The organism is Rathayibacter sp. Leaf248, from assembly GCF_920939495.1.
Classification (GTDB): domain Bacteria; phylum Actinomycetota; class Actinomycetes; order Actinomycetales; family Microbacteriaceae; genus Rathayibacter; species Rathayibacter caricis.
The window spans coordinates 839,825-1,295,566 of sequence record NZ_CAKLAV010000001.1 but is presented as its reverse complement, the minus strand read 5'-3'; the positions used below and the strand labels follow the sequence as shown (position 1 = coordinate 1,295,566).

Below are 455,742 nucleotides of genomic sequence, written 5' to 3'. Positions count from 1 at the left end.
CCAGCACGGCGGGCAGCTCGCCGCCCTCGTCGTCGGTGCGGTTCGCGATGACGGCGCCGGGCACGACGCAGGGGACGTCGAGGCGCTGCAGCGTCTTGAGCATCTCGTACTCGCGGCGCGCCATCTCGGCGGTGGTCTCCTTGACGGCGACCACGTGGCCCGAGAGGTGGGCGAAACGCACCGTGTGACGGGAGATGCCCTTGGGCAGCGCGGCGATGTACTCGTCGGGCCAGTCGTTCAGGCGGAGGTTCCACGGGAGGTCGAGGAGGGCCGGGTCGACGGTGGCGGAGGTGATGTTCAAGGATCCGGACATGGAGCGCCGTTCGTGTCGGAGTCGGGCGGGGGAGGAGCGCTAACGAACGCTGCCGCCGTCCCGGAGGAGACGGCGGCAGCGTATGCGCGGAGGGGGAGCCTCAGGAGAGGCGCTCGCCCGACTCCGCGTCGAAGATGTGCACGCGGTGGTTCGCGGTCACGTAGACGCGGTCGCCCGCGGTGGGGTGCACGCGGCCGTCGACGCGCGCGACGATGTCGGTGCGGCGTCCCTCGACCTCGGTGTGGCCGTAGAGGTAGCCGTCCGAGCCGAGTTCCTCGATCAGGTCGACCTCGATGGGGAGGCCGCCGGGCTGGGTGGAGACGGTGACGTCCTCGGGACGAACGCCGAGCGTGACGACCTTCTGGCTCGTCTTCGCGAGCGCCTCGCGGGCGATCGGGAGGACGGTGTCGCCGAACTTGACGCCGCCGTCGGTGACGTCCGCGTGGAACAGGTTCATCGCGGGCGAGCCGATGAAGCCGGCCACGAACACGTTGTTCGGGTTCTCGTACAGGTCGCGCGGGCTGCCGACCTGCTGGAGGAGGCCGTCCTTGAGGACCGCGATGCGGTCGCCCATGGTGAGCGCCTCGGTCTGGTCGTGGGTGACGTAGACCGTGGTGATGCCCAGGCGGCGCTGGAGGGTGCCAATCTGGGTGCGGGTCGAGACGCGCAGCTTGGCGTCGAGGTTCGACAGCGGCTCGTCCATGAGGAAGACCTGGGGCTTGCGGACGATGGCGCGGCCCATCGCGACACGCTGGCGCTGACCACCCGAGAGGGCCTTCGGCTTGCGGTTCAGGTAGGGCTCGAGGTCGAGCATCTTCGCGGCCTCGAGGACCCGCGCGGCGCGCTCGTCCTTGTTGATGCCGGCGATCTTGAGCGCGAAGCCCATGTTCTCGGCGACCGACATGTGCGGGTACAGCGCGTAGTTCTGGAAGACCATCGCGATGTCGCGGTCCTTCGGCGGCACGTCCGTGACGTTGCGGTCGCCGATCAGGATGCGTCCCTCGTTGACCTCTTCGAGGCCGGCGAGCATGCGCAGGGAGGTCGACTTTCCGCAGCCGGAGGGGCCGACGAGGACGAGGAACTCGCCGTCGCCCACCTCGAGGTTGAGCTTGTCGACGGAGGCACGCGTGGCCCCGGGGTAGACGCGGGACGCGTGGTCGAAAGTTACGGACGCCATTGTTCTTGCTCCTTCACCGGCAGGTACGTGCCGGACGATCCGAGTGAATGGAATTGATGATGGTCATCGTCGTGTGGACGACGTCGGCCAACCGTCACAGTATGCCACGCGTCGGGAACTCGCCACCGCGGGCCCGGTCGCCTCCGCGAGACCGTCGCGTATCCGCCGTTTGGGGGATTCCCAGGGCTCGCGCGTAGGATTCCGGCGAGTCGCGACCCGGCGACGACTTCCCCCTCTCTTTCTCGGAGTGTCCTTGTCATGACCAACGGCGGAGCCAACGACCGTCTCTCGAAGAACCAGCGTCGAGAGGCAGCGAGGGAGAAGGCCCGACGGCTCCGTGAGCAGCAGAAGCGCCGCGACCGCGCCGGCCGCCTGCTGCTGCAGGGAGGCCTCGCCGTCGTCGTGATCGCCGTCGTCGCGATCGTCGCCCTGGTCCTCGTTCCGAACCTCCGTCCCGCCGAGGTCGGCCCGGGCCCGGCGAACATGGCCAGCGACGGCCTCGTCGTCGGAGAGGGCCTGGTCGCGCAGACCTCCGACCCCGTCCCGGCGAGCGGCACTCCCAGCCCGAGCGCTCTCGACACCTCGACCGGCACCGTCGACATCCGCGTCTACGTCGACTACCTCTGCCCGTACTGCGGCGAGTTCGAAACGACCAACGGCGGGCAGATCGAGGAGTGGGTCGACAGCGGAGCCGCCACCGTCGAGATCCATCCGATCGCGATTCTGACTCCGCGCTCCAACGGCACCAAGTACTCGGAGCGCGCCGCGAACGCCGCCGCCTGCGTCGCCGACTCCTCGCCCGACTCCTTCCTCGACTTCAACTCCCTCCTCTTCGAGAACCAGCCCGCCGAGGGGACCGACGGGCTGTCCGACGACGAGCTCAAGGGCTACGCCGCCGAGGCCGGCGTCGAGGACACCGCCGCGGTCGACTCCTGCATCGACGACGGCTCCTTCACGAGCTGGGTGCAAGCGGCGACCGAGCGCGCCACCTCCGGACCGCTGCCGGGCTCCGAGGTCGAGAAGGTCTCGGGCACTCCGACCGTCCTCGTGAACGGCGAGGCGTACTCCGGCTCGCTGACCGACCCCGAGGCGTTCAGCTCGTTCGTGCTCGCCGCGGCGGCCGACACCTACTCCTCCGCGACGCCGACGCCGACTCCTGCCGCGGGCTGACCACAGGCGCACGAGAGAAGGGCACGCCCGGTTCGACCGGACGTGCCCTTCTCTCGTGCGCGCCGGTGACAGCGCGCGGATGCGCTGCGACAGCGGAACCGGAAGGCCGCACGGGAGGCGGGACGTGGAGCCGACGACGGGACTCGAACCCGTAACCGCCCGATTACAAGTCGGGTGCGCTACCAATTGCGCCACGTCGGCAGATGCGCCCGGAGGCACCGGGACAGACTATCGCGGGCGCCGCACCGCGATCGGGGCGGCGCCCGCGGGCGTCACGGCTGCAGGACGCTGAGGTGCTTCTCGGCGGGGGTGGGGCGCTTGGGTCCACCGATCTTGCCGTCGGGCCGGCCGACGTAGAGCCAGCCGAGCAGCTCCTCGCCCTTCTCGAGGCGGTGCGCCTTCCGGACCGCCTTCGCGCGGGTGTAGGAGCCGGTGCGCCAGAAGACGCCCCAGCCCGCCTCGTCGAGCAGAAGGCTCAGCAGGTGCGCGACGCCCGAGGCGACCGCCTCCTGCTCCCAGTCCGGCACGCTCGACTTCTTCGTGCTCACCACGACGGCGAGCAGCAGGGAGGCGCGGTGCGTCTTCTCGATGTACTTCCGCGGGTCCTTCTTGGCCCCCGACGCCGCGGCGAAGCTGCGGCCGATCCGGTCGCGGGCGGCGCCCCGGATCTCGATGACCCGCCACGGCCGCAGCGAGCTGTGGTCGGCGAGACGCGACGCCGCCGAGACGTACGTCGCGATCTCGTCGTGGCCCGGTGCCTCCGCCGTCACCTTCGACCGCGATCGTCGCGCGAGGACGGCGTCGAGCACCGGGGTGGGCACGGTCACTCGCTCTCGGCCTGGAACTCGAGGGCGATCGAGTTCATGCAGTACCGGTCGCCGGTCGGGGTGCCGAAGCCGTCGGGAAACACGTGGCCCAGGTGCGAGCCGCAGTTCGCGCAGCGCACCTCGGTGCGCACCATGCCGAGGGTGCTGTCCTCGATCAGCTGAACGGCATCGGGGTTCACCGACTCGTAGAAGCTCGGCCATCCGCAGCCGGAGTCGAACTTGGTGCCGCTCTGGAAGAGCTCCGCGTGGCAGGCGGCACAGGTGTAGAGGCCGGAGCGGTGCTCGTCGAGCAGCTCGCCGGTCCACGGACGCTCGGTGGCTGCTTCGCGCAGGACGGCGTACTGCTCGCGGTCGAGCTCCTCGCGCCACTCGGCGTCGGTCTTGTTCACGGAATACGACGACATGGGTCTCCCTAGGATTCCTCGCCAGTTTACGGGGGAGGTCGCTCCCCTCCTCTCTCGTAAACTCCCAGCCGTGCAGGCGAATTCCGTGATCTCGAAAGCGTGGAGCGAACTCTCGACCGAGGAGGTGTACGCCTTCGCGCGGCTGCGGACCGACGTGTTCCTCCGGGAGCAGCGCGTCGACGACGACGAGCTGGACGGCCGCGATCTCGAGCCGACCGCACGGCACTGGTGGATCGCCGACGGGCGCGGGACCGCCGCCTACCTCCGCACCCTCGTCGACGCCGAGCCGGAGCACGCCGACGCGCACCGCGTCATCGGCCGCGTCGTCACCCGCGCCGACAGGAGGGGGGAGGGGCTCGCGCATGCGCTCGTACAGGCGGTGATCCGGCGCTACGGCGATGAGGCGATCCTCCTGCACGCCCAGTCGCACGTCGCCGGACTCTACGCGCGCTCGGGCTTCGTCGCGTTCGGCGACGAGTACCAGGAGGCGGGCATCACCCACGTGAGCATGTACCGGAGCGCCTCCGCGGAGACAGCGGCGGGCGTGCCTACCCTGGACGGATGAACGGGACGACGGGAACGGCGCGGAGCACGAGCGCGCCGAGTGCTCCCCTCTCCGAGCGCGACCGCGAGGTGCTCGACTTCGAGCGCGACTGGACCTCGCGCTCCGGGGACAAGGAGGACGCGATCCGATCCAGGTTCGGGCTCTCGGTCGCCCGCTACTATCAGGTCCTCGGCGCGGTCCTCGCCTCTCCCGCGGCCCTCGCCCACGACCCGATGCTCGTGAAGCGCCTCCTGCGCATCCGCGACGGGCGCTCCGGTGCCCGCGCCGCGCGGCGCCTCGGGCGGCCCGAGTAGACCCGCTGCTCGCGCAGACCGCAACGGAAGGCCGGCTCCGACCTCGATGTCGAACACGCACCCGAAGGACCGCTTCGACGAGATCCCCGCGACGGAGGGCCGCGTCGGCGCGCACCGTCGGCCGCCCGCTCCGCACGCCCGCCTCATCGCCCTCGCCTGGGCGGCGCTGGCCACCGGAGTGATCGTCCTCCTCGGCTTCATCGGTCTCCTCGTGATCGACGACCGGGTGCAGTTCGACGACGTCTTCACCGCTCCCACCGGCCTCGCCGACGCGACGCCGGAGGTCGCTCCGACCGTGGATCCGTCCCTCGAGATCGCGGTGCTCAACGGCACCCCGACCGCCGGGCTCGCTGCCAGCGCCGGCGACGTGCTCACGACGGACGGCTGGACGGTGCCGACGGTCGCGAACGCCAGCTCCGAGGACCAGGCGGCGACCACCGTCTACTACTCCGATCCCGCGCTGCAGGGAGCCGCGCTCGGCCTGGTCGAGTCGCTCGGACTGGGGGCCCTGGTGCAGGGGGACGAGTTCGTCGAGACCGGCGATCTCGTCGTGGTCCTCGGCGCCGACTACCCCGTCGGCTGAGCCTCGGGATCTCGCTCGGACGCGGGCGAACCCCGCCGTCACCGGGTCTTCTGTTTCCGGCACGTTTAATCCGTGTTGAATCGCGGACAACTCTTTCCCGAACGCGCGATCGCGCCGTTTCCGGGCCCGTACCGCGGATTAGTATCTCGACTCGGAGGCACGCGCGCATCGCTCGTGTCGAGGGCAGCACAGTACTTGGGAGTGGAAATGGCGAACGGAACCGTCAAGTGGTTCAACGCTGAGAAGGGCTACGGCTTCATCACGGTCGACGGCGGCGGGCAGGACGTGTTCGTCCACTACTCCGCGATCGACATGTCGGGATACAAGGTCCTCGAGGAGGGCCAGCACGTCGCCTTCGAGGTCGGCACCGGATCGAAGGGACCCCAGGCGGAAGCGGTGCGCCTGGTCTGACCCGGCGCTCGTTCCAGGAGCCGTCGCCCGCCCCGTGCGGACGGCGGCTCCTGTCGTTCCTCCCCGCGTCGCGTCGCTTGCACTCGTCACCCGCGAGTGCCAGAATCGCTCTTGGCACTCGGTTCATCCGAGTGCCAGGAATGAAACTTTCTTGACGTCCGGGAGGGACGAGAAACACACATGGCCAAGATCATTGCTTTTGACGAAGAAGCCCGCCGCGGCCTCGAGCGTGGACTCAACACTCTGGCCGACGCGGTCAAGGTGACCCTCGGCCCGCGCGGCCGCAACGTCGTGCTCGAGAAGAAGTGGGGCGCTCCCACCATCACGAACGACGGCGTCTCGATCGCCAAGGAGATCGAGCTCGACGAGCCCTACGAGAAGATCGGCGCGGAGCTCGTCAAGGAGGTCGCCAAGAAGACCGACGACGTCGCCGGCGACGGAACCACCACGGCGACCGTCCTCGCCCAGGCCCTGGTCCGCGAAGGCCTGCGCAACGTCGCGGCCGGCGCCGACCCGATCACCCTGAAGAAGGGCATCGAGAAGGCCGTCAAGGCGGTCACCGCCGAGCTCATCGCCGGCGCCAAGGCGATCGAGACCAAGGACGAGATCGCGGCGACCGCCTCCATCTCGGCCGCGGACCCCGAGATCGGCGCGATCATCGCCGAGGCGATCGACAAGGTCGGCAAGGAGGGCGTCGTCACCGTCGAGGAGTCGAACACCTTCGGCACCGAGCTCGAGCTCACCGAGGGCATGCGCTTCGACAAGGGCTACCTGTCGCAGTACTTCGTGACCGACCCCGACCGCCAGGAGGCGGTGTTCGAGGACCCCTACATCCTCATCGTCAACTCCAAGGTCTCGAACATCAAGGACCTCCTCCCCGTCGTCGACAAGGTGATCCAGGCGGGCAAGCAGCTGCTGATCATCGCCGAGGACGTCGACGGTGAGGCGCTGGCGACCCTGGTCGTCAACAAGATCCGCGGCATCTTCAAGTCCGTCGCCGTCAAGGCCCCGGGCTTCGGCGACCGTCGCAAGGCCCAGCTCCAGGACATCGCGATCCTGACCGGCGGCCAGGTCATCTCCGAGGAGGTCGGCCTCAAGCTCGAGAACGTCACCCTCGACCTCCTCGGCTCGGCCCGCAAGGTCGTCATCACCAAGGACGAGACCACCATCGTCGAGGGCTCCGGCGACGCCGAGGCCATCGCCGGTCGCGTCGCGCAGATCCGCGCCGAGATCGAGAACACCGACAGCGACTACGACCGCGAGAAGCTCCAGGAGCGCCTCGCGAAGCTCGCCGGTGGAGTCGCGGTCATCAAGGCCGGAGCGGCGACCGAGGTCGAGCTCAAGGAGCGCAAGCACCGCATCGAGGACGCCGTCCGCAACGCGAAGGCCGCCGTCGAGGAGGGCATCGTCGCCGGTGGTGGCGTCGCCCTCATCCAGGCCGGCAAGCTCGCGTTCGACAAGCTCGAGCTCGTCGGAGACGAGGCGACCGGCGCGAACATCGTCAAGGTCGCCATCGAGGCGCCGCTCAAGCAGATCGCGCTCAACGCCGGTCTCGAGCCCGGTGTCGTCGCCGCCAAGGTCCGCGAGCTGCCCACCGGACACGGCCTCAACGCCGCGACCGGCGAGTACGTCGACCTGATCGCCGCTGGCATCATCGACCCGGTCAAGGTCACCCGCTCGGCGCTGCAGAACGCGGCGTCGATCGCCGGCCTCTTCCTCACCACCGAGGTCGTCGTCGCCGACAAGCCCGAGAAGAACCCGGTTCCGGCCGGTGACCCCACGGGCGGCATGGACTTCTAGTCCGACCCGCACCACACGCTGAAGGCGGTTCCCCTCCGGGGGAGCCGCCTTCCGTGCGTTCCGGGTGGCCCCGGCGGCGCGCGGACGACGGCTCCCTCGTGCTCGCCGCTCAGGGGCCGAAGAGACGCGCGTTGGCCTGCTCGGTGTCGGCGTACTGCTGTGCGGCCGTGCCGAGTGCGAGCGTGATCGTGGCCAGGCCCTCGTCGACCTGCGCCTGCGTCGACCGCCAGACTCCGACGACGCCCTGGAACGCGTTCGAGGCCTGGCCCTGCCAGACCGCCTCGAGCCCGGTCAGCTGCGCGAGCAGCCCCGACACCTCGGTCTGGATGCGGTCCATGTAGCCGTGCGCGGTGCCGGTCATCGTGGTCATCGCGTCGATGTCGGTCTGGTAGCGGGTCATGGGGGAGTCCTCTCGTTCCGGTCAGCGCCGATCGGCGCGTGCGAGAACGGTAGGACTCGCGCCGTCTCGGCCGCGGGCCCTCAGACCGAGGCTGGGGAGGATTCGCCGTTCGGGCCGACGGTGAGGAGGGGCAGGGCGACGCGGAAGGTCGCTCCGCCGCCCGGGGTCTCGACGACGTCGACGCGGCCCTTGTGCGCGGCCACGATGGAGGAGACGATCGCCAGCCCCAGACCGCTGCCGCCTGTCTCGCGGGTGCGGGACGTGTCCGCGCGCCAGAAGCGCTGGAAGATCTTCTCGCGGATCTGCGGCGGGATGCCCTCGCCGTGGTCGATCACCTCGAGGAACGCCAGACGGCGCGCGCGGTCGACCGCGACTCCGATCTCGATGGGGGTGTCCTCGGGGGTGTACCGCACGGCGTTGCCGATGAGGTTCGTGAGCACCTGACGGATCTTGTTCTCCTCGGCCATGACCAGTGCGGGGAGTCCCGCCTCCTCGGGAGCGGGCTCGGCCGTCCCTGCGGCGATCTCCTCGGCCTTCACCCGGCTGGGGCGTCGGCGGAGTCGGGCGAGGCGGGCGCCGGCGGCGGCGATCGGACCGGTCAGGCCGGCGGCTGCCGTCTGCAGCGGCTGCGTCGCGGCTCCGGTGAGATCGTCGTCGTCGAGGGCCGGCGTCTCGAGGGGGGTGTCGTCACGGGTCTCGACGCCGAAGTCGCGGTCGGGCCAGGAGGCCATCGCGTCCATGGCGGCGTCGCGCGCGAGGGGCATCAAGTCGACGGGGGCGAGAGCGAGCGGCTTCGTCTCGTCGAGACGAGCGAGCTCGAGCAGGTCCTCGACGAGACCGCCCATGCGGATCGCCTCCTTCTCGATGCGCTCCATCGCCTGGCCGACGGCCTCGGGCGTCTGCAGGGCGCCCATCCGGTACAGCTCGGCGTAGCCGCGGACCGAGACCAGGGGCGTGCGCAGCTCGTGGCTGGCGTCGCCGACGAAGCGGCGCATCTGATCGATCGTGCGCGCACGGTCGCGGAACGCGGTGTCGATCCGGCCGAGCATGGCGTTGAGCGAGCGGTTCAGCCGCCCGACCTCGGTGTTGGGCGTGGTGCCGTCGAGCCGCTGGCTGAAGTCGCCGTCGGCGATGGCGGCGGCGGTGCGCTCCACCTCGCGCAGCGGCGCGAAGGTGGTGGTGACGAGCAGGCGCGTGAGCATCGCGCCGATCACGACGATCGCGACTCCGAACCCCAGGAAGATCGTGAGGTAGGCCGTCATCACGACATCGACACTCCGCGTCGAGGTGGCGAGCAGCAGCGTCGCGACCTGATTGCCCTTGGAGTAGGTCGTCGCTATGAAGTGATACTCGATCTTGCCATTCTCGCTGCGAAGCTCCTTCGGCTTCCCGTCGTACTCGAGAGCTTCGTCGATTGCGAACGTCTCGGGGAAGTCAGGAGCATTCGGACCGATGGCTGTGGTGTTGTCCAGAATCCCGGCCGAGTCGTACACGGCACCGAAGTACGTCGTGTTCGAGTCGTTCAAGCCGGCCTCACCGATCGTGCCCAGCGACGTGGCCACGACCTGGGCCTGCTTCGCCAGGGAGTCGTCGAGCTGCGAGATGAGCTGCGGCTTCAGCATCGTCATGGTCCCGATGCCGGAGACGAGGAGCCCCAGCGTGAGCAGCAGGACCGTCACCGCGGTGATCTTGGTCCGCAGGGAGATGGAGTTCCACCGCTCGGCCAGGGTCTGGTGCATGGCGGTGGGACTCCCTCGATGGCGGAACGGCGGCCGCCCCGCGAGGGGGCGACCGCCGGGGTGCGGAGCTCCGGGCTCCGCGACGTCGATCAGGACCCGGAGGCTAGGCCTTCGCGACCTTCAGCATGTATCCGAATCCTCGCTTGGTCTGGATGAGCGATTCCTCCGAATGCGTGTCGAGCTTACGTCGGAGGTACGAGATGTAGGACTCGACGATGCCCGCATCGCCGTTGAAGTCGTACTCCCACACGTGGTCGAGGATCTGCGCCTTGCTGAGCACGCGGTTGGGGTTGAGCATCAGGTAGCGCAGCAGCTTGAACTCGGTGGGGCTGAGCTCGACCGGCTCGTCGCCGACCAGGACCTCGTGGGTGTCCTGGTCCATTGTCAGCTCGCCGGCGCGGATGACCGCGTCCTCTTCGGCGTGCATCGTGCGGCGGAGGATCGCCTTGATGCGCGCGACGATCTCGTCGAGGCTGAACGGCTTGGTGACGTAGTCGTCGCCGCCGACGGTGAGACCGGTGATCTTGTCCTCCGTGTCGTCCTTCGCCGTGAGGAAGAGGATGGGGGAGGTGTAGCCGGCCGAGCGCAAACGCTTCGTGACGCCGAACCCGTTCATGTCGGGGAGCATGACGTCGAGGATGATCAGGTCGGGCTCCTCCTCGAGGACGGCCGAGATGGCCTGCGCGCCGTTGCCCACCGCGCGCACGGCGAAGCCGGCGAAGCGGAGGCTCGTGGTGAGCAGGTCTCTGATGTTGGGCTCGTCGTCGACGATGAGAATGCGGGGTCCGTCCATGAGGACATCTTCTGCGCGTTGCCTGAACGGAATCTGGGAGCCGAGTGGTGGGTGGCTCGACACCGCCCCGGTGCCGTCGGTGCGATCAGGACGCGCGGCGTCGACGCACTCCGACGACCAGCATCGCGATCATCATCAGGAAGGCGATGGGCAGGCCGACGAGGGGGACCGCGAAGACGAACTGCCACAGCGGACCCTCGTACCGCTCGACTCCGAGGAGGGGCGCGAGGAGGATCGCGAGGAACGCGAGCACCGTCACGGCGATGATCGCGATGAACATGTAGGCGAGGGTGCGCTCGGCGCGTCCGATGCCCGCCGGCTGCTGTGGCTTCACCCCCCAAGGATAGGCCGCACCGGAGAGCCTCTAAACTGGTGGTTGCTTCGATTCCAGGAGGGGTTCTGCATGCCTACCGGCAAGGTCAAGTTCTACGACGAGGAGAAGGGCTTCGGCTTCATCAGCACTGATGACGGCCAGGAGGTCTTCCTGCACGCTTCCGCGCTGCCCTCGGGGACCGCGGTGAAGCCCGGCACACGCCTCGAGTTCGGCATCGCCGACGGTAAGCGCGGGGCCCAGGCCCTGACCGCCCGCGTCATCGAGGCGCCCCCCAGCATGGTGAAGATGAACCGCAAGTCGGCCGACGACATGTCGGTGATCGTCGAGGACACCGTCAAGCTGCTCGACGGCATCGGCACGGGCCTCAAGCGCGGTCGGTATCCCGACAAGGCCCACGGCCGCAAGATCGCGGCGCTGCTGCGCCGGGTGGCGGACGAGCTGGATGCCTGACGCCGACGGCACGACCGGCGACCTCGCGTCGTCCGAAGGGGCGGAGTCCCTCCTGCCAACCGACACCGCCGATGCTGCCGCGGACGACGTCACCGGCGCCGAGGGGGTCGACCTGTCGACCGTCGAGGCGGAGGCGTCGATCGTGATCGCGGAATCGTCCACCGAAGGGGATGTGCCGACTCCGGGAGCCGGTACCGAGCTCGATGAGCCTCGGGACGAGTCCGATGCGGAGTCCGGGCTCCCGGCCGCCGTGGAGGAGTCGGACGTCGAGAGCGCGACCGGAGGATACGAGTCGGAGGCCGACCTCGTGGTCGACGGCTCCGAGCCGGGGAACGAGGACGTCCTCGAGGACGAGACGGTCGAGCCCGTCTACGAGCTCGACGCCGTGCTCGCCGCTTCCGAGGAGCGGGCCCGCGAGGCGCTCGCCGATGTCGCTCCGCCCGGAACGATCGGGCCGCTGGTGGCGACGCTGGCGCAGGGCGAGCACGTGGTCTCGCTCCAGTTCGCGAACCTCATGCGGGGCTACCCGGGATGGCTCTGGACGGCGACGCTGTCGCGCATCGACGAGACCGAGGACGTCAACGTGCTCGAGGTCGAGCTGCTGCCCGGCGAGGGAGCGGTGCTCGCTCCGGACTGGGTGCCGTGGACGGATCGCCTGGCGGACTACCGCGCGGCGCAGGACGCGGCCGGCGAGGAGTCGGACGACTCGGACGAGGACGACGCTGACGACGACGATGACGAGGCGGACGAGGACGCTCCGGATTCGGAGGACGAGTTCGACGATCAGGTCGTTCTCGACGACGACGATGACGACGAGTCGGAGGACGACGACGAGTCGGATGACGACGACGAGTCGGATGACGACGACGAGTCGGATGACGACGACGAGTCGGATGACGACGACGAGTCGGATGACGACGACGACTCCGACGATGACGACGAGTCCGACGACGACGAGTCAGACGACGAGTCCGATGACGACGACGACCGGGATGACGACGACCGCTGAGTCGGCGCCTCCCGTGGCGGCAGCGGGGGAGGGGGCGGCGTGATCGGCATCGACACGCTCGTCTCCTACCCCGACGGCGCCACCTCCTCCGAGGGGGAGATCGTCCACCTCGAGGCGCTCGAGGAGGGCCGCTGGGCGGTCGTCCTCGACGCGACGGCCGCTCATCCCGTCGACCCCACCTGGCCGGACCAGGGGGCCGACGAGGGCGTCCTCGTCGCCGAAGGCGTGCGCTACCGCCTGCTCGACTGCCGCATCGCGGCGTGGGACGGGCGCACCCTGCACCTCAGCGACCGGCTCCCGGTCCGCCTCGGCACCGAGGGCTGGGTCTTCGTCGTCGCGCACGTCGTGGCCGACGCGTCCGCGCTCGCCGAGGGGCAGCGGATCCGGGTCGAGGTCGACCGCGCCCGCCGCGACGAGTTCTCGCGCGGGCACACGGCCTGCCATCTGGCCTCGCTCGCCCTGAATGCGGCGCTCGCCGACTTCTGGAGCAAGCCGGTGCGGACCGATTCCCTCGGCAGCCCCGACTTCGATCAGGCCGCGATCCAGTCGTCGCTGATCCGCCCCTCGGGCTCGACTGACGTCTACCGGCTCGGCAAAAGCCTCCGGCGCAGCGGGTTCGACACCGCAAGACTGCAGGAGGCTCTGCCGGAGATCGAGGAGCGGATCGACGCCCTGCTGGCGGAGTGGACGGCGGAGGACGCCTCCGTCGCCATCGAGCGCGAGGACGAGCTCCTCGGCTCCCGCCGGACCTGGCGGTGCCTGCTCGCGGCCGGCGAGGCGTCGATCCCGTGCGGAGGAACGCACGTCGCGAGCCTCGCGCAACTCGGCGCCGTCTCGGTGGAGCTGTCCGTCGATCCGGTCGCGGCGACGCTCACGATGGAGACGGGCGCCTCCTGAGCCCTCAGCGGCGGTTGCGGCTGTAGAAGAGGCCGATGGTGCCGAGCACGACACCGATGACGACGGTCGACAGCACGAGCGGAGGCACGTCGACGCCGACCGAGGCCGCCACGAGGACGCCGATCAGCGCCGCGACCCAGACGAGGCAGCCCACGAGCAGCGCCCGGGCGTCGTCGCTCGGGTAGGGCGGAGGGCTCGGTCGACGCTCCTCCTCGCGGAGCCACAACCGCATCCTCGGCCCGCCCCTCAGTCGGCCAGGCGCTCGATGACGTGGTCGATGCAGTTCAGCAGCGACCGGACGTCGTCGGGCTCGATCGCGGTGAAGGTGGCGATGCGCAGCTGGTTGCGCCCGAGCTTGCGGTACGGCTCGGTGTCGACGATGCCGTTGGCGCGGAGGATCTTCGCGATCAGTGCGGCGTCGATCGACGCGTCGAAGTCGACGGTGGCGACGACCTGCGAGCGGTGCTCGGGCACTTCGACGAAGGGGGTCGCGACGGACGAGGCCTCGGCCCAGTCGTAGATCGCGGACGAGGACTCGGCGGTGCGCGCCGACGCCCAGGCGAGGCCGCCGTTGCCGTTCATCCAGTCGAGCTGCGACTCCATCAGCAGGAGGGTCGCGAGCGCGGGCGTGTTGAGCGTCTGGTTCAGGCGCGAGTTGTCGACGGCGTTCTTGAGGCTCAGGAACTCCGGGATGTAGCGCCCGCTCGCCGCGATGCGCTCGACGCGCTCGATCGCGGCGGGGGAGAAGAGGCCGAACCAGAGGCCGCCGTCGCTGGCGAAGTTCTTCTGCGGCGCGAAGTAGTAGACGTCGGCCTGCGAGGCGTCGAAGTCGATGCCGCCGGCGGCGCTCGTCGCGTCGATCACGGTGAGCGCGCCCTCGTCACCGTGGACGCGCGTGACGGGCGCCATCACTCCGGTCGAGGTCTCGTTGTGCGGCCAGGCGTAGACGTCGACGCCCTCGAGGACCTCGACCTCGCTCCGCGAGCCTGCCGGGGCCGAGATCACGTGCGCCCGCTCGAGGAACGGCGCGGACGCGGCCTTCGCGAACTTCTGGCCGAACTCGCCGAAGGTCAGGTTCTCGGCGCGGCGCTCGATGAGCGAGAACGCGGCCGAATCCCAGAACGCGGTCGAGCCGCCGTTGCCGAGCAGGACCTCGTAGCCCTCGGGGACGTCGAACAGCGTCGCGAGGTGCTCGCGCACGCGGCCCACCAGGTTCTTGACCGGGGCCTGCCGGTGCGACGTGCCGAGGAGGTGCGCGCCCTCGGTCGCGAGGTGCGCGAGCTGGTCGTGCCGCACCTTGGACGGGCCGCAGCCGAATCGTCCGTCGTGGGGGAGGAGCTCGCGAGGAATGGTGACGTCCGGCATGCGTTAATACTAGGGTTCCCGGCTCGCCCCCTCCTTCGAGTGACGAAGGTTTGGCGCCGTGCGGCTTCGCGGAAGTTGCGACACGGTGCCCAGTAAGGTTGAGCGCGCCGAGACGGGAAGGCTGAGATGACGGATCTGATCGACACCACCGAGATGTACCTGCGCACCATTCTGGAGCTCGAGGAGGAGAACATCATCCCCCTCCGTGCGCGCATCTCGGAGCGTCTGAGCCACTCGGGACCGACCGTCTCGCAGACCGTCGGCCGCATGGAGCGCGACGGTCTCGTGGTCGTCTCCGGAGATCGCCACCTCGAGCTCACCACCGACGGGCGCCGCAAGGCGATCCACGTCATGCGCAAGCACCGCCTGGCCGAGCGGCTCCTCCACGACGTCATCAAGCTCGACTGGGAGTTCGTGCACGAGGAGGCCTGCCGCTGGGAGCACGTCATGAGCGAGCAGGTCGAGCGCCGACTCCTCGAGATGCTCGACCACCCGACCGAGTCGCCCTACGGCAACCCGATCCCGGGTCTCGACGAGCTCGGCGACACCCCGGCGTCGCGCTTCGCGGACGGCGTCATCAGCCTGCCCCGCTTCGTCGCCGGCTCGGCCGAGCCCAAGCGCGGAGTGGTGCGTCGTCTCGGTGAGCCGGCGCAGGTCGATCCCGAGCTGCTGCTCCAGTTGAAGCAGTCGGGCGTCATGCCGGGAGCAGAGGGCGAGTTCTCGGCCCTCAACGGCTACGTCCTCGTGCGCATCGACGGCGCGGAAGCGGGCATCGAGCTCCCCAACGAGGTCGCGGCCCACATCTTCCTCGTCGTCTGACGACAGGTCCCCGAGCGGCCCCTGGGCGAGCGCTGGATGCGCTCCTAGCGCATCCCGGGACGGACTGCACGCCGATGTCGTGATCGGGCCGCGTCGAATGGTGACAAATCGGTAACGGTCGCATACGCTCTGGGGAGCCCTGCATCCGGACCCCGGTTCCAGGGCGCGGAATCCGACGTCCCCCTGCCCGTCTCGGACCACCGTGAACATCGATGCTTCGTGCATGAGACGGGACAGCCGCCTGGGCTGACGGGACGCGGAGGTCCACCCCTTTGGCCGAGAACGACACCACCGGCAGCCCCGACCGGTACCGCTCCACCCACCCGAACAGCCCCCGCAGCACCGCCTCCTTCGAGAACCAGCCGCCCGTCGTGCGCGCGCGGTTCCACTCCGAGGCTCCCGTCGCCCGCCGTGCAGTCCCGACCGCTCCGGCTCGCCAGCGCGACGTGACCGACTTCGTCCCGTCGCCCGCCGGCACCCCGCGCCGGCACCGCGGCCGGAAGCTCGGCAAGGTCGCGATCGTCGGGTTCGCCGGCGCGCTCGTCGCGACCATGGCGCTCCCCGCCTACGCGTTCTCCCCGGGGACCGATAGCGCGAGCCCGTTCGCGGCGTCGCAGGCCGACCTCCTCCGTCAGGGCGAGGCGCAGACCGTCGCCGTCGCGGGCAGCGTCGTGCAGGCCGCGATCGCGCGCGACGGCTTCTCGGCCGAGGCGGCTCCTCCGCCCCCGCCGCCCCCCGAGCCCGAGCCCGTCGTCGAGCCGGTCGCCGACACCTCGGACGTCGAGACCGCCCGCGCGGAGACCGCCGAGACGTTCAACTCGTACGACGGAGCGTCGGCCGCCGAGCTCGCCGCGTCGGCGCCGACCACCGGGTACAGCCTCTCGGCCGTGTACAACACCGCCCTGCAGTACCAGGGCGTGCCCTACGTCTTCGGCGGAGCGGACCCGAGCGGCTTCGACTGCTCCGGTCTCGTGATGTACGTCTTCGCGCAGTACGGAATCTCGATGCCGCACTCGGCCGCGGGTCAGGCCGCGATGGGCACCCGCATCCCGGTCTCGGAGGCGCAGCCCGGCGACCTCGTGATCATGCCCGGTCACGACGGCTTCTACGCGGGCAACGGCAACATCCTGCACGCGCCCTACGCCGGTGCGAGCGTCCGCGTGCAGCCGATCTGGACGTCGGACTACTACATCGTGCGCATCCCGGGCTGAGCCCGGACGCCCGTCGACGAGCCCGTTCCCTCTCCGGGGGCGGGCTCGTTCGCGTCCGCGGGGGACGCGGTGTGAAATGCGGATGACGAATTCGGGCGAACCTCTGGTGTTTCGCGCCGGAAGGAATACTCTGAACCCCACTCCGCCGTACCAGCGGAGCGGTTCGTCGAGGGACGGAGTGCCGGGATGACCGAGCGGAACGGGCACCACTGCGTGGGGCTGCGTTCGCGCGTGCGGCGGACCGACTCGATCCGGGCGGGGATCCTCTCCGCCTCGGTGCACTCCTCCGACACTCGGATACGCCACCACGACTCGACGCGGTGCTCAGCCGCGGCCCAGAAGGGCGCCGTCCACGCGACGGCGCCCTTCTTCGCGTCCGGGGTGCTGCCGTGGTGCGACGGACGACGTCTGTTCGGAGGTCACTGATGCGCACTCTGGTTCTCAACGCCGGCTACGAGCCGCTCGCGGTCGTCTCGTTCAAGCGGGCACTCGTCCTGCTGATGACGGAGAAGGCGACCGTCATCGCGGCCGACGAGGACAATCCGGTGCACGGGGCGACCGGCGACTACGTGCGGCCGTCCGTGATCCTGTTGACCCGCTACGTGCGGATCCCGAGCTCGCGGACGGTGCCCGTCTCGCGGCGCGGGGTGCTGCGGCGCGACAACCACCGCTGCGGCTACTGCGGGATGCACGCGAACACCATCGACCACATCCAGCCGAAGTCGCGGGGCGGACGGGACACCTGGGAGAACCTCGTCGCCTGCTGCCACCGCTGCAACAACACCAAGAGCGACCGCACGCCCGCCGAGATGGGCTGGCACCTGCGGACGGTACCGCGGGTGCCGCGGGCCGGCTCCTGGCTGGTGCGGGGTGCGGAGCGGATGGAACCCGAGTGGAACGGCTACTTGGCCCCTGCCGCCTGACGGGGCGAGGGCACTCCGCTCGCGGCGTTGTCGTCGGGCGCGATACCGCCGGTATCGCTTCACCCTGCGCCTTGCGATCGAAGCACCCTCGCCCCGTCAGAAGACAGAGGGGGCGAGGGCACTCCGCTCGCGGCGTTGTCGTCGGGCGCGATACCGCCGGTATCGCTTCCTCCTCCGCCTTGCGATCGAAGCACCCTCGCCCCGTCAGAAGACAGAGGGGGCGAGGGCACTCCGCTCGCGGCGTTGTCGTCGGGCGCGATACCGCCGGTATCGCTTCCTCCTCCGCCTTGCGATCGAAGCGCCCTCGCTTCGTCAGAAGACAGAGGCGACGAACTCCTACTCGTTGTCGCCGCCGGTGGCGGTGCTGGCGTTGCCGGAGCGCTCGCCGGACCAGGTCCAGTTGGCGACCTCGGGGAGGTCCTCGCCGAACTCGCGGGTGTAGGCGCGGGCGCGGATGCGGGCGTCCTGCATCTCCTGGCGGAGTCCGGCGGCGCGGGAGCCGAGTCCGGGGGTGCGGTCGATGACGTCGATCACCAGCGAGTAGCGGTCGAGGTCGTTCAGCATCACCATGTCGAACGGAGTGGTGGTGGTGCCGTTCTCCTTGTAGCCGCGCACGTGCAGGTTCTGGTGACCGGTGCGCTTGTAGGTCAGGCGGTGGATCAGCCACGGGTAGCCGTGGTACGCGAACACCACGGGGCGGTCGGGGGTGAAGACCGCGTCGAACTCGCGGTCCGAGAGGCCGTGCGGGTGCTCGGACTCGGACATCAGGCGCATGAGGTCGACGACGTTGACCGTGCGGATCGCGAGGTCCGGGAGCTTCTCGCGCAGGATGCTCACGGCGGCGAGGGTCTCGAGGGTCGGGACGTCGCCCGCGCAGGCGAGCACGACATCCGGCGACTCGCCCTGCCGCTCGCTGCTCGCCCACTCGAGGATGCCGAGGCCGCGGGTGCAGTGGGCGACGGCCTCGTCCATCGTCAGCCAGGCCGGGGCGGGCTGCTTGCCGGCGACGACGACGTTGACGTAGTCGACGCTGCGGAGGCAGTGGTCGTAGACCGAGAGCAGCGTGTTGGCGTCGAACGGCAGGTAGACGCGCACCACCTCCGGCTTCTTGTTGACGACGTGGTCGATGAAGCCCGGGTCCTGGTGGCTGAAGCCGTTGTGGTCCTGGCGCCAGACGTGGCTCGAGAGCAGGTAGTTGAGGCTCGCGATGGGGCGGCGCCACTCGATCTCGCGGGTGCCGTTCAGCCACTTCGCGTGCTGGTTGAACATCGAGTCGATGATGTGGATGAAGGCTTCGTAGCAGGTGAAGAGACCGTGGCGGCCGGTGAGGAGGTACCCCTCCAGCCAGCCCTGGCACTGGTGCTCGGAGAGGACCTCCATGACCCGGCCCGCGCGGGCCAGGTGGTCGTCGAGCGGGCTGAGCTCTCCCTCCCACTGCTTGTCGGTGGCGGCGTAGACGCTCTGCAGGCGGTTGCTCGCGACCTCGTCGGGTCCGAAGATCCGGAAGTTGGTGGGATTGGCGCGGATGACGTCGGCGAGCCACTCGCCGAGCACCTTCGTCGCCTCGGCGACCGTGCCGCCGGGGGACTCGACGACGACCTCGTAGCGGCGGAAGTCGGGCAGGTTCAGGGTCTGCCGCAGGAGGCCGCCGTTGGCGTGCGGCGTGGCGCTCATCCGCAGCTCGCCCTCGGGAGCGAGGGAGCGGACGCGCTCGGCGATCCCTCCGCTCTCCGTGAAGAGCTCCTCGGGGCGGTAGGAGCGGAGCCAGTCCTCGAGCAGGCGGGTGTGCTCCTCGGTGTCGCGGGCGTTGGCGAGCGGCACCTGGTGGGCGCGGTAGGTGCCCTCGACCTGCACGCCGTCGATCTCGGCGGGGCAGGTCCAGCCCTTCGGGGTCTTCAGGACGATCATGGGCCAGGCGGGCCGTGTCAGATCCCCAGCGGCGGCGCGCTCTTTGATCGCGGCGATGCGGTCGAGCACCGTGTCGAGCACCTCGGCGAAGCGCTCGTGCACGCGCATGGGGTCCTCGCCGTCGAAGCCGCCCTCGACGAGGAAGGGCTCGTGCCCGTAGCCGCGGAGGAGGCTCTCGAGCTCCTCGTACGGGATGCGAGCGAGGATCGTGGGGTTCGCGATCTTGTAGCCGTTCAGGTGCAGGATCGGCAGGACCACTCCGTCGGTGGCCGGGTTCACGAACTTGTTCGAGTGCCAGCTGGTGGCGAGCGGGCCCGTCTCGGCCTCGCCGTCGCCGACGACCGCGGCGACGAGCAGGTCGGGGTTGTCGAAGGCGGCTCCGTAGGCGTGGCTGAGCGCGTAGCCGAGCTCGCCGCCCTCGTGGATGCTGCCCGGGGTCTCGGGAGCGGCGTGGCTGGGGATGCCGCCGGGGAAGCTGAACTGGCGGAAGAGCGTGCGCAGCCCGTCCTCGGACTCGTCGATGTGCGAGTAGATCTCGCTGTAGGTGCCGTCGAGGTAGGCGTTCGCGACCATGCCGGGGCCGCCGTGGCCGGGACCGGTGATGTAGAGGGTGGACTGGCGGCGCTCGCGGATGGCGCGGTTGAGGTGCGCGTAGATCAGGTTGAGGCCCGGGGTCGTGCCCCAGTGACCGAGGAGGCGCGGCTTGATGTGATCGCGGGTGAGCGGCTCGGTGAGCAGCGGGTTCGCGAGGAGGTAGATCTGGCCGACGGCGAGGTAGTTGGCGGCGCGCCACCAGGCGTCGACGGTCTCGAGGGTCTCCGACGTCAGCGGGGCGTCCGCGTCGCGGGCGGCCCAGGTGTGCTCGGAGGCGGAGGGGAGCGCGGTGATCGAGGATGCGGCCATGACGCCACGCTCGCATCCGGCCGCCCCGCGCGGTAGGGCCTTGCGGCGCTCGCGCTCGGGACGGTCGGATGCGGGGTGCCGCGCGGGTGCGCTCAGCCGCGGGGAGTGGCGCGGCGGAGGATCAGCCAGCCGCTGAGGGCCGCGATCGCGGTGGGCACGAGGAGCAGCGCGAATCCGCCGGTGGTGCCGACCGCCTCGAGGGCGAGCCAGACGGAGTCCCACGAGTCGGTGAGGCTGATCAGCGCGACCGCGGCGACGGCCAGCGCGGCCAGTCCGATCCAGAAGACCGTCATGCCGACCGCTCGCCAGCGGACGTACACGGACGCGGTCGCGGCTCCGACGAAGAAGAAGAACAGGAACAGGACGAAGACCCCGAAGGCCCGCTCGACCCACGAGATGCCGCCGAAACCGACCACCCGGAACAGGATGCCGCCCATGCCCCAGCCGTTCGTCGCCGACTCGATCGCGGCCATGACGGTGTAGAGCAGCGTCCAGGCCGCCGACAGGAGGACGAACGTGAGGGCGCTGCCCCAGTAGAAGTCGCGCCGCGTGGATCCGTAGCCCAGCGCCAGTCCGAAGGTGATGTTCACCGCCTGGATCGCGACGACGAGCATGTAGATGAAGATGAACGCGCCGGGACCCGAAACCTGCACGCCGGACTCGCCGCCGGCGCTGTCGACGCCGATCGTGCGGAGCACCACCCAGAAGATCGCGAGGCTGCCGAGGAAGATCGCGGCGAGGATGCCCAGCGGCGTGTAGAGCAGCGTCGCGGGGTTGGCGAAGTGCAGGCGGACGATGCGGAGCAGGCGGTCGGAGGTGCCGAGGCTGTGCGCGGGGGCGGTGGTGGTCATGAGGCGTCCTTCCCGGAGGAGGTGGTGCTCGTGAGCTGCACGACGAGCTGCTGGAGGGAGACGGGCTCGAGCTCGAGCCCGAGGGCGGCCGCCTCTGCGCGTCCGGAGGCGTCGAGGCGGGGGAGCGTCGCGGAGGCGAGGCCGCCTACTCCGCTGCGGGAGAGGACCTCGCGGTCGGCGGTGAAGGAGTCGACCGCGCTGCGGGTGCCGACGACGGTCGCGGCCGAGCCGCGCAGCTCCTCCGCATCGCTGTCGACGACGAGCCGGCCCTCGTCGATGACGAGGACGTGCTCGAGGAGGGAGCTGACCTCGTCGATCAGGTGCGTGGAGAGCACGACGGTGCGGGGGTGCTCGGCGAAGTCGGCGAGCAGGCGGTCGTAGAAGAGCTGGCGGGCGACCGCGTCCAGGCCCAGGTAGGGCTCGTCGAAGAAGGTGAGCGGGGCGCGCGAGGCGAGGCCGACGATCACTCCGACCGCCGAGAGCTGCCCGCGCGAGAGCTTCTTGACCCGCCGGTTCAGCGGCAGGCGGAAGTCGCTGACGAGCTCGTTCGCGAACGCGTCGTCCCAGCCCTCGAAGAACCACGGGGCGCTGCGCAGGACGTGCTTCACCTGAAAGTCCTCGGGGTACTTCTGGCTCTCCTTGATGAAGCAGGTGCGGGAGAGGACGCCGGCGTTCTCGACCGGAGGCGCCCCGAACACGTGGATGTCGCCCGAGGTTGCGAACTCCTGACCCGTGAGCAGCGACATGAGCGTCGTCTTGCCCGCGCCGTTGCGGCCGAGGAGGCCGTGGATCCGGTTCTCATCGAGCGCGAAGCTCACGTCGTGGACCGCGTGCATGCTGCCGTAGTGCTTGCTGAGGCCGGCGACCTCGATGACCGCGCTCATCGCGATCCCCCTTCGCTGATCATGGTGGCGAGCTCCTCGCGGGTGAGGCCGAGCTTGGCGGCCTCGGCGAGCAGCGGAGCGACGAACTGGTCGCGGAACTGGGTACGGCGCTTCTCGACCAGCCGGTCGCGGGCGCCCTCGGCGACGAACATCCCGATGCCTCTCCTCTTGTAGAGGACCCCGTCGTCGACGAGCAGGTTCACGCCCTTGCCGGCCGTGGCCGGGTTGATGCGGTGGAACGCGGCGAACTCGTTGGTCGAGGGGACCTGGGTCTCTTCGGGGAGCGCCCCCGCGATGATGTCGTTCTCGATCTGCTCGGCGATCTGCAGGAAGATCGGCCGGGAGTCGTCCATGGGTGCTCCTTCCTGCTGGGCGGTGGTTCAGTGGTTAGTTGGTGCAGTAACTAACCAAGCAGGTCTGTCGGGTGCTGTCAACCGCGGGCTGCGAGCTCGGCCCGGCCGACGGGTACACTGGCTCGGCCAGCCTCTGTAGCTCAATGGAAGAGCGACTCCGTCCTAAGGAGCAGGTTGGGGGTTCGAGTCCCTCCAGGGGCACCAAAGTGTCGTTACTAAAACCCTTGCCAGAGAAAAACGCCGAAACGGCGCCGATCTCGGCCTCCAGGAAGCTGGTGAGGTTCCGAGCACCACTCTTTCGAGTGGTGCTTCTTTCGTGTGCTGCGAGCTGAATGGCGGTCGAGGCAATCGTGGCGAACGGCTCGTTCAACTCGACGGTGATGGTCTCGTCCGCATGAACGAGAACACGCGCAAGGAAGACTTGATTGAAGAGCCTCTTCACGTGGTCGGGCGCCCAGCCGTAAGCGCTGGCGCACTCCGCGCTCACATCAAGGGCGAGCCCGATCGCATACTCAACATCGGCCACGTCCCGGGTGAGCCTCGCTTCGTCCCGCTCGGCGATCGTCCGCTCAGCGCGGATGCGGTCCTGCTCCTTCTTGAACAGGTCGAGCGAGATCGCGTCTGCGTAGTGGGCCTGGAGGAGCCGCAGCTGCTCGCGTTCGAGACGCTCTAAGTCCGTCTTGATCTGTGCTCGTTGGCGCTCGGCGTCGCCTCGGGTGGCCACGAGCTCGTCGTGGAACAGTCGCTCGAGGTCGTCTCGGGATATGCGGTCGAGCCGGAGACTCTTCTTGTACTCCTCGACGATCTTCTCCTCCACGACGTGGATGAGGACGGCCTTCTGCGTGCAGTCGTTCCGCTTCGCCTGACGGGCGGAACAGTAGAAGTACGGGTAGATCTCGCCCGACTTCGACCGCGTCATCTGCACGATCAGCCGGTTGTGGCAGTTCCCGCAGTACACCGTGCTCTTGAGGTAGTGGTCGTGGCGCCGCCTGCGCTCGCCGGAGCGACGCGACTGCAGCGCGTCCTGCACCTTGTCCCACGTCTCCTGATCGATCAGGGGCTCGTGCTTGCCGGCGTAAGTCGCGCCCGAGAACGAGACAAGGCCGAGGTAGTACGAGTTGGTCAGGATCTTGTGGAGGTCCGTGTCGGTGAGTGTTCGTGACGGCACCTGCGGAGTTCGTCGGGTGGTGAGTCCTCGCTGAGCGAGTTCGAGCGCGAGCTGGGACAGGCTGACGCTCGGTTCGGTGTAGCGGTGGAAGGCCCAGGTGATGAGCGGAGCGCGGTCGGGGTCTGGGCGAACGGTTCGGCTCTCGCGGCCGTCGCTGTCGATTTCGCGGACGTTCAGATACCCGAGCGGCGCTCGGCCTGGGGTCCCTCCTTTTTGCACCTTCTGCGTCATGCCCTTGGTGACCTCGTGCGCGAGGTTGCGCGAGTAGAACTCGGCGATTGAAGACATGATGCCGTGAAGGAGTGCACCCGACGGGGATTGGTCGATGCTTTCCGTAGCCGAGATCAGCGCGACGTTCACGGCGGTCAGCTGCTTCATGATCTCGACGTCGTCCTCCCGGTTGCGGGCGAGGCGGTCGACCTTGTGCACGACGACGTAGTCCACGGAGTGCTCGCGGATGTACTCGAGCATCTCCTGTAGCGCCGGACGATTCGCTGTCTTCGCGGACTCTCCGCGGTCGACGAATTCCTTCGCGACCATGGCGCCCATTGACTGGGCCTTTTTTCGGTTCGCCTCGCGTTGCGCGGGGATCGAGAAGCCTTCCTTTTCGTCACCGCGTTGCGCCTGCCGCGCAGTCGAAACGCGCAGGTACAGGACCGCTACCTTCGGCGTCAGCATCTCGCCGATCACAGAGAGTGGGTCTGGGGCGACCGGCTGAGGGCTCAGGGTAGGGCTGGCGAGAAGCGGTGAGAGTGTCATAGCGCTCTGATTAACGCTCTGAACGCGCGCAGAGTCGAGTCCTTTCTGCTCGACGGCCCGGCAAAGTTCAAAATCGTCCGCTGTCGACCCCCGAGCGCCGGGTGTTGCGGAAATTGCTACGGCTGCCCCCGTGGGCCGGCCTGTAGCTGGCGTGAAATCGTCTCTCATCTGTGGAAGACGTAGACCCGGTCAGCGTGGTGGATGACGTCGAAGATCTCGCGGAATTGGATCTCGATTGATTCGTAGTTCCAGCGCAGATCATGGGCGGCGATGCCGTGCTCCTGGCGGAGCTGGGTCAGGGCGGCGCGCCAGCCCAGTCCGTCGATGTGCTCGTCGAGAGCGGCCCGGAGGCTTGGGTACTCACCGAAGAAGCTGTCCTCAAACTCTGCGTCGAAGGTGCGCGGATCGGCATCAGGGTGGAAGACCTGCAGGAAGGCGGTCATGGCCTTTGCTCGGTCGTAGGTGTCCGTCCCCTCTCGAGGTCGTGGCTCGTGGGTTTCTGGGCGTTGCGGTTGTTCTGGTGTTGTCATGTGTCGTTCTCTTTTCTGCCCACCCGGTGAATGATTAAGATGCGGCATGCTGCTAGTTGTGGAAGGTGTACACCTTGTCTCGGTAGTAGACGATGTCGACGAAGTCGCGGAAGCGGTATTCAATGGCTGCACGGTTCCATTGCACTTCGTCGGGGGAGACGCCGTATTCCTTTTGCAGTACTTCCAGGCCGTCGTTCCAGCCGAGCAGGTCGATGTAGTCGTCGATGGCTTCGTCGAAGCTGTCGTATTCGGCGTAGAAGATGTCAGCGAACTCGGTGGCCAAGGTCGTCGAGTCGACGTTCGTGTGAGGAAGAAGTAGGAAAGCGGCGAATGGTCCGGGATGGTTGCGGGCGGCGCGGGCGATGTAGGGGTCATCTTCCCAGCCGGGTCGGTTGCGGAAGAGGTGGGCGATCTCTTCTTCTGCTTCTGAGCGGCGGTATTTCGGTCGTTGTTGCTCGTGGGGTGTTTTCTGTTCTGGTGAGGTCATGGAGATCCTCCTTTCTGTCCCCGGTGTTGGTCAGTGCGGGAAGCGTTTAGTGGTGGTGTCGGTAGATGAGGACGCGGTCGGGGTACTCGCGGACGTCGAAGACGTCGCGGTAGAGCATCTCGAGCACCGGGTCGGGTCGGCCGGGGTCGTGGTCGGGGATGAGCTCGGGGTCCCAGCCGAGCGCGTCGACGATCGCGTCGATGGCTTCTGCGAGCGTTGGGAACTCGGCAACGAATGCTGGGTCTTCGTTTCGTTCCCGGGCGCTCGGAGCGAGATCTTGGGTCGCGACAGTTTCGGGCTGGCGCAGGTGTTCGGGGTCAGTCACAGGGGTGTTCCTTTCTGCCCACTTCGGTAAGAGTGATGTGGTTCGCCGACTTGCGGCTCGCGGGGTCAGTCGCGGTAGTGCGTCTCGAGGATGGGATCAGGCCGGGCGATGATCGCCGTCGTCCGGCTCGCGCATCAGAGGTCGTACGTGAAGGCGTGGACGTACCCGTAGGCCTCGACAAGCCGCAGCTCCTGCCGGATGAGGGCTTCGCATGCGTCGTAATCCCAGCGGACCATCGACGGATCAAGCCCGAGTTCTGTGAGGAGTTTTGCGACTCGGGTGCGCCCGTTGAAGCCGTCGAGGTACTCGTCTACGAGTTCGGTCATCGAGTTGTAGCTGCCCCAGTGCGTGGCGCGGAAGTCTTCTTCGATGTCGGCGGCGTCGATGTCGGCGCCCGACAGCGCTAAGTAGGCGGCGAAGGGTTCTCCATAGACACGAAGGCACTCTCTGATCGCCTCGCTGTTCGCGGTGGAGTGGCTGTTGGTGAAGGTTTCGATGGCGAGTTCCGTGGCGGGCTTGGCGTGGCGGCCGGATGGGCGCTCCTGGTCATTGGTAGGCGTGAATCGAGATTTAGGGTTGTTGGTCATGAGAGGGCTGGCCTCCTTTCTGCCCGTCGGGCTGATGATCGATCCGGTACTCGGTGTGACCGGTGATGATGAGCTCCGCGAAGTCGTCGAGGCTGACGACGCCGAAGAGCTGGTCGTCCAGGTCGGCTTCGCTGGCGATGCGGCTGGCGAGCTGGTCGCGTCGCCTCGTTGTCGGGGTGATCCAGACGACGGCGGGGAAGACGCCGGTTCGTCGCTGTTCGAGGCCGCTGCGGCGGTAGTGCTGGTACTGGCGGCACTTGGTGACGATGCGTGCAGGATTTTCGGTGGCGAGGTCGACTTCGAGGAACCAGTGATCCTCGTACCCGTCGGGGGTGCTGGTGACGACGGCGAGGTCGGGCTTGAGGAAGATTCGCTGGCCGGCCGTGCCGAGGTAGGGGCGCCAGCATGTGGGCTCCGGGGTGATGCTCTCGATCTTGAGGTGGTGGTTGTTCTGGAGTTCGGCGAGCTGGACGCGGAGTTCTGAGATGGCGAGGGTGTGCTCGAGGAATGTCAGGGATGGGTCCTGGTCCCGTCGGTACCGCTTCTTCCGCTGCTGCGACTCCGCGTCGCCGCCTCCCACGAGGCGGGCGCCGCGGTTGGTGATGGTCCAGATGCCGGCGCTGGATCCGCGCGCTTGTCCGCCGACGGTGCGGGGGAGGACGTGCAGCAGGCCGATGCTTCCGAGTTTCTGGAGGAGCCGGTTGGTCTGGCGCGCGGCGGAGCGGTCGCTGCCGTACCGGGCGCGGGCGGCTCGGGCGAGTTGTCGGCTGGTGGCGTAGCGCTGCTCGAGCAGGAACCTGAGGACGTCCTGCTCCTGCTCGGTCGGTCTCGGCGCTGCCCCAGTCCATCTTCGTCGGCCGCTCATAGGTGCCGTCCTGGGCGACGGGCCGGTACCCACCGGAACGGTGGGTGAGTCGTAGCCACAAGGTGAGCGACAAGGGCGGAACTGCGGGCGAGTACCGGCATGTTCCGGGGAGCGATGAGTCTGCCGAGGAGTCTCTGCTCAGAGGTCAATGAGACGAGAGTCATGGGCGCTTCCTCCGTCCGACTGACTCGGTGCTCGGTTCGTGCGGGGCGGTCTCGGTCTCGTGATCGAGGTGGAGGTCGCGGCGGAGCGCGGCGTCGATCTCGCTGACAGGCCGTCCGTAGCGCTCGGCGCTCTGCTGGCGGATCTCGATCGCATCCGAAATGACGGGCGGTGGCGATTGGGTCACGGCGGAGAACCAGCCGGTCTGCTGGCCTTGCTGCCGGAGATTCGCGTAGATGTGGTGGGCGGGTAGGAGTTGGAAGTCCTCCGCGGCCAGCTCGCGGGTGGTTTTGGCGAGCGCCGCCGCGTCGGCTTGCTCGAGGCCGAAGACGATCTTGCTGCGGGCGTTCGTGTCGATCGCAGAACGCATCGCTGCCGGAAGCTGGTCTCGGTACTGGTGGGCGAGGTGCCAGGCGGCGCCGAGCGAGCGGCTCTGCGCGAGGGCATCTGCGAGATCACCCGAGGCGGGGAGGGCGAGGTAGTCCTGGACTTCGTCGATGTAGAGCGACGCGATGGTGCGCTTCTCTTGAGGGAGGGCGCTGCGGCCGAGGATGATCGGCCAGAGCGACCCCACGACGAGAGAGCCGAGGAGCCGAGCGAACTCCGGGCCGAGCAGGCCCTTGTTGAGGGCGATCAGCACGATCTTCTTCTTCGTGAACAGCTCCGAGAGGTCGAAGCGGGAATCGGACTGTCCAAGGACTGCGCGCATCCCGGGGCGGATGAGGAAGCTGCGCAGCTTGTTCATGGCGGGCCCAATCTCCATCGCCTGCTGCTGCGGAGTGAGTCCGTCGTACCGTGCCCAGAAAGCGCTGACACCGAGGGGGTCGTCGATGCGGCTGGTGATCTTGCGTCGGAACGACGAGTCGGTCAGCAGCGTCGGCAGCCAGAGCAGGTTCGCTCCCGGAGTGCGGGCGAGGGTGAGCAGGGCAGAGCCGAGGACGTCCTCGGAGCGGACACCCCAGTTATCGAAGATCCCCTTCAGCGCCGCCATGAGCGAGTCCGCGACTAGCTCGGGGCTGCGGTTCGCCCCGGTGAGGACGTTGATTCCGACGGGCCGATCGGAGAGCGGGTCGATCACGACGACGTCGCCGCGTCGGCGCTCGGGAACGCGCTCAAGGACGTCACGAACCAGGTCCGCCTTTGGATCGACGACGAGCACAGGACGACCAGCGTCCATATCGGCGACGATGAGCGACAGCAGCGCCGTGGACTTGCCGGACCCAGTCGGACCAAGCAGGACCGTGTGGAACGCCGCGTCCTGGATCGGGATCCCGACCGACTGAACGACGCCAGGAGCCGTGGTGGCAGCGAAGGTTCGTCCACCGTCCTTGAGGCCGGATGGGGCGGGCAGAAGCCGGGGGTGCTCGGCGGGAAGCCCGGGGAGCGGCCCGTCACCGAGCGGCCAGCCCAGAAGGGGCAACAGTTCCGGAACCGAAAGTGCGAGTCGGTAGCTTCCCGGCCGTCGAGCGGCGTTGACTGAAGCCGGCGCTAAACCGTCGAGGTGCAGCCGAGTTCCGGCTGCTTCGGCAACTCGGAGCGCTCCGAAGAGGGACGTGAGAAGTGACCGCCGCCTCTCAGGAGTTGCTGCAGCGGCGCCGAGGCGCATCTCGACCCGGAACCCGTGCTGGGAGGCGCGCTGCTTCAGCGAGCTGCGAACCTCGGTCGGCGCCTGCGCGCTGCCCCAGAGCAGCTCCCACCAGGCCCGCCGTGGATCCTCGACCCCTTCCGGAACAAGGTGCGGCCCACGCCGTGCACCCAGGACGATCTGCACGACGAGCTTGTCGCCGTCCCGAGTGGCCTGAGCGAGCGCCGCCAGCACAGAACGAGTAATCGCACCGATCCGCTCGGTGGTGAGACTGAGTGCGGGGTGGCGAAGCCGGATACGGCCAGCGCTGACGACGGCGATACGGGGACCGACGGGCGCGGTGAGGCGGGCGCCGGTCAGTTGCTTGACCATGGACGTGCCGACGCCAATCTGCGGCTTCTCGAGACCGATGAGCCAGCGGATCCCGGCGGCACTGGCGCGGGCTTCGAGGCGGACCGCGCCGAGCGAAGGCTCGGTCGCGATCCGCTGAAGCAGCTCCATCGCCGCATCGATCGGGAAGGGACGCTGCCAGTGCACCTCGCGCCAGATGACCGGGGGAGCGCTACGCATCCGATGCCCCGTCCGTCTGGGAGTTGTCGGTTGACTTCTCGTCAGCGGCTGGGCGCTGCTTCGACGGGTCGTGTTCCATCTGCCAGAGGACGAGCGCGATGACGGCCCGGGCAAACTTGCGGCGATCGATCGGCTGATTCCAGATCGGCTGCACACGGACCTGGCTTGAGGCCGACGTGCCCGGCTTCTGCTTACGGCCGGCCATGTCGCCCACCTTCCGCATTCGCGATGTTGTCGCCGTTGACCTGGATCACAGGTCGTTCCTGCGGATGAAGCGCACGAGCAGCCACAGGCCGAAGCCGACCGCGAGGGCGATCATCACGATCCACCACACTTCGAGCAGGAGCCGGGCTGCGATCGACACGAGCACGGCGATTCCACACAGGACGACGGCTCCACGCAGTGCGCTCGAAAGCCACGAGTCGTTCTTCTTCTCGGACATACTGCTTCCCTTTCATCACTTCGCTCCCTTCACGGGCGCGGGCTTCTGTTGCTTCGGAGTGCGGTCGGACGGAACGGGGTATCCCGGGATCGAGATATCGGAGTCGACTTCGTTTCCCCAAACGGACCAGTCCGCGTTGGACGGCGGGCGACGGCGGGCGAACAGCTCGAGGTACGGGCCGCCCGAGATGCGCTCGATGACGGCGAACTGCTCTTCGGGCTTGTGGGAGTGCGCCTGGAGCGGGGCGAACATCCAGGTCGGCTGCGACTTGTAGCGCACCGGCGCCTTGCCCTTCGTCGCGAAGAGCAGGTGCTCGGTGGCGTTACGGAGGTAGTTGCCGAGCAGGATGCGTGGCTTGATCCACGTGAGCGGGGAGCGCGGGGTGAAGCCCCAGGCGCGGATCACGTCGTAGCCGTGCTCGAGGGTCGCGTTGGTGACCCACAGCCACAAGTGGGCGTTCTCCGCCGCGAGCTCCTCGACGGGCATGGCCTTGATCCGGTCGAGGGTCATGAGGCTGTAGTGCTGGGAGGCGCCGAGGCGTCCGGTCTGCTCGATGTTCCATGGCGGGTCGGCCAGGATCGTCGAGAATTTCTGCGGTGTGTTTTCAGGCATGGGGGAGGGGTCTCCTTTCAAGAGGGGAATGTGAGGGCTGTTTCGGCGCGACAAATACCGCTTACGCTTGATCGCCGCGAACTACCCCGTATTACGAGGCATGAACCGTGATTCGTAAAGACCGAACCTTCAGCAGAATGCAAGCGACGAGAAAGCCGCATTTCAGATAGCGGGGGTGATCCAAGTGGTATCCACAGCCGTTGACGTTTTATTCACAACAGCCTGTGGAAAACGATCAGATTCGGCACTGAAGACCTCAGCGACGACGGTGCTTGGCGAGCGAGGCGAGCACAGCTCGAGCAACTGCTCCCGGCTCGTCGTCGGAGGAGATCCGAGTGACGAGCGTCTCGTCGTCGAAGTCCGAATCCGTTGGACCACCCCCGCCGAGAACGACGGCGTGGACGTCGCCCGGGAACTCCCCCATCTTTCGAAGTACCGCGCTCGGGTTGTCGTCGAAGAGCTCGAAGTCCGACAGCACCACCAACGTCGTGAGGTGGTTCGGCCGGGTCGCCGCCAGGAGCCGAGCCGCCTGAAGGGACGGACCGAGTATCGAGCTGCCACGGGCATCCAGGGGAGTCCGGAGACCGTGCTCGATGAGGCGCAGCCCGGGCCGGTTCAGCCGCACTGGTGGCACGTCGCCGAGCGTCGGGGTGTCGAAGTGCAGCACCGCGCCAAGCTCGTCCCGTCCCGCACCGGCCGCGGAGATGCTGCGGAACGCGAGCCGGCACTCCTCGTACCGGTTTGACACCGGATCAGCCCCAGCCGGGCCAATGACGGAGCCAGAGTCGTCCGAGGTCACGATCGTCAGCGTCTTCCCGCGAGCCGGCCCGCCAGGATGCGACAGCCTGACCCTCGGACCGCGAGGGGGTCGTCCAGCCCCTTTCCCGAAGGAGTGCAGCCCGGGCTTGACCAGATGCGCCTGCGCCAACTGCGACGACGCCAGCCCGATGACGCTCATGCTCGCCCCCGATCCTTCGTAGGCGACGCCGCACGTCCCACCGGAGTACTCGGCTCCGGTGAACGTCCGTGCCCGACCACCCCGGGGTTGCGGCGGAGAATCCGCGCCTTGAGCGCGGCGTAGGAGAACGTTGCCGCTTTGCCGCGCTCGGTGTGCTCAGCTCGGATCGACTCGGCGGCCTTCGTGCGCTCGGCGTGACGCATCAGCGACTGACAGTGGCTGAGGCGCTTCGTACGGCGGAGCTCCCTCTCGTAGCGCAGCTCAAATGCACCGAGCAGATCGTCGACCTCGTCCGAGTACGCCCACGCGTTGAGGAACGACCCGGCCGCGACCGCCAGAGCGAAGCCGCCGTAGATGAGCCCGGCGAGCGGCCCCTCGATGCTGGAGCGCAACCCGAAGATGCCGACGGTGATCGCTGACGCCACGCACACTGCCACACCCGCCGCGATCTTCACGAACCGTGCACCCGGATCGACTCCCGAGAACAGATGGACGAACGACTCCAGCTCGGGGGAGAGGTCTCCCGGCTCCTTCTGTCGTCGCGCGGCCAACCGGAGGTCGCGGACATCCCCGCCTACCGATCCGGCAGATACTGCAGCGAGTCCGACCGATACTGCCTGAATGACAGCCAGCTCTGGGATCTCGCCGAAGTAGATCGCAGCACCCGCGATACCCGCGACGTCCCCACCCACGAACCCGAACCAGCAGGCGACATACCAGCGGCCGGCGTGGGGCTTTCGACGTACGAACGGAGCGAGCGCCCGCCGCGCCATGGTGAGCTGATTCCGGGACTCGTCTAGGACCGAGTCGTTGCTTTCCGCCAATGCCCGCGCCTTCGCGGCCGGGTATTCCAAGCCAGCGGCACGGACTGCGTCTGCGCGGGACGCCTCACCTCCGCTCGCAGCCCACGACGGCACCTGCGCGGAGCCCAGCTCGTCGTACTCCTCCTCCACGTACGTCCGATCGATGCTCGACGGACGCGCGATCGCGGAGGCTTCATCGATACGCGGCAACGGGACACTGTCAGCGAGGGCCGACGCTTCCTCGGACTCCGCCGACGGGCTCTGTACGTCACGGAGCTTCACGAGGCACCGCCTGCGAAGTCCGTCAGCACCGTGCACGAACCAGCACCCGTGGCCTCACACGTTGCGGACCAGAAGGCCTTCAGGCCGCTGACGTGATCGGTCGAGGGCTGCTCCGAACCGGCCACCTTCCCGATGCCAAGGAACGACACCGACACCCGATCATCGAGCTGCGGCAAAGCGACGGAGGCGGCGAGCGATCCGGCGGACGCGGCGAGTAGCGACGGCTCGCCGAGATCGACTCCGACGTTCTGAATTCCATCCGTTCCGACCTGGGCGTTGTACACCTGTTCGCCTTCGGCGCCGTCTCGCTCCGTGACGTAGTCCTGGAGTGCGAAGTAGACGGCAGTCATGTCGGTCCCGTCAGCATCGAGACCAGGGAGGGCAGTGACGTAGGCAGCCTTCGCCTCCTCGAGTTTCTCGTCGACCAGACCGTCGACGCGTCGGAGCTGCCCGTTCTCTGTCGCACCTGAGGGGCGTAGGTCGCTGTCGAGGAGAACGACTGAAGTTGAAGACGACGACGAGATCACGACGACCCGTGCGTGACCGCCGCAGACTGCTGTCTGAGCGAGATGGTCACGCACAGAATCCCAACGGTGGGCAAGGAGAACCTCGTCCTGGGACGATCCGCTGCCGTCGAGCGCATCGAAGGCGTTGTAGGTCGCATCTTCGGGGCATGCCAGGGAACGCTCTTGGAGCGCGGCCAGAACGCCTCCGCTGGCGGGCGGGTGACTCGAGCAGCTCGTCAGGCTTGTTAGGGCGATCACGGCGACCGCCCTGGCTGCGGTCCGACGTATTGAGACAAAAGACATAGGTATCCCTTCGGAGATGTCACGCGAGTGTGAGGTTCAGCGAGCGCTGCCGTCAGCTGAAGCCGAGGAGGTCGGCTGCGGTCGATTGGCCACGCCCCGTTCCTCCGTCTCGCATGTGGGGACGGAGGCGGCGTTTCCCAGGTCGTCCGGGTTGAGATCCCGGGTCCGCGACCTGACGAAGATCACGCTAAATGCCTTCTGATCAGGCGCAAACCATAAGCGTGATAACAGCGATACCGTGATCAGGTGGCGGAGCAAGAGCGATACCCGGACAACCAGATGCCGTTCGCGCCTCCGATCCCCGCCCGCTGGCAGGAGTTCGCTGACCGCCGTGAGGCCATGCTGCTCGAGTACGGCTACAACACCGCTCGCGCCTATTGGGCTGATCTTCAGGACTGGTTCGAGTGGGCGGTGGCGCGCGACAAGGACGTCCTTGCGCTCAGCGAGCGCGAGAAAGCACAGTACGTTGCTCTGCTCCGGCGCCGAAAGTACAGCGAGAACACGATCAGGCGGAGGTTGATCTCGCTTCGTCTCCTCGTCACCGCAGCCACGGGCAACGCGACATCACCGGGCGAGAACCAGTAGCCCACGCGCCCTGAAATACACGACCGGCCCCTCATATACGTCCAAAATACAAGAGGAATGCTCACGATACGTCCAGATGCGGCAGCGCGCATCTGCATCAAGCGATCGAAACGGACGCGGCAAACCGGTCGCCGGGTGATCGCGACCTCAGCACCGAAGGCGGCGCCATGTCGGTTGAAACGAGAGGTCTCAGAGTCTGGTGGAAACGGAAATACTCCGGCAGTGTTAGCTCACCCTGGTTCATGCACGTGCCGCCTGGTGAACCTGGCATCGACAGTAGGCGCAATCAAATAGGTCATTGCAATATTTCAAACAATTGTTACGATGGAGGTAAGATATGAAAGCTGCAATCGTCACTGGAGCAACATCGGGACTTGGCCTTGAGCTGCGCAAACGGCTGAGCGCAACACAGTTCCGCGTAATCGGAGTCTCACGCGGTAACCATGCAACTGAAGCGACCGATATTCTCGGATCTGCTGATATTGACTCTACGGTCGAGGCGGCCTTCGAAGCATTACCGCCCGACGCTGATTTCTCCCTTCTGGTGAACTCCGCAGGTTTTGGTAAGTTCGGCACTCCCGGTTCATACGCCAACTCTGATATTGACGGGGTAATCGGAAGTAATCTCATTGCCGCAATCAAATTCAGCGAGGCCGCTATTGCTCGTTGGAAATCATCTGGGTCTCGAGGGACGATCGTAAATATACTTTCTACCGCAGCGTTCACCCCGCGTGGAACAGAAGCCGTTTACTGCGCAGCGAAGGCTGGGCTCAAGATGTACGTGGATGCAGCGAGATTGGAACTAAAAGGCTCCGGTATTCGCGTCCTCAACGTGTATCCGGGGGGCATGAAGACCGCCTTTTGGGATGAGGCGGGTGCAGACACGAAGACCTTCATGGACGCTGGTGAAGTCGCAGACCGGATTCTTCAAGCCTGTGAAGATGGTCAGTCGCTCGATGTCACAGACATCACGATCAACCGGCGAGCCTAACGGTCATGCTCGACGGACTCGCTGCGGCGGCCGATCAAGGTTCGTTAGTGGCCTTCGTGGGTGCTGGGGTTTCTCGGACTTGGACGGATCCAAGTACTAACCGAGTTAGTCAAGGAATACCAGGGGGGCAGGAGGTCGTCCAATTACTTCGCGAGACAAGACCGTGGATTGAAGAATCGTGGTCATTCGACGAGGCAATGTTCGCTTTGAGGGTACAGGAGGGGCGGGCGGCTCTAGAGCAGTTTCTTCTTAATCTCATGGATCGGCCGACAATCAACCCTCTGCCGGCGCACAACCTTCTCGCCTCTTTGGGAATTCGATCATTCGTCACGTCCAACTACGACCGGCTACTCGAGCGCGCGGTAGAAGACACCGGAGCCCGAACAGTTGCGGTAATTGCTGATGTGGACGTTGCCCGGGTGACCCCGAGAGATGTCCCAGTGATCAAGTATCACGGTTGCCTAACGCGGCCACAGACTATAATTGCGGCGAAGGATGAGTATATTCCTATTGCGGAATCTAAGCCCGTTGTAAGCGCATTGCTGTCAACTTTGCTTGCGAACAAAACACTGCTGTTCGTAGGCTTTGCCCTGAACGATCCGGACTTTATTTCAGCGTACGACTCCTTGCAAAGGTCTCTTGGCGACTACATGCCTCGAAGTTTCATAATTGCACGCAGCGTAACCCCCTTTCAGAACCTATATTGGAAAGAACGTAAGCTAACCATCATCGAGGGTGACCTCACAGAACAGCTGAGACAGCTTGTTCATCTTCGAAGCCAACGAGACTTGACGCCAATGCAGTCGCTGACCGACTGGAGCTCCAATGCCTTCTTCGAAAGTCTGCACTCGATCCGAAATAAGCCGTCGGAAACGCAGGTCACCGATGCTTATCTTGAACATTTGAATGAACTTGTTGCCAAGGGGGTTCTTGATATCCACGACGTCGTACAGAGTGCCGAAGCGGCTCGAAAGCTCCTCCTCGAAACCCGTCCGAATTTCCTGGCGTTTCAATCGATTAGTGGCAAGGCGCTGAGTCTGCTCGAGGCCGCAAACGCGGCGGGGAATGGTCTGGCTGATGAGCTGCGCGATTTCATGCTTGCGAGGACTCAAATATCGAACGATATTGCGCGGCACGGCTCGCTCCTTCCGAGTGGCTCGATCCTTGCCACATATTCACAAAGTCGACGTGTTCAGCAAGTTCTACAGGCAGTGCCAGTGTCGATACAACAAACTAGTAAACTGTTTATCGGAGAGTGCCGTCCGAAAAGTCCAGTTGAGTTTCAGGACGCGTTGGAGGTTTCGAAGGCGTTGTCGGACACTAAATATCAGATGACTTTAGTGCCGGATGTTGCTTTACTTCACCTGCTCACGCGCCACCAAATCTCGCATCTCTTGCTTGGCGCTCATGCGGTTTACGTCGAGGCGGGACAACCGACCTGGTTCGTGAATACCGCGGGAAGTGCAGCGCTGTGTCGTACAGCGGTCGAAAACAATGTGAAGGTTTTCGTTATCGCCGAGAATGTGAAGCTGGAGCATCTTGATGCAGGTCATGCTCCCGCCGTTTCGTATGCTGAGGAAGAGCAACTTTTTCGTGGACTCGAGTCTGAGTTCGGAATGCTGCGGGCGCGTGGAGTTTCGATTTCAGCGGTGAACATCGGCTACGACCTGATCCCGCTCGGCCAAGGTATGACCATTCTTACGGAAGATCAAGTATGGACTTTGTAAGGGAGCCGAGTCGCTCGACACTTGCTTCGTTCCGAGACGGGCTATGGAAGGATCGACGGAAAATTGAGTTGACGCTCGTCAATGGCACGGTTGGCTTGCGGAAGTCTGCAATGTCGAGTGACGAAGTTGATCTTGAAAGGCGAGTGCTTGCGAGATTGTCATCAGACGAGCGGTGCAACGTGCCTGAAGTTCTCGACTCTTCTCCCGACTTTCTCTGTCTCGAGTATGTTAAGGGCTCGAGGTTGTTCAATGTGTTGGTCGAGCTCGATCGGCTGGATCATCCCTCAATTCCTCAGGTTGCGCTTGCCCGGAAGCTGCTCATGCGCCGGGCCGAGGAAGATCAGCGTGTTATACAAAACCATCTTTACTCGATGCGTGATGAGCTTGCGCAAAGGCCATATCCTGTTGCTCAGAAATCGTCTGAGTTATATCTTTTGCTTGGTGAAGTCTTGGGAGTTTCATTTTCTCGAGATCTTCTTGCAGACGAACTTGCGCGGTTTCAGGAGGAATGGCAATCATTGTGTTGCGTTCCGTTTCGGGATGCAACCACGAAGAATATGTTGGTGGCGGCTCCCGAACTCTGGCTAGGTGCTTTCGATGGAGAAGAGTCTCGATCTCAGTACATCGAGCAGTCGTTCCGGGCTAGTGCCCCCGATCTCCCGGCGTGGGTGCATAGTCCGATTGTCAATTTCGACTTCGGCTCCTGCACTGACTTATCGACGCCAGAGGATGATCCAATAAGTCTTCTATGTCATCAGCGTACCTGGGATGGCGAGCGAGCGACGCCTCAAGAGCTTCTTTGGCTTGACTCAATCCAAGCAGACGCTCGTCGGACTGCACTCTCATTCGTAGTACGCTACGGACGATTTGGTGGCAGGAAGGCAGCGTATCGCCTGTTGAACTCGACTGCTGCAATGGTTCGTTTCCGACATGACGATGCACGCTTTTATTTTGATCGGATCCGGTCGATTGTTGAAGCGCTAGATTCGTCCGTGACGGCCGATTACCCTTACCTCTTCGCGCTCATAGATGCCATCGGTGCTGAATTAGCTGTCACGCATCCGCTTGTTGACCATTTCCGCGAGTACTCCCGCGGAGACGCCCGAACCTATTACGTGGACATCTTTCCTTTCTAAGTGTCTTCTCAAGCTTCTTGCTGTTCCGGGTGAAACACTCCGCAAGTTAACGGGACGAGATCGGCGATCTCGTCGTACCCTGATCGAACGTCACGCACATCAAGGAGCTTCAACGTCGGCTGTCGGGGGCTAGTGTGCCCCAACATTCTCGGCAAAAGTCTATTTTCTCGTTGCTCGATTACTCCATCAGCGACCCAGAAGTGGACTGTTGAGGTAGCGCATGTTCCAATGTGAATCGCAGGTTGAGGTTGTCGTCCGAAAACTAGCTGAATTCGAGGTCCGAACTTGTTGTATGCGCGCCTAGATTCTAAAGAATCCAGCGCATCGCACATAATGGCAGATCGAAAGATTGCTCGCTTCATTGATTCAACGTTTCGAGAACCATCGGGTCGATAGTTTCGACCAGCGCTCGAAATTTTCGCAAGCTGTGGTTCGGAAAGGCTGTCTGACCAATCCTTCTTCAACACCTCGTATTTCCGAAGTATTTCGCCTCGCGGGTCGACCACTCCTGCTTCGGCTGCGATGTCTACCACCGATATTTGGTTTTGCTCGTCCGAGTAGTGGGCGGTCAGCCTGTGCATAGCTGCTATGTACGTCTGCTGCCAGCCGGGGTCAAGATTACTCACAAGATCCATGACGCCTGAAACGTAAGTGAGCTCTGCGCGCACACCGAACGGATATGAGCGGCTTACCTCACGGATGTAATTTCGTAGATGGTCAAGAAAGAATACTTCGGCCCAGTTGGGAAGTGGGGACGAGCTGATTCGCCAGCTTTTATAGCCACCAAAGGGGACGGAAAAAATCAGAGGGCTTTTAGACTCCCATGCATTTTCAATCTTTGTGTTGGTGTCGGTGGCCGAGTATGCGCTTTGAGCTGAACGACGCCATCGTTTCGCGGTCACAACGGCGAGCGTTCGGTTTGGGTTGTCCGCGCCTGGCTCGATCGACGTCGAGTCACCTGCAGCAAGCATGCCGTGGAGCCTTTCGACCAGGCTCTGTCTGTCGATATCCAATGTCAAACCTTCCCAGCCGGAGTTTCGTGAACGTATCTCGTGTCGGAACTTGCTGTTATCGCGGATGCGGCGTGCTCTGGGTGAGAACGGGCGTGCTCTGCGCACAGTCTCCACCGTTTTGTAGAGAATGTCGAGTGTGGGTGCACGTACGGGGCCAGTCTGGCTGGGGCGATTAAGCTGGCCGGCTATAGTCTCTGAGGTTGTTATAGCCGTTGGAGTTTTTGCTAAATGGCTTCTCAAAGTTGAGATAATGGCTTATGATGGATGATAATAATGCATATCAATCTTCTGGCAATGGTTTATAAATTAAAGGTCGTTATCGCGGGCGTTCTGCTCGCCAGCGTGGGCGTTTGCTTGATGGCCTTTTCTAGTTGGCTCGATTCAGATACGATTGCGCCAACTATTATTGTTGTGGTCTTGGAGGGCGTTGCGGATGCCGTCTTTGTCACTGGGCTTATCGGGCTCGCGATCGACTTCTGGACGCAGCGCGACAAAGACGCTCGCGACGATGCTCGGGTTCGTCGCCTCTTGGCCGACTCGGCTCCCGACTTCACCGACGCCGTTGTCCGTGGCTTCGCCTCCACTCCCGAGGATCTCGGCCGGGTAGCCACCCCTGCGCTCCTGGATGACCTCGCCACGAACGCGCTCGGCCTCCGCCTTGGTGACCCAGCGTTCGCTCGTGAGATCTACGCCGATCTCCGCGACACCGTCGTCCGCGCTCCCGAGCGCTGGCGTGATGTGGATGTACGCATCAGGCTCTCCTCCATAGAGGAGGGGAACACCACCGAAGTTCCGCGATTCGCCGTAACCGTCACCTGGGAGTACTCGGTAGTCCCGAGCAGCCCTGCTCAGCGCTTCGCCTGCACCTCGGACCGGGATGAGTTCCACGAGCTCGTCTCTGACATCCCCTCGACCTCCACCTGGTTCATGACCCCGCGCCCTGGCTTTGACGCCAGCAGCCGGGACGCCTTCGAGTTGCTGCAGTTCAGTGTCGATGGCGAGGACAAGAAGATCCGCCGTAGCGCTCGCAAGACCGGCCAGACTTACTCCGTCGGGATCGGAGACGACGTCGTCCGAGACTGCCGCATGGTCCGCATCCGCCACGTCTACCGCACGATCACGCCGCGCAGCGGCCACCGCCTCTACGTCGCGATTGCCCAGCCGACCAAGGGTCTCTCGCTCACCATGGACTACACCGACACGGACATTGCGCACATGAGCGTCACAGACCTGGTATCGGCCGCCCAGCGTCCGCACATCTCTCGGCTCCCCGAGCAGACCGCAGCCCGAGAGATCTCGTTGGATGTCCCGGGCTGGCTGCTTCCGCAGGCGGAGGTCACTTTCGTGTGGACCCTCGCCAGCGAAGTGTCTTCAGCAGACGCTGGAAGCGCATCCGCCGCCAGAGCCGCGTAGTCGGGTTCATCGCCCCAACGAAGTCGCCACCGCTCATTTCATCACCCCGCCTCGCGTCTCGAGGCCTGCCCGTCTGGCCCGCCGTGGTCGTGATGCTACTCATAAGTATGTAGACCTTCAAGTAGCACCACACGAGGCTCGAAGTCGTGGAAGGTGAGCTGCAGAAGGTCTTCGGACGCAACCTTCGCCGCCACCGCGAATCCCTTGGTCTCAGCCAGGAAGCGTTCGCTGACAAGCTCGGTGTCCACCGCACCTACATGGGCGGCGTCGAGCGGGGGGAGCGCAACCTCACCCTCCGCTCCGTCGAGAAGATGGCCGGTTCGATCGGACGAGACCCGATCGAGATGCTCTCCGCCCCACGGGATCAACCAGCAGCGTAATCACGCCTGCCGGCCGCGTGGGGGAGTCCGCGCGGTGGTGCTCGCCGAAGCGGATTCTTACATAATTGGAGCGCGCGGGACAATGCGTTTGCAAGTCTGCGGTATTGACGAAATGTCTCCTGCGACTTAGAAGTAAGGGCAGTATGCAGCATTCGAAGTCACCCCAATCCTGCGCGGACGAGTTCCGCCCTCTTCGGGACTCGAATGTCAGCCCGGATCTTCTGGTGTTGCTGAGCCGCCGCGTACACGCTCCTGGGGAGATTGTTTCGCTTGTTCTCGATGCGGTCAAAGAGACAGCAGACGGGTACGAGACCGCACTCGCGGAAGGTCGGCTCGCCGTCGAAGAGCTCGTTGCGAGTGTCGTCGGCCTGAGGCTGCGACTCATGCAGGAGGGTCTGACGCATCTTGAGTTCATCGAGACCTGCCGAATCTACATGCGCGCCGGCCGTCATGCCGGAATGTTTGGCGTGTACCTCGACTACTGGATCTTAGCCGACGGCCCGTCGCTCTAGTCTTGTCTGCGCGCGTACCGAGAGCACCACCGGTCCTACTTTGTCTAACGCTTGGTTTGCAAGACGCCGAGATCGGCAAGGACCCAGACGGCCTGTTCTCTGTCCCGCTGGGCGAGGGCGATGCTCATGACGCTCGCGTCGCTCTTCCAGTCTTCCTCGTTCTCGCCCATAGTCCGGCTGCGCCGCCGGACGGAGAGCTCGACCGATGGGCCGTAGTGGACGTGGTCGTCTGGGTGGTCTGTCGGGTGGTGCTCGCGCTCGCACCAATCCGGGCAGGCCCCCTGGAGCTGGGTCTCAACGGATGCATCGGTCATGGATCTCTACCCCTCGCCACCTTGGTGTGTGTCCGCGAATCTAGGACAAGTGGCCGGTCGGGCGCGCGTCGGCGCGGGACGCGTTGTGGATAACGTCGGTGGTGGCAGCGGCCCGCTCAACAGCGTGGGTTGCGTCCGGGAGCGATACTGGGCGCGTGGTCGACACGAAGCTGACGAAGTCTGCCGGGGAGCACTGGGTATGCTCGATGCTGAGCCGATTGGGCTGGGCGGTTGCCCTGACTCGCGACGGGCTGGAGCGAACGGACATCCTCGCCGTGCAGACCACGGGTGAGCGACGCGTCGTCGAGATCCAGGTCAAGACCGCGAACAACACCGGGCCGAACACGAGTTGGCCAATCACCACGAAGTCGAGATCGATCGCCCTGACAGACCGCGAGTGGTTCGTCTTCGTGTGGCTGCCGGCCGAGCGTCTCGCGGCGCCGCGCGCCTTTGTCGTTCCTCGAGAGGTCGTCTCAGCGGCGGCCTGGATTCAGCACCAGGCGTGGCTCACGGACCCTTTGGTTCCGACAGGCAAGCGCAACGCTCCGATCGACAGGGCTCGAGTATCGATGCCGACATGGGCTGGCTACGAGGACCGCTGGGACCTTCTCGAGGCACCTACCGATCACGCACCCGTTCTCCTTCCTCCCGTCATGCGCGCACAGTCGCTGCTCGACCGTGTGGGCCTCCCTCCCGGGCATCCGTGGGAGGTCGACCTGCCGGACTGGTGAGCAAGGCCACGCGTCACTGCTGAGCCGGTCGCGATGCTCGCTCGATTCGCTGGACGAACTGGGCAGCGGCCATTTGTATCCGGGCCCGCGATTGGCGCACACTGGGGGAGTGGCAATGAAAGTGACCCTTGTGGACGACCTGGACGGTCTGCTCGCCCCAGACGGCTCGACCGTGCGGTTTTCAATTGGCGACGACCTCTATGAAATCGACTTGTCTCCAAAGAACCGACAGAAGCTTCGGGCGGCGCTGCGCCCCTATATCGACGCGTCACGGCGAGCTCGTTACACGTCGATCGGTCTTCCTCGCGTGGAACGGAAGCGGCTGAAGATCTGAGCGCACGTCCAGAAGCCTCTTGACGGCGGTCCGTAGACGATCCGGAAGCCACGACAGCGGCAGGGCACGCGAGGACTTGCAGGCATGACGGGTGTAGGAAAGGCCGCGCGACCCAGGGCCTATCCGAGCAAGAAGATGCAGAGCAGGATTCCGTCAACTTGAATTCGCGTGCATAAAGCCCGTAGTGTTCAAACCGCCGATACATTGTCCTGTTGGAGGAACTCATGGCCCAGAAAGTCACATTCGTCGATGACCTCGACGGCACCCCGCTCGACGAAGATGGCGGAACTGTTCGCTTCTCGTTCGACGGAGTCAACTACGAAATCGACCTGTCCACGAAGAACGCGGAGAAGTTCGAGAAGGCCCTTGCTCCCTACATCGAGGGCGGCCGCAAGGTTCGAGGCGGCGCAGCTTCTCCGGCAGGTTCGTCTTCGCCGGCGAAGAAGAGCGACCCCCAGCGCCTCAAGGCCATCCGCGAGTGGGCGAACGCCAATGGGCACGAGGTCTCGAGTCGCGGACGGATTCCCCAGGAAGTAGTGGACGCGTACGACGCAGCGAACTAGTTCAGGTGTAGAAGAGGGTGGGGCCAGTGAGGCTTCACCCTCTTCTTGCGTCCATGGGGCTGATCACCGAGCGCTCGTCGCGCATCTGGAGACGGTGGTGCCGCCAGGTGGCGCGTGTTCAATCCCCCCCAGAAGGGAGTCACTTCCGAGAATCTGGTTGACGGAGCGCGAGAGGTGCGCTTGCCTGCGCTTAAGGCGTTGCACCTGTGCATCGTCACGATGGGCCCTCCTAAACAAAGACAACCACCCGTTTCGACACCGCAGATTACCGAAGCTGCAACGTCACCGAGCGCGGCTTCAACTTCCTCAGATAATGGCGCGCCCTCGAAATCCGCTCGACAAACTCGCCATCATCCGCTGAACCAGCCCAGTGTATGGCACGGCCCAACTCGCCACGGGCGAGAGTGGCTGGGGCGTTCGCGCCCAGGAACCGGTCACTGGGCCGCTAGCACGTTAAGAGTGCGTTGACGGGGTCCCGTCGGGAGACTACCCTTCATAGATTTCGCGCAGATGCTCATGGTCCCATCTCTCACGGCCCAGACTCGTGCTCCTCGACACCGCGATGTGAGGCCCGCCGGGATTCGAATCGTTGCAACAAGCCGAGATCATCGCGGCCAAAAGACCCCGTCGGCCTCTAGGAGAGCGTGGGCGCGTGACTGCGGCAACTCCACGGACCTCTCCCAGATCGTCCTAGAGCTCGACGTGTGGGCATCGACCGTTTGCGCTGTCCTCGTGCGATGCAACTGAGACTCGTGATCGCTTCCAAGTGGCTCGTCCCCCATCGCGACCGTCCGTCAACCCGACTAGACCAGATCCTGATTGACGCGGGACACCGCTCGCGCGCGGATCGGTCGAATCTCGCCGTGCGCTGCATCAGGGCGATGATCCCTGGCTTGAACGAGGGCAGGATCGGGTAGATGCTGGTTCGGTTGGGGCCTGTCCGCCCGTGTTCGATGCGAGGTTGTCAACGCATAGAACTCCGTCCAACGCACCTCTGACGGACCAAGAACCTGCGCGGCGTTGCGATGAAGACCGCCAGAACGGCCGTGTGCCGCGAAGTGTGCGCGATCCGGGCGCCCGTGTGGCGCGACCGAAGCGGAGCCCTGTTAACGTGGTCTTATGACACTCACTGACATCTGGTCGTCTTCGTACCTACTTTTGATGATCTTCCTACTCGCGCTGTTCACGGTGCTCGTTGTAGTGACGATCATGGTCGGACTCGCGGCTCGAGCGAGCCTTCGCGCCCATAGAGATCTCACGTTGCTCAAGACCGCACTTCTTACCTCCGGTGAGGAAGGTGAAGGTTCGCGCCCGTCCAGCTGACTGGTGTGGTCCATGTCTTGAGGGCGGCTGCTCCTCACGTAGGTGATGAGAGACCGTTTGTCCCCGGGGCACCTGAGCTGTACTGGCGCGGCATGCCGATCGTCGGCATCAGGCGACAGCCGACTTGATCATTGAGTCATGCTGTCGTATTTGCCGCAGATTGGCTCCGGTTTAGGGCGAGCCCTCGATACGGGCGCGGAGTCGTCTTGAACCGCCACTTCGACATCTACGCAGGCCGACCTCCCTCGAGTGCCGCCGGGCGGCAACGTCGCAACTAGTGCGCATCGACGTCCGCCCGGGCAGCGTGCGTACCCCGCACGGGTGGGCCGCCAAGGGTTGCGCGCCGTTGTGACGTTCTGCCATTCTGAGCAAACACGCAGGTCTTCAGGTCAGCTTGAAGCCCAAAAACGGTTAATTGGGGGAAAATGTCTATCTCACGTTTCTCAAAGCAGAACACGGACGCGAAGCGATCCGGCTTCGCGAAGCTAAACATTGCGCACCGGGTGAAGGTCGCCCTGGCGACAACCTTCATCGCTGCGACGGTCGTGGTGGGAACGGCGACGCCCGCCCAGGCAACTGGGATGAGGACCATCAGCGGAAATATTATCTGCTCCACGTTCCCGATGGTCAACATCGGGACTACGGCAACGGCCAAGGGCGATGTCGACTTCCAGCTGATGCAGTTTAACAACACTGGGACTCAGAGCTATGTTGATCTCGGCTACTCCGCGTCTTATGCGTCGTGGGGCTGGAAGTTCTGGAACAACCGCGCGGGTAATTTCTACGCACTCGGACTGGGCAGCATTGGAGCCGTGACCGCAGCCAACCGTTACTGCCAGGGCCTGTAGTGCGAGCGCTTCGAGCGGTGGCGGCGCTCGGAGTCTCGATTGGGCTTGCCGGCTGCGCACCAGCCCTGTCAACTAAGGCTCCAGACGTTGGCATACTTTTCGGTAGTGCTGAGGTCAATGAAGCAAAGGCCAGTTGCTTGAAAGAGCGGGGATGGACCATTGACCTTCAAGATGATGGAACCATCTTTGCAGACTTCCCAGAGGAACAGGTTGAGGCGTACCAGGCCGATTCAACCGCGTGCCTGAAGGAAGCGGGAATCGATCCCGATGCGCCGATGACTCAGGACCAGTATCGTGCTGCCTTCGCATGGTACGAGGAGATAGCTAGTTGTCTGCTCGACGCTGGTTGGAGCGTTCCGGACAAGCCCTCGTATGAGGTCTTCAAAACGTCATACGACACAGATCCTTGGATTCCGTGGAGTGAAGTTCCGGGAGAGCAGATAATGGACGCCCACAGCACCTGTCCGGTGATGGATGTGCCGACCGCATAGCTCCTCCGAACTGCAAGAGGCCCCCTACGCCCGCGTAGGGGGCCTCTTTGCGGATCTTTGCAGTTCAGCGGGTGTTCATACGAGTGATGGTTGTGGCGTTGAGATCGGTGCTGAGGCTCTATGCTCGGCGTGATCACGAAGGTGTCGGCGAACGTCAGGGACGACGAAACGATCATGATGTCATCATCGAGTGAATCGAATACTCGCGGAAGTTGGGGACGTCTGTGTTCGTCGGCACCTATTCCCCCAAGCTCGACGAGAAGGGCCGCGTGATCCTCCCCGCCATGTTCCGCGACGAGCTCTCCTCCGGAGTCGTCGTCACGCGCGGTCAGGAGCGGTGCCTGTACGTCTTCAGCCAGAGCGAGTTTGAGACGATGCACGAGAAGATCCGCTAGGCGCCTGTCACCAGCAAGCAGGCCCGTGACTTCTTCCGCGTGTTCCTCTCGGGCGAGAGAATCAATTTGTACGCCTCCTAAACGCGATTACAGCTTTCACTGAGGCAGCGCCCCGACAGTGGCGAGTAAGGGTCGAGGCGCTCGCAAGCGATCACGAGTCTTGGTCCTCTCCCACGAGGGCCGGAAAGTGGTTTCGCGAGGGGCAGATGTTGGGTTCCGGCCCGTCCATAACAACACCCATGACCCTCCGCGCGTCGTGGCGGTTAGGACATCGCGGACGGTTAAGATCGACACTTCGAGCTTCTGGACGATCCACGCTGCAGGCCTCCCGCTGATCCATCGGCTTACCGGGCACACGTGGCATAGGGGGCGCACGGTCAGACGAAAAGCAACGCTTTGCGCGAGGATCGATCCCGTCCTTGAATAGGGCGCTTGAACTTTCGACTGCACACTGCTCTGCTATGTACCCTTGTTTTCCGTTATGGAACACGCAACTCAACAATGGGATCACGCCGAGATGCATAGATGGCAGGTGCTACGGCTGATAATAAGGATATGTTAGTCGCGAGAACGGCAATACTTATCATATATGCATTGCTCGGAACGGGATCACCGGTTATCGCTAGAGTAAGTCCTGCAAGCAATGCACCGCTGATTGTACCAATTGCCGCAAGCATGAGGGTCTGAATCAAAACAAGCGAAACTACGAGTCTTCGGGTCGCGCCTAGCGCACGCCGCCGCCCAAAATCACGTCTGCGGGATGTGATACTTGAGAAGAGGATAATAGCGACAAGCCCCGAAGCGACGCCAAGAATGCCTAGCGTGATAGTCCTACCGAAGGTGCCGAGCTGTCCCTGAACTACGTTCCTCAGCTGAACTAACTGATCGCTCGTTTCAATTGAAATTGCAGCCGGGTCTGGCGTTGGTACGAGTGATTCAATGACTTCGCGCACTGCCGAAACAATTTGTACGCGATCGACTACAATCACGACGACTGAAAGGAGTTGTTCATCAGGAGCGTTAACGGGGTGGAGAAGAAGCGGCTCCAGGCCATTTAGGGACTCCGGAACTTCCGCGATCTCTGACACCGCGTAGCCAGCGCCGGTCGTGGTAATCAGGCGACCAGGAAACTCTCTCACCCCAAGAGTTTGCAGTGCATTCGGCGATCCGTAAGCGACTCGCAATTCCTCGGAGAGGGGCTTCTCGTGTAGTACTCCGGACCAATCGGATAACCAAGCATCCCTTAGGGCTACTCGTTCCCCGCCTGATATGGCATCGTTCGTCGCATCAACGGGAAAGCCAAAGCCCGCTGACCAGCTCACTCCTGTGACTGAGTTGACTCGGTCAAGAAACGCTCCTCTTAGTTCCGCGTTTCGTTCCGCGCGCACAGTTATTGTCCGCGTACCAGCTGAGTCGATAGTTTTAAGAACTGCCTGCTCGGCTCCGACTGACCTTCCGGCTGTGAGAATTACAGCAGCGCAAGTACCAGCGAGCACCGCAACAATGAGGAGTGATGCAATGGGCACCGCGGCTGCCGCTCTTGCTGCCTCCGCCGCAACTGAGACGAGTCTTTCGATAACCGCAGCTGCTCCAGTCTTACCCGTTCGTGTTGCACTACTATGTTTGAACGTCAAAGTCGGATCTCCCTGTCGCACTTCGCTACGACGGACCCATCATGTGTAACTACAATCACGATTGATCCTCGCTCAGATTGGCGACGCATGGCGTCAATCACAGTTGTTGTTGTAATGCTGTCCAGATTGCCGGTTGGCTCATCGGCAAGCAAGAGGCCCGGGTTCCCGAGAAGTGCGCGACACAGGGCAATTCTCTGGGCTTGGCCACCAGAAACCTGACCGGGCTTTGCATTTGGTCTGACCGCGACTTCGAAATTCTGCATCAATTGCATCGCCTTGGGCACCATCTTCGACCTACTTTCCCCCCGGTAGAGAGCTGATTCGAGAACGTTGTCGAGGACGGTTCTAGTGGCGTCGAGGGCAGCATCTTGAAACACAAATCCAAAATTTGCGGCTCGAAACTTTGACTTTTCGTAGTCCGACACTCTGGAGAAGTTGCGGCCGTCAATTACCAAGCGCCCTGAGTCTGGTCTGAGCATTAATCCCAGCATGTAGAGAAGGGTCGATTTGCCTCTACCCGATGGTCCAGTTATCGCGACAAATTCGCCAGCGTCGAATGTTCCAGAAAAACGATCAATAAGTGGCTGCTCGGCCCGGTATCTGAAGTCAAGCTCCTCAACGATAAGACTGTGAACCACGTCAACCTCCCGAGCGCGAGACGCTCGAGGGGATGCGAACAAGGGTTCCTTCTCGGACGCCGTCAACAGCGGACATGCCTTGCGCCGTCGCCTTGACGCGCACTGGGATGGTTTCTCCCGCCGAGTCGGTGACCGCTACGCTGCCATCGGCGAGGCTGACAAGTGCCGCAGACGGAACCAACGTGCCTTGTACCGCGGGCTGAGTCACAACCTTGGCGGGCAACAAGGACTCGCCTGACAGTGCCACTGTGGAACACTCGGTTCCACAGATCCCGGTCTCGCCGGTCAAGTGCAGAACGACTCCGTCGTCCGCGTTGTCACGACCTGCTACTTGCGCAATCCAGCCTGATCCACCTTCGATTGTTACCTCTGTTCCGTCTTCTATGTTCTGTGCTTGCTCGGCGGAGACGGGTAGGGTGAAGGTCGGTTGCGGCTCAAGTGTTGTGATTGCAGGCTCGCCGCCGACCACAGACGCACCACGGTAAACAAGCGAGGCATCGATAGATACGCGGCTCGCTATGTCCGGGAAGAATACGATATCGCTCGGTTGCACCACTCCGTCCTGCGTGATGCCAAGACTCTTCTGCAGTGCTTTTATCGCCTTCTCTGTTTTAGGGCCAATATTGCCATCTTGCTGGCCGCTATAGAAGCCGAGATCGGCTAGCATCCGTTGTAATGCAAGAGCGTCGTCACCCTCGGTGTTAAGCGCGAGGGGCCTGAACATCGGCGTTCTCCCCTGTGCGGCGACTACCGGACGGAGGTTGACCTTGTATAGCACTTTGCCTTGCTCTATCTGCTCGGCCTGACCGATTTCCACGGAGGTGACTATGCCTGTTGCCTGATTTACAATTTTTTCCGATTCTCTCCATCGTGCGGCAGCGTTGAGATTCATGGACGCCGAGACTTCGCCGACCGTCAGCTCGACGGTCGTGTAGGTCTCGCTAGTATCGGGAGCGCTAGGAGGCACGAGGGCCGTGTGTAGCGCCCATCCAGTGATCGCACCTACACCAAGCACCGCGAGCGTCGCCGCCCCTACGAGCGGTAGCGATCGGAGTCTTCCCTTGATTGCCATGGGGTTAGCCTATAGGTATGAGAGCGGACGCCGCCTATCGCAGACCTCGTCCGTGTACGACGTGTGTGCGTCGTCTTCATACGCCTAGGCATCGGCACCCCCCACCGCCACCCCCGGACTCGTCCTCCCGACGCGACCCGACCGATGGGCGCTTGTCTGTTCGCGCATACAGCTCCCGAGTCAGCCGGTATTCGTACGTCCCAGGGCGCACCGTCTCGCCGACGTGCTCAACCGATCTAATAGTCATCGGGGGTCGCGTCCTGCGACAGCGGATTTAATACGATCGTTGCATGCACGCGTCCGGTTTCGCGGCGCGAGACGCCGCTGGTCTCCGTCTACACGGCCCGGTGGCGAAGCCGAGAATCTGGTGAGCTTGCCCCTGGCAGTAGCCATTCGGAGCGACGCCCGCTGTAATCTCGAGTCATTGGTAAGTAAGTTACTACGGCGAGGTCGACGAATTCGATGTGATTCCAGTCAACTTCGACGCGACTAAAGTGAACAATCCGGTCAGCATCAAAACCACGAAGAGCACCACTGAATTCTGCTCACGAAAAATTACTAGGAGATTCCAAGCGGAATTAGGAATGACTATGCTCCAAAGGGCGAATGCCACAGGAGATAGCAATACCGCCCAGCGAAGCTTTCTTCGAGACTCTGCGTCTCGCTTGGCTTTCGAGGGCCGTTTTGCCCAAGCGGTGATTGCGACTAGCAGCGGAGTTGCTACTAGCGCCAACAGCCAAAGCGGTAGTGAATACGATGGAGTGTCGTCACTATCGGTGGTCTGCATAGCTGTAATGAACAGGCCGTAGGTGGCCACAATTTCCGTCGGCAGCCATAGCGTCAAAGTGCCGAGCGTCGCGGCGAGAGTTTGAGCACCAGTTTGAGGCGTGGTAGTTGGCGGCAAGGGTGGTGGGGGCGGTTCAGCTGCGCCATCTGTCTGTTCAGATAGCGACTGGCGGCGAGCAACGATTGTGGAATCACCGCCATCTGGAGACCCGGGAATTGAGGTATGGTTTATACGTTTCGACTCTACGGCGAGAGTTCGTACCCCTGACGGCTTTACGAGTGTTTCAGCGTCAATCTTTTCTGCAATCCGAAATACGCTCATGGCTCCTCCGTAGAAAGTTGCACGAAGAGTACACCCGCTGCAACCATTTGTCTCGGGTTCGGCTCACATTAGTCAATTGGATTTGAGAATGGCAAGTACTCCGCGAGTGTCAGAATTGTCCGGCAGAAGTCCGACGTTTGTCGGATGGGCATTGCGGCCTGGGGACGTGCGATGTGCTCGGTCGGTGATCGTTCGCGGTCAGAACCCCGATCGCGCGGCAGCCAAGATGCTCGACTCGCCACGCGGCGACGTTGCCCCCCGTTGCAGCGGACTCACCGAGCAGCTGGTAACCCGTGTCTGCAGCCAGCGCAGCACTGGCGTGGTTGCGGAATCGTGAGCACTCCTTTCCTCGCGCCGCGAGGTAGACCCAATCCGTCCTACTTCAACGAGGAACCCCGCCATGTCCGTGTAGACCTGTCCGGCTCGCGCCCAATCGTGCTCTGTCTGGTACCGCACGGTCGCTTCGTTTGCCAGCCGCCAGTGGGTGAGGCCCATTGCCGCTTCTGCGCCCAACTGCCGGGTCAGCGTTTCAGCGGTCGCGTCCCTTGCCGCTTCGTCAACCTGCCAGCTCCCGCCGCGCAGTAGGTACTTCCGCCGTTCGCGCAGCGTCGCCTCCTGCGTTTTGAGTACTTCTACCTGCTCGGGAGTGATAGGCCGCGTCTGGCCGGCGATCCTGCGTACCACGATCTGCTGCCCGCACGGATCGCACTCGCCTCGAGCTTTCGGAACCCCGTCGATTGCGGAGCCGCAGCTCGAGCAGGCCGGGGGAGCATCCGCGCCCAGCGCTGCGTCGCAGAGATCCCGTGCCTTGGCGAGCCGGTCCATGAGCTTCGGATGGTTCGCCCTCGCAAGATTCTTCGGCCCGTGAAGAACCGCTCGATGGCCGTGACCTCCTCGCCGTAGCGTTTCTGCTTCCGGAAGGCCATCGCAGCCCACTCGGTGTACGCCGGCGCGCGTCCGTTCCTTTCAATCTTGCCCGCTCGCTCAGTGGCTGCAATGCACTCGAAGAGCAGCTCGAGCGTCTCGTCGTACTGCTCCGCACGTCGAAGCGCCTAGATGTTGTTGACGTGCGCCGAAAAGTGCTTCCCCCGGACTTTTGAGTCCTGGGCGACCTACCGCCGCTGGCGCTCAGCCGCAGCGATCTCCCGCTCCATCTCCTCGATCGAGAGCAACGGCTCCTCGGACGCAGCCGACGGATCAACCTCGACCGCCTCGCGCCCAGCGGTAGACGTCGTCTTCGCGCGGATCGTGAATGGGGCTGCGAGTGGGGGAGAGGGTGCCGGCGCCGTAAACGCGGGCTCGGAGTGAGCTGGTCTCGTGCTTACTTGCTTGTCCCCGTCGGCCGTCTCGCGTTTGCCACTGGCCTAATGCAGAACGACACTGCCCGGTCGCGTGATCTGGCCCAGTAACCGGTGGTCAATGCCGCCTAACCCCTCGGCGGGTGCGGATCACTTCGAGGGGTCCACGCGCCGCACGGAGACGCGCACCGGTTCCGAGTTCCCACTGCGTACCATCGTCCTACTCGTCCTACTCGTCCTACTCGTCCTACTCGTCCGCCTCGCATCGCCTGCCGATGCCTAAGCGGTTCGATGGAAGCGAGGAAATTCCCTAGGGGAGTCAACGGGCGAGAAGGTCGCTCAACTCGCTCATCAGTTGACTGACGTTTTCCCGCGCGTCGAAGGGTCCCGGCATGCGGAAGACGCTGGCGCCCCAGGATGTGCGCCGCGCTTGAAGCCCGGGTGTGCCTTCGGTGCCGAGCAACACCCTCACTGGATGGCGAAAGACGCAGACGACCAGCGGGACTCCGCTCACGCTGAGCTTCGCAGCTAGGACGTTGCTCCCGAACTCGATTTCGTTTTGAGGCAGGTCCGCTTCGCCTCGGGTAGGACGCTTCACGACATCGGTGAACCCAACGTCGGAAGCAAGCGCTCCGGTCTCATAGAAGCTGTCGGCGGGTAGTGAGAACAGTCCAGCACCAGCAAGTCTGCGCAGCTGCCTTTGCCCAACCTGGCCCTGGTAGTAATGGCCAGCCGCTACGCTCGACGGGGCCGGATTGAGGCCGACTACCATAGCTCGCGGCGTTTCCGGCCATACGTCGGCGAGCGTCAGCACCTCTGTGCCCATCCAGTTCTCGCGAACCTGGTACCCAATCAACTCACTCATGCATCATTCTCAGCCGCAGACGTGAAGATTCAGGACGCGATCGGCAGAGGGGGCATGCAGGTCCGTGGCGATGACGTCGGCCTGCGTGGGAGCAGCGAACGCGCAAACCGTAGCGAGGGCGGCGCCCACAACGGCGAGAAGGCGGGTCGGGGCGGCCTTGCGCATGCAGACCCTCGGTGGTGGAGGCGGACTGGACGGGAAGATCCGGCTCGAAAATGGTAGCCAGCCGGACGGTTGTCGTGTGTCCGGTGTCGACGACAATCCCACCCCACATTAGTCCGACGTGCCCCCGACGTCCTGACGGCGACACGCATGCTCAGGGGGACGTCGATCCGGCCGTGCGAGCCATGCGCTCGCTTTCGATCCGGACAGGGCCAGCCTCAGGCGCTCAGCCAGGTGTCAAAGTCAGTGATCTGAATACGTTCGGCGGTTTTCTCCGCCCAGCACTCCTGCCACTGCTGGATCCTTGTGATGCAGTACGTCAAGTAGTCGGCGCCATACATCGCCCACTCGCGGTCGAACTCGACGGGTTCTCGCCTGACTGTTCGATCGAGATCTACAAAGTTCATGACCCCGAGTGCCTCTCCGAGGAGTATGCGCACAGAGCGCCGAACGTGGCGCCACTGCCTCGGAGTCCTCTGATCGGCGCGCTCAATGCTGCTGTACGCCGCGAGGATCCGGTTGGCCCATCTTTTTCGCGCTCGTTGACTCTCTAGCTGCCGCAAGTCGTCGCGTAGTGGAATGAGTGAGGCAAGGAGGTCGGCCGCGGCCGCGCGTCGCCGAAAGCGCTCATCCGCCTGACCGCTTCTACGGTCACCGAGGTGCTCGGACAGGAGCGTGTCCGCGAGGCCTGCGAGCGCCGGATCCAGAACGATGGTCATGACGAATGCTTACAGGACGGTTCCAGTCGTGTCGAGTAGCCCAGGGGGAGTAACGCTAGGGAACCCATGTGAGGTACTCACCTATGCACGCGTCTGCCTTGAACTGTCGTGGGCCTACGGCAAAGCGCCCCACGACGGTCTCTCCTTCGTTGCAGATCGAGCGCAGAATGACACCGCCCACCCGATCGTTGAGGACTGGTGCGCGACCTACGCAAAGTCGAGCGCTTCATGCAGGCGGCAGCTATTGCCGGGCGCACTGTCGTAGCCGTCTGAGTTTTTGTCTTCAACACGTATGGTACTGCTGGGGATCAGCACGTTCGCGTGACCAATCGTCTCCTTTTAGACTCGGTAATCAAACGATTGCACCGCGAACTGACATCCTGGTTCGTGCGATTGATGCATGGGCCATACTGGTCCTCAAATGTCCTCCGGCATCCATGTCCGTTGTTTCGGCAAATTGGTGTAGATCAAGCGCGACAGGCGAGGCGAGCGAATCATAGCAAAACCTCCGGGGCGTAAAGTAGATCTTCGCGGTCGCGCGACAATAAGTTCATGTTCGGCACCTCTAAGGGAGAGTATTGAGGCGACGGGCACGCGAGCTATGAGAGTATTGGCGCCGTAGCTATGGACCGATCCGAAATACGCCCATGATTCAATCGGTGAAATTAGTCTGGTGTCCGCAACGCCGCGGCGGAGTACCAAATTGTCTGCTTGAAAGGCGTGTCTTACGACGCTACGAACAATGCGGGAGTGGATATCGATGAGTTGAGACATGAATTCGAAGAGGTCGGGTGAAGTTTCTCGTAATTTGCACGCTTCGGCTATTGCAGGATCGGATCTGCATCTTCGCGACATCTTGCTCAGAATAATCTGCGACACCGGGTCGCTTTTCAATGCGTTTCCGGAAGACGTTCCCACGTCGAGATAACCGCGCACAAAGCGCATCGCAATCATTTGTGGAGTTACGTGACGCGTGTCGAGAATCTTCCCTAGAAAGGCATTGGACGCTTCTTGAAAAGCCGGGCTAATAGTCAGCTCTTTGATGAGCTGCAAACACTCTGCGCTTCCGAGCCAGGAATTGAGCTTGTGCGCGGATAGCGCGTACAATTGAGACGAGCTCGGGAGAGGATTGTAGTTCAAAATATGTCCTTTGATTCGGATGCTTATTACTGGCTGTAGTGATTCCATAGCGAATAGCGGGCATCAAACACTTAAAGCTACCTTGATCGCTGGATTGGAGAACGGCGCTACGGCGAGTTTCCACATGAGCCACCACGCGTATGTGGCCGATGCCGAGAATTCCGTAGTCGCCGTGAAGAGGCCGTGAGCAAACTCGTTTCGCAAGTTCAGCCCAGCGGGTGAGCAGAAGAGGCCGCGGACGACGAAGGCAACGTCGTCCCCGAAGATCTCCGTCGACTCGGGCTTCGCCATAAGAGCGGATAGTCCAACTTCAGTCTCGATGCCGCTCTTCAGCAGAGTCGTAGGTACTCCAGCGTCTCTTAAATGGACGCGAACCAGGTGTTCAAGCTGCGGAGTGAGCAGCTGTGCTGCGGTCATAAAGTCACCGTCGAAGCCATAGAACAGTGCTCGTCCATACATTTGCGCGCGTTCGCTCGGGACAAGTCCTCCGGAGCGAGCCGTCTCAACGAAGTACGAACGACTCAAGCGATGCTCAGTGCTGAAGACCTGCCAGGCGGGCATCAGATAGCGATGCACCGTGTCGACGACTTGGCCGGTGAGATCATCAACCATCTTCAGCCAGACTTGGCCAGGGATGCCGAACTGGTCGTCATCGGTATTCGCCACCTCTCTTCCGTCGTTAGTCAGACGTTCTCGTCTCACCCTTCCGAGAGGAGACGCGTGGACCGCGGTCTCGGCCCGATCCCGTGCGAGGGTGAACGAGGGCAGCGTGGCGCTCTCTAGGAAGCGTTCAGCAGCTTCAGCCTCGCTTCTACCGGTCATGGAGCGAATCGTGCGCTCATAGGCCTCAGAGACGTCCACCTCGGTGACCCGGGACGTCATGAAGGACACCGTGGATTGACGCGCCACTCGGATGCTGGCGGCTAGCTCGGCGCCGAGATTCTGTACGTCGCGAGACTCGCGAAACGCACGCGAGAGTTGGCGAACGACGTCGTGGGCGAGCTGAAGCTCCGACGCTGCCCTGATCGACGAATCCGCCCGTCGTTGCTGCAGCAGCGAGGAAGCTAGCCCCTGACGTCCTCGCGCTACTGACAGCAGGTCGTCCGACGCCGCTGCCTCGTCGCCTGCCGCGCGGTGCCACTCCGCTGCCGCCTGAAAGAAGACCGAAGCGCTGGCGTCGTCGTTTGTCCTGCCGGCGAGGCTCTGAAGATGTACCGCAATCGCTGCGGCTGAGTGCTTCGCGAGCTTCTGCGTACGTAAAAGGTCGGCAAGCCAGACCGCCCGCAGCTCAGGCAGCGGAGCGAGCACCTTCTTGATGAGTCCTGCCTCAAGTGACGCGAGCTGGCCTTGGGTTGCCCTGCCGTGCATGCGAGCGAGCTTCAGCGCGCGCGACCAGACCTCAACCACGTCTGGCTCGACAGCGGTGGTTTGGAGCGCATCCACAACAAAATTGAGCGTTGCGCGTACGAGCGCAGATCTGTCGCTGCCGGCGGCGCGCTCGGCGAGGATGTCTCGTCCGATGAACTGTTTGACGAAGGATGGGACAGCGCCGATGTTCTCCTGCAGCAGCCGCGCTTCCTCCTCGGTAAGCGAACCAGGAGTCAGTAGCGCGCCGTCGACACCGCGGCGGAGCGATCCGTACGGCTCGGCTGAGCTCTCAGATCGCAAGAAGAAGTTGTCGAGTAGCTCAAGGACGTACTCGACGGCGTCTGTCTCGTTCGGACTCATGACATCGACGCTACGGCTTTTTTCCGCACCGCGGCCGATCCGGCCTTGCACCTTGTTGGCGTGCACCGCAGACCTGTATCGCTCACGGGACTTCTGGTTCACGTGTGCGTCCGTTGCTCCATCGACCGCAGGAGCGGTCCCGCGCCTTGGTCCCTAAACACGGCATCTCGGCACGACCGGACGAAATCCACCCCGGAAGGAAGCGAGACGACGGGTCGTGTCACCGCCTCAGTCTTGCAGTATCTCGACGAGGTCAGACGTATTGCTGAGCAAGACCGTACTAAACCGCTCGTCGACTTTCCCCTGCCGGAGGCGATGGATCCACTGCTTCTCCGTCAAGAGCACGTCACAGTAGACGGCGGCGACTGGAAGAGCAAGAAGGTCATTGAAATCGTTCGGCTCCCATCTCTGCTCGTCCTGCCGGAGTTTAGAAGAGCGCATCACATTTGTTACATACCTCGTTGGAAGGTCGTCCATGAACGACATCAGTTCACTCGGGGAGTACGTCGCCGGAAGGTCGTCCCAGGCCAGGTCAATTCGTGCCAGCGCATCGACCACCGCAGGACGAATATCTCTGAGATCGGAGGCGTGAACGGCTAGCTCAAGCATGTCCCCGGAAAGACCTTGTTGCCGAAGGTCGGCTCGAATCGAGTCTTCGTAGTCGACGTAGCGTTGCCCAAGCTCCCGCTCCGCTCTTTCAGCCGCGTCGTTGTCGTCAAGCCTCGCTCGAAGGATCCGACTCTCGTAAAGGCGCTCGAAGGTGTGCTTCGCGAAGGCGGCGGCGCTCGGCGGCGCGGACGCGCTGTCTTCGAGAAGCCAATTCAGGTCAAACTCCGGTGGCGAAAATGCACCTGCCGTGATGTGGGACAGACCGCGCCCAAAAACGGTGGACTGCCTCGGAGGCGTCGGGTGGTTGAAGCGACGCTGCAGCGCAGCGTCGATCTCGGCTGGGAGCACCTCGTGAGCACGAGCAATGGTGTCCTGGTGCGAAAGCTCAGCCATGACGTCCGCAACGTCGTTGCGCGAGCGATCATCGCGGCGTCTTCCAGTCTCCACGTAGCGGTACATATCGAGTGGGAACGACGCTCTGCCAGACGCGACTGCCTCGCGGGCCTCGGACAGCGCCTCGCTGAACCGCACACCGAGACGGTGGCCCGTCGCGGCCCGAGCGAGGTCGACCCACTTGTTCTGGTCTAGGTAGATGCGCAGCACGAGATCCATCCTCGCCCACCGTTGCGTTGTCGCGTGTCGCGTTCCTACAGTGTGATCGCACGCTTACCGGCCTGAGGAAGCTGCTGAACCGGCTTGCCGCCGTAGCGCACAGTGAGCGTCGCTGGCGGTTTCAGCGGACTCGGCCGCGACAGAGTGCTGGACTCTACGAGGGCGATGGCGTACCGTCCCGGGAGAAACCTTTCGATGACCCTTGGAGAACAGTGCAGCTCATTGGAAAGAACTCCGACGGCAGCGGAGACTTCACCATCTACCTCAATGGGGAGACCCTGCACACTTTCATTGACGTGGATGGTAAGCCCGAAGAGTCCGCTAGGCAGGATCTCACTCCCGCACCTGACTTCGAGTCAAGCGCGGACGACTGGTACATCTACGGTTCAGACGGCCATGTCTGTGACATCCACGTAGATGGCACGCACGCACGAGTAGACGGTATCACTTACGAACTAGTCAATCGAAACGACTGGTGAATCGGAGAAAGGGATCGAATAGACGCGCGGGATGGCCGATTATAGTAGCAGTGTGTTCGTCCACTATTGCAGCACTTGGCCGATCGGTGAGAATAGCCCCAACGCGATGAGCGTAGTTTGCCTCTTTCTACTGTGATGACGGCGGACGTGGAGCTTGAGTCAGCTCAATGCGTTAGTGCAGCTCCGTGTCAGAAGGGTCCAGCCGCTACGTTGTGCCGCGCGGTTGACGTCCGACAATCAGTGTGAGGGATCCTGGACGCGGCAGACTGAAGAATCGACCCCGATTGGAGCACGAAACGCCGGGTCCGGAGCCTGGCCGAGGGAGATCGTCGGACGCGCGGTCACCGAAGTTGCCATCGCCTGGTAACTTTGACCTGCGCCCCCGTGGTGTCAGAATCGGAGCACATGTTGGTTGAATCGGCCTCTACGCAGCTGCCCTTCCGCCCCCGAGCACGTCTCCTACAGCTGCTCGGCGATCAACTGATCGGTTCGCCTCGTCTAGCGGTGTTTGAGCTTGTAAAGAACGCCTATGACGCGGACGCGACCGTCGTTGACATTCAGATGCTCGGGCTTGATTCTGACGCTGCTGAGATCACGGTCTCGGACAACGGCGAGGGAATGTCTATCGACACCATCACAAGTATTTGGCTCGTACCGGGACACAATCATCGCGAGATCCAGCGGTCGCAGAATGTCAGGACCGCCCGTAATCGCTTACCGCTGGGCGAGAAAGGCCTCGGCCGCTTCGCCGTTCACAAGCTAGGGAACAGAATTGAACTTGTGACGCGGCGAGTTGCTGAGCTGGAAGTTGCCCTGACGATCGATTGGGATCAGCTTGTCGACTCCGAGTTTCTTGAGGACGCGATGGTCACCATCGAGACGCGAGAAGCAAAGCATTTTGAAGGCGGGCGTCACGGAACGTTCATCAGGGTAAGCGGACTGCGAGGGGCGGAGTGGACTCGAGGTGAAGTGCGCCGTCTCGCTCGACAAATTACGTCAATCTCATCGCCTTTTAGATCCAGAATGGATGACTTCGAAGCTAGATTAGCCGTTCCTGGGCACGAAGAGTGGTTGGACGACCTTCTCGACGTAAGCGATATCCTTCGTCTTGCGCCCTGGAAATTCTCGTTCACGATAGTTGACAACGAGTTCAGGTGGGACTACGAGTTCCGTGGGGTTGGAGGTACTAAAGCAGAACCTCGAGTGAAGTCAGGAACGAGCCAGGGATTGGTTCTCGATTCCGCATATCTTCCAGACAACGACGATTCGCAGATGCCGATCGCGAAAAAGCAACGGCGTCCTGATGTCTTAAGTTCGATTTTGATGCAGCGAGGCATCGGTCCCATAAGCGGTGTTTTCTACGTTTACGATCGTGACCGCGAAGTGCTAGCTGCTATGGGAACTGCAATCGGGCTTATGGAATTTCTAGATAGCAATGGTGGCGTTCGCGTATATAGAGACGGAATTCGTGTTTATAACTACGGAGAGCCGACTGACGATTGGCTCGGACTCGACCTTCGTCGAGTGAACGCGCCGTCAAAGCGAATCAGCAGAAACATCGTCGTTGCGGCAGTAGACCTAGATTTAGGTGCCAGTTCAGGACTGAGCGAGAAGACCAACCGCGAAGGATTCGTCGAGAGCAAAGAATACGAGCACCTTCGAGCATTTGTAATGGGCGCGGTCGCACAGCTCGAAATTGAACGCAATGTCGACAAGGACGCACTTCGCAGGCTTTTGCGCAAAGCAAAAAGCGAAACTGACCGAGACATTGCCAAGCCCCTCAGTAAGATTCGTCAAATCGCAAAGAGTGCCAACCTCTCTGACCAAATCGAGCCCCTGGCCGACGCTGCCCAAAAGGCCTATGACGACATGCGTGAGATCATGCTCCGTTCGGGGATCTCAAACATGACACTAGCGATTGTTTTTCACGAAATCGATCATGGTGTTCGCATACTCGAAAGATCGATCAAGAACGGGGTAAGCGGAGCGGATATTCTACCTCAGGCGCGTGACTTGCTCAAGCTACTCGACGGGTTCGGCGATCTCCTTAAAAAAAGCAAGGCAAAAGAACAAGACTTGACGCTGCTTCTTGACCGTTCTGTCGCGCTCAACAGGATACGGCTTCGGAATCATTCGATCGAGCTCGAGGTTGAGCGGTCGGACGCAGTAGGGGTTACTGCGTCGTTCCCGCTGGGGCTTGCGCTCGGCGCAGTTTCTAACGTGATCGATAATAGCGTTTACTGGCTGACTTCGGCACGTCCTGAAGTCGGTGCGGAATCGGACGGGTCACGAGCGATTTACCTTGGGCTCGACACAACCTCTTTCTCAGAAGGGCCAGCACTAGTCATCGCGGACAATGGGCCCGGATTTGCCGATAGCCTTGAGAGCATAACGCAACCATTCTTTAGCCGCAGGCCCAACGGTATCGGAATTGGACTTTACTATGTGCGAATGATTATGGAGCTTAGTGGGGGATCCTTACGCCTCCCGGAGCGTGGTTCAATAAAAGTTCCGGATAAGTACTCGGGCGCCATAGTTGCGCTTGTCTTCAAGAAGGTGTGAAATTGTTCTCTCCTAGCAGGTTCGTGGTCGTAGATGACCGCGAGGACCATCTGACGTCGATCGTCGAAGCGTTCAAAAGCGTCGGCGCGTCCTGCTTGGCAATTAAGTACGAACCTGAGAATGCCTTAGAACCGCGTATGTTCGCCGGTGTGCGTGGCTTATTCCTTGACCTGCAACTACTCGATAATGCTGTCTCAGGTGACTACCGACGCCATTTCGCGCTGATCAATACAATCCTTGAGGAGAATATCTCTCCCTTGGGTGGTCCGTTCATTCTAGTTCTATGGACGGACGCGCCAGAACGAGCAGAGGAGCTAGAGGAGTACTTGGTCGGAAGTATTCCGCCAGATAAGATTCACTGCCTGCCGGTGGCTGTGATTGCGCTCTCGAAGACGGACTACATCTCGATAGAGAATGGTTCGGTCCGGGACGCCGCTAGCCTCACGGCTGCGGTAGAGGAGCGCCTGAACTCCTCGGCCTCGCTGCGAGTCGCGATTGAATGGGAGGTCGACGTGCTCGGCGCGGCCAGTATCGTACTCCGTGACTTGCTCGCAAATGTGCCAGCTGGGCTGGCGCAGAACGAAAAGCGTACGACTGGATTAGCGAACCTCCTTCGGGCAATTGCAACCGCCGAGGTCGGAGAGGGGCACTACCGAGACGAGGCAAGAGCTGCGATCCACGCTGGTCTGCTGCCAATGCTCTCCGATACGATTTTGAACGATTTGGCGGGTTCCTCGCGGCCAAACGTCTGGCGCCAGGCATTCTTAGAGGCGTCGACCCCTCCTGTGGCCTTGGGTCTGCCTGTTTCCGCCCAGCTGAATACTCGCGCCCATTTAGCTTCCGCTGGAAGCGATGGGATAATGTCGAGCGCCTGGGGTGCGGTTTCCGTAGTGCCCGACAATTTTCGCTGGCGAAGCGTCGGTCTGGTCGGGCCAACACGGTTCTTGGAGAAGGATCTTGGTTTGCAGATGAATGACGGCGATCGAAGCGCAGCGACAATTGTGCGGGTGCGTGTCGGAGCGGCATGCGACTACGCGCAAGAAAAGCCGGGTCCAATTCCACTTGTTCTAGGAGCGTTTGTGCCTGCAATGGCAAATGGTAAGGCGCGGGGTTTGCCGGGTGGCTCGAACCTCTGGATTTCTCCTCCACTTCAAGTCGGTGGCAACGTGCGTCATCTTGTGATAAACCCGCGCTTGATTCATACACTGCCTCCTCGTGCTCTCGAGGGAGCTATGGCCCTTTATCGAATTAGAGAACAGCTATTCATGGACTTGCTGGCCCGTCTGGGCTTCCACGGGTCGCGGCCTGGGTACGTCCGTTTTGGATAGGCTCGATTTGAGGTCTCCCGGTTCAGAAGGCAATCGCGGCCGCACCAAGGCCGATGTGGATGGCATACCTAGGACGAAGCGATCTTATGGTGTCAAGCTTGTGCGGCAGCCTGCGGTGGTGCTGCCACGGCATAGCAATGCATTGCCTGAAAATCTTTCGTCCTGCTTAAACGGGCAATCAGAACATGCGAAGCCTCTTGCCGTGGATCTTTTCTCGGGTGCAGGCGGTCTCGGGCTTGGTGTTGAGGCCGCTGGGTGGCTTGTCGTAGCTGCTGTTGATCACGACAAGGCGGCGCTCGAAACGCATGCTGCAAACTTCCCAGGTTTGGCACTCGATGTCGACATGTCTAGCGGGGCCGAAGTCGACGAGTTGATCAATAAACTTAAACCTCTCAGTATCGACTTGGTGGTGGGCGGCCCTCCTTGCCAGCCGTTCTCTAGAGCCGGGTCTGCGAAGATTGCAAGTCTCGTTCGGTCGGGAACTCGGAATGAAGTCGACTCTCGGCGTGAACTCTGGAGGTCGTTTGTACAGGTTGTCCTTGAGTTGCGCCCCCGCGCAGTTCTGCTAGAAAACGTTCCTGATATGGCTCTGGGCGACGACCTAGGAATCGTGCGGGAGTTGGCTCACGAGTTGGAATCTTGCGGTTACGACGTTGACTATCGTCTGCTTGACGCGTGGAAATACGGAGTACCTCAGCATCGCAAGCGGTTCATTCTACAAGCTCGCCGAGACCATGTTTCAATCACTTGGCCCAGCGATGATTTGACAAAGCCATCTGTCAGAGATGCTATTGCAGACCTCCCTGCCCTGGAGGGGGGCGTTGGGTCGAGGGAGCTAGAATACGTCCCGGCGGCCCGGATGTCGGCGTTGGCTTCGCGTCTTCGGGCAGGAAGCGCAAGTAATGTCGTCTACGATCACGTCACTCGCCCGGTAAGAGATGACGATCGTGAAGCGTTTCGGCTCATGACGCACAAGACCTCCTACAGAGATTTGCCGGAGTACCTCAAAAGGTATCGAGACGATTCCTTTTCAGATAAGTATAAGAGGTTGGATTGGTCTGATCTTAGTAGGACCATCACTGCGCATATCGCTCGAGATGGGTATTGGTATATTCATCCTGAGGAGCATCGAACGATTACCATCCGCGAGGCTGCTCGTCTTCAGACTTTTCCTGACTCATTCCGCTTCGCGGGAAGTAGAAGTGACGCCTTCCGGCAGATCGGCAATGCTGTACCACCGATGCTGGGGCAGGCGGTCGCAGAGTCGTTGCGTGCGTCCACGGAAACTTCGACCAGCGTCGCTCCTTTCTCCCTCGGCGTCATCCGAGCGGCTCTGTCTAGATGGGCAATGATTGAGCGGGAAGAAAGATGGTGGCGCTTCCCAGGGCCGCTGATGGGTGAAACGATGGCCGCTCTTTCGGTGCTTCTCGACCTTCACTTGGCGAGCGACTTCGTCGGCAAATCTGTGGGCAATCTCGTCTTGCCGAGCACAGAGCTTTCGATTGAGTTACTCGAGCGCGTGCATAATCTTGCGCCGACGGTCGCGAAGAAGAGAAGAGTTGCACATCTGTCAACCTGGTGGTTGGCTCAGCACCAGAGCTTAGGCGGTCGCATTCCCCTGGAGAGCTTTTTCGGGGAAGCCGATCGTAGGCGATTTCAGTTGCTGATGGGAAATGACGTTCTGATTCTGAACGCCCGGGTAGCTCAGCGAGTATGTGAGTTGCTCGACGTTCCTGCCGACCTGATGGGCCTGAAAACCGATGTCAAGGTGGCCCTTGCGCGTCTGGTCGGGGTCGGTTCAACCTCCGCTCTGAGGATGTCTGCGCTTTCCGTCATGACGCGGGAGGACTTGGCCTCCACTATGGGTCGACAGGGATAAGCAATTGGAAGCATCTTCGTCTTGCTTAGGCTTCAGCCTCTCGGAAGGTCGTTTTGGCCACTAGCCTGCGCTGTGGCGGCGTTCCCGCACCACCTGCGCCGACGGTGGAGATGCACGCTGCAACCATTGAGGCAAGCGCTCTCTGCGCATTGGCCTTGCCGTTGGCGGAGGGCCAGGGTTTACGCGCAAGCACTGTGAGCACCGGCACCACGATGGTTGCGTCTTAGCCAACCAGCACTGGGCGGATGTAGCTGCGCGAGTGGGCCGGCACCGCACCCCACCGTCGGCCCACGCCTCGTCTCGGAAGCGCAGCAGCAAAACTCGAAGGGTGCGGAGGAGCGTCGAGGAACGTGACGGTCGGGCCGATGGCGCAGCGGATCGATCAAGCGAACTTCGTTCGTGCAGTGCATGGGTGCGTCGGTTGGGAGATGGAGAACTCGGACTTCGTACGGGACATCAGCAAGACATCGGTTGTCGATACTCCGAATCTCGAGCCCGCGCCTGAAGCCTCGCCTTCATCGTCTTCGGATCGACGCCGTAGAGCGACCCAAGCTGGTTCAGTGACCAACCCCGTGTCTTCAGCGACGCCGCATCCTCCAGCTGACGATCGGTCAGCACGACCTGACGCACCGGAACGTGCTGCTGCCTTAGGGCTGATCGCACGGCCTCGCGGCTGACGCCCCAGGACGCGGCGAGCTGCCGGATGTTCCCGCCGGCTAAGTACTCAGCCACCAGCTTGGCCTTTTGCTCGTCGGACAGCCGCACCTGGCGCTGCCGGAGGGCCTGCACACCAACCGGGGGAGCGGTTGCTTCCGGCTCCTCACCCCTGTTGATTCCAGCCCTAGCGGCCACCAGCGCGCGCTCCCATCTTTTTTGATTAGTTGCAGATAGGTGCACCCACAGGTCGTTACCAAGACCTTCGCCGAATAATGAGCCGTGCTGAGCTAGTTCGAGTGCGAGTCGTGGCCTACTGACGTTGCGCTCGATGTAGCTATGGGTCGCGCATGTGACGAGCGGGGCGCGGTTGCGGTCGGGGCGCACGATGCGGCTCTCGCGGCAGTCGCTATGAAGCCCGCGCACACTCTCGCGCAATCGCAAAACAAGCATACTTCCTGCCCGCGCTCGGTGAATTGACGAGTCCGCTGGTGGTGCCGCTAGCGTCACGCTCCGTCGCAAGCTTGCGCTTCCGGTCATCGAGAAGTCGTGTTCGGTGCTGATTGAGGTACTAAATCCGCATGCGGAGACCGTTCGGACCCCTTTGCCGATTTCGCTAGGAGTTCCCGGGTAGGCAGACGGCTCCGCCAGCGATGCGCACTCGCGCTGCCTAGCCAGGCTCCCACCTGGCCCGTGCGCAGATTGACGCGATCTCATGGGGTGCAGGTAGCTCGCGTATAGCTATGTCGAATCATCCCGAAAAGTAAAAGGAGCCGGACGAGTGCCATCGTCATCTCGGCGAGTTGCTCCAGCGGTCAGCTCACAAAATACACACCCGTTACGCTCTCGACGCACACCTCTTGGGAATGCGGACACGCCCGATCACTCGTGAACGCTTGTGATGGTGTAAAAAGTTGAGATGGATAATCGCCTGTGGACGTTGCTGGATGAGCAGCGCGAGTATCTGCGTGGCTCTGCCGCTGCTTTCGATGGAGGGTACGAGGCTGAAGCGAAGCGGCTAGTCGTCGCCGTCAGGACCTTGGTTCACGACACTCGACAGTCCAAATCGCTTCTCGGGCAACTTGATCTGAAGGCGTCCGAGGCATTCGCAAGCATGCAGGAATTCCCCGCGGAGCTTCCGCCCGGTACATATCGGATTGGGGACTGGAGCATGATGTCCCTTAAGATAATTGATCATGTAGCAACCTACTCAGCGAACACGGGGTCACCTGCGCTTTGGTTGCCTTTCGATGCGTGGTGGGAGATGCCGGTGCTCGATGCGGGATCGCCTTTGAGTCGTTGTGAGCTCGTTCTTGCTCTCGCAAACAAGGACGGAGGGGCGCACGTTGACCGGCTGCCCGAGTCCTATGACGATCTGTCGAACAGAAACAAATTTCTCGATGGAAATACCGCGTGGGGTGGACTTCAGTTCTACCTCTATCGCGACGACGAGGGAAGGCAACGATCCCCGTCCGCTGCGAATAGCCTGGTTCTCGTAACCATGAGGACGATAGCGCACGAAGTCCTCCTCACTTTGGGGAATGTCGAGCGCTTGACTCTTCCTGGTTGGGTCGAGCCTGATTACCAACAGGTTGCAGATCTATAGGTCGAAGGTCTTCGCGTGGCGGGCGCAGGGGCACCGAGGGGTCGTCATCGAGAACTGCGCGTGTACGCCTGATCGGTGCCGAGATGCTCCCCTGAATCCGTGGCGGGTGCGAGGTGCTCGGTGGTGCCTCCCTCGTGCGCGTCGGACTTCGCCCTGACGGAGGGGAGCGTAGGGGATCGAGGCTGCGACCAAGCAGTTGCGGGTCGACGGCGAAAGGCCTTTGCTCACCCCGGAATCCCCAAATCACTCATCGTGCCTCGTGCACTCCGACCCGGGTCGAACGCTGCACCGCAGCGTCCGCCCGGGTCGACCGGATCCTTCGCTCCTGGAGCGGTCGCTACTTGATCGTCCGCTTCACCATGTTGTTCGCCGGAGTCGGGTCGCTGAGCGCGGTCGACGTCCTCGCCTCGATCGTGGTCGATGTCGGGCGGTCGGCGAGGGTCACCGTGTAGGTGATGCTCTGCCCGGCGGACACGCGGGGTGCGGTCCAGGTCAGGACGGTCGTGCCCTTCGTCGTGCCCGGTCTCCGCACGGCTCCGGGGGCGCTGGCGACGGTGCCTGTGACGACGACCCGCGTCGTCGTGGTCGCCGCATCCCGCGTGCCGACGTTGCGCACGGTGATCGTTCCGGCGAGCGGTGCGGTCGCGGGCAGGCCCGGTCTCGGCGCGAGGGCGACGGTGAGATCGGCGCGCGTGCCCGCTCGCAGCTGCAGCGTCTGCGCGACGGAGGGCGCCGCGCGCCAGGTGGCGTCACCGGCCTGCGCCGCCCGGACGGTGCAGGCCGCCGACCCCGTGAGCCGCACCGTGGCCGTCCCGGTGCCGGTCGCCGTCAGGGTGCAGCTGCCGCTCGCGAGGAACCTGACCGGGAGTGCGGAGGTCGCGGCGGCCGCGACGGGGTAGGCGATGCCGCGCTCGGGGGAGCTCGGCATCGTGGTCGTGAACGCGAGGGTCTGCGCCTTCTTCGGAGGCGTCGCCGCGGCGGACACGCGCACCTGCTGCGTGACCTGCGGTGCGGGATCGTGGGTCGCGTCGCCGGCCTGGTCGGCGGTGAGCTCGCACGTGCCCGCTGCGAGGAAGGCCACTGTGCCGCTCGACACCGAGCACACCGCAGGGCTCGTCGTGTCCAGACGGACGGGGGCGCTGGAGCCTCCGGCGCGGATCGTCGGCGTGTACGTCGCGCCGCCCACGACGCCCGCCGGCGCGGCGGAGGTGAAGGCGAGCTCCTGCGCGGTCCGGCTGCGGACCTCGATGGTCTGGGTCTGCGCAGGCGCGCTCTCGTGCTCCGCGTCTCCGTCCTGGTGCGCGGTGACGGTGCAGAGCCCCGTCCGCGTGAAGGTGACGACGCCGTCGGCGACCTCGCACGCGTCCGCTGCTCGCAGGAACGGCGCCGGGCCGGTTCCTCCGGTCACGATCGGCGTGTAGGTGCTGCCGACCACCGGAGCCGCCGGTGCCGCTGAGGTGAAGGTCAGCGTCTGCGGGAGGAGGGCGACGGAGTAGCTCTGGAACGCCACCCGGGCCGGCCAGTAGCCGTCGCCCGGCTGCTCGAGCCGGAGACGGCAGAGTCCGGCCTCGTCGTTGCGCACCGAGCCGTCGCTCGTCACCGAGCAGGCGCCGGACGCCGTCAGCGTCGGGACGCCCGTCGAGGGGCCCGGCACGATCACGGGCCGGTAGGTCTCGAAGGCGGACGCGCCCCGGGGCGCGTCGCTCCCGAACGCGAGGTTGCCCTCGGGGGTGCCGACGATGATGGTCTGGCGGACCGGGGGAGCGTCGCTGTGGCGCTCATCCCCCTGCTGGTCGGCCGTGATCGTGCAGGAGCCGTCGCCCGAGAACGACACGACGTCGTCGGCGAGGGTGCAGTCGCCGTTCTCGTCGACCGAGAACGTCACCGGAGCGCTCGAGCCGCCGCCCGTGGCCGAGACCGTGTAGGTCTGACCCTCGAAGGCCCGCTCGGGCGGGGTGGAGGTGAAGGTGATCGTCTGCGCGAACCGTCCGACGGAGATCGTCCGGACCACGTCGTCGGCGGCGGCGTAGACCTCGTCACCGGGCTGCGAGAGTCGCAGTCCGCAGCGGGAGTTCGGCGCGAAGGTGACGGTCGGGGCGCTGCCCTGGTGGGAGTCGACGGTGCAGTCGGCGAACGCCGAGTACGCGACCGGCAGTCCCGACGTCGCCGTCGCGGTCAGCGCGAGGGTGCTGCCCGGCTCCGCGGTCGTGGGCAGGTCGGCGACGAGCGCCTGGGGAGCCTTGGCGACGGTGAAGGTCTGGGACGCCTGTGCAGGGGCGTAGGCGCCGTCGCCCGCCTGGTCGGCGGTGATCGTGCAGTCGCCGCCGCGGAGGAGGACCACGACCGCGCCGTCGACCGCGCACGAACCCGAGGCGCGAAGCACCACGGGGTTGCCGGACTCGCCACCGGTCGCCGTCGGCGTGACGGTCCCGAGGGCGACGGCTGCCGCGGGAGGTTCGGACGTGAACGCGACCGACTGCGCGAGCCTGGTCACCGTGACGGTGAAGCGGCTCCGCTGCACGTTGCCGGCGGCGTCGACGGCGGAGCAGTCGACGGTCGTGTCGCCGATGGCGAAGGTGCTGCCCGAGGCGGGCGCACAGGTCGAGACGACCGCGCCGTCCGTCGCGTCCTGCGCGGAGGAGGCGAAGGTGACCACGGCTCCCGAGACGCTGGTCGCGTCGGCCACGACGGAACCGGGCACCGTGAGGACGGGGGCCGTGCGGTCGGCGATCGAGAAGGCGCCCGGAACCGTCGTGAGGACGTAGTCGGCGCCCGCGGCGCCTCCCTCGCACTGCGTGACGTAGCCGCCGACCGGAGTGGAGGCCCCGACGGCGATCTTCTGGACTCCCGACAAGACGACGCCGACGGGCTCGGTCAGGAGGCGGTCCGAGCCGACGAGGCCCGACGTGGTGCAGTCGACCCGCGGGGCGGTCGGAGTGCCGTACGCCTGGATCCCGGGACTGCTCGCGGTGACCGTGACGCTCGCCCTCGACACGGTGAGAACGCCATCGATGACGGTCAGGGCTCCGCCGGGGTTGCTCAGCCCGCTGCAGTGGGTGGTGTAGCGCCCCGCCGTCGTCGACGCGGTGAGGGTGAGGGGCGAGGTGAAGGACGTGTCGCCGGTGGCGTACGCGCCGCACGAGAGGGAGCCGGTGAGACCGGCGGAGGCGGTTCCGGAGATCGTCGGGGGCGTCTGCCCGTAGGTCGTGGTCGGCGAGTCCGCGGTGACCTTCGGGACCACCGGGAGCGGAGCGACGATGGTGAGCGTGCCGCTCCGGTACCCGTCGATCGTGTAGTCGCTGCTCACGGTCCCGCCGCTGCAGCGCAGGACGTAGGAGGTGAACGACAGGCTCTGCCAGTTGGCGACCGCGCGGTAGGTGACGTCGCCGTCGCCCGAGACGAGCGCCCGGAACACGGTCACCGAGGGCGGGGTGATCCAGGTGTCCGAGCCGATGAACGGCGCCCGGCAGGTGAAGGCGGGCGCCGGGGAGCCGCGCGGGTGGTCGACCGAGTTCGCGGTCACCGTCAGAGGACGCCGGCCCGCCGTGAAGCTCTGCAGCACCTCGCGGGCGTAGCCCTCGGACGTCATCTGGTCGAGGTCCGCGGCGATCGTGCAGACACCGGCATGGAGGACCGTCACCGTCGAGCCGGTCACGGAGCAGGTGCCGGCCGTCCGGCTGACGAACACGACGGAGCGCTGCGGCACGGAGACCGCCTGGGCGTAGCCGCTGATGTCGAACGAGTCGCCGTAGATCTTGGGCGGGAGGGTCGAGAGGTCGAACCGGGTGCCCATGACAGAGACGGTCGCCGGCTGGCTGACCACGCTTCCTCCGCAGGTGGTGAGGGTGGCGCGGTACTTGACGGCCCCGGGGGTGTCGGAACCGGTCTCGACGAACGCGGTCCCGTCGTCGAAGACGCCGGCTCGGCTCGTGACGTCCGTCCAGGTGCGTCCGTCGTCGCGCGAGGACTGCCAGGTGACCGTCGGCATGCCGCCGAAGACCGGGGAGACGCTCACTCCGAGCGTGACCATGTACGGGAACTTGGTCGTCCCGCGGATGTCCGCGGGTTGCCGGGTGATCACCGGTGCCGGCGCGCAGACCCGGACCTCGTGCCGGAGCGCCGGGAGCGGAGACCAGCTCTCGCGACCCGCCTCGACCGAGGTGATGGTGCTCGGGTAGTGCGCGCGCACGTCGTTCCATCCCGTGGGGAGGTCCCTGGTCCGCAGGACGGCCTCGCCGTTCGCGTCGATCGTGAGCCTCGTCGTTCCCAGAGCGGTCAGGACCTCGACGATCCCGCCCGCCGGCGCGGGGCGGCTGAGGGCGGGGACGGTGGCGCGGGCGGTGATGACGACCTCCTGGCCCGCCGTCGAGTAGTCCGGGGTTTTGCTGACGGTCACCGCGGTGTCGTACACCGGAGCGACCACCGGGCTGCCGGACGCGGGGCCCGCGGTCTGCGAGATCCGGGTCGCGGCGCCGTCGACGTAGCTGGAACCGCCGCCGCCGGCGCCCGGGTGGTTGACGGCCTGACGGGTGGCCCCGCTGCCTCCGGTGTAGGAGGAGCCGCCGCCGCCTCCGTAGAACCAGCCGGCGCCGCCGCCGCCACCGGAGAAGTTGAAGGTGTCGCAGGAGGGGTTCGTCCTCGGGCGCAGCTCACCGACCGTGCCGCCGTCGCCGTCGTTCAGGAACGCTCCCGATCTGCCGGCCGAGCCGTCGGCGCAGGAGCCGAAGCGGTCGTAGCCCGCTGCTCCCGCACCGCCACCGGAGTTCGCCGAGGCTCCGCCGCCGCCCGCGCCGTCGACCGCGCGATTCGATCCTCCGTTCTCGCCGCCCGTCGCTCCCGACCCCGTGTCGGCGTCGCCGCCGCGAGCGGTCGTGCCTCCGCCCCCGCCGCCGCCGCCCGCCACGGCGAGCGCGTGCTGGCAGCCGTCGGCGCCCACGGTCGAAAGGTACTGGGCGTCGCCGCCGGCGCCTCCCGGGAGGAAGAAGTCGGTCGGACCTCCTCCGGCGGGGGCGCCGACCAGGCGACCGAGCTGCAGCACCTGGCCGGGGGTCACGGCGACCTCGACGGTCAGGGTGGAGCCCCGTCCGCCGGAGGAGCCGGGTGCGGCGATCGGCGCGTTGATGCGGTTGGGGGCGGTGCTCTGGCCGTTCTGCCCGCTCAGGACCGCTCGGACGGTGCCGACTCCCGCCGGCACCGTGTACTCCGACTGCTGCACGATCGTCGACGAGCTGAAGCAGGGGGTGGAGAACGCCGGTGCGGCCGCGGCGGGAGTGGCCGTCACGACGGTGAGCCCGGCGCCCGCGACGAGGACCGCGGCGGCGACGAGTGAACGGAGGATGGACTGACGCATTCGCTGATGCTCCCGGCGGGCTGACGCCGAGAGCCGATACCCGCGGTCGATCCACGGTAGGAGCCCGCCGGCGCCCGGAGCAGTGCGGCGGCGCGCTGGAGCCCTACTAGGGGGGGTACGTGTGGCCGACGGGGAGGTGCGGCGATGCTCTGCTCGGTGTTCAGCTCGGCCTCCGCCCGCGGACTACCGATGACATCTCTCGATCGTGCGTGAACCGGAGACCCTGCTCCGTTCCGGCGTGAGCCGAGATCGGGACTGAGCGCCGGACTCCTCGAACCACCTCCCAACGGGGCACGCCGCATCTGCAGGGTGTTCGGCAGGATGAGCACGGTCGGCAGACAGGTCACTCGCCGGTCGGGGGTGCATGTGGGAGCGGCCGGTCATTCCGCCGGGCAAGAGGTGCGACGACTCCGCGCGATGGCGGCAGAGCACGACCGCCTGGCGGCAGAGGCACGCGATGCCGCGGAGCGGTACACCATCGCCCACCGCACGGAGCGCCAGGTCGCCGGGAGTCTGGCGCCGCTCTCCGCCGCGGGGTACGCCTTCCTTCATGACCGCGGTTGGCCGGGTTCGCGGTCACGTGCGCAGATCGATCACGTGCTCGTCGGGCCCGGCGGACTCTTCATCGTCGACACCAAAGCCTGGGCGGACGTCGAGATCACCGCCGGGAGGATCTTCCGTGGTCAGGCGGACGTCACCGAGGACCTCGAGGGGCTCGCCGATGTCGGTTACCGGACCGAGGCGGTCATGGCCGATCTCGGTCTGGCGCCCGGTGAGGTGCACGTGCTCGTCGTGCTGGCAGGACGCGACACGCCTCCGACCGAGGTCGGCGGCGTCGTGGTCCTCGGCGAGAAGAGGGCCGCCGTGCACATCAACTCGCGCGGCCGTCGGCTCACCGACGTGCAGGTGAACGCTGTTCTGACGACCGCCCTCAGTCACTTCCCCGTGCTCAACTCCTCGCCTGTCTTCGTGGACGCCACCATCCCGGAGCCGGTCCTGGACGAGGCGGAGCCGGAGCCGCTGGTCGAGGTGGAGGACGTCGCCGAGATCCTTCTCGCGGGGCTCATGGCGGCGCCCATCGAGGAGTGGATGGCCTTCCTGCAACCGAGTCAGGCGAAACTCGTCCGCCGCGGGTTCAACGGACCGGCGCGCATCCGAGGCGCAGCGGGCACGGGCAAGACTGTCGTGGGACTCCATCGAGCGGCCTACCTGGCGCGATCCCAACGGAGCAGGGTCCTGGTCACCTCCTTCGTCCGAACATTGCCGGAGGTGCTGAGCACTCTCCTGGCGAGACTCGCGCCCGACACGGTGGATCGGGTCGACTTCGCCGGCGTCCACGGCTTCGCACTGCGGCTTCTGAGGCAGCGCGGTGTCCGAGTCACCTTGGACGGCTCGCAGGTCGATGCGGCATTCGCGTCTGCTTGGCTGCGTGTCGGTTCCGGCGGTGCTCTCGCCGCGATCGAGCCGAATCCGAATTACTGGCGGGACGAGATCAGCCACGTCATCAAGGGCCGAGGCCTGACCGGCTTCGATCAGTACGCCGACCTCGTCAGGACCGGTCGTCGCCGTCCGCTCACTGTCGATCAGCGCAGGGAGGTGTGGAGGCTCCTCCTCGCCTACGAGGCGCAGCTCCAGGCGCGTGGTGTCCAGGACTTCGACGACGTGATCCTCAAGGCGGAGGCTTCTCTGCGCGCTGCACCGCTCACGGAGTACGGTGCTGTGATCATCGATGAGGCGCAGGACCTCACCTGCGCGATGGTGCGCATGCTGTTCCTGCTGACGGGTGACAAGCCCGACGGGCTGACCCTGATCGGTGACGGGCAGCAGACCATCTACCCGGGTGGATTCACTCTGACCGAGGCAGGAGTGTCGATCGCGGGGCGCGGGGTCGTCATGTCGACGAACCACCGCAACACGAGGGAGATCGTGGATTTCGCTGCAGCGCTCGTCGTCGACGACCAGTTCGCGGACATCGACGGAGACGTCGGCGGTCGGGATCTCGTCGGCGACGTGCCACGCTCAGGGAGCGTTCCCACCTCCCGGCGATTCGCCGACCGCGCCGATCACGACGCGGCATTGATCGCATACTTCTCGACCCTCGTTTGTCGTCCCGGCGATGTCGGCATCCTCTCCCTCACCTCGCAGGGCGTACGGGAGACGGTCCGGGTGCTCACTGCGGCAGGAATCCCCGTTCTGGCTTTGACGGATTACACCGGAGTGCCGGTCGACGCGGTCAAAGTGGGCACCGTCAAACGCGCGAAAGGCCTCGAATTCAAGCACGTCCTCCTGTCGCGCGTCCCGGCGTCCCTCCTCGACCGCTCCGATCCGAGCGACGAGTCGACCATCATCCGTCGGCGTGAGCTCTACGTCGGGATGACTCGAGCGCGAGACAGCCTCTGGATCGGAGCGTGCCCCTAGGCACATGAGCGCGGCTGGGGAGAAACAGGCAGGAAACCTGCACTGGGTATCGTCGGCGCATGAGACTCCGTGCAGCCCACGCGCTCGGCGCGCTGGTCGTGTCCTCGCTCCTCCTCGCTCCCGCCGCCGTTGCGGCGCCCTCATCGACGGCACGCGCCGTCGACGGCGGCACCAGCGCGGGGGATCCGTACTTCCCCGGCCTCGGCAGCACGGGGTTCGACGCCCTGAGCTACAGCCTCGTGCTGAAGTACGACCCGGCCACCCGCGCGCTCGGCGGGCGCGCGCTCGTGACGCTCGCTCCGACCCAGGATCTGCGGTCGCTGTCGTTCGACCTGACAGGGCTGACGGTGTCGAAGGTCACGGTGAACACGCGCTCGGCGGCGTTCGTGCAGAGGGGAGCCGAGCTGATCGTCACTCCGGTGCGCTCGCTGAAGAAGGGCGCGCCGACCCTCGTGAACATCGAGTACGCGGGCACGACCGGGAACCCCGTGGACAACACCGGCGCTCCGTTCGGCTGGTGGTCGACCAGCGACGGCGCGCTCGTCGCGAGCGAGCCGAACGGCGCGTCCACCTGGTACCCCGTCAACGACTCCCCGGCCGACAAGGCCCGCTACACCTTCACCATCACGGTCCCGGAGGGGCGGACCGTGGTCGCGAACGGCGTGCCGGTGGGGTCGCCCACCACTTCGAAGGGCTGGACCACGTCGAGCTGGGTCGAGACGAGCCCCATGGCGAGCTACCTCGCGATGGTGAACATCGGCGACTACGACCTGGTCCGCTCCACCCGCGGCGGCATCGTGACCATCGACGCGATCGATCGCGACATCACGGGCGACGTCCGGGCGGGGACCGAGGCCGCGCTGGCGAAGCAGGGTGACATCATCGACTACTTTTCGACCGTGTTCGGCCCGTACCCCTTCCGATCGGGCGGCGCGGTGGTCGACGACGAGGAGATCGGCTACGCGCTCGAGACCCAGGGGCGCTCGTTCTACTCCGGCGGGGCGGACGAGTCGACGGTGGCGCACGAGATCGCGCACCAGTGGTACGGGAACAGCGCCACTCCGGGCGTCTGGTCGGACATCTGGCTGAACGAGGGCTTCGCGACCTACGCGGAGTGGCTCTGGGAGGAGCACTCCGGCGGCACGAGTGTCGCGGACTCCGCGGCGCAGGTCGCCGCGATCCCGGCGGACGACCCGTTCTGGGCCACCGCGGTGGCGGACCCCGGGGCGACCGGACTGTTCGACGGCCCGGTCTACGCCCGCGGAGGGCTGACGCTCGTGGAGCTGCGCGAGGAGATCGGAGCGGAGGCGTTCGCCGTGCTGCTCAAGCGCTGGGCGACGGAGAACCGCTACTCGACGGTCAGCACCGCCGATCTGCAGGAGCTCGCGGAGGAGGTCTCGGGACAGGATCTATCGGCCTTCTTCGAGGCGTGGCTCATCACTCCGGAGAAGCCGGCGGGTCTGTGAACTCGCGCCGTCGCGGCGGACGGAGGCGCTCACCGGGCCGGGAAGGCGGTGGACCGGACGTTGCGGTCGGCGGTCGCGACGTCCGGAGATCGGACGGGCGGCTCCAGCGTCACCGAGGTGCCTCGGTCGCGGACGGCGACGAAGGACGCAGCGCAGCCGTCTCGATCCGGCGCTGATCCGGGCGTTCCCGACCTACTTCGCGAGTGAGAGCAGGCGCAGTGCGGTGCTCGTCGACGGCGTCAGCGAGGATCCGGACGGGCGGAACTCCGTCTGGACCGAGTGGAGTCCGAGGGGGAGCTTCGGCACGGTGAGCCGGACGGCGGGGGCGCCGGTGACCACCGTGCCGCTCCAGCGGACGACTCCGTCGATCTTCAGCGACAGCACGCCGGGCCCGGCACTGCCGTCGGCGGCTCGGACGGAGGTGAGGAGCGTCGTCGAGTTCGTCGGGAGCTGGAGGGGCGTGGAGAGCCGGGCCGTGGTGGTGGTCGGGACCGGCCGGCCGGTCCCGGTGGTCACCTCGACCACCGACGAGGTGCTCGCGCCGGCCCAGAGCACACCGGCGAGGTACGTCTGGTTCGGCGCGAGGCCCGACCAGCTCGCCGTGACCGTCGGGTTCGCGGCGGACACGGTCGCGGGGGACAGGGTGAGCGGCGCCTCGGGCTTCGCGGTCGTCGTCCGGACGTCGACGGGCACGCCCGCGGGGCCGGACACCTGGTAGACGTCGATCAGCCACAGGCCGTCGAAGGGTCGCGCGAGGTCGTAGCGGTCGCTCGTGCCGGGACCCTCGATGGTCGCGAAGTCGTAGGGGTCGAGATCGCGCGGCTCGATCCAGGTCAGCTCGGTGCGGAGCTGGACCGAGTCGTCGGCGGCCTCGACGTCGACCCGGAGGAGCGTGTCCCCGGCGATCTCGACCTGGCCCTGGACGACGACGTTCCCGTCTCCACTCGTGATGCCCGAACGACCGCCGTTCCCGGCCGGGAACCCCTGGAGGACCACCGTCGGTCGCCCCAGGCCGAGGCTGATCGGAGTGGCGGTCTCACCCGCGGACAGGACGGGAGTCAGCTGGACCGAACCGGTCGTCCCGCTGCCGGAGGCGGACGGCGGGGGCGTCAGCGCGACCGCCGCCCCGCTCGGCACGAGTGCCGCTCCGATCGCCACGACACCGACCAGCGCTGCGCTGAGTACCCGGGCACGAATCCGCTGCGTCATGAGACCGACTCCTTCGTCGCGGTCATCATCCCGCTGCGCGACTCCGGCGACAAGGGCACCAAGGGACCAGTCCTCGGACCTCGTGCCGGCAAGTCCATGTGGCCGGAGTGCTCGGCGGAGGCGGCAATGGGTGTCAGCGGCTCGGGAGGGCCGCGCCGGCGACGGCCGAGCTGCCGAGGTCGCTCCCCGCCAGCGCCGAACTGGAGGCCACAGCCGCGGTCCACTCCGCGGTCGTGCCGACCGCGGCGAAGTGGGAGTGCAGCAGCGCGAGCAGGGCGGTGTGCAGGGTCTCGGCGTCGACGGAGCCGGCCGCGTTCGAGATCGCGATGGCGCCGGTCGCGTCCGAGAGCACCTCCGCCGAGAGCCCGTGCGTCTCGGCCTCGGCGGCCGACGCGAGGATGCAGTTGTTGGTCATGTAGCCGACGAGGGTGATCGTGTCGACGTCGTGCTCGCGCAGCCAGGCGAGCAGGTCGGTGCCGGCGAACACCGTGCCGTACTGCTTGGTGATCGACTTCCAGTCGTCGCGGCGGCGACTCTCGATCTCGGGGTGCAGCTCGAAGGCCGCGGTACCGGGAGCGAAGGCCGGCGCGCCCTCGCCCGCGCTGTGCTGGACGGCGACGACGGGGATCCCGGCGTCGGTCGCGGCGTCCAGCGCTGCAGTGATGGCGCTGAGCGAGGAGGCGTGCGGGGGGAAGCGGATCTCGAGCGGTCCGGCGAAGTACTCCAGCTGGACGTCGACGAGGATCAGGGCGCGGCGGGGTGCGGTCATGGTGTCTCCTCCGGGAGATCGGATGCGGTGCTCCGATGCTGGCGCGCTCCGGCGTCCGCGGCCATTGGCACGCGGGCACCTTTACGATGGATCCGGGCCAACCGGTTCCGGAGGGAGGACCGTGCGGATCGCGATCCACGCCCTCGACGGCGTCACGATGTTCCACCTCGCGGTGCCGCAGATGGTCTTCGACGAGGTGAGCCGGCTCGGTCTCGCCCCGTGGCGGACGGTCCTCTTCGCGGAGGAGCCGGGCTCGGTGCGCACCGCCGAGGGCTACACGATCGGCGGCGTCCAGGGTCCGGAGGCGGCCGCGGCCGCTGACCTCGTCGTCGTCCCCTCCTGGATCGACGACGGACGGAGCCCCGGCCCCGTGCTCACCCGCGTGCTCCACGAGACGCACGACCGCGGGGCGGCGATCGCCGGCCTCTGCCTCGGCGCGCTCGTCGTCGCGGAGGTCGGACTGCTCGACGGGCGGGCGGCGGTGACGCACTGGCAGGCGGCCGAGGGCATGGCTGCGCGGCATCCGACGGTGTCGGTCGACCCCTCCGCGCTCTACCTCGATCTGGGCGACGTGCTCACCTCGGCCGGCACCGCGTCGGGTCTGGACGCGTGCCTGCACGTGGTCCGTGATCGCCTCGGCGCGGACGCGGCCACCAGGGTCGCCCGCAGTCTCGTCGTGGCCCCGCACCGCGAAGGAGGCCAGGCTCAGTACATCGAGCGGCCGGTGCCGCAGGAGCCCGCGGACGACCGGATCGCCCGCGCCTCCGCCTGGGCCCTCGCGCACCTGGGTGAGGAGCTCGGTGTCGATCGCCTCGCCGAGGCCGCCCGCATGAGCCGACGCTCGTTCGTGCGGGCCTTCCGCGACGCGACGGGCACCACTCCTGCCGCCTGGGTCCGCTCGCGGCGATTGGACGAGGCGAGACGGCTCCTCGAGACGACCGCCCTGCCGGTGGACCGGATCGCGGCCGACTGCGGTTTCGGGAACCCGGTCACGCTGCGGCAGAACTTCGGCCGGGTGTTCGGAAGCACGCCGTCCGGGTACCGGCGCCGCTTCGGCGCGCGGCCCGAGGCGACGTCGGCGTGACCGGTCAGGCGCCCTTGTGCACCGAGGTGCTGATCGGCGTCTCGTTCGCGAACAGGTCGAGAACGGGGCAGTGCGCGTCGACGGCGCTGCGGAGATGCTCGTAGCGCTCCTCGCTCTCCGGGCCGGTCAGCGTCACGGCGAGGCGGACGGCGGTGAATCCCGCGCGCACGCCCTCGTCCTTGCCGAAGAGGCGCGCGGCGTCGAGGTCGCCCTCCGCCCGCACGTCGATGGTGTCGAAGGGGATGCCCAGTGCGTGGGCGTAGAGGCGGAAGACGACCACCTGGCACGAGATCAGGGCGCCGAGCGCGATCTCGACCGGGCTCGCCGCGATGTCGTCGCCCGCGAGCGCGGCGGGCTCGTCGACGGGGAAGCTGTGGCGCCCGGCGGTGATCAAGCTGGCGACCGAGCCCTCGCCCGTGCCCTGCACGCGGTAGGTGAGGCGCGCGGAGGAGCGGTTCGCGTCGATCCGATCGCCCCAGGCCGCGCCGGCGGCGTCGAGGCGCTCGGCACGGAGCGCGGGGGAGGAGTCGAGGATGGAGGAGGTGGTGATCGTCATGCGGCCACCGTAGGCAGGACCTCGGCGCCGGTCGAACGGAGGGGACACATCGCGTCACACGACCGGCCGCGCCCGCCTCAATGCCCCGCCCTCCAGTACCCGCAGAACGTGACGTGCCCCTTGGGCACCCGGCGCTCGCCGACGAGGTGGCGGCGCGCGCCCGTCGCGAGCGCGGACTCGCCGATCGCGAAGGCGTAGAGGCCGTCGGTCTCGAGGGTCATCGCCTCGAGATGCGCCAGCGCGAGCGTTCCCGGCGCGACTCCGGGTGCGCGGATCAGCAGGTGCAGCACGAGACCCGGAGGCAGGGTCAGCGCTGCCGCATCGGAGGCGTCGACCACCTCGAGCACCGCGTCGCCGACCGCGTCCGGCGGCAGCGAGCGGCCGATGCCCGCGAGCGCGGGGAGGCCCGTCTCGTCCGTGACGATCAGGTGGCGGCGGGTGCCGGCGGGCGGCACGAAGAGGATCCCCTCGTCGAGGATCGCGACCCGGTCGCCGACGCGGGCGTGCGCGGCCCAGCGGGACGCGAATCCGTCGTCGCCGTGGAGCGCGAAGTCGATGTCGAGCTCGGCCGCGGACCCGACGGACGCGGGCCGGAACGCGCTGACGGTGTAGTTGCGCAGCGCCGGGCGCTCGGCCTTGGGGATCGTCAGGAACCTCGCGTAGCCCAGCAGTCCGATGTTCCTCGGCAGGCGCATGTCGTCGTGGCCGGGCTGCGGGAGGAAGAGGCGGAACCACTGGTCGAAGCCGAGAGCCGTGAAGTGCTCGAGCGACTCCCCGGTGATCGTCACCCGCTGGAAGGAGGCGCTGACCTTCTCGGACGAGGCGACGTGGGCGAGGAGCATCGTCTTCTCGGACGGCTCGACGCGGCGCGCGGTGCCCCTAGCCACGGGCGGCTCCCGCCGTGCGCTGCGGGGCGGCGCTCGAGCGTCCCACTCCGGCGGCGCGCAGCCTCCGCGCGAGGATCAGCGCCAGCTGGACGAAGCCGAGCGAGACGACGGCGGTGAGCGCGTAGAGCACGACGAGGAGCCACGGAACGCTCATCACGGCGTCGATGTAGGCGAACCAGAGCGTCGAGAACGCGGTGATCAGCACGCCGTAGCCGACGAAGAAAACCGGTGCGCTCCAGTTCCGGTAGAGGGTGATGAGGAACGGCAGCTCCGACAGCACGCCCGCCATGACCACCGTCGGCAGCTGGGCGAAGCCGAACGGAGTCAGCGGAGCGTTCACGAGGCCCGCCAGCAGCGCGATCAGGAACCCCGCTCCCGGGCGCTGAAGCAGCGCGAGGCCGGTCATCGACGGCAGGATCCACGCGCCGATCGTGACGGCGACGAACGCGGGGGCGAGGACGGACAGCGCCAGGCTCGCGTAGTTCATCCCGACGGTCAGCAGACCGCCGGCGACGCCCAGGACGGCGCAGGTGAGGAGGTAGCGCGTGCTCGCGCGGCGGCGGACGGTCATGGGACTCCGATCGTGAGGATCCCCGAGGAGGGGAGGGTGAGCAGGAGCGCGGCGGTGCCGGCCCAGAAGACGACGACGAAGACGACGTCCCGGGCCCGGAACGGCACCGGGTACCGCTGGGTCCGGGTCGGATGGGCCCCGAAGGCGCGCGAGTCCATCGAGAGGGCGACCCGCTCGGCGTGGCGGATCGCACTCGCGAGCAGGGGGACGACGTACCCGAGCCACCGGCGCAGCAGGGCGACGGGCCCGCGTCCGGCGACGGTCCCGCGCACGCGGTGGGCGGCCCGGATGACGGCGAGCTCGTGGGCGAAGCGCGGCACGAAGCGGTAGGCGGCCAGCGCGGTCCAGCCGATCCGGTACGGGACGTGCAGCTGCTGCACGAGCGCGCGCACGAGGTCCGGACCGGTGGTCGTCAGCCCGCCGAGGAGCGCGAGGCCGGACAGGCTCGCGAGGCGCAGCGCCGTGGCGAGCCCGATCTGCAGGGCGCCCGTGCGCACCTGCAGCCCGCCCACCTCGAGCAGCACGGCGGAGTCGTCGACGCGCACGGGATCGACCCAGCCGGTGAAGCTGACGGTGAGGACGGCGACGGCGATCGGGAAGCCCAGGAGCACGGCGGTGACGGCCCGTCGGCTCATCCGGGCGCCGACGAGCAGGAGCGCGATCGCGACGAGGAGGAACGCGAGCGGAGTCGCGGCGTCGCGCACGACGACGAGCGCCACCATCGCAGGCAGCGGGGTGACGGCCTTGCTCAGCGGGTTCAGCCCGTGCAGGAAGCGCGCCCGGCTCGGGAGCGCGAGGGAGGGGCCGAGCGCTGCGGCGCTCATCCGGGGACCCCGGGCAGGTCGCGGAAGCGCGTGATCCCGCGCCACGCCGGGTGCCGCTCGAGACTCCGCATCGCGCGGGCGAGGGGCGGGCGGAGGAGGCCGGCCGACTCGAGCAGGCCGCTCGCGAGGACGTCCGCCGCGGGACCCTCGCCGAGGAGCCGCCCGCCGCCCATGACCGCGAGGCGATCCGCGCGGTCGGCGACGAGCTGGAGGTCGTGGGTCACGACCAGCACGGTCGTGCCCTCGTCGCGCAGCTGCTCGAGCACGTCCAGCAGCTCGCCGGCGTGCGCCCGGTCCTGGCCGAACGTCGGCTCGTCGAGCGCGAGGACGGGGGCTCCGGTGATGAGCGCCGTGCCGACCGAGAGCCGGCGCTTCTGGCCGCCCGACAGCAGGAAGGGGTGCTGGTCGCGCAGGGCGAGGAGCCCGAAGCGGCGGAGCATCCCGTCGACGCGCTCGCGGGTCTCATCGACGTCGACGCCCCTGATCCGCAGGCCGTGCGCGAGCTCCAGGGCGACGGTGGGCTGGACGAACTGGTGCTCGGGGTTCTGGAAGACGAAGCCGACGGTCGCGGCCAGAGTGCGCGGGTCGGCGCGGGACGGGTCGAGCCCGGCGATCTCGACCGTCCGCCGGGGCGGCGGGACGACGCCCGCGATCGCCTGCAGGAGCGTGGTCTTGCCGGCGCCGTTCGTTCCGACGATCGCCAGCAGATCACCGGCGGCCACGTCGAGATCGACCGCGCGCACCAGCATCGCTCCGCGCTTCACCACGGACAGGCCGCGGACCCGGAGGAGCGGCTCGGCGGCCGCGCGGGGCGGCGCGGCGGGGGCCGGCGCGGGAAGCGACTCCACCGCGTCGAGCGCCGCGGCGAGCCCGCGAGCGGTCAGCGGCAGCGGGGCGAGGCGCACTCCGGCCGACTGCAGCCGGAGCGCGGCGAGCGCGGCCGTCGGGAGCCAGACCCCGAGGGCGGCGAGCGTATCGGCGCCGTCGCGGAGGACCTCGTCGACCGTGCCCTCCAGAGCCGGTCGCCCGTCGCGGTCGAGGACGAGCACCCGGTCGACGAGTTCCACCGCCGCATCGAGATCGTGCTCCACCAGGACGACCGCGACCGCCCTCTCCCGCACCAGCTCCGCGAGGATCGCGTAGACCTCCTCCGTGCCGACCGGATCGAGGTTGGCGGTCGGCTCGTCGAGCACCAGGACGGGGGAGCCGAGCGCCAGGGCGCACGCGATCGCGAGCCGCTGCCGTCCGCCGCCGGAGAGGCGGTCCGGGTCCTCCGCGCGCCGCTCCCACAGCCCCACGCGTCGCAGCGCCCGCTCGGCCCGCTCGAGGACCTCGGCGGCGGGCACGAGCAGGTTCTCGGGTCCGAACGCGACCTCGTCGAGGACGGAGCCGGTGACGATCTGCGCGTCCGGATCCTGGAACACCATCGCCACGGTGCGGCTGGCCTCGGCGACCGGGAGATCGACGCTCGAGCGGCCTCCGATCGAGACGGTGCCGTCGAGTGCGGCCGGGACCGAGTGCGGCACGAGCCCGTTCAGCGCGAGCGTCAGGGTCGACTTGCCCGAACCGGACGGGCCGAGGACGAGCAGCACCTCGCCGGGGCGGACGTCGAGATCGACGGCGCAGGGGGACGGGCGCTCGGCACCCTCGTGGGTGACGGCGAGCCCGCGGGTGCTGATCAGGGCGGGTCGGACGTCCGCGAGCGCCCGAGCGCGGTCACAGGACACGGAGCCTCCGGAGGACGGGGAGCAGGAGCGCGCCACAGCTTAGCCTTACCTAACCTGCCGCACGAGAAGGCGGTCGCGGCGCGCCCGCGACCCCGTCTGCGACCCGATGTCCGGCGCCACAGGAATGGCTCCGGAGCGCCGCGCGTTGCTCCGGGAATGACGATCGAACCCGCAGTGCTCGAGGACGTCCTCTCCTCACTGGACGTGACGCTCGGCGAGCTCCGGCGGCGGACGCTCGCGCCGGGGGAGAGGCTCGTGCTCGCCGAGGGCGTCGTCGTGCTCGTCTACGTCGTCGACGGCGAGCTGACGGCCCTCGCCCCGGCCGGCGCCGCCTGCGAGCTCGACCTCGCGGCGGGCGACGCGGTGGCGGCCCCGCTGCCGCGCACTCTGCTGGCGGGCGACGCACTGCTGAGCTTCGGGCGGCGGGCGGCGGCGCTCGCGTCGACCTCGGGCGCCGGACTGATGGTCGTCGAGCTGCGGCTCGAGCCCGAGGCGTGCCTCCGGCCGCTGCCCGGTCTGGTGCTCGCCCCCGGTTTCGCCCGGCTCGAGCCCGCTGCGGCCGCCCTGGCGGCGCAGCTCGGCCCGCCCCGGGGCGGATCGGCGCGCTCGGGCGACCCGGTGATCTGCCGGCTGATGGTGCGGACGGTGCTGCTCTCGGTGGTGCGGGCGTGGGCGTCCGGCGAGGACGGCGGACCGCGCCCGCTCACCGGCGACGTCCACCTGGACCGGGTCGCGGCGGCGGTCGCCGACGACCCCGGGCGGGAGTGGACCGTCGATCGGCTGGCCAGCGCCGGAGCGATGTCGCGCACCGTGCTGACCGAGCGGTTCCGAGCCGCATTCGGGCGGACTCCGGCCGACTACGTCGCCGACGTGCGCATGCGGCGGGCGAAGGAGCTGCTGGAGCAGGGACGGACCGTGTCCGAGGCCGCCCGCGCGCTGGGCTACTCCTCGGACGACGGGTTCAGTCGGGCCTTCCGCCGTCACGTCGGCGTCGTGCCGTCGCTGTGGCGGGCGACCCGTCAGGAGGCCTGAGGCGCTCCGACGCGGCGTCGGGCCGCCGAGCCGAAGAGGGCGGCTCCCACGAGGAGCAGCACCGCGCCGATGGCGTAGTCGGCCTCGATCCCGACCGAGTCGACGAGGACCCCGCCGAGTCCCGCCGCGATGACGATCGCGGCCTGGAACCCGACGACCACCAGGCCCCCGCCGGCCTCGAGCCGGTCGGTCATCCGGTGGCCGACCCACGCGTTGACGATGATCAGCCACGAGGCGAAGAAGAAGCCCCAGACGCCCACCGCCACCGCGATCGCGACGACGGATCCGGGGAGCAGCAGCACCCCTCCGACCGCGACCGCGATGGCCACGGGCGCCACGATCCCGAAGACCGCGAAGGTGCGGTCGATGACGGAGCCGATCACGATGTTCCCGAGCAGCCCGCCGACCCCGAAGAGCGCCAGCAGGCCGACGACGGTCGCCGCGTCGGCGTCGGTGCGCTCGAGAGCGAGGCGGATGTAGGTGTACGCGAGGAAGTGGCCGAGGACGACGAGGACGTGGCCCGCGAAGCCCTGGCGCACTCCCGGGCGGCGCACGGTGTCGAGCAGGACGCCGAGCCCGGCTGACGCGGCGGCGGGCACGCGGGGCAGGAGGAGCCGCAGCGGCAGGGCGAGCAGCGCGGTGAGCGCGCCGATCACGACGAACGCCGCGCGCCAGTCGGTCAGCTCGCTCAGGATCACGCCCAGCGGCACTCCGGCGACGGTCGCGAGCGACAGCCCGGCGCTCGTGAACATGGTCGCTCGGCCCACCCGCTCCGGTCCCGCGACGCGGGCGACGACCGTGATCGACATCGACCAGAACGCGCTGATGGCCGCTCCGAGCAGGATCCGCGAGAGGAGCACCAGGGGGAGGGTCGGCGCGAGGGCGGCGAGCACGCTCGACGCTCCGGCGGCGACGGCGGTCCAGACCAGGAGGGTGCGGCGATCGAGCCCCGGGACGATCAGGCCGATGGTCGGGGCGACCAGGAGGCCGACGAACGCCGTCACGGTGACCGTCTGCCCGGCTTGACCCGGGGTGACGCCGAGACCGGCAGCCATCTCGGTGAGTACTCCGTTCGGCAGGAACTCGGCGGTGACGAGCAGGAAGCTGAGGAGCATCAGGACGACGAGGGGGACGACGGGGAGCCGCTGGGCCGTCGGCTCGGGGCGGACGACGGGGACGGAGGCGGTCGAGGTCATGAGGGAAGCATGGCGTGACGGCGCGCACGGCGCCCGACCGGACCACCGGGGGTTCCGACCGATCAGCCGGGGCGTGCGATTCCGGGCTCGTCGAGAGCGTTCCCGGGGCCTTCGCTCAGGCGGCCCCGGGATGATCGAGGCTGACACCCGACGGAAGGTCTTCTGTGAGCACTCTCAAGCGCATCCTCAGCATGGCGTCGAAGGCGCTCGACTCGAAGAGCTCCTCGAGCTCCACCGCGCGCCCCGCGTCCTCGAGCGGAGGGACGGACTGGCGCGATCTGGTCCGCACCGCCGCCGACAAGGTGACCGGCGATTCCCGTCCGGCGCCGCAGTACGGCGCTCCCGAGCACCGTCCCTCCACGCGCCCGCAGGACGCGCGTCCCGGTCGGCCCGTGGTCACGGCGGAGGACCGCGCCGCCATCGCCCGCTACGACTACCTCCTCCGCACCGCCGACCCCGAGCAGCTCGAGCAGGTGCACCGTGACGCGTTCGCGAAGCTGACGCCCGAGCAGCGCTCGCAGGTCGAGGCGCGACTGCGCGACGAGCTGCCCGCGAACGAGCAGCCGCGCTCCTCCGCCCCGGACGACCTCGCCAGGGCCGCCACCCGCGGCGAGGCGCAGAACCCCGGATTCCTGAAGAAGATGTTCTCGAAGCCCGGCACGCGCGGGGCCCTCGCGGGCGCCGGTGTCGGAGCCGCGGCGGGCCTGAGCCTCGGAGCCGCGGGCGGACTGCTGGCCGCGGTCGCCGGCGGCGCCGTGCTCAGCAGCGTCGGCGGCTCGCTCCTGCAGGGCGTCGACCTCGACGGGCTCGCCGGCTTCGGCGACCTCGGCGAGTTCGGCGACATCACGGGATCGGCGGGCGACGTCGTGTCGGGCGTCGGCGAGCAGGTGTCCGGTCTCGGCGAGCAGGTCTCGGACTTCTCGATGCCCGACCTCGGCGACCTGGGGTCGTTCTTCGACCGCTGATCCTCAGCCGCGGGTGCGGCGCCGCACGAGCAGTGCGGTGGCCGCGCCCGCGATGCCGAGCAGCAGCAGCGCCGCGCCCGTGATCGCGACCGCCGTCGTCGACCAGTCCGGCAGGACCTCGATCACCGTGCCGTCGAGCAGCGTCCACTCGCACGAGGTGCCGAGCGGCCACCAGGACCACGCGCCGCGCAGCAGTTCGCCCTCCTCGGCGGGCACACGGCCGACGCTCGCCCGGCACGCCGAGTCGAAGCCTGCACGCGCCAGCGTCGCGTACTGCAGGGGCACGAGCGCCAGGAGCGCGAGTCCCACGAGCGCGACGACACCCGCCGCGAGGGCCGCGAGGCGTCGCGGAGTGAGACGGCGACGGGTGCTCGGGCGGTCTCGGGGCTCGCTCATCCTCCGATCGTGCCACGCACCGGCTGGGGAACCGGTGGCCCCCAGCCCCCGGGCACGTACCCTCTCAGCATGGGGTTTCTCTTCTCGCTTCTGACCGTCGTGCTGATGGTCCTGGCGCTCGTGGACGTCGTGCGCCAGCCGGACAACGTCGTCCGCAACCTGCCCAAGATCGCCTGGATCCTGCTGATCGTGTTCATCCCGTTGATCGGCGTCACGATCTGGTTCCTGCTCGGTCACGAGTGGAAGCGCGGGGAGGGCGGCTCCTTCATCCCTGGAGGTAGGGCCCCGCGTCAGCGCCGTCGACCCGCCTCCCCGCAGACGATCGTCGTGCGTCCGCCGCAGAAGTCGACGGAGGAGCAGCTCGCGGATCTCGAGCGCGAGGAGGCGCACTACGCGCGGCTCGCCGAGGAGCAGCGGCGCCGGCTCGAGGGTGAGCGCCCGCAGGACGGCTGAGCGCGGTCCGCTCAGCCGGTGGTCGCGAGGTTCGATGCATTCCACTGGATCGAGGCGATCTTCGCCTGACCGGCCACGCTGGGGTGGAAGTAGTCGACCTTCCCGATCAGCGAGCTGGTGACGGGAGTGGCGGTCAGCGCGCCTCCGTCGTAGTCGCAGAGCGGACCGGCGGCGGTGCACGCGTTCTTGAGCGCCGTGTTGTACTGCGCCGTGCGGGTCTTCGCGGCGGCGGCCGAGGCCGCGGCGGCCGTCGTGCTCAAGCGCGCTCCGGTCGAGCTCACACCGCGGGTGGTGCGGCAGAGCTTGGCCGAGGACCACACGACCGCTCCGACACCGCTGCGGACGACCGACCACTCCGAGGCCACGTTCGGCATCGACGACAGCACGATCTTCGCGGTCGGCCACGTGGTGCGGATCGTCGAGATCGCGGTGGTCGCCGAGGCGCTGAAGGTGGAGGCGGGGGTCATCGTGTACCCGTCGGCGGCGACCTTGTTGTCGGGGGAGCAGAGGTCGTTGCCGCCGATGAGCAGGGTGACGACGTCGGGCTTCACTCCGGCCGCAGCGGCCGCGGCGATGCGCGCGGGCACCTGGGCGATGACATCGCCCGTCTTCGCGAAGTTGGCCGAGGTCACGGTGGTTCCCGGCTTCGCCGCACGCAGCCGCGCGGTGAAGGAGTTGACCGAGGAGGAGGTGCCGGTCGACCAGTTGTTGCTCGGGCAGTCTCCGAGCGATCCGCAGGTGCCGTAGGCGCGGGTGATCGAGTCGCCGAGCGCGAGGACCTTGAGCGTCGGAGTCGCCGCGGTGGCGGCGCTCGCCGGCACGAGGGCGGCGGTCAGGGCGAGGACAGCACCGGCGGCCAGGGCAGCGAGGCGGCTCCGGCGGGCGGATCGGGGCGGACGGGGGAGGAAGTGGCGCGGCATGGGGATCGCTCTCGGTCGGAGGCGACGGGGGCCGCCGAGGTCGACGCTAGATCCAGGGACCTCGGAAGCGTCATGCGGCCCTGACCCCAGAACGGCCGGAATGCACTTTCCTCAGCGTGTGGCAGGCATCCGGAGCACGTGCACGCGACTGACCGCCCAGGCCAGCGCCCCCGCGAGCACGAACGCCACCGCGATCGCCGCCACGTAGGCGGCCACCGAGCCGTAGCCGTTCGCCGGGTCGAGGAAGGGGTACGGCACCCAGCCGTCGGTCGCTCCGCGCACCAGCACGACGACCAGCCAGACGATCGGATAGACGACCACGACCCAGAGGCGGCGCCAGGGCAGCGGCGGTCGGTCGCCGATCAGCAGCCAGTCGAGCACTCCGTAGAGCGGGAACAGCACGTGCATCACCGTGTTGGCCCACGGGAGGGTGACGCCGCCCGCGAGTCCCGCGAGCAGCAGGTTGTAGACGACTCCGACGATCGCGATGTAGCCGGTGGCCGCTCCGCGGGCGAGGACCAGGCTCGAGCCCTGCGGCCGTCGCGCCAGCGAGAGCCCTGCGGTGATCAGCAGGATCACCGCGAGGAGGATGTTGCCCTGGATCGTGAAGAAGCCGAAGAAGTTGAGCGGGTTCAGCGGGGTGCGGGACGCGGTGTCGAGAGCGGTCGCGATGACGGCGGTCAGCACCGTGAGGGCGACGAGGATCCGGACGACGGCGACGGCGGATCTCATGGCGCTCCTTCGGGGGCGACGCGGCGCCGCTGGGGTCGAGGGTAGTCGTCCGAGGCAGGGTCCCGGTGAGCACGCGAGATCGTGGTCACCAGGCCCTAGCCTCGGGAGGTGCTCACGATCGGTGTCGACCTCGCGGCGGAGCCCGGCCGCACCGCCCGGGCCGCTGTGGAGTGGGCGGAGGGGCGCGCCGTCGTCCGCACCGTGGCGCTCGACTCCTCCGACGCCGAGATCGTCGAGCTCTCGCGCGGAGCCCGTGCGGTCGGCATCGACTGCGCGTTCGGCTGGCCGCTCGAGTTCGCCGCGTTCGTGCAGGCGCACACCCGGCGCGAGGTCGCTCCGCGGACCCTCGCCGGCCGCGACTGGCGCCGCCGACTCGCGTACCGCGAGACCGACCGCGCCGCACGCGAGGCGACCGGGCGCTGGCCGCTGAGTGTTTCGACCGACCGCCTGGGCATGACGGCGATGCGCTGCGCCGAGCTGCTCGAGGCCTTCGAGGCCGCCGGCGAGGACGTCGACCGGTCGGGAGGCGGACGCCTCGTCGAGGTCTACCCGGCGGCGGCGCTGCGCCACTGGCGGATCGACACCACCGGCTACAAGACCCGCCCCGAGGCCGTGCCGGCGGCCGTCGCCGCCCTGCGCCGCGCGGCTCCGTGGCTCGAGGGGCCGGCGGACGCGTTCGCGCTGATGGAGCGGTCGAACGATGCACTCGACGCGGTCGTCGCGGCGCTGAACGCGCGGGCCCACGCGCTCGGCGCGACCCTGCCGATCCCTCCGGAGCACCGCGACGCCGCCCGGGCGGAGGGCTGGATAGCGCTGCCGACCGGCGCCCTCGAGGATCTGGTCTAGACCCCGAGGTGGTCCAGCGCCGCGGCCAGCAGGGCCCTGTGCCCCGGCGAGCGGTACGACTCGGCCGTGTGGCCGAGGGCGTCGTAGACGGTGCGTCCGCCGCTCGGGCGCTCGAGGGCCCAGACGAGCGGATGCTCGACTCCGTCGTGCTCGTGCACGGCGAGCACCTCGGTGCCGTCCGCGATCTCGAGCCAGGAGTAGCGCTCGTCCTCCACGTCGAAGTCGGGAACGTCCTGCACGACCGGCCGGTCGCGGCGCACCCGGATCCGCGCCGGGCCGAAGTCCGGGTGCATAGTGACGTCCGGCACCCAGCGGCCGCCGAGCAGCTCCCGCCACTCCGGTGCGTCGGCGAAGCTCGTCGACGAGACGTGGAGGGCGAGGACCGGCAGGGTCGAGTCGCGCAGTCGGGCGAGACCGTCGTGCGCCGTCGTCGAGGAGGGAGAGGGGCTCCCGTCGCGGGGGAGGCCGACGTTCACGACGACGAGCCCCTGAAGCTCCTCCGCGAGAGCCTCCTCGACGTCCCCTCGAACCTCGACGCGGTGCCCGCGGGACGTCAGCAGGTCCGCGACGGCGGCGCTGGTCTCGCCGAATGCGTGCCAGGGGTCGCTGTAGCGGCCTTCCCCGCTCAGGAGCAGTGCGCGCACGGAGACGGGATCAGGCGGCCGGGATCTTCCGGCGGAGGGCGGAGGCCGCGATCTCGGCGGCGCGCTCGGCCTCCTCGACCGAGGCGAAGGGGCCGGTGGCGACGAAGGGGTCGGTGATGAGGCGGCGGTCGATCTCGAGCCGGAACCGGGGCAGCTCCGCCCCGGGGACGACGACGATCCGGACTCCGTTCCGGCTCCATCGCGCGGGTTGGATGATGGGTGTCTGTGTCATGGTGCTCTCCGCTTTCGCGTGTCGTAGCGCGTCCGGCTCTCGCCTCACCGCGCATGCCTCACGCTACGTCGGTCGGCTGCGAGCTCCCACGGGCTTGACCTCTCGGGGCGCCCGGAGTAGCAGCTCACTCCAGGCGGTCGAGCGTCTCGCTGATCGTGCGCAGGCACTGGATGAGGACGGCCATCTGCTTCGCGTCGAGGTCGGCGAGCACCTCGCCCTCGGCGTGCACCAGGTGCCGCATGGCCTCGTCGACGCGCTTCGTGCCGCGGGGCGTGAGCGACACGATCTTGCTCCGCGAGTCGGCGGCGTTCTGCTCGCGGACGAGGAGGCCGCGGGCTGCGAGCCGGTCGAGACGGTTCGCCAGGTTGCCGCTCGAGATGCCCAGGCGGGCGGCGAGCGCCGAGGGCGTGAGCCCGGACGCGCCGTTCTGCCGGAGCATCGAGAGCAGCTCGAACTCCCACGGCGCGAGGTCGCTGACCGCGAAGGCCTGGCGGCGGAACTCCTGCACCCGCGGGCTGAGGCGTCGGAGCCGGGAGACGACGTCGAGGGGCGCGAAGTCGAGGTCGGGCAGGGCGTCGGCCCAGGCGTCGATCACCAGGTCGACATCGTCGTCTTCACGCATCGCAGACGATTATCCCCGGCTCTGAGCGGCAGGGCGACCCGGCGCTGCCGTCCCGCCCGATCGAGGTGATCCTCGCGTCGCCGTCCGAGCCGAGGTGCTCCCGCGTTCGAGGGAGGCGAGCGCGCCGGCGACGGACATCCCGACCGCGGTGGGGCCGGTGCGCGACGCCTCCCGCGATACTGGGCGGGTGCCGGTCGTGATCCGCCCCTACCGCTCCTCCGACGCCTCGGCGACGCTGCAGGTGTTCCTCGACGCGGTGACCCGGACGGCCTCCGCCGACTACTCGCCCGAGCAGATCGAGGCCTGGGCGCGCCGTGAGGATCGCGATCTTGTCGACTGGGATCGCGCGCGCAGTGCGCGGGCGACCGTGGTCGCGGTCGTCGGCGGGGAAGTGGCCGGGTTCTCGGACGTCGACGCCGAGGGCTGGATCGACATGCTGTTCGTGTCACCGGAGCACGGTCGGCGCGGACTCGCGGCAGCGCTTCTCGCTCACGTCGAGTCGCTCGCCCGCGGGGAGCGCGCCGTCGCGCTCGGCACCGACGCGAGCCTCACCGCGCAGCCCTTCTTCGAGCGGCACGGGTTCGTGGTCGTCGAGCGGCGTCATCCGGTGCGCCGTGGCGTGGTGCTCGTGAACCACCGGATGCGGAAGCCGCTGGGCTGAGGCGTCGCTCGGAGCCGCCGTCGGATCCCGATCGCGTCGCCGCTGCGGACGAGGACGTCGTCACCAGCCGGTCGTCAGCACCTCGTCGAGCTGGTCGGCGAAGAAGTCGGCGCTCTCGCGGGTGAAGCACAGCGGCGGCTTGATCTTCAGCACGCACTGGCGATCCGAGGTCGGCTGCACGATCACGCCCCGCTCGCGCAGGCGCTCGCAGATCGCGCGGGTCTCCTCCGTCGCCGGCTCGAGCGTCTCGCGGTCGCGCACGAGCTCGAGCCCGAGGTAGAGCCCGTGCCCGTGCACGGCGCCGATCAGCGGGTGCCGCTCGGCCAGTTCCTCGAGCCGGCCGCGGAGGTGCGCTCCGACCGTACGGGCGTTCTCCTGCAGTCCCTCGCCCTCGAGCACATCGAGGACGGCCGTCCCGACGACCGAGCTGACAGGACTGCCTCCCGCGGAGGAGAAGAAGTAGCCCTGCGAGCGGTAGCGCTCGGCGATCGCGCGCGTCGTGATCACGGCGCCGAGCGGATGCCCGTTGCCCATCGCCTTCGCGACGGCCACCACGTCGGGCACCACTCCCTGCTGCTCGAAGCCCCAGAACCACTCGCCGAGCCTGCCGTAGCCGACCTGCACCTCGTCGGCGATGCAGAGCCCGCCGTGCTCGCGGACGGCGGCGTAGACGGCGGCGAGGTAGCCGTCGGGCAGCGGGATGCCGCCTGCGTTGCCGTAGTAGGTCTCGGCGATGAGGGCCCCGGGCGCCGCTCCCTCGGCGGCGAGGGCGTGGATCCGCTCGACCGCCTCCTCGGCGTACCGGAACGCCTCGGCACCGCGGTGGACTCCGCGGTAGCTGTTGGGCGCATCGAGGGTGTGCACCCACGACGGCCGGGTCTCGAGGGCTCCCGGGTTGTCGGCGACGGAGGTGGAGACCGCGTCCGAGAGCGCGGTCCAGCCGTGGTACGCCTCGCGGACCGCGAGCACGTCGTCGCGACCCGACCACGCACGGCCCAGGCGCAGCGCGAGGTCGGCCGCCTCCGATCCGCTGTTCACGAGCAGGACGGTGTCGAGCCCGTCGGGGAGGAGGGCCGCCAGGCGCTCGGCGAAGACGCCGACCGAGGGGTAGGAGAAGCGCGAGTTGGTGTTCAGGAGGCGCCACTGGCGCTCGACGCGCTCGGCGAGCAGGGGGTGCCCGTGCCCGATCGAGGTCACGTTGTTGAGCACGTCGAGGTGCACGCGCGCGGAGTCCTCGACGAGGTGCTCGCGCCAGCCGCGGAGCATCGTCGGCGGCTCCTCGAAGTAGTGCTCCTGCACGTCGGCGAGGTGCGCGAGCCGGCGGGGGAGGACCTCGCGGTCCGGCTCGGGCACGGGGACGGCGTGCCCCAGGATCAGGGGCGTCGCGTCGAGCAGCACGTCGAGCCAGGCGTCGGCCCAGGCGGGGCGGGCGAAAAGCGGAGGCTCGACCCCGTCGAGCGCACGCGGCAGCGCCTGCGCCCGCACGGCCGAGGGGATCCGGCCGATCGGGTCGCCGGCCGCGACGAGAGTCCCGGGCGGAGGGACGTCCTCGACGCCCTCGAGCAGCAGCCGCACCTCGGCGCCCCGCAGCACGAGGACGCCCGGAGGACCCGCCACGACCTCCGCGTCGAACGGAGCGACCGGGACGGCGGGCTCGGCGAGGTGCACCGCCACGTGCAGGGCGACCGTCTCGGGCTCGTGCGCCGAACGGGGCCGGCCCCGGGTCAGGCGGCGCTCGCCGTGGCGCAGGACCGCGGCCGGGGAGTCCCGCAGCGCCTCGGCGATCAGCGTCTCCTCGACGTCCGGCTCGAGCCACCGCCCGGCGTCGAGCAGCGGGCTCTCGGGCGAGAGGTCGAGGACGGCTGCGTCGATCGGCAGTGCCGGCGTGCTCGCCGGAGCCTGCCCGGCCGGTCCGCCGCGCCCGAGCGAGCGCCGCACCAGCGCCTGCAGCACGGGCAGGGGGGCGGCGAGCGCCCGTTCGAGGATCAGCTGCTCGTGCTCGAGGTTCTCGGCGGCGTAGGAGTTGCCCGGGTCGCCCGCGAGCACCTCGTGAGCGCTGACGACGAGCACGGCCGCCCGCAGCACGACGAGCGGCCAGAGCACCTCGACCTCGGCGTCGGACAGGGGTCGGAGGGCGTCGTAGGAGGCCGCGGCCCGCAGCACCGTCGTCGCGTCGGCGTCGGCGTGGTGCAGGAGCGAGGAGAGCGTGATCGCCAGCTCGCCCGCCGCCCATCCGGCTCCCAGATCGCCGAAGTCGATCACGCCGTCGGGCGCTCCGCCCTCGCCCGCCACGGTGTTGTCGTCGGTGAGGTCGCCGTGCACCAGCTGCACCGGCAGTTCCGCAGCGAGCGGCTCGACGACGGCGAGCGCCTGCTCGACCGCGGCGCGGATCACCCGGCCGGCGCGCCGGGGCACCCGCCCGATCAGGGCTTCGACCACCGCGCCGGCTCGCCGGAGGTCCCACTGACCGGGATCCTCCAGGCCCTCGAGCGGATGCTCGGCCAGCGCGGTGTCGACGCGCGCCGCGAGCGCGCCCATCGCCCGCACGACGGCGGGGGAGAGGTACCCGGATCCCGACAGGGTCCGACCGGGCACGAACTCGAGCACCCGCGCGGTGCACACCGCCTCGCCGAGCCGCAGCTCCTGCAAGGTCAGGCCGTCGCGGTCGGGCACCGCACGGGGCAGGCGCAGACCGGGCAGCTCCTCGACGAGCCGGGCGACCGCCTCCGTCTGCGCCGCGACCGTGGCGCGCGGGGTCGCGGGGTTCGCGACCTTGAGGAGCAGCCGGCTCCCGTCGCTCTCGACGAGCACGTTGCGGTCCTGGTTGCTCCCCAGATCGCGGAGCGAGCCCTCGACGCCGTACCGCTCGCGCAGCAGGTCGCGGGCGCGGCCGTGATCGAGCGCGGGAGGCGGCGGCGGGGCGACGGAGGAGGCGGGATCGACCGGCATGGCGGGGTCCTGTCGTGCGGAGGGATCGGGTGCGTCCATGATCCTCCCTCCGCCGCGGCACCCGCCGCATCGATCCCGCGGCTCGGTTCGCGCGCGGTCCCGATCAGGCGTGTGGAGGAGAGGGACGGACGTGCAGAACCTCCGCTGAGGACGACCCTCAGCCGCCATCGTGCGCGACGACCGTTCCCAGCCGAGGTTCCGCGCGAGCACCCTCAGCCCGCGTACGCCGCCGGGTCGAAGCGGCCGAGCTCCTCGCGGAACGCGAACGCGAAGTCCGGCCAGAGCAGCGTCAGCCGCCGCGACTCGGCGTCCACGTACCAGCTCTCGCAGCCGCCGTTCGTCCACACCGTGTCGGCGCTCAGCTCGTCGATCCGCGCGACGGAGGCGGCCTCCGCCTCGGCGCTGACCTCCAGCAGAGCGCCGCCCGAGCGGTCGCGGTGCTCGAGCGCGGCGAGCACGTAGGCGATCTGCGTCTCGATCATGTGCACGGCCGAGTTGTGGCCCAGGCTCGCGTTGGGGCCGTTCACGACGAACAGGTTCGGGAACCCGTGCACGGCCGTCGAGTCGCAGGCGCGCATCCCGTCGGCCCAGTGCTCGGCGAGCAGCAGGCCGCCGCGGCCGCGGATCCGCCGCGCGAACGGGGGCCGGGTGGAGTGGAAACCCGTGGCGAAGACGAGCACGTCGACCTCGTGCGCCCGGCCGTCGTCGCCGATCGCCGCGGAGCCGTCGAGGCGGCGCAGCGGACTCGGCACGACGTGCACGTGGTCCTGCGCGAGCGCGGGGTAGTAGTCGTCCGAGAGCAGCACGCGCTTGCAGCCGATCTCGTAGTCGGGGGTGAGCACCGCGCGCAGGGCGGGATCCGCGACCTGCGCCGTGAGGTGGTCGAGCGCCTCGGCGCGCAGGCGGTCGATCGCCGCCGGCACGCCCACGCGACCCGCGAAGCCGAGTTCCGCCCGCCAGAACAGCTCCTCCCGGAGCCGCTGCACCGCCCCGGGCACGCGCGCCAGCGCCCGCCGTTCGGCGAGCGGGTACTCCCGGTTCCGCCGCGGCACCACGTAGGGCGCGGAGCGCTGGAACAGCACCACGTCGGACGCCCGCTCCGCGAGGTGCGGCAGGATCTGCACCGCGGAGGCACCCGACCCGACGAGTCCGACCCGCGCGCCGTCGAGCTCGACGTCGTCGCGCCAGCGGGCGGAGTGGAACGCCGTGCCGGGGAACGCGTCGAGCCCCGGGATCGCGGGCAGGCGCGGCTCCGACAGCCTGCCCGCGCAGACCACGAGCACGGCCGCCGACCAGTCGCCGCGCGACGTGCGCACCCGCCACCGCTCCGACTCCTCGTCGAAGTCCATCGCGAGCACGTCCGTGCCGAGCCGCAGGTGCGCCTCGAGGCGCTCGCGCGCCACCACCGCCTCGAGGTACGCCTGGATCTCGGCGCCGGGCGCGTACAGCGCCGACCAGTCCGGTTCCGGGGCGAACGAGTAGGAGTAGAGGTGCGAGGGGATGTCGCACGACACGTTCGGGTAGTGGTTGTCGCGCCAGGTCCCGCCGACCCGATCGGCGCGCTCGAGGACCGCGAACGACGTACCGCCGCGGCGGGCGAGCAGTGCTGCGGCTCCGATGCCGGCGAAGCCCGCCCCGACGACGAGGACGTCGACCTCCTCGGCCATCAGACGCTCCTCCGGGGCAGGACCGAGCCCGGGGCGTCGCCCGAGGGATCGGCGAGGAAGTGCTCGAGCAGGGCGAGCAGCTCGGCCGGGCGCTCGGCGAGCACCGCGTGCCCGGAGTCGACCTCGGCGAAGCGGGCGTCGTCGATCGTGCCGAGCAGGGCGTGCGCCCCCTCGATCCCGACGACGGAGTCGGCCGTGCAGCCGACGACGAGCACCGGCACCCGGAGGCGCGCGGCGGCGTCGGAGACGTCGGCGCGGACGGCCGCGGCCAGCAGGACGTCCGCCTCCGGCTCGAACGGCGGCGTCCGCTCCGGGCCCAGCTCCGCGAGCGAGCGCACGGCGAGCACGCGGGAGAGGTCGGCGCGCGCCGCCGCGTCGACGGACTCCCAGAGGCGCGCGCTCGTGATCAGCCGCTCGGTCGGAGCGGCCCACCCGGCGACCAGGGCCAGCGCACGGATCCGCGGATCGGACTCCGCTGCCCGCACGGCGACCGCCGCTCCCAGCGAGTGGCCGACGACGACCGCCTCCTCGACCTGCAGCAGATCGAGCACGGCCGCGACCGCCGCGGGTCCGTCCTCCCACGGATCGGCGAGGTCGGCGAGTTCCAGAGCGGCGATGCGGCGCCGGCGCGCCAGCATCGGCAGCAGCAGCGCCGTATCCGCCCGCGCGCCCCGGCCCGGACCGGTGAGCAGCAGCACGGCGGGCCCGCTCCCGGCCGTCCACACCCGCACCGTGCGCCCGCCGACGAGCACCGACGACTCCGCCACGAGCGACGCCTGCCGCTCGAGGAACGCCGCTCGACGGCTCATGAGTCCCGGCACGTCATGAGGCGCGTCGCGCCTCGCGCAGCGGGAGCCGGACCCGCACCGGTGCGCCGGCCGCCGGGGCGTCGAGGCGCACCGCGCGCGCCGGGTCGACGACGCCGTAGTCGGTGGTCCGCTGGCGCCAGCCGCGCCCGATCTCGCGCGTCACCCGGTCGACCGTCGCGATGTCGAGCGAGCGGTGCGCCTCGGCGCCCGACTCCGGTCGGAGCACGCTGTCCAGGAGCAGCCCGCCGAGGTCGTCCGCGCCGCCGCGGAGGAGCACCTGCGCCGTGTGCAGCCCGACCTTGGTCCACGCCGTCTGCACGTGGTGGATCCGACCGTGCAGGAGCAGCCGCGCGACCGCGTGCACCGCCCGCGTCTCGCGCAGGGACGGGCCGCCGCGGGTGAGCGCGACGACCGCGGGAGGCGCCTCCGCCGGCACGAACGGCATCGCGATGACCTCGGTGAATCCGCCGGTCTCGTCCTGGATCGCGGCGAGAGTGCGCAGGTGCGCGATCTGCTGCTGCGGAGTCTCGACGTGGCCGTAGACCATCGTCGCGGTGGAGCGCAGGCCGTGGCGGTGCGCGGTCGTGACCGACTCGCGCCAAGCGGCGACGCTCGGATCCGTTCTTTCGCTGAGGACCGCGCGGACGCCGTCGTCGAGGATGCGCGCCGCGGTGCCCGGCACGCTCGCGACTCCGGCCTCGCGCAGCGCGTCGAGCATCTGGGGCACGGTGCGCCCGGTCCGCTCCGCGGCGTCGAGGATCTCGGCGGGGCGGAAGGCGTGCAGGTGCAGCGACGGCTGCCGCTCGTGCAGGGTCCGCGCGATGAGGAGGAGATCGTCCCCCGGGAGTCCCGGGGCGAGCGCCCCCTGGAGGCACAGTTCAGTGGCTCCGAACGAGACGGCCTCGTCGGCGAGCTCGCGCAGCGCCTCCTCGTCAAGGCCGGAGCGCCAGAGCGACGTGTCGATGTTCAGGTTCGCGACGACCGAGACGGTGTCGCCGACGACCGAGCGGCGCACGTCGTCGGCGAGAGCGGCGAGCGCGTCGAGGTCGTGGCCGTCCGCCGCGAGCAGCGCCAGGTAGTCGTCGTCCGACAGCCCCGCAGGATCCTCGGCGGCCCGCGCCAGGACCGGGGCGAGAGCGGAGGAGGGGACCGCGCGCGCGGGCGGATCCAACTCCTCGCGGTACGGCCGGGAGAGCACCGGCGCCGCCTCGTCGGCGAGCCACGACTCCGGATCGGCGAGGGCCCGCACGTACGGCGCCACCCGCGGGTCGATCCAGGTCGCCGCCTCCCGCAGGTACTGCGGATGCGCGGTGAGCCGCTCCCGGAGGCGGTACCCGGCCGCCGCGGTCAGCCGCGCGAGGTCGTCGATGTTCGGCCAGGGTCGCTCCGGATTCACGTGGTCCGCGGTCAGCGGGCTCACGCCGCCCCAGTCGTCGATGCCCGCGCGCACGAGCAGTCCGAGCTCCTGCTCGTCCGTGAGGTTCGGCGGCGCCTGGATCGTGGTGTCGGCGCCCATCACGAGCCGCGCGACGGCCACGTTCGCCACGTACTCCTGCAGCTCGAGGTCGACCTCGTTCTGCATCGCCGTCCGCGGCTTCGCGCGGAAGTTCTGCACGATGCACTCCTGCACGTGGCCCCACCGCTCGTGCGACTCGCGGATCGCGAACAGCGCGTCCGCCCGCTCCGCGTCGTCCTCGCCGATCCCCAGCAGCACGCCGGTGGTGAACGGCACGCGGCTGCGACCCGCGTCCTCGAGCACGCGGAGGCGCAGCGCCGGGTCCTTGTCCGGCGAGCCGTAGTGCACGCCGCCCTTCTCGGACCAGAGGCGCGTCGCGGTGGTCTCGAGCATCATGCCCATCGACGGGGCGACCGAGCGCAGACGCTGCAGCTCGGCCCACGACATCACTCCGGGGTTCAGGTGCGTGACCATGCCGGTCTCGCTCATCACCAGCACCGCCATCGCGCGGACGTACTCGAGGGTCGACGCGTAGCCGTGCTCGGCGAGCCAGGCGCGGGCGATCGGCCAGCGGTCCTCGGGCCGGTCGCCGAGGGTGAAGAGCGCCTCCTTGCAGCCCAGCGCCGCCCCCGCCCGCGCGACCTCGAGGATCTCCTCCGGCTCCATGAAGGTCGACTCGCGCTTGGCCGCGAGGCCGCCCGGCGTCTCGACGAACACGCAGTAGTGGCAGCGGTCGCGGCACAGCTTCGTCAGCGGCACGAACACCTTGCGCGAGTACGTGATCACTCCGGAGCGGCCTCGCCGGGCGAGCCCCTCGTCGCGCAGCGCGCCCGCGGCCGACAGCAGCAGCTCGAGGTCGTCGCCGCGCGCTCCGAGCAGGAGCTCGGCGCTCGCCCGGGTGATCGGCTCGCCGTGCGCGAGGCGGTCGAGGACGGTGGCCGTGGGGGAGGAGGTCATGCGGGTGGCGGCTCTTCCGGAGGGGTCGGCCGGCGCGGTGCCGGCGGGAGGGAGGGTGCTCAGAGCGCGCGCAGGCGCGGCGCGAGGTCGCTCTCGAACGCGTCGAAGAAGCGCTGCTGGTCGTCGCCGGGGGCGTGGAACACGAGGTGGGTGAAGCCCGCGTCGACGTAGGGCTTGATCTGCGCCACGGTCTCGTCGGGGTCGGAGCCCACGATCCAGCGCTTGGCGACCTGCTCGATCGGCAGCTCGTCGGCGGCGCGCTCCATGTCGACCGGATCGGTCAGCGAGTGCTTCTGCTCGGGAGTCAGCGAGAGCGGCGCCCAGAAGCGGGTGTTCTCGAGCGCGAGCGCCGGGTCGGGGTCGTAGGAGAGCTTGATCTCGATCATCCGGTCGATCGTCGAGGAGTCGCGTCCGCCGGCCGCCGCGCCCTCCTCGACGGCGGGCAGCAGCTTCTCGGTGTACAGCTCCATGCCCTTGCCGGACGTGCAGATGAAGCCGTTGCCGGCGCGTCCCGCGTACTTCGCGACGACCGGTCCGCCCGCGGCGATGTACACCGGCACTCCGCTCTCGGGCTTGTCGTAGATCGACGCCTCGTGGGTGGAGTAGTACTCGCCGTCGAACGAGACGCGGTCGCCCGCCCACAGCGCGCGCATCAGACGCACCGCCTCCCGCAGCCGCGCGAAGCGCTCCTTGAAGTCGGGCCAGGTCTGCTCGCCGGCGCCCTGGTAGCCGGTCGCGACCTCGTTCAGGGCCTCGCCCGTGCCGACGCCGAGCATGATGCGGTCGGGGTAGAGCACCCCGAGGGTGCCGAACGCCTGCGCGATCACGGCCGGGTTGTAGCGGTAGTGCGGTGTCATGACGGAGGTGCCGAGCCGGATGGTCGACGTCCGCTCGCCGGCCGCAGCGAGCCACGCGAGCGAGAACGGAGCGTGGCCGCCGGTGTGGCGCCACGGCTGGAAGTGGTCCGAGACCACCGCGCTCTCGAATCCGTGCCGTTCGGCGGCGACGGCGAGCTCGACGAGCTCCCGTGCTCCGAACTGCTCCGCCGACGCCTTGTACCCGAGCGTGATCGTCATCTGCAGCCTTCGTCAGTCAAGAGGGGACCGCTCTCGACCGGAGCCGAGCGGTCCCTCCATTCTGCGCCTGCGCGGAGGCCGATCGGGACGCTCAGTCCGACGCGGGCGAGATGTTGACCATCCACTCCACTCCGTAGCGGTCCACCAGCATGCCGAAGCGGTCGCCCCAGGGGGAGTCGGTGAGGGGCATCGGAGTCTCGCCGCCCTCGGCCAGCGCCGCGAACCAGCGGCTCAGCTCGGCGTCGTCCTCGCCGAAGAGAGCGATCTGGATCCGGCTGCCCTCCGACGCCGGCATGGCGCTCGGGCTGTCCGAGGCCATCAGCAGCAGGCCGTTGGGCAGAGTCAGCTGCGAGTGCATGAGGCGGTCCTGGTCGGCGGGGTCCTCGCTCGCCTGGAAGTCGGCGTACGTGCTGGCCTGCAGCTCGCCTCCGAACACGGAGCGGTAGAACTCCATCGCTTCGCGGGCGTTGCCGGCGAAGCCGATGTAGGGGCTGAGACTGGTGGCCACGGTGTCCTTCTTCCTGCTCGGGGTGCGATCGCGATCAGTCAATACCCGGCGGCGGAGGCGGGCAACGGTCAGACGAGCCCGATGCGGTCCGGAACGCTGAAGCGCACGTCCGGGAGCCACGACGCCGGGTCCGAGAACGGCCGCCCCTGGGGGAGCCGGCCCAGCAGCCGGCGGACGGCCCCGGGATCGGACGAGCTCGGCAGCACTCGCGCGGGCGCCGCGTGCGGGAGCACGCCCAGCCACCAGTGCTTCCAGTTCGCCGGCGCCGACTCCGGCTCGAGCACCACGTAGTAGTCGGGCAGGGCGGCCTCGCCGCGGCGGAAGACGCCGAGCGCGGTCTCGATCTCGACGTCGAGCGCGCCGTGCGTCGCCCGGTCCTCGAAGAACTCGATCCAGGCGTTCGCGACGTGCTCGAGCGGATCCGCGTCGTGCAGCAGATAGGTGGAGGCCGACGGGTGCGCGCCCGGGCCGGTGCCCGGACGGGCGTCGACGTTGGGCAGGGTGTCGAGGTCGCGCAGCAGGCCGTCGGTCCCCGGACCGACGAGCAGGACGACCGTGGCAGTGGAGCTCGGTGCTGTTCCCATGTCCGAGTCTAGGAACAGCCCCCACCCCGCGCGGAAGACCCGTCGTGTGACGGGTCCGTGACGATCTACTCCGTCTCGGCCTCGACGCGGGTGGGCGGGTTCGCCCCGGCGCGCGAGGTCGTGATGCCGGCGACCCGCGCCGCCCAGCGTCCGATCGCCCGCAGGGCGGGCTCGTCGAGCAGCATCCCGTTCGGCGCGCCGAGCCCCTGCCGGAACGCCTCGTCGAGGATCGCGCCCATCGCGGAGTCGCCGGCTCCGATCGTGTCGGCCACGACGATGCGGGCGGCCGGCACCGTCGCCCGGGCGACGGCGGACGCGAGGAGCAGTCCCTCCCCGCCGCGGGTGATGACGGCGAGCCGCGCGCCCAGGCCGAGGATCCGGGTGAGCACCTCGTCGAGCTGCACCGTGGGGTAGAGCCACTCGGCGTCCTCGTCGCTGAGCTTCACGATCTCGCACGAGGCGGCGACCCGCTCGAAGCGCGCGAGCGCCGCGGCGTGCGGGCCGACCAGGGCCGGACGGATGTTCGCGTCCACGCTCGCGGTCGTGCCGGCCGGCAGCGCCTCCAGCAGGTCGAGGATCGCGGATCCGCCGGGCTCGAGGTAGACGGCGATCGAGCCGGTGTGCACGTGCCCGAAGGGCGTCGGGTCTGCGGCGGGCGGGTTCCACGACAGGTCGAACTCGTACTCCGCCGAGCCGTCGGGCCGGATCCGGGCCTTCGCGGTCGAGGTGCGGGGAGCGTCGCCGTGCACGACGCTCACCCCCGAGGCGCCGAGGTGCTCGCCGATGCGGCGTCCGCGCTCGTCGTCGGCGATGTCGGTGACGAGGGTCGCGTCGCGTCCGAGTCGCGCCAGGGTGAGCGCGACGTTGGCGGGCGAGCCGCCGACGTGCTCGCTGCTCGCGCCGTCGCGCTCGACGATGTCGATCAGCGCTTCGCCGACGACGAGGATCCGGGGTGCTGCCGACTCGCGGCCGTCCGTGCTGGGCATCCGCCCATCATGCCGGTAGACGGCGTCCGAGGCACAGCGGCGGTCGGGAGCGCCGCTCAGCTGCGTGCGACGCCCTCCGCGAGCACCTCGTCCACGGTCGTCAGCTCGATCAGCGGCGCGTAGAGCGCCATCGCGTCCAGCGCGCGCCGGTGGTCCGTCTCGGAGGCGCCCGCGCACGCGTCCTGGACGACGCGCACGCGCACCCCCGCGTCCGCCGCCGCCAGCGCCGTCGACAGCACGCAGCAGTCCGTCGACACCCCGGTCAGCACGATCTCGCGCGAGTCGTCGAGCAGCGCCTCGAGCTCGGGCCCCCACTTGCCGAACGTCGTCGCCGTGAGCACCCGGTGACCGTCGAAGCCGGGCACGAGGGCGTAGAGCGGATCGCCGTCCGGCACGAGCGCGAACGGCCAGTCCCGGTAGTACGGCACCCAGGCGCCCTGCGGCTCGGTCGGCGCGGTGAACCGGGTGGTCACGACCCGGTCGCCGAAGAGGGGGAGGAGCCGCGCCGTCCCGGCGGCCGCCCGCGCGAACTCCGACGACCCCCACGGCGAGTCCGCGTCGGCGAAGACGTGCTGCAGGTCGATCGCGACGAGCAGGCTCACGCGCGCGACTCCTGCCGGCGCACGCTCGCCGAGGACGAGACGAGAGCGCCGACGAACCCGATCACGAGCGCCGCGAGGACTCCGAGGTTGGCGTAGGCCCACTCGCCCTCGCGTCCGCCGATCGGCCCGAGCAGGTAGCCCTCCCAGCCGAAGCCGGGCGAGGAGTTGACCACGAGGCCCCAGCCGATCACCGAGCCGACCACCACGAGCAGCACCGGCGCGATCGAGACGCTGCCGTAGCGGCCCCGCGCGTCGTAGAGCGCCTCCTGGTCATAGTCGCGGCGACGGAGGAGGAGGTCGGCGAGGAACACGCCCAGCCACGCGGCGATCGGCACGCCCAGCGTGATCAGGAAGCCCTGGAACGGGCCGAGGAAGTCGCCCGCGACGAACACGACGTAGATCGCGCCGAGCACCATCAGCACCCCGTCGATGCCGGCGGCGACCGGTCGCGAGACCTTGAGCCCGGTGCTGAGAAGTGCGAGGCCCGAGGAGTAGATGTCCATGACCGCGCCGCCGATGAGTCCGAGCAGGGCCACGACGATGAACGGGAGGAGGAACCAGGTCGGCAGGATCGTCGCGAGCGCGCCGATCGGGTCGGCCGCGATCGCGTCCGACAGCTCCTGCGACGAGCCGGCGAGCAGGAGGCCCACCACCACGAGGACGACCGGGGCCACCGCGCCGCCGATGGTCGTCCAGGCGATCACTCCGCCGGTCCCCGCCGTGCGCGGCAGGTAGCGGGAGTAGTCGGCCGCCGCGTTCACCCAGCCCAGTCCGAAGCCGGTCATCATGAACACGAGTCCGCCGATCACGGCGCCGGCCGAGCCGGAGGGCAGGCTCGCGACCGCGCCGAGGTCGATGTCGTCGAGCACGAGGGCGACGTAGACCACCGTGAGCACGCCGGTGGCGACGGTGATCGCGAGCTGGAGGCGCATGATCAGGCGGAAGCCCACGACCCCGGCGATCACGATCAGCGCGGCCACCACGATCAGCGCGACGACCTTCGTCAGCACTCCGCCGTCCCAGCCGAACTCCTCGAAGACGGTGGCGGTCGCGAGCACGGCGAGCGAGGCGAGCACGGTCTCCCAGCCCACGGTGAGCAGCCAGGAGATCACGGAGACCAGGCGGTTGCCGTTCACCCCGAACGAGGCGCGGCTGAGCACCATCGTCGGCGCGGAGCCGCGCTTGCCCGCCACGGCGACGAACCCGCAGAAGAGGAAGGACACGACGATGCCGATGACGGCGACGGCGGTGGCCTGCGCGAAGGAGAGGCCGAATCCGAGCAGGAACGAGCCGTAGCTCAGGCCCAGCACCGACACGTTCGCCGCGAACCACGGCCAGAACAGGTCGCGCGGGCGGCCGTGCCGCTCCGACTCCTGGATCGTGTCGAGGCCGTTGAGCTCGATGCCGCCGGCGGGGCGGACGGGAGTCTGGTCGGGAGAGGTCATCGCATCCAACGTTCTCGCGCGGGCGACCGGCGCTCGCCGGGCTGCAACGAATCTAGAGCACGCTCAGTCGCCGGTGCGCTCCAGCAGTCCGCGGAGGGTCTCCAGATCGGCCGCGACGCGACCGCAGTCCTCGTCCCACTGCTCGAGCGTCATCCCCTCGTACCGGCGCACGGTGAAGGCCACTTCGGCTCCGTCCCCGTTCGCCAGGACCCGCAGCGGGTTGTCGAAGACGCGCCCCTCGGCGTTGATCACGCGGTGGTCCGCGACTCCGAAGGGGTTCCGCGGAGCGAAGACCACCTCCACGCGCCCCATCGGGGAGTCGGCGAACCAGCGCCCGTCGACCTCCTCGACGTCCGACTCCGCGAGCCCCGCGGCCCAGAGGGGCAGGTTCGAGGGATCGACGATGAAGGAGTAGACCTCGTCGGCGGGCGCGTCGATGACGATCCCGACCGGTCTCGATTCATGGATCACGGGAGTCGCTCCCCTTCTGCGGCGAAGCTCGCCACCAGTAGGGCGGCGAGGGTGGTGCGCTCGAGGATCCCCTCGATGCTCACCGACTCGCCGCGGGCGTGCGCCCCCGCTCCGGGGGCGCCGAGGCCGTCGAGCACCGGGATGCCGAGGGCCGCGATCAGGTTGCCGTCGCTCGCTCCGCCGACCGCGGTCTCGACGAGCGGCAGGTCCATGGTGCGGGCGAGGCGCTCGGCCCGGCGGAACAGGGCGCCGACGGCGGCGGTCCGCTCGAACACCGGGCGCTGCCACGATCCGCGGACCTCGATGCGGATCCGCTCGTCACTGGCCTGCAGGGCGTTCATCTCGGCCTCGACGCGAGCCGCCTCGGCCGAGTTCCGGATGCGCGCCTCGAGCTCGAGCCGCACCTTCGCGGTCGTCACGTTGACCCGGCTGCCGCCGCCGATCAGGCCGATGTTGACGGTGGTCCCCGCCTCGGGCCGCGCGATGCCGAGCACCCGGGGGATCAGGGCGCCGAGCTCGTGGATCGCGCTCGCGCCCTTCTCGGGCTCGACGCCGGCGTGCGCCTCGATGCCGACGACGTCGACGACGAAGTTGCCGATGCCCTTGCGGGCGGTCTTCACCGCGTCGCCGATCGCGCCCTCGAAGACGAGCGCGGCCTCGGCGCCCCGGCTCTGGTGCTCGAGGAACGAGCGCGAGACGAGGCTGCCGACCTCCTCGTCGCCGTTCATCACCAGTCGGATCGCGGGGTGCTCCAGGCGCGCGTGCCGCAGCGCCGCGACGACCCAGACCATCTGCACCAGCCCGACCTTCATGTCGTAGGTGCCAGGACCGCTGAGCCGGTCGCCGTCGACCGCGAAGGGCCAGGCCCGGGTCGTGCCGAGCGGCCAGACCGTGTCGTAGTGGCCGAGCAGCGCCACGAACGGCCGCGACCCCCGCGGGCCCCGGCCCGGCGCGCTGCCCGGGAAGGTCCAGCTCGAGGCACGCGGAGCGTCCTGCTCGCGCTGGTGCTCGATCTCGGCGGCGTGGCCGAGGCGCTCGCCGACCCAGTGCACGAGGTAGGCGTGCAGCTCACCGAGGGCCTCGAGCGAGTCGCTCGGGCTCTCGATCATCACGAGGTGGCGGACGTCGGCGAGGATCTGCTCGCGGTTCTCGCGCAGGAACACGCGCACGCGGGCCGCATCGGCGGCGTCGGGGAAGGTCACCGTACCCGGAGTACCAGAGTGCGGCCGTCGGCGCGAACCGGGGCGTGGATGAACCGGACGGGCCGCCGTTACGTTGGACGGGTCAGAGGTGGTGCATGTCCGAGGATCAGGCCGAGCTGCTGCGTGCCCTGCACGACGAGCACTCGGCGGCGCTGTGGAGGTTCGTCCTCCGGCTCACCGGCGACCGCCAGATGGCGGAGGACGTGGTGCAGGAGGCGCTGCTGCGCGCGTGGAAGAACCCCGCGATCCTCGCTCAGGGCGAGGCCGCGGCGCGCTCGTGGCTCTACACCGTCGCCCGCAACCTCGTGATCGACGACCGTCGCAGCGCCCGCTACGCCCGCGAGATCGGCACCGACGAGGTGCCGGAGCGCCCGTCCGCCGACCGCACCGACCAGGTGCTCGACGCGTGGCTGCTCTCGGACGCGCTCAGCGGCATCAGCCTCGAGCACCGCACGGTGATCGTGCACGCGTACTACGGCGGCCGGTCCGTCGCCGAGATCGCCGACCTGCTGGGCATCGCGCCCGGCACCGTGAAGTCGCGGATGCACTACGGCATGCGGGCGCTCAAGCTCGCCTTGCAGGAGAGAGGAGTGACCGAGCTGTGAGCACCGACGCGCGTGACGACGCATCCGAGGGCGACGCCTTCCGGGACTGGGACGCCGCCTACCTGCTCGGATCGCTGTCGAGCGCCGACCGCCGCGCCTACGAGCAGCACCTCCGAGCCTGCCCCGCGTGCCGGGAGGGCCTCGGCGAGTTCGTGCCGCTGCCCGGTCTCCTCGCGCACCTGCCGGCCGAGGAGGCGCTGCGCCTGCTCGAGACCCCTCCGGAGCAGCTCGCCGAGACCGCGCCGCCGGCGCTCCTGTCCCGGCTCGCCGCGGCCACCGACTCCGTCCGGCGCCGCACGCGCGTGCGGGTCGCGGGCCTCGTGCTCGCGGCCGCCGGAGTCTCGGCCGCCGCCGCGATCGCGCTGCCGATGGTCGTCGGCGAGACCGCCGCGACAGTCGACACCACGGGATACACGGTCTCGCTCGCGAGCGAGCCGGGAGTGCCCGTGGAGGCGACGGTCGAGTTCGTCGCCGAGGACTGGGGCACGCGGATCGACATGGACTGTAGCTGGGGTGAGAGCACCGAAGGGTCCTCGCCCGGTGCGCGGTCGGTCGGGTACGTGATGTACGTGACCGACACCTCGGGCGGCTCCGAGCCGATCGGATCGTGGACGAGCACGCCCGGCAGCTCGATGCACCCGACCCTCGCGACCGGCCTGCCGCTCGCCGACATCGCCTCGGTCGAGGTCCGTCTGCAGGAGTCCGGAGAGGTCGTCCTCACCGGCGCTCCCTGACCGCCCGGATCGACCACGCCGTCGGATTCCCAGGTGGAGCGCTCGGGCACTGAGTAGCTTCTCAGTCATGACGATCGCGACCCTCGCCCTCGCCCCTGCCTCTACGGCCTCCACCTCCTCCGACAGCATCGACCAGCTCTCCGGGCTCGTCGGCGTCGCTGCGCGGGTGATCGCCGCGCTCGGCGAGGTGGGCGTCGGACTGCTGACGCTCATCGAGACGGTGTTCCCGCCGATCCCGAGCGAGCTGGTGCTGCCGCTGGCGGGCTTCCTCGCCCAGCAGGGCCGGATGAACCTCATGCTCGTCGTGATCACCGCGACGCTCGGCGCGTACCTCGGCGGGCTCGTCCTCTACTGGCTCGGGTACCGCATCGGCACCGAGCGCTCGATCCGCCTGCTCTCGAAGCTGCCGCTGGTCGACCGCGAGGACTTCGAGAAGGCGGTCGGCTGGTTCCGCCGTCACGGCACCTGGGCGGTGCTGTTCGGCCGGCTGATCCCGGGAGTGCGCAGCCTGATCTCGCTCCCGGCGGGGGCCGAGCGGATGAACCTCCTGCTGTTCTCGGCCCTCACGATCCTGGGCTCGGGCGTCTGGAACGGCCTGCTCATCGGCCTGGGTGCCGCACTCGGCACGCAGTACGAGCTCGTCGACCAGTACGCGGGGGTGCTCGACGCGATCATCTACGGCGCGATCGGGGTCCTGGTGCTGCTGCTCGTCGTCCGCAGCATCCGCCGTCACCGCGCGGCGGGATCGTCGCCGAAGCACTGAGCTCGGGTCGGGTCACTGCTTCGGCCGCGACCCGCTCCGTCGGATCGGGAATAGTCCCCACCTTCCTTCGTTAATACCCCCCGGGGGTATCGAAAGGAGAAGCGCATGACGCACGAGACGGATGCAGCGGTCGAGCACGGGCACGACCGGGGAGACGACGCTCGGAGCCTCGCCGGGCACGGACAGCAGGACCACTCCGGAGACGAGGGGCACTCGGGCCACGGAGACCACGGCCACGACGGGCACTCCGGCCACGGAGGCCACGGCCACTCCGGCCACGTCGCGATGTTCCGCCGCCTCTTCTGGTCGATGCTGGTCGTCGCCGTGCCCACGGTGCTGCTGAGCCCGATGTTCGCCGACCTCGTCGGCTACCGGCTCCCCTCCGCCTCCTGGATCGCGTGGGTCCCGCCCGTGCTCGGCACGGTGCTCTTCGTCCTCGGCGGCCGCCCGTTCCTCACGGGCGCGCTCGACGAGATCCGCTCCCGCACCCCCGGCATGATGCTGCTGATCGCCCTCGCGATCAGCGTCGCCTTCGTGTCGTCGCTCGGCGCGAGCACCGGACTGCTGCCGCACGGCCTCGACTTCTGGTGGGAGCTCGCGCTCCTGATCGTGATCATGCTGCTGGGCCACTGGATCGAGATGCGCTCGCTCGCGCAGGCCTCCAGCGCCCTCGACTCGCTCGCCGCTCTCCTGCCCGACGAGGCCGAGCGCGAGACGCCCGACGGCGTCGAGCGGATCCGGCCCGAGGGCCTCGCGGTCGGCGACGTCGTCCTCGTCCGGCCCGGAGCCCGCGTCCCGGCCGACGGCGAGATCCTCGAGGGGTCCGCCGAGATCGACGAGTCGGTGCTGACGGGGGAGTCGCGCACCGTGGCGCGCACGGTCGGCGACCGCCTCGTCGCGGGCAGCGTCGCGACCGACGCCCGGCTGCGCCTCCGCGTCGATGCGACCGGCGACGACACCGCGCTCGCCGGCATCCGCCGCCTGGTCGCGCAGGCTCAGTACTCCTCGTCGCGCGCGCAGAGGCTCGCCGACCGCTTCGCCGCGCTGCTCTTCTGGTTCGCGCTCGGCGCCGCCGTCGTCACCGCCGTGGTCTGGGTCGCGCTCGGGATGCCCGACACGGCTCTCGTGCGCACCGTCAGCGTCCTCGTCATCGCGTGCCCGCACGCGCTGGGTCTCGCGATCCCGCTCGTCGTGTCGATCGCGACCGAGAAGGCCGCCCGCGCCGGCATCCTGGTGACCGATCGCGCCGCGCTCGAGGCGATGCGCACCGTCGACACCGTGCTCTTCGACAAGACGGGCACCCTGACCCTGGGTCGTCCCGAGGTCGTCGACGTGCTCGGCGCCCCGGAGTCGCTCGCCCTGGCCGCCGCCGTCGAGAGCGACAGCGAGCACCCGCTGGCCGCGGCGATCGTCCGCGCGGCGGGCGGGTCGGAGCGGCGGGCCGAAGGCTTCCTCACGCGAGGGGGCATCGGAGTGGAGGCCGTCGTCGACGGCGCCCGGATCGCCGTCGGCGGCCCCGCGCTCCTCGCCGAGCGCGGCCTCGCCCCGCTTCCCGAGAGCGCCGGAGCAGCGGAGCGCGGCGCGACCGTGCTGCACGTCCTGCGCGAGGACGCCGTCCTCGGCGTCGTCGTGCTCGAGGACGCGGTGCGCCCGGAGTCCGCGGAGGCGGTGGCGGCGCTGCGCCGCGAGGGCGTGCGCGTGGCTCTGGTCACCGGCGACGCCGAGCCCGTCGCCCGACGGGTCGCCGCCGAGCTCGGCATCGACGAGGTCGTCGCGGGCGTCCTGCCCGGCGGCAAGAGCGACGTCGTCGCGCGGCTGCGGGCCGACGGCCGGCGCGTCGCGATGGTCGGGGACGGCGTGAACGACGCCCCCGCGCTCGCCGGAGCCGATGTCGGCATCGCGATCGGCGCGGGGACGGACGTGGCGATCGCCTCGGCCGGTCTGGTCCTCGCCTCCGACGACCCGCGGGGAGTGGTGCGGATCCTCACGCTCTCGCGTGCCTCCGCCGCGAAGATGCGGCAGAACCTCGCCTGGGGCGCCGGCTACAACCTGGCGGCCGTGCCGCTGGCGGCGGGAGTGCTCGCTCCGATCGGCTTCGTGCTGCCGATGGAGGTCGGCGCCCTGCTGATGAGCGCGAGCACCGTGATCGTCGCGCTCAACGCGCAGTTGCTGCGCCGTCTGCGCCTCTGACAGGCGGGCGGCGCGGGCGCAAGGCGGTGCGCGGCGCGGCGGACGTGCCCTAGCGTTCGAGGCGTCCACTCCCGATGCGAAGGAACGCCATGTCCGAGAACGCCGCTCCCGCCCTGTCCCGCACCGCCGTCGAGCGGAGCTGGATCATCGGCGTCTCGCTGATCGCGATCGTGCTCGGAGTGATCGCCGTACTCATCCCGGGGCCGACCCTGCTGACGGTCGCGATCGTCTTCGGCATCCACCTGATCGCAGCCGGCGTCTTCCGCCTCCTCCTCGCCTTCACCGCCTCCCGGCTCGAGGCGCGCGTGCGGTGGCTCGCGGGCCTGCTCGGCGCGCTCATCCTCGTGACCGGCATCCTCTGCCTCTCGAACCCGTTCGAGTCCCTCACCGTGCTGGGCCTCGTGATCGGCCTCGGCTGGATCCTCGACGGCGTCTCGAGCATCACGAGCGGCCGCACAGTGTCCGGCCCGGCCTGGCTGCCGATCGCGGCGGGGATCGCCTCGGTGATCGCCGGGATCCTGACGATCATCATGCCGGTGCTCGCGCTGACGTCCTTCGTCACGGTCGTCGCGATCCTGCTCATCGTCGTCGGCGTCTCGGGGCTGCTGCTGCTCCCCGGCCGCACGAAGACGCCGGAGGAAGCGCGCTGACGCTCCCGCCCGTCCTCGACGACCTGGGCGAGCGGATCTGCGTGATCGGCCCATCCACCAGCGGGAAGTCGACCCTGGCCGCCGCGATCGGGCACTCGCGCGACCTGCCCGTGGTGCACCTCGACCAGTACCGGCACCGGCCGGGGACGGCCTGGGTCGAGCGCCCCGACGACGAGTTCGCGGCTCTGCACGGCGACGCCGTCCGTGGTGAGCGCTGGGTCATCGAGGGGAACTACTCCCGCTGGCTGCCCGAGCGGCTCGAGCGGGCCACCGGAGTCGTCCTGCTCGACGCGACGACGCCGACGACCGTCTTCCGGTACCTCCGCCGCGCGTGGAGTCCGGGCGATCGGATCGGAGGGCTGGAGGGCACGCGCGACCGCGTGAGCCTGGCGATGCTGCGCTTCCTCGTCGGTCCGGCGCGCGCCGGCCGGCTCCGGCTGCTCCGCGCGTTCGAGGCCGTCGACGCGCCGAAGCTGCTGCTTCCCGACCGCCGGGCCCTCGAGCGCTTCCGCCGCGAGAACGGGCTGCCGGAGCACACACCCACGACGCGGGCCGGCGTCAGAACAGGACGCCGTCGCTGACGAGCACGGTCGCGGGGATCGCGAAGGCGAACCACGACAGGGGAGCCAGGACCCAGTTGGCGAGGATCGCGCCCCGACCCGGTGCGTGGGCGCGCACCGCCTCCACCTCGGCCAGCGCGACCCGCGGCGAGTAGAGCAGGCGGGCGTTCGCCGCGATCGAGATCACAGCTCCGACGACCAGCGGACCGCCCAGCAGGAGGAACGCCCCCTCGGCGGTCGCCACCCAGAGCGCGGCCCAGACGAGCCAGAGCACGAGCAGCCAGACGGCGACGGCGAAGGTGATCCGCTGAGCGGGGCTCCGGCCGGTCGCGAAGAGGTCGTCGGCCTGCTCGTCGATCGGTCGGCGGAGCACGCGGATCCGCAGGGCGGCGGACACGAGGAGCGCCAGGACCGCGTAGGGCAGGCCGCCGACGACGAGGATCTGCACGGGGACGAACCCCAGCTGGGAGATCGCGACCACACTCAGGGTCCCGGCGACCGCCATCGTGATCGGCACCACCAGCAGGGCCGAGAGGGGGAACGCGGGCGGCGCCTGCCGCAGCGGCCACTCGTCGGAGGATCGCGGCTCGGTCATCGCCTCACCCTACTGAGGAGGGGTGTCCGCCCGGTGCTGTGGCACCCTGTGCCGGTGAGCTCCGACGACCCCGACCTCGTGCCCGAGCTGCTGGTCGGGGATCTCGAGCGCAGCCTGGCCTTCTGGTGCGGCCCCTGCGGCTTCTCCGTCCGCTACTCCCGCCCCGAGGAGGGCTTCGCCTACCTCGTCCGCGGCGGCTCCCACGTCATGCTCGACCGCATCGGCGCGGGGCGTGACTGGATCACGGGCGCGCTCGAGCGTCCGCTCGGTCGCGGCCTGAACCTGCAGATCCGCGTCGACGACGCCGACGCCGTGGCGGTGGCGCTCCGGGAGGCGGGCGTCGCGCTCTTCCTCGAGCCCGAGACGCGCTGGTACCGGACGGGGGAGCGAGCTGCCGGCGTCCGCCAGCTGCTGGTCGTCGACCCCGACGGCTACCTCCTCCGCTTCCAGTCCCCGCTCGGATCGCGTCCGGCTCCGGCCTGACCGGCCCGCACGACCAGCCTCTCGGATCGCGACATCATGCTCGAGGACGATGTCGCGGTACCGCCGGGGCTGCTGTGATCGGTGGATGCCCGACCCCACCCTCACCGGCCTCGTCGACACCCTCTCGACCGGGACTCCTCCGAGCGACACCCCACCGGCGCCCGGGCGCCGCGGCGTCGTCCGCCCAGCCGACCTCGTCGCCGCTCTGACCGGCGTGGCCCTGGGCTTCTTCTCCCTCTTCGTCCACGCCCTCGCCGAGTGGCAGTACCTCGGCGCGTCGGTCGAGAGCGTCAGCGCGCTCGGCTGGCTCACCCCGGCGATCGCGGGGGCGCTGTGCCTCGTCGTCGCGGCCGTGCCGGTCGTCGTCCGCTCCGTCCGTCGACGCCGCACGCGGGCCTCGTCGTGAGCCGGCTGCCCGCCGGTCCCGCCGTGCGGCTCGCGGAGGAGCTCCTCGCCCGCGCAGGATGCGCCGACTCCGCCCGCCCCTGGGTCCTGCGCACCCGCTCCGGCGCGCACCGGTCGATCAATTTCGCCGCGCTCGAGCGTCACGTGCACGCGCTGGATCTCTCTGAGGAGGCCGTCGCCCGCATCGCGCTGTCGCTGGCGACCGGGCTCCCGATCGACCTGCGCGCCGCCCTCGGCTACCTCACCCGTGATCACGCCGAGCTCGTGATGACGGTCGTCGCGTGCGTCGGCGGGCACGATCGTTCGGGCAGTCGCGTGCGCGTCTCCGCTGATCGCCGGAGCGTCGAGACCGTTCCGCCGCTCGGCTCCTGGGCGCTCTGAGACGGCTCCCGTTCGATCCGCCGCCCCCGTCCGGGCGTCCTCCGCGTCGCTACAGGCTTTCGCATGTACCCGGTTTAGGGTGTCCGTGTGCAACGTGTCGACGATTTCCCAGGAGCCGGACCGGTGGCGACCTCACCCGAATCCGGTGACCCGCGGGAGGCGTCCGCTCTCCAGCTCTCCTCCACCACCACGTCCCCCGGACAGGTGACCAGTGGTGAGGCGGGCTACCGCAGCGGCAACGTCGCGGATCCGGTGTGGCAGTCGTGGCGTGACGAGCTGGCGAAGGTGGGCGGCCCGTCGCCGCTCCTGCACTTCGTCGACTCGCCCCGGACGCGGATCGAGCTGTCGACCACCCATCCGGGCGGCCTCCCTCCCTTCATCTCCGGCAAGACGACCCTCCTCTCCTCGCTCATCCGCGACGAGCTCGCCCTGCGGACCGCGAAGAACGCGGCCGCGGCGATCACCGACAAGGGCATCGAGCTGCGCTCGGTCCGCGGCATCGAGGGCGTCCACCTCGCGATCGGGCTGGCGCAGTGGCGCGCGGGCGAGACCGAGTTCACCGCTCCCGTCCTCCTGCGTCCGCTCGCGATCCGGCGCTACGGCCGCGACTTCGAGCTCAAGCTCAAGGGTCAGCCGTTCTTCAACCCTCAGCTCGCGCGCGCCCTCAAGCAGCAGTTCGGGATCACCGTCGATCCCGAGCAGTTCGTCGAGCTCGCCGTGCAGAGCGGCGTCTTCAAGCCGCAGCCGGTCATCGACCAGCTCCGCGGACTGACCTCGCACCTGCCCTGGTTCGCCGTGCACCCCCGCCTCGTGGTCTCGAGCTTCGCCGACGTGGCGGGCGACATGCTCCGGGACGCCCGGATGCTCGAGCACCCGGTGCTGGATGCGGTGGCCGGCAACCCCGCCGCCAAGCGCTCGCTCCAGCAGTCGCAGAAGGTCGCCTCGATCATCCCGCAGGACGAGCGCCCGCCCGCGACCGACAACCTCCTGCTCGATGCCGATGCCGAGCAGGAGCAGGTCATCGCGAACATCGCGGCCGGCAACTCCCTCGTCGTCAAGACTCTGCCGGGCACCGGCGGCACCCAGACGATCGTCAACGCGATCGGCGCCCTCGCCGCGCAGCACAAGCGGGTGCTCGTGGTGGGCGCTCGCCGCTCGAGCCTCGACAGCATCCACCAGCGGCTCGTCTCGGCCGGCCTCGGCGGCATCGCCGTGGGCCCGCGCACGCTGCGCCGCGACCTCATCCAGTCGATCGGCCGCAACGAGAAGGCCGCGCGCCCCTCCGTGAGTGAGATCGACGACGCCCTGCTGCGCCTGCGCAAGGTGCTCCTCGACTACCGCGGCGCGCTCTCGCGCCGCGACGACAGCTTCGGCGTCTCGGCGCTGCAGGCCCTCGAGGAGCTCGCGCGCCTGTCGCAGCTGCGCACCCCTCCGTCGACCACCGCGCGCCTCGAGCGCCGCGCCGTGACCGCGCTCGCGCACAGCCGCCCCGAGGCCACGCGCATGCTGATCGAGTCGGCCCGGCTGGGGGAGTTCCGCTACGGTCCGGGCGACTCGCCGTGGTACGGCGCGCACTTCGATTCGACCAGCGAGGCGGAGGCGGCGCACGAGCTCGCCAAGCGGCTTCACCTGCGCGATCTGCCTCGACTGCTCGACCGCGCCCAGGACGTCGTCGGCCAGACCCGGATGCGCCCGTTCGAGTCGGTCGCCGAGCTCGGCATCTACCTGCGCCTGCTCCAGGACGTCCGCGAGACCCTCGACAAGTTCCAGCCGGCCGTCTTCGACCGGTCGATCCAGGACCTCATCGTGGCGACCTCGCCGCGTCGGGACGCCGCCGAGATGTCCTCGACGAACCGACGCCGCCTGAAGAAGCTCGCCCGCGAGTACATGCGGCCCGGCGCGCACGTCACCGATCTCAACGCCTCGCTGCGCCGCGTGCAGCAGCAGCGCACCCTCTGGCAGCGCTACGCCGTCGCCGGCACGGTGCCCGAGGTGCCCGTCGGAGTCGCCGACGTGCAGGTCGCGTACCAGCAGGTCGCCGACGACCTGGGCCGGCTCGACGAGCCGCTCGGCCGCCGCGGCACCAACGTCCAGCTCGCCTCGCTCCCGCTGGCCGAGCTCGCCTCGATGGTCTCCGGGCTCGCCGAGGACAGCGAGGTCCTGGCCAACCTGCAGGAGCGCACCACGCTGCTCTCGACGCTGCGCGAGTGGGGCCTGGATCCGCTGCTCGCCGACCTCTCGCGCCGCCACGTGCCCGCCGAGCTGGTCGCGATCGAGCTCGACCTCGCCTGGTGGCGCTCGGCCCTCGAGATCATGCTGACCGACGAGCGCGCGCTGCTCGGCGGGAACACCTCCGTTCTCGACCGCCTCGAGGCCGACTTCAAGCTCGTCGACGAGGCGCACGCCGCCTCCAGCGCCGAGCTGCTGGCCTGGAAGCTGTCCGAGACCTGGAAGATCGGCCTCGTCGACTGGCCGCAGGAGCGCGACGCCCTGCGCGCGCTGCTGCGCACCGAGGCGGCGACGACTCCGCAGGAGCTGCAGAAGGCGGCTCCGCACCTGTCGCGCGTGCTCGCTCCGGCGTGGCTCGTGTCGCCCTACGAGGTGCACCGCATCGGCACCGAGACCACGTTCGACACGGTCTTCCTCGTCGACGCCGGCGCCACGACCCTCGCCGAGAACGTCGGAGCGATCCGCCGCGCGAAGCAGGTCGTCGCGTTCGGCGATCCGGTGACGCAGACGCCCACTCCGTTCGGCCTGCGCGTCGACGAGTCGGTCGAGTTCGGCAGCACCGCGACCCGCACCGACGTCGAGGCCCTGCACGCGCAGTCGGCGCTCGCGCGCCTGGGCGAGCTGCTCAACACGGTCACGCTGACCCGGAGCTACCGGGCCGGCGGCGAGGACCTCGCCGAGCTGGTCAACCGCCGCTTCTACGGCGGCCGGATCGACTCCCTGCCCTGGGCCGGATCCTTCCTCGGCCACGACTCGCTCCGCTTCCACTACATCGCGAGCGGTCACGGCATGCCCGAGAACGACTCCGGAGCGGTCGAGTCCGTCGACGCCGAGGTCGCGAAGGTCGTCGAGCTGGTCCTCGAGCACGCGGTCATCCGCCCGCGTGAGTCGCTCATGGTGATCACCGCGAGCCCGCGTCACGCCGTGCGCGTGCAGCAGGCCGTGCTCACGGCGTTCGCCAAGCGCACCGATCTGAACGACTTCATCCTCGGCGACCGGCCCGAGCCGTTCACCGTCGTGACCCTCGAGCAGTCGGTCGCGCAGAGCCGCGACCGGGTCATCTTCTCGATCGGGTACGGCCGCACTCCGCACGGACGGCTGCTGTCGAACTTCGGCGCGCTGGCCGAGGCGGGCGGCGAGCGGCTGCTCGCGGTCGGCATGACCAGGGCCCGTCGCTCGATGGACATCGTCTCGTGCTTCCGGCCCGGCGACATCGACGAGTCGCGGATGCGGCACGGCATGGTGGCGCTCGCGCAGGTGCTGCAGGAGGCGGAGGACCGCGTCCAGCCGAGCGACCGCGACGACTACTCCGAGCCGATGCTGGTCGACCTGGCCGCACGCCTCGAGCGTCGCGGCCTGAGGGTGAACATCGGGCACAAGGGCAAGCTGGCGCTGGTGGCCGCGCACGGGACGCGGGCCGTCGTGGTCGAGACCGACCGCGACGTCAGCACGCAGAGCCTCCGGGTCTCGCTGCGGCTGCGTCCGGAGCTGCTGCGCCGTCTCGGCTGGCACTACCTGCGCGTGCACAACTTCGAGCTGTTCGCCGACCCCGAGGCCGTGGCCGCGCGGGTCGCGGGGCTGATCGGGGGTCCGGCCGACGAGGCTCCGGCACCCGAGCCCGAGACGCCGGCTCCCGCGGTCGTCGCGACGGCGGCGCCGGCGCCCGTGTCGAGCGAGACCCAGCCGATCGAGATCCAGCCGCGCGACGACGCGTGACCGAGGACCCGCCGACCGCCGCACCCGCCGGAGCCGATCGCCCGCTCCGGCGCTCGCGCGGCGGTCGGCGGGCGACCCTGCCCGCGAAGCCGGGCACGGACCCGTCGCCGCACGACGCCCCCGTGCCCGACCCCGAGGTGCCGCCTCTCCGGCCCGACACCGGCCCGAACGACTTCCGCCTCCGCCAGGACGTCCCGCCCCACTACTGAGCCGTGCGTCGACGTCCGGCGCCGCCTGTCCATCGAGCGGCACCCTCCGCGGCCGTGTCGGGATCTGCACGCGCGAGGACAGGTGGTGTCGTTACTCTGGCTGCTCGACCAGCGCGCTGCCACAGAAAAGCCTCCGGAGGGCGACCTCCGCAGGGTGCAGGTGTCGTCCGAAACGCGTGCGAGCGTTTCGGACGCACCGTCCGCACAACGCTCTGCGGAACGCGCCCACCTCGGGAAGCCGACCGCGGTTCTTCCTCGCCGCCGGCGAGGAAGAACAGAAGAACTCAGTCGACGTGCTTGCCCGAGTTGGCGGTCGTGGCGGTGCCGCCGTTGGCGAGCAGGTCGCGGATGTCAGCGAGGAGCTCGAGCTCGGTCGGCGCCTTGTCCTCGGCAGCGGGAGCGTCGTCCATCTTCTTCTTGAACGCCGCGTTCTTGAGGTGGTTGATCGGCAGCACGAATGCGAAGTAGAGCACGAACGCGACGATCACGAACTGGATGAGGGCCGAGAGGACGGCTCCGTAGGCGATGACCGTGTCGTCCTCGCCGCCGACGCCCTCGCGGATCGTCCAACCGAGCGCCTGCAGCGACGACGCGTCGAAGATCACTCCGATGAGCGGGTTGAAGATGCCCGTCACGATCGCGTTGACGATGGTGGTGAACGCCGCGCCGATGACCACGGCGACAGCCAGGTCGATGACGTTGCCGCGGAGGATGAACTCCTTGAAGCCGTTGATCATGGTCTGTTCCGTTTCTGCCGGCGGGCGGAGGGTCGTGCGCGGAGGTGTGTCGCCGAGTGCGAGACGCCGAGGTCAGCTCCCTGAGGACGACGACCCGGAGGAGGAGGAGGAGGATCCGGAGGAGGAGCCCGAGGACGAGGATCCCGAGGAACCCGACGACGACGACGACCCTCCCGACGAGGAGCCTCCCGACGACGACCCGCCCGTGGACGCCGGCGCCGGCGTCGAGCCCCCCGACGACGACGAGTCCGACCCCGACGACGACCCCTTCGCTCCGGACGAGCGCGAGTCCGTGCGGTAGAACCCGGACCCGTTGAAGGTCACGCCGACCGCGCTGAAGACCTTGCGCAGCGCGCCCTGGCAGCTGGGGCACTCCGTCAGCGTGTCGTCCGTGAACTTCTGCTGGATGTCGAAGGCGTTGCCGCACTGCGTGCAGCGGTAGGAGTAGGTGGGCACTGGTGCTCCTGAAGCGAAGGGGGAGTGAGGAGGGGGAGGAGGAGGAGTGCGCTCAGCGCGCGATGTCGAGGACGCCGGAGGGCGTCACGACGCCGTCGACGGCCTGGTCGTGCACCTCGCTGGGCACATGGTCGACGAGCTCGCTGTCGAAGACGACCGCGTAGACCGGCGGGCACTTCTCCATCGAGCCGAGGGTCTTGTCGAAGTAGCCGCGGCCCCAGCCCATCCGCATGCCGGTCCGGTCGACGGAGGCGGCGGGGACGATGATCAGGTCGACGTCGTTGATCGCGATCGGTCCGAGGAGGGCGCCGACCGGCTCCGGCATCCCGAACAGGCCCTGCGTCTCGGTGTGCCCGTCGCCGACGGCCCAGTCGAGCAGCCCGTCCTGGCGGGAGATGGGGAAGAGGACCCGGATGCCGTGGCTCTCGGCCCAGCCGAGGAACGGGCGGGTGCTCGGCTCGTCGGGCGCCGACAGGTAGCACGCGATCGACCCGGCCCCGTGACGGGTGACCAGGTCGATGAGGTGTTCCGTGATGCGGGCCGTGGCCTGCTCGCGAGAGGTGGTCGTCTGCGTGCGTCGGCGCTCGCGCAGCTCGGCGCGCAGCGCCCGCTTCTCGTGAGTGGTGTCGGCTGGCATGCGCTCAGTCTAGATCGGGGGTGACCGGCGGGATCGGCGGTGGTGGGGCGCGCTGAGTGCCGCTCATCCGGGGGTGACCCAGAACAGGGGCCGACCGCCTGCTCCCCGGCTTTCCGCGAAACATCCGCGACCATCACCGCCGCTATAGTGACGCCCCATGGGCACTCGTATCCGCAAAGCCGTCATCCCTGCCGCCGGTCTCGGCACCCGCTTCCTGCCGGCGACCAAGGCCATCCCCAAGGAGATGCTGCCGGTCGTCGACAAGCCGGCGATCCAGTACGTGGTGGAGGAAGCGGCGGACGCCGGTCTCCAGGACGTCCTCGTCATCATCGGGCGCAACAAGAACGCGCTCGCCAACCACTTCGACTCGGTCCCCGAGCTCGAGCTCAACCTCAGCAAGAAGGCCGACGACGCCAAGCTGGCCCACGTCAAGTACGCGAGCGACCTGGCCGACGTGCACTTCGTCCGCCAGGGCGAGCCGAAGGGCCTCGGCCACGCCGTCTCCCGCGCGCAGCGCCACGTGGGTGACGAGCCCTTCGCCGTCCTCCTGGGCGACGATCTCATCGACGCCCGCGACCCCCTCCTGACCCGCATGATCGACGTCGCCGAGCAGCGCGACACGACCGTCGTGGCACTGCTCGAGGTCGATCCCGACCAGATCCACCTGTACGGCTGCGCCGCGGTCGAGGCCACCGACGAGGGCGACGTGGTGCGCATCACCGGTCTCGTCGAGAAGCCCTCCAAGGAGGACGCGCCCTCCAACCTCGCCATCATCGGCCGCTACGTCCTCAAGCCGGACGTGTTCGGCGTGCTCGAGGAGACCCAGCCCGGCAAGGGCGGCGAGATCCAGCTGACCGACGCGCTCGAGCGCATGGCGCAGGACCCGGCCGAGTTCGGCGGCGTCTACGGCGTCGTGTTCCGCGGACGCCGCTACGACACGGGCGACAAGCTCGACTACATCAAGGCGATCGTGCAGCTCGCGTCCGACCGTCCCGACCTGGGCGAGGACCTCAAGCCGTGGCTGAAGGACTTCGTCAGCACGCTCTGACGACGAGGTCGCGCCTCGCACAGCACCGACGGGATCCCCTGCTCCGGCGGGGGATCCCGTGCGTGCGGGCCGGATCCGCGGGCCCGGTGAGCCTTCCGACCGCACCGGTCCACCCCTCTCCGCCCCTCCGATCGCGCAGTACAGTCGGGACATGCCGCTGCCAGTCCCGACGCTCTCCGAGGGTCGAGTCACCATCCGCCCGATCCGGGTCCGCGACGCCCGCCCGCTCGAGCGCGAGCTGATCGCCAACCGGGCCTGGCTGCGGCAGTGGGAGGCGTCCGATCCCCGCGGCGGCGCAGCGTTCGACGTGCGTGCGAGCATCCGCTCGCTGCAGCAGAACGCCCGCGCCGGGGGAGGGGTCCCGTTCCTGATCGAGTGGGACGGCGAGCTCGCCGGGCAGTTGAACATCTCGAACATCGGCTACGGCTCGCTCTCGTCGGGATCGATCGGCTACTGGGTGGCCGAGCGGTTCGCCGGCCGCAGCATCACTCCGATCGCCGTCGCCCTCGCCACCGACCACGCGTTCCTCGATCTGGGTCTGCACCGGATGGAGATCTGCATCCGACCCGAGAACCGCCCGAGCCTGCGCGTGGTCGAGAAGCTCGGCTACCGCTACGAGGGCCTCCGGCGCCGGTTCATCCACATCAACGGCGACTGGCGCGACCACTTCTGCTTCGCCCTCGTGGCGGAGGAAGTGCCGCGCGGCGTCCTGCGCCGCTACCTCGACGGCCAGGTGCCGCACGACGTGGGCACTCCGAGCGAGGCCGACCAGCGCGCGTCGCACCGTTCGGGTCTCTCCGGACCGCCGGACGGCGCGGGGATCCCCCGGACGGGGAGCCGCCTTCTCGGCGATCCGCGCGGACACACCTACCCGTAATGACGGACGGGACACCCTCCGACTCCTAGCGTGGGTCGCATGAGTAGCGACTGGCTGGGTGGGGGCGTCGTCTGGGCGCTCGCCGCCGTTCTGTGGGTCGCCTACCTGATCCCCACGTGGATGCGCCGACGGTCGTACAACGCGACCGAGCGCAACGCGGTGAGGCTGCAGCAGACGCTGCGGATCCTCGCCGAGACCGCGGAGGTGCCCGAGCACGTGCGTGCGGAGGCGACGGCCCGCGAGGTCGCGCTGCAGCAGCGCACCCTCCGGGCCACCGAGACACGACGACGAGCCGAAGAGAAGGCACAGGCGATGGAGCTGGCACAGGCGGAGAAGGCGGCGCGCGAGGCGCTGCGACGAGCATCCGCGACCACGGAGCAGAGCACTCGCACGGAGCCGGGTGTGCTGCGTTGGCGTCAGGGTGCGGCGGCGGCGGTCCTGGTCGGAATGGTCGCCGGCCTGGTCGGGCTCGTGATGCTGCCGTTCGGCGGCACCGCGGTGGTGCCCTCGCTCGGCGCACTGCTCCTCGTCGCAGGAGTCGCGACACTGCTGGTGCTGGCCCCCGGACGCCGTCGTTCGACGGCTCCCGCGGCGGAGGCGTCGACGTCGGTCCCCGTCTCGCGTCGCCCCGCCGAGGTCTTCGAGGCCGAGCTCGCGCAGGACGCACCCGCGGAGGAGGAGTCGGCCGTCGCGGAGGAGGCGGCGAGCTGGACGCCCAAGCCGCTGCCGAAGCCGCTGTACCTCTCGCGGGGCACCGTGGCCGCGAGCGCCATGGCGTCGATCGACGCCGTCGAGCGCCTGCGTGCCGCAGCAGCGGAGGCGGAGCTGGCGCAGCGCGCCGCCGCCGCCGCTCCCGAGGTCGCCCCGATCCGCACCCCCCGCGCCGCCGCTCCCGCGCCGGCTCCGGAGGCCCCTCGCCCCACCTCGCGCTTCGCGTCGATGGGCGTCGTGGACGGCGTCGACGCGATCGACCTCGACCGCGCTCTGCAGCGCCGACGGGGAGCCTGACGGCTCCGCTCGTCGATTCGGAGCCCGCTTCGCGGCGTGCTAGTGTGGACGAGTTGTTCGGGCCGGTGACGGCTCGGGAGGCACGGGTCCGTGGCGCAGTTGGTAGCGCGCTTCGTTCGCAATGAAGAGGTCAGGGGTTCGAATCCCCTCGGATCCACCGGTACTGCAGAAGGCCCGCTCGAGAGAGCGGGCCTTCCGTGTTCCAGGCGCTTAGCGTTCGGATTCCGTCGGTATCAGCGGAGCGACGGATCCGGGTCGTCCCAGTTCTCGACCGTCTGGAGCACCCAGAACGCGGTGAAGAGGGCGAGGGCGGCGGCCTCGACCAGCAGGAGCCACTGCTTGCCGAGCAGCGCCTCCCCGGTTCCGCTCGCGACCAGCGCGACCAGGGCGAGATCGATCCCGGCGAGAAGAGCTGCGAGCACGGCGTAGACGATCGAGTAGCCCCGCGGCGTGCCCGGGCCGCGGACGCCTTCCGACCGCACAGCGTGCGCGTGCACGGCGGCGACCGCCGCCATCAGGAGGAAGAAGACCGCGGCGGCGGCGTAGTGGGCGACGGCGGCGAACACGGGGGTCGTGGCGCACACCGCCAGCGCGGCCAGGAGGGCGGCGGCGATCGCCACCTTCACGAGGGCGCCGCGGTCGAGTGCCCGATCGAGGGCGAGGAACACCGTGGAGGCGACGAGGACCGCTCCGGCCACGACCAGGTAGGCGAGCATCCCGGCGGCGATCTCGTCGGTCGCACCCGGCGGCAGGCACCGGACGACGCCCTCCGGGCAGCCCGCGCCGGTCAGTCGCGCGAGCTCGTCGGACCGCAGCGGCACGGGGACCAGCGCGATCAGGGGCGCGGTCATGCCGCCGAGCAGCAGGAGGTACCGCCGCAGACTCCGCCCGGCGAGCACGACGAGGCCCACCGCGACCGCGAACAGGGCACCGACGAAGACGGAGCGGACGGGCGTGTAGTACGCCGCGCTGATCGAGCGGAGGGGACCGACGGCTACAAGGTGCCACAGCACTGCGACCCCGAGCAGCAGGACGGCCGCGCAGAGCGAGACGCGGACGTAGCGATGGGTGCGCAGCGACGAGAGGGTGCCGTCGGCCCGCAGCGCGTCGGTCGAGCGCACGCGCGCTACCCGGCTCGCAGGCCCGAGGAGCCGAGTGCGAAGTCGACGTCGATGCGGATCGCGACCCGGAGGGGGTTCTCGCGGGGCACGCGGTAGCGGCGCGAGTAGAGGTCGACGGCGTGCGCGACGGCGTCGGGCTCCTCCTCGATCGAGGCGGGGCCGCCGAGGCTGAGCCAGCGGATGCCGTCGACCTGGCCGACGGTGGCGGTGCCTCCGCGGCGCACGTTCAGCACCTTCTGGCTCTCGCGCGAGGTGATCACGCGCACCACGCCGTCCTCGTAGGTGAAGCCGACGGCGACGACGTGCAGGCGCCCACCGCGGCCGGGAGTGGAGAGGGTGGCCAGGTGGCGCTCGGTCACGAACTCGAGGCCGTCGGGGCTGAGGATGCTCATGCCGCGAGCGTAGCCGGGGGTGCTGACAGGGCTGCGAAGGAGCGGGTCCGCGCAACGACGGCGATGCCCGAGCCGGTCCTCCACAGGGTCGATCTCCACTCCTGCTGCACCTCGCCGCGCGCCGAATCGCATACGGAGGTGGTATTCCGACATATCCTCATTCCGCGGGGACCGATCGGCGGTTCCGCACGGAGGAGGAGCACCATGTCCCTACGCACACGACGGATCGCAGCCACGGGAGCGGTCGTCGCCGCCCTGCTCACCGGGATCGTCGCCGCACCGGCCGACGCCGCCGGCTCGGGGCAGACGCGGGTCACCCCGGCACAGGGCTGCAACGCGGGCAACTACGCCTATCGGAGCTACGCCAGCAGTGGCCGCGCGGTCGCGTTCACCTCGTTCGACGGCTACTGCTGGGGCAACAAGTCCGCGGGAGCCCGTGCCATCGCCGGCTCGGCGGTGAGCACCTGGCAGTACAACTGGGCCTCGGTCACCGTGACGATCGCGAAGCCGGCGTCGGCGACCGTCTACGGCAACCACTCCATCAACGGCGGCTACGTCCGGAACACCTGATGAGGCTCTCGGTCCCTGCGCTCGCGGGTGCGGGCGCCCTCCTGATGCTCGTGCTCGCCGGCTGCTCGGGCGCGCCCGCGAACGAGTCCGCCTCCCACGAGCCGTTGTCGTCGGCGCAGATCGAGGCACTCGCGGATCAGGAGCGCGAAGCGGGTCACGAGGAGCAGGCCGCGTTCCTCGAGGACGGTCTCGTGACGTTCGAGGAGTACGACGCGTCGTTCGTGCTCTACGCCGACTGCCTCGCCGCGAAGGGGTTCACCGTCGAGGGTCCGCAGGTCAGCCCGGTGGACGGCGTGCGGTACGAGTCGACGACGGACATCGGCACGCGGGAGCAGTCGGCCGCCCTCGCGGACATCGACGAGTGCCACGCCGCGTACTCGACGAGCGTCGCTCAGGCATACGAGCTGTCGCAGCCCCAGGTCATGGATCCTCCTCTGGCGCAGGCGACCGCGGACTGCCTGACCGAGAAGGGGCTCTCGGTCTCGGGGGAGGAGACCGCTGTCGCGGACTTCGTCGACTCGGTCGGCGAGGGCGAGGACGACGAGGTGACGGCCTGCGTCCTGGACGAGGCGGCACGCCTCTACCCCGAGATGACCTCGCTGTCGGTGGGGTACTGAGATGGCACGGGGAGTGGTGCGGGGGCCGCTGATCGGCGCCGGTCGCGCGGTCCTCCGCGCCCTCCTCGTGCTCGGGCTGCTCGTCTGGGTCGCGCTGCCCGTCGCCGGATACCTGAAGCTGAACGAATCCACTCGGGCCGCGTCGCTCGCCCCGGCGGTCGACGTCTGGGCTCCGGTGCAGGCGAGCACGGTCCCGACGCGACGGACGATCGGAGTCGTCGTCGGGCGAGCACCAGTGGTCGAGCTCTACGCCCCGGCCTGGAGCGGGCTCGTCGAAGCGACGGACGTCGGGTCCGGCACGGTCCTCCACGAGGGGGACGTCCTGGCGACCGTGGGCGGCATCGATCGGATCGCGGTGACGTCCGAGCGTCCCTTCGGCCGGGAGCTGCACCGGGACGACGAGGGTTCCGACGTGGCGTCGCTGAACGCTCTGCTGTCCCGGCGCGGGCTCGTCGCTCCCGACTCCGACGAGTTCACGGCTCGGACGCTGGCCTCCGTGCGATCGCTGGCGAAGGAGCTGGGCGTTCCGCAGTCCGGCACGGTGGAGTCGTTCGATCCCGCCTGGGTCGTCTTCCTGCCACTGCCCGACGTCCGCGTCGCCGCGTCGGCACTCCACGTCGGAGCACCCGCACCCGCGGCGGGGGAGGTGATCGTCACGAGCCGTCCGCGACTGTCGAGCGCCCTGCTCGACGCGGTGGGCACCTCCGAGGCGGGCGAGGGCGACGAGGGCACGGTGCAGACCGCCGTCACTGCAGGCGAAGGCGAGCGGCTGGAGGTGGGCGGACGTGAGCTTCCGCTCGCGCCGGACCGCCTCGGTGTCGAGGTGAGCGGCTGGGACGCCCTCGACGGGATGATCGACCCCGCACGCTCCAGGATCGACGCGGTCCTGGTCGCCGAACCCGTGCCCGGGACGTGGATCGTCCCGGGTGCCGCCGTCGGCATCGACGAGACGGGAGCGTCGTGCCTGGTCCGCCGCGGCGGCGCCGGGCCGAGCGAGCGCATCGCGGTCACCGTGGCGTCCAGCACGCTCGGTCGCAGCACCGTCTCGGGGCCGCTCGCCGACGGCGACGAAGTGCTCGTCTCCACCGCGACGGGAGGAGCGCCGTGCTCGTGACCCTCGCCGACGTCGGCGTCGTCCTCGGCGGCCGGACGGTCCTGCGCGACGTCTCCCTGACGATCGGCGCGGGGCAGACGGTCGCCCTCGTCGGGCCCTCCGGTGCGGGCAAATCGACTCTGCTGGGCGTGGTGGCCGGCGACCTCCGCCCGTCCAGCGGTGCGGTGCGCACCGTGCCGAAGGCGGGCTCCGCGTGGATCGTCCAGTCGACACCCGTGCTCACCCGGCGCACGGCTCTCGACAACGTGGCTCTCGGTGCGCTGTCGGCGGGCGCCTCGCGTCGGGCCGCGGAAGCCGACGCGCTCGCCGCGATGGCGGCACTCGGTGTCGAGGCGTTGGCCGATCAGACGGTGCACCGGCTCTCCGGCGGGGAGCGCCAGCGAGTCGCCGTCGCCCGCGCCATGGCGGCGCGCAGCACTTTCATCCTCGCCGACGAGCCGACCGCGGCACTCGACGCGGTGTCCCGCTCCCTCGTGGTGGCCGCTCTGGTGACGGCCGCAGAGTCGGGTGCGGCCGTCGTCGTCGCCACCCACGATCTCGTCGTCGCCGACTCCTGCGACCGCGTCGTGCGGATCGACTCCGGGCTCCTGGTCGAGTCAGGGGTCGACGCAGGCGTTCCCCTCGACACGCGGCGGGCACTCGGAACCCGAGGTGCGGAGTGACCGGCAGGAGGTTCCGGCTCGGGATCGTCGTGCAGGAGGCGGTGCGCACCGTCAGGGCCCACCCTGCTCTCGGGGTCCTCGCCGTCTCCGCGGCGATCCTGTCGGGCTTCCTGGGGCCCGCGCTCACGTCGGTCGAGGTCGGGGCCCTCGAGGCCGAGGCGAGGGAGCAGGTGCTCGCGGGCTCCACGGTGCTCACGGTCTCCGCGAAGGACCGCGTGCCGCTTCCGGCCGCCCGGTGCGACGCCCTTCGCGCTGTCGCGGGTGTCGTCGCCGCGGGCGGTGTGGTCGCGAGCGAGGACCTGCCCTCCGAGGGGGGCTCGTCCGTCACGCTCGTGCGCGCGACTCCGGGCTACGCGGACGTGGTCTGGCCGGCGGACGCACTCCGGCCCGACGAGCCGACCTCCGCCGTGGCGGGAGCGCTGCTCGGCTCACGCGCCGGAGTCAGCGGCCGCAGCACGCTCTCGGGTCTCCTCGTCGACGGGCGGAGCGAGTCGATCGCGCTCGACCAGGTGGCGGGAGCCTCGCCGCGGATCCCCTTCGTCGACCGGGCGGTCGTGATCGCGGAGCCCGCAGCGGGTTCCGTCGCCGAGTGCCTGATCGAGGCCGAGAGCGGGGCGGTGGCGGGCGTCGAGGCCGTCGCCCTCTCGTGGTTCCCCGCCGAGTACGAGACGACGACGGCTCCGTTCGCGCCCGCCGCCGACTCCGCCGGTGCCCTCGACGACCGACTCGCGAGAAGGCTGTCGGCGTGGGGTCCTCCGCTCGGCGCCGTCCTCTGCGTCACCGGCTTGTCGACGTCCTGGCTGGCGCGGCGCCGCGATCTGGCGCTGTACCGCAGCCTCGGCCTCTCGAGCGGGCGCCTGCTCCTGTCCCTGACCGTCGAGACGGCCGTGCTGACAGGGCTGGGGGTGCTGACCGGAGCGGCCGCCGCGACGGTCCTGCTTCCGTGGACGCCGCTCGCACTCCAGCTGGCGGGGAGCGACGTGGGAGCGCTCGTCGCGCTGGTGACCCTGATCCCGCTCGCCGGGTTGGCTCTCGCTCCACGCGGCCGGGGCCTGGACGCGCTGCGCGGCCGATGATCCTCCGCTCAGACCCGCAGGAGCAGTGCCTCGCCCTGCCCGCCGCCGCCGCAGAGCGCGGCGACGCCGAGCCCTCCGCCTCGTCGCCGCAGCGCGAGCGCGAGGTGCAGGGCCAGCCGCGCGCCGGAGGCGCCGACCGGGTGACCGAGAGCGATGGCGCCTCCGTCGATGTTCACCGCCTCCGACGCAACGCCCAGGTCGTCCGCCGACTGCAGAACCACCGACGCGAACGCCTCGTTGATCTCGATCACGTCGAGATCGGCCACCGCCGCTCCCCGGCGCGAGAGCGCCTGCAGGATCGCCGCGGACGGCTGCGAGTGCAGCGAGTTGTCCGGTCCGGCGACCTGCCCGTGCTCGGCGATCTCGGCGATCCAGGTCAGCCCTCTCGAGCGCGCCCAGCCCCGGCTCGCGACGACCAGCGCCGCGGCTCCGTCGGTGAGGGGGGAGGAGCTGCCGGCGGTGATCGTCCCCTCCGGGGAGAAGGCGGGTCGGAGGCCGGCGAGGATCTCCTCGCTCGTCTCCGGCCGGATCCCGTCGTCCTCCGAGACGACGACGTCCTCGCCCCGCCGCTGCGGCACGGCCACCGGCACGATCTCCTCCGCGAGGACCCCCGCCGCCCGGGCGGCCGAGGCCCGTCGGTGCGAGAGGGCGGCGTAGGCGTCCTGGCGATCCCGCCGGATGCCGCGCTCGGCGTTCCCGTCGTCGGTCACCCGGCCCATGATCCGCTGGTCGAACGGGTCGAGCAGCCCGTCGTTCAGAAGCGCGTCCTCGAGCGGCTGCGCACCGACCCCGACGCCGTCGCGGGCGCCGAGGAGCAGGTGCGGGGTACGCGTCATGGACTCCTGCCCACCGGCGACGACGACGGCCGCCTCGCCGGTCCGGATGAGCCGGGCCGCATCGATCACCGCGGTGAGACCCGAGAGGCAGAGCTTGTTGATCGTCACGGCGGGCACGTGCCAGCCCAGGCCTGCGAGGATCGCCGTCTGGCGCGCCGGCCCCTGCCCGGCCCCGGCCTGGATCACCTGGCCGAGGATCACCGCGTCGACGTCGGGCGCGTCCGCGCCCGAGCGCTCGAGGGCCGCGCGGACCGCGTGAGCACCGAGCTCCGTCGCGGACAGGGTGGCGAACGCACCGCCGAAGCGGGCGAAGGGGGTGCGCGCACCCCCGAGGATCACGGGGACGAGGTCGTCTGCGGCCACGGCGGGCTCCTTCTCGACGGTGAGAGCGGACGGTGCCGGTCAGGGCACCAGGAGGATCTTCCCGCGGACGTGCCCGTCCTCGCTCGCCCGGTGCGCCTCGACGACGTCCTCGAGGGCGAAGCGCGGCCCGAGCTCGACCGTGAAGCGGCCCTCGGCGAGCAGCCGGAGGGCGTGCGGGATCGCCTCGCGGCGGAGGGTCAGCTCCTCCGGGGTCAGCGGCACGGGGTTGCCGCCCGACCAGGCGCGGATGCCGAGCTCCGCGGCGCGCGCCCCCACGACGACGGTGCCCACGTGCTGCGGATCCTCGACCAGGGCGAGCGAGGCGGCGACGGCTTCGTCGGTGCCTGCGGCGTCGAGCACCCGGTCGACGCCGTCGGGAGCCGCCTCGCGCAACCGGGCCAGCAGGCCCGAGCCGTAAGCCACCGGCTCCGCCCCGAGCGCACGCAGCACCCCGTGGTTCGCCGGGCTCGCGGTCGCGATCACGCGGGCGCCCCGCTCCCGGGCGAATTGCACGGCGGCCTGCCCGACCGCCCCCGCGCCCGCATGCACGAGGAAGGTCGAGCCCTCGGCGACGCCGAGCGAGACGACGGCCTGGTAGGCGGTGCCGATCGGGATGCCGAGCGCGGCCGCCTGCTCGAACGAGACGGTCGGGGGCTTCGCATCGAGGTTCTCGGGACGGACCACGACAGAGGTGCCGTACGTGCCGGAGGCGCCCTGCACGACGACCTCGTCGCCGACGCGCCGGCCGTCGACTCCGGCGCCGATCGCGGTCACGACGCCGGCCCCGTCCGAGCCGAGCCGACGCGGTTCCGTGAGAGGGGGGCTCGGCCGCACCCCCGAGCGGATCTTCCACTCGATCGGATTCACGCCCGCAGCCCGGATCGCGACCACGAGGCCGCCCTCGGGAGCCTCGGGCTCGGGCACGTCGACGACCTCGAGCACTTCGAGCCCGCCGATCCGGCGGTACTGCACGATCCTCGCCACGTCGTCCTCCTCCGGGGTCCGTCAGCCCAGCAGCCGGTCGCGCACCTCGCGGCGCAGCACCTTGCCGATCAGCGAGGTCGGCAGCTCGTCGACCGGGACGACGCGCTTGGGCACCTTGTAGGCGGTGAGGTGCACGCGGCAGAAGTCGCGCAGCGCCTCGGGGTCCACGGCCGCGCCCGCCCGCAGCACGACGGCGGCCGCGACGCTCTCGCCGCCTTCCGGGCGGGGCAGCCCGACCACGGCCGCGCGCGACACGTCGGGGTGCGACTCGAGGACGCCCTCGACCTCGGACGGCGACACGTTGAACCCGCCCGTGATGATCAGCTCCTTGGCGCGGTCGACGATCGTCACGAAGCCGTCCGCCGACACCGTCGCGATGTCGCCCGTGCGGAGCCAGCCGTCGGCCAGCAGCGTCTCGCCGGTCTCGCCGGGGCGCCTCCAGTAGCCCTGGAACACCTGGGGCCCGCGCAGCAGCAGCTCACCCGATTCGCCGGGTCCGCGGTCGACGGAGGGGTCGGCCGGGTCGACGAGGCGGATCTCGGTGCTCGGGAACGGCACGCCCACGGTGCCCGGCCGCCGAGTCGCCCCCACCGGGTTGCCGATCGCGACGGGCGAGCTCTCGGTCATGCCGTAGCCCTCGACGAGGAGCCCGCGGCTCGCTCGCTCCCAGCGGTCGACGGTCGCGACGGGGAGCCCCATCGCTCCGGAGATGGCGAAGCGGATGCCGCGCAGATCGAGCTCGCCGCGCTCGGACGCCCGGGCCAGTGCGTCGTACACGGGAGGCACTGCAGGCAGGAACGTGGGCGGCGACGACTTCGCGGCCGCCTTCACGAGTCCCACGTCGAACGTCGGGAACAGCACGACCTTCGCCCCGATGCTGATCGCGAAGGTCAGGCAGAGCGTGAGTCCGTAGGCGTGGAAGAGGGGGAGGACCGCGTAGAACGTCTCGTCGCCCTCGCGGAGCCCCGGCACCCACGCCTGACCCTGCATCGCGTTCGCGCGCAGATTCGCGTGCGAGAGGATCGCGCCCTTCGGCGTGCCGGTGGTACCGCTCGTGTACTGCAGCAGTGCGGTGTCGCCGAGGGAGGGACGGGGGTGCGAGCGCGAGAGCCGGCGGCCGCCGAGCAGGCGGGAGAACGGGAGGACCGAGCGGGAGCGGGGCCGCCCCGTCAGCTTCGCGCGAGCCGCGCGGACCTTCGGCAGCGGCAGGCGCAGCGCCAGGCGCTTCGCCAGCGGGAACGACTCCGTCAGGTCGACCGCGACGACGCGCTCGACGCCGACATCGGCGGGCATCGCCGCGACCGTGTCGGCGACCTTGTCCCAGACCACCGCGATGCGCGCGCCGTGGTCCTCGAACTGCCGACGCAGCTCCCGCGGCGTGTAGAGCGGGTTGTGCTCGACCACGATCGCGCCCAGCCGCAGCACCGCGTAGAACGCGATCACGTGCTCGGGGCAGTTGGGCAGCACGAGCGCGACGCGGTCGCCGGGGCGGACGCCCAGTCGGCGCAGCCCCTCCGCGGCCCGGGACACCTTCTCGCCGAGTTCGCCGTAGGTGGTGCCGGCGCCGAAGAACTCGAGGGCCGTGCCGCGACGGTAGCGGGCGACCGAGTCCTCGAGGAGGTCGACGAGGGTCTGGTTGGGCGGATCGATCTCGCTCGGGACGCCCTCCGCGTAGGAGGTCAGCCACGGCTTCGTCGCCAGGTACGGGGTTCCGGGAGTCACGGAGCCACTATCGGGCATCAGCCTCCGGGGTTGCTCCGAGCCCGGGGCGAGGGGGTGACGGCGGAGGCGGGCCTCCGCGCAGACTGGAGCGATGAGCGCAGCCATCGACCTCCTCCGCGACGCCTTCGACCGGGTGCACCAGAACGTGCACGCGGTCCTCGACGACATCACTCCCGAGCAGCTCGGCTTCCGCGCCGATGCGCAGGCCAACTCGCCCGCCTGGCTGATCTGGCACCTGACGCGCGTGCAGGACGACCACCTCGCCCCGCTCGCGGGTCACGAGCAGGTCTGGACCGCCGAGGACTTCCACGGTCGCTCCGCTCTGCCCTTCGAGCCGGGTGCGAGTGGCTACGGGCAGGAGCCGTCCGAGGTGGCGGCGCTCGCCGCGGTTCCCGCGCACCTGCTCGCCGAGTACCACGACGCCGTGCACACGACGACGCTCGCCTACCTCGACACGCTCTCGGACGAGGACCTCGCCGAAGTCGTCGACCGCCAGTGGAACCCGCCGGTGACCCTCGGCGTGCGCCTGGTCTCGGTCGTCGACGACGACGCCCAGCACGTGGGCCAGGCCGCCTTCGCGAAGGGCCTCGCCGAGCGCGCCTGAGGCCCGTCCGACGTCGGCCGCACTCGCGATGCCGCTACCCTGGAGCCGGCACCGCCGCCCAGCGGCGGAGTCCGCGGAGCGAGGACCGCGCCACCGAGAGGACCACCACGTGACGTCGCCCGACACCACCACCGCCCCCGCCCCCCTGACGCGCAAGGGGCGCGACGTGCCCGCCGAGATCGCCCGCTCGTGGCTCCTCGTCAACGCCACGCGCACCGAGACCTTCGACGCCGCGCACGCGTCGCGCGCCGACCAGATCGTCCTCGACATCGAGGACGCGGTCGACCCCAAGGCGAAGCCCGCCGCTCGCGCCGATGTCGTCGAGTGGCTGAAGGGCGACAAGAAGGCCTGGGTCCGCATCAACGACCACTCCACTCCGTTCTGGTCGGACGACGTCGATGCGCTGAAGGGCCTGCCCGGCCTCGCCGGCGTCATGCTCGCCAAGACGGAGGCGGCGGAGCACGTCACCGAGACCTTCGACCGCCTCGGCGGCTCGACCCCGGTGCTCGCCCTCGTCGAATCGGCCCTCGGGATCGAGGAGGCGGTCTCCATCGCCCGCGCCCGCGGCTGCTTCCGGCTCGCGTTCGGCAGCGGCGACTACCGCCGCGACACCGGCACCAGCGCCGACGACCTGGCCATGGCCTACCCGCGCTCGCGCCTCGTCGTCGCCTCGCGCATCGGGGATCTGCCCGGCCCCATCGACGGTCCGACCGTCTCGAACAGCCACCCCGTGCTCCGCGAGCAGTCGGCTCTGACCGTGTCGCTCGGGCTCACCGGCAAGCTCTGCCTCGACACCGAGCAGCTCGCGGTCATCAACGAGGTCATCAGCCCCACCCCGTCCGACGTGGCGTGGGCGCGCGACTTCCTCGACGACTTCGAGGCGCGCGGTCGCGTGATCCGCGACGGCAGCGACCTGCCGCGCCTGGGCCGGGCCAAGAAGATCGACAAGCTCGCGACGGCGTTCGGAGTGAATCCGCTCTGATCCGCCGTCCGCGGCACGAGGACGAGGAGGCGCCCATGGGCGCGGTCAGCACCTTCCTGTGGTTCGACGACGCAGCGGGGGAGGCGGCGGCGTTCTACACGTCGCTCGTCCCGAACTCGCGGATCCTCGACAGCCGCGTGCTGCCCGAGGGGTCGCCGTCACCGGGAGCGCTGCTCTCGGTGGTGTTCGAGCTCGACGGGCAGCGGTTCCAGGCGATCAACGCGGGCCCGCGCTTCCCCTTCACCGAGGCGGTCTCGATCGTGGTGACCGTGGAGTCGCAGGCCGAGCTCGACCGCCTCTGGGACGCGCTCACGGCCGACGGCGGTCAGGAGAGCCGGTGCGGGTGGCTCCGGGACCGATGGGGGCTGTGGTGGCAGATCGTCCCGTCCGTCCTCGGCGATCTCCTCGGCGGAGCCGATGCCGACGGCGCCTCCCGCGCCATGCAGGCGATGCTCGCGATGGACCGGCTCGACATCCGCGCGCTCGAAGAGGCGTATGCCGGCGCGTAGATCCGGGACGGCGCGCCGCTCCGTCTCGCTCCGGCGGGCCTACCTCCGCGACTACCGTTACGCCTACGGGTCGCGCTTCGCGCATCTGCGCGACGGCTGGGACGTCTCGCACTACTCCGACGGCGATCGCGCGCCGGTGCTGCTGATCCCGGGCGTCTACGAGACGTGGCAGTTCCTCCGGCCTGTCGCGGACCGGCTGAACGGCGCCGGCCATCCGATCCACGTGCTGCCGGCGCTCGGCCACAACACGCGTCCGATCGTCGCCTCGGCGGCCCTCGGGCAGCAGTACCTCCGCGAGCACGACCTGCGCGACGTGGTCGTCGTCGCGCACAGCAAGGGCGGGCTGATCGGCAAGCACATGATGGTGGTCGACGACCTGCAGGAGCGGCGCATCGACCGCATGATCGCGGTCTCGACGCCCTTCTCCGGCTCGCCGCTCGCACGGATCGCACCCGCCCGCGCCCTGCGCGAGTTCGATCCGCACCGCCCGGTCATCCGGACCCTGCTCGCCGAGCGCGACGCCGATGCGCGGATCACGTCGATCTACGGCATGCGCGACCAGTACATCCCCGGCGGCAGCCGCCTGGTCGGCGCGCGCGAGAACATCGCGGTGTCGGTCGTCGGGCACTTCGCGCTGCTGTCGCACCCGAAGGTGCTCGACCTCATCGCGTCGAGGGTCGATCCGGAGTGACGGGGCCGGGGCGCCGAGGCGCGCCCGGCCGATCGCGGGTCAGCTCCAGGGCGTGAGCAGCACGAGCGGGATCTCGCGCTCGGTCTTCGTCTGGTACTCCGCGTAGTCCGGCCAGGCCGCGACGGAGCGCTCCCACCACACCGCGCGCTCGTCACCCTCGAGGACGCGCGCCGTGTAGTCCTTCTTCACGGGCCCGTCCTGGAGCTCGACGTGCGGCTCCTTCAGCATGTTGCCGTACCAGACGGGGTGCTCGGGGGCGCCGCCCTTGGAGGCGACGACGACGTACTCGCCGTCGTGCTCGACCCGCATGAGCGCGGTCTTGCGCAGCTTCCCGCTGCGCGATCCGACGGTGGTGAGGACGATGATCGGCTTGCCGCGGAGGAGGTTGCCCTCCGCGCCTCCGGTCGACTCGTAGAGCTCGGCCTGCTCGCGGGCCCAGGCGGACGTGCTCGGTTCGTATTCTCCGGTGAGGGGCATGCTCCGATCGTAGCCACGAGTGCGCGATCGCTTCGGGACGTGCACGAGGATGGAGCGGTGCAGGCTCCCGACCAGATCGACCGCGCGCTGATCGCGCGCCTCCGCGACGACCTCCTCCGCGCCCGCTACGGCGTCGACGCCGTCCGCGAGCTGTGGGGGGAGGCGGCCGCCGAGGCCCTCCACCGCGGCGACCGCGTGCCCGCGCGCCGAGCGCTCGAGCGCCGCTCCGATTCGTCGCCCGAGGAGCAGGCGCGCGCCGTCCTCGCGCGGCTCTTCCTGCTCGCCGATCCGGTGACCGCCGCGGAGGCCGGGGCGGCGTTCGCGTCGCTGGGACTCGAGGGAGCGATCGGCCTCGAGCTCGTTCGCGCGGAGGCCGGAGCCGTCGTCGTCGCCGCGCTGGATCTGCGGCCCTACGACCTCGTCGACCTGCACGGCGCCGCGTCCTGGTGGATCGCCTCCGATCTGGGCGAGCTGGCGCTGGGCCGCGCGCTGTCCGAGGACCACGTCCTCGGCGTCGGCGGCGCCAGTCTGACCCTGACCGGACTGATGATCCAGCGCCCGGTCGGCAGCGTCCTCGATCTCGGCACCGGCTGCGGCATCCAGGCGCTCCACGCGTCGCGGCACGCGGACCGGGTGGTGGCCACCGACATCTCGCACCGGGCGCTGGCGATCGCCGCCTTCAACGCGGAGCTGAACCGGATCGACTCGATCGAGTTCCGCCACGGCAGCCTGTACGAGCCGGTCGCCGGCGAGCGGTTCGATCACATCGTCACGAATCCGCCGTTCGTCATCACTCCGCGCAGTGCCGGCGTGCCGTCGTACGAGTACCGCGACGGCGGGCTCGAGGGCGACGAGATCGTGCGCCGCGTCGTGCTCGGCGCTGCCGAGCACCTGGCTCCGGGCGGCATCGCGCAGCTGCTCGGCAACTGGGAGTACCGCGCCACGGCCGACGCCTTCGACCGGGTGCGCGCGTGGCTGGCCGATGCGAGGGCTCCGCTCGAGCAGGCGCTCGAACCCGGTCGTGCGGGATTGGACGCGTGGATCGACGGCTCCGCGTCGCCGCTCGACGTCTGGGTGGTCGAGCGCGAGCAGCAGGACCCGGCGGTCTACGCCGAGACGTGGATCCGCGACGGAGGGACCACCCGCGGTGCGGAGTTCGACGCGCTGGTCGACGCCTGGCTCGAGGACTTCGAGCACCGCGGAGTGACGGGGGTCGGGTTCGGCTACGTCACCCTGCGGCTGCCCGCCCGTCCGCGACCCCCGCTCCGCCGCCTCGAGCGGGTGGACGGCGCCCTCTCGACGGCGGGCCTGGGCGGCCATCTCGCGCACTGCCTCGATGCGCTCGAGCGGCTCGCCGACCTCGGCGACCGCGCGCTCGCCGGGCTGTCGCTCGTCGTCGCGCGCGATGTGACGGAGGAGCGCCACTACTGGCCGGGCAACGACGACCCGACCGTGCTGCGGCTGCGCCAGGGCGGCGGCTTCTCGCGCACCGAGGACGTCGACACGGCCCTCGCCGCGGTCGTCGGGGCCTGCGACGGCGAGCTCTCGCTCGCGGCGATCATCGCCGCCGTGGCGTCGATCCTGCAGGTCGAGGAGGAGGCGGTCAGCGCCTCCGTGCTGCCGGGAGTGCGGGAGCTGATCGCGACCGGGATGCTCGTCCTGCCCTGACCACGGCCGCTTCCGTGCGGATGCTCAGAACAGCGTCGCGGAAGAGTCCTCGACGGCCGTCGCGGACGGGGCGGCAGCGGGTGCGGCGCTCGGCCAGCCGGGTCCGGCATCGACGGGCTGCCTGCGCTGGAACGCCGTCGCGGCGGCGCGGGCGCGGACGTCCGCGGCCTCGTTCATCCGGTGGTTCGCGTGGCCCTTGACCCACTCGAACGTGACGGCGCGGCCCTGGAGGGCCTCGTCGAGGGCCTTGATGATCTCGACGTTCATCACCGGCTTGCCGTCGGCCTTGCGCCAGCCCTTCCGCTTCCAGCCGGGCAGCCACTCGGTGCACGCCTTGATGGCGTACTGGCTGTCGCAGAGGATGTGCAGCGGCTCGTCCTCGTGCGCGGTGGAGCGCAGCAGCTCGAGCACCGCGGTCAGCTCGCCGATGTTGTTCGTGCCGTGCGACCAGCCGCCCGCGGCCCAGCGCGCGTCGTCGACGTACCAGGCCCAGCCCGCGGGGCCGGGATTGCCCAGGGCGGATCCGTCTGCGGCGGCGATGATGCTCACGTACTGCTCCTCGTGCGGTCGGTGCACCCGCGCGGGCGCCCTTCGAGGGTAGTCGCCCAGACGGCTCGCCCCGGCGGTGAGCGCGGACCTCCGTGAGCGCAGCCGTCCGCGAGCGCAAGCCGGTGCCGGATGTCGGCGTTCGCCGCCAGGGTGGACGCATGACCAGCATCCCCACCCTCCCGCTCAACGACGGCACCTCGATCCCGCAGCTCGGCTTCGGCGTCTTCAAGGTCGACCCCGACGAGACGGAGCGCATCGTGTCCGAGGCGCTCGAGGCCGGCTACCGGCACATCGACACGGCCGCGATCTACGGCAACGAGGAGGGCGTCGGCCGTGCGATCGCCTCCTCCGGGCTCGCGCGCGACGAGCTCTACGTGACCACGAAGCTGTGGAACGGCGACCAGGGCCGCGACACCGCGCCGGGAGCCCTCGACCGCAGCCTCGAGAAGCTCGGCCTCGACTCCGTCGACCTCTACCTCATCCACTGGCCCAGCCCCGCGCAGGACCGCTACGTCGAGAGCTGGGAGGCGATGCAGGAGCTGCAGGCGGCCGGCCGCACCCGCTCGATCGGCGTCTCGAACTTCCTCGTGCCGCACCTGGAGCGCCTGCTCGCCGAGACCGAGGTGGTGCCCGCCGTCGACCAGATCGAGCTGCACCCGTACCACCAGCAGCCGACCGTGACGTCGTTCGGCGCGCAGCACGGCATCGCGACAGAGGCGTGGGGCCCGCTGGGGCAGGGCAAGTACCCGCTGCTGGAGCTGCCCGTGATCACCGGAGCCGCGGAGGCGCACGACGTGACTCCGGCCCAGGTCGTACTGCGCTGGCACCTCGACCGCGGGCACATCGTGTTCCCCAAGTCGTCGACGAGGGCGCGCATCGTCGAGAACATCGACGTCTTCGGCTTCGAGCTGACCGACGACGAGCGGGACGCCATCACGGCCCTCGAGCGGGCCGGCCGCGTGGGCGGCGACCCGAACGAGGTCGCGTAGGACCGGCAGAGCGGCGTCAACCCGCGCGCCCCGCGAGCGTGACCCGGGTCGCGTAGGGCATCCCGACGCGGTCGCCCGGCAGCCCCTCCACCACTCCCGACACCGCGGCGAGCACCGCAGCCCGCTCCTCCTCCGGCAGGGCGATCACGTAGCTCCGCGAGGCGAACATGTCGAGCAGGGCGGCGCGCTCGAGCTCGAACGTCCAGTCGAACGCCGCGAAGGCCCGGCGCACCAGCGCAGGTCCCAGCGGCGGTTGCAGCGTCTCGAAGCGCTCCGCGGGGGAGGAGCCGGCCACCTCGCCGAGGCGGCGCACCCACGGCACGCTCTCGTCGCGGATGTTCCAGACGAGAGCCGCGACTCCGCCCGGCACGAGCACCCGCGCGATCTCCTCGCTCGTCCGGACGGGATCGACCCAGTGCCAGGCCTGCGCGATCGTCACGAGCTCGACCGATGCGCTCGCGAGCGGGATCTCCTCCGCAGTGCCGGGCAGCGCGGTCACCGAGGGCAGCGACTCCACCAGCCGCCCGCGCATCGCGCCGTCGGGCTCCACGGCGGTGACGTCGAGACCCCGCGCCACGAGGGACGCCGTGAACTTGCCGGTCCCCGCACCGAGGTCCAGCGCGCGCAGGCGATCGGAGGCGTCCGCCCCGGCGGCACGAGCGCGCTCCGGCAGACGAGCGCCCGGCGCCCGGGCCGGCGCGTGCGCCACGATCCAGTCGACCGCGTCGTCCGGGTAGCCGGGCCGCCCGCGGTCGTAGGCGTCGACGGCACTGCCGAAGGAACGGGCGGGATCCTGCTGCGTCATGCCTCCGAGGCTACGAGGCCGCGGTGCAGCACGTCGATCGCGTAGCCGTACCCCGCGATGCCGGCCCCGACGATCACGGCGACCGCGATGTCCGAGAGGTAGGAGCGGTGCCGGAACTCCTCGCGGCGGTTCACGTTGCTGATGTGCACCTCGACCATCGGGAGCTCGGTCGCCAGCACGGCGTCGCGGATCGCGATCGAGGTGTGGGTGTAGGCGCCCGCGTTGAGGACGACCCCCGAGCAGGTGCTGCGCGCCGCGTGGAGGCGGTCGATGATCGCGCCCTCCGAGTTCGCCTGGAAGAACTCCACGTCGAGGCCCAGGGCGCCGGCGCGATCGGTCGCGAGCGACTCGACGTCGGCGAGCGTCGCCGAGCCGTACAGCTCGGGCTCGCGCGTGCCGAGCAGATTCAGGTTCGGTCCGTTGACGACGAGGATCGGGAGGGTCACGCTCCGACCCTAGCGTCGAGGATCCTCACTCCACCGGAGCGAGCGCCGCGAGGTCCAGGGGGAGCGGCGGCAGCTCCGCGCGCAGGCGGATCAGCTCGAGGGCGTGGGCATCCAGTCGGCGGTCCTCGTCGGTCACCTGCTCGAGCTGCGGTACCGGCTCCGCGGTGCCGTCCGGTCCCGGCACCACGAAGACGCTCATGCACTGGGTCGTGAGCTCGAGCTCGCCGGTGCGCGGGTCGCCCGAGCGCACGTGGATCGCGAGATGCATGCTCCGGCCGCCCGTGTGGATCAGTCGCGCCTCCACCTCCACGAGGTGACCGATGCGGACCGGGCGGTAGAAGTGGATGCCGCCGGAGTAGACCGCCACGGCGTCGCGCCCGCTCCAGCGCTGCGCGACCGTGTCGGCCGCCTCGTCGATCCAGCGCATGACGATGCCCCCGTGCGCGTTGCCGCCCCAGTTGACATCGCCGGGGGCCGCGAGGAAGCGGAAGACGATCCGCGGTCCGGTGCCCTCGTCGGTGTACCGCTGCTCCCGCATCACCTCGTGCAGCGCCCGCCGCCCGGCGATGCGGGCCGCGGCGCCCTCGGCGAGCGCGCCGTCCTCGATCGAGCGCGGCCGCCACTCCGGCACCGCGCGCGGCCGCTTCTCGCCGTCGACCGCAACGAAGATCAGGAGGCAGTGGGTGGCGGGCTCGTAGACGCCCGTGCGCGGATCCGCCTGGCCGACCCGGACGAGCACGTGCATGCTGCTGCGTCCCGTGTGGATCACCTGCGCGCTCGCCTCGATGAGGTTGCCCACGACGATCGGCCGCGTGAAGTGCACGTTGCCGACGTAGGCGGTGACGCAGTACCCGCCGCTCCAGCCGACGGCGCAGGCGTAGCCCGCCTTGTCGATCCACTCGAGCACGCGGCCGGCCTGGGCGCTGCGGCCGTCGGCGGTGGCGTCCTGCGGGGCGGCGAGGAAGCGGAGGGTGATGCGGTCGGTCATGTGCTCCAGTGTTCCTGCTCCGCGGCGATCCGCGGTTGTGAAGGACGTGGACCCGCGGAAGGGGATGCGAGAAGGGGGATGCTCCTCCCGCGGGCCACAGGGTGCGCAGGCGCGGAGCCTGCGAGTCGGGTCAGACCGCGGGCTCCGCGGTGAGCTCTTGCGCGAGCAGCCGGAAGCGGAGCGCCGCCAGCTCGGCGGTGAGCTCGGCGGGGAGCCGGTCGCCGAACTTCGCGAAGAACTCCTCGGTCAGCGCGCACTCGTCCAGCCACGCCTCGACCGGCACGGCGAACAGCTCGCGCTTCACAGCGTCCGACAGGTTCAGCCCGTGCGTGTCGATCTGGACGGGCAGGTCGCCCAGAGGGCTGCGCCGCGCGTCGGCGGCCCCCTCGAGCCGGCGCACCAGCCACTGGATCACCCGGGCGTTCTCCCCGAAGCCCGGCCAGAGGAAGGAGCCGTCGGCACCCTTGCGGAACCAGTTCACCTGGAAGATCGCGGGCGCCTTCGCGCCGAGGTCCTCGCCGACCGCGAGCCAGTGCGCGAAGTAGTCGGCCATGTTGTACCCGCAGAAGGGGAGCATGGCGAACGGATCGCGGCGCAGCTCGCCGACGGTCCCCTCCGCCGCAGCGGTCTTCTCGGAGGCGATGGTCGCGCCGAGGAACACGCCGTGCTGCCAGGAGGTGGCCTGCGTCACGAGCGGCACGTTCGTCGCGCGGCGGCCGCCGAAGACGATCGCGTCCAGCGGCACGCCCTCGAAGGCGTCCCAGTCGTCCGACAGCGACGGGCACTGCAGCGCGGGCGCCGTGAAGCGGGCGTTCGGGTGCGCGGCCGGCGTCGACGAGGCGGGCGTCCAGGGCTCGCCGCGCCAGTCGGTCAGCCGCTCGGGCACGTCGTCGGTGAGCCCCTCCCACCACACGTCGCCGTCCTCGCGCAGTGCGACGTTCGTGAAGATCGTGTTGCCCCAGAGGGTCTGCACGGCGTTGGGGTTCGAGGTCTGCCCGGTGCCGGGAGCCACGCCGAAGAACCCGGTCTCGGGGTTCATCGCCCAGAGCCGCCCGTCCTCGCCCTTCTTCATCCAGGTGATGTCGTCGCCGAGCGTCTCGACCCGCCAGCCGGGCAGGGCCGGCTGCATCATCGCCAGGTTCGTCTTGCCGCAGGCGCTCGGGAACGCGGCGGCCACGTGGTAGCGACGGCCCTCGGGCGAGACGATGCGGATGAGGAGCATGTGCTCGGCGAGCCAGCCCTCCTCGCGGCCCATCGCCGACGCGATGCGCAGCGCGAAGCACTTCTTGGCGAGCAGCGCGTTGCCGCCGTAGCCGGAGCCGAACGACCAGATCTCGCGGGTCTCGGGGAACTGGGTGATGTACTTCGTCTCGTTGCAGGGCCAGGCGACGTCCTCGCGGGTCGTACCGTCGGCGTCGCGCAACGGGAAGCCGACCGAGTGCACGCCGCGCACGAAGGCGGTGTCCTCGGTGAAGGCGGCGAGCGGCTCCGCACCGACGCGGGCCATGATCCGCATGTTGAGCACCGCGTAGGCGGAATCGGTGAGCTGCACGCCCAGCTGCGACAGCGGACCGCCGACCGGGCCCATCGAGAACGGGACGACGTACATCGTGCGGCCGCGCATCGAGCCCGCGAAGTACGGAGCGATCTCGGCCTTCATCGACGACGCCTCGCGCCAGTTGTTGGTCGGGCCCGCATCGGCCTCGTCGGTGGTGCAGATGAAGGTGCGGTCCTCGACGCGGGCGACGTCGTCGGGATCGGTGCGCGCCAGGAACGATCCGGGGCGCCACTCCGCGTTCAGAGCGATCAGCTTGCCCTCCTCGACCATGCGACCGGTCAGCCGGTACCACTCCTCGGGGGAGCCGTCGGTCCACTCGACCGCGTCGGGCTCGAGGATCGCGGCCATCTCGCGCACCCACCTGCGCAGAGCGAGGGGAGCGGGGGGTACGACCGGCGCGGGCGTCGCCGTGGGCGCGGTCAGGGTGTTCGGCTCGAGCCGCACGGTGTTGGTGAAGATGGTCATGGTCGCTCCGCTTTCTCGTGTGTCGTCGTCGACGGGTGGGGAGTCGGCCTCGATCAGTCGTCTGCGTCGAGGGGCGTCGTGTGGCGCCTGGAGCCAGAATGGAGGAGGATCGGGGTGTCTTGACGGGGTCCGACCCGTCAAGAACAGCCCTTTTTCTCCGTACGTCACAACCGATCGCAGGAGCTCGACGTGACAGACCCCTCCGCCGCCCCCACCGGGACCGACGCCGCGCTGCTCGGGCAGCGCATCCGCCACTTCCGCACCCGTCGGGGCCTGACCCTCGGTCAGCTCGCCGAGCGCGTGGGCGTCTCGGGGAGTCAGCTCTCGCTCATCGAGACCGGCCGCCGGGAGCCGAGGCTCTCCTTGATGCAGGGCCTGGCCACGGCGCTCGGAGTCGAGCTGGCCGCTCTGCTCTCGGACGAGCCGCCGAGCGAGCGCGCCGCGCTCGAGATCGAGCTCGCCCGCGTGCAGAAGGGCTCGCTCTACCGCTCACTGGGGCTGCCCGAGTTCAAGGTCAACAAGGGGCTCACGACGCCCGTCCTCCAGGCGTTCCTCGGCGTCTACCGCGAGCTGGCGCGCCGCAGGAACGAGGCGAGCGCCACGCCGGAGGAGGCGCGGCGCGCCAACACGGCGCAGCGGCTGCAGCTGCGCGACAGCAACGCCTACCTGCCCGAGATCGAGACGGTCGCCGGCGAGATGCTGCGGACCGTCGGGCACCGCGGGGGAGCGCTGACGCACAGCTCGGTCTCGCGGATGGCGCGGCACCTCGGCTTCGAGATCATCCACGTCGGCGATCTGCCCCACTCCGCCCGGTCGGTGATCGACCTGGCCAACGGCCGCATCTACCTCCCTCCCGCCTCGATCCCCGGCGGGCACGGTCTGCGCGCGCTCGCGCTGCAGGCCATGGCGCACCGGCTGCTCGGGCACGAGCGCCCGGTGACCTACGCCGACTTCCTCCGCCAGCGCCTCGAGATCAACTACTTCGCCGCCGCCTGCCTCATGCCGCTCGAGCCGGCGGTCGCGTTCCTGCAGGAGGCGAAGCGCGGCCGCGACATCTCCGTCGAGGACTTCCGCGACGGCTTCGGCGTCACCCACGAGGCGGCCGCCCTGCGCTTCACGAACCTCCTGACCTCGCACCTCGACATCCGGATGCACTTCCTCCGCGTCCTCGGCGACGGGTCGATCCAGAAGGCGTACGAGAACGACGATCTGCCCCTGCCGACCGATGTGACGGGGGCGGTGGAGGGACAGGTGGTCTGCCGCTACTGGTCGGCCCGCTCCGCGTTCAGCCGCACCAACCGCACGACCGAGTACTACCAGTACGTCGACACCCCCGCCGGCACGTTCTGGTCGGCGTCGCAGACGGGCACGACGGCGACGGAGGAGTTCTCGATCACCGTCGGCGTGCCCTTCGCCGAGGCGCGCTTCTTCCGCGGTCGGGACACCGACCGCCGCGAGCAGTCCCGCTGCCCCGACGAGTCGTGCTGCCGCCGCGCACCGGCGGACCTCGCCGCCCGCTGGGACGGCAACGCCTGGCCGAGCGCGCGCCTGCACGCCCACGTGCTCGCCCCGCTGCCTTCCGGCACGTTCCCCGGTATCGACGACGCCGAGGTCTACGAGTTCCTCGACTCCCACGCCCGCGAGTCCTGACCTCTCCGCCGTCGCGCGCCGCGAGAAGCCGCGGCGGACCGACCGGAGTGGCCTCTCGGGCGCGCCGCCGGGCGTCAGTCCGCGATCAGCGCGCGCGCAGTGCCCTCGTCGAGGATCAGGTCGGTGATCAGCCCGGCCGCCAGCGCCCCGCGCAGACCCGGGAGCTTCGACGCCCCCGACACCACGCAGATCCGGCGCGCCGCGCGACGCACCGTGGAGAGGTCCGGGCCGCTTGCACGTTCGTTCATGGGGATGTCGTCCCACGTCCCGTCGGCGCGGTAGAACACCGTCGCCACGTCGCCGACGACCCCCGACGCGCTCAGAGACGTGAAGTCGTCCGGCTCGAGGTAGCCGCCGATGTAGACCTTCGACGGCACCGCCGCGAACGGCGAGCCGAGGCCGAAGAGCGCCACGTCCATCCGCTGCTGCAGCTCGAGCACCCGCTTGGTCGACCGCTCGCGCCAGACTGCCTGCTTCGTCAGCGGATCGTCGAAGAACGCCTGCACCGGGAACTGCTGCACCTTGGCGGCGTACGCGTCCCCGAAGCGGCGGAGGATCTCGCTGGAGTAGTTGATGCCGGTCGTCTCGGTGTTGCCCGCTCCGTTCAGCTGCACGATCTGGGTGTTGTGGGTCTCCTTGGCGATGAGGTGGCGGCTGATCGCGCTCATCGTCGAGCCCCAGGCGATGCCGACGATCATGTTGGAGTCGATGAACTGGCCGAGGATCCGCGCCGCGGACAGGGCGACCCGCTCGAGCCGGTCGATCTCGCTCGTGTGGTCCGGCACCGGCACGATGTGCGCGGTGATGTCGAAGTGCGCGCGCACCTCCGCCGAGAGAGCACTCGCGCGATCGAGCGGGGAGCGGATCTGGATGTCGACCAGCCCGGTCGCGCGGGCGTGCGAGAGCAGCCGCGAGACCGACGAGCGCGACGTGTGCAACTCGTGCGCGATGGCGTCCATCGTCAGGTCCTGCATGTAGTAGAGCTGGGCGGCGCGGAGCGCGTCCCGCGTCTTGTCGGGGTGGGTCGCGTGCGTCGTCTCGTCGAGTTCGACGACCGGTCGGACAGGGGTCACTGATGCTCCTTGCACGTATTTCCACCCGTCTTGACCGGATGTGTTCCCGGGTCAAGGATGGCTGTATTCCTTCGCGAAATCAATCGTCCACCTCGGGTGCCGAGACTGATGCGGAGGCTGGTCGAAGAACCACTGGACGAAATCACACACGACACGAAGGCGAGTACGAAGTGGCACAGTCTGTCGGAACTCCCGGAACCCCCGCGATCCGCGAGAGCGTCGCCGCCCTGCGGGACACCCCCCGAGCGACCGTCCTCGTGATCGGCGGTGGCATCAACGGCATCGGAACCTTCCGCGAGCTCGCGCTCAACGGGGTCGACGTCGCGCTCGTCGAGCGCGGCGACTACGTCTCGGGCGCCTCCAGCGCCTCGAGCCACATGATCCACGGCGGCATCCGCTACCTCGAGAACGGCGAGTTCCGTCTCGTCAACGAGGGCGTGCACGAGCGCAACGGTCTGCTGAAGATCGCGCCGCATTACGTGAAGCCGCTGCAGACCACCATCCCCATCTACTCCACTTTCTCGGGCATCCTCGCGGCCCCGCTGCGCTTCCTGACGCACAAGTCGGGCAAGCCGCAGGAGCGCGGCGCGCTGCTGATCAAGGTCGGCCTCACGCTGTACGACTTCTTCTCGCGCGACGGAGGCGTCGTCCCGCGCCACCAGTTCCACGGGCGCAAGCGCTCGCTGAACGAGCTGCCGAAGCTCGATCCGAAGATCAAGTACACCGCAACCTACTTCGACGCCTCCGTGCACGAGCCGGAGCGCCTCGCGCTGGACGTCCTCCGCGACGGGCTCGTCGGAGGAGCGAAGGCCCGTGCGGCGAACTACGTCGAGGCCGTCGGCACCTCCGAGGGCGGCGTCCTGCTGCGCGACCGCGAGAGCGGCGAGGAGTTCGCCTTCCAGGCCGACGTCGTCGTCAACGTCTCCGGCCCCTGGACCGACTTCACCAACACCGCGCTGGGCACCACCACGAAGTTCATGGGCGGCACCAAGGGCTCGCACATCGTCCTCGACAACCCCGAGCTGGTCGAGGCCTGCGAGGGCCGCGAGATGTTCTTCGAGCACAGCGACGGCCGCATCGTCCTCATCTACCCGCTCAAGGGTCGCGTGATGGTCGGCACCACCGACATCGAGGCCGACCCGAACGAGCCGTCGGTGTGCACGGAGGAGGAGATCGACTACTTCTTCGACCTCGTGAACCACGTGTTCCCCTCCATCCCGGTGACCCGCGAGCAGATCGTCTTCAAGTTCTCCGGCATCCGCCCGCTGCCGCGTCACGACGACGAGGCCCCCGGCTTCGTCTCCCGCGACTACCGCATCGAGCCCTCGACGCTGCCCGGCGGGAAGACCCCGGTCCTCAGCCTCGTCGGCGGCAAGTGGACGACGTTCCGCGCCCTCTCCGAGCACCTCGCCGACGAGGTCTTCACGAAGATCGGAGTGACGCGCCGCGTCTCGACCGTGAAGACGGCCATCGGAGGCGGCAAGGGCTTCCCCCGAACCGACGCGTCCCGCGCGCAGTGGATCAGCCAGCACCGCTCCGGCCTGTCCTCGGCCCGCACCGGCCAGCTGCTCGAGCGCTACGGCACCCGGGCGAAGGAGGTCATCGAGGCCCTGGCCGACGGCCACGACGAGGCGCTCGACTTCGACAAGGACTTCACCACCGGTGAGATCCGCTACCTGGCGCAGCGCGAGAGCGTCGTGCACCTGATCGACCTGGTCATGCGCCGCACCAACCACGCCTTCACCGGCGGTCTCAGCCGCGAGCTCCTCGAGGAGCTGGCCGAGCACACCGGAGCCGTCCTGGGCTGGGACGACGCGAAGCGCGCCGAGGAGGTCGACGCGACCATCTCGCACCTGAAGAAGTACAACGGCGTGGACGTCGGAGGCACCTCCGTCCAGACGCCGACCGCCGTCCCCGCGTCGTAAGCGGAGACAGGCGGAGCGAAGCGGAAGTCCCGGCACGAGCACGATCGCGCCGGGACTTCCGTGGTTTTACGCACGAACGTGCACGCGTCGCTCCTTGTCGGAGTGCCGGGGCGCGGATAACTTCACACACGTCGGGCATCGGTGCTCGACTCGGATGCGTGCGCGCGTCCGCTCGAATCGGAGGAAAAGGTCATCGTGGACAATCTCGGAGTGGTGTTCCTAGCGGAGCTGGTGGGGACGGCGTTGCTCGTCCTCCTGGGCTGCGGCGTCGTCGCCAACGTCGCGCTGGTGAAGAACAAGGGTTTCAACGGCGGGTTCCTGATGGTGAACATCGGATGGGGCTTCGCGGTCTTCTCCGGTGTGATCGTCTCGTACAACTCGGGCGCGCACCTCAACCCCGCGGTCACGCTCGGCCTAGTCGCGAGCGGCGCTGAGGAGTTCGGCTCCGGCGTCCCGGTCAACATCGTGTCGATCCTGTCGTACATCGCCGCGCAGCTGCTCGGTGCGATCCTCGGTGCCGTCTTCTGCTGGCTCGCGTACAAGCAGCACTTCGACGAGGAGCCCGACCCCGCCAACAAGCTCGGCGTCTTCTCGACCGGCCCGGCGATCCGCTCCTACGGCTGGAACTTCGTCACCGAGGTCATCGGCACCTTCGTGCTCGTCTTCGTCGTCATCGGATTCGGCGGCGGTCGTCAGGGCGACGGCGGACTCGCCGCGCTCGGCGCGCTGCCCGTCGCGATCCTGGTGATCGCGATCGGCGCCTCCCTCGGCGGCCCGACCGGCTACGCCATCAACCCGGCCCGTGACCTCGGCCCCCGCATCGCCCACGCGCTGCTCCCGATCAAGGGCAAGGGCTCGAGCGACTGGTCCTACTCGTGGGTGCCGATCGCCGGCCCGATCGTCGGTGGACTGCTCGCCGGCTGGTCCTCGCTGGTCCTGCTCCCCATCCTCTGACGCGCTCCGCGCCGCTTCCTCCCACACTCGTTACGAAGGAGTACTTGCACATGGCTGACTACGTCATCGCGATCGACCAGGGGACGACGTCGTCCCGCGCGATCATCTTCGACAAGAAGGGCTCGATCGTCTCCACCGGTCAGAAGGAGCACGAGCAGATCTTCCCCCGCGCGGGCTGGGTCGAGCACGACCCGATCGAGATCTGGAACAACGTCCGCGAGGTCATCGGCCAGGCGCTCTCCCGCGCCGACCTGACCCGCCACGACATCGCCTCGGTCGGCATCACCAACCAGCGCGAGACCGCGGTCGTCTGGGACAAGACCACCGGCAAGCCCGTCTACAACGCGATCGTGTGGCAGGACACCCGCACGCAGTCGATCGTCGACCGCCTCGCGGGCGACGAGGGAGCGGACCGCTTCAAGTCGATCGTCGGCCTCCCGCTCGCGACCTACTTCTCGGGCACCAAGATCGTCTGGATCCTCGAGAACGTCGAGGGTGCGCGCGAGAAGGCCGAGGCCGGCGACCTGATCTTCGGCACGACCGACACCTGGGTCCTCTGGAACCTGACCGGCGGCATCGACGGCGGCGTGCACAAGACCGACGTGACCAACGCGTCGCGCACGCTGTTCCTCGACCTCGAGACCCTCGAGTGGCGCGACGACATCCTCGAGGCGTTCGGCGTCCCGAAGTCGATGCTCCCCGAGGTCTGCTCCTCCTCCGAGGTGTACGGCCACGTCGAGTCCTCGTCGCTGCTGCGCGAGGTGCCCATCGCGGGCATCCTGGGCGACCAGCAGGCCGCGACCTTCGGCCAGGCGGCGTTCGATCCGGGCGAGGCGAAGAACACCTACGGCACCGGCAACTTCCTCATCTTCAACACCGGCACCGAGATCGTCCATTCCAAGAACGGCCTCCTCACCACCATCGGCTACAAGCTCGGCGACGGCGAGGTGCACTACGCACTCGAGGGCTCGATCGCGGTCTCCGGCTCGCTCATCCAGTGGCTGCGCGACAACCTGGGCCTCATCGGCTCGGCGCCCGAGGTCGAGGCACTCGCCGCGACCGTCGAGGACAACGGCGGCGCCTACTTCGTGCCGGCGTTCTCGGGTCTCTTCGCTCCGTACTGGCGGTCGGATGCGCGCGGTGCGCTCGTCGGCCTGACCCGTTACGTGAACAAGGGCCACATCGCCCGCGCCGCGCTCGAGGCGACCGCGTTCCAGACCCGCGAGGTGCTGGACGCCGTCAACGCCGACTCCGGTGTGCCCCTGCAGGAGCTCAAGGTCGACGGCGGCATGATCGCCAACAACCTGCTCATGCAGTTCCAGGCCGACATCCTCGGCGTCCCGGTCGTCCGCCCGGTCGTCGCCGAGACCACCGCGCTCGGAGCCGCGTACGCCGCGGGCCTCGCCGTCGGCTTCTGGGAGAACCTCGACGACCTGCGCCAGAACTGGCAGGAGGACTCGCGCTGGACCCCCTCCATGGACCAGGACGAGGCCGCCCGCCAGTACCGCCTCTGGAAGAAGGCCGTCACGAAGACCTTCGACTGGGTCGACGAGGACGTGTCGTAATCGATTCCACGGCGGTCCCCGCCCGCCGTGGCGCAGTCGGCTCTCGCGCGCGGTCGCGATGTGAAGAGCGTCTTGCGTCCGGCTACGTCGGAACGCTCGCACGCGTTCCGCCGGTTCGCCTCGTGTAGCGCGGCGATCGAGAACGCCGGCCTCAGGATCGGTGAAGCGCCTCGGCGCGGCCTTCGGGTCGCGCCGAGGCGCTTCCTCGTTCCCCGATGGCTCAGCCGCAATCTGCTGGTCGAGTAGCCGCGCAGCGGCGTATCGAGACCCGCCCGCCAGCGCCGCCGCCTCTGCTGGTCGAGTAGCCGCGCAGCGGCGTATCGGGACCCCGCCTCGCCGAGGCTGCCCCGGCTCAGATCCCGAGCAGCGCCGGCAGCTCGTCGAGGGATCCGATCTGCCGCACGCTCAGGTCGACGGCGTCCTCCGGCAGCTCACGGCCGTGCTCCGGTCCGCCCACCCGGTCGAGCCAGATCCCGCGGAGTCCCGCTCGCGCCGCGCCGATCGCGTCGGTGCCGAGGCGGTCGCCGACGTACAGCGCATCGGACGGAGCCACTCCGAACCGCTCGCAGGCGACCTGGAAGATCCGCGCATCCGGCTTCGTCACGCCGACCTCGCCCGACGCGATCAGGTGCTCGACGCGCTCCGACAGCGCGATCGCGTCCATCTTGCGCGTCTGGAACTCGAGGTCGCCGTTCGTGATCACGCCGATCCGGACGCCCGCCGCGTCGAGCCGGTCGAGGGCGGGCAGAGCGTCGTCGTGCAGCGTCCACGCGGCCACGTACTGCTCGAGGTAGGCGGCGAACCACTCGCTCGCCTCCTCCGGCGACAGCTCGACGCCCGCGTCGGCTGCGAAGGCCGTCGCACGGGCGCGCCGCTGCCCCTCGTAGTCGAGCTCGCCCGCCAGGTAGCGGTGGTAGTGCTCCTCCTCGAGGTCGTACCAGCGGCGCTGGATCTCACCCGCCTCGCCGGAGTACGCGTCGCCGAGCGCCGTCGCGTGCGCGACGATCCCCTTCCGGACCGCCCGGGCGTGCTGGAAGAGGGTGTCGTCGAGGTCGAAGAGCGCGAGCCGCAGCACGGCTCAGCGGGTGCGGCGGAGGAAGCCGATGCGGTCGTAGACGGTCGCGAGCGTCTTCTCCGCCGTCTCGGAGGCGCGGTCGGCCGCACGGGACAGCACGCGGTCGAGCTCGGCCGGGTCCGCCAGCAGCTCGGCCGTCCGGGCGCGGATCGGGTCGAACGTCGCGGCGACGACCTCGACGAGACCCTTCTTCAGGTCGCCGTAGCCGCGGCCGGCGTACTCCTGCTCGAGCGACTCGACCGTGCGGTCGGCCAGAACGGAGTAGATCGTGAGCAGGTTCGAGACGCCGGGCTTGGCGGCGCGGTCGAACCGCACCTCCGACTCCGTGTCGGTGACGGCCCGCATGATCTTCTTCGCGGTCGCCTTCGGTTCGTCGAGCACGCTCAGCAGGCCCGCGTCCGACTCCGCCGACTTCGACATCTTGGCGCCGGGGTTCTGCAGGTCGTAGATCTTCGCCGTCTCGCGGGCGATGTGCGGCTCCGGGATCGCGAAGGTCTCGCCGAAGCGCGTGTTGAAGCGCCCCGCGAGGTCGCGGGTGAGCTCGAGGTGCTGGCGCTGGTCCTCGCCGACGGGCACGGCGTCGGTCTGGTAGAGCAGGATGTCGGCCGCCATGAGGATCGGGTAGGTGAAGAGGCCGACCGAGGCGGCTTCGGTGCCCTGCTTCGCCGACTTGTCCTTGAACTGCGTCATGCGGCTCGCCTCGCCGAAGCCGGTCACCGTGTTCAGGATCCACGCCAGCTCGGCGTGCGCGGGCACGTGCGACTGGATGAACAGAGTCGAGCGCTCGGGGTCGATGCCGGCCGCGATGTACTGTGCAGCGGTCGCGCGCGTGCGCTCGCGCAGCTCGGCCGGGTCCTGCGGCACGGTGATCGCATGGAGGTCGACGACGCAGAAGTACGCGTCGAAGTCCTCCTGCATGGCGACCCACTGCGTGAGCGCGCCGATGTAGTTGCCGAGGTGCAGCGAGCCCGAGGAGGGCTGCATGCCCGAGAAGATGACGGGCTTCGCGCCCGGAGCGGTGGGGGTCATGGTGAGGCCTCAGTTGCGGTGCGGTGGCGCGGTGATCGCGCGGGGGAGTGGTGGAGGGTCAGAGCTCGTAGTCGACGACGACGGGGGCGTGGTCGGACCAGCGGGTGTCCCAGCTGTCGGCACGGTCGATCTCGTAGCTGCGCGCGAGCGCGGCGAGCTCGGGGGTGGCGAGCTGGTAGTCGATGCGCCAGCCGGTGTCGGTGTCGAAGGCCTGGCCGCGCTGCGACCACCAGGTGTAGGGCCCGGGGACCTCGCCCGCGAAGCGGCGGCCGAGGTCGATCCAGCCGAGCCCGGCACCGGCGTTGTAGCCCTCCTCGCCCTCGGCGCCGAGGAAGCGGTCGAAGTAGGCGCGCTCCTCGGGGAGGAAGCCGGCCTTCTTGACGTTGCCCTTCCAGTTCTTGATGTCGAGGGTGCGGTGGCCGACGTTGAGGTCGCCCATCACGACGGCGAGCGGATTGTGCGCCTGCAACTGGGGCAGCCGCTCGGTCATCGCGTCGAGGAACTTCACCTTCTCGTCCTGCTTCGGGGTGCCGACGCCACCGGAGTGGACGTAGGTCGACACGACGGTGATCGTGCGGTCGCCGACCTCGTAGTCGGCCTCGAGCCAGCGCCCGGCCGAGTCGAAGTCGTCGGCGCCCAGGGCGACCCGGTGGATCGTGGCGCGGTTGCGGGACGCGAGCGCCACTCCGGCGCGGCCCTTCGCGGTCGCCTCGTCGTGCAGCACGTCCCAGTCGTCGCCGAGGAGCCCGGTGAGGTCGTCGGTGGAGGCGCGCACCTCCTGCAGGGCGAGGATGTCGACGTCGCGCGCGGCGAGCCAGTCGCCCATGCCCTTGCGGAACGCGGCGCGGACCCCGTTGACGTTGACGGAGGCGATGCGGAGGAGCTTCTTGGTCACCGGAGCAGTCTATTCTCGGCCGCCGACACGGCCCTCCCGGGCGCCGCGTCTCTTCCCGCTGCGCAGAACGTCAGCCAGGAGGGCCGCTCAGCCACGATGGTGGCCGAGCACGCGTCACAGCTCAGGTTCTGGCCCCCGACCCCCCGACGGTCGGGGGCCATCCGCGGCGCACCCGGTGTCCTCACCTCCGCGTCGGCCCCGGCATCACAACCTCAGCTGTGACAGGGGTGAAACCGCTGACAGCCGGGATACCCCTCTCCGAGCTGAGGTTGCGCACGGCGCAACCGCCGCCGCCCGTCGAGGAGGCGCCCCGGGGAACAGCATGCCGGCGATTCGTCCTCGCCGTCCGTGCCTCGCCCTCGCTGACGCGCCCCACCGCTAAGCCACCCGCGCCGCGGCGGGCGGGGACCGCCGCCCGTGGTGACGGCGAACCGGCGAATCGCGTGTGAGCGATTCGCTGTAGACGTCCGCTGCCCGCTCCCGTAAACGGACCATGTCGCGAAGCCGACTGCGCCGCGGCGGGCGGGGACCGCTGCGCCACCGCTCAGGTGAACCGGCGGATCGCGTCCCAGCGATTCGTCGTAGCCGTCCGCGCCCCGCTCTCGGAAACGCGTCCCCGTCGCGAAGCCACCCGCGCCGCGGCGGGCGGGGACCGCTGCGCCACCGCTCAGGTGAACCGGCGGATCGCGTCCCAGCGATTCGTCGTAGCCGTCCGCGCCCCGCTCTCGGAAACGCATCCCGTCGCGAAGCCGACTGCGCCGCGGCGGGCGGGGACCGCCGCGCCACCGCAGAGGCGAACCGGCGGATCGCGTCCCAGCGATTCGTCGTAGCCGTCCGCGCCCCGCTCTCGGAAACGCATCCCGTCGCGAAGCCGACTGCGCCGCGGCGGGCGGGGACCGCCGCGGAAAAAGGAACAGCCCGCGTCCTGCGCCACCTTCCCTCGGAGAAGAAGAAGGCGGCGCAGGCGCGGGCTGTCGGAGGGACCGCTCAGGACGGTCGTTCGGGGGTCGGCGCGGGTCAGACCGCGGCGACGGGGCGGGCCGTGACGGGCTCGGGCACCTCGGCGACCACGGGGGCGCGCTTGATGCTCTTGGCGATGATGACGGCGATCGCGGTGACGACCATTCCGACGAGGATCGCGACCAGGTAGAGGATCGGCTGTCCGACGAGGCCGGTGACCCAGACTCCGCCGTGCGGGGCGCGGAGGGTCGAGCCGAACAGGGCGACGAGCGCGCCGGTGACGGCCGAGCCGATCATCGCGGAGGGGATCACGCGCAGCGGGTCGACCGCGGCGAACGGGATGGCCCCCTCCGAGATGAAGGACGCGCCGAGCAGGTAGGCGGCCTTGCCGTTCTGGCGCTCGGCGTCGGTGAAGAGGCGCTTGCGCAGCGTCGTCGCCAGGGCGAGACCCAGCGGCGGCGTCATGCCGGCGGCCATCACGATCGCCATCACCTTGAACTGGACCGAGTTCGGGTCGCCGTCGGCGGGGACGGAGGCGAGACCTGTGGTCGCGAAGGCGTACGCCACCTTGTTGACGGGCCCGCCCATGTCGAACGCCATCATGAGGCCCAGGATGATCCCGAGCACGATGAGGTTGCCGCCGGTGAGTCCGGAGAGCCAGGACGAGAGTCCCTCGCTCAGCGCGCGCAGCGGCGCTCCGAGGACGACGAACATCAGGAAGCCGGTGATGAAGGTCGCGATCAGGGGGATGATCACGACGGGCATCAGCGACTTGAAGGCCGCGGGCAGCTTGATCCGCGAGATGTACAGCGCCGCGTATCCGGCGATGAAGCCCGAGGCGAGTCCGCCGAGGAAGCCGGCTCCGACGGTCACTGCGACCGCGCCGCCGAGGAAGCCGGGGGCGATGCCGGGGCGGTCGGCGATACCGAAGGCGATGAAGCCGGACAGCACGGGCACGAGGAACGCGAAGGTCGCTCCTCCGATCAGGAACATGACTCCGGCCCAGTCGGTGATGTTCACCGGGTTGAAGCCGTTGTCGATGATCTGCTGCGGAGTGAAGCTGACGATCTGGTACCCGCCGAACAGGAACGACAGGGCGATCAGCAGACCGCCCGCCGCGACGAACGGGATCATGTACGAGACGCCGGTCATCAGGTTCTGGCGGATGCGCGTGCCGACGCCGACCTTCTTGGGGGCGGCGGGGGCGGCGGCGGCCTGCGCGCGGGCAGGGGCGTCGGCGGGCTTCGCGCTGCGCAGGGCGAGTGCGCGGTCGAGGACCTCATCCGGCTTCGCGAGCGCCTCGGCGACTCCGACCTGGAGGATCGGCTTGCCGGCGAAGCGGTCCTTGCCGCGGACCTCGAGGTCGGCGGCGAGGATGACGACGTCGGCGGCGGCGATGTCGCCCGCGGTCATCTCCTCGGAGCCGGCGGCGCCCTGGGTCTCGACGTGGATCGGGTAGCCGCGCTTCTTCGCGGCCTGCTCGAGCGCCTCCGCGGCCATGTAGGTGTGCGCGATGCCCGCGATGCAGCTCGTGACGGCCACGAAGCGGGGGGCGTCGGAGGAGGTCGCGGCGGCGGCGGGCGGTGCGGCCTGGGCGGTGGCGACGGCGCGGTCGATGACCTCCGAGGCCTTCGCGAGCGCCTCCGAGGTGCCGACCTCGAGGGTCGGCTTCCCGGCGAAGCGCTCCTTGCCGCGGACCTCGAGGTCGGCGGCGAGGATGACGACGTCGGCGTCGGCGATGGTCTGGTCCGACATCGGGTCGGAGCCCGCAGCGCCCTGGGTCTCGACCTGGATCTCGTACCCCTTCTTCTTCGCGGCCTGCTCCAGGGCTTCGGCGGCCATGTAGGTGTGCGCGATGCCGGCGATGCAGCTGGTGACGGCGACGATCCTCATGAGACGACGACCTCTCGGGCGATGATGTCGGCGACCTCCTGGCCGCTGGACGCGGCGCGGAGGGACCCGGTGAAGGACTCGTGGATCAGCTTGCGGGCGAGCTGGGCGAGGATCTTGAGGTGCGCCTGGTCGGCTCCGTCGGGGGCGGCGATCAGGAAGATCAGGTCGGCCGGTCCGTCGGGGGCGCCGAAGTCGACGCCCTGCTTCGCGATGCCGACGGCGACGCTGGGGGCGACGACGTGGGAGGAGCGGGCGTGGGGGATCCCGATGCCGCCGGGCATGCCGGTGGCCATCTGCGCCTCGCGGTCGCGGACGTCGGCGAGGAACCCGTCGAGGTCGGTGACGCGGCCCGCGTCGGCCAGCGTCTTCGCCAGCTGCGCGGTGGCCTCGTCCTTGGTGGCGGCGGTCAGGTCGACGATGACGGTCGAGGCCTCGGTGAGTGCAGTCATGCGCTCAGTTCTCCAATCGGGAGGTGGGGGTCGGGGGACGCGACGACGGTGACGTCGTCGAGTCGGAGGGAGTCGGGCCCCGGGGCTTCGCTGCCCGGGAGCCGGACGGCGGCGGTGCCCCACGCGACTGCTGTCGCGAGGCGCTCCGCCTCCGTGGCGTCGGTGGCCGAGAGGTAGCCCGCGAGGGTGCTGTCCCCGGCGCCGACGGTGCTGAGGGGCACGACGGCGGGTGCGCCCGCCCACCACGACGCGTCGGCCGTGACGAGGAGGGCGCCGTGCTCTCCGAGGCTCACGAGCGCTCGCGCGTCCGGGAGGCGGAGGAGTTCGCGTGCTCCGGCGACGACGTCTCCGACCGTCGGGAGCGAGCGGCCGAGGAGCTCCTCGAGCTCCTCGAGGTTGGGCTTCACCAGGGTCGCCGTGCCGGCCGCGATGATCGCGGTGAGCGGGGCTCCGGAGGTGTCGACGGCGAGCGGGACGCCGAAGTGCAGGGCGAGTCGGCCGAGCGACGCGTAGAAGTCGTCGCCGAGTCCCGGAGGGACGCTGCCGCACGCGACGAGCCAGCGCGGTGCGGCGACGACGTGGTCGCAGATGAGCTCCGAGAGCGCCTTCGCCTCCTCGGGGCTGATCGCCGGGCCGGGCTCGTTGATCTTGGTGGTGCGCCCCGAGGCGTCGTCGACGACGGTGATGTTGGTGCGGATCGGCTGCGCGATCGCGATGCTCGCGGACCGGACGCCCGCCGCCTCGAGCATCGACGAGAGGTCGAGCCCGGTCGAGGCGTCGGCGGGGTAGACAGCCGTGGCCTCGACTCCGTTGCGGGCGAGGGCGCGGGCGACGTTGACACCCTTCCCCGCCGGGTCGCGGCGCACGTCGTGCGCCCGGTTGACCTCGCCGACCGCGAAGCCGCTGGTCGAGAGGGTGACGTCGATGCTCGGGTTGGCGGTGACGGTGACGATCATGCGCGGACCACCTCGGGGCCGGCGGACTCGACGTCGTCGACGGTCTCGTCGTCGAGGCCGCTGTCCGTGATGACGGTGTCGATCGCGGACAGCGGAGCGACGTGCCCGAAGTCCTGCCGGCCGAACTTGGAGTGGTCGGCGAGGACGACGACGCGGCGTGCCGAGGTGATGAGGGCCGACTTGACCACGGCCTCGTCGAGGTCGGGGGTGGTGAGGCCCCGCTCGCGGCTGATGCCGTTGGTGCCGATGAAGGCGACGTCCACCGAGACGGAGGCGATCGCCTGGGCGGCCCACGGGCCGACGGCGGCCTGCGTCACTCCGCGGAGGTGACCGCCGAGCAGGTGCAGATCGATGTTGGGCCGGCCGACGAGCGCCATCGCGACGGGGAGGGAGTGGGTGACGACCGTCAGCCGGCGGTCCAGGGGGAGCAGCTCCGCGAGGCGGACGGTGGTGGTGCCCGCGTCGATGGCGAGCGACCCGCCGTCGGGCACTTCGGCGAGGGCTGCGGTGGCGATGCGGTCCTTCTCGGCGGCGAGGTGGCCCTCGCGGGCGGCGACCTCGGGCTCGATGCCCAGGCGCTCGACCGGGATCGCGCCGCCGTGCGCCCGGCGCAGCAGGCCGCGGCGCTCGAGGCTCGTGAGGTCGCGACGGATCGTCTCGGGCGTGACCGCGAGCGAGAGCGCGAGATCGCGGACCTCGACCCGCCCGTCGGTGCGGGCACGGTCCAGGATCGCCTGGTGGCGCTCCGGTGCGTACATGTCGACTCCGTCGTCTCGATCCAGTGGTGCTCGCGTTCCGCGGGGCGGATCTGCGTTTACATCTTTTTAGACCCGTTTACCCACGAAGTCAACAGAAACAAACATGTTCGACAAGCGTGGAGCAGCGCGCCCGCGGAGTGGGGCGGTCCTCGGATGCGCGGGTCAGGCCGAGAGCTCGGCGAGCTCCTCGTCGAGGCGCTCCAGGCTCTTCTCGATCCGCCGCCGCTTGAGGAGGGAGGCGTCGGCGAGGGCGGTCGTGAGACGCTGCCGCTCCACCTCTGCGAGCGTGCGGCGTGCGGCGCGCAGCTGCTCCTCCTGCTCCTTCTCGCGTTCCTCCGGGGTGAGCTTGCGAGCCGAGATGCCGGCGTCGCTCATCCCGACCGAGATCCACGAGGCGACGATCAGGATGACCTGGCAGACGAGGTTGAACCAGATCAGCAGACCGATGAGGACCGCGAAGGACGCGAGCAGCGGGTTGCGCGACGCGCCGCCGAGCAGCTGCGTCCCGAGGATCTTCAGGGCGCCGAGGGCGACGCCGCCCATCAGCGCTCCGACCCACAGGTTCTTCCACGGGATCGGGATGCCCGACAGGATCCGGAACGATCCGGCGAGGGTCGCGGTGTCGAGCGCGAGCATGATCAGGAGGCCGACCGCACCACCGGTGATGCGTCCGAGCTCCGAGTCGCTGCCGATACCGAGGAAGTCGAAGGCGACGTCGACGAACGTGGTCGAGAACACCGACAGGCCCGCGGAGACGAGCAGCACGGCTCCGAAGACGAGCGCGAGTCCGGCGTCCTTGAGCTTGAGCAGGACGAACAGCGTCGTCGGACCGGGCAGCGTGAAGAGGATCCGGACGGCCTGCCGGAGGCTCCCGAGGAAGTTCAGGGCCGTCCAGAGCAGGACCGCGGCGGCGATGACTCCGGTCCAGCCCAGGATCGACTGGTCCAGCAGCGTGTCGACGGAGACGAGGGAGCCCTTGCCGCCGATCAGTCCGGGGATCGAGCGCTGCACGAGCTCGATCAGCGAATCGCGCAGCGCGGTGTCCCCGCGGACCCAGAAGCCGAACACCGCGAAGAACACGAACAGCGCGCCGAAGACGGCGAAGAGCGCCTGGAACGCCAGGCCCGAGGCGAAGAGCGGCCCGCCGGTCTCGGAGTAGTGCAGGAAGACGCGGAGCGGTCGCGTGCGCAGCACCCGCTCGATCAGCGCCGGGATGCCGCGCGGAGTGTCTGTCGCCGCCTCCGTCATGCCTCCAAGGGTAGGGCCGGAGCGAGGCCGTCTCCTGCACCTCCGGCTCCACCTCCAGCTCCGGCTCGCGGTTCCGCGTTCGGCTCGTCGAACCCGCTTTGTTCCACGAGCCGAACCGAGTCGTGCGAGCCGAGAAGTCCCCACGATGGGCCCCGGCTCGACGGACCGAGGCGTCAGACGGGACGGCCCCGGGCGAGCACGGCGAGGATGCTGTCGAGGGTGCGCGGCCAGTCGTGCATGACGTCGGCATACGTCAAACGGAGGGACGTGTACCCGAGTGCCGCGGCGGCGCGGTCGCGTCGACGGTCCCGCTGGAACGAGCGCTCGTCATCGTGCCAGGCACGGCTGTCGACCTCGATGAGCACCCATCCGTCGACCACGAGATCGACGCGGCCGACACCGGGGACCTGGACCTGGACGTCGCAGGCGAGACCCTGCAGCACGAGACCGACGCGCGCCACCGATTCCGATCCGGACTCGGCCCGCGCGTCGACGAGCCGGACGACGCCCGAGAGTCGGGAGGGGAGGACGCCGACCACTGCAGCGAGGGCGTTCGGCGCTAGGAGACGGAGGCGAAGGCAGGAGTCGGCGACGGCGATCGTGAGAGGGAGCGGCTGACACTGGAAGACCTGTGCGAGGGCCTCCTCGCGAGTCGCCCGGATCGAGCGGTACTCCGCCTCCCGGACGCGATGGCTCCAGTGCGTCACGATTCGAGCATCGAGGACGGCCGGGCGGGGCCTCGAACGTGAGGTGATGGCGAGGGGCAGGCGCTCGTCCGGCGGGGCGGAACGCGCCCGCTTCGGCCAGGAGCGAGATGCAGCTGAGCGAGCCGCACGCGGCAGCGGCCTGCAGTTCGTCGGTGGTCGCGTTCGGCGCGGCGTACCAGCCTCAGCGGATGCGGCGGAGCGCTCCCGCCCTGACCGCGGTCGGAGTGTCGATCCCGATCGCTCGGAGGTACCCGATGTGGTGCACGCCGTACTTCATGCTCCGACACTCGTCGAGCCGCCGCGCAGCTCCGCCCGGCCTCGGCCGATCCTGGGAGAGGGTCGTGACGTCCGTCCCTGGGGAGGAACCTGCGGCCCACCTCCGGCTCGCGGAACGACGTTCGGCTCGCCGGATCCGAGGATTCCGACGAGCCGAACGAGTTCTCACGGCCCAAGCTCGCGGGGAAGTGCTCGTGCGATCAGGCGCGGCCGCGGATGACCGCCTGCTTGACCTCCGCGATCGCCTGAGTGATCTGGATGCCGCGGGGGCACGCCTCGGTGCAGTTGAAGGTCGTGCGGCAGCGCCACACGCCCTCCTTGTCGTTGAGGATGTCGAGACGGGCTCCGCCCGCGTCGTCGCGCGAGTCGAAGATGAAGCGGTGCGCGTTCACGATGGCGGCCGGGCCGAAGTACTGCCCGTCGGTCCAGAACACGGGGCACGACGAGGTGCACGCGGCGCAGAGGATGCACTTCGTGGTGTCGTCGAAGCGGGCGCGGTCGGCGACCGACTGCACGCGCTCCTTGCCCTTGGGCGCCGGGGTGTTGGCGATCAGGAACGGCTGCACCTCGCGGAACGAGGCGAAGAACGGCTCCATGTCGACGACGAGGTCCTTCTCGAGGGGCAGGCCCTTGATCGCCTCGATGTAGATCGGCTGCGAGATGTCGAGATCCTTGATCAGCGTCTTGCAGGCCAGGCGGTTGCGCCCGTTGATGCGCATCGCGTCCGAGCCGCAGATGCCGTGCGCGCAGGAACGGCGGAAGGTCAACGACCCGTCCTGGTCCCACTTGATGCGGTGCAGGGCGTCGAGGACGCGGTCGGTCGAGTACATCTCGACGTCGAAGTCCTGCCAGCGCGGCTCGGCGTCCACCTCGGGGTCGAAGCGGCGGATGATGAACGTGACGGTGAACGCCTCCGGGGCGGCGGGGGCCGCGGGGGGCTGCTCGAGGGTAGCGGTCGACATGGCTAGTACTTCCTCTCCATCGGCTGGTACCGGGTGATCACGACGGGCTTCCAGTCGAGCCGGATGTGGTCACCGGCATCGGAGGAGTGGGCGTCACCGGAGAGGTACGCCATCGTGTGCTGCATGTAGTTGTCGTCGTCGCGCTTGGGGAAGTCGTCGCGCATGTGACCGCCACGGCTCTCCTTGCGGTTGCGCGCCGAGAACACGACGACCTCAGCGAGGTCGAGGAGGAAGCCGAGCTCGACGGCCTCCAGGAGATCGGTGTTGAAGCGCTTGCCCTTGTCCTGCACCGAGATGTTGCGGAACCGGTCGCGCAGGCGCTGGATCGTGCCGGTGACCTGCTCGAGCGACTCGTCGGTGCGGAACACCTGGGCGTTCTTGTCCATCTCGTCCTGCAGCTCCTTGCGGATCGAGGCGATCCGCTCGGTGCCGGTCGCGTCGCGGAGCGAGGCGAGCATGTCGCGGATCGCTCCGGCCGGGTCGGCGGGCAGGGGAGTGAAGTCGACGGTCTTGGCGTAGTCGGCCGCGTTGTTGCCGCTGCGCTTGCCGAAGACGTTGATGTCGAGGAGGGAGTTGGTGCCGAGGCGGTTGGAGCCGTGCACCGACACGCAGGCGCACTCGCCGGCCGCGTACAGGCCCGGCACGACGGTGGTGTTGTCCGAGAGGACCTCGGCCTTCACGTTCGTCGGGATGCCGCCCATCGCGTAGTGCGCGGTCGGCATGACCGGCACCGGCTCGACGACCGGGTCGACACCGAGGTAAGTGCGGGCGAACTCGGTGATGTCCGGGAGCTTCGTCTCGAGGACCTCGGCGCCCAGATGCGTGCAGTCGAGCAGCACGTAGTCCTTGTGCGGACCGGCGCCGCGGCCCTCCGCGACCTCCTGGACCATGCACCGCGCGACGATGTCGCGGGGCGCGAGGTCCTTGATGGTCGGGGCGTAGCGCTCCATGAAGCGCTCGCCCGAGGCGTTGCGGAGGATCGCGCCCTCTCCTCGCGCTCCCTCGGTGAGGAGGATGCCGAGGCCGGCGAGGCCGGTCGGGTGGAACTGGAAGAACTCCATGTCCTCGAGGGGCAGGCCCTTGCGCCAGATGATGCCGACTCCGTCGCCGGTCAGCGTGTGCGCGTTCGAGGTGGTCTTGTAGATCTTGCCGAAGCCGCCGGTCGCGAAGATGATCGCCTTCGCCTGGAACACGTGCAGCTCGCCCGTCGCGAGCTCGTACGCCACGACTCCGGAGGGCTTGTCGACGCCGTCGACCTTCGTCATCACGAGGTCGAGCACGTAGAACTCGTTGTAGAAGTTGATGCCGAGGCGGACGCAGTTCTGGAACAGCGTCTGCAGGATCATGTGGCCGGTGCGGTCGGCCGCGTAGCAGGCGCGGCGCACGGGCGCCTTGCCGTGGTCGCGGGTGTGACCGCCGAAGCGGCGCTGGTCGATCTTGCCGTCCTCGGTGCGGTTGAAGGGGAGGCCCATGTTCTCGAGGTCGATGACCGCGTCGATGGCCTCCTTCGCGAGGATCTCGGCCGCGTCCTGGTCGACGAGGTAGTCGCCGCCCTTGACCGTGTCGAAGGTGTGCCACTCCCAGCTGTCCTCCTCGACGTTCGCGAGCGCGGCGGCCATGCCGCCCTGCGCCGCTCCGGTGTGGGAGCGCGTCGGGTAGAGCTTCGAGATCACGGCGGTCTTCGCCTTGGGGCCGGCCTCGATGGCCGCCCGCATGCCGGCGCCGCCGGCGCCGACGATGACCACGTCGAACTGGTGGTAGTGGACGCCGTCGGGTCCGACGGTCTGCGTGAAGGCGCTCTGGTCGCCGCCGGGGTGTACGTGGCCTGCTGTGCTCACTGGGTGGGTGCTCCGTTGTGCGGGTGAGGAGGACGGGGAGGGGTGCCGGACCCGGGAGGAGGCGCCGCGGTCGACCGCAGCGCCTCCTCCCGCATCAGCGGCGGTGCGTCAGGCGCCGCAGAACGACGGCAGGAACTCGGCCGCCGTGTTCGGCGGGCACGGGTCGAACGCGAAGACGACCCAGGTTCCGAGGACGATCAGGGAGACGACGGCCACGAGGATCCCGCCCTTGAAGGCGCGGGCCAGCAGCGGCGAGGTCGCGTAGTCGTTGACCAGCGTGCGCATGCCGTTCCCGCCGTGGATCAGGGCGAGCCACAGCATGAGGACGTCCCACCACTGCCAGAACGGGTTCGCGAGCTTGCCGCCGACGAAGCCGAAGTCGATGGCCTTGATGCCGTCGCCGAGCAGGAGGTTGTAGATCAGGTGCCCGAAGATCAGGACGATCAGCACGACGCCGGAGGCGCGCATGTAGATCCAGCCCCACTTCTCCCAGTTCGTCCCGGAGGAACGAGTCGGGGTGTGCGGCGTGCGGGGGGCGGCGACGGTGCTCATTCCCCTCCTCCCTCTCCGAAGACGAACATGAGGTGGCGCGGCGCGAAGCCGAGCATCAGCACGACCCAGAGGCCCATGACCACCCAGAAGAGCAGGCGCTGGTTGCGCGTCGCCCAGCTCCAGAAGTCGACCAGGATGATGCGCAGGCCGTTCAGGGCGTGGAACGCGATGGCGCCCACCAGCCCCGTCTCGCCCAGGCCCATGATCGGGTTCTTGTAGGTTCCGATCACCGCGTCGTACGCCTCCGGGCTCACGGCGATGAGGGCCGAGTCCAGGACGTGGACGAGGAGGAAGAAGAAGATGGCGACACCGGTGATGCGGTGGAGCACCCACGACCACATGCCTTCGCGACCGCGGTAGAGGGTTCCGGCCGGACGGCGGATCTTCCCCTGCTTCCGGGGTGCGAGGGTCTGAGCAGCTTGAACTGACACGGACAACCCTCCCTGGTTGTGCACTCCGACGGCCTGACCTGCTCCGCGTCTCGTGGACGCGGACGGGGCGGGGGAGCGACGAGATTCTCGCCCTTCGATTCTAAACGGCGTTCCGGGAGAGCGCGGCTAAGGCGAGCCTTAGCTGCGGTGCTCCACCACGGCGGGCACCCCGACGGCCGCGTAGTGGCCCAGCAGTTCGTCCGTGAGCGCGCTCCAGGTCCGGTGCAGCACGCGCCGCCGCCCCGCCTCGCCGAGGCGGGCGCGCAGGGCGGGGTCGCGGACGAGGCGCTCGACCTGACGGCGCAGATCGGAGTCGCTCTCGGGGGCGTAGAGGAGGCCGTCGACGCCGTGCTCGATCAGGTCGGTCGGTCCGCCCGCGTGCGGGGCGACGACCGCGGTCCCGGACGCCTGCGCCTCCTGGACCGTCTGGCCGAACGTCTCCTCCGTGCCCGTGTGCACGAAGACGTCGAGTGCGGCGTAGACGGCGGGCAGCCGCTCGCCGTCGAGCCGGCCGAGCATGCGGGCGCGAGACCCGACGGCCGCGGCGACCCGGGCGGAGGAGGGGCCGTAGCCGCCGACCACGAGCGCCGCGTCGGGGAGTGAGGCGAGTGCGGCGAGGCGCTCCACTCTCTTCTCGGGCGAGAGCCGGCCGATGTAGCCGACGAGCGCCTCGTCCGGAGCGAGCGGCGCGCGCACCTCGTGGGCGTAGGGGGAGGAGCGCATCCGGGGGTGGAAGCGGTCGCTCTGCACGCCGCGTCCCCAGAGCGCAGTGCGCTCGATCCCCGCGGCGGAGAGATCGTCGAGCGCGCTGCTGGAGGGGGCGAGAGTCAGGTCGGCACCCGCGTGGATCTGCCGGATGACCTTCCAGGCGAGCGCGCGCGCTCCCCGGATGCCGTACCGCGCGGCGAAGCGGGCGACGTCCGTCTGGTAGACGGCCACGCTCGGCACGCCCAGGCGGTTCGCCGAGGCGATGGCGCGTGCCCCCAGTAGGAAGGGCGAGGCGACGTGCACGACGTCGGGCGCGAAGTCCGCGAGCTCGCGCGTGAGGGCGAGGGTCGGGATGCCGACCGGGAAGTCGCGGTAGGCGATCGCGGGATGCTCGACCACGCGGTGCCCGGCGTAGCGGGCCGGTGCTCCCGCGGCGGGGCAGACCACCAGGGCCTCGATGCCGCGGGCGGCGAACTCGTCGAGGACCCGCAGGACGCTCGTGGTCACGCCGTTCAACGACGGCAGGAAGCTCTCGGTGACGACCGCGACTCTCACGCCCCGGACGCTACGGCGCCCGCGTGAACGGCGCAGCGCCGCCCGGTGAACGGACGGTCGCGTCCGGACGCCCTTGTATCCTGCGGACATGACATCACCTGAGACCGATGGCCGCGCCCCGCTCGACCGCTTCTACAGCGTGATCCCCGCAGGTGGGATCGGCTCGAGGCTGTGGCCGCTCTCCCGGGCCGACGCCCCGAAGTTCCTGCACGACCTCACCGGCTCGGGCCAGACCCTCCTGCGCGACACGTGGGAGCGTCTCGCTCCGATCTCGGGCGCCGACCGGATCATGGTCGTCACCGGCCGGGCGCACCGCGCCGCCGTCGAGCGCCAGCTCGAGAAGCTCGAGGACGTCAACGTCGTGCTCGAGAGCGAGCCGCGCGACTCCTCCGCCGCGATCGGCCTGGCCGCCGCGATCCTCGAGCGCCGCGAGCCCGGAGTGATCATCGGCTCGTTCGCGGCCGACCACGTCATCAGCGGTCAGCACCTCTTCCACGACGCCGTCGCGGAGGCGGTCATCGCCGCCGACGCGGGCTACATCGCGACGATCGGCATCACGCCGACGGAGCCGGCGGTCGGATTCGGCTACATCAGGACCGGCGACCACCTCGGCATCGACGGCGCCCCGCACACCCTCGCCGTCGACTCCTTCGTCGAGAAGCCCGACGCGGACACGGCCCGCGAGTACGTCAGCAGTGGTCAGTACCTCTGGAACGCCGGCATGTTCATCGCCCGCGCCGACCGGCTCCTCGAGGAGCTCGGACGCTCCAAGCCGAAGCTGCTCGCGGGGCTCCTCGAGCTCGCCGAGGCGTGGGACACCCCCGAGCGCGGCGCGGTCGTGGACCGCATCTGGCCGGGCCTGGAGAAGATCGCGATCGACTACTCCGTCGCCGAGCCGGCCGCCGCCGAGGGCAAGCTCGCGGTCATCCCCGGTCACTTCTCCTGGGACGACGTCGGGGACTTCGCCTCCATCGCGAAGCTGCACGCGAGCGGTCTCCGCTCCGACCTCGCGATCCTGGGCGAGGACGCCCGCGTCCTGGCCGACTCCGCCACCGGAATCGTCGTCAGCGGCGGCAACCGCACCATCGCCCTCATCGGAGTGAAGGACATCGTCGTCGTCGACACCCCCGACGCCCTCCTCGTCACCACCACCGAGAACGCGCAGAAGGTCAAGGGCGTCGTCGACGCCCTCCGCCTCTCGGGCCGCACCGACGTCCTCTAGCCCCACCCTCCTCGAAGCGCGGCCTCCCCCCGGGAGCGCCGCGCTTCGCCGTTCCCGCGTCGCACACCCCCGTCCTCGGCAGCGCGACCCTCCTGCTGCCCGTACTCGTCCCTCCTGCTGTCCGTACTCGTCCGCGCGCAGCGCGCAGCCCTCCTGCTGTCCGTGCCCGTCCGCGCGCAGCGCGCAGCCCTCCTGCTGTCCGTGCCCGTCCGCGCGCAGCGCGCAGTCACTCCGAACAGCTCGGAACCTCGAGCGCATGGTGGAGGGCCGCGAGCGGAGATCGCGTGCCAGCGATGTCCGCCAGCCCGACGCACCCCGCTCTCGGAAACGCCCCACCTCTGCGAGCCGACCGCGGTGGAGGAGGCGCCCGCGCCTCCTCCACAAAATAAACACCGTGTAACGACTTCCGAACGCATCCCCCGGAAGCCCTGAGTGAATCGTCACATTGGGTAACGTGAGCGGATCGACGCCCTGCTGCGCACGACGCTCGGGCCGAATCCTGGAGGACGAATCTCTTGACTATCACCACGCGTAAGGCCGCGTTCGGCGGTCTCGCCGCTCTGGGCGTCACCGCGCTTCTCGCCGGTTGCGCCTCCGCTCCCGAGGAGGGCGACTCGGGCGCCGCCGCGACGAGCGACTTCCTGCCCTGCATGGTCTCGGACGCCGGCGGCTTCGACGACAAGTCCTTCAACGAGCTGGGCTACACCGGTCTCGTCGAGGCGTCGGAGGAGCTCGGTGTCGAGCCGGTCGACGTGACCTCCGAGTCCGAGACCGACTACGCCCCGAACCTCACGAGCCTCGTCGATCAGGGCTGCAACCTGATCATCACGGTCGGCTTCGCGCTCGCCGATGCGACCAAGGCCGCGGCCGAGGCGAACACCGACATCGACTTCGCGATCATCGACGACGCCTCGATCGACCTCGAGAACGTCAAGCCGATCACGTTCGACACCTCGCAGTCCGCGTTCCTCGCGGGCTACGCGGCGGCGTCGTACTCGAAGACCGGCGTCGTCGGCACCTTCGGCGGCCAGCCCTACCCGACCGTCACCATCTTCATGGACGGCTACGCGGACGGTGTCGCCTACTACAACGAGCAGAAGGGCACCGACGTGAAGGTCGTCGGCTGGGACGTCGCGTCGCAGAACGGCTCCTTCACCGGCGGGTTCGCGGCGGGCGTCGAGGCGAAGTCGGCGGCGCAGTCGCTGATCGACCAGAACGCCGACGTCATCCTCCCCGTGGGCGGCCCGATCTTCCAGTCGGCGATCGAGGCGATCCGCGACTCCGGCAAGGAGATCGCCATGGTCGGTGTCGACGCCGACCTGTACGAGACCTACCCGGACGGGTCGGACCTGTACCTGACCTCGATCCTCAAGGGCATCAAGGAGGGCACGTCCGACGTGACCGCCTCCGCCGGTGCCGGCGAGTTCGACGCCACGCCGTACGTGGGCACGCTCGAGAACGACGGAGTGGGCATCGCCCCGTTCCACGACTTCGAGTCGAAGGTCTCGCCGGACCTGCAGGGCGAGCTGGACGCGATCACCGAGGGCATCATCGACGGGTCGATCACCGTCGAGTCGCCGTCGGCTCCCGCCGCGTCCTAGTCGACGCGAAGAGGCCGGCCGGCCCCGGGGGATCCCGGAGCCGGCCGGCCTCTTTTCTCTGCCGCCGCAGGGTTCCCTCTGCGAAAGGGCGCAGCGGTGGCGCGGTACGTCCCCTCTCTGTCGCCGGACGTCCTCGTGCCCCGCCGACGCCGGGAGCCCGACCGAAAGTTAGATTGGTTCCATGAAGCTCGAACTGCGGGGCATCACGAAGCGCTTCGGCGCCCTCGTGGCCAACGACCACATCGATCTCACGGTCGAACCCGGCGAGATCCACTGCCTCCTGGGCGAGAACGGCGCGGGCAAGTCGACTCTGATGAACGTGCTCTACGGCCTCTACCAGGCCGAGGAGGGCGAGATCCTGCTCGACGACGCCGTCCAGCACTTCTCGGGGCCCGGCGACGCCATGAAGGCGGGCATCGGCATGGTGCACCAGCACTTCATGCTCGTGCCGGTCTTCTCGGTCGCCGAGAACGTGATGCTCGGTCACGAGCAGACGAAGTCCGGCGGTCGACTCGACCTCGCCGCGGCGCGCGCCCGGGTGCGGGAGATCTCGGACCGCTTCGGCTTCGACGTCGATCCCGACGCGATCGTGGAGGATCTGCCCGTCGGCGTGCAGCAGAGGGTCGAGATCATCAAGGCGCTCTCGCGCGACGCCCGCGTCCTCGTCTTCGACGAGCCCACGGCGGTGCTCACCCCGCAGGAGACGGACGAGCTCATCGCGATCATGCGCCAGCTGCGCGCGGCAGGCACCGCCATCGTCTTCATCACGCACAAGCTGCGCGAGGTGCGCGAGGTCGGCGACCGCATCACGGTCATCCGCCTCGGCAAGGTCGTCGGAGAGGCGTCGCCGACGGCGAGCAACGCCGAACTGGCGTCGCTGATGGTGGGTCGCGCCGTCGAGCTGACCGTGCGGAAGGAGCAGGCGCGCGCGGGCGACGAGGCCCTGGTCGTCAGCGGACTCACGGTCCGCGACGCGAACGGGCAGGCCGTCGTCGACGACGTCTCGTTCGAGGTCCGCCGCGGCGAGATCCTCGCCATCGCCGGCGTGCAGGGCAACGGGCAGACCGAGCTGACCGAGGCGATCATGGGGCTGCAGGAGCGGGTCGAGGGCACCGTGACCCTCGACGGCAAGCGGCTCGACGGCCTCTCGGTGCGCCGCGTCCTCGACTCCGGGGTCGGCTTCGTTCCCGAGGACCGCACGGAGGACGGCCTGGTCGCCGAGTTCACGATCGCCGAGAACCTCATGCTCGACCGCAGCGACGGAGGCCCCTTCGTGAAGGGCCTCAACCTGCGGTTGAAGGAGCTCGACCGCTTCGCCGAGGAGCGCGTGCGCGAGTTCGACGTCCGGGCGCAGGGCATCGGCACCCACGTGGGCCGCCTCTCCGGCGGCAACCAGCAGAAGGTCGTCCTGGCGCGCGAGCTGAGCCGGGAGCTGAGGCTCTTCATCGCGGCTCAGCCCACCCGCGGCATCGACGTCGGCTCGATCGAGTTCGTGCACAAGCGGATCGTCGAGACCCGCGACACCGGCGTGCCCGTGATCGTCGTCTCGACCGAGCTCGACGAGGTGGCCGCCCTGGCCGACCGCATCGCGGTCATGTACAAGGGCGGCATCATCGGCATCGTGCCCGCCGACACCCCCCGCGACGTGCTGGGGCTCATGATGGCCGGGCAGTCGCCCGCCGAGAAGGGAGCGGCGGCGTGAGCGACGCGCAACTGCCCGCGGTCGATCCCGACGCGGAGACCGAGAAGTCCACCGGCCTCGAGCCCGGCCAGAAGCCGGGTCAGGAGGCGCGCCCCGGCGCGGTCGAGAGCGGCGCGTCCCGCGTGCTGCGCGAGATCCTCTCGGGCACCGCTCTGATGTCGGTGCTCGCCGTGCTGCTCTCGCTGATCGCGGGCGGCGTGCTGATCGCGGCGACGGACCCCGATGTCCAGGAGGCGTCCGGCTACTTCTTCGCGCGCCCGGTCGACACCCTGCAGGCGATCTGGCAGTCGGTCGCCGGCGCCTACTCCTCCCTCTTCCAGGGATCCGTCTACAACTTCCGCCGCGAGGGCTTCGCGAACGGCATCAAGCCGCTCACCGACACGCTCGCGTTCGCGACTCCGCTGATCGCGGGCGGTCTGGGTGTCGCGCTCGCGTTCCGCGTCGGCCTGTTCAACATCGGCGGCCGCGGGCAGATGCTGATCGCGGCGGCGTGCGCCGGCTGGGTCGGCTTCTCCTTCGACCTGCCGTGGGGCGTCCACCTGATCGTCGCGCTCGCCGCCGGCATCCTGGGCGGCGCGCTGTGGGGAGGGCTCGTCGGCGTGCTCAAGGCGCGCACCGGGGCGCACGAGGTGATCCTCACGATCATGCTCAACTACGTCGCCTTCTACCTGATCTCGTACCTGCTCCGCACTCCCGGCGCGCTGCAGGCGCCGGGCTCGAACAACCCGAAGACCCCGGCGATGAAGGAGACGGCGGTCTTCCCGTCGCTCCTCGGCCCGAGCTACTCGCTCACCCTCGGCTTCTTCTTCGCGATCCTCGCGACCGTCTTCGTCTGGTGGCTCCTGAACCGCTCGAGCATCGGCTTCAAGTTCCGCGCGGTGGGCGAGAACCCGCACGCGGCACGGGTGGCCGGCATCGACGTCAAGAACAGCTACGTGTACGCCATGCTCCTCTCCGGCGGTCTCCTCGGCCTCGCGGGCAGCGCGCAGGTGATGGGCACCGTCACGACGGGCTTCACGTCCGGGATCGACGCCGGCATCGGCTTCGACGCGATCACCGTCGCCCTGCTCGGGCGGTCGCGGCCGTGGGGCGTGTTCTTCGCGGGCATCCTCTTCGGCGCGTTCAAGGCGGGCGGCTACTCCATGCAGGCCGCCCAGGGCGTGCCGATCGACGTCGTCCTCGTCGTGCAGTCGCTGATCGTCCTCTTCATCGCCGCTCCGCCCCTGGTGCGCGCGATCTTCCGCCTGCCCGCTCCCGGCGCCGCGCCGAGACGCCGCACGCGCCGAGCCTCGGAGGTCTCCGCATGAGCGCCCTCGCCACCACTGCGCCCGTCGGAGGCTCCCGGGTCGCGGTCCGCAGCTGGAAGGCGCCGATCGCGTTCGGCGTGTTCGCGCTGCTCTCGATCGTGCTGTTCGTCGCGCTGGGCCGCGACGGCACCAGTTCGTTCCGTCTCGCTGCCGGCGGGGACTTCTTCGCCCTGCCGGACCTGCCCTTCCCCACCCGGGCGACGGGAGTGGTCGTCGCCGTGGTCACCGTCGTGCTGACCGTGCTCGCCGCCCTGATGACGCGGGCGGCGCGGCGCATCCCGCTCTGGTTCTCGACGGTGTTCGCCCTCGTGTTCCTGATCGGGTTCCTCGTCTGGGCGTCCGCGGGCGCGACACTGCCCGTCTCGGGACTGCTGCTCGGCACCGTCGGCCTCGCCACTCCGCTCATCTTCGGCTCGCTGGGCGGGGTGATCTCGGAGCGGGTCGGAGTCGTCAACGTCGCGATCGAGGGGCAGCTGCTCGCGGGCGCCTTCACCGCGGCGGTCGTCGCCTCGATCACCCGCCAGCCGGTCCTGGGCCTCGTCGCGGCGATGCTGGCGAGCGTGCTCGTGTCGTTCGTTCTGGCCGCGTTCGCGATCAAGTACGTGGTCGATCAGGTGATCGTCGGCGTCGTCCTGAACGTCCTCGTGACCGGATTGACGAGCTTCCTCTACTCCCAGGTGCTCACGTCGGACTCGCCCACCTTCAACTCGCCCGTGCAGTTCGAGACGCTGCCGATCCCGGTGCTCAGCCAGATCCCGGTGATCGGCGCCGTGCTGTTCAAGCAGTCGATCATCGTCTACCTCATGTACCTCGCGATCTTCGCCGTGTGGTGGGGTCTCTTCAAGACGAAGTGGGGCCTCCGCCTGCGCGCCGTGGGCGAGCACCCGCAGGCCGCGGACACCGTCGGCATCGACGTGGCGCGAACCCGTTTCTGGAACGTGTCGCTCGCGGGCGCCATCGCCGGCATCGGCGGCGCGTACTACACGCTCGACGCCGTCGGCTCGTTCGGCAAGGAGATGACCGCCGGAGCCGGCTTCATCGCCCTCGCCGCGGTCATCTTCGGCCGCTGGGACCCGATCAAGGCGACCCTCGCGTCGCTGCTGTTCGGGTTCGCGACCAACCTGCAGAACGTCCTCGGCGTCATCGGCTCGCCGGTGCCGAGCGAGTTCATGCTGATGCTGCCGTACCTGGTGACGATCTTCGCGGTCGCCGGCCTGGTCGGGCAGTCCCGCGGACCGGCGGCCGCCGGCAAGCCGTACCTGAAGTCCTGAGAGGGGTCCCGTGACCGACATCGACTGGGAGGCGCTGCGCGCCGCCGCCAACGACGCCATGCGCCGCGCCTACGCCCCCTACTCGCAGTTCCCGGTGGGAGCGGCCGCGCTCGTGGACGACGGCCGCATCATCGCGGGCTGCAACGTCGAGAACGCCTCCTACGGCATCGGGCTCTGCGCCGAGTGCGCGCTCGTCTCCTCCCTGCACATGACCGGCGGCGGAAAGCTCGTCGCCTTCACCTGCGTGGACGGAAACGGGGCGACCCTGATGCCCTGCGGACGCTGCCGTCAGCTCCTCTTCGAGCACTCGGCCGACGGGATGGTCCTCGAGACGGTCTCGGGGTTGCGCACGATCGACGAGGTCATCCCCGACGCGTTCGGCCCCCGCACCCTCCAGGCGTACGCGGGGGAGTAGCGGCCCGCCGCCTCCCCGCCCGCTCCGCACACGATCCGAGGACAGCAATGACCGGCTCCACTCCCGTCGAGGCCTTCGACGCCGTCGACATCATCCGCACCAAGCGCGACAGGGGCACCCTGTCGACCGCGCAGATCGACTGGCTGATCGACGCGTACACCCGCGGCTACGTCGCCGACGAGCAGATGGCGGCGTTCGCCATGGCCGTGCTCCTGAACGGCATGGAGCGCGACGAGATCCGCGATCTGACGCTGGCCATGATCGCGAGCGGCGAGCGGATGAGCTTCGACGGGCTCGGCAAGCGGACCGTCGACAAGCACTCGACGGGAGGCGTGGGCGACAAGATCACGCTGCCGCTGATGCCGCTCGTGGCCTCGTTCGGCGTCGCCGTGCCCCAGCTCTCGGGGCGGGGCCTCGGCCACACCGGCGGCACGCTCGACAAGCTCGAGGCGATCCCCGGCTGGCACGCCGAGCTCGGCAACGACGAGATGTTCGAGCAGCTGCGCACGGTCGGCGGAGTGATCTGCGCGGCCGGCTCCGGCCTCGCCCCCGCCGACAAGAAGCTCTACGCCCTGCGCGACATCACCGGCACCGTCGAGGCGATCCCGCTGATCGCGTCCTCGATCATGTCGAAGAAGATCGCGGAGGGGACCGACGCGCTGGTCCTGGACGTCAAGTTCGGCTCGGGCGCCTTCATGGTCGACATCGAGCGCTCGCGCGAGCTGGCCCGCGCGATGGTCGACCTCGGCAACGACGCGGGCGTCCGCACGACGGCGCTGCTCACGAACATGAACGTCCCGCTCGGTCTCGCCATCGGCAACGCCAACGAGGTGCGGGAGTCGGTCGAGGTCCTCGCCGGCGGCGGTCCGGCCGACGTGCGCGAGCTGACCCTCGCGCTCGCCCGCGAGATGCTCGACCTGGCGGGCCTGCCCGACGCCGATGTCGAGGGGGCGCTGGACGGAGGAGCGGCCATGGACACGTGGAACGCGGTGATCCGCGCTCAGGGCGGCGACCCGACCGCGGCGCTGCCCGTCGCCCGCGAGACGCACGTGGTCCGCGCCGACCGCGACGGGGTCCTCGTCGAGCAGCGCGCCCTGCCGTTCGGGATCGCCGCGTGGCGTCTCGGGGCGGGGCGGGCGCGGCAGCAGGACGCCGTGCAGCACGCGGCGGGCATCGACCTGCACGCGAAGCCGGGCGACCGCGTCCACGCGGGCGAGCCCCTCTTCACCCTCTCGGCCGACGAGCCGGCTCGCTTCGAGCGCGCGCTCGCGGCGCTCGAGGGCGCCTACCGCCTCGGCGACGCGGGCGAGGCCGTCCTCGACGGCGGGCCGCTCGTGGCCGAGCGCATCGCCTGAGCGGAGCGTCGCGGTCGCTCGTCAGAGGCGACCGACGGCGTCGAGGACGAGGTCCCAGAAGCGATCGGAGTCGATCCCGGTCGCGACGCTCGTCCGGCAGTCGGCGGGCGCCGCCGAGCGCAGATCCGCGACCGTCATCCCCACGGTGTGCTCGCCCCGCAGCTCGACCGTGAGCGGAGCCCGCCGCACCTCGAGGATCGACGCATCGATGACGTGCGCGACCGCGACCGCATCGTGCACCGGGGGAGCGTCGAAGCCCTGCGCGTCCCGGTAGCTCTCGGCGAAGAAGTCGAGGAGTCCGACGCAGAAGCGGCCGACATCGGAGTCGAGGGCGCGGAACCGCGCGACGACCTCCTCGGTCGCGAGCGCGCGGTGCGTGACGTCGAGACCGACCATGGTCACGTCCCATCCCGCGCCGACGACGATGTGGGCCGCCTCGGGGTCGGCGAGGATGTTGAACTCCGCGGTCGCCGTCCAATTGCCGCCCTGCACGCCGCCGCCCATCAGGACCACCTCGCGCACGCGCTCCGCGAGGCGCGGTTCGCGGCGCACCGCCATCGCGATGTTCGTCAGCGGACCGGTCGGCACGAGGGTGATCGAGCCCGCGGGGGAGCCCATGACCTCCTCGATGATCAGATCGACCGCGTGGCGCGGATCGAGCGCCGGGCGGTCCTCAGGGAGGGACGGCCCGTCCATCCCGCTCTCGCCGTGGATGCTCGGCGCGGGCTCCGTCTCGCGGACGAGCGGCCGGTGCATCCCCGCCGCGATCGGTACTCCGACGAGACCGGCGACGGCGGCCACCGCGCGGGCGTTCCCGGTCACCTTCTCCAGTGACTGGTTGCCGGCGACGGTGGTGATCGCGACCAGCTCGATCGCAGGGCTGCCGTGCGCCAGGAGGATCGCGAGGGCGTCGTCGTGGCCGGGGTCGCAGTCCAGGATGATCCGTCGTCCGCTCATCCCCGCACCCTACGCCGCTCCTCCACAGGCGCATGCCGCGCCCGTTCCCGGAGGCGGCGGACCGGTCCCGTCACCGCGTCGGCCCCCGGCAGTATGGTGGTCCGCGAACCGTCGCCCGACCCCGAGGAGCACCGTGACCGACACCACCGACGAGTACCTCCTCCCGGGTGAGGGGATCCTCATCGACGACCTGCCGAAGGTCTCGCTGCACGACCACCTCGACGGGGGTCTGCGTCCCGCGACGATCCTCGAGCTCGCGATCGAGGCCGGAGTCCCGGTGCCTTCGGACGAGCCCGAGGCGCTGGGCCGCTGGTTCCGCACGACCGCCGACTCCGGCTCGCTGACCGACTACCTGGCCACCTTCGAGACGACCGTGGCCGTCATGCAGACCGCCCCCCAGCTCGAGCGGGTGGCGCGCGAGTTCGTCCTCGACCTCGCCGCCGACGGAGTGGTGCACGGCGAGGTGCGCTGGGCGCCCGAGCAGCACCTGCGCTCCGGCCTCTCGCTCGACGCCGCGGTCGAGGCCGTGCAGGAGGGGCTCCAGCAGGGGGTCCAGGAGGCGGCCGCGCACGGCTCCCGCCTGAGCGTCGGGCAGCTGATCACCGCGATGCGGCACACCGACCGCTCCCTCGAGATCGCCGAGCTCGCCCTGCGCCACCGCGAGCGCGGAGCGATCGGGTTCGACATCGCCGGCGCCGAGGCGGGCTTCCCCGCCTCGCTGCACCGCCCCGCGTTCGAGCTCCTCGCTGCGGCGCACTTCCCGACCACGGTCCACGCCGGCGAGGCCGACGGTCTCGACAGCATCCGCTCCGCCCTCCTCGACGGTCGCGCGCTGCGGTTGGGCCACGGAGTGCGGCTCGCCGAGGACATCGCGATCGAGCGCCAGGACGACGACGCCAGCTACGTCACGCTCGGCGAGCTGGCCGAGTGGGTGAAGGACAGGCGCATCGCCCTCGAGCTCAGCCCTTCCTCGAACCTCCAGACGGGCGCGATCGCCGCCTGGGGCACCGAGCTCCTCGATCACCCCTTCGACCTGCTGTACCAGCTCGGCTTCGGGGTCACGGTCAACACCGACAACCGCCTGATGAGCGGTACGACCCTCAGCCGCGAGCTCGCGCTGCTCTCGGACGCCTTCGGGTACGACCTCTACGACTTCGAGGCGTTCCAGATCACCGCCGCGGAGGCCAGCTTCCTCCCGCTCGACGAGCGCCGAGAGCTCGTCGAGACGATCAGCGCCGGCTTCGAAGCGGCCTGACCGTGCCGCTCGACGCCCTCGGCGACGCCGCGATCGCGCTCCGCCACCCCGCCGCGAACTGGCGGGAGGCCGTCCTCGAGGCCGGCCGCGCCCTCGAGCGCAGCGGAGCGGTCGACCCGGCCTACTCGCGACGCATGGTCGAGCAGATCGATGTGCTCGGCCCCTACATCGTCATCGCACCGGGGCTCGCCCTGGCGCACGCCCGCCCGGGCAACGACGTCCACAGCGACGGCCTGTCCGTCGTCACGCTCGCCGAGCCCGTCGCCTTCGGACACGGCACCAACGATCCGGTCTCGGTCGTCATCGGCATCGCCGCCACGCAGGCGCACGGCCACGTCGGCTTCGTCGCCGGTCTCGCCGACGTCCTCAGCCGCCCCGACGCGATCGGTGCCCTCGCCGCAGCGCGGACGGTCGGCGGCGTCAACGCCGTCCTCACGGACGCCACCCCGCACCACGGAAGAAGCTCATGAAGATCGTCACCCTCTGCGGCGCCGGAATCGGCACCTCCGCCATCCTCAAGCTCGGCGCCGAGCGCGCGCTCGAGGCCCTCGACCTCGAGGCCGAGGTCGTCGCCTCCGACATCGCCTCGGTCGACGCCCTCGCCGCCGACGCGCAGGTCATCCTCACCTCCGGCGAACTCGTCGACCGGATCGGCCGGACCTTCGCCGAGGTCGTCATCATCGACAACTACCTCGACCAGGCCGAGATCACGGCGAAGATCGAGCGCGCCCTGGGTTGATCCGCTGTGCCGATTCCTGAGCCGCCCCCTGTGCGGCTCAGCGCAGTCGGCTTCTCGGGATGGTGCGTTCCGTGGAGCGGGTCGCGTCGCGCTGTCCGGAATCGCTTGGCACGCGATTCCGGATCGCGCGCTCCCTGCGGGGCGGCGATACGGAGGCCTCCACCAGCGGTGATCGTCGACGACGAGTGGCCGTCACTACCGGGCCGTTTCGGAAGAGCCGGGACGGGTGCCGCGAGATGCCGCATCGGGCCGGCGCGCACCCGGGGGAGGGGTGCTCGAGTGGCGTCTCGCGGCGGGGGTCAGCGGAGGAGGGACTCGGCGCCGGTGCGGAGGGCGGAGAGGCGGGCGGAGACGGTGGAGCGGCGGGACGAGGGGTCGGCGTCCGAGGACCAGGCGTCGAGGTAGAGCTTGACCTTGGGCTCGGTGCCGCTGGGGCGCACGATCAGGCGCGCTCCGTCGAGGGTGAAACGCAGTGCATCCGTCGGCGGCACATCGCCCTCGACCTCGAGCAGGTCCTCGACCCGCTGCACCGGCAGTCCACCGATCGACGTCGGAGGGGCGCTGCGCACCGCCGCCATGATCCTGCCGATCTCGGACAGATCGGTCACCCGAAGCGAGATCTGCTCGGAGCCGAAGAGGCCGAAGCGGTCGGCGAAGGCGTCGAGCTGGTCGGCGATGGTCCTCCCCTCCGATGCCAGACCGCTCGCCAGGTCGAGGAACGCCAGAGCCGCCGAGATCCCGTCCTTGTCGCGCACCGTCCGGGGATTCACGAGATAGCCGAGCGCCTCCTCGTACCCGAAGACGAGATCGGGCACCCGCGAGATCCACTTGAAGCCCGTGAGCGTCTCGACGAACGTCAGCCCGTAGTCGGCCGCGACCGCTCCGAGCGCGGGGGAGGAGACGATCGAGCACGCGAGCGCTCCGCCCACGCGTCCTTCGGCGCGAGCGCGCTCCGCGGCGCGCCAGCCGAGCAGCGCACCGACCTCGTTGCCGGTGAGCCGGCGGAAGCCGTCCGCGGTGCTGTCGTCCGGGATCGCCGCGGCGAACCGGTCGGCGTCGGGGTCGTTGGCCACGATCAGGTCGGCACGACCCGTCCGGGCGGTCGCGAAGGCGAGGTCCAGCGCGCCCTCCTCCTCCGGATTGGGGAACGCGACCGTGGGGAACGCGGGATCCGGGTCGATCTGCTCGACCACGACGAGCGGCTCGTCGAAGTCGGCGGCCGAGAGCACGCGGTGCGCGGTCTCCCAGCCCACCCCGTGCATCGCCGTGTAGACGACGCGCAGCGGAGCGGTCTGCCGGCCGACCGCGCCCGTCGCGTCGATGTAGGCGGTCACCACCGACTCGTCCGCCGTGCGGTACTCCCCGCGAGGGAGTTCGGTGACCCGACGCGTCCGCGCGACGTCGAGGATCCGCTCGGCGATCCCGGCGTCGGCCGGAGGGACGATCTGCGAGCCCTGGTCGTCGCCGCCGAGGTACACCTTGTAGCCGTTGTCCTGGGGCGGATTGTGGCTCGCCGTCACCATGACGCCCGCATCGGCGTCGAGATGGCGCACCGCGAAGGCCAGCACCGGAGTGGGGAGCAGGCGCGGCAGCAGCACGGCGTCGACGCCCGCGCCGGCCATCAGCGCGGCGGAGTCCTCGGCGAAGACGCGCGAGTTCTTCCGGCCGTCGTAGCCGATGACGACGACGGGGCGCTCGATCCCCTGCGAGAGGAGGTGCTCGGCGAGGCCGACGGCGGCCTGCGAGACCAGCACGCGGTTCATCCGGTTCGACCCCGCGGCGATCGCCCCGCGCAGCCCCGCGGTGCCGAACGCGAGCCGGGAGCCGAAGCGGTCCTCGAGCTCGGCCGTCGCGTCGGCGTCGCCCGCCTCGTCGGCGACGAGCAGCCGCACGAGCTCCTCGCGCGTCTCCGGATCGGGGTCCTGCGCCAGCCAGTCCTCGGCGAGGGCGCGGATCCCCGCGGTCACAGGGTCCCCGTGATGCCGGCCAGGAGGCGGGCGAGGTCGTCCTCGGCGTTCCGGCCGGCCTCCAGCACCTCCTCGTGGCTGAGGGCCGTCTTCTGGATCCCGGCGGCCAGGTTCGTGATCAGCGACATGCCGAGCACCTCCATGCCGGCCTCGCGCGCGGCGATCGCCTCGAGCGCCGTCGACATGCCGACGATGTGCCCACCGATGATGCGGGCCATCTGCACCTCGGCCGGGGTCTCGTAGTGCGGACCGCGGAACTGGACGTAGACGCCCTCGTCGAGCTCGGCGCGGGTCTCGCGGGCGAGCGCGCGCAGACGCGAGGAGTAGAGGTCGGTGAGGTCGACGAACGTCGCCCCCTCGAGCGGCGAGTCGGCGGTCAGGTTGATGTGGTCGCTGATCAGCACCGGCGTGCCGGGCGTCCAGTGCTCCTTGATGCCTCCGGCGCCGTTCGTGAGGATCATCACGGTCGCGCCCGTGGCGGCGGCGGTCCGCACGCTGTGTGCGACGCGGCGCACGCCGTAGCCCTCGTAGTAGTGGGTCCGCGCCCCGATGATCAGCGCCCGCTTCCCGGTCGGCAGCAGGACCGAGCGGAGGGTGCCGCCGTGGCCGTGCACGGCCGGTCGCGAGAAGCCGACGATGCGGGTCGCGTCGACCGTCGCGGTCGTCTCGCCGATCAGGTCGGCGGCCTTGCCCCACCCGCTGCCGAGCGTGAGGGCGATGTCGTGTCTCTCGACGCCCGTCTCCTCGGCGATCTGAGCGGCGGCCTCACGGGCGATCGCGAAGGGATCGGCGTCGGCGGGATCGAGCGGATTCGGGGTCTGGTCGGCCATTCCCCCACCCTATCCACGGCTCACGGGGAGCAGCGGGCACGCAGCGGCGCGGCAGGGCGCCGCACCGATTGGGCGAACTCCCAGAGACGGAGGACAATGGGAGTCATGGCTTACGAGTTCGAGCGCACGCAGAGGATCGCCGTACTCGGAGGGGGACCCGGCGGCTACGAAGCCGCCATCGCCGGTGCGCAGCTGGGCGCCGAGGTCACGCTCGTCGAGCGGGTCGGAGTGGGCGGCTCGGCCGTCATCACCGATGTCGTGCCGTCGAAGTCGCTGATCGCGACCGCGGAGGCGACCAATGCGATCGGGGAGGCCGCTGATCTCGGCGTCCAGTTCTTCACCCGCTCCGAGCAGACGAACAAGCCCGTCCGGCCCGAGGTGGCCGTCAACCTGGCCACCGTCAACAAGCGCCTGCTCGGTCTCGCGCGTCAGCAGTCCGAGGACATGCGCGCCAACCTCGTGCACCACGGCGTCCGCATCGTCTCGGGCGACGGTCGCCTCGACGGGTCGAACGCGCTGATCGTCTCGACCGCTCCCGGCGAGGAGGGCATGGACTTCGACCGCATCGAGGCCGACACCATCGTCGTCTCGGTCGGAGCGAGCCCGCGCGTGCTCCCGTCCGCCGCTCCCGACGGCGAGCGGATCATGAGCTGGACCCAGCTCTACAACCTCAAGACCGTGCCCGAGCACCTCATCGTGGTCGGCTCCGGCGTCACCGGCGCCGAGTTCGCCTCCGCTTACCGGGCGCTGGGCGCGAAGGTGACGCTCATCTCCTCCCGCGACCAGGTCCTGCCCGGCGAGGACGCCGACGCCGCTGCCGTGATCGAGAACGTCTTCAAGCGCAACGGCATGACCGTCCTCTCGAAGTCCCGCGCCGATCGCGTCGAGCGGACCGAGAAGGGCGTCCGCGCCGTCCTGTCCGACGGGCGGGTCGTCGAGGGCTCGCACTGCCTGATGGCCGTCGGCTCCGTGCCGAACACGGCGGGCATCGGCCTGGAGGAGGCGGGCGTGCAGCTGACGGAGTCGGGCCACATCCGGGTGAACCGCGTCGCGCGCACCAGCGTCCCGTCCATCTACGCCGCCGGAGACTGCACGACGTTCCTCCCGCTCGCCTCCGTGGCCGCGATGCAGGGCCGCACCGGAGTGTTCCACGCCATGGGCGACGCCGTGAACCCCACCGAGGTGCGCAACGTCGCGGCGAACATCTTCACCCAGCCCGAGATCGCGACCGTCGGCTGGAGCCAGCGCGAGATCGAGGAGGGAATCGCCCAGGGGGAGATCTACAAGCTGCCCCTCGCCGCCAACCCGCGCGCGAAGATGATGGGCATCCGCGACGGCTTCGTGAAGCTCTTCGCCCGCACCGGCTCCGGCACCGTCATCGGCGGAGTCATCGTCGCCCCGAAGGCCAGCGAGCTGATCTTCCCCCTCGCTCTCGCCGTGGAGCACCGCTTGACCGTCGATCAGGTTGCCCGGGCCTTCACCGTCTACCCGAGCCTCACCGGCTCGATCTCGGACGCGGCGCGTGCCATGCACATCGTGAGCTAGCGCTCATCGTGAGCTCGCTCACGATGAGCGCTAGCTCACGATGTGCGGTGCCCTTTTCTGAGCCGCTCCCTGCGCGGCTCAGCGCGGTCGGCAGGGCGATTGGTGCGTTCTATTAAGCGGGATGCGTCGCGCTGCTTCGAATCGCTCGCACGCGATTCTCACTCGCGCGCTCGTGCCGTGTCTGCGATCCGGTGGCGCGCTTCTGCTGATCCCGGAACGAAGGTCGAGAGCGCGGATCGGGGCTGACGCCACCGCTCTCGGTTGAGGGCGCTCGCCCCCCTTGCTGATCGAGTAGCCCGCGGAGCGGGCGTATCGAGATCCACCGACGACGGACGCGCGCGAGCGATCACCGCCCACGCGACGGACGCGCGGGAGCGATCACCGTCCACGCAACGGACGCGCGGGAGCGATCACCGTCCACGCAACGGACGCGCGGGAGCGATCACCGTCCACGCAACGGACGCGCGGGAGCGATCACCGCCCACGCGACGGACGCGCGGGAGCGACCGCCCGCCGCAGCCGACTCGCGTCAGACGATCTGCAGGAGCACGTGGCCCGCGGAGACCGTGGTGCCGGCCTCGGCGGACAGGCCGGTGACGACGCCGTCCTTGTGGGCGGTGAGCGGCTGCTCCATCTTCATGGCCTCGAGGACCACGACGAGGTCGCCCGTCACGACCGAGTCGCCCTCGGCGACCGCGACCTTGACGATGGTCGCCTGCATCGGGGAGGTGACGGAGTCGCCGGTGACGGTGCTGACCGAGCCCGACCCGCGGCGCTTGGGCACCGACGCCGTCGCGGCGCGCGACGGTCCGGAGCGGGCGAACTCGCTCGGCAGCGTGACCTCGACACGACGCCCGTCGACCTCGACGACCACGTTCTGGCGGGCGGCGGGTTCGGGGATCGCGCCCGGCTCCCCGCTCCACGCCTCGATCGTGTTGTCGAACTCCGTCTCGATCCAGCGCGTGTAGATCGTGAAGGGCGCATCGCCCTCGGGGGCGAAGGCGGGATCGCGCACGATCGCGCGGTGGAAGGGGAGGACGGTCGGCAGGCCGGTCACCTCGAACTCCTCCAGGGCGCGGCGCGATCGCTCGAGCGCCTCGGCTCGGGTGCTGCCGGTGACGACGAGCTTCGCGAGCAGGGAGTCGAAGGACCCCGAGATCACGTCGCCCGCGACCACGCCGGAGTCGACGCGGACGCCGGGTCCACCCGGCGCCTTGAACACGTGGACGGGTCCGGGAGCCGGCAGGAAGCCGCGTCCGGCGTCCTCGCCGTTGATGCGGAACTCGAACGAGTGGCCGCGCGGGGTGGGGTCGTCGTAGTCGAGCACACCGCCCTCGGCGAGGCGGAACTGCTCGCGCACGAGGTCGATGCCGGTGATCTCCTCCGAGACGGGGTGCTCGACCTGCAGTCGCGTGTTCACCTCGAGGAACGAGACGGTCCCGTCCTTGCCGACGAGGAACTCGCACGTTCCGGCGCCCAGGTACCCGACCTCGCGGAGGATCGCCTTCGACGCCCGGTAGAGCTCGGCGTTCTGCTCGTCGGTGAGGAACGGCGCGGGCGCCTCCTCGACCAGCTTCTGGTGCCGTCGCTGCAGCGAGCAGTCGCGGGTTGAGACGACGACGACGTTGCCGTGGGCGTCGGCGAGGCACTGGGTCTCGACGTGGCGCGGCTGGTCGAGGTACTTCTCGACGAAGCACTCGCCGCGCCCGAAGGCGGCGACCGCCTCGCGGGTGGCGGAGGCGAACATCTCCTCGACCTCGTCGCGCTCGCGGGCGACCTTGAGGCCGCGACCGCCGCCTCCGAACGCCGCCTTGATGGCGACGGGCAGGCCGTGCTGGTCGACGAACTCGAGCACCTCGGCGGCACCCGAGACGGGGTTCAGGGTGCCGGGGGCCAGCGGCGCCCCGACCTTCTCGGCCACGTGGCGAGCCGACACCTTGTCGCCGAGGCGCTCGATGGCGTCGGGGCTCGGGCCGATCCAGATCAGGCCGGCGTCGATGACCGCACGGGCGAAGTCGGCGTTCTCGGCGAGGAAGCCGTAGCCGGGGTGCACGGCGTCGGCGCCCGAGCGGCGGGCGACCGAGAGGAGCTTCTCGATGACGAGGTAGGTCTCGGCGCTGGTGGTGCCGCCGAGCGCGTAGGCCTCGTCGGCGAGGCGGCTGTGCAGGGCGTCGCGGTCCTGGTCGGCGTAGACGGCGACGGAGGCGATTCCGCTGTCGCGGGCGGCTCGGACGACTCGGACGGCGATCTCGCCTCGGTTGGCGATGAGCACCTTCGTAATACGCGACATGGTTCCCCACCCTAGGGGGCCCTCAGAGGATGCCCGTGGCGGCTCACCACAAAGAAGCGCGGGGGCTTCGTCGGTTCCGCACAACCCGGTGCGGAGTCAGCGGTTCCAGAGCGAGGTCCACGGCACGCCGAGCTCGCGGACCAGCGAGCGCAGAGCGGGCACCGACATCCCGATCACCGTGGAGGGGTCCCCCTCGATCCGCGTGATGAAGCCGGCGGCGAGGCCGTCGATGGTGAACGCTCCGGCCACCTCGAGGGGCTCGCCCGTCGCGACGTAGGCGTCGATCTCGTCGTCCTCGATGTCGGAGGCGAAGTGCACGGCCGCGGAGGTGACCGTGCCGACCTCCGCGTGCACCTCCCCGCCCCGGTGGTCGATCAGCCAGTGCCCGGAGTGGAGGCGGCCCTCCCGGCCGCGCTGCGCCCGCCAGCGCTCGCGAGCCCGCTCGGGCTCGTGCGGCTTGCCGTGGACCACGCCGTCGAGCACGAACGCGGAGTCGCCGCCGAGGACGAGACCGTCGACGTCGGGGCCCAGAACGGCGCGCGCCTTCGCGCGGGCGAGCAGCGCCACCACGGCGTCGGCGTCGAGCGGAGCGCCCGACTCCTGCTCGGCCAGGGCGACCGCCGCCGGCTCGTCGACCTGTGAGGGCACGACGACGGGCTCGATGCCCGAGGACCGCAGCAGCGCCAGGCGCGCGGGGGAGGTGGAGGCGAGGTAGAGGCGCATGCGTGCTCCCTGCGGCCGGGCCCCCGCTGTGGGATGCTCGATGGATGTTGAAGTCCGCGTCCCGCACACCCTCCCGTCCCTCCGAGGACGACGGCGTGCTCGGGACGCAGGTCGAGCTCGAGATTAGCAACGTGGCCCACGGAGGCGTGTTCGTCGCCCGCCACGAGGGCCGCGTGGTCTTCGTCCCCGACGTGCTCCCGGGCGAGCGGGTCCGGGCGCGCATCAGCGAGGTCCGCCACGACAGCTTCTGGCGGGCCGACGCCCTCGAGGTCCTCGAGTCGTCCCCCCACCGCGTCGCGCACGTCTGGGCCGAGGCATCGATCGACCGCCGCCCGGAGGACCGTGTCGGCGGTGCCGAGTTCGGCCACGCCGCGCTCGCGCACCAGCGCGAGCTCAAGCGCACGGTCCTCGAGGACGCGTTCGCCCGCTTCGCGCGGCAGGAGGTCAGCGTCGAGGTGTCGCCCATCGAGGGCGACGACGAGACCCGCGGCCTCGGCTGGCGCACGCGCAACCGCCTGCACGTGGACGACGACGGCCGCGTCGGTCCGTACGCGTCGCGGAGCCATCACGTCGTGACCGTCGACACGCTCCCGCTCGCGACCGCCGCCAGCGCCGCCGCAGCCCCGCTCGACGGCCGGCTCGCTCCCGGCTCGGTGGTCGACCTGGTCGATGCGGCCGGGTCCGAGGGCGCCGCGGTCCTCGTGCACGACCCGTCCGACAAGAAGGCCCGTCGCGACCGCACCGTCGTGACCGAGTTCGTCGCCGACCGGACCTTCCACGTCGACCGCTCCGGCTTCTGGCAGGTGCACCGCGGAGCCGCGGCGGCCCTCTTCGAGGCCGTTCAGACGGCCGTCGACCCCGAGCGGAGCGACCCCCGTGGGGCCAACCACGACCTCTACGGCGGAGTCGGCCTGCTCGCGGCGGCGCTCGCCGACCGTCTCGGAGCCGGCCTCCGCGTGACCAGCGTCGAGAGCGACGCCCGCGCCACCGAGCACGCGCTGGAGAACCTGTCGGACCAGGTCGGCGCCCGCGCGGTGACCGCCCGGGTCGACCGCTACCTCCGGGACGCTCTCGCCCAGGCCGACGCGCGCGAGCGCGAGCGCTGGCGCTCGGCGACAGTCGTGCTGGACCCGCCCCGCTCGGGTGCGGGCCGCGCGGTCACCGACGCCCTCGTCGAGCTCGCTCCCGCTCAGCTCGTCTACGTGGCGTGCGATCCGGTCGCCCTCGCGCGCGACGTGGGAGCTCTGGCGGCCGGCGGCTACGAGCTCGAGCGCCTCGACGGCTTCGACCTCTTCCCGAACACCTCGCACGTCGAGGCCGTCGCGCGGCTGGTGCGCCGCTCCGCCTGACCCCGGCGTCGCTACGATGACCCCGACGGACCCGAGGGAGTGGACCTGTGAACGCTGAGCCTGTCGGGGAGCCGCGCGTGCGGGTCGCCATCGTCGACGACCACGAGTCGGTGCGCCTGGGCGTCGCCGCAGCGATCGAGAACGCCGGGATGCACGTGGTCGCCGCCGCCGAGACCGTGCGCGTCCTCGAGCAGGTCCTCGACGGATCCGAGATCGAGGTCCTGGTGCTGGATCTCTCCCTGAACGACGGCTCGAGCATCACCGCGAACGTGAAGTGGGGCCAGGTCCGCGGATCCGCGGTCCTCGTGCACAGCATCGCCGACCGCGTGGTGGCCGTGCGGGAGGCCCTGGCGGCCGGCGCGGCCGGGGTGATCCCGAAGTCGTCGCCGATGTCCACCGTGATCGCGGCCATCCGCACCGTCGCCCGCGGCGAAGTGCTGAACAACCTCGAGTGGGCGTCGGCGATCGACGCGGACGACGACTTCGCGCGAGCGGTCCTCGGCCGTCGCGAGCGCGACGTGCTGCACCTCTACGCCTCCGGTCTCCCGTTGAAGCTCGTCGCCGACCGGCTGCAGATCTCGGTGTCGACGGCGAAGGAGTACCTCGACCGGATCCGCGACAAGTACGTCGAGATCGGCCGACCCGCGCCGACGAAGGTCGACCTGCTCCGCCGCGCCGTGGAGGACGGGATCCTGCCCGGCATCGATCCGGATGACGGCGATGCCGGTCGCTGACGCTCCGCCGACGGGTGCGCCGGCGAACCGGCTGCGGATCGACCGGATCGTCACCACGGTCCTCTCGCTCTTCGGCTTCGGCTTCGCCCTGCAGACGGTCCCGCCGATCCTCGACCAGCTGCGGTTCCTCCAGCCGGCGGTGGCCTGGCCGGTGCTGGCCCTGGTCTTCGGCGCGCTGGCCGCGGCCGTCGGCACCGCGGTCGTCCACCGCGGCACGCGCATCACCGGTGTCCTCGTGGCGGGCGCCCTCCTCCTCGCGCTGCTGACGTGGCCGCTGAGCGTCGTCCCGGGCGAGGTCCTGCCCGCGATGCCTTATGTCTTCTACCTGCTGACGCTGGGCACGGCCTTCTGCACCCTCGTCGCTCCGCTGCGGGTGGCGGTCGTCTACGCCGTCGTCACCCCGGTGCTCTTCTGCGTGCTGCGGGTGCTGCCGTCGGGCGGAGCCGTCGAGCCGACCCGAGCAGTGCTGGACGCCTTCTACGTGGGCATCGTCGGCTTCGTCATGCTCGTGCTGATCTCGGTGCTCCGGCAGTCGGCCGAGGAGGTCGACCGCGCCCAGACCACGGCGATGGAGCAGTACGAGGCGGCCATGCGCCAGCACGCGGGGGAGGTCGAGCGGATCGAGGTCGACGCTCTCGTGCACGACAACGTGCTCGCGACGCTCCTCGCGGCCGCCACCGCGGAGTCGCCCTCCCAGCGCGCGCTCGCGTCGTCCATGGCCCGCCGGACCCTCGCCGTGCTGCTGCCCGAGAAGGAGTCGGACGTCGCGGAGGGGGCGGTGCCACTCGAGGTCGTCGAGCGGCAGCTCGCGCACGCCGCGTCGACCTTCGCCGCCGATCTCGACGTGGGGACCGCTCCGGCGGCCGATCCCCGGACGGCGTCCGTTCCGCGCACCGTGGCGGAGGCGGTCCTCGGAGCCGTCTGGCAGGCGCTGTCGAACAGCGTCCAGCACGCGGGACCCGGCGATCAGGTGCGCCGCACCGTGCGAGGGCTGCTCGACGTGGACTCCGTCGAGGTGGTGGTCGAGGACGACGGGCGCGGCTTCCGCGTCGCCGATGTGCCGCGCGAGCGACTGGGCATCCGGCTCTCGATCCTCGAGCGGGTGCACAACGTGAGCGGAGATGCGCGGGTGGAGTCCCGCCCCGGGGAGGGCACCCGCGTCGTGATCGGCTGGAGTGCCCGGACAGCCGCCGCGCGGTCGGGGACCGGCTCGTGATCGCGTATCCGCGCCCGCTGCTCTACGCGCTCGGCGCGGGCTTCTCGCTGTACCACGTGGTCCTCGCGTTCTTCTCGTACCGCAACTCCCCGCCCAGCACCTTCGATCTGCTCGCGGTCGCCCTGTACGTGGCGGCGACGGTGGTGGCGCTCTGGCCGTCCGCCACGACGCGCCTGTCGACTCCCGTGGCCGCGTCGATGACGGTGGTGGCCGTCGCCCTGCCCCTCCTCGTGGCACCGGCGCTCGATCCCGCGGCGCCGAACGGCTACTCGACCTGGTACATCGCCGCCGTGGGCACCCTGATGACCATCGTGTGCTCCCGCAGCCGTCCGGTGTTCGCCTGGACCGGCATGCTCGTCCTCATCGTGCACACGATGATCTGGGCGGGACCGCTCTCGCTCTTCACGCTCGGCGTCATCGGCAACCTGGCCTGGGTCGGCTCAGCGCAGGCACTCATCATCGAGCTCGGCCGAGCAGGATCCGAGGCGCGGGTGCTCGAGGCGGCGGAGCGCGCCGCGACGTCGTGGCGGGCGGCGGAGGAGGCGCACCTGACGGAGCGCGAGATCCGCCTCGAGCAGACCCGCGCGATCGCCTCCGACATGCTCCGTCGCATCGCGAGCGAGCAGGGGCTGAGCGACGAGGAGCGCATGGAGTGCCGCCTCCTCGAGGCCTCGGTGCGCGACGAGATCCGCGGGCGACGGCTTCTCGACGACGACGTCAGGCGGCTCGTCCTCGACGCGCGGAGGCGAGGAGTGACCGTGTCGGTCCTCGACGACGGCGGGCTCGATCACTCGTCCGAACGGGAGAGCAGGCGCGTGCTGCACGAACTCGCCCAGGCGCTCGCGGGGATCCGCCACGGAGTCGACCGCATCGTCGTCCGGACGGCGTCGGCTGACTCGCCCTCCGCCGTGACGATCGTCGGGCTGCGGACGGCCGGCGACGGCAGCGCGGTCGCGCTCGGCTCCGACGACTCGGCCGACGAGGTCGACGCCTGGGTCGAGATCCGCCGCGACGACCAGCGGGTCTGACCGGGGCGACGGCGGACATCCCTCCGCGGAGGAGTTCCTCGCGTCCAGGAGCCCGCTCTGCGGAGTCGAGGAGCGCCCATCGGACGAGTTGCGCGCATCGCAGAAGGACAGCGGGTCGAACGAACACAACGGGTTAAAAGAGTGCGGCGGGCTGTCCGCTCCTCCGAAGAGGGGGCCCAGCCCGCCGTCAAACCCCGAGTGAGGGTAACAACCCGAATATTACCCTCACTCGCCCCCAAAACACCCGCCTCATTACCCTGGTCGGCGAGTGATTGGCGATGCCCCCTCCGAGGAGTGAACACCTAACACGGATAATCATGCTCAGATCGGAAGGGGCCTGATAGTCGTCACTTTAGGGGACTAATCGGGGTACAAAATTCATCTTCTCCGCCGCTGCGGGCCCCTGGAGCGCAGAGGGCCGTCAGCCGGCGAAGGAGCGCCACGCGCCCGGTGCCGCGTGCAGGGGCGCCCGGACGGCGTGGGAGCGGTCGTTCCACCCGCTCATCAGCTCCTGCGACTCCTCGACCTCGTCCGCGCCCTGAGTCGCGAGAGCGGTGACGACGGCGGTCACCGCGGCGATCTGCCGGGCGTCGAGCCCGGGGGTCGAGATGACGACGGAGGGGGCGGAGTCCTGTTCGCTCATCCCGCGACGGTACCGCATGCTCTGCGGCGGCGTTCGGCGCAAGGTGATTATGCTGACGCCGGACGCCGCCGGAGCGACGACCGACCGTCGTCGAACCAGGAGCACCTCCCGATGCCGTCGTGGATCCCCCCGCACGCCGTGTCCGCCGTCCGCGGTCTGCTCGCCGGCGCCCGTCGGTCGCCGGCCGCGGTCGGGCTGGTGCTCCTCGTGATCGGCGCGAGCGCCGCTGCGGGCACCCTCGCGGGGCCCGCTTCAGCCACGACAGCCGCGTGGTGGGCCGCCGGATCCGGCTCCCTGCTGGGTGGCCGCCCGTGGACCGCGGTCACCGCGCTCGTGATCGCCGCCGATCCTCTGCAGCTCGTGCTCGAAGCGGTGCTCGCCCTGCTGCTCCTGGTGATCGCCGAGCGCCGCCTCGGGTCGTGGCGGACGGTGCTCGCCTTCGTGATCACGGGAACGACCGGGATCGTCCTCGGCGTGCTCCTCCAGGTCGTCGGCGCGGCCGCGGGGGAGTGGTGGGCGAGCGACACGATCGGCGACACCGCGTTCGATCCGCTGACCGGAGCGGTGGGCGCGCTGCTCACGTCCACCGCGTTCATGGGCGCTCTGTGGCGTCGACGCCTGCGCGTCACCGTGTTCGCCCTCGTGCTCATGTTCGTGCTCTACGCCGGCGATCCCGCCGACGTCCACCGCCTCCTCGCCGGAGTCGCGGGACTGGGCCTCGGTGCCGTCCTCGCGGGCCCGGTCGCCGGCGTCCGCCCGCACCGGCCCGCACCCAGCTCTCACCGCGAGTCGCGCGGCCTGCTCGCAGCCGTCGTGGCCGTCACCGCCCTCGGCCCGCTCGTCGCCGTCCTGTCCGACTCGGGCTACGGCCCCTTCTCGTTCCTCGGTCGACTCCTGCAGAGCGCGTTCACCGGTACGGGCGATCTCGAGGATCCCTGCGCGCGGCTGACCCGCCACTGCACCCACCACGTGCAGTTGAGCCTCGTGCAGCCGGGAGCCATCCTGCTGACGTTCGTGCCCCTGATTCTGCTCCTGGTCGCCGCGCGGGGTCTGCGGTCCGGCCGGCGTCTCGGACTCGTCCTCGCCGTCGGCGTCAACGGGGCGATCGTCGTCCTCGACGTGCTGTCGCTCCATCACGCGGCGCGGCATCCGGAGTTCGAGCACCACGCCGAGTACCTGCTCTGGGTCGCGACGACGGTCCTCGTCCCCCTGGCCGTCGTCGCGCTCCTGCTCGCCGGACGCCGGCACTTCCGCGTACTCGCGCCGCGTGCCGCGGCCCGCCGCTGGCGGCGCGCGATCGGTGCCGCCTTCGTGGCCGGTCTGGGCGGCTACCTGGCCGTCGCCTTCGCGGCGCGGACGAGCTTCGAGCCCGCCGTCGACGGGGGAGGTCTCCTCGTCGGAGGACTCCTGCGGTTCGTGCCCGTCGGCTTCCTCGGGGGCGCCGGTCGGCTCCCGATGCCGGGCGATCCTCTCGCCCGGGTCGTGTCCGACTGGGTGGGGCCGGCGTTCTGGCTGCTCGTGGTGATCGCCGTGGTGGCCCTGTTGCGCGCCACCGACGCGCAACGGTCCCGAGGCGACGGAGCGGTGTACCGCGGGATCCTCGCGCGCCACGGCGCCGGGAGTCTCGGCCACCAGGGCACCTGGCAGGGGAACGACCACTGGATCGCTCCGGACGGCGAGGGCGGAGTGGCCTACCGGGTCGTCGGGGGGATCGCGATCGCGCTCTCGGATCCGGCGTGCGCCCTTGAGCGTCGCGACGAGGTCGTCGCGGGCTTCCTCCGGCACTGCGACGAGCGCGGCTGGTCGCCCGTGTTCTACAGCGTCCACGACGAGCTCCTGCCCGTGTTCGACCGCCTCGGCTGGTCACGGGTCTCGGTCGGCGAGGAGACGGTCGTCGACCTCGCAGGGTTCGAGCTGACCGGCAAGCAGTGGCAGAAGGTGCGCTACCCGCTGAACCGGGGGCTGAAGCTCGGCATCGAGGCGGTGTGGACCACCTGGCCGGAGCTGTCGCTCGCGACCTCGAACAGCATCGTCGACCTCTCGGAGCGCTGGGTCGCCGAGAAGGCCCTCCCCGAGATGGGCTTCACCCTGGGCGGTCTCGACGAGGCCCGCGACCCGGAGGTGTCCCTCCTGCTGGCCGTGGGACCGGACGGCGTGCTGCAGGGCGTGACCAGCTGGCTGCCGGTGCGCCGCGACGGCCTGATCGTGGGATGGACGCTCGACTTCATGCGCCGCTCCGACGACGCCATGCCCGGGATCATGGAGTTCCTGATCGCCTCCGCGGCCCTGCGCGCGAAGGAGGACGGTGCCGAGTACGTCTCGCTGTCGGGTGCTCCGCTCGCCACCGCGCCCGTCGCCGAGGGGGAGGCGCCGCCCGAGCCGACCGTGCTCTCGCGCCTGCTCGACTTCCTCGCGCGGACGCTCGAGCCCGCCTACGGATTCATGTCGCTCTTCCGGTTCAAGGCGAAGTTCCATCCGCGCTACGAGGGGCTCTGGCTGGCCTACCCCGACGCGATGCGGCTGCCGCAGATCGGCACGGCGCTGGCGCGCGCCTACCTCCCGGACCTCTCGGCCCGCGACGCACTGGCGTTCGCCCGGACGCTGGGCGCGCGGCCCGAGGAGCACGAGACGCCCGTCCGCAACGCCGGCTGAGTCGTCAGGCGCCGTCGGCCGCCGACCAGATCTCGAAGTCGAGGTCGGGGAAGCCGTCGGCGTCCTGCTCACCGACGACGGGCTGCACGAGCGAGCCGACCGGAACGCGTCGGGCGGCCAGGTCGGCGAGAGTCGCGGCGTCGCCGGGCAGCGATTCCGGGCCTCCGGCCGCGCTCGAGGCGAGCTGGCTGGTCGGCTCGAGCAGCAGCTCCGCCTCGTCCGTTCCTCCGCTCTCGGTCAGACCGGGCACGACGACCGTGTCGGCCGTCCGGGCGTAGTCGAGGACGGCGTGAGCGACGGCGTCCCCGACGACCAGCGAGCCTCCGGCGTAGCGCAGAACCTTCATGGTCGTGACCTCTCCCCGTGTGCGATGGGCTCGGCACCGGGGGCCGGGGTGCGCCCTCCCCACTGTACGGCGGGCGCGAGCGGGCGCGCAGGCCGATGCGCGGGAGGGGCCCGCGCGGACCGCCTAGAGCCGCAACTCGCCGGCGACGACTCGGCTCGCGACGAGGGTGAGCGCCGTCGAGTTCGAGCGGGCGTGCCGGCGCAGGATCTGGAACGCCTCGTCGGTCGAGATCTCGCGGGCGTAGGCGACCGCGCCCTTGGCCTGCTCGATGAGCACGCGGCTGTTCAGAGCGTGCTGCAGCTGATCGCGCACGGTGTCGCTCTCGAGCAGGGCCCGCTGGTGCAGGATCCCGATGGTCGCGACATCGGCGAACGCCTGCGCGACGGCGACGTCGTCGGCCGGCAGCGTGCCCGGCTCGGAGCGGAAGAGGTTGAGCGATCCGATGCACTCGCTGCGCAGGCGCATCGGGACGCAGTGCACCGAGCGGAGTCCGAGTTCGAGAGCGCGGTCCCGGAAGGGCTCCCAGCCCGCGCGCACGTCGCGGATGTCGGGCACCACCACGGCCTCGCCGGTCGTGAGGCACTCCATGCAGGGCCCGGACTCCTCCCGGAGCTGCAGCAGCCCGATCAGGCGGGAGTCCTCGTCGGTCGACGCGAGCACCTCGGCGACGCCCCCGGCGTCGCGCAGCACGATGCCCGCCGAGGCGGCCTCGAAGAGCGCGGCGCTGCGGTCCACGAGGGTCTGGAGGAGTTCCACCGTGTCGTAGTCGTCGACGAGGGTGTCGGAGAGGGTCACGAACGTCTCGATGAGGTCGTGCTCCCGTGAGCGGGCCGCCATGCAGTCGATCCTAGATTTCGAGGGGAGGAGGGGGGAACCCGGTGCGGCGGCCGACGATCTCCTCGGCGACCTCCGCGACCGGGCGGCCCTGCGCGAACGCATGGGCCCTGAGCAGCAGGAGGGACTCCTCCGCCGAGATGCCGTGCCGAGCGAGGATCATCCCCGTCGCCTGGTGGATGATGCGGCGCGAGTGCACGTTGCTGCTCGCGGCGGTCCCGCTGTCCGAGAGGACATGGGCGACGACGCGCAGTGCCGTGCCGGGCGTGCGCGCGCGGATCCGCTCGATCACCGCGGCGGGCAGCGGACCCGCGGTGGTGCTGTAGAGGTCGACCACGCCCACGTCGAGCCCCGCGATGCGCAGAGGGAACGCGTAGACCGCGTCCAGGGGCAGCCGGCCGACCTCGGCCGCGAACAGGGGCCAGCGCTCGGCCGCGTCGCGCACGTCGTCGACGAGCACCGGCGTGCGGCGCCGCGCGGCATCCCAGCAGGGCCCCTCGCCGAGGTCGAGCTGGATCTCGTCGAGGCGCGCAGCGACGTCGTCGCTCGCCGAGACGGTCTCGCCGCCGAACGACGAGCCGATCGTCGAGATGGCCGCGCCGCGCACGGGGAACTCGTCGGCGTACGAGGAGGACAGGGTCGAGAGGGAGTCGGTCGCCATGCCCGCTCCCTCCGTCATTCCGCAGCGGATGCCGTCGTCGCCGCCCACGCTAACAGGAGGGCGGCCGCCGGATCAGAGCGGGATGTTGCCGTGCTTCTTGGCGGGCAGGTTCGCGCGCTTGGTGCGCAGCGCCCGCAGCGCCTTGATCACGGAGACGCGGGTGGCCGACGGCTCGATGACGCCGTCCAGCTCGCCGCGCTCGGCGGCCAGGAACGGGCTCGCCACGTTGTAGGTGTACTCGTTCGCGAGACGAGTGCGGACGGCGGCGACGTCCTCGCCCGCCTCCTCCGCCTTCCTGATCTCGTTGCGGTAGAGGATGTTGACCGCGCCCTGGCCGCCCATGACCGCGATCTCGGCGGTCGGCCAGGCCAGGTTGATGTCGGCGCCGAGCTGCTTGGAGCCCATGACGATGTACGCGCCGCCGTAGGCCTTGCGGAGGATCACGGTGACCAGGGGCACGGTGGCCTCGGCGTAGGCGTAGAGCAGCTTGGCGCCGCGGCGGATCACGCCGGTCCACTCCTGGTCGGTGCCGGGGAGGTAGCCGGGCACGTCGACGAGCGTGAGGATCGGGAGCGAGAACGCGTCGCAGAAGCGCACGAACCGCGAGGCCTTCTCGCCCGCCTCGATGTTGAGCGTGCCGGCCATGGCGCTCGGCTGGTTGGCGATGATGCCGACCGAGCGGCCCTCGACGCGGCCGAAGCCGATCACGATGTTGGGGGCGAACAGCGGCTGCACCTCGAGGAAGTCGCCCTCGTCGACGATGTGCTCGATCACGACGCGCATGTCGTACGGCTGGTTCGGGCTGTCCGGGATGACTGTGTCGAGGAAGCGGTCGGAGTCGGTGGTCTCGAGGTCGACCTCGGTGTCGAAGACGGGAGCCTGCGAGAGGTTGTTGTCGGGGAGGAAGGAGAGGAGCGTCCGCGCGTAGTCGAGGGCGTCGTTCTCGTCGCTCGCGAGGTAGTGCGAGACGCCCGAGATCTTGTTGTGGGTGAGCGCGCCGCCCAACTCCTCCATGCCGACGTCCTCGCCGGTGACGGTCTTGATCACGTCGGGGCCGGTCACGAACATCTGGCTGGTCTTGTCGACCATGATCACGAAATCGGTCAGAGCGGGGGAGTACACCGCTCCTCCGGCCGCGGGCCCGCAGATGATCGAGATCTGCGGGATGACACCGCTGGACGCGGTGTTCCGGCGGAAGATCTCGCCGTACTTGCCCAGGGCCACCACGCCCTCCTGGATGCGGGCTCCGCCGGAGTCGAGGATGCCGATGATCGGGACGCCGGTCTTCAGCGCGAGGTCCATGACCTTGATGATCTTCTCGCCCGCGACCTCGCCGAGCGAGCCGCCGAAGATCGTGAAGTCCTGCGAGTAGACGGCGACCTGGCGACCGTGGATGGTGCCGGTGCCGGTGACGACCGCGTCGCCGTAGGGGCGCTTCTTCTCCATGCCGAACGCGTGGGTGCGGTGGCGCACGAACTCGTCCAGCTCCACGAAGGAGCCCGGGTCCAGAAGGGTGTCGATGCGCTCGCGGGCGGTCATCTTGCCCTTGGCGTGCTGCTTCTCGATCGCGGCCTCACCGCTCGCGGTGACCGCCTCGTGGTACCGGGCCTTGAGGTCGGCGATCTTCCCCGCGGTCGTGTACATGTCGGGCGCAGGACGTTCGATGTTCGCGGTCACCCGCTCACCTTACCGGCGGGGGTAGGGGCGCCCCCCTTGTCGTGAGGGCACAGGGAGCGGCCTGCCGCGCGGGAGGATCCGCACAAGGACTCCCGCCTCCGGGCTCCTCGGAGAGGGCGCGAGTACCGTGGCGGCATGCAGCTCCCGCTCTCCCGCTCCGTGTCCCCGAAGGTGCTGTGGGAGGAGCACGCCGGCTCGACGAACGACGTGCTCCGCGAGTACGCCACCCGCGCGCCGGACCAGTGGCCGCACCTCGCGGTGGTGGCGACCGACGACCAGCGGGCCGGCCGCGGCCGCCTGGGCCGGGTCTGGCAGGCACCGGCTGGTCGGACCCTCGCCGTCTCGGTCCTGGTCGACGCCTCAGGACTTCCGGCCGGCGCCTCCGGATGGCTGCCGCTGGTCGCGGGTGCGGCGCTCGCCCGGGCGCTCGCCCCGCTGGTCGCACTCCCGGTCGCCGTGAAGTGGCCCAACGACGTGCTCCTCGACGGCCGCAAGACCGCCGGCATCCTCGCCGAGCGGCTCCCCGACGGCCGCGTGATCCTGGGAACGGGCGTGAACCTGCTCCTCACGGAGGACGAGCTCCCCGTGCCGACCGCGACCTCGCTCGCTCTCGCCGGCGCCCGGACCACCGACGCCGACGCCGTCCTCGCGGCGTACCTCACCGAGCTCTCGGCCCTGCTCGCACCCCTGCTCTCGCTGCGCGACGCCGAGGCGGCCGGCACCGCCGCCGCCGTGCGCGAGCGCTGCGGCACCCTCGGCCTCCGCGTACGCGTGGAGCTCCCCGACGGCTCGGTGCACGAGGGGACCGCCCTCGAGCTGGACGCCGACGGTCGGCTCGTCGTTCAGCTCGCGGACGGACCGCGCGCGTTCTCGGCGGGCGACGTCACCCACCTGCGGCAGTGAGGAGGGGGCGATGACGACGGACGCACCCGAGCTCGAGCTCGCGCGGCTGACCCCTCGGGCGAGGAAGGCGGTGGCCCCGGTGATCGGCTTCCTCCTCCTCACCTGGTCGGGGTTCTACTTCGCCGCTCAGTTCGACCTGGGGCTCCAGCGGTGGATCATCGCGCTCGGCACGGCCGTCCTGGTGCTCCTGCTCTGCGCCCCCTCGGCGCTGCGCTCGGCGGGGATCCGCTACCGGATCACCACGCGCGCCCTGCACGCGCGGCGCGGCCTCGTGGGCGTCCGGCGCGCCGAGGTCGTGTTCGATCCGCGGATGAGCGTCCGGGTCGCGCGGTCGGTGACCCAGCGGTTCGCCCGGTGCGCCGACGTCGTGATCGAGCAGGACGGCGCGGAGGTGTTCGTGCTGCGCGACCTGCCCGATCCCGGGCTCGCCGCGATCGTGCTCCGCGACGCCATCGCCGCGTCGCCGCGGCCGCTGCCGGCGTGGGAGGACCCGGTGCGGCCCGAGTGAGGGCGTCGGTACCATGGAGCCGCCCCGCGCCAGCGGGCGGAGACGGAGGAGCGCCATGCGCGTCGGCGTGATCGGTGGCGGCCAGCTCGCCAGGATGATGATCCCCGCGGCCGTCGAGCTAGGGATCGACATCGCCGTCCTCGCCGAGACCGAGGGCGCTCCCGCGGCGCTCGCGGCGACGCAGGTCGGCGACTACCGCGACGAGGCGGTGGTGCTCGCGTTCGCCGAGACCGTCGACGTCGTGACCTTCGACCACGAGCACGTCCCGCAGCCGATCCTGCGCGAGCTCGTCGCCCGCGGGATCCCCGTGCATCCGGGCCCGGACGCCCTCCTCTACGCGCAGGACAAGCTGCTCATGCGGCGCAGGCTCTCCGATCTCGGCCTGCCGGTCCCGGACTGGGCGGAGGTGTCCTCGGCCGACGAGCTCGCCGCGTTCCTCGACGACCACGGCGGCCGTGCCGTCGTCAAGACGGCCCGCGGCGGCTACGACGGCAAGGGCGTGCGGGTCGTCCGCGGCGCCGCGGAGGCCGACGACTGGTTCGAGGCGCTCGCCGAGGACGGTCGCGGCGGCTCCCTGCTCGTCGAGGAGCTCGTCGACTTCCGGCGGGAGCTCGCGCAGCTCGTCGCCCGCCGCCCCTCCGGCGAGACGGTGCTCTGGCCGGTCGTCGAGTCCGTGCAGCGCGACGGCGTCTGCGCGGAGGTCTTCGCCCCTGCTCCCGCCTCCGCCGGACGCGTCGCCGCGATGGCGGCGGAGATCGCCGAGTCGATCGCCGAGCGCCTGGGCGTCACCGGCGTCCTCGCCGTCGAGCTCTTCGAGACGACCGACGACCGCATCCTGGTCAACGAACTGGCCATGCGGCCGCACAACAGCGGTCACTGGACCATGGACGGCTCCACCACCTCGCAGTTCGAGCAGCACCTGCGCGCGGTCCTCGACCTGCCGCTCGGAGCGACCGGCTGCCGCGACCCGTGGACCGTCATGGTGAACGTGCTCGGCGGACCGCAGGGCGAGTCGCTGACCGATCGCTACCCCCGCGTGCTGGCGGAGCACCCGGGCGTCAAGGTGCACAACTACTCCAAGCAGCCGCGCCCCGGCCGCAAGGTCGGCCACGTGAACGCGACCGGCGACGAGCTCGAGAGCGTCGTCTACGAGGCGCGAGCCGCGGCGGCGCTTCTCACCGACTGACACGTACCATGGTGGCCGTGACGAGCCGACTGACGACCCCCGCCCCCGCCGGAGACCCCACCGTGAGCGCGGATGCGCTCGTGAACGGATCCGCGCCGGTCGTCGGCGTCGTCATGGGCTCCGACTCGGACTGGTCGGTCATGCAGGCCGCGTCGACGACCCTGACGGAGTTCGGCGTGGCCCACGAGGTCCGAGTCGTCTCGGCCCACCGGACCCCGGAGGCGATGATCGCGTACGGCCGCGACGCGCGCTCCCGAGGCCTCAAGGCGATCATCGCCGGTGCGGGCGGCGCCGCCCACCTCCCGGGCATGCTCGCGGCCGTGACTCCGCTGCCCGTCATCGGCGTGCCCGTGCCGCTCGCGCGCCTGGACGGCCTCGACTCCCTCCTCTCGATCGTGCAGATGCCCGCGGGCGTCCCCGTCGCGACCGTGTCCATCGGCGGAGCCCGCAACGCCGGGCTGCTCGCCGTCAAGATCCTCGCCACGGCCGACGACGCGCTCTCGGAGCGCCTCGTCGCGTTCGCCGCCGACCTCGAGACCCAGGTCGCCGCGAAGAACGACGCCCTGGTGGCGAGCCTGTGACGGCGGTGTCCCTGCCGCTGCGGCATCCCGACGTCCGCTCCAGCACCTTCATGACGCGGCGCGCCTGGTGGCTGCTCGTCGGCAACTTCCTGGTCCCCGGATCGGCCCAGGTCCTGGCGGGCAACCGCCGGCTGGGCCGCCTCGGCCTGGCGTTCACCCTCGCGCTCTGGACCGCACTGCTGCTCGCGGTCGTGCTCTACTTCGTCTTCCCGACCGGTCTCTACACGCTCGCGACCTTCGACCTGTCGATGCTGGCCCTCCAGGCCGCACTCGTGATCTACGCGGTGGTCTGGCTCGTGCTCACCCTCGACACCCTGCGGCTCATCCGGGTCGTGCGGGTGCGGCCGAGGATGCGCGGAGTGCTGGCGTTCGCGACGATCGCACTGATGGCGGTGTCCGTCGGCACGGCGGGAGCGGGCACCTACCTCCTGGGCGTCACCCGCGGCACGCTCTCCTCGATCTTCGGTGGCGGAGCGATGGAGGCTCCGGTCGACGGCCGGTACAACATCATGCTGCTGGGCGGCGACGCGGGCGAGGACCGCGAGGGGCTGCGTCCCGACAGCATCTCGGTCGTCAGCATCGACGCGTCCAGCGGTACGGCGACCATCATCGGTGTGACGCGCGAGTTCCGCGACGTCCCCTTCGCCGAGGACAGTCCGATGCACGAGCTCTACCCGGACGGCTACAACTGGGGCGACTGCAACGTCAGCGTGTGCAAGCTGAACTCGATCTACACCGAGGTGGAGCTGAAGAACCCGGAGCTCTACCCCGACGCGGTCGCCGAGGGCAGCGAGCCGGGCATCGAGGCGATGCGGGACGCCGTCGAGTCGATCCTGGACCTGCCGATCCAGTACTACGCGCTGATCGACATGGAGGGCTTCGCCCAGCTGATCGACGCGCTCGGAGGAGTCGACATCACCTACGACGGTGACGAACCGCTGCCACTGGGCGGGCTCCTCGACTCGGACGGCGTGCCCTACGGCGTGAACCAGTGGATCGAGCCGGGCGACTGGCACTTCAACGGCGAGCAGGCCCTCGCCTACGCGCGCTCCCGCATCACCTCGGACGACTACGCCCGGATGGAGCGGCAGCGCCAGGTGCAGGAGGCGCTGGTGCGCCAGTTCGAGCCGGCGAACGTGCTCTCGAAGTTCCAGGACGTGGCCGAGGCGGGCTCGCAGGTGATCAAGACGGACGTGCCCCAGGGGATGCTCGGCTACTTCGTGCAGCTCGGCCTGAAGACGAGGTCGCAGCCGATCGAGAGCGTCGAGCTCACTCCGCCGACCGTCGACCCCGAGGACCCGGACTACAACGTCGTCCGGTCGATGGTGCACGAGGCGCTGTTCCCGGACGACTCCGGGAACTAGAGCCGGTCGAGCACGATCTCGACGGGGCCTCGCGGCCGCCGCTCAGATCTCGGCGTGCAGCGCCCAGACCCGCTCGGCCGAGTCCCGCCAGCTGAACGCCCGGGCGCGGTCGCGTCCGGCCACCGACAGCCGCTCGCGGAGCGCAGGGTCCGAGAGGACGCTGCTCATCGCCAGGGCCAGCCGTTCCGGGTAGTCCTCCGCGTCGCCGCGCTCGACGGCCACTCCGGCGTCGGCCGCGACCTCGAGCAGGGCCGCGTCGTCCGAGTGGACGACCGGCACGCCGAAGTGCATCGCCTCGAGCACCGGCAGGCCGAAGCCCTCCGCGATGCTGGGGTACACGAAGAGGGTGGCCCGGTCCAGGACCACGGCGAGGTCGGCGTCGCTCAGCACGCCGAGGGCGCGCACGCGGTGCTCGTCAAGTCCCTGCTCGTCGGCGACGGCGGCGATGTCGAGCTCGCCCCAGCCGGTCGGTCCGACGATCAGCAGCGGGATCGCGGGGGCGGAGGCGCCGCCGAACGCGGCGATCAGCGAGACGAGCCCCTTGCGCGGCTCGAGGGTCCCGACGCTCAGCACGTACTCGGCCGGCAGCCCGAGCGCGACGGCGCGCGCCTCGGCGTCGTCCGGGAGCACGAGACCCGAGCCCACCGCTCCGCCGATCACCCGCAGCCTGTCGCCGAAGTCGAGGACCTCGGAGAGCTGCTGGGCGACCGCGTGGGTGGGGACGACGACGGCATCGGCGTGCTTGCGCGCCCGCTTCGCCATGGCGCGGTGCCACTTCGCCCCGTGCGGGGTGAGGGTCTCGGGATGGGTCCACGGGACGGTGTCGTGGATGGTCACGGCGATCTGCTCGCCGTCCCGGCCCTCGTGGCTGCGCAGCGGCGCGAAGAGGCTCGGAGCGTGGATCATGCCTCCGCCGGCGGGGATGCCGATGCCGTACTGCCAGGCGCGCGACAGCTCGCGGCGGCCCAGGTGGAGCCGGTGGATCCGCGCGAGCCCGGGCAGCCGCTGCCGCAGCTCCTCCTCCTTCTCGGGCGGGTAGGCGGAGACGACGGCCTCGACCTCGCAGTCGCGGGGCGCGGTCGCGATGAGCTCGCGCGTCAGCTCCTCCGTGTAGCGGCCGATGCCGCCCGGCACGCGGGCGAGCATCTGGTCGACGACGACGCGCAGCACGGTGCTCACGGTCGGACCGCCTCGATCGGTGCGGCCGCGAGTGCCTCGTCCCAGGAGCGCAGCGGAGGCAGGCCCGCCCGGCCCCAGCCGTCGTGGCCGAGGACGGAGTAGGCGGGGCGCGGCGCCGGGCGGACGAAGGCGCCGCTGTCGGTCGGGCGGATCCGCTCGGGGTCGAGCCCCGCCTTCTCGAAGACCGCGCGGGCGAAGCCGTACCAGGTCGTCTCTCCGGCGTTGGTGCCGTGGTAGACGCCCGCCGGCGCTCCCGAGTCGACGAGCTCGACCAGGCGGGCGGCGAGGTCGCCCGTCCAGGTCGGCTGCCCGCGCTGGTCGTCGACGACGCTCAGGGTCTCGTGAGTGCCCGCGAGGCGGACCATCGTCTTCGCGAAGTTGCCGCCGTGCTCGCCGTAGAGCCACGCGGTGCGGACGACGTAGCCCCGCTCCGGATTCGCGGCCAGGACGAGCTCCTCGCCCTCGGCCTTGGTGCGCCCGTACGCGGAGATCGGCCGGCGCGGGTGGTCCTCGCCGTAGGGGGAGGTCGCGGAGCCGTCGAACACGTAGTCGGTCGAGACCTGCACGATCGCCGCGCCGATCTCGGCCGCCGCTCGCGCGAGGTTCTGCGCGCCGAGCGCGTTGACTCGTCGCGCCTCGTCCTCGTCGCTCTCCGCGTCGTCGACGCGCGTGTAGGCGGCGCAGTTGAGCACCGCGTCGTGCCCGGCCACCGCAGCGCGGACGGCGTCGAGGTCGGTGACGTCCAGATCGCGTCGGCCGAGGGCCGTGAGGGGACGGTCGCCGAGGGCGGTGCGGAGGTCGGTGCCGAGCATTCCTGCGGCGCCCGTGAGGAGGAAGGTCACCCCCTCATCATGCCGGAGGGGCGCGCTCCGCAGGCACGGGACGCACCGCCCGGCACACGGCGTCAGGGCCGCCCACGCGCTCGTTACACTCGTCCCGTGCAGATCCGAGAACTCGACATCCCCGACGTCTACGAGGTCACCCCGCGGCAGTTCCCCGACGATCGGGGGGTGTTCTTCGAGTTCTACCGCTTCGATCGGCTCGCCGAGAAGGTGGGACATCCGCTGACGCTCCGGCAGGGCAACACCTCGGTCTCGCGCCGCGGCACCGTGCGCGGGATCCACTTCGCGCAGATCCCGCCGTCGCAGGCGAAGTACGTGTCGTGCTTCTCGGGCGCCGTGCTCGACTACGTCGTCGACATCCGAGTCGGATCGCCCACCTTCGGGCAGTGGGAGACGATCCTGCTCGACGACGTCGACCGCCGCTCCGTCTACATCTCCGAGGGCATCGGGCACGCCTTCGTCGCGCTGACCGAGGGCGCCGTGGTGTCGTACCTGGTGAATGCGACCTTCGATCCCGAGCGCGAGAAGGGCATCGACCCGCTCGACGAGCAGATCGGCCTGCGGTTCCCGGACGAGGCGGGCGAGCTGCTGCTGTCGCCCAAGGACACCGATGCGCCGACGCTGGCCGAAGCCGAGGCGCTGGGGCTCCTCCCGACCTGGGACGAGGCGCGCGCGTACTACGCCGGACTCGACGAGTAGCGGCTGGGGAGCGCCCGGCTCAGCGGCCCAGCCGGAGGCGCATCAGTCCGACGCGCGCGCCGAGCCCGAGCCGGACGGCCAGCCGGATCGGCGCCTGGTACCAGGCGCCGTACCTCTGCGCGAGGTACAGGTAGGCGCTCCGGTGGTGCACGGCGAGCATCCGCGCCGATGCGAGCCGGGTCGAGTGCCCGCCCAGGTGCGAGACCAGGGCGTCGGCCAGGTACACGTTCGTCCAGCCGCGTCGACCGAGCGAGTCGCCCAGCTGCACGTCCTCGAAGTACATGAAGTACCGCTCGTCGAAGCCGCCGATCTGCTCGAAGGCGGTGCGCCGGACCATCACGCAGGCTCCCGAGAGCCATCCGGCCGTCATGCTGCCGTGCTCGAGAGTGCCGACGGCGCGCGAGCGGCGGTAGCGGGCCGACCACGGGTTGCCCGGCCAGAGGTGCGCGAAGAGGGCGTGGCCCACCCCGGTCCCGAGGGAGGGCAGCGCCCGCGCCGACGGGTAGACGGTGCCGTCCGAGTCGAGGATGCGCGGGCCGATCGACCCGATCCGGGGGTCGGCGGAGGCGGCGGCGTACAGGGCGTCGATGGATCCGGGCAGGAACACCGTGTCCGGGTTGGTCACCAGGATCCACTCGTACTCCGGGCCCAGCCGGTTCACGGCGTAGTTGACGGCCTTGCCGTAGCCGAGGTTCTCGCCCGTCTCGTAGAAGACGACCTCCGGGCGCATCTCGACGACGCGGCGCACGGAGTCGTCCGTCGTCGCGTTGTCGACGACCACGACGTGGACGTCGTGCTCCGTGGCCTCCGGGATCGACTCGAGGCAGGCGCGGAGGACCTCACCCGAGAAGTAGGTGACGACGACGACCGCGATGGGCAACGTCGAGCGAGAGATGGGAGCCTCCGGGGGTGCGGTGTCGACGGGCGAAGGCTCCGTCGGAAGAACTCATCGAGGCTAGCACGCAGCCTCGGAGCCTCCCGGGAGGCCCGTTCCTCTCAGCGGACGACGTCGAGAGGGGCTGTTCCGGCAGCGACGGCCGCGCCGGACGCCGTGTCGATCAGCGGGAGCTCCGGCTCGCCGGGCCGGCGGAAGACGACGAACTTGTACATGCAGAAGTTCCAGATCAGGCCGACGAGGACGGCGGCGGCCTTGGCCGCGTTGATCGCCAGGACCGCGTTCTGTCCCGAGCTGGGCAGGAAGAGGAGAGAGTGTCCGAACGTCGTGCCGAAGAAGACCTCGAAGCCGTAGATGACGAGCGATTGCAGCAGGAGCGAGCTGACGCCTGTCACGAGGAAGAACACGCCGAACGCGGCGGCCGAGGGTCGGCCGCGCTGGCGGAAGACGAAGAAGTGGTTGAGCAGGTAGGAGATCGAGATGCCCACCGTCACCGAGGCGACGTTCGCCGCCAGGGCCGGCAGACCGACGAGCAGCGTCAGCGCATTCAGGATCGCGAAGTCGAGGACTGTGTTCAGCGAGCCCGCTGCGAGGAATCGCACCGTCTGAGAGTCCCGCCACCCGCTCGATCCCGCTCGACTCGCCACGTGTCCTCCTCCGGCGCCCTGATGCGCGAGCGCGACGGGCCGACGGTATCCGTCGTGTCTGAACGCGGAGGTGCACGAAGCGCTCCGAATCTGAGAACCGCTCGAACGGCGACCAGCCCGCGATCAACCGCGAGGCTCCGACGGACGCTGATACTCTGCGACCGCCCGTCGCGCGTCCAGCGTTCCGTCCTCTGCAGTCGAATTGGCTCTCCATGCTCACCCTGACGATCGTCACTCCCACCTACAACGAAGCGGACAACATCGGCGAACTGCTCCGCCGGATCGCTGCCGTCGCCGCCGACAACCCCGACGCCCTGATCCGGTCGGTGATCGTCGACGACTCGTCGCCCGATGGGACAGCGGGGAGGGCCAGGACGATCGGCGAGGAGCTCGCGACCGGGAACTTCTCGGTGTCCGTCCTCGAGAGGGCGAAGAAGGAGGGCCTGGGAGCGGCGTACATCTGGTCGTTCGCCCAGGTGCTCGAGGCGGAGGACGCCCCCGACTACATCCTGCAGATGGACGCGGACCTCTCGCACGATCCGCGGTACGTCTCCGACTTCCTCCGCGAGGTGCGTGAGGGCGCGGACCTCGTCGTGGCGTCCCGCTACATCCCCGGCGGGGGCACTCCCGACTGGACACTCGACCGCAAGATCCTCAGCCGGGGCGGCAACATCTACACGCGCCTGTTCCTCGGGTCCACGCTCACGGACTGGACCGGTGGCTACAACCTCTTCAGCGCCGAGCTGCTGCGCAGGATCGCGTTCCAGACGGTCGACGCGACGGGTTACGGCTTCCAGATCGCGCTCAAGCACCGCGCGGTCACGGCTGCGAGGAGGACGCGGGAGATCCCGATCGTCTTCCTCGACCGCACCGAGGGCACCTCGAAGATCCCCGGCAACACTCTGGTGCAGAGCCTCCTGCTCGTCCTGCGCATCCGGTTCGGGCGCGACGGGAAGCGATGAGGGCGGAGGAAGGGGGTCGATCGCGGCCTCTCCTCGTCGAGGCGTCCGGGCTCCTCCTCGTCGTCGCCGGCGCGCTGGCCGTCCTCGCGCACTTGGCATCGACGCCGTGGGTCGAGTACCTCCTCTCCGATGGAGACTCGCTCGCCCTGCCCCTCCTCCTCCAGTCGGTGCAGCGCGGCGAGCCCTTCGACTGGGTCATGACGAGCCAGCTGCTCGTGTTCCCCGAGCTGCCGCTCTACCTCCTCAGCGTCGCGCTGGCGGGTGGCGTGATCCAGACGTCGCTCATCGTGAACGCGGTCGTGAACGCGGTCGTGTTCTACGGCGGAGCCCGGCTGCTCGCCTCGGGAGTGCTCGTCGATCGCTCGAGAGGACTGCGCGTCGGGTCCTCCGCCGCGGCCACCGCGACTCTCCTGCTCCTCGCGGCGACGGAGGGGCGTGGGCTGATCAACGTCGGTGCGTTCTCCGGCGGGATCCTCCTGACCACCTACTACTCGGGCGTCGCGCTCGCGGGGGTCTGGATCCTCGCGCTGATGAGCGGGGTCACGCGGGGCTTCGCCTCCGGGCTGGTCGACGATCGGCGGAGACGGTGGACCTGTCTCGCGGCGGTGTTCGCCGTCTCGGCCGCGACGACCTTCTCGAATCCGCTGTTCGCCCTGCAGTTCACCGCACCCGCGGTCGTGACTCTCCTGCTCCTGCTCGTGCTCGCGCGGATGTCCCGGCGCACCGCCGCGGTCCTCGGTGGAGTCCTCCTCGTCGGGGCGGTCCTCGGCTACGCGTCGCGCGGGCTCGCGCGGAGCCTCATCGCCGTGGACGCCTCGACCTACCTGCACCTGGAGCGCGCCGGTCAAGCGGTCGACGCCTTCATCCTGCAGATGCGCGTCGTCGGGTCGGCGACCAGCGGGAAGATCGAGCTCCTCGTGGTCGGCCTCCTGCTCGTGCTCGCCGCACTGACGGTCGTCGCGGCGCTGGCCACGCAGTCGAGGGAGCCGCGCCGTGGAAGCGTCTCGACGTCGAGCACCGCCGTCGCGCTGTTCGTGGTCGTCTCCTGCCTGTCCCTTCTGCTGGGAGTCGTCGTCACCGGCAGCCTTGTCAGCCGGTACCTCCTCCCTCTCGCCGCGTTCCCGGTGCTTCTGGTCGTGCCTCTGTGCGGTGAGTCAGCGCGGCGGGTGTCCCGCCACCTGCCAGTGAAGCGCCGCAACTCCGGCGACGCGTCACGCCGCGGAGCCCTCGTCTGCGCGGGGCTGTCCGTCTCGGCGCTCGCGGCGGGGATCGCCGTCTCCGCGCCTCCGCTCGCCGTGGCCGCCGAACGGGCGGGCTCGACCCCGGAGCGGCAGTGCCTCGAGGACTGGCTGGGGGACCGCACGCGGTCCGGTGTCGCCTCGTTCTGGACAGCGCGCCCACTCGAGCTGTACGGGCCGCCGTCGCTCGACGTGCAGCAGGTGAACTTCGACTTCACTGCTCAGCTCTGGATGAACAACACGGCCGCGTATCGCGACACGACCTTCTCCTTCGTCCTGGCCGACCGTGATCCCGACTGGTCGGCCCTCGCGCTCGCCCACCTCGGGGAGCCGAGCGCGGTGGTCGACTGCCCGACCTTCGACATCTACGACTACGCCGGGACGGACGGCGAGACGATCCTGAACGGGATCGTCTCCGACAGCATCGAGAGAGCGGATCGGGATCATGGACTCTGACACGCGCATCGCGACACGGACCGGTGCGGCCCGGACCGCCTTCCTCGCCCGCGCGGCGAGGGAGGCGGCGTGGGCGACGGGCGCCGGCGTGATCAGCCTCCTCGGCGGCGTCCTCGCCCTCGGCGTCACGCCGACCTCCCTGGGACAGCGGTGGACCGTCGGGGGTGACGACCAGATCCTGCACTACACCCTGTTCCGCAGCGCCACCCAGTCCTTCCCGTTCTCGGTCAACGGCGCTCTCGGCTTTCCCGAGGGGCTGAACGCCTTCTTCACGGCGCAGTTCGATCTCGCCTCCGCCGTGCTCGTCGCACTGCTCGGACTCGTCGTCGAGGACGGCTTCGCGCTCCTCAACATCTACTACCTGCTCGGCTTCTTCGCGGTCGCACTGACGGGCTACGCGTTCTTCCGCTGCCTGAGGACCTCGCCCTGGGTCTCGGCTCTCGTCGCCGTCGTGCTGGCTCTCGCTCCGTATCACTTCCTGCGCATCGGCGCCGGCCACGCCTTCCTCGCCAACTACTGGACCGTACCGCTGCTGGGCATACTCCTGCTCTGCGCCGCCGGCGAGCGCACAGACCCGTTCCGCAGCTGGATCCGGCGGGGCACCGGTGCTTCGCGGATCGCGCGCGCGGCAGTCCCGACGGTTCTCCTTCCCGTCCTCATCGCCACATCGGGCGGCTACTACTACGTCTTCAGCATCATCGTTCTCGGCGGAGTCTGGCTCCTCGGCGCCGCCGCCTCGCTCGCCTCGGGTGAGCGTCGGCGAGCCGTGCTCGCCCGTGCGGCGCCTCTCGGAGTGCTCGTCGTCGCGGTGGGCCTCGAGCTGCTCGCCCTCTCGGCGGACTGGGGCGGACGATACGCCCCGTACTTCGAGGATCGAGGACTCGGCGAGTCGGAGAACTTCGCAGGCAAGATCCTCCCGCTGTTCCTGCCGTGGGAGGGGACCCGCGTGCCGAAGCTCGGAGCGCTGCCGTTGATCTACGCGAACGCGACCGCAGTGGCGAAGACCACCGAGCCGCCGGGGATGCCGGTGCTCGGGATCGCCGGGCTCGTCCTGCTCCTCGCGGCACTGCCCATGATCGCGATCGTGGGAGGACGTGCTCTGCGAGTGACCGGGATCGGCCGTCTCGTCTCGGACGATCGTGTCCGCGTGCTCGCGGTCGCCGCCCTCTGGACGCTGCTCTTCTACGTCGTCACCGGTTTCGGCATGGCAGTCGCCCTCCTCGCCGGCACGACCATCCGCGCCTGGTCGCGGCTCTCGATCGTGCTCATCGTGCTCGCACTCGGAGCCGTCGCCCTCGTGCTGCAGCGCCTGCGCCACCGCAGTGCTCGCGTGCTCGCGGTCGTCCTCGTCTGCGTCCTCGTCGTCCTCGATCAGGGAGTGGGCGTGAGGCGGATGGTCCCGCTCGCTCCCGCCGACGACGCGGAGATCTCGTCCTTCGTCGCGGCGGTCGACGCCGACCTGGCCGACGGCTGCGGAGTCGTGCAGCTCCCCGTCAAGAGCTTCCCCGACAGCGGTGCGATCGGCTCGATGCGGGACTACGACGAGGCGCTCCCGTACCTCTTCACTGCGGGTGAGGACTTGCGCTGGAGCTACGGAGCGGTCGAGGGGACCCCCGGCTTCGACGTCTTCGACGACGCGGCCGATGCCGAGACCTTCGCCGCCGCCGTCCGGGAGAGCGGAGCCTGCGCCCTCCTCGTCGACACTGCGGCCTACTCGGACAGTGAGGGCGCGTGGTTCGACGAGGTCGTCGCCGCCACCGGCGGTCTCGACCCGATGGCGCAGTCGTCGTCCGGCCGATGGCTGGTGTTCAGGGTCGACTGATCCGGAAACGGGGGCTCCTCCGGGCGGAGTCAGCTCACCCGGAAGAAGAGGTAGCGACGGGAGTCGTCCTCGGACTCGATCACCGGCTGAGTCGCGGAGGTCGCGGCGTCGACGAAGGGCGCCCAAGCGGCCGCGTCGTCACCGTAGGCCGCCTGATCGACCAGGAGGCCGCACGCTCCGCTCTCGGCGACGGCCGCTCCGAACTGCTCCGGGGTCGTCACGTCCGCCCAGAAGTCGGCCGAGCGGGTGCCGGTGACCGCCCCGTACGACCAGCGCAGCGCGGAGTCGTCGGAGCTGAAGAGGTAGGGGAGGGCCTCGTCGTAATCGCCCATCCCGCCCACGGCGCCGGCTTCCGGGTAGCCGTGGAGCGGGAGCTGCACGATGCCGCACCCCGGGGCGAACTCCGATTCGGCTGCGGAGACGGCCGCGCGCAGTGCCGTGTCGTCGACGGGGGAGAGGTCTGCACCGACACTCGCTCCTCCCAGCTGATCGACGCCCGCGACGAGTCCGATGCCCACGATCGCGATCACCAGGGGGAGCCGACGCCGGAGCAGCGTGTCGAGCAGGACAGCGGCGAACATCAGGGCGACGGTCGACAGCACGACCGACAGGCGCACCCAGGCGCGGATCTCGCCGGTGACCACGGCGGCGAAGACGTAGCCGAGACCGCCGACGACGAAGAAGAGGAGTCCCCACAGATACACGCCGGCGAGGACGCGCGCGCGCTCGTCGCCGAGGAAGCGCGCGGTCGGACCGGTGGACCCGGTGCGGACGGGGGCAACCGCCCTGACGAGGAGGAAGAGGACGAGGAGGATCATCGCCACGGCGGCGATCAGCGGCGTTCCCGTGGGCTCGGCGGTCGGCGAGACCGTGGTGCTCTGCTGGTACCCGCGCGAGAGCTCGGCCAGGGGGCCGAATCCCGATCCGTCCCACGGCAGCAGGAGGCTCGTGATCTTGCCGCTGTGCTGCTCGGACTGGAACGGCAGACGCTCCGCGAAGTAGGAGGCGTACCGCTCGCCGAAGTCGAGGGAGAGCAGCGCGAGCTGCGCGCCGATGAAGGCGACGAGCGAGACGACGGTCAGCGCGGGCCAGACCAGCTCGCGCCATCCCGATCCTGCGATCAGGATCGCGATCGCCCGGAAGAGGACTATGCCGCCGAGGAGGATGCAGCCGAAGACGAAGTAGTACGAGCTCGAGACGGACAGGCCGAACGTGAGGCCGAGCACCGGGAGAGCCCGGCGCAGGACGCATCGGCTTCGGCTCGGCGCGCGGTCGACCCAGCGCGCGAAGGGATCGAGCGTCGGAGACGCGACGACCAGGATCAGGATGCCGAGCAGGGCGACCCCCCAGTACATCCCGACGAACGCGTGCCCGAGTGCGACCCGTTCGAAGTGGTAGGGCATCAGGGCGAAGATCAGGGCGAAGAGCACGGCCACGGAGCGGCGGATGCGGAGCGCGCGGAAGAGGTAGTAGCCGGCGATGCCGGCCAGGGCGAACCCCGACAGCTGGAACACGTTCAGGATCACGATCGGATCCCGCAGCACGAGAGCCAGCGCGGAGAGCACGCCGATCGACTCGAAGTCGAAGATCGGGGTGAACCACTGGTTCTGCGTCCCGGGGAATCCCATCGAGGGGTTCGGCAGGAACAGCGTCCAGTCCTTCGCCCCCGCGGCGACGAGGTAGTGCGCGACCATGTCGCCGGTGTTCCCCGAGGTCCAGCGCCGCCCGAGATCCGCGGGCGACAGGCGCAGGGCGATGATCGCGGCGACGAGGGCGACCAGACCGACCCCCAGGGCGCATCCCAGATCGAGGAGTGCGCCGCGGTGCCTCCGGGCCGGACCCGGCCGGTGCTCGGACTCGGTCGTGTGTCGGAGGGTCTGGCTCATCGCTTCTCTCGTCCGGGGCGGGGCGTCTGCCCCCGTGCGGCGAACAGCCTAGTGTCTCGGCTCGGGACGGCCGTCGATCGGATCGACGGTCGTCGGGCGGCTCTCCTGCTGGAGGGGCTGGTCCGCACGGGTCCCCGCGGCACCGACCTCCTTCGCGCCGGCGTCGTCCATCGACGAACCGCGATTCGATCGGAAGACGACGAGCCGATAGAAGGCGAAGTTCCAGACGAGCCCGGCGAACACAGCGACTGCCTTCGCGAAGTTGATGGCGAGCACGTTGTTGTCGGCGTCCGAGCCGAGGAAGAGGAGCGACCGCCCGAAGCTCGTGCCGAACAGCATCTCGAAGAGCCAGATGATGACGTTCTGGATGACCAGCGACGAGAAACCCGTGACGGCGAAGAACTGCAGGAAGCGCTTCACGGTCACCCGGTCGGGGTAGCGGAAGACGAAGAAGTGGTTCATCACGTAGGACAGGCAGATGCCGAAGACCACCGAGACGGAGTTCGCGATCAGTACAGGGGCGCCGAGCGCCAGTGTCATGATGTTGAGGAGCACGAAGTCGATCGCCGTGTTCACCGATCCGGCGGCGAGGAAACGCACCTGCTGCTTCTCGAACAGTCTCGTCACGCGGTGGGGATCTCTCGGTCGGGGTGCGGGAGGCGGCCGCGACCGTCGTCCGGTCCTCCGGGGGTCTGTTCCTCCTCGAGGAGGGGCCTGTGCGGTGCCGCCGTGACCGGCGTGAGGGAGCGGTCGAAAGGCGACTCGCGATGCCGAGGGAGCGGAACCGTCCGGCCAGTGTGCCACGATTGCGTCCGATGACTCGAACTGCGCCCCGCGCGTCGCCCCCCGCGCTCCGTGCGCCGCTGTGGCAGCGCCTCCTGATCGAACTCGCGCCGGTCGTCGTCGTCGTCTCGACCGCTCTGGTCGTGCTGGCCCGCATGGCGGCGTCGGAGTGGAGCGCCGTCCTGCTGTACAGCGGCGACTCCCTCGTCCTCCCGCTGCTGCACTCGTCGATCGTCGCGGGAGAGCCCTTCGACTGGGTGTTCTCGTCGCAGCTCTTCTTCTTCCCGGAGCTGGTCATCTACTCGGCCATCGCTCTGGTGGTGAGCGATCCGCGCGCCGCGATCGTGGTCAACGGCATCGTCAATCTGCTCCTCTTCTACGCCTTCGCGCGGGTCATCGCGCGCCTCGCGCTGCAGCGGAGCCGTCACCGGTTCATCGAGATCTCCGTCGCCCTCGGCGCGATCGGCCTCTACGCCGTGATCTGCCTGCTCGAGCCGCAGCCCAACATCAACGGCTCCTCGATCGCGACGCTCTACCTCTTCAACACGTACTACCAGGGCGTCATCATCATCGGGCTGTCCGTCCTCGCGCTGACGCTCTGGCTGACCCGGGCCTTCCGGCGCGCCGCCTGGGGGAGCACGCGGACGGTGACGGCGACGGTGGTCACGGGGGCCGTCACCGCCGCGGTCACCCTCTGCGACCCGCTCTACCTCCTCCAGGTCACGGCACCACTCGGACTGACGCTGGTCGTGATGTGGTTCGCCCGGCACCTGACCACCCGCGGGTTCCTCCTGCTCGCGGCGGTCAACGGCGGTTCCGCGCTCCTCGGCCTCTGGGGGCGCCGCTTCGTCGAGCAGTACCTCGCCATCGCCCTCGACAAGTACATGGACATCGAGAAGATCCCGTCGAGCATCACGCTGGTCGGGAACACGATCGCCGAACTGGCCTCGACCTCGGTCGGCATGTTCAAGCTCCTGCTGTGGGGAGCCGTCGTCGTCGTCACGGTCGGCTTCTTCCTCTACGCGCTGTTCGCGCAGACGAGGCCGTCCCTGCGTCGCACCGTCTCGGGAGCCGAGCTGTTCCTCACTGCGTTCTCGACGCTCTCGCTCGTCACGATGGTGCTCGGCTTCTTCGTCACCGGCTCGCAGACGACGCGCTACCTGCTGCCGATCTTCGTGTTCCCCCTGCTCGGGATGATCCCGGTGGTGATCCACGTGCTCCGCCTCTCGATGCTGGTCGTGCCCTACGCCGAGTACCGGCGGAGCCTCGCGCGATTCATGGTCGGCGCGTCCTCGGCGGTGGCCGTCCTCGTCGTCGTGGCCGGGGCCGTCTCCCTCCCGCCGGTGATCCGCATGGTGACGGGAGCGACGTACTCGGGAGCGACGTGCTTCGAGGACACCATCGGCGATCGTGAGGAGTCCGGTGTCGGATCCTTCTGGATCACCAGGCAGTGGGAGGTCTACGCGGACGAGCGCGGCGACGTGCTCCAGGTGCGGGGCGACCTCTCGGTCGACGACTGGATGATCAACGTCGCGACCTACGTCGACAAGGACTACTCGTACGTCATCGTCGATCCGTGGGGCCATGTGACGGAGCAGTCGGTCCAGGTCCTCGGCACGCCCGCCGAGGTCACGACGTGCGGCGACTTCGAGATCTACGACTACGAGGGGACTCCGGGAGAGCGGATCCTCACGGACGCGATCGACCGCAGCGCCGAGAAGACGCTCGAGCTGCACGGCTTCCCGGGCTGAGCCCGGACCAGTCCTGTCGGGTCAGAACAGTCCCCAGGGCTGGTCGAACACGTCGAACCCGTCCGAGAAGAAGTAGACGGTGTACCTCCCGAGTTCGACCCGCTCCCGGGGAGGGAGCACGGTCGATGTGTCGAGCTCGACGTCGTTGAACCGGCCGGTGTCGACGACGATCACGGGTGCGTCCTCGGAGGCGGCGAGATCCTCGTAGGGCGGATAGCGCCGGTTGACGAGAGGAGCGACGGTGATCTCCTCGTCCGTGGAAGCCGTCAACGTCGCGCTCAACCAGTAGTTGCCGTAGACGTGGTCCTCACCGCGCGCTCCGAGCAGCTCCGCGACCGGTCGCAGAGCGGGGTCGAAGCGCGCTGAGGTGTCGATCGTGAACCGATCGGAGCGATCCCAGACCCCGATCGACGTGAACGCGACGGCGCCGATCACCGCCGCGACGGCGAGTGGTCGCCATCGCGAGACGAGCCAGCCGAGGGAGGCGGCGAGTCCCGGAGCGAGGAACGCGGAGTAGCGCACGGAGTCCGGAGCCAGATCCAGGCCCGCGCCGTACACGAGCACCGTCACGACGAGGGCGGATCCGACCGAGAGGAGCACCAGGCCCGCTTTGCGGACGGTGAAGCCGACGATCAGTGGGACGACCAGCAGGACTGCCGCCGCCCAGCCCACGCCCGCACTGAAGGTGCGGTCGACGGCGTCGCCGAACGCGGCCGGGAGCATGGAGTCGAAGAGAGAGACGACGCTCTGGAAGGTGGGCTTCCAGGTGCCCCCGCCGAGCGATTCCGTCGCCCCCTCGGAGCGGAGCGCCTCCACGATCCAGGGCGCGCCCGCCGCGAGCGCAGCGCACGCCCCGATCACGAGACGGAGCGGGTGCCGGATGTCGCGCAGCACCAACCAGAGCGCGGCCGGTGCGGCGAGTGCCAGGCTCATCGGAGAGGACCAGAGCGCGAGTCCGCCGAGCAGGCCCGCTCCGATCCAGGACAGGTACGGCCGGGTCAGCGGAGCCGTGGCGATCGCGATGAGGCCCAGCGCCGTCACCAGGCTCGGACCGTAGAAGCCCGGATCCCTCGTGCTGACCGTCAGGATGACCACCCCGGGGAACCAGAACAGCAGTCCGGCGGTCGTCCCGGCCAGTGCTCCACCTGCGCGGGCGACGATGTGCCTCAGCAGGATCGCGGCGCCGAGGAACCACAGGACCGAGACGACCGCGAGCACCTCGACATGGGATCCGAGTACCACCATCGCTGCTCCGGCCGTGATCGGGAGGAGCGTGCCTCCGTAGGACTGGCCCCAGAAGAAGGCGGGGATCTCGCCCTCGGCGACGTGCCTCGCCATCAGGAACACCGTGGCGTGGTCGGTGTCGAAGACGTGCCCGGGACTGAGCAGGAAGAGGATGCGCAGGACCAGGCCGGCCACCGCGAGCGTCCAGAACACGAGGGTGTCCGCTCGGGGACGACGACGGCCGGTGGCGGTGGATGAGCTGAGCTCGCGCGTGGTCACAGTCCTCCGTCGTGGCCGACGCTCCTGGTCGCGCGGCCGGGACGACGATAGCCCAGCCGCTCGAGTCCCGCTCGGATGCCGCGTGCTAGCATTTCGGGCTGTCCTTCCGAGCCCGCGGAACGGACGACGAGCGATGATGGAGCCCGCAGTGGTCGAGCAGAGACGACGGTTCCTCCTCGCGGGCGGGGCGGGCTTCCTCGGATCCCATCTCGCAGCCGAGATCTTGCGCCGGGGTCATGAGGTGGTCGTCCTCGACAACCTGATCACCGGGACGATCCGGAACATCGCGACGCTCCGAGGCGAACCGTGCTTCACCTTCGTCGAGGACGACGCGGTGAACGCGACGGCGATCCCCGGGTCCTTCGACGCGGTGCTGCACTTCGCGTCGCCGGCGTCGCCTCCGCGCTACCTCGCGCACCCGATCGAGACGCTGCACGCGGGCTCCTCGGTGACGGAGGCGCTGCTCGAGGTGGCCAAGCGCGACGGCGCGCGCTTCGTCCTCTCCTCCACCTCCGAGGTCTACGGCGATCCGCGCGTGCACCCGCAGCACGAGGAGTACTGGGGCAACGTCAATCCGCACGGCCCGCGCAGCGTCTACGACGAGGCGAAGCGGTACGCGGAGGCGATCACCTTCGCCTACCGTCGCCACTTCGGCGTCGACACCGGCGTGATCCGGATCTTCAACACCTACGGGCCGCACATGGACATCGACGATGGTCGCGCGGTGCCGGCGTTCGTGAAGGCCGCGCTGGCCGGGTCCTCGATCCCGATGCACGGCGACGGCACTCAGACCCGCTCCCTCCTCTACGTCGACGACCTCGTCGCCGGCGTCCTGCTGATGGCCGACTCGACCGACCCCGGGCCGATCAACATCGGATCGGTCGACGAGCTCGAACTGGGCGAGATCGCCCTGCGCATCGTCGCCCTCGTCGGCAGCGATTCCCGCATCTCCTACGGACCCCGTCCGATCGACGACCCCGAGCGACGCAAGCCCGACATCAGCAAGGCCCGCGAGATCCTCGGCTGGCAGCCGAGCATCCCGGTCGAGGACGGACTCGCGCGGACCATCGAGTGGTTCGCGTCGACCGACGTCCTCGCCGCGAAGTAGAGAGAGCACCGAACCGTGAAGCTGTCCATCCTGATGCCCGTCTACAACGAGCAGGCGACCCTCCAGAAGGCAGTCGACCGCGTCCTCGCGATCCGGTTCCAGGAGGGGGTCGAGATCGAGTTCGTGATCGTGAACGACGGCAGCGTCGATCGCACGAAGGAGATCCTCGACGCGCTCGAGGACCCGCGGATCCGCGTGTTCCACCAGCGCGTGAACCAGGGCAAGGGCGCGGCGATCAGCCGAGCGGTCCAGGAGGCGACCGGCGACTACGTCATCATCTGCGACGCCGACGAGGAGTACCGCCCGAGCGAGATCCCCACGCTGCTGCAGCCGGTGCTCGACGGCGAGGCGCAGCTGGTCTACGGCAGCCGCACCTTCGGCTCGCACACGTCGTTCTCGTACTGGTACGTGATCGGGAACAAGGGCGTGAACCTCGTCACGAACATCCTCTTCAACGCTTACGTCTCGGACGTCGAGACCTGCTTCAAGCTCATGCCGCTGGAGCTCTACCGCTCGCTCGGCATCAAGGAGAAGGGCTTCGGCATGGAGGCGGAGGTGACCGCGAAGCTGCTGGCCCGGGGACACCGCCCCTACGAGGTGCCGATCAGCTACAGGGCGCGGACGCGCGAGGAGGGCAAGAAGATCACCGTGAAGGACGGCTTCGAGGCGCTCTGGATCCTCGCCCGGATCCGCCTGCGTGAGGGCTCGCGCGCCCGCCCGCCCCAGAGCTCCGCCGCCTGACGTGGGAGGAGCCGAGGAACGCGGCGCTGCGCGCCCGGGGCGCCTGCGGGCGGCCTACCGGAGCCTGATCGCCTACGCGCTGAAGTTCGGCGTGGTGGGATTCCTCGGGTTGATCGTCGATGTGGCGGTCTTCAACCTGCTGCGCCTCAGCGGCGACCACCTGCTCTCGGGTCCGCTCGGAGCGAAGGTCGTCGCGGTGGCGGCGGCGACCGTCGTCACCTGGATCGGGAACCGGTACTGGACCTTCCGGGAGCACCGGCGGGCGAACTACGTCCGCGAACTCGCGGAGTTCAGCACCGTCGCCGTGGCGGGGATGGCGGTCAACCTCCTGCCGTTGTACGTGTCCCACTACGTTCTCGGGTTCGACAACCTCGTCGCGGACAACATCTCGGCGAACGTGATCGGCCTCGCGCTCGCGACCGGATTCCGCTTCGTCCTCTACCGGTACTGGGTCTTCGGCCACCACCGCTCCGGCGGAGTCGTCGAGTCGCGCGAAGCCGAGGTCGCGGCGGCCGCGCTCTTCGAGGACGACGCGTCGGCCGTGAACGACACGGCTCCGATCCGCCGACCGACCTGAGCCCGTCGGCGCGCTCCCCGAGCCCGTGCGCGGCTCCGAGTACACTGTCGGGGTGACAGACGTGAGCGGTGACCCGCGCCTTCGAGCGGGCGACGAGAAGCCAGAAGCAGGATCTGCGGGGGACGTCTCCGAGACGGCTGCGGCGCCGCGCAGCCCCCGGGTCGAGACCCTCGAGGAGCTTCGCGCCGAGCGGGACGCCCTCCTCAACGACCCCCTCGACGCGTGGCTGAAGCACATGCACGTCGGCGGCGTCGTGGCGTCGGCGCCGTTCGAGCAGACGCTCTCGTGGCGAGTCACCAAGCCTCTGCGCGCCGCGCGCCTCTTCCAGATCCGCGCGTCGCAGCTCGGACTCCGCGGTGCGGTCGGCCACTCGGTCCGGTACGCGCAGCGCCGCTTCGGGCGTCGCGGATGAGCGCCGAGGATCTCGACGCGCCTCTGCGCCGCGCACTCCTCCTCGAGCGCCTCGAGCAGCTCGCGCCCTTCCTCCTGGAGGCCGACGAGATCGAGGCGCTCGCGGGTCGGGGTCCCGGTCCGCTGCTGGACGCGATCGCCCGCCGCACCAAGGAGCGCGCGTCCGACGACCTGACCTGGCTGGCGCTCACCTCGTTCCTCGCGGTCTTCCCGGTCGAGCACTTCTTCCTCTGGTTCCGCCGCTCGCTCGAGCTCTGCAAGCCGCACGAGGCCCTCCGGGTCTTCCTGTCGGCCGGCGCCCGGGCCTCCACCGGCTACGCCGACCTCGGCTCGCGCCTCGAGATCGTCACCGACGCGGTGATCGCCGACGTCGACTTCTGCGCCCGTCACGCTCACCAGACCGGGATCCAGCGGGTCGTGCGCAACACGATGCGCCGGTGGCACGGCCACCACGACGTCACTCCGATCGCCTGGGTCAACGGCTCCATGGCCATGCGACGACTCAGTGACATCGAGCTCTCGCGGGTCATCGACTACGAGAACATCCGCTCCGAGCCGTGGCGCGACGGCGACCCCGAGGTCGTCCGCTTCGTCGTGCCGTTCCGGTCGACGGTCCTGATCCCCGAGGTTCCCGGTCTGAACCTGTGCGCGCCGTACGCCTCGCTCGCCGCCTACTCGGGCAACCGGGTGGGGCTCATCGGCTACGACGCGATCCCGGTGGTCAGCGCCGACACGGTGCCCGGCATCGAGACGGCGCGCTTCGTCAACTACCTGTCGGTGGTGAAGCACGCGAGCAGCGTCGCCGGCATCAGCGAGTCCGCCTCGGACGAGTTCCGCGGCTTCGTCGACGCCCTCCCGGCGCAGGGACTCGCCGGACCGCAGGTCGACACCGTCGCCCTGCCCGTCGATCGTCCCAACCTGGTCGACGCGTCGCTGGCGCCCTCGACCGTCGGCCCGCTCGTGCTCGCCGTCGGCAGCACGGAGCCGCGCAAGAACCACCTCGCGGTCCTGCACGCGGCCGAGCGCCTCTGGCGGGAGGGCCTGGTGTTCACGCTCCGCTTCATCGGCAACGGGAACGATTGGTCGACCCGGGTCTTCGACGTGCGGATCCGCGAAGCCCAGCAGGCCGGCCGCAGCGTCGAGCTCTGGCGCGGTGCCAGCGACGAGAAGCTCGTGTCCTCCTACGAGAACGCCCGGTTCCTCGTCTTCCCGTCGACCCACGAGGGCTACGGCCTGCCGGTCGCGGAGGCGCTCGCCCTCGGTGTCCCCGCACTCACCTCGAGCATCGGCTCGCTGGCCGAGATCGCCGCCGACGGAGGCTGCGTGACGGTCGACCCCGGTGACGACGACGCGATCCACGCGGCCATGCGCGAGCTGTTGCAGTCGGACGAGAAGATCGCGCAGCTGCGCGCGGAGGCCCTCGCCCGGCCCCGGCGCACCTGGGACGACTACGCCGAGGAGCTGTGGGGCGTCCTGGTGGGCGCCGACGAGGAGAAGGCGGTCGACCGTGCGTAAGTCCGTGGCGGTCGACCGCCTGAGCGTGCTCCTGGAGACCCTCGCGCCCGAGCTGGCTCCCGAGGCCGAGCTGGACGGCCTGGTCCGTCAGCTCGCCGGCGTCCTCGAGGCGCCGTCCACCGAGGAGATCTGGCTGACCCTCGCCGTCGTCACCGGCGCCCTGCCGGTCCGGGACGAGGTCATCGACGCCGTGCGGCTGGTGCGGCTCGACGGTGCGCGGGCTCTGCTGCGCTCGGTGCTGCGCGAGCGGGCCAACGGCTTCATCCTCAACCGACTGCAGATGCCGCGCGTGCGCGTCGTGACCGCGGCGGTCGTCGTCGACGTCCACCACACCGCCCGGACCGGTCTCGCGACCGGCATCCAGCGCGTGGTCCGCAAGTCGATCGCCGAGTGGTCGAAGGAGCACCAGATGGTGCTCGTCGGCTGGGACGGCGCCGACCGCACCCTCCGCGAGCTCGACCCGCCGCTGCGGCGCAACGCCCTCTACGGCACCGTGCCCGACGCGAAGGCCGACCCCAGCAGCGACATCCTGGTGCCCTGGCGCTCGCGGTACGTGCTGCCGGAGTTGGCGACCGAGGACGAGCGCACGTCCCGCATCGCAGCACTCGCCGAGTTCAGCGGCAACCGCACGTCGACCATCGGCTTCGACTGTGTCCCGCTGACCACCGCCGAGACGGCCCACATCGGGATGAGCGCCGCGTTCTCGCGGACGCTCGTCGCAGTGAGCCACATGGACCGCGTCGCGACGATCTCGGAGGCGGCCGCGGTCGAGTACCGCGGCTGGCGCGAGATGCTGGCCGGAGTCGGTCGGAAGGGCCCCGACATCCAGCGGATCCTCCTGCCGTCCGAAGCGGGGAGCGTCGACGACGCCTCCCTCGCCCGGGCCTCGGCGGAGCTGGTCACCGGGGACCTCCCGCTGGTGGTCTGCGTCGGCAGCCACGAGCCGCGGAAGAACCACCTCGCGGTGCTGCACGCGGCCGAGCTGCTGTGGCGGGAGGGCCTCGAGTTCAGCCTGGTCTTCATCGGCGGCAACGCGTGGAACAGCGAGGGCTTCGACGCCCAGCTGGAGCGGCTCCGGATCGAGGGGCGCGAGGTCGCGTCGTTCTCGGCGATCACCGACGAGCTCCTGTGGAGCGCCTACCGGCTCGCCCGCTTCACGGTCTTCCCGTCGCTCAACGAGGGCTTCGGCCTGCCCGTCGCCGAGTCGCTGGCGGTCGGCACCCCGGTGCTCACCGCGCGGTACGGCAGTATGGCCGAGATCGCCTCCCAGGGCGGCGCGGTCACGGTCGACTCGCGAGACGATCACGACATCGCCCGGGGCATGCGCGAGCTCCTGACCGACGATGCGCTGCTCGAACGCCTGCGCGGGGAGGCGTCGCGTCGCGACAACTCCTCGTGGGCGGAGTACGCCGCCGAGCTCTGGGACTTCGTCGCCACGGACGCCCGCTGAGCGCCCCGGCGGGCGGTCGACCGACCGCCCGCTAGCGCGATCGGTCGAGCTGCTCCGCGGCCGACACCAGGGCCTCCGCGGCATCGGTCCACGGACGGATCGCGCCGGGATCCACCCGCCGCGGGAGACGCATCGCGTCCTGCAGAGCGCGGACCAGTGCGTCCCGGTCCCCGGGGCAGACGAACACGGCGGCGTCGTCGTGGCCCGCGAGCGCGTCGCGGATGCCGGGGATGTCCGACGCGATCACCGGAGTGCCGGACGCGACGGCCTCCAGCGCGGGCAGTCCGAAGCCCTCGTGGTGCGAGACGAGCGCCAGGGCGTCCGCCCCGGAGATCAGTGCGGGGAGCATCTCGTCCAAGACCGGCTGCGCGACGATGCGGACGTCGGCACCGGCCCTGGTCGCGCTCTCGACCGCTCCGACGATCTCGTCGTCGTCCCATCCGGTCGCACCGACGAGCAGCAGCGAGTGGCCCTCGGGACGCTCCGCCGCGGCGTAGGAGCGGATCAGGTGCGGCAGGTTCTTGCGCGGCTCGCGGGCGCCGACGAAGAGCACGTAGCGCTCGACGCCGAGCGCTCCGGCGACCGCAGCCGACTCCTCAAGCGAGCGCGGCCGGAAGACGGCGGAGTCGACGGTCGTGGGGAGGACCCGGATGCGCTCGGCGCCGACCCCGAGGAGCTGCTCGATCTCACGGGCGGCCGAGGGGGTCCCGGTCGCCACGAGGCTCGTGCGACGGAGCCAGCCGGCGACGTGGGCGGTGAGGAACCGCCTCCGCTCCACGGGCACCAGTGCCGGCTCCGCGGCGAAGCAGACGTCGTGGAGGAACGTGATCGAGGGGCTCAGCGTCCGCCAGTTGCGGAAGTTGGGGAAGAAGTACACCCCGCGTCCGATCAGGAGGTCGATCGGGACGGGCGTCCGGGTCAGCAGCCCGACCAGGCGGCGGGGGAGCGGGACTCCGACGACGCGGACGCCGGCGGGGGCCGCGCGTCGCACCGCCGCCCGCTCGGACAGCGGAGCGAACAGGGTCAGCTCGATCCGGTCCGCGAAGCGCTCGTCGGTGAGAGCGCGGACCGTCTCGAGGAGGACGTGCCCGACGCCCGTCATCGCCGTCGCGGCGAGCGGAGTGGCATCGACGCGGAGGCGGACGGGACGGTTCACGCCCGCGTGACTCCGCCGACCGTCGCGGTGGCGGCGACGCTCACGAGGCCGACCCGCTTGTCGCTGCGCTCGACCGTGAACCGCGCGCCGACCGGCACGCGGGTGAACTCGCCGTTGCCGAGCGTGGAGGCGGAGGCGTGCACGGCGTAGGTGCCGCCGCCGAAGCGGATGTCGGGCAGATCGAAGACGATCGTCGTCTGCTCGGTCAGCGGCGGGTGCTCGAAGCCCAGGCGCATCGTGTTCGTGCCGAAGACGATCTGCCCCATGGGAGTGTCCACGCCCATCCCGACGAACCAGTTCTCGAGGGGAGTGCTGCTCAGGGGGCGCAGGGTCACCGAGACGCGGAGGTCGTCGCCGGGGCGCAGGGTGCGGTTCCCCTCCTCGAGCGTGCCGCCGTCGAGCTCGATGCTCACGATCTCGGCGGGCTGGATCTGCTCGGGCTCCTCGCCCGTCTCCTCCGCCTCGACGATGGCCTCTGCGGTCTCGCGCTCCACGCGCTCCTGGCGCGAGGACTCGAAGCCGTTGCGCAGCACCTCGAGACCGCGGGCGGTCTCGCCGTCGTAGATCACGTTCCCGTGCTCGAGGACGACGGTCCGGTCGCACAGCTCGCCGACCTGCTCGAGGGAGTGCGTGACGAGGACGATGGTCTTGCCGGCGCGCTGGAAGGCGCGGATGCGATCCATGCACTTGCGCTGGAACGGCTCGTCGCCGACGGCGAGGACCTCGTCGACCAGGAGGAGATCGGGATCGGTGTGGATCGCGATCGCGAAGGCGAGCCGCACGTACATGCCCGAGGAGTAGAACTTCACCTGGGTGTCGATGAAGTCGGCGATCTCGGAGAAGTCGACGATGGAGTCGAACTTGTCCTCGAGCTCCTTGCGCGACAGCCCCAGGATCGCTCCGTTGAGGAACACGTTCTCGCGACCCGTGAGATCGGGGTGGAAGCCCGCTCCGAGCTCGAGCAGGGCGGCGAGGCGGCCGCGGCGCTCGACGGTGCCGGTGGTCGGCTGGATGATGCCGCCGATGAGCTTCAGCAGCGTGCTCTTGCCGGAGCCGTTGGCGCCGATCAGGCCGACCGTCGAGCCGAGCGGGATCTCGAGGTCGATGTCCTTCAGAGCCCAGAAGTCGTCGCGGTGCTGGCGCCCGCGGCCGAAGTTGACGATCCGCTCCTTGATGCTCTTGTCCTTGCGGATGACGAAGCGCTTGGACGCGTTCTGCACGCGGATGATGGTGGGCATCGTCGCGGAGTCGGGGAGGGACACCTCTGATTCGAGTGTCATGGGATCAGATCTCCTGAGCGAAGTTGCCCTCGAGGCGGCGGAAGATGCGGTGGGCGATCCACACCAGCACGACCCCGACGAGGAAGATGAGCAGGAGGCGGAGCTCCATGTGACCGGGCCACGGCTGCGGCCCGACGAGGATCGGCGCGTCCTCCGTGCCGAGGTCCACCGTCTGCGATCCGGCCGACCAGATGGCGCGCTGGAAGGCCAGCACGGCGTTGGTCATCGGGTTGAGCAGGTAGAGCTGGGCGACCCAGCCGGGCACGGACTCGACCACGAAGGCCCAGGCGTAGACGATCGGCGAGAGCCAGAAGAAGATCTGGATCCCGACCTCGACGAGGAACTGCACGTCGCGGAGGTAGACGTTCAGCGCCGACAGCGCGAGGGCCAGCGCGAGTCCGTAGACCAGCACGACCGCGATCGCCGCCGGGATGTAGAGGAGGTTCCAGTTGACGTCGATCCCGCCGAGGAGGATCGCCCCGACGATGAGCACGAGGAACTGGACGGCGAAGTTGAACAGGGCGGAGCCGATCGTGGCGACCGGGAAGATCTCGCGCGGCAGGTAGACCTTCTTGATCAGCCCGCCGTTGCTGAGGATCGAGACCGTGCCGCTGCTGACGATCTCGGCGAAGAGACCCCAGATCGTGAGGCCCGAGAACACGAAGATGGCGAACTCCGGCACGTTGCGCGCCGCCGAGAGGAACTGGCCGATCGCGATGTAGTAGATCGCGAGCATGACGAGCGGGCGGATCAGCGTCCAGAGGAAGCCGAGACTCGAGTCCTTGTACCGCTGCTTGAGCTCGCGATTGACGAGCAGCCGGAGGAGCTCGCGGTGGCGGAGGATGTCGATCAACGCCGAGACGAAGCCGCCGGCCTTCCCGCCGCCGGGCTGCGTGCCGCTGCGGTGGAAGGGCTCCTGCGCGATCGCGTCGACGCGGTCCGCCGCTCGCGTGATCGTCGACTTCTTGCTGCTCATCGGTCTCCCAGCCATAGCACTGCCGTCACGGCAGCTGGATCATTGTACGTTCCGTCCGCTCCACGACCCGGGAGACGGCGGGCCGGCGGCTCAGCTGGCGCGTCGGGCGAGGTCGAGATCGTGCGCGACCATCCGCGCGACGATCTCCTCGAAGGCCACCGTCGGCTGCCAGCCGAGGACGGAGCGGGCGCGCGAGGCGTCGCCGCGCATCTCCGGGGCGTCGACGGGCCGGGCGAAGCGCGGATCGAGGACGACGAGGTGCTCCCAGTCGTCGATGCCGGCCGCGGCGAACGCGGCCGCGACGAACTCGCGGACGGAGTGCGAGACTCCGGTCGCGATGACGTAGTCGCCCGCCTCGTCGGCGCGGGACGCCCGCACGAGCGCGTCGACGTAGTCCGGGGCCCAGCCCCAGTCGCGGCGGACGTCGAGGTTGCCGAGCGACAGCTCGCTCGCGGCCCCGACGGCGATCGCCGCGACGCCGGCGGTGATCTTCCGCGTCACGAAGGCGTCGGGGCGGCGGGGCGACTCGTGGTTGTAGAGGATCCCGGAGGAGGCGTGCAGTCCGCGTCCGCGGTACACGCCGACCAGGAGGTGGGCGAACGCCTTGGCGGCGCCGTACGGCGACACCGGGCGGATCGGGGTCGACTCCGTCTGCGGGTTCTCGGTCGCGGCTCCGAAGATCTCGGACGACGACGCCTGCACGAAGCGCACGGCGCGCCCGCTCGACTCCTGGAGCGACAGGGACGCCTCGAGCAGCGCGGCGACGGCGGTGCCGGTGACCTCGGCGGTGAGCACGGGCTCCTGCCAGGACAGCGCGACGGAGGAGAGCCCGGCGAGGTGGAAGACCGTGTCCGGCGCCGCCTCCGCGACGATGCGGCCGAGGCCCGCGGCGTCGCGGAGGTCCCCCTCGAAGGGCCGGACGGCCGAGGGGAGGGCGGAATCGTCGCCGCGCACCAGCGCGGAGACGTCCCAGCCGTCCTCGAGCAGGCGCTCGACGAGGTAGCCCCCGTCCTGGCCGCTCGCCCCGGTGACGAGAGCGGAGGGCACGACTACCTGATCAGCGCGGTCTGCTCGACCAGGTCGTTCTCGACCATCATCGCGACGAGCTCGGGGAAGGACACCTTGGGCTCCCAGCCGAGGACGTCGCGGGCCTTCGCCGGGTCGCCGATCAGCAGATCGACCTCGGCCGGGCGCATGAACGCGGGGTTCTGCGTGACGTACGGGGTCCAGTCCTCGATGCCGACGTGGTTGAAGGCGATGTCGAGGTACTCGCGGATCTCGTGGGTCTCGCCGGTCGCGACCACGTAGTCGTCGCCCTCGGGCTGCTGCAGCATGCGCCACATCGCGTCGACGTAGTCGCCGGCGAAGCCCCAGTCGCGCTTCGCGTCGAGGTTGCCGAGCTCCAGGGTCTCCTGCAGGCCGAGCTTGATGCGGGCGACGGCGAGGCTGATCTTGCGCGTCACGAACTCCGGGCCGCGCCGGGGCGACTCGTGGTTGAAGAGGATGCCCGACGAGGCGTGCATGCCGTAGGACTCGCGGTAGTTGATGGTCATGTAGTGACCGAAGACCTTCGCGACGCCGTAGGGCGAGCGCGGCCAGAGCAGGGTCTCCTCGCGCTGCGGCACCTGCTGCACCTTGCCGAACATCTCGGAGGAGGAGGCCTGGTAGAACTTCACGCGCGACATGTCGTCGCCGGCGTAGAGGCGGGTCGCCTCGAGGATGTTGAGCACGCCCTTGCCGGTGACGTCGGAGGTCAGCGACGCGTTCTCCCACGAGTACGCGACGAACGAGATCGCACCGAGGTTGTAGACCTCGTCGGGCTGGGCGACGGCGAGCACGCGGACGAGGCTCGAGACGTCGGTGAGGTCACCGGTGAGGAGCGTCACCTCCGGAACGACGCGGCGCACGAGCTCGTACTTCGGGTTGTTCTGCCCGCGGACCAGGCCGAAGACCTCGTAGCCCTTCGAGAGCAGCAGCTCGGCGAGGTAGAGGCCGTCCTGGCCGGTGATTCCGGTGATCAAAGCGCGGGGCACGTGGTGGTCCGTTTCGTCGTGGGTCGATGACAGCGGGCTACATACTACCCACGGGCCTCGGGGAGGTCCGGATCGGCACCGGCGGGGCGGTGCCGAGCGCGGCTATCCTGGCCGGTCGAGACACCGATTGGACGCCATGCCCGACCAGCTCCCCGTCACGCTCGCCGTCCTCACCGTCGACCCCGGCGGGATGGGGGGAGGCGAGACCTACGCCCGTGCTCTGACGCGCCTCCTCGTGCCGCGGGCGGGGGAGGAGGACCTGCGCGTGCAGGTCCTCGTGCCCGAGAACGCGCGCGGGTTCAGCGAGGGCGTCGCGGAGCTCGTCGCCGGCGGGGTCGTCAGCGGCGCGGGTCACCGCAGGCGGGCGGTCGGCATGCTGCAGGCGCTGCTCCGGACCGCTCGGCTGCGCCGGAGGCTCGCGCGCGACGAGACCCTGTACTTCCCCTTCACCGTGCCGCTGCCGTGGCCGTCGAGGCGGCAGGGGCACGTCCAGATGCTGTTCGACCTGCAGCACCGCGACCTGCCCGAGCTCTTCCCGCGCGTGGAGCGCCTGTTCCGCCGGGTCGCGTACGAGGCGACCGCCCGGCGAGCGGACGCGGTGATCACGATCAGCGAGTTCACCAAGGGGCGGATCGTCGAGCTCCTCGGGATCCCGGCGGAGCGGATCCACGTGTCGCACCTCGGAGTGGACACCTCCCGCTTCCGTCCGAACACGGGCGAGCGGGACGACTTCGTCTTCTTCCCGGCCCGGGCGTGGCCGCACAAGAACCACGCGCGACTCTTCGAGGCGATGCGGCTGCTCCGCGCCGACGGCCACGACCTGCGCCTCGTGCTGACCGGAGGCGACCTCGACCGGCTCGGCGAGCTGCCCGACTTCGTCGAGTGGCGCGGCCACGTCGCTCCGGAGGAGCTCGCGGAGCTGTACCGACGGGCGGCGGTCCTCGCCTTCCCGAGCCTCTACGAGGGCTTCGGCCTCCCTCCGATCGAGGCCATGGCGTCCGGCTGCCCGGTGGCGGCCGCCGACGCCGGGTCGCTGCCCGAGATCTGCGGTGACGCCGCGGTGTACGTCGATCCGCTCGACGCCCGCTCCATCGCCGACGGCATCGTCGAGGCGATCGCGCGTCGGGAGGAGCTCGCGCCGCTCGGCATCGCCCGAGCGGCCGAGTTCGACTGGGAGAGCTGCCGAGCCGAGCACCTCGAGGTGCTCCGCTCCGTGGCCCGCCGCCGGGTCAGTCGCGGGGGCGGAGCAGGCGGCGCCAGCTGAGGCCCTGCGCCGCGCGCATGGCGCACACCACGACGAGGAGCCAGCCCGCGTCCAGCAGGATCGAGCTCTCGGCGAGAGCGGTCACGACGAGCACGGTCAGGACCATCACGGGCCACACGTGCACGACGGCCTTGCGCTCGGAGGCGATCAGCCAGGAGCGCCAGAGCGCGAGGCCGACGAGCGCCGTGAAGAGCACGGCTCCCACGACGCCGACCTGGAGGGCGAGGTCGAACAGGGCGTTCAGGCTGGAGGAGTGCGGCCGGCCCGAGAGGAAGTCGATCGCGGTGAACGGGTACAGCTCCGTGCGCCAGTAGCCCACCCAGCCCCAGCCGATCAGCGGGGCGAGGTCGACGAAGCGTCCGACCTGCTGCCAGAGGGTGAGGCGGAACTCGAACTCGCTGCCGGCGTTGAGCATCTCGATGATCCGCGAGCGGAAGATCCACGCGGCGAGTGCCGCGCCGACGGCGACACCGACCGTGACGTACTGCCGGGTGCGCCGGTGCTCGCTGTCGCCCCGGCGCACCCAGCGCAGGGCGAGCGCGACGACGGCCGCGACCACCAGCACCCCGGCGCTGACCGCCGAGCGGGTGAAGAGCAGCGTGGCGCCGGCCAGAGCGAGCGACGCGATCGCCGGACCGCGGGCGACGGAGCGGGTCATCAGCTCGACCGCGAAGGTCACGATCGCGAGCAGGCAGACCAGGCCCAGCTGGTTGCGCGTGCCCACCAGCCCCTGGATCGGGCCTCCCACCGCGAGCTGCCCCTCGACGCCGAGGAAGCGCAGGGGACGGTCGATGAGCACGCCCGCGACCACCTCGACGGCGACCGACGCCGCGAGCACGAAGCGCAGCACGTCCCCGACCGAGCGGATGATCTGGATGATGTCGCGCGTCACTCCGATCGCGATGGCCAGGAACGCGAGCGCGAGCTGATAGGCGACGCTCGAGACGGTCGCCCACTGGTACCCGCTCCAGAGCACGCTGAGCGCGATCCAGCCCAGGAACACGAGGATGCTCGTCGGCAGGAGACCCTCCCAGTCGAGGGTGCCCCGGCGCAGCACGAGCATCGCCGCGGCGAGGACCGTGAGCGTCGCGATGCCGGCGATGTACCCGGGCCAGCCGATCATGCCGCGCACCGCGGGGGCGCACAGGACGACGACGAGAGTCGACTGCGCGAGAGCGGCGGCGAACCGGGGGGACGCCACCGCGTCCGAGAGGTACGGCGGGAGAGCGGAGGGCCGCCGGTCCGTCATCGCCCCGGACGCTCGCCCGCGACGGTGGGGCGCTCGGCCGACAGGGCCTCCTCCGCCTCGTTCGCGGGCTGCTTCGTCAGGACGGCGAGGGCCGTGAGCAGGAGCCAGCCGCTCTCGATCAGCAGGCGGCTCTCGGCGAGGGACTGCGCGAGCAGGGCGACCACGATCAGCAGCGGCGCCAGCGAGAGCGCGGAGTAGGGCAGCGATGCCGTGGCGCTGCGGCGGGGCCGGTCCACGGCGCGGAACCAGGAGCGCCAGAGCGTCGACACGGTGAGGGCGCAGAAGAGCACGAGCCCCACGACTCCGAGCTGGAACCAGACGTCGAGCGCGGCGTTGTGGGCCTGGAGGTAGAGGACGCCCTTGCGCTCGGCGAGCGTGTCGAACGGCGCGGCCCACGGTGCCCAGTAGCTGACCCAGCCCCACCCGAGCACGGGGCGCTGGGCGGCGAGGTCCCAGACGGCGCTCCAGATGTCGAGGCGCCCGGTGGCGTCCTCGCTCTTGCCCAGGAGGGAGAGCAGCGCGCCCCAGCCCGACGCGACTCCGACGACGAGCACGGCGCCGACGGCCGCGGCGGTCACGTACACCGGCCGCCGCCCGTCCTCGCCCCGATGGCGCGCCCAGAGCGCGAAGACGGCGACGAGCCCGACGGCGACGAGGCAGAGCAGGACGGTCGAGGAGCGGGTGAGCAGCAGCGTCGCGGCGAAGACGAGCGCCCAGAGCACGCCCCAGCGGCGGCGGACCGTGCGCGCGGCGAGCTCGATCAGGACGACGACGAGGCCCAGCAGTGCGGCGAAGCCGAGCAGATTGCGATTGCCGACGATGCCCTGGATCGGCTCGCCGGTGAACAGCGCCGCCTGAGACCAGTAGAAGGCGTCGGGGATCGGGCCCGATGCGGGCAGATCGATCACCAGCGGGAGCACGCTCTGCCGCACGACGACCGCCACGACGAGCTCGAACAGGAGCGAGAGGCCGACCGTGATGCGTAGTGCCCGTCCGAGGGCCGTCACGAAGGCGCCGGCGCCCAGGGTCAGACCGAGGACGACGCCTCCGAAGGTCGTCGCGAGCTGCGCGGTGACGCCGATCGCGCTCGCGCCGGGGTAGGCCGACCAGAGCAGCGACAGGACGACCAGGGCGAGGAAGGCCAGGAGCGACTTGGGCGTCCGGCTCCAGAGCAGCCGCGGCCGCTCGCGCACGACGAGCACCACCGCGGCGATCAGGAGTGCTCCCACGACCAGGCCCCAGCCCCACCAGCCGGCGAGGTTGCGCAGCGCCTGGCCCGAGATCAGCACCGTGAGGATCGCGACCGCGAGCGCTCGGGGAGCGGTGGGCGCGGCGCGTCGGGGCATGGCGATCAGTCTAGAGAGCGGTCGCGGCGCTCCGGCTCAGACGAACGCCGCCGTGCCGGTGATCGCGCGGCCGACGATCAGGGTGTTCATCTCGCGCGTGCCCTCGTAGGAGTACAGGGCCTCCGCATCGGCGAAGAAGCGGGCGACGCCGTAGTCGAGCACGATGCCGTTGCCGCCCATCACCTCCCGGCACCACGCCACCGTCTCGCGCATGCGCGCCGTCGTGTAGGCCTTCGCGAGGGCGGAGTGCTCGTCGCGCTGCTCGCCGGCGTCGAGCATCTCGGACACCCGGGTCGCCAGGGCGATGCTCGCGGTGATGTTGCCGATGCTCTTGACGAGGAGGTCCTGCACGAGCTGGTGGCCGACGAGGGGCTTGCCGAACTGGACGCGCTCGCGGGCGTACCGCAGGGCCGCGTCGTAGGCGCCGATGGCGACTCCGATCGCCTGCCAGGCCACTTCGGCGCGGGTCAGCCGGAGGACCTTCGCGGTGTCGCGGAAGGAGTTCGCGTTCTGCAGGCGGAGCGACTCCGGCACGCGCACCCCGTCGAGGACGATGTCGGCGTTCTGGATCGTGCGCAGGCTCTGCTTGCGGGCGATCGCCGTGGCGCGGTAGCCCGGAGTCGTGGTGGGCACGAGGAAGCCCTTGACCTGTCCGTCCTCCGCGTCCTTGGCCCAGATCACGGTGACGTCGCTGAAGGTCGCGTTCCCGATCCAGCGCTTCTCCCCGTCGAGGATCCAGTCGTCGCCGTCGCGGCGCGCCGTCGTGCGCAGCCCCTGGGCCGAGTCCGAGCCGGAGTGGGGCTCGGTCAGTCCGAAGGCGCCGATGACCTCGCCGGAGGCGAGCTTGGGCAGCCACTCGGCGCGCTGCTCGTCCGATCCGGTCACGCCGACGGTGCCCATGACGAGTCCGTTCTGCACGCCCACGTAGGTGGCGATGCCCGCATCGACCCGGCCGAGCTCGAGAGCGACCCAGCCGCGGAACACGGCCGAGTTCTCGATCGCGCGCGTTCCGGGCCACGAGAGCCCGACGGCGCCCGTCGCGTGGATCCCCGGCACGAGGTGGCGCGGGAACTCGGCGCGCTCCCAGTAGTCGTCGGCGATCGGGCGCACCTGCTCCTCGAGGAAGGCGCGGAGGCCCACCAGGAGGTCCTTCTCGGCGGGGGAGAGACCGCCGGCGAAGCCGTAGAAATCGGCCGCCAGCGTCTCGAAGATCGTGCTGTCCATGTGCTCCGTCGCTCCCTGGTTCGAGTCGGACCGCCCCTGCCGATCCAGCGGCGGCGACGCGGCTGGTGCCAGCGTACGAACGCGGGTCCGCGACGGCACGAACGGTGGAGGGGAGCGCCAAGGGGAGCCCCGCCACCGGCGGTCGCCGTTGTGGATCCTGCTAGCGTCGGGGCGGAGCGGCCCCGGGAGGCCCCGGTACGCGCGCGGCTCCTCCTCTGCTCCCCGGACGGAAAGGCCCGGCCCGTGTTCATCCCGATCGGCAACACCCCCCGCGACTACGCCTGGGGGTCCCTCACCGGCATCTCGGACGCACTCGGCACCCCGGCGTCGGGCGGTCCCGAGGCGGAGCTGTGGCTCGGGGCGCACCCCGGATCGCCGTCCCGCATCCTCGACCCCGCGTCGGTCGGCGCGGACACCCTCGCGGATTGGATCGCGCAGGAGCCGGAGGCGGCGCTCGCCGGATCGCACGGCTCGACCGACCCGGTGTCCGGCGCTCCGCGCCTCCCGTTCCTGCTCAAGATCCTCGCCGCGGGCGGCCCGCTCTCGCTGCAGGCGCATCCCTCGGCCGAGACCGCGCAGCGCCGCTTCGTCGAGGAGGACGAGGCCGGGATCCCGCGCGACGCGGCGGACCGGAACTACAAGGACCCGTTCCACAAGCCCGAGCTGATCTACGCGCTCACCGAGAGCTTCGACGCGCTGTGCGGCTTCCGCGATCCCGCCCGGGCGCAGGCGCTGCTCGAGGAGCTCTCCCAGCGCGCCGCCGGTGCGCAGGGCGCCGTCATCCGCGCCTTCGCCGCGACTCTCGACGGCGACGCCGAGCAGGTGCTCCGCCGCGCCGTGTCCTGGCTGCTCGCCGACGGCGACCGGAGCGAGGTGTCGGCTCTCGTCGACGCCGTCGTGGCGGCCGCCGACGGGGACGACCGCCTCGAGACCCGCACCGTCGCCGACCTCGCCGGGAGCTACCCGGGCGATCCGGGCATCGTGCTGTCGCTCCTGCTGAACCGGGTGCGGCTCTCGCGCGGCGAGGTGCTCTACCTGCCCGCGGGCAACATCCACGCGTACCTCCACGGCACCGGCGTCGAGCTGATGGCGGCGTCCGACAACGTGCTGCGCGGCGGGCTGACGCCCAAGCACATCGACGTGCCCGAGCTCGTCGACGTGCTCGAGTTCTCGCCGCTGCCGGTGCCCTACCTTCCGGCCCACGAGGTCGCGCCCGGCGTCCGCATCTACCGACCGGACGTGCCGGACTTCGTGCTCGCGGTCGTGGAGCCGGTGTCGGAGGACGCCGTGGAGCTGGAGCTGCACGGTCCGGCGATCGCGATCGCCACCGCGGGATCCTTCGTCGTCGAGGGCGCGGAGGGCCGGACGCGCGTCGAGCGCGGAGGCAGCGTCTTCGTCACGCCGTCCGAGGGGACGCTCTCGGTGAGCGGCCGCGGGACGCTCTTCGTCGCCACGCAGTAGCCCTCCGTCCGCCGGATCAGGACGCTTCGGCGCAGGCGAACGTGCGGCGGTAGGCCGCGGGCGTCGTCTGCAGCACGCGGACGAAGTGGTGGCGCATCACGGCCGCCGTGCCGAACCCGACCCGTCCCGCGATCGTCTCGAGGGTGAGATCGGTCTCCTCGAGCAGCTGCTGCGCGCGCAGCAGGCGCTGACGGTTGAGCCAGGCGAGCGGAGTGGTGCCGAGGTCGGCCCGGAACCGCCGCGCGAAGGTGCGAGGCGACATCAGGGCGCGGCGGGCGAGGGCCTCGACGGCGAGCTCCTGGTCGAGGTTGTCGAGCATCCACTCGGTGACCTCCGCGAACGAATCCGCCCGAGCCTCCGGGATCGGCGTGCGGATGTACTGCGCCTGGCCCCCGTGCCGTTGCGGCGGCACGACCATCCTCCGCGCGACCACGTTGGCGGCGGCGGCGCCCCACTCCTCCCGCACGATGTGCAGGCAGGCGTCGATCCCCGCGGCGGTGCCGGCGCTGGTCACGATGCGCCCCTCCTGCACGAAGAGGACGTCGGGGTCGACCCGGACCGACGGGAACCGCTCGGCGAGCTCGTCCGTGTGCATCCAGTGCGTCGTGGCGCGTCGACCGTCGAGGATCCCCGCCTGGGCGAGCACGAACGCCCCGCTGCACACACTGAGGATCCACGCGCCCCGGGCGTGCGCCCGCCGGAGGAGGTCGAGCACGCGCTCGTCCACCGGGCCGCGGGGGAGGGCCGGGATCGCGAGGAGGTCCGCGTCCTCCGCCCCGGAGAGATCGCCCTCGACGACCATGTCGAAGCCGAGGCTCGTGGTGACCGGCCCCGGATCCGTCGTCACGATGCGCAGGTCGAAGGCGGGCCCGCCCTGAGCGGTGCGGTCGATGCCGAACACCTCGCAGACGACCCCGAACTCGAATGGGGCGAGACCGGGCAGGGCGACGAGGGCGACGGAGCGGAGCACGGCGGCAGGATATCGCGGGCCGACCACATCCCGCCAGAGCGACGTGTTCCGACGTCGCCGCTACAGTAGCGACGGCGCCGAGCAGGGCCGCCGACGATCGAGGGAGTCGCACATGGCATGGCTGGTCACCGGGGGAGCCGGATACATCGGGGCGCACGTCGTGCGCGCGTTCGCCGAGCAGGGCATCGACCCCGTCGTCGTGGACGACCTGTCGTCGGGCCACGACTCGTTCGTGCCGGAGGGGGTCCCCTTCCACCGCGGCTCGATCCTCGACGAGGCGCTGCTGGACCGGGTCTTCGCCGAGCACCCGATCGAGGGCGTCGTGCACGTCGCCGGCTTCAAGTACGCCGGGGTCTCGGTGCAGAAGCCGCTGCACACCTACGAGCAGAACGTCACGGGCACCCTCCGTGTGCTCGCGGCGATGGAGCGCGCGGGTGTCTCCTCGATCGTCTTCTCCTCCAGCGCGGCGGTCTACGGCGCGGTCGACGTCGACCTCGTCACCGAGGAGACCCCGAAGAGCCCGGAGTCGCCCTACGGGGAGTCCAAGCTCATCGGCGAGTGGCTGCTCGCCGACGCGGGACGCGCCTGGGGCGTCCGGCACGCGTCGCTGCGCTACTTCAACGTCGTCGGCTCCGGATACCCGGACGTGTACGACACGAGTCCGCACAACCTCTTCCCCCTGGTCTTCGAAGCGCTGCTGGCCGGCCGCACCCCGAAGATCTACGGAACCGACTACCCCACGCCCGACGGCACCTGCGTGCGCGACTACATCCACGTCGCGGATCTCGCTCTCGCCCACGTCGCCGCGGCACGTCGTCTGGCCGCCGGCGAGCCGATCGAGCCCGTCTACAACCTGGGCAGCGGCGACGGCGCCTCGGTCGGCGAGATCATGCGCGCCATCGCCGAGACGACCGGCATCGACTTCGAGCCCGAGACCGCTCCCCGCCGCCCGGGCGACCCGCCGCGCATCGTCGCCTCGGGCGAGCGCGCGGGCCGCGACCTCGGCTGGGAGATGCGCCACTCCCTCTCGGACATGGTCGACAGCGCCTGGCGAGCCCGGAGCGCCGCCACCGCCTGAGGGACGGCACTCCGGCGTCACGCTTGCGACACGCCGGAGTGTCGTGAACCCTCCACGGGTTGTTGAGGGTTTACAGTCTGCGACTTGACCTTCGGGAATGACACCGGTGTAATTACGTGGGCGGCGCCTCCGGGAGGAGCGGGTCGCCGATCATCGGAACCGGCGGGGTAGGAGACGGCATGGCAATTCCCGACAGCGTCTCAGGACGCGGAGTCTCGGAACCCGGCGGCACCCTCTCCGACCGCGGCGGTCAGTACGCCTCCGGCGAGCTGCGGGGAGCGGCCGGCCGCGCAGGGGTTCCCGAGGACTGGTTCGTCGATCCGGTGCGTCTCGGCGTGCCCGGTGTCCGACCCGGCCTGGACCCCGAGACCGAGGCGCCCGGCGGCGCCCTCTCCTGGCAGGCGGACTCGCTCTGCGCGCAGACGGATCCCGAGGCGTTCTTCCCCGAGAAGGGCGGCTCGACGCGTGATGCCAAGAAGATCTGCACCTCGTGCGAGGTGCGCTCGCAGTGCCTCGAGTACGCCCTCGAGAACGACGAGCGCTTCGGCATCTGGGGCGGGCTCTCCGAGCGCGAGCGCCGCAAGCTCCGCCGCCGCGCGTAGGGCCGCCACGACCCGGGCGCGGTCGATCCGCGCCCTCGCGGCGGGGCGGCGAGCCGCTGGCGAGTGCTCCGCCGCCATCGCCTAGGGTGGTCCGCGATGTATCCCCGAGTAACCGCCGTCCTCGTCGCGCGCAACGGCGCCGCGTATCTGGAACGCACCCTCGCGGCGCTCCGAGCCCAGACCCGGCAGCCCGACGCCACCGTCTTCGTGGACGGGGGATCGAAGGACACCACGGGTGAGCTGCTCGCCTCCTGGGGTCCCTCGCAGCTGGTGCAGGTCGCCGAGAACCTCCCCTTCGGCCAGGCCGTGGCTCGCGCCGTCCGCGTGATGCAGCCCCCGGCGGGGGAGGACGAGTGGCTCTGGCTCCTCGCGCAGGACTCGGCACCCGAGCCCGGTGCGCTCGCCGCCCTCCTCGGCGCGGTCGAGGTCGCGCCGTCCGTGGCGGTCGCGGGCCCGAAGGTCATGGACTGGACGCGATCGGGCTACATCCGCAGCTACGGCGAGTCGATCACCAACTACGGCACCACGGTCCACCTCGTCGAGGACGAGCTCGACCAGGGCCAGCACGACGCCAATCCCGACGTGCTCTCGGTCGCCGCGGGCGGCATGCTCGTGCGCCACAGCCTCTGGGAGGAGCTCGGCGGCTTCGATCCGGGGCTCCCGGTCGTCGACGACGCCCTCGACTTCTCGATCCGCACCCGCCTCGCCGGCCACCGCGTCAGCAGGGTGCCGGACGCGCGGGTCACCACCGCCCGCATCGGCCTGCAGCGCCCCGACGGCCGCCGCATCGACGGAGGCGAGCGCCGCCGGGCGCGCCAGCACCGCACCGCCCAGCTGCACCGCCGCCTGGCCTATGCGCCCGTGGCGCTCCTCGTCCTCCACTGGCTCTCGCTCGTTCCGCTCGCCGTCGGCCGGGCGGTCGTCCGGCTCCTGCGCAAGCAGCCGGGACTCGTCGGGGGCGAGCTGCTCGCGGCCGTCGTCGTGGCGTTCGGCGGCACCAAGGTGCTCCGCGCCCGCACAATCCTCCGCTCCTCGAAGAACGTCGGCTGGAAGTCGATCGCGCCGCTGCGCATCCCGCTCGACACCGTGCGGCAGCTGCGCTCCGTGCGGCACGACGCCGTTCGGGTGCAGGCCGGTCGCGACCGCCACCCGCTGCACTTCTTCCAGAGCGGAGGAGTGTGGGTCGTCCTCGTCGCAGCGCTCGCGGGCCTGGTCGTCTACACCCCGCTGATCGCGGCTCCTGCCCTCAGCGGCGGCGGTCTGCTGACCCTGTCGCCGACGGTCGGCGACCTCTGGCGGAACGCGGCGTACGGCTGGCGCGACCTCGGCTCGGGCTTCATCGGAGCGGCCGACCCCTTCGCCGGCGTCCTCGCCGTCCTCGGCTCGCTGACCTTCTGGTCGCCCAGCTACGCAATGGTGCTGCTGTACCTGACGGCGTTCCCGCTGGCCGCGATGGGCGCCTGGCTCATGATCGCCCGGATCACCCCGCGGCCGCTCGCGCGGGCGTTCGGCGCACTCGTCTGGATCCTCGCACCCGCGTTCGCCGCTGCGCAGTCCGACGGGCGCCCCGGGCCGATCCTCGTGCACGTGCTGCTGCCGTGGCTCTTCTTCGCGGGCTTCGGGGCCTACCGCTCGTGGTCGGCGTCCGCCACCGCGTCGCTCCTGGCCGCCGCGGTCGTAGCGTGCGCGCCGATCCTGTCCCTGCCGCTCCTGGCGATCTGGATCGTGATCCTCGCGACCTCCGGCCGGCGCGTCGGGCGCTTCGCCGGCCTGCCGATCCCGGCGGCCGCCCTGCTGTTCCCGCTCGTCGTGGCCCACGCTCCCCGCGGGGACTGGCTCGCGATCCTCGCCGACCCCGGAGTCCCGCTCCCGTCGGCACGCGCCGACCTGTTCTCCCTGCTCGCGGGCGTGCCGTCGGCGCTGACCGCCGGCTGGGTCGACCTGCTGTCGCAGATCGGGATCACCGAGGCCGCCGCGCCGCTGGCGACGGCCGTGCTGGTGCTGCCGTTGATCGTGGCGGCGCTCGCCTCCCTCCTCCTGCCGAACAACCTGTCCGCTCTGGGCGGCGTGGGCGTCGCCTCCGCGGGACTGCTGACCGCCTCCCTCGCGCAGGGGATCCAGGTCGCGACAGCGGGCTCCGAGCCGGTGGCCGTGTGGAGCGGATCGCCGCTCAGCCTCTACTGGCTCGGTCTGGTCATCGGCTTCTCGCTCTCGCTCGGCGCCCTGCCGTCCTTCCGCCTGGTGCCCGCGCTCGTGGTCACGGTCGCCGCCGCACTCGCAGTCGGCCCGTTCGCCCTCGCCTTCCCGCAGGGTCACTCGTCCATCGCGAGCACCTCCGACCGCTCGCTGCCGGCCTACGTGGCCGCCGAGGCGCAGAACGACCCGCGGGTGGGCACCGTCGTGCTGGTGCCGCAGGCCGACGGCGGGATCCTCGCCCGCCTCGAGCGCGGCGCCGGAGCGACGCTCGACCAGCAGTCGACGCTCGCCGCGACGGGGGCCGAGAGCACCGACGAGATCGACGAGCTCGCGGGCAACCTCGTGTCGCGCACCGGCTACGACGTGGCGTCGGCGCTCGACGAGCTCGGCGTCCGGTTCGTGGTCCTCACCGAGGCGAGCAGCGAGGACGCGGGCGACGCGGCCTCGGCCGTCCGCGCCCGCGCCGCGGTCTCGCTCGACGGCAACGCCGCGTTCTCGGCCGTCGGCGACACCCGCTACGGCCTGCTCTGGAGTGCCGTCGATCCGGAGGGCGGCCGCGCCGAGGCTGCCCCGCAGGACGTGGTCGGTCCGTTCGGCATCGCCTACACCGCCGGACTCCTGCTGATCCTCCTCGTCGCGCTCCTCCTGGCGGTCCCCACCGGGCTCTCGCTCGAGCGCGGCCGTTCCGGCGCGCCGGTGGCCGGGATCGACGACGAACCGGGCGAGGCCACCGGCCAGTTCGACGACGGGACCGACGATGTCTGACCCCCGCGACCAGGAGACGAGCATGCCCGCCACCCCGCCCTCGGGCCGCTCCTCCCGCGCCGACCGCCGGAGCGCCCGCGCCGGCTCGACCGGCCGGCCCGGAGTCGCGACCACGGACTCCGTCGCGACGACGGCGCCGACACCGCCCCGCGATCGCCGCGCCTCCGCCGCCCGACGCCGCCGCAGCGCCCTGCACACCGCGGTCGGCGTCGCCGGAGTCGTCCTCGCCGCGACCGCGGTCGTCCTGCCCCAGCTGCTCCCGCTGCCCGCCGCGACACGGGCCGCCGACGGCGTCGTCGTGACGCCCGTGGCCGCCGACAGCACCCTCGTCTGCGGCGGCGATCTGCTCGACGCGACGCAGCCGGAGGAGCTCCGCGCGTTCGAGGGCTCCGGCACCTCGGTGTGGCCCGACGACGTCGTCCAGAGCTCGACGGCCCTCGACGAGCCCGATCTGGCGGCGCCCGGCAGCGGAGTCACGGGTCTCCTCGTCCCCGCGGAGTCCGATCCGGTTCCCGGCGGAGCGACCACCCAGTCGATCGCGAACGAGACGGTGTCGGGCCTGAGCGCGCTCGGCTGCGCAGCGCCCTCGGCCGACAGCTGGATCGTCGGCGGATCGACCGACATCGGCTCCACCTCGGTGCTCGTTCTCGCGAACGCGAGCGAGGTCGCGGCCACCGTCGATCTGGCGCTCTACGGGGAGAACGGCCCCCTCGAGGCCACCGGCGCGTCCGGGATCGTCGTCCCTGCCGGAACGGTCCGCGCCCTGCCCCTGGCCGGTCTCGCTCCCGACGTCGTGCAGCCGGTGGTGCGGATGACCGCGCGCGGCGGGGAGATCGCGGCCAGCCTGCAGAGCACCGCCATCTCGGGACTGACCCCGGTCGGCATCGAGACCACCGCCCCCTCCGCGTCGCCGTCGACGCTGACCGTCATCTCGGGCTACCGCATCGCCTCGCCTCCCGCCGAGACGTCGAGCGACGACGGCAGCGGGGGAGCGGGCAGCCCCGTGCTGCGCATCCTCGCGCCCGGCGAGGCGGACAGCACCGTGTCGATCGAAGTGGCGAACGAGGATCCGAGCGGCGCGGGCACGTCGACGCAGGTCGTGGTGCCGGCGGGCCGGGTCGGGGAGGTGCCGCTGTCCGGACTCGCCGAGGGCTCCTACCGGATCACCCTGAACTCGGACGAGCCCGTCGTCGCCGCGGGGCGCACCACCTCGACCGGGACAGCCGGCACCGATTACGCCTGGTTCGCCTCCGGCACCTCGGTCTCGACGCCGTTCGGAGTGGCGAGCACCGGCGAGCCCGGCGCCCGCCTGCACCTCGCGAACGCGAGCGACACGACCGCTTCGGTCGTGCTGGACGCGGCGTCCGGCTCGCGCACCGTCGAGATCGGGCCCTACTCCTCCGTCACCGTCGATCAGGGCATCGACCAGCTCGTCGTCTCGAGCGATCAGCCCGTGCAGGCGTCGGTGTCGATCGCGAGCGACGGCAGGATCGCGGCCTACCCGATCGTGCCGCCCGGTCCGCTCTCGTCGCCGATCACGGTGTACTCGCACTAGGGCGGTCCGGGCCGCCGGGGTTCCGTCGACCGCGACGGCGATCTCGTGTTCGACAGGACCTAGAGGTGGCGGAAGCGGTCCGGGGAGATGTCCCACGGATCGCGGCCGAGCAGCTCCGCCACAGCGCGGAACACGTAGCTCTCGATGAGCAGCCGCTGGTGCTGGTCGTCGCGCCGGTGCAGCTTGGCCAGGCGCTCGATCGGAACGCGGTAGAGCGTGATGCGGCGCTCGGCGTGATCGACGCGCCAGCGGGCGATCCCGGTGGCCGCCAGGCGTGCCGGATCGACGTCGGGGGTGGCCGCGACATCGACGTGGATGCCCGCGAGCTCGTCCGGCCACGCGCCGCGGAGGTAGTCGATCGCGGAGCCGACCGTCAGCTCGAAGAAGTCGGTGCGGGTCTGCAGGAGGGGCAGGTGGGGCCCGGTGACCGGGCCGCGGATGCCGCGCCCGTGCCTGTCGCGGGATCCGCCCCGGGCCGAAGCCGCCTGACGGGCGGTGGAACGACGAGCACGGGGCATGCCTCCAGCCTATTGCTACTGTGGGCGCGATGAACGGACGGCAGTGCTCGCGGACGGGCTGCAGCGCCCCGGCCGTCGTCACGCTGACCTACGACTACGGCGACTCCCTCGTCGCGGTCGGCCCGCTCAGCCCCGCACCCGATCCGCACGGCTACGACCTGTGCGAGGAGCACGACCGGCGGCTCTCGGTGCCGGTCGGCTGGAGCGTGATCCGCTACCGCGAGCCGTCGATCGAGGGCTGATCCGTGCGCGGCGGGAAGCCCCGTGGCCCCGCCGAGAGCACGGGCGCCAGCCGCTCGAGGCGGTCGGCCGACAGGCGGAGGGCGCGCTCCTCGCGGGCGCGGCGCAGGGCGGCGACCGCCAGCAGGAAGTCCTCGGCCGGAGCCGCGGGCACCGGCGACACGAAGGCCGACGCCTCGTGGGCGAGGGAGGCGGCCAGCCGGGAGCGGGACGGCTCCGTCATGCCGCCGCGCTGCCGGAGGAACTGGGCGAGGCGGCGCGCGAGGGCGTCGGGCAGACGGGCGACGTCGGCGGTCGCCGCCCAGCCGAGGAGCGGAGCCGGGACCTCGGCCTGCAGCGGAGCCGCCGCGGGCACGCGCTCGAGCTGGCTGTGGGTGCCGGCGAGGACGTCGCCGAGGCGGCGGGAGCGGCGCGAGAGCAGCCCGACGACGGCGGCGAGTCCGCCCGCCGTCATCACGATCTCGAGCACGGCGGTCAGGCCGCGCACGAGGGCGTGGCGGAACGAGATCGCACCACCGTCGTCGCGGACGACCCGGGCGCCGACGGCGAGCTTGCCGAGCGAGCGTCCGCGCGTGGCCGTCTCGACGACGACGGGGACGAGGACGAGGGAGGTCACGAGGGCGGCGACGCCGACCGCCGCGGTGGCCGACGCGTCGAGCCCGCCGTCGCCCGCGAGGACCGAGACCAGGTAGAAGAGCATGAGCGCGAGCAGGAGCTCGGCGATCAGATCGATGATCGCGCCGCACGCGCGCAGGACGAAGCTCGTGACGGGCACCTCGAGGGCGATCGCCTCGCCGGTGACCAGGCCGTCGTCGTCGTCCGCCCGATCGGTGCCCATGGCTATCATCTAAACAGATGGACATCGACGCTCTCTCGACCGCTCGTGCGGAGCACTGGCGCCGCCTGGACGAGCTCTCGCGCAAGCGCAGGCTGACCGGCGACGAGGCGGACGAGCTCGTCGAGCGGTACCAGTCCGCCTCCGCCGATCTCGCCGCGATCGCCTCCACGGCCGGCTCGACCGCCGCGGGCGCCAGGCTCGCGGTCTCGCTGTCGAGGGCGCGCGGTCGGCTCACCGGGACGGGCGAGGACCCGCTGGCGGCGGTCGCGCGTTTCGCGGTCGTGACGCTCCCCGCGGCGCTGCACCGACTCCGCTGGCTGACCCTCGCGGTCGCGCTCGCCACGGCGCTGATCGCGACCCTGTTCGCGGTGTGGATCCTCGGCGACGCACGGCTGCTGGCCTCGCTCGGCGACGACGAGCAGCTGCGGCGCTTCGCCGAGGACGACTTCGTCGACTACTACTCCGAGAACCCCGCCGCGTCCTTCGCCGGCCAGGTCTGGACCAACAACGCGTGGATCGCGGCGCAGTGCGTGGCCTTCGGGATCGTCGGCGTCTACGTGCCGTACATCATCCTGCAGAACGCGCAGAACCTGGGCACCTCCGTCGCCGTCATGTTCCACTACGGCGAGGGCGACACCTTCTTCCTCTACATCGCCCCGCACGGTCAGCTCGAGCTGACCGCGGTGTTCGTCGCCGCGGCGGCGGGACTGCGCATCTTCTGGGCCTGGATCGCGCCGGGAGCGCGCACGCGCGGGCAGGCCCTGGCCGAGGACGCGAGGAGCCTGTTCACCGTCGCGATCGGGCTGGTCTTCGTGCTGTTCGTCGCCGGGGTCATCGAGGGCTTCGTGACGCCGGCCCCGTGGCCGTGGTTCGTCAAGATCGGGATCGGCTCGGCGGCGCTGCTCGCCTTCCTCGCCTACATGATCGTGCTCGGCGGCCGTGCGGCGCGCGCGGGCGAGACCGGCGACCTCGACCGTGCGGCCCGCGGCTCCCGGAGCATCGCCGACGCCTGACGCGTTCTCAGAGCCGCCCGGCCGCCTTGAGCGCGAGGTAGCGGTCGGCGAGCGCCGGCGGGAGCTTCTCCGGAGTGCCGAGCACGACGTCGCCGCCGAGCCGGCGGACGGCGGCGGAGAGGCGGTCCGCGTCGCTCAGCGAGCGCTCCGCCGCCGCGGCGGTGTAGACGGCCGCGCGGTCGCTGCGATCGGCCGCCATCTCGACGAGCTCGGGATCCACGGCGCACGCCACGACGACCGTGTGGGTGCGGGTGAGCTGAGGGAGCACCGCGAGCAGGCCCTCGGACGCCCCGACCGAGTCCAGCGCGGTCAGGAGGACGACGAGCGAGCGCTGCGAGACCAGGGCGCGCAGCTGCGCGGGCACGGCCGACCAGTCGGTCTCGATCAGCTGGGGCTGCACCGGCGCCAGCGCGTCGACGACGCGGCCGAGCACCTCGCTGCCGGTGGCGCCGTGGACCCGTGCCCGACGGGTGCGGTCGAACGCGAGCACGTCGATCCGGTCGCCGGCACCGGCAGCCAGAGCCGACAGGAGCAGTGCCGCCTCGATCGCGGTGTCCAGCCGCGGCTCGTCCGCGATCCTGGCCGCGGAGGTGCGACCGGTGTCGAGCACGACGACCACCCGGCGGTCCCGCTCCGGGCGCCAGGTCCGCACGACGGGCTCGCGGCGGCGGGCGGTGGCCCTCCAGTCGAGGGAGCGGACGTCGTCGCCGCGGACGTACTCGCGGAGGCTGTCGAACTCGGTGCCCTGCCCGCGGATCATCACGCTCGTGCGGCCCTCGAGCTCACGCAGCCGGGCGAGGCGCGAGGGCAGGTGCCGGCGCGACCGGAACGGGGGGAGCACCCGCACCGTCGCGGGGGCCCAGCGCGTCGCCTGCCGCCCGGCGAGGCCGAGGACCCCGTTCGAGCGGACGGTCACGTGCAGCGCCCGGCGCTCGCCGCGCCTGCGCGGCTCGAGCACCGTCGTGACCGCGCGGCGCTCGCCAGGTGGCAGCCGGAGGGCGGTGCGGGTGCGCAGCGCCCCCGCGGACGGCTCCCAGGCGTCTCGGACGACGCCCGTGATGCGGCGACGGCCGGTGTTCGTGATCAGCAGCTCCGCCTCGGCGCGCTCACCGAGGCGGACCCGGTCGGGGACGCTCCGCTCCAGTACGATCGCGCGCGGCGACCCCGCGACGAGGAGGTCGATGCCGACCAGGACGCACCAGGCGAGCAGCCAGAGCGCGAGCACGACGACGGCGGCGTGCGCGCTCCCACCGAGCAGGACGACAGGCACGAGGCCGACGAGGAGGACGAGGACGGAGCGTCCGGTGAGGTGCACGGGTCAGACCGGGACCCGGACCTGCTGCAGGATGCCGCCGAGGACGGCCTCGGTGCGCACGCCCTCGAGCTCGGCCTCCGGCTGCAGCTGGATCCGGTGGCGCAGGACCGGCAGGACCATCGCCTGCACGTGGTCCGGAGTGATCGATCCGTAGCCGTTCAGCCAGGCCCAGGCGCGCGAGGCCGCCAGGAGCGCTGTCGAGCCGCGAGGGCTCACGCCGAGCTTCACGCTCGGGCTCTCGCGGGTGGCGCGGGCGATGTCGACGATGTAGCCCAGCACGTCGGGACCGGCCCCGACGCGGCGGACCGACTCCTGAGCGGCGCGCAGGCGGCCGGCGTCGAGCACCGGATGCACGCCGGCCGCGGCCAGGTCGCGCGGGTCGAAGCCCACGGCGTGGCGGGAGAGGACCTCGACCTCCACGTCGCGCGGCGGGATCTCGAGGACGAGCTTGAGCAGGAAGCGGTCGAGCTGCGCCTCGGGCAGCGCGTAGGTGCCCTCGTACTCGACCGGGTTCTGGGTGGCGGCGACGAGGAACGGATCGGGCAGCGCGAGGGTCCGCCCGTCGACGCTGACCTGGCGCTCCTCCATCGCCTCGAGCAGTGCGGCCTGGGTCTTGGGAGGGGTGCGGTTGATCTCGTCGGCCAGCAGGAGGTTCGTGAAGACCGGGCCCTCGCGGAACGCGAATCCGGAGGTCGAGGCGTCGTAGACGAGCGAGCCGGTGATGTCGCCGGGCATGAGGTCGGGGGTGAACTGCACGCGCCGCGTGTCCAGCCCGAGCGACAGCGACAGGGCGCGCACGAGCAGCGTCTTCGCGACTCCGGGGACGCCTTCGAGCAGCACGTGGCCGCCCGCGAGCAGGGCGATGAGCAGTCCCGAGACGGCGCCGTCCTGACCGACGACGGCGCGGCCGACCTCGGTGCGGACGCGGTCGAGCTCGCCGCGCAGCTCGTCGTCGGCGATCGGCGGGAGGGTGGAGTCGGTCATCGGAGAGGGCCTTCCTGTCGTCGGGCGGGGTGCGGAGTCGGAGCGAGGGCGGCGCGCACGGCGCTCTCGAGACGGAGGAGGTCGTCGGAGGCGCTGACGAGCGCGCGGTCGTCCGCGGGCGCGTCGTCGACGAGCAGGCGGCGCAGGGCGACCGGGTCGCGGCCGAGCCGGTCGGCGGCTCCCGTCACGATCTCGTCGACCCCGGCGGAGGCGGACAGGCCGAGCATCGAGGCGAGCCGCCGCAGGGTGCCGATGCGGAGCGCGTCGAGAGCGCGCAGCCGAGTCCCTCCGCGGGCGTAGAGGCGCGCGCGGCCGCGAGCGGTCTCGCTGGCGTGCACGACGACGGGCAGCGGCTCGACGGCGAGGGGACCGAAGCGGCGACCGCGCCACACCGCCGCGGCGACGCCCACTCCGAGGAGCAGGAGGATCGCGGGCGTGACCCATCCAGGGGCGAGATCGGCGGGATCGACGGCCGCTTCTCCGCGGAGGTCGTCGAGGCTCACGCGGTACCAGACGAGCCGGTCGCGGGCCCCGAGGAGGTTCAGGGCGAGCGCGGCCCGGCCGCCCTCGTCGACGGTGCTGTTGCGGAGGAGGGCCGCGTCGCCGACGACCGTGACGTCCGCTCCTCCGGGGCTCGTGCCCGAGACCAGGGCGTAGGCGTCGTCGCCGGAGGGGAAGCAGCCTGTCGCTCCGCCGTCGAGGAGCCGGTAGGTCTGGCCGCCCGAGGGGATGCTCTCGGCGCGCGCGGCGGCGGGCAGACTGCAGTCCGCGTCGAGATCGCCGCCGTCGAGGGGCGCCCCGGCGAAGGCGGCGCCGGGCAGGAGCGCCTCGAGGGCGTCGCCGGTCGGCTGCACCAGGACGATCGCGGCGGCGGCATCCTCGAGGTCCGCGTACTGGTCGGTGTCGAGCACGGCGTCGGAGTCGTCGACGAGAACGGTCGTTCCCGGGCCGGCCGCCGCGGTCGCGTCCTCGAGCACGTCCGCCCGGACCACGTCGACGCCCTGCTCGCGGAGGACCTGCGCCACCGCGCGCGCACCATCCGGAGCGGCGCTGTCGGGATCGAGGTCCGGCGCGAGGGACGGTGCTCCCGTCGCGAAGGTGAGCAGGAGGGTCCCGACCGCGACGAGGGCGAGGAGCACGGCCCAGAGGCGCCCCCGGCGCAGCAGCGCGCCGAGGGGGGGCGTCGACACCGTGTCGGTCGCGCTCACCGGCGGTCCGCCGTGCTCGAGAGCGGGTCGAGGGGAGCGGCCTCCCGGGCGAGCGAGTCGTCGAGCGCACGGATGCGCGCGTAGTCCTCAGTGCCGCCCGGACGGTCGAGGTACCGCACGCCGTCGAAGTCGTCCGCGGCGCGTCGGAGGGCCCCCGAGGCCGCGGGGAACACGGCCTGCGCGCGTCGGGCGAAGCCGTGCGCGGTCGTGCCCGGCGAGGCGCGCACGAGCGTCCGCTCGTCGAGAGCGCGGACGAGGGCCCGGAAGCGCTCGATCACCGCCTCGTCCCAGTCGCCGCGGGCGGCCGCCGCGTCGGCCAGCGCGCGGAGCTCGTCGGCCGACCGGCCGTCGTCCTCCGCGAGGACCGATCCGCGCACCGAGCTGCGTCGCCGCAGGCTCGGTCGCCCGGCGATCAGCAGGGCGGTGACCACGAGCGCCAGGACCACGAGCACCCCGATCACGGCGGCGATCGGGACGGCCGGTCCGTCGGTCGGGACGCTGAGCGACGTGAACCAGTCGCGGATCGCCTGCACGGCGCGATCGAACCAGCTCGGCTCCGCCGCGCGGTAGCGCGGATCCGCCAGCTCCTCGAGCAGGAGGCGGCGGGCCTCGCGGGCGTCGGGGTCGAGCGGAGCCGCGGCCAGGACGGCGCGGATCACCGCGGCGCCCGCTCCGGGGCGGGGAAGGGGTCCGGGCTGGGGAGCCCGGCGGCGCGGTCCTCGACATGCCGCATCAGCACGAGGTCGAAGCCCTCCCGCCGCATCCGGCGGTCGAGGTATGCGAGCCCGGTGACCGCGGCCTGCAGCACCGTGCCGACCGCTCCGATCACCAGTCCCACGGCGAGGGAGAGCAGCGTGACGACCAGGGACGCGACGATCTGCGCGTTCGGATCGGTCGGGGCGATCAGCGCGCCGCCGATCGGCACCAGCAGGCTGAGCGGAGTCGCGACGACCTGGCCCGCGACCTGCACGATGAGGAGCATCAGCGCCAGTGCGCCGAGGGTCCGCCAGAATCCGCCCGTCACGAGCCGCCACGACCGCGCGACCGCTCGACGCAACGGGAGGCGCTCGACGACGATGAGGCTGGGCACGAGGGCGAGCTTCGTGCCGAGCCAGACGCCGAGAGCGGTCGCCGCCGCCCCGGCGAAGAGCAGCACGAGGACCCCGCCGACGATCGCGCCGGCCCCCGCGTCCTGCGCGCCGACGACGAACAGGGGCACCGCAAGGGCGACCGCGACCAGGACGAGCAGCATCAGCCCGACGCCCTGGAGGACCGTCCAGCCGACCAGCGCCCAGAAGCGGCCCCGGAGGCGACCCAGCAGCTGCTTGAGGGTCGGACGCTCGCCCAGTACGGCGCGCGACACCTCGAGCACGACGACCCCCTGGACGAGGGCTCCCGTGGCGAGCGAGACGCCGAGAGGGATGAGCGCGGCCAGGATCACGATCGCGACGGCCCCGGCCCCGACGGCGTCCCGATCGGCGACGTCCGCCTGGTCGATCCGGCCGAGGGCGAGGAGGGCGACGACTCCGTAGATCACGAGGGCCAGCACCGAGCCGACGCCCTGGAGGAGGAGGGCGACGCCGAGGGTGGTGCGCGGGCTGCGGCGCAGCACCTGGAAGGGAGCGCCGAGGAGCGTGCCGAAGCCGAGCGGGCGCAGCGGGACGAGCCCGGGTCGCGGCGGCGGGGTCCAGCCCGCCGGAGCACCCGTCGGCTGCCAGGGACTCGACGGCGTCCACACCGGCGGAGCGACCGGAGCGGGAGGGATCGGCGCGCCCGTCGCCGGGCCCGGAGCGTCCTGCACGGAGGCCGGGTCGGAGGGCTCCGCGGGCGGTGGCCAGTGAGCTGCGTCGGTCATCCCTCCCATGCTGTCACAGGCCTGTCGGCGGCTCCCGCCCGGCGTCCGGCCGAAGCCCGGGCGGACTCGGTTAGCCTGGAGCACATCCGCGGGTGCCCAGGGGGGTGAGCGCGAGAAGAGGACGAGGAAGACAGGCTGATGAGCGCGCGCATTCTGGTGGTCGACGACGATGCGGCCCTGGCCGAGATGATCGGCATCGTGCTGCGGGCGGAGGACTACGACGTCTCCTTCTGCGCCGACGGCTCCGGCGCCCTGGAGGCGTTCCGCCGGTCCCGTCCCGACCTCCTCCTGCTCGACCTGATGCTCCCGGGCATGGACGGCATCGAGGTCTGCCGGGCGGTCCGCGCCGAGTCCGGCGTGCCGATCATCATGCTCACCGCCAAGTCCGACACCTCGGACGTCGTGCAGGGCCTCGAGTCCGGTGCGGACGACTACATGGTCAAGCCCTTCGACCCGAAGGAGCTCGTCGCGCGGATCAAGACCCGCCTGCGGCCCGCGCAGGTCGCGGCGAACGCCGTTCTCCAGGTCGGGGATCTGAGCCTGGACGTCGCCGGTCACGAGGTGCGCCGCGGCGACACCCGCATCGGCCTGACGCCCCTCGAGTTCGACCTCCTGCTCGCGCTGGCCTCCAAGCCCCAGCAGGTCTTCACCCGCGAGATGCTGCTCGAGCAGGTGTGGGGCTACCACTACAAGGCCGACACCCGGCTCGTGAACGTGCACGTGCAGCGCCTGCGCGCGAAGGTCGAGAAGGATCCGGACGACCCCCGGATCGTGATGACCGTGCGCGGCGTCGGCTACCGCGCCGGCGCCGTCCTGCCGGCCTGACCGTGTCCCTCGCGCGCCGCTTCCCGGTCGCCGGCGTCCGCCGGTGGCCCCGCCGCGTGCTGCGCGCCTGGAGGCGCTCGCTGCAGTTCCGCGCGGTCGCGATCACGGTGCTGCTCAGCGGAGTGGCGATCGGCTCGACCGGCGCGTACCTGTCGTACAGCATCAGCGACAACCTCTTCCAGTCGCGGTTGACGCAGGTCACGGGGGACACCTCCCGCGCCACCCGCGCCGCGCAGGGCTACCTCGACGCCGCCACGGTCTCGACCCGGCAGGACATGGAGGAGGTGATGAGCTCGGTCCGCACTGCGATCCGGGACGCCTCCTCCTCCGCGCTCATCGCGATCGTGCGCTCACCGGACCAGGACGCGTCCTCGCTCGCGCCGCAGGACATCTACAACCGCGAGCTGCAGGACGGCGTCATCAGCCCCGACCTCCGCGAGCGGGTGCAGGCGGGCTCCGAGGGGCAGTACTGGCAGTCCGTGACGCTCGACGCGGACGGCCAGGAGCAGCCGGGCATCCTGGTCGGCTCGACCCTCGAGCTGCCCAGCTCCGCCGGGCGGTACGAGCTCTACATCGGCTACTCGCTCGCCGACGCCGAGCGCACCCTGCAGTTCGTGCAGCAGGTGCTGAACATCGCCGGCCTCCTCCTGATCCTGCTGATCGGGGCCGTGAGCTACGTCGTCGTCCGCCTCGTGGTCGCTCCCGTGCGCGTCGCGGCGCTGACGAGCCAGCGGCTCGCCGCCGGCGACAGGGACGTGCGCATCCCGGAGAAGGGCGAGGACGTGATCGCGACGCTCGCCCGCTCCTTCAACGGCATGGCCGACAGCCTGCAGGAGCAGATCAGCGAGCTCGCGACGCTGAGCCGCGTCCAGCAGCGGTTCGTCTCGGACGTCTCCCACGAGCTGCGCACGCCGCTCACGACGATGAAGCTCGCCGGCGACGTCCTCTACGACCAGCGCGAGGGCTTCCCTCCGGTCGCCGAGCGCACGGTCGAGCTGTTGCACGGACAGATCGCCCGCTTCGAGAGCCTGCTCGCCGACCTCCTCGAGATCTCGCGGCACGACGCCGGATCCGCCGAGCTCGAGCTCGAGCCGGTGAACCTGGTGCGCCTGGCGAGCGAGGAGATCGACGGCATGCGCGGGATCGCCGAGGCGAACGGCTCCGTGCTGACCCTGTCCGCGCCCGGCGGCTACTTCGACGCCGACATGGACGCGCGCCGCATCCGCCGCATCGTCCGCAACCTCCTCGGCAACGCGATCGAGCACGGTGACGGCCGCGAGATCGTCGTCACCGTCGACAGCAACGCGACGGCGGTCGCCCTGGCCGTCCGCGACTACGGTCACGGGATGAGCTCGGAGGAGGTCGTGCGGGTCTTCGACCGGTTCTGGCGCGCGGACCCCTCCCGCAAGCGCACGCTGGGAGGGACGGGGCTGGGCATGTCCATCGCCCAGGAGGACACGGCCCTGCACCACGGCTGGCTGCAGGTCTGGTCCATGCCCGACCGCGGAGCGTGCTTCCGCCTGACCATCCCGCGTCGGCGCGGCGAGCGGATCGACTCCTCGCCGCTGCCCCTCCCGCCCGTGGACGCGGGGGAGCAGGCCTTCACCGGTCCGATCGTGATGCCCCCGCTGCCCGAGGCCGTGCCGTGAGCCGGCGGAGCCTCCGGGCGCTCGCCGGAGCCGCGGCCCTGCTGCTCGCGCTTGTCGGCTGCGCGGGCATCCCGCGCGACGGCGACGTGGGCGTCGGGCGACCGGACGCCGCGCCGCAGGACCTCCAATACGACTTCCTGCCCTCGGGGCCGGCGATGGGCGCCTCGCAGCGCGAGATCCTCACCGGCTTCATCGACGCGGCGTCCAGCCCGCAGAGCAACTACAAGATCGCCCGGGAGTTCCTCTCCTCTGGGGCCGACTGGACGCCAAGCGAGCACGTCACGGTGGACGAGGGCCAGCGCTCGCCCGCACAGCAGTCGGCGTCGACGCTGACGCTGTCGATCACGCCGGTCGCCGAGGTCGATGCGACGGGCGTCTACACCGAGGTCTCGTCGACGACGGCGCTGAGCCTCGACTACGGCTTCGTCCAGGAGGAAGGGGAGTGGCGCATCAGCGCGCCGCCCAGCGGCGTCGTCATCGACCGCACCACCTTCGAGCAGGTCTTCTCGACCCACGCGCTGTACTACTTCGATCCGTCCTACACGTACCTCGTGCCGGACCTCCGCTGGTTCGCGTCGCGCGCCGACAGCTCGACGAGCACCACGATCGTCACCGAGCTCCTGCGCGGCCCCACGCCCTGGCTGAGCGACTCCGGAGCCGTCGCCTCGGCGTTCCCGACCGGCACGGCGCTCGCCGCCGAGACCGTCCCGGTCGAGTCGCAGCAGGCCGTGGTCGATCTGAACTCCGCCGCCCTCGAGGCCGACGAGCGCCAGTGGCGCCTCATGCGCCTCCAGCTCAGCCGCAGCCTCGCCTCGGTCTCGAACGTGACCGGCGTGACCCTCTCGGTCGAGCAAAACCCGATCGAGGTGCCCGTCGAGGTGAGCGGACTGCCGATCAGTCCACGCGTCGACACCCGCCCGCTGGTCCTCACGGACGAGGCGTTCGGCTTCCTCGGCTCTGCCGGCCTGACCGAGACGGCGGTGTCGGACCGGGTGCGCGCGCTCTCGCCGCGAGCCGTCGCCCTCGGCGAGCAGCGGGGCGCCGACTCCGAGGCCGCCGCTGCGGTGCTGTCGGCCGCGGGGGTCTCGCTCGTCGCTCCGGATCAGGCGGACGTCCTCCTGGACGCCCGCGCCGGGCTGACCGCGCCGGCCATCGATCCCTTCGGCTACGTGTGGTCGGTGCCGTCGGCGGCGCCCAACCAGCTCGTCGCGTACTCGCCCGACGGCACGGAGTCGTTCCAGATCGCGACGGCGTGGTCCGAGATCGAGACGATCGCCTCGCTCTCGGTCTCGAGGGACGGCACCCGGATGCTCGCCCTGGTGCAGGACGGCGAGCAGGCGTCCGTCCTCGTGGCCGGGATCTCGCGCTCCGGCGGCGGCGACCCGGTGGCCGTCGGCGAGCCCGTCGTCCTCGCCTCGACCCTCGGCACCGCGGTGACGGCGGGCTGGACCGACGAGCTCGACGTGGTCTCGGTCGTCCGCGGCTCCACAGGAGAGGACGTCGTCACCCTCCACCAGCTCGGCGGAGGAGCGACACCCCTCGGGACGACGAGCGGAGCGACGCAGATCGCGGCCGGCAACGCGACCACGCAGATCCGGATCCTCGCCGAGGGCGGGGAGCTGCGCCAGCAGCGCGGCTCCGCGTGGCAGACGATCGCGACGGACGTCCGGCTCCTCGCGACACAGACCGGAATGGGGTCCTGAGGCTCCTCCCCAGGACGATCCGCGACCGACTCCGGCACTCGGCGTGTCCTGCCGGTCCGCTGCCGACCAAGCTCGGCGCATGCTCCGCGACTCCCTCCTCGACGCCCTGGCGGTCCTGCTCCCGGTCGACTGCCCCGCCTGCGGCCGCCCGGTGGTGCGCGTGCCGTGCGACGACTGCGCCGAAGCCCTCGCCGCCCTCCCGACGCCCCCGGTGCGCCTTCTCGGGCCGCCGGGGCGCCCGCTCGTCGTGACCTCCGGCGCTCCGTACACCGGGGTCGTGCGCCGACTGGTGGTCGCCCTGAAGGAGGAGGGCCGGAGCGACGCCGCCGGTGCGCTCGCCGCCCGGCTGCGCCCGGCCCTCGCGCACGCGCTCGACGGCCGCGCGGCGACGCTCGTCGCCCCTCCGGGCTCGCACGGCCGCCGGATGAGGCGCGGGTACGATCCCGTCGACCTCCTCGTCCGCGGCTGCGGCGGGAAGGTCGCGCGTCCGATCACGCGCACGCGTCGCTCCGTGGACCAGGTGGGCCTCGACCGGCGCGAGCGCAGCGGCAACCTCGACGGCGCGTTCGCGGCGCGCCACCGCCTCGACGGGCTCGAAGCGGTCCTCGTCGACGACGTGGTCACGTCGGGCGCGACGCTCCTCGAGCTCCGGCGCGCCGTCGAGGCGGCGGGCGGAACAGTACGCGGCGCCGTCGCTCTGGGCGCCACCGGGCTGCGGCGGTCGCCGGATCGTCGGGAGACTCCCGGGAACTCCGCACGCGTCTTCCGATGAACGTCCGGTGACACTTCGGTGACCGGGGACTACGGTGGGCTCCACGGCGTGAACGGTCCGCCCGGAGAAAGGCGGCACGCCGTACTCGACTGGGAGGTTGTCATGGACATCGACATCACAGGACGCAACTTGGGCATCACCGATCGCTTCCGCGCGTACGCGACGGAGAAGTCGGAGAAGGTGGCCCACCTCGCCGACCGGGCGCTCGCGCTCGAGATCAGGGCGAGCCGCCACAGCGAGTCGAAGGGGGCGAGCGGTGGCGACCGCGTCGAGCTCACCTTGATCGGCAAGGGGCCCGTGGTGCGGGCCGAGGCCGACGGAGCGGACAAGTACGCGGCGTTCGACGTGGCCCTCGGGCGGCTCCTCGAACGCGTGAGACGAGCCAAGGATCGCAAGAAGGTCCATCGAGGCCAGCACCGGCCCACGTCGTTGCGCGACGCGGCGGCCGCGGACTTCAGCGGAGTCGGCATCCAGCCGGCCGACGCCGCCGTCCTCCAGGCCGTCAGCACCGGGGTGATCCCGGTGCAGACCGCCCCCGCCGAGGCGGTGGACGACGTCGAGGAGGAGCCGTACTGCCCCGTCGTCATCCGCAAGAAGGTCTTCGCCTCCGTCTCGATGAGCGTCGACGACGCCGTCGACTACATGGAGCTCGTCGGACACGACTTCTACCTGTTCATCGACGCCGACTCCGGACGCCCGAGCGTGGTCTACCGCCGGAAGGGCTGGGACTACGGAGTGATCTCCCTCGGCGACGAGGCCGACGAGCTCGCGGAGCAGACCGCGGTCTAGGTCCTCGCGGTCCTCGGACGGGTCCCGGTGCGTGCAGCGCCGGGGCCCGTCCTCGTGCGCGGACCCGTGCGTCCGCCGAGGGCGGACGCGTCCGACGATCCGCGCCCGGCGGTCCGCGACTAGGCTGGTCGCGGTCCGCGCTCTGGCGCCGGGCGCCTGCCTTCTACGTTTTGGAGTACCCCGTGGCCTCAGTTCTCGAAAAGGTCCTTCGCGTCGGGGAGGGGCGGATCCTCCGCCGCCTCGAGAACTACGCGAAAGCCGTCAACGCCCTCGAAGAGGACTTCACGCACCTCAGCGACGAGGAGCTGAAGAACGAGACCGTCGAGCTGCGCGAGCGCTACTCGAACGGCGAATCGCTCGACGACCTGCTCCCGGAGGCGTTCGCCGCCGTCCGCGAGGCGTCCCGCCGCACCCTAGGCCTCCGCCACTTCGACGTGCAGCTGATGGGCGGCGCGGGCCTGCACCTCGGCAACATCGCCGAGATGAAGACCGGTGAGGGCAAGACCCTCGTGGCCACGCTCCCCGCCTACCTCAACGCCATCGCCAGCCGCGGCGTCCACATCGTCACGGTCAACGACTTCCTCGCGTCCTACCAGTCGGAGCTCATGGGCCGCGTGTTCCGCGCGCTCGGCATGACGACCGGCGTGATCCTCTCGGGCCAGACCCCGGAGCAGCGCCGCGAGCAGTACGCGGCCGACATCACCTACGGCACGAACAACGAGTTCGGCTTCGACTACCTGCGCGACAACATGGCGTGGCAGGCCCAGGACATGGTGCAGCGCGGCCACTTCTTCGCGATCGTCGACGAGGTCGACTCGATCCTCATCGACGAGGCGCGCACGCCGCTGATCATCTCCGGCCCGGCATCGGGCGAGGCGAACCGCTGGTTCTCGGAGTTCGCGGGGCTGGCCAAGCGCCTCGTCGAGGGCGAGGACTACGAGGTCGACGAGAAGAAGCGCACCGTCGGCGTCCTCGAGCCCGGCATCGAGAAGGTCGAGGACTACCTCGGCATCGACAACCTGTACGAGTCGGCCAACACCCCGCTGATCTCGTTCCTGAACAACTCGATCAAGGCCCGCGCCCTGTTCAAGAAGGACAAGGACTACGTCGTGCTGAACGGCGAGGTCATGATCGTCGACGAGCACACCGGCCGCATCCTCGCCGGGCGCCGCTACAACGAGGGCATCCACCAGGCGATCGAGGCGAAGGAGGGCGTGCAGGTCAAGGCCGAGAACCAGACCCTCGCGACCGTCACGCTGCAGAACTACTTCCGCCTCTACTCCAAGCTCTCGGGCATGACCGGAACCGCCGAGACCGAGGCGTCGGAGTTCATGGCGACCTACAAGCTCGGCGTCGTCCCGATCCCCACGAACCGCAAGATGCAGCGCATCGACAACCCCGACCTCGTCTACAAGAACGAGCAGGTGAAGTTCGCGCAGGTCGTCGAGGACATCGCCGAGCGCCACGAGAAGGGCCAGCCCGTCCTCGTCGGCACGACGAGCGTCGAGAAGAGCGAGTACCTCTCGCGCCTGCTCGCCAAGAAGGGCGTGCGGCACGAGGTGCTGAACGCGAAGAACCACGCGCGGGAGGCGGCCATCGTCGCCCAGGCCGGCCGCCTCGGCGCCGTCACCGTCGCGACGAACATGGCCGGTCGAGGCACTGACGTGATGCTCGGCGGCAACGCCGAGTTCCTCGCCGTCGCCGAGATGACCGCCAAGGGCCTCAGCCCCGTCGACACCCCGGACGAGTACGAGGCCGCCTGGGACGACGTCTTCAAGGGCGTCAAGGCGAAGGTCGCCGAGGAGGCCGAGAAGGTCCAGGCCGCCGGCGGTCTCTACGTGCTCGGCACCGAGCGCCACGAGTCCCGTCGCATCGACAACCAGCTCCGAGGCCGCTCGGGCCGTCAGGGCGACCCCGGCGAGAGCCGCTTCTACCTGTCGCTGACCGACGACCTGATGCGCCTGTTCAACTCGGGCGCCGCCGAGGCCCTCATGGGTCGCGGCAACGTGCCGGACGACATCGCGATCGAGTCGAAGGTGGTCTCGCGGGCGATCCGCAGCGCGCAGTCGCAGGTCGAGGCGCGCAACGCCGAGATCCGCAAGAACGTCCTGAAGTACGACGACGTCCTGAACCGCCAGCGCGAGGCGATCTACTCCGACCGCCGTCACATCCTCGAGGGCGACGATCTGCACGAGCGCACGCAGAAGTTCCTCGTCGACGTGATCGACGAGATCCTCGACGTGCACACCGGCCAGGGCAACGGCGACGACTGGGACTTCGACGCCCTCTGGACCGAGCTCAAGACGCTCTACCCGATCAGCCTCACGATCGACGAGGTCGTGCAGGAGGCGGGCAGCCGCGGCCGCATCAACAAGGAGTTCATGCGCCGCGAGATCCTCTCGGACGCGAAGCTCGCCTACCAGCGCCGCGAGGATCAGCTGGGCTCGCCTGCGATGCGCGAGCTCGAGCGCCGCGTCGTGCTGTCCGTCATCGACCGCCGCTGGCGCGACCACCTCTACGAGATGGACTACCTGAAGGACGGCATCGGCCTGCGCGCGATGGCGCAGCGCGATCCTCTGGTCGAGTACCAGCGCGAGGGCTTCGCCCTGTTCCAGCAGATGATGGGGCAGATCCGCGAGGAGACCGTCGGCTTCCTGTTCAACCTCGAGGTCGAGGTCACCCAGAAGCAGGGCGAGGTCGCCGGAGTCGCCGCCAAGGGTCTCGCGCAGCCCGTCGCCCCGGTCGAGAAGCTCAGCTACTCGGCTCCGAGCGACTCGGGCGGAGTCGAGGTCCGGAACCAGCGCGGCCAGGTGCAGCAGGCGGCCACCGCCAAGGCCCGCGCCGCCGAGGCCCGCGCGGCGCTGCCCGAGGGCGAGGAGGAGGACGCCTCCACCACCGGCGCCTTCGGCCGGCAGACGCCGAGCGAGGACGACACCCCCGCCAACCGCCAGGAGCGCCGCGCGCAGTCCAAGCGCCGCTGACGCCCGTTCCGCAGGCCCCGTCTCCCGCTTCGGCGGGGGCGGGGCCTGCGGCGTTCTCGGTCGCGGATCCGCGGCTCGCGTGCCCCGCCCGCGCCGAGGCGCCGGTCACAGCACGTTCACGGCGGTGGCGCGCCACCGCGCATCCATGCCTTCCAGGCGGATCGCGACGGCGCGGGTGCGCACGCGGTTGTGCACGAGGACGACCGCTTCGACGACACCGTCGCGCGGCTCCGACATCACGACCCGGCCGACGGTGAACGGGATCCGGTGCGTCGGCCGCTTCTGCAGGCTCCTCGCGCGGGACGCCAGCACGACGCGCTTCTGCAGATGCCGGTAGACGTCGTCGGTCAGCCAGCGGGCGATCTGGTCGATCTCACGGGAGCCCGCGAGGATCTCGACGACCAGCAACGTGAGCCGCGCGAGGATCGGCTCCGGGTCCGGCAGCTCCGCTCGCGTCGCGGGCTGAGCGGCGAAGAACGCGACAGTCGGCCGTCCCGCGGCGCCGGCCTCGAGAGGAAGGGAGCGGTAGTCGAAGGAGTGCGAGGGGCGGCTCATGCGGAGTGCTCCAGTGGCTGAACGAGCGATCCATGGGTCGGGTCACCTTTCTGCTCGGGCGGGTGCGGGTCGCGCTCAGGGTCAGACGCGGGGGACGACCCATCGAAGCAGTCGAGACATGCTCACCATCGTCCCGGTCGCGCCACTGTGGATAAGCAGGCGCGCAACGCGGCTTGTGAGGTGATTCCGAGGCCCCGGCTCACCCGTTCGGGGTGGCCCTGAACGACCGCTTAGGCTGGTCGTCGTGTCGACCCTCAGTGATCTCGTCCTCGCCCACGGCCGCTCCACGGACGCGGACGTCGAATGGCTGCACCTGCTGGTCGGCGACCTGCAGCTGCTCGCGGATCTGGCGTTCGCCGACATCGTCCTGTGGGTGCCGACCGCCGACGACAGCTTCGTCGCGGTCGCCCACGCGCGACCCTCCAGCGCGGCGACCCTCTTCTACCGCGACTTCGTCGGTCAGCGCATCAAGTCGGAGTGGCGGGCGCAGGTCGTCGAGGCGTTCGAGACCGCCCGCATCGTCGACACGTCCGCCCCGGACTGGTTCGAGGAGACCCCGACGCGCGTGCGCGCCGTGCCGGTCATCCGCCGCCTGGGCGCCTCGAACCCCGAGACCACCGAACGCCCGATCGCGGTGCTCACCCGGCACACCAACCTCAGCGAGACGCGCACGCCCAGTCGCCAGGAGCTGACCTTCAACGACTGCGCGAACGACCTGTTCTCGATGATCGCGTCGGGCGACTTCCCCGACCTCGGCGCCCCCACCGGACCGCGGCGCGGCGCCCCGCGCGCCTCCGACGGCCTCATCCGACTCGACGTCGACGGCGTGACGACCTTCGCGAGCCCCAACGCGCTCTCGGCGTTCAACCGCATCGGCTTCGCCGACGAGCTCGAGGGGGAGTCGCTGGCGGAGGTCACGACGAGCCTCATCCAGGGCAAGCTCGTCATCGACGAATCCCTGCCGCTCGTCGTCACCGGGCGGGCTCCCTGGCGCACCGACATCGAGGCGCGCGGAGTGACCGTGTCGCTGCGCGCGATCCCGATCCGCGATCGGGGCGAGCGGGTCGGCGCGGTCGTCCTCTGCCGCGACGTCACGGAGCTGCGCCACCAGGAGCGCGAGCTCATCACCAAGGACGCGACCATCCGCGAGATCCACCACCGGGTGAAGAACAACCTGCAGACCGTCGCGTCCCTGCTGCGGATCCAGGCCCGCCGCACGCACTCGGACCTCGCCCGCGAGGCGCTCACCCAGGCGATGCGCCGAGTGGCGGCGATCGCGGTCGTGCACGACACCCTCTCGGAGGGCCTCAACCAGGACGTCGACTTCGACGCCGTCTTCGACCGCGTGCTGATGCTGATCGCCGAGGTGGCGTCGACGCACAACACCACGGTGCACCCCAAGCTCAGTGGAAGCTTCGGGAACCTGCCCAGCGAGTACGCGACTCCGCTCGCCCTGGCGCTGACCGAGCTCGTCACGAACGCGGTCGAGCACGGGCTGGCCGGCCGCGAGGGCGATGTCGAGATCGTCGCCACGCGCAGCGAGGACGTGCTGACGGTCAAGGTGCGCGACACCGGCGTGGGCCTGCCCGAGGGCAAGGTCGGCTCGGGGCTCGGCACCCAGATCGTGCGCACGCTCATCCAGGGCGAGCTCGGCGGCACCATCGACTGGCACACGCTCGTCGGGCGCGGCACCGAGGTGACCATCGAGATGCCGCTGCGCTGGCTCGCCCGCCCGCGCGACTGACTCCGGGAACAGGACGACCCCCGTCGCCGGGAGGCGAGCGGGGGTCGGGAACTGCGGGCCGCGGTGCGGCCGGTGCGTCTAGGAGGCGCGGCGGGCGCGGGCGGCGCGGCGCTTGAGTGCGCGGCGCTCGTCCTCGCTGAGTCCGCCCCACACGCCCGAGTCCTGGCCGGTCTCGAGGGCGTACTGGAGGCAGACCTCGGTGACGGTGCAGCGGGCGCACACCGACTTGGCCTTCTCGATCTGGTCGACGGCGGGCCCGGTGTTCCCGACGGGGAAGAAAAGCTCGGGGTCAGCGGTGAGGCAAGCGGCCTTGTCGCGCCAGTCCATGCAGGTGCTCCTTGTGTGAAGGCGTGCGTGGAGGAACCACGCAGTGTTCGGGTGAGATGATCGAGTCACGCCGATGATCGAGTTCGGAGGCGGAGGATCAGGGCGCACTCACCGGCGCACGCCACGAGGCCTCACGCGGCTGCGCAAGGCGGTTCGGGGTGGTGGACGGGGTGACGCCCGTTTCATCCGGACGAGCTCACCCGTGTCGCGATCGGGCCTCGCGGCTCGACAGGATCGGGTTGTTCACATCTGCGGAAACCCACGACCCTGTGAGCGGTGAAACGAACTCAAGTAGCCTCTCATGGTGGCTCACCCGAATCAAGAGTCCAGGATGGGATGTGGCTGTGATGATCGACGCGAACACGCCTCCGACCGGCCCGAAGAGCGCGCGGCACCCCCTCGGGCTGCTCCTCCTCATCGCGATCCTGGCCCTCGAGACCCTGGCCCTGGCCGTGCTCGCGGGGTGGCTGCTGGTCGAGCTGCTGACCACGCGCTCCGACACTCCGGGCGGCGGCATCGCGATCGTGGTGCTGGGGCTCATCGCCCTCGGCTGGGCCGCCGCGACCACGCTCGGGGCGATCCGGCGCCGGAGCTGGATGCGCGGTTCCGCGCTGACTCTGCAGCTCGTGCAGATGGCCGTCGCACTCGGCGCGTTCCAAGGCCAGTACGCCGTCCCGGACATCGGCTGGGCGCTCCTGGGCCCGGCCCTCGTCGCCGCGGTCACGATCTTCCTCCCGAGCGTCGTGGCGGCGACCCGGCGCGAGGCCGTCTAGCGCCTTCCCGGGCACGGCTGCCAGGCTGGGGAGTCCCTGCTCTCGACGCGAAGGCCTCACCATGCATCACACCCGTCTCGGCTCCAGCGGCCTCCAGGTCTCGGCCGTCGTCCTCGGCTGCATGAGCTACGGCGTCTCCGAGCGGGGCGCTCACGCGTGGAGCATGGGGGAGGAGGAGTCCCGGCCGTTCCTGCGCCGCGCGCTCGAGTTGGGCATCACCACGTTCGACACCGCCGACGTCTACTCCGACGGTACGAGCGAGGAGATCGTGGGTCGCGCGCTGGCCGACTTCGCGGTCCGCGAGGAGGTCGTCATCGCGACCAAGGTGCACGGCCGCATGCGCCCCGGCCCCAACGGCGGCGGGCTCTCGCGCCGCCACATCCTCAGCGCTATCGACGACAGTCTCCGCCGACTCGGCACGGACTACGTCGACCTCTACCAGATCCACCGCTGGGACCCCGAGACGCCGATCGAGGAGACGATGGAGACGCTCCACGACGTCGTGCGCTCCGGCAAGGCACGTTACATCGGAGCGTCGAGCATGTGGGCGTGGCAGTTCGCGAAGGCGCAGTACACGGCCGATCTCGGCGGCTGGACGCGCTTCGTGTCGATGCAGGACCAGTACAACCTGATCCAGCGCGAGGACGAGCGCGAGCTGCACCCCTTCTGCCTCGATCAGGGCGTCGGAGTGATCCCGTGGTCGCCGCTCGCGCGCGGCCGCCTCACCCGCGACTGGGACGAGACGACGGGACGTACCGAGACCGACCTCTACGGCAAGACGCTCTACCACCAGCAGGAGGACTCCGACCGGCGGACCGCGGCGACGGTCGCGCGCCTCGCCGAGGAGCGCGGAGTGTCCCGCGCGCAGATCGCCCTCGCCTGGGTGCGGCAGCAGCAGGCCGTGACCGCCCCGATCGTCGGAGCGACGAAGATGCACCACCTCGACGACGCAGTGGCCTCGGTCGACCTCGAGCTGAGCGCCGAGGAGCTGAGCGCCCTCGGCGCCGACTACGCCCCGCGCTCCAACGAGGGCTTCTGAGCCCCGCTCAGGCGAGCTCGAGCTTCTTGCGCAGCGCCTGCACGTGGCCGGTGGCGCGGACGTTGTACTGCGCGAACTCCAGCTCGCCCTCGGCGCCCACGACGAACGTCGAGCGCAGCACGCCGACGATCGTCTTCCCGTAGGAGTTCTTCTCGCCCCAGACGCCGTAGGCGCGGTGCACGGCCATGTCGGGATCGCTCAGCAGCGGGTAGTCGAGGTGCTGCTCGTCCGCCCAGCGGCGCAGCGCCTCCGGGGTGTCGCGCGAGACTCCGAGGATCTCGTAGCCCTGCGAGCGGAGCGACGACACGCTGTCGCGGAAGTCGCAGGCCTCGGTCGTGCAGCCGGGGGTGTCGGCCTGCGGGTAGAAGAAGACGATCACGCGCGTCCCGCGGTACGACGCCAGGGCGACGGGCGTCCCGTCCTGGTCCGGCAGGGTGAAGTCCGGAGCGGTGTCGCCCGCGGCGAGCCTCTCGTCGGCGGGGATCGGGGGGAGGGCGGTGCTCGTCATCGTCTGCTTCCGTCGGTCGGGGCGAAGGTGGTCAGGAGTCGCTGCAGCGAGTCGAGGCGCTCGGGGCCGCTCGCGCCGAGCAGGCCCTTCTCGACGGCTTCGACGATCGCGCAGTCGGGGGAGTCGGGGAGGTGGGTGCAGCCGCGCGGGCAGTCCTCCGCGAGGACGGCGAGCGTCGTGAACGCTCCGAGGATGTTGTCGGTGTTCACGTGGCCCAGGCCGAACGAGCGGACTCCAGGGGTGTCGATGACCCAGCCGTGCCGGTCGTCGCGCTCGACGCGCAGCGAGACGGTGGAGGAGGAGGTGTGGCGCCCCCGGCCGGTGACCGTGTTCACGTGGCCGGTGGCGCGGTGCGCGTCGGGCACCAGCTTGTTCACGAGGGTCGACTTGCCGACTCCGGAGTGGCCCACGACGACGGTCTCGTGCCCGAGCAGCGCTTCGGCGATCTCGTCGACCGGGGGCTCGTCCTGGCTCGAGAGGAACACGCGCAGGTCCAGGCCCTCGAAGTTCTTCAGGAACGGCCCGGGATCGGCGAGATCGGTCTTGGTGATGCAGAGCATCGGCGTGATGCCCGCGTCGAACGCGGCCACGAGGTAGCGGTCGACGAGACGCGTGCGCGGCTCGGGGTCGGCGGCGGCCACGACGCAGAGCATCTGGTCGGCGTTCGCGACGATCACGCGCTCGATGGCGTCGGTGTCGTCGGCGCTGCGGCGCAGCAGCGTCGAGCGGTCGCGGATCCGGACGATGCGGGCGAGCGTGCCCTCGTCGCCCGTCGTGTCGCCGACCACGTCGACCCGATCGCCGGCGACGATCGCCTGGCGGCGCAGCTCGCGGGCGCGGGCCGCGGTGAACTCGTGCTCCTCGGGAGTGCCGTCGCCGATCATCACGGTGTAGCGGCCGCGGTCGACCCCGAGGACCATCGCGATCTCGGCGTCCTCGTAGCTGGGCCGGTTCTTGGTGCGCGGCTTGGTGCCCTTAGGGTTCGGCCGGACCCGGGCGTCCGACTCGTCGTAGCCGTCGAAGTCGTCGAGGACGCCGTCGGCGTCCAGGCCGCTGTCGGTCCACCAGGACACGGCTAGACCGATCCCGCCAGCGTGCGCCACAGCTCGGGGAACTGCGGGAGGGTCTTGGACGTCGTCGCGATGTCCTCGATGACCACTCCGGGGACGGCGAGGGCGATGATGGCCCCGGCGTGCGCCATGCGGTGGTCGGAGTAGGTGCGCCAGCGACCGCCGTGCAGCGTCGCGGGCTCGATCCGCAGGCCGTCCTCGAGCTCGGTGACGGAGCCGCCGAGACCTGTGATCTCGGCCGCGAGGGCGGCGAGGCGATCGGTCTCGTGGTGGCGGATGTGGCCGATCCCGGTGAGCGTGCTCGGAGTCGACGCGAGCGCGGCCAGGGCGGCCAGCGCCGGAGCGAGCTCGCCCCCCTCCGACAGGTCGAGGTCGACGCCGAGGATCTCGTCGCCGCCGGTGACGACGAGGTCGCCGCCGTCGCGCTCGACGCTCGCGCCGAAGAGGGGGAGGAAGCGCTCGAGGTGTGCGCCGACCTGCGTCGTGGTCTCGGGCCAGTTGCGCAGGCGCACGCGGCCGCCGGTGACGAGAGCGGCGGCGAGGAACGGCGCGGCGTTCGAGAGGTCGGGCTCGAGCAGGACGTCGGCGCCGGAGATCTCCTGGTGCTCGACGGTCCACTCACCGGGAGCGGGGGTGCCGACGACGACGCCGCGGGCCGCGAGGGAGGCGATCGTCATGTCGATGTGCGGCTGGCTGGGGAGCCGCTCTCCGACGTGGCGCAGGTGCAGGCCCTCGTCGAAGCGGGCGCCGGTGAGCAGGAGCGCCGACACGAACTGGCTCGAACGGGAGGCGTCGACGGTGACCGCGCCGCCGCGGACGGATCCCGAGCCGTGCACCGTGAAGGGGAGGGAGCCCCGTCCGTCGTCGGCCACGTCGACGCCGAGCGAGCGGAGCGACGCGATGGTCGCGCCCATCGGGCGCTTGTAGGCGTAGGCGTCGCCGTCGAAGGTGGTCGGGCCCAGGGCGAGACCCGCGATCGGCGGCACGAAGCGCATGACCGTGCCCGCGAGTCCGCAGTCGATCGTCGTGGAGCCGAGCAGCTCCTCCGCGGGCTCGACCACGAGGTCGGCGCCGAACGCGCCGGTGGCGCCCGACTCGCGGACGCCGGTGCCGAGCGACCGGAGCGCCTCGATCATCAGAGCGCTGTCGCGCGAGTGCAGCGGAGCGCGCAGGGTCGACGGGGACGACGCCAGCGCCGAGAGCACGAGCTCGCGGTTCGTCAGCGACTTCGAGCCGGGGAGCTCGACGACCGCGTCGAGCGGCCCGGCCGCCGTGGGCGCCGACCAGTCGTCCTCTCCGGGGAGCGCGCGGGCGTCGCCGTACGGATCGAACTCGGGAGCGGAATAACGCGAGAAGACCATCGGTTATCAGGATAGTCGGCAGCGGAGGAACGGAGGCGGAGCATGGCGTCAGCATCAGCGGAAGCGGTCCTCGAGCGCCCCGTGCGCCTCCCGGGCGCGGCGTCCACCCCGGTGCCCGCGGGCCTGCGCGGCTTAGGATCGCTTGTGATGACACGCGACGACACCACACGCCCCCGCACCGCCGCCGAGGCGCCGGCGCCCGACGAGGCGGAGCAGACGATCGAGGAGACCGTCGAGGAGTCCCTCGACGACGCCGCGACCGTCGAGCCCGACGCGCCCGTCGACCTCCGCGCGCTCTTCGAGCAGCAGGCGCTGCCCTTCATCGACCAGCTGTACGCGGCGGGTCTGCGGATGACGAAGAACCCCTCCGACGCCCAGGACCTCGTCCAGGAGACGTTCGCGAAGGCGTTCGGCGCGTTCCGCCAGTTCGAGCAGGGCACGAACCTCAAGGCGTGGCTCTACCGGATCCTCACCAACACGTTCATCAACTCGTACCGCAAGAAGCAGCGCGAGCCCTATCAGAGCGCCATCGACGAGCTCGAGGACTGGCAGCTGGGCGGCGCGGAGTCGACGACGGCCACGTCCAGCCGCTCGGCCGAGGCCGAGGCGATCGACCACCTCCCCGACACCGCCGTCAAGGAGGCCCTGCAGGCGATCCCGGAGGACTTCCGGCTCGCCGTGTATTTCGCCGATGTCGAAGGATTCTCCTACCAGGAGATTGCGGACATCATGAAGACCCCCGTCGGGACCGTCATGAGCCGGCTGCACCGCGGCCGCCGCATGCTGCGCGAACGACTCACCGACTACGCACGCGAGCGCGGGTTCCGCGCCGCTTTCACTTCCGGGAGCACGAAATGACCGACTGCGGTTGCACCAAAGCGAAGGCGGAACTCGAGGAGTTCCTGCACAACGAGCTGTGCAAGGAGGATGCCGCCGACATCCGCGAGCACATGGCGAACTGCCCCGACTGCTCCGGTGAGGCGAAGGTCGGCGTCGTGCTGACTGTCGCGGTGCAGCGCGCGTGCAAGGAGACGGCGCCGGAGGACCTCCGCGCCCAGGTGCTCGGCATGCTGCGCGAGGCGCAGGCGTCGCACTCGACGGAGACAGTCAGCGCCTAGCTCGCGCGCTCGGGTCGACGCGCTCGCGTCCGGCCCGCGCAGGCGCCTCCGGCTCCGCTCCGGCTCGCAGGAACACGTTCGGCTCGTCAGAACCCCGGGTTCTGACGAGCCGAACGTCGTTTCACGAGCCGGAGATCACCGGGTGAGGGCCCGCGCCAGCAGGTCGGCCTGCTCGGAGGCGTGCCGCTTGGCCGAGCCCGCCGCGGGCGACGCCGCGGACGGGCGCGAGACGACCCGGATCGGCCGTCCGATCTGCGGAGCGACCTCGAGCGCGATGAACGGCCAGGCGCCCTGGTTCTCGGGCTCGTCCTGCACCCAGACGAACTCCGCGTCCGGGTAGCGCTCGGCGATCGCACGCAGCCCCTCGATCGGCGCCGGGTAGTACTGCTCGAGGCGCACGAGGGCGATGCCGTCGTCGGGCTTCTTCTCGAGCTCGGCCCTGAGGTCGTAGTGGACCTTGCCGGCGTGCAGCAGCACGCGCTTCACGGCCGACGCGTCCTGGATGCGGGCGTCGTCGAGCACGGGCTCGAACCGGCCGGCGGTGAAGTCCTCGACCGGGCTCGACGCACCGCGCAGTCGCAGCATCGCCTTCGGGGTGAAGACGATGAGCGGTCGGCGCGGACGCGAATACGCCTGACGGCGCAGGAGGTGGAAGTACGACGCCGGAGTCGACGGGCGGGCGACCGTCATGTTCTGCTCGGCGCACATCTGCAGGTAGCGCTCGATGCGGGCGGAGGAGTGGTCCGGGCCCTGGCCCTCGTAACCGTGCGGAAGCAGGAGCACGAGCGACGAGCGCTGGCCCCACTTCTGCTCGGCGGAGGAGATGAACTCGTCGATGACGATCTGCGCGCCGTTGGCGAAGTCGCCGAACTGCGCCTCCCAGAGCACGAGCGAGTCGGGTCGCTCGACGGAGTACCCGTACTCGAAGGCCATCGCCGCGTACTCCGACAGCAGGGAGTCGTAGATCCAGAGCCGCGCCTGCTGCTCCGACAGGTTCATCAGCGGCAGCCACTCCTGGCCGTTGCCGCGGTCGTGCAGCACCGCGTGGCGCTGCACGAAGGTGCCGCGACGGGTGTCCTGGCCGACGAGGCGCACCGGGGTGTCCTCGATCAGCAGTGAGCCCAGCGCGAGCAGCTCGCCGAACGCCCAGTCGATGGAGCCCGAGCGGCTCATCTCCTGGCGCTTCGCGAGGAGCTGCTGCAGCTTGGGGTGCACCGTGAAGCCCTCGGGCGGGTTGTTGAAGGCGTCGCCGATCAGGCGGACGACCTCCTCCTTCACGCCGGTGCTCTCGGGCTCGCCCGGGTAGTCGCCGCCCTGCTGGGCGTCCGGCAGCTCGAGGTCGGCCACGGAGTCGCCGTCCGGCGAGATCACGGGGATCGCTCCGGTCTGCGCGGCGTGCGTCTCGGCGAACGCGCGCTCGAGGCGGTCCTGGAAGTCCTGATGCGAGCGGTCGTACTCCTCCTGGCTGATGTCGCCGCGGCCGACGAGCGCCTCGGTGTAGAGCTTGCGCACCGAGCGCTTGGCCTCGATGAGGCTGTACATCAGCGGCTGGGTCATCGAGGGGTCGTCGCCCTCGTTGTGCCCGCGGCGGCGGTAGCAGATCAGGTCGATGACCACGTCGCGGTGGAACCGCTGGCGGTACTCGAAGGCGAGCTGGCCGACGTGCACCACGGCCTCGGGGTCGTCCCCGTTCACGTGGAAGATCGGCGCCTGGATGGTCTTCGCGCCATCGGTCGAGTAGACCGAGGTCCGCGCCTCGTGGGGAGGCGTGGTGAAGCCGACCTGGTTGTTGATGTTGATGTGGATGGTGCCGCCGGTGCGGTAGGCCCGCAGCTGGGACATCTGCAGGGTCTCGACGACCACGCCCTGACCCGCCATCGCCGCGTCGCCGTGCACGAGGATCGGGAGGGTGGTGAAGGTGCCGATGGGCTTGCGGTCCTGCTTGGCGCGGACGATGCCCTCGAGCACGCCGTTGACGGCCTCGAGGTGGGAGGGGTTCGCCGCCAGGTAGACGGGGATCTCCTCGCCGCCGGCACCGCGGAAGACGCCCTCGGTGCCGAGGTGGTACTTCACGTCGCCGGAGCCCTGGACGGTCTTGGGGTCCTGGGTGCCCTCGAACTCGCGGAAGATCTGACCGTAGGTCTTGCCGGCGATGTTCGTCAGCACGTTCAGGCGACCGCGGTGGGCCATGCCGATCGCGACCTCGTCGAGCTTCTCGTCGGCCGCGCCCTGCAGCACGGCGTCCAGGAGCGCGATGAGCGACTCCCCGCCCTCGAGCGAGAAGCGCTTCTGACCGACGTACTTCGTCTGCAGGAAGGTCTCGAACGCCTCGGCCTCGTTGAGGCGGCCGAGGATGCGCAGCTGCTCGTCGTGGCCGGGCTTCTCGTAGCCGCGCTCGAGCTTCTGCTGCATCCAGGCCCGCTGCTCCGGGTCCTGGATGTGCATGTACTCGACGCCGACGGTGCGGCAGTAGGAGTCGCGCAGGATGCCGAGGATGTCGCGCAGCTTCAGCTGGCGCTTGCCGCCGAAGCCGTCGGTCACGAACTCGCGGTCGAGGTCCCAGAAGGTGAGCCCGTGGCTCTCGATCGCGAGGTCCGGGTGCGAGCGCTGCACGTACTCGAGCGGGTCGACGTCGGCCATGAGGTGGCCGCGCACGCGGAAGGAGTTGATGAGCTCCTGCACGCGCGAGGTCTTCGAGACGCGCTCGGCGAGGTCGACGGCGATGTCGGTCGACCAGTGGATCGGGTCGTAGGGGATGCGCAGCGCCGCGAAGATGTCCTCGTAGAAGCCGCGGCCGCCGAGCAGCAGCTCGTGCACGATCTTGAGGAACTCGCCGGATCCCGCACCCTGGATGACGCGGTGGTCGTAGGTCGAGGTGAGCGTGATCGTCTTGCCGATGCCCAGCTCGATGAGCGTCTTCTCGGACGAGCCCTGGAACTCGGCCGGGTACTCCAGCGCGCCGGCGCCGATGATGCAGCCCTGGCCCTTCATCAGGCGGGGCACGGAGTGGACCGTGCCGATGCCGCCCGGGTTGGTCAGCGACAGGGTGGTCCCGGCGAAGTCGCCGGCGACGAGCTTGTTGCCGCGGGCGCGCTTGACGAGGTCCTCGTAGGCCGACAGGTAGGCGGTGAAGCTCAGGGTGTCGGCGCGCTTGATGCTCGGGACGAGCAGGGCGCGGGTGCCGTCGGGCTTGGGCATGTCGATCGCGATGCCGAGGTTGACGTGCGCCGGGGCGACGACGGAGGGCTTGCCGCCGGGCTCGTCGTAGTAGACGTTCTGGCTCGGGAAGTCCTTGAGCGCGCGGATGAGCGCCCAGCCGATCAGGTGCGTGAACGAGACCTTGCCGCCGCGGGTGCGGCGCAGGTGGTTGTTGATGACGATGCGGTTGTCGATCATCAGCTTCGCCGGGATCGTGCGGACGCTGGTCGCCGTCGGGATGGTGAGGCTGGCGTCCATGTTGGTCGCGAGGCTCTTCGCCATGCCGCGCAGCGGAGTGACGACGTCCTCCTCCTGCGCCTCCGTGTCGACGTCGGCGGGCTTGCCCACCGGTGCATCGGCCGGGATCGGAGCCTTCTTCGGCTCCTTGGACGTGGTGCGCGAGGCCGGCGCGGCGCCGGTCTGCGGCGCGGTGACGGGATGCGTCACCGTGGCACCCGCGCTGGTCGAGGGACCCGCGGCGGCCGGCTTCTCAGCGGCCGGCTTCTCGGCGGGAGGCTGCGGCGCGGGAGGAGCCGCCGGCGCCTTCGCCGCCAGCTGCTGACCGTAGCGCTCCAGGATCGGCCACCAGGACTCGTCCACGGAGGCCTTGTCGGCGCTGTACTGCTCGTACAGCTCCTCCACGAGCCACTCGTTGGCTCCGAAGTCCTCCGCGCCCTGGTCTGTTCCCACTCCGGTCAACTGGCTCGACACAGCCGATCGCCCACTCTCTCCGTTGATTCGTCCTCGATCATCCGGACGGGCCCGCGCATCCCTCGACGCCTGCACCACACCGCGAGAACGTCGTCCTCGCCCGTGAGCACCGGCGTCGTCGCCTGGTCCCGTCCCGGTCGTCAAGCCTAGCCCGGATCTCGGTCACCGGCCCCGCGGGCGGGCCGGAGTAGCGTTCCAGGCATGCGTTTCTCCGGCGGAACCCCTTCAGGCGATCTCACCTACTCGGACGTGTTCCTCGTCCCCGGCCGATCCTCGGTCACGAGCAGGCTCGACGTCTCGCTCGCCCCGGGCGACGGCACCGGAGCGACGATCCCTCTGGTCTCCTCCAACATGAACTCGGTGACGGGTCCGAGGCTCGCCGCGGCGCTCGCCCGGCGAGGCGGTCTGGGCGTCCTCCCGCAGGACATGCCGCTGCAGTCTCTCGACGCGGCGATCCGCTGGGTGAAGGAGCAGCCGGTGGCCTTCTCCGGCGCGCTCACCGCGGATCCTTCGACGACCGTCGAGCAGGCGCTCGCGATCCTGCCCGCCGTGGAGGGCCACGGCTTCGTGGTGCAGGACGCCGGCGGGGCGGTGCTGGGCTGCGTGCCCGCCTCGCGGCTCGCGACCGCGCTCCCCGACGCGCTGCTCGGGGACCTCGTGCACCACGCCGCGCCGTCGATCGACGCCGACGACGTCACGACCGGCCGCGCCGCCTTCGATCTCATGGTCGAGGCGGGGCTCGACTTCGCCCCGGTGCTGCACCACGGAGCCCTGGTCGGCACGCTCTCGCGCACCGGAGCGCTGCGCTCGACGATCTACGACCCGGCGCTGGACGCCGACGGCAGGCTGCGCGTCGCCGCCGCCGTCGGCATCAACGGCGACGTGGCCGCGAAGGCGCGCGCCCTCGTCGCCGCCGGTGTCGACGTCCTCGTGCTCGACACCGCCCACGGGCACCAGGAGTCGATGCTGCGGGCGCTGCGGACGGTGTCGGCACTGGATCTCGGGGTCCCGATCGCCGCGGGGAACATCGTGACCGCGGAGGCGGTGCAGGACCTCGTCGAGGCGGGCGCGTCGATCCTCAAGGTCGGCGTCGGACCCGGCGCGATGTGCACCACCCGCATGATGACCGCCGTCGGCCGGCCTCAGTTCTCGGCCGTGCTCGAGACGGCGGAGCGGGCACGCGAGCTCGGCGCGCACGTCTGGGCGGACGGGGGAGTGCGCTACCCCCGCGATGTGGCACTCGCCCTCGCGGCGGGCGCCTCCTCCGTGATGGTCGGGTCCTGGTTCGCCGGCACCATCGAGGCGCCGGGCGAGCTGCGGACGGACGCGGCCGGCCGCGTCTACAAGGAGAGCTGGGGCATGGCGTCGGCGAAGGCCGTGCAGGAGCGGTTCGGGCGGCTCGACGCGTACGAGCTCGCGCGCAAGCGCCTCTTCGCGGAGGGCATCTCGTCCTCGACGATCTACCTCGACCCCCTGCGGCCCTCGCTCGAGGATCTGCTCGACATGATCACCTCGGGCGTCCGCTCCTCCTTCACCTACGCCGGGGCGCGCAGCGCCGCCGAGTTCCACGAGCGCGCCGTGGTCGGGCTGCAGTCGGCCTCGGGCTACGAGGAGGGCAAGGCGCTGCCGGTCAGCTGGTGATCTGAGAGCCGGTGCGCCGGCCGTCAGCGGGAGTCGGGCGCCCGTCTGCTAGAACCGAGCGCATGACCATCGTCGACAACGCCGTGTACGTCGGCGGCCACCGCATCCGCAACCCGGACTCCCTCGAGGACACGTTCGAGCTGATGCGGGAGGAGCACGGCATGGCGTGGATCGGCCTGTACCGGCCGACCCGCGAGGAGGTCGAGGCCGTCGCCGAGGAGTTCGGACTGCATCCGCTCGCCGTCGAGGACGCGCTGAGCGGGCACCAGAGGGCCAAGCTCGAGCGGTACGACGACGGGCTGTTCGTGGTGCTGCGGCCGGCGCGGTACCTCGACGCCGACGAGGCGGTCGTGTTCGGCGAGCTGCACGTGTTCGTGGGCCCGGACTTCGTCGTCACGATCCGGCACGCCGACTCCCCGGACCTCGCCCGCGTGCGCCGCCGGCTCGAGGAGGACCCGGCGCTGCTGGCCCGAGGTCCGGAGGCGGTGCTGTACGCGATCCTCGATCAGGTGGTGGACGAGTACGCCCCGGTCGTCGCGGGAGTGCAGGGCGACGTGGACGAGATCGAGGACCAGCTCTTCGGAGCCGACTCGGACGACAAGCTCTCGGAGCGCATCTACCGGCTCTCGCGCGAGGTCATCCACTTCCAGCGCTCCGTGCAACCCCTGACCGCGCTGCTCCGGGCGCTCGCCGAGGAGACGCCCGCCGAGACCGCCTCGCCGGACCACGTGGAGCTGCACCGCTCGCTCCGCGACGTGCTCGACCACACGATCCGGGTCACGGAGGCCGTCGACGCCCTCCGTGCGATCCTCGACAAGGCGCTCACCGTGCACTCGACCCTGGTCTCGCGCCGGCAGACCGAGACGGGGCTCGCGCAGAACGACGTCGTGCGGAAGATCTCGTCGTGGGCGGCGATCCTGTTCGCGCCGACGCTCATCGCGGGCGTCTACGGCATGAACTTCGACGAGATGCCCGAGCTGCACTGGGAGTTCGGCTACCCGTGGGCACTCGGGCTGATGGTCGTCTTCGGCGTGGGGCTCTACGCCGTGTTCAAGGCGAAGAAGTGGCTCTGACCTGCCCTCGTGCACCCCGCGGGGCCCGGTGCTCCGGATAGACTCGACGCCACAATGGACGACCCTCCCTCTGCTCATCCGCCGTCGGACCGACCCGTCCGATCCGCGTCCCTCGAGCTCCTCGACGCCCTGATCCCCGCCGCCCCGAGCGGAGGTGCCCGCGATGGGGACTGAGTGGATCCTGCTCGGCGTCGGCCTCCTGCTCACCCTGGGCACCGGCGTCTTCGTCGCGAGCGAGTTCGCGCTCGTCAACCTCGACCGGGCCGACCTCGAGGCGCGGCGCGATCGCGGCGAGACCCGCCTCGGGATGACGATCGCGGCCCTCAAGGTCACCTCGACGCACCTCTCGAGCGCGCAGCTGGGCATCACGCTCACCACGCTGCTCACCGGCTACACGATGGAGCCGGCGCTCTCGACCCTGCTCGAGCAGCCCTTCCTGGGACTCGGAGTGCCGGAGGCGGCGGTCGCGCCGATCGCGACGGTCGTGGCCATCGTGATCGCCACCCTGCTGTCGATGATCCTCGGCGAGCTCGTGCCCAAGAACTTCGCCCTGGCCCTGCCGCGGGCGACGGCGAAGCTCGTCGTCCCGCTGCAGACCGCGTTCACCACCGTCTTCCGCCCCGCCGTGGCGCTGCTGAACGGCAGCGCCAACGCGCTGCTGCGCCTCGTGGGCATCGAGCCCAAGGAGGAGCTGTCGGGCGCGCGCAGCGCCGAGGAGCTCTCGAGCCTCGTCCGCCACTCCGCCAGCGCCGGCCTCCTCGAGGAGGACACGGCAGACCTGCTCGGGCGCACGCTCCGCTTCTCGGCGCTCAGCGCGGGCGACGTCATGACGCCGCGCCTGCGCCTCTCGACGGTCGAGCGCTCCAGCACGGCGCAGGACGTGCTCGACCTCGCCCGGACGACCGGGCTGTCGCGCTTCCCGATCACGGACGACGACATCGACGACATCGTCGGCGTCGTCCACGTGAAGCAGGCCGTGGCGGTGCCGCGCGGCAAGCGGTCCGAGGTGCCGGTGACGGCGCTGCGCTCCGAACCGCTCCGGGTCCCCGAGACGATGAAGCTCGACGTGCTCCTGACCGAGCTGCGGGGCCGCGGCTTCCAGCTCGCCGTCGTCGTCGACGAGTACGGAGGAACGGCCGGCGTCGCCACGCTCGAGGACCTCGTCGAGGAGCTCGTCGGCGAGGTCGCGGACGAGCACGACCGCTCCCGCCCCGACGTCGTCAAGCTTCCCGGCTCCACGACCTTCCCCGGCATGCTCCGCCCCGACGAGGTCCGCGACCGCGTCGGCGTGCACATCCCGGAGGAGGGGCCCTACGAGACCGTCGCCGGCTTCGTCATGAGCGAGCTCGGCCGGCTCCCCGCCGCGGGCGACGAGGTGGCCGTCGACGGAGGATCCCTCCGCGTCGAGCGCCTCGACGGCCGTCGCATCGACCGCATCCGCTTCACCCCCGACCCCGAGGCCGAGCCCGACACGCTGCCGGACCCCCTGGCCGACGCGGGCAGACCCCACCGATCGCGCAAGGAGGCCGGCGATGAGTGACTGGGCCGGAATCGCGTGGCTCGTGGTTCTGCTGGCCGCGAACGCCTTCTTCGTCGGAGCCGAGTTCGCGGTCATCTCCGCGCGCCGCTCCCAGATCGAGCCCCTCGCTGAGAGCGGTCGCCGGAGCGCCATCACCGCGCTCGCCGCGATGGAGCACGCCACGCTCATGCTGGCGACCACCCAGCTGGGCATCACCGTCTGCTCGCTGCTCATCCTCAACGTGTCCGAGCCGGCGATCCACCACCTGCTCGAGATCCCCCTGCACGCCGTCGGCCTGCCGGAGGAGCTGACCGGCACCGTCGCGTTCGTCATCACCCTGCTGATCGTGTCGTTCCTGCACGTCGTGCTCGGCGAGATGGTGCCCAAGAACATCTCGTTCTCGATGCCCGACAAGGCGGTGCTGCTCCTCGCACCCCCGCTCGTCGCGATCGCTCGAGTGATCCGCCCCCTGATCGTCGCCCTCAACGCGATCTCGAACGGCGTGCTGCGGCTGTTCCGGGTCGAGCCCAAGGACGAGGCGAACAGCACCTTCACCCTCGAGGAGGTGCAGACGATCGTCGACCAGTCCACCCGCGAGGGCACGCTGCGCGATTCCAGCACCCTCCTCGCCGCGTTCGAGTTCACCGAGAAGAAGGTGCACGACGTCGCGCTCCCGCTCGACGGGATCGTCAGCCTCCCGGCCGGAGCCACCCCGGCCGACGTCGAGCGCGCCGTCGCCAAGCACGGCTTCTCGCGCTACGTCGTCCTCGGCACCGACGGAGCGCCCGAGGGCTACATCCACCTCAAGGACGTCCTCGACCTCGACGGGGACACCGAGGGAGCGAAATTCCGCCTGCCCATCCCGGCCAAGCGGATCCGCCAGCTCGCCTCCATCTTCGAAGCCACCGACCTCGAGGACGCCCTCGCCATCATGCGCCGCACCGGAGCGCACCTCGCGCGGTCCTTCGACGAGCAGGGGACGGCCACAGGAGTGCTGTTCCTGGAGGACATCATCGAGGAGCTGGTCGGCGAAGTAGACGACGCCACCCGCCGCTAGTCGCGGGGCGTGGGCGGCGCGCTCGCGGCGTTGTCGTCAGTCGCGACACCGCCGGTATCGCTCCTTCCTCCGCCTTGCGATCGCACCACCCACGCCCCGCGGAGAACTCCGGTGAGGCGAGGGGCCGTGCGCTGCGCGCACGAGCCGGAGTTGGGCCGTGCGCTGCGCGCACGAGCCGGGGAGTGGGCCGTGCGCGGGGCGCACGAGCGCGGACGAGGCGTGCGGGCGGGGCTGCCGGGGGCGGGAGGGGGCGACCTAGGGTGGGGGGATGAGCAGTCGGGAGTTCGGGGCGGCGGAGGCGGCGGGGGTGCTGCGGCGGCCGCGGGCGGAGGACGACAAGTACAGCAGGGGGGTGCTGGGGGTCGCGACCGGGTCCGAGAGGTATCCGGGGGCGGCGGTGCTCGGGGTGGAGGCGGCCGTCCGGACGGGGGTCGGCATGGTGCGGTACCTGGGGGCGGAGCGGCCCGCCGGGCTCGTGCTCGCACGGCGGCCCGAGGTGGTCACCTCGGTCGGACGGGTGCAGGCCTGGCTGGTCGGGTCGGGCACCAGCGCCGACGACCGGTCCGAGCAGGAGCGGCGCGTGCTGCTCGACCAGCTGCACTCGGGGGTGCCGGTCGTGCTCGACGCGGGCGCGCTGGACCTGGTCGACGAGGTCGCCGGACCGGTGATCATCACTCCGCACTTCCGCGAGCTCTCCGGGATGCTCCAGCGGGCCGGAGTCGACGTCGACGCCGCGACGATCGCCGCGGATCCGGGGCACTGGGCGCGCCGCGCCGCCGAGCGGTTCGGGGTCTGCGTACTGCTGAAGGGCAGCACGACGCATGTGGTCTCGGGCGACGTCGCGCTCGAGGTGAGCGGATCCACTCCCTGGCTCGCGACGGCCGGCAGCGGCGACGTCCTCGGCGGCGTGCTGGGGGCGCTGCTCGCGGGACGCTCGGCCGATGCCGAGGCGAGAGGGGAGGCCCTCAGCGACCACGAGCTCGCCTCCACCGCAGCGGCCGCGGCCGTCCTGCACGCCCGAGCCGGCGGCAGCGCATCGGGAGGAGGGCCGATCGCGGCCCTCGACATCGCCGAGCACCTCCCGAGCGTCGTCGCGAGCCTCCTGGAGTGATGCGCCGGGCTGTCCCCGCGAGAAAAACAGCCGGGCAATGATCCGGACGGCTGAACCGATCCCGCCGCCCCGTCGTTGTCCCGGGAGAAGCGCGCGACGCGGCCGCATCACCGCAGCCCCACGGCCGCTTCATCGGATCCCCACACGTCCCACCCCTAAGGTCGGGACCCACAGCCGCGTCCGCACCCCACTCAGGAGAACAGACATGACCGCGAAGACCACGACTCCCGTCCGCTACGCCCTCACCCTCCTGGCCGGAGCGGGCACGCTCGCCGCCCTCGCCGCCTGCTCCAGCACGGCCACCGCCGGCACCGACTCCGCCGAGGAGACGACCGGCTCGAGCTCGGCCGCGGCCGAGCCCACCACCGCCTCGACCGAGGCGGCGACCGGCGACGCGGCGACGAGCGACAGCGCCTACGCCGACGGCACCTACGACGCCGAGGGCGCCTACACCTCGCCCGGCGGGAACGAGACCGTCGGAGTCGAGCTGACGCTCGAGGGCGGCGTCGTCACGGCCGTCACCGTCACCCCGCAGTCCGAGAACCCGACCGGGGAGCAGTACCAGGAGCGCTTCGCGAGCGGCATCGCCGGCGAGGTCGTGGGCGTGCCCCTCGACGAGCTCGACGTGAGCGTCGTCTCGGGCTCCTCGCTCACCTCCGGCGGCTTCAACGACGCCGTGGAGACGATCAAGGCCGATGCCGCGGCCTGACGACCGGCACGTGCTCGAGCACGTCTGGCAGTTCGACGCGATCGGCACCGTCTGGCGCATCGACTCCGGCGACGCGCTCGACGCGGGCGTGCGCGCTCGTGTCGACGCGGTCGTCGACCGGTACGACCGCACCTGGTCGCGCTTCCGGGCCGACTCCGACGCGGCGCGCCTGCGCACCGAGCCGGGGGAGCACGTCTTCCCCGAGGAGGCGGAGGAGCTCTTCGCCCTCTACGACGACCTGCACGAGCTGACTGGCGGAGCGGTGAGCCCCTTCGTGGGCGACGCGCTCGAGCAGCTGGGCTACGACGCCGACTACACGCTCGTGCCCCGCGGCCCCGTCGCCGCTGCGCCGTCGTGGCCCGACGCCCGCGCACGCGGTGGACGCGGCCTCGACACGGCGGCTCCCGTCGTGCTCGACGTCGGAGCGGCGGGCAAGGGCCATCTCGTGGACCTGGTCCTCGACGAGCTGGCCGGGGCGGGTGTCGAGCACTCGGTCGTCGACGCTGGAGGCGATCTGCGCGCCCGCACGGCCGGTCCGTTCCGCGTCGCGCTCGAGCACCCCTACGATCCGGCTCGGGCGATCGGCGTCGCCGTTCCCCTCGAGCGCGCGCTCTGCGCCTCCGCCAGCAACCGCCGCGTCTGGGGCGACGGTCTGCACCACGTGCTCGACGGACGCACCGGCCGGCCCGTCGACACCGTCGTGGCCACCTGGGCCGTCGCCGACTCCGCCCTGCTCGCCGACGGCCTCGCCACCGCCCTCTTCGTCGCTGCGCCCGAGACGCTCGCCGAGCGCTTCGACTTCGAGTTCGTCCGCGTCTTCAGCGACGGCACCCTCCACCACTCGCCCCGCTTCCCCGGAGAGGTCTTCCGATGATCGGCACCCTCGATCGCGCCCTCGGGCGCATCACCATGTACCGCCTGGTCTGGATGACGCTCGCCGCGCTCCTCCTGGTGGCCCTCGCCTACTCCGCGGCCGGGCGCATCTTCTTCACGCCGCTCGAGATCGCCGCGACGGCGGTGGTGGCCGTGGTCTCGACGACGGCCGCGACCTGGCTGATCGCACGGGCGGTGCGCTCGCCGGCGCACCTCGAGTCCTCGCTGGTCACCGGCCTCCTCATCGCGTTCCTCCTCTTCCCGACCGCGGAGCCGAGAGCGCTGCTCGTCGTCGCGCTGGTCGGCGCGATCGCCGCGGCGTCGAAGTACGTCCTCGCCTGGCGCGGCCGCCATCTCTTCAACCCGGCCGCCGTGGCCGTCCTCCTCGTCGCCCTCGCGGCGGGTCTGCTCGAGGGCACTCCGCTGGACGGCTCGCTCACGGCCGCCGCCTGGGTGCTGCCGACCGGCGCGCTCTGGCCCTGGGTGCTGGTGGCGGCGCTCGTGATCGTGGCGCGGGTGCGGCGCTGGGCGATCTTCCTCGTGTTCGTGCTGGTCGCGGGTGCCGTCTCGATCACGCAGTCGGTCCTCGGCGGGCAGGAGCCGACTGCGGCCGCGCTCTCCGTCCTCACCGCCTACCCGTTCGTCTTCGCCGCCGCCTTCATGCTCACGGAGCCGCTGACGCTCGCGCCGCGCCGTTCCCAGCAGCTCGTCGTCGCCGTCGTCGCGGCGCTGATCACGAGCGTCCCGTTCCACCTCGGGATCCTCTACTCGAGCCCGGAGCTCGGACTCGTCGTCGGCAACGCGCTCGCGTTCGCCTTCGCGCACCGGCAGCGCCGACGGCTGCCGCTCGAGCTGCGCTCGGCGGAGACGATCGCGCCGGGCATCACGGAGTACCGGTTCCACTCGCGCACGCCGCTGCACTTCGAGGCGGGCCAGTGGCTCGAGCTCGATCTGCCGCACCGCTCCGATGCGCGGGGGAGCCGGCGCACCTTCTCGCTCGCCTCCGCCCCCGGCGACGCCGAGCTGGCGATCGCGATGCGGGTGCCCGAGAAGGCGAGCAGCTTCAAGCGCGCCCTCGCGTCCCTCGAGCCCGGGGCGGTCGTCCGCGCCACGGGTGTCGGCGGGGACTTCGTGCTGCCGGCCGATCCCGCCGCTCCTCTCCTCCTCGTCGCCGGAGGCATCGGGATCACCCCGTTCGCCGCGCAGCTCCGCGCGCTCGCCGCCGGACCGCCGCGCGACGTCGTGGTCGTCTACGCGGCCCCGCGGATCGAGGACGTCGCGTACCGCGAGCTGCTCCAGGAGTCGGGCGCACGGGTCGTGCTCGTCGCACCGACCGCTCCGACCGTGCTGCCCGAGGGCTGGACCCACGCGTCGGGACGACTCACCGCCGAGTCCCTCGCGGCTCTGGTGCCCGACGCCCCGCGCCGCACCGGATTCGTCTCGGGCTCTCCGCTGTTCGTCGACTCCGTCCGCGCTGCCCTGCGCGGCGCCGGCGCGAAGCGCATCCGCACCGACGCGTTCGCCGGGTACTGAGGATCGGCCGTCGGTCGGTGCCTGCCAGGATGCCGTTCGACGCCCGCTCTATGATGACGCCGTGACGACCCCAGGACCCCGCGCGACCGCCCGCCCGACCGCCTGGCTGCGCGAGAACCGCGACTCCGCCACGGTGCTCTGGGGCGCCTTCGCCCTCGTGCACGTCGTCCTCTCGGTGCTGGCGCTCTTCGCGCCGGGCCTGCCGATGGGCGACGTCAGCATCGTCTACAAGCAGTGGATGCAGACGGCCGTCGACGGCGGCGGCATCGCCGGGATCGACACCGGCTGGGTGTACCCGATCCTCGCCTGGGCGCCGATCGCGGCCGCATGGCTGCTCGGCGCCGCCGGGTACGACCTGGTGTGGCTGATGCTGGTGGCGCTGGCCGACGCGGCGGCCTTCGCCGTCCTCGTCCACGGTCGGCGTCCCGCGCGGCTGGCCGCCGCGCGCTGGTGGCTCCTCTTCCTCGTGCTGCTGGGCCCGATCGCTGTCGGGCGGATCGACGCGTTCACGGCACCTCCCGCGATCGCCGGGATGCTGTGGGCCGCCACCCGGCCCGGAGTCTCCGCCCTGCTGCTCACGATCGCCACCTGGGTGAAGGTCTGGCCGGCGGCGATCCTCGCGGCCGCCGTCCTCGTGCTGCGCGGTCGGGTGCGCCGGATCCTCGTGCCCGCCGCGGCGTCCGCGGTGATCGTCGCCGCCGTCGTCCTCGCGGGAGGAGGGGACCACGTCTTCAGCTTCGTCTCCGATCAGACGACGCGGGGGCTCCAGATCGAGGCGGTGGTGAGCACCCCGTGGATGTGGCTCTCGGTGATCCCGGGGTCGGGGAGCTACGTCTGGTACGCGGCCGACATCAACACCTTCGAGATGCACGGGTCCTCGACCGGTGCCGCCGCCGACCTGATGACGCCGCTGCTCGCCGTGTGCATGCTCGCCGTCGCACTGCTGGGGCTGCGTGCGCTGCGGTCCGGCGCCTCGGCCGTGCGCCTGTTCCCGCTCCTCGCGCTCGCGTTCGTCGTCGTGTTCATCGACGTGAACAAGGTGCTCTCGCCGCAGTACGTCGTCTGGCTGGCCCCGCCCGTGATCGCGGGCCTGGTCGTCAGCCGCGACGCCTTCCGGACGGGTGCCCGGCTGACGCTCATGATCGCCGCGCTCACCCAGCTCGTCTATCCGTACCTCTACCTCTTCCTGCTCTACTCGCACTGGTGGATGGTGCTCGTGCTCACCGCGCGCAACGTCCTGCTGCTGGTCCTGCTGGGCTGGGTCGTCCGTGAGCTGTGGCGCTCGGGGACCCGCGTCACCGACGGAGCGCTGCAGTCCGGGATCGTGCGGAAGACGGCTGTCGCCCGCTGAGTCCGCACGGCTCGTAGGCTCGGGGACGAGCGGTCGACTCGCGGCCGCACAGCAGGAGGTCCCCATGCTCGTCGCGTTCTCGGTCGCTCCCTCCGGTGGCGAAGGCCCCGACGCCTCCGTCCACGACGCGGTCGCCGCCGCTGTCCGCATCGTCCGCGACTCCGGACTGCCCCATCGCACGACCTCGATGTTCACCGAGATCGAGGGCGAGTGGGACGAGGTGTTCGACGTGATCAAGCGGGCGACGGAGGCTGTCGGCGCGTACGGCTCGCGGGTCTCGCTCGTCCTGAAGGCCGACATCCGCCCCGGCTACTCGGGCGAGATCGACGCGAAGATCGAGCGACTCGACCGCGCGCTCGGCGAGTGAGTCGAGCGGGAGAGCGCTCCCGCTCGAATCGTTTCGATCGACTCCGGATTCCGCGTACCCTGGTGCGGTGACTCTCTCGCCCGGACGGACCCGCCTCGCCCTGCTCGCCCTCGCGATGGGCGGTTTCGGCATCGGATCGACCGAGTTCGTCGCGATGGGCCTGCTCCCGCAGCTCGCCGCCGACCTGCTCCCCGGCGTCTGGGCGACCGACACCGAGTTGGCCAACTCGCAGGCCGGGATGCTCATCTCGGCGTACGCCCTCGGAGTCGTCGTCGGGGCCCCCACGATCGCCGCCGCGGCCGCCCGCTGGCCGCGCAAGCGCCTGCTCCTGGGCCTGCTGGTCGCGTTCACGCTCGGTACCGTCGCCTCGGCCCTCCTGCCGACGTTCGAGCTCGTGCTCGTCGCCCGTTTCGTCGCCGCGCTGCCGCACGGCGCCTACTTCGGCATCGCGTCGCTCGTCGCCGCCGATCTCATGGGTCCCGGCAGCCGCGGCAAGGGCGTCGCCTTCGTCCTCTCGGGGCTGACGATCGCGAACGTCGTCGGAGTCCCCGCGATCACCTGGATCGGGCAGAACGCCGGCTGGCGCACCGCGTACCTCGTCGTCGCCGCGATCTTCGCCGCGACGGTCGTCGCCGTCCAGCTGCTCGTGCCGCACCAGCCGGGCGATCCCCGCGCGACCATGCGGAACGAGCTCAAGGCGTTCGGGCGACTGCAGGTCTGGTGGACGCTCGCGATCGGTGCCATCGGCTTCGGCGGCCTCTTCGCGATGTACAGCTACATCACCCCGCTGTCGACCGAGATCACCGGACTCCCGCTCGGTGCGGTGCCGTGGGTGCTCGTCGTGATCGGCCTCGGTATGACCGTCGGCAACCTCGTCGGCGGCTGGGCGGCCGATCGGAACGTGACTCGCGCCTTGATCGTGCTGTTCGTCGGGGTGGCCGTCTCTCTCATCGGCTTGGCGCTGACGGCCACGACGGCGGTCGGCCTGCTCGTCTTCGGGTTCCTCGCCGCAGGCTTCTCGGCGGGCGCCTCGCCCGCGATCCAGACCCGGCTGATGGACGTCGCCCGCGACAGCCAGACGATCGCCGCGGCCCTCAACCACTCGGCGCTGAACATCGGCAACTCGGTCGGCGCCGCGCTGGGCGGAGTCGCGATCGCCGCCGGCTTCGGCTACCTCTCGCCGATCTGGGTCGGCGTCGTGCTCACCGTCGCCGGCATCCTGCTCGCGATCGGCAGCCTCGCCCTCGACCGCGCGCGCGGCACCGTGCACACCGGCCCCCGCGAGCCCGCCGCCCCCGGCACCGGCAGCGTCCCGATCAACGCCCTGTAGGGGGGCCTGCGTCAGCCGGTCCCGGCGCTGGACGGCCCGACCCGGGAGGACGCGGGTCTCGATATGCCGCCCTGCGGCCGGCTACTCGACCAGCAAGGGAGAGGCTGGGCCCGATCCGGGCGGCACCCTCTGCGGAACGAGCCGCGCGGCGAACCCGACCGCCGGCCGGCGACCGCCGGGTACAGACGTCAGTCACGGCTGCCGACCGCGGCCCAGCGGGCGGGGACCGCCGTGCAGGCGACTCGCGCGTGAGCCCCGCGACCGGAATCCGCGTGCTAGCGGATTCCGGCAGGGCGTCGCGAGACGCTCTGCGGAACGCACGCCGTCGCACAGTCGACCGCGGCACGGCGGGCGGGGACCGCCGTGCGCGAACAACACGGCCGCCGACCGCGGCCCGGCGGGCGGGGACCGCCGGACAGGCGACTAGCGCGTGAGCCCCGCGACCGAAATCCGCGTGCCAGCGGATTCCGGCAGGGCGCCGCAGGACGCTCTGCGGAACGCTCCACGTCGCGAAGCCGACCGCGGCCCGGCGGGCGGGGACCGCCGGACAGGCGACTAGCGCGTGAGCCCCGCGACCGGAATCCGCGTGCCAGCGGATTCCGGCAGGGCGCCGCAGGACGCTCTGCGGAACGCTCCACGTCGCGAAGCCGACCGCGGCCCGGCGGGCGGGGACCGCCGGGCCAAACGACTCAGTCCGTCTCGATCAGGATCCCGTCGTGGATGGCGCGCTTGCGCAGAGCCACCTTCGTGCCGACGTCGATGCCGACCACGCGGTACTTCTCGCGGATGCGCTTGAGGTACGACTTGGCCGTCTCCTCCGAGATGCCCAGCTCGAACGCCACCGACTTCACGGGCTCGCCTCCGCCGTAGAGCGCCATCACGCGGCGCTCCTGGGCGCTCAGCTTCGGGGCGCCGTCGGAGTCGCCGGTCGACAGGGCCATGTCGAGCTCGTGCGAGATGTAGGAGTGGCCGTCCTTGGCCGCGCGGATCGCCTCGACGATCATGTCGGCGTCCTCGGTCTTCACGAGGTAGCCGAGCGCACCCGAAGCGAGCGCCTCGCGGACGACGGCCGGCTCGGAGTAGGTGCTCATCAGCACCGTCTTCACGCCGGTGGTCTTCAGGGTGGAGAGCTTCACCGAGATCGGGATGTTGTCCTTGAGGTCGAGGTCGAGCAGCACCACGTCGACGGGGAACTCGGGGTGGGTGAGGAGCTCGGGCCAGGAGGCGACGGCGGCGACGAGCTGGATGTCGGAGGCGGCGCCCCGGATCCACTCCGTGAGGGCGCCGAGGAGCATCTTGTGGTCGTCGACGACGGCGAGGGTGATCTTCGGCTCGGCGGTGTGTGTCATCGGGGGGTCCTTCGGCTGTTCGTGGCGGAGGCGGGTGGGCGGTGTCCCGGGTCGTCCCGTCATCGGTCGACGGGGTTCTCGACCAGGCAGTCGATCTCGATCCGCAGTTCGCCGCCGCGGGACGGGGTGCGCGAGGCGCCCACCTGAGCGATAGCCTCCCACGTCGCAGGATCGACTCCGCGCAGTGGCACGCCCTCGCAGCGGAGCAGGATCGGGACGAGGAGGGTGCGTGCGGGGGCTCCCGGGCCGGGTTCACGCGGTGCTCCGGCGTGCACGTGGAGTGCCGCGGGCGTGCCGACCGCTCCGTCGAGGATCAGCCAGATGGCCGAGAGGAGGCCGTCGCGCTGAGCCTGGCCGAGCAGTCCGGCGGTGCCGTCGGGGTCCTCGAGGTGGACGAGGGGGGCGAGGAACTCCGACTCGAGGATCGCGTGGTGCAGCCAGGTCTCGCGGCGCCCCTCGATGAGGTGGAGTCGCAGCTGGGTGGCGAGCGAGGCGGCGCGGGCGGCGCGGGCGGAGTCGAGGGGGAGCGGAGTGGTCGCGTCGCCGACCTCGGCCAGAAGCTGCTCCGCGGCGAGGTCGAGCCGCGCGAGCTCCTCGGATGCGAGCATCCCGACCGCGTAGCGCGGGCCCGTCGTGGTGCTCTGCACGAGCGCCCGGTCGATCTCGAGCTGCACCATGCGGCGGAAGCCGCGCATCATCACGACCACCACGACGGCCGGGGTCGCGGTCAGCACGAGCGCGCAGACCCGGACCGAGATCGCGGCCGCGCCGTCCGACGCCATCGCCGCGAACGCGAGCAGCTCGGCGGCGGTGATGATCAGCGCCACGACGATGATCTCGACTCCCCGGCGGTGCACGATCAGCGCCGCGTGCGCGACGGCGGCGCCCACCGCGGCGGTCGGCGCGGCTGCGGCACCCGGCGCATCTGCGACGGCGATCAGATCGAGGACGACCGTGGTCGCGGCTCCCGCGAGGAAGGCGGCGTACGCCCATGACGGGAGGCTCTGGCCGGAGAGGCGGATCGCGAGGACCGTCGCTCCGAACGTCGCGAGCAGCAGCAGCCAGGCCGCGACGACGAGGCCGGCGTCGTCGTAGTCGTCGAGAGTGGTGAGGAAGACGAGCAGCTCGTACACCATGATCGCGAGCGCGATGCCGGTCAGGCCGCTCCCGAGGTAGCTCGTGCCGAGCCCCTCGTGCTGCCGCTTGGCGGACGAGGCCGCTCGCGAGGGGCGCCCTCGGCGCGAGGGCGCCCCGCGGAGCAGCGGAGCGACCGGCTCGGTCATTTCGGCACCTCCAGGACGACGGTCGTGCCGGCTCCCGGCGCACTGAACAGCCGGGTCCGCCCGCCGACGTCCGCGAGGCGGGCGACGACCGACTCCTTGAAGCCGAGCTTGGCGGCGGGGACGGTGCCGATGTCGAAGCCGACGCCCGCGTCGGTCACCATCGCGCGCACCGTCCCGTCGTCCTCCGTGATCGTGACATCGGCCGAGTTCACCCCGGAGTGGCGGCGGACGTTCTCGAGGCACTCCGCGAGGGCCATCAGGAAGGAGTCGAGAGCGGCGCCGCTGAGCACGATCTGGCCGGAGCCGTGCCAGATGACGTCCAGGCCCATGCGGCCGAAGCGCTTCTTGACGCTCTCGAGCGTGTTCGCCGCGGGAGCGCTGGTCACACTGGTGAGCTGGTAGGAGCCCGATGCGCTCGGGGTGGGCGTGGCTCCCAGGCGCAGCTGGCGCAGGAGGTGCGCGTCCTCGGCGGCCTGCTGGCGGAGCGCCTCCACCGAGACTCCGACGCCGGAGTGGGCGAGCAGGGTCAGCGTCGCGAGGACGGTGTCGTGCAGCAGCCGCGCGCCCTGGCGGCGCTGCGCCTCCGTCTCGCTGGCCTGCCGCTCGACGCGGTGCGCGTTGCCGATGCTGTCGATCCGACGGACGACCCGGGGCACCGCGGTGCTGATCCAGAGCGCGAGGGCGCACAGGCAGCCCCAGGGCAGCAGGCTCAGCAGCAGGGCGTTGAGCGTCATGGCGCTGCTCGCGATCAGGATCGACGGGATCAGGCTGGCGACCATCACGGGCAGCAGGAGCAGTGCCCGCCGCGTCGACGTGGTGACGACGACGGCGACCGTGCTGGTGACCGCGTTCGCCGTGCTGACGAGCACGAAGGCGGCGAAATCGGGAGAGTCCGCGAGATCGAGGGCGAGCCCGGCGCTGAGCAGCAGGCCGCCCGCTCCGCTCGCGATCAGCCACAGCCGCCCGCCGCTGCGGCCGAGCTGGACGTGCACGGCGGCGAGACCGAGCAGGAGGGCCACCGCGGCCGGAACCGCGATCGGACCGAGCGTGCCGGGCACGAGGACCAGCGCGAGAGCGGCGGTGTCCGTCAGCAGGCCCACGGCCCGCGCGGACTGGCGCAGGAGGCGGTCGCGCTCCCGCGCGCTGCGGATCATCGGCACCGGGCTGCTCCCTCGGGTCTCCGGGGGGAAGCCCCCCGACTCACGATAGCCACTGCTCGCCCGTCCGCCCGGACGCGATCAGACGGCGAGCAGTCGCGCGAGGTGGCCGCCGACCGCGTCGTCCTCGATCAGGAAGCCGTCGTGCCCGAACGTCGAGCTGATCACGGCGACCTCGTCGCCGTCGATGTTCCCGGGGGCGTGCGCGGCGATGATCCGCTGACCCTCGACCGGGAAGAGGCGGTCGCTGTCGATGCCGAGGACGAGGGTGGGGCTCGTGATGCGGGAGAGCGCCTCCGCCTCGCCGCCCCGTCCGCGCCCGACGTCGTGCGAGTTCATGGCCTCGACGAGCGTGATGTAGCTGTTGGCGTCGAAGCGCCGGGTGAACTTGTTGCCGTGGAAGTCGAGGTAGGACTCGACCGCGAACCGCCCGCCGCCGCCGAGAGGGCTGATCCCGGACTGCCAGCTGCGCTCGAAGCGGTCGTTGAGCTCGGAGGGACTGCGGTAGTTGAGCAGGGCCATCCGTCGGGCGAGGGCGAGGCCGTGGTACGGGCCCTGGCCATCGCCGGCGTCGTAATACGCGCCGCCGGCGAAGTTCGCATCGCTGCGGATCGCCTCGAGCTGCACGAAGTTGAGGGCGATCTGATCGGCGGTCGCGCGCGGAGGAGCGGCGAGCACGGCGAGCCGGGCCACGCGCTCCGGATGGTCGATGCCCCACTCGAGCGCCTGCATCCCGCCCATCGATCCGCCGATGACGGTGTGCCAGCGCTCGATGCCGAGGAGATCCGAGAAGAGCGCCTGCGCGCGGACCTGGTCCCGGACGCTCGTGTACGGGAAGCGGGCTCCCCACTCGTGCCCGTCCGGCGCGAGGGAGGCGGGGCCGGTCGAGCCCTGGCAGCCGCCGAGCATGTTCGGGGCGACGACGAAGTAGCGATCGGTGTCGATGACCTCGCCCGGCCCGACGAGCCCGGACCACCAGCCGTCGGTGGCGTGCCCGCGGTCGCCGCGGCCGATCAGGTGGGAGTCGCCGGTCAGAGCGTGCAGCACCAGCACCGCGTTGTCGCCGGAGGGCGAGAGCTCGCCCCAGGTCTCGTAGGCGATGCGCACGTGTGGGAGGTGGCCGCCGGACTCGAAGTCGAACGGGCCGACGTCGACGAAGCGGCGGTTCCCCGGGTCGTCCCCGTCGCGCCAGGCTCCGGTGGCCGGGGGCTTGCCGATCACCGAGCGCAGCTGGCGCTCGGTGACGAACGCCGAAGGGACGGTGTCCTCGAGTGTCTGCTGCCAGTCCATAGCGGTGTCCATCGTGTCAGAGCGCCGCCCCGCGCCGTGGTTTGTTACGCCCCTCCCGGCGTGCGTGCGCGAGATCGCCTCTCACGGACGAGATCCCCCGCCGCAGCAGGGGATCTCGACCGTGCGCTGCCCCTCCCGCGGGAGGGGAGTGGATCAGGCGTTCGCGCGGGAGGCCTCGACGACCGCGCGGGCGGCGCGGAGGGCCTGGGCGAGGTCGGCGCGCAGGTCGTCGATGCTCTCGAGACCGACCGAGAGGCGGACGAGGCCGGGCGTGACCCCCGCCGTCAACTGCTGCTCCGGAGTGAGCTGCGAGTGCGTGGTCGAGGCGGGGTGGATGACGAGCGAGCGGACGTCGCCGATGTTCGCGAGGTGCGAGAACAGGGTGAGCGAGTCGACGAACGCGCGGCCGGCGTCCACTCCTCCCTTGAGCTCGAACGAGAGCACGGCGCCGACGCCCTTGGGCGCGTAGCGGTTCGCGGCGGCGTACCAGGGCGAGGTGGGCAGGCCCGAGTAGTTGACCGAGGCGATGTCCGAGTGGTTCTCGAGGTACTCGGCGATCTCCTGCGCGTTCTGCACGTGGCGCTCGATCCGCAGCGACAGGGTCTCGATGCCCTGGATGAGCTGCCAGGCGCTCGCCGGGGCGATCGAGGCGCCGAGGTCGCGCAGCAGCTGCACGCGGGCCTTGATGATGTAGGCGAGGGAGTCGCCGACCGCTGCGGTGTAGACGGCGCCGTGGTACGACTCGTCGGGCGTCGTCAGTCCGGGGAACTTCGCCGCGTTCTCGGTCCACGGGAAGGTTCCGCCGTCGACGATGGCCCCGCCGATGACGGTGCCGTGACCGCCGAGGAACTTGGTCGCCGAGTGCACGATGATGTCGGCCCCGTGCTCGAAGGGGCGGATGAGGTACGGGGTCGCGATCGTGTTGTCGACGATCAGGGGAACACCGGCCGCGTGGGCGACGTCGGCGACCGCGCGGATGTCGAGGATGTTGATCTTGGGGTTGCCGACGGTCTCGGCGAAGAAGAGCTTGGTGTTCGGGCGCACCGCACGGCGCCACTCCTCCTGGTCGTCCTGGTTCTCGACGAACGTCGTCTCGATGCCGAGCTTGGCGAGCGTGTACTTGAAGAGGTTGTACGTGCCGCCGTAGATCGAGGAGGACGAGACGATGTGGTCGCCCGCGTGCGCGATGTTCAGCACGGCGGCGGTCTCGGCGGCCTGACCCGACGCGAGCAGCAGGGCGCCGGAGCCGCCCTCGAGAGCGGTGAGGCGCTCCTCCACCACGGCCTGCGTGGGGTTCTGGATGCGCGTGTAGATGTTGCCGAACTCGGCGAGGGCGAAGAGGTTCTTGGCGTGCTGAGCGTTGTCGAACACGTAGGACGTGGTCTGGTAGATCGGAGTCGCGCGGGCCTTGGTGACAGGGTCCGGAGCCGCTCCCGAGTGGATCTGCTTGGTCTCGAACTGCCACTGGGCGGGGTCGGTCATGGTGCATCCAATCGGGTCGTGAAGTCGTCCAGGCGGAGTCCGTTCTCCGCCGCGACGAGCCTAGGCGTGCCGCCGCGCGGGGGCGAGGTGCCCGACACACGGGGTAATCCCGGCGAGGCGCTCGGTCAGCGGCGCGGGCCGCGATCCGTCGCGGCGGGCGCGTCCCGCTTCGACCCCGTGGGGTCCGCGCGCCCCGACCGCTCCGGCCGCTCGTCCTTCACCGGAGCGAAGAGCCAGGCCGCCCGCGGCTCCACGATCTTGTGGAACACGGTGCGGGCCCAGCCGAGGGAGAGGACGACCGAGACCGCGATGCAGAGCACGATCATGAGGACGAGTGCGAGGACGCTGTCGGCCGAGGAGAGCACCCCCGACTCCCGCAGCGGGTAGAGGACGAAGCTGTGCAGCAGGTACACGTACATCGTCGACTGGCCCCAGGGAGTGAGGACCGTGCGACCGCGGGGGATGAGCGCGAAGAGCGCGAGCGAGAGGACGACGGCCGTGAGCATCAGGGCGAGCCGCACGAGCCCCGCCCACCAGGCGGTCTCGCCGAGCGCGTCGTACGGGCGGTCGTAGAAGAACCAGAAGCGCAGGTCGGCGGCTCGGAACGCGTCGATGTTGACGGTCATCACCAGCGCCGTGATCGCGAACAGCACGACCGCCACGGCGCGCACGGCGAGCACGCGCGGCGCCGGGAGCGCGAGCCAGCGGTCGACCAGTAGCGCCGAGCCGGCCCTCCATCCGCGCAGCCGCCAGCCGAACACGAAGAAGGGGAGGATCCCGATCGCCCGGGCGAGGGAGAAGGTCGAGTCGATGTTGTCGTAGTAGCTCACTCCGACCGCGAGCACGACGCTGATCAGCAGGGGCCAGCGCAGCAGGGCCAGGTACGGCAGCACGAGTCGGAAGATGCCGAGCGCGAGCAGGAACCACAGCGTCCAGCTCGGCTTCGTCGGGTTGAACTCGGACTGGCCCTCGACCAGGAACTGCACCAGCGTCCAGACCGTCTCCATGATCAGGTAGGGCAGCAGGATGTCGGTCAGGACGCGACGCATCGCCCGGGAGTTCGGCGCCCCCGCCTTCGAGAAGTAGCCCGAGATGATGGCGAAGGCGGGCATGTGGAACGCGTAGACCGTGAGGTACACGATCAGGGAGACGTCCGAGTTGGCGGTCAGCCGCTGGATGCCGTGGCCGATGACGACGAGGGTCACGCAGACGAAGCGCGCGTTGTCCCACAGGGGGACGCGTCGCTTCGGGGGAGCGGTGACACCGCCGGTGGCGGGTGCCGGGTCGGCGGGCTGCACGCGGCCAGACTAGCGTTGGGGTCGACGACGGAGTCGGTGGTGTCCGAGGCTTGACGGAAGGAGACGAGCGTGGTTCGACGCGTCGTGGTGACAGGAGCGAGTTCGGGGATCGGTGCGGCGACGGTGCGCCTGTTCCGGGAGCACGGCTGGGACGTGGTGGCCGTCGCACGGCGCCGCGAGCGGCTCGAAGCGCTCGCCGCGGAGACCGGCGCGGACCTGTTCGTGGCGGATCTCACGGACTCCGATCAGGTCGACGCGCTGCGCGACCACCTGGAGGCGACCGGGGCGGTGCACGCGCTCGTGAACAACGCCGGCGGCGCCCTCGGACTCGACACCGTGGAGGCGTCCGACCCCGCCGACTGGACGCGCATGTTCGAGATCAACGTGCTGTCGGTGAAGCTCGTCACCAGCGCCCTGCTCCCGCTGCTGCGCCGGGGCCTCGCCGACGAGGGCTCCGAGGGCTCCGCCGACATCGTCACCGTGACCTCGATCGCGGGGCACGTCGCCTACGAGGGCGGAGGCGGCTACAACGCCGCGAAGTTCGCCGCGCACGCCCTGGTTGCGGTCCTGCGCCTCGAGCTCGCCGGCGAGCCGATCCGGGTCATCGAGATCGCGCCGGGCATGGTGCACACCGAGGAGTTCTCGCTCGTCCGCTTCGGCGGCGACAAGGCCCGGGCCGACAAGGTGTACGACGGAGTCGCGGCGCCGCTGGTCGCGGAGGACGTCGCAGCCGCGATCGTGTCCTCGGTCGAGCTGCCGCCCCACGTCGACCTCGACCTGGTGACGATCAAGCCGGTCGCGCAGGCCGCGCCGCACAAGGTCGTCCGCGGCGAGCTCGCTCCGAAGCTCTGACGGGGGCCGTCCCGTCGGGCGCTGATGTGACGCGGAGGCGCGCGACGCCTTAGCCTGTCCCTCATGGTTTCCGACGCCGACGACTCCGCCGCCCTCCTCGCCGCCACGGAGAAGGAGGTCCTCGGCTGGCTCGAGTTCGGCGACGCCGCCCGCCATCTCGCGGACGACGTGGTCGCGTCGGGCTACCGGCCCGAGCTCGTCGTCGCCATCGCGCGCGGCGGACTGCTGCTCGCGGGGGCCGTCGCCTACGCGCTCGGCATCAAGAGCTGCGGCGCCCTGAACGTCGAGTTCTACACCGGGGTCGAGGCCCGGCTCGCCGAGCCCGTCGTGCTCCCGCCGCTCCTGGACGAGGCGTCGGTGCGCGGCAAGCGGATCCTCCTGGTCGACGACGTCTCCGACTCCGGGCACACCCTCGCCCTGTCGGTGAAGCTGATCCGCGCGATGGGCGCCGAGGTGCGCACCGTCACGCTCTACACGAAGCCCCGCACGGTGCTCGAGCCCGACTTCTTCTGGCGCCGCACCCCGCGCTGGATCGTCTTCCCGTGGTCGGCTCTGCCCCCGGTGGACGGAGCGCTCGGCGAGGACGACGAGTGAGCGTCCACCTGATCGGCGGCGGTGGCGGCGCCGAGCACGACTCCGACCTCTACGGCGCGTTCCTCGCGGAGGCGCGCGCCCGCGCCGTCGACGCCGGGCGCATCGAGGGGCCCCGCATCGCCATCGTGGTGGTGCACGACGGCCTGGGCCCCGAGGCCTACTCCGGTTACGCGGCGACCCTCGCCTCCGTCGGCCAGCTCGAGCCGGTCCCCGTCCTCAAGCCCGAGGGCGGTCGCATCGACCCGTCCGTCTTCGACGGGGTCGACGGGATCCTCGTGGGCGGCGGACTCACCCCCGCCTACCGCGACGCGCTCGAGCCGTCCTTCGCGCGGCTGCGCGATCTCGTCTCGTCGGGGACCCCGTACGCCGGGTTCTCGGCGGGCGCCGCGATCGCCGCCGACCGCGCCATCGTCGGCGGCTTCCGCATCGGCGGCGTCGTCGTGGCGCCGGAGGAGGCGGCCGAGGAGCTCGACGAGGTGACGGTCCTCGAGGGGATCGGCCTGGTCGACGTCTCGATCGACGTGCACGCCGCGCAGTGGGGCACGCTGGGCCGGCTGGTCGCCGCCGTCGAGGCGGGCCTGGTCGACGGAGGGGTCGCCATCGACGAGTCCACCGTCCTCACGGTCGGCACCGGCGCGCTGCGCGTCTCGGGCGCCGGCTCGGTCTGGCGCGCGAGCGCAGGCGAGGCCGGCGTGGTCGTGGCGACACTCGCCGCGGGCTGATGGATCTGCAGGAGCTGGCCGGCGCCGGACTGATCGACCGGGGCTGGGCGGACGCCCTCGCTCCCGTCGGGCCGGACATCGCGGCGATGGGCGACTTCCTCCGCTCCGAGACCGCTGCCGGGCGGCATTACCTCCCCGCGGGCAAGGACGTGCTCCGCGCGTTCGCGGCGCCCCTCGCCGATGTCCGCGTGCTGATCGTCGGCCAGGACCCCTACCCGACGCCCGGGCATCCGATCGGGCTGTCGTTCGCGGTCGAGCGGCACGTCCGGCCGGTGCCGCGCAGTCTCCAGAACATCTACCGCGAGCTCCGCGACGATCTGGGGGTCACGCCTCCGGCGCACGGCGATCTCGGTGCGTGGACGCGCCATGGCGTGATGCTGCTCAACCGCGTCCTCACCGTCTCGCCGGGCACTCCGGCGTCGCATCGGGGGAAGGGCTGGGAGGCCGTGACCGAGCACGCGATCCGCACGCTCGCCGCGCGCGACGCTCCGCTCGTCGCGATCCTCTGGGGGAGGGACGCCGCCGGCCTCCGGCCGATGCTCGGCGACGCCGGCGTGATCGAGAGCGCGCATCCGAGTCCGCTGTCGGCCTCGCGCGGCTTCTTCGGCTCGCGGCCCTTCAGCCGGGCGAACGCGCTCCTCGAGGAGCGGGGCGCCGAGCCGGTCGACTGGAGCCTCGCGGAGTGAGCCGCGGCGCCCTGGTGCGCGCCGATACGCTGGACGAGGTCCGCGCGAGCGGCCCGGGTCGACGGAGGGGATCCCCATGCTGGAGGAAGAGTACGAGCAGCGACGCGTCCTGCCGCCGCACCTGCGGAAGGCGCCGCCGCCCGAGCCCGACTTCTCGTACGAGATCCGCGAGGCGCGCGAGGAGGACCTCCCCGACATCCGCGAGATCTACAACCACTACGTGCGCAACACCGTCGTGACCTTCGACGAGGACGACTCCACGATCAAGGAGTGGCGGTCGAAGTTCGCCCGCAACGTGAAGCTCGGCCTGCCGTTCATCGTCGCGGTGTCCCCGTCGGGTCAGATCCTCGGCTACGCGATGGTCTCGCCGTGGTCGTCCAAGCGCGCCTACCGGTTCACGGTCGAGAACTCGATCTACCTCCGTGCGGCGTCCACGGGCAAGGGACTCGGCAAGGCGCTGATGACCGAGCTGCTCGACCGGGCGAAGGCGGTCGGCATCCGGCAGATCATGGCCGTCATCGCCGACAAGGGGGCGGAGGCGTCGCTCGCGATGCACGCGCAGTACGGCTTCGTCGAGGTCGGCCGCATGGGCCGGGTGGGCTTCAAGTTCAACCGCTGGCTGAGCACGGTCCTGCTGCAGAAGACGCTGAAGTAGCGTCGCCGCGGACACTGCGAAAGCGCCGTGCCCGCGCAGGCCGCCGACCGCCGTTCCCTACACTTGTCGGCATGGAATGGCTGGTCCCGCTCATCGTCGTCGTGGCCCTCGTGGTGATCCTCGGGATCTACCTCTGGGCGACCTACAACTCCCTGGTCACCCTGAACGTGCGGGTCGACGAGGCCTGGAGCGACATCACCGTCCAGCTGAAGAGGCGCGCGGATCTGATCCCCAACGTCATCGACGCCGTGAAGGGCTACGCCGCCCACGAGAAGCAGGTCTTCGAGCAGGTGACCCGTGCGCGAGCCGAGACCCTGTCGGCGCAGGGGCCCGCCGAGGCGTCCGCGGCCGAGGACCACATGCAGAAGGCGCTCAAGTCGATCTTCGCCGTGGCCGAGGCGTATCCGCAGCTGCAGGCCAGCCAGAACTTCCTCCAGCTGCAGGGCGAGCTCGTCGAGACCGAGGACAGGATCCAGTCGGCCCGCCGCTTCTACAACGGCGGCGTGCGGGAGATGAACACCAAGGTGAAGGTGTTCCCCAACACGCTCTTCTCGCGTCGACTGGGCTTCTCGGAGCGCGACTTCTTCGAGGTCGACAGCCTCGCCGCGATCTCCGAGCCGCCGCGCGTCCAGTTCTAGCGGGCGGCTCTCAGGAGGACTGTCCGGCCTTCGCCGGTACGGCCAGCGGCCCGCCGTTCAAGGTGGTGAGGTACTCCTGGAAGACGGGCGCCGGATCCGCGCCGCTCGCGACCGCGTCGACCAGGGCGCGGCGGACGAGGGCCATCACGATGGTCGCGAGCACGGCCGCGCGCGGGGTCTCCTCGAGCTCGAACCCCATCCGCTCCGCGATGCACGGAGTGAGGGCCGCCTCGCCGTCGTGCAGGGACTGCGCCCAGACCGCGCGCATCGCCGGGGTCTCGGTGAGGAGCGGGATGAGGCGCAGCGTGCGGTCGAGCTGCGGACCCGAGGCGGCGGCGGCGAACGCCGCGCCCAGCGCCGTGCTCAGCAGCTCGTCGGCGGGGCGGGCGGTCAGCGCCCGGCCCATGGCCGCGATGGCTGCGTAGAGCACGGGACGGACGCAGTCCTCCTTGCCGCCGAGGTAGCGGTGGAAGGTGCGCAGCGAGATGCCGGCCGCGTGGGAGAGGTCGATCGAGCTCACGCCCTTCACCGTGCCGCGCTCGAGGAGGAGCCCCACGCACTTCTCGGAGAGGGCGAGCGCGATCGATCCGGAGCGTTCGTCCACCATGCCGCTCACGCTAGGACATCCGGACGCGCGGACCGCACCGCCGAGAGGAGTGCCGCCGCGAGCGTGCCCCGCTCGACGACCTCCACCGCGTCGAGCCCCTGCCAGGCGGCAGCCTCCAGGAGCAGCACCGCCAGCCGCTCCGCGGTGTCGGCGGGTGCCCCCGGCTCGAGCCAGGCGGCCTGCACGCGCAGGACCTTGCGCTGCCGGTCGCTCTTGAGGTCGACCCGGGCGGCGAGGACGTCGTCGAGGAGCACGGGCAGCACGTAGTAGCCGTGCACGCGCTGCGCTGCGGGCGTGTAGATCTCGATCCGGTAGTGGAAGCCGAAGAGGAGCTCGGCGCGCGGACGGTGCCAGACGACCGGGTCGAACGGAGAGAGCAGGGCGTCGGCGCGGAGCGATCGCGGCCGACGGGCGTTCGCGTGGAGCCAGAGGGGGACGGGACGTCCGGAGCGCTCCCAGCCGCGGACCGCGACGGGGAGCAGCTCGCCCGCCTCGACCAGGTCGTGGACCGCGGCGAGGGTGGGCGCCCGCCGCAGCCGGTGGTAGTCGGCGAGATCGCCGAGCGTCGCGACTCCGTGCGCGACGGCGGCTCGGCGGACCAGCTCGCGCACCGCGTCCTCCTCCGCCACCTCGGCGTCGAGGACCTCGCGCGGCAGGGCCTGCTCGGCGAGGGCGTAGGAGCGCTCGAAGCGCGTGCGCCCGGCGCTGACCACCTCGCCCCAGCGGAAGAGGACCTCGAGACCGCGCTTGATGTCGGACCAGCCCCACCACGGCCCGGTGCGGACGTTCGACTCGTGCTCGATCTCGGACGCGCGGAGCGGCCCGTCGGCCAGTGCGGCGCGGAGCCAGTCGAGCGTGGCCCGGTTCTCACCGGCCCAGCCCTCGTGCTCGGTGCGGCGGTAGTGCGCCATCCGCCAGCGGTAGAGGGGCACGTCGGCGCGCCGAATCAGCGCCGCCTCGTGCGCCCAGTACTCGAGGTAGTGCCCCTTCGGCGCGAAGGCGACCGCGTCGAGCAGGGAGCGGTCGTACGGCCCCAGGCGCGCGAGCAGCGGAAGGTAGTGGCTCCGCTCGAAGACGTTGACCGAGTCGAGCTGCAGCGGCCGGATGCGGTCGACGACGCCGAGGACCTGACGCGTGCCGATCCGCGGCGGCCGCGGCGCTCCGAAGCCCTGCGCGGCGAGGGCGATGCGGCGCGCGAGGGCGGGGGAGAGCTGCTCGGTCATGGTCCGACCACGCTAGCGAAGGCCTCCGACATCGCCTGCGCCCGATCGCGCACGGCCGTCTCCTGAGTCCTCGCGGTCGATACCGCCCGGGGAATGCGCCGGGGCCTAGTCTGTGGGGATGAGACTCGGCAGGTCCCGCCGCTCCTCCGGCGCCCGCGTCGTCGACACCGCGGCGCCGCCTGTCCTGCACGTCCCGGGGACCTCGCGCCCCGTTCCCGACTCCGCCTTCGTGAGCGACGGGATGCGCATCGCGGGCGCCTGGGCGTGGCGCGTGCTCGTCGTCGTGGCCGCCCTCGCGGTGCTGGCGCTGCTCATCATCGAGCTGCGCCTCATCGTGATCCCGCTGCTGGTCGCCATCGTCATCGCGGCGCTGCTGGTGCCGTTCTCGAGCTTCCTGCAGCGGCACCGCTGGCCCAAGTGGCTCGCGATCACCGTGTCGGAGCTCGGCATCATCGTCATCATCGGCGGCCTGCTCTTCCTGGTCGCGACGCAGGTCTACCAGGGGTTCGACGACCTGAGCCGCCAGACGGTGCAGTCCTACGACGATCTGAAGGCCTGGCTGCTCGAATCGCCGCTGCACCTCACCGAGGACGAGATCAACGAGTACGCGCAGCAGGCGCTGACCGCCCTGCAGCAGGATTCGGGCATGCTCGTCAGCGGAGCGCTGAGCGTCGGCTCGACGATCGGCCACGTCCTGACCGGCGTCCTGCTCACCCTCTTCTCGACCCTGTTCATCTTGATCGACGGCCCGAACATCTGGCGCTGGGTCGTGCGGCTCTTCCCGCACCGCGCTCGCCCCGCGGTCGACGGCGCCGGGCGGGCCGGCTGGGTGACGCTCACCAACTTCGTCAAGGTGCAGATCTTCGTCGCGTTCATCGACGCCGTCGGCATCGGCGTGGGCGCGGCCCTCCTGGGCGTGCCGCTGGCGATCCCGATCGGCGTCCTGGTGTTCCTGGGCTCGTTCGTGCCGGTGATCGGAGCGGTGGCGACCGGCGCTCTCGCCGTCTTCATCGCGCTGGTCTACAACGGGCCGCTGATCGCCCTGATCCTGCTGATCGTCGTCCTCGGCGTCCAGCAGCTCGAGGGGCACATCCTCCAGCCGCTCGTCATGGGATCGGCCATCAAGATCCACCCGCTCGCCGTGGTGCTCGCCGTCGCCGGCGGCTCCATCGTCGCGGGCATCGCGGGCGCCTTCTTCGCGGTGCCCTTCGTCGCGACCCTGAACGTCATGGTCAACTACATCGCCAGCGGCGCCTGGCGCACGCCGACCCGAACCCCCGAGAGAGTTGCCGCAGAGCATGCAGACTAGTCACGTCGCCGGACCGTCCCTCCAGGAGTTCGAGGCGGCGCGCAGCGTCATCGCGCCCGTGATCGCGAACACCCCGATGGAGACGAGCACGTTCCTCGCCCAGGTGCTCGGCTCGCCGGTGTTCCTCAAGTGCGAGAACCTGCAGCGCACCGGCTCCTACAAGATCCGCGGCGCGGTGTTCCGCATGTCGCGGCTCTCGCCCGAGGAGCGCGCGCGCGGCGTCGTCGCGGCGTCGGCGGGCAACCACGCGCAGGGCGTCGCGTACGCCGCGCGCGAGCTGGGCATCTCGGCCACCATCTTCATGCCGATCGGAGTCGCGCTGCCCAAGCTCGCCGCCACCCGCGACTACGGCGCCGACGTGGTGCTGAGCGGCCACATCTTCAACGAATCGCTCGCGGCGGCGGCCGAGTTCGCGGAGCGCACCGGGGCCGTCTTCATCCCGCCGTTCGACCACCCGGACGTGGTCACCGGGCAGGGCACGATCGGACTCGAGATCCTCGAGCAGGCCGAGGGCGTCGAGACGATCGTCGTCCCGATCGGCGGCGGTGGCCTCATCGCCGGCGTCGCCTCGGCGGCGAAGCAGAAGGCCGCGCAGGAGGGGCGCACGCTGCGCGTCATCGGCGTGCAGGCCGCGAACGCCGCTCCCTACCCGCTGTCGCTGGCGAGCGGGGAGCCGACCCTGATCACGATCTCGCCGACGATCGCCGACGGCATCGCGGTGGCCATGCCCGGAGCGCTGAACTTCGCGATCATCCGCGACGTCGTCGACGAGGTCGTGACGGTCGAGGACGACGACATCGCCCGCGCGCTGCTCGTGCTGCTCGAGCGGGCGAAGCTCGTCGTCGAGCCCGCGGGCGCCGTGGGCATCGCGGCGATCCTCACCGGGAAGATCCGCGACGCCGGAAGGACGGCCGTGATCCTCTCGGGCGGCAACATCGACCCGCTGATGATGGAGCGCGTGATCAGCCGCGGCCTCGCCGCCTCCGAGCGCTACCTCAAGATGAGCATCGGCCTGCCGGACCGCCCCGGCCAGCTCGCCCGCATCTCCGAGCTCATCTCCGAGGCCAACGCGAACGTCGTCGAGGTGCTGCACACCCGTCACGGTCGAGGTCTGCAGATCAGCGAGGTCGAACTCGAGATCAGCGTCGAGACGCGCGGTCCGGAGCACGCCGAGCGCGTCCTCCAGGTGCTCCGCGACGCGGGTTACGAACCCCGAGTCGCCCGCAACTGACCGCTGCAACGAGAGACGCCACCCGCGGAGACCTTCCGGACTCCGCAGGTGGCGTCTCCACTCGCGTGCTGCGTCGGGACGATCAGTGGCCGTTCCAGGTCTCGACGTTCACGACGCGGACGCTGATCGTCCGGCCGTTCGGGGCCTCGAAGCTCGTCGAGTCGCCGACCTTCAGGCCCATGATCGCGCCGCCCAGCGGGCTCTGCGGGCTGTAGACGTCGAGGTCGCTCTCGCCGGCCATCTCGCGGTTGCCGAGCAGGAACCGCGACTCGTCTCCGGCGATCTCGGCCGTGATGATCGTGCCGGCCTCGACCACGCCGTGGCTCTCGGGCGGCGTGCCGATCTCGGCCTCGCGCAGGAGCGAGGTGAGCTGACGGATCCGCGCCTCGATCTTGCCCTGCTCGTCCTTCGCGGCGTGGTAGCCGCCGTTCTCCTTGAGGTCGCCCTCCTCGCGGGCGACCTCGATGCGCTTCGCGATCTCCTCGCGGCCCGCGGTGGACAGTTCGTTCAGCTCCGCCTGGAGGCGGTCGTACGACTCCTGGGTCATCCAGGTGACCTGAGGCTGGTCGGCCATGGTGGGCTCCTCACGTGACTGCCGCGTGCAGGGGTCCGGCGTCCGGGTCCGGGGCTCCCGCCCCGGCGTCCGTGTCGTCCGACGCCCGGCGGCGGTGGAAAAAGACAAGGCCCCGACGAGTCCGTCAGGGCACCCGGCAACCCTACGGGAGCCAGCAGGAGGAGATCAAACCTGTGTTCGCGAGCTCGGTCGTCCGCACCGTCTCGGTGAAGGAGCGGAAGCGGTCGGGGGAGGCGGGGTACTCCACGACGAGCCAGCCGACGACGGCCGACTGCTCGTTGAGCGCCTGGACCGCGCAGGCGACGTCCGTCCCGGCGGGCGCGGTGAGGTCGAAGGAGACGGTGACGGTGCGGTCGTCGACGACCCGGTGCGCCGTGTCCTGCACGTCGACGCCGTCGCGACCGCTGTCGAGGCCCGCCCAGACCACCCAGGCGGCGAAGACGGCGACGAAGGCGAGCGCGACCGCGCCGAAGAGCCAGCGGTTGCCGCGGCGGCTGCGCGTGGTGCGTCCGTAGCGCGAGGCGAGCGGGCCGCTCGCCCGGACGGCGTCGGGATCGACCGAGGTCTCGTCGCTCCGCTCGGAGCTGTCGGACGTGCGGACGGCCACGGAACTCCCCGGGTGTAGCGGTTACTGTTGACGGATGATGCGCGCTCGCTGCGAGCGGTCGCGTCGCCCCATTAAACCCCGAGGAATCGAGCGATCGTGTCCCAGGCCGCCCAGGTCTCCGTCGATTCGGAGGTGCGGGAGGTCCCGCGCCTCCTCGCCGTGCACGCCCATCCCGACGACGAGTCGAGCAAGGGCGCCGCGACTCTCGCGGCCTACGCCGACCGCGGCGCCGAGGTCATGGTCGTCTCCTGCACCGGAGGCGAGGCCGGCTCCGTCCTGAACGAGTCGCTCGCCGCCCGCGCGCACGCTGAGCGCGACATGGGCGGGCTCCGCCGCCTCGAGATGGCCGAGGCTCAGCGGATCCTGGGCGTGCAGCACACCTGGCTGGGCTTCGTCGACTCCGGGATGGAGGAGGACGGCTCGGTTCCGCCCGCGAGCTTCGCGGCGCTCCCGCTCGCGACGGCGTCGGCTCCGCTGGTCCGGCTCGTCCGACGCTTCAAGCCGCACGTGATCATCAGCTACGACGAGAACGGCGGCTATCCGCACCCGGACCACATCCGGGCGCACCAGGTCGCCATGGAGGCGTTCCGGGCGGCGGGGGAGCCGGACGAGTACCCCGGCCTCGGGGCGCCCTGGTCGGTCGCCAAGCTCTACTACGACCGCGTGTTCAGCGGTCAGAAGCTGCGGGCGATCGCGGAGCACCTCCGCTCGCTCGACCCGGAGGACCCGCGCCTGGCGACCTTCGAGGAGATGAAGCGCTGGTCGGACGACGCTCCGTACCTCGCGACGACGCAGGTGCTCATCTCGGGCTTCCACGACCGGAGGGATGCGGCCCTGCGCGCGCACGCCAGCCAGGTCGCGCCCGACAACGCCTTCTTCTTCCTGCCGCACGAGGCCATCGACGCCGCGTGGCCGACCGACGACTTCCAGCTCGTGCAGTCGCGGGTCGAGGCGCCGACGCCCGAGACCGATCTCTTCGCCGGACTCGACGTCGCCTTCCCGACCGGCGCGCGGAACGAGGTGGACGCGTGATCCCCGCCGTGCTCGACTCCGCCGCCCTGGCGCTGTCCCGGATCGTCGCGGCGACGCCGTCGCCCGCGCCCGACTTCAACGAGGACACCGTCACGCCGGGCCTCTTCGGCTTCATCACGATGCTGGTGATCGCGGTGGCCGCCGTCCTCCTCGCGCTCGACATGGTGCGCCGGGTCCGGCGGACCACCTACCGCGAGCAGGTCGCGGAGCGGCTCGACGCCGAGGAGCGCGAGCGCGCCGCCGAGGTGGAGCGCTCGGAGCGCGGGCCCGCGGACGACCGCTCGGAGCGCTGACGCCGGCTCAGCCGCCGTTGTAGGCGGGGTGCAGCGAGATCAGCAGGGCCGCCGTCCAGTGGCAGACGAACGCCACGGCGGTCAGCGCGTGGAAGATCTCGTGGAACCCGAAGACCCCCGGCACGGGGTTGGGCCGTTTGAAGCCGTACACGATCGCTCCGACCGTGTAGCAGAGACCGCCCACGAGGACGAGGACCATCATCGTCGCGCTCGCCTCGAGCAGCGGTGCGAGGTACATCACCGCCGCCCAGCCCAGGAGCAGGTAGAGCGGCACGTAGAGCCAGCGCGGCGCCGAGATCCAGAACACCCGGAAGCCGATCCCGAGCAGCGCGCCGGACCAGACGAGCACGAGCAGCAGCGTGCCCTGCGCGGGCGGCAGCGCGAGGACCGCGAGCGGCGTGTAGGTGCCCGCGATCAGCAGGAAGATGTTGGCGTGGTCGATCCGCTTGAGGATCACCTTCGTCCGCGGCGCCCAGTCGAACCGGTGGTAGAGGGCGGAGTTGCCGAAGAGCAGGAGCGAGGACGTCGCGAAGACGGCGGCGGCCCACTTCGCGGCGGTGCCGTCGGCCACCGAGACGAGGACGACCCCGGCCACGATCGCGAACGGGAAGAGCCCGGCGTGGATCCAGCCGCGCCAGGTCGGCTTCGACTCGGCCACCGCTCCGTGGTCGATCTCGTCGTCGACGAGGGGGAGGTTCGGCAGGTCCGGCCCGTCGGCGTCGTCCCGCGCCACGGCGTCGTCGGCACGGGGGGAGGACCGACGAGCGGGCTCGGGGGCGGGGGGCGTCGGCCGGTGGCTCATACGGCTCAGGATACGGCCGGTCCCGGTGACGCGGCCGGGCGCCGCGACCCTTCCCGGGCAGGAGCATCGGCTACCGTAGCGATGTGCCGAAGCCGAGACTGCCAGTGGGAAGGGACCTCCTCTACGGCGTCTACAAGAAGCGGTTGAGGTCGAGCCTGGCTCCCGGCACCCTGCCGAACCACGTCGCGATGATCATCGACGGCAACCGGCGCTGGGCGCGGCAGCGGGCCCTCGAGACGGCGGCCCACGGCCACCGCGCGGGCGCCGCGAAGGTGCACGAGTTCCTCCAGTGGTGCGACGAGCTGGGCGTCCGGCACGTCACCCTCTACCTGCTCTCGCAGGACAACCTCGTCGGCCGCGACAGCTCCGAGCTGACCGAGCTGATCGCGATCATCGCCGACCTCGCCGAAGAGGTCTCTCAGCAGCCGGACTGGCGCGTGCAGCACGTCGGCTCCGACGACGGGCTCCCGGAGTCGCTCATCGATGCCCTCGACGCCGCCGAGGAGCGCACGGCCCGCCACACCGGCCTGCACGTGAACCTCGCGGTGGGGTACGGCGGGCGCCATGAGATCGCGCAGGCGGTCCGCAGCATCCTCGACGAGCACGGCAAGCGCGGATCCACGATCGAGGACGTCGCGGAGCTGCTGACGCCCGAGCTGATCGGCGAGCACCTCTACACGAGCGGCCAGCCCGACCCCGACCTGGTCATCCGCACCTCGGGGGAGCAGCGGCTCTCGGACTTCATGCTCTGGCAGAGCGCGCACAGCGAGTTCTACTTCATGGAGGCGCTGGGGCCGGACATCCGCGAGGTCGACTTCCTCCGGGCCCTGCGCGACTACGCGGGGCGGCACCGCCGCTTCGGCAGCTGAGGCGCCCGCGCCACCACCGACCGGAAGGGCCGGCATGAGCACGACGAACACCCTCGCGATGGACGAGTACCTCGGAGCCTTCGCCGAGGAGACCGGCTACCTCGACTTCGCCCGCGTCGGTCCGATCTCGGCGACGGCCGTGGCCGAGCAGGAGGCGGCGACGCGGCTCCTGCAGGCGGGCCGGGCCCTCGACGAGCTGCAGCGGCAGGACGAGCGGGTGCGCACCGCCGTGAGCGCCCTGGTCCAGCTTCCGGCCGAGCAGGTCGTCTTCCAGCCCAACACGTCGACGGGTCTGCTGCACACGATGCTCGGTCTGCGGGGGAGCGTGCTGCTCTCCTCCGCCGAGTTCCCGAGCCTGCCCTACGCCGCGGTGCGTGCGCAGCAGGCGCTCGGGGCGGTGTCGCCCGTCTGGCTGCCGACCGAGGGCGGTCGGGTGACTCCGGAGGCGGTGCGCGACGCTCTCACTCCGGACGTGGTCGCCGTGGCCGTGAGCCTCGTCGACTCCCGGACGGGCTATCTCGCCGACCTCGGCGCGCTCCGCGAGGTCATCGGCGATCGCCTGCTGATCGTGGACGCGATCCAGGGCTTCGGAGTCGTCGACGCACCGTACGCCGCGGCCGACGTCGTCGTGTCCGGCGGTCAGAAGTGGGTGCGGTCGGGCTGGGGCACGGGCTTCCTGGCCCTCGGCGAGCGGGCGATCGAGCGGCTCTCGCCGGTGCTCTCGGGCTGGACGGGCTCCGACGCCGTCGAACCCTGGGACGAGGTCGCACCGCCTGCCTCCGGCGCGCCCGCCTACAGCGTGACGAACCCGGATCCGATCGCCCAGGCGCGCTTCGCCGGGGCGCTGGAGGACATCGCGGCGGTGGGAGTGCCCGCGATCGCCGCGGTGATCGCCGAGCGGGTCAGCGCCGTGATCGATCTCGCCGACGAGTTCGGCCTCGCCGTGACGAGCTCGCGCGACGAGCGCGACCGCGCGGGCATCGTCGTCGTCGAACCGGCCCCGGAGGAGCTCGCTCCGCTGGCCGCGTCGCTCGAGGTCCACGGAGTGACCGCGCGCCTCCGGCCGGGAACGGTCCGCTTCAGCCCCCATGCCAGCACCACGGACGAGACGCTGGCCGCCCTGCGGGCCGCTCTCGTCTCGGCCGGCACGGGCGCCGACTTCTGACCTGCGCCCGGCGTTCACACACTGGTTACACACTCGAACCACACGGATGTCATTCGCGGGGTTATGTTCGAGTCATCAGGTGAAGCGCCTGGTCGAGACGGACCCGAGGGAACGGCTCGACATCGCGCAGATCGGTGAGAGGGAACTGCGCGGTGCCGAGGCGCACCGGAGGGCCGGCTTCGCAGCATGAGCCGGGGGCGTTCGAGCCTCCGGGGTGTGGAGAGTCGTCGTGACAGTTCCCCAGGGTATGGACCAGCAGGCCGGAGCGCAGGGCGGCGTCCACCGCCGACCGCAGCACGGCTCGACCGGGTCCTCCGATCAACTCCTCCGCACGTACGTGCTCGACACCTCGGTGCTGCTCTCCGATCCGATGGCGATGTTCCGGTTCGCGGAGCACGCCGTCGTGCTGCCGATCGTCGTGATCGGCGAGCTCGAGGGCAAGCGCCACGATCCCGAGATCGGCTACTTCGCGCGCCAGGCGCTGCGGCACCTCGACGAGCTGCGCATCAAGCACGAGCGCCTCGACTTCCCGATCGCCGTCGGCAACGGGGGCACCCTCCGCGTCGAGCTCAACCACTCGAACATGTCGGTGCTGCCCAGCGGGCTGCAGCTGGGCGACAACGACGCGCGGATCCTCGCGGTGGCGATGAACCTCGCCAACGAGGGCTCGACCGTCACCGTCGTGTCCAAGGACATGCCGATGCGCGTCAAGGCGGCGTCGATCGGCCTCGCCGCCGAGGAGTACCTCGCCGAGCTCGCTCCGGAGTCGGGGTGGACCGGAATGGACGACATCACGCTCGAGGGCGGCGCGATGAGCGAGTTCTACGACCGGGAGCGCCTCTTCACCGACGCGGTCGAGGGGATCCCGATCAACACGGGTCTCGTCGTCCACTCCGATCGCGGCTCGGCGCTCGCGCGGGTGACCGGCAAGCGGCAGATCACGCTCGTGCGCGGCGACCGCGACGTCTTCGGGCTGCACGGGCGCTCGGCGGAGCAGCGGCTCGCGATCGACCTCCTCCTGGACCAGGAGGTGGGCATCGTCTCGCTGGGTGGCCGTGCGGGCACCGGCAAGTCTGCGCTGGCGCTGTGCGCAGGACTGGAGGCGGTGCTCGAGAAGCGCCAGCACAAGAAGATCATGGTCTTCCGCCCGCTGTACGCCGTCGGCGGTCAGGACCTCGGCTTCCTGCCGGGCGACGCGGCCGAGAAGATGAACCCCTGGGCCCAGGCGGTCTTCGACACGCTCGGTGCCCTGGTGTCGCAGAACGTGCTCGACGAGGTGATCGAGCGCGGGATGCTCGAGGTCCTGCCGCTGACCCACATCCGCGGGCGCTCGCTGCACGACGCCTTCGTGATCGTCGACGAGGCGCAGTCGCTCGAGCGGAACGTGCTCCTGACCGTCCTGTCCCGTGTGGGGCAGAACTCGCGGGTGGTGCTGACCCACGACGTCGCCCAGCGCGACAACCTGCGGGTCGGCCGTCACGACGGCGTCGCCTCCGTGATCGAGACGCTGAAGGGGCACCCGCTGTTCGCCCACGTCACGCTCACCCGCTCGGAGCGCTCGGCGATCGCGGCGCTGGTGACCGAGATGCTGGAGTCGAACGAGCTGGCCTAGTTCGCTCCCGCTCGAGAGCCGTGTCCGGCGCGCAGGATCCACGGATCCCTGCGTGCCGGACGCGGTTCTGCGAGCCGGAGGCAGCTCTCGTGGCGGCCGTGCGGGTCGACGGGCGTAGCGTGGACCGGGTGAGCATCCTCGACGACGCGCTCCTCGAGCGCTTCCGCCTCCGCGCCGCCGACTACGACGAGCGCAACGCCTTCTTCGCCGAGGACCTCGAGGAGCTGCGAACGATCGGTTACCTGGCGCTGCTCGTGCCGTCCGAGCTGGGCGGTGCGGGTCTCGGTCTCGAGCAGGCGGCGGCGGAGCAGACCCGGCTCGCGACCGCGGCGCCGGCCACAGCGTTGGCCGTCAACATGCACCTCGTCTGGACCGGGGTCGCGAAGATCCTGCGCGACCGGGGCGACTCCTCCCTGGAGCACGTTCTCGTGGACGCCGCCGCCGGGCATGTGTTCGCCTTCGGGAACAGCGAGCCGGGCAACGACCTCGTGCTCTTCGACTCCCTGACTCGTGCCGAGCCGCTGCCGGGCGGCGGCCACCGCTTCACCGGGATGAAGGTGTTCACCTCGCTCTCGCCCGCGTGGACGCGGCTGGGCGTCTTCGGGCGGGACGACAGCGGTCCGGAGCCGCGGCTGGTGCACGGCTTCGTCGATCGCGACACTCCGGAGTCGCCCGTCGCGGGCCTGGCAACCCGCGACGACTGGGACACGCTCGGCATGCGCGCGACGCAGAGCCGCACGACGATCCTGGACGGCGTCGAGATCCCGGCCGGGCGGATGTTCCGCTCGCTGCCCGTGGGGCCGAGCGCGGATCCGCTGGTCTTCGCGATCTTCGCGGCGTTCGAGCTGCTGATCGCGTCCGTGTACCTCGGGATCGCGCAGCGCGCGCTGACGCTGGCGGTCGAGTCCGCGGCGCGGCGCACGTCGAGGAAGGCGGGTGGGCGCTCCCTCGCGCACGACCCGGACGTCCGGTGGCGCGTCGCGGACGCGGCGATCCTGCTCGACGGTCTCGATGCTCCGCTGCGCTCGGCCGCCGCCGACGTCGACGCCCTCGTCGACCGCGGCGCGCGCTGGTTCCCCTCGCTCGTGGGCGTCAAGATCCGCACGACGGAGGCGGCTCTGCGGATCGTGGAGAGCGCCGTGCGCGTGGCGGGCGGGTCGGCCTACTCGCGGAGCTCGGAACTCTCGCGCCTGTACCGCGACGTCCTCGCCGGCCTCTTCCACCCGTCCGACGACGAGTCCGCCCACTCCACCTTCGCGACCGCCTGGCTCGGCCCTCTGCCCCCAGCGGAGTGACGCCTCCCCTCCGAGGAGTTGCGGCTCTCTCGAAGGTTCGCGACCGGACGGCCCTGTCGACCGACTACTGAGCTGTCGGCGGACGCCCAGCCGTACGCCTTCAAGGCGAACCCGTGAAAGGCGTGCCAGCGTTTCGCGCTAGCCGAACGCAGGACGCTCTGCGGAAGGCATCCGTCCCGAGAAGCCGACCACGGTCCGTCCTGCGCGTGCGCAGGACGGACCAGAGAACTCATCCCGGGTGGGTCATGCTCATCACGTCGAGGGCGCTCTTCAGCTGCTCCTCCGTGACTTCGCCGCGCTCGACGAAGCCGAGGTCGATGACCGACTCGCGGACGGTGATGCCCTTGGCCACGGAGTTCTTCGCGACCTTGGCGGCCGCCTCGTAGCCGATGACCTTGTTGAGCGGCGTGACGATCGAGGGCGAGGACTCCGCCAGGGCGCGGGCGCGCTCCAGGTTGGCCTCGAGACCGTCGACGGTCTTGTCGGCCAGGAGCACCGACGAGTTCGAGAGCAGGCGGATCGACTCGAGCAGAGCGGTTCCCATGACGGGGATCGCGACGTTCAGCTCGAAGGCTCCGGAGGCGCCCGCCCAGGCGATGGTGGCGTCGTTGCCGATGACGCGGGCGCAGACCATGAGCACCGCCTCCGGGATCACCGGGTTGACCTTGCCGGGCATGATCGAGGAGCCCGGCTGCAGGTCGGGGATGTGCAGCTCGCCGAGCCCGGTGTTGGGGCCCGAGCCCATCCAGCGGAGGTCGTTGTTGATCTTGGTGAGGCTGACGGCGAGCACGCGCAGCGCGCCGGACGCCTCGACGAGCGAGTCGCGGGCGCCCTGGGCCTCGAAGTGGTTGCGGGCCTCGGTGACGGGCAGGCCGGTCTCCTCCGCGAGGCGCGCGATGACCTTCTGCGGGAATCCGGCGGGGGTGTTGATGCCGGTGCCGACCGCGGTGCCGCCCAGGGGGACCTCGGCGACGCGGGGGAGCGCCGACTGCACGCGCTCGATGCCGAGTCGGATCTGCGCGGCGTAGCCGCCGAACTCCTGCCCGAGGGTCACGGGGGTCGCGTCCATCAGATGGGTGCGGCCCGACTTGACGGCCTCGGACCACAGCTCGGCCTTGGTCTCGAGCGCCTCGGCGAGGTGCTCGAGGGAGGGGATGAGGCTCTCGATCAGCGCGCCCGTCACGGCGACGTGCACCGAGGTGGGGAACACGTCGTTGGAGGACTGCGACGCGTTGACGTGGTCGTTGGGGTGGACCGTGTGCCCGAGCGCGGTGGTCGCGAGGCTGCTGAGCACCTCGTTCATGTTCATGTTCGAGGACGTGCCCGAGCCGGTCTGGTAGACGTCGATCGGGAAGTGCTCGTCGTACCCGCCCGCAACGATCAGGTCGGCCGCGTCGGCGATCGCCCCCGCGATGTCGGCGTCGAGGACGCCCAGCTCGGCGTTCGCCAGTGCCGCGGCCTTCTTGATGCGCGCGAGAGCCGCGATCTGGGCAGGCTCGAGTCCGGCTCCCGAGATCGGGAAGTTCTCGACGGCGCGCTGCGTCTGCGCGGCGTACAGGGCGTTCCGCGGAACGCGCACCTCGCCCATCGTGTCGTGCTCGATGCGGAAGTCGCCGGAGTCGGTAGGGAGGTGATCCACCACGCTGTGTTCGTCCTTGTCTGATCGGTGCTGTTCGCCGGGGCCGATTACTCGGCGCCGGACTCCGTCGCGTCGGTCGACGCGCCGGACGGAAGGGTGCTGGGCGTGCGCTCCTGCTCGGAGAGGTAGGGGCTCAGCTGGGGAGGATCGATGCCGAGCACGACGTCCGAGACGACCGTGCCGTCGGAGAGGCGGTAGTTCGCTCCGACGACCGCGAGCGAGCCCGAGGCGACCGCGTCGGCGATCAGCGGCGACCGCTGGAGCATCTCGGCGACGGTGTCGCGCAGGTGCTCCCGGCCGACGACGAGTGCGTCGGTGGCCGACGGGTCGACGAGCACGCGCCCGTCCGGCTGAGGCCCGACGACGCGGCGGACCGCGGGGATGATCGGCTCGATGAGGTGCTCGATGTGCGGAGGGAGGCGCTGCGCTCCCGGGGCCTGGGACTCGATCGCGGCCTTCACCGCGCCGCATTCGTCGTGCCCGAGGACCAGGATCAGCTTCACTCCCAGCACGGCGACCGCGTACTCGAGGGAGCCGAGGATGGAGTCGGCGATGACCTGCCCGGCGTTGCGGACGACGAAGAGGTCGCCGAGGCCCAGGTCGAAGATGATCTCGGCGGCGAGGCGGGAGTCGCTGCAGCCGAAGAGGGCGGCGAGCGGACGCTGCGCGGCGGCGAGCTCGGCGCGTCGCTCGACGTCCTGCCGCGGGTGGCGGGGCTCGCCGGCGACGAAGCGCTGGTTGCCGCGCAGCATCTCCTTCCACACCCACGCGGGCGGGCGGGACTCGCGCGGCACCGGGATGGTCTGCGGGGCGTCGCCGCCGAGGGCGTCGTCGTGGATGCTCACTGTTCCTCCTGGCCGATCTGGGGCGAGACGGCGTCGACGACCTCGCGGATCCGCTCGACGGGAGCGGTTCCGTAGACGAGGTAGGTGCTGGCGCCCTCGGTGGTCTCGAGTGCGTAGGGCGTGTTGCCGGTGTCCTGGCCCGAGTCGCGGCGGTCGTAGACCGTCCACTCGCGGCCGTCGATCCGCTCGACGCCCGTGGCGGCGGCGCGGTCGAGCTGCCGGGCGACCCAGGCCTCGTCGGCGTCGAAGCCCTGGCTGAGGCCGATGTAGCCGGAGTCGGGCGCCGGAGTCAGCAGGCCCACGTACCAGTAGTCGATGCCGCCGTCGGTGCGCAGCTCGGCGGCGTTCGCGGACCAGTCGTCGGGCATCCGCGGCACGGCGAGGGTGTCGGTCTCGCCGAGCTGGAGCTGGGAGGCGACGAGCGGCACGTCGATCGCCGGACGATCCGTGCCGTCCCCCCGGGGCACGATGAGCACGATGAGGGCCACGACTCCGACCGTCGCGAGCAGCGAGAACACGAGGTTGTTGACGGTCTTGCGCTGGCGGTAGAGCCGGGAGTTCTCGGCCTTGCGCGCCGCGATCTCGGCGGGGGTCTCGGGGCGGCCGAGCTCGGCGACGACCCTCGGCTCCTTGCGGCGGCTCATCCGGCGCTCGATCCGGAGCGGGCGGCCTCGAGACGGGCGCGGGCGCCGATCAGCCACTCCTCGCAGCGCGCCGCGAGTGCCTCGCCGCGCTCCCAGAGGGCGAGGGAGCGCTCGAGGGTCGAGCTTCCCTGCTCGAGCTCGGAGACCACGCGCACGAGCTCGTCGCGGGCCTGCTCGTAGCTGAGACCGGAGACGTCGGAATCGAGTCCCTCGGGAGCGGGGGAGTCGGTGCGGGCGTCGGCCATGGTCTTGATCCTATCGATCGGTGCGCCCGGGCAGGCGCGGCGGGGGAGGTCGGGCGGAGGGTCAGCCGCGGCCGGCGGGGTCGGCGGCGGACCCCTCGGAGCGGGCGGCGACGGCGCCCTCCGCGAGCGTCAGGACGAGCGCCTCGCCCGCCTCGGCGTCTCCCGGAGCGCGGACGACACGACCGGCGGCGTTCTGCACGATCGCGTAGCCGCGGTCGAGCGTGTGCTGCGGCGAGAGGGCGCGCAGATGCCCGTGCAGGCGCTCCACCTCGAGGTGCGCGCGCTCGATCCGGCGCTCGACGAGCTCGGCGCCGCGGGCGACCCAGCGGGTCAGCTCCTCCGAGCGCTGGTCGACCAGGACGCGGGGATTCGCCAGCACGGGGCGCGAGCGCAGCTGCGAGAGCCGGTCGACCTCGTGCGAGACGAGCCCGCTCACCCGCGTGGTCATCCGCAGGCGCGCCTGTTGCACCCGGAGGAGCTCGTCGGACACGTCGGGCACCACGCGCTTGGCGGCATCGGTCGGCGTCGAGGCGCGCAGGTCGGCGACGTCGTCGAGGAGCGGCCGGTCGGCCTCGTGGCCGATGGCGCTGACGACGGGCGTCGAGCAGGCGGCGACGGCGCGCACGAGCGACTCGTCGCTGAAGCCGAGGAGGTTCTGGAAGTCGCCGCCGCCGCGGGCGATCACGATGACGTCGACGCTCTCGTCGGCGTCGAGGGCGCGCAGTGCCGACAGCACCTCGGGCACCGTGCGATCCCCCTGGACCGCAGCGTGGACGACCCGGAAGCGCACGGCGGGCCAGCGCAGCTGCGCGTTCCGCAGCACGTCCTTCTCTGCGTCCGAGTCCTTGCCGGTGATCAGGCCCACGCCGTGCGGGAGGAACGGGAGGCGCTTCTTGCGACCCGGCTCGAACAGCCCCTCGGAGGCGAGCTGCCGCCGCAGCCGCTCCAGCTTCTCGAGCAGGTCGCCGAGGCCCACGTGGCGCATCTCGAACACCTGCATGGTGAGCGTTCCGCCCTTGAGCCAGTAGTTCGGCTTCACGAGCGCGATCACGCGGGCGCCCTGCGCCAGATCGGCCGGGATGCGGGAGCGGACCGACGACCAGATCGTGAACCCGACCGTGGCGTCGCCCGAGACGTCCTTGAGCTTGCCGTAGACGTTGCCGCCCGAGACCCCCCACTGGGTGATCTCGCCCTCGACCCACGCGGTGCCCAGCCGTTCGATCCAGCCCTTGAGCTTGCTCGCGAGCAGGCCGACCGGCCACGGGTTCTCGGCGGTGGGAGGGGCGTCTGTCATCGGTGCCTTCGCTCGGGCGGGCGGGGAGTGGCGGGGGCTGCCCGCGTCGACCACCGTACGGGATGCCTCCGACAGCGCATCGGCCTCCGCTCAGCCGGGAGCGCATAGAATCAGGGGGTGAGTCAAGTCTCGATCAGCCTGCCCATGCCGCGCATGCCCCGCGCCACCGGGCGTCTCCGCGACGTCCCCGTCGACGGCGCGAAGCGCGTGCTCCTCGCCGCCCCGCGCGGCTACTGCGCCGGAGTCGACCGCGCGGTCGTCGCCGTCGAGAAGGCCATCGAGCACTACGGCGCTCCGGTCTACGTGCGCAAGCAGATCGTGCACAACGTGCACGTGGTCTCGACGCTCGAGAGCCAGGGCGCGATCTTCGTCGACGAGGTCGACGAGGTCCCTGAGGGCTCGCACATCGTCTTCAGCGCGCACGGAGTCTCTCCGGCGGTCGTGCAGGGCGCCGCCGACCGCAACCTCCAGGCGATCGACGCGACCTGCCCGCTCGTCACCAAGGTGCACCGCGAGGCGGTCCGCTTCGCGCGCGACGACTTCGAGATCCTCCTGATCGGCCACGAGGGCCACGAGGAGGTCGAGGGCACCGCGGGCGAGGCTCCGGACCACGTGACCCTGGTCGGCAGCCCCGACGAGGTCGACACCATCGTCGTGAAGGACCCCGACAAGGTCGTCTGGCTCTCGCAGACCACGCTCTCGGTCGACGAGACCATGGAGACGGTCCGCCGCCTCCGCGAGCGCTTCCCCAACCTGCAGGACCCGCCCAGCGACGACATCTGCTACGCCACCCAGAACCGGCAGGTCGCGATCAAGAAGGTCGCCGCCGACGCCGAGCTCGTGATCGTGGTGGGCTCCGCCAACTCCTCCAACTCGGTGCGCCTCGTCGAGGTCGCGCTCGAGTACGGCGCCAAGGCCGCCTACCGCGTCGACTACGCCAGCGAGATCAAGCAGGAGTGGCTCGACGGCATCCGCACCGTCGGCGTCACCAGCGGCGCGTCGGTGCCCGAGGTCCTCGTGCGCGAGGTGCTCGACGACCTGGCCGCCGCGGGCTACGGCGAGGTCGAAGAGGTCAAGACGGCGGAGGAGGACCTGATGTTCTCGCTCCCCAAGGAGCTCCGGAAGGACGTCGCCGGCAAGCGCGACGCCCGCGCCATCGGCGGCCGCGTCACGGCGCCCGCCGCGAACTGACGCCGGTCCGTCCGGCGACACGAGACGAGGCCGCCGTCCCCGAGGGGGCGGCGGCCTCGTCCGTGCGAGGGGGTCAGGCGTCGAGCCCGGCAGCGCCCTGGCTCGACAGGCGCGAGACGTAGTCGGCGAAAGTCGGGTCGCCCAGGATCGCGATTCCCGCGACGACCATCGAGAGGACGATCGTCGCCGCGATCCCGAGGATCGGGACGAGGACGGCCCGCTTGCCCGCCCGAAGCCGCCGGACCGAGATCCAGACGGCGAACGCGACGATCAGCGACTGCACGAGCGCCGTGACGACGCCCAGCGTCCGCGCCAGGTCGGGCGAGGCGTAGGTGCCGATGCCCTGGCTCGTGTAGAGGTCGGACAGCGTCGTCGCGAAGCTCGACGGATCGAGCAGCGTCGGCACGGCGAAGAAGACACCGAGCGCGAGCAGGATGATCGTGAGCAGGCGGTCGACCGGGTGGGCGACGCCCGGCTTCGCGCCGGCGGTCGCGGGCCGAGGCTCCGTCTCGGAGCCGCGCGGATCCGGGACCACGGTCTCGGCCGGAGGGTTCCACGACCAGCCGGGAGGCGCGTACTCGCCGTACTGCGGCTTCGGGCGGTCGGCGCCGCCCGGCTGGTCGTGTGCGTTCGTCACGGAGCGTCCGCCTACTTCCCGGAGTTGCCGGCGGAGCCGAGCTGACGGGTCGCCTCGGCCACGCGCGCGGCCATTGCGGTCTCGGCGATCTTGCCCCAGGCGCGCGGGTCGTAGACCTTCTTGTTGCCGACCTCGCCGTCGACCTTGAGGAAGCCGTCGTAGTTCTTCAGCACGGTGTCCGCGATCGAGCGGCTGAACGCGTACTGGGTGTCGGTGTCGATGTTCATCTTCACGACGCCGTTGCGGACCGCCTCGGCGATCTCCTCGTCGGTCGAGCCGGAGCCGCCGTGGAAGACGAGGTCGAGCGGGAGGGCGTCGGTGCCGTACTTCGCCTGGAGGCCGTCCTGGATCTCGCGGAGCAGCTCCGGTCGCAGGCGCACGTTGCCGGGCTTGTAGACGCCGTGGACGTTGCCGAAGGTCAGCGCGGCCATGTAGCGGCCCTGCTCGCCGAAGCCGAGCGCCTCGACGGTCGCGATCGCGTCGTCGAGGGTCGTGTAGAGGTGCTCGTTGATGTCGTGCGAGACGCCGTCCTCCTCGCCGCCGACGACGCCGATCTCGACCTCGAGGATCGCGTTGATGTTCTTGATGCGGGGGAGGATCTCCTTGGCGATGGCCAGGTTCTCGTCCAGCGGTACGGCCGAGCCGTCCCACATGTGCGACTGGAACAGGGGCTCGCGACCGGCCTTGACCTCCTCCTCGGAGGCGGCGATCAGCGGGTAGACGAAGCCCTCGAGAGCGTTCTTCGGGCAGTGGTCGGTGTGCAGCGCGACGGTCACCGGGTAGTTCTTGGCGACCTCGGTCGCGAACTTCGCGAAGGCGATCGCTCCGGCCGCGCGGTTCTTCACGGTGTGGCCGGCGAAGTAGTCGGCGCCTCCGGTGGTGACCTGGATGATGCCGTCGGAACCGGCCTCGCTGAGGCCCTGGAGGACCGAGTTGATGGTCTGCGACGACGAGACGTTGAAGGCGGGGTAGGCGAAACCGCCGGCCTTCGCCTTGTCGAGCATCTCTGCGTACTGGTCCGGGGTAGCGACGGGCATGGCTTCTCCTTTGACGGATGAACGGGAGGGGGTCGGGCGAGGCCCGCGTCGCGGTCGAGTCTAGCGAGGCGGGTGCAGGCCTTCCCTCGGGCGCGAGCAGGGCCTCCGCTAGGCTTCGAGCGGGATGGGGACCCGCTCTCGCGGGTCCTGCGACGACGCCGTCTGCACGAACTCGAACGCGAAGGACTCCGCGCTGTGACCGATACCGACCACGACTCGCTCTACCTCCACCCTGATCGCAACCTCGGCATGGAGCTCGTCCGGGCCACCGAGGCCGCGGCCATCCGTGCCGTGCCGTTCATCGGCAAGGGCGACAAGAACGCCGCCGACGGCGCCGCCGTCGACGCCATGCGCACCTTCCTCGGCACCGTCAACTTCGACGGGGTCGTCGTCATCGGCGAGGGCGAGAAGGACAACGCGCCCATGCTCTACAACGGCGAGCACGTGGGCAACGGCTCCGGCCCGTCGGCCGACATCGCCGTCGACCCGATCGACGGCACCTCGTTGACCGCCGCGGGTCGCCAGAACGCCCTCTCGATGATCGCCGTCGCCGACCGCGGCGCGATGTTCGACCCGTCCGCCGTGTTCTACATGGAGAAGATCGTCACCGGGCCCGAGGGCGTCGGGATCATCGACATCGAGCGCCCGATCGGCGAGAACATCCGCGCCCTGGCCCGCGCCAAGCGGAAGCCCGTCGACGAGATGCGCATCGCGGTGCTCGACCGCCCGCGCCACGCGAAGCTGATCGAGGAGATCCGCGCCGCGGGCGCCGGCACGCGCCTCCTGCTCGACGGCGACGTCGCGGGCGGCATCAACGCGGCCCGTCACGACTCGCGCCTCGACATGTGCGTCGGCATCGGAGGAACGCCCGAGGGCATCATCACGGCCTGCGCGATCCGCGCGCTGGGCGGCGTGATCCAGGGGATCCTGCGGCCCAAGGACGACGACGAGCGCCAGCGCGCGATCGACGCCGGCCACGACCTCGACCGGGTCCTGCACGCGAACGACCTCGTCCGCAGCGACAACACGTACTTCGTCGCGACCGGCGTGACCAACGGCGGGCTCGTGAAGGGCGTGCGCAAGGAGGGGCACGTCATCACGACGGAGTCGATCGTCCTGCGCTCGCGCTCGGGGACCATCCGCCGCGTGACCGCGCAGCACCTCGCGGAGAAGTGGATCTAGCCACCCCTCCTCGTCCCGAAGGGGCTCGGCGCTGAGGCGCCGGGCCCCTTCGCCGTTCCGGAGCGCCGGCTCAGGCGCTGCGTTCGTCGGGGAGGGCCTCCGACTCGACGAGCTCGACGGCCGTGAGGCGGCGCGGCGAGGACGTGACGCCCTGTGCCGGGGCGATGACGCGCGTCTCGTCGAGCGAGTCGAACTGGCGCGCGGTGACGAGCACGCGGCTCTCGAGGGAGCCGGCGAACGCGTTGTAGGAGTCGACCGTCCTCTCGATCGACCGGCGCAGCCCCTCCGCGTGGTCGGCGAGCGTGCTCAGGCGCGCGTAGAGGGTCTTGCCGAGGTCGAGGAGCCGCTTCGCGTCGTCGGTCAGCACGTCCTGCTGCCACGTGTAGGCGACCGTCTTCAGCACCGACCACAGGGTGACGGGCGAGGCGAGGGCGACGCGCTTGCGGAACGCGTACTCGAGCAGCGTCGGGTCGGAGTCGAGCGCGCTCGCGAGCAGCGGCTCGCTGGGGACGAAGGCGATCACGAACTCGGGGCTGGCCGGCAGCCCGGACCAGTACGAGCGCGCCGCCAAGGCGTCGATATGGCCGCGCAGGGCGCGCACGTGGGCGCGCAGGAGAGCCGTGCGGCGCGCCTCCTCGTCGGCACCCGCACCGGCCGGGATCGCGCTCGCCTCGAGGTAGGCGTCGAACGGAACCTTCGCGTCGACGGCGATCGCCTTGCCGCCGGGCAGGCGGACGACCATGTCGGCGCGACCGCGGCCCCCCTCGCCCTCGACGCCGAACTGCACGTCGAAGTCGACGCGCTGCACGAGCCCCGCCGCCTCGACGACGTTGCGCAGCTGCGTCTCGCCCCAGGCACCGCGACTGCTGTTCGAGCGGAGCGCTGACGCCAGGGTCTCGGTCGTGGAGCGGAGCCGCTCGCCCGCCGCGCGCTGCCCCTCCAGCTGCTCGGTGATCGCTCCGAACTGCTCCGCGCGCTCGCTCTCGAGCCGGCGCACCGCCTCCTGCATCCCGCGCAGGCTCTCGGCGACGGGGGAGAGTGTCTGCAGGATGCGCGCGTCGTGCCGCTCGCGCTCGGCCACGGCGCGGAGCTGCTCCTGGAGCTCGCGCACCTGCTCGCGGGCCGTGCCGACCTGCTCGCGGTATTGCTCCACGACCGCCTCGTGCCGCTCCTCCAGCCCGTCGGCCCGGGCGCTCGCGGTGGCGAGCTCGAGCGCGAGCGCCTGATCGGGCATGCGGGAGCGCGCCCACAGCGCGACGGCCAGACCGGCCAGGAGAGCGCCGATCACGAGTCCGAGGAGGAAGGAGGTGTCCATGCCGCGATGACACCACGGACGTCCGACACTGAGCACGCGGTCATCGGCGCGGCGCCCTGATGAGGGACAAGACCGTCCTCGGTCTCCTCGTAGACTTCGCGATCATGGGGAATCACCGCCGATCATCGCGCCTGCTCACCGCCGCGCTCGCCGTCGCCGTCGGGCTCGGCACCGCTCTCGTCCCGGTCACCGCCGCTTCGGCCGCCGAGGACGTCCTGCCGCCCGCCTCCGTCCTCGTCGAGCCGGGCGCCTCCGACGCCGGCGTCGACGTCGCCGACGACGCGCCCGGGGACCTGAAGGTCCAGTACCCGGCCAGCAGCACGAAGAGCTTCCGTGCCGGCTTCATCTTCAGCGACGCCGTCTTCTTCGACAGCGGCGCGAAGAGCGCCTCCGGGATGCAGGCGCTCCTGAACGACAAGGGCAGCGCCTGCTCCGGCACGAACGACGGCGTGCCCTGCCTGAAGGAGTTCAGCCAGTCGACGCCGACGAAGGCGGCCGACCCGATGTGCCGCGAGTACCGCGGCAGCTCCCGCGAGTCCGCGGCGTCGATCTTCGCCCGGGTCGGCGAGGCCTGCGGCATCAACCCGCTCGTCCTGGCCGTGCTCGTCCAGAAGGAGACGAGCCTGGTCACCACGACCCGTCCGACCGCGGGCCTCTACAACCAGGCCACCGGCTTCAACTGCCCCGACGGCTCCGGCTGCGACACCGGCTCGGCCGGCTTCTTCACGCAGGTCTACGGAGCGGCGCGCCAGTTCAAGAAGTACGCGAACCCGGTCGGATCGGACCAGTCCTTCAGCCGGTACGCGGCGGGGACGACCCCGGACATCCTGTTCCACCCCGACGCGTCCTGCGGCTCCTCGCCGGTCGCGGTGCGCAACCAGGCCACGGCGAACCTCTACTACTACACGCCGTACCAGCCCAACGAGTACGCCCTGACCAACACGGGGAATCAGGCCTGCGCGAGCTACGGCAACATCAACTTCTGGTACATCTTCAGCGACTGGAGCGGCTCGCTGGCGAACGCCGGAGCCGCACCTGTGGGCCGCGTCGACGCGCCGCGGATCTCGGGCGGCGTGCTCACCGCCTCCGGGTGGACGGTCGACCCGACCACGCAGCGCGCGGCCCTCGCGACCACGGTGACGATCACCGCTCCCAACGGCGAGAGGACCGTCCGCACGGTGACGGCGGACAGCCGACGCGGCGACATCCCGGGACAGCTCCCCGCTGCGGGCGGGAACCACGGCTTCACCGTCACCACGCCCGCCTCCCAGTCCGGCGCCTACACGGTCTGCGTGAGCGCCGCCTCCGTCGACTGGAACCGCTGGGTCGGGTCGGGCGACTCGCGCGGCCCCGGGTCGAAGGACCTCGGCTGCTCGAGCGTCGGCGGTCAGGGGACACTGCAGGTCGACCGCCTCGCGGGCAAGGACCGCCAGGAGACCGCGGTGAAGATCTCGCAGGCCACCTTCAAGGCCGACGTGCCCGTCGTCTACATCGCCACCGGCGGCAACTTCCCGGACGCGCTCAGCGCCGCTCCGGCCGCCGCCAAGCAGGGCGGCCCGCTGCTGCTGGTCGACCGCGACTCCATGTCGCAGCCCGTCCGCGACGAGCTGGCCCGCCTGAAGCCCGCCAAGATCGTCGTCGTCGGCTCGGCGCAGAGCGTCAGCGACTCGCTCGGCCGGGAGCTGGCCCGCTACACGAAGTCCATCCAGCGCATCGGCGGAGTGGACCGCTACGACACCTCGCGCAAGATCATCGCCTACGCGTTCCCGCAGGGCTCCTCGAAGGCGTGGCTCGCCACCGGGGAGAAGTTCCCGGACGCGCTGGGCGCGAGTGCGGCGGCCGGCTCGGTCGACGCTCCCGTGATCCTCGTCAACGGCGGTCTCGCCGCGGCCGACCCGGCGACGAAGACCGTCGTCACCCGGCTCGGCGTGAAGACGCTGACCATCGCCGGCAGCGCGCTCTCGGTCAGCGACGGCATCAAGCGGACGCTCCCGATCGCCTCGACGCGGATCGGCGGCACCGACCGCTACGACACCTCCGAGAAGCTGAACGCGGCGGCCTTCCAGAAGGCGAGCACCGTGCTCCTGGCGACCGGCGAGAACTACCCGGACGCACTTGCAGGAGCCACGGCTGCGGGCTACAGCGGAAGCCCGCTGTTCGCGGTGCCGAGGGACTGCGTCCCGCGGGCCGTGCTCGACGACATCGCGCGCTTCGGCGCGAAGAGGGTCGTCCTGCTGGGCAGCACGAACACGCTGTCGGACTCGGTCGCGCGGCTCACGCCCTGCGGCTGATCCCGGGTCACGCCGTGCGGCCGACCCCGTCGGGGGTCGCCGCTAGCGTGGACGGATGAGTACGCCGACCTCCCCGCGCGCTGTCCGTGGGCGCCGGGGAGGGGCGGCCGCTCTCGCGTCGCTCGCGGCGGCGGTGCTGCTGTCCGGTGCGAGTGATCTCGGCGGGTCGGCCGCGACGCCGCCGTCGGTCGCCGAGGTGCGGATGTGGACGGACTTCGTGCCGAGAGCCGACGCGTCGGGTTTCGACCCCGGCGAGATCGTGTCGGACGCGGTGTTCTTCGACGGCGACGCTCTCGCGCCGACCGCGATCCAGGCGTTCCTGGACGCGCGGGTGCTCGAGTGCGAGGGCGAGGACGTGCCCTGCCTGCGCGACTACGCGGAGGACACGGGCGACGTGGCGGCCGACGAGCAGTGCGCCGCGTACGTCGGAGGCCCGGGGCGCTCGGCGGCCGAGATCATCGGATCGGTCGGCGCCGCCTGCGACGTCAGCCCCGCGGTGCTCCTGGTGCTGCTGCAGAAGGAGCAGTCGCTGGTGACCGATCCGTCCCCCGGGGAGCGGCAGTTCCGCAGCGCGACGGGCTACGGCTGCCCCGACACGGCCGACTGCGACAGCGACTACTTCGGCTTCTTCGGCCAGGTCTACGGAGCGGCGTGGCAGTTCCAGCGCTACGCGAACCCGGACAGCAGCTTCGACTGGTACCCCGTCGGCGAGGTGAGCGAGGTGCAGTACTCACCCGATGCGAGCTGCGGCACGGCTCCGGTGCTGATCGAGAACGCGGCGACCGCGGGGCTCTACTACTACACGCCCTATCAGCCCAACGCGGCGGCCCTCGAGAACCTGTACGGCGAGGGCGATGCGTGCTCGGCGTACGGCAATCGCAACTTCTGGCGCCTGTTCAGCGACTGGTTCGGCGACCCGCGCGCCGGATGAGCGGCGTCAGGCGGCGACGGGAGCGGCGGGGCGCAGGCGCTTGACGGTGATGCCGGCGAGTTCGCCCAGCTCGGCCATGCTGCGCGCTCCGTGGCGCGCTGCCGCGTGCACGACGATCGCCGCGCACGCCTCGGCGTCGGCCGAGGCGTCGTGGTGGCGGAAATCCTCGAAGCCGGCCGCGCGCGCCACGAACGGCAGCCGGTAGGACTCGAGCTCGTAGGTCTTGCGGGCGAGCTGCAGCGAGCAGAGGTAGTCGTACTCGGGGTGCTCGAGCTCCGTCGCCGCGCAGGCGGCCCGGATGACGCCCATGTCGAAGCCGGCGTTGTGCGCGACGAAGACGTCGTCGCCGGCGAACGCCGCGAGGTCGGCGAACTGGTCGCTCCAGCCGAGGGCGCCGTGCACGTCCGCCTTGCGGATGCCGTGGATCCGGGTGTTCCACTCGAGGAAGTCGTCGAAGCCGAACGGCGGGCGGATGAGCCACCCCGCGCGGTCGACGACGCGGCCGTCGCGGACCTTCACGAGCCCCACCGAGCAGGCGGAGGCCCCGTGGGAGTTGGCGGTCTCGAAATCGATGGCGGTGAAGTCGATGGGCACGCTTCACCCTCTCACGCACCTCCGACGCGGCCGGGAAAGGCACGCGGGGGCCTGCGCCGCCACGCCGTAGGATGGATGCCCGTGGCTCTCACTATCGCAATCGTCGGTCTCCCCAACGTCGGCAAGTCGACGCTCTTCAACGCACTGACCAAGAACACGGTGCTCGCGGCGAACTACCCGTTCGCGACCATCGAGCCCAACGTCGGAGTCGTGAACCTGCCCGACCCGCGGCTGGAGGTGCTCGCCGGGATCTTCGGCTCGGAGCGCATTCTGCCCGCTCCCGTCTCCTTCGTCGACATCGCCGGCATCGTCCGCGGCGCCTCCGAGGGGGAGGGGCTCGGCAACAAGTTCCTCGCCAACATCCGCGAGGCCGACGCCATCGCGCAGGTCATCCGCGGCTTCGAGGACTCGGACGTCGTCCACGTCGACGGCAAGGTCGACGCCGCCAGCGACATGGAGACCATCAACACCGAGCTGATCCTCGCCGACCTGCAGACCCTCGAGAAGGCCGAGGCTCGGTACGAGAAGGAGCTGAAGGGCCGCAAGATCGAGCCGATCGTTCTCGAGACCGCGAAGAAGGCGCGCGAGTTCCTCGACTCCGGCAAGCCGCTGTCGGCGACCACGATCGATCTCGAGCCGATCCGCGAGCTCGGGCTGCTGACCGCGAAGCCCTTCATCTACGTCTTCAACGTCGACGAGGCCGTGCTGACGGACGACGCCCGGAAGGCCGAGCTGTCGGCGCTGGTCGCTCCGGCGCAGGCGATCTTCCTCGACGCGAAGATCGAGTCCGAGCTGATCGACCTCGACGAGGCCGACGCCGCCGAGATGCTCGAGTCGACCGGCCAGACGGAGTCGGGCCTGAACCAGCTCGCGCGCATCGGCTTCGACACGCTGGGCCTGCAGACCTACCTCACGGCGGGCCCGAAGGAGACGCGTGCCTGGACCATCGGGAAGGGCTGGACCGCTCCGCAGGCGGCCGGCGTGATCCACACCGACTTCCAGAAGGGCTTCATCAAGGCCGAGATCATCTCGTTCGACGACCTGGTCGAGACCGGGTCGATCGCGGAGGCCCGCTCGAAGGGCAAGGCCCGCATCGAGGGCAAGGACTACGTGATGCAGGACGGCGACGTGGTGGAGTTCCGCTTCAACGTGTAGTCGGGCTCCGGCTCGTCGAACCGCTTTCGGCTCGCAGAATCCGTGGATTCTTGCGAGCCGGAGCTGTTTCCACGAGCCGGAGTGTGGGCGCGGCGACGGCATCCGCAGCGGGCTGCTGAGTGCGGCGTGGTATCACGCTGGTATCATCGACGCATGGCGATGACACTGAGGCTGACCGACGAGCAGGAGCGCGCCCTCGCGGCTCTCGCCGACTCGCAGGGCATCAGCAAGCAGGAGGCGACGGTGCGCGCGATCCTCGAGGCGGCGGATCGCCGAGTGCAGCGGGCAGATGTCGCCGAGCTCTCGTCCCGCGGGCGCGAGCGGTACGCGGCGCTGCACGACCGGCTCGCCCAGTAGTGCGCTACCTCGGACTCGAGGATCTGCTCGCGATCGCCGAGGACCTCGGAGTAGCGTCGGTGCGCGATCTCGGACTCCTCGACTCCGCCGCTCACCGACCGCAGTCCTCGCTCTACGGCCGCGAGGCCTACCCGGGCATCCATCTGAAGGCAGCGGTACTTTTCGAGTCGATCGTCCGCAACCATCCGCTGGTCGACGGGAACAAGCGGCTCGGCTGGCTCTCGGCCGTGGTCTTCCTCGGGCTGAACGGGCTCGATCTCGACGCGCCCGACGATGAGGCGTACGACCTCGTGATCGGCGTCGCCACTGGAGAAGTGGCGGCGGAGGAGAGCGCCGGGAAGCTCGGCGACTGGACGAGTCCGATCGGCTGATCAGCGGATCCGGTCGCGTGATCGCACTCAGTTCAGGACGTCCCCGATGAACCAGCTCGAGAGGCCGACCAGGACGGACGTGCCGACGACGATCCAGGCGACCAGGCGGCGCGTCGCGCGGGCGGCTTCCTCCGATGTCAGCGGCGTGGGTCGCAGCGGTTTCACGTACGCGGCGGGCAGGTCGTACGAAGCGGCCACCGGCACCAGCGGGGGCAGCACGACCGGCGGGCCGTCGACCCAGTGCTCCGGCAGCTCGGAGGCGCGCGCGGCCTGCAGGGTCAGCTCCGCCTGGAGCGGGGAGCTGCGGAGGGCGGCGTGGGCGGCGGCGGTCAGGCCGAGGCTCTGCAGATGCCGGATGGTCGGCGCGAACTGCTGCGAGACGGCGGGGGAGAGCTCGCCGACGCGGGAGCCGTCGAGGCGGAGCTCGATCTGGTCGTCGAGCGGATGGAGAGTCACGATCACGAGGCCGCGTCCGCCGCCGGGCAGGACGTCGACGAGCTGCGCGAAGTGCTCGTCCTCGCGGAGCACCTGGAGGCCGCGGCCCCAGGGGATGAGCGAGTAGGGCGTCGTCGGCGGGGTGTTCGCGGGCGTGATCAGCTCGGCGTCGACGAGGGCGAGGCGGACGGAGGCGCGCAGTCCGCGGCTCGTCCGGGTCGCCGTCAGCTGCGCGCCCGTGGTCGGCACCACTCCGCTCGCCGTGATCCGCGCCAGCGGCGGCTGGTAGGAGGCGGAGTCGGGCAGGTAGCCGATGACCCGGCCCGCGGCCCGCACGGAGACGGCCGTCGGGTCGCCGGGGCGGTCCGGCTCCGGAACGAGCTGGACGTCGATCCGCTGCTCGTGGCGCTCGTCCTTCCTCAGGGGCCGTCCGAGCACGGCGGCGATCTCCTCGAGGCGGTCGGACTCGCCGACGACGTCGACGGTGGCGGCGCCGTCGGCGTTCGGGAGCCGGTAGTGGGCCGGTGCGCCGTCGAGGACGCGGGGCAAGGCTCCGTCGGTGGCGGACTTCCGCGCATCGGTCCAGCGCTCGCCGTCCCACCAGCGCAGCGTGCCGTCGCCGTCGGCGTACCAGCCGGCCGCGGCCGTCGAGTCCTGCTGCACCGGAGCCCCCTTCGTCTCAGCCCGGAAAGTCTACCGATGAGGTCGGACACGGGCGGGCGCTCACGTCCTCCCGAGGGGACCCGATGACCGGATCCTCCACAGAACCGTCTCGTCGTTCACAGTCCGCCGACCGAGCACTGCACGCTCGTCGCATGGGAATCCGCTATTACGCCTACACCTTCGACGCGGACGCGACCGAGTCGGCCCTCGCCGATCCTCGGAGCGTCATCTCCGCCGATCCCCTCGCCGATGCGTGGGGTCTCCCGCCGGGCGCGATGTCCGCTGTCACCGACTTCGTCCAATCGGTGCCGAAGTCCGAGATGCTCTACCTGGACAAGGCCTGGTCCGCCCTGCAGGCCCTGACAGCACCGGCGAGCGCACACTCCATTGCTCGTCCGAGTCATCGCATGTTCGAAGGTCGAGTCACGCCGGTCGACCTCGGCTGGATCTCGTGGTCGCGAGCGATCACACCTGACGAGGTCCCCCTCATCGCGGCGGACCTAGTGGCGCTTCAGGACGAGCTGACGTCGGAATCAGGCGCCGGGAAGGAGGACGAGTACGTGCTCGACTTCCTGCACCGGGCGGTCGTCTTCGTCAGGCAGGTCGCCGCGACCGGGCGCGGCTTCGCCTATCTGATCGGCTGAGATGCAGTCGAGGAGAAGCCGCCGTCGCGCTCACAGCGCGGGGTCCTCCACGGCCGGGTCCTCGAGGGCGAGGGCGGCGAGGGGCAGGGGGCTGCCTCCGGTCGGCGTGTCCTCGGCCAGGACCTCGTGGATCAGCTCCGAGACGTGCTGGGCGTGGCCGGGGTTGATCGGCGCCGGGTCCTCGAGGACCTCGACGAGGGTGCGCAGCACAGTACTGGTCTCGGGTCGAGGCATGGCGACAAGGCTAGGGGCGCGGGAGACGGTCGCGGAAGTGCCGATCTGCGCCAGATCCGCTGGCTAGGCTCCGGGCATGAGCAGATTCGACGACGCGGTCATCCTGGTCCTCGGTGCGTCGGGAGGGCTCGGCCGGCTGATCGCCGACGAGCTGGAGGCCAGCGGCGCCCGCGTCCTCCGCAGCGGACGGGACGACGCGTCCCTCGGGGAGCAGCCGCTGGTCGCCGATCTCCGCGGGGAGGACGCGCCCGCTCGGCTGATCGCCGAGGCGCTCGAGCGCCACGGGCGGCTCGACGGCGTCGTGATCGCGGCGGGCGTCGTCGCCTTCGGGCCCTCGGCCGAGCTGGACGAGACCGTCCTCGAGGAGCTCGTGGAGGTGAACGCTCTGGCGCCGATCCGTGTGCTGACCGCCGCTTTCGCCCCGCTGGCGGCCTCCGCCTCCGAGGGCCGCGAGCCGTTCGCAGTCACGATCAGCGGAGTCGTCGCCGAGGCGCCCACGGCCGGCCTCGCCGCGTACTCCGCCTCCAAGGCGGCTCTGCACTCGTTCGTGAAGGCGTCGGCGCGCGAGTACAAGAAGGCGGGAGTGCTGCTGATCGACGCGCGGCCGGGTCACACCGAGACCGAGCTGTCACAGCATCCGCTCGCGGGCGAGGCGCCGCGGTTCGGGGCGGGTCTCGCTCCGGCGGCCGTCGCGACCCGCATCGTGGACGCGCTCGAGGCCGGCGAGACGGACCTGCCGCCCGCCGCCTTCACCGCCTGAGGCTCACGCCGTCGCGAACCGCTTCGCCGAGCGCTCGCGCGCCTTCGCCGCCTCGACCTCGCGGTCCTTCGGCGGCGCGGCCGTCACGAGGTCCTCGAGGAGGTGCCCCGTGATGTGCGCGATGTCGGCGACGGCGCGGTCGAACGCCTCCTGGTTCGCCTTCGACGGCTTCGTCGTGCCGCTGATCTTGCGCACGTACTGGAGGGCGGCGGCGTGGACTTCGTCGTCGGTCGCGGCGGGCTCGAAGTTGTGGAGCGCGTGGATGTTCCGGCACATGCGACGAGGGTACGTCCGGCCAGGACGGCGCGCCAGGACACCGGCCGTTCACTCCCGCGTCGCCGAGGGCGTCTACCGTCGGCGCGTGACCGCCGCCTCCGAGACCGCTCGCGTCGACCCCGAGCTCCTCCGCACCCTGACCCCCGACGACGCCCGAGACCTCGTCGTGCTCGACGAGGACGACGACGACCCCGTGCTACTGCACCGCGACGGCACGCGCATCGACACCTGGCGCGAGGGCTACCCCTACGACGAGCGGATGTCGCGCGAGGAGTACGAGGCGGGCAAGCGGCTGCTGCAGATCGAGCTGCTCAAGCTGCAGAACTGGATCAAGAAGCACGGACGTCGACTCGTCGTGGTCTTCGAGGGGCGCGACGCCGCCGGCAAGGGCGGCACGATCAAGCGCTTCACCGAGCACCTGAACCCGCGCGGCGCCCGGGTCGTGGCGCTCGAGAAGCCGACCGAGCGGGAGGCGACGCAGTGGTACTTCCAGCGCTACGTCTCGCACCTGCCCGCCGCGGGCGAGATCGTGCTGTTCGACCGCTCCTGGTACAACCGCGCCGGAGTCGAGCGCGTGATGGGGTTCTGCACCCCGGAGCAGTACGACGAGTTCATCCGGCAGACGCCGCTCTTCGAGAGCATGCTCGCCGGCGACGGCATCGACCTCGTCAAGCTGTGGTTCTCGGTGTCGGCGGAGGAGCAGCGTACGCGGTTCACGATCCGGATGATCGACCCGGTGCGGCAGTGGAAGCTCTCGCCGATGGATCTCGCCTCGCTCGACAAGTGGGACGACTACACGGCGGCGAAGGAGGCGATGCTCGCCGCGACCGACACGGACGACGCTCCGTGGACGGTCGTGAAGAGCAACGACAAGAAGCGGGCGAGGCTCGAGGCCATGCGGCACGTGCTGAGCCTGTACGAGTACGACGGACGCGACGACGAGGTCGTCGGAGCGCACGGACCGGATCCCCTGATCGTGGGACCGGCGAGCGAGGTCTACGAGCGGGGCGAGCACATCGCCCCCGCGCGACGGTTCTGAGGGGGACGCATGAGGGGGACGGACACGGCGGGAGCGCCGCGACCGGCGGTCGGCCGGGACGACGGTCACGACCTGCCGGGGGTGCACCTGCGCTGGCTCGCGCTGGACGAGCAGACGCTCGACGCCGAGCGCCTGCTGCCGCTGCTGACCGCGGCGGAGCGGGAGCGCTACGAGGCGACGGCGGCCGCCTCCGTCGCCGAGCGCTTCGTCTTCGGGCGCGTGCTGCTCCGGATGCTCGCCGCGGAGCTCACCGGCGGGAGCGCCTCCGGGATCGACGTCGTCGCGTGCTGCGCGGGCTGCTCGGGACCGCACGGACGCCCGCGGCTCGAGGGGGCGGATCCGCTCCTCGCCACGCTGTCGGTCAGCGTCGCGCACTGCGCCGGAGCGGTGGTCGTCGCCGCCAGCAGCGCGGGCGTCGTCGGAGTCGACATCGAGCCGGCCGCGGGGTCCGCCGAGCGCGGTGCGCAGATCACCCGGGTCGCGGGAGCGCCGTTCTGGGTCGGGGCGGCCCGGCCGGCCGATCCGATCCTGCACTGGACCCGGATCGAGGCGGTGCTGAAGGCCGACGGGCGCGGGCTCGCGGTCGATCCGCACCGTGTCCTCATCCACGAGTCGCGGATCGCGGCGGAGGCCCGGATCGACGGGGTGCGGTTCCGGCTGGCCGAGCCGCGGCTCGACCCGGCGTTCCGCGTCAGCGTCGCGCTGGGCCCGGTCGAGGGGCGCGGCACCGGTCCGATCATCGGCTGGCGGCGCGAGCACTCCGACGCGCTCGCCGACTCGCTGGTGTCAGCGGGCCGATAGCGCGGGCAGCTCCTCGTCGAGGAGCCAGGTGTCGAGCAGCTCGTCCACCCCGGCCGGCAGCAGCTCGGTGCAGAGCTCCCGGAAGTCCTCGTCGGTGACCGCGCCGTGGGCGTGCCGGCGCGTCCACTCCTGGACGAGGGCGAAGAACGGCTCGTCGCCGACGTGCAGCCGCAGGGCGTGCAGGGTGAGCGCCCCGCGCTTGTAGACGCGGTCGTCGAAGAGCGAGACGGGGCCCGGGTCCGCGAGCACGAGATCCTCGGGCTGAGCCCGCAGGAGGGCGTGGTGACGGCGGGCGAGGGAGTCGGCGGAGGGCCCGCCCGCCTGCTCCGACCAGAGCCACTCCGCGTAGCAGGCGAAGCCCTCGTTGAGCCAGATGTGCCGCCACCGGGCGACGCCGACGCTGTTGCCGAACCACTGGTGGGCGAGCTCGTGGGCGATCAGCCGCTCCGATCCGCCGCGCCCGTCGACGTGGTTCGCGCCGAAGACGGCCATGCCCTGCGCCTCGAGCGGGATCTCGAGATCGTCGGCGGTCACGACGACGGAGTACCGCGCGAACGGGTACGGGCCGAAGAGCCTTTGGAAGAGCTCGAGCATCGCGCCGAGCGGAGCGAAGTCGCGCGACGAGCGCGCGGCGAGCGCCGCAGGACGCGCGATCGTGACGGGGACGCCCGCGAGCAGGCGCTCCTCCAGGGCGTAGCGCCCGATCTGCACGGAGGCGAGGTAGGTGGCCGTCGGCTCCGGTTGCTCGTAGAGCCAGGTCCTGCGGCCGGATCGCGCGCTCGAGTCGACCAGCACGCCGTTCGCGACCACCGCGTAGCCCTCCTCGGCGGTGATGCGGACGCGGTAGGCGGCCTTGTCGGCGGGGTCGTCGTTGCAGGGGAACCAGGTGGAGGCTCCGGTCGGCTGCGAGGCCACGAGGACGCCGTCGGTCAGCTCCTCCCAGCCCAGCTCGCCCCAGTGGCTCGCGCGCGGAGCCGGATGACCGCCGTACTCGACCTCGACGACGAACGGCTCGCCCGTGCGCAGCAGCGTCTCGGGGGTCACCCGCAGCTTGTGCGGCGTCTGCGCGTGTTGGGCGCGGCGCCCGTCGACGCGCACCCGGCCCACGCGCAGACGGCTGAGGTCGAGGCTGAACCGCCGCAGCGGCTGCAGGGCGACAGCGTGAATCAGAGCGCGGGCGGCGAGCCGGTTGCTCGAGACGCGGTAGTCGAGCTGGAGCTCGTACGACTCGACGCGGTAGCCGGTGTTGCCGATGCCGGGGACGTAGGTGTCGCCGGCGGTCTCGAGTCCGAGCTGCGCGGGGCTCACGCGACGGGCGCGTGGTAGTCGGCGACGCGCACGTCGCGCCACGGTCCGATCGGGTTGCCGCTCCAGCGGCTTCCCGCCGGCACGAGCTCGCCGCGCATCACGAGCGACGAGGGGCCGACGGTGCCGTGCTCGGCGATCCGCGCCGCGGGGAGGATCACGCTGTGCGGTCCGAGGGTCGCTCCGGTATCCAGGCTCACGGCATCCATGCTCATGATTCGATCATGGAACAGGTGGGTCTGCACGACGCACCCGCGATTGACGGCCGCTCCGTCGCCCAGGACGACGAGATCGGCCTCAGGGAGCCAGTAGCTCTCGCACCAGACTCCCCGCCCGATGCGCGCGCCGAGGCTGCGCAGCCACCACACGAGGGCCGGGGTGCCGGCGGCCGCGTGCGCGAACCAGGGGGCGGCGACCATCTCGGTGAAGGTGTCGGCGAGCTCGCTGCGCCAGATGAACGAGGACCAGAGCGGATGCTCGCCCGCGCGGACGCGCCCGATCAGCAGCCACTTCGCCGCGGTGGAGACGGCGGCGGCCACCGCTCCGGCGGCCAGCAGCACGACTCCGCTCAGCAGCATCGCGACGATCGCGCCGAACGACTCGACGAGCGCGAGCAGGGCGACGACGACGCCCGAGCCGATCGCCACCGAGACGACGACGGGGACGAAGCGGAACAGCTCCCAGACGATGCGGGCGACGCGGAGCCGCGCCGGCGGACGGAAAGTGCGCTCCGCCTCCGCCTCGACGACGGTCCGGCGCAGGCGCACCGGGGGAGAGCCGAGCCAGGAGGAGCCGGCCTTGGACTTCCGCGGGGCCGAGGACAGGACCGCGACGAGTCCGCCGGCCGGGACGGTGTGTCCCGGAGCGGCCATGCCGGAGTTGCCGAGGAACGCGCGCTCGCCGATCTCGGCTCGGGCGAGGCGCATCCAGCCGCCGCCGAGGGCGTAGGAGGCGACCAGGGTGTCGTCGGCGAGGAAGGCGCCGTCGCGGATGGTCGTCATGGCGGGCAGCAGGAGCACGGTCGACGCCTCGACGTCGTGCCCGACGCGCGCGCCGAGCAGGCGCAGCCAGACGGGGGTGAAGAGGCCGGAGTAGAGCGGGAAGAGCAGCGTGCGCGCCTGATCCAGCAGCCGCTCGGTCGACCAGACCTGCCAGCCGATCCGGCCGCGGACGGGATGGGTGCCGGGCTCGACGCCGAGGCCCAGCAGGCGGACGAGGAGGACCACGAGACCCGCGAGCGCGGCTCCCGTGACGGCGACGGCGGGCACGAGGGCGGCGAGCGCGCGCGGGACCGCCTCGGCGAGGGTGCCGGAGCCCTGGACCGCGACGGCGACCACTCCCACGCCCGCGCCGAACGAGAGGATCGGCACGGCGGCGAGGCCCACCGCCGCGAGCGCGTAGGCCCAGACCAATCCGGTCGCCCTGGGCGGCCGCTCGTCCGGGAACCCGGCGTTCGCCTTGCCCAGGCGCTGCGCGGGCGAGCCGCCCCAGCGCTGCCCGGCCGGCACCCGTCCGAAGACGGCCGATCCGGGCTCGATCTGCGCGTGCTTGCCGATGCGGGCGCCGGGGAGGAGGGTGCTGCGCGCACCGACCGTGCTGCCCGCGCCGACGCGGACGGCTCCGACCCGCACGACATCGCCGTCGATCCAGTAGCCCGACAGGTCGACCTCGGGCTCGATCGCGGCGCCCCGGCCGAGCGTCAGCATGCCGGTCAGCGGAGGGAGGGAGTGCAGGTCGACGTCCTCGGCGATCCGGGCGCCGAGGGCGCGGGCGTAGTACGAGACCCAGGGGGCACCGGCCAGGCTCACGGCACCGAGCTGGTGGGCGACCTGCTCGGCGAGCCAGAGCCGCAGGTGCACTCCTCCGCCGCGCGGATGATCGCCCGCCCGCACGCCGCGCAGCAGGAGGCGGGCGGCGATCACGGTGAGGCCCATGCGCCCGAACGGCGTGCAGAGCAGGACGAAGGCGGGCACGAGCACCGCCGGCCACACGGTGGGCAGGAATCCGAAGCCCGGCAGCAGATCCAGGAGCGAGCAGACCGTCAGCAGGGCGACGAGCCAGCGCGCGCCTCCCAGGATCAGGAGCGGCGCGCCCAGCACGGTCTGCAGCACCTGCATCCGCCGGGGGACGGGCGCGATGCGGTGATCGGAGACGGGGCCGAGGCCGGTCGCGCGGCTCGCGATCTCGGCCGCCATCGCGGCGAGGCGCGGGTGCGCGTAGACGTCGGCGACGGTGAACTCCGGATCGCGCTCGCGGATCCGGGCGACGAGCTGAGCGGCGGCGAGCGAGCCGCCGCCCAGATCGAAGAAGTCGGCCCGCTCGTCGACGGGGACGCCCAGGACCTCGCGCCAGCGGGCGGCGAGCCAGGCGGTCTCGGGATCCAGCGCGTCGTCCGACGGCGCCGCCTCGGCGAGCGGCCAGGGCAGAGCCGCCCGGTCGACCTTGCCGGAGGTGCGGGTCGGCAGCTCGTCGACGACGGCCAGCAGAGGGACCAGCGCGGCCGGGAGCTCCGCGCGCAGCCGCGTGAGGGCGGCATCGCGGTCGAGCTCGCGGCCCGCGGCGAGAGCGAGGTAGCCGACGAGGACCTGGTTGCCGGCGGCCGTGGTGCGGACCGCGGCCGCGGCTCCGGACACCCCCGGCAGCGCTTGCAGGGCGGACTCGACCTCGCCGAGCTCGATGCGGCGGCCGCCCAGCTTGACCTGGTCGTCGGCGCGGCCCTGGAAGACGAGGCCCTCGGCCTCGTAGCGCACGAGATCGCCGGACCGGTACGCGCGCTCCCAGCCGAGCAGGGGAGCGGGGGCGTACTTCTCGGCGTCCTTCGCGGCGTCGAGGTAGCGCGCCAGTCCGACTCCGCCGATGACGAGCTCGCCGACCCCGCCCTCGGGGACCCGGTTCCCCTCGGCGTCGACGACCGCGAGCCGCCAGCCGTCGAGCGGGAGGCCGATGCGCACGGGCCCCGGCCCGCCCAGCGGTGCCGCGCAGGCGACGACGGTCGCCTCGGTCGGGCCGTAGGTGTTCCAGACCTCGCGGCCCTCGACGGCGAGGCGCTCCGCGAGCTCGGGCGGGCAGGCCTCGCCGCCGAAGATCAGCAGCCGGACGTTCTCGAGCGACTCGGCGGGCCACAGTGCGGCGAGGGTGGGCACGGTGGAGACGACGGTGATGCCGTGGGTCGTCAGCCAGGGGCCGAGGTCCATGCCGCTCCGAACGAGGGAGCGCGGTGCGGGCACCAGGCACGCGCCGTGGCGCCAGGCCAGCCACATCTCCTCGCAGGATGCGTCGAACGCGACCGAGAGGCCGGCCAGCACGCGGTCACCCGGGCCGAGCGGCTCCTGCTGCAGGAATAGCCGCGCCTCCGCATCGACGAAGGCCGCGGCGGAGCGGTGGCTGACGGCGACGCCCTTCGGGGTGCCGGTGGAGCCGGAGGTGAAGATGATCCACGCGTCGTCCTCGAGCGCGGGCGGCTGGAGCAGCGGGATCGACGCGGTGCTGGGGTGCGGCGCGGTCCCGGTGAAGAGGAGGGCGGGCGGCTCCTCCGCTGTCCGCTCGAAGCGGCCTGCTCCGGTGATGACGCCGCGCACGCGCGCCTCGCCGAACACGAGCTGCGCGCGCTCCTCGGGGTCGTCCGCGTCGACCGGGACGTAGGCGGCGCCGGCGGCGAGGATCGCGAGGATCGAGAGGTAGAGCTCGCGCGACCCGCTCGCCATGCGGACGCCGACGCGGTCGCCGCGCCGGACTCCGGCGGCCGTCAGCTCGCCTGCCGCTCCGACGACGCGGGCGAGGAGCTCGCGATAGCTGAGGGCGCCCGCCGGGTCCTCGAGGGCGGAGGCGTCGGGGTGGAGCCGGGCGCTCTCGCGCAGCACGTCGATGAGGGTGCGGGGCGGCGCCGCGAGAGCGCCGGCGTCGAGGTGGTCCTGCACGAGGGTCGTCTCCACGTCCGGTCTCCGTTCCGGCCGCGCGGGGGAGGGCACGACCGGGGCGTCACGCTAGGAGCACCGGGTGTCCGGCGGGTGAACACGGCGTGCCCGGCAGCCGACCCGGCGAGCGGGAGGGCGGCCGGGCACGGCGGGTCGACGGGTCAGTGCCCGACGGGCAGCGGGACGTCGGATTCGGCGGGACGCCGGACGAAGAAGGCCGCGACGATCGCGAGGGAGGCGATGGACGCTCCCCAGACGAAGGCCGAGTGGATCCCGCCGGCCGAGGCCGTGATCTGGTCGGCGCCCTCGCGGGCGAGCGCGGCCGACTGGATCGAGAGCACGGTGACGAACAGCGCCGTGCCGGCCGCGCCTCCGAGCTGCTGCACGGTGCCGATGATGGCGCTGCCGTGCGAGTAGAACTTCGGCTTCACCGAGCCCAGGCCCGCGGTGAACAGCGGAGTGAAGACGAACGCCAGCCCGAGACTCAGCACCACGTGCAGCGACAGGATGAACATCGACGACGAGTTCTCGTCGAGGAAGGTGAAGCCCCAGAGTGCGGCGGCGACGACCACCGAACCGGGAACGAGCAGCACGCGCGGTCCGAATCGGTCGTATCCGCGTCCGACGAACGGCGCCAGCAGGCCCATCAGCAGTCCGCCGGGGAGCAGCAGCAGACCGGTCTCCAGCGGCGTCAGCCCGAGGACGTTCTGCGTGTAGAGCGGCAGCAGGATCAGCGTGCCGAAGAGCGCCGACATGCTGACCGCCATCATCACGATCGCCACGGTGAACCCGCCGGAGGTGAAGGTGCGCAGATCGAGCAGGGCGCGGTCGGTCCGCTGCAGCGAGAGCTGGCGCAGGATGAAGCCGGCGAGGCCCAGGCCCGCGACGACGAACGGCACCCACGGAGCGACGACCGCCTCGCCGCCCTCGCCGAGCGAGCTGAGGCCGTAGACCAGGCCGCCGAAGCCGAAGACCGAGAGCACGACCGAGAGGGAGTCGATCGGGATCTTGCGCGGCTCCGTCACGTTCTCCACCTTGCGGAGGCCCAGGAGCAGCGCGCCGACCGCGATCGGCAGCACGATCCAGAACATCCAGCGCCAGCTGAGGAAGTTGAGGATGACGCCCGAGATCGTCGGGCCGACGGCGGGGGCGACCGAGATCACGATCGAGATGTTGCCCATCATCCGGCCGCGGATCGACGGCGGGACGAGGGTCATCACCGTGGTCATCAGCAGCGGCATCATGATGGCCGTGCCGCCGGCCTGCACGACACGCGCGGCCAGCAGCACCTCGAAGGTGGGGGCCAGCGCGGCGCTGAGCGTGCCGAGGCTGAACAGGGTCATGGCGGCCGCGAAGAGCGTGCGCGTGTGCAGGCGCTGGATCAGGTAGCCGGTGATCGGGATCACGACGGCCATCGTCAGCATGAACGCCGTGGACAGCCACTGGCCCACGTGCGCCTCGACGCCGAAGTCGCGCATGAGGTCGGGCAGCGCCACGCTCATGATTGTCTCGTTGAGGATGACGACGAACGCCGACACCAGCAGCAGGCTGATGACGAGGCGGCTGCGCGGCTCGAGCACGGCGGACGGCGCCGGCGTGCGGTCTCGGGGTGCGGCGGACTCCCGCGTCTCGGGAAGGGTGCGCTCGGTCACAGGGTCTCCGGTCGTGAGGTCGTGCAGGTGTCTGGTGAGGCGGGTGCGAGGTCGCACGGAGGCGACGACGACCTGCTGCGCATCGCGGCGGCGCCGTCGGTGCCGGTCGCGCAGGGCTCGAGGTGTCAGAACCTTCCCAGGTGCCTCCGACATTCCCGATCCGGCGAGATCCGTCGCCGTCCGCGGGATCAGGCCCGCTCGACGACCTCCGCGAAGGCCGACGCGGCACGCTCGGCGTCCTCCGCCGTCGACTCCGCTCCGAAGCTGAACCGCACCGCGGTCTGGGCGACGCGCGGGTCGATCCCCAGCGCGAGCAGCACGTCGGAGGGCTCGTCGCGACCGGCCGCGCAGGCCGAGCCGCTCGAGACCACCACTCCGCGCTCCTCCAGTGCCAGCAGGATCGACTCGCCACTGCGGCCGGGCACGACGTAGGAGGCGATCGACGGCAGTCGGTGCTCCGCCGATCCGGTCGCGGCCGCCCGGGGCGCGAGCGCGGCGACCCTCTCGGCGAAGGCGTCCCTCACCGCGGCGGCACGAGCGGCGCGCGACGGGTCGACCAGCGACACCGCGGTGCCGAGCGCGACGGCGAACGCCACGTTCTCGGTGCCCGAGCGCCGGTCCCGCTCCTGGCCGCCCCCGTGCAGGAGCGGCTCGAACGGCAGCCGACTGCGCAGCATCAGCGCGCCGACCCCCTTCGGAGCGCCGAGCTTGTGCCCCGAGATCGAGACCGCGTCGGCCCCCATCGACGGCAGGTCGATCCAGCCCGCCGCCTGCACCGCGTCGACGTGCAGCGGGATGCGCTGCTCGCGGCAGAGGGCGGCCACGGCCGGCACGTCCTGCACGGTGCCGATCTCGTTGCTGGCGGCCAGGATCGACACGAGCGCGGTCCCCGGCGTCAGCAGAGCGGCCAGTGCCTCGAGGTCCAGTCGACCGACGGAGTCGACCGGCGCCACCACGACCTCGAAGCCCTGCACGCGGCGCAGGAAGTCGGCCGACTCCACCGTCGCCTCGTGCTCGATCGCCGAGATCACGATCCGCCGCTCCCGGGGCGCCCCGAGCGCGAGGCCCTTGACCGCCGTGTTGATCGACTCGGTGCCGCCGGCGGTGAACAGCGTCTCGGAGGCGCGCCCGCCCAGGAACCGTGCGACGCGTCTCCGCGCCTCCTCCAGCGCACGCGCCGCGGCTCCGCCCAGCGCGTGACTGCTCGACGGGTTGCCGAACTCGCCCGTCAGGAACGGCCACATCGCCTCGAGCGCCTCGCGGCGCACGGGCGAGGTCGCCGCGTGGTCGAGGTAGATCACGGAGCAGGCGCCTCGATGTCGATGTCGAGCCCGAGGTCGAGCGAGCGGACGCTGTGCGTGAGCGCGCCGACCGAGATCACGTCGACGCCCGCCTCGGCGATGGCCCGCACCGTCTCGAGGTTCACGCCGCCGCTGGCCTCGACGACCGCCCGGCCGCCGATCAGCGTCACGCCCTGGCGCAGCTGCTCCGGAGTGAAGTTGTCGAGCATGATCGTGTCGGCCCCTCCGGCGAGCGCCGGCTCGATCTGCTCGAGGCGGTCGACCTCGACCTCGATGTGGGTGGTGTGCGGCACAGCGGCCCGCGCCGCCTGCAGCGCGGCCGTCAGGTCGATCCCGCGCTGGGCGAGGATCGCGAGGTGGTTGTCCTTCGCGAGGATCGCGTCCGACAGCGAGGAGCGGTGGTTGCGTCCGCCGCCGCTGCGCACCGCGTGGCGCTCGAACGCGCGGAGCCCCGGGGTCGTCTTCCTCGTGTCGACGATGCGCGCGCGCGTCCCGTCCACCGCCTTCACGTAGTGCGCGGTGAGGGTGGCGATGCCGCTCATCCGCTGCACGAGGTTCAGCGCGACGCGCTCGCCGCGCAGCACGCCGCCGGCGGGACCGTCGATCTCGGCGAGCACGGCGCCCGCGGCGAACGACGCGCCGTCCTCGATCAGCACGCTCGTGCGGATGCGGGAGTCGGCCTGCAGCATCGTGCCGACCAGGACGGCTCCGCCGCTGAAGACCCCCGCCTCGCGGGCGACGAGCCGCGCGGACGCCGTCGCGTCGGCCGGGATCAGCGTCTCGGTGGTGATGTCGCCCCAGGGGGCGTCCTCCTCGAGCGCGAGGGTGACGAGTCGTTCGATGCTCTGACGGGTCAGCACGGCACGGCGACCTTTCTTCTTCCGGCGACGCGGTACGCGGTCGCCTCGGTGAGGGGGTGGTCGGTGCGGTGGTGGGCGCCGCGCGACTCCGATCGGGCGAGGGCCGCCTCGATCAGGGCCCGGCCGCACTCCACGAGGTTCGCGTCCTCGAGAGTGCGGAGCGAGAGGGGGGCCTCGTCGCCGCGGAGCACCGTCCGGGCGCTCTCGAGCCCCGAGACGTCGCGGGACACCCCGGCTCCCGCCCACATCGCCGCCTGCAGCGCCGAGCGGTCGAGGGCGAGCGGAGTGACGGGGCGGGCCGCCGCGGCGGGCGCCGCCGTCGGGGCGGTCACGTCCAGGGCCTCCGCCGTCCGACGGGCGAAGACGACGCCCTCGAGCAGGCTGTTCGAGGCGAGCCGGTTCGCGCCGTGGACGCCGGTGCAGGCGACCTCGCCCACGGCGAACAGGCCGGGGAGGCTCGTGCGCCCGTCGAGATCGGTGGCGACGCCGCCCATCCAGTAGTGCGCGGCCGGAGTCACGGGCACGAGGTCCTCGGCGAGCGAGAGGCCGTTCGCCCGGCAGGCGGCCGAGATGCTCGGGAACCGCTTCGCGAGCACCGCGGGGTCGAGGTGGCGGGCGTCGAGGTGCACGGGCAGGCCGCCCTGGCGGAGCATCCGCTCGGCGATGGCCCGGGCGACGACGTCGCGGGGCGCGAGCTCGGCGTCGGGGTGGACGCCGGTCATGAAGCGCTCGCCGGCGGCGTCGCGGAGCACCGCTCCCTCGCCGCGGACCGCCTCCGAGACGAGGAAGCCGCCCGGCAGCGCGAGCGCCGTGGGGTGGAACTGGTAGAACTCCAGGTCGGCCGCCTCGGCTCCGGCGCGCAGGGCGGCGGCGAGCCCGTCGCCGGTGGCGACCTCGGGATTGGTCGTGTGGCTGAACAGCCGGCCCGCGCCACCGGTCGCGAGGACGACCGCGTCGGCGTCGATCCGCTCGACCGAGCCGTCCCGGAGGACGTCGACGCCCACCACCGCGGGCCCCGGGCGCACGAGATCGACCACGGCGGTGCGCTCGAGCACGGTCACGGGAGCGGCCCGCACGGCCCGCACGAGCGCCTCCTCGATCGCCGAGCCGGTCGCGTCGCCGCCCGCGTGCAGGATGCGCGAGCGCGAGTGCGCCGCCTCGAGTCCGCGGGCGAGGTCCCCGCCGTCGCGGTCGAAGCCGACGCCCCACGCCAGCAGCGCGGCCACGGCGGCCGGCCCCTCGGAGCAGAGAACCTCGACGGCCGAGCGCGAGCAGAGCCCGGCTCCGGCGGTCAGGGTGTCCTCGACGTGCAGGGCGACGGAGTCGTCCGCGGACGTGACCGCGGCGATCCCGCCCTGCGCCCAGCGCGTGCTCGACTCCGCGATCGCGCCCTTGGTGACCAGCACCACCTCGTGGCGGCGCGAGGCGAGCAGCGCGGTCACGAGCCCCGCGATCCCGCTGCCGACGACGACGACCCGCGACACGTCAGGCCGCCGTCGGAGCCGTCGGGCCGGTGGGCGGAACGGCCGCGAGCATCCGCTCGAGCGCGATCTCCGCCTCGGCCTTCACCGAGTCGTCCACCGAGATGCGGTTGTGCACGACGCCGGAGACCAGGCCCTCGAGCACCCAAGCGAGGTAGCCGGGGTGGATGCGGTACATGGTCGAGCACGGGCAGACGACGTCGTCGAGGCAGAAGATCGTGTGCTGCGGGTACTGCACGGCGAGGCGCTGCACCAGGTTGATCTCGGTGCCGATCGCGAAGGTCGTTCCCGCCGGGGCGGCCTGGATCGCCTTCACGATGTAGTCCGTGGATCCGTACTCGTCGGCGGCGTCGACGACCGCCATCGGGCACTCCGGGTGCACGATCACGCGGACACCGGGGTGCTCGGCGCGCGCCTTCTCGATCTGGCCGACGGTGAACCGCTTGTGCACCGAGCAGAAGCCGTGCCAGAGGATCACCTGCGCGTCCAGGAGCGTCTGCACGTCGGAGCCGCCCTGCGCCTTCCGCGGGTTCCACATCGGCATGCGCTCCAGCGGCACGCCCATGGCCTTGGCCGTGTTGCGGCCCAGGTGCTGGTCGGGGAAGAAGAGCACCCGCTGCCCGCGCGCGAACGCGTCCTCGAGGACGGTGGCGGCGTTCGAGGAGGTGCAGACCACTCCGCCGTTCCGACCGCAGAAGGCCTTCAGCGCGGCGGAGGAGTTCATGTAGGTGACCGGGATCAGCGGCACGCGGCCGTCGGCGTCCGGCTCGGTGCCGTAGAGCTCGGTGAGCTCGGCCCACGCGTCCTCGACCGAGTCGATGTCGGCCATGTCGGCCATCGAGCAGCCGGCCGCGAGATTGGGCAGGATCACGGCCTGCTCCGGGCGCGAGAGGATGTCGGCCGTCTCGGCCATGAAGTGCACTCCGCAGAAGACGATCGCCTCGGCGTCCGGACGGCTCTTCGCCGCCTTCGCGAGCTGGAAGGAGTCGCCCACGAAGTCGGCGTACTGCACCACCTCGTCGCGCTGGTAGAAGTGGCCGAGCACGACGACCCGGTCGCCGAGCGTCCGCTTCGCGTCGAGGATGCGGCGGTGCAGCTCGTCGGCGCTCGCCGCGGTGTACTCCTCGGGGAGCCGGCCTTGCACGGGGGCCTCGGCGGGGATCGGATCGGCCTGCGACGCTCCAGGGCCGTAGGCGGGGAAGCCGAGGTCGAACGACCAGGGCGCGTCGGCGAGCTCGGGGGCGCAGGTCTCGCCCGGGGCTCCGCGCTCGATGAGCTGGATGGTGCTGTCGACGGATGTCACGTGTCTCTCCTCGGATGGTGCGGACGGACGGGCGGAGCCGGTGGGTTGCTCAGACCGGCAGCGGCCCGTTGTCGACGAGTGCCACGGACTCGTCGTAGCGGTACAGCCGCGGAGGGCGGTGACGGGTGCCCGCCAGCCTCTGCTCGGTGGGTACCACGGTCTTGGACGCCTCGATGGTGCGGCGGAAGTTCGCCGGGTCGAGGGGCTTCTGCAGGACGGCCTCGTGCACCTCGCGCAGCTGCGCGAGGGTGAAGGTCTCGCCGAGGAAGGCCTGCGCGATGCGGGAGTACTCCATCTTGTTGCGCAGACGCCACAGGGCGTAGGCGACGATCAGCCCGTGATCGAAGGCCAGCTCGAGCGGCAGGTCGGTGCACAGCCAGGTGACGTTCTCGCCCACGATCGCCTCGTCGGCCTCGGAGGTGCGCACGAGAGCCCAGTAGACGATCGAGACCACGCGGCGCTCGCCGGGGGAGCGGTCGGGGCCGCCCACGGCGTAGAGCTGCTCCAGGTAGCGGGGCCCGAGTCCGGTGGTCTCCCGCAGAGTGCGGCGGGCGGCCTCGGCGAGGTCCTCCTCGGCACGGAGCGGGCCGCCGGGGAGCGCCCAGAGGCCCTCGAACGGCTCGCGGATGCGGCGGACGACGGGGATCCAGACGGTGCTCGCCCCGGTCTCGGGGTGCGGGCGCAACGCGAAGATCACGGTCGAGACGGCGAGCCGCGGCAGTGCTTCCTCCATGACGGATCCCTACTAAGAGTCGCACTGACTATAAGTGCTGCCGGGAGCTTAGTGTCACTCCGACCCGAACACCAAACCCTTCGTGCTCTCCGCGAGATGCCACTCCGGAACGGGACACGCCGAGGGAGCCGTACCGAAGTGGCATCTCGGAGGAGAGGACAGCGCACGCGGCACCCCGCTAGGGTGAGCGGACAACCGAATACCGGGCCGCATACGCGACGCGGGAGAGCCGACTCCGTCGGCACCGAAGGAGCAAGCCTCCCCGCCAATCTCTCAGGTCTTGTACCGCGTCGAACTGGCCACTCTGGAAATGCGTCGCGGAGCGACGAGCCGCCTGCGCGGTGCGCTCACTCCGACGAGGCAGCCCACGGTGAAAGCGCCGCTCCGAGCGGCGTGAACCTCTCAGGCATCCCGACAGAGGGGGAGTTCCCACGGCACTGCTGTGCCTCGCACCATCGACCTGTGCGGGCGCGTGCGCAGCACTGCGACGAATTGGAGAACTCATGTCCGAGACCCGAACGACCCTTCCCGCCGAGACCCCCGAGTCGCGCCGCTCCCCGCTGCACGACGTGCACGTGGCGGCCGGCGCCTCCTTCACCGACTTCGCCGGCTGGTGGATGCCGGTGCGCTACTCCGGCGATCTCGCCGAGCACCACGCGGTGCGCACCGCCGCCGGCCTCTTCGACCTCTCCCACATGGGCGAGATCCTGGTCGTCGGCCCCGAGGCGGTGGACGCCCTGGACTACGCGCTCGCGAGCGACCTGAGCGCCGTCGCGGTCGGCCGGGCGAAGTACACGCTCCTGCTCGACCGCACCGGCGGAGTGATCGACGACCTCGTCGTCTACCGCACCGGCGAGGACCGCTTCATGGTCGTCGCGAACGCCTCCAACCGGCACGTGGTCGCCGAGCAGCTGCGCGACCGCACGGCCATGTTCGACTGCGAGCTGTTCGACGAGAGCGACGACGTCGCCCTGATCGCGATCCAGGGCCCGAAGTCGCTCGAGATCCTGCAGAACGTGCAGGGCCTCGCCGTCGAGACCGAGCGGGGAGCGGAGTCGGTGCTCGACACCGACGACGCCGCTCGCCTTCTCGAGGAGCTGCGCTACTACCGCGCGGTGCCCGCGACCTTCGAGGCGCATCCGATCCTCATCGCCCGCACCGGGTACACCGGCGAGGACGGCTTCGAGATCTACGTCGCCCCCGACACCGCCCCCGCCCTGTGGGAGGCGCTCGCCGAGACGGGCGCCGGAGCGGGCCTCGTGCCGGCCGGACTCGCCGCGCGCGACACGCTGCGCCTCGAGGCGGGCATGCCGCTCTACGGCCACGAGCTCTCCCGTGAGATCTTCCCCGCGCAGGCCGGCCTCGGCCGCGTCGTCGCCTTCGGCAAGCCGATCGACTTCGTCGGCCGCGCCGCCAGCGAGGAGGGCCCCGCCGGCGACGCTCCCGTGCTCGTCGGCCTCGTCGGCGAGGGCCGCCGGGCCGCCCGCGCCGACTACCCCGTCTTCTCCGAGAGCGGCGACGAGATCGGAGTCGTCACCAGCGGCGTCCTCTCGCCCACGCTCGGCGTCCCCGTGGCCATGGCCTACGTGGCCCCCGCGCAGGCGCAGCCCGGCACCGTCGTCGCCGTCGACATCCGCGGCAGCCGTCTTCCCATGACCGTCACCGCCCTCCCCTTCTACTCCAGAAAGAAGATCTGACATGGCCGTCCCCTCCGACCTGCAGTACACCTCCGATCACGAGTGGATCGCCGTCGACGGTGACGTCGCAACGGTGGGCATCACGGCCTACGCCGCCGACAAGCTGGGCGACGTCGTCTTCGTCGAGCTGCCCGACGCGGGCTCCCGCGTCGAGGGCGGCAGCGTCGTCGGCGAGATCGAGTCGACCAAGTCCGTCGGCGAGCTGTTCGCGCCGGTCGACGGCGAGGTGCTCGAGGTCAACTCCGGCGTCGTCGACAGCCCCGAGCTGGTCAACTCCGACCCGTTCGGCGAGGGCTGGCTGATCAAGGTGCGCTTCGACGCGCTGCCCGACGGCCTGCTCGACGCCGCGGCGTACGGCGAGCTGGTCGGAGAGTAGATGTCGACCCCCCGCACCCCCTCCGAGTTCGAGTCCCGCCACATCGGGACCGACGCCGACGCTCAGCGGACCATGCTGGCCGCCCTCGGCTACGACTCCGTCGAGGCGCTGGTCACCGCCGCCGTCCCCGAGTCGATCCGCGTCCGCGACCTGGCCCCCGTTCTGCCGGAGCCCGCGACCGAGACCGAGGCGCTCGCCGAGCTGCGCGCCCTCGCGGCCCGCAACACCGTGCGCCGCCCGCTGATCGGCCTCGGCTACCACGGCACGCTCACGCCGGCCGTCATCAAGCGGAACGTCCTCGAGAACCCGAGCTGGTACACGGCCTACACGCCCTACCAGCCCGAGATCGCCCAGGGTCGGCTCGAGGCGCTGATCAACTTCCAGACCATGGTCTCGGACCTCACGGGTCTCGACACGGCCGGAGCCTCGATGCTCGACGAGGGCACCGCCGTCGTCGAGGCGATGCTGCTGACGCGTCGCGCCTCCAAGGCCCGCTCCGACGTCTTCGTCGTCGACTCCGACGCGCTGCCGCAGACCCTGGCGCTGCTGCGCGGTCGGGCGGAGGCGGTGGGCATCCGCGTCGTGGAGCTGCCGCTCTCGCGGACGTCCGCCGCCGACATCCCCGAGTGCTTCGGCGCCCTCGTGCAGTACCCCGGCGCCTCCGGCCACCTCTGGGACCCCTCCGCGGTGCTCGCCGCGGTGAAGGCCCACGGCGGCCTCGGAGTCGTCGCCGCCGACCTGCTCGCCCTCACCCTCGTCCGCTCGCCGGGCGAGCTCGGGGCGGACGTCGCGGTCGGCACCTCGCAGCGCTTCGGCGTCCCGATGGGCTTCGGCGGACCGCACGCCGGGTACCTCGCCGTCCGCAAGGGCCTCGAGCGCCAGCTGCCCGGCCGTCTCGTCGGAGTCAGCCAGGACGCGGACGGGCACCCCGCCTACCGCCTGTCCCTCCAGGCCCGCGAGCAGCACATCCGCCGCGAGAAGGCGACCTCGAACATCTGCACGGCGCAGGTCCTCCTGGCCGTCATGGCCGCGATGTACGCCGTCTACCACGGCCCCGACGGCCTCGCCCGGATCGCGGAGCAGGTGCACTCGCGGGCCGCTCTGCTCGCGCGGCTCCTGCTCGACCGCGGTCACTCCCTCCGCCACGCCGACTTCTTCGACACCGTCTCGGTCGTCGTCCCGCAGGGCGCGGAGGCGGCGGTCGCCCGGGCACGCGAGGCGGGCTTCGACCTGCGCCTCGTCGACGCCGACACGGTGGCCGTCGCGCTCGACGAGACCGTGACGACCGCCGAGGTCGTCGCACTCGCGGTCGCGATCGGCGACCTCGACTCGGCGCACGGCTTCCTCGCCGCATCCGCGCGCTCGATCCCCGTCGCGCTCGAGCGCGCCACCCCGTTCCTCGTGCACCCGGTCTTCAACACCCACCGCAGCGAGACGTCGATGATGCGCTACCTCAAGCGCCTCGCCGACGCCGACTACGCTCTGGACCGCGGCATGATCCCGCTCGGCTCGTGCACCATGAAGCTCAACGCCGCCGCCGAGATGGAGGCGGTCAGCTGGCCCGAGTTCGCGAACCTGCACCCGTTCGCCCCCGAGGCCGACGTGCAGGGCTCGCTCGCGCTGATCGATCAGCTCGAGCGCTGGCTCGCGCACCTCACCGGCTACGACTCCGTCTCGCTGCAGCCCAACGCGGGCTCGCAGGGCGAGCTCGCGGGCCTGCTCGCGATCCGCGGCTACCACCGCGCGCAGGGCGACCTCGAGCGCACCGTGTGCCTCATCCCCTCGAGCGCGCACGGCACCAACGCGGCGAGCGCGGTGCTCGCGGGCATGCGCGTCGTCGTCGTCGCGTGCGACGAGCTGGGCAACGTCGACCTCGACGACCTGCGCGCGAAGATCGCCGCGCACGCGGCGGACCTCGCGGCGCTCATGATCACGTACCCGTCGACGCACGGCGTCTACGAGCACGAGGTCTCCGAGATCTGCCGACTCGTGCACGAGGCCGGCGGGCAGGTCTACGTCGACGGGGCCAACCTCAACGCGCTGCTGGGCTTCGCGCGGTTCGGCGACTTCGGCGGAGACGTCTCGCACCTCAACCTGCACAAGACGTTCTGCATCCCGCACGGCGGCGGCGGTCCCGGAGTGGGACCCGTCGCGGCCAAGGCACACCTCGCTCCGTTCCTGCCCGGGCACCCGCTCGCGCAGCGCCTCGAGCACGCGATCGGCCAGCACGGCGAGACCGTCGTGCACGGCGGCGTCCCGGTCTCGGCCGCGCCCTACGGCAGCCCGGGCATCCTCCCGATCTCGTGGGCCTACGCCCGGATGATGGGCGAGGACGGCCTGCGCGCTGCGACCGGCGCCGCCGTGCTCTCGGCCAACTACGTCGCCGCGCGCCTGCGCGAGCACTTCCCGGTGCTCTACACGGGCGAGAACGGCCTGGTCGCGCACGAATGCATCCTCGACATCCGCCCGCTCACCGCGGCGACCGGAGTGACCGTGGACGACGTCGCGAAGCGCCTCGTCGACTACGGCTTCCACGCCCCCACCATGAGCTTCCCTGTCGCGGGGACGCTGATGGTCGAGCCGACCGAGAGCGAGGACCTCGCCGAGATCGACCGCTTCATCGACGCGATGATCGGCATCAAGGCCGAGGCCGACCGCGTCGGCGCGGGGGAGTGGCCGGTGGACGACAACCCGCTGCGCAACGCCCCGCACACCGCGGAGTGCCTCGTCACGGGCGAGTGGACGCACCCGTACTCGCGCGAGGAGGCGGTCTACCCCGTCCGCTCGCTCGTGCGCGGCAAGTACTGGCCGCCGGTCCGCCGCGTCGACCAGGCCTTCGGCGACCGCAATCTGGTCTGCGCTTGCCCGCCGATCGAGGCCTTCGCCTGATCGGCCGGCAGGTGCGTGTCCGCAACCGAGGCTGAAATGCGGGAGCGGGGCGTTCTGCCCGTCTTCCGCCTCGTCCACCCTCGATTGCGAACACGGACGGTCCTCCCCATGAGGTCGCCGCGGCGTGCAGTCCACGGATCGTCGCTGAACGTGCTCAGGTGAGTGCGCATCCGGCGATCGTGATGCCGTGGAACGCCTCATGCATGTCCTGGCAGGACTCGACGGAGTCGCGACGACGGCGCAGCTCGCTCGCGCCGGAGTCACGGCGCGCGATCTTCGAGCGGCGGTCGACTCCGGAGCCGTCCTTCGGCTGAGACGCGGATGGTTCGCGCTTCCCGCCGTTCCGCTCGACCAGCGCCGCGCCGTCGCAGCCGGCGGCGTTCTCAGCTGCGCTTCGGGCCTGGACGCTCGCGGCCTCTGGGTGCTCGAGACGGGCCGACTGCACGTCGCCGTCCCGCCCCACTCCTCAGAGCGCCGAGCAGGCGACGGCACGGTGCTGCATTGGCGCGCGTGGGAGGGATGCGGTCCTGAGACGTCGTCGCTCGACGGCCTCCGCTCCTCCCTGCTCCATCTGCTCGCCTGCGTCGACGGCGAGAACGCCCTCATGACGTTCGACAGCGCCGTGAACTCGGGCGCGATCGCGCTCGATGATCTCCTCGCACTGCGCGGTCTCGCTCCCACCGGCAAGCAGTGGGTGTTCGACGAGGTGGACCCCTTGTCCCAGTCCGGTCTGGAGACGAGGGTGCGCCGATGCGGTCGCCGGTTGGGCGTCCGCGTGAGGTCGCAGGTGCCGATCCCCCGAGTGGGGCGGGTCGACGTCCTTCTGGGGGAGCGGCTCGTGTTCGAGCCCGATGGCCGTGCATTCCACTCCGGCTCCCACCAGCTCGAGGAGGACTACCGGCGGAGCCTCGAGCTGGCGGCTCAGGGGTACCTCTGCATCCGGCTCTCGACCCGTCAGATCATCGCCTCGTGGGAGCGGACCGAAGACGTCATCAGGGGTCTCGTCCAGCGCAAGGAGCACCTCTGGTCCGGTCGGCAGCACGGTGAGCGTCGGTAACCGAGGTCGATCCGCGGCAGAAGACGGTCAGACCCTGCCTCCCACGCTCTGAACCTCGGTTGCGTACGGGCTCCAGCTAGGAAGCGGGCTCCGGCGCCGCGAACAGCTCCGGCCAGAGCGCCACCGCCAGCGGGTACCCCACGAACGACACGATGTCGATGATCGAGTGCGCGATCACCAGGGGCAGCGTCCGCCCGAACCGCTGGTAGAACAGTCCGAACACCACGCCCATGATCACGTTGCCGAGGAACGGCCCGATGCCCTGGTACAGGTGGTAGCTGCCCCGCAGCAGCGCGCTGGCGAACAGGATCCGCCACCGTCCCCAACCGAGGTCGCCCAGCCGCGCGAAGAGGTAGCCGACCACGATCACCTCCTCCTGGATCCCCGCCCGGATCGCCGAGAGGATCAGCACGGGCACGGTCCACCAGTACGCGTCCAGCGGCGAGGCGACGACCGCCACCGTCACGCCCAGAGCTCGACCCAGGGCGTAGAGCGCGATCCCCGGGGCGCCGATCGCGATCGCGAGCACGGTCCCGGTGCCGAGATCGCGCAGAGGGTGCCGCAGATCCAGTCCCAGCCGCCCCAGCGGCCGTCCGGTGCTCTGCCAGAGCAGGAATGCGCAGAGCGCCACCGGCACCAGGTCGAAGAACAGCGCGAGCAGCTGGTAGACCAGATCGAACGCGGGGCGGTCGCTGAGCGCTCCGTTCAGCGTCGCCGTCTGCTCCGACAGCGCGACGTCTCGGGTGAGACGGTTGGTGATCGACACGACGGAGTAGATCGCGGAGGCGCCGAGCGAGAGCCCCAGGACGAGCAGGATCTCGATCCCGATCCGCCCTCGTGGCTGCATGGATCCTGTCAGCGCGGTGGACACTGCGTGGGCCTCCTCTGAATCGATGCATTGCGTGGGGACGGTCCATCACGCAGGTTTCGTGCGGAAAGGCGCAAGGATTCCACCTCCCGGTTACCGCTGTGTAACGGTTTCCACATGCTTTTGTGCAGATAGCGAGCCGATACATAGTCTCGTCGATGGCACTAGCGCGGGGGCCAACAGTCTCCCGTGCGCCGACGCCGTCGCTACGCGCGCGGCCACCACAGCATCCGGGAAATCACTTCCCGTGCGCCCTCACACCACTGGAGGAATAGTGAAAATCAGACGTTTCGGCCTCGGAGCTCTGGCGCTCGTCGCCGCGAGCACCCTGGTCCTCGCCGGCTGCAGCAGCTCGAACGACGACGGCGGGGGAGATGCGGCCGGAGACTCCGCCGCGATCATCCTCACCAACGGCTCCGAGCCGCAGAACCCGCTGGTCCCGACCAACACCAACGAGGTGGGCGGCGGCAAGATCCTCGACGAGATCTTCGCCGGTCTCTACTACTACGACGCCGAGGGCGCGGCGCAGCCCGACCTGGCCGAGTCGGTCGAGTCGGACGACGCGCAGAACTACACCATCACGATCGAGTCGGGCCGCACCTTCACCAACGGTGAGGAGATCACGGCCCAGTCGTTCGTCGACGCCTGGAACTACGGCGCGAAGTACTCCAACGAGCAGCTCCAGAGCTACTTCTTCGAGGACATCGAGGGCTTCAGCTACGACGAGGACACCGAGCTGACCGGCCTGAAGGTCGTCGACGACACGACGTTCACCGTCGCGCTCACGGCTCCCAAGTCGGACTTCCCGCAGCGTCTGGGCTACTCGGCCTACTACCCGCTGCCCAGCGTCGCCTACGACGACATGGACGCCTTCGGTGAGAACCCGATCGGCAACGGCCCGTACATGCTCGACGGCGAGGGCGCGTGGCAGCACGACGTCCAGATCGACCTGGTCGTGAACCCCGACTACGACGGACCCCGCGTCCCGGTCAACGGCGGCATCACCATCACGTTCTACGCGACCCAGGACGCGTCGTACGCCGACCTGCTCGCCGGCAACGTCGACGTGATCGACCAGATCCCGGACTCCGCGTTCGGCACCTTCGAGAGCGACCTCGGCGACCGCGCGGTCAACCAGGCCTCCGCCGTCTTCCAGTCCTTCACGATCCCGGAGCGCCTCGAGCACTTCAGCGGTGAAGAGGGCAAGCTGCGCCGTCAGGCCATCTCCATGGCCTTCGACCGCGAGCAGATCACCGACGTCATCTTCGAGGGCACCCGCACCCCCGCCTCCGACTTCACCTCCCCGGTGATCGACGGCTGGAGCGACTCCCTCGAGGGCGCCGAGGTGCTCGAGTACAACCCCGACGAGGCGAAGAAGCTGTGGGCCGAGGCCGACGCGATCTCCCCGTGGACGGGCACCTTCTCGATCGCCTACAACGCCGACGGCGGCCACCAGGGCTGGGTCGACGCCGTGTCGAACGCGGTCAAGAACACGCTCGGCATCGACGCGGTGGGCGAGGCCTACCCGACCTTCGCCGAGGCGCGCACCAAGATCGTCGACCGTTCGATCGAGACCGCGTTCCGCACCGGATGGCAGGCCGACTACCCGGGTCTGTACAACTTCCTGGGCCCGCTGTACGCGACCAACGCCTCGTCGAACGACGGTGACTACTCGAACCCCGAGTTCGACCAGCTCCTGGCCGACGGCTCGGCCGAGACCGACCTCGCGACCGCGAACGAGGACTACCAGAAGGCTCAGGAGGTCCTGCTCCAGGACCTGCCCTCGATCCCGCTCTGGTACGCCAACGTGACCGGCGGCTACAGCGAGACCGTCTCCGACGTAGAGTTCGGGTGGAACTCGGTTCCGCTGTTCTACCAGATCACCAAGAGCTGACATCAGACACGACGGGCGCTTCGCCCGTGGGGACGGCACGACCGTTCCCACGGGCGGAGCGCCTTGTTCGGTCACGATCGAATGAGGTCCACCATGCGACACCGGAACAGGCAGGGCTGACGTGCTCGCCTACATCGTCCGACGCATCCTGCAAGCCGTCCCCGTCCTGATCGGGACGACCTTCCTGATCTACTTCATGGTCTTCGCCATGCCGGGGAACCCCCTCCTCGCCCTCTTCGGCGACAAGACCCCGAACGCCGCGCTCCTCGCGCGCCTCGAGGAGCAGTACCACCTGAACGAGCCGTTCATCGTGCAGTACCTCTACTACCTCGGCGGCGTCGTCCGCGGCGACTTCGGCATCTCCTTCTCCGGGCAGTCGGTGAACGACATCCTCGCCCGCACGTTCCCGGTCACGCTCACCCTCGCCATGATGGCGATCATCATCGAGATCGTCGTCGCTCTCACGATCGGCCTGATCAGCGGACTGCGGAAGGGCTCGTTCTTCGACGCCAGCGCGCTCGTCGTCAGCCTCCTGCTCGTGTCGGTGCCGATCTTCGTCCTGTGCTTCATCGCGCAGTCCTTCTTCGCCGTGCAGCTGGGCTGGTTCTCGCCCACGGTCGGCGGGTCGCCGACGTTCGAGCGGCTCCTGCTGCCCGCCATCGTGCTCGCGCTCTTCGTGGTCGCCTCCGCGATCCGCCTCACGCGCGGCTCGGTCATCGAGACCGCCGGCTCCGACTTCGTCCGCACCGCCTACAGCAAGGGCCTCTCGCGCAAGCGCGTCGTGCCCGTGCACATCCTGCGCAACTCGCTGATCCCGGTGACGACCCAGTTCGGCGCCGACTTCGGCCTGCTGATCGTCGGCGCGACGGTCACCGAGGGCATCTTCAACGTTCCCGGAGTCGGGAACACGCTCTACCAGGCGATCATCCGAGGGGAGCGGCCGACCGTCGTCTCCTTCGTCACGGTCATGGTGCTGTTCTACCTCGTGGTGAACATCCTCGTCGACCTGCTCTACGCCGTACTCGACCCGAGGATCCGCTATGCCAAATGAGATGAACCGCGACGCCCCCCGTCGCATCGATCACTTCGTGGCACCGCTCGAGGAGACGCCGATCGCCTCGGTCGACGCCGTCTCGCTCGACGAGAAGCCCAGCAACCTGTGGACCGACGCCTGGCAGGACCTGCGCCGCCGACCGATGTTCTGGATCTCGGGCGCGATGATCGTGCTGATCGTCGCGGTCGCGCTGCTCCCCACCCTCTTCACCTCCGTCGACCCGCGGGCGTGCGACCTCGGCTTCAGCAACCAGGGCCCCGGCGACGGCAGCGTCCTGGGCTTCACGAAGCAGGGCTGCGACGTCTACGCCCGGATCATCCACGGCACGTCGACCTCGCTCACGGTGGGCCTCATCGTCATCCTGATCACCACGATCACGGGTGTCATCGGAGGCGCGCTCGCCGGCTTCTTCGGCGGCTGGGTCGACACCGTCATCATGCGCGCGGGCGACATCTTCTTCTCGATCCCCTACATCCTCGCCGCCGTCGTGATCATGTCGGTCTTCTCGGCGCACCGGAACGTGTTCGTCATCGCCCTGGCGATCGGCGCGTTCGCGTGGCCGACCACGGCCCGCGTCCTCCGCTCCGAGGTGCTGCGGGTGAAGCAGTCGGACTTCGTCGGGGCCGCGACCGCCACGGGCCTGTCCCGCATGGCGATCCTGTTCCGCCACGTCATGCCCAACTCCATCGCCCCCGTCATCGTCGTCACGACGATCTCGCTCGGTGCGGCCATCACCGCGGAGGCGACCCTGTCGTTCCTCGGTGTCGGCCTCCCCGGCTCCGTGATGTCGTGGGGCAACGACATCAGCCAGGCCCAGCGCGACCTGCGGACCAACCCGCAGACGCTGATCTACCCGTCCGCCGCGCTGACCATCACCGTGCTGAGCTTCATCCTCATGGGCGAGGCCCTGCGCGACGCGCTCGACCCGAAGGCGAGGGCCCTCCGATGACCGACTCGACCACTCCGAAGGGGCCGCTGCTCCAGGTCACCGACCTCGAGGTCGGCTTCCAGACCGGCAGCGGCCTGGTGCCCGCCCTGCGCGGCGTCAGCCTCACGATCGAGCACGGCCAGACCGTCGCCATCGTGGGGGAGTCGGGCTCGGGCAAGTCGACGACCGCCGCGGCGATCATCGGCCTGCTCCCCGGCTCCGGCAAGGTGACCGGCGGCTCCGTGCTCTTCGACGGGAAGGACCTCGCGAAGGCGACCCGGCCCGAGCTCGAGGACATCCGCGGCCGCCGCATCGGCTACGTCCCGCAGGATCCGATGTCGAACCTGAACCCGGTGTGGTCGGTCGGCTTCCAGGTCGAGGAGACCATCCGCGCGAACGGTCTCGCGACCGGCCGCAAGGAGGTGCGCGCCAAGGCGATCGAGGTGCTGCAGAACGCCGGCCTCGCCGACGCCGAGAAGCGCCTGAAGCAGTTCCCGCACCAGTTCTCCGGAGGCATGCGCCAGCGCGTGCTGATCGGCATCGGCCTGGCCGCGGCCCCGCAGCTCCTCATCGCCGACGAGCCGACCTCGGCCCTCGACGTGACGGTGCAGCGGCGGATCCTCGACCACCTCGAGACTCTGACGAGGACCGACGGAACCGCGCTGCTCTTCATCACCCACGACCTGGGCCTCGCCGCCGAGCGCGCCGAGAAGCTCATCGTGATGTACAAGGGCCGCATCGTCGAGTCCGGCGCCTCGGTCGAGGTGCTGCAGAACCCGCAGCACCCCTACACGCAGCGCCTGATCGCCGCGGCTCCGAGCCTCGCGTCGCGCCGCATCCAGTCGACGGCCGGAGCCGCGAAGGAGTCGGTGCCCGGCGAGTCCGCCGCCGTCGCCGAGGTCGACCTCGTCCGCGCGGCGGGCACCCACGCGGGAGCCCCCACGACGACGAAGCCGATGATCGAGATCGAGAACCTCACCAAGGTGTTCAAGATCCGCCGCGGCGGGCTGAAGGCCGAGGACTTCACGGCCGTCGACGACGTCTCGTTCTCGATCCCCAAGGGCACCACCACCGCCCTCGTCGGGGAGTCGGGCTCGGGCAAGTCGACGATCGCGCGCCTCGTGCTCGGCCTCGAGACGGCCACCAAGGGGGCCATCTCGATCGACGGTCGCCGCACCGAGAAGCTCCGCGGCAAGGAGATGCTCGCGCTGCGCCGCTCGATGCAGCCGGTGTTCCAGGACCCGTACGGCTCGCTCGACCCGCTGCACAACATCGGCAACACGATCTCGGAGCCCCTCCGGGTGCACAAGGTCGGCGATCGCGCCTCGCAGCGCGAGCGCGTCTTCGAGCTGCTCGACCAGGTGTCGCTCCCGCGCGTCATCGCGGGCCGCTACCCGAACGAGCTCTCCGGCGGGCAGCGCCAGCGCGTCGCCATCGCGCGGGCGCTGGCACTCAAGCCCGAGATCGTCGTGCTCGACGAGGCCGTCTCGGCGCTCGACGTGCTCGTGCAGGCGCAGATCCTCCGCCTGCTCGCCGATCTGCAGGCCGAGCTCGGGCTGACCTACCTGTTCATCACGCACGACCTCGCCGTGGTCCGCGTCATCGCGGACGACGTCTGCGTGATGCAGAAGGGCCGCATCGTCGAGCACGCGCCGACCGACACGGTGTTCGACTCGCCGCAGCAGCAGTACACCCGCGAGTTGCTCGAGGCGATCCCCGGCGCCGGGATCGAGTTCGCGGTCTGATCCACCGCCGCGAGGGCCCCGTTCCGCGCCCGAGAATCCCGCTTCCCGCGGGGTGATCGGGCCGGATCGGGGCCCTCCGTCGTTCCGGAGCGCGCCTGCGGTACGATGGAGGGTCCCCCTTACTGCACGAGAACACGAGACGAGTCCGTTCACATGGCAAGTGCCACCCGCTCCGACCTGCGCAACGTCGCGATCGTCGCCCACGTCGACCATGGCAAGACCACTTTGGTCGACGCCATGCTCAAGCAGACGAACTCCTTCGATGCGCACGCCCACGTGGACGAGCGCGCGATGGACTCGAACGAGCTCGAGCGCGAGAAGGGCATCACGATCCTCGCGAAGAACACCGCGGTCTCGTACCGCGGCAAGCACGCGACCGAGGGCCCCATCACGATCAACGTGATCGACACCCCGGGTCACGCCGACTTCGGCGGCGAGGTCGAGCGCGGCCTCTCGATGGTGGACGGCGTCTGCCTCCTCGTCGACGCGTCCGAGGGCCCCCTCCCGCAGACCCGCTTCGTGCTCCGCAAGGCGCTCGAGGCCAAGCTGCCCGTGATCCTCCTGGTCAACAAGACCGACCGTCCGGATGCGCGCATCGACGAGGTCGTCGCCGAGAGCCAGGACCTCCTCCTCGGCCTCGCCTCCGACATGGCGGACGACGTCCCCGACCTCGACCTCGACGCGATCCTCGACGTGCCCGTCGTCTACGCCTCCGGCAAGGCGGGCCGCGCGTCCTCCAACAAGCCCGAGAACGGCACGCTGCCCGACGCCGAGGATCTCGAGCCGCTCTTCGAGGCGATCCTCAAGCACATCCCTGCGCCGACCTTCGACGACGAGGCGCCCCTCCAGGCCCACGTCACGAACCTCGACGCCTCGCCGTTCCTCGGCCGCCTCGCGCTGCTGCGCGTCTTCAACGGCAACATCAAGAAGGGCCAGACAGTCGCCTGGGTGCACCACGACGGCACGCACACCAACGCCCGCATCACCGAGCTCCTGATCACGAAGGCGCTCGACCGCTACCCGGCCGAGTCCGCCGGCCCCGGCGACATCGTCGCGATCGCGGGCTTCCCCGAGATCACCATCGGCGAGACCATCGCCGACCCGGAGGACATCCGCCCGCTGCCGGCCATCACGGTCGACGACCCGGCGATCTCGATGACCATCGGCACCAACACCTCGCCGCTCGTCGGCAAGGTCAAGGGCCACAAGCTCACCGCGCGCATGGTCAAGGACCGCCTCGACCGCGAGCTCATCGGAAACGTGTCGCTCAAGGTCCTCGACATCGGCCGCCCCGACTCGTGGGAGGTCCAGGGCCGAGGCGAGCTCGCGCTGGCGATCCTCGTCGAGCAGATGCGCCGCGAGGGCTTCGAGCTCACCGTCGGCAAGCCCCAGGTGGTCACCCGCCAGGTCGACGGCAAGACGCACGAGCCGTTCGAGCACCTGACCATCGACGCTCCGGAGGAGTACCTCGGCGCGATCACGCAGCTCCTCGCCGCGCGCAAGGGCCGCATGGAGAACATGGCGAACCACGGCACCGGCTGGGTCCGCATGGAGTTCATCGTCCCCTCGCGCGGTCTGATCGGCTTCCGCACCGAGTTCCTCACCACCACGCGCGGCACCGGCATCGCGAACGCGATCCTGCACGGCTACGAGCCGTGGGCGGGCGCCATCGTCACCCGCAACAACGGCTCGATCGTCGCCGACCGCACCGGTGTCGTCACTCCGTTCGCGATCATCGCGCTCCAGGAGCGCATGACCTTCTTCGTGAACCCCACGGAGGAGGTCTACGAGGGCATGGTCATCGGCGAGAACTCGCGCAACGACGACATGGACGTGAACATCACCAAGGAGAAGAAGCTGACCAACATGCGTCAGTCCACCTCCGACACGTTCGAGTCGATGACGCCCTCGCGCCAGCTGACGCTCGAGGAGTGCCTCGAGTTCGCCCGCGAGGACGAGTGCGTCGAGGTCACCCCCGAGATCGTCCGCATCCGCAAGGTCGAGCTCGACGCCAACGCGCGCGCCCGCCAGACCAGCCGTCTGAAGAAGCAGGGCTGATCCCGCCGGGCGCCCCGCGCGCCCGCTCGGCTCGAGACCGGTCGGAGGTTGCCTCCGGCCGGTCTTCTGCTTCCCCCTCCCTGGCTGGTCGAGTAGCCGCTTCGCGGCGTATCGAGACCCACGTGCTCCAGGAGCCCCGGATCTCGATACGGCCGTTTCGCGGCCTACTCGATCAGCAGGGAGGGGCCCCCTCAGCTCAGCCGAACAGCCCCGACCCTACGAAGTCGCCCTCGCCCCGCACCCCGGGCGGCACCGCGAACAGCGCCGACCCCACGTGCTTGATGTACTCGTTCAGCGCATCGTCCGCGAGCGAGCGCTGCACCGTGATGAACTGCTCCGGCGACCGCTGGAACGACAGGAAGAACAGCCCCGCGTTCAGGCGCCCGAGCTCGTCGTTCCCGTCGACGAAGTTGTATCCGCGGCGCAGCAGTCGCGCGCCGTTGTTGACCGACGGATGCGCGAGCCGCACGTGCGACGCCCGGTCGACGAGCGGCGCCCCGGTCGCTCCGGTCGCCGTGAAGTCCGGCTCGGCGAACTCGTCCCCGCCCGAGAGCGGCGCGCCCGAGCCCTTGCTCCGCCCGATCACCCGCTCCTGCTCGCCGAGCTGGCTCCGGTCCCAGGTCTCGATGATCATGCGGACCTTGCGGGCCACGAGGTAGCTGCCGCCCACGAGCCAGTCGGGACCGTCCGACTCCTGCACCCAGACGTGCTCCTGGACCGCGTCCGTCTCCTCCGACTTCACGTTGGCCGTGCCGTCCTTGAAGCCGAAGAGGTTGCGCGGAGTGGCCTGCGCCGTCGACGTCGACGACGTCCGCCCGAAGCCGAGCTGGGACCAGCGGAGCGACGCCCGGCCGAAGGCGATGCGGCTGAGGTTGCGGATCGCGTGCACCGCGACCTGCGGGTCGTTCGCGCAGGCCTGGATGCACAGGTCGCCTCCGCTCGCCGTCGGCACGAGGGCGTCGCCGCGGAAGCGGGGGAGCGTCTCGAGCGCGGGCGGACGACGGGCCGCGAGTCCGAAGCGGTCGGCGCCGTCCGCGTCGGTGAACACGCCGGGGCCGAAGCCGAAGGTGATCGTCAGCGCTGCGGCGTCGAGCCCGAGGGCTTCGCCCGTGTCGTCCGGAGGGGCGGTGTCGGGTCCGCCGACCGCGCCCTCCTCGCTGACGTCGAGTCCGCGCGTCAGTCGCGACGCGGCGAGCGTCCAGTCCTGCAGCAGCTCGATCAGGTCCTCGCGCGTGGTGCCCGACGCGAGATCGAAGGAGGCGAAGTGCAGCCGGTCCTGCGCCGCGGTCGTGATCCCGGCCTGGTTCGCGCCGAAGAACGGCACCGTGTTCGAGGCGCCGGAGGCGTTCGCGGTCGTCGCGGAGGCGACCGCGACGGTCCCGCCGACGCCCGCGGCGATCCCCGCGGTTCCGGCCGAGACGAGGCCGAGCAGCCCGCGCCGCGAGAGGCGGCGGGTCTGCTCGACGGGGGCGGCGGAGTCGGGGGAGACGTCCGCCGCGGTGTCCTGCTGGTCGTCGTCCATCTACTCCGCGGGCTCCTCGACGCCGAGCACCGTGTGGGTGAGCTGCGACAGCGGCTCCGAGAGGGCGTTCACCTGGTCCGAGAGCTCCTTCTTCTGCTCATCGGAAACCGAGGAGTAGGGCGCGAAGCCCGCGTCGATCGAGCCGTACTGCGCGAGCAGCGCGTCCAGAGCGGTGAACTGCTCCGTGATGTCGGCGGTCAGGGCGGCGCCCTCGTCGCCCGAGGCTGTCGCGATCGGCTCGACGTTGCCGAAGGCGACCTCCGCACCCTGGACGTTGGCGGCGAAGTCCATCAGGTCGGTTCCCGACCACCAGTCCTCCTCGCCGGTGATCTTGCCCGCGGCGACCTCGTCGAGCAGGCCGATGGCGCCGTTCGAGATGTCACCGACCGAGACGGTGAAGTCGTCGGCGTTCACGAGGTCGTAGAGGCTCTGCACGTCGTCCACGAGCCCCTGGCCGAACTCGGCGCGCTGCTCCGGGGTCGACGGCGCCCAGTCGAGGTAGGCGCTCGTGCCGTCGGAGTTGAGCGCGTCCTGCGCCGGGACCCAGAGGTCCTTCTCGATGCGGTGGAAGCCGGTCCAGTCCAGGCCCTCGGCGACGGCGTCGACCTCGCGGTAGTCGATCTTCGGGTCGAGGTCGCCGAACGCCTCCGCGGTGGGCTCGATGCGCTCGTAGAAGACGCGTGTCGACGCGAAGAGGCCGCGCGCCGTCTCGTCGTCGCCGGCCACGTAGGCGTCGCTGAAAGCCTGCACAGCGGGGAGGAGCTCGCCAGCCTGCGACTTCACGTAGGCGACGTAGTTGGTCACGGCCGCCTCCGTCGCCGCCTTCTCGTCCGCGGACTGCTCGGTGGCCTCACCGGTGACGGTGAACTCGGACAGGCCGATGGGAGCGCCGACCTGCTGGAACTTGCAGGCCGTGTAGTACGTGCCGGGCTCGAGCTGGGCGACGTAGGACACGGTCTGCCCGGGCGTCACGTTCTCCTTCTCGCCGACGATCCGCAGCTTGTCGTCCGCGAGGATCTCGAACTCGTTGACGTCCGTGCCCTCGTTCGCGAGCGAGAAGGTCACCGCTCCGGCCGAGGCGGTCGCGGCCGAGACGTCGCAGGCCTCGTCGCTGATGGCGACGTCGAGCGCCGCCGAGGAGGAGGCGGCCGAGTTCGGCACGCAGCCGGAGAGCGCGAACGCGAGGACGCCGGCACCGGCGAGGCCGGAGACGAGGCGGGGGAGCGGGGAACGGCGGGGGACTGCGCGCGAGGGCATGGTTCTCCTGGAGTAGGGGGTGGAACCGGCGGTGCCGGGATCAGACGGAGGTGTGAGCGGGAGTCGCGACCGGGGCCGCGCTGCCCCGACGCGGCCGGCGGAGCCGGACCTGGCGGACGAAGAGGGCGCCGACGACGACGAGGTACGCGAGCCAGGCGGTGAACTGCAGCGCGGTCGGCTCCGGCGTGTAGTTGAAGAGCCCACCGAGGATCGCGGAGATCGGTGCCGGCAGCACCGCACCGAGGCTGAACAGCGGGGCGCCCCAGCCGGGCAGGAGCGACGCCTCCTGCAGGTCTCCGACGCCGTACGAGAGCACGCCCGCCGCGACTACGATCAGGAAGCCGCCCGTCCAGGTGAAGAACCGGCCGAGATCGATCCGGACGAAGCCGCGGAAGATCAGGTACGCGATGACGACCGCCGAGAGTATGCCCAGGAGGGCGCCGATCGTGCCGGTCCAGGCCTCCGCCCCGGAGGAGGCGCTGCTCGAGGAGACGCTGGCCCAGACGAACAGGGCGGTCTCGATCCCCTCGCGGCCGACGCTCACGAAGCCGAGCACGACGATCCCGAGGGCGGATCCGCCGACGGCGGCGTCGAGCCGCGACTCCAGCTCGCCCTTGAGGCTCCGGGCGTTCGCCCCCATCCAGAAGATCATCCAGGTGACGAGGCCGACGGCCAGGATCGACAGCCCGCCGCCGAGCAGCTCCTGCGCCTGGAACGACAGCCCGTACGGACCCCAGGTGAGGATCGCCCCGGTCACGAGCGAGATCGCGACGGCCGCGGCGATGCCGGTCCACAGGCGTGGCAGCACGTCGCGGCGCCCGAGCTTCGTCAGGTACGCGACGAGGATGCCGACCACGAGGCCGGCTTCGAGGCCTTCGCGGAGGCCGATGAGGTAATTTGCGAGCACGCGTGTTCTCTCGGTCGATCGCGGGAGGGGCGGGACGACCCCCGCCCCGGGCCTCATCCTTCGGTAAGCCTTGCCTTACCGGAGTCGACTGTAGTGCGCCGCCCGAGCGCCTGTCCAGAAGCGCGCCGGGTGCGCATCCGCGTGCCGGACGGAAGGTGGAGTGTGGACGCGAGCCCAGCTGGAGTGCACGAGAGGGTCGTCGCGGTCCACGCGCACCCCGACGACGAGACCCTCACCATGGGCGGCACCCTCGCCCGCCTCGTCGCGCAGGGAGCGGCGGTCACCGTCGTCACCGCCACGCGCGGCGAGTGCGGAGAGGTGATCCCCGAGGACCTCGCGGCGCTCGAGGGCTCCGACGAGCTCGCCTCGCACCGCACGACCGAGCTCGTCGTGGCGCTGACGGCCCTCGGAGTCGCGGATCACCGCTTCCTCGGAGCCGAGAACGCCCGCGCGCGCGGCGCCGCACCGCGCGTCTACCGCGACTCCGGCATGCAGTGGGGCCCCGGCCGCGTGCCGGTCCCGCTCGAGCCCGTGCATCCCGCAGCCTTCACGGCCGCTCCGGAGGAGGAGGAGATCGCCGATCTCGTCGCCGTCCTCCAGCAGACCCGCGCGGGCGTCGTGCTGTCCTACGACGCGGGGGGCGGCTACGGCCACCCCGATCACGTGCGTGCGGCGATCGTCGCGCGCCGAGCCGCCGAGCTGCTCGGGATCCGCTACCTCGCGGTCCTGCCCGAGGGGACGCCTCCCGAGGACGGCGACGTCGTCATCGAGCTCGGCGACGAGGACTACGCCCGCAAGCGCGCCGCACTGCAGGCGCACGCGACGCAGATCGTGGTGGAGGGCGAGTCGGCCCGGCTCTCCAGCGGCCCGGCCTTCCCCGTCGGCCGCGTGGAGCGCTTCCGTCCGGCGCCCGCTCTCGCCGCGTCGCCGGACGCGCCCGTTCCGGAGGAACGGCCCGACCTCCGCTCCCGCGTCGTCTCGGGCGTGCTCTCGGTGCTCGTCGGCGCCGTCGTCGGAGCGATCACCATCATCGCCCACCAGAGCACCGTCGTCGTCGGCGACGCAGTCCTGCCGCTCGGGTTGGTGGCGTCGCTCGCCGCGGTGCTCCTCCTCCTCCTGGGGCTCCGCCTCGTGATGATCGACCGCTTCGTCGCGTTCTGCGCGGCGATGGGGCTCCTCGGGGTCATCGGCCTCCTGGCGCTGCGCAGTGCGGGAGGGTCGGTGCTGGTCCCCGCGAACGGCCTCGGCGTCGTGTGGACCTTCGCCCCCGGCCTGATCGCGCTGGTCGTGATCGCCTGGCCGCGCCTGCGCCCGACGCCCCCGCCGGTCCCCGCACGCGCGAAGGAGCCGGCGGGACTCGACGCTCCGTCGCTCCGCGTACGATAGAAGCCTCTGTTCGAAGGGACGCCACGACCGTGACCTACGTGATCGCACTTCCGTGCGTCGATGTCAAAGACCGCGCCTGCATCGACGAATGCCCGGTCGACTGCATCTACGAAGGCGAGCGCTCGCTCTACATCCACCCCGACGAGTGCGTCGACTGCGGTGCCTGCGAGCCGGTCTGCCCCGTCGAGGCGATCTACTACGAGGACGACCTCCCCGAGGAGTGGTCCGACTACTACAAGGCGAACGTCGAGTTCTTCGACGAGATCGGCTCCCCGGGCGGAGCCGCCAAGATCGGCGTGATCGCGAAGGACCACCCGGTCATCGCGGTGCTGCCGCCCCAGGGCCACTGAGCGGCCCTCCGGTGGCGCTCGGAGCCCTGCCCGACTACCCCTGGGACCTGATGGGTCCCGCGACGGCGCTCGCGTCCTCGCATCCCGACGGCATCGTCGATCTCTCGATCGGCTCGCCCGTCGATACCACGCCCGCCCTGATCCGCGAGGCGCTCGCGCGGGCGACGGACGCGCACTCCTACCCGACGACGGTCGGCACGCCCGCCCTGCGCGAGGCGATCGCCGCCTGGTTCGCCCGCCGTCGCGGAGTCCCGGGCATCGGCGTCGACGAGGTCCTGCCCACCATCGGCTCGAAGGAGCTCGTCGCCTGGCTCCCCTTCCTGCTCGGTCTCGGCGAGGGCGACGTGGTGGTCCACCCCCGCGCCGCCTACCCGACCTACGCGATGGGCGCGGCGATCGCCGGCGCCTCCGTGCTCGCCTCGGACGATCCGGCCGAGTGGCCCGACTCCACCCGCCTCGTCTGGCTGAACTCGCCGGGCAACCCCGACGGCGCGGTGCTCGACGTGCCGGCACTGACGCGCGCGGTGGAGCGGGCTCGCGAGCTGGGCGCCGTCATCGCCGGAGACGAGTGCTACGCCGAGCTCGGCTGGGAGGGCCGCTGGGCCGACGAGTCGATCCCGAGCATCCTCGACCCCCGGGTGGTCGGAGGGAGCCGCGAGGGAGTCCTGGGCGTCTACTCGCTCAGCAAGCAGTCGAACCTCGCCGGCTACCGTGCCGCGTTCGTCGCGGGCGACCCATTGCTCATCGCGCGCCTCGTGACCGTCCGCAAGCACGCCGGCATGATCGTGCCGGGCCCGCTCCAGGAGGCGATGATCACAGCCCTGGGCGACGACGCGCACGTGGCGGAGCAGAAGGAGCGCTACCGAGCGCGCCGCGATCGGCTGCGTCCCGCCCTCGAGTCCGCCGGCTTCCGCATCGACCGCAGCGAGGCGGGCCTCTACCTCTGGGCCACCGAGGGGCGGCCCGCGTGGGAGTCGATCGAGCGGCTCGCGCGGATCGGCGTGCTCGCCGGACCCGGCGTCTTCTACGGCGACCACTTCACCGAGCACGTGCGCCTGTCGCTGACGGCGACCGACGAGCGGATCGACGCGGCCGCGTCCCGGCTGTCCGCAGGCCTCTCCTAGCGACGGCCGTCGGCCGCTTCTGTCGCAGTCCCACAACCCGCGCCGGGGACCACTGGCCGGTGCAGCAGGTCCCCTGCTGTGCCCTTAGGCTGTAGGAGGTTCGGTCGATGTCGCCACACAACGGCGCCGGCTGCACCGCCCACACACCCGGCGCCGCCCGCTCCGTGCGAGCGCGCTGCCGGGAGCGACCGTGACGACCTGGGAGGCGTTGTGACCGAATCCGGCACGCAGAGCGACGGAACCGCGACGGTGGAGGCACCGGAGCCCGCCACGGAGAGCGCGCCGGCTGCGGCCGAGGCCGAGCCCCAGAAGGTCACGCTCACCTTCGGCGATCGCACCGCCGAGTTCCCGATCCTCCGCAGCGTCGACGGCGCCTCGAGCATCGACTTCTCGACCCTGACGAAGCAGACCGGCTTCATGTCGCTCGACTACGGCTTCGTGAACACCGCGGCGACCAAGTCGCAGATCACCTACATCGACGGCGACAAGGGCGTCCTGCGCTACCGCGGGTACCCGATCGAGGAGGTCGCGACGAACGCGACGTACCTCGAGGTCGCGTGGCTCCTCATCTACGGCGAGCTGCCCACCGCCGACGAGCTCGCCGGCTTCGACGAGCGCATCCGCCGTCACACGCTGCTCCACGAGGATCTCAAGCGCTTCTTCGACGCGCTCCCGCACAGCGCCCACCCCATGTCGGTGCTCTCGGCCGGAGTCTCGGCGCTCTCGACCTACTACGAGGACAGCTCGAACCCGAAGGATCCGGAGGCGGTCGAGCTCACCACGATCCGTCTGCTCGCGAAGCTGCCCGTCATGGCGGCCTACGCGCACAAGAAGAGCATCGGGCAGGCCTTCCTCTACCCCGACAACTCGCTGAGCTTCGTCGACAACTTCCTCCGCCTCAACTTCGGCACCATGGCCGAGAAGTACGACGTCGACCCTGTGCTCTCCAAGGCCCTCGACCGCCTGCTGATCCTGCACGAGGACCACGAGCAGAACGCCTCCACGTCGACGGTGCGCCTGGTCGGCTCGACCGAGGCCAACCTCTACGCCTCCGTCTCCGCCGGCATCAACGCGCTCTTCGGCCCGCTGCACGGCGGCGCGAACGAGGCGGTCCTGACGATGCTCGGCCGCATCCGCGAATCGGGCGAGAGCGTCCAGACCTTCGTCGAGCGGGTGAAGAACAAGGAGGAGGGCGTGCGCCTGATGGGCTTCGGCCACCGGGTGTACAAGAACTACGACCCGCGCGCCAAGCTCGTCAAGGAGAGCGCCTCCGAGGTGCTGCAGGCGCTCGGAGTGAAGGATCCGCTGCTCGACATCGCGATGGAGCTCGAGGCCCTCGCGCTCGAGGACGACTACTTCAAGGAGCGCCGCCTCTACCCGAACGTCGACTTCTACACCGGCGTCATCTATAAGGCGATGGGCTTCCCGACGCGGATGTTCACCGTGCTCTTCGCGATCGGACGCCTGCCCGGCTGGATCGCCCACTGGCGCGAGATGAACATCGACAAGCAGACCAAGATCGGCCGCCCCCAGCAGCTCTACATGGGCGCTCCCGAACGCCACTGGCCCACCGGCAGCTGACCCGCCGCCCCGATGCCGCCTCCGCACCCGCGGAGGCGGCATCGTCCGTCTCCCCCTCGCGGAGGCGGCATCGTCCGTCTCCCGCCTGCTGGTCGAGTAGCCCGCTCGCGGGCGTATCGAGACCCCCCGCAGCCCGCTCTCAGGCGTGCAGCGCCGTGTTCAGCTCGATCCCCGCACCGGTGCGGGCGAGCACCTCCACCGCTCCCGTCAGCGAGTTGCGGCGGAACAGCAGATTCGGCACCCCCGACAGCTCGACGGCCTTCACCGTCTGCGGGCGGCCGTCGGCGCGCGGCGCCCCGCCCACGACGACGACCTTCGTCCCCGCGGTGACGTAGAGCCCCGCCTCGACGACCGAGTCGTCGCCGATCGAGATCCCGATTCCCGAGTTCGCACCGAGCAGTGCGCGCGCCCCGATCGACACGCGCTGCGTCCCTCCGCCCGAGAGCGTGCCCATGATCGAGGCGCCGCCGCCGATGTCCGAGCCGTCGCCGACGACGACGCCCTGCGAGATGCGCCCCTCGACCATCGAGCTGCCGAGTGTTCCCGCGTTGAAGTTCACGAAGCCCTCGTGCATGACCGTCGTCCCCGGAGCGAGGTGCGCACCCAGGCGCACGCGCGACGTGTCGGCGATCCGGACCTTCGCCGGGGTGACGTAGTCGGTCAGCCGCGGGAACTTGTCGATGCCGGCCGCCTGGATCCCGTGGCGGCGGAGCGAGGGACGGAGCCGGGTGAACGCGTCCGGAGAGACCGGGCCCGCGTTCGTCCAGACGACGTTCGCCAGGTGGGCGAAGATCCCGTCGAGGTTGATCGTGTTGGGCTGCACCAGCAGGTGCGACAGCAGGTGCAGGCGGAGGTAGGCGTCCGACGTCGAGGCCGGGGGCGCCTGCAGGTCGATCTGCAGCGTGACCACGTCGATCCGGACCTCGCGCCGCGCGTCCTCGCCCGCGAGCGCCTCGAACTCCGCGGGGACGATCCACGGGTCCCGTCCGGCGGGGATCGTGCCCAGGCGCGGCTCCGGGAACCAGGTGTCGAGGACGGTGCCGTCCGAGGCGATGGTGGCGAGCCCGTAGCCCCAGGCGGAGGCGGGCGCGGAGGAGTCTGAGGCGTGCTCGGGGGTCATGGCACCCAGGGTAGCGCGCGGCATCCGGCCGCTACCCTGGGTGCCATGGCCGCTCCGACCCCCGCCGCTCCGCCCGTCGCGCCCCTGGATCTGCGCTCCGATCCGATCGCGCTGACCCGGGTGCTGTGCGACATCCCGTCGGTCTCCGGGTCGGAGTCGGCACTGGCCGACGCCATCGAGTCCGCCCTGTCCGGCTTCCCGCACCTCGAGGTCGTGCGCGACGGCGATACCGTCGTCGCCCGGACCCTGCTCGGCCGTGTTCAGCGGGTCGTCATCGCGGGCCACCTCGACACCGTCCCGATCAACGACAACCTGCCCGTCGTCGACGAGACGATCGACGGAGTCGACCACCTCGTCGGCCGCGGAACCGTCGACATGAAGGCCGGAGTCGCGGTCCAGCTCGTGCTCGCGGCCGAGCTGACCGAGCCCGCTGTCGACATCACCTGGATGTGGTACGACAACGAGGAGGTCGCGTCCGACCTCAACGGGCTCGGCCGCCTCTCCCGGAACCGCCCGGATCTCTTCACCGCCGACTTCGCCGTCCTCGGCGAGCCCACGAGCAGCGAGGTCGAGGGAGGCTGCAACGGCACGCTCCGCGTCGACGTCGTCACGCGAGGGCGGCGGGCGCACTCGGCGCGCAGCTGGGTCGGCGAGAACGCGATCCACGCCGCCGCGCCGATCCTCGAGCGCCTCGCCGCCTACGAACCGCGCGTCGTCGAGGTCGACGGCCTTCTCTACCGCGAGGGCGTCAACGCGGTCCGGATCTCCGGAGGCGTCGCCGGCAACGTGATCCCCGACCTCTGCACGGTGCACGTCAACTACCGGTTCGCCCCGAGCCGCACCGGGGCGGAGGCCGTCCAGCACCTCCGCGAGCTCTTCGACGGCTTCGAGGTCGAGGTCGTCGACCTCGCGGAGGGGGCGCGTCCCGGCCTCGACGCTCCGCTCGCGCAGGCCTTCCTCGCCGCGGTCGACGCCGAGGCCAAGCCGAAGTACGGCTGGACGGACGTCGCGCGCTTCTCGGCGCTCGGCGTCCCCGCGGTGAACTACGGACCGGGCGATCCGCTGAAGGCGCACGCCGACGACGAGCGCGTCGCCGCGCACGAGATCACGGCGTGCGCCGAGGGCCTCCGCCGCTGGTTGAGCACCCCCGCGTGAGCGCCGTCGCCCCGGTGCTGAGCACCCGCCGCCGGGCCCGCCTCCGACTCGTGCCCTGGTGGGCGCGGGTGCTGGGCGTCTTCGTGCTGACCCGAGTCGTGACAACGACGATCCTCCTGCAGTTCGCCGCGAACCAGGCCGCGAACGCCTGGACCGGCCCGTCGCCCTCCTACTCCGCCTTCGCCAGCCTCTGGGACGGCCGCTGGTACGAGATCATCGCGACGGCCGGCTACCCCTCCGAGCTCCCCGTGACCGCGGAGGGCGAGATCGGAGAGAACGCCTGGGCGTTCATGCCGCTCTACCCGGCCGTGGTGCGACTGCTCATGCTGGTCACCGGCTTGGGCTGGGGGAGTGCCGCGGTCACCGTCTCGGTGATCTGCGGAGCGGTCGCATGCCTGGTCCTGTACCGCCTCCTGCGCCACTCGCTGAGCGAGAGCCAGTCGCTCATCGCCGTGCTCCTCTTCTGCGTGGCGCCGACCTCGCCCCTGCTGCAGCTGGCGTACGCCGAGTCGGCGGCCATGATGCTGACCGCGATCGTGCTCCTCCTGCTCGTCCGCCGCCGCTTCGCGCTCGTGTTCCCGGTCGTCCTGCTGCTCGGCCTCACCCGGCCCAGCGGTCTCGCCTTCGCCGCGGCGATGGGGCTCTACGTCCTCGTCCGCGTCCTCCGGCGCTCCCGCGAGCCCTTCGAGCGCGCGGAGTGGCTGCCCACGGTGGCGCTGACCGTGTGGGGGCTCGTGGTCGGCTTCCTCTGGCCCGCCGCGGCATGGATAGTTACTGGCTCGATGACCGCGTACACCGACACCGAGCTGGCCTGGCGCTCCTCCTACATCGGCTACCAGGAGCTGCTCCCGTTCACCTCCTGGTTCCAGGGCGGCGCCTGGTGGGGGCAGTGGTGGTTCGAGTCGCCCGCGGTCGGGATCGTGCTCGTGGTTCTGCTGGTCGTCGCCTTCGCGGGGATCATGGCAGCGCCGTGGACGCGGAGGCTCGACCTGTTCAGCCGTGCCTGGATCGCCGGATACGCCGTCTACCTCTTCGCGTTCTTCTTCCCCCAGTCGAGCACCTTCCGGCTGCTCGGCCCGCTGTTCCCGCTCGTGGGCGCACTGGCCGTGCCCCGCTCGCCGCTCTTCCGGGTCGTCCTGGTGCTGCTCGGGATCGGCGGGCAGATCCTCTGGATCTCGGCCTGCTGGGCCGTCGACGGCTACGACTGGACGCCCCCGTGATCGACCCTGCGCGGGCACGCCGGAGAGCGCGATTTCTCGGAGACCGCGGATGCACGATAATAGGGGGATACGTCACGAAAGGGGAACTCTATGGCGGCCATGAAGCCCAGGACCGGAGACGGACCGATGGAGGCTGTTAAGGAGGGTCGACTCATCGTCGTGCGCGTTCCGCTCGAAGGAGGCGGACGACTCGTCGTCTCGGTCAACGATGCAGAGGCGAAAGAGCTGCACGATGCTCTCGCATCGGTGGTGACCCCCGCCTGACGGGGATCCACCGGCACCGTCGAGAACGCCCGTCGCACTCCGTGCGGCGGGCGTTCCCTCGTTCAGGAGCCGGTACCGGCTCGTCCGGCGCTCAGGCCCGGCGCTTGTTCGCCTGCAGCAGTCCGTCTCCGATGGGGGAGAGGATGCTCACCACTGCCGGCGATGCGCTGATCTCGGCGACGAGGGTCCGGAACGCCGAGGCGATCTCGTCGCGCTGAGCGGGGTTCGACACCCGGCCGCGCCAGAGCGCGTGGGGGATGAGGACGGTTCCGCCCGGACGGACCAGCCGCAGCGCGTGCTCGACGTTCTCGATCACCTGCAGGGGATCGCCGTCGACGAAGACGATGTCGTAGGAGTTCTCGTTCATCCGCGGCAGCACCTCGAGGGCCCGCCCCGGGATGAGGCGGAGGCGGTTCGGCGAGACGCCGGCCTCGTGGAACTGGGCGCGGGCGTGCTGCTGGTGCACCGCCTCCGAGTCGATCGAGGTCAGCATCGCCTCCGGAGCACCGTCGAGGAGCCACAGACCGCTCACTCCGGTGCCGGTTCCGATCTCGATGATCTGCGAGGCGCGGGCGGCGGCCGCGATGAGCGAGGACTGCGCTCCGATGGACGGCGCGACCGCGTCGATGCCCAGCTCGACCGAGAGGCGGCGGGCGGAGGCGATGGCCTCGGGCTCGACGACCGCGTCCTCGGCGTACTTCCAGTTGGCATCCTTGTCGGACACGGTCGGGCTCCTCTGGTCGATGCGGCGGACGGATCGCGTCCGCGCGAGGCAAGGCTACGGTGGCGCGCGGGGTCGGTGCCGCAGGCGCGGCGGGTTACTCTTGTCTCGTGTTCGGTTTGACGTTCGACAAGCTCCTCATCATCGGAGTGATCGCCGTCTTCGTGCTGGGCCCCGACCGCCTCCCGCACTACGCCGCACAGCTGGGTCAGCTCGTGCGCAAGGTGCGCGGATTCGCCACTCAGGCGCGCGAACGGGTCAAGGACGAGATGGGCGAGGAGTTCAACGAGGTCGATTGGCGGAAGCTCGATCCGCGCCAGTACGACCCGCGTCGGATCATCCGCGACGCACTCCTCGAGGACGATCCCGTTCCCACCGTCAAGCCGCCGACCGCCGTCGCGGCGCCCGTCACGACAGGCGGCCGGTCCACGTCGACGGCGGACAGCTATTACACGACGATGAAGCGCTCGGCCGGCGAGGGCCGCCTCTCGGCTGTCGCCCCGCCTCCGATCGACTCCGAAGCCACCTGACACCGTCGGCCCGGCTCTGCGGCTCGGCCGCCGCCGCTCGTCGGCGCCACGCAGTAGACGCCGGGTCGGTCAGTTCACGCTCATCGGGAGCCGTCGACCGGTCAGACCTCGCGGTCGCGCCGCGAGGGTGCGGGCGAGCGCGGTGATCGCCCGTGCCGCCGGGTCGTCCGGTGATCCGACGACGACGGGGACGCCCTCGTCACCACCGGAGCGCAGAGCAACGCTGATGGGCAGCGAGGCGAGCACCCGCACCTCGTCCCCGGATGCGCTGAGGCGTCGTGCGACCTCGTCGCCGCCCCCGGTCCCGAAGAGGTCGAGCACGGTCCCGTCGGGCTGGGGGAGACCCGCCATGTTCTCGACCACGCCGATGATCCGCTGGCCCGACTGACGCGCCAGTGCGCCGCTCCGCTCGGCGACATCCGCTGCCGCGGGCTGCGGAGTCGTCACGATCAGGACCTCGGCGTGCGGCAGCAGCTGCCCGATCGAGATGGCCACGTCTCCCGTGCCGGGGGGCAGATCGAGCAGCAGGACGTCGAGATCGCCGAAGTAGACGTCCGTGAGGAACTGCGAGATCGTGCGGTGCAGCATCGGCCCGCGCCACGACACGGCCGCCCCGCGGGTGTCGCCCTCGAGGAACATGCCGATCGAGATGACCTTCACGCCGTGCGCGACGGGCGGGAGCATCAGCTCGCCCACCCGGGTGGGCCCGGCGACGCGCCCCTCGTGCATGAGCCCGAGGAGACCCGGGATCGAGAAGCCGTGCACATCGGCGTCGACCAGGCCGACCGAGAGCCCCTGTTGCGCGAGGGCGACCGCGAGGTTCGCGGTGACCGTCGACTTGCCGACCCCGCCCTTGCCGCTCGTCACCGCGTAGACGCGGGTGAGCGAGTCCGGACCGAACGGCATGGTGCGCTTCGCACCGCGCAGCCGCTCCGTCAGCGCGGTGCGCTGGGCGGGAGTCATGACGCCGACCGAGACGCGGGCGGCGGTGACACCGGGCGTGCCGGCCACGGCCTCGGTCACGTCGCGCTCGATCGCGGAGGCGGCGGGGCAGCCGACGATGGTGAGGCGGATCGCGACGTCGACCGTCCCATCCGCGGCGGCGACCACCGACTCGACCATGTCGAGTTCCGTGATGGGCTTACGGATCTCGGGATCGACGACCCGGGCGAGAGAAGCGAGGACCGCCGACTCGAGGGGCATCGGCTCAGGCATCGCCGCGCTCGGTCCCGAGCGGCTCCGCCCCGTTCTCCTCGAAGCGGAACGTGTCCGCGCGGGTCCGGTCGGCACGGGCCGCGTCGCGCCGCGCCGCTCCGTCGAGCGGCGCGGCGAGTTCCTCGGTGCCGCTGTCTCGCTCCGCCCGGTCCTTCTCGAGCTCCTCGACCAGGCTCCGCAGCTCGGAGCGGATGAAGTCCTTGCTGGCCATGTCGCGGATCGCCAGACGCAGGGCGACGACCTCGCGGGCGAGGTACTCGGTGTCGGCCAGGTTGCGCTCGGCGCGCTGGCGGTCCTGCTCGATCTGCACGCGGTCGCGGTCGTCCTGGCGGTTCTGCGCCAGGAGCAGGAGGGGCGCCGCGTACGACGCCTGCAGCGACAGGATGAGCGTCAGCACGGTGAAGCCGAGCGCCTGCGAGTCGAAACGGGCGTCCTCCGGGCCGTAGGTGTTGAAGACGAGCCAGAAGACGCAGAAGATCGTCATCCCGAACAGGAACCAGGGCGTTCCCATGCCGCGGGCGAACGACTCGGTCAGTCGCCCGAATCGATCGCTGCTCTGGCGGTTGCGCAACGGCAGCACGCGGGTGCGCAGTCCTTTCGGGGCGTCGAGCCGCCGATCCTGCTTCGCATCCTTAGCCACGCGCACCCCTCCGTCCTCGTCGTCGTCCGCCGCTCGCCGCCTTCGCGGGCGGCGGCACCAGCGGGATGCCCCGCGTGGTCGTGCTCACCGGTGTGCGCGGTTCGTCGTCGCCGTCGTGGCTGCGCCAGTCGTCCGGGAGGAGGTAGTCGAGGACGTCGTCGATGGTGACGACACCGACGAGGCGGTGAGTCTCGTCGACCACCGGCACCGAGACGAGGTTGTAGCTCGCGAGGATGCGGGCGACCTCGGCGGCCGACGTGTCCGGCGTGATCGGATCGAAGCTCTGGTCCAGCAGCGTGCCGAGCCGCTCGTGCGGCGGGTAGCGGAGCATCCGCTGGAAGTGGACCATGCCGAGGAACCGGCCGGTCGGGGGTTCGTACGGCGGCAGCGTGACGCACACGGCCGCACCGAGCGCCGGGGCCAGCTCGTGCCGACGGATCAGGGCGAGCCCCTCTGCGACGGTGGCCTCGGCCGACACGATGATCGGCTCGGTCGTCATCAGACCACCGGCCGACTCCGGCGCGTAGGTCAGCAGCATGCGGACGTCGTCCGCCTCCTCGGGCTCCATCAGGCCCAGCAGCGCCTCGCCGCGCTCGTCGGAGAGCTGTGCGATGAGGTCGGCCGCGTCGTCGGGCTGCATCTGATCGAGCACGTCGGCGGCACGGTCGTCGTCGAGCTGGCCGAGGATCTCGACCTGCTCGCTCTCGGGCATCTCCTCGAGGACGTCCGCGAGGCGGTCGTCCGAGAGCTCGCCCGCGACCTCCAGCATCCGCTGAGTGGGCAGGTCGAGGAGGGTGCTGGCCAGGTCGGCCGGCTTCAGCTCAGCGAGGCTCGCGACGTACTGCTCGGCCGACTGCGCCTCTCCGGAGCCCGTCTCGCGGACCTCGCGCCAACCGGCGAACGTGGTGGCCCCCTTCGCGAAGGGGGAGGGGGAGGTCTTCGGCCGGCGGACGAACAGCTGGGCGAGCTGCCACTCGCCGGGGCCGACCTCCTCGATGGCGACGTCCTCGACCACGGCGTCGCCGGAGCCGTCGACGAAGGTCATCCGACGGCCCAGCAGCTCGGCGATCACGCGGACCTCGCCGCCGCGCTGCTCGAAGCGCCGCACATTGATGAGCCCGGTGGTGATGATCTGGCCGCTGCCGATGCTCGTCACCCGGCCGATCGAGACGAACACGCGGCGGCGTCCGGGGATCTCGACGACGAGCCCGACGACGCGGGGCGGATCGTTCTGGCGGTAGACCAGGAGCACGTCGCGGACCTTGCCGACGCGATCGCCGGCGGGGTCGAAGACGGTGCATCCGACCAAGCGCGCGACGAAGACTCTGGCGGAACTCACGGCTACAAACCTAGTGCCGCCCGCCCGGACGGGAGCCGAGCGTTCCCTGCTGCCCCTCGGCCCGCTCCCCGACCGCATCCAGAATCCTCCAAGACCGTCATGCGATTCTGAGCGGGTGACTCAGCAGACGCCGTTCAACGGCCGCAAGGCGGTCTTCCCGACCATCCCGCGCGGCGAGATCCTCGCGACCTTCGACACATACCAGGAGGCGCAGGCCGCCGTCGACGTCCTCGCTCGCGCCGACTTCCCGGTGAAGCAGCTCGCCATCATCGGGAACGAGCTGAAGAGCGTGGAGCGCGTCACCGGCAAGCTCACCTGGGGCAGGGTCGCTCTGGCGGGTGCCGCCTCGGGCGCGTGGTTCGGGATCTTCCTCGGGCTGCTGCTCATCATCTTCTCGCCGACCACGCAGATCTCGTTCCTGTTCGCGGCCGTGCTCCTCGGTGCCGGCTTCGGAATGCTCTTCGGACTGGCGTCGTACGCGGTGAACCGCCGTCGACGGGACTTCACCTCGACGATGCAGGTCATCGCTACGAGCTACTCCGTCCTGGCCGACCCCGAGGTCGTGAACCGCGGGCGGAACCTCCTCGACGGGCAGTCCGCGACCGAGGAGGCTCCGCAGACGAGCTGGGCCCCGCCGCCCGCGAACGTGGGCGACCCGGTGCCCGTGCGCCCCGAGGACGACCAGCGCTGATGAACCCCGAACGCCCCCGGCTCCGGCCGGGGGCGTTCGTCGTCGGCACACGCGACACGGGCCGCGAGAGCCCTCGCCCCCTGCGCTGAACGTGGTCTGCGCCCTCTGCGCCGAACGTGCTGTCCGTCCTCTGCGCTCAACGCGCCGTCCGCTTCCGCGACCCTCCGCTGGAGATGGAGTCCGTGCCCTGCGCGGAACGGGCCCTCCGCCCCAGCCTGCTGGTCGAGTAGCCCCGCAGGGGCGTATCGAGACCCGTAGGCCCGAGCCGCTCCGACACCGATCGGGAGGCCCCGCCTACCCTGCCGCCGACCCCACCGGCGGCAGCACGATCTCGACCACGAGCCCGTGCGGCTCCCGATTCGCGATCCCGACCGTCCCGCCGGCCGACAGCACCGTCGTGTGCACCAGTGCGAGTCCGAGCCCGCTCCCGCCCGACGCCAGAGTCCGTGAGTCGTCCGGGCGCGAGAAGCGGTCGAAGGCGACCGGGATGAACTCGTCGGGCATGCCCGGTCCGTCGTCCGCGACCGAGAGCAGCAGCCGTCCGTCCTTCTGGGCGACCGTGGCGACCACCGTCCCTCCGCGCTCCAGCGCCTGGATCGCGTTGCGGACCAGGTTGTCGATCACTCTCCCGAAATCCTGCGCCGCGACTCCGTAGAGGCGAGCGGGTTCGCGCTCGTCGATCTCGTAGTCGATCTCTACCCCGGACTCCGCCGCGAGGAGCCGGGTGCGGTCGACGGCCGAGACCAGCTCGTCGACGAGCTCGGCGAACGGCGACGTGGGGCGCGCCGACCGGCTCTCGATCCGTGAGATGTCCAGCAGTGCGGAGGCGAGGCGCACCAGGCGGTCGACGCTCTTGCGCGCGTCCAGGATCACGCGGTCGACGGCCGCGGCGTCGTCGACCCGGTGGTGCGCGATCTCGAGCTGCGCCGAGAGCGCGGCCAGGGGAGTGCGCAGCTCGTGGCTCGCATCCGACACCATCTGCTTCTCCCGCGCGAGCGAGGCGCTCTGCTTCTGCAGGAACGCGTTGAGCGTCTCGGCGAGCTCGTCGATCTCGTCGCGGGTGCCCACGACCGGCAGCTGATCGCCCTGCCCGGGATCGGCGGCGATCTGATCGGCCCGGGCCCGCATCCGGCGGACCGGAGCGAGCGCGGTGCCCGTCAGGATCCACGACGCCAGCCCGAACGTGACCACGAGGAAGATCGCGGCGTAGACGAGCACGTGCGCGAAGTCGTCGAGGACCAGCTGCGAGGCGGCCTGATCCCGTGCGGTCACGACCGACCACGTCGCTCCCTCGTCGTCGATCGCGGCGACGCGTGCCAGATAGCTCGTGCTCCCGGTGGTGAGCTGCTCGTAGCGAGCGGTGGTGTCTGCTCCGGTCTCCCGCAGGTCCTCGAGCACCGCGTCGGTGAGGGCGGTCGGCATGGTCGTGGCGCCGACAGAGCCGTCGGGGGCTAGAGCGAGGTAGAGCTGCCCGGTCGAGGTCGCCGGGGCGCGGGGCACGTTGCCGGCCGAGATGTCGCGTCGGATCTCGTCCTCGATGGAGGTGAGGATCGTCCGCTCGCTGCGCTCCACGATCCCGGAGACGACCTGGTAGAAGAGGAGCGCCGCGAGTGCGAACAGGACCGACGCGACCGCGACGCTCCCGATGGTGATCCGCGCGCGGATGGAGAGGGCGGTGGGCCGTCTGCTCTCGGGCTGCGCCGGGGCTGCCACGGCTAGTCGACCGGGCGGAGGAAGTAGCCCTTGCCGCGCACCGTCACGATGGTCACTCCGGTGTCGTCGGTGGGGAGCTTCTTGCGGAGGTAGCTGACGTACTGGTCGACGATGTTGTTGTCGACGATCTCGCCGCCGCCCCAGATCTCCGAGAGGATGCGCTGCCGCGTGACGACGGATCCGACGGGTGTGATGAGGAGCTTCAGGAGCTCGAGCTCCTTGGGGCTGACGTGGATGCGGCTGGCGTCGGCAGTGCGGCGGATGCTGGAGCCGTCGACCGTGATCCGTCCGACCTCGATCGAGGTCGACATGAGCGAGGGGCTGCGTCGCAGTAGAGCGCGCAGTCGAGCATTCAGCTCGGTGAAGGCGAACGGCTTGGTGAGGTAGTCGTCCGCTCCGGCGTCGAGTCCGAAGACGCGGTCCTCGATCGCGTCCCGCGCGGTGAGCAGCATGATCGGAGTCGACCGGCCGAGCTCGCGGATGCGGCGGCAGATCTCGAAGCCCGACATGGCCGGCAGCATCACGTCCACGATCGCCGCCGAGAACTCCGCGTTGCTGAACGCGACCAGCGCGTCCACTCCGTTGGTGGTGAGCACGGCTTCGTAGCCGGCATCGCCGAGGCCCCCCACGAGAGCTTCGCCCATGGCCGGATCGTCTTCCACGACAAGGATCTTCACGGGCCTCACCCTACGACGCGGCTCTCAGGAACGAGCGTTCCTGAGAGCCGTTCGAGGGATCTTCGGGGTGGCTCCGCGAGGAGCGCGGCCGCTCAGTCGTAGTAGACGAACGTGCTTGCGCACTCCTGCGAGCAGAAGGGGGAGTGACGGCGGGCACGATTGCTGCCGCACGCTTCGCACTTCTTGTGGTTGAGGTGGAGGAGACGGGCGCCCGTCAGTCGGGGCGGGAGTTCGATGAGCATGATCGTTCCAGGGATTCACGCACCGGGGTTCCATCGGGGGACGAGTGAGGTTTCGGGTCTGCACTCGGGGTGGCGCGTGCGCCGATCATACGCTGATTCACGACACGAGCGCACCCGTACGGGTGTCAGAGAAGAGGAGGATTCGCCGGATATTCAGCATGGGAGCTGTTCGGGTCGGCCGGTCCGCCCCTCTTCTGCCTGGCCTGATGAACTGAGCGACGGGGTGCAGCCGTTCGCCGATGCGCTTCACGCTCGGCCGCCCTCTAGTCGTCGAGAGCGAGTGCGGCGGATGCCTACTCGACGAGTCCGCTTTCGACGAAGGCCTCGCGGAGCGCGGGCGCCTGCTGGACTGCGAACGCCGGAGTGATGTGGACCCGGTCGAACTTCGTCGGTGTGGAACCGGCGAACGCCGGGCAGACGCCTTCGGGGGTGCAGTTCCACAGTGACGAATCGATCCAGGTTCCCCCGATCTCACTCGCGAACGAGGTCTCGACCTCCTTCATCGCCGTCCAGTCCGACCCGATGCGGGAGGCGCAGTCTCCGATGCTCTTCACCGGCGAGTAGCACTGCGCGATGTCGATCTCATCAGGAGGCGGCGAGAGGAGCACGAGATGTTGCGTGGAGGCCTGGAACTGGTCGGTGAGTCGACGCATCGCCGGTCCCCAGTCCTCGAGGGCGATGACGCCGCCGTCCGCGGCTCTCCGCGGCACATACGTGTTGGAGACCACGACCAGCGTCGGCTTCATCTCGTTGATGACCCGGATGTCGTCGCGCTTCCGCCCCGCGCAGGCATCGACGAGTCCTTGATCGGCGTTCGCGACGGAGACGTCGATGAAGGTGCAGCCGTAGGCGCCCAGCAGCGTCACCTTCCACTGCCCGCCCGATTCCTCAGCGAATCGGCGGAAGGCCGGTGCGTAGGCGACGGCGATGGAGTCGCCGATGAGGACGATCGAGCGCGGTGCCTCGTCCGCTCCGAAAGTGCAGGAGTCGAGATCGGGGAAGCGCTCACCGGCGCAGCGCGAGATCTCAGGCTCGGTCGGATTCTCGGCGATGATCTCGTCGAAAGAAGGAGAGAGGTTCTGAGGCCACTCCGTCGCGGCCGCCGCGGTGACGATGTCGGCTTGAAGGGCCGCGACGGCGGGCGGGAACGTCGGCGCCGGCCCGGTTGTCGAGACCGGCGCCGCGACTTCCCTGGTCGGCGAGGTGTCAGTCGGTTGCGGAGCGAAGGCGCCGAGCACGACGGGCGCGACGATCGCGGCGAGCAGCCCGACGCTCCCGTACTTGTACCGAGTGGCGTGCGTCCTCCGCCAGGTCGCGTAGGCAGCCGCGCGATCCTGTCCGCTCCGGAACCGGTCCAGCAGGGGAGAGTGGTGAAGAGGTACCTCGATCAGGTGATAAGACGCGATCGAGATCGCTGCGATCACCACCGCGCACCAGACGTAGTAGTCGACGGTTCCCGCCGGTATCAGGACCGTCGACAGGACGATCACCGGGAAGTGCCAGAGGTAGAGCGAATAGCTGATGTCCCCGACGTAGGTGACAGCCCGGTTCGTGAGCGGCCAGACGAAGCGCTGCTGGGCCACTCCCGTGCCGGCTGCGATCACGACTGCCGTCGCGAGGACGGGAGCGAGCGCCCACGGTCCCGGGAACGTGAGCGAGGGACTGATGAGGAACACCGACGCAGCGATGCCCGCTAGACCGCTCCAAGCGAGAATCGGGCGGACGACGGCAGGGATCCGATCGAAGACAGGCGCGACGATCGCGACGAGGGCGCCGATCCCCAGCTCCCACGTGCGGCTGAACGTCGAGAAGTAGGCAACCGTGGGGTCGGCTGACGATTCGACGACCGACCACACGAACGAGCAGGTGGTCAGCACTGCCATGAGTGCGCCGGCCGTGAGGCGCGTGCGTCGTCCGCTGGCGCTTCTCCCGGCCCGTCCGACCGCGTAGAAGAGGACGACGAGCATGAGCCACGGCCACACGAAGTAGAACTGCTCCTCGACGGACAGCGACCAGAAGTGCTGCAACGGCGACGGCGGGGAAGCCGACGCGAAGTAGTCGGTTCCGGTGGAGGCGAAACGCCAGTTGGCAGAGAAGGCGGCAGCCCACACCGCGTCCCACGTCGTCGTCCATGCCCTGCTCCGGTTGAGGAGGATGAACGCTGCGAGAGATGTGGCCACGAGGACGATGAAGGAGGCGGGGATGATCCGCCGGATCCGGCGACGGTAGAAGTTCGTGAACGAGATCGTCCCCGACCGTTCGTACTCGCGGATGAGGAGTCCCGTGATGAGGAACCCGGAGATGACGAAGAACACGTCGACTCCGACGAACCCGCCGCTCGGCCAGTGCACGAGGTGGTCGAGAACGACCACCACGACGGCGATCGCTCTGAGCCCTTGCACATCGTGCCTGACCTTCGTAGCAGGGCGCCGTCTGAGAGCACGTGACCAAGAGGTGAGCAGTCGTGAGCGGGCTGACGGCATGGGTCTTCTTCCCCTCGAGGATGGATGGCAAGAGCTTCAAGGGCCTCGGCGTGCAGGTGCGCGGCGGCGTCGAACGCCTGTCCTCCGAGGATGCGACGCCACTGATCTCCGTGGCCGACGACGATCGCACTGACCGCTCGATCCAACACGAGCTTTGCGTCCGGCGGTGCGGTTCCCAGCGGCCCTGCGCGATTGCTCCGCGAAATGGCGCGAACCAGCTCACCGGCGGGGCGAGGGTTGCCGGGGGCTCAGCGGCCTGGGGAGACAATTCGCGCACGGCGAGATCTGCGCCGGATTCGAAAGAGGGGGACGGTGCCCCCAGTAGGATTCGAACCTACGCCCCTGCCTCCGGAGGGCAGTGCTCTATCCCCTGAGCTATGGGGGCCAGGAGTGCCTGACCACATTAGCACCCGGCCGGAGGCCGATCCGACGCCGGAACGTGCCGTGGGGCGTGCCACGATGGAGCCATGCTGCGCACCGTCTCCGCCTCGCTGGACCTGCGTCTCTCCGGGCCGACCGACCTGATCTTCCTCGTGGCCGCGGCGGAGACGGGCGACTCGTTCGAGGATTCCTTCTCGGTCCTGCTCGACGGCGAGGTGCTGCCCGTGAGGCAGTTCCCCGCCCGGCACGGGTCCCGCGTCCACCGCGTGGAGGCGAACCGGGGCGAGATGAGGGTCGAGTACCGCGCGCGAGTCGAGGGGCGCGGTGCTCCCGACGAGCCGAGCGAGCTCGAGCTGGTGGAGTACCTCCGGCCGAGCCGGTACGCCGAGGCGGACGTGCTCGGCGGCATCGCCCGTCGCGAGTTCGGGCGCGCGCGAGGCTTCGACGCTCTCACGGCCGTCGAGGCGTGGGTCCACGGCCACCTCTCCTATGAGTACGGCTCGACCGTCGCCACCGGGGGAGCGGCGCAGGTCATCGACAGCGGTCGGGGCGTGTGCCGCGACTTCGCGCACACGTGCGCCGGGCTGCTGCGCGCGCTCGACATCCCGGCGCGGGTCAGTGCCGTCTACGCTCCCGGCCTCGAGCCGAAGGACTTCCACGCGGTGACGGAGGCGTGGGTCGGCGGCGCCTGGCATGTGATCGACGCGACTCGGCTCGCTCCGCGCGGGTCGATGCTCCGCATCTCGTCGGGACGCGATACCGCGGACACCGCGTTCCTCAGCAGCTACCTCACCGACCTCTCGCTCACCGGAATGAGTGTCGAGGCGGAGTGCGACACAGCCGTCGAGGACGACCACGTGTCGCCCGTCCGCCTCGGCTGACGTCAGGCTCCGACCGCGGCGACGGCGGCACGCACGAGCGGCTCGGGATCGCCGGGCTCGACGAACGACGCGCTCGACGCCTCGATCCAGTGCTCGTCGAGCAGCACGTCGGCCACTCCTCGCCCGAAGGCCACCTCGTAGTAGCCCTCGACGGCCGGCGGCTTGCCGTAGGTCGGGACGGCGTTGCTCGTGCGGAAGAACTCGTTCTTCAGAGCCTCGACCAGGGATGCGTCGAGGTGCGCCACGGCGATCTGCAGCTCGGCGCCCGTGTCGTCGGACCAGCCGCAGACCAGCCCGTCGTAGCCCGCGATCTCGGTCGAGACGTCCGTCCGCTCGACGGAGTCGTCGGGAGTGAACGCCGCCCACAGTCCGGTCAGCGCCGAGGCGGGGACGAGCTCCTCGCAGGTCAGCGGCACCGGAGTGCCGGTGATCGCGCCGGCGGCGGTCGGAGCGGGCGCCGGAGCCGCGGTGCACCCGGTCAGCGCGCTGAGGGCGACGACGAGGAGGAGGGCGGCGGGGCGTCGCATGCGGTGCACCCTAGCAAGCGCTCCCCGTCCGCGGTCGAGGGCGCCCCGGCGGTGCCGGACCCGGCCGGTAGAATCGTGCCCCGTGACTCCCGAACAGCTCGCCGCCTCCCTGCACGCCCTCGTCCTCGACGCCGTGCAGCGACGAGGGAGCGACGCTCAGCCGGCTCTCGCCGACGTCGTGCTCGAGCGGCCCAAGAACCGCGACCACGGCGACTGGGCCTCGAACATCGCCATGAAGCTGGCCAAGAAGGTCGGAGCTAATCCGCGCGAGCTCGCGGCTGAGTTGGCTGAGGGCCTCGGGGCCGTCGACGGTGTCGCCAGCGTCGAGGTCGCCGGCCCCGGCTTCCTCAACGTGCGTCTCGAGGCGGCCGCGGCCGGCGCCCTCGCCGGCGTGATCGTGGAGGCGGGGGAGTCGTACGGCTCCGGCTCCCTCTACACGGGCGTGAAGATGAACCTCGAGTTCGTCTCGGCCAACCCCACCGGCCCCATCCACATCGGCGGCACGCGCTGGGCGGCCGTCGGCGACAGCCTCGCCCGCGTGCTGCTGGCGCAGGGGGCCGAGGTCACCCGCGAGTACTACTTCAACGACCACGGCGCGCAGATCGACCGCTTCACGCGCAGCCTCCTCGCCGCTCACCGAGGCGAGCCGACGCCGGAGGACGGCTACGGAGGCGCCTACATCGCCGACATCGCCGACCGTGTCGTCGCCGCGTATCCGGGCGACCTCTCGGTCCTGCCCGAGGAGGAGCTGAACGAGACGTTCCGCTCGATCGGCGTCGAGCTCATGTTCGGCGAGATCAAGCAGAGCCTGCACGAGTTCGGAGTCGACTTCGACGTCTACTTCCACGAGAACTCCCTGCACGAGTCGCGCGCCGTCGAGCGGGCGATCGAGCGGCTGCGCGGCCTCGGCCACATCTACGAGGCCGACGGAGCGACGTGGCTGCGCACCACGGACTTCGGCGACGACCGCGACCGGGTCATCATCAAGAGCGACGGCGAGGCCGCTTACATCGCGGGCGACCTCGCCTACTACCTCGACAAGCGCGAGCGCGGCTTCGACCGGGCGATCATCATGCTGGGCGCCGACCACCACGGCTACATCGGCCGCATGATGGCGATGTGCGCCGCCTTCGGCGACACGCCGGGTGTCAACCTCGAGATCCTGATCGGGCAGCTGGTGAACCTGCTGCGCGACGGCCAGGCCGTCCGGATGTCCAAGCGCGCCGGCACCGTCGTGACGATGGAGGACCTCGTCGAGGCCGTCGGCGTCGACGCCGCGCGCTACTCGCTCGTGCGCTCCTCCGCCGACTCGACGCTCGACATCGACCTCGATCTGCTGACGAAGCGGAGCAATGACAACCCCGTCTACTACGTGCAGTACGCCCACGCGCGCACCCGTCAGGTCGCGGCGAAGGCCGAGGCCTCGGGAGTGCCGCGCGAGCCGTTCGCCCCCGAGACTCTCGTCCACCCGACCGAGTCGGCCCTCCTGGGCGGTCTGCAGGAGTTCCCGCGGATCACGGCGCACGCCGCCGAGCTGCGCGAGCCGCACCGCATCGCCCGCTACCTCGAGGAGATCGCCGGGCTCTACCACCGCTGGTACGACAACTGCCGTGTCGTACCGCAGGGCGAGGACCCGATCGAGGCGGTGCACTCCACGCGACTGCGCCTCAACGAGGCCACCGGTCAGGTCCTGCGCAACGGGCTCTCTCTCCTCGGCGTCGCCGCTCCGGACCGGATGTGAGCGCGTCGCCGGCGCCGGCGCCCCGCCGGTCGCGGTCCCGTCGCGGCGTGGTCGTGCTCGTCGTCGTACTCCTGCTCCTTGCGGTCGCGGCGGTCGTCGCCGACTCGCTCGTGCGCCGAGAGGTGGCCGACACCGCGGCGACCAGCGTCCGCGAGGCCCTCGACCTCCCGGCCGATCACCCCGTCGACGTCGACGTCGCGGGGTGGGCCGTGCTCCCGCAGCTGATCTCGGGACGGTTCGACCGACTCGACATCCGGGCTGAGGACGTCGCTCTCGACGAGCTGACCGGCGACGTCTCCCTGGTCCTGGAGGGCGTGCCCGCGAGCGGCTCCGGCGCCCTCGACTCGGGCACCGCGACGACGGCGCTCGACGCCGATTCCGTGACCGGCCTCATCTCGGAGCGCAGCACCGTCCCGATCGACTCGGTGGTGCTCGATCCGCCGCTCGTGCGCGTCAGCACCTCGGTCGAGGTGCTGGGCCTCTCGCTCTCAGCCGGTGTCGGACTCGAGCTCGGCGCTGTGGACGGGCAGATCGAGCTCACTCCATCGGAGGTGACGGTTGCAGGAGCCACCTTCCCGGCGGACGACGCGGAGCAGCGCTTCGGCGGGCTGACGGACGGACTGCTCGGCCCCGGCACTCTCTGCATCGCGGACTCGGTCGCCCGCGGGCTCACCCTGACGGACGTCGAGGTCGCCGAGGAGTCGCTGAACGCGACCTTCTCGCTCGCTCCGACGTTCCTCAGCGACCCCGCGCAGCAGGAGCCCGGCGTCTGCCCCTGATCGCGCGACCCCGCGCGCTCGGGCGGGTGCACCGTCCCGGTAGGATCGGAGGCCTGCGCCCGCGCCACCCGCGGGCCCGGCACCGACAGCATTCACCGACAGCTCTCATCGAACTTGCTGGCTTCAGGGGTCAATCCGGACTCGCTCGCCACGCAGTGACGCTCCCACTCTCTCCTGTGAGGTCTCACCCGTGGACAACGACGACGCGCACGCCCGCGCCCCGCGTCATCCGCTCGCGCCCGACTGGCTCGAGCAGCCCGAGGACGCCAACGCGCTCGACCCCGCCGTGTGGTCCGACAACGCCGCCCGCGGCTCCGACGGCTCCCTCGCCGTCGCGGGCGTCCCCGCGGCACGCCTGGTCGAGGAGTTCGGCACCCCGGTCTACGTGATCGACGAGGCCGACGCCCGCCGCCGGGCCGTGCAGACGCGCGAGGCCTTCGAGCGCGAGCTCGGCCGCATCGGCACCGACGTCACCGTGTACTACGCGGGCAAGGCGTTCCTCTCGACCGAGGTGGCCGGCTGGATGCGTGAGGAGGGCCTCAACATCGACGCGTGCAGCGTCGGCGAGTTCGCCGTCACCCAGGCCGCGGGCGTCGATCCGGCCCGCGTGGGCCTGCACGGCAACAACAAGTCGGTCGCCGAGATCGACCGGGTCGTCGCGGCGGGCATCGGGGCGATCGTGCTCGACAGCCTCATCGAGATCGAGCGCGTCGCCTCCGCCGCTGAGCGTCACGGCCGCGTGCAGAACGTGCGCCTCCGCGTCAACAGCGGCGTGCACGCGCACACCCACGAGTTCCTCGCGACCGCGCACGAGGACCAGAAGTTCGGCCTCCCTCTCTCGGACTGCCCGGCCGCGGTCGCGCGCATCCGCTCGCACGCGAGCCTGCGCTTCCTCGGCCTGCACTGCCACATCGGCTCGCAGATCTTCGGCTCCGCCGGGTTCGCGGAGTCGGCCTCGCGCCTCCTCGAGGTGCACGCGGGCCTGCTCGCCGACGGCCCCGTCCCCGACCTCAACCTCGGCGGCGGATTCGGCATCGCCTACACGAGCGCCGACGACCCCACTCCGATCGACGAGATCGCCGCGGCCATCGCCGACGCGGTCTCGGCGGAGTGCGCGCGTCACGGCATCCCGGTGCCCCACATCGCGATCGAGCCGGGCCGCTCGCTCATCGGTCCCGCAGGCCTCACCCTCTACGAGGTCGGCACGATCAAGGACGTCGTCGTGGGTGGCGAGGGCTCCACGAGCGTCCGCCGCTACGTCAGCGTCGACGGCGGGATGAGCGACAACGCCCGTCCGGCGCTGTACGGCGCCGACTACTCCGCCCGCCTCGCCGGCCGCGAGTCGGACGCCGAGCCCGCGCTCGTGCGCGTGGCGGGGAAGCACTGCGAGTCCGGCGACATCGTCGTGCACGACGAGTTCCTGCCCGCCGACGTGCACCCCGGCGATCTGCTCGCCGTCGCCGCGACAGGCGCCTACTGCTGGTCGCTCTCGAGCAACTACAACTACCTCGGCCGCCCACCCGTCGTCGCCGTGCGCGACGGGGAGGCCCGCGTCATCGTGCGCGGCGAGACCGAGGAGGACCTCCTCCGCCGCGATGCCGGCATCGAACGAAAGGCCACCAGCCGATGATCGAGTACCGCAGCCTCCGGGTCGCCCTCCTGGGCGCCGGGTCCGTCGGTGCCCAGGTGGCGCGACTCCTGCTCGACCACGGGGACGAGCTCGCCCAGCGGGTCGGCGCGCCCCTCGAGCTCGCCGGGGTCGCGGTGCGCGACCTCGACGCGCCGCGCACCGCCGACATCCCCCGCGAGTACCTGACGACCGACGCCGAGGCGCTGATCCTCGGGGCCGACATCGTGGTCGAGCTGATGGGCGGCATCGAACCGGCGCGCAGCTACATCCTGAAGGCGATCTCGTCGGGAGCCGACGTCATCACCGCGAACAAGGCGCTGCTCGCAGCGCACGGCACCGAGCTCTTCGAGGCCGCCGACCAGGTCGGCGCGCAGCTCAACTACGAGGCGGCGGTCGGCGGAGCGATCCCGATCATCCGGCCGCTGCGCGACAGCCTCGCGGGCGACCGGGTCCACCGGATCCTCGGCATCGTCAACGGCACGACCAACTACATCCTCGACCGGATGGACACCGAGCACGCGACGCTCGAGGAGTCGCTGGCCCGTGCGACCGAGCTCGGCTACGCCGAGGCCGATCCGACCGCCGACATCGAGGGCTACGACGCCGCCCAGAAGGCCGCGATCCTGGCGCGCCTCGCCTTCCACACCGACGTCCCGGTGACGATGGTGCACCGCGAGGGCATCACCGGCATCACGAAGCAGCAGGTCGACCAGGCGCGCGACTCCGGCTACGTCGTCAAGCTGCTCGCGATCTGCGAGCGTCTCGTCGACGCGAAGACGGGGGAGGAGGGTGTGTCGGCCCGCGTCTACCCGGCCCTCGTCCACCGTGCGCACCCCCTCGCGGCAGTGCACGGCGCCAACAATGCGGTCTTCGTCGAGGCCGAAGCCGCCGGCAGTCTGATGTTCTACGGAGCGGGCGCAGGAGGCATCGAGACTGCCTCAGCCGTCCTCGGAGACGTCGTCTCGGCCGCCCGGCGGCACGTCGTGGGAGGCCCCGGTCTCGTCACGAGCGCCAACTCGGGGCTGCCCGTCCTCCCCATCGGCCACGTCACCACGCGGTACCAGGTCACTCTCGAGGTCCTGGACCGTCCGGGTGTGCTCGCTCAGATCGCCGGGGTGTTCGCCGACCACGAGGTCTCGGTCGAGACCCTCGTGCAGACCCCGCCGTCGGCCGACCCGCTCGAGGAGCAGGTGTCCGGTCCGGAGCGCCGCGAGCCGACCGCTACCCTGGTCATCGGCACGCACGCGGCGGCAGAGTCCGATCTGGCGGCCACCGTCACCGCGCTGCACTCCCACGGGTTCGTCGGCGCCGTGACGTCAGTCCTACGAGTTGAAGGAGCCTGAGATGGCGAAGCAGTGGCGCGGAGTCCTGCACGAGTACGCGGACCGCCTCGATGTGACCGAGGCGACCCCCGTCATCACGCTCGGCGAGGGCGGCACGCCGCTCATCCCGGCCGCGGCCCTCTCGGCCCGCACCGGTGCGAAGGTCTGGGTCAAGTACGAGGGGATGAACCCCACCGGCTCCTTCAAGGACCGCGGCATGACCATGGCGATCTCGAAGGCCGTCGAGCACGGCGCCAAGGCCGTCATCTGCGCCTCGACCGGCAACACCTCCGCTTCCGCCGCCGCATACGCGACGCACGCGGGCATCACCGCCGCGGTGCTCGTGCCCGAGGGCAAGATCGCCCTGGGCAAGCTCAGCCAGGCGATCGCGCACAATGCGCAGCTGCTGCAGGTCCAGGGCAATTTCGACGACTGCCTCGACATCGCCCGCGACCTCGCGAAGAACTACCCGGTTCATCTGGTCAACTCGGTGAACCCCGACCGCATCGCCGGTCAGAAGACGGCTGCGTTCGAGGTCGTCGAGGTCCTGGGCGACGCGCCGGACTTCCACATCGTCCCCGTCGGCAACGCCGGCAACTACACGGCCTACTTCCGCGGCTACTCCGAGGAGCTGGAGCGCGGCGAGTCGACGAAGCTGCCGCGCATGTTCGGCTTCCAGGCCGAGGGCTCCGCGCCGATCGTGCACGGCGCGCCGGTACGCCACCCCGAGACCATCGCCAGCGCCATCCGCATCGGCAACCCCGCGTCGTGGGAGCTCGCGCTCAACGCGCGCACCGTCAGCGACGGCTACTTCGGCGCGATCAGCGACGCGAAGATCCTCGAGGCGTACCGCCTGCTCGCCGGCGAGGTCGGCGTGTTCGTCGAGCCCGCCTCCGCCATCAGCGTCGCGGGCCTGCTCGAGCGCGCCGAGGCCGGGCAGATCCCCAAGGACGCCACTGTCGTGCTGACGGTCACCGGCCACGGTCTGAAGGACCCCCAGTGGGCCCTTCGCACCGCCGACGGCTCCGACATCACTCCGACCGTCGTGCCGGTGGACACCGCCGCGATCGCGGACGTGCTGGGGCTGGCCGGCGCATGACCTCGGCGGTTCCCGTCGGCCGCACCGTCCACGTGAAGGTCCCCGCGACCTCCGCGAACCTCGGGCCCGGCTTCGACACGCTCGGGCTGGCGCTGTCGTCCTACGACGAGCTCGACGTGACGGCCGTGTCGGCGACCGGTGCGCGCGTGACCGTGCACGGTGTCGGCGAGGGGGAGGTGCCGACCGACGAGACGAACCTCGTCGTGCAGGCCATCGCCTACACCTTCCAGGACCAGCGCCAGGAGATGCCCGGCATCGACGTGACGGCGCGCAACATCATCCCGCACGGTCGCGGGATGGGCTCCTCCGGTGCGGCGATCGTGTCGGGGATCATGGCCGCGAAGGGCCTGCTCGACGGCATCGTCGAGCTCGACGCCGACGACCTGCTGCGCATCGCGACCGAGATGGAGGGGCACCCCGACAACGTGGCGCCCGCCCTCTTCGGCGGCCTGACCATCGCCTGGGTCGAGCCGTCCGGTGCCGACGACGCGCCGCTGCGCCCGCGCTCCAAGCGCCTGATGGTGCACCGCGGAGTCTCGCCCGTCGTCTTCGTGCCCGAGCACCAGATGTCGACCCGCCTCGCCCGCTCGCTGCAGCCGCAGAGCGTGCCCCACGAGGACGCCGTCTTCAACGTGTCGCGCTCGTCACTTCTGATCGCGGCGCTCATCCAGAGCCCGGAGCTGCTGTTCGCAGCGACCGAGGACAAGCTCCACCAGAACTACCGCGCGGCAGCGATGCCGCAGACGTCGGAGCTGATCGCGCTCCTGCGCTCGCACGGCTACGCCGCCGTCGTGTCCGGCGCAGGCCCCAGCGTCCTGGTGCTCTGCAGCGATCCTGCGCAGCGCCTCGCAGCGGCCGAACTGGTCGAGAAGGAGGCGCACTCGCCGTGGCGCGCCCACATGCTGGCCGTCGACTTCAAGGGTGCTACAGTGGGGATCGCATCCTGAGGAACCGCGTAACGAGCGGAATCTGTCCGAAGGATCGTCCCGATAACCACGGCCATCGCATCGTGTGAAGGGCGTCCACTGCTTCTCTTGCAGTTCGGCGTCCGGTCGTCCGCGCTCCTCCTGCGCTTTCCGAGGGGGACTGCGCGTTCGACCGAGAGCATCACGTGGATCAGAACACGTGATGGAACCGCACGGTCGATGAGCTCTCCCGGTGAGCAGTCGTTCCCGGGGGGAAGGAACCCTCTCCAGTGACAGATGTCAACACCCACGGCTCGACCGTGGAACTCAACGCCGACCTGTCGGCACTCCGCGTCGCAGAGCTCCAGGCTCTCGCGACGAGCCTCGGTCTCGGCGGAGCGTCCAAGCTCCGCAAGGGCGAGCTCGTGCAGGCGATCACGGACCTCCGCGCCGCCGCGGCGTCCGAGGAGCCGATCGTCGACGCGACCAGCGTCGAGGCCGAGCCCGCCGATGTGGCCGAGCAGGCCGCTCCGGTGCTCGAGGCTCCGGCCGAGGTGCCGGTTCCCGTCGAGAGCACCGAGGCCGACACGGCCGACGTGCTCGAGCAGGCGGCGCCGACCGTCGACGAGGCGCCGTCGCCCGTCGCCGAGGCCGCGCCGGTCGAGATCGAGCTCCCCTCCGCGGAGCAGGTCGCCGAGCCCGCCGAGCGCGCCCCCCGTCGCCGGAGCTCGCGTCGCGCGTCCAGCGGCACCGTCGCCGCGGGCGAGCACCTCAACATCCCCGGAGGGACGGGCGTCGAGTCGCTCATCCCCGACCTGCCGGTGATCGAGAAGATCCCCGAGGCCGAGCAGGCCCCGAAGCCGGTCATCGAGATCGAGCTGCCCAACGGGCCCGATTCCGACGACTCCTCCCGCGAGGGCGGTCAGCGCGAGCGTCGCGGCCGTCGCCGCAGCCGCGGCGGTGCCGCCGAGCAGAACGACCAGGCCGAGCAGTCGGAGGCCGTCGACTCGAACCCGGACGACTCCGCCGAGGCGCGGAACGACTCCGACCAGAACCAGGGCGACCAGCAGAACGGCGAGCAGCAGGGGACCGGCCGCGGCCGCAACCGCCGCAACCGGAACCGCAACCGCAGCGACGACCGTGCCGACCAGCAGGGCCAGAACGGCGGCCAGCAGCAGAACGGCCAGGGCAACCAGAACGGCCAGGGCAACCAGAACGGGCAGGGCAACCAGAACGGCCAGCCCGCCGCCGCTCAGCAGTCGGCCGGACCGGCCCAGGGCGCGCAGAACGGCCAGCAGGCCGAGGGCGAGGACGGCCGCCGCAGCCGTTACCGCGACCGCAAGCGTCGCGGCACCACCGTCGGCGACGACTTCGAGCCCGAGATCAGCGAGGACGACGTCCTCATCCCGGTCGCCGGCATCCTCGACGTGCTCGACAACTACGCCTTCGTGCGCACCACCGGCTACCTGCCCGGCGTCAGCGACGTCTACGTCTCGCTCGGCCAGGTCAAGAAGTACAACCTGCGCAAGGGCGACGCGGTCGTCGGCGCCATCCGCCAGCCTCGCGAGGGCGAAGGCGGCGGCCGCCAGAAGTACAACGCGATCGTCAGGGTCGACTCCATCAACGGGCAGACCGTCGAGGAGGCCGCGGCGCGCGTCGAGTTCCAGAAGCTCACGCCGCTCTACCCGACCGAGCGCCTGCGCCTCGAGACCGAGCCGGGCAAGCTGACCCAGCGCATCATCGATCTCGTCGCTCCGATCGGCAAGGGACAGCGCGGCCTCATCGTCGCGCCGCCCAAGGCCGGCAAGACGATCGTCCTTCAGCAGATCGCCAACGCGATCGTGCAGAACAACCCCGAAGTGCACCTCATGGTCGTCCTGGTCGACGAGCGTCCGGAGGAGGTCACCGACATGCAGCGCACCGTGCGCGGCGAGGTCGTCGCCTCCACCTTCGACCGCCCGGCCGAGGACCACACCACCGTCGCCGAGCTCGCCATCGAGCGCGCCAAGCGCCTCGTCGAGCTGGGCCACGACGTCGTCGTGCTGCTCGACTCGATCACTCGTCTGGGCCGCGCCTACAACGTGACGGCGCCCGCCTCCGGCCGTGTCCTCTCGGGTGGGGTCGACGCGTCGGCGCTGTACCCGCCGAAGAAGTTCTTCGGTGCGGCGCGCAACATCGAGAACGGCGGCTCGCTCACCATCCTCGCCACGGCGCTCATCGAGACCGGGTCGAAGATGGACGAGGTGATCTTCGAGGAGTTCAAGGGCACCGGCAACATGGAGCTCCGCCTCTCGCGCCACCTCGCCGACAAGCGGATCTTCCCGGCGGTCGACGTCAACGCGTCCGGCACTCGCCGCGAGGAGATGCTCCTCAGCCAGGACGAGGTCAAGATCACCTGGAAGCTGCGTCGCGCCCTCGCCGGCCTCGACCAGCAGCAGGCGCTCGAGATCATCCTGTCGCGCCTGAAGGAGACGTCCTCGAACGTCGAGTTCCTGATGCAGGTCTCGAAGTCGGCCGTGGGCCCGACCACCGCCGGTCACAGCAACGGCCACCACTAGCGCCCTCACGTCCGCGGTCGCCCCTTCTCAGGGGCGGCCGCGGACGTTTTCGCGTCCCCGGGGACGCGTCGGTGCCCGTCGAAACGGACCTGCCGCCCCGCCTCTGCTGGTCGAGTAGCCGCCGAAGGCGGCGTATCGAGACCCCCACTTCTCCACCCCACTCCGGAAGCCAGGCCCCTCTCATGTTCGAATCCGTCAGCGTCCTCCTCGCCGAGCACGAGGACCTGCAGACGCAGCTCTCCGACCCGGCTCTGCACGCCGACGCGGCGCGCGCGAAGAAGGTCAACCGCCGGTACGCCGAGCTGAGCCAGATCAAGGCGGCGCACGCCGCGTGGATCCAGTCGGGCGAGGACCTGGAGGCCGCGCGCGAGCTCGCCCGCGAGGACGACGCGTTCGCGGAGGAGGTCCCGGAGCTCGAGGAGTCCCTCCGCGTCGCTCAGGAGAAGCTCCGCCGCCTCCTGATCCCGCGCGACCCCGACGACGGCCGTGACGTGATCATGGAGATCAAGGGCGGCGAGGGCGGAGCCGAGAGTGCGCTGTTCGCCGCCGACCTGCTCCGCATGTACCTGCACTACGCCGAGGCGAAGGGCTGGAAGACCGAGATCCTCGACCGCGACGAGTCCGACCTCGGCGGCTACAAGAACGTGCAGGTCGCGATCAAGAGCAACGCCACCGACCCCTCGCAAGGCGTCTGGGCCCACCTGAAGTACGAGGGCGGCGTCCACCGCGTGCAGCGCGTCCCCGTGACGGAGTCGCAGGGACGCATCCACACGTCGACCACCGGCGTCCTGGTGTTCCCCGAGGTCGACGCTCCCGAAGAGGTCGCGATCAACCAGAACGACCTGAAGATCGACGTCTACCGCTCGTCCGGCCCTGGCGGCCAGTCGGTCAACACGACCGACTCCGCGGTGCGCATCACGCACCTCCCGACCGGCATCGTCGTCTCGATGCAGAACGAGAAGAGCCAGCTGCAGAACCGCGAGGCCGGCATGCGCGTCCTGCGCGCCCGCATCCTCGCGCGTCAGCAGGAGGAGATCGCCGCGGCCGCGTCCGACGCCCGGAAGACCCAGATCCGCACCATGGACCGCTCCGAGCGCATCCGCACCTACAACTTCCCCGAGAACCGCATCGCCGACCACCGCACCGGCTACAAGGCGTACAACCTCGACGGGGTCATGAACGGAGCACTCGACCCCGTCGTCGAGAGCGCCATCCAGGCCGACGAGGAGACCCGCCTGGCCGAGATCGGCTCCGAGGAGTCGTGAGCGCGGTGACCACCTCCGTGGACGCCCGTGCCCTCCTCGCCGACGCCGTCTCGCGCCTGACCCGCTCGCACGTCCCGAACGCCGACATCGACGCCGAGCTCCTGCTGGGTCACCTCCTGGGCCTCGGGCGCGGCGAATTGCAGGCGCGGCTGATCACCGGCCTCCTGCTCGAGGAGCCGATGGCCGACGCGTTCGACCGCTTCGTCGAGCGCCGCTCCGCCCGCGAGCCGCTCCAGCACATCACCGGAGTCGCCCCGTTCCGCAGTATCGAGCTCGCGGTCGGCCCCGGCGTCTTCGTGCCGCGACCCGAGACGGAGGGCGTCGCGCAACTGGCGATTGACGCACTGCGCTCCGTCGCTGACCCGTCACCCCTTGCTGTCGATCTCGGCACCGGGAGCGGTGCCCTCGCGCTCGCCCTGGCACACGAGGTCCCTCACGCCCGCGTCATCGGTGTCGAGAACTCCGTGGAGGCCTTCATCTGGGCGCGGGGGAACCGCGATCGCCTGCGGCTCGAGAACGCCCGCATCGTCTTCTCCGATCTGGCGGACGCTCTGCCCGACCTCGACGGCACGGTGTCGGTCGTCGTCTCCAACCCGCCGTACATCCCCTCGGCCGCGATTCCCCGCGACCCGGAGGTCCGCCTCTTCGATCCCCCCGCCGCCCTGTACGGCGGCGAGGACGGACTGGACGTCGTGCGCCAGCTGTCACACACTGCGCGCCGTCTGCTGCGACCCGGGGGAGTGCTCGTGATCGAGCACGGAGAGCTGCAGGGGGCTGAGATCCGGGATTTGCTGACCGCGGACGGGTGGCGCGGAGCGACGACGCAGCGCGACCTGACGGGCCGCGACCGGTCGACGGTGGCGGTGCGCTGAACGAGAGGCGTCGCAGGGGTCAGAGCCAGCAGAACCGGGGCGATGGGTCGACGTCTCGCCAGCGGAGCGGATCGACCCCTTCCCCACCACTCAGTCGTCGAGGCATCCGACGACTGCTGCCTTGAGGAATCCGGCCGTCTGGTAGACGTAGGACCACAACCACTCCGCCGGATTCCGATTCTCGCGGGCTTCGACGACAGCGACGGACCGCGTCGAGCACGACATCGCGATCCACCGTGCTCGTGAGACGTGCGCAGTGCCTGTCACGTACGCGATGTCCGTCCACCCTTCTCGTCGAGCTATCCCCTCGACGGCTGACACTTCACCACGGGTGGTCGACGGGCTCGCGATAAAGCAGAGTTTCGTGCTTGCGCAGTAGTCGCGTCCGTCCACCGTCACACTGGATCCGTCCGGCGGCACGGACAGCACGAGCGCATCCGCCCGGCCGTGATCGATCAGCCACTCGGCGGTCCACAGGCGTTCCTGGTCGATCGGTCCGAGCACGACGACCACGTCAACGTGATCGATGTCGTCCGAGACGGGGAATACGTACAGCGGAAGGCCGGCGACGACACCTGCCGCCAGTAGGAGAACGGCCGACGACGCGACAACGAAGCCGGGCCGGAACTGCCTTGTCGCCGTCACCGAGTCCGGGTCAGGACGCGCTCGTTGCGGCGGAGCGGCGCAGCGGCGGCTCTCGACGGTAAGGCGGCTGACGAGGTCGCGGCAGAATCAGCGGAGCGCTTTCCCACCCGTGAGCCCGCGAGCCCGATGAGGGCGAAGAACAGCATGTTCGGCGCGTACCAGGTGAGTGCATCGAACGAGAGGAACATCACCACGACGCTGAGGATGAGGATCCGGCTGGTCGCAGAGCCGGCGATCAACCCGAGGGTGATGATCGTGAACAGGACGACGACGGCAGCGAGGCCCCCGGTACCGAGGGTGTTGACGAACTGATTGTCCACCGCTCTGAACCCGTCCTGCTGCAGGAATCCCCGATCGAAGAGATCAGGGATGGAGTTGCGGCCACTGCCGAAGGACGATTCGAACGAAGACCTCCTTGTGATGAGTTCGCCGATGCTCTCGTAAGCACCTGCACGGTGGGAGTAGGAACCCGAATTGAGGAGTTCAGCCAGCGCGGCGTCGAGAGATGCGCGGATCGAGGGGATCAGGAGGGACGCACCGGCGGCCGTGACGGCGACGATGGCGTTACGCAGCCGGGCACCGAAAGTCCGCGCTGCGAGCACGGCGGAGACGACGACTGCGACGAGGATGGCGAGGAGCGCGCTCCGGGTGCCGGAGATGACCAGCCCCACCGCGATCAGCAGGAGAGCCAGCACCCGCCCCGAGAGGGGCCACTGGACGCTGTTCCTCCAGAGAAGCGTGAAAGTGACGAGATAGATCACTGAGAGGACGATCGGATGCCCGGCTGTACCCGAGGAGCGAAGAATGCCTTCCCCGAGGAGAGGGTTCGGGTAGCCGTTGGGCGCCGAATCGGAGAAGCCCCAGACAGGTGGAGTGCTGAGGGTGAATTCGACGACGGAGAGAGCTACTTGTCCGAATGCGAACAGGACGAGCAGACGCGCGAACACGACGAAATCCTGCTCCGAGAATTGCGAGAACATCGCACACGCGACCACCGGAACGGCGATACCGATCGGGAGCGTGCCGCCGATGTCGTCATTGAGAAGCGCAGAGAAGGCGATCAGACCGACCCATGCGGTTACGAGAAGCAGAGCGAGCTTGGCGGCTGAAGGTCGCGGGCTGGTGGAGAGCTGCGTCGCGCGGATCATGGCGACCACCATCACCACGAGACCGACCATCTGGGATGACGCCTGGATGACGACCGGCGCTGTATTCGCTCCGCCGACGAAGACCGCGGCCAGAGCCACGACTGCAGCTACCCCCCTGACGTGGGTGGCGGGAACTCCGAGGATGATGACGACGAATGCGAGCGCCAGCGGACCGGCCCACACGTAGACGTAGTTCTCAAAGCCGACGAGGAGTCCCAGGAGAAGCCCCACGGCCACGAGTCCGCCCGCCAGGACTGCTACGGCGGCGCCGTTGCCCGTCGTGGCCGTGCTCACGGTTCTGGTTGTCATACCCTCGACTGTACTGGAGCAGGTCTCGTGGGTGACGGTCCTGTCGCGCCCGTGCGGACTCCGAGAACTGGAACGAAAGGTCAAGTCATGCGCCCTGCGGCGAGAATTGCCTACTTCTCCGTACCTGACGTCTCTTATCCTCGGAACGAACGGATCAGAAGTCATCTGAGAAGCGAAGGACTCGCTGTCGCAGTGCTCGCACCGGTCGGTAACGCCCGTGGCCTGATAGGCAAAATCGAGAAGGTCAGGAACCTTCTTCGTGGCGGGATGCGGAGCGACGTCATCGTCGTCGCCGAATTCAGTCTCTCCTATGCTCTGGTCGCGAAGGCGATAGCGGTGTTGACGAGATGCCGACTGGTCGTGGACGGATTCGTCGGCCTGTATGAGACGGACATCGGAGACCTGGAGAAGGCGTCTGCAGTGTCTCCGCGAGCTCGCGTACTGGCTCTACTCGACTGGTGCGCGGTCGTCGTCGCAGATCTCTACCTGATCGATACGGAGGTGCGAGCGGAGACGATTCGCCGCAGGCATCCGAGCGCGAAGGTCCTCTCGCTTCCCGTCGGCTCGCCCTCGTGGGCTGTTCCGCAGCCCGGGCGGAAGAGGAACGGGGAGGATTCTCTCCTTCGAGTGCTGTACTACGGGAACTACATTCCGCTTCACGGAGTCGACCTGGTCATCGACGCCATCGCCAAGAGTGAGCTTCGGGGAAAGGTCGAACTGACGCTCATCGGCGACGGGAGGACGAGGCCCGAGGTGGAACGAAGAGTCCGAGCGGCGGGCGTGCAGGCCGCCTGTCGATTCCTCGAGGCCGTCCCCGCGGAGAAGCTGCCTGACCACATCCGCGAGAGCGACGTGGTACTCGGCATCTTCGGAGACTCCCTCAAAGCCCGCTCCGTCATCGCCAACAAGGTGTGGCAGGGCCTGTCGTGTGGTCGCACCGTCGTGACGCGCGCCAGTCCGGCTCTCGAGGAGATCGCCGATGTCGTCGGCGACCAGCTGATTCAAATCGGCCCCTCATCGGACGAGTTGGCCGACGAACTGCTGCGCCTCCATTCGACCGGCACCGGCGGGTCCGGCTTCTCAGCTGCAGCTGAGGGGCTGGAGGCGTACGTCGACGCCTGTTACGGACGACTCACCGCTTTCCTTCGAGAGTGACGGTGGTGGTGCCGGCGCCTCGGAGTCGGATGTCGAGGGTGGCGGGGGCGGTGCTCTCTTTGGATTTGACGATGATCTGGGGTCCGAGGCCGCCGGGGCCGTCGTCTTGTCGGAGGGCGATTGTGGTGCTCGAGTCGCCGGTTTGGGTGCGGATGTAGTCGGTGACGTCGAGGGTGCGGATGCTGGGGGTTCCGGTGATGCTCGTCGTGCCGACGGGGTAGTCGAGGGCGGGTTTGTTCGCGAAGGTGAGGGTGGATTCGCTCCAGGTCCCGGAGACGGCGTAGCCGGTGAGGGTGGCTGTTGCGGTGCTGCTGACGGTGTTCGCGGTGAACGAGAGCGTCGCGGATTCGATGTCCGCGTCAGCGAGTTCGGAGAGATCGAACCCGAGGTAGGCGAACTGCTCCCAGTCGGGGTAGGGCGTTTTCTGCAGGATCTGCAGGTTCGTGGCCTTCCCGAAGTTGGATGACGCGGTGGACGTGCCGCCCTGAACGAACCCGTCCGCGACCACCGACGACACTACCTTCGTGCTGGTTCCGGGCTGCTGGGTGACGGGGACGCAGTCGGTGCTCGCGGATCGGGTCGCTCCGATGGTCGCGGTGGCGACGATCCAGCTGCCGACGCGGAAGGACCCCGTGGTGGTGAAGGCGGCCGTTCCGTCGGCGCTGGTGCGGACGGTGAGGGGCGGCAGCGGTGTGGCGGCGGCCGGAACCGGTGCGCAGGTGAGGCGGTTGTTCACGGCGAGGTTCACGACGATGTCGGTGCTCGGAGGGCCGGTGAGGGTTCCGGTGACTGTTCCCGTGGACTCCGCGGTCGAGGTCGCCGTGGTGATGCTTGGTGCGGTGACGGTGGTGGTGCCCGCGCCTCGGAGTCGGATGTCGAGGGTGGCGGGGGCGGTGCTCTCTTTGGATTTGACGATGATCTGGGGTCCGAGGCCGCCGGGGCCGTCGTCTTGTCGGAGGGCGATTGTGGTGCTCGAGTCGCCGGTTTGGGTGCGGATGTAGTCGGTGACGTCGAGGGTGCGGATGCTGGGGGTTCCGGTGATGCTCGTCGTGCCGACGGGGTAGTCGAGGGCGGGTTTGTTCGCGAAGGTGAGGGTGGATTCGCTCCAGGTCCCGGAGACGGCGTAGCCGGTGAGGGTGGCTGTTGCGGTGCTGCTGACGGTGTTCGCGGTGAACGAGAGCGTCGCGGATTCGATGTCCGCGTCAGCGAGTTCGGAGAGATCGAACCCGAGGTAGGCGAACTGCTCCCAGTCGGGGTAGGGCGTTTTCTGCAGGATCTGCAGGTTCGTGGCCTTCCCGAAGTTGGATGACGCGGTGGACGTGCCGCCCTGAACGAACCCGTCCGCGACCACCGACGACACCACCTTCAAGGCGTCCGTGACGATGATCGTCTGACTCGCGATCACGTGATCGCGGTCGATATCGGCTGCTGCGGAGATGCGGGCCGTTCCTGCAGCGATGCCCGTGACCCGTCCCTGCGAGTCGACAGTCGCCGCCGCGGGATTCGATGACGACCACGTCACGGAAGGCGAGACGGAGGCGCCGTCTGCTCGCGCGAAGGACGCGAGCATCGACTCGGAACGACGCGCTTCGATCGAGCTCCACGTCGTCCGCATGGCGGCCGAGGCGTGGCGAGTGACAGGGGCAGGTGATTCCGAGACGAGATCGGGACCGATGGCGCTGAACTCGTCGACTTTCGCAGTCCTGTCGCCGGCTCCATCACCGTGTACCGAGAGCTTCAAGTATCGATAGGGGGTCGGTGAGGTCCACAGCCAGGACCACTGTGCGGTCTTCGCGACCTTGCTCGTCCCTGTGAAGGCCGTCCGCCACGTCGAGTTGTCCTGAGAAGCGAGGATCTCGTACTTGGCCCCGAGCTGCGGAACGACGTCCCAGACGATCTCGACGTGTTTGACGGACACAGGACGGCCGTAGTCGAACGTGACGGACTGGTCCCCGCTCACCGCCCACGGTCCATTGACTCGGCCGTCGGAGAGGAGCGCAGTCGTGGCCTGCGAAGCGGTGGCCGTCACGCTGCGAGGACGGATCGCACCCGGATGAAGGCGGATGCTGTACACCGTCGGCGCCTTCCCTGCCTCGGTCACGGAGACGGTGGCGACGCCCGGGACCGCTCCGGCTTGCTTGATCTCGACGGAAGCGCCGCTGACCGAGGGCACTGCAGTGATCGTGGGAACGGCATCTCCGGCCGAGACGGGAACGGAGTACGAGGATCTCGACGGCCTGAAACCCTGCACGGATTCGCCACCGACGGAGATGGTCTGAAGACCGCTCTGGGTGAGAGTTCCCGGCCAGCTGCTGAGAGGCGTCACGGAAGACGGCGACGGGATCTCGGTGCCGACGACAGGCACCAGTTCCACGGCGAGCGTGAAGTTCGACGCGCTCGGCAGGTGGATGGCCAGTTTCTTGACGCGCGGGACGACGGGTTGGCCTGTGGGCCACGGCGAAGCCGGCAAGGGCGTGGCTGCCATGTAGCTGAATGTCGGACCGTCTCCCGAGACGATCCGCGCAATGACCTGTTTTCCCTCTTGCGTGAGGACGGCGGAGCGGCCATCAGCGCTGACGGCGACGTCCGCGTTCGTGTGCATGAACCACCATGCGTCGGATGCTTTCGAGAGCGTCACCTCGTCCTGAACGAGGAGACGCTGCCGCGAATCGAGGAGCGACAGCCCTCGCTTCCACGACGAGACGAGCCCTGGATGCTCACCGTTCAGAGTGGCGATCGCGGATCCGCTCTCGGCATCCGAGCGCTTCAAGGCGACTGCGGACACGGAGGTCAGGGTCGGCAGGGCGGCGCCATTACCGAACGCGAGTGTGTTCTGGCCCTCCGGACGAGTCACGTAGTAGTCCCAGCGCGAACCGCCCGCCGCCGAATCCTCGAAACCTGCGAGATCGTAATTCTCCGGATTGGTCTCCGTCGCCCAATTCACCCCGAGAGCGTCGAAGGTGAAGTCGCCGTTGTCGAGATTCCCGTGAGACCGCCGAGCGCTGCTCGACGCCCTCATCGCGGCGCTCGAGGCGAGCTCATCCGTCCAGGACGACCGCAGCGTGGCGACGCCGACATCCTTGTACTCTGCGTCGAGCGGTAGTGCGTCCTGGGCTGCACGTGTGGTCTCGGTCGGCGGCTGGTACCACAGCATTGCGCGCGCGGAGATCTCGTCCCTGTCCTCCGCCCGCGAGCCACTGACGGCCCGCTCGACGAGACTTGCATCCTTGTAGAGCTTCGCGAGCCCCAAGAGCTGCAGAGTCATCGGGGAGTCCGGCCAGGCGTCTCCGAAGTTGAAGGAACGGCCGCTGGCGCCCGTCATTCGGACGGCGAACTGGCCCGTCCGCGCGAAGCCGGGGTTCGAGAGGATCCCCTGGTCGGAGCCTGTCGCCGAGACCAGCGCACTCGCCAACGTAGTCAGATACCCCGTCGCGTAGGACCAGTAGGAGATCCCCTCTTCGTAACCACCGTCGGAGTTGTAGCCGGCGAGGCCATTGGGCAGTGATGTCGACATCTTGGACAGGATCGTCTGCGACTCTGCGGGAAGTTCCGCCGAGAAGGAGAGGGCCGCGAGGGTGAGCCCCCCGTTGCTGATCACGTTCCAGTTCGTCTGCGTGCCTACCCAGTAGGACCCGGCGTTGTACTGCTCTATTCCGGGCTTCATTCCCAAGTTCTTCACTGACGTCGTCAGCTTCGTTCTGCGTTCGTTCGACCAGTACGGCTGCAGCCAGTCGTATCCGATCGCGAAAGCATGACTCATCTCCGCCGTGTCCAGGAAGTGCGACGGGTTCCAGTCCGGGAAGGTTCCCGCTGCTTCCAAGTCGGACCACAACCTCTCGGCATATCTGCTCTCGCCAGTCATCTGGTAGACGAAGGCAAGGGTGTAAGCGCGATCGACGAGCGTCTGGCTGACGCTGAGCAGACGTCCCCCGGTCTTGTCGTACCGCACCGTCGGCGCCGTCAGCATTCCGTCCGCAGTCCTCTTCAGCTGTCTGTACCAGCTGCCGAGTGTCGGTTGCGTCGAGAGCCGGCTCCGCATGTCTGCGAAGCCGGAGGCGTCGACGAGGAGTTTCGGATGCGACGTCTTGACAGCCGAGACGGAGACGCTCTTGACCTCGGTCACGGCGGCTTCCGCCGAATGCTGCGGAACCAGTACTGTTCCCGCGATCACGCCCACGAGAGCGATCGCACTCATCACCTTGACCGCCCTCATCCGCGCGAGGGGAGTTCTCCTACTGAGGCTTCGGCCTCTCGGACGCGCCAGAACTGCTCTGAGTGACATTCGTTCCTCTTCTCCGCTTGCGCGAAACGAGGAGGAGTCGAGGCGAGATCCTTCCGAAGAACGTCGAGAGCCGAAGGGCGTCCTCGATCCTCCTTTCTGAGGCTAGGTCGCACGTCCTTTCAGCAGAGCCCGGCAAACGAGTGCCAAGGCGGGCGAATAATCCTCGTCCTCCGGAGCGGTCGGCGGAAGAGCTCGAGAAGCGGAGACCCGATCGCGCGAGAGAGCCGATGAGAACTCGGCCGACTCTCACGACCGGGGTGCATTTCCTCGCCGAGTCCGCTCTCGGACCGAGGAGACGTCATCTCGACGTCGAGTCGAGTCGAGTCGTGCCCTTCAGGAGCGACGGCGATGGCCGCGCGCTACTCCACTCAGCTGGACTGCGAGCACCGTTGCTTCAGCGAGCAGCTCGCCCAGCACGGCGCCCGCAGGTCCCAGAAGCGAGGAGAACCCGAGGATCGAGGGCACCCCGACTATCGTCCCTGCCAACGCGCTGTATGCGATGACGTCGATGCGACGGAGTGCCACCAGGGCGAGGTTGCCCGTTGCGCGCGATGTGCAGACGACGAAGATCATCGCTCCGCACAGCGCCGCCACCTGCCAGGGGATGGTCGCGACGCCGGAGAAGATCAGCGATGAGGCGAAGGGTGCGATAGCTGTGAAGATTCCACCTGCTACGAGTCCGAATCCGGCATTGAGGAGAATCCCGCGGCGCGCGCGAGCCAGCCGCTCGTCCGCCGTCGATGCTCCGCCGACCCACGACTGCATGAGATTGGGAACGGCGATGAGAACGGTCAGATACATCCGCTGCAGGCGTTCCGCAGCGGCGAACACGGAGACTGCTCCGGGAGCGACGATCGAGACGAGCGCTACGGGGAGTGCGATGTAGACCGCGCTCAGTGCCCGTCCGCTCAAGGCGGCGAGTTGACTGCGGACCGTGCGTGCGAGCCTCCCAACGGAGAGCCTCTGGAAGTCCGCGAATCGGACTCCGGTCCGCTGGAGGCCGAGCAGGGGGGCCGCAACACCGGGCAGGATCAGAGCCACCGCGCCGTACACCCACAGGCCGAGTCCGCTCAACATGAGGAGGGAGGCGACGACGACGGCGATCACTCGGGGGATCGCGTCGGTCACGACCAGTCGCCCCGGCTCACGCGTACCCACGAAGAACCAGGACAGGCTCAGGCCGGCTCCTGCAGTCCCTGCCGCGACCAGGGCTCCTTCGACTCGGAACGAGTCAGCGAGGAGGAACGCGATGGATCCGGCCGCGACCGCCAGGGGTGCGTACACCAGCGCTTTCGTCGAGGACGACAGGGCGAGCGTCTGTCTCCTGTTCCGGAGAGAAGCGCGGGCGACCCGTTGCGGACCGTTCAAGCCCCAGCCGAGCTCGACGAGTACGGCCGCCGCTGAGCCGATGGAGGTGCCGATCGCGACGCTCTGCCACCCGGGATCGCCGAAGCGGGAGGTGATCACCGGCAGTGCCAGGAGTGGACTGACCGCGCTGAGCATGGGAACCAGGAGGAAGCCGACCAGGCTCTTGACTCTGCTCACCGGGTCGGATCTCCGCCGGATGCACGCCCCTTCACTGGGCGCCCTGACGCGACCAGCTGAGCCAGGCCCGCCCGCTCTTCGCCGCTGCCGCGTCGAGCTGATCCGCCATCTCCGCCGGGGTGACGAGTGCGGCTGCATCGACAGCACGTATCCAAGCGTAGACATCGCTCGTGTCGTCGACGAGGAGAGGCGAGTCTTCGCGGTAGAGGTCCCTCAAGCTGCTCTGGCGCGGGCCTACGAACGGGGTTCGACTCTCGAGTGCTCGTATGGCGATACCGCTCTGGTAGAAGCGCTTGTAAGGGATCAGCACCACTGCCGCGGTGTCGATGAGCGCGTCGAGCTCCTCCTCGCTTACATAGCCGTCGTGCACCTCCCACCCCTCGACAGCGGGCCACCCGCGGCCCCAGATCTCGAAGCCGAAACCGTTCGTCGAGCGAGGCAGTGCAGCGAGGAGTTGCAGGTCCCGGTCGGCCTTGAACTGGCCGAGGACTCGCACCGCTGTTCTGGGCGAGGTCTTCGCCGACGGCCGTGCACGGACAGGCAGGACGGGATGCGGGACAACTTCGGCCAGATCCGCCAGCCCCTGTTCCTCGAGGACCGCGAAGGCGGCGGAGCTGTGGACGATGGCCGGGCGACCGCTGAAGAGGCTGCGCGCAAGCATCCGCCAGAAGCGGGAGTAGCCGACAGCCCGTACGAGCGGCTTGGGGTCGTGGAGGACGACCCCTACCCTCACCCCTGCCAGCCCGAGCATTCGGAGCAGTGCGAGGTCGATGTATCCGAGAACCGGCCATGTGACGATGAGAGTGCCGCCTCCGTCGCGTCTGAGACGGTGTCCTTCGCGCCAGACCGCGACGATGTAGTCGCGTATCCACGCGATCCGGCCGTTCTGCGATGCGGAAGGTTCGAAGACGGTCGTCACCGTCACGCGTCCGCCCGCGGCTTCGAGTGTGTGCCGCAAGGCCTCCGTGTAATGCAGGAGAGTGCCTCCCAGCGAATTCACGACGGCGATTTCATTCTCCCGCCGGGCGTTCATTTGTCGTTCCCTCTCAGATGTCCGCGGTGAAGCCATTCGTCCGCCACGTAACGTCCCTGGCGTGCCGGCAGACTGCTGCGGACCTGGCTCCTGCTGAGCGGGGTGCGGAGGGCCTCGAGGATGCTTGCGGCGAGCCCGGTGACCAGCGCCGACTCATCGACCTCGACCTCGACGACGTGATGACCGTGCTGCGCCAGCCAGTCGGCGAGACCGGTCTGCCGGGTGGTGACGATGGTGAGACCTTGCGCGAGCGCCTCCTTGATCGGTAAGCCGATCTGCTCTCTCCACCGCCCGTGGGGGAGCGAGGGAGCGACGAGCACGGAAGCGTCTCGCAGGCGGTCGAGGACGGCCGTTCGCGGGAGACGTCCTTCGTACAGCCTTGTCGAAGGCGATTCGTCCGCCCATGCTCCGACGCGCGAGGACAGGGGACCCGGACCGATGATGGTGAGTCTCGCTCCATCCGAAGCACTCTCCACGAGCTCCCAGGCATCGAGAAGGACCTCGATCCCCTTGCGGGTCTCGAGAACGCCGATGAAGACGGCGGCACCCGATTCGGCCGTGGTGTCGATCGCGGCACTCGCTGAAGGCAGTTCTTGGACCGTCACGTTCTCGATGGATCCGACCAGGGGGATCGAGTGGTACACCGACCTCGAACCCTCGCTGGCGAAGGCGATCCGATCGATCATGACCGTCATGTAGAGACCCAGGGCACCCCCGAACAGCCGCGCCACCCACCGGGGAACCGGCCTGACGCCGCCTATCAGGGTCGGCAGATCATTGTTCTCCATCGCATAGGTCACGATCGTGCGAGGACGGCGGCGGAGGTGCCCGGTGAGTCGAAAGGCTGCTGCGATCACAGCCCCTTTCGGCAGGAACCTCATCCAGAGTGGTTCAGGCATCTCGAGGACGGTGCTTGTGGACCTCCAGAAGAGGCTCCACACGTCGCGAAGCGAGATCTTCTGAATCTCGTCAGGAACGTTCTCCCGATCGAGATCGTAGTTCTCAGTGAAATAGACCATCCTGGCGGGCGTCATCTCTCGATACCGCTCCAAATGGACTGCTCGCAGCTCCGGAACGAGACGGATCGAGTGCGGTTCAGGAGCAGTCAACGCAGCATGCCAGTGCGTCGACGCTTCTTGGGCAAGCGGATCGCCTCGAGAGCGGACTCGTAGCCGGCGCAGACGGCTTCCCACGAGTAGACGGAACGGCCGCGAGCGTAAGACTCCGAGCTCAGGCGCTCCTGGCGGGACTGATCGCGCATGAGGGAGCTGATCGCCGACACGATCGATGTCGGCGTCGGTTCGGCGAATTCCGCCGTGTCCGCGAGGACCTCGCGGTTGTACACCGTGTCACGCGCCACAGTCGGCGCCCCGCACGACATCGCCTGCACGAGAGCCGGATTCGTCCCTCCGACGCTGTGCCCATGGAAATAGACGCCCGCGTGCTGCCACAGAGCGAAGAGTTTGCGGTCGTCGCTGACGTGACCGAGCCAGGTGACCTTCTCCTCGGAGGCGGCCAGGTTCTCGGCCATCTCGTCGAGCTCGCCGCCGTAGCCGGAGGAGCCGACGATCACGACGGGCCACGTCTTGCCGATAGTTGCGGCAGCTTCCAGGAACTCGGGGACGGTGTTCTCGGGAACGAAGCGGGCGACGATCAGCACGTAGCCGCGGTGAGGAAAACCCTCGACTTCCGGAAGCGGCCCCGGGTCGTCGCCGCCGTAAGGGATGAACGTGCCGTCGCGCTTGAAGTCCTTCTTCCACCGCCGTGAGATCTCGACAGCGTCGTAGATCAGCTCGTCGCCGAACATCGCAGTCGCCTTCGCGCCACTGCGGAAGACGCCCTTCGCAAGCCGGCCCCATTTGGCGCGATCCCATTCGATCCCGTCGACGTTCACCGCGGTCGGGATGCCTCGCCCCCGGAGCAGCGGCAGCCAGAAGCCGTTGGCGACGTTCATCACCAGGGCGACATCCGGCTTGCGGCGGACGGCGTCCAGACATGCGGTGAGGCCGTAGGTGAGGGTGCTCAATGATTTGGACTCGATACCGCGTGTCACCCGAGTGCTCACCCGCGGATCGCGGCCGGGGTCGTCGTCCTTGGTCGAGCCGTCTCGGCCGTAGACCGTCACGTCCCAGCCCCGTTCAGCCAGGTACGGAGCGAGTCTGCGGACCGCGGTCTCGAAGCCTCCGTAGTAGCTCGGGTACCCGCGGGTCCCGATGATCGCAACGGACTTCGACATTCCGTCTCCGCCTCTCGATGAAGTGCTGGATGGATGGGTGTTGGGCGCGGACGTCCCGCTCGTGAGCGAGCCCGCCCCGGTCCGGTCGTTCAGCGGTGGCTTGTACAGCCGTCGCGCCTGCAGGATCTGCGCGGCCGCGGGAGCCAGTGTCCGTGCACCGTTGAGGCTGCGTCGCGCGATCGCCACCGCGAAGTCCCTGCGGCTCGGCCCGATCTCGGGGTGCTCGAGTCGGTACTCGCGCTCCGGAGGAAGGAGCGCCCGCGACACCAGGCGCGGCCGCTCGCTCCACGGTGCGGTCGTGATCGCCGCGAGCCACGCCGCGGCTCTGCCCGCACCGACGGAGGAGGCATGCAGATTCCATGCGGCGAGAGCGCGCGGGTCGAAGGGGGCTTCGGGCGTCTCGAGGCCGATCTGCTGCAGGAACGGTCGAAGGGTCTCGACGGACCCCGTCCTGGTTGCGAATTCGACGAGAACCTCCGCATCCAGATCCGCCCGGCCGCCGGACCACTCCTCGACGAGCTCGGCGAGTTCGGAGCGGTTGCGTGCGACGTGCATCTCGCGCAGGCAGTGGAGGGCGAGCATGGCGGAATTCGCGACGGGGTCAGCGCAGACCACCTCGGTCTCGGCGATCCGAGTGGTCCCTCGCCGGGCCCAGATCGTCTCGAAGACGTGTTTCTCCGGAGCGAGGAACCCGAGGAAGCCGTGGTGCACGTCGATGTCGCAGGGCCATTCCGGGTGGAAGAGAGTGACGGCGTGATTCTCCAGAATCCTCGGCACATCGGCGACGAACCTCTCCTGCCACCCTCGGAGTCGGAGTGCGGTGACGAGATCCCCGATCTTCTCAGGGTCGACGAGCACGTCGGCGTCGCTCGACATGCGAGGAGAGCGCAGCTTCTGCTCGGAGAGCACCGGACCCTTCACACAGAGCGACCGGACGCCGATGCTCTCAGCGACGTGCGCGGTGAGGGCATGGGCCAGTTGGACGGCCGTCGCGACGCCGAGCGCTCGTGCGTCACTCACGATGCCCTCCGTGCGGCGTCGACGGACGCTTCCGCCGCCGAGACGATGATGTGGGCGTCCGCCAGCTGTACGAGGAACGCGGAGACGTCCTCGAGGATCGCCGCCCGCCCTCTATTGAAAGCCCCGGCGAGGTGGCGAGCGATGTCCTCCTGAGAGGAGACGCCGTCGATCTCATTCCAGACGGCGAGAGCCGAGCCCGTGAGCACGAGGGGACGAGATTCCTCGTGGTCGAGCTCGAGGAGAGTGACCTTGGAGGTCTCCTCGATGACGGCGATCGATGCCGCCTTCCTCCATGCTCGACTACTCGCGGTCAACAGCCCACTCGCTCCGTATTCCACCTGGTGTCGTCAGTGCGCCGCGGTCTGAGCCGCGTACTTCGCCTCGGTCGCAGCCTTCTGCGGACGCCACCAGGACTCGTTCTCGCGGTACCACTTCACGGTCGCGGCGAGGCCGGACTCGAAGTCGGTGTAGCGGGGCTCCCAGCCGAGCTCGGAGCGCAGGCGGGTCGAGTCGATCGCGTAGCGGAGATCGTGACCGGGGCGGTCGGTGACGTGGTCGAAGGCGTTCTCGGCGAGGCCGAACTCGTCGAGGATCAGCGTGACGACCTCGAGGTTGTTCTTCTCGCCGTCGGCGCCGATGAGGTAGGTCTCGCCGATCTCACCGCGGTCGATGATCGCCCAGACACCGCTGTTGTGGTCGTCGACGTGGATCCAGTCGCGCACGTTCTCGCCGGCTCCGTAGAGCTTCGGGCGGATGCCGTCGATGACGTTCGTGATCTGGCGGGGGATGAACTTCTCGACGTGCTGGTAGGGCCCGTAGTTGTTGGAGCAGTTCGAGATCGTCGCCTTCACGCCGAACGAGCGGACCCAGGCGCGTACAAGCAGGTCGCTGCCGGCCTTGGTCGAGGAGTAAGGGCTCGAGGGGTTGTACGGCGTCTGCTCGGTGAACTTCGCCGGGTCGTCGAGTTCGAGGTCGCCGTAGACCTCGTCGGTCGAGATGTGGTGGTAGCGGACGTCGTGCTTCCGGACGGCCTGCAGCAGGGTGTAAGTGCCGATGATGTTGGTCTCGAGGAACGGGGCCGGGTCGTTCAGCGAGTTGTCGTTGTGCGACTCGGCGGCGAAGTGGACGACCAGATCGGACTCGGCGACGAGCCGGTCGACGAGATCGGCATCGGCGATGTCTCCCTCGACCAGGGTGATGCGGTCGGCGACGGGCGCGAGGGAGTCGCGGTTGCCGGCGTAGGTCAGCTTGTCGAGCACCGTGATCTCGCTGTCCGGGCGCTCGCTCAGCGTGAGGTGGACGAAGTTGCTGCCGATGAAGCCGGCGCCGCCGGTGACGAGGATTCGCACGAGTGCTCCTGCAGGTGGTGTGGGCTGGTGGACTGAGGGAACGGAGGCGGTGTCGCTCGTCATCGACGGTAGTGCAGGAGCGATGCGCGGCTCGTCGTCAGAACGACGAGGACTCGAGCGCGAGGAGCCGCTGGAGGTAGGCACCGTAGCCGCTCTTGACCAGCGGTGCGGCGAGCTCGGCGAGCGCGGAGTCGTCGATCCAGCCGTTGCGCCAGGCGATCTCCTCGATGCACCCGATCTTGAAGCCCTGGCGCTGCTCGATCACCCTGACGAACTCGGTCGCCTCGATCATCGAGTCGAACGTGCCGGTGTCGAGCCACGCGGTGCCGCGGTCCAGGACCTGGACGTTCAGCCGGTCGGCTTCGAGGTATCGCTCGTTGATCGTCGAGATCTCGAGCTCGCCTCGGGCCGACGGACGGATCGTCTTGGCGATCGCCACCACGTCGTTGTCATAGAAGTACAGTCCGGGTACCGCGTAATTGCTCTTCGGCCTCGCCGGCTTCTCCTCGATCGAGAGGGCGTGGAAGTCCGCGTCGAACTCCACCACGCCGTACGCCCGCGGGTCCGCGACCTGGTAGGCGAAGATCACGGCGCCCTCGACATCGGCGTTGGCGGCGAGGGCGGTGCCCAGCGCCGTCCCGTGGAAGATGTTGTCGCCCAGGACGAGTGCGACCGAGTCGTCGCCGATGAACTCCTCGCCGATCAGGAACGCCTGCGCGAGCCCGTCCGGCGACTCCTGCACGGCGTAGGAGAGCGACATTCCCAGCGAGGCGCCGTCGCCCAGCAGCGACTTGAACTGCTCGTTGTACTCGGGAGTGGTGATGACGAGGACCTCGCGGATCCCGGCCATCATCAGCGTCGACAGCGGGTAGTACACCATCGGCTTGTCGTAGATCGGCATCAGCTGCTTGGAGATGCCCTTGGTGATCGGCCAGAGCCGCGTGCCCGAACCGCCCGCGAGGATGATGCCCTTCACGAGGACACCCCGATCGCGGGGACGAGGGCGGGCGCGGAGGAAGCGGGAGGGGTCCCGATCGCCGAGGAGGAGGAGCGCTGATGGATCTGCACGGTGCTCGACACTAATCGCTGCGTGTTTCGTCTCCGTTGCCTGGCGCGCTCCGGGAGCGCTTTCCGAGGGCGAGGCCTGGCCCCCCTTCGTATGGCACGCGACGCCTCCAACGCTCGCGAAAATCCTCCGAGTATCATTGCCGCGTTATGGCACGCATCTACGACTGCTCCGTCGACACGGACCTCCTCACCGGCACTCGTCTCGCGCGGACGGCGATCGGGCGGGGTGAGCTGGTCGTCCTGCCGACCGACACGGTCTACGGAGTCGCCGCGAACGCCTTCGACGCCGCGGCCGTGCAGCGCCTGCTCGACGCGAAGGGACGTACGAGGCAGTCGCCTCCGCCCGTGCTCATCGGAGACGTGGCGGCACTCGACGCTCTCGCCGAGAACGTCCCCGACGCCGTGCGCGAGCTCGCGAAGGCGTTCTGGCCCGGCGGTCTGACGATCGTGCTGCACGCGCAGCCGTCGCTCATCTGGGATCTGGGGGAGACCCGGGGGACCGTGGCGCTGCGGATGCCCGACAATCCTGTGACGCTCGAGCTACTCGCCGAGACGGGGCCTCTGGCCGTGTCCTCCGCGAACCGGACCGGCCGTCCCTCCGCCACCACCGCCCAGGAGGCGTTCGAGCAGCTCGGCGACGCGGTCGACGTGTACCTCGACGCGGGGACTGCGGGGACCGGCTACGGGGAACGTCCCGCAGGAGCGAGCGAGTCGTCGACGATCGTCGACGCAACGGCGCTCAGCTTCGACGGCGGCACCCTGCGCATCCTGCGCCAGGGCGTTGTCTCCGCCGAGCGGATCCGCGAGGTGGTCGGTGCGCTGCTGCCCGGCGAGACCGACGACGTGCCGACGTCCGGCGACACCACCGAGGCGACGGACGACTCCGTCTCGACGGAGGCGCGGGACGAGCCGGCTCCCTCCGCCCGACCCGACTGGGCCTCCGGAGCGCGCCTGCAGGACGAGCCGAGCGGCACCGCGCGCCCCGACTCCGCCCCGGGTGAGTAGCCCGTGATCGCCTTCGTCCTCGTCTCGCTCGCCTGCGCGGTCGTGACGTTCGTTCTGTCCTTCGCGATCTGGCGGCTGGCCCTGCGCTACCGGCTCTATCCGAAGATCCGCAATCGCGACGTGCACACGCGGCCCACGCCCCGTCTCGGCGGGATCGCCATGTTCCTCGGGATGGTGGCGTCGTTCGGTATCGCCTCGCAGGTCCCGTACTTCCGGCTCGTGTTCGCGAACCCCGAGCCGATCCTCGCGATCCTCGGGGCGAGCCTCCTCATCGTCCTGATCGGGGTCGCCGACGACATCTGGGACCTCGACTGGACCACGAAGCTCGCCGGTCAGCTGATCGCGGCCGGTCTGATCGCCTGGAAGGGCGTGCAGATCGTGTCGCTGCCCATCGGCGGGCTCACGGTCGGATCGCCGTGGATGTCGCTGATCATCACGGTGCTCGCCATCGTCCTCGTGACCAACGCCCTGAACTTCATCGACGGCCTGGACGGTCTGGTCGCCGGCGTCGCACTGATCGCCAACGGCGTGTTCTTCCTCTACAGCTACCTGCTCGTCCAGCGGACGTCGCCCACCGACTACTTCAACCTCGCCTCGCTGATCGCGGTCGTGCTGGTCGGGGCGTGCGCGGGCTTCCTCCCGATCAACTGGCGGCCCGCGCGCATGTTCATGGGCGACGGGGGAGCGCTGCTCGTCGGGATGCTGATGGCCACGGCCGCGATCGCCGTCACCGGGCAGATCGACCCCGCTCAGTTGAAGGCGAAGGAGCTCCTGCCGGCGTTCATCCCGATCATCCTGCCGTTCGCGGTGCTGATCGTGCCGCTGATGGACTTCGGCCTCGCCGTGATCCGCAGGCTCCGCGCGGGGAAGTCGCCGTTCAGCGCCGACCGCAAGCACCTCCACCACCGTCTCCTCGACATGGGGCACTCGCACCTGCACGCTGTCCTGATCTTCTACTCCTGGACAGCGGTCGTCGCTTTCGGCTGCCTCCTGATCTTCGTCGTCGACGTGATCTGGATCCCGCTCGCGTTCCTCGGTGTCGGGCTGCTCGCCTGCACGGTCGTCACGCTCGCTCCACTGAGCCGCCGCAAGAAGCTCGAAGCCGCCGCCCAGTCGGCGGAGGCGTCCCCCGTACTCGATCCCCTCGACCGCGCGTCCGCAGCAGACCCGGTCGACACTCCGGTCGGCCTGCCGATCGGCCTGGACACCGCAGCGCCCTCCGCGGCGCGGAAGGAAGCATCATGACCGGAGACACCCCGGCCACCACCCGTCCCCAGCCCGCCTCCGTGCCCATCCTGCGCCGCACCCTCGTGCTGGGCGGCGTGTTCATCGCCGCTCTCGCCGTGGTCGGCGCGATCGTCGGCGCCCTGGTCGCCGGGGGAGAGGGCGCGATCGGCGCGCTCGTCGGGGCGGTCATCGGCGGAGTGATGGTCGCGCTCACGGCGGTGAGCATCCTGGTCGCGAACCGGCTCGACATCGGCGGCTTCTTCGCCGTCGTGCTCGGCATGTGGCTGGCGAAGTTCGTGCTGTTCGTCATCGCGGCCCTGGTCCTCCGCGACCAGCCGTGGCTGAACAGCACGGCCATGTTCGTGACGATCATCGTCGCGGTGCTCGGCTCACTCGCGATCGACGTCCTCGTGGTGTCGCGTTCGCGGATGCCGAACGTGAGCGACATCGCCAGGTGAACGCCACCCGTGCACTGTCTGAGAACGAGACGATTCGGCTCTCAGGCCGTTCTGTTGCTACAGTAGGGACGAATCCGCAGGCGAACGTGTGCCCGTCCTCAGGTCGTCTCATCGTTGATGTCGGTCGTCGAGTACGAGCGTCGTCCGAGCGGAAAGACCCCCACCTTTCGTCGTCGCGAGAGCGTTGTGTCCGAATGATGAAGATCATCCGGTTGCCGCGTGCCACGCCCCGAATTCCAGGAGCTAGCGCTGTTTGCTAACGCTGTGACCCTGTTGGTCTCTGCCTCGACCGGTGAGAGTGACTTCCACACCCCGTCGATCTCTGAGTTCTTCCCGCCCGGTTTCCTCTTCGTGGACACCCCCTTCGAGATCAACCGCGTCATGATGGTCCGCTTCATCGCGGTCATCGCGCTGATGCTGTTCTTCTGGCTCGGGACGCGCAAGATGCGCATCGTGCCCGGACGCTTCCAGAGCGTCGTCGAGATGGCCTTCGACTTCGTGCGCGTCACGATCGCGAAGGACATCCTCGGCGAGAAGGACGCACGCCGCTTCCTGCCGATCCTGGTGACGATCTTCTTCGCGATCATCGCGATGAACCTCACCGGCATCGTGCCGTTCCTCAACATCGCGGGAACGTCCGTCGTCGGCATGCCGCTCTTCCTCGGTCTGGTGGCCTACGTCACCTTCATCTACGCCGGCATCAAGGACCGCGGGATGGGCTTCTTCAAGAACGCCCTGTTCCCGCCCGGAGCCCCGTTCCTCATCTACTTCATCCTCACGCCGATCGAGCTGCTGCAGACGTTCATCATCCGTCCGCTCTCGCTCGCCCTGCGACTGGTCATGAACATGATCGTCGGGCACCTCCTGCTGGTCCTCTGCTTCTCGGCCACGCAGTTCTTCCTCTTCAGCTCGCAGGTCGACCCGGGCTTCAAGCTCTTCGGTGTCGTGACCTTCGCCTTCGGAGGCGCCTTCACGCTCTTCGAGCTGCTCGTCGCCGTCCTCCAGGCGTACATCTTCACTCTTCTCGCTGCGGTCTACATCCAGTTGGCCGTCGCCGAGGAGCACTGACACCTCAACTCACGGGCTCCCACCCGTTCATACGATCACCCCACTGAAAGGACCCACTCGTGGACTCAGTCACCGTTCTCGCCGAACTCACCGGCAACATCGCGACGGTCGGTTACGGCCTCGCAGCGATCGGCCCCGGCATCGGTGTCGGCATCGTCGCGGGCAAGACCGTCGAGGCGATGGCGCGCCAGCCCGAGATGGCCGGCCGCCTCCAGACCACGATGTTCCTCGGCATCGCGTTCACCGAGGTGCTCGCCCTCATCGGCCTCGCCACCTACTTCATCTTCGCGGCGTAGTCGTGTTCAGCACCGCTGTGAACATCGCTGCGGAAGAAGGTGACGTCCCCGCGGTCATTCTGATCCCGGAGTTCTACGACTTCTTCTGGTCGGGGGTGATCTTCCTCATCCTCCTGTTCTTCTTCTGGAAGCTGGTCCTGCCGCGCATCCAGAAGCTGCTCGACGCGCGGTCCGCCGCCATCGAGGGGAACATCGCCAAGGCCGACGAGGCTCAGCGCCAGGCGGAAGCCGCTCTCGAGAAGTACACCGCTCAGCTCGCGGAAGCGCGCGCCGAAGCCGGAGTGATCCGCGAGAAGGCCAACGCCGACGGCAACGCGATCGTGGCGGCGAAGAAGGAGCAGGCTCAGGCCGAGGCCGAGCGCATCCTGCACAACGCGCACGCCCAGATCGAGGCGGACCGTCAGGCCGCCGTCGTCGCCCTGCGCTCCGAAGTCGGAACCCTCGCCATCGACCTCGCCTCCGGCGTGATCGGCGAGAGCCTCAACGACGACGCGAAGGCGTCCGCGATCGTGGACCGCTTCCTCGCCGACCTCGAGGCCTCGGAGAAGGCGAACAGCTGATGGGGAGCGCGTCACGACAGGCCCTGGCTGCCGCGAAGGCGGAGCTGTCCGCGTTCCACGGCCACGTGTCGCTCGAGGACGCTCAGCAGCTCTTCGAAGCGGCGCGGGTCATCGACTCGCAGGCCCAGCTGCGTTCGGCCCTCTCGGACCCGAGCGTGGACGCGGCGACCAAGCGGGCTCTCGTGGCTCGCGTGTTCGCTCCGTTCGGGGTCAACGCGAAGCGCCTGCTGACCGTGATCGCGGGCCACCGCTGGTCGAGCCCGAGCGACCTCGTCGCCGGGATCGAGGAGGTCGGGGTCCGTGCGATCGCGACGTCCGCTCCGGAGGGCGTCTCGATCGAGCGCGAGCTGCAGATGTTCGGCGCGGTCGTCTCGTCCGACGCCGAGCTCGAGCTGGCTCTCGGCAGCAAGCTGGCCGCGTCCGACTCGAAGGTCTCGCTCGTCCAGCGCCTCCTCGAGGGCAAGGCCTCGGCTGAGACCCTCGCGATCCTCCGGCAGCTGATCGCGCACCCGCGCGGTCGTCGCATCCCGGAGCTCGTGCGATTCGCCGCCGGCGTCGTCGCCGACCAGGGCGGCTTCACCATCGCCACGGTCTCGGTCGCGTCCCCGCTCCCGCCGCACCAGCTCGACCGGCTCCGGTCCGCGCTCTCGCGGCAGTACGACCGGCCCGTCTCCGTCAACATGCTCGTCGATCCCTCCCTCCTGGGCGGCATGCGACTGCAGGTCGGCGACGAGGTCATCGACGGGACCGTGTCCGCACGGCTCTCCGACCTGAAGCTCCAGCTCGCGTCCTGACGGACGCACGTATCCTCAGGAAGCGGCTCGCGCCGCCTCCGACCTCCGCACCACCAGGTCAGGCCCCGACGACCGCTTCGGCTCGCACGGACCCAACGAATAGGAATTCCCATGGCAGATATCACCATCAGCCCGGATGAGATCCGCGACGCGCTGAAGGACTTCGTCTCGTCGTACGAGCCGGGCAAGGCCTCCACCACCGAGGTCGGCTACGTCATCGACGCCGCCGACGGCATCGCCCACGTCGAGGGACTCCCCGGCGTCATGGCCAACGAGCTCATCCGCTTCTCGAACGGTGTCCTGGGTCTCGCCCAGAACCTCGATGAGAACGAGATCGGCGTCGTCGTCCTCGGCGAGTTCTCCGGCATCGAGGAGGGCATGGAGGTCACCCGCACGGGCGAGGTCCTCTCCGTCCCCGTCGGTGACGGTTACCTCGGCCGTGTGGTCGACCCGCTCGGCAACCCGATCGACGGCCTCGGCGACATCGCCTCCGAGGGTCGTCGCGCGCTCGAGCTGCAGGCGCCCGGCGTCATGTCGCGCAAGTCGGTCCACGAGCCGCTGCAGACGGGCATCAAGGCCATCGACGCGATGATCCCCGTCGGCCGAGGCCAGCGCCAGCTGATCATCGGCGACCGCCAGACCGGCAAGACGGCCATCGCGATCGACACGATCATCAACCAGAAGGCCAACTGGGAGTCGGGCGACACGAACAAGCAGGTCCGCTGCATCTACGTCGCCATCGGCCAGAAGGGCTCGACCATCGCCTCGGTGAAGGGCGCGCTCGAGGACGCCGGAGCCATGGAGTACACGACCATCGTCGCGTCCCCGGCCTCCGACCCCGCCGGCTTCAAGTACCTCGCCCCCTACACCGGCTCGGCCATCGGCCAGCACTGGATGTACGGCGGCAAGCACGTCCTGATCATCTTCGACGACCTGTCGAAGCAGGCCGAGGCCTACCGCGCCGTGTCGCTCCTCCTGCGCCGCCCGCCGGGACGCGAGGCGTACCCGGGTGACGTCTTCTACCTGCACTCCCGCCTGCTGGAGCGTTGCGCGAAACTGTCCGACGAGCTGGGCGCCGGATCGATGACGGGTCTGCCGATCATCGAGACCAAGGCCAACGACGTCTCGGCGTACATCCCGACCAACGTGATCTCGATCACCGACGGCCAGATCTTCCTCCAGTCGGACCTCTTCAACGCCAACCAGCGTCCGGCGGTCGACGTGGGCATCTCGGTCTCGCGAGTCGGCGGCGACGCCCAGGTCAAGTCGATCAAGAAGGTCTCGGGAACGCTGAAGCTCGAGCTCGCGCAGTACCGCTCGCTCGAGGCCTTCGCGATGTTCGCGTCCGACCTCGACGCGGCCTCGCGCCGCCAGCTCGCTCGTGGCGCGCGCCTGACCGAGCTGCTCAAGCAGCCGCAGTACTCGCCGTACCCCGTGGAGGAGCAGGTCGTCTCGATCTGGGCCGGCACGAACGGCAAGCTCGACGAGGTGCCCGTCCCCGACGTGCTGCGCTTCGAGCGCGAGCTGCTCGACTACCTGGGCCGCAACACGCAGGTCCTCTCCACGCTGCGCGACACCAACGTGCTCTCGGACGACGTCGTCGCCGAGCTGTCCCGTGCCGTCGACGGTTTCAAGCTCGAGTTCCAGACCGGTGAGGGCAAGCCCCTCGCCTCGGTCGGGCGCGAGGAGCACCAGGCGATCTCGGCCGACGAGGTCGGCCAGGAGAAGATCGTCAAGGGCCGTCGCTAACAGCGGCACCCCGGCGATTCGTCACACAAGGACTACAGGAGACACATGGGAGCGCAACTTCGGGTCTACCGGTCGAAGATCCGTTCGGCCCAGACGACCAAGAAGATCACTCGGGCCATGGAGCTGATCTCGGCCTCGCGCATCCAGAAGGCGCAGAACCGCGTCGCCGCCGCGGCTCCGTACTCGAACGCCATCACGCGGGCCGTGTCGGCCGTCGCGACCTACTCGAACGTCGAGCACCCGCTCACGACCGAGCGCGAGAAGCTCGACACGGCCGCGATCGTGATCTTCACCTCCGACCGCGGACTCGCGGGGGCCTTCTCCTCGAGCGTGCTCAAGGAGGCGGAGGAGCTGGCCTCGCTGCTGCGCAGCGAGGGCAAGGAGGTCGTCTTCTACCTGGTCGGCCGCAAGGCCAACGCGTACTTCTCGTTCCGGAAGCGCCCGAGCGTGCGCGTCTGGACCGGAGGCACCGACCAGCCCGTGTTCGAGACGGCGAAGGAGATCGCGGACGCGGTCGTCGAGTCGTACAACCTCGATGACGAAGAGGGCGGCGTGGACGAGATCCACCTCGTGTACAACCGCTTCGTCAGCATGGTGACGCAGCAGCCGACGGTCGTCCGTCTGCTGCCGCTCGAGGTCGTCGAGGGCGCGGAGGACCAGAACAGCGAGCTCTACCCGCTGTACGAGTTCGAGCCCGACCCCGAGACGGTTCTCGACCGCCTCCTCCCGGTCTACGTCGAGAGCCGCATCTTCAACGCGATGCTGCAGTCGGCGGCGTCGGAGCATGCGGCGCGTCAGAAGGCGATGAAGTCGGCGAGCGACAACGCCGACACGCTGATCAAGACCTACACGCGACTGGCCAACAACGCGCGCCAGACCGAGATCACGCAGCAAATCGCCGAGATCGTCGGCGGCGCCGACGCCCTGTCGTCCGCCAAGTAGACGGCTCACCTCCCAGACACGAAGACTCCGCGCCCCTGGTGCGGTGAGACCAAGAAGGAAGAAGCAATGACACTGACCGCACCTGAGGCGGCGACCGGGACTTCGGGCGGGGCCATCGGCCGCATCGCCCGCGTCACCGGCCCCGTCGTTGACATCGAGTTCCCCCACGACGCGATCCCCGAGGTCTACAACGCGCTCTACACGCACGTCGAGGTCGAGGGCGTCTCGAGCAAGCTGACCTTCGAGGTCGCGCAGCACCTGGGCGACGACCTCGTCCGCGCCATCTCGCTCAACCCCACCGACGGACTCGTCCGCGGCCAGGAGGTCCACGACACCGGCCTGCCGATCTCGGTTCCCGTCGGCGACGTGACCAAGGGCAAGGTCTTCAACGTGATCGGCGAGGTCCTCAACGCTGACGCCGACGGCAAGATCAACGGCGAGTCGTTCGAGATCACCGAGCGCTGGCCGATCCACCGCAAGCCGCCGGCGTTCGACCAGCTCGAGTCGAAGACCGAGCTGTTCGAGACCGGCATCAAGGTCATCGACCTCCTCACTCCGTACGTGCAGGGCGGCAAGATCGGCCTGTTCGGTGGAGCGGGCGTCGGCAAGACCGTCCTCATCCAGGAGATGATCCAGCGCGTCGCGCAGGACCACGGTGGAGTGTCCGTGTTCGCCGGTGTCGGCGAGCGCACCCGTGAGGGCAACGACCTCATCGCCGAGATGGAGGAGGCGGGCGTCTTCGACAAGACCGCCCTCGTCTTCGGCCAGATGGACGAGCCGCCGGGAACCCGTCTCCGTGTCGCCCTGTCGGCGCTCACGATGGCGGAGTACTTCCGCGACGTGCAGAAGCAGGACGTGCTGCTCTTCATCGACAACATCTTCCGCTTCACGCAGGCCGGCTCGGAGGTGTCGACCCTCCTGGGCCGCATGCCCTCGGCGGTGGGCTACCAGCCGAACCTCGCCGACGAGATGGGTGTGCTCCAGGAGCGCATCACGTCGACCCGTGGTCACTCGATCACCTCGCTGCAGGCGATCTACGTCCCCGCGGACGACTACACCGACCCGGCGCCGGCGACCACCTTCGCGCACCTCGACGCCACCACCGAGCTCTCGCGTGAGATCGCGTCGAAGGGCCTGTACCCGGCCGTCGACCCGCTCACCTCGACCTCGCGGATCCTCGACCCCCGCTACCTGGGCGCCGACCACTACCGCGTGGCGACGAACGTGAAGCAGATCCTGCAGAAGAACAAGGAGCTGCAGGAGATCATCGCGATCCTCGGTGTCGACGAGCTCTCCGAAGAGGACAAGATCACGGTGTCGCGTGCGCGCCGCATCCAGCAGTTCCTCTCGCAGAACACCTACATGGCGAAGAAGTTCACCGGTGTCGAGGGATCGACCGTGCCGCTCAAGGACACGATCGAGTCGTTCGACGCGATCACCAAGGGCGAGTTCGACCACGTGGCCGAGCAGGCGTTCTTCAACGTCGGTTCGATCTCGGACGTCGAGGAGAAGTGGGTCCAGATCCAGAAGGAGAACGGCTGACCATGGCCGGGACCCTGAAGGTCAGCGTCGTCTCCGCCAACGCGGAGGTGTGGTCGGGAGAGGCGAAGCAGCTCACGGCCCGCACCGTCGAGGGTGAGATCGGTATTCTCGCCGGCCACGAGCCGCTGCTCGCGATCCTCGCCACCGGCGAGGTGCGCGTCACCGCGGCCGACGGCACGCGCATCACCGCGCAGGCCGACGACGGATTCCTGTCCGTCGAGAACGACGTCGTCACGGTCGTCGCCCGCGAGGCGGCGCTCGTCTGAGACACCCGTCGCACTCCGCGGCACCGGAGGGGCCGGGCGATCATCACGATCGCCCGGCCCCTCCGTCGTGCGCCGTCCGCGGCGCGAGAACCTGCGAGGAGATCCGTGCACGTGCTGCTGCCGCCGTCCGAGACGAAGCGCTCGGGCGGCTCCTCCGTCTTCGTACTCGAGGACCTGGCGTTCCCGGAACTCGCGGGGCGCCGACGAGAGCTGCGGGACGCGCTGGTGCGGCTCGCGCACGATCGCGAGGCGTCGGCGCGTGCTCTGAAGCTCGGGCCGCGGCAGCTCTCCGAGATCGATCGCAACGCGGTGCTGATGACGGCACCCGCGATGCCTGCGGTCGACCGCTTCGACGGGGTCCTCTACGACTCGCTGGACGCGGTGGGTCTGGGGGCGGCGGGGCGGGCTTTCCTCGGCCGAACCGTCCTCATCCAGTCCGCCCTCTGGGGGCCGGTACGGGCATCCGACCCGATTCCGGCGTACCGGCTCTCGCACGACTCACGAGTCCCGGGGATGCCGTTGAAGCGCTGGTGGGCGGCGGAAGCGGGTCGCGCTCTGGCGTCGCTGAGTGGTCTCGTGCTCGATCTGCGCAGCGAGGCCTATGCGGCGCTCGGACCGCTTTCGGGGGAGTCGCAGCGTTTCGTGCGCGTGCGGTCCCGGGGCGCCGACGGGTCGCTCCGCAATCTGAACCACTTCAACAAGCAGAGCAAGGGGCTCTTCGTCCGAGCACTGGCGGAGGACGACTTCGCGACCGACTCGATCGAGGAACTCGTGGAGTGGTCCGCGGGCCGGGGCTTCGAGCTCGGGGTCATCGCGCAGTCAGGGGAGCTCGACCTGGTCGTTCCCGAGGCGTGATGCTCAGTCGGCGGCTCGGAAGCATCCTGCGAGATGGTCGTCGACGATGCCGGCCGACTGCTGCAGGGCGTACATCGTGGTGGGGCCGACGAAGCGGAAGCCGGCCGAGCGGAGGGCGCGGGACAGGGCGAGTGACGAGGCCGTCCTGGTCGGCACCTGCTCGCGAGTCGTGGGCCTGCCTCCCGACCGGTCGTCGCGGAACGACCAGACCAGGCGGTCGAGCGCGCCGTCTCCCTCGCTGTCACGCAAGGCGAGCGTGGCCCTGGCGTTCTCGATCGTCGCCGTGATCTTCGGGCGATTGCGGATGATCCCCGGATCGGCCATGAGGCGCTCGACGTCGTCCTCACTGAACCCCGCCACCGACTCGAGGTCGAAGTCGTGGAAGACCTCTCGGAACCGCGGACGCTTCCGGAGGATCGTGATCCAGGAGAGGCCGGACTGGAAACCCTCCAGGCAGATCTTCTCGAGGAGCGGCCGGTCGCCGTGGAGAGGAACGCCCCATTCCTCGTCGTGGTACCGGCGGTACTCCGGATCCCGGCCGGCCCACGCGCAGCGGGCCGAGCCGTCCTCGTCGACGAGGATCCCCTCGTCGACCGTCATCGGTGCGCGATCCCCTCGTGGTCGAGGAGCCACTTCTTCGTCGCGATCCCCTCACCACCGCTGTACCCGGTGATCCGGCCGTCCCCTGCGAGGACACGGTGGCATCCGACGATGATCGGAACGGGGTTGCGGCCGACGGCGCCGCCGATCGGGCGCCCGGAGCGGAGCCGTCCCGTCGCCTGGCCCAGTGCGCCGTAGGACGTGATCTCGCCCCAGCGGAGGGACTGCAGCGCCGTCCAGATCTCGAGCTGGAAGGCGGTGCCGGCGAGGCTCACCGGCAGGTCGAAGGAGCGGCGCGCTCCGGCGAAGTACTCGTCGAGCTGGTCGACGGCCGCATCGAGCACCGGATCGGTGCTCTCCTCGAGGTGGTCGTGGGGGAGCACGTCGGCCCGCGCGATCGCGAGCGACACGATCGCGCGGCCGTCGCTGCCGATCTCGATCCGGCCGAGCGGGCTCGCCGTGCGGCGCAGGTGGAGGGGAGTCGTTCTCATGCCCCGAGGGTATCCGCCGGCCGCGTGACCGACCGGCGGGAAACGGACATCGGTGGAGCGATCGACGAGGCCGCGTCTGGGGAGGAGGCAGCCGTTCGGTCCTCCACAGCGGCGGGCCGGACGCGGCTCTCCTCCACTGCGGGAGGAGAGCCGCCGGAGGGTCGCACCGGAGCGCCACTGTGCTCCCATGACTCCTCTCGACACGTCCCCGCCCCTCCGCCACAGAGCGCTCCTGTCCCGCATCCCGCAGCTCGTCGGCTTCCAGCCGCGCGAGAGCGTCGTGCTCGTCCCGGTGCGTGACGGTGCGCCGACCGGTGCGCTCCGATTCGACTTGCCCGGAGGAGACCCGGTGCTCTCGGCCCGGGCCTTCCTCGGTGCGCTGGGTCGCTTCGGTCGCGCCGACTCCGTCGTCGCGGTGCTGTACGCGGACGATCCGGCGAGATCCGGCGCGGTCGCCTCGGCACTGCGGGCTCGCGCCCGTGAGACGTCGCTCACCTCGTTCGAGGCGATCGGTGCCGAGCCCGAGCCTGCACCGATCGTCGACCCGACCGGAGGACTCCGTTCAGCGCGGAAGGCGGTGGCGGAGCAGGTCGACCTGCTGCTCGATCGGCATCCGCGGGCTGAGCTGCCAGGAGGGGACCGTGCGAGGGTGGAACAGCTGCTCCGGCGAACGGCGGACGGTCGGGAGGTCCCGCCCGGACCGGAGCTCACCGCCGCACTGATCGTGAGCGCGCAGCGTCCGGGCTGGATCGAGCACGCCCTGACGATCCTCCTGGCACCACGGGCGCAGGCGCAACCGGATCACGTGGTCGAGGCGATCGCGCGCGTGGCGGATCTCGCTCCCCGGACCGAGCGGGCTCGCGTCCTCGTGCTTCTCGCAGCGCTGCACTGGTCGTCCGGCGACTCCGGCGCGGCACTCCGTGTCGCCCAGGAAGCGGGCCGCACGGACCCGCACGAGGAGGGAGCACGCCGTCTCCTCGCCGCACTCGAGTGCGGCGAGCGCCCGCCCTGGCGGTTCGCACACGAGCGCGCCGCCTGAGTTGCCGACGCACTCGTGCCCTCAGAGACGGGCCCAGGCCTCCGTCAGAACGCCTCGCAGGATCTGCTCGATCTCGTCGAACTCCTTCGGACCCGTCGTCAGCGGCGGAGCGAGCTGGACGACCGGATCGCCGCGATCATCCGCTCGGCAGTAGAGACCCGCGTCGAACAGCGCCTTCGACAGGAACCCCCTCAGCAGGCGCTCGGACTCGTCGTCGTCGAAGGTCTCCTTCGTCGTCTTGTCCTTCACCAGTTCGATGCCGAAGAAGTACCCGGCTCCGCGCACGTCTCCGACGATGGGGAGATCGAGCAGCTTCTCGAGGGTCGAGCGGAAGACCGGCGAGTTCTCGCGGACGCGTTCGTTCAGCTTCTCCTCCTCGAAGATGTCGAGGTTCTCGAGGGCGACGGCGGCCGAGACCGGGTGGCCGCCGAAGGTGTATCCGTGGGGGAAGGAGACCTGGCCGTGGCGGAAGGGCTCGTAGACGCGGTCGCTGATGATCGTCGCGCCGATGGGGGAGTACCCGCTCGTCATGCCCTTCGCGCAGGTGATCATGTCGGGGACGTAGCCGTACTCGTCGCAGGCGAACATGTGGCCGATGCGGCCGAAGGCGCAGATGACCTCGTCCGAGACGAGGAGGACGTCGTGGCGGTCGCAGATCTCGCGGACCCGCTGGAAGTAGCCGGGCGGGGGCGGGAAGCATCCTCCGGAGTTCTGGACCGGCTCCAGGAACACGGCGGCCACGGTGTCCGGCCCCTCGAACTCGATCATCTCCTCGATCCGATCGGCGGCCCAGACGCCGAAGGCCTCGAGGTCGTCGCCGTGCTGGGGAGCGCGGTAGAAGTTCGTGTTCGGCACCCGGAAGCCTCCCGGGACCAGCGGCTCGAACATCGACTTCATCGCCGGGATGCCGGTGATGGCGAGCGCTCCCTGCGGAGTCCCGTGGTAGGCGACGGACCGAGAGATGACCTTGTGCTTCCCCGGCTTCCCCTGGAGCTTCCAGAAGTGCTTGGCGAGCTTGAAGGCGGTCTCGACCGCCTCGCCCCCGCCGGTGGAGAAGAAGACCCTGTTGAGATCGCCCGGAGCGTGGTCGGCGAGACGGTCGGCGAGCTCGATCGCGCTCGGTGTGGCGTACGACCAGAGCGGGAAGAAGGACAGCTCCGACGCCTGCTTGGCCGCGGCCTCGGCGAGACGACGGCGTCCGTGGCCGGCGTTCACGACGAACAGGCCGGAGAGGCCGTCGATGTACTTCCGGCCCGTGCTGTCCCAGATGTGGTGACCCTCGCCGCGCGTGATGATCGGCACCCCGGCTCCGGAGTCCATGACGGACTGCCGGGTGAAGTGCATCCAGAGATGGTCCTTCGCCTTCTTCTGGAGGTCGGCGTCGTCGATCGGGGCGGGTACGTCTTCTGCTCGGAACGTCTCTCCGGCGTCGACCGCGTCGGTCGAGAAGGCTGTGTCAGTCATGGCTTACCGCGTTCCCCAGTTGTAGAACTGCTTGTGGAGTTTGAGATAGACGAAGGTCTCGGTCGAGAGGACGCCCGGCAGCGAGCGGATCTCCTGGTTGAGCAGTGCGATGAGGTCGTCGTCGTTCTCGCAGACGACCTCGGCGAGGATGTCGAACGTGCCCGCCGTCAGGACCACGTAGTCCACGGCGGGGATGGCGGCGAGGCGATCCGCGACCTCGCGGGTGTCGCCCGTGACGCGCACCCCGATCATCGCCTGACGGTAGAAGCCCAGCTGCATCGGGTCGGTCACGGCGACGATCTGCATGACGCCGGACTCCGTGAGCTTCTGGACGCGCTGCCGCACGGCCGCCTCGCTCAGGCCGACCGCCTTGCCGATCTCGGCGTAGGAGCGCCGCCCGTCGGCCTGCAGCTGTTCGATGATCGCCTTCGACACGTCGTCGAGCTGGACCGGGCGCTGCGCAGGAGGGCGGTTGGGACTCATGCGACGATCCTGGCAGTGCGGAAGGCTCGCAGCAAGTGATTCCGCACGCAGCAGGGGTGTGGAATCACGGATTCCCCCGTCGATCCAGCGTGCTCGCGCCGCCCGTGACAGTCGACGCCGCACGTCGGAACGGAGCGGAGCGCGTGCGAACGGGGTGGAGCACGGGCAGCAAGTAGCATCGGAGGGTTCCCCGCGCCCGGACGGCTGCGGGGGAGCTCAGACGAGGAGTCGCGATGACGCAGATCGGCCGCAGCCGCGCCAGCGTCACCGTGCCCGTCTCGGCCTGGAGCTCGGACACCCCGGCGGCCGAGGTGACCCTGGGGTGGGCGGCCCGCACGGACACCGGTCGGGTCCGCAGCGCGAACCAGGACAGCTACCTCGCGAAGACACCGCTCTTCGCCGTGGCCGACGGGATGGGCGGGCACGCGGCCGGGGAGATCGCCAGTGAGGCCGTCGTCTCGCGGCTGTCGGTCGCCGCGACGGGGACGACCGTGGGAGCCGAGGAGATCGATCGTGCTCTCCGCGACGCGGTCAGCGACATCGCGCGCCACTCCGAAGCGGCCGACCGTGGAACCGGCACCACGGTCACCGGAGCCGCGCTCACCGCCGTCGGGGGAGAGCCGTACTGGTCGATCTTCAACATCGGCGATTCCCGGGTCTACCTGTGGGTGCAGGGATCGCTCGTGCAGCTGACGGTGGACCACTCCGTGGTGCAGGAGCTGGTGGACGCGGGGCTGATCTCCCGGGACGAAGCGGACGTGCACCCCCACAGCAACGTCATCACCCGGGCGGTCGGCTTCCACGAGGCGCCTGTCCCCGACTACCGGCTCGTCCCGGTGATCGCTCCGTCCCGCCTCCTGCTGTGCTCGGACGGGTTGACCAAGGAGCTGACGGACGCGGGGCTCGAGCACCTGCTGTCCTCGACCACGAGTGCCCAGGACGCCGTCGACGCGCTCGTGGATGCGGCTCTGGAGAACGGCGGGCGCGACAACGTGACGGCGATCGTCGTCGACGTGCTCGACGTGGTGGGCGACCCCGGCTGATCGCGGCCACCCGGCCGGTGCCGCGCCGTCGCCGGATAGCATGGACGGAGGAAAGGGCGTTCTCGGTGATCTGCAGCACGTGTGGCTCCACCCTCGCCCCGGGGGCGATCCTCTGCGGTGAGTGCGGTTCCCCGGTGGCGACGCACGCGACCCGCGGGACGTCCGGTCCGACCGCGTCCGGGGACACGACGGTCCTCGATCCGTCACGGCGCGCATGGCTGCCGGGCCTGGCGCCCGGGCGGCACCGACGGCCGGCCCCGGGAGCACCTCTCGCACCGCCGGCGCAGGGGCTCGTCCGGCTGAGCTTCGCCACCGGGCACCACGCCATCGTCACCGGCACGGGTCTCGTCGGCCGGCAGCCGCTGCCGGATCCGGGTGAGACCGTCCGTCACATCCTCGCGATCCCCGATGAGACGAGGTCGCTGTCGAAGACCCACCTCGAGTTCGGCTTCGACGAGGTCGGGCTCTGGGTGAGGGACCGCTGGTCGGCGAACGGCACGGTCCTCGTCGCTCCCGCCCAGGCACCGCTGCCGTTGGAGGCGGGGCGCCGCTACCGCGCCAAGATCGGCAGCCGACTGCTGCTCTCCTCCGTCGAGATGGCGGTCGAGCGGGTGGACGGCTCCTCCACAGGCTCCGGGCGACCGCCGATCCTCCGCTGACGCTCCGCGGGCGTGCGTCCTCCGTTCTGATGGGGGGATGAACCACCTCCCCGGGCTCTCCGCGCCCCGACCGCCTGCTCCCGCGCCGCGTCCGCCGTTCCCGTGGATCGCTGCTCTCGCCCCGGTCCTGTCGGCGGCGGTCCTGTTCGCGGTGACGCGGTCGCCGACGGTGCTGGCGTTCGCCGCGCTGGGGCCGGTCGTCGTCATCGCCTCCTCCCTCGACGCGAAGCGCGTGCGACGCAGAACCGAGCGCGCCGAGGACGAGCGTTACGCGCGGGAGTCCGCCGCCTACGAGGAGGCGCTCGCGGAGCGGGAGAGGAACCGGCTCGCCGAGCTGCGGGCGGAGGCACCGGACGCGCGGGAGATCCTCCGAGGAGGGCTTCCCGCCGACACCAAGTGGCGGCGACGCGCGGAGGGATTCGCCGTGGTGCTGGGGAGGGGCGTGCTCTCGTCCGGGACCGGAGCGCCGATGGCGGAGGTGCCGCTGCGCACGCCGGCGACCGTGGGGATCGGAGTGGCGGGTCCTCCGGTGCTGACCCGCGCCTTCGCGCGGGGGCTCCTGATCCAGGCACTGGAGCTCGTCCCACCGGAGGAGCTCGCCGTCGTCCTCCCTCCGGGTCCGGAGTGGGACTGCCTGCGCAGCGCACCCCACGCGCGTGGCGATGCTTCGGGCGAGGTGTGGCGCGTGGTCGAGGTCGACGACGGCGCCGTGGGAAGCGAGAGCGAGCGGCTCGTCGTCCTGGCGAGCCGTTCCTCGGACCTGCCGCCTGCGTGCCGGTGCGTCGTCGAGCTCGGCGGGCCGGGCGGTGATCGGGTCATCGGAAGAGAGGCCGTCGGTCGGACGGAGGACCTGTCGGTCGGCTACGTCTCGATGCAGGAGGCGCGCCGCTACTCCGACGCTCTCGCCGGCGCGAGCTCCGCCGTGAGCGCACGCACTGTTCCGGACACCGTGAGCCTGGTCGAACTAGGGGCACTCCGCCGCGTCGGCGGCGGACCCGGTCTGCCCGTCGTCCTCGGCATCGGCGCGGACGGTCCGGTCGAGGTCGATCTCGTCGCCGACGGACCCCACGCGATCGTCGGAGGGACGACCGGCAGCGGGAAGAGCGAGCTGCTCGTGGCCTGGGTGCTGGCGCTCGCCGCCCGGTACGACCCGGCGGCCGTGACGTTCCTGCTGGCCGACTTCAAGGGCGGCGCGGGATTCGCTCCGCTCGCGGGCGTGCCGCACGTCACCGGAGTCATCACCGACCTCGATCCGCACGGTGCCGACCGCGCCTTCGCGAGCGTCGCGGCGGAGCTGCGGAGGCGGGAGGTGGTCCTGGCGCGTCACGGTGTGCCGGACATCGCACGTCTGCCGCGGGGTGCGCTGGCCCGCCTGGTCGTGGTGGTCGACGAGTGCGCGGTCGTCCTCGAGCGGTCACCGGACCTGCACCGCGCCTTCGCGGACATCGCGGCGCGGGGCCGATCGCTCGGTGTCCACCTCGTGCTGTGCACGCAGCGTCCTATCGGGGTCGTGCGCGACGCCGTGGCGGCGAACTGCGGGCTCCGGATCGCGCTGCGCGTGCACGACGCCGCCGACTCGCGGGCGCTGCTCGGCACGGATGCGGCCGCGAGGATCCCGCACGCCTCTCCGGGGCGCTGCGTCGTGTCCGCCGGTGGACGACGGACGCTCGTGCAGACCGCGCTCGCGGGGCCGGGAGACGTCCCACTCGCTATCGCGGCCGGCGACGCCGACGTGCCGGTCCACCGGCCGTGGCTCGATCCTCTTCCCTCGCATCTCGGCGTCCCGCCCGACGACCGCGCCGGTCTGCTGCTGGGTGTCGTCGACCGGCCGACCGAGCAGACCCAGGAGGCGGTCGTCCTGACTCGCCCCTCCCTTCTCGTGCTCGGCGCGGCCGGAACGGGCCGCACGAGCACTCTGCGGATGCTCGCCGAGCAGCTCGGCGCTCCTCCGGTGCTCGGTGCCGAGGACGCCGAGGAGATCTGGGACGAGGTGGTGTCCGATCGAGGGGGAGAGGCGCCCCTGCTGCTCGACGACCTGGACCTGCTGCTGCGTCGATGCTCGGACGAGGAGCGGCGCCGTCTGCTCGATTCGCTGCAGACCGCCGTGCGGGCGGGGCGGCGGCGGATCGTCGTCTCCGCGAGACGGACCACCGACGGGATCGCCGCGCTCCGCGACGGAGTCGACGACGTGCTGCTGCTGAGGGCTGCGAGCAGACAGGACCATCAGCTGCTCGCCGTCGACGGTGAGCCGTTCCGCTCCGAGCTCCCTCCGGGCGGGGGATGGTGGCACGGGGACCGGCTGCAGGTCTTCGAGTGCAGCCGGCCGACTCTCGCGCGTGAGCGGCGCCTCCCTCCTCCGCTACCGGTCGGTGCCGCCCGGGTGGCGATCCTCACGAACTCGGCGAGAGCGCTCCGCACGATGCTGGACGGTACGGCTCCCGTGCTCTCCGTCGAGGAGGCGCTCGCCGCGGACGGCGGGGAGCGCTCCTCGGTCATCCTCGGGACGGTCGCCGAGTGGGCGACCGCCCGAGGACTGCTCGCCGGGATCCGCAGGGACGGGGCCGTCGTGCTGGACGTGCCGCCGCTCGAGGCGCGGATCGTCCTCGGCCCGCTGCCGGTCGCTCCGCTCTGCACGCCCGGCAGCCTCGTGCTCGAGGAGGGCGGACGGTTACGGCGGTCGCGGTGGCCCGACAGCTCGAGGAACGAGGCGGCGACTTCGGGAATCCGTGGTCTGAAGGGCGTATGAGCGCGGAATTCGTGACGATCATGTTTCCGAATGCCCGATTCCGTCCGTCGCGCGTCGACAGGCCGATCGGTGCTGTGCCAGTATTTCCCCACGTTCACGCCGGTGAGCACGCGCACCGACGAAGTCAGGAGCCGCAGCCATGACCCGTCCCCTCCCGAGGGATCCCGTCCTCCGCGAGGCGATCGCCGTCGCCCGCTCCCGGGAGCGCGAGCGGCGCGCGATGCTGTCACGGCGTGCCGTCCTCGGCGGACTGGGGCTCGGAGCGGGCGCGCTCGCTCTCGCCGCCTGCGCGCCGGTCAGCCGACCGGCTCCCACCGCGGCCGCCGACGGATCGGCCGCCGACCCGAGACTGGTCTGGGACAACTGGCCCGCCTACCTCGACGAGGACGACGACGGCGCCTACCCGACGCTGCTGGCCTTCGAGGAGCAGTCCGGGATCTCGGTCACCTACAACGTGGCGGTCGATGACAACAACTCCTACTACGGCAAGGTCAAGGACCAGCTGGCCCTCGGCCAGTACATCGGTGCCGACACGGTGTGCCTGACCGAGTGGATGGTCTCGCGGCTCGTCCGGCGCGGCTTCGTCCAGGAGCTCGACCACGCCAACATCCCGAACATCGCCAATCTGAGCGCCTCGCTCGCCAACCCCGACTTCGATCCGGGCCGTCGGCTCTCGCTGCCGTGGCAGGCGGGGTTCGCGGGGATCTGCTGGAACAAGGAGAAGCTGCCGGACGGACTGCGCAGCGTCGACGACCTGTGGGATCCGGAGCTGCGCGGACGCGTCGGCGTGCTTAGCGAGATGCGGGACACGATCGGTCTCATCATGCAGGCCCAGGGCACGGACATCGCCGGGACCTGGGGCGACGACGAGTTCATGAACGCGATCGACGTCTTCCGCAAGCAGGTCGACGACGGCCAGATCCGCAACATCAAGGGCAACGCCTACCTCAACGACCTGCAGAACGAGGACACCCTGGCGGCGATCTGCTGGTCGGGCGACATCACGCTCATCAACGCGGAGGCGGGCGACAAGTGGGAGTTCGCTCTCCCCGACTCCGGCGGCACGCTCTGGAACGACACGTTCGTCGTGCCGATGGGCTCGAAGCGGAAGGCCAACGCGGAAGCCCTCATGAACTACTACTACGAGCCGGAGGTCGCCGCCGAGGTGGCCGCCTGGGTCAACTACATCACCCCCGTCGACGGAGCGAAGGACGCCATGGAGAGCATCGACCCGGAGCTGGCCGAGAACCAGCTGATCTTCCCCGACGAGCAGACGCTGTCGCAGGCGCACGTGTTCCGGACGCTCACGGCGTCGGAGGAGAAGGACTACCAGGCGGAGTTCCAGAAAGTGCTGCTGGGCATCTGATGGCGACGGGAACCTTCGCCGAGAGCGGCGCCGACCTCCAGCTGGTCGGGATCAGCAAGCAGTACCCCGGATTCACCGCCATCGACTCGCTCGATCTCACCATCCCCGCCGGCTCGTTCTTCGCGCTGCTCGGCCCCTCGGGCTGCGGGAAGACCACGACGCTTCGACTCGTCGCAGGGCTCGAGGAGCCCTCCGCCGGCCGGATCCTCATCGGCGGGGAGGACGTCACGGCGACGAAGACCTACCAGCGCCCGGTCAACACCGTGTTCCAGTCGTACGCGCTGTTCCCGCACATGTCGATCCTCGAGAACGTCGCCTTCGGCCTCAAGCGCCGCAGGATCGACGACCCGGTCGGCAAGGCGCATGAGGCGCTGCGCCTGGTCGAGCTCGACCATCTCGCCCAGCGCCGCCCCGCCTCCCTCTCGGGCGGGCAGCAGCAGCGGGTCGCCCTCGCCCGCGCCGTCGTCAACCGTCCGGCACTCCTCCTGCTCGACGAACCGCTCGGAGCCCTCGATCTCAAGCTCCGCCGGCAGATGCAGCTCGAGCTCAAGTCGATCCAGGAGGAGGTCGGCCTGACCTTCCTCCACGTCACGCACGACCAGGAGGAGGCCATGACCATGGCCGACACCGTCGCGGTGATGAACAAGGGCCGCATCGAGCAGATGGGCGCTCCGGAGGAGCTCTACGAGCTGCCGCGCACGGCGTTCGTCGCGAACTTCCTCGGCCAGTCCAACCTGTTCACCGGCGAGGTCGTGGGCTCGACCGACCGCGCTCTCACGGTCGAGGCGGGCGGTCACCGCATCACCGTCCCGGCGGCCCGGTCCGCGCGCACGAGCGGCGAGGTCACGATCGGCATCCGTCCTGAGAAGCTGCTGCTGCTCACCGAGGCGCCGGGGGACCTCCCCGACCGGAACGTGCTCGGGCCCGGTGTCGTCGTCGACGTGTCCTTCAGCGGGGTCAGCACCCAGTACACCCTCCAGATCCCCGGCCTCGGTCCCGTCGTCGTGTTCGCGCAGAACATGGTGTTCGGCCCGGTCGTAGGGGAGGGAGCGCAGGTCTGGGTGAGCTGGAGCACCGAGCACGGCTTCGGCCTCGCCGACGAGCCCGGCTCCGTGCCGCGCTTCGACGCCGACGACTCGACCCGCGCGATCGCGCTGCAGAAGCGCGGCCTGCTCGCCGGGCGAGCGGGAGCGTAGGGATGGCCTTCGCCGCGTTCGCGTCCGGACCCGCGAATCCGCTGGACGCGCCGGTCCGCAAGCGCTCGACCCTCGCGCTGGTCCTGCTGCTGCCGGGCATCGCGTACATGCTGCTGTTCTTCCTCGCGCCCCTGATCTCGCTGGTGCTCACGTCGTTCCAGGCCGAGATCCCGGACGGCGACATCGGCGAGTACGCCCCCGGGTTCGCGTGGCAGAACTACCTCGTGGTGATGGCCGACTACTGGCCCCACGCGCTGCGGTCCTTCGGGTACGCCCTGATCGCGACGGTCCTCGCCCTCGTCATCAGCTACCCGCTCGCGTACTTCATCGGCGTCAAGGCGCGGCCGTGGCCGCTGCTGCAGAACCTGCTGCTGACCCTCGTCATCGCCCCGTTCTTCATCAGCTTCCTGCTGCGGACCCTTGCGTGGAAGCAGATCCTGGCGGACGAGAGCCCGCTCGTGCAGGGGCTCAAGGCCGTCGCGATCCTCCCGGCCGACGGCCACCTGACCGGGACGCCGATCGCGGTGATCTTCGGCATCACCTACAACTTCATCCCGTTCATGACGCTGCCGCTCTACACCTCGATCGAGCGGCTCGACGTTCGGTTCCTCGAGGCGGGCTCCGACCTCTACGCCCATCCCGCCTCCGTGTTCTGGAAGGTCACCGTGCCGCTCTCGATGCCGGGCATCGTCTCGGGCACCCTGCTGACCTTCATCCCGGCGGCCGGCGACTACATCAACGCCAGCCGCGACTTCCTCGGATCCTCGCAGACGTCCATGGTGGGCAACGCGATCGAGGCCAACTTCCTCACGCTCGAGAACTACCCCGCTGCGGCGGCGCTCTCGATCGTGCTGATGGCCGTGATCCTCGTCATCGTCGGCTTCTACGTGAAGCGCAGTGGAACGGAGGACCTGCTGTGACCGCTACCGCCGATCGGCCCGTCGCCAGCGCGCAGGAAGCCCTCGGGGCCCCGGCGCCGGCGCCCGTGCGAGGCCCGCGCCGATTCACGGGACTGGGCCTGGGCGTCTACACCGCCCTCGCGCTGATCTTCCTGCTCATCCCCATCGGCTACACCTTCGTGTTCTCGTTCAACGACTCCGTGAAGAGCAACATCGCCTGGCGCGGGTTCACCTTCGACAAGTGGATCTCGGCGTGGACGAGCGAGGAGGTGATGACCGCCTTCGGCAACAGCCTGCTCGTGGGGGCGGTCGCGACCGTGCTCGCGACGGCGCTGGGCACGATGATCGCCATCGCGCTCGTGCGCTTCCGGTTCCGGTACCGGTCCGCGATCAGCCTGCTCCTGTTCCTGCCGATGGCGACCCCGGAGGTCGTCCTCGGTGCGGGACTCGCCGCCCAGTTCCTCACCGTGGGAGCGGAGAAGGGCCTCGTCACGATCATCCTGGCGCACACGATGTTCTGCATCAGCTTCGTGGTGGTGACGGTGAAGGCCCGCGTCGCGAGCCTCGACCCCAAGCTCGAGGAGGCGGGCCGCGATCTCTACGCCTCGCCCGGGCAGGTGTTCTGGCGGATCACGTTCCCGCTGCTGCTCCCCGGGATCCTCGCCGCAGCGCTGCTGTCCTTCGCGCTCAGCTTCGAAGACTTCATCATCACGAACTTCAACTCCGGCTCGGTCACGACGTTCCCGAAGTACATCTACATCGCCGCGGCCCGCGGGATCCCGGCGGAGGCGAACGTCATCGCCTCCGCGGTGTTCCTGCTGGCCATCGTGATCGTCGTCGTCATCCAGGTGTCGTCGGCGGCGCGCGCCAAGCGGCTCGCGAAGGAGCAGTGAGAAGCGGGGAGGACGGGCGGCTCAGACGTAGGAGGCGCGGATCGCGCCGACCGGACGTCCGCCGCCCGTGACGACCGGGTTCAGGCGGACGAGTACCTCGTTCGCCGCGGCACGCTCGACCGTGCCCGCCTCGACGAGGAGCTTCAGCGCGACGACCGTCGCCGCGCGCAGGCTGCCGTCCAGGATCTTCAGCGCCACGGTCGTGCCGTCCGGCGAGGCCATGATCAGCACGCCCTCGGCGCCCAGCTTGGCGACGAGTCCGAGCCGCTCGATCACCACGGTGTTGTCGCGCCCCGGTCCGTCGAGCGCCCAGGCGTTCTCGAGGATCGCGTTCGTCAGCACCCCCGCCTGCCGGTAGAGGCCGAACGGCGACGACGGAGAGGAGGAGACGATCCGCGAGATCCCCTTCGCGAGTGCGGTCAGCGGCAGCGCGTGCACGGGTGCGCCGCAGCCGTCGATCGCCGTCCCCGCGATCCGCTCGCCGGTCAGCCGCTCGATCGTGTCGACGATGTGCTGCTGCAGCGGGTGGGTGCGCTCGAGGTAGTCGTCCGTGCTCCAGCCGTTCTGAACGCACGCGAGCAGCATCGCCGCATGCTTGCCCGAGCAGTTCATGTAGAGCGGGTCCTTCGCCGCACCGGCCCGGAGGAGCTGCGCCCGGCTCGCGGAGTCGCTCGGCCAGTCGGCGGGGCACTGCAGCGCCGTGTGGTCGAGCCCCGCGCGGAAGAGCAGGTTCTGCACCAGGGCGACGTGCTGCGACAGGCCGGCGTGACTCGCCGTCGCGATCACGGCCTCCGCGGCGTTCAGCTCGACCCCGGCGGTCATGACGGCGAGGGCCTGGAAGGGCTTGAGGCAGGAGCGGGGGAGGATCGGCGCCGCCGGGTTCCCGAGGGTCCGGGCGACCCGGCCGTCGCTGTCGAGGAGGACGGCCGAGCCCGCGTGGCGGGATTCGACGAATCCCGAGCGCTCGACGACAGCGAGCTCGACGGACTCCGCGACGGTGAAGGTTCCTGCAGACATCCCCCCATCTTGCCCGACGGCCCGGCACCCCTCGTGCGGGGTCCGGGCCGTCGAGTGCGGAGGAGTCCCGTCAGAGAGTGGCGAAGGCGTCGCGGAGGACCGACACCGCGTCGTCGAGCAGCTCGTCGGTGAGGGCGAGGCTGGGCAGGAAGCGGACTACGTTGCCGTAGGTGCCCGCGCTGAGCACGAGGACGCCGTGCGAGGCTGCGTACTCGGTGATCGCGGTCACGGCCGCCGCGTTCGGGATCTTCGTGGTCGTGGCGGTGCCGGGCAGGACGAGCTCGATCGCCATCATCGCGCCGATCCCGCGCACGTCGCCGATGATGTCGTACTGCTCCTGCAGCTCTCGCAGAGCGGCACCGAGACGGGCGCCGATCCGGTCGGCCTCGGCGAGCAGCCCCTCGCGCTCGATGCGCTCGAAGACGGCGACGGAGGCCGCGGCGGCGACGGGGTTGCCGCCGAAGGTGCCGCCGAGCCCGCCCGCCTGCGCGGAGTCCATGATCTCGGCGCGACCCGTCACTCCGGCCAGCGGCAGCCCGCCCGCGATGCCCTTGGCCGAGAGCACGAGGTCGGGGACGAGGCCGAAGTGCTCGCTCGCGAACCAGGCTCCGGTGCGGGCCATGCCCGACTGGATCTCGTCGGCGACGAAGACGATGCCGTTCGCGGTGCACCACTCCTGCAGTGCCGGGAGGTAGCCCTCGGCGGGCACCATGAATCCACCCTCGCCCTGCACCGGCTCGACGACGAGGCAGGCCAGAGCGGAGGCGCCGACCGTCTTCTCGAGGTAGGAGATCGTGCGCTCGGCCGCCTCGGCGCCGGAGAGCCCGTCGTGGTAGGGGTAGGAGCTCGGCGCGCGGTGGATGTCGCTCGCGAAGGGGCCGAAGCCGAGGCCGTAGGGCAGGGCCTTGAAGTTCATGGCCATCGTCAGGTTCGTGCGGCCGTGGTACGCGTGGTCGAGGACCGCCACCCCGGGGCGACCGGTGTGCTTGCGCGCGATCTTGACCGCGTTCTCCACTGCCTCCGCGCCCGAGTTGACCAGGACGGTCTTCTTGGCGAAGTCGCCGGGGGTGTGCTCGCCGAGCAGCTCGGCGACCCGGATGTAGGGCTCGTACGGCGTGACGGTGAAGAGGGTGTGCGTGAGGCGGCCGAGCTGCTCGGTCGCGGCGGCGACGACCGCGTCGTCCGTGTGGCCGATGGTGGTCACTCCGATGCCCGCTCCGAGATCGATGAAGCGGTTGCCGTCGACGTCGACCAGGATCGCGCCGTGCGCGCGGTCGATGTAGACGGGCAGGGCGGTGCCGACTCCCGTGGGCACCACGGCCAGGCGTCGCTCGTGCAGGGCCCTCGAGCGCGGTCCGGGGATCTCGGTCGCGACGAGCCTCTCCTGGGGGACTGCCGACGTGGGAACCTGGGGGGCGAGCGTGTCTGTCATGGTCCTGCGATCCTACCCGCGGCACTGCCGGGGGCAGGGGTCCAGACCGACGAGACCGGCCCGATCCAGCCAGGGGAAGAAGGAATCCGATGCAGATCGATCACCACTACGCGGTTTCCGTCGTCTGGGACGGCAACCGCGGCACCGGCACCAGCGGGTACCGCGACTACGGGCGGCAGAACTCGGTGCGGGCGGAGGGACGCGAGGCGATCGCGGGGTCGGCCGACAAGCCCTTCCGCGGGGACGCCGACCGGTGGAACCCCGAGCAGATGCTGATCGCCGCCCTGGCGCAGTGCCACCTCCTCTCCTATCTCCACGTGGCCGTGAAGAACGGAGTGGTCGTCACCGACTACTCGGACGACGCGGTCGGCCGGATGGTGCAGGAGGGCGACGGAGGGCGGTTCGCCTCGGCGACCCTGCGCCCCCGGGTGACGGTCGCGGACGCATCGATGATCGAGCTGGCGCAGTCGCTGCACGGTGAGGCCGCACGACTGTGCTTCATCGCGAACTCCGTCGCCTTCCCGGTAGCGCACGAACCCGAGACGGTCGCCGCCGGCTGACCGTTCCCGCGGGGCTCAGCGGCGCTCGTGCGGCAGCGCGCGCCGGATGCGCTCGGCCGTGGTCGTCGGCGGCGACTCGTTGTAGACGCCGGCCGCTTCCTGCCCCGAGAGGGCGTGGATCGCGGTCATGACCTCGTCCGTGGCGTGCCGGCGGGCGCGACCGGAGTCGGCGGAGCCGTGCCGCGAGAGGTCGAGCGCGTCGCCGAAGCGCACCGTGATGCGGTGCAGGCGCGGGATCACCGATCCGACGGGCTGCAGCTCCTGAGTGCCGATCAGCCCGACCGGGACCACGGGGGCGCCGGTCGTCAGCGCGAGCCACGCCACTCCCGTGCGGCCCCGGTAGAGCCGGCCGTCGCGCGAGCGGGTGCCCTCGGGGTAGACGGCGAACGCCTCGTCGCGCTCGAGGATCGCGCGACCGAGGTCGAGCGCCTCCTGCGCCGCCTGCCCGGCCCCGCGCTCGACCGGGACGGCGCCGACCGCCGTGAAGAAGGACCGGGAGAGGGCGCCGCGGGGTCCGGTGCCGGTGAAGTAGTCGGCCTTCGCGAGGAACTGCACCGGGCGCGGCGCGAGGAGCGTCAGCACGGGGGAGTCGATGAACGACAGATGGTTGGCTGCGAGGATCACGCGGCCCGTCAGCGGAACGTTGTCGCGCCCCTCGACGATCGGGCGGTAGACCACGCGGCCGACCCCGCCGATCGCGAAGCGGGCGAACCTCGCCGAGAGGCCGATGCCGGGTGGGGTCGGCGCGTCGTGGTCGTCGTCGGTCCGCATCCGTCCGACAGTACCGGCGGTCGCATGCCCCGCCGGTCATGCGCGCGACCGGCGGGAGGGGAGGCTCAGCCGAGCTGCGCGAGCGCCTCCTCGATGACCGACATCGCGTCGTCGATGAGCTCCTCGCTGATGACGACGCTCGGCATGATGCGCAGGACACTGTCCCAGCTGCCCGCGTCGAGCGGGATGACGCCGTTCGCGGTCGCGTGCTTCAGGACCGCGGTGAGCGCCTCCGGATTCTGCTTCTTGGTGCCGGGGTGGACGAGCTCGACGCCGAACATGGCGCCCTTGCCGCGCACCTCGCCGACGACCGGGAAGCGCTCGGCCCAGTCGCCGATGCGCGCCCACAGCGCGCGCTCCACGCGCTGCGCCTCCTCGAGCAGGCCCTCGGTCTCGATGGCCTCGAAGGTCGCGAGGGCCGCCGCCGTCGAGACGGGGTTGCCGCCGAAGGTGCCGCCGATGCCGCCGGGCTGCACGGCGTCCATGATCTCGGCGCGACCCGTGACGGCCGCGAGCGGGAAGCCGCCCGCGATGCCCTTGGCGGTCGTGATCAGGTCCGGGACGACTCCGTGGTGCTCGATGGAGTACCACGCGCCGGTGCGGGCGATGCCGGCCTGGATCTCGTCGGCGACGAAGACGATGCCGTTCTCGGTGCAGAACTCGGAGAGGCGCTGGAAGTAGCCGGGCGCCGGGATGATGATGCCGCCGTCGCCCTGGATGGGCTCGACGAACAGCGCTGCGAGCTCCTGCGCGCCGATGTGCGTGCGGATGTAGTCGATCGAGCGCTCGGCCGCCTCCTCGCCCGTCATGCCCTCGGGGTCGCGGAACGGGTAGCTGATCGGGAGGCTGTAGATCTCGCCGGGGAAGGGGCCCATGCCGGCGCGCTCGGGCCAGGGGCGGTAGGTCATCGCCATGGTGAGGTTCGTGCGGCCGTGGAAGGCGTGGTCGAGCGAGGCGATCGCACGGCGGCCGGTGTACTTGCGGGCGATCTTCACGGCGTTCTCGACGGCCTCGGCGCCGGAGTTCACGAGGATCGAGCGCTTCTCGAAGTCGCCGGGGGTGATCTCGGCGAGCTTCTCGGCGACCCGGACGTAGTTCTCGTAGGGGGTCACCGTGAAGAGCGTGTGGGTGAGCTTCTCGGCCTGGGCGGCGGCCGCGGCGGCCACCGCGGGGTGCGCGTGACCGATCGTCGTGACTCCGATGCCGCAGCCGAGGTCGATGAGGCGGTTGCCGTCGACGTCGACCAGGACGGCGCCCGAGGCGTGGTCCATGTAGATGTTCGCCAGGGTGCCCGCACCGCGCGAGACGCTCGCGACGCGACGCTCCTGCAGGGCGATCGAGCGCGGGCCGGGGAGCTCGGTGACGAGCGCGCGGGACTGGGGGACCGAGAATTCACGCATGCCCCAATCGTAGGCGGCGCTCCCGCGGGAGCGCTCCGACGCTCCGCGCCCAGGTCGTCCAGAGGCGCGTGACGGACCATGGACCCATCCCCGAACGTCGTCCGGCAGCACCGGACAGGAAAGGCACCCCGTGCGCAGAGCATTCGCGATCCTCGCCGTCGTCGGCGCGACCCTGGGCCTGACGGCCTGCACCGGCGGTGCGGAGGAGGCGGCGCCGAGCGCGTCGCCCACTCCGCTGACCTGCGTGTCGGAGGGAGAAGCCTCGGCGGCCGTCGAGACGAGCGGCGACTTCGCGACGAAGCCCGTCACCGTCTTCCCCTCGCCGCTCAGCGTCGACGAGACCGAGCGCACGACCGCGATCGAGGGCACCGGCGACGAGGTCGAGGAGGGCGACACCGTCCTGGTCGACTACACCCTCTACAACGCGACGAGCGGAGCCGAGTTCTCGGCGAGCACCTACGCCTCCGGTGGCCGCGCCGCGTTCGCCGTCGACACCGACCAGTACCTCTCGGGCCTCGTGAAGGCCGTGAACTGCGCGACCGTCGGCTCCCGCATCGTGGCCGTGGTGCCTCCGGCGGACGCCTTCGGCGACGCGGGCAGCGCCGACTTCGGCGTCGGGGCCGACGACTCGATCGTCATGGTGATCGACGTCGAGGCGATCGTCCCGACCACCGCGACCGGGGCTCCGCAGCCGCCGGTCGACGGCCTGCCCACCGTCGAGCTCGCCGAGGACGGCACCCCGACCGTCACGATCCCCGAGACCGACCCGCCTGCCGAGCTGCAGCTGGGCGTCCTGAAGAAGGGCGACGGCCAGGTGGTCGCCGACGGCGACAGCCTGATCGTGCAGTACCAGGGCACCGTCTGGGGCACCGGCGAGGTGTTCGACCAGAGCTGGGGGACCGGCACGCCCGCCTCCTTCGGCACCGGCGACGTGATCGAGGGCTTCAAGGCGGCGCTCGTCGGGCAGACCGTCGGCTCGCAGGTGCTCGTCGTGATCCCGCCCGCCCAGGGCTACGGAGAGGCGGGCAACGCGAACGCCGGCATCTCGGGCACCGACACCCTCGTCTTCGTGATCGACATCCTCGCGGTGAGCTGACCCGGGAGCGGCTCTGCGTGCCGTGCCAGGATGGGCGGATGCGCAGGGTCATCATCCTCGGCTCGACCGGGTCCATCGGCACGCAGGCCCTCGACGTCATCGGGGCGAACCGCGACCGCTTCGAGGTGGTCGGCCTCGCCGCCGGCTCCAACCGGGAGGCGGTGGCTGAGCAGGCCCGCGCGTTCGGTGTCGAGCACACCGCGTTCGGCGCGGACGAGGCGGAGCAGCTCGTCCGGGGCGTCGACGCCGACGTCGTGCTGAACGGAATCACCGGCTCGGTCGGACTCGGTCCGACCCTCGCCGCGCTCGAGGAGGGGCGGAGCCTCGCCCTGGCCAACAAGGAGTCGCTGATCGTCGGCGGCGAGCTGGTCACCTCGCTCGCGGCCCCCGGTCAGATCGTGCCGGTCGACTCCGAGCACTCGGCGATCGCGCAGGCCCTTCTGGCGGGCGAGCACCGGGAGGTCCGCCGCCTGGTCCTCACCGCATCCGGCGGGCCGTTCCGCGGGCGCGACCGCTCCTCCCTCCGGGACGTGACCCCCGCCGAGGCGCTCGCGCACCCGACCTGGGACATGGGACTCGTCGTCACGACGAACTCGTCGACGCTCGTCAACAAGGGCCTCGAGGTCATCGAGGCGCACCTGCTCTTCGATATCCCCTACGAGCGGATCGACGTGACCGTGCATCCGCAGTCGGTCGTGCACTCGATGGTCGAGTACGTCGACGGCTCGACGCTCGCCCAGGCGTCACCGCCGGACATGCGGCTGCCGATCTCCCTCGGCCTCGACTGGCCGCACCGCGTCGCGGGCGTCGGTGTTCCGCTGGACTGGACCCGCGCGCACTCCTGGACCTTCGAGCCCCTCGACGAGGAGGCGTTCCCCTCCGTCCGCCTCGCCAAGAAGGTCGGCGTCGCCGGGGCGTCGTACCCGGCCGTCTTCAACGCGGCGAACGAGCAGGCGGTGCAGGCGTTCCACGCGGGCCGGATCGGCTACCTCGACATCCTCGCGACGGTGGAGGCCGTCGTCGACGCGCACTCCGTCGACGGGGCTCTGACGAGGGAGTCGCTCGCCGCGGCGGAGACCTGGGCGCGGCGAGCGGCCGACGCGAGGATCGCCGCCGCCTGACCCGAGTCGGGCGCGGTGCCCGACTCATCGGGATCGTGCAGGCGCACCCCAGCGTGCACGCGGCGCTCCGGCCTACAGTGATGCGGTGGAATCCGTGCTGCTCTTCGTCCTCGGCGTCGTCATCATCGCCGTGGGCGTCGCCCTCTCGATCGCTCTGCACGAGGTGGGGCACCTCGTCCCGGCCAAGCTCTTCGGGGTGAAGGTCACGCAGTACATGATCGGCTTCGGCAGGACGATCTACTCGCGCCGCCGCGGCGAGACCGAGTACGGGATCAAGGCCCTGCCGCTCGGCGGCTACATCGCGATGATCGGCATGTACCCGCCGAAGCACCCGGGCGACCGGGTCGCGGAGTCGAGCACCGGCTTCTTCAACGGGCTGAACGGCAACGAGTCCGCACCCGAACCGCGACGCGGCGCCTACTCGACGATGATCGACGAGGCGCGGGCCGCCAGCGCCGAGACCATCGGCGAGGGGGAGGAGCACCGCGCCTTCTACCGCCTCCCGGTCTGGAAGCGGGTGATCGTGATGTTCGGCGGCCCCTTCATGAACCTCCTCATCGCGACCGTCCTCTTCACCGTGCTGCTGTGCGGCATCGGAGTGGCCCAGAACACCTCGACGATCTCCACCGTCTCGCAGTGCGTCGTCCCCGCCTCCCAGTCCAGCGCGGAGACCTGCTCGCCCGACGACCCGCTGGCTCCGGGCGCTGCGGCGGGGCTCCTTCCGGGCGACCGGATCGTCTCGATCGACGGCACCGCGGTCTCCTCCTGGGACGACCTGACCCCGATCATCCGCGAGTCGGCCGGCACGCCCCTCGCCGTGGAGATCGACCGGGACGGCACGAGCCTCACCCTCTCGATCACCCCGGCCGAGAACGAGGTGGCGGTGGTGGACGACGCGGGCAGCCCCGTGCTCGACTCCTCCGGAGCCGTCGAGACGCAGACCGTCGGCTTCATCGGCATCTCGCCCGCACAGGCGCTGGTCCAGCAGCCGATCACCGCGGTCCCGGAGACGGTGGGGCAGAACATCGCGAGCGTCGCCGGCGTGATCCTCAACCTGCCGCAGCGGCTGCTCGACGTGGCGCAAGCGGCCTTCGGCCCGGAAGAGCGCGACGCGAACGGCCCGATCAGCGTCGTCGGCGTCGGCCGCATCGCCGGCGAGATCGCCGCCTCCGACCAGCTGCCCGTGGTGTCGAAAGTGCAGACCATGGTGGGCGTGCTCGCCTCGCTCAACGTGGCGCTGTTCGTCTTCAACCTCGTCCCGCTGCTCCCGATGGACGGCGGTCACATCGCCGGAGCCCTCTGGGAGGGGCTGCGCCGACGCATCGCGAAGCTCTTCGGGAAGCGCGACCCGGGCCCGGTGGACATCGCGAAGCTGCTGCCGCTGACCTACGCGGTCGTGCTGCTGCTGGGCGGGATGAGCGCCCTGCTCATCTACGCCGACATCGTGAAGCCGATACGGCTGTTCTGATTCGCACGCCGGTCCCTGCCCGGCGTGCCGCGGTCGGCTTGTCGGGGTGGTTGCGTTCTCGAGAGCGTCCTGCGTACGGCTAGAACGGATCGCTCGCACGCGATCCGTCCGTTCGCCTCGCCTGCGGCGACGGCAGGGCTCGGGCGGTCCGGCGCGGGCCGCTCTGTCCGCTGAGCGCCGCGGGAGTCGGGCGGCGGCTGGGAAGACGCGGCAAGCGGACGGAGGGTCGGGCGGCGCGCGTACGATGGGCGGGTGCCAGCAGTGAATCTGGGTCTTCCCAAGGTGCCCATGACCCTCGCCCCCCGCCGCAAGTCCCGCCAGATCAAGGTCGGGAAGGTGCTCGTGGGTGGTGACGCCCAGGTCAGTGTGCAGTCGATGTGCACGACCCCGACGACGAACATCAACGCGACGCTCCAGCAGATCGCCGAGCTCACCGCCTCCGGCTGCGACATCGTGCGGGTCGCCGTGCCGAGCCGCGACGATGCGGAGGCGCTGCCGATCATCGCGAAGAAGAGCCAGATCCCGGTGATCGCCGACATCCACTTCCAGCCCAACTACGTCTACGCGGCGATCGACGCCGGGTGCGCCGCGGTCCGCGTGAACCCGGGCAACATCCGCAAGTTCGACGACCAGGTCGGCAAGATCGCCGCCGCCGCGAAGGCCGCGGGCGTCTCGATCCGCATCGGCGTCAACGCCGGCTCGCTCGAGCCGAGCCTGCTGCAGAAGTACGGCAAGCCCACCCCGGAGGCCCTCGTCGAGAGCGCCGTCTGGGAGGCGAGCCTCTTCGAGGAGCACGACTTCCACGACTTCAAGATCTCGGTCAAGCACAACGACCCCGTCGTCATGGTGAAGGCCTACCGCCTGCTCGCCGAGCGCGGCGACTGGCCGCTGCACCTCGGCGTGACGGAGGCGGGCCCCGAGTTCCAGGGCACGATCAAGTCGGCCACGGCGTTCGGCATCCTCCTCGGCGAGGGCATCGGCGACACCATCCGCGTGTCGCTCTCCGCTCCGCCCGCGCAGGAGGTCAAGGTCGGTCTGCAGATCCTGCAGTCGCTCAACCTCCGCGAGCGCAAGCTCGAGATCGTGTCGTGCCCGAGCTGCGGTCGCGCCCAGGTCGACGTCTACACGCTCGCGAACGACGTCACGGCCGGCCTCGAGGGCATGAGCGTGCCGCTGCGCGTCGCCGTGATGGGCTGCGTCGTGAACGGGCCCGGTGAGGCCCGCGAGGCCGACCTCGGCGTCGCCTCCGGCAACGGCAAGGGCCAGATCTTCGTCAAGGGCGAGGTCATCAAGACCGTCCCCGAGGCCGAGATCGTGAAGACGCTCATCGAGGAGGCCAACCGCCTGGCCGCCGAGATGCCCGCGGACGACACCTCGACCGGCGCCCCGGTCGTCACCGTCGGCGCCAACTGAGTCGGAGCGGGGCGCGATCGTCGTGGTCCGCCCCGTCCTCCGCCTCGCGCTCACAGTCGTCGTCGCGACCCTCGCCGCGGCCGGCGTCGCCTCGCTCCGTCCGGCCGCGGCCGCTGGCATCGACGGCTGCACCGATCGCCGCACCGCCGCGGATCCGTTCGGCTGCGACCGCTGGGTGCTGACGGCCGCGTCGGGGGAGGGGCCCTACTCCGCCTGGGTGGAGGACGCGCGGGTCCGCCTGCGCACCGAGCGCGTGGACGGCTACGAGACCCTCGTGATCGGCACCGAGTGCTCGAGCGTCGTCGCTCCGTTCACGATCGACGCGGGCGTGCTGGCGCCGGAGGAGCCGCCCGTCTGGACGGACGGCTGCGGCGAGCAGCCCGGCCCCGCCGAGAACCGGCTGCTGGCCCTCCTCTCGGCCCCGGTCGAGATCGGCGGGACCTCGGAGGACGTCGTCCTGGACGGGGTCGGCGGGAGCCTGGTCTTCTCGCGGATCCCCGACTGACGGCGCCACCCGGCGCGCGGGCTCCGGATAGGATCGTCCCTCGTGGTTACCCGTCTGTCGCACCTGTTCGTCCGCACCCTCCGAGAGGATCCCTCGGACGCCGAGGTCGCGAGCCACCGCCTCCTCGTGCGCGCGGGCTACATCCGCCGCCAGGCCCCGGGCGTCTTCGCCTGGCTGCCGCTCGGCCTCCGGGTGAAGCGCCGCATCGAGCGGATCATCCACGAGGAGATGGAGGCGGCCGGCGCCCAGGAGGTGCACTTCCCCGCGCTCCTGCCGCGCGAGCCCTACGAGGCGAGCGGACGCTGGACCGAGTACGGCGACGGAGTGTTCCGCCTGAAGGACCGCAAGGACGCGGACTACATGCTGGCGCCCACCCACGAGGAGTTCTTCACCCTCCTGGTCAAGGACCTCTACTCCTCCTACAAGGACCTGCCCCTGTCGATCTACCAGATCCAGGACAAGTACCGCGACGAGGCCCGTCCCCGGGCCGGCCTCCTGCGCGGACGCGAGTTCACCATGAAGGACGCGTACTCCTTCGACCACACCGACGCGGGCCTCGATGCGAGCTACCAGCTGCAGCGCGACGCCTACGAGCGGATCTTCACCCGCCTCGGCCTCGAGTACGTGATCGTGCAGGCCGACGCGGGCGCCATGGGCGGCTCGCGGAGCGAGGAGTTCCTGCACCCGACCCCCGTGGGCGAGGACACCTTCGTCCGCTCCGCCGGCGGCTACGCCGCCAACGTCGAGGCGTACCGCACCCCCGTGCCCGAAGCCCGTCCCCTCGAGGGTCTGCCCGAGGCGCGCGTCTTCGACTCGCCCGACACCCCGACGATCCAGACGCTGGTCGACCTGGCGAACGATCGAGAGCCCCGCGCCGACGGCCGGGCCTGGACCGCGGCCGACACGCTGAAGAACGTCGTGCTCGCGCTCACCGCCCTCGACGGGAGCCGCGAGCTCGTCATCGTGGGTCTGCCGGGCGACCGCGACATCGACCTCAAGCGCGCGGAGGTCACCTTCGCGCCCGCCGAGGTCGAGGCGGCCACAGAGGCCGACTTCGCGAAGCATCCCGGTCTCATCAAGGGCTACATCGGCCCCTGGTCGCCCGAGGGCGCGGTGCTCGGCGAGGAGTCGGCCACCGGCGTGCGCTACCTGCTCGACCCCCGCGTGGTCGACGGCACGGCCTGGATCACCGGGGCGAACATCCCGGGGAAGCACGTCCTCGACCTCGTCGCCGGGCGCGACTTCACCGCCGACGGCATCGTCGAGGTCGCGGACGTCCGCGCCGGCGATCCCGCTCCGGACGGCTCCGGCCCGATCGAGACGGCGCGCGGCATGGAGATCGGCCACGTTTTCCAGCTCGGCCGCAAGTACGCCGAGGTCCTGGGCCTGAAGGTCCTGGACGAGAACGGCAAGCTCGTCACCGTGACGATGGGCTCCTACGGCATCGGCGTCACGCGGATCCTCGCCGTCATCGCCGAGAGCAACCACGACGACCGCGGCCTGATCTGGCCCGAGAACGTCGCTCCGTTCGACGTGCACGTGATCGCGACCGGCAAGGACGCGGCGGCCCTCGCCCTCGCGGAGTCGGTCGGCGCCTCGCTCGAGAGCGCCGGGCGCGACGTGCTGATCGACGACCGCCCCAAGGTGTCGCCGGGAGTGAAGTTCGGCGATGCCGAGCTGATCGGCGTGCCCGTGATCGTGATCGCCGGTCGCGGTGCGGCCGAGGGGATCGTCGAGCTCTGGGACCGCCGGACGGGGGAGCGCGAGCAGCTCCCCGTCGCCGAGGCGCTCGCACGCCTCGGAGCCTGACGGGTTCCCCTCTCCGGTCCCGGGTGCTCGACGCCGGGGTCCGCTAAGATCAATGGTCCCGACGCGCGGACCGGCTCCGGACGGAGCCGGCGCACCGCCGGCGTCGGGCGAGACTTCGACGTGGTCGCACTGTGCGACGCCAAGTGAATAGAGAGAAAGGCCCGCCGTGGACATCGACCTGAGCGTTCTGCGCCTCCTGGAGCGCGAGCGCGAGATCCCCTTCGAGGAACTCGTGCAGATCATCGAGCAGGCGATCCTCACCGCCTACCTCAAGCACATCGGGCAGGCGGACGACGCCGACAAGGCCACCGCCGTGAACGCCCGCGTGCACCTCGACCGCAAGACCGGCCACGTGTCGGTCTTCGTCCCCGAGATCGACGAGGAGGGGGCCGTGATCGGCGAGTCCGAGGACTCGCCCCGCGACTTCGGCCGCATCGCCGCCTTCGCCGCGAAGCAGGTCATCAACCAGCGCCTGCGCGACATCGGCGACGAGAAGGTCCTCGGCGAGTTCAAGGGCCGCGAGGGCGACATCGTCGCGGGCGTCATCCAGCAGGGCCCGAACCCCAAGATGATCCACGTGGACCTCGGCTCGATCGAGGCGATACTCGCTCCCGAGGAGCAGGTCCCGGGGGAGGACTACAGCCACGGGCGCCGGATCCGCGTCTACGTCACCAGCGTCAGCCGCGGCCAGAAGGGCCCCTCGGTCCAGGTCTCGCGCACGCACCCGTCGCTCGTGCGCAAGCTCTTCGCCCTCGAGGTGCCCGAGATCGCCTCCGGTGTCGTCGAGATCGTGTCGCTCGCCCGCGAGGCGGGGCACCGCACCAAGATCGCGGTCCGCGCGACCGAGCCCGGAGTGAACGCGAAGGGCGCCTGCATCGGCGAGCTCGGACAGCGCGTCCGCGCCGTCACCGCCGAGCTGAACAACGAGAAGATCGACATCGTCGACTACTCCTCCGACCTGCCCACCTTCGTCGCCAGCGCGCTGTCGCCGGCGAAGGTGACCAGCGCGTTCGTGATCGACCAGAGCCTCAAGGCCGTGCGTGCGCTCGTCCCCGACTACCAGCTCTCGCTCGCCATCGGCAAGGAGGGTCAGAACGCGCGACTCGCCGCGAAGCTGACCGGAGCGAAGATCGACATCCAGCCCGATTCGGTGATGGACGGGGAGTGATCCCCGAGCATCGGCCGTGCGGGGAAGCGCTCCCGCGGACGAGGGAGTAGAGTGAAACCCGTCAGAACGTGCGTCGGCTGCCGTCTGCGCGCCCCCCGGGCCTCTCTTCTGAGGCTCGTCCTCCACTCGAACTCCCTCGCGGTCGATCCGCGCGCGGTTCGTGCTGGGCGGGGAGCGTGGCTGCACGACACGTACGACTGCTACGAACGCGCGGTGAAGCGCCACGCGTTCCCCAGGGCGTTCAAGACGCGCGAGAGCGTGGATACGAGCGAGCTGGAGCAGTACATCACCCGCGGTTCGACCGGCCCGGTTCCTCCCCACGAGGAGCCGACACAGGGCGCGGTCGCATCGCAGAGAGAACAGGCAGAACGGCCCGTGAACTGATCATGAGCAACGACTGATGAGCGGCTCGAAATGAGATCCGTCCGTTTGTGATGGCCTGCCCCGTCTTGGGCGCAGGCCCAAGACAGGAGAGAAGTGGCAAAACCACGCGTACACGAGATCGCAGCCGAACTCGGCGTCGATAGCAAGGTCGCACTTGCGAAACTGAAAGAACTGGGCGAGTTCGTCAAGGGACCGTCCTCGAGCATCGAGCCCCCCGTGGCCCGCAAGCTCCGCCAGGCGCTCCAGGGCAGCGCGGGAACCTCCGCGCCGGCCCCGACCGCCACCAGCAGCGCCCGCCCCGGCGCGCCGCGCCCGTCCGGTGCGCGTCCGTCCGCCCCGGTCCCCGGCCCGGCCAAGCCGCCCGCTCCGGCGCCGGCTCCGCCGATGTCGGTCGCCGAGCGCCAGGCTCAGGCCCAGGCCGCACAGGAGGCTGCTGCCGCTGCCCGCGCGCAGGCCGCCGCCGACGCTCCGGCCGAGGCTCCCGCTGCTCCGGCTCCCGAGGCGAAGGCGCCCAGCGCCCCCGCCGAGAAGCCCGCTGCGAGCCCCGCCGCCGGTGGACCCAAGCCCGTCACCCCGCGTCCGGCTCCCGCCGCCAACCCCCCGCGCCCCAGTGGCTCCGGTGGTGCAGCGGGCGGTCCCGGTCGTCCCGGCGCGCCGCGTCCCGGCAACAACCCGTTCGCCAGCAACCAGGGCATGGGACAGCGTCCCGCCGCCCCGCGCCCCGGCAACAACCCCTTCGCCAGCTCGCAGGGCATGGGCTCGCGCCCGACCCCGAGCAGCATCCCCCGTCCCGCAGCCCCCCGCCCCGGCGCCCCGCGCCCCGGCGGACCCGGCATGGGCCAGCGTCCCGCGGGCTTCGGCCAGCGTCCCGGCGGTCCCGGTGGCGGAGCAGGACGTCCCGGCGGTGCCGGTCGTCCCGCAGGCGGCGGCTTCCAGCGTCCCGGCGGCGGCGCCCCCGGTGCCGGTGGCGGCTTCGCCCCGCGTCCCGGTGGCGGCGGCGGTCGCGGTCGCGGCCCCGGCGGTGGCACCGCAGGTGCCTTCGGTCGCGGCGGCGGCAAGAGCAAGGCCCGGAAGTCCAAGCGCACGAAGCGTCAGGAGTTCGAGCTCAGGGAGGCCCCGTCGCTCGGCGGCGTCAGCGTCCCCCGCGGCGACGGCAAGACGGTCATCCGTCTGCGCCGCGGCGCGTCGATCTCGGACTTCGCCGACAAGATCGAGGCCATGACCGGCGTGCCGGTGCCCCCCGGCAACCTGGTCACCGTCCTCTTCGCCCTCGGCGAGATGGCGACGGCGACCGAGTCGCTCGACGAGGCCACCTTCGAGGTGCTCGGCGGCGAGCTCGGCTTCAAGATCCAGGTCGTCTCGCCCGAGGACGAGGACAAGGAGCTCCTCGAGGGCTTCGGTCTCGACCTCGAGCAGGAGCTCGACGACGAGACGGACGAGGACCTCGAGATCCGTCCCCCCGTCGTCACCGTCATGGGTCACGTCGACCACGGAAAGACGCGCCTGCTCGACGCGATCCGCAACGCCAACGTCGTCGCCGGCGAGGCGGGCGGCATCACGCAGCACATCGGTGCGTACCAGGTGGTCGCGGAGCACGAGGGCATCGAGCGCCCGATCACCTTCATCGACACCCCGGGTCACGAGGCGTTCACCGCCATGCGAGCCCGCGGTGCCCAGGTCACGGACATCGCGATCCTCGTGGTCGCGGCGGACGACGGCATAATGCCGCAGACCATCGAGGCGCTGAACCACGCCCAGGCGGCCAACGTGCCGATCGTGGTCGCGGTCAACAAGGTGGACAAGCCCGACGCCAACCCGGCCAAGGTGCGCCAGCAGCTCACCGAGTTCGGACTGGTCGCGGAGGAGTACGGCGGAGACGTCATGTTCGTCGACGTGTCGGCCCGCGCCGGCACCGGCATCCAGGACCTCCTGGACGCCGTGCTGCTCACCGCGGACGCCGGTCTCGACCTGCGCGCCAACCCCAACAAGGAGGCACGCGGCGTCGCCATCGAGGCGAAGCTCGACAAGGGACGCGGCGCGGTCGCGACCGTGCTCATCCAGTCGGGAACGCTGCGCGTCGGAGACGCGATCGTCGCCGGAACGGCCTACGGCCGCGTCCGTGCGATGGCGGACGAGAACGGCAACGCCGTCCTCGAGGCCGTGCCGTCGCGTCCGGTGCAGGTGCAGGGACTCTCGTCCGTGCCCCGCGCCGGCGACACCTTCCTCGTCACCGAGGAGGACCGCACCGCCCGTCAGATCGCCGAGAAGCGCGAAGCCGCTCAGCGCAACGCCCTGCTGGCCAAGGCCCGCAAGCGCATCTCGCTCGAGGACTTCACCCGTGCTCTCGAAGAGGGCAAGGTCGAGTCGCTCAACCTCATCATCAAGGGCGACGTGTCCGGTGCCGTCGAGGCGCTGGAGGAGTCGCTCGTCAAGATCGAGGTCGACGACTCGGTGCAGCTGCGCATCATCCACCGCGGTGTCGGTGCGATCACGGAGTCGGACGTCAACCTCGCGACGATCGACAACGCGATCATCGTGGGCTTCAACGTCCGCCCCGACCCGAAGGCCCGCGAGCGCGCTGCTCGAGAAGGAGTGGACATCCGCTTCTACTCGGTCATCTACAACGCGATTGAAGAGGTCGAGAACTCGCTCAAGGGCATGCTCAAGCCCGAGTTCGAAGAGGTCCAGTCGGGTGTCGCCGAGATCCGCGAGGTATTCCGCTCCTCGAAGTTCGGCAACATCGCGGGCGTCATCGTCCGCTCCGGCACGATCACCCGCAACTCCAAGGCGCGCGTCATCCGTGACGGCGTCGTGGTGGGCGACAACCTCGCCATCGAGTCGCTGCGTCGTTTCAAGGACGACGTCACGGAGGTCCGTACGGACTTCGAGGCCGGTATCGGTCTCGGCAAGTACAACGACATCCAGATCGGCGACGAGATCGAGACGATCGAGATGAAGGAGAAGCCGCGAGGCTGATCCGACGCTCACGAGGAGGCCCGGGGTTCGCCCCGGGCCTCCTCCGTCGTTGGAGGGGGTCCTTCCGGTCGGCCTCGGGGCCGGTCGGGACGGCGGCGTCCTCTTCGCGCGCCCTTCCCGCGCCCTGCGGGCGCCCGCCAGACCCGAGCCGGGCACGCGAAGAGGACGCCGCCGCCCCTCCACTCCGGTGGGCGGCGCTCCACTCCTCGTGAGTCGACGTGCACCGGGCGAGATCCCTCGGACCAGCAGCGCATCTCTTCCGAACGGAGGAGCGGGCGGAACGCCTCGCGACGCCTCCTGGCTCGGGTCTGGCGGGCGCACCGCAGGTGCGCGGGAAGGAGGCGTCGCGAGGCGTTCCGTCTGCGACGTCCCCTCAGAAGCCCGACCGGCAGTCAAGGCGGGGAGCCGTCTCGCGGCGCGGGAGAATAATCAGAGGACGGGCCCGACGGCCCGTCGAGAGAGAGAAGAGGACCGGCTATGGCAGATCCGGCACGGGCGAGGAAGCTCGCCGACAGGATCAAGGTGATCGTCGCCAAGCGGCTCGAGCGCGGCATCCGCGACCCGCGGCTCGGCTTCGTCACCATCACGGACGTCCAGGTGACCGGCGACCTGCAGCACGCCTCGGTGTTCTACACCGTGTACGGCACGGACGAGGAGCGCACGGACTCGGCGGCGGCACTGAAGGCGGCCACGGGCATGCTGCGGACCGAGGTGGGCAAGAACATCACGTCGCGCCTGACCCCGTCGCTCGAGTTCATCCTCGACGCGGTCCCCGAGAACGCGAAGCACATCGAGGACCTGCTCGCCGCGGCGCGCAACCAGGACTCGCAGGTGCAGACGCTGGCGGCCGGCGCGAGCTACGCCGGCGACGAGGATCCCTACGTCAAGCCGCGCGAGGACGACGACGAGGACTGATCCACCGTACGGAGCACCGCGGAGCCCGTGGCGACGTCGACCGATTCCAGGACGACGTCGACACGGGCTCCCGGCGTGAGCGGGGACTGCACGTCGACCGTGATCTCGGGGTCGAGGAGCTGGACCGAGGAGCGCGTCCGCGCGGTCGTGACGACGACGCCCGAGAACGTCGTGCCCTCGCGGCCGCGGAGGATCGCGGCCTCGACGACGGCGGTGGCGGCTCGGGACGCGGCTCCGGAGCGGCGGTCGCCGGCCGCCATGAGCGCGGGGATCGCGGGCAGCGCGTCGCGGAGGCGGCTGGGCAGCTCCTCCTGGCGGCTGATCGCGAGGCAGACGGCCAGGCCGAAGCGGTCGACGAGGCGGCGCAGCGGCGCGGTGACGTGGGCGTACGGAGCGGCGAGCGCGGCCTGCTCCGGATGCTCCGGCCGTGTGCCGTCGAAGGCGGTGTAGCCGGCGCCGCGGAAGAGCGAGGCGGCCGCGTGCATCACGGCGAGCTGTGCCGGGTCGGTCGTGTCGAGGCGGCGGAGGTACGCGCCGTACGGCTCGTCGGCGGGCCACGGCGCGCCGAGCACCTCGGTGCGCGCTCGGAACGCGGCGACGGTCTCGTCGTCGGCGGGCGGCATGGTGCGCAGGATCCCGACGCCGGCGTCGAGCATCATCGAGGCCGCGGCCATCCCGGTCAGGAGCGACACCTGCGCGTTCCAGTCCTCGGACTCGAGCGGGGCGCGGCGCTCGACGCGGTAGGTGCCGTCCGCGGCGACGATCTCCTCCTCGGGCAGGGTGAGGCTCGCTCCGCCCCGCTCGGCCTCGCGGGCGCGGCGCTCCCGACCGAACCAGGGCAGCAGCGCGATCGAGGGGTGCAGGGTGCCGGAGTCGGCGTCGTGCTGCACGCCCTCGTAGTCGAGCCGGGCGACGCTGCTCACGAGAGCGCGCTCGAGGCGCACGGAGCGGGGCTCCGCGTCCGGGCCAAGTTTGATCGTCCAGACGAGGGCGCGGCGCCGCTCGTCGGGCAGGAGTGAGGCCGTGCCCTCGGAGAGGACCGCCGGGTGCAGCGGGACGCGGCCGTCGGGCAGGTAGTAGGTCTGGCTGCGGCGGCGGGTCTCGGTGTCGAGCGCGCCTCCGGGGAGGATCACCGCGGGGACGTCGGCGATCGCGTAGCGGAGTACGGCGGCGGACGGGGAGCCCTCGAGGTGCACCGCCTGGTCGAGATCGAGGGAGCCGGGCGGATCGATCGTGACGAACGGCACGTGCGTCAGGTCGATCCGGCCCGCATCGTCGGCGTTCGCGTCGGCGGCCTCCGCCTCAGCCTGGGCGTCGGCGGGGAAGCCGCCCGGCAGATCGTTCTCGGCTCGGACCGCGGCCAGCGCGGCGTCGAGCTCGGAGTCGGGGCGGGGGAGGCGGAGACGACGTCGGGTCACGGCGCCACGCTACCGGCCTCCTCCGACCCGCCGGAGGCGATCAGGAGTGCGGGAGGAGGTAGCCCTCGTCCGGGGTCCCCGTGGCGAGGCCGTCGGCCAGCAGGCCGGACAGCGCTCGCTCCAGCTGCTCGGCGTCGGGCCACAGCAGGCTGACCTCGGCCGCGGTCACCGGCCGGTGGGCCGCCCGGAGCTCCGCGAGCACCAGGCCGCGCACCTGCCGGTCGGAGCCCTCGAACCTCTTCTGCCGCGCCTTGACCGGTCCGTGGTAGGCCGGGTAGCCCTCGGCGCGCCAGCGGCAGGAGTCGCGGATCGGGCAGACGTCGCAGCGCGGGGAGCGTGCCGTGCAGACGATCGCGCCGAGCTCCATCATCCCGGCGTTGAAGACCGCGGACTCCTCGACGTCGTCGGGGAGGAGGGCGTCCATCGCCGCGAGATCGGGCTTCGTGCGCGGCGGCCCCGGCTCGGCGACGCCGGCGACCACCCGGGCGATCACCCGGCGCACGTTCGTGTCGACGACCGGAGCCCGGCGTCCGTAGGCGAAGACCGCGATGGCGCGCGCCGTGTACTCGCCCACTCCGGGGAGGGCGAGGAGGGTGTCGACGTCGTCGGGCACGACGTTGCCGTGCTCGTCGGCGATCGCGACGGCGCAGGCGTGCAGGCGAAGGGCGCGGCGCGGGTACCCCAGGGACTGCCAGGCGCGGACCGCCTCGCCGGAGGGCACGGCGGCGAGATCGGCGGGCGTGGGCCAGCGGCGCAGCCACTCCTCGAGTCGCGGGACGACGCGGACGACCGGGGTCTGCTGGAGCATGAACTCGCTGACGAGGGTGCCCCACGCGGGGAAGCCCTCGCGGCGCCACGGCAGGTCGCGGGCGTCGGAGCGGAACCAGTCGACGATCGCGGGAGCGAAGGCGGCGGGCATCCCTCCAGCGTACGTGCTGCCGCGTATCGTGGACGGATGACGAAGTGGGCTCCGCAGAAGGCCGATGTGCTCGACGCGCTCGCGGCGGAGGTGCTGCACAACTACTCGCGCGGCAGGGTCGCGGTGGCGATCGACGGCGACGACCCGGCAGTGTCGTCGGCGTTCGCGGAGGACCTGGCCGCGGCGATCCGCCGGGCCGGCCACGGGGTCTTCGTCGCTCACCTGACCGACTTCCAGCGGCCCCGCGCGGAGCGCGACGACGTGTCGATCGCCGCGGAGGAGCGCGCCTACCGCCTGCGCTACGACTACGAGCTGCTGCGGCGCGTGCTGCTCGACCCGTTCAAGCTCGGCGGGAGCACGGGCTTCGTCCTGGCGGCCTTCGACGCCGTGCGGGAGGAGCAGCGGCAGCCGCGCTGGCGGACCGCCGGCCGCGACGCCGTGCTGCTGGTCGACGGCGAGTTCGCGCTCCGCCCGGAGCTGCGCGGCACGTGGAACCTCAGCATCCGGCTCGACACCCAGGAGCCGCCGGTCGACGCGGCCTACAGAGCGACCACCGATCCGCGCCGGCTCGCCCCGGTGCTGATCGACATCCGCGACCCGGAGCATCCGCGTCGCGTCTTCGCCGACTCCTGCTGACCGGATCCGCGCTCAGAGGGCGGCGGCGCGACGGACGACCTCGTCCGCACCGAGGAACGCACCGGATCGCTCGACCTCGTGCACGAGGTCGACGAGCAGCTGGTTGACCGGTGCCTCGCGGCCGAGTCGGTGGGCCGTTCGCACGACCGCTCCCGCGAGGTGGTCGATCTCGGTCCGCACGCCGCGCCGGACGCTCTGCAGCGTCGATCCGGGGTTCGGCACCTCGCCCATACCCTTGGCCATCCGCCGGGGCAGCAGCTCGACGACCGGCAGCGGTGCCGCGGCCAGCGCTCGGACCGCCGGGTCGGTCAACCCCTGCAGGGCACCGAAGCGGACGCCGGCGGCGAGGCCTGTTCGGGCCGCCTCCTTCATCGCCCGGGCGAGCAGACGGCGCAGGCGCGGATCCGCGATGGTCGCCTGCACGGACAGCCCGGTGATCGCGGGCAGCGCGTTGACCTCGTTGATCAGGAGCTTGGTCCACTGCGCACCGAGGAAGTCGTCGGTGACCGCGACGGGCACCGCCTCACCCAGGACGGCGGCGGCCCGGCGGACCTCGTCGTCGACGGGGCGGCCGGGAACGCCGAGCGTGGTGGTCGCCGACGCCGTGACCGTGACGCGGCCGGGCTCGAGGTGGCTGGCCGCGAAGAGGGCGAGCGCTCCCACGAGCGAGGCGTCGCGGACCTGGCGGGACGCGGCCTGCAGTCCGTCGAGCCCGTTCTGGACGACCACGATCAGGGTGCCGTCGACCGTGCGGCGGTTCGCGCGGAGGGCGTCCTCGGCGTCCTGCGCCTTGGTGCAGAGGAAGGCGACGTCGGGGACCAGGTCGAGGGTCTCGCCCGTCCTGACCCAGGCGGTGTGCTCGCCCCACGCGCCGTCGAGGCGGATGCCCGAGCGGCGGATCGCGGTGAGGTTCGCGCCGCGCGCGGTCGCCTCGACATCGTGCCCGGCACGGTCCAGGAGGGCGGCGATCGTTCCGCCGACGGCGCCCGTCCCGAGTACTGCGATCCTCATCCGACCAGCCTAGGACGGAGCCGACGGGCGGCCGGCCTGCGCGGGGAGCTCCCGATCGGCGCGTGTATCCTCGCACCCGTGTTCGCGACCCCCACTCCTCCGGTGACGGCCCCGAACGGGATCCTCCTGCTGGACAAGCCCGGCGGCATCACCAGCCACGATCTCGTGTCGCGGACCCGGCGCCGCGCCGGGACGCGCAAGGTCGGGCACGCCGGCACGCTCGATCCCATGGCGACCGGGCTGATGATCCTGGGGCTCGGCCCGTCGACCCGACTGCTCACCTACCTCGTCGGACTCGACAAGCAGTACGAGGCGACCATCCGCCTCGGCGCTTCGACCAGCACCGACGACCGCGAGGGCGAGGTCCTCGAGACGGCCGCCGCCGCCGCGGTCGCCGCGATCCTCCCGGAGCAGGTCGACGCCGCGGTCTCGGACCTCACCGGAGCGATCGAGCAGGTGCCGAGCTCGGTGAGCGCGATCAAGATCGACGGGCGCCGCGCCTACGCCCGCGCCCGCGACGGCGAGGAGGTGGTGATCCCCGCGCGACCGGTGACGGTGAGCGCGTTCGACGTGCTCGCGCGCCGCGAGGTCGACGGCTTCCTCGACCTGGACGTGAGCGTCTCGTGCTCGTCCGGCACCTACATCCGTGCCCTCGCCCGCGACCTCGGAGCGGCCCTCGGCGTCGGCGGGCACCTCACCGCGCTCCGCCGCAGCGCCGTCGGCCCGTTCTCCGTCGCGCAGGCGGGCGTCATCGACGAGCTCGACGTCGCCTCGGCACTCCTGTCGCCGACCGCCGTGGCCGGCGAGCTGTTCCCCCTCCTCCGCCTGGACGCGCAGGCGTCGGCGGACCTCGCGAACGGCAAGCGGATCCCTGCTCCGGAGTCGCTGCGGGAGTCCTCGGGGCTCCTCGCCGCGGTCGGCCCGGGGGAGCGGCTGATCGGCCTCGCCGAGCGGCGCGGTGCGGTGCTCAAGAGCGTCGTCAACTTCCCGACCGAGGACGTGCGGGCGGTCGCGCCGTGATCGAGTGGTTCACGATCGTCCAGGTCGCGGTCGCCGTCGCGGCCGGGCTCCTCTGCCTCATCCTCGGCCTCTTCGGCCGCCGGCCCTCGGACGTGTCCGTCGGCGCGACCGCGATCGTCGAGCTGCTGCTCATCGTGCAGCTCGCGGTGGCCATCGTGTCGCCGCTCGTCGGCAACGACCCCTCCGGCAGCCTGCCGGAGTACTACATCTACCTGATCTCGGCGCTGCTGCTGCCGCTCGCGGCCGGGTTCTGGGCGCTGATCGAGCGCACCCGGTGGAGCACCGTGATCCTCGGAGTCGTCTGCCTCTCGATCGCGGTCATGGTGTACCGGATGCACCAGATCTGGTTCGTCCAGGTCGCCTGATCACGCCGGGCCGGCTCCCGGCTCCGAGCGCCTACCATTGACCCTGCGATGTCCACACACTCCAGCGAGGCCGAGGATCGGGGCGCCTCCACCCCGACTCAGCCGTCCCGACCCGTCCGCTCCGCACGCTCGAGGGGGGTCGGCAGCCTCCTCGTGGTCGTCTACTGGATACTGGCGCTCGCCGCGACCGGCCGCTCGGTGTTCCAGATCATCGACCGCTTCGACGAGGCGCCGCTCGCCTTCTCGCTCTCGGCCCTCTCGGCCGTCGTCTACATCCTCGCCACCGTCGCGCTCGTCGCCCGCGGTGCCTTCTGGCAGCGGGTCGCCTTCGTCACCATCACGTTCGAGCTGGTGGGCGTGCTCGTCGTCGGGGCGATCAGCGTGCTGGCCCCCGAGCTGCTCGGCCTGACGAGCGTCGATCCCTTCGGCCGCCAGTCGACGGTCTGGTCGGCGTTCGGCGCCGGCTACCTGCTCATCCCGCTCGTCCTGCCCGTGCTCGGGCTCTGGTGGCTGCGCGTGCAGGGCCGGCGGGCGGCGCGGTGATGCGGATCGAGACGCGACCGGAGGATCTCGCCGGCATCGGTCCCTCCGCGGTGACGATCGGCAAGTTCGACGGCGTCCACTCCGGCCACCGCGCGGTCATCGGCACGCTGCACGAGCGGGCGCGCGAGCGCGGACTCGCCGCCGTCGTCGTGACCTTCGACCGCAATCCGCTCAGCGTCATCGCCCCCGAGAAGTGCCCGCCCGCGCTCGTGGGCAACGAGCAGAAGCTCGAGCTCCTCGCCGGCACCGGAGTGGACGCGACGCTGCTGCTGACGTTCGACGAGGAGTTCCGCTCGTGGACGCCACGCGAGTTCGTGCAGCGGATCCTGGTGGACGCGCTGGAGGCGCGCGTCGTCCTGGTCGGCTCCGACTTCCGCTTCGGGGCGCGCGGCGCCGGCGACATCGACCTCCTCCGGACGCTCGGCGCCGAGCACGGCTTCGAGGTCGAGCTGATCGACGACGTCCGCCCGGAGCACGGACGGAGGGTCTCGTCCACCTGGATCCGGGAGCTCCTGGCGGACGGCGACGTGGAGCACGCGACGCGCCTGCTCGGGCACGAGCCGGTCGTCCGCGGCGTGGTCGTCCACGGGGCGAAGCGGGGGCGCGAGCTGGGCTTCCCGACCGCGAACCTGTCCCCGGAGTCGCAGGGCCTGATCCCGGCCGACGGCGTGTACGCCGGTCGGCTCACTGTCGAGGGGCGCACCTACCCCGCGGCGATCTCGGTGGGGAGCAACCCGACCTTCGTCGGAGTGCCGCCCAAGCAGGTCGAGGCGTTCGTGCTCGATCAGACGCTGGATCTCTACGACCGCGTCGTCGACGTGGCCTTCGTCTCGAGGATCCGCGGCATGGTCGCCTACGAGGGCGTCGAGCCGCTCATCCGCCAGATGAACGACGACGTGAGCCGGGTCCGCGTCGTCCTCGGCGAGTCCTAGCCGCGCCGACACGGTCCAGCAGCCCTGCACGTCCTAGCAGCGCAGGACGGACGGCACCAGCGGGGGAGCCTGCCAGGGCATCGGCGTACCGTGGCCGACATGAGCGAATCCTCCTCCGATCCGTCGCGCCCTCTGGCGCTCGTCACCGGTGCGACCGGCTACATCGGCGGCCGGCTCACCCCGCGACTGCTCGAGGCCGGCTTCCGCGTCCGCGTGCTGGTCCGCGATCCGCGCAAGCTCGCCGAGGTGCCCTGGGCCGAGCAGGTCGAGGTGGCGCAGGGCGACCTGGGCGATCCGGAGTCGCTGACCACCGCGTTCGAGGGCGTCTCGGTCCTCTACTACCTGGTGCACTCGATGGGCTCAGGGGCCGACCACGCGAAGTTCGAGGAGGTCGAGAGCCGGGCGGCGACGAACGTCGCCGAGGCGGCGCTCGCGGCCGGCGTCGAGCGGATCGTCTACCTCGGCGGACTGCACCCCGACGGCGAGAAGCTCTCGAAGCACCTGCGCTCCCGCGCCGAGGTCGGCCGGATCCTGATGGAGTCGGGCGTTCCGACGATCGCCCTGCAGGCCGGGGTGATCATCGGCTCCGGCTCCACCTCGTTCGAGATGGTCCGGCACCTCACCGACGTGCTGCCCTACATGCCCGCTCCGCAGTGGGTGCGCAACTTCATCCAGCCGATCGCGGTGCGCGACGTGCTGCACTACCTGATCGGCGCCGCCTCGCTCGAGGACCGCACGCTCAACCGCACGTTCGACATCGGCGGCCCCGACGTGCTGCGCTACGGCCAGATGATGAACGGCTACGCAGTCGAGGCCGGTCTGCCGCAGCGTCCCATCGCCTCCCTCCCGGTCTTCACACCCTGGCTCGCCTCGCAGTGGGTCAACCTCGTCACGCCGATCCCGCGCTCGCTCGCGGTGCCGATCATCGCCTCGCTGCAGTACGACTGCGTAGTGCGAGAGCAGGACATCCGCTCGCTCATCCCCGACCCCGAGGGCGGCCTCACGCCGTACCGCCGCTCGGTGCGGTTGGCGCTGGGCAAGATGCAGGCCGGCGAGATCGAGACGAGCTGGCAGAACGCCGAGGTCTCGGGCGCCCCGAGCGACCCGCTGCCGAGCGACCCGGAGTGGGCGGGCCACACCGTCTACGTCGACCTCAAGGTCCGCCGCACCGAGGCCGACGCGGCGAAGCTGTGGCGGGTCATCGAGGGGATCGGCGGCACGAACGGCTGGTACTCGTTCCCGCTCGCGTGGGCGATCCGGGGCTGGATGGACAAGCTGGTCGGGGGAGTGGGCCTGCAGCGCGGGCGCCGCGACTCCGAGCGACTGCACGCCGGCGACGCGCTCGACTTCTGGCGCGTCGAGGCGATCGAGCGGCCGACGCTGCTGCGCCTGCGCGCCGAGATGAAGGTGCCGGGCGGAGCGTGGCTCGAGATGCACGCGGAGCCGGACGAGGGCGGCGGATCCGTCTACACGCAGCGCGCCGTCTTCTTCCCGCAGGG

At 70.4% G+C, this 455,742-nt stretch carries 420 protein-coding genes, 4 tRNA genes, 4 pseudogenes and 1 riboswitch (2 of these 429 only partly in view); of the genes and pseudogenes, 224 read left to right on the top strand and 204 right to left on the bottom strand.

Annotation, left to right across the window (positions count from 1 at the left end; translation table 11 throughout):
* Positions 1-313, bottom strand: the 5' end (the start) of a protein-coding gene (locus tag LRG51_RS06350) for a DUF4032 domain-containing protein (RefSeq protein WP_230671779.1). 1,004 nt of this gene lie to the left of the window's left edge; only the first 313 of its 1,317 coding nucleotides appear in the window; it begins with the start codon at positions 311-313; its stop codon lies off the left edge, out of view.
* Between the two features lie 100 nt (positions 314-413).
* Complete coding sequence (locus LRG51_RS06345; RefSeq protein WP_055787700.1) at positions 414-1,490, bottom strand: ABC transporter ATP-binding protein; 1,077 nt, start codon at positions 1,488-1,490, stop codon at positions 414-416.
* A gap of 258 nt (positions 1,491-1,748) precedes the next feature.
* Between LRG51_RS06345 and LRG51_RS06340 the strand changes: the two genes are divergently transcribed.
* On the top strand, positions 1,749-2,660 hold the full coding sequence (locus LRG51_RS06340) for a DsbA family protein (protein ID WP_230671777.1): 912 nt from the start codon (positions 1,749-1,751) through the stop codon (positions 2,658-2,660).
* 125 nt (positions 2,661-2,785) lie between these two features.
* Here LRG51_RS06340 and LRG51_RS06335 read toward each other — a convergent pair.
* The 3 genes from LRG51_RS06335 to msrB all read right to left on the bottom strand — a co-directional run bounded on the left by LRG51_RS06335 (position 2,786) and on the right by msrB (position 3,891).
* Positions 2,786-2,861, bottom strand: a tRNA-Thr gene (locus LRG51_RS06335).
* Between the two features lie 71 nt (positions 2,862-2,932).
* Positions 2,933-3,487 carry a nitroreductase family protein gene (locus tag LRG51_RS06330; protein WP_082481001.1) on the bottom strand — a complete coding sequence of 185 codons (555 nt, stop codon included), beginning with the start codon at positions 3,485-3,487 and terminating at the stop codon, positions 2,933-2,935.
* Complete coding sequence (msrB, locus tag LRG51_RS06325; RefSeq protein WP_055787708.1) at positions 3,484-3,891, bottom strand: peptide-methionine (R)-S-oxide reductase MsrB; 408 nt, start codon at positions 3,889-3,891, stop codon at positions 3,484-3,486. The genes LRG51_RS06330 and msrB overlap by 4 nt, the downstream gene beginning before the upstream one ends.
* A gap of 70 nt (positions 3,892-3,961) precedes the next feature.
* Between msrB and LRG51_RS06320 the strand changes: the two genes are divergently transcribed.
* The 5 genes from LRG51_RS06320 to groL all read left to right on the top strand — a co-directional run bounded on the left by LRG51_RS06320 (position 3,962) and on the right by groL (position 7,543).
* Entirely contained in the window at positions 3,962-4,456 is a 495-nt protein-coding gene (locus tag LRG51_RS06320; RefSeq protein WP_230671775.1) for a GNAT family N-acetyltransferase, read from the top strand.
* Entirely contained in the window at positions 4,453-4,749 is a 297-nt protein-coding gene (locus LRG51_RS06315) for a DUF3263 domain-containing protein (protein ID WP_055787711.1), read from the top strand. Before LRG51_RS06320 ends, LRG51_RS06315 begins: the two co-directional genes overlap by 4 nt.
* A gap of 46 nt (positions 4,750-4,795) precedes the next feature.
* Positions 4,796-5,332 (top strand): LytR C-terminal domain-containing protein, encoded by a 537-nt coding sequence (locus LRG51_RS06310; RefSeq protein WP_230671773.1) that lies wholly within the window; start codon positions 4,796-4,798, stop codon positions 5,330-5,332.
* Positions 5,333-5,539: 207 nt separating this feature from the next.
* Positions 5,540-5,743 carry a cold-shock protein gene (locus LRG51_RS06305; protein WP_055787717.1) on the top strand — a complete coding sequence of 68 codons (204 nt, stop codon included), beginning with the start codon at positions 5,540-5,542 and terminating at the stop codon, positions 5,741-5,743.
* 180 nt (positions 5,744-5,923) lie between these two features.
* Positions 5,924-7,543: a chaperonin GroEL gene (groL, locus tag LRG51_RS06300; protein ID WP_055787720.1), complete on the top strand. Its 1,620-nt coding sequence runs from the start codon at positions 5,924-5,926 to the stop codon at positions 7,541-7,543.
* Positions 7,544-7,652: 109 nt separating this feature from the next.
* Here groL and LRG51_RS06295 read toward each other — a convergent pair whose 3' ends face one another.
* The 4 genes from LRG51_RS06295 to LRG51_RS06280 form a co-directional block, all read right to left on the bottom strand.
* Entirely contained in the window at positions 7,653-7,943 is a 291-nt protein-coding gene (locus LRG51_RS06295) for a WXG100 family type VII secretion target (RefSeq protein WP_230671771.1), read from the bottom strand.
* Between the two features lie 80 nt (positions 7,944-8,023).
* Positions 8,024-9,682 carry a sensor histidine kinase gene (locus LRG51_RS06290; protein ID WP_055787726.1) on the bottom strand — a complete coding sequence of 553 codons (1,659 nt, stop codon included), beginning with the start codon at positions 9,680-9,682 and terminating at the stop codon, positions 8,024-8,026.
* Between the two features lie 103 nt (positions 9,683-9,785).
* The gene (locus LRG51_RS06285; RefSeq protein WP_055787731.1) at positions 9,786-10,475 is read right to left on the bottom strand and encodes a response regulator transcription factor; all 690 of its coding nucleotides are present in this window, start codon (positions 10,473-10,475) and stop codon (positions 9,786-9,788) included.
* 85 nt (positions 10,476-10,560) lie between these two features.
* Complete coding sequence (locus LRG51_RS06280; protein WP_230671768.1) at positions 10,561-10,809, bottom strand: hypothetical protein; 249 nt, start codon at positions 10,807-10,809, stop codon at positions 10,561-10,563.
* 69 nt (positions 10,810-10,878) lie between these two features.
* Here LRG51_RS06280 and LRG51_RS06275 point away from each other — a divergent pair, with 69 nt between their 5' ends.
* The 3 genes from LRG51_RS06275 to LRG51_RS06265 are packed head-to-tail and all read left to right on the top strand — an operon-like array spanning position 10,879 to position 13,165.
* Complete coding sequence (locus LRG51_RS06275; RefSeq protein WP_055787734.1) at positions 10,879-11,259, top strand: cold-shock protein; 381 nt, start codon at positions 10,879-10,881, stop codon at positions 11,257-11,259.
* The gene (locus LRG51_RS06270) at positions 11,252-12,268 is read left to right on the top strand and encodes a DUF3027 domain-containing protein (protein WP_230671766.1); all 1,017 of its coding nucleotides are present in this window, start codon (positions 11,252-11,254) and stop codon (positions 12,266-12,268) included. Before LRG51_RS06275 ends, LRG51_RS06270 begins: the two co-directional genes overlap by 8 nt.
* Positions 12,269-12,307: 39 nt before the next feature.
* Positions 12,308-13,165 (top strand): metal-dependent hydrolase, encoded by an 858-nt coding sequence (locus tag LRG51_RS06265; RefSeq protein WP_230671764.1) that lies wholly within the window; start codon positions 12,308-12,310, stop codon positions 13,163-13,165.
* Positions 13,166-13,169: 4 nt separating this feature from the next.
* On the opposite strand, the gene LRG51_RS06260 is transcribed toward LRG51_RS06265, so the two are convergent.
* Complete coding sequence (locus tag LRG51_RS06260) at positions 13,170-13,397, bottom strand: hypothetical protein (protein ID WP_055787739.1); 228 nt, start codon at positions 13,395-13,397, stop codon at positions 13,170-13,172.
* Between the two features lie 14 nt (positions 13,398-13,411).
* The gene (serC, locus tag LRG51_RS06255) at positions 13,412-14,530 is read right to left on the bottom strand and encodes a phosphoserine transaminase (RefSeq protein ID WP_230671761.1); all 1,119 of its coding nucleotides are present in this window, start codon (positions 14,528-14,530) and stop codon (positions 13,412-13,414) included.
* Positions 14,531-14,656: 126 nt separating this feature from the next.
* On the opposite strand from serC, the gene LRG51_RS06250 reads away from it, so the two are divergent.
* The 3 genes from LRG51_RS06250 (at position 14,657) to LRG51_RS06240 (ending at position 17,483) form a co-directional block, all read left to right on the top strand.
* Positions 14,657-15,349, top strand: a complete 693-nt coding sequence (locus tag LRG51_RS06250) for a metal-dependent transcriptional regulator (protein ID WP_230671759.1) — start codon at positions 14,657-14,659, stop codon at positions 15,347-15,349.
* Between the two features lie 272 nt (positions 15,350-15,621).
* On the top strand, positions 15,622-16,560 hold the full coding sequence (locus tag LRG51_RS06245) for a C40 family peptidase (RefSeq protein WP_055787747.1): 939 nt from the start codon (positions 15,622-15,624) through the stop codon (positions 16,558-16,560).
* Between the two features lie 425 nt (positions 16,561-16,985).
* Positions 16,986-17,483 (top strand): HNH endonuclease, encoded by a 498-nt coding sequence (locus LRG51_RS06240; protein ID WP_055787753.1) that lies wholly within the window; start codon positions 16,986-16,988, stop codon positions 17,481-17,483.
* A 336-nt stretch (positions 17,484-17,819) separates the two neighbouring features.
* Here LRG51_RS06240 and LRG51_RS06235 read toward each other — a convergent pair whose 3' ends face one another.
* The 4 genes from LRG51_RS06235 to LRG51_RS06220 form a co-directional block, all read right to left on the bottom strand.
* Positions 17,820-20,294 carry a phosphoketolase family protein gene (locus tag LRG51_RS06235; protein WP_157603065.1) on the bottom strand — a complete coding sequence of 825 codons (2,475 nt, stop codon included), beginning with the start codon at positions 20,292-20,294 and terminating at the stop codon, positions 17,820-17,822.
* Positions 20,295-20,386: 92 nt separating this feature from the next.
* Complete coding sequence (locus tag LRG51_RS06230) at positions 20,387-21,145, bottom strand: ABC transporter permease (protein ID WP_230671757.1); 759 nt, start codon at positions 21,143-21,145, stop codon at positions 20,387-20,389.
* A complete protein-coding gene (locus tag LRG51_RS06225) occupies positions 21,142-22,029 on the bottom strand; it encodes an ABC transporter ATP-binding protein (protein ID WP_230671756.1) in 888 nt (295 codons plus the stop codon). Before LRG51_RS06225 ends, LRG51_RS06230 begins: the two co-directional genes overlap by 4 nt.
* On the bottom strand, positions 22,026-22,382 hold the full coding sequence (locus LRG51_RS06220; protein ID WP_055787762.1) for a GntR family transcriptional regulator: 357 nt from the start codon (positions 22,380-22,382) through the stop codon (positions 22,026-22,028). Before LRG51_RS06220 ends, LRG51_RS06225 begins: the two co-directional genes overlap by 4 nt.
* A 129-nt stretch (positions 22,383-22,511) precedes the next feature.
* On the opposite strand from LRG51_RS06220, the gene LRG51_RS06215 reads away from it, so the two are divergent.
* Positions 22,512-22,586 (top strand) — tRNA-Arg (locus tag LRG51_RS06215).
* Positions 22,587-22,776: 190 nt separating this feature from the next.
* On the top strand, positions 22,777-23,055 hold the full coding sequence (locus LRG51_RS06210) for a hypothetical protein (protein ID WP_230671754.1): 279 nt from the start codon (positions 22,777-22,779) through the stop codon (positions 23,053-23,055).
* A gap of 177 nt (positions 23,056-23,232) precedes the next feature.
* Here the strand turns inward: LRG51_RS06210 and LRG51_RS19635 are convergent.
* The 13 genes and pseudogenes from LRG51_RS19635 to LRG51_RS06145 form a co-directional block, all read right to left on the bottom strand.
* A pseudogene (locus LRG51_RS19635) lies at positions 23,233-24,228 on the bottom strand (recombinase family protein); the annotation flags it as partial.
* Between the two features lie 245 nt (positions 24,229-24,473).
* Complete coding sequence (locus LRG51_RS06200; RefSeq protein ID WP_230671750.1) at positions 24,474-24,752, bottom strand: hypothetical protein; 279 nt, start codon at positions 24,750-24,752, stop codon at positions 24,474-24,476.
* A 139-nt stretch (positions 24,753-24,891) separates the two neighbouring features.
* Positions 24,892-25,326: a hypothetical protein gene (locus LRG51_RS06195; RefSeq protein WP_230671748.1), complete on the bottom strand. Its 435-nt coding sequence runs from the start codon at positions 25,324-25,326 to the stop codon at positions 24,892-24,894.
* Between the two features lie 46 nt (positions 25,327-25,372).
* Positions 25,373-25,651, bottom strand: coding sequence for a hypothetical protein (locus tag LRG51_RS06190; RefSeq protein WP_230671745.1), 279 nt, complete (start codon positions 25,649-25,651; stop codon positions 25,373-25,375).
* Positions 25,652-25,785: 134 nt separating this feature from the next.
* Positions 25,786-26,238, bottom strand: coding sequence for a hypothetical protein (locus LRG51_RS06185; RefSeq protein WP_230671743.1), 453 nt, complete (start codon positions 26,236-26,238; stop codon positions 25,786-25,788).
* On the bottom strand, positions 26,222-27,103 hold the full coding sequence (locus LRG51_RS06180) for a replication-relaxation family protein (protein ID WP_230671741.1): 882 nt from the start codon (positions 27,101-27,103) through the stop codon (positions 26,222-26,224). Before LRG51_RS06180 ends, LRG51_RS06185 begins: the two co-directional genes overlap by 17 nt.
* A 160-nt stretch (positions 27,104-27,263) precedes the next feature.
* Positions 27,264-29,420, bottom strand: a complete 2,157-nt coding sequence (locus LRG51_RS06175) for a type IV secretory system conjugative DNA transfer family protein (protein ID WP_230671739.1) — start codon at positions 29,418-29,420, stop codon at positions 27,264-27,266.
* Complete coding sequence (locus tag LRG51_RS06170) at positions 29,413-29,625, bottom strand: hypothetical protein (protein ID WP_230671737.1); 213 nt, start codon at positions 29,623-29,625, stop codon at positions 29,413-29,415. The genes LRG51_RS06175 and LRG51_RS06170 overlap by 8 nt, the downstream gene beginning before the upstream one ends.
* Before the next feature lie 45 nt (positions 29,626-29,670).
* Positions 29,671-29,862 carry a hypothetical protein gene (locus LRG51_RS06165; RefSeq protein WP_230671735.1) on the bottom strand — a complete coding sequence of 64 codons (192 nt, stop codon included), beginning with the start codon at positions 29,860-29,862 and terminating at the stop codon, positions 29,671-29,673.
* A 15-nt stretch (positions 29,863-29,877) separates the two neighbouring features.
* On the bottom strand, positions 29,878-30,474 hold the full coding sequence (locus LRG51_RS06160) for an MT-A70 family methyltransferase (RefSeq protein ID WP_230671733.1): 597 nt from the start codon (positions 30,472-30,474) through the stop codon (positions 29,878-29,880).
* Positions 30,475-30,730: 256 nt separating this feature from the next.
* Positions 30,731-31,273, bottom strand: a complete 543-nt coding sequence (locus LRG51_RS06155) for a hypothetical protein (protein WP_230671732.1) — start codon at positions 31,271-31,273, stop codon at positions 30,731-30,733.
* A gap of 155 nt (positions 31,274-31,428) precedes the next feature.
* Positions 31,429-32,517 (bottom strand): hypothetical protein, encoded by a 1,089-nt coding sequence (locus LRG51_RS06150; RefSeq protein ID WP_230671730.1) that lies wholly within the window; start codon positions 32,515-32,517, stop codon positions 31,429-31,431.
* Positions 32,514-33,326: a hypothetical protein gene (locus LRG51_RS06145; RefSeq protein ID WP_230671729.1), complete on the bottom strand. Its 813-nt coding sequence runs from the start codon at positions 33,324-33,326 to the stop codon at positions 32,514-32,516. Before LRG51_RS06145 ends, LRG51_RS06150 begins: the two co-directional genes overlap by 4 nt.
* Positions 33,327-33,572: 246 nt before the next feature.
* On the opposite strand from LRG51_RS06145, the gene LRG51_RS06140 reads away from it, so the two are divergent.
* The 4 genes from LRG51_RS06140 to LRG51_RS06125 all read left to right on the top strand — a co-directional run bounded on the left by LRG51_RS06140 (position 33,573) and on the right by LRG51_RS06125 (position 37,765).
* A complete protein-coding gene (locus LRG51_RS06140) occupies positions 33,573-33,911 on the top strand; it encodes a site-specific integrase (protein ID WP_230671728.1) in 339 nt (112 codons plus the stop codon).
* 337 nt (positions 33,912-34,248) lie between these two features.
* The gene (locus LRG51_RS06135; protein ID WP_230671727.1) at positions 34,249-34,902 is read left to right on the top strand and encodes an SDR family NAD(P)-dependent oxidoreductase; all 654 of its coding nucleotides are present in this window, start codon (positions 34,249-34,251) and stop codon (positions 34,900-34,902) included.
* Positions 34,903-34,907: 5 nt separating this feature from the next.
* Complete coding sequence (locus LRG51_RS06130) at positions 34,908-36,629, top strand: SIR2 family NAD-dependent protein deacylase (RefSeq protein WP_230671726.1); 1,722 nt, start codon at positions 34,908-34,910, stop codon at positions 36,627-36,629.
* Between the two features lie 179 nt (positions 36,630-36,808).
* Positions 36,809-37,765: a hypothetical protein gene (locus LRG51_RS06125; RefSeq protein WP_230671725.1), complete on the top strand. Its 957-nt coding sequence runs from the start codon at positions 36,809-36,811 to the stop codon at positions 37,763-37,765.
* Positions 37,766-37,773: 8 nt separating this feature from the next.
* Here the strand turns inward: LRG51_RS06125 and LRG51_RS06120 are convergent, their stop codons facing one another.
* Positions 37,774-38,778 carry a hypothetical protein gene (locus tag LRG51_RS06120; RefSeq protein WP_230671724.1) on the bottom strand — a complete coding sequence of 335 codons (1,005 nt, stop codon included), beginning with the start codon at positions 38,776-38,778 and terminating at the stop codon, positions 37,774-37,776.
* A gap of 273 nt (positions 38,779-39,051) precedes the next feature.
* On the opposite strand from LRG51_RS06120, the gene LRG51_RS06115 reads away from it, so the two are divergent.
* The 3 genes from LRG51_RS06115 to LRG51_RS06105 all read left to right on the top strand — a co-directional run bounded on the left by LRG51_RS06115 (position 39,052) and on the right by LRG51_RS06105 (position 41,083).
* Positions 39,052-40,191: a hypothetical protein gene (locus LRG51_RS06115; RefSeq protein WP_230671723.1), complete on the top strand. Its 1,140-nt coding sequence runs from the start codon at positions 39,052-39,054 to the stop codon at positions 40,189-40,191.
* Between the two features lie 146 nt (positions 40,192-40,337).
* Positions 40,338-40,571, top strand: coding sequence for a helix-turn-helix domain-containing protein (locus tag LRG51_RS06110; RefSeq protein WP_230671721.1), 234 nt, complete (start codon positions 40,338-40,340; stop codon positions 40,569-40,571).
* A gap of 143 nt (positions 40,572-40,714) precedes the next feature.
* Positions 40,715-41,083, top strand: coding sequence for a hypothetical protein (locus LRG51_RS06105; RefSeq protein ID WP_230671719.1), 369 nt, complete (start codon positions 40,715-40,717; stop codon positions 41,081-41,083).
* Between the two features lie 44 nt (positions 41,084-41,127).
* On the opposite strand, the gene LRG51_RS06100 is transcribed toward LRG51_RS06105, so the two are convergent.
* Positions 41,128-41,397: a DUF6907 domain-containing protein gene (locus LRG51_RS06100; RefSeq protein WP_230671718.1), complete on the bottom strand. Its 270-nt coding sequence runs from the start codon at positions 41,395-41,397 to the stop codon at positions 41,128-41,130.
* Positions 41,398-41,552: 155 nt separating this feature from the next.
* Between LRG51_RS06100 and LRG51_RS06095 the strand changes: the two genes are divergently transcribed.
* From LRG51_RS06095 to LRG51_RS06065, 7 genes and pseudogenes are all read left to right on the top strand, one after another.
* Positions 41,553-42,128, top strand: a complete 576-nt coding sequence (locus tag LRG51_RS06095) for a hypothetical protein (RefSeq protein WP_230671716.1) — start codon at positions 41,553-41,555, stop codon at positions 42,126-42,128.
* A 115-nt stretch (positions 42,129-42,243) separates the two neighbouring features.
* A complete protein-coding gene (locus LRG51_RS06090; protein ID WP_230673094.1) occupies positions 42,244-42,462 on the top strand; it encodes an Lsr2 dimerization domain-containing protein in 219 nt (72 codons plus the stop codon).
* A gap of 224 nt (positions 42,463-42,686) precedes the next feature.
* Positions 42,687-43,025, top strand: a complete 339-nt coding sequence (locus LRG51_RS06085; protein WP_230671714.1) for a histone-like nucleoid-structuring protein Lsr2 — start codon at positions 42,687-42,689, stop codon at positions 43,023-43,025.
* Positions 43,026-44,144: 1,119 nt separating this feature from the next.
* A complete protein-coding gene (locus tag LRG51_RS06080) occupies positions 44,145-44,348 on the top strand; it encodes a hypothetical protein (RefSeq protein ID WP_230671712.1) in 204 nt (67 codons plus the stop codon).
* 425 nt (positions 44,349-44,773) lie between these two features.
* A complete protein-coding gene (locus tag LRG51_RS06075) occupies positions 44,774-45,196 on the top strand; it encodes a hypothetical protein (protein ID WP_230671710.1) in 423 nt (140 codons plus the stop codon).
* Between the two features lie 17 nt (positions 45,197-45,213).
* Complete coding sequence (locus tag LRG51_RS06070; RefSeq protein WP_230671708.1) at positions 45,214-45,687, top strand: hypothetical protein; 474 nt, start codon at positions 45,214-45,216, stop codon at positions 45,685-45,687.
* Positions 45,688-45,911: 224 nt separating this feature from the next.
* Positions 45,912-46,079: pseudogene (locus tag LRG51_RS06065) on the top strand (division/cell wall cluster transcriptional repressor MraZ); the annotation flags it as partial.
* A 482-nt stretch (positions 46,080-46,561) separates the two neighbouring features.
* Here LRG51_RS06065 and LRG51_RS06060 read toward each other — a convergent pair.
* The 10 genes from LRG51_RS06060 to LRG51_RS06015 all read right to left on the bottom strand — a co-directional run bounded on the left by LRG51_RS06060 (position 46,562) and on the right by LRG51_RS06015 (position 57,658).
* Entirely contained in the window at positions 46,562-47,221 is a 660-nt protein-coding gene (locus tag LRG51_RS06060; RefSeq protein ID WP_230671706.1) for an ABC transporter permease, read from the bottom strand.
* Positions 47,222-47,712: 491 nt separating this feature from the next.
* The gene (locus LRG51_RS06055; RefSeq protein WP_230671703.1) at positions 47,713-48,354 is read right to left on the bottom strand and encodes an ABC transporter ATP-binding protein; all 642 of its coding nucleotides are present in this window, start codon (positions 48,352-48,354) and stop codon (positions 47,713-47,715) included.
* 1 nt (position 48,355) lies between these two features.
* A complete protein-coding gene (locus LRG51_RS06050) occupies positions 48,356-49,426 on the bottom strand; it encodes a peptidoglycan-binding domain-containing protein (RefSeq protein ID WP_230671702.1) in 1,071 nt (356 codons plus the stop codon).
* A gap of 439 nt (positions 49,427-49,865) precedes the next feature.
* Positions 49,866-50,534 (bottom strand): hypothetical protein, encoded by a 669-nt coding sequence (locus tag LRG51_RS06045; protein WP_230671700.1) that lies wholly within the window; start codon positions 50,532-50,534, stop codon positions 49,866-49,868.
* A gap of 198 nt (positions 50,535-50,732) precedes the next feature.
* The gene (locus LRG51_RS06040; RefSeq protein ID WP_230671698.1) at positions 50,733-51,359 is read right to left on the bottom strand and encodes a hypothetical protein; all 627 of its coding nucleotides are present in this window, start codon (positions 51,357-51,359) and stop codon (positions 50,733-50,735) included.
* Between the two features lie 792 nt (positions 51,360-52,151).
* Positions 52,152-52,697: a uracil-DNA glycosylase family protein gene (locus LRG51_RS06035; RefSeq protein ID WP_230671696.1), complete on the bottom strand. Its 546-nt coding sequence runs from the start codon at positions 52,695-52,697 to the stop codon at positions 52,152-52,154.
* Between the two features lie 380 nt (positions 52,698-53,077).
* Complete coding sequence (locus LRG51_RS06030) at positions 53,078-53,578, bottom strand: hypothetical protein (protein WP_230671694.1); 501 nt, start codon at positions 53,576-53,578, stop codon at positions 53,078-53,080.
* 417 nt (positions 53,579-53,995) lie between these two features.
* Positions 53,996-54,718, bottom strand: coding sequence for a hypothetical protein (locus tag LRG51_RS06025; RefSeq protein ID WP_230671692.1), 723 nt, complete (start codon positions 54,716-54,718; stop codon positions 53,996-53,998).
* A 63-nt stretch (positions 54,719-54,781) separates the two neighbouring features.
* Positions 54,782-56,548 (bottom strand): DUF4209 domain-containing protein, encoded by a 1,767-nt coding sequence (locus tag LRG51_RS06020; protein ID WP_230671689.1) that lies wholly within the window; start codon positions 56,546-56,548, stop codon positions 54,782-54,784.
* 126 nt (positions 56,549-56,674) lie between these two features.
* Complete coding sequence (locus LRG51_RS06015) at positions 56,675-57,658, bottom strand: hypothetical protein (protein ID WP_230671686.1); 984 nt, start codon at positions 57,656-57,658, stop codon at positions 56,675-56,677.
* A gap of 893 nt (positions 57,659-58,551) precedes the next feature.
* Between LRG51_RS06015 and LRG51_RS06010 the strand changes: the two genes are divergently transcribed.
* The 3 genes from LRG51_RS06010 (at position 58,552) to LRG51_RS06000 (ending at position 63,915) form a co-directional block, all read left to right on the top strand.
* A complete protein-coding gene (locus LRG51_RS06010) occupies positions 58,552-60,708 on the top strand; it encodes an ATP-binding protein (RefSeq protein WP_230671684.1) in 2,157 nt (718 codons plus the stop codon).
* Positions 60,709-60,731: 23 nt separating this feature from the next.
* Entirely contained in the window at positions 60,732-62,036 is a 1,305-nt protein-coding gene (locus LRG51_RS06005) for a hypothetical protein (RefSeq protein ID WP_230671682.1), read from the top strand.
* Positions 62,037-62,238: 202 nt separating this feature from the next.
* Positions 62,239-63,915 carry a DNA cytosine methyltransferase gene (locus tag LRG51_RS06000; RefSeq protein WP_230671680.1) on the top strand — a complete coding sequence of 559 codons (1,677 nt, stop codon included), beginning with the start codon at positions 62,239-62,241 and terminating at the stop codon, positions 63,913-63,915.
* Positions 63,916-64,371: 456 nt separating this feature from the next.
* On the opposite strand, the gene LRG51_RS05995 is transcribed toward LRG51_RS06000, so the two are convergent.
* Entirely contained in the window at positions 64,372-65,022 is a 651-nt protein-coding gene (locus LRG51_RS05995; protein WP_230671678.1) for a hypothetical protein, read from the bottom strand.
* A gap of 466 nt (positions 65,023-65,488) precedes the next feature.
* Here LRG51_RS05995 and LRG51_RS05990 point away from each other — a divergent pair, with 466 nt between their 5' ends.
* Positions 65,489-66,175 (top strand): hypothetical protein, encoded by a 687-nt coding sequence (locus LRG51_RS05990; RefSeq protein WP_230671676.1) that lies wholly within the window; start codon positions 65,489-65,491, stop codon positions 66,173-66,175.
* 337 nt (positions 66,176-66,512) lie between these two features.
* Here LRG51_RS05990 and LRG51_RS05985 read toward each other — a convergent pair whose 3' ends face one another.
* Positions 66,513-71,525 carry an HYR domain-containing protein gene (locus tag LRG51_RS05985; RefSeq protein ID WP_230671674.1) on the bottom strand — a complete coding sequence of 1,671 codons (5,013 nt, stop codon included), beginning with the start codon at positions 71,523-71,525 and terminating at the stop codon, positions 66,513-66,515.
* A 417-nt stretch (positions 71,526-71,942) separates the two neighbouring features.
* On the opposite strand from LRG51_RS05985, the gene LRG51_RS05980 reads away from it, so the two are divergent.
* The gene (locus tag LRG51_RS05980) at positions 71,943-73,943 is read left to right on the top strand and encodes a nuclease-related domain-containing DEAD/DEAH box helicase (RefSeq protein ID WP_230671672.1); all 2,001 of its coding nucleotides are present in this window, start codon (positions 71,943-71,945) and stop codon (positions 73,941-73,943) included.
* 59 nt (positions 73,944-74,002) lie between these two features.
* Entirely contained in the window at positions 74,003-75,409 is a 1,407-nt protein-coding gene (locus LRG51_RS05975; RefSeq protein ID WP_055787768.1) for a M1 family metallopeptidase, read from the top strand.
* A 192-nt stretch (positions 75,410-75,601) separates the two neighbouring features.
* Here the strand turns inward: LRG51_RS05975 and LRG51_RS05970 are convergent, their stop codons facing one another.
* On the bottom strand, positions 75,602-76,618 hold the full coding sequence (locus LRG51_RS05970) for a hypothetical protein (RefSeq protein WP_055787771.1): 1,017 nt from the start codon (positions 76,616-76,618) through the stop codon (positions 75,602-75,604).
* Between the two features lie 133 nt (positions 76,619-76,751).
* Entirely contained in the window at positions 76,752-77,387 is a 636-nt protein-coding gene (locus LRG51_RS05965; RefSeq protein ID WP_055787774.1) for an isochorismatase family protein, read from the bottom strand.
* Between the two features lie 121 nt (positions 77,388-77,508).
* On the opposite strand from LRG51_RS05965, the gene LRG51_RS05960 reads away from it, so the two are divergent.
* The gene (locus LRG51_RS05960; protein ID WP_055787777.1) at positions 77,509-78,471 is read left to right on the top strand and encodes a GlxA family transcriptional regulator; all 963 of its coding nucleotides are present in this window, start codon (positions 77,509-77,511) and stop codon (positions 78,469-78,471) included.
* Between the two features lie 4 nt (positions 78,472-78,475).
* On the opposite strand, the gene LRG51_RS05955 is transcribed toward LRG51_RS05960, so the two are convergent.
* From LRG51_RS05955 to LRG51_RS05935, 5 genes are all read right to left on the bottom strand, one after another.
* Positions 78,476-79,027, bottom strand: a complete 552-nt coding sequence (locus LRG51_RS05955; RefSeq protein WP_082481004.1) for an OsmC family protein — start codon at positions 79,025-79,027, stop codon at positions 78,476-78,478.
* A gap of 77 nt (positions 79,028-79,104) precedes the next feature.
* Positions 79,105-79,914: a siderophore-interacting protein gene (locus tag LRG51_RS05950; RefSeq protein ID WP_230671670.1), complete on the bottom strand. Its 810-nt coding sequence runs from the start codon at positions 79,912-79,914 to the stop codon at positions 79,105-79,107.
* On the bottom strand, positions 79,907-80,485 hold the full coding sequence (locus LRG51_RS05945; RefSeq protein WP_230671668.1) for an ECF transporter S component: 579 nt from the start codon (positions 80,483-80,485) through the stop codon (positions 79,907-79,909). The genes LRG51_RS05950 and LRG51_RS05945 overlap by 8 nt, the downstream gene beginning before the upstream one ends.
* Positions 80,482-81,309, bottom strand: a complete 828-nt coding sequence (locus LRG51_RS05940; RefSeq protein ID WP_230671666.1) for an energy-coupling factor transporter transmembrane component T family protein — start codon at positions 81,307-81,309, stop codon at positions 80,482-80,484. Before LRG51_RS05940 ends, LRG51_RS05945 begins: the two co-directional genes overlap by 4 nt.
* Positions 81,306-83,036: an ABC transporter ATP-binding protein gene (locus LRG51_RS05935; RefSeq protein ID WP_230671663.1), complete on the bottom strand. Its 1,731-nt coding sequence runs from the start codon at positions 83,034-83,036 to the stop codon at positions 81,306-81,308. The genes LRG51_RS05940 and LRG51_RS05935 overlap by 4 nt, the downstream gene beginning before the upstream one ends.
* 156 nt (positions 83,037-83,192) lie before the next feature.
* Between LRG51_RS05935 and LRG51_RS19505 the strand changes: the two genes are divergently transcribed.
* Positions 83,193-84,068, top strand: a complete 876-nt coding sequence (locus LRG51_RS19505) for a helix-turn-helix transcriptional regulator (RefSeq protein WP_268966564.1) — start codon at positions 83,193-83,195, stop codon at positions 84,066-84,068.
* On the opposite strand, the gene LRG51_RS05920 is transcribed toward LRG51_RS19505, so the two are convergent.
* A complete protein-coding gene (locus tag LRG51_RS05920; protein WP_230671661.1) occupies positions 84,056-85,264 on the bottom strand; it encodes an MFS transporter in 1,209 nt (402 codons plus the stop codon). The genes LRG51_RS19505 and LRG51_RS05920 overlap by 13 nt on opposite strands.
* A gap of 164 nt (positions 85,265-85,428) precedes the next feature.
* Here LRG51_RS05920 and LRG51_RS05915 point away from each other — a divergent pair, with 164 nt between their 5' ends.
* Positions 85,429-86,229: a hypothetical protein gene (locus LRG51_RS05915; protein WP_055787799.1), complete on the top strand. Its 801-nt coding sequence runs from the start codon at positions 85,429-85,431 to the stop codon at positions 86,227-86,229.
* 3 nt (positions 86,230-86,232) lie between these two features.
* Here LRG51_RS05915 and LRG51_RS05910 read toward each other — a convergent pair whose 3' ends face one another.
* Positions 86,233-86,625 carry a hypothetical protein gene (locus tag LRG51_RS05910; RefSeq protein ID WP_230671659.1) on the bottom strand — a complete coding sequence of 131 codons (393 nt, stop codon included), beginning with the start codon at positions 86,623-86,625 and terminating at the stop codon, positions 86,233-86,235.
* 69 nt (positions 86,626-86,694) lie between these two features.
* Between LRG51_RS05910 and LRG51_RS05905 the strand changes: the two genes are divergently transcribed.
* A complete protein-coding gene (locus LRG51_RS05905; protein ID WP_055787805.1) occupies positions 86,695-87,078 on the top strand; it encodes a PLD nuclease N-terminal domain-containing protein in 384 nt (127 codons plus the stop codon).
* Between the two features lie 11 nt (positions 87,079-87,089).
* On the opposite strand, the gene LRG51_RS05900 is transcribed toward LRG51_RS05905, so the two are convergent.
* Both LRG51_RS05900 and LRG51_RS05895 read right to left on the bottom strand, forming a co-directional pair.
* Positions 87,090-87,998, bottom strand: coding sequence for an SGNH/GDSL hydrolase family protein (locus tag LRG51_RS05900; protein WP_230671657.1), 909 nt, complete (start codon positions 87,996-87,998; stop codon positions 87,090-87,092).
* A gap of 111 nt (positions 87,999-88,109) precedes the next feature.
* Positions 88,110-88,730 (bottom strand): Pr6Pr family membrane protein, encoded by a 621-nt coding sequence (locus LRG51_RS05895; protein WP_230671655.1) that lies wholly within the window; start codon positions 88,728-88,730, stop codon positions 88,110-88,112.
* Between the two features lie 108 nt (positions 88,731-88,838).
* Between LRG51_RS05895 and LRG51_RS05890 the strand changes: the two genes are divergently transcribed.
* The gene (locus tag LRG51_RS05890) at positions 88,839-89,576 is read left to right on the top strand and encodes a DUF429 domain-containing protein (protein WP_230671653.1); all 738 of its coding nucleotides are present in this window, start codon (positions 88,839-88,841) and stop codon (positions 89,574-89,576) included.
* Here LRG51_RS05890 and LRG51_RS05885 read toward each other — a convergent pair.
* The 3 genes from LRG51_RS05885 to LRG51_RS05875 all read right to left on the bottom strand — a co-directional run bounded on the left by LRG51_RS05885 (position 89,573) and on the right by LRG51_RS05875 (position 91,074).
* Complete coding sequence (locus LRG51_RS05885) at positions 89,573-90,220, bottom strand: ThuA domain-containing protein (RefSeq protein ID WP_230671651.1); 648 nt, start codon at positions 90,218-90,220, stop codon at positions 89,573-89,575. The two genes, LRG51_RS05890 and LRG51_RS05885, sit on opposite strands and share 4 nt — an antisense overlap.
* 10 nt (positions 90,221-90,230) lie before the next feature.
* Entirely contained in the window at positions 90,231-90,452 is a 222-nt protein-coding gene (locus LRG51_RS05880; protein WP_055787819.1) for a hypothetical protein, read from the bottom strand.
* A 124-nt stretch (positions 90,453-90,576) separates the two neighbouring features.
* Entirely contained in the window at positions 90,577-91,074 is a 498-nt protein-coding gene (locus LRG51_RS05875; protein WP_077221758.1) for a MarR family winged helix-turn-helix transcriptional regulator, read from the bottom strand.
* A gap of 187 nt (positions 91,075-91,261) precedes the next feature.
* On the opposite strand from LRG51_RS05875, the gene LRG51_RS05870 reads away from it, so the two are divergent.
* The gene (locus tag LRG51_RS05870) at positions 91,262-91,735 is read left to right on the top strand and encodes a GNAT family N-acetyltransferase (protein WP_055787824.1); all 474 of its coding nucleotides are present in this window, start codon (positions 91,262-91,264) and stop codon (positions 91,733-91,735) included.
* A gap of 60 nt (positions 91,736-91,795) precedes the next feature.
* On the opposite strand, the gene LRG51_RS05865 is transcribed toward LRG51_RS05870, so the two are convergent.
* The 12 genes from LRG51_RS05865 to LRG51_RS05810 form a co-directional block, all read right to left on the bottom strand.
* Positions 91,796-94,723 (bottom strand): aminotransferase, encoded by a 2,928-nt coding sequence (locus tag LRG51_RS05865; protein ID WP_230671649.1) that lies wholly within the window; start codon positions 94,721-94,723, stop codon positions 91,796-91,798.
* A 173-nt stretch (positions 94,724-94,896) separates the two neighbouring features.
* Positions 94,897-96,351 (bottom strand): flavin-containing monooxygenase, encoded by a 1,455-nt coding sequence (locus tag LRG51_RS05860; protein ID WP_230671647.1) that lies wholly within the window; start codon positions 96,349-96,351, stop codon positions 94,897-94,899.
* Positions 96,351-97,160, bottom strand: coding sequence for an alpha/beta fold hydrolase (locus LRG51_RS05855; protein WP_230671645.1), 810 nt, complete (start codon positions 97,158-97,160; stop codon positions 96,351-96,353). The genes LRG51_RS05860 and LRG51_RS05855 overlap by 1 nt, the downstream gene beginning before the upstream one ends.
* Positions 97,161-97,173: 13 nt before the next feature.
* A complete protein-coding gene (gene cofG, locus LRG51_RS05850) occupies positions 97,174-99,573 on the bottom strand; it encodes a 7,8-didemethyl-8-hydroxy-5-deazariboflavin synthase CofG (protein WP_082481005.1) in 2,400 nt (799 codons plus the stop codon).
* A 59-nt stretch (positions 99,574-99,632) separates the two neighbouring features.
* Positions 99,633-100,649, bottom strand: coding sequence for a glucose-6-phosphate dehydrogenase (coenzyme-F420) (gene fgd / locus LRG51_RS05845; protein WP_230671643.1), 1,017 nt, complete (start codon positions 100,647-100,649; stop codon positions 99,633-99,635).
* Between the two features lie 91 nt (positions 100,650-100,740).
* On the bottom strand, positions 100,741-101,157 hold the full coding sequence (locus LRG51_RS05840) for a VOC family protein (RefSeq protein WP_055787840.1): 417 nt from the start codon (positions 101,155-101,157) through the stop codon (positions 100,741-100,743).
* A gap of 68 nt (positions 101,158-101,225) precedes the next feature.
* Positions 101,226-101,741 carry a hypothetical protein gene (locus LRG51_RS05835; protein ID WP_230671641.1) on the bottom strand — a complete coding sequence of 172 codons (516 nt, stop codon included), beginning with the start codon at positions 101,739-101,741 and terminating at the stop codon, positions 101,226-101,228.
* Positions 101,742-101,806: 65 nt separating this feature from the next.
* Positions 101,807-102,727 carry a carbohydrate kinase family protein gene (locus tag LRG51_RS05830; protein ID WP_230671639.1) on the bottom strand — a complete coding sequence of 307 codons (921 nt, stop codon included), beginning with the start codon at positions 102,725-102,727 and terminating at the stop codon, positions 101,807-101,809.
* Between the two features lie 56 nt (positions 102,728-102,783).
* Positions 102,784-103,329, bottom strand: a complete 546-nt coding sequence (locus LRG51_RS05825; protein WP_107574756.1) for a cysteine hydrolase family protein — start codon at positions 103,327-103,329, stop codon at positions 102,784-102,786.
* Entirely contained in the window at positions 103,326-104,774 is a 1,449-nt protein-coding gene (locus LRG51_RS05820) for a purine-cytosine permease family protein (RefSeq protein ID WP_107574757.1), read from the bottom strand. Before LRG51_RS05820 ends, LRG51_RS05825 begins: the two co-directional genes overlap by 4 nt.
* Positions 104,775-104,837: 63 nt before the next feature.
* The gene (locus LRG51_RS05815) at positions 104,838-105,245 is read right to left on the bottom strand and encodes an SRPBCC family protein (RefSeq protein ID WP_230671637.1); all 408 of its coding nucleotides are present in this window, start codon (positions 105,243-105,245) and stop codon (positions 104,838-104,840) included.
* Positions 105,242-106,447: a M20/M25/M40 family metallo-hydrolase gene (locus LRG51_RS05810; protein ID WP_107574758.1), complete on the bottom strand. Its 1,206-nt coding sequence runs from the start codon at positions 106,445-106,447 to the stop codon at positions 105,242-105,244. The genes LRG51_RS05815 and LRG51_RS05810 overlap by 4 nt, the downstream gene beginning before the upstream one ends.
* 95 nt (positions 106,448-106,542) lie before the next feature.
* On the opposite strand from LRG51_RS05810, the gene LRG51_RS05805 reads away from it, so the two are divergent.
* The 6 genes from LRG51_RS05805 (at position 106,543) to LRG51_RS05780 (ending at position 111,970) form a co-directional block, all read left to right on the top strand.
* Positions 106,543-107,052, top strand: coding sequence for a sigma-70 family RNA polymerase sigma factor (locus tag LRG51_RS05805; protein WP_230671635.1), 510 nt, complete (start codon positions 106,543-106,545; stop codon positions 107,050-107,052).
* Positions 107,049-107,786 (top strand): anti-sigma factor family protein, encoded by a 738-nt coding sequence (locus tag LRG51_RS05800; RefSeq protein ID WP_230671633.1) that lies wholly within the window; start codon positions 107,049-107,051, stop codon positions 107,784-107,786. The genes LRG51_RS05805 and LRG51_RS05800 overlap by 4 nt, the downstream gene beginning before the upstream one ends.
* 67 nt (positions 107,787-107,853) lie before the next feature.
* A complete protein-coding gene (locus tag LRG51_RS05795) occupies positions 107,854-108,549 on the top strand; it encodes a DedA family protein (RefSeq protein WP_230671631.1) in 696 nt (231 codons plus the stop codon).
* A gap of 105 nt (positions 108,550-108,654) precedes the next feature.
* Entirely contained in the window at positions 108,655-110,739 is a 2,085-nt protein-coding gene (locus tag LRG51_RS05790; protein WP_230671629.1) for a copper-translocating P-type ATPase, read from the top strand.
* An 89-nt stretch (positions 110,740-110,828) separates the two neighbouring features.
* Positions 110,829-111,389 (top strand): HdeD family acid-resistance protein, encoded by a 561-nt coding sequence (locus LRG51_RS05785; RefSeq protein ID WP_055787874.1) that lies wholly within the window; start codon positions 110,829-110,831, stop codon positions 111,387-111,389.
* A 41-nt stretch (positions 111,390-111,430) separates the two neighbouring features.
* A complete protein-coding gene (locus LRG51_RS05780) occupies positions 111,431-111,970 on the top strand; it encodes a hypothetical protein (RefSeq protein ID WP_230671627.1) in 540 nt (179 codons plus the stop codon).
* Here LRG51_RS05780 and LRG51_RS05775 read toward each other — a convergent pair.
* Positions 111,948-112,544 (bottom strand): hypothetical protein, encoded by a 597-nt coding sequence (locus LRG51_RS05775; RefSeq protein ID WP_230671625.1) that lies wholly within the window; start codon positions 112,542-112,544, stop codon positions 111,948-111,950. The genes LRG51_RS05780 and LRG51_RS05775 overlap by 23 nt on opposite strands.
* 54 nt (positions 112,545-112,598) lie before the next feature.
* Here LRG51_RS05775 and LRG51_RS05770 point away from each other — a divergent pair, with 54 nt between their 5' ends.
* The 5 genes from LRG51_RS05770 to LRG51_RS05750 all read left to right on the top strand — a co-directional run bounded on the left by LRG51_RS05770 (position 112,599) and on the right by LRG51_RS05750 (position 117,967).
* Positions 112,599-113,027, top strand: a complete 429-nt coding sequence (locus LRG51_RS05770; protein ID WP_055789011.1) for a bleomycin resistance protein — start codon at positions 112,599-112,601, stop codon at positions 113,025-113,027.
* 85 nt (positions 113,028-113,112) lie between these two features.
* Entirely contained in the window at positions 113,113-113,433 is a 321-nt protein-coding gene (locus LRG51_RS05765) for a hypothetical protein (RefSeq protein WP_107574763.1), read from the top strand.
* Positions 113,430-113,813, top strand: coding sequence for a hypothetical protein (locus tag LRG51_RS05760; protein WP_230671623.1), 384 nt, complete (start codon positions 113,430-113,432; stop codon positions 113,811-113,813). The genes LRG51_RS05765 and LRG51_RS05760 overlap by 4 nt, the downstream gene beginning before the upstream one ends.
* A gap of 123 nt (positions 113,814-113,936) precedes the next feature.
* Entirely contained in the window at positions 113,937-117,758 is a 3,822-nt protein-coding gene (locus LRG51_RS05755) for a DEAD/DEAH box helicase (RefSeq protein ID WP_230671621.1), read from the top strand.
* Positions 117,755-117,967, top strand: a complete 213-nt coding sequence (locus LRG51_RS05750) for a hypothetical protein (protein WP_055787891.1) — start codon at positions 117,755-117,757, stop codon at positions 117,965-117,967. Before LRG51_RS05755 ends, LRG51_RS05750 begins: the two co-directional genes overlap by 4 nt.
* A gap of 284 nt (positions 117,968-118,251) precedes the next feature.
* Here the strand turns inward: LRG51_RS05750 and mscL are convergent, their stop codons facing one another.
* Positions 118,252-118,704 carry a large conductance mechanosensitive channel protein MscL gene (gene mscL, locus LRG51_RS05745; RefSeq protein WP_200930970.1) on the bottom strand — a complete coding sequence of 151 codons (453 nt, stop codon included), beginning with the start codon at positions 118,702-118,704 and terminating at the stop codon, positions 118,252-118,254.
* Between mscL and LRG51_RS19570 the strand changes: the two genes are divergently transcribed.
* Positions 118,661-119,005, top strand: a complete 345-nt coding sequence (locus LRG51_RS19570; RefSeq protein ID WP_329958737.1) for a hypothetical protein — start codon at positions 118,661-118,663, stop codon at positions 119,003-119,005. The genes mscL and LRG51_RS19570 overlap by 44 nt on opposite strands.
* Positions 119,006-119,019: 14 nt before the next feature.
* Here LRG51_RS19570 and LRG51_RS19565 read toward each other — a convergent pair.
* Together LRG51_RS19565 and LRG51_RS05735 are read right to left on the bottom strand one after the other, a co-directional pair.
* A pseudogene (locus LRG51_RS19565) lies at positions 119,020-119,160 on the bottom strand (FmdB family zinc ribbon protein); the annotation flags it as partial.
* Between the two features lie 52 nt (positions 119,161-119,212).
* The gene (locus LRG51_RS05735) at positions 119,213-119,797 is read right to left on the bottom strand and encodes a 5-formyltetrahydrofolate cyclo-ligase (protein ID WP_055787897.1); all 585 of its coding nucleotides are present in this window, start codon (positions 119,795-119,797) and stop codon (positions 119,213-119,215) included.
* Positions 119,798-119,954: 157 nt separating this feature from the next.
* On the opposite strand from LRG51_RS05735, the gene galU reads away from it, so the two are divergent.
* The 4 genes from galU to LRG51_RS05715 all read left to right on the top strand — a co-directional run bounded on the left by galU (position 119,955) and on the right by LRG51_RS05715 (position 122,887).
* Positions 119,955-120,845, top strand: coding sequence for a UTP--glucose-1-phosphate uridylyltransferase GalU (galU, locus tag LRG51_RS05730; protein WP_230671618.1), 891 nt, complete (start codon positions 119,955-119,957; stop codon positions 120,843-120,845).
* A gap of 151 nt (positions 120,846-120,996) precedes the next feature.
* Positions 120,997-121,722: a GNAT family N-acetyltransferase gene (locus LRG51_RS05725; RefSeq protein ID WP_082481011.1), complete on the top strand. Its 726-nt coding sequence runs from the start codon at positions 120,997-120,999 to the stop codon at positions 121,720-121,722.
* 39 nt (positions 121,723-121,761) lie between these two features.
* On the top strand, positions 121,762-122,730 hold the full coding sequence (locus LRG51_RS05720; RefSeq protein ID WP_230671616.1) for a hypothetical protein: 969 nt from the start codon (positions 121,762-121,764) through the stop codon (positions 122,728-122,730).
* Positions 122,731-122,814: 84 nt separating this feature from the next.
* Positions 122,815-122,887, top strand: a tRNA-Ala gene (locus tag LRG51_RS05715).
* A gap of 76 nt (positions 122,888-122,963) precedes the next feature.
* On the opposite strand, the gene LRG51_RS05710 is transcribed toward LRG51_RS05715, so the two are convergent.
* Positions 122,964-123,851 carry a hypothetical protein gene (locus tag LRG51_RS05710; protein WP_230671614.1) on the bottom strand — a complete coding sequence of 296 codons (888 nt, stop codon included), beginning with the start codon at positions 123,849-123,851 and terminating at the stop codon, positions 122,964-122,966.
* Positions 123,852-123,856: 5 nt separating this feature from the next.
* Positions 123,857-124,243, bottom strand: coding sequence for a pyridoxamine 5'-phosphate oxidase family protein (locus LRG51_RS05705; protein WP_056867448.1), 387 nt, complete (start codon positions 124,241-124,243; stop codon positions 123,857-123,859).
* A 204-nt stretch (positions 124,244-124,447) separates the two neighbouring features.
* Here LRG51_RS05705 and LRG51_RS05700 point away from each other — a divergent pair, with 204 nt between their 5' ends.
* From LRG51_RS05700 to LRG51_RS05680, 5 genes are read left to right on the top strand one after another with little or no spacing between them, the layout of a single operon-like run.
* On the top strand, positions 124,448-124,813 hold the full coding sequence (locus LRG51_RS05700) for a hypothetical protein (protein ID WP_055787911.1): 366 nt from the start codon (positions 124,448-124,450) through the stop codon (positions 124,811-124,813).
* Positions 124,813-125,430 carry a hypothetical protein gene (locus tag LRG51_RS05695; RefSeq protein ID WP_230671612.1) on the top strand — a complete coding sequence of 206 codons (618 nt, stop codon included), beginning with the start codon at positions 124,813-124,815 and terminating at the stop codon, positions 125,428-125,430. The genes LRG51_RS05700 and LRG51_RS05695 overlap by 1 nt, the downstream gene beginning before the upstream one ends.
* Position 125,431: 1 nt before the next feature.
* On the top strand, positions 125,432-126,544 hold the full coding sequence (locus tag LRG51_RS05690; protein WP_230671610.1) for a hypothetical protein: 1,113 nt from the start codon (positions 125,432-125,434) through the stop codon (positions 126,542-126,544).
* The gene (locus LRG51_RS05685) at positions 126,535-127,206 is read left to right on the top strand and encodes an ATP-binding cassette domain-containing protein (RefSeq protein WP_230671608.1); all 672 of its coding nucleotides are present in this window, start codon (positions 126,535-126,537) and stop codon (positions 127,204-127,206) included. Before LRG51_RS05690 ends, LRG51_RS05685 begins: the two co-directional genes overlap by 10 nt.
* Positions 127,203-128,282 carry an FtsX-like permease family protein gene (locus LRG51_RS05680; protein WP_230671606.1) on the top strand — a complete coding sequence of 360 codons (1,080 nt, stop codon included), beginning with the start codon at positions 127,203-127,205 and terminating at the stop codon, positions 128,280-128,282. The genes LRG51_RS05685 and LRG51_RS05680 overlap by 4 nt, the downstream gene beginning before the upstream one ends.
* A gap of 8 nt (positions 128,283-128,290) precedes the next feature.
* Here LRG51_RS05680 and LRG51_RS05675 read toward each other — a convergent pair whose 3' ends face one another.
* From LRG51_RS05675 to LRG51_RS05665, 3 genes are read right to left on the bottom strand one after another with little or no spacing between them, the layout of a single operon-like run.
* Entirely contained in the window at positions 128,291-129,481 is a 1,191-nt protein-coding gene (locus tag LRG51_RS05675; RefSeq protein WP_230671604.1) for an acetyl-CoA C-acyltransferase, read from the bottom strand.
* 39 nt (positions 129,482-129,520) lie between these two features.
* Positions 129,521-130,465 carry an NADP-dependent oxidoreductase gene (locus LRG51_RS05670; protein WP_230671602.1) on the bottom strand — a complete coding sequence of 315 codons (945 nt, stop codon included), beginning with the start codon at positions 130,463-130,465 and terminating at the stop codon, positions 129,521-129,523.
* A gap of 21 nt (positions 130,466-130,486) precedes the next feature.
* Positions 130,487-132,205: a long-chain-fatty-acid--CoA ligase gene (locus LRG51_RS05665; protein ID WP_230671600.1), complete on the bottom strand. Its 1,719-nt coding sequence runs from the start codon at positions 132,203-132,205 to the stop codon at positions 130,487-130,489.
* Between the two features lie 73 nt (positions 132,206-132,278).
* On the opposite strand from LRG51_RS05665, the gene LRG51_RS05660 reads away from it, so the two are divergent.
* The 4 genes from LRG51_RS05660 (at position 132,279) to LRG51_RS05645 (ending at position 134,973) form a co-directional block, all read left to right on the top strand.
* On the top strand, positions 132,279-132,791 hold the full coding sequence (locus tag LRG51_RS05660) for a mycothiol transferase (RefSeq protein ID WP_230671598.1): 513 nt from the start codon (positions 132,279-132,281) through the stop codon (positions 132,789-132,791).
* Between the two features lie 109 nt (positions 132,792-132,900).
* A complete protein-coding gene (locus LRG51_RS05655) occupies positions 132,901-133,773 on the top strand; it encodes an HpcH/HpaI aldolase/citrate lyase family protein (protein WP_230671596.1) in 873 nt (290 codons plus the stop codon).
* 35 nt (positions 133,774-133,808) lie between these two features.
* A complete protein-coding gene (locus LRG51_RS05650; protein WP_230671593.1) occupies positions 133,809-134,282 on the top strand; it encodes a VOC family protein in 474 nt (157 codons plus the stop codon).
* On the top strand, positions 134,269-134,973 hold the full coding sequence (locus LRG51_RS05645; protein ID WP_230671591.1) for an esterase/lipase family protein: 705 nt from the start codon (positions 134,269-134,271) through the stop codon (positions 134,971-134,973). The genes LRG51_RS05650 and LRG51_RS05645 overlap by 14 nt, the downstream gene beginning before the upstream one ends.
* A 39-nt stretch (positions 134,974-135,012) precedes the next feature.
* Here the strand turns inward: LRG51_RS05645 and LRG51_RS05640 are convergent, their stop codons facing one another.
* Positions 135,013-135,450 carry a nitroreductase family deazaflavin-dependent oxidoreductase gene (locus LRG51_RS05640; protein ID WP_055789020.1) on the bottom strand — a complete coding sequence of 146 codons (438 nt, stop codon included), beginning with the start codon at positions 135,448-135,450 and terminating at the stop codon, positions 135,013-135,015.
* A 57-nt stretch (positions 135,451-135,507) separates the two neighbouring features.
* Here LRG51_RS05640 and LRG51_RS05635 point away from each other — a divergent pair, with 57 nt between their 5' ends.
* Positions 135,508-137,118 (top strand): DUF7059 domain-containing protein, encoded by a 1,611-nt coding sequence (locus LRG51_RS05635; protein ID WP_230671589.1) that lies wholly within the window; start codon positions 135,508-135,510, stop codon positions 137,116-137,118.
* 24 nt (positions 137,119-137,142) lie between these two features.
* Here LRG51_RS05635 and LRG51_RS05630 read toward each other — a convergent pair whose 3' ends face one another.
* Positions 137,143-137,667 carry a ribonuclease H family protein gene (locus tag LRG51_RS05630; RefSeq protein WP_442966655.1) on the bottom strand — a complete coding sequence of 175 codons (525 nt, stop codon included), beginning with the start codon at positions 137,665-137,667 and terminating at the stop codon, positions 137,143-137,145.
* 158 nt (positions 137,668-137,825) lie between these two features.
* Here LRG51_RS05630 and LRG51_RS05625 point away from each other — a divergent pair, with 158 nt between their 5' ends.
* Positions 137,826-138,656 carry an aldo/keto reductase gene (locus LRG51_RS05625; protein WP_230671586.1) on the top strand — a complete coding sequence of 277 codons (831 nt, stop codon included), beginning with the start codon at positions 137,826-137,828 and terminating at the stop codon, positions 138,654-138,656.
* Positions 138,657-138,672: 16 nt separating this feature from the next.
* Here the strand turns inward: LRG51_RS05625 and LRG51_RS05620 are convergent, their stop codons facing one another.
* The 4 genes from LRG51_RS05620 to LRG51_RS05605 all read right to left on the bottom strand — a co-directional run bounded on the left by LRG51_RS05620 (position 138,673) and on the right by LRG51_RS05605 (position 142,918).
* A complete protein-coding gene (locus LRG51_RS05620) occupies positions 138,673-139,461 on the bottom strand; it encodes a class I SAM-dependent methyltransferase (protein WP_055787952.1) in 789 nt (262 codons plus the stop codon).
* Positions 139,458-139,907 carry a type II 3-dehydroquinate dehydratase gene (gene aroQ, locus LRG51_RS05615; protein ID WP_055787954.1) on the bottom strand — a complete coding sequence of 150 codons (450 nt, stop codon included), beginning with the start codon at positions 139,905-139,907 and terminating at the stop codon, positions 139,458-139,460. The genes LRG51_RS05620 and aroQ overlap by 4 nt, the downstream gene beginning before the upstream one ends.
* Positions 139,908-139,932: 25 nt before the next feature.
* Positions 139,933-140,895: an acyl-CoA thioesterase gene (locus LRG51_RS05610; protein ID WP_230671584.1), complete on the bottom strand. Its 963-nt coding sequence runs from the start codon at positions 140,893-140,895 to the stop codon at positions 139,933-139,935.
* A gap of 130 nt (positions 140,896-141,025) precedes the next feature.
* Entirely contained in the window at positions 141,026-142,918 is a 1,893-nt protein-coding gene (locus tag LRG51_RS05605) for a phosphoenolpyruvate carboxykinase (GTP) (RefSeq protein WP_230671582.1), read from the bottom strand.
* Positions 142,919-143,107: 189 nt separating this feature from the next.
* On the opposite strand from LRG51_RS05605, the gene LRG51_RS05600 reads away from it, so the two are divergent.
* Positions 143,108-144,568: a helix-turn-helix domain-containing protein gene (locus tag LRG51_RS05600; protein ID WP_230671580.1), complete on the top strand. Its 1,461-nt coding sequence runs from the start codon at positions 143,108-143,110 to the stop codon at positions 144,566-144,568.
* A 74-nt stretch (positions 144,569-144,642) separates the two neighbouring features.
* Here the strand turns inward: LRG51_RS05600 and LRG51_RS05595 are convergent, their stop codons facing one another.
* Positions 144,643-145,542 (bottom strand): sugar-binding transcriptional regulator, encoded by a 900-nt coding sequence (locus tag LRG51_RS05595; RefSeq protein WP_077223710.1) that lies wholly within the window; start codon positions 145,540-145,542, stop codon positions 144,643-144,645.
* A gap of 269 nt (positions 145,543-145,811) precedes the next feature.
* Here LRG51_RS05595 and LRG51_RS05590 point away from each other — a divergent pair, with 269 nt between their 5' ends.
* The 3 genes from LRG51_RS05590 (at position 145,812) to glpK (ending at position 150,085) form a co-directional block, all read left to right on the top strand.
* Positions 145,812-147,566, top strand: coding sequence for a glycerol-3-phosphate dehydrogenase/oxidase (locus LRG51_RS05590; protein WP_230671578.1), 1,755 nt, complete (start codon positions 145,812-145,814; stop codon positions 147,564-147,566).
* A gap of 195 nt (positions 147,567-147,761) precedes the next feature.
* Positions 147,762-148,520: an MIP/aquaporin family protein gene (locus tag LRG51_RS05585; RefSeq protein ID WP_082481105.1), complete on the top strand. Its 759-nt coding sequence runs from the start codon at positions 147,762-147,764 to the stop codon at positions 148,518-148,520.
* A 50-nt stretch (positions 148,521-148,570) separates the two neighbouring features.
* Positions 148,571-150,085: a glycerol kinase GlpK gene (glpK, locus tag LRG51_RS05580; protein WP_055787968.1), complete on the top strand. Its 1,515-nt coding sequence runs from the start codon at positions 148,571-148,573 to the stop codon at positions 150,083-150,085.
* 352 nt (positions 150,086-150,437) lie between these two features.
* Here glpK and LRG51_RS05575 read toward each other — a convergent pair whose 3' ends face one another.
* From LRG51_RS05575 to LRG51_RS05510, 14 genes are all read right to left on the bottom strand, one after another.
* Positions 150,438-151,160, bottom strand: a complete 723-nt coding sequence (locus LRG51_RS05575) for an HAD family hydrolase (protein ID WP_230671576.1) — start codon at positions 151,158-151,160, stop codon at positions 150,438-150,440.
* Between the two features lie 3 nt (positions 151,161-151,163).
* Entirely contained in the window at positions 151,164-152,189 is a 1,026-nt protein-coding gene (trpS, locus tag LRG51_RS05570) for a tryptophan--tRNA ligase (RefSeq protein ID WP_082481016.1), read from the bottom strand.
* Between the two features lie 58 nt (positions 152,190-152,247).
* Positions 152,248-153,084: an exodeoxyribonuclease III gene (locus tag LRG51_RS05565; RefSeq protein WP_055787977.1), complete on the bottom strand. Its 837-nt coding sequence runs from the start codon at positions 153,082-153,084 to the stop codon at positions 152,248-152,250.
* A 1,017-nt stretch (positions 153,085-154,101) separates the two neighbouring features.
* Positions 154,102-155,937, bottom strand: coding sequence for a PTS fructose-like transporter subunit IIB (locus LRG51_RS05560; RefSeq protein WP_230671574.1), 1,836 nt, complete (start codon positions 155,935-155,937; stop codon positions 154,102-154,104).
* Positions 155,934-156,386 (bottom strand): PTS sugar transporter subunit IIA, encoded by a 453-nt coding sequence (locus LRG51_RS05555; protein WP_055787979.1) that lies wholly within the window; start codon positions 156,384-156,386, stop codon positions 155,934-155,936. The genes LRG51_RS05560 and LRG51_RS05555 overlap by 4 nt, the downstream gene beginning before the upstream one ends.
* Entirely contained in the window at positions 156,383-157,342 is a 960-nt protein-coding gene (locus LRG51_RS05550) for a 1-phosphofructokinase family hexose kinase (RefSeq protein WP_055787981.1), read from the bottom strand. The genes LRG51_RS05555 and LRG51_RS05550 overlap by 4 nt, the downstream gene beginning before the upstream one ends.
* Positions 157,339-158,100, bottom strand: a complete 762-nt coding sequence (locus LRG51_RS05545) for a DeoR/GlpR family DNA-binding transcription regulator (protein ID WP_055787984.1) — start codon at positions 158,098-158,100, stop codon at positions 157,339-157,341. Before LRG51_RS05545 ends, LRG51_RS05550 begins: the two co-directional genes overlap by 4 nt.
* Before the next feature lie 162 nt (positions 158,101-158,262).
* Positions 158,263-159,348, bottom strand: coding sequence for a YihY/virulence factor BrkB family protein (locus LRG51_RS05540; protein ID WP_055787988.1), 1,086 nt, complete (start codon positions 159,346-159,348; stop codon positions 158,263-158,265).
* Positions 159,349-159,521: 173 nt separating this feature from the next.
* Positions 159,522-160,055, bottom strand: coding sequence for a DUF559 domain-containing protein (locus LRG51_RS05535; RefSeq protein WP_230671572.1), 534 nt, complete (start codon positions 160,053-160,055; stop codon positions 159,522-159,524).
* Positions 160,056-160,531: 476 nt separating this feature from the next.
* Positions 160,532-161,293, bottom strand: coding sequence for a succinate dehydrogenase iron-sulfur subunit (locus LRG51_RS05530; protein WP_055787993.1), 762 nt, complete (start codon positions 161,291-161,293; stop codon positions 160,532-160,534).
* Between the two features lie 2 nt (positions 161,294-161,295).
* Positions 161,296-163,038, bottom strand: coding sequence for a succinate dehydrogenase flavoprotein subunit (gene sdhA / locus LRG51_RS05525; RefSeq protein WP_230673091.1), 1,743 nt, complete (start codon positions 163,036-163,038; stop codon positions 161,296-161,298).
* Between the two features lie 201 nt (positions 163,039-163,239).
* Entirely contained in the window at positions 163,240-163,683 is a 444-nt protein-coding gene (locus tag LRG51_RS05520) for a succinate dehydrogenase hydrophobic membrane anchor subunit (protein WP_055787999.1), read from the bottom strand.
* The gene (gene sdhC / locus LRG51_RS05515) at positions 163,680-164,114 is read right to left on the bottom strand and encodes a succinate dehydrogenase, cytochrome b556 subunit (RefSeq protein WP_372488113.1); all 435 of its coding nucleotides are present in this window, start codon (positions 164,112-164,114) and stop codon (positions 163,680-163,682) included. The genes LRG51_RS05520 and sdhC overlap by 4 nt, the downstream gene beginning before the upstream one ends.
* A 138-nt stretch (positions 164,115-164,252) precedes the next feature.
* The gene (locus LRG51_RS05510) at positions 164,253-165,377 is read right to left on the bottom strand and encodes a glycosyltransferase family 4 protein (protein ID WP_055788007.1); all 1,125 of its coding nucleotides are present in this window, start codon (positions 165,375-165,377) and stop codon (positions 164,253-164,255) included.
* 88 nt (positions 165,378-165,465) lie between these two features.
* Between LRG51_RS05510 and LRG51_RS05505 the strand changes: the two genes are divergently transcribed.
* The 7 genes from LRG51_RS05505 to LRG51_RS05475 all read left to right on the top strand — a co-directional run bounded on the left by LRG51_RS05505 (position 165,466) and on the right by LRG51_RS05475 (position 174,250).
* Positions 165,466-166,599 (top strand): mannose-1-phosphate guanylyltransferase, encoded by a 1,134-nt coding sequence (locus LRG51_RS05505; RefSeq protein ID WP_107574788.1) that lies wholly within the window; start codon positions 165,466-165,468, stop codon positions 166,597-166,599.
* A 515-nt stretch (positions 166,600-167,114) separates the two neighbouring features.
* On the top strand, positions 167,115-168,200 hold the full coding sequence (locus tag LRG51_RS05500) for a BMP family lipoprotein (RefSeq protein ID WP_055788016.1): 1,086 nt from the start codon (positions 167,115-167,117) through the stop codon (positions 168,198-168,200).
* A 181-nt stretch (positions 168,201-168,381) separates the two neighbouring features.
* Positions 168,382-169,902, top strand: coding sequence for an ABC transporter ATP-binding protein (locus LRG51_RS05495; RefSeq protein WP_230671570.1), 1,521 nt, complete (start codon positions 168,382-168,384; stop codon positions 169,900-169,902).
* Positions 169,899-171,209 (top strand): ABC transporter permease, encoded by a 1,311-nt coding sequence (locus LRG51_RS05490; protein WP_230671569.1) that lies wholly within the window; start codon positions 169,899-169,901, stop codon positions 171,207-171,209. The genes LRG51_RS05495 and LRG51_RS05490 overlap by 4 nt, the downstream gene beginning before the upstream one ends.
* Positions 171,206-172,480 carry an ABC transporter permease gene (locus LRG51_RS05485; protein WP_230671567.1) on the top strand — a complete coding sequence of 425 codons (1,275 nt, stop codon included), beginning with the start codon at positions 171,206-171,208 and terminating at the stop codon, positions 172,478-172,480. The genes LRG51_RS05490 and LRG51_RS05485 overlap by 4 nt, the downstream gene beginning before the upstream one ends.
* Positions 172,481-172,490: 10 nt before the next feature.
* The gene (locus LRG51_RS05480; RefSeq protein ID WP_107574791.1) at positions 172,491-172,895 is read left to right on the top strand and encodes a cytidine deaminase; all 405 of its coding nucleotides are present in this window, start codon (positions 172,491-172,493) and stop codon (positions 172,893-172,895) included.
* A 47-nt stretch (positions 172,896-172,942) separates the two neighbouring features.
* Positions 172,943-174,250 (top strand): thymidine phosphorylase, encoded by a 1,308-nt coding sequence (locus tag LRG51_RS05475; RefSeq protein WP_230671565.1) that lies wholly within the window; start codon positions 172,943-172,945, stop codon positions 174,248-174,250.
* A 21-nt stretch (positions 174,251-174,271) separates the two neighbouring features.
* On the opposite strand, the gene uriH is transcribed toward LRG51_RS05475, so the two are convergent.
* Positions 174,272-175,207: a uridine-preferring nucleoside hydrolase UriH gene (gene uriH, locus LRG51_RS05470; protein WP_230671564.1), complete on the bottom strand. Its 936-nt coding sequence runs from the start codon at positions 175,205-175,207 to the stop codon at positions 174,272-174,274.
* A gap of 133 nt (positions 175,208-175,340) precedes the next feature.
* Here uriH and LRG51_RS05465 point away from each other — a divergent pair, with 133 nt between their 5' ends.
* The 3 genes from LRG51_RS05465 to LRG51_RS05455 are packed head-to-tail and all read left to right on the top strand — an operon-like array spanning position 175,341 to position 177,201.
* The gene (locus LRG51_RS05465; RefSeq protein WP_230671562.1) at positions 175,341-176,462 is read left to right on the top strand and encodes an adenosine deaminase; all 1,122 of its coding nucleotides are present in this window, start codon (positions 175,341-175,343) and stop codon (positions 176,460-176,462) included.
* A gap of 2 nt (positions 176,463-176,464) precedes the next feature.
* Positions 176,465-176,932, top strand: coding sequence for a PTS sugar transporter subunit IIA (locus LRG51_RS05460; protein WP_055788042.1), 468 nt, complete (start codon positions 176,465-176,467; stop codon positions 176,930-176,932).
* Positions 176,929-177,201, top strand: a complete 273-nt coding sequence (locus tag LRG51_RS05455) for a PTS sugar transporter subunit IIB (protein ID WP_055788046.1) — start codon at positions 176,929-176,931, stop codon at positions 177,199-177,201. Before LRG51_RS05460 ends, LRG51_RS05455 begins: the two co-directional genes overlap by 4 nt.
* A gap of 299 nt (positions 177,202-177,500) precedes the next feature.
* On the opposite strand, the gene LRG51_RS05450 is transcribed toward LRG51_RS05455, so the two are convergent.
* A complete protein-coding gene (locus LRG51_RS05450; protein WP_230671560.1) occupies positions 177,501-179,168 on the bottom strand; it encodes a phospho-sugar mutase in 1,668 nt (555 codons plus the stop codon).
* Positions 179,165-179,998 (bottom strand): purine-nucleoside phosphorylase, encoded by an 834-nt coding sequence (locus tag LRG51_RS05445; protein WP_107574796.1) that lies wholly within the window; start codon positions 179,996-179,998, stop codon positions 179,165-179,167. The genes LRG51_RS05450 and LRG51_RS05445 overlap by 4 nt, the downstream gene beginning before the upstream one ends.
* A 105-nt stretch (positions 179,999-180,103) precedes the next feature.
* Between LRG51_RS05445 and LRG51_RS05440 the strand changes: the two genes are divergently transcribed.
* A complete protein-coding gene (locus tag LRG51_RS05440) occupies positions 180,104-181,543 on the top strand; it encodes an NAD(P)H-quinone dehydrogenase (RefSeq protein ID WP_055788056.1) in 1,440 nt (479 codons plus the stop codon).
* Between the two features lie 529 nt (positions 181,544-182,072).
* Here LRG51_RS05440 and LRG51_RS05435 read toward each other — a convergent pair.
* Together LRG51_RS05435 and LRG51_RS05430 are read right to left on the bottom strand one after the other, a co-directional pair.
* Positions 182,073-183,833, bottom strand: a complete 1,761-nt coding sequence (locus tag LRG51_RS05435; RefSeq protein WP_230671558.1) for an acetyl/propionyl/methylcrotonyl-CoA carboxylase subunit alpha — start codon at positions 183,831-183,833, stop codon at positions 182,073-182,075.
* Between the two features lie 96 nt (positions 183,834-183,929).
* Positions 183,930-184,556, bottom strand: a complete 627-nt coding sequence (locus LRG51_RS05430; protein ID WP_230671556.1) for a Maf family protein — start codon at positions 184,554-184,556, stop codon at positions 183,930-183,932.
* A 44-nt stretch (positions 184,557-184,600) separates the two neighbouring features.
* Here LRG51_RS05430 and LRG51_RS05425 point away from each other — a divergent pair, with 44 nt between their 5' ends.
* From LRG51_RS05425 to LRG51_RS05410, 4 genes are read left to right on the top strand one after another with little or no spacing between them, the layout of a single operon-like run.
* Positions 184,601-185,905, top strand: a complete 1,305-nt coding sequence (locus LRG51_RS05425) for a class I SAM-dependent RNA methyltransferase (RefSeq protein WP_230671554.1) — start codon at positions 184,601-184,603, stop codon at positions 185,903-185,905.
* Between the two features lie 47 nt (positions 185,906-185,952).
* On the top strand, positions 185,953-186,639 hold the full coding sequence (locus tag LRG51_RS05420; RefSeq protein ID WP_055788068.1) for a response regulator transcription factor: 687 nt from the start codon (positions 185,953-185,955) through the stop codon (positions 186,637-186,639).
* Positions 186,626-187,855, top strand: coding sequence for an ATP-binding protein (locus LRG51_RS05415; protein ID WP_230671552.1), 1,230 nt, complete (start codon positions 186,626-186,628; stop codon positions 187,853-187,855). The genes LRG51_RS05420 and LRG51_RS05415 overlap by 14 nt, the downstream gene beginning before the upstream one ends.
* A complete protein-coding gene (locus LRG51_RS05410; RefSeq protein WP_107574801.1) occupies positions 187,852-188,883 on the top strand; it encodes a hypothetical protein in 1,032 nt (343 codons plus the stop codon). Before LRG51_RS05415 ends, LRG51_RS05410 begins: the two co-directional genes overlap by 4 nt.
* A 421-nt stretch (positions 188,884-189,304) precedes the next feature.
* On the opposite strand, the gene LRG51_RS05405 is transcribed toward LRG51_RS05410, so the two are convergent.
* A complete protein-coding gene (locus tag LRG51_RS05405; RefSeq protein WP_055788077.1) occupies positions 189,305-189,526 on the bottom strand; it encodes an acyl-CoA carboxylase subunit epsilon in 222 nt (73 codons plus the stop codon).
* Positions 189,527-189,637: 111 nt separating this feature from the next.
* Here LRG51_RS05405 and LRG51_RS05400 point away from each other — a divergent pair, with 111 nt between their 5' ends.
* Positions 189,638-192,178 (top strand): bifunctional lysylphosphatidylglycerol flippase/synthetase MprF, encoded by a 2,541-nt coding sequence (locus LRG51_RS05400; RefSeq protein ID WP_230671550.1) that lies wholly within the window; start codon positions 189,638-189,640, stop codon positions 192,176-192,178.
* 4 nt (positions 192,179-192,182) lie between these two features.
* Here LRG51_RS05400 and LRG51_RS05395 read toward each other — a convergent pair whose 3' ends face one another.
* The 4 genes from LRG51_RS05395 to LRG51_RS05380 all read right to left on the bottom strand — a co-directional run bounded on the left by LRG51_RS05395 (position 192,183) and on the right by LRG51_RS05380 (position 195,663).
* Positions 192,183-192,524 (bottom strand): hypothetical protein, encoded by a 342-nt coding sequence (locus tag LRG51_RS05395; RefSeq protein WP_055788083.1) that lies wholly within the window; start codon positions 192,522-192,524, stop codon positions 192,183-192,185.
* A 123-nt stretch (positions 192,525-192,647) separates the two neighbouring features.
* Entirely contained in the window at positions 192,648-193,361 is a 714-nt protein-coding gene (locus LRG51_RS05390) for a GAF and ANTAR domain-containing protein (RefSeq protein WP_107574805.1), read from the bottom strand.
* 10 nt (positions 193,362-193,371) lie between these two features.
* Entirely contained in the window at positions 193,372-194,019 is a 648-nt protein-coding gene (locus LRG51_RS05385; protein WP_055788089.1) for a GAF and ANTAR domain-containing protein, read from the bottom strand.
* Between the two features lie 72 nt (positions 194,020-194,091).
* On the bottom strand, positions 194,092-195,663 hold the full coding sequence (locus LRG51_RS05380; protein ID WP_055788093.1) for an acyl-CoA carboxylase subunit beta: 1,572 nt from the start codon (positions 195,661-195,663) through the stop codon (positions 194,092-194,094).
* A 168-nt stretch (positions 195,664-195,831) separates the two neighbouring features.
* Between LRG51_RS05380 and LRG51_RS05375 the strand changes: the two genes are divergently transcribed.
* The 5 genes from LRG51_RS05375 to LRG51_RS05355 all read left to right on the top strand — a co-directional run bounded on the left by LRG51_RS05375 (position 195,832) and on the right by LRG51_RS05355 (position 200,238).
* Complete coding sequence (locus LRG51_RS05375; RefSeq protein ID WP_055788096.1) at positions 195,832-196,599, top strand: biotin--[acetyl-CoA-carboxylase] ligase; 768 nt, start codon at positions 195,832-195,834, stop codon at positions 196,597-196,599.
* A gap of 10 nt (positions 196,600-196,609) precedes the next feature.
* Positions 196,610-197,107 (top strand): PH domain-containing protein, encoded by a 498-nt coding sequence (locus LRG51_RS05370; RefSeq protein ID WP_055788099.1) that lies wholly within the window; start codon positions 196,610-196,612, stop codon positions 197,105-197,107.
* A 55-nt stretch (positions 197,108-197,162) separates the two neighbouring features.
* Positions 197,163-198,293 carry a 5-(carboxyamino)imidazole ribonucleotide synthase gene (locus LRG51_RS05365; protein WP_107574809.1) on the top strand — a complete coding sequence of 377 codons (1,131 nt, stop codon included), beginning with the start codon at positions 197,163-197,165 and terminating at the stop codon, positions 198,291-198,293.
* Between the two features lie 113 nt (positions 198,294-198,406).
* A complete protein-coding gene (gene purE, locus LRG51_RS05360) occupies positions 198,407-198,874 on the top strand; it encodes a 5-(carboxyamino)imidazole ribonucleotide mutase (protein WP_055789047.1) in 468 nt (155 codons plus the stop codon).
* 5 nt (positions 198,875-198,879) lie between these two features.
* A complete protein-coding gene (locus LRG51_RS05355; protein ID WP_230671548.1) occupies positions 198,880-200,238 on the top strand; it encodes an LCP family protein in 1,359 nt (452 codons plus the stop codon).
* Positions 200,239-200,280: 42 nt separating this feature from the next.
* On the opposite strand, the gene LRG51_RS05350 is transcribed toward LRG51_RS05355, so the two are convergent.
* Both LRG51_RS05350 and rfbD read right to left on the bottom strand, forming a co-directional pair.
* Complete coding sequence (locus LRG51_RS05350; protein WP_230671546.1) at positions 200,281-201,417, bottom strand: glycosyltransferase family 4 protein; 1,137 nt, start codon at positions 201,415-201,417, stop codon at positions 200,281-200,283.
* Positions 201,414-202,259 (bottom strand): dTDP-4-dehydrorhamnose reductase, encoded by an 846-nt coding sequence (gene rfbD / locus LRG51_RS05345; RefSeq protein WP_157603070.1) that lies wholly within the window; start codon positions 202,257-202,259, stop codon positions 201,414-201,416. The genes LRG51_RS05350 and rfbD overlap by 4 nt, the downstream gene beginning before the upstream one ends.
* A 96-nt stretch (positions 202,260-202,355) precedes the next feature.
* Here rfbD and LRG51_RS05340 point away from each other — a divergent pair, with 96 nt between their 5' ends.
* Positions 202,356-202,958: a dTDP-4-dehydrorhamnose 3,5-epimerase family protein gene (locus tag LRG51_RS05340; protein WP_055788102.1), complete on the top strand. Its 603-nt coding sequence runs from the start codon at positions 202,356-202,358 to the stop codon at positions 202,956-202,958.
* A 19-nt stretch (positions 202,959-202,977) separates the two neighbouring features.
* Here LRG51_RS05340 and LRG51_RS05335 read toward each other — a convergent pair whose 3' ends face one another.
* Positions 202,978-203,838 carry a glycosyltransferase family 2 protein gene (locus LRG51_RS05335; RefSeq protein WP_230671544.1) on the bottom strand — a complete coding sequence of 287 codons (861 nt, stop codon included), beginning with the start codon at positions 203,836-203,838 and terminating at the stop codon, positions 202,978-202,980.
* 116 nt (positions 203,839-203,954) lie between these two features.
* Positions 203,955-204,455 carry a GtrA family protein gene (locus LRG51_RS05330; protein WP_230671542.1) on the bottom strand — a complete coding sequence of 167 codons (501 nt, stop codon included), beginning with the start codon at positions 204,453-204,455 and terminating at the stop codon, positions 203,955-203,957.
* A gap of 257 nt (positions 204,456-204,712) precedes the next feature.
* Between LRG51_RS05330 and LRG51_RS05325 the strand changes: the two genes are divergently transcribed.
* From LRG51_RS05325 to LRG51_RS05315, 3 genes are read left to right on the top strand one after another with little or no spacing between them, the layout of a single operon-like run.
* Positions 204,713-205,462 (top strand): polyprenol monophosphomannose synthase, encoded by a 750-nt coding sequence (locus LRG51_RS05325; RefSeq protein ID WP_055788112.1) that lies wholly within the window; start codon positions 204,713-204,715, stop codon positions 205,460-205,462.
* Positions 205,459-207,156, top strand: a complete 1,698-nt coding sequence (locus LRG51_RS05320; protein ID WP_055788116.1) for a hypothetical protein — start codon at positions 205,459-205,461, stop codon at positions 207,154-207,156. Before LRG51_RS05325 ends, LRG51_RS05320 begins: the two co-directional genes overlap by 4 nt.
* Positions 207,146-208,978 (top strand): hypothetical protein, encoded by a 1,833-nt coding sequence (locus LRG51_RS05315; RefSeq protein WP_055788119.1) that lies wholly within the window; start codon positions 207,146-207,148, stop codon positions 208,976-208,978. Before LRG51_RS05320 ends, LRG51_RS05315 begins: the two co-directional genes overlap by 11 nt.
* 29 nt (positions 208,979-209,007) lie before the next feature.
* Here LRG51_RS05315 and LRG51_RS05310 read toward each other — a convergent pair whose 3' ends face one another.
* Both LRG51_RS05310 and LRG51_RS05305 read right to left on the bottom strand, forming a co-directional pair.
* Entirely contained in the window at positions 209,008-210,864 is a 1,857-nt protein-coding gene (locus LRG51_RS05310; protein WP_230671540.1) for a hypothetical protein, read from the bottom strand.
* Between the two features lie 48 nt (positions 210,865-210,912).
* Positions 210,913-211,491 (bottom strand): GtrA family protein, encoded by a 579-nt coding sequence (locus tag LRG51_RS05305; RefSeq protein WP_230671538.1) that lies wholly within the window; start codon positions 211,489-211,491, stop codon positions 210,913-210,915.
* 188 nt (positions 211,492-211,679) lie between these two features.
* Here LRG51_RS05305 and LRG51_RS05300 point away from each other — a divergent pair, with 188 nt between their 5' ends.
* Positions 211,680-213,398, top strand: a complete 1,719-nt coding sequence (locus LRG51_RS05300) for a hypothetical protein (RefSeq protein ID WP_055788123.1) — start codon at positions 211,680-211,682, stop codon at positions 213,396-213,398.
* Positions 213,399-213,419: 21 nt separating this feature from the next.
* Here the strand turns inward: LRG51_RS05300 and LRG51_RS05295 are convergent, their stop codons facing one another.
* On the bottom strand, positions 213,420-214,901 hold the full coding sequence (locus LRG51_RS05295; protein WP_230671536.1) for a hypothetical protein: 1,482 nt from the start codon (positions 214,899-214,901) through the stop codon (positions 213,420-213,422).
* A gap of 133 nt (positions 214,902-215,034) precedes the next feature.
* On the opposite strand from LRG51_RS05295, the gene LRG51_RS05290 reads away from it, so the two are divergent.
* Genes LRG51_RS05290 through LRG51_RS05265 form a run of 6 tightly spaced genes read left to right on the top strand, consistent with a single transcriptional unit; the run spans position 215,035 to position 220,703 of the window.
* Positions 215,035-216,009, top strand: coding sequence for an NAD-dependent epimerase/dehydratase family protein (locus LRG51_RS05290; RefSeq protein ID WP_230671534.1), 975 nt, complete (start codon positions 215,035-215,037; stop codon positions 216,007-216,009).
* Between the two features lie 15 nt (positions 216,010-216,024).
* Positions 216,025-216,750, top strand: a complete 726-nt coding sequence (locus LRG51_RS05285; RefSeq protein ID WP_230671532.1) for a glycosyltransferase family 2 protein — start codon at positions 216,025-216,027, stop codon at positions 216,748-216,750.
* A 1-nt stretch (position 216,751) separates the two neighbouring features.
* Entirely contained in the window at positions 216,752-217,327 is a 576-nt protein-coding gene (locus LRG51_RS05280; RefSeq protein ID WP_082481024.1) for a GtrA family protein, read from the top strand.
* Positions 217,328-217,379: 52 nt separating this feature from the next.
* On the top strand, positions 217,380-217,739 hold the full coding sequence (locus LRG51_RS05275) for a hypothetical protein (RefSeq protein ID WP_230671530.1): 360 nt from the start codon (positions 217,380-217,382) through the stop codon (positions 217,737-217,739).
* Positions 217,736-219,253, top strand: a complete 1,518-nt coding sequence (locus LRG51_RS05270) for a glycosyltransferase family 4 protein (RefSeq protein ID WP_230671528.1) — start codon at positions 217,736-217,738, stop codon at positions 219,251-219,253. The genes LRG51_RS05275 and LRG51_RS05270 overlap by 4 nt, the downstream gene beginning before the upstream one ends.
* The gene (locus LRG51_RS05265; RefSeq protein WP_230671526.1) at positions 219,246-220,703 is read left to right on the top strand and encodes a glycosyltransferase; all 1,458 of its coding nucleotides are present in this window, start codon (positions 219,246-219,248) and stop codon (positions 220,701-220,703) included. The genes LRG51_RS05270 and LRG51_RS05265 overlap by 8 nt, the downstream gene beginning before the upstream one ends.
* A gap of 31 nt (positions 220,704-220,734) precedes the next feature.
* Here LRG51_RS05265 and LRG51_RS05260 read toward each other — a convergent pair whose 3' ends face one another.
* The 5 genes from LRG51_RS05260 to LRG51_RS05240 all read right to left on the bottom strand — a co-directional run bounded on the left by LRG51_RS05260 (position 220,735) and on the right by LRG51_RS05240 (position 226,148).
* Positions 220,735-221,859 carry a glycosyltransferase family 4 protein gene (locus LRG51_RS05260; protein WP_230671524.1) on the bottom strand — a complete coding sequence of 375 codons (1,125 nt, stop codon included), beginning with the start codon at positions 221,857-221,859 and terminating at the stop codon, positions 220,735-220,737.
* On the bottom strand, positions 221,856-223,139 hold the full coding sequence (locus LRG51_RS05255) for an ABC transporter ATP-binding protein (RefSeq protein ID WP_230671522.1): 1,284 nt from the start codon (positions 223,137-223,139) through the stop codon (positions 221,856-221,858). Before LRG51_RS05255 ends, LRG51_RS05260 begins: the two co-directional genes overlap by 4 nt.
* Positions 223,140-223,143: 4 nt before the next feature.
* Positions 223,144-224,115 carry an ABC transporter permease gene (locus LRG51_RS05250; RefSeq protein ID WP_055788148.1) on the bottom strand — a complete coding sequence of 324 codons (972 nt, stop codon included), beginning with the start codon at positions 224,113-224,115 and terminating at the stop codon, positions 223,144-223,146.
* Positions 224,116-224,205: 90 nt separating this feature from the next.
* The gene (locus LRG51_RS05245; protein WP_055788151.1) at positions 224,206-225,162 is read right to left on the bottom strand and encodes a GDP-mannose 4,6-dehydratase; all 957 of its coding nucleotides are present in this window, start codon (positions 225,160-225,162) and stop codon (positions 224,206-224,208) included.
* Between the two features lie 2 nt (positions 225,163-225,164).
* Positions 225,165-226,148 (bottom strand): GDP-mannose 4,6-dehydratase, encoded by a 984-nt coding sequence (locus tag LRG51_RS05240; RefSeq protein WP_055788154.1) that lies wholly within the window; start codon positions 226,146-226,148, stop codon positions 225,165-225,167.
* 136 nt (positions 226,149-226,284) lie between these two features.
* On the opposite strand from LRG51_RS05240, the gene LRG51_RS05235 reads away from it, so the two are divergent.
* On the top strand, positions 226,285-227,412 hold the full coding sequence (locus LRG51_RS05235; RefSeq protein ID WP_055788158.1) for a glycosyltransferase family 4 protein: 1,128 nt from the start codon (positions 226,285-226,287) through the stop codon (positions 227,410-227,412).
* On the opposite strand, the gene LRG51_RS05230 is transcribed toward LRG51_RS05235, so the two are convergent.
* From LRG51_RS05230 to LRG51_RS05220, 3 genes are read right to left on the bottom strand one after another with little or no spacing between them, the layout of a single operon-like run.
* Complete coding sequence (locus LRG51_RS05230; RefSeq protein WP_055788162.1) at positions 227,378-228,661, bottom strand: hypothetical protein; 1,284 nt, start codon at positions 228,659-228,661, stop codon at positions 227,378-227,380. The two genes, LRG51_RS05235 and LRG51_RS05230, sit on opposite strands and share 35 nt — an antisense overlap.
* A complete protein-coding gene (locus LRG51_RS05225) occupies positions 228,658-230,007 on the bottom strand; it encodes an O-antigen ligase family protein (protein WP_230671520.1) in 1,350 nt (449 codons plus the stop codon). Before LRG51_RS05225 ends, LRG51_RS05230 begins: the two co-directional genes overlap by 4 nt.
* Before the next feature lie 36 nt (positions 230,008-230,043).
* Positions 230,044-231,231, bottom strand: a complete 1,188-nt coding sequence (locus LRG51_RS05220) for an acyl-CoA dehydrogenase family protein (RefSeq protein ID WP_230671518.1) — start codon at positions 231,229-231,231, stop codon at positions 230,044-230,046.
* 243 nt (positions 231,232-231,474) lie between these two features.
* On the opposite strand from LRG51_RS05220, the gene manA reads away from it, so the two are divergent.
* A complete protein-coding gene (gene manA, locus LRG51_RS05215) occupies positions 231,475-232,692 on the top strand; it encodes a mannose-6-phosphate isomerase, class I (protein WP_230671516.1) in 1,218 nt (405 codons plus the stop codon).
* A 16-nt stretch (positions 232,693-232,708) separates the two neighbouring features.
* Here the strand turns inward: manA and LRG51_RS05210 are convergent, their stop codons facing one another.
* Entirely contained in the window at positions 232,709-233,662 is a 954-nt protein-coding gene (locus tag LRG51_RS05210) for a GlxA family transcriptional regulator (RefSeq protein WP_230671514.1), read from the bottom strand.
* Positions 233,663-233,774: 112 nt separating this feature from the next.
* Between LRG51_RS05210 and galE the strand changes: the two genes are divergently transcribed.
* From galE to LRG51_RS05190, 4 genes are all read left to right on the top strand, one after another.
* A complete protein-coding gene (gene galE / locus LRG51_RS05205; protein ID WP_055788177.1) occupies positions 233,775-234,740 on the top strand; it encodes a UDP-glucose 4-epimerase GalE in 966 nt (321 codons plus the stop codon).
* A gap of 269 nt (positions 234,741-235,009) precedes the next feature.
* Positions 235,010-235,342, top strand: coding sequence for a WhiB family transcriptional regulator (locus LRG51_RS05200; protein ID WP_280523133.1), 333 nt, complete (start codon positions 235,010-235,012; stop codon positions 235,340-235,342).
* Positions 235,343-235,438: 96 nt separating this feature from the next.
* Positions 235,439-238,303, top strand: a complete 2,865-nt coding sequence (locus LRG51_RS05195) for a glycosyltransferase family 2 protein (protein WP_230671513.1) — start codon at positions 235,439-235,441, stop codon at positions 238,301-238,303.
* Positions 238,304-238,325: 22 nt separating this feature from the next.
* Positions 238,326-239,858 (top strand): DUF5719 family protein, encoded by a 1,533-nt coding sequence (locus LRG51_RS05190; RefSeq protein ID WP_230671511.1) that lies wholly within the window; start codon positions 238,326-238,328, stop codon positions 239,856-239,858.
* Between the two features lie 59 nt (positions 239,859-239,917).
* Here LRG51_RS05190 and LRG51_RS05185 read toward each other — a convergent pair whose 3' ends face one another.
* The gene (locus LRG51_RS05185; protein WP_055788187.1) at positions 239,918-240,376 is read right to left on the bottom strand and encodes a metallopeptidase family protein; all 459 of its coding nucleotides are present in this window, start codon (positions 240,374-240,376) and stop codon (positions 239,918-239,920) included.
* Between the two features lie 29 nt (positions 240,377-240,405).
* Between LRG51_RS05185 and LRG51_RS05180 the strand changes: the two genes are divergently transcribed.
* Positions 240,406-240,618 (top strand): DUF3499 family protein, encoded by a 213-nt coding sequence (locus tag LRG51_RS05180; protein WP_055789065.1) that lies wholly within the window; start codon positions 240,406-240,408, stop codon positions 240,616-240,618.
* On the opposite strand, the gene LRG51_RS05175 is transcribed toward LRG51_RS05180, so the two are convergent.
* Complete coding sequence (locus tag LRG51_RS05175) at positions 240,591-241,454, bottom strand: RDD family protein (RefSeq protein ID WP_200930971.1); 864 nt, start codon at positions 241,452-241,454, stop codon at positions 240,591-240,593. The genes LRG51_RS05180 and LRG51_RS05175 overlap by 28 nt on opposite strands.
* Positions 241,455-241,471: 17 nt before the next feature.
* Here LRG51_RS05175 and LRG51_RS05170 point away from each other — a divergent pair, with 17 nt between their 5' ends.
* Positions 241,472-242,467: a stage II sporulation protein M gene (locus LRG51_RS05170; protein ID WP_055788194.1), complete on the top strand. Its 996-nt coding sequence runs from the start codon at positions 241,472-241,474 to the stop codon at positions 242,465-242,467.
* 7 nt (positions 242,468-242,474) lie between these two features.
* Here LRG51_RS05170 and LRG51_RS05165 read toward each other — a convergent pair whose 3' ends face one another.
* From LRG51_RS05165 to LRG51_RS05145, 5 genes are read right to left on the bottom strand one after another with little or no spacing between them, the layout of a single operon-like run.
* The gene (locus LRG51_RS05165) at positions 242,475-243,782 is read right to left on the bottom strand and encodes a DUF58 domain-containing protein (RefSeq protein WP_055788197.1); all 1,308 of its coding nucleotides are present in this window, start codon (positions 243,780-243,782) and stop codon (positions 242,475-242,477) included.
* A gap of 3 nt (positions 243,783-243,785) precedes the next feature.
* Positions 243,786-244,766, bottom strand: a complete 981-nt coding sequence (locus LRG51_RS05160) for an AAA family ATPase (protein WP_082481027.1) — start codon at positions 244,764-244,766, stop codon at positions 243,786-243,788.
* A complete protein-coding gene (locus LRG51_RS05155) occupies positions 244,763-245,974 on the bottom strand; it encodes a DUF4350 domain-containing protein (RefSeq protein WP_055788200.1) in 1,212 nt (403 codons plus the stop codon). The genes LRG51_RS05160 and LRG51_RS05155 overlap by 4 nt, the downstream gene beginning before the upstream one ends.
* Complete coding sequence (locus tag LRG51_RS05150) at positions 245,971-246,633, bottom strand: DUF4129 domain-containing protein (protein WP_055788204.1); 663 nt, start codon at positions 246,631-246,633, stop codon at positions 245,971-245,973. The genes LRG51_RS05155 and LRG51_RS05150 overlap by 4 nt, the downstream gene beginning before the upstream one ends.
* Positions 246,630-247,829 (bottom strand): hypothetical protein, encoded by a 1,200-nt coding sequence (locus tag LRG51_RS05145; RefSeq protein WP_230671509.1) that lies wholly within the window; start codon positions 247,827-247,829, stop codon positions 246,630-246,632. The genes LRG51_RS05150 and LRG51_RS05145 overlap by 4 nt, the downstream gene beginning before the upstream one ends.
* 138 nt (positions 247,830-247,967) lie before the next feature.
* Here LRG51_RS05145 and mtrA point away from each other — a divergent pair, with 138 nt between their 5' ends.
* From mtrA to secA, 6 genes are all read left to right on the top strand, one after another.
* Entirely contained in the window at positions 247,968-248,654 is a 687-nt protein-coding gene (gene mtrA / locus LRG51_RS05140) for an MtrAB system response regulator MtrA (RefSeq protein WP_055788207.1), read from the top strand.
* Positions 248,655-248,656: 2 nt separating this feature from the next.
* The gene (mtrB, locus tag LRG51_RS05135; protein ID WP_230671508.1) at positions 248,657-250,303 is read left to right on the top strand and encodes an MtrAB system histidine kinase MtrB; all 1,647 of its coding nucleotides are present in this window, start codon (positions 248,657-248,659) and stop codon (positions 250,301-250,303) included.
* Positions 250,300-252,006 carry an LpqB family beta-propeller domain-containing protein gene (locus LRG51_RS05130; RefSeq protein WP_055788215.1) on the top strand — a complete coding sequence of 569 codons (1,707 nt, stop codon included), beginning with the start codon at positions 250,300-250,302 and terminating at the stop codon, positions 252,004-252,006. The genes mtrB and LRG51_RS05130 overlap by 4 nt, the downstream gene beginning before the upstream one ends.
* A 79-nt stretch (positions 252,007-252,085) precedes the next feature.
* On the top strand, positions 252,086-252,778 hold the full coding sequence (locus LRG51_RS05125) for a ComF family protein (protein ID WP_055788218.1): 693 nt from the start codon (positions 252,086-252,088) through the stop codon (positions 252,776-252,778).
* Between the two features lie 102 nt (positions 252,779-252,880).
* Positions 252,881-253,567, top strand: a complete 687-nt coding sequence (gene hpf / locus LRG51_RS05120; protein WP_055788221.1) for a ribosome hibernation-promoting factor, HPF/YfiA family — start codon at positions 252,881-252,883, stop codon at positions 253,565-253,567.
* 182 nt (positions 253,568-253,749) lie between these two features.
* Positions 253,750-256,548 (top strand): preprotein translocase subunit SecA, encoded by a 2,799-nt coding sequence (gene secA, locus LRG51_RS05115; RefSeq protein ID WP_055788225.1) that lies wholly within the window; start codon positions 253,750-253,752, stop codon positions 256,546-256,548.
* Positions 256,549-256,653: 105 nt separating this feature from the next.
* Here the strand turns inward: secA and LRG51_RS05110 are convergent, their stop codons facing one another.
* Positions 256,654-257,103, bottom strand: a complete 450-nt coding sequence (locus tag LRG51_RS05110) for an Rv3235 family protein (protein ID WP_230671506.1) — start codon at positions 257,101-257,103, stop codon at positions 256,654-256,656.
* Between the two features lie 244 nt (positions 257,104-257,347).
* On the opposite strand from LRG51_RS05110, the gene LRG51_RS05105 reads away from it, so the two are divergent.
* Positions 257,348-258,847 carry a sensor histidine kinase gene (locus LRG51_RS05105; RefSeq protein WP_055788228.1) on the top strand — a complete coding sequence of 500 codons (1,500 nt, stop codon included), beginning with the start codon at positions 257,348-257,350 and terminating at the stop codon, positions 258,845-258,847.
* A gap of 78 nt (positions 258,848-258,925) precedes the next feature.
* Here LRG51_RS05105 and LRG51_RS05100 read toward each other — a convergent pair whose 3' ends face one another.
* Positions 258,926-259,174 (bottom strand): WhiB family transcriptional regulator, encoded by a 249-nt coding sequence (locus tag LRG51_RS05100; protein ID WP_055788231.1) that lies wholly within the window; start codon positions 259,172-259,174, stop codon positions 258,926-258,928.
* Between the two features lie 338 nt (positions 259,175-259,512).
* On the opposite strand from LRG51_RS05100, the gene LRG51_RS05095 reads away from it, so the two are divergent.
* A complete protein-coding gene (locus LRG51_RS05095; RefSeq protein ID WP_442965559.1) occupies positions 259,513-259,947 on the top strand; it encodes a hypothetical protein in 435 nt (144 codons plus the stop codon).
* 61 nt (positions 259,948-260,008) lie between these two features.
* Positions 260,009-260,986 (top strand): aldo/keto reductase, encoded by a 978-nt coding sequence (locus tag LRG51_RS05090; RefSeq protein WP_055788238.1) that lies wholly within the window; start codon positions 260,009-260,011, stop codon positions 260,984-260,986.
* A 7-nt stretch (positions 260,987-260,993) separates the two neighbouring features.
* On the opposite strand, the gene bcp is transcribed toward LRG51_RS05090, so the two are convergent.
* Genes bcp through aroA form a run of 3 tightly spaced genes read right to left on the bottom strand, consistent with a single transcriptional unit; the run spans position 260,994 to position 263,925 of the window.
* Positions 260,994-261,494 (bottom strand): thioredoxin-dependent thiol peroxidase, encoded by a 501-nt coding sequence (bcp, locus tag LRG51_RS05085; RefSeq protein WP_055788242.1) that lies wholly within the window; start codon positions 261,492-261,494, stop codon positions 260,994-260,996.
* On the bottom strand, positions 261,491-262,567 hold the full coding sequence (gene rsgA / locus LRG51_RS05080) for a ribosome small subunit-dependent GTPase A (protein ID WP_082481028.1): 1,077 nt from the start codon (positions 262,565-262,567) through the stop codon (positions 261,491-261,493). Before rsgA ends, bcp begins: the two co-directional genes overlap by 4 nt.
* 2 nt (positions 262,568-262,569) lie before the next feature.
* Entirely contained in the window at positions 262,570-263,925 is a 1,356-nt protein-coding gene (gene aroA / locus LRG51_RS05075) for a 3-phosphoshikimate 1-carboxyvinyltransferase (RefSeq protein ID WP_230671504.1), read from the bottom strand.
* Between the two features lie 147 nt (positions 263,926-264,072).
* Between aroA and LRG51_RS05070 the strand changes: the two genes are divergently transcribed.
* Together LRG51_RS05070 and LRG51_RS05065 are read left to right on the top strand one after the other, a co-directional pair.
* Complete coding sequence (locus tag LRG51_RS05070; RefSeq protein WP_207406441.1) at positions 264,073-264,783, top strand: sigma-70 family RNA polymerase sigma factor; 711 nt, start codon at positions 264,073-264,075, stop codon at positions 264,781-264,783.
* Entirely contained in the window at positions 264,780-265,043 is a 264-nt protein-coding gene (locus LRG51_RS05065; protein ID WP_055788251.1) for a zf-HC2 domain-containing protein, read from the top strand. Before LRG51_RS05070 ends, LRG51_RS05065 begins: the two co-directional genes overlap by 4 nt.
* Positions 265,044-265,178: 135 nt before the next feature.
* Here the strand turns inward: LRG51_RS05065 and LRG51_RS05060 are convergent, their stop codons facing one another.
* Positions 265,179-268,952 carry a multifunctional oxoglutarate decarboxylase/oxoglutarate dehydrogenase thiamine pyrophosphate-binding subunit/dihydrolipoyllysine-residue succinyltransferase subunit gene (locus LRG51_RS05060; RefSeq protein WP_230671502.1) on the bottom strand — a complete coding sequence of 1,258 codons (3,774 nt, stop codon included), beginning with the start codon at positions 268,950-268,952 and terminating at the stop codon, positions 265,179-265,181.
* Positions 268,953-269,153: 201 nt separating this feature from the next.
* Here LRG51_RS05060 and LRG51_RS05055 point away from each other — a divergent pair, with 201 nt between their 5' ends.
* The 11 genes from LRG51_RS05055 to LRG51_RS05005 all read left to right on the top strand — a co-directional run bounded on the left by LRG51_RS05055 (position 269,154) and on the right by LRG51_RS05005 (position 281,516).
* A complete protein-coding gene (locus tag LRG51_RS05055; RefSeq protein WP_230671499.1) occupies positions 269,154-270,593 on the top strand; it encodes a GuaB1 family IMP dehydrogenase-related protein in 1,440 nt (479 codons plus the stop codon).
* A 62-nt stretch (positions 270,594-270,655) separates the two neighbouring features.
* Positions 270,656-271,666, top strand: a complete 1,011-nt coding sequence (corA, locus tag LRG51_RS05050) for a magnesium/cobalt transporter CorA (protein ID WP_055788258.1) — start codon at positions 270,656-270,658, stop codon at positions 271,664-271,666.
* Between the two features lie 163 nt (positions 271,667-271,829).
* Complete coding sequence (locus LRG51_RS05045; RefSeq protein WP_082481032.1) at positions 271,830-273,206, top strand: hemolysin family protein; 1,377 nt, start codon at positions 271,830-271,832, stop codon at positions 273,204-273,206.
* A complete protein-coding gene (locus LRG51_RS05040; RefSeq protein ID WP_055788261.1) occupies positions 273,199-274,242 on the top strand; it encodes a hemolysin family protein in 1,044 nt (347 codons plus the stop codon). Before LRG51_RS05045 ends, LRG51_RS05040 begins: the two co-directional genes overlap by 8 nt.
* A gap of 268 nt (positions 274,243-274,510) precedes the next feature.
* The gene (locus LRG51_RS05035) at positions 274,511-275,353 is read left to right on the top strand and encodes an ADP-dependent NAD(P)H-hydrate dehydratase (RefSeq protein WP_230671497.1); all 843 of its coding nucleotides are present in this window, start codon (positions 274,511-274,513) and stop codon (positions 275,351-275,353) included.
* A gap of 205 nt (positions 275,354-275,558) precedes the next feature.
* The gene (locus tag LRG51_RS05030) at positions 275,559-276,062 is read left to right on the top strand and encodes an FMN-binding protein (protein WP_230671495.1); all 504 of its coding nucleotides are present in this window, start codon (positions 275,559-275,561) and stop codon (positions 276,060-276,062) included.
* Positions 276,049-276,936, top strand: coding sequence for an FAD:protein FMN transferase (locus tag LRG51_RS05025; RefSeq protein WP_230671493.1), 888 nt, complete (start codon positions 276,049-276,051; stop codon positions 276,934-276,936). Before LRG51_RS05030 ends, LRG51_RS05025 begins: the two co-directional genes overlap by 14 nt.
* On the top strand, positions 276,933-278,468 hold the full coding sequence (locus LRG51_RS05020) for an FAD-dependent oxidoreductase (protein ID WP_230671491.1): 1,536 nt from the start codon (positions 276,933-276,935) through the stop codon (positions 278,466-278,468). The genes LRG51_RS05025 and LRG51_RS05020 overlap by 4 nt, the downstream gene beginning before the upstream one ends.
* A 61-nt stretch (positions 278,469-278,529) precedes the next feature.
* Positions 278,530-279,819, top strand: coding sequence for a glycosyltransferase 87 family protein (locus LRG51_RS05015; RefSeq protein ID WP_230671489.1), 1,290 nt, complete (start codon positions 278,530-278,532; stop codon positions 279,817-279,819).
* A 64-nt stretch (positions 279,820-279,883) separates the two neighbouring features.
* Entirely contained in the window at positions 279,884-280,186 is a 303-nt protein-coding gene (locus LRG51_RS05010; RefSeq protein ID WP_055788280.1) for a thiamine-binding protein, read from the top strand.
* 115 nt (positions 280,187-280,301) lie between these two features.
* On the top strand, positions 280,302-281,516 hold the full coding sequence (locus tag LRG51_RS05005) for an MFS transporter (protein ID WP_230673089.1): 1,215 nt from the start codon (positions 280,302-280,304) through the stop codon (positions 281,514-281,516).
* A gap of 689 nt (positions 281,517-282,205) precedes the next feature.
* Here the strand turns inward: LRG51_RS05005 and LRG51_RS05000 are convergent.
* The 6 genes from LRG51_RS05000 to LRG51_RS04975 all read right to left on the bottom strand — a co-directional run bounded on the left by LRG51_RS05000 (position 282,206) and on the right by LRG51_RS04975 (position 289,375).
* Positions 282,206-282,865 (bottom strand): response regulator, encoded by a 660-nt coding sequence (locus tag LRG51_RS05000; protein ID WP_056866755.1) that lies wholly within the window; start codon positions 282,863-282,865, stop codon positions 282,206-282,208.
* Positions 282,866-282,924: 59 nt separating this feature from the next.
* Positions 282,925-284,148: a hypothetical protein gene (locus tag LRG51_RS04995; protein ID WP_230671487.1), complete on the bottom strand. Its 1,224-nt coding sequence runs from the start codon at positions 284,146-284,148 to the stop codon at positions 282,925-282,927.
* Positions 284,145-285,302: a sensor histidine kinase gene (locus LRG51_RS04990; protein ID WP_230671485.1), complete on the bottom strand. Its 1,158-nt coding sequence runs from the start codon at positions 285,300-285,302 to the stop codon at positions 284,145-284,147. The genes LRG51_RS04995 and LRG51_RS04990 overlap by 4 nt, the downstream gene beginning before the upstream one ends.
* A gap of 84 nt (positions 285,303-285,386) precedes the next feature.
* Positions 285,387-286,595, bottom strand: a complete 1,209-nt coding sequence (gene metX / locus LRG51_RS04985) for a homoserine O-acetyltransferase MetX (protein WP_230671483.1) — start codon at positions 286,593-286,595, stop codon at positions 285,387-285,389.
* Between the two features lie 153 nt (positions 286,596-286,748).
* Complete coding sequence (locus LRG51_RS04980) at positions 286,749-288,077, bottom strand: bifunctional o-acetylhomoserine/o-acetylserine sulfhydrylase (RefSeq protein ID WP_055788297.1); 1,329 nt, start codon at positions 288,075-288,077, stop codon at positions 286,749-286,751.
* Between the two features lie 125 nt (positions 288,078-288,202).
* A complete protein-coding gene (locus tag LRG51_RS04975) occupies positions 288,203-289,375 on the bottom strand; it encodes an acyltransferase family protein (protein WP_055788301.1) in 1,173 nt (390 codons plus the stop codon).
* Between the two features lie 69 nt (positions 289,376-289,444).
* Here LRG51_RS04975 and LRG51_RS04970 point away from each other — a divergent pair, with 69 nt between their 5' ends.
* The 6 genes from LRG51_RS04970 (at position 289,445) to LRG51_RS04945 (ending at position 293,522) form a co-directional block, all read left to right on the top strand.
* The gene (locus tag LRG51_RS04970) at positions 289,445-290,227 is read left to right on the top strand and encodes an SDR family NAD(P)-dependent oxidoreductase (protein WP_230671481.1); all 783 of its coding nucleotides are present in this window, start codon (positions 289,445-289,447) and stop codon (positions 290,225-290,227) included.
* A gap of 63 nt (positions 290,228-290,290) precedes the next feature.
* A complete protein-coding gene (locus LRG51_RS04965) occupies positions 290,291-290,821 on the top strand; it encodes a phosphoribosyltransferase (RefSeq protein WP_055788307.1) in 531 nt (176 codons plus the stop codon).
* Positions 290,818-291,543 carry a peptidase S51 gene (locus LRG51_RS04960; protein WP_107574860.1) on the top strand — a complete coding sequence of 242 codons (726 nt, stop codon included), beginning with the start codon at positions 290,818-290,820 and terminating at the stop codon, positions 291,541-291,543. Before LRG51_RS04965 ends, LRG51_RS04960 begins: the two co-directional genes overlap by 4 nt.
* On the top strand, positions 291,543-292,229 hold the full coding sequence (locus tag LRG51_RS04955; RefSeq protein WP_230671478.1) for a uracil-DNA glycosylase: 687 nt from the start codon (positions 291,543-291,545) through the stop codon (positions 292,227-292,229). The genes LRG51_RS04960 and LRG51_RS04955 overlap by 1 nt, the downstream gene beginning before the upstream one ends.
* A 76-nt stretch (positions 292,230-292,305) precedes the next feature.
* The gene (locus LRG51_RS04950) at positions 292,306-292,884 is read left to right on the top strand and encodes a GNAT family N-acetyltransferase (protein ID WP_055788317.1); all 579 of its coding nucleotides are present in this window, start codon (positions 292,306-292,308) and stop codon (positions 292,882-292,884) included.
* 71 nt (positions 292,885-292,955) lie between these two features.
* Positions 292,956-293,522, top strand: a complete 567-nt coding sequence (locus LRG51_RS04945) for a LemA family protein (protein WP_055788320.1) — start codon at positions 292,956-292,958, stop codon at positions 293,520-293,522.
* A gap of 10 nt (positions 293,523-293,532) precedes the next feature.
* Here LRG51_RS04945 and LRG51_RS04940 read toward each other — a convergent pair whose 3' ends face one another.
* Both LRG51_RS04940 and LRG51_RS04935 read right to left on the bottom strand, forming a co-directional pair.
* Positions 293,533-294,129 (bottom strand): TetR/AcrR family transcriptional regulator, encoded by a 597-nt coding sequence (locus LRG51_RS04940; protein WP_230671476.1) that lies wholly within the window; start codon positions 294,127-294,129, stop codon positions 293,533-293,535.
* 5 nt (positions 294,130-294,134) lie between these two features.
* Positions 294,135-295,352, bottom strand: coding sequence for a winged helix-turn-helix domain-containing protein (locus tag LRG51_RS04935; RefSeq protein WP_230671474.1), 1,218 nt, complete (start codon positions 295,350-295,352; stop codon positions 294,135-294,137).
* A 118-nt stretch (positions 295,353-295,470) separates the two neighbouring features.
* Between LRG51_RS04935 and LRG51_RS04930 the strand changes: the two genes are divergently transcribed.
* Together LRG51_RS04930 and ilvA are read left to right on the top strand one after the other, a co-directional pair.
* Positions 295,471-296,661, top strand: a complete 1,191-nt coding sequence (locus LRG51_RS04930; RefSeq protein WP_230671472.1) for an AI-2E family transporter — start codon at positions 295,471-295,473, stop codon at positions 296,659-296,661.
* Positions 296,651-297,892, top strand: coding sequence for a threonine ammonia-lyase (gene ilvA, locus LRG51_RS04925; protein WP_055788329.1), 1,242 nt, complete (start codon positions 296,651-296,653; stop codon positions 297,890-297,892). Before LRG51_RS04930 ends, ilvA begins: the two co-directional genes overlap by 11 nt.
* A gap of 82 nt (positions 297,893-297,974) precedes the next feature.
* On the opposite strand, the gene greA is transcribed toward ilvA, so the two are convergent.
* Positions 297,975-298,466 carry a transcription elongation factor GreA gene (gene greA, locus LRG51_RS04920; RefSeq protein ID WP_055788332.1) on the bottom strand — a complete coding sequence of 164 codons (492 nt, stop codon included), beginning with the start codon at positions 298,464-298,466 and terminating at the stop codon, positions 297,975-297,977.
* Positions 298,467-298,608: 142 nt separating this feature from the next.
* Positions 298,609-299,073 (bottom strand): DUF4307 domain-containing protein, encoded by a 465-nt coding sequence (locus LRG51_RS04915; protein ID WP_230671470.1) that lies wholly within the window; start codon positions 299,071-299,073, stop codon positions 298,609-298,611.
* A gap of 96 nt (positions 299,074-299,169) precedes the next feature.
* Here LRG51_RS04915 and mca point away from each other — a divergent pair, with 96 nt between their 5' ends.
* On the top strand, positions 299,170-300,105 hold the full coding sequence (gene mca, locus LRG51_RS04910; RefSeq protein ID WP_230671468.1) for a mycothiol conjugate amidase Mca: 936 nt from the start codon (positions 299,170-299,172) through the stop codon (positions 300,103-300,105).
* Complete coding sequence (locus LRG51_RS04905) at positions 300,102-300,398, top strand: hypothetical protein (RefSeq protein WP_230671465.1); 297 nt, start codon at positions 300,102-300,104, stop codon at positions 300,396-300,398. The genes mca and LRG51_RS04905 overlap by 4 nt, the downstream gene beginning before the upstream one ends.
* 7 nt (positions 300,399-300,405) lie before the next feature.
* Here the strand turns inward: LRG51_RS04905 and trhA are convergent, their stop codons facing one another.
* Entirely contained in the window at positions 300,406-301,200 is a 795-nt protein-coding gene (gene trhA / locus LRG51_RS04900; protein WP_230671463.1) for a PAQR family membrane homeostasis protein TrhA, read from the bottom strand.
* Between the two features lie 104 nt (positions 301,201-301,304).
* Here trhA and LRG51_RS04895 point away from each other — a divergent pair, with 104 nt between their 5' ends.
* From LRG51_RS04895 to LRG51_RS04880, 4 genes are all read left to right on the top strand, one after another.
* The gene (locus tag LRG51_RS04895; protein WP_327205437.1) at positions 301,305-302,069 is read left to right on the top strand and encodes an isoprenyl transferase; all 765 of its coding nucleotides are present in this window, start codon (positions 301,305-301,307) and stop codon (positions 302,067-302,069) included.
* 34 nt (positions 302,070-302,103) lie between these two features.
* Positions 302,104-303,234, top strand: a complete 1,131-nt coding sequence (locus tag LRG51_RS04890; RefSeq protein WP_230671461.1) for an aminotransferase class V-fold PLP-dependent enzyme — start codon at positions 302,104-302,106, stop codon at positions 303,232-303,234.
* A 247-nt stretch (positions 303,235-303,481) separates the two neighbouring features.
* Positions 303,482-304,846, top strand: a complete 1,365-nt coding sequence (locus tag LRG51_RS04885) for a PhoH family protein (RefSeq protein WP_107574869.1) — start codon at positions 303,482-303,484, stop codon at positions 304,844-304,846.
* Positions 304,847-304,965: 119 nt separating this feature from the next.
* Positions 304,966-306,141: an acyl-CoA dehydrogenase family protein gene (locus LRG51_RS04880; RefSeq protein WP_230671459.1), complete on the top strand. Its 1,176-nt coding sequence runs from the start codon at positions 304,966-304,968 to the stop codon at positions 306,139-306,141.
* Positions 306,142-306,370: 229 nt separating this feature from the next.
* Here the strand turns inward: LRG51_RS04880 and LRG51_RS04875 are convergent, their stop codons facing one another.
* From LRG51_RS04875 to xseA, 5 genes are all read right to left on the bottom strand, one after another.
* Positions 306,371-307,780, bottom strand: a complete 1,410-nt coding sequence (locus LRG51_RS04875; RefSeq protein WP_268788500.1) for a class II fumarate hydratase — start codon at positions 307,778-307,780, stop codon at positions 306,371-306,373.
* 47 nt (positions 307,781-307,827) lie between these two features.
* Positions 307,828-308,532, bottom strand: a complete 705-nt coding sequence (locus tag LRG51_RS04870; RefSeq protein WP_082481110.1) for a carbonic anhydrase — start codon at positions 308,530-308,532, stop codon at positions 307,828-307,830.
* A gap of 89 nt (positions 308,533-308,621) precedes the next feature.
* Complete coding sequence (locus LRG51_RS04865) at positions 308,622-309,269, bottom strand: DUF4245 domain-containing protein (protein WP_082481040.1); 648 nt, start codon at positions 309,267-309,269, stop codon at positions 308,622-308,624.
* Positions 309,266-309,514, bottom strand: a complete 249-nt coding sequence (locus LRG51_RS04860; protein ID WP_055788343.1) for an exodeoxyribonuclease VII small subunit — start codon at positions 309,512-309,514, stop codon at positions 309,266-309,268. Before LRG51_RS04860 ends, LRG51_RS04865 begins: the two co-directional genes overlap by 4 nt.
* A gap of 61 nt (positions 309,515-309,575) precedes the next feature.
* Positions 309,576-310,808 carry an exodeoxyribonuclease VII large subunit gene (gene xseA / locus LRG51_RS04855; RefSeq protein ID WP_055789104.1) on the bottom strand — a complete coding sequence of 411 codons (1,233 nt, stop codon included), beginning with the start codon at positions 310,806-310,808 and terminating at the stop codon, positions 309,576-309,578.
* A gap of 144 nt (positions 310,809-310,952) precedes the next feature.
* On the opposite strand from xseA, the gene LRG51_RS04850 reads away from it, so the two are divergent.
* Positions 310,953-311,999, top strand: a complete 1,047-nt coding sequence (locus LRG51_RS04850) for a 4-hydroxy-3-methylbut-2-enyl diphosphate reductase (RefSeq protein ID WP_055788346.1) — start codon at positions 310,953-310,955, stop codon at positions 311,997-311,999.
* 73 nt (positions 312,000-312,072) lie between these two features.
* Here LRG51_RS04850 and LRG51_RS04845 read toward each other — a convergent pair whose 3' ends face one another.
* Both LRG51_RS04845 and fbaA read right to left on the bottom strand, forming a co-directional pair.
* Positions 312,073-312,636, bottom strand: coding sequence for a DUF6264 family protein (locus LRG51_RS04845; RefSeq protein ID WP_055788351.1), 564 nt, complete (start codon positions 312,634-312,636; stop codon positions 312,073-312,075).
* A gap of 11 nt (positions 312,637-312,647) precedes the next feature.
* Positions 312,648-313,673, bottom strand: a complete 1,026-nt coding sequence (fbaA, locus tag LRG51_RS04840; protein WP_230671458.1) for a class II fructose-bisphosphate aldolase — start codon at positions 313,671-313,673, stop codon at positions 312,648-312,650.
* A 195-nt stretch (positions 313,674-313,868) separates the two neighbouring features.
* Here fbaA and glpX point away from each other — a divergent pair, with 195 nt between their 5' ends.
* Entirely contained in the window at positions 313,869-314,855 is a 987-nt protein-coding gene (gene glpX / locus LRG51_RS04835) for a class II fructose-bisphosphatase (protein WP_416351479.1), read from the top strand.
* 70 nt (positions 314,856-314,925) lie between these two features.
* Here the strand turns inward: glpX and LRG51_RS04830 are convergent, their stop codons facing one another.
* The gene (locus tag LRG51_RS04830; RefSeq protein WP_055788359.1) at positions 314,926-316,170 is read right to left on the bottom strand and encodes a DNA recombination protein RmuC; all 1,245 of its coding nucleotides are present in this window, start codon (positions 316,168-316,170) and stop codon (positions 314,926-314,928) included.
* Between the two features lie 59 nt (positions 316,171-316,229).
* Here LRG51_RS04830 and LRG51_RS04825 point away from each other — a divergent pair, with 59 nt between their 5' ends.
* Positions 316,230-318,461 carry a cell wall-binding repeat-containing protein gene (locus tag LRG51_RS04825; protein WP_230671456.1) on the top strand — a complete coding sequence of 744 codons (2,232 nt, stop codon included), beginning with the start codon at positions 316,230-316,232 and terminating at the stop codon, positions 318,459-318,461.
* Positions 318,462-318,516: 55 nt separating this feature from the next.
* Entirely contained in the window at positions 318,517-319,392 is an 876-nt protein-coding gene (locus LRG51_RS04820) for a hypothetical protein (RefSeq protein ID WP_230671454.1), read from the top strand.
* 6 nt (positions 319,393-319,398) lie between these two features.
* Here LRG51_RS04820 and LRG51_RS04815 read toward each other — a convergent pair whose 3' ends face one another.
* Positions 319,399-319,986 (bottom strand): exonuclease domain-containing protein, encoded by a 588-nt coding sequence (locus tag LRG51_RS04815; protein ID WP_230671452.1) that lies wholly within the window; start codon positions 319,984-319,986, stop codon positions 319,399-319,401.
* A gap of 81 nt (positions 319,987-320,067) precedes the next feature.
* On the opposite strand from LRG51_RS04815, the gene ychF reads away from it, so the two are divergent.
* From ychF to LRG51_RS04800, 3 genes are all read left to right on the top strand, one after another.
* Positions 320,068-321,141: a redox-regulated ATPase YchF gene (gene ychF / locus LRG51_RS04810; protein ID WP_077221952.1), complete on the top strand. Its 1,074-nt coding sequence runs from the start codon at positions 320,068-320,070 to the stop codon at positions 321,139-321,141.
* Between the two features lie 153 nt (positions 321,142-321,294).
* Positions 321,295-321,498, top strand: a complete 204-nt coding sequence (locus LRG51_RS04805) for a CopG family transcriptional regulator (protein WP_230671450.1) — start codon at positions 321,295-321,297, stop codon at positions 321,496-321,498.
* Positions 321,498-321,869 (top strand): type II toxin-antitoxin system death-on-curing family toxin, encoded by a 372-nt coding sequence (locus tag LRG51_RS04800; RefSeq protein ID WP_230671448.1) that lies wholly within the window; start codon positions 321,498-321,500, stop codon positions 321,867-321,869. The genes LRG51_RS04805 and LRG51_RS04800 overlap by 1 nt, the downstream gene beginning before the upstream one ends.
* Before the next feature lie 27 nt (positions 321,870-321,896).
* Here the strand turns inward: LRG51_RS04800 and LRG51_RS04795 are convergent, their stop codons facing one another.
* Positions 321,897-322,967: a DUF2510 domain-containing protein gene (locus LRG51_RS04795; protein WP_230671446.1), complete on the bottom strand. Its 1,071-nt coding sequence runs from the start codon at positions 322,965-322,967 to the stop codon at positions 321,897-321,899.
* 152 nt (positions 322,968-323,119) lie between these two features.
* On the opposite strand from LRG51_RS04795, the gene LRG51_RS04790 reads away from it, so the two are divergent.
* Positions 323,120-323,611, top strand: coding sequence for a hypothetical protein (locus LRG51_RS04790; protein WP_230671444.1), 492 nt, complete (start codon positions 323,120-323,122; stop codon positions 323,609-323,611).
* A gap of 30 nt (positions 323,612-323,641) precedes the next feature.
* Here LRG51_RS04790 and LRG51_RS04785 read toward each other — a convergent pair whose 3' ends face one another.
* Positions 323,642-323,845: a hypothetical protein gene (locus tag LRG51_RS04785; RefSeq protein WP_230671442.1), complete on the bottom strand. Its 204-nt coding sequence runs from the start codon at positions 323,843-323,845 to the stop codon at positions 323,642-323,644.
* 76 nt (positions 323,846-323,921) lie between these two features.
* On the opposite strand from LRG51_RS04785, the gene LRG51_RS04780 reads away from it, so the two are divergent.
* Complete coding sequence (locus tag LRG51_RS04780; protein WP_230671440.1) at positions 323,922-324,605, top strand: SDR family NAD(P)-dependent oxidoreductase; 684 nt, start codon at positions 323,922-323,924, stop codon at positions 324,603-324,605.
* 3 nt (positions 324,606-324,608) lie between these two features.
* Here LRG51_RS04780 and LRG51_RS04775 read toward each other — a convergent pair whose 3' ends face one another.
* On the bottom strand, positions 324,609-324,881 hold the full coding sequence (locus tag LRG51_RS04775) for a DUF2277 domain-containing protein (RefSeq protein WP_230671438.1): 273 nt from the start codon (positions 324,879-324,881) through the stop codon (positions 324,609-324,611).
* Between LRG51_RS04775 and ppk2 the strand changes: the two genes are divergently transcribed.
* Both ppk2 and LRG51_RS04765 read left to right on the top strand, forming a co-directional pair.
* The gene (gene ppk2 / locus LRG51_RS04770; RefSeq protein ID WP_442966653.1) at positions 324,880-325,920 is read left to right on the top strand and encodes a polyphosphate kinase 2; all 1,041 of its coding nucleotides are present in this window, start codon (positions 324,880-324,882) and stop codon (positions 325,918-325,920) included. The two genes, LRG51_RS04775 and ppk2, sit on opposite strands and share 2 nt — an antisense overlap.
* A gap of 9 nt (positions 325,921-325,929) precedes the next feature.
* The gene (locus LRG51_RS04765; RefSeq protein WP_230671436.1) at positions 325,930-326,721 is read left to right on the top strand and encodes a 4'-phosphopantetheinyl transferase family protein; all 792 of its coding nucleotides are present in this window, start codon (positions 325,930-325,932) and stop codon (positions 326,719-326,721) included.
* Here the strand turns inward: LRG51_RS04765 and LRG51_RS04760 are convergent.
* From LRG51_RS04760 to LRG51_RS04725, 8 genes are all read right to left on the bottom strand, one after another.
* Positions 326,707-328,029, bottom strand: coding sequence for a M1 family metallopeptidase (locus LRG51_RS04760; protein WP_230671434.1), 1,323 nt, complete (start codon positions 328,027-328,029; stop codon positions 326,707-326,709). The genes LRG51_RS04765 and LRG51_RS04760 overlap by 15 nt on opposite strands.
* On the bottom strand, positions 328,026-331,958 hold the full coding sequence (locus tag LRG51_RS04755) for a Pls/PosA family non-ribosomal peptide synthetase (RefSeq protein WP_230671432.1): 3,933 nt from the start codon (positions 331,956-331,958) through the stop codon (positions 328,026-328,028). Before LRG51_RS04755 ends, LRG51_RS04760 begins: the two co-directional genes overlap by 4 nt.
* Before the next feature lie 143 nt (positions 331,959-332,101).
* On the bottom strand, positions 332,102-333,592 hold the full coding sequence (locus LRG51_RS04750) for a DHA2 family efflux MFS transporter permease subunit (RefSeq protein WP_442966652.1): 1,491 nt from the start codon (positions 333,590-333,592) through the stop codon (positions 332,102-332,104).
* Between the two features lie 188 nt (positions 333,593-333,780).
* The gene (locus tag LRG51_RS04745; RefSeq protein ID WP_230671429.1) at positions 333,781-334,893 is read right to left on the bottom strand and encodes a cysteine desulfurase family protein; all 1,113 of its coding nucleotides are present in this window, start codon (positions 334,891-334,893) and stop codon (positions 333,781-333,783) included.
* Entirely contained in the window at positions 334,890-335,753 is an 864-nt protein-coding gene (nadC, locus tag LRG51_RS04740; RefSeq protein ID WP_230671427.1) for a carboxylating nicotinate-nucleotide diphosphorylase, read from the bottom strand. The genes LRG51_RS04745 and nadC overlap by 4 nt, the downstream gene beginning before the upstream one ends.
* Positions 335,747-337,237: an L-aspartate oxidase gene (nadB, locus tag LRG51_RS04735; RefSeq protein ID WP_230671425.1), complete on the bottom strand. Its 1,491-nt coding sequence runs from the start codon at positions 337,235-337,237 to the stop codon at positions 335,747-335,749. The genes nadC and nadB overlap by 7 nt, the downstream gene beginning before the upstream one ends.
* Position 337,238: 1 nt before the next feature.
* Complete coding sequence (nadA, locus tag LRG51_RS04730; protein WP_055788466.1) at positions 337,239-338,537, bottom strand: quinolinate synthase NadA; 1,299 nt, start codon at positions 338,535-338,537, stop codon at positions 337,239-337,241.
* 49 nt (positions 338,538-338,586) lie between these two features.
* Complete coding sequence (locus LRG51_RS04725; protein ID WP_230671423.1) at positions 338,587-339,270, bottom strand: NUDIX hydrolase; 684 nt, start codon at positions 339,268-339,270, stop codon at positions 338,587-338,589.
* A 211-nt stretch (positions 339,271-339,481) separates the two neighbouring features.
* A riboswitch (glycine riboswitch) is annotated at positions 339,482-339,568 on the top strand.
* A gap of 205 nt (positions 339,569-339,773) precedes the next feature.
* Here LRG51_RS04725 and gcvT point away from each other — a divergent pair.
* The 4 genes from gcvT to LRG51_RS04705 all read left to right on the top strand — a co-directional run bounded on the left by gcvT (position 339,774) and on the right by LRG51_RS04705 (position 345,289).
* Positions 339,774-340,967, top strand: a complete 1,194-nt coding sequence (gene gcvT, locus LRG51_RS04720) for a glycine cleavage system aminomethyltransferase GcvT (RefSeq protein WP_230671421.1) — start codon at positions 339,774-339,776, stop codon at positions 340,965-340,967.
* 1 nt (position 340,968) lies between these two features.
* A complete protein-coding gene (gene gcvH / locus LRG51_RS04715) occupies positions 340,969-341,343 on the top strand; it encodes a glycine cleavage system protein GcvH (protein ID WP_055788475.1) in 375 nt (124 codons plus the stop codon).
* Entirely contained in the window at positions 341,344-344,232 is a 2,889-nt protein-coding gene (gcvP, locus tag LRG51_RS04710; RefSeq protein ID WP_230671419.1) for an aminomethyl-transferring glycine dehydrogenase, read from the top strand.
* A 199-nt stretch (positions 344,233-344,431) separates the two neighbouring features.
* Complete coding sequence (locus LRG51_RS04705) at positions 344,432-345,289, top strand: type IV toxin-antitoxin system AbiEi family antitoxin domain-containing protein (protein ID WP_230671417.1); 858 nt, start codon at positions 344,432-344,434, stop codon at positions 345,287-345,289.
* Between the two features lie 76 nt (positions 345,290-345,365).
* Here LRG51_RS04705 and LRG51_RS04700 read toward each other — a convergent pair whose 3' ends face one another.
* A complete protein-coding gene (locus LRG51_RS04700; protein ID WP_230671415.1) occupies positions 345,366-346,136 on the bottom strand; it encodes a CPBP family intramembrane glutamic endopeptidase in 771 nt (256 codons plus the stop codon).
* Positions 346,137-346,431: 295 nt separating this feature from the next.
* Here LRG51_RS04700 and LRG51_RS04695 point away from each other — a divergent pair, with 295 nt between their 5' ends.
* The 5 genes from LRG51_RS04695 to typA all read left to right on the top strand — a co-directional run bounded on the left by LRG51_RS04695 (position 346,432) and on the right by typA (position 353,836).
* On the top strand, positions 346,432-348,051 hold the full coding sequence (locus LRG51_RS04695; RefSeq protein ID WP_055788491.1) for a peptide ABC transporter substrate-binding protein: 1,620 nt from the start codon (positions 346,432-346,434) through the stop codon (positions 348,049-348,051).
* A 121-nt stretch (positions 348,052-348,172) separates the two neighbouring features.
* Entirely contained in the window at positions 348,173-349,102 is a 930-nt protein-coding gene (locus tag LRG51_RS04690) for an ABC transporter permease (protein ID WP_055788494.1), read from the top strand.
* Positions 349,092-350,054: an ABC transporter permease gene (locus LRG51_RS04685; protein ID WP_055788497.1), complete on the top strand. Its 963-nt coding sequence runs from the start codon at positions 349,092-349,094 to the stop codon at positions 350,052-350,054. The genes LRG51_RS04690 and LRG51_RS04685 overlap by 11 nt, the downstream gene beginning before the upstream one ends.
* The gene (locus tag LRG51_RS04680) at positions 350,051-351,778 is read left to right on the top strand and encodes a dipeptide ABC transporter ATP-binding protein (RefSeq protein WP_107574895.1); all 1,728 of its coding nucleotides are present in this window, start codon (positions 350,051-350,053) and stop codon (positions 351,776-351,778) included. Before LRG51_RS04685 ends, LRG51_RS04680 begins: the two co-directional genes overlap by 4 nt.
* A gap of 153 nt (positions 351,779-351,931) precedes the next feature.
* Entirely contained in the window at positions 351,932-353,836 is a 1,905-nt protein-coding gene (typA, locus tag LRG51_RS04675) for a translational GTPase TypA (protein WP_055788504.1), read from the top strand.
* A gap of 196 nt (positions 353,837-354,032) precedes the next feature.
* Here the strand turns inward: typA and efeB are convergent, their stop codons facing one another.
* Genes efeB through efeU form a run of 3 tightly spaced genes read right to left on the bottom strand, consistent with a single transcriptional unit; the run spans position 354,033 to position 357,522 of the window.
* Positions 354,033-355,358, bottom strand: coding sequence for an iron uptake transporter deferrochelatase/peroxidase subunit (efeB, locus tag LRG51_RS04670; RefSeq protein ID WP_230671413.1), 1,326 nt, complete (start codon positions 355,356-355,358; stop codon positions 354,033-354,035).
* The gene (gene efeO, locus LRG51_RS04665) at positions 355,359-356,615 is read right to left on the bottom strand and encodes an iron uptake system protein EfeO (RefSeq protein ID WP_230671411.1); all 1,257 of its coding nucleotides are present in this window, start codon (positions 356,613-356,615) and stop codon (positions 355,359-355,361) included.
* A 40-nt stretch (positions 356,616-356,655) separates the two neighbouring features.
* Positions 356,656-357,522 carry an iron uptake transporter permease EfeU gene (gene efeU / locus LRG51_RS04660; RefSeq protein ID WP_055788513.1) on the bottom strand — a complete coding sequence of 289 codons (867 nt, stop codon included), beginning with the start codon at positions 357,520-357,522 and terminating at the stop codon, positions 356,656-356,658.
* A 162-nt stretch (positions 357,523-357,684) separates the two neighbouring features.
* Here efeU and LRG51_RS04655 point away from each other — a divergent pair, with 162 nt between their 5' ends.
* The 4 genes from LRG51_RS04655 to LRG51_RS04640 all read left to right on the top strand — a co-directional run bounded on the left by LRG51_RS04655 (position 357,685) and on the right by LRG51_RS04640 (position 361,963).
* Entirely contained in the window at positions 357,685-358,908 is a 1,224-nt protein-coding gene (locus LRG51_RS04655; protein WP_230671409.1) for a PIG-L family deacetylase, read from the top strand.
* Positions 358,909-358,937: 29 nt separating this feature from the next.
* Positions 358,938-359,258, top strand: coding sequence for a ferredoxin (gene fdxA / locus LRG51_RS04650; RefSeq protein ID WP_055788519.1), 321 nt, complete (start codon positions 358,938-358,940; stop codon positions 359,256-359,258).
* 11 nt (positions 359,259-359,269) lie between these two features.
* Complete coding sequence (gene dapC, locus LRG51_RS04645; protein WP_268966561.1) at positions 359,270-360,382, top strand: succinyldiaminopimelate transaminase; 1,113 nt, start codon at positions 359,270-359,272, stop codon at positions 360,380-360,382.
* 249 nt (positions 360,383-360,631) lie between these two features.
* On the top strand, positions 360,632-361,963 hold the full coding sequence (locus LRG51_RS04640; RefSeq protein ID WP_082481113.1) for a citrate synthase: 1,332 nt from the start codon (positions 360,632-360,634) through the stop codon (positions 361,961-361,963).
* A 139-nt stretch (positions 361,964-362,102) separates the two neighbouring features.
* On the opposite strand, the gene dapD is transcribed toward LRG51_RS04640, so the two are convergent.
* Positions 362,103-363,083: a 2,3,4,5-tetrahydropyridine-2,6-dicarboxylate N-succinyltransferase gene (gene dapD, locus LRG51_RS04635; RefSeq protein ID WP_230671407.1), complete on the bottom strand. Its 981-nt coding sequence runs from the start codon at positions 363,081-363,083 to the stop codon at positions 362,103-362,105.
* 45 nt (positions 363,084-363,128) lie between these two features.
* Here dapD and dapE point away from each other — a divergent pair, with 45 nt between their 5' ends.
* From dapE to LRG51_RS04620, 3 genes are all read left to right on the top strand, one after another.
* Entirely contained in the window at positions 363,129-364,238 is a 1,110-nt protein-coding gene (dapE, locus tag LRG51_RS04630) for a succinyl-diaminopimelate desuccinylase (RefSeq protein ID WP_230671405.1), read from the top strand.
* Entirely contained in the window at positions 364,235-365,458 is a 1,224-nt protein-coding gene (locus LRG51_RS04625; protein ID WP_230671403.1) for a hypothetical protein, read from the top strand. The genes dapE and LRG51_RS04625 overlap by 4 nt, the downstream gene beginning before the upstream one ends.
* 90 nt (positions 365,459-365,548) lie before the next feature.
* The gene (locus LRG51_RS04620) at positions 365,549-365,722 is read left to right on the top strand and encodes a DUF3117 domain-containing protein (protein WP_077221916.1); all 174 of its coding nucleotides are present in this window, start codon (positions 365,549-365,551) and stop codon (positions 365,720-365,722) included.
* A 91-nt stretch (positions 365,723-365,813) separates the two neighbouring features.
* On the opposite strand, the gene LRG51_RS04615 is transcribed toward LRG51_RS04620, so the two are convergent.
* The gene (locus LRG51_RS04615) at positions 365,814-366,446 is read right to left on the bottom strand and encodes an O-methyltransferase (protein WP_055788530.1); all 633 of its coding nucleotides are present in this window, start codon (positions 366,444-366,446) and stop codon (positions 365,814-365,816) included.
* 107 nt (positions 366,447-366,553) lie between these two features.
* On the opposite strand from LRG51_RS04615, the gene LRG51_RS04610 reads away from it, so the two are divergent.
* Complete coding sequence (locus LRG51_RS04610) at positions 366,554-366,973, top strand: twin-arginine translocase TatA/TatE family subunit (protein WP_082481053.1); 420 nt, start codon at positions 366,554-366,556, stop codon at positions 366,971-366,973.
* Between the two features lie 69 nt (positions 366,974-367,042).
* Here the strand turns inward: LRG51_RS04610 and LRG51_RS04605 are convergent, their stop codons facing one another.
* From LRG51_RS04605 to LRG51_RS04595, 3 genes are read right to left on the bottom strand one after another with little or no spacing between them, the layout of a single operon-like run.
* Positions 367,043-368,188 (bottom strand): Mrp/NBP35 family ATP-binding protein, encoded by a 1,146-nt coding sequence (locus tag LRG51_RS04605; protein ID WP_230671401.1) that lies wholly within the window; start codon positions 368,186-368,188, stop codon positions 367,043-367,045.
* Positions 368,181-368,828, bottom strand: a complete 648-nt coding sequence (locus LRG51_RS04600) for a DUF1003 domain-containing protein (protein ID WP_230671399.1) — start codon at positions 368,826-368,828, stop codon at positions 368,181-368,183. Before LRG51_RS04600 ends, LRG51_RS04605 begins: the two co-directional genes overlap by 8 nt.
* Positions 368,821-370,167: a magnesium transporter MgtE N-terminal domain-containing protein gene (locus LRG51_RS04595; protein ID WP_055788538.1), complete on the bottom strand. Its 1,347-nt coding sequence runs from the start codon at positions 370,165-370,167 to the stop codon at positions 368,821-368,823. The genes LRG51_RS04600 and LRG51_RS04595 overlap by 8 nt, the downstream gene beginning before the upstream one ends.
* A gap of 115 nt (positions 370,168-370,282) precedes the next feature.
* Between LRG51_RS04595 and LRG51_RS04590 the strand changes: the two genes are divergently transcribed.
* Positions 370,283-370,858: a general stress protein gene (locus LRG51_RS04590; protein ID WP_094742662.1), complete on the top strand. Its 576-nt coding sequence runs from the start codon at positions 370,283-370,285 to the stop codon at positions 370,856-370,858.
* A 294-nt stretch (positions 370,859-371,152) separates the two neighbouring features.
* On the opposite strand, the gene LRG51_RS04585 is transcribed toward LRG51_RS04590, so the two are convergent.
* The 4 genes from LRG51_RS04585 to LRG51_RS04570 form a co-directional block, all read right to left on the bottom strand.
* A complete protein-coding gene (locus LRG51_RS04585; RefSeq protein WP_230671397.1) occupies positions 371,153-372,571 on the bottom strand; it encodes a sensor histidine kinase in 1,419 nt (472 codons plus the stop codon).
* Positions 372,572-372,573: 2 nt separating this feature from the next.
* Complete coding sequence (locus LRG51_RS04580) at positions 372,574-373,233, bottom strand: response regulator transcription factor (RefSeq protein WP_268966590.1); 660 nt, start codon at positions 373,231-373,233, stop codon at positions 372,574-372,576.
* 550 nt (positions 373,234-373,783) lie between these two features.
* Complete coding sequence (locus LRG51_RS04575) at positions 373,784-375,892, bottom strand: acyltransferase family protein (protein ID WP_162238025.1); 2,109 nt, start codon at positions 375,890-375,892, stop codon at positions 373,784-373,786.
* A 394-nt stretch (positions 375,893-376,286) separates the two neighbouring features.
* A tRNA-Arg gene (locus LRG51_RS04570) sits at positions 376,287-376,358 on the bottom strand.
* Positions 376,359-376,440: 82 nt separating this feature from the next.
* On the opposite strand from LRG51_RS04570, the gene LRG51_RS04565 reads away from it, so the two are divergent.
* Positions 376,441-377,235 (top strand): transglutaminase-like domain-containing protein, encoded by a 795-nt coding sequence (locus LRG51_RS04565; protein WP_230671395.1) that lies wholly within the window; start codon positions 376,441-376,443, stop codon positions 377,233-377,235.
* Positions 377,236-377,237: 2 nt separating this feature from the next.
* Here LRG51_RS04565 and LRG51_RS04560 read toward each other — a convergent pair whose 3' ends face one another.
* Positions 377,238-377,762: a hypothetical protein gene (locus tag LRG51_RS04560; RefSeq protein WP_230671393.1), complete on the bottom strand. Its 525-nt coding sequence runs from the start codon at positions 377,760-377,762 to the stop codon at positions 377,238-377,240.
* 82 nt (positions 377,763-377,844) lie between these two features.
* On the opposite strand from LRG51_RS04560, the gene argS reads away from it, so the two are divergent.
* From argS to prmC, 9 genes are all read left to right on the top strand, one after another.
* Complete coding sequence (gene argS, locus LRG51_RS04555) at positions 377,845-379,503, top strand: arginine--tRNA ligase (RefSeq protein WP_230671391.1); 1,659 nt, start codon at positions 377,845-377,847, stop codon at positions 379,501-379,503.
* A gap of 47 nt (positions 379,504-379,550) precedes the next feature.
* Positions 379,551-380,282: an LmeA family phospholipid-binding protein gene (locus LRG51_RS04550; protein WP_230671389.1), complete on the top strand. Its 732-nt coding sequence runs from the start codon at positions 379,551-379,553 to the stop codon at positions 380,280-380,282.
* 190 nt (positions 380,283-380,472) lie between these two features.
* Positions 380,473-381,912 (top strand): diaminopimelate decarboxylase, encoded by a 1,440-nt coding sequence (gene lysA / locus LRG51_RS04545; protein WP_230671387.1) that lies wholly within the window; start codon positions 380,473-380,475, stop codon positions 381,910-381,912.
* On the top strand, positions 381,909-383,255 hold the full coding sequence (locus LRG51_RS04540; protein WP_055788561.1) for a homoserine dehydrogenase: 1,347 nt from the start codon (positions 381,909-381,911) through the stop codon (positions 383,253-383,255). The genes lysA and LRG51_RS04540 overlap by 4 nt, the downstream gene beginning before the upstream one ends.
* A gap of 1 nt (position 383,256) precedes the next feature.
* Positions 383,257-384,333, top strand: coding sequence for a threonine synthase (thrC, locus tag LRG51_RS04535; RefSeq protein ID WP_055788563.1), 1,077 nt, complete (start codon positions 383,257-383,259; stop codon positions 384,331-384,333).
* Positions 384,330-385,280, top strand: a complete 951-nt coding sequence (thrB, locus tag LRG51_RS04530; protein WP_055788568.1) for a homoserine kinase — start codon at positions 384,330-384,332, stop codon at positions 385,278-385,280. The genes thrC and thrB overlap by 4 nt, the downstream gene beginning before the upstream one ends.
* Positions 385,281-385,528: 248 nt before the next feature.
* A complete protein-coding gene (gene rho / locus LRG51_RS04525; RefSeq protein WP_230671385.1) occupies positions 385,529-387,796 on the top strand; it encodes a transcription termination factor Rho in 2,268 nt (755 codons plus the stop codon).
* Positions 387,797-387,978: 182 nt separating this feature from the next.
* A complete protein-coding gene (gene prfA / locus LRG51_RS04520) occupies positions 387,979-389,061 on the top strand; it encodes a peptide chain release factor 1 (RefSeq protein ID WP_055788573.1) in 1,083 nt (360 codons plus the stop codon).
* Complete coding sequence (gene prmC, locus LRG51_RS04515) at positions 389,058-389,933, top strand: peptide chain release factor N(5)-glutamine methyltransferase (protein ID WP_055788578.1); 876 nt, start codon at positions 389,058-389,060, stop codon at positions 389,931-389,933. Before prfA ends, prmC begins: the two co-directional genes overlap by 4 nt.
* Positions 389,934-390,023: 90 nt before the next feature.
* Here the strand turns inward: prmC and LRG51_RS04510 are convergent, their stop codons facing one another.
* The gene (locus tag LRG51_RS04510) at positions 390,024-390,578 is read right to left on the bottom strand and encodes a hypothetical protein (RefSeq protein WP_055788581.1); all 555 of its coding nucleotides are present in this window, start codon (positions 390,576-390,578) and stop codon (positions 390,024-390,026) included.
* A complete protein-coding gene (locus tag LRG51_RS04505) occupies positions 390,575-392,035 on the bottom strand; it encodes an O-antigen ligase family protein (RefSeq protein ID WP_230671383.1) in 1,461 nt (486 codons plus the stop codon). The genes LRG51_RS04510 and LRG51_RS04505 overlap by 4 nt, the downstream gene beginning before the upstream one ends.
* 192 nt (positions 392,036-392,227) lie before the next feature.
* On the opposite strand from LRG51_RS04505, the gene LRG51_RS04500 reads away from it, so the two are divergent.
* Positions 392,228-393,190, top strand: coding sequence for a glycosyltransferase (locus tag LRG51_RS04500; RefSeq protein WP_162238026.1), 963 nt, complete (start codon positions 392,228-392,230; stop codon positions 393,188-393,190).
* On the opposite strand, the gene LRG51_RS04495 is transcribed toward LRG51_RS04500, so the two are convergent.
* From LRG51_RS04495 to rfbA, 9 genes and pseudogenes are all read right to left on the bottom strand, one after another.
* Entirely contained in the window at positions 393,168-397,403 is a 4,236-nt protein-coding gene (locus LRG51_RS04495; protein ID WP_230671381.1) for a CBM96 family carbohydrate-binding protein, read from the bottom strand. The genes LRG51_RS04500 and LRG51_RS04495 overlap by 23 nt on opposite strands.
* Positions 397,404-397,805: 402 nt before the next feature.
* Positions 397,806-398,600, bottom strand: a complete 795-nt coding sequence (locus tag LRG51_RS04490; protein ID WP_230671379.1) for a hypothetical protein — start codon at positions 398,598-398,600, stop codon at positions 397,806-397,808.
* A 448-nt stretch (positions 398,601-399,048) separates the two neighbouring features.
* Complete coding sequence (locus LRG51_RS04485) at positions 399,049-400,050, bottom strand: hypothetical protein (protein WP_055794720.1); 1,002 nt, start codon at positions 400,048-400,050, stop codon at positions 399,049-399,051.
* Complete coding sequence (locus LRG51_RS04480; protein WP_230671377.1) at positions 400,047-401,069, bottom strand: glycosyltransferase family 4 protein; 1,023 nt, start codon at positions 401,067-401,069, stop codon at positions 400,047-400,049. Before LRG51_RS04480 ends, LRG51_RS04485 begins: the two co-directional genes overlap by 4 nt.
* 86 nt (positions 401,070-401,155) lie before the next feature.
* Entirely contained in the window at positions 401,156-402,472 is a 1,317-nt protein-coding gene (locus LRG51_RS04475; RefSeq protein ID WP_230671375.1) for a glycosyltransferase, read from the bottom strand.
* A gap of 312 nt (positions 402,473-402,784) precedes the next feature.
* Positions 402,785-403,195 (bottom strand): annotated as a pseudogene (locus tag LRG51_RS19630) (nucleotidyltransferase family protein); the annotation flags it as partial.
* Positions 403,196-403,302: 107 nt separating this feature from the next.
* A complete protein-coding gene (locus tag LRG51_RS19625) occupies positions 403,303-403,512 on the bottom strand; it encodes a PqqD family protein (protein ID WP_442965585.1) in 210 nt (69 codons plus the stop codon).
* A gap of 141 nt (positions 403,513-403,653) precedes the next feature.
* Entirely contained in the window at positions 403,654-404,655 is a 1,002-nt protein-coding gene (rfbB, locus tag LRG51_RS04465; protein ID WP_055794715.1) for a dTDP-glucose 4,6-dehydratase, read from the bottom strand.
* 97 nt (positions 404,656-404,752) lie between these two features.
* Positions 404,753-405,631, bottom strand: a complete 879-nt coding sequence (gene rfbA / locus LRG51_RS04460; RefSeq protein WP_055794712.1) for a glucose-1-phosphate thymidylyltransferase RfbA — start codon at positions 405,629-405,631, stop codon at positions 404,753-404,755.
* Between the two features lie 239 nt (positions 405,632-405,870).
* On the opposite strand from rfbA, the gene LRG51_RS04455 reads away from it, so the two are divergent.
* The 12 genes from LRG51_RS04455 to LRG51_RS04400 all read left to right on the top strand — a co-directional run bounded on the left by LRG51_RS04455 (position 405,871) and on the right by LRG51_RS04400 (position 416,485).
* Positions 405,871-406,728: an L-threonylcarbamoyladenylate synthase gene (locus tag LRG51_RS04455; protein ID WP_082481777.1), complete on the top strand. Its 858-nt coding sequence runs from the start codon at positions 405,871-405,873 to the stop codon at positions 406,726-406,728.
* Positions 406,729-406,731: 3 nt separating this feature from the next.
* Positions 406,732-407,973, top strand: a complete 1,242-nt coding sequence (locus LRG51_RS04450; protein WP_055794710.1) for an MraY family glycosyltransferase — start codon at positions 406,732-406,734, stop codon at positions 407,971-407,973.
* Positions 407,970-408,413, top strand: coding sequence for a hypothetical protein (locus tag LRG51_RS04445; protein WP_055794707.1), 444 nt, complete (start codon positions 407,970-407,972; stop codon positions 408,411-408,413). The genes LRG51_RS04450 and LRG51_RS04445 overlap by 4 nt, the downstream gene beginning before the upstream one ends.
* Before the next feature lie 264 nt (positions 408,414-408,677).
* The gene (atpB, locus tag LRG51_RS04440) at positions 408,678-409,481 is read left to right on the top strand and encodes a F0F1 ATP synthase subunit A (protein WP_055794705.1); all 804 of its coding nucleotides are present in this window, start codon (positions 408,678-408,680) and stop codon (positions 409,479-409,481) included.
* 59 nt (positions 409,482-409,540) lie between these two features.
* Complete coding sequence (locus LRG51_RS04435; RefSeq protein WP_055794702.1) at positions 409,541-409,777, top strand: ATP synthase F0 subunit C; 237 nt, start codon at positions 409,541-409,543, stop codon at positions 409,775-409,777.
* A 2-nt stretch (positions 409,778-409,779) separates the two neighbouring features.
* On the top strand, positions 409,780-410,337 hold the full coding sequence (locus tag LRG51_RS04430; protein ID WP_055794700.1) for a F0F1 ATP synthase subunit B: 558 nt from the start codon (positions 409,780-409,782) through the stop codon (positions 410,335-410,337).
* Positions 410,337-411,131 (top strand): F0F1 ATP synthase subunit delta, encoded by a 795-nt coding sequence (locus tag LRG51_RS04425; RefSeq protein WP_055794698.1) that lies wholly within the window; start codon positions 410,337-410,339, stop codon positions 411,129-411,131. The genes LRG51_RS04430 and LRG51_RS04425 overlap by 1 nt, the downstream gene beginning before the upstream one ends.
* Before the next feature lie 111 nt (positions 411,132-411,242).
* Positions 411,243-412,880, top strand: coding sequence for a F0F1 ATP synthase subunit alpha (atpA, locus tag LRG51_RS04420; protein WP_230671371.1), 1,638 nt, complete (start codon positions 411,243-411,245; stop codon positions 412,878-412,880).
* Between the two features lie 45 nt (positions 412,881-412,925).
* Positions 412,926-413,822 (top strand): F0F1 ATP synthase subunit gamma, encoded by an 897-nt coding sequence (locus LRG51_RS04415; protein ID WP_055794694.1) that lies wholly within the window; start codon positions 412,926-412,928, stop codon positions 413,820-413,822.
* A 66-nt stretch (positions 413,823-413,888) separates the two neighbouring features.
* Positions 413,889-415,364, top strand: coding sequence for a F0F1 ATP synthase subunit beta (atpD, locus tag LRG51_RS04410; protein WP_055794692.1), 1,476 nt, complete (start codon positions 413,889-413,891; stop codon positions 415,362-415,364).
* A gap of 2 nt (positions 415,365-415,366) precedes the next feature.
* Positions 415,367-415,630, top strand: a complete 264-nt coding sequence (locus tag LRG51_RS04405) for a F0F1 ATP synthase subunit epsilon (RefSeq protein ID WP_055794690.1) — start codon at positions 415,367-415,369, stop codon at positions 415,628-415,630.
* Positions 415,631-415,735: 105 nt separating this feature from the next.
* Positions 415,736-416,485: a YaaA family protein gene (locus LRG51_RS04400; protein ID WP_230671369.1), complete on the top strand. Its 750-nt coding sequence runs from the start codon at positions 415,736-415,738 to the stop codon at positions 416,483-416,485.
* 3 nt (positions 416,486-416,488) lie between these two features.
* Here LRG51_RS04400 and LRG51_RS04395 read toward each other — a convergent pair whose 3' ends face one another.
* Together LRG51_RS04395 and LRG51_RS04390 are read right to left on the bottom strand one after the other, a co-directional pair.
* Positions 416,489-417,085 (bottom strand): DNA-3-methyladenine glycosylase I, encoded by a 597-nt coding sequence (locus LRG51_RS04395; RefSeq protein WP_230671367.1) that lies wholly within the window; start codon positions 417,083-417,085, stop codon positions 416,489-416,491.
* A complete protein-coding gene (locus LRG51_RS04390; RefSeq protein ID WP_230671365.1) occupies positions 417,082-417,576 on the bottom strand; it encodes a methylated-DNA--[protein]-cysteine S-methyltransferase in 495 nt (164 codons plus the stop codon). The genes LRG51_RS04395 and LRG51_RS04390 overlap by 4 nt, the downstream gene beginning before the upstream one ends.
* Positions 417,577-417,763: 187 nt before the next feature.
* On the opposite strand from LRG51_RS04390, the gene LRG51_RS04385 reads away from it, so the two are divergent.
* Positions 417,764-418,615 (top strand): DUF4192 family protein, encoded by an 852-nt coding sequence (locus LRG51_RS04385; RefSeq protein ID WP_230671363.1) that lies wholly within the window; start codon positions 417,764-417,766, stop codon positions 418,613-418,615.
* Positions 418,616-418,636: 21 nt separating this feature from the next.
* Here LRG51_RS04385 and LRG51_RS04380 read toward each other — a convergent pair whose 3' ends face one another.
* A complete protein-coding gene (locus LRG51_RS04380; RefSeq protein WP_268966560.1) occupies positions 418,637-420,079 on the bottom strand; it encodes an aspartate aminotransferase family protein in 1,443 nt (480 codons plus the stop codon).
* A gap of 3 nt (positions 420,080-420,082) precedes the next feature.
* Complete coding sequence (locus tag LRG51_RS04375; protein ID WP_055794678.1) at positions 420,083-420,562, bottom strand: Lrp/AsnC family transcriptional regulator; 480 nt, start codon at positions 420,560-420,562, stop codon at positions 420,083-420,085.
* A gap of 233 nt (positions 420,563-420,795) precedes the next feature.
* On the opposite strand from LRG51_RS04375, the gene LRG51_RS04370 reads away from it, so the two are divergent.
* The 7 genes from LRG51_RS04370 (at position 420,796) to LRG51_RS04340 (ending at position 429,364) form a co-directional block, all read left to right on the top strand.
* Complete coding sequence (locus LRG51_RS04370; RefSeq protein ID WP_055794676.1) at positions 420,796-421,605, top strand: PP2C family protein-serine/threonine phosphatase; 810 nt, start codon at positions 420,796-420,798, stop codon at positions 421,603-421,605.
* A gap of 134 nt (positions 421,606-421,739) precedes the next feature.
* Positions 421,740-422,264, top strand: coding sequence for a hypothetical protein (locus LRG51_RS04365; RefSeq protein ID WP_055794675.1), 525 nt, complete (start codon positions 421,740-421,742; stop codon positions 422,262-422,264).
* Between the two features lie 37 nt (positions 422,265-422,301).
* Complete coding sequence (locus LRG51_RS04360) at positions 422,302-425,010, top strand: FtsK/SpoIIIE domain-containing protein (RefSeq protein ID WP_230671361.1); 2,709 nt, start codon at positions 422,302-422,304, stop codon at positions 425,008-425,010.
* A gap of 139 nt (positions 425,011-425,149) precedes the next feature.
* Positions 425,150-426,376, top strand: a complete 1,227-nt coding sequence (locus LRG51_RS04355; RefSeq protein WP_055794671.1) for an ABC transporter substrate-binding protein — start codon at positions 425,150-425,152, stop codon at positions 426,374-426,376.
* Positions 426,376-427,572, top strand: coding sequence for an ABC transporter ATP-binding protein (locus LRG51_RS04350; RefSeq protein WP_230671359.1), 1,197 nt, complete (start codon positions 426,376-426,378; stop codon positions 427,570-427,572). The genes LRG51_RS04355 and LRG51_RS04350 overlap by 1 nt, the downstream gene beginning before the upstream one ends.
* A gap of 2 nt (positions 427,573-427,574) precedes the next feature.
* On the top strand, positions 427,575-428,492 hold the full coding sequence (locus LRG51_RS04345; RefSeq protein WP_230671357.1) for an ABC transporter permease: 918 nt from the start codon (positions 427,575-427,577) through the stop codon (positions 428,490-428,492).
* Between the two features lie 92 nt (positions 428,493-428,584).
* The gene (locus LRG51_RS04340) at positions 428,585-429,364 is read left to right on the top strand and encodes an ABC transporter permease (RefSeq protein ID WP_230673081.1); all 780 of its coding nucleotides are present in this window, start codon (positions 428,585-428,587) and stop codon (positions 429,362-429,364) included.
* Between the two features lie 21 nt (positions 429,365-429,385).
* Here LRG51_RS04340 and LRG51_RS04335 read toward each other — a convergent pair whose 3' ends face one another.
* Together LRG51_RS04335 and gabT (LRG51_RS04330) are read right to left on the bottom strand one after the other, a co-directional pair.
* On the bottom strand, positions 429,386-430,381 hold the full coding sequence (locus LRG51_RS04335; protein ID WP_055794664.1) for an asparaginase: 996 nt from the start codon (positions 430,379-430,381) through the stop codon (positions 429,386-429,388).
* Between the two features lie 70 nt (positions 430,382-430,451).
* Positions 430,452-431,813, bottom strand: a complete 1,362-nt coding sequence (gabT, locus tag LRG51_RS04330; protein ID WP_230671355.1) for a 4-aminobutyrate--2-oxoglutarate transaminase — start codon at positions 431,811-431,813, stop codon at positions 430,452-430,454.
* A gap of 89 nt (positions 431,814-431,902) precedes the next feature.
* On the opposite strand from gabT (LRG51_RS04330), the gene LRG51_RS04325 reads away from it, so the two are divergent.
* Positions 431,903-432,373: an OsmC family protein gene (locus tag LRG51_RS04325; protein ID WP_230671353.1), complete on the top strand. Its 471-nt coding sequence runs from the start codon at positions 431,903-431,905 to the stop codon at positions 432,371-432,373.
* A 15-nt stretch (positions 432,374-432,388) separates the two neighbouring features.
* Here the strand turns inward: LRG51_RS04325 and LRG51_RS04320 are convergent, their stop codons facing one another.
* The gene (locus LRG51_RS04320) at positions 432,389-433,144 is read right to left on the bottom strand and encodes a lysophospholipid acyltransferase family protein (RefSeq protein ID WP_230671351.1); all 756 of its coding nucleotides are present in this window, start codon (positions 433,142-433,144) and stop codon (positions 432,389-432,391) included.
* Positions 433,145-433,209: 65 nt separating this feature from the next.
* The gene (gene gabT, locus LRG51_RS04315; protein ID WP_230671349.1) at positions 433,210-434,544 is read right to left on the bottom strand and encodes a 4-aminobutyrate--2-oxoglutarate transaminase; all 1,335 of its coding nucleotides are present in this window, start codon (positions 434,542-434,544) and stop codon (positions 433,210-433,212) included.
* Positions 434,545-434,674: 130 nt separating this feature from the next.
* Between gabT (LRG51_RS04315) and LRG51_RS04310 the strand changes: the two genes are divergently transcribed.
* The 10 genes from LRG51_RS04310 (at position 434,675) to rbfA (ending at position 447,399) form a co-directional block, all read left to right on the top strand.
* Positions 434,675-435,640 carry an FKBP-type peptidyl-prolyl cis-trans isomerase gene (locus tag LRG51_RS04310; RefSeq protein ID WP_230671347.1) on the top strand — a complete coding sequence of 322 codons (966 nt, stop codon included), beginning with the start codon at positions 434,675-434,677 and terminating at the stop codon, positions 435,638-435,640.
* A 38-nt stretch (positions 435,641-435,678) separates the two neighbouring features.
* Positions 435,679-436,761: a 1-deoxy-D-xylulose-5-phosphate reductoisomerase gene (locus LRG51_RS04305; RefSeq protein WP_230671345.1), complete on the top strand. Its 1,083-nt coding sequence runs from the start codon at positions 435,679-435,681 to the stop codon at positions 436,759-436,761.
* Positions 436,762-436,846: 85 nt separating this feature from the next.
* The gene (locus tag LRG51_RS04300) at positions 436,847-438,229 is read left to right on the top strand and encodes a M50 family metallopeptidase (RefSeq protein ID WP_230671343.1); all 1,383 of its coding nucleotides are present in this window, start codon (positions 436,847-436,849) and stop codon (positions 438,227-438,229) included.
* A 252-nt stretch (positions 438,230-438,481) separates the two neighbouring features.
* A complete protein-coding gene (gene ispG, locus LRG51_RS04295) occupies positions 438,482-439,642 on the top strand; it encodes a flavodoxin-dependent (E)-4-hydroxy-3-methylbut-2-enyl-diphosphate synthase (protein WP_082481773.1) in 1,161 nt (386 codons plus the stop codon).
* Between the two features lie 22 nt (positions 439,643-439,664).
* Entirely contained in the window at positions 439,665-440,147 is a 483-nt protein-coding gene (locus LRG51_RS04290; protein ID WP_107574959.1) for a hypothetical protein, read from the top strand.
* Positions 440,148-440,189: 42 nt separating this feature from the next.
* Positions 440,190-441,956, top strand: coding sequence for a proline--tRNA ligase (locus tag LRG51_RS04285; protein WP_230671341.1), 1,767 nt, complete (start codon positions 440,190-440,192; stop codon positions 441,954-441,956).
* Between the two features lie 166 nt (positions 441,957-442,122).
* Entirely contained in the window at positions 442,123-443,124 is a 1,002-nt protein-coding gene (nusA, locus tag LRG51_RS04280) for a transcription termination factor NusA (protein ID WP_230671339.1), read from the top strand.
* 51 nt (positions 443,125-443,175) lie between these two features.
* Positions 443,176-443,508, top strand: a complete 333-nt coding sequence (locus tag LRG51_RS04275; RefSeq protein WP_230671337.1) for a YlxR family protein — start codon at positions 443,176-443,178, stop codon at positions 443,506-443,508.
* 93 nt (positions 443,509-443,601) lie between these two features.
* On the top strand, positions 443,602-446,484 hold the full coding sequence (gene infB / locus LRG51_RS04270; RefSeq protein WP_230671336.1) for a translation initiation factor IF-2: 2,883 nt from the start codon (positions 443,602-443,604) through the stop codon (positions 446,482-446,484).
* 477 nt (positions 446,485-446,961) lie between these two features.
* Entirely contained in the window at positions 446,962-447,399 is a 438-nt protein-coding gene (rbfA, locus tag LRG51_RS04265) for a 30S ribosome-binding factor RbfA (protein ID WP_055794638.1), read from the top strand.
* On the opposite strand, the gene LRG51_RS04260 is transcribed toward rbfA, so the two are convergent.
* Both LRG51_RS04260 and LRG51_RS04255 read right to left on the bottom strand, forming a co-directional pair.
* A complete protein-coding gene (locus LRG51_RS04260) occupies positions 447,363-448,817 on the bottom strand; it encodes an RNB domain-containing ribonuclease (protein ID WP_230671334.1) in 1,455 nt (484 codons plus the stop codon). The two genes, rbfA and LRG51_RS04260, sit on opposite strands and share 37 nt — an antisense overlap.
* 40 nt (positions 448,818-448,857) lie before the next feature.
* Complete coding sequence (locus tag LRG51_RS04255; RefSeq protein ID WP_055794636.1) at positions 448,858-449,736, bottom strand: A/G-specific adenine glycosylase; 879 nt, start codon at positions 449,734-449,736, stop codon at positions 448,858-448,860.
* Positions 449,737-449,772: 36 nt separating this feature from the next.
* Here LRG51_RS04255 and LRG51_RS04250 point away from each other — a divergent pair, with 36 nt between their 5' ends.
* Positions 449,773-450,372: a hypothetical protein gene (locus tag LRG51_RS04250; protein WP_055794634.1), complete on the top strand. Its 600-nt coding sequence runs from the start codon at positions 449,773-449,775 to the stop codon at positions 450,370-450,372.
* 12 nt (positions 450,373-450,384) lie between these two features.
* Here LRG51_RS04250 and LRG51_RS04245 read toward each other — a convergent pair whose 3' ends face one another.
* A complete protein-coding gene (locus LRG51_RS04245; RefSeq protein ID WP_230671332.1) occupies positions 450,385-451,383 on the bottom strand; it encodes a ketopantoate reductase family protein in 999 nt (332 codons plus the stop codon).
* A 78-nt stretch (positions 451,384-451,461) separates the two neighbouring features.
* On the opposite strand from LRG51_RS04245, the gene truB reads away from it, so the two are divergent.
* The 5 genes from truB to LRG51_RS04220 form a co-directional block, all read left to right on the top strand.
* Positions 451,462-452,403 (top strand): tRNA pseudouridine(55) synthase TruB, encoded by a 942-nt coding sequence (gene truB / locus LRG51_RS04240; RefSeq protein WP_230671330.1) that lies wholly within the window; start codon positions 451,462-451,464, stop codon positions 452,401-452,403.
* Entirely contained in the window at positions 452,400-452,768 is a 369-nt protein-coding gene (locus LRG51_RS04235) for a hypothetical protein (protein WP_055794628.1), read from the top strand. Before truB ends, LRG51_RS04235 begins: the two co-directional genes overlap by 4 nt.
* Positions 452,769-452,816: 48 nt before the next feature.
* Positions 452,817-453,311, top strand: a complete 495-nt coding sequence (locus LRG51_RS04230; RefSeq protein ID WP_230671328.1) for a hypothetical protein — start codon at positions 452,817-452,819, stop codon at positions 453,309-453,311.
* On the top strand, positions 453,311-454,243 hold the full coding sequence (locus tag LRG51_RS04225; protein WP_230671326.1) for a bifunctional riboflavin kinase/FAD synthetase: 933 nt from the start codon (positions 453,311-453,313) through the stop codon (positions 454,241-454,243). Before LRG51_RS04230 ends, LRG51_RS04225 begins: the two co-directional genes overlap by 1 nt.
* A gap of 99 nt (positions 454,244-454,342) precedes the next feature.
* On the top strand, positions 454,343-455,742 hold the 5' portion of the coding sequence (locus LRG51_RS04220; protein ID WP_055794729.1) for an SDR family oxidoreductase. 148 nt of this gene lie beyond the right edge of the window; only the first 1,400 of its 1,548 coding nucleotides appear in the window; its start codon is at positions 454,343-454,345; its stop codon lies beyond the right edge, outside the window.

Bases quoted from the DNA above. Each gene is read 5' to 3' on its own strand.
- LRG51_RS06345 (WP_055787700.1), bottom strand. From the start codon at position 1,490: ATGGCGTCCGTAACTTTCGACCACGCGTCCCGCGTCTACCCCGGGGCC.
- LRG51_RS06340 (WP_230671777.1), top strand. From the start codon at position 1,749: ATGACCAACGGCGGAGCCAACGACCGTCTCTCGAAGAACCAGCGTCGA.
- msrB (WP_055787708.1), bottom strand. From the start codon at position 3,891: ATGTCGTCGTATTCCGTGAACAAGACCGACGCCGAGTGGCGCGAGGAG.
- LRG51_RS06315 (WP_055787711.1), top strand. From the start codon at position 4,453: ATGAACGGGACGACGGGAACGGCGCGGAGCACGAGCGCGCCGAGTGCT.
- LRG51_RS06310 (WP_230671773.1), top strand. From the start codon at position 4,796: ATGTCGAACACGCACCCGAAGGACCGCTTCGACGAGATCCCCGCGACG.
- LRG51_RS06305 (WP_055787717.1), top strand. From the start codon at position 5,540: ATGGCGAACGGAACCGTCAAGTGGTTCAACGCTGAGAAGGGCTACGGC.
- groL (WP_055787720.1), top strand. From the start codon at position 5,924: ATGGCCAAGATCATTGCTTTTGACGAAGAAGCCCGCCGCGGCCTCGAG.
- LRG51_RS06295 (WP_230671771.1), bottom strand. From the start codon at position 7,943: ATGACCCGCTACCAGACCGACATCGACGCGATGACCACGATGACCGGC.
- LRG51_RS06290 (WP_055787726.1), bottom strand. From the start codon at position 9,682: ATGCACCAGACCCTGGCCGAGCGGTGGAACTCCATCTCCCTGCGGACC.
- LRG51_RS06285 (WP_055787731.1), bottom strand. From the start codon at position 10,475: ATGGACGGACCCCGCATTCTCATCGTCGACGACGAGCCCAACATCAGA.
- LRG51_RS06275 (WP_055787734.1), top strand. From the start codon at position 10,879: ATGCCTACCGGCAAGGTCAAGTTCTACGACGAGGAGAAGGGCTTCGGC.
- LRG51_RS06270 (WP_230671766.1), top strand. From the start codon at position 11,252: ATGCCTGACGCCGACGGCACGACCGGCGACCTCGCGTCGTCCGAAGGG.
- LRG51_RS06260 (WP_055787739.1), bottom strand. From the start codon at position 13,397: ATGCGGTTGTGGCTCCGCGAGGAGGAGCGTCGACCGAGCCCTCCGCCC.
- serC (WP_230671761.1), bottom strand. From the start codon at position 14,530: ATGCCGGACGTCACCATTCCTCGCGAGCTCCTCCCCCACGACGGACGA.
- LRG51_RS06250 (WP_230671759.1), top strand. From the start codon at position 14,657: ATGACGGATCTGATCGACACCACCGAGATGTACCTGCGCACCATTCTG.
- LRG51_RS06240 (WP_055787753.1), top strand. From the start codon at position 16,986: ATGCGCACTCTGGTTCTCAACGCCGGCTACGAGCCGCTCGCGGTCGTC.
- LRG51_RS06235 (WP_157603065.1), bottom strand. From the start codon at position 20,294: ATGGCCGCATCCTCGATCACCGCGCTCCCCTCCGCCTCCGAGCACACC.
- LRG51_RS06230 (WP_230671757.1), bottom strand. From the start codon at position 21,145: ATGACCACCACCGCCCCCGCGCACAGCCTCGGCACCTCCGACCGCCTG.
- LRG51_RS06225 (WP_230671756.1), bottom strand. From the start codon at position 22,029: ATGAGCGCGGTCATCGAGGTCGCCGGCCTCAGCAAGCACTACGGCAGC.
- LRG51_RS06220 (WP_055787762.1), bottom strand. From the start codon at position 22,382: ATGGACGACTCCCGGCCGATCTTCCTGCAGATCGCCGAGCAGATCGAG.
- LRG51_RS06210 (WP_230671754.1), top strand. From the start codon at position 22,777: ATGAACGAGAACACGCGCAAGGAAGACTTGATTGAAGAGCCTCTTCAC.
- LRG51_RS06200 (WP_230671750.1), bottom strand. From the start codon at position 24,752: ATGACCGCCTTCCTGCAGGTCTTCCACCCTGATGCCGATCCGCGCACC.
- LRG51_RS06195 (WP_230671748.1), bottom strand. From the start codon at position 25,326: ATGACCTCACCAGAACAGAAAACACCCCACGAGCAACAACGACCGAAA.
- LRG51_RS06185 (WP_230671743.1), bottom strand. From the start codon at position 26,238: ATGACCAACAACCCTAAATCTCGATTCACGCCTACCAATGACCAGGAG.
- LRG51_RS06180 (WP_230671741.1), bottom strand. From the start codon at position 27,103: ATGAGCGGCCGACGAAGATGGACTGGGGCAGCGCCGAGACCGACCGAG.
- LRG51_RS06175 (WP_230671739.1), bottom strand. From the start codon at position 29,420: ATGCGTAGCGCTCCCCCGGTCATCTGGCGCGAGGTGCACTGGCAGCGT.
- LRG51_RS06170 (WP_230671737.1), bottom strand. From the start codon at position 29,625: ATGGCCGGCCGTAAGCAGAAGCCGGGCACGTCGGCCTCAAGCCAGGTC.
- LRG51_RS06165 (WP_230671735.1), bottom strand. From the start codon at position 29,862: ATGTCCGAGAAGAAGAACGACTCGTGGCTTTCGAGCGCACTGCGTGGA.
- LRG51_RS06160 (WP_230671733.1), bottom strand. From the start codon at position 30,474: ATGCCTGAAAACACACCGCAGAAATTCTCGACGATCCTGGCCGACCCG.
- LRG51_RS06145 (WP_230671729.1), bottom strand. From the start codon at position 33,326: ATGTCTTTTGTCTCAATACGTCGGACCGCAGCCAGGGCGGTCGCCGTG.
- LRG51_RS06135 (WP_230671727.1), top strand. From the start codon at position 34,249: ATGAAAGCTGCAATCGTCACTGGAGCAACATCGGGACTTGGCCTTGAG.
- LRG51_RS06130 (WP_230671726.1), top strand. From the start codon at position 34,908: ATGCTCGACGGACTCGCTGCGGCGGCCGATCAAGGTTCGTTAGTGGCC.
- LRG51_RS06115 (WP_230671723.1), top strand. From the start codon at position 39,052: ATGCATATCAATCTTCTGGCAATGGTTTATAAATTAAAGGTCGTTATC.
- LRG51_RS06105 (WP_230671719.1), top strand. From the start codon at position 40,715: ATGCAGCATTCGAAGTCACCCCAATCCTGCGCGGACGAGTTCCGCCCT.
- LRG51_RS06100 (WP_230671718.1), bottom strand. From the start codon at position 41,397: ATGACCGATGCATCCGTTGAGACCCAGCTCCAGGGGGCCTGCCCGGAT.
- LRG51_RS06090 (WP_230673094.1), top strand. From the start codon at position 42,244: ATGAAAGTGACCCTTGTGGACGACCTGGACGGTCTGCTCGCCCCAGAC.
- LRG51_RS06085 (WP_230671714.1), top strand. From the start codon at position 42,687: ATGGCCCAGAAAGTCACATTCGTCGATGACCTCGACGGCACCCCGCTC.
- LRG51_RS06080 (WP_230671712.1), top strand. From the start codon at position 44,145: ATGACACTCACTGACATCTGGTCGTCTTCGTACCTACTTTTGATGATC.
- LRG51_RS06075 (WP_230671710.1), top strand. From the start codon at position 44,774: ATGTCTATCTCACGTTTCTCAAAGCAGAACACGGACGCGAAGCGATCC.
- LRG51_RS06050 (WP_230671702.1), bottom strand. From the start codon at position 49,426: ATGGCAATCAAGGGAAGACTCCGATCGCTACCGCTCGTAGGGGCGGCG.
- LRG51_RS06045 (WP_230671700.1), bottom strand. From the start codon at position 50,534: ATGAGCGTATTTCGGATTGCAGAAAAGATTGACGCTGAAACACTCGTA.
- LRG51_RS06040 (WP_230671698.1), bottom strand. From the start codon at position 51,359: ATGGACCGGCTCGCCAAGGCACGGGATCTCTGCGACGCAGCGCTGGGC.
- LRG51_RS06035 (WP_230671696.1), bottom strand. From the start codon at position 52,697: ATGAGTGAGTTGATTGGGTACCAGGTTCGCGAGAACTGGATGGGCACA.
- LRG51_RS06030 (WP_230671694.1), bottom strand. From the start codon at position 53,578: ATGACCATCGTTCTGGATCCGGCGCTCGCAGGCCTCGCGGACACGCTC.
- LRG51_RS06010 (WP_230671684.1), top strand. From the start codon at position 58,552: ATGTTGGTTGAATCGGCCTCTACGCAGCTGCCCTTCCGCCCCCGAGCA.
- LRG51_RS05995 (WP_230671678.1), bottom strand. From the start codon at position 65,022: ATGCTTGTTTTGCGATTGCGCGAGAGTGTGCGCGGGCTTCATAGCGAC.
- LRG51_RS05990 (WP_230671676.1), top strand. From the start codon at position 65,489: ATGGATAATCGCCTGTGGACGTTGCTGGATGAGCAGCGCGAGTATCTG.
- LRG51_RS05985 (WP_230671674.1), bottom strand. From the start codon at position 71,525: ATGCGTCAGTCCATCCTCCGTTCACTCGTCGCCGCCGCGGTCCTCGTC.
- LRG51_RS05980 (WP_230671672.1), top strand. From the start codon at position 71,943: ATGGCGGCAGAGCACGACCGCCTGGCGGCAGAGGCACGCGATGCCGCG.
- LRG51_RS05975 (WP_055787768.1), top strand. From the start codon at position 74,003: ATGAGACTCCGTGCAGCCCACGCGCTCGGCGCGCTGGTCGTGTCCTCG.
- LRG51_RS05970 (WP_055787771.1), bottom strand. From the start codon at position 76,618: ATGACGCAGCGGATTCGTGCCCGGGTACTCAGCGCAGCGCTGGTCGGT.
- LRG51_RS05965 (WP_055787774.1), bottom strand. From the start codon at position 77,387: ATGACCGCACCCCGCCGCGCCCTGATCCTCGTCGACGTCCAGCTGGAG.
- LRG51_RS05955 (WP_082481004.1), bottom strand. From the start codon at position 79,027: ATGACGATCACCACCTCCTCCATCCTCGACTCCTCCCCCGCGCTCCGT.
- LRG51_RS05945 (WP_230671668.1), bottom strand. From the start codon at position 80,485: ATGACCGTCCGCCGCCGCGCGAGCACGCGCTACCTCCTCACCTGCGCC.
- LRG51_RS05940 (WP_230671666.1), bottom strand. From the start codon at position 81,309: ATGAGCGCCGCAGCGCTCGGCCCCTCCCTCGCGCTCCCGAGCCGGGCG.
- LRG51_RS19505 (WP_268966564.1), top strand. From the start codon at position 83,193: ATGACGATCGAACCCGCAGTGCTCGAGGACGTCCTCTCCTCACTGGAC.
- LRG51_RS05920 (WP_230671661.1), bottom strand. From the start codon at position 85,264: ATGACCTCGACCGCCTCCGTCCCCGTCGTCCGCCCCGAGCCGACGGCC.
- LRG51_RS05910 (WP_230671659.1), bottom strand. From the start codon at position 86,625: ATGAGCGAGCCCCGAGACCGCCCGAGCACCCGTCGCCGTCTCACTCCG.
- LRG51_RS05905 (WP_055787805.1), top strand. From the start codon at position 86,695: ATGGGGTTTCTCTTCTCGCTTCTGACCGTCGTGCTGATGGTCCTGGCG.
- LRG51_RS05900 (WP_230671657.1), bottom strand. From the start codon at position 87,998: ATGCCGCGCCACTTCCTCCCCCGTCCGCCCCGATCCGCCCGCCGGAGC.
- LRG51_RS05895 (WP_230671655.1), bottom strand. From the start codon at position 88,730: ATGAGATCCGCCGTCGCCGTCGTCCGGATCCTCGTCGCCCTCACGGTG.
- LRG51_RS05880 (WP_055787819.1), bottom strand. From the start codon at position 90,452: ATGACACAGACACCCATCATCCAACCCGCGCGATGGAGCCGGAACGGA.
- LRG51_RS05875 (WP_077221758.1), bottom strand. From the start codon at position 91,074: ATGCGTGAAGACGACGATGTCGACCTGGTGATCGACGCCTGGGCCGAC.
- LRG51_RS05865 (WP_230671649.1), bottom strand. From the start codon at position 94,723: ATGGACGCACCCGATCCCTCCGCACGACAGGACCCCGCCATGCCGGTC.
- LRG51_RS05860 (WP_230671647.1), bottom strand. From the start codon at position 96,351: ATGGCCGAGGAGGTCGACGTCCTCGTCGTCGGGGCGGGCTTCGCCGGC.
- LRG51_RS05855 (WP_230671645.1), bottom strand. From the start codon at position 97,160: ATGAGCCGTCGAGCGGCGTTCCTCGAGCGGCAGGCGTCGCTCGTGGCG.
- cofG (WP_082481005.1), bottom strand. From the start codon at position 99,573: ATGACCTCCTCCCCCACGGCCACCGTCCTCGACCGCCTCGCGCACGGC.
- fgd (WP_230671643.1), bottom strand. From the start codon at position 100,649: ATGACGATCACGCTCGGGTACAAGGCGTCGGCGGAGCAGTTCGGAGCA.
- LRG51_RS05835 (WP_230671641.1), bottom strand. From the start codon at position 101,741: ATGGGAACAGCACCGAGCTCCACTGCCACGGTCGTCCTGCTCGTCGGT.
- LRG51_RS05830 (WP_230671639.1), bottom strand. From the start codon at position 102,727: ATGCCCAGCACGGACGGCCGCGAGTCGGCAGCACCCCGGATCCTCGTC.
- LRG51_RS05820 (WP_107574757.1), bottom strand. From the start codon at position 104,774: ATGACCTCTCCCGACCAGACTCCCGTCCGCCCCGCCGGCGGCATCGAG.
- LRG51_RS05805 (WP_230671635.1), top strand. From the start codon at position 106,543: ATGTCCGAGGATCAGGCCGAGCTGCTGCGTGCCCTGCACGACGAGCAC.
- LRG51_RS05795 (WP_230671631.1), top strand. From the start codon at position 107,854: ATGACGATCGCGACCCTCGCCCTCGCCCCTGCCTCTACGGCCTCCACC.
- LRG51_RS05790 (WP_230671629.1), top strand. From the start codon at position 108,655: ATGACGCACGAGACGGATGCAGCGGTCGAGCACGGGCACGACCGGGGA.
- LRG51_RS05785 (WP_055787874.1), top strand. From the start codon at position 110,829: ATGTCCGAGAACGCCGCTCCCGCCCTGTCCCGCACCGCCGTCGAGCGG.
- LRG51_RS05775 (WP_230671625.1), bottom strand. From the start codon at position 112,544: ATGACCGAGCCGCGATCCTCCGACGAGTGGCCGCTGCGGCAGGCGCCG.
- LRG51_RS05765 (WP_107574763.1), top strand. From the start codon at position 113,113: ATGCCCGACCCCACCCTCACCGGCCTCGTCGACACCCTCTCGACCGGG.
- LRG51_RS19570 (WP_329958737.1), top strand. From the start codon at position 118,661: ATGACGTTGCCGCGGAGGATGAACTCCTTGAAGCCGTTGATCATGGTC.
- mscL (WP_200930970.1), bottom strand. From the start codon at position 118,704: ATGATCAACGGCTTCAAGGAGTTCATCCTCCGCGGCAACGTCATCGAC.
- LRG51_RS05735 (WP_055787897.1), bottom strand. From the start codon at position 119,797: ATGCCAGCCGACACCACTCACGAGAAGCGGGCGCTGCGCGCCGAGCTG.
- galU (WP_230671618.1), top strand. From the start codon at position 119,955: ATGGGCACTCGTATCCGCAAAGCCGTCATCCCTGCCGCCGGTCTCGGC.
- LRG51_RS05725 (WP_082481011.1), top strand. From the start codon at position 120,997: ATGCCGCTGCCAGTCCCGACGCTCTCCGAGGGTCGAGTCACCATCCGC.
- LRG51_RS05720 (WP_230671616.1), top strand. From the start codon at position 121,762: ATGAGTAGCGACTGGCTGGGTGGGGGCGTCGTCTGGGCGCTCGCCGCC.
- LRG51_RS05705 (WP_056867448.1), bottom strand. From the start codon at position 124,243: ATGAGCATCCTCAGCCCCGACGGCCTCGAGTTCGTGACCGAGCGCCAC.
- LRG51_RS05700 (WP_055787911.1), top strand. From the start codon at position 124,448: ATGTCCCTACGCACACGACGGATCGCAGCCACGGGAGCGGTCGTCGCC.
- LRG51_RS05695 (WP_230671612.1), top strand. From the start codon at position 124,813: ATGAGGCTCTCGGTCCCTGCGCTCGCGGGTGCGGGCGCCCTCCTGATG.
- LRG51_RS05690 (WP_230671610.1), top strand. From the start codon at position 125,432: ATGGCACGGGGAGTGGTGCGGGGGCCGCTGATCGGCGCCGGTCGCGCG.
- LRG51_RS05665 (WP_230671600.1), bottom strand. From the start codon at position 132,205: ATGCCCGATAGTGGCTCCGTGACTCCCGGAACCCCGTACCTGGCGACG.
- LRG51_RS05660 (WP_230671598.1), top strand. From the start codon at position 132,279: ATGAGCGCAGCCATCGACCTCCTCCGCGACGCCTTCGACCGGGTGCAC.
- LRG51_RS05650 (WP_230671593.1), top strand. From the start codon at position 133,809: ATGGGCGCGGTCAGCACCTTCCTGTGGTTCGACGACGCAGCGGGGGAG.
- LRG51_RS05645 (WP_230671591.1), top strand. From the start codon at position 134,269: ATGCCGGCGCGTAGATCCGGGACGGCGCGCCGCTCCGTCTCGCTCCGG.
- LRG51_RS05640 (WP_055789020.1), bottom strand. From the start codon at position 135,450: ATGCCCCTCACCGGAGAATACGAACCGAGCACGTCCGCCTGGGCCCGC.
- LRG51_RS05625 (WP_230671586.1), top strand. From the start codon at position 137,826: ATGACCAGCATCCCCACCCTCCCGCTCAACGACGGCACCTCGATCCCG.
- LRG51_RS05620 (WP_055787952.1), bottom strand. From the start codon at position 139,461: ATGACGCAGCAGGATCCCGCCCGTTCCTTCGGCAGTGCCGTCGACGCC.
- LRG51_RS05610 (WP_230671584.1), bottom strand. From the start codon at position 140,895: ATGACCGACCGCATCACCCTCCGCTTCCTCGCCGCCCCGCAGGACGCC.
- LRG51_RS05605 (WP_230671582.1), bottom strand. From the start codon at position 142,918: ATGACCATCTTCACCAACACCGTGCGGCTCGAGCCGAACACCCTGACC.
- LRG51_RS05595 (WP_077223710.1), bottom strand. From the start codon at position 145,542: ATGCAGGACCTGACGATGGACGCCATCGCGCACGAGTTGCACACGTCG.
- glpK (WP_055787968.1), top strand. From the start codon at position 148,571: ATGGCTGACTACGTCATCGCGATCGACCAGGGGACGACGTCGTCCCGC.
- trpS (WP_082481016.1), bottom strand. From the start codon at position 152,189: ATGACCCCCACCGCTCCGGGCGCGAAGCCCGTCATCTTCTCGGGCATG.
- LRG51_RS05560 (WP_230671574.1), bottom strand. From the start codon at position 155,937: ATGAGGATCGTCGCCGTCACCAGCTGCATCGCCGGCATCGCGCACACC.
- LRG51_RS05555 (WP_055787979.1), bottom strand. From the start codon at position 156,386: ATGACTGCACTCACCGAGGCCTCGACCGTCATCGTCGACCTGACCGCC.
- LRG51_RS05550 (WP_055787981.1), bottom strand. From the start codon at position 157,342: ATGATCGTCACCGTCACCGCCAACCCGAGCATCGACGTCACCCTCTCG.
- LRG51_RS05545 (WP_055787984.1), bottom strand. From the start codon at position 158,100: ATGTACGCACCGGAGCGCCACCAGGCGATCCTGGACCGTGCCCGCACC.
- LRG51_RS05540 (WP_055787988.1), bottom strand. From the start codon at position 159,348: ATGACGGAGGCGGCGACAGACACTCCGCGCGGCATCCCGGCGCTGATC.
- LRG51_RS05530 (WP_055787993.1), bottom strand. From the start codon at position 161,293: ATGTCGACCGCTACCCTCGAGCAGCCCCCCGCGGCCCCCGCCGCCCCG.
- LRG51_RS05520 (WP_055787999.1), bottom strand. From the start codon at position 163,683: ATGAGCACCGTCGCCGCCCCCCGCACGCCGCACACCCCGACTCGTTCC.
- LRG51_RS05505 (WP_107574788.1), top strand. From the start codon at position 165,466: ATGACATCACCTGAGACCGATGGCCGCGCCCCGCTCGACCGCTTCTAC.
- LRG51_RS05495 (WP_230671570.1), top strand. From the start codon at position 168,382: ATGAAGCTCGAACTGCGGGGCATCACGAAGCGCTTCGGCGCCCTCGTG.
- LRG51_RS05485 (WP_230671567.1), top strand. From the start codon at position 171,206: ATGAGCGCCCTCGCCACCACTGCGCCCGTCGGAGGCTCCCGGGTCGCG.
- LRG51_RS05475 (WP_230671565.1), top strand. From the start codon at position 172,943: ATGACCGGCTCCACTCCCGTCGAGGCCTTCGACGCCGTCGACATCATC.
- uriH (WP_230671564.1), bottom strand. From the start codon at position 175,207: ATGAGCGGACGACGGATCATCCTGGACTGCGACCCCGGCCACGACGAC.
- LRG51_RS05455 (WP_055788046.1), top strand. From the start codon at position 176,929: ATGAAGATCGTCACCCTCTGCGGCGCCGGAATCGGCACCTCCGCCATC.
- LRG51_RS05445 (WP_107574796.1), bottom strand. From the start codon at position 179,998: ATGGCCGACCAGACCCCGAATCCGCTCGATCCCGCCGACGCCGATCCC.
- LRG51_RS05440 (WP_055788056.1), top strand. From the start codon at position 180,104: ATGGCTTACGAGTTCGAGCGCACGCAGAGGATCGCCGTACTCGGAGGG.
- LRG51_RS05435 (WP_230671558.1), bottom strand. From the start codon at position 183,833: ATGTCGCGTATTACGAAGGTGCTCATCGCCAACCGAGGCGAGATCGCC.
- LRG51_RS05430 (WP_230671556.1), bottom strand. From the start codon at position 184,556: ATGCGCCTCTACCTCGCCTCCACCTCCCCCGCGCGCCTGGCGCTGCTG.
- LRG51_RS05425 (WP_230671554.1), top strand. From the start codon at position 184,601: ATGTTGAAGTCCGCGTCCCGCACACCCTCCCGTCCCTCCGAGGACGAC.
- LRG51_RS05415 (WP_230671552.1), top strand. From the start codon at position 186,626: ATGCCGGTCGCTGACGCTCCGCCGACGGGTGCGCCGGCGAACCGGCTG.
- LRG51_RS05405 (WP_055788077.1), bottom strand. From the start codon at position 189,526: ATGAGCGAACAGGACTCCGCCCCCTCCGTCGTCATCTCGACCCCCGGG.
- LRG51_RS05400 (WP_230671550.1), top strand. From the start codon at position 189,638: ATGCCGTCGTGGATCCCCCCGCACGCCGTGTCCGCCGTCCGCGGTCTG.
- LRG51_RS05395 (WP_055788083.1), bottom strand. From the start codon at position 192,524: ATGAAGGTTCTGCGCTACGCCGGAGGCTCGCTGGTCGTCGGGGACGCC.
- LRG51_RS05390 (WP_107574805.1), bottom strand. From the start codon at position 193,361: ATGGCGGCCCGCTCACGGGAGCACGACCTCATCGAGACGTTCGTGACC.
- LRG51_RS05385 (WP_055788089.1), bottom strand. From the start codon at position 194,019: ATGGCGACCGACTCCCTCTCGACCCTGTCCTCCTCGTACGCCGACGAG.
- LRG51_RS05380 (WP_055788093.1), bottom strand. From the start codon at position 195,663: ATGTACACGACCGCGGGGAAGATCGCCGACCTCAAGGCCCGGTACCAC.
- LRG51_RS05375 (WP_055788096.1), top strand. From the start codon at position 195,832: ATGCAGCTCCCGCTCTCCCGCTCCGTGTCCCCGAAGGTGCTGTGGGAG.
- LRG51_RS05370 (WP_055788099.1), top strand. From the start codon at position 196,610: ATGACGACGGACGCACCCGAGCTCGAGCTCGCGCGGCTGACCCCTCGG.
- LRG51_RS05365 (WP_107574809.1), top strand. From the start codon at position 197,163: ATGCGCGTCGGCGTGATCGGTGGCGGCCAGCTCGCCAGGATGATGATC.
- purE (WP_055789047.1), top strand. From the start codon at position 198,407: ATGGGCTCCGACTCGGACTGGTCGGTCATGCAGGCCGCGTCGACGACC.
- LRG51_RS05325 (WP_055788112.1), top strand. From the start codon at position 204,713: ATGCTCACCCTGACGATCGTCACTCCCACCTACAACGAAGCGGACAAC.
- LRG51_RS05320 (WP_055788116.1), top strand. From the start codon at position 205,459: ATGAGGGCGGAGGAAGGGGGTCGATCGCGGCCTCTCCTCGTCGAGGCG.
- LRG51_RS05315 (WP_055788119.1), top strand. From the start codon at position 207,146: ATGGACTCTGACACGCGCATCGCGACACGGACCGGTGCGGCCCGGACC.
- LRG51_RS05310 (WP_230671540.1), bottom strand. From the start codon at position 210,864: ATGAGCCAGACCCTCCGACACACGACCGAGTCCGAGCACCGGCCGGGT.
- LRG51_RS05300 (WP_055788123.1), top strand. From the start codon at position 211,680: ATGACTCGAACTGCGCCCCGCGCGTCGCCCCCCGCGCTCCGTGCGCCG.
- LRG51_RS05290 (WP_230671534.1), top strand. From the start codon at position 215,035: ATGATGGAGCCCGCAGTGGTCGAGCAGAGACGACGGTTCCTCCTCGCG.
- LRG51_RS05270 (WP_230671528.1), top strand. From the start codon at position 217,736: ATGAGCGCCGAGGATCTCGACGCGCCTCTGCGCCGCGCACTCCTCCTC.
- LRG51_RS05255 (WP_230671522.1), bottom strand. From the start codon at position 223,139: ATGACACTCGAATCAGAGGTGTCCCTCCCCGACTCCGCGACGATGCCC.
- LRG51_RS05250 (WP_055788148.1), bottom strand. From the start codon at position 224,115: ATGAGCAGCAAGAAGTCGACGATCACGCGAGCGGCGGACCGCGTCGAC.
- LRG51_RS05235 (WP_055788158.1), top strand. From the start codon at position 226,285: ATGCCCGACCAGCTCCCCGTCACGCTCGCCGTCCTCACCGTCGACCCC.
- LRG51_RS05230 (WP_055788162.1), bottom strand. From the start codon at position 228,661: ATGACGGACCGGCGGCCCTCCGCTCTCCCGCCGTACCTCTCGGACGCG.
- LRG51_RS05225 (WP_230671520.1), bottom strand. From the start codon at position 230,007: ATGCCCCGACGCGCCGCGCCCACCGCTCCCCGAGCGCTCGCGGTCGCG.
- LRG51_RS05220 (WP_230671518.1), bottom strand. From the start codon at position 231,231: ATGGACAGCACGATCTTCGAGACGCTGGCGGCCGATTTCTACGGCTTC.
- galE (WP_055788177.1), top strand. From the start codon at position 233,775: ATGGCATGGCTGGTCACCGGGGGAGCCGGATACATCGGGGCGCACGTC.
- LRG51_RS05195 (WP_230671513.1), top strand. From the start codon at position 235,439: ATGTATCCCCGAGTAACCGCCGTCCTCGTCGCGCGCAACGGCGCCGCG.
- LRG51_RS05190 (WP_230671511.1), top strand. From the start codon at position 238,326: ATGCCCGCCACCCCGCCCTCGGGCCGCTCCTCCCGCGCCGACCGCCGG.
- LRG51_RS05185 (WP_055788187.1), bottom strand. From the start codon at position 240,376: ATGCCCCGTGCTCGTCGTTCCACCGCCCGTCAGGCGGCTTCGGCCCGG.
- LRG51_RS05180 (WP_055789065.1), top strand. From the start codon at position 240,406: ATGAACGGACGGCAGTGCTCGCGGACGGGCTGCAGCGCCCCGGCCGTC.
- LRG51_RS05175 (WP_200930971.1), bottom strand. From the start codon at position 241,454: ATGGGCACCGATCGGGCGGACGACGACGACGGCCTGGTCACCGGCGAG.
- LRG51_RS05170 (WP_055788194.1), top strand. From the start codon at position 241,472: ATGGACATCGACGCTCTCTCGACCGCTCGTGCGGAGCACTGGCGCCGC.
- LRG51_RS05160 (WP_082481027.1), bottom strand. From the start codon at position 244,766: ATGACCGACTCCACCCTCCCGCCGATCGCCGACGACGAGCTGCGCGGC.
- LRG51_RS05145 (WP_230671509.1), bottom strand. From the start codon at position 247,829: ATGACCGACGCAGCTCACTGGCCACCGCCCGCGGAGCCCTCCGACCCG.
- mtrA (WP_055788207.1), top strand. From the start codon at position 247,968: ATGAGCGCGCGCATTCTGGTGGTCGACGACGATGCGGCCCTGGCCGAG.
- LRG51_RS05125 (WP_055788218.1), top strand. From the start codon at position 252,086: ATGCTCCGCGACTCCCTCCTCGACGCCCTGGCGGTCCTGCTCCCGGTC.
- hpf (WP_055788221.1), top strand. From the start codon at position 252,881: ATGGACATCGACATCACAGGACGCAACTTGGGCATCACCGATCGCTTC.
- LRG51_RS05110 (WP_230671506.1), bottom strand. From the start codon at position 257,103: ATGAGCCGCCCCTCGCACTCCTTCGACTACCGCTCCCTTCCTCTCGAG.
- LRG51_RS05100 (WP_055788231.1), bottom strand. From the start codon at position 259,174: ATGGACTGGCGCGACAAGGCCGCTTGCCTCACCGCTGACCCCGAGCTT.
- LRG51_RS05090 (WP_055788238.1), top strand. From the start codon at position 260,009: ATGCATCACACCCGTCTCGGCTCCAGCGGCCTCCAGGTCTCGGCCGTC.
- bcp (WP_055788242.1), bottom strand. From the start codon at position 261,494: ATGACGAGCACCGCCCTCCCCCCGATCCCCGCCGACGAGAGGCTCGCC.
- aroA (WP_230671504.1), bottom strand. From the start codon at position 263,925: ATGGTCTTCTCGCGTTATTCCGCTCCCGAGTTCGATCCGTACGGCGAC.
- LRG51_RS05070 (WP_207406441.1), top strand. From the start codon at position 264,073: ATGACACGCGACGACACCACACGCCCCCGCACCGCCGCCGAGGCGCCG.
- LRG51_RS05065 (WP_055788251.1), top strand. From the start codon at position 264,780: ATGACCGACTGCGGTTGCACCAAAGCGAAGGCGGAACTCGAGGAGTTC.
- LRG51_RS05055 (WP_230671499.1), top strand. From the start codon at position 269,154: ATGCGTTTCTCCGGCGGAACCCCTTCAGGCGATCTCACCTACTCGGAC.
- corA (WP_055788258.1), top strand. From the start codon at position 270,656: ATGACCATCGTCGACAACGCCGTGTACGTCGGCGGCCACCGCATCCGC.
- LRG51_RS05045 (WP_082481032.1), top strand. From the start codon at position 271,830: ATGGGGACTGAGTGGATCCTGCTCGGCGTCGGCCTCCTGCTCACCCTG.
- LRG51_RS05040 (WP_055788261.1), top strand. From the start codon at position 273,199: ATGAGTGACTGGGCCGGAATCGCGTGGCTCGTGGTTCTGCTGGCCGCG.
- LRG51_RS05035 (WP_230671497.1), top strand. From the start codon at position 274,511: ATGAGCAGTCGGGAGTTCGGGGCGGCGGAGGCGGCGGGGGTGCTGCGG.
- LRG51_RS05030 (WP_230671495.1), top strand. From the start codon at position 275,559: ATGACCGCGAAGACCACGACTCCCGTCCGCTACGCCCTCACCCTCCTG.
- LRG51_RS05025 (WP_230671493.1), top strand. From the start codon at position 276,049: ATGCCGCGGCCTGACGACCGGCACGTGCTCGAGCACGTCTGGCAGTTC.
- LRG51_RS05020 (WP_230671491.1), top strand. From the start codon at position 276,933: ATGATCGGCACCCTCGATCGCGCCCTCGGGCGCATCACCATGTACCGC.
- LRG51_RS05010 (WP_055788280.1), top strand. From the start codon at position 279,884: ATGCTCGTCGCGTTCTCGGTCGCTCCCTCCGGTGGCGAAGGCCCCGAC.
- LRG51_RS05005 (WP_230673089.1), top strand. From the start codon at position 280,302: ATGGGCGGTTTCGGCATCGGATCGACCGAGTTCGTCGCGATGGGCCTG.
- LRG51_RS05000 (WP_056866755.1), bottom strand. From the start codon at position 282,865: ATGACACACACCGCCGAGCCGAAGATCACCCTCGCCGTCGTCGACGAC.
- LRG51_RS04995 (WP_230671487.1), bottom strand. From the start codon at position 284,148: ATGACCGAGCCGGTCGCTCCGCTGCTCCGCGGGGCGCCCTCGCGCCGA.
- LRG51_RS04990 (WP_230671485.1), bottom strand. From the start codon at position 285,302: ATGATCCGCAGCGCGCGGGAGCGCGACCGCCTCCTGCGCCAGTCCGCG.
- metX (WP_230671483.1), bottom strand. From the start codon at position 286,595: ATGGACTGGCAGCAGACACTCGAGGACACCGTCCCTTCGGCGTTCGTC.
- LRG51_RS04980 (WP_055788297.1), bottom strand. From the start codon at position 288,077: ATGACCGACCCCGCCCAGTGGCAGTTCGAGACCAAGCAGATCCACTCG.
- LRG51_RS04965 (WP_055788307.1), top strand. From the start codon at position 290,291: ATGGTTTCCGACGCCGACGACTCCGCCGCCCTCCTCGCCGCCACGGAG.
- LRG51_RS04955 (WP_230671478.1), top strand. From the start codon at position 291,543: ATGGATCTGCAGGAGCTGGCCGGCGCCGGACTGATCGACCGGGGCTGG.
- LRG51_RS04950 (WP_055788317.1), top strand. From the start codon at position 292,306: ATGCTGGAGGAAGAGTACGAGCAGCGACGCGTCCTGCCGCCGCACCTG.
- LRG51_RS04945 (WP_055788320.1), top strand. From the start codon at position 292,956: ATGGAATGGCTGGTCCCGCTCATCGTCGTCGTGGCCCTCGTGGTGATC.
- LRG51_RS04940 (WP_230671476.1), bottom strand. From the start codon at position 294,129: ATGGTGGACGAACGCTCCGGATCGATCGCGCTCGCCCTCTCCGAGAAG.
- LRG51_RS04935 (WP_230671474.1), bottom strand. From the start codon at position 295,352: ATGACCGAGCAGCTCTCCCCCGCCCTCGCGCGCCGCATCGCCCTCGCC.
- LRG51_RS04930 (WP_230671472.1), top strand. From the start codon at position 295,471: ATGAGACTCGGCAGGTCCCGCCGCTCCTCCGGCGCCCGCGTCGTCGAC.
- ilvA (WP_055788329.1), top strand. From the start codon at position 296,651: ATGCAGACTAGTCACGTCGCCGGACCGTCCCTCCAGGAGTTCGAGGCG.
- greA (WP_055788332.1), bottom strand. From the start codon at position 298,466: ATGGCCGACCAGCCTCAGGTCACCTGGATGACCCAGGAGTCGTACGAC.
- trhA (WP_230671463.1), bottom strand. From the start codon at position 301,200: ATGAGCCACCGGCCGACGCCCCCCGCCCCCGAGCCCGCTCGTCGGTCC.
- LRG51_RS04890 (WP_230671461.1), top strand. From the start codon at position 302,104: ATGAGCACGACGAACACCCTCGCGATGGACGAGTACCTCGGAGCCTTC.
- LRG51_RS04885 (WP_107574869.1), top strand. From the start codon at position 303,482: ATGGACCAGCAGGCCGGAGCGCAGGGCGGCGTCCACCGCCGACCGCAG.
- LRG51_RS04870 (WP_082481110.1), bottom strand. From the start codon at position 308,532: ATGCTGCGCGGCAACCAGCGCTTCGTCGCCGGCGAGCCCCGCCACCCG.
- LRG51_RS04865 (WP_082481040.1), bottom strand. From the start codon at position 309,269: ATGAGCCGCCGCAAGGAGCCGAGGGTCGTCGCCGAGCTCGGCCGCCCC.
- LRG51_RS04860 (WP_055788343.1), bottom strand. From the start codon at position 309,514: ATGGCCGACGCCCGCACCGACTCCCCCGCTCCCGAGGGACTCGATTCC.
- xseA (WP_055789104.1), bottom strand. From the start codon at position 310,808: ATGACAGACGCCCCTCCCACCGCCGAGAACCCGTGGCCGGTCGGCCTG.
- LRG51_RS04850 (WP_055788346.1), top strand. From the start codon at position 310,953: ATGCCGCGCATGCCCCGCGCCACCGGGCGTCTCCGCGACGTCCCCGTC.
- fbaA (WP_230671458.1), bottom strand. From the start codon at position 313,673: ATGCCCGTCGCTACCCCGGACCAGTACGCAGAGATGCTCGACAAGGCG.
- LRG51_RS04830 (WP_055788359.1), bottom strand. From the start codon at position 316,170: ATGGACACCTCCTTCCTCCTCGGACTCGTGATCGGCGCTCTCCTGGCC.
- LRG51_RS04825 (WP_230671456.1), top strand. From the start codon at position 316,230: ATGAGGGACAAGACCGTCCTCGGTCTCCTCGTAGACTTCGCGATCATG.
- LRG51_RS04820 (WP_230671454.1), top strand. From the start codon at position 318,517: ATGAGTACGCCGACCTCCCCGCGCGCTGTCCGTGGGCGCCGGGGAGGG.
- LRG51_RS04805 (WP_230671450.1), top strand. From the start codon at position 321,295: ATGGCGATGACACTGAGGCTGACCGACGAGCAGGAGCGCGCCCTCGCG.
- LRG51_RS04790 (WP_230671444.1), top strand. From the start codon at position 323,120: ATGGGAATCCGCTATTACGCCTACACCTTCGACGCGGACGCGACCGAG.
- LRG51_RS04785 (WP_230671442.1), bottom strand. From the start codon at position 323,845: ATGCCTCGACCCGAGACCAGTACTGTGCTGCGCACCCTCGTCGAGGTC.
- LRG51_RS04780 (WP_230671440.1), top strand. From the start codon at position 323,922: ATGAGCAGATTCGACGACGCGGTCATCCTGGTCCTCGGTGCGTCGGGA.
- ppk2 (WP_442966653.1), top strand. From the start codon at position 324,880: ATGCGACGAGGGTACGTCCGGCCAGGACGGCGCGCCAGGACACCGGCC.
- LRG51_RS04775 (WP_230671438.1), bottom strand. From the start codon at position 324,881: ATGTGCCGGAACATCCACGCGCTCCACAACTTCGAGCCCGCCGCGACC.
- LRG51_RS04765 (WP_230671436.1), top strand. From the start codon at position 325,930: ATGAGGGGGACGGACACGGCGGGAGCGCCGCGACCGGCGGTCGGCCGG.
- LRG51_RS04725 (WP_230671423.1), bottom strand. From the start codon at position 339,270: ATGGAGGAAGCACTGCCGCGGCTCGCCGTCTCGACCGTGATCTTCGCG.
- gcvT (WP_230671421.1), top strand. From the start codon at position 339,774: ATGTCCGAGACCCGAACGACCCTTCCCGCCGAGACCCCCGAGTCGCGC.
- gcvH (WP_055788475.1), top strand. From the start codon at position 340,969: ATGGCCGTCCCCTCCGACCTGCAGTACACCTCCGATCACGAGTGGATC.
- gcvP (WP_230671419.1), top strand. From the start codon at position 341,344: ATGTCGACCCCCCGCACCCCCTCCGAGTTCGAGTCCCGCCACATCGGG.
- LRG51_RS04705 (WP_230671417.1), top strand. From the start codon at position 344,432: ATGCATGTCCTGGCAGGACTCGACGGAGTCGCGACGACGGCGCAGCTC.
- LRG51_RS04700 (WP_230671415.1), bottom strand. From the start codon at position 346,136: ATGCAGCCACGAGGGCGGATCGGGATCGAGATCCTGCTCGTCCTGGGG.
- LRG51_RS04685 (WP_055788497.1), top strand. From the start codon at position 349,092: ATGCCAAATGAGATGAACCGCGACGCCCCCCGTCGCATCGATCACTTC.
- LRG51_RS04680 (WP_107574895.1), top strand. From the start codon at position 350,051: ATGACCGACTCGACCACTCCGAAGGGGCCGCTGCTCCAGGTCACCGAC.
- typA (WP_055788504.1), top strand. From the start codon at position 351,932: ATGGCAAGTGCCACCCGCTCCGACCTGCGCAACGTCGCGATCGTCGCC.
- efeB (WP_230671413.1), bottom strand. From the start codon at position 355,358: ATGGACGACGACCAGCAGGACACCGCGGCGGACGTCTCCCCCGACTCC.
- efeO (WP_230671411.1), bottom strand. From the start codon at position 356,615: ATGCCCTCGCGCGCAGTCCCCCGCCGTTCCCCGCTCCCCCGCCTCGTC.
- dapD (WP_230671407.1), bottom strand. From the start codon at position 363,083: ATGACCCCCGAGCACGCCTCAGACTCCTCCGCGCCCGCCTCCGCCTGG.
- dapE (WP_230671405.1), top strand. From the start codon at position 363,129: ATGGCCGCTCCGACCCCCGCCGCTCCGCCCGTCGCGCCCCTGGATCTG.
- LRG51_RS04620 (WP_077221916.1), top strand. From the start codon at position 365,549: ATGGCGGCCATGAAGCCCAGGACCGGAGACGGACCGATGGAGGCTGTT.
- LRG51_RS04605 (WP_230671401.1), bottom strand. From the start codon at position 368,188: ATGCCTGAGCCGATGCCCCTCGAGTCGGCGGTCCTCGCTTCTCTCGCC.
- LRG51_RS04565 (WP_230671395.1), top strand. From the start codon at position 376,441: ATGCTGCGCACCGTCTCCGCCTCGCTGGACCTGCGTCTCTCCGGGCCG.
- LRG51_RS04560 (WP_230671393.1), bottom strand. From the start codon at position 377,762: ATGCGACGCCCCGCCGCCCTCCTCCTCGTCGTCGCCCTCAGCGCGCTG.
- LRG51_RS04540 (WP_055788561.1), top strand. From the start codon at position 381,909: ATGATCGAGTACCGCAGCCTCCGGGTCGCCCTCCTGGGCGCCGGGTCC.
- thrC (WP_055788563.1), top strand. From the start codon at position 383,257: ATGGCGAAGCAGTGGCGCGGAGTCCTGCACGAGTACGCGGACCGCCTC.
- thrB (WP_055788568.1), top strand. From the start codon at position 384,330: ATGACCTCGGCGGTTCCCGTCGGCCGCACCGTCCACGTGAAGGTCCCC.
- prfA (WP_055788573.1), top strand. From the start codon at position 387,979: ATGTTCGAATCCGTCAGCGTCCTCCTCGCCGAGCACGAGGACCTGCAG.
- LRG51_RS04505 (WP_230671383.1), bottom strand. From the start codon at position 392,035: ATGACAACCAGAACCGTGAGCACGGCCACGACGGGCAACGGCGCCGCC.
- LRG51_RS04495 (WP_230671381.1), bottom strand. From the start codon at position 397,403: ATGAGGGCGGTCAAGGTGATGAGTGCGATCGCTCTCGTGGGCGTGATC.
- LRG51_RS04485 (WP_055794720.1), bottom strand. From the start codon at position 400,050: ATGAACGCCCGGCGGGAGAATGAAATCGCCGTCGTGAATTCGCTGGGA.
- LRG51_RS04480 (WP_230671377.1), bottom strand. From the start codon at position 401,069: ATGGTCTATTTCACTGAGAACTACGATCTCGATCGGGAGAACGTTCCT.
- LRG51_RS04455 (WP_082481777.1), top strand. From the start codon at position 405,871: ATGGCACGCATCTACGACTGCTCCGTCGACACGGACCTCCTCACCGGC.
- LRG51_RS04445 (WP_055794707.1), top strand. From the start codon at position 407,970: ATGACCGGAGACACCCCGGCCACCACCCGTCCCCAGCCCGCCTCCGTG.
- LRG51_RS04425 (WP_055794698.1), top strand. From the start codon at position 410,337: ATGGGGAGCGCGTCACGACAGGCCCTGGCTGCCGCGAAGGCGGAGCTG.
- atpA (WP_230671371.1), top strand. From the start codon at position 411,243: ATGGCAGATATCACCATCAGCCCGGATGAGATCCGCGACGCGCTGAAG.
- LRG51_RS04415 (WP_055794694.1), top strand. From the start codon at position 412,926: ATGGGAGCGCAACTTCGGGTCTACCGGTCGAAGATCCGTTCGGCCCAG.
- atpD (WP_055794692.1), top strand. From the start codon at position 413,889: ATGACACTGACCGCACCTGAGGCGGCGACCGGGACTTCGGGCGGGGCC.
- LRG51_RS04405 (WP_055794690.1), top strand. From the start codon at position 415,367: ATGGCCGGGACCCTGAAGGTCAGCGTCGTCTCCGCCAACGCGGAGGTG.
- LRG51_RS04395 (WP_230671367.1), bottom strand. From the start codon at position 417,085: ATGACGGTCGACGAGGGGATCCTCGTCGACGAGGACGGCTCGGCCCGC.
- LRG51_RS04390 (WP_230671365.1), bottom strand. From the start codon at position 417,576: ATGAGAACGACTCCCCTCCACCTGCGCCGCACGGCGAGCCCGCTCGGC.
- LRG51_RS04385 (WP_230671363.1), top strand. From the start codon at position 417,764: ATGACTCCTCTCGACACGTCCCCGCCCCTCCGCCACAGAGCGCTCCTG.
- LRG51_RS04380 (WP_268966560.1), bottom strand. From the start codon at position 420,079: ATGACTGACACAGCCTTCTCGACCGACGCGGTCGACGCCGGAGAGACG.
- LRG51_RS04375 (WP_055794678.1), bottom strand. From the start codon at position 420,562: ATGAGTCCCAACCGCCCTCCTGCGCAGCGCCCGGTCCAGCTCGACGAC.
- LRG51_RS04370 (WP_055794676.1), top strand. From the start codon at position 420,796: ATGACGCAGATCGGCCGCAGCCGCGCCAGCGTCACCGTGCCCGTCTCG.
- LRG51_RS04360 (WP_230671361.1), top strand. From the start codon at position 422,302: ATGAACCACCTCCCCGGGCTCTCCGCGCCCCGACCGCCTGCTCCCGCG.
- LRG51_RS04355 (WP_055794671.1), top strand. From the start codon at position 425,150: ATGACCCGTCCCCTCCCGAGGGATCCCGTCCTCCGCGAGGCGATCGCC.
- LRG51_RS04350 (WP_230671359.1), top strand. From the start codon at position 426,376: ATGGCGACGGGAACCTTCGCCGAGAGCGGCGCCGACCTCCAGCTGGTC.
- LRG51_RS04345 (WP_230671357.1), top strand. From the start codon at position 427,575: ATGGCCTTCGCCGCGTTCGCGTCCGGACCCGCGAATCCGCTGGACGCG.
- LRG51_RS04335 (WP_055794664.1), bottom strand. From the start codon at position 430,381: ATGTCTGCAGGAACCTTCACCGTCGCGGAGTCCGTCGAGCTCGCTGTC.
- gabT (WP_230671355.1), bottom strand. From the start codon at position 431,813: ATGACAGACACGCTCGCCCCCCAGGTTCCCACGTCGGCAGTCCCCCAG.
- LRG51_RS04325 (WP_230671353.1), top strand. From the start codon at position 431,903: ATGCAGATCGATCACCACTACGCGGTTTCCGTCGTCTGGGACGGCAAC.
- LRG51_RS04320 (WP_230671351.1), bottom strand. From the start codon at position 433,144: ATGCGGACCGACGACGACCACGACGCGCCGACCCCACCCGGCATCGGC.
- gabT (WP_230671349.1), bottom strand. From the start codon at position 434,544: ATGCGTGAATTCTCGGTCCCCCAGTCCCGCGCGCTCGTCACCGAGCTC.
- LRG51_RS04305 (WP_230671345.1), top strand. From the start codon at position 435,679: ATGCGCAGGGTCATCATCCTCGGCTCGACCGGGTCCATCGGCACGCAG.
- rbfA (WP_055794638.1), top strand. From the start codon at position 446,962: ATGGCAGATCCGGCACGGGCGAGGAAGCTCGCCGACAGGATCAAGGTG.
- LRG51_RS04255 (WP_055794636.1), bottom strand. From the start codon at position 449,736: ATGCCCGCCGCCTTCGCTCCCGCGATCGTCGACTGGTTCCGCTCCGAC.
- LRG51_RS04250 (WP_055794634.1), top strand. From the start codon at position 449,773: ATGACGAAGTGGGCTCCGCAGAAGGCCGATGTGCTCGACGCGCTCGCG.
- LRG51_RS04245 (WP_230671332.1), bottom strand. From the start codon at position 451,383: ATGAGGATCGCAGTACTCGGGACGGGCGCCGTCGGCGGAACGATCGCC.
- LRG51_RS04230 (WP_230671328.1), top strand. From the start codon at position 452,817: ATGTCCACACACTCCAGCGAGGCCGAGGATCGGGGCGCCTCCACCCCG.
- LRG51_RS04225 (WP_230671326.1), top strand. From the start codon at position 453,311: ATGCGGATCGAGACGCGACCGGAGGATCTCGCCGGCATCGGTCCCTCC.